We start from the raw sequence: 455,569 nt of genomic DNA, 5'->3' as shown, positions 1-455,569 counted from the left end.
GGGCGTTCACCACGTCGCCCAGGACCACGACGGCGGGTGGGCGTAGGTCGGCCGTGAGTACGGCGGCGGCTACCTCGCCCAGCGTGGAGCGTAGGACCCGCTGGGTGCCTGTCGTGGCCTCCTGCACCACCGCGGCCGGCGTCTCCGGCGACCGGCCGTGGGCGATCAGGGTGGCCGTGATCGCGGCCAGGTTCTTCAGCCCCATCAGGATCACCAGGGTGCCGTGCAGACCGGCGAGGGCGTCCCACCGCACCAGCGACGCCGGCGCGTCGGGTGCCAGGTGCCCGGAGACCACAGTGAACTCGTGCGCCACCCCCCGGTGAGTGACCGGGATCCCGGCCGCCGCCGGGGCGGCGATCGAGCTGGTCACGCCGGGCACCACTGTCACCGGTACGCCGGCCGCCGCGCAGGCCAACAGCTCCTCACCGCCGCGACCGAAGACGTACGGGTCGCCGCCCTTGAGCCGCACCACGAAGGCACCTGCCAGGGCGCGGTCGACCAGGATCTGGTTGATCTCCTCCTGGGCCCGGGACGGTCCATAGGGGATCTTCGAGGCGTCCACCAACTCGACGTCGGGGCGCAACTCGTCGAGGAGCAGGCCGGGCACCAGCCTGTCGGCGACCACCACGTCGGCCTCGGTGAGCAGCCGCCAGCCCTTAACGGTGATCAGCTCCGGGTCCCCCGGCCCCGCCCCGACCAGCGCCACCCGACCTGCCTGCCGCCCACCGGTAGCGGCGTCGGGCCGGCTCTGCGTCGGAGCGCTTGATTCCGGTGCCAGGCGGACCGCCAGCAGGTCGCGGATCGCGTCGCGGACTGTCATCGCCCGTCGGGGGTCACCGCCGCCGAGCACCGCCACCGTGACCGGGCCGTGGCGGGTCACCGCCGGGGTCCAGGCGGTGGCGGCCGACCGGTCGTCGGCCCGGACGCAGAAGATCCGTCGCTCGGCGGCGAGGGCGCTCACCGAGGCCGCCGCGATCGGGTCGTCGATGGCGACCTGGACCAGCCAGGCGCCGTCCAGGTCCTCGGGCGCGAAGCGGCGCGGCACCCAGTGCAGTCGACCCGCGTCGGCCCGGGCGCGCAGCGCCGGGGTCAGCTCCGGGGCCACCAGCAGGACGTCCGCACCGGCGTCCAGCAACGCGGGTACCCGCCGGGTGGCGACCGCGCCACCACCCACCACTACCACCCGCCGCCCGTCGAGCCGCAAACCGAGGGGGTACGGGTTGGACGTCACGCCGCACCACCGAGGCGGGCGGCTCGTTCGCTGAACGTCGTCACTTCTCGGCCACACCGGCGGAGTCGAAGGTGGCGACCTCGTGCAGCACCCGGACGGCACCGGTGACCACTGGCAACGCCAACAGCGCGCCGGTGCCCTCGCCGAGGCGCAGCCCCAGGTCGACGAGCGGTTCGAGACCCAGGTGCCGCAGTGCGACTGTCGCACCCGGTTCGGCCGAACGGTGGCCGGCGACCATGGCGCCGACCGCGTCCGGGGCGAACGCGGCGGCGGCCAGCGCGGCGGACACCGCGATCACGCCGTCCAGCAGCACCGGGGTACGGCGGGCCGCCGCGCCCAGGATCAGCCCGGCCAGGGCGGCGTGCTCCAGGCCACCGACGGCGGCCAGCACACCGAGCGGGTCGGTCGGGTCGGGTGCGTGTCGGGCCAACGCCGCGCGCACCACTCCCACCTTGTGCGCGTACGTCGGGTCGTCGACCCCGGTGCCCCGACCGGTGGCGTCCAGTGCGTCGACACCTGTGAACGCGGCGATCAGGGCGGCGGCCGGGGTGGTGTTGCCGATACCCATGTCACCGGTGAGCAGGATCCGGGCACCCGCGTCGATCAGCTCGTCCGCGATCCGGATGCCGGTCTGCACCGCCGCCAGCGCCTCGTCCCGGGTCAGCGCGGCGGTCACCGCGAGGTCGCGGGTGCCCCGGCGGACCGACGCGACGACCAACCGGGGCACAGCCGGGTCCAGCACGGCCGGAGCGGGCGCGGCTGCGTCCAGCACGGTCGGGTGGGGCACCGGTCCGGCGGACAGTGGGGTGGCCACCCCGACGTCGACCACTGTGACCGACGCGCCGGCCTGCCGGGCGAACGCGTTGACCACCGCGCCGCCGGCCAGGAAGTTGCCGATCATCTGCGCGGTGACCTCCTGCGGCCACGGGCTGACCCCCTGGGCGTGCACCCCGTGGTCACCGGCGAAGATCGCCACCGCGGCCGGCTCGGGCAACGGCGGTGGGCAGGCCCCGGCCAGGCCGGCGAGGCGTACCGAAAGGTCCTCCAACGCCCCCAGCGAGCCCGCCGGTTTGGTGAGCCGGCCGTGCAGCTCACGGGCGGCGGCCATGGCCGTCTCGTCAGCCGGGCGGATCGCCGCGATCGTGGTCTCCAACATCATGCCTCCATGATTTCGCGCAGCACCTCGGTGAAAGCGTCGGTGGTGTTTCGGTCACGTACCGCCACCCGCAGCCAGTCCGGCCCGAGGCCGGGGAACGTGTCGCCCCGGCGCACCGCCCAGCCGCGCTCACGCAGGGCGGCTCGGATCGCGCTCGCGCCCGGCAGGTGCAGCAGGACGAACGCGCTGGCGGGACGCCCGACGACGCGTACACCGGGCAGGTCTTCCAGGCGGGCGACCAGGTGGTCGCGGTCGGCGGCGAGGTCGGCGGCGATCGCGCGTTCGGCCTGGACCGCGACGGTGGTGGCGCAGGCCGACGCGGCGGCCAACGCCGGTGTGGAGACGGCCCAGAGCGGCTGGACGGCGGCCAGCCGGGACAGCAGCTCCGGGTCGCCGAGCAGATAGCCGATCCGGAGGCCGGCCAGGCCCCAGGTCTTGGTGAGGCTGCGCAGAACGAGCAGCCCCGGCAGGTCGCGCCGCTCGGCCAACGACTCCGGTTCGCCCGGTTGCCCGGGGGCGATGGTGGTGTCGGCGAACGCCTCGTCGACCACCAGCACCCGGCCGGGGCGGGCCAGCGCGGCGAGCGTCTGCGCGGGGTGCAGCACCGAGGTCGGGTTCGTCGGGTTGCCGATCATCACCAGGTCCGCGTCGGCGGGCACCCGGGACGGGTCGAGCCGGAAGTCGTCGGCGGCGTCCAGCAGAACGCGCTCAACCGGGTGGCCGGCGGCCCGTAGTGCCGCCTCCGGCTCGGTGAACTGGGGGTGCACCACCACCGGCCGGCGTACGCCGCGAAGTGCCTGCGCGATCAGTACGAAGCCCTCGGCGGCACCGGCGGTGAGCAGCACCTCGTTCGGGTGACGGCGGTGTCGGGCGGCGACCGCGGCCCGGGCCGGCGCCGGGTCCGGGTAGTGGGCCAGGTCGGACAGGGTGGCGGCGATCGGGTCGGCCAGCCAGGCGGGCGGCCGTGCCTGACGGACGTTGACGGCGAGGTCGATCAGGCCGTCGCCGACCTCGACGTCACCATGGTGCGCCAGGTCGGGCTCGGAAGCGGCGATCGGCTCGGGCATGTCCGCGATCCTTCCGGGAAGGCGGCCGGTGGGACAGACGATCTCGGCGTAAGCCACGTCACCACTCGTCGGTTTATGAGTTCTTCTCAGGTACGAATCGGAAATGTCATAACTTGGCCATGTGAGTAACCGACCCCTTACTGCCGCAGGTCGACTCGTCCCTCTCCTCCGCGCCGGGCTGATCGCCGGAATCGTGATCGCCGCCGTCGCGTACCCGCTGGTCGCCCTCACCGGGCTCGGCGCGAAGGCCACCGCGCACGCCGTGGAGCAGAAGACCCGGGTGCTGAAGACCGCCATGCCCGCCGAGACCTCGTACGTCTACGCGCCGGACGGCAAAACCGTGCTGACCATGTTCTACGAGGAGTACCGGCAGTACACCAAGCTGTCGGACATGTCGCCGAACATCCTCCAGGCGATCGTCGCCGCCGAGGACAACCGCTTCTACCAGCACCACGGCGTCGACCCGAAGGGCGTGGCCCGGGCCTTCGTCTCGAACGCCCGCTCCGGCGGCTCCCAGGGCGCCTCGACGCTGACCATGCAGTACGTCCGGATGGCCCTGCGCGACAGCGCGACCACCCCCAAGGAGGTCCAGGAGGCCACCCAGCAGACCAGCCTCCGCAAGGTCAAGGAAATGCGGATGGCGCTGGACCTGGAGAAGGAGATCAGCAAGGACCAGATCCTGGAGCGCTACCTGAACTCGGCGTACTTCGGGCACCGGGCGTACGGCATCTACGCCGCCAGCGAGATCTTCTTCTCCAAGACCCCGAAGAACCTCACCCCGGTCGAGGCCGCCACCCTCGCCGGCCTGGTCAAGTCCCCGTCCGAGTACGACCCGGCAGACTCCGACCAGAAGGAGGCCACCGGGCGACGCAACTACGTGCTGGACCGGATGAGCCAACTCGGGTACCTCTCCCCCGACTCGGCCACCGCCGCCAAGTCCGAGCCCATCCGGCTGAAGCTGACGACCCCGCCACACGACTGCGCCGCCGTGCCGGAGAAGTACAACAGTTGGGGCTTCGCCTGCGACTACCTGAAGAACTGGTGGAGCGCGCAGCCCGCGTTCGGGGCGAACCGGCTGGAACGGATGGACAAGCTGCGCCGGGGTGGCTACCGGATCGTGCTCAGTCTCGACCCGAAGATCCAGGCCGCGGCGGAGAAGAACGTCGGCGCCAAGGAGGCCACCGGCAGCCCGTTCGCCAACGGGATCGTGGTCTCCGAGCCGGGCACCGGGCGGGTCAAGGCCATGGCGGTGAACCGGACGTACTCACTGGACCTGGCCGAGAACCCACCAAGCTCCAACCCCGAGGCCGGGCCGAAGGTGAAGGCCAACTACCCGAACACGGTGGCCCCGCTGCTGGGCGGCGGTGACCTGGCGGGCTACCAGGCGGGATCGACGTTCAAGATGTTCCCGATGCTGGCTGCGTTGGACTCCGGCATGACCCTCTCCACCTCGTTCAACGCCCCGCACCGCTACCGGTCCGAGGTCTACGACGGCTGGGCGCCCTCCAACGCCAGCGGCGCGATGAGCGGCCAGCAGACCATGTGGTCCGGCTTCGGCAAGTCGGTCAACACGTACTTCGTGTGGCTGGAGGAGAAGGTCGGCGCGGACCGGGCGGTCCGGTTGGCCGAGCAGCTCGGGCTGCGCTGGCGTACCGACGTCGACCGGGACCACGCGTCCCCGGACAAGGCGAAGAAGTGGGGTGCCTTCACCCTGGGCGTCTCCGACGCCACGCCGCTGGAGATGGCGAACGCCTACGCCGCCATCGCGGCCGACGGCCGCTACTGCGAGGCGATACCGGTGCAGGCGATCATGAACCGGGACGGCACACCGGCCACGTACGCCACCCCGGGCGGCATCCACCGTGAGGTGGCCAAGCCACGGTGCCGGCAAGTGGTCAGCGCGGACGCCGCCCGGGCGGCCACCGACGCGGCCCGCTGTCCGACCGGGGACACCCCGGCGCGCGGAAGCTGCGGCGGCTGGTCCACCGCCGACAGCGTGCGAGGCACTGTCGGACGCCCGGTGGCCGGCAAGACCGGTACCACGGACAGCACCCGGTCCGCCTGGTTCGTCGGCTACACCCCGGAGTTGGCCGCGGCGAGCTTCATCTCCGACCCGGACAATCCGTTCAACGCGGTGGGCGACGGTCAGTCCCAGATCCCCATCGCGGCGGTCGCCGAGACCCTGCGCGACGGTTTGAAGGGCACACCGACCCGCCAGTTCACCCCACCGTCGGACGCGATCGTCGGCTGACCCGGCGCAGGTCCCGCACGCGGGTCAGATCGAGTCAGCGCAGGTCGGCGGCGACGAACGACCAGAGTTCGAGGTCCACGCGGCTGCCGCCGACCAGCCCGGCGTTACGCAGCAGACCCTCGTAACTGAACCCGGCCTTCTCGGCGACCCGACGCGAGGCCAGGTTGCCGGGCGCCACCCGCAGCTCGACCCGCTGGAACCCGTGCTCCAGGATCAGGGCGATGGCCACCGCGTCGACGGCCTCGGCGGCGAAGCCGAAGCCTCGCGCGTGCGGTGCCATCGCGTAGGAGATCTCGGTGAGACGGGCACCCCAGTCGGTACGCCGAGTCCAGAGCGAGCCCACCATCTGGTCGTCCTCGCGGCGGAGCACCGCGTAGTGGTCACCTTCGCCGCTGTCCCGCCGCTGCCGGGCCAGCTCCGTGCACCAGGCGTGCCCGTCGATGGGGCCGGAGTCGTCCGGAAGTGGCAGCCAGCGCCGGGTCAGCTTGTCGGCGAAGATCTCCCCGGCCGCCTCCGCGTCCGCGGCGGTGAGCCCACGCACCTCCGTGCGCGGGGTGGAGACGGTCAACGCCGGGAAGCGGCGTACCGCCACCTGACCGATCACACCGGCACCCCGCCGGACTGCGCGGGCATCGCCTCGCTCGTCGGGTCGGTCGCCGCGGCGGCGACCAACCGGGTCGCCGTCGCCGGATGACCGGCCCAGTGCAGGGTGAGCTGTGAGGCGTGCACGTTTCGCCAGACGAACCCCTCCGGCGTGCCCCCGTCCCAACTCCACGCCGGGCGCTGGCCGGAACGTGGGGTCAGGACCGCCCGGTGCGCCTTGTGGCCGACCAGCACCGTGCCCTGGGCCGCGACCACGCTGTCGGTCTGGGCGGTGGCCTCCCGGTAGCCGGCCACCAGGCCGTCCCGGCTGACGCCCACCGCGTCCAGGACACCGCACATCGGCAACCCGTCCAGCTCCCGGGCCAGCCACAGCAGCCCGGCGCCCTCGGCGACCACCGGACGCCCGGTCCGCGCCAACTCGGCCACCGCGATGCAGAGCCGCCGGTTGGCCGACAACTGCTCGGCGTACGCCTCGGGAAGCGCGCCACCAACGACCAGCGCGCGGGTGCCGACCGGCAGCGCCTCGTCGCGCAGCGGATCGACGACGACGATCTCGGCGCCGGCAGCCCTCAGCAACTCGGCGGTCTCCGGGTGGCTGAAGCTGCCGCCCGGCCCACCGGCCAGCGCCACCAGCGGGCGGTCCACCGGCGCGGTGAACGCACCGAGGACCTCCTCGGGAGACCAGGCCGGGCCGGGCAGCGGCGGGGCGGAACGGGCCAGCCCGAGCAGACGTTCCAGGTCGACAGTGGCGGCGACCGCCTCGCCCAGCCGACGGACCGCACGAGCGGCATCGGCGGACCCGTCCACCACCGGCGCCACACCGTGCCGACGCGACGGCAACACCGCCGGCAGGTCCTGACGGCGCAACGCCCCGTAGACGGGCACTCCCACGTCGTCCAACGCCTCGCGCAACATCGCCTCGTGCCGCGACGACGCCACCCGGTTGAGGATCACCCCACCGAGCCACAACTGCTCGTCGTACGAGCGGAAACCGTGCACCAGGGCCGCCACCGACTGACCCATGGCGGCCACGTCGACGACGAGCACCACCGGGCTGCGCAGCGCGGCGGCGGCAGCGGCGGTGGACTCCTGCTCGGGGCGACCGCCGACCGCGTCGTACAGCCCCATGCTGCCCTGGACCACAGCGAGCCCGGCACCGGCGGCGCCGTGCGCCACCAGCGGCGCGAGGCGGTCCACGCCGACCAGCCGGGGGTCGATCACCCGACCCGGGCGACCGGCGGCGAGACCGAGGTACGCGGCGTCGACGGGGTCCGGCCCGAGCTTGAACCCGGCGACGTCGACCCCCCGCTCGGCCAGGGCGGCGAGCAGCCCGATCGCCAGCGCGTTCTTACCGTGCCCGGAGGACGGCGCGCTGAGCACCAGGCGCGGCACGACGGTCATCATCGACTCCTCGCGAGCGGCGGCGGGTACGCGACGGGACGACCGGGGCCGATCCGTCGGCGTGACGATACCCGCCCGGCCGCGGACGCGAGCACCGCCAACCGGGGCCGGCGACCCGACCGTGCCGCCGAGCCGGCCCGGTCCAGGTCAGTGGCGCCCGTCATACGGGTAGCCTCGGTGCCGTGTACCGGTTCCTGCTGAGCCCACGCTGGCTGGGCGCTCTCGCGCTGACCCTGGTCGCGGCCGCCGTCATGGTGTTCCTCGGCAACTGGCAGCTGGACCGCTACCGGGGGCGTACCGAGGTCAACGAGCGGATCGACGCGGGCCAGCGGATGGCTCCGGCGCCGCTCGCCGACGCCCTGTCCGCCCCCACCGGCGGGGCGGGGTCGGTCGGCCCGGCCCCCGCCAAGGAGAAGGTCTGGACCCGGGTCACCGCCACCGGCAGGTACGACCCGGCGAACACCGTGCTGGTCCGTGGTCGGACGGTGGACAGCCGGGTCGGCTTCGAGGTGCTCACCCCGTTGGTGCTCGCGGACGGCACGGCGCTGCTGGTGGACCAGGGTTGGATCCCCCCGGCGCCGGGTGGGGCGGCCACCGCCCAGCCGACGGTGCCGGCGGTGCCGACCGGCGACGTGACGGTGGTCGGCCGGGTGCACGAGACCGAGAGCGGAGCCCGCGCCGCCGAGCGGCGTGACGGCCGGCTGGAGATCCGACGGATCGGGGTGTCCCGGCTGGCCGACGAGCTGCCCTACCCGGTCTACGGCGCGTACCTGCTGTTGGACGAGCAGACCCCGGCGGCCGACCCGGTGTTCAAGGCGGTGCCGGTCGGGCACGCCAACAACTGGCAGAACTTCGGCTACGTCGTGCAGTGGTGGCTCTTCGCGGTGATGGCCCTGTTCGGCTACGGCTGGGTGGCCCGCCGCGAGGCACGTCGAGCCGCCGGTCTCGGCGCTCCCGAGGCACCGCTGGACCGGGCGGCCGAGCCCGCGCCGAGCGCGTCCGTCTGACCGGGCCCGTGCCGGCGTCTCGACCGGACACTCGGGGGCACCCGGGACACCAGGGCAGCCGGTAGTCTCCGCCGGGTGATCACGTCACGTTGGGGGTGCCGATGAGCGTGGATCCCACGGCACCACTGCCCGAGCCGGTTCCGGGTCACCAGACGCAGCCGCCTACCGACCCGTGGGCCGCCGAGCAGCCGACCGCGCCGTTCTCCACGCCACCGCCCACCGCGCCGTTCCCCGCCACGCCGCTCTCCGGGCCGCCCGCGCCATTCTCGGGGCCACCAGCGCCGTTCTCCGGCCCACCCGCGCCGTTCTCCGGGCCGCCCGCGCAGCCGGCCGGGGCGTGGCCGGCGGTCGGGCCGTACCCACCGACCCCGATGGCCCCGAACCCGGCCGTGGCCGGCTACCCGGGCGGGCCGGAGGTGGTAGCGGTGCAGATCGCCGAGATCGCCGTGTGCCCACCGATCATCCGTACGCCGACCGGGGTGCTGCCGCTGGCCGGTGCCACCTGGCACGTGGCCGACTACTGGCAGCGCGAGGAGAAGGTGGCGACCTGGGCACTGGTCTGCGCCATCGTCGGTTTCTTCTGCCTGGCCTTCTTCAGCCTCCTGTTCCTGTTGGTCAAGGAGACCCGGCACCACGGCACGGTGCAGGTGACGGTCACCAACGGCGCGCAGCAGTACGTGGCGCGGATCCCGGTCAGCGACCAGATCCAGGTGCAGCACCTGAACAACCAGGTGAACTACGCGAGGTCGCTGTCCGTCCGGTGAAGCGGGCCGGGACCGCTGGTCAACCGGTGGGACGGCCGGCGTGGATGGCCCGGACGGCGTCGATGGTGTCCGCCTCGGCGGCGGACTTGTCGTCGCGATACCGCACCACGCGGGCGAAACGCAGCGCCATCCCACCCGGATAGCGGGAACTGGTCTGCACCCCGTCGAAGGCGATCTCCACGACCTGCTCGGGTCGGACCCGGACCACCCAGTCGCCGCGCTCCACGGCGAGGTCGAGAAAGCGCTCGGTCTGCCACCGCAGCACCTCGTCGGTGAGCCCCTTGAACGTCTTGCCGAGCATGACGAAGCCGCCGGTGTGCGGGTCGCGTGCGCCCAGGTGCAGGTTGGACAGCCAACCCTTGCGCCGGCCACTGCCCCACTCGACGGCGAGCACCACCAGGTCGAGGGTGTGCCGGGGCTTGACCTTGACCCAGGCGGCACCACGCCGACCGGCGTCGTAGGGGGCGTCCGGGGCCTTGACCACCACGCCCTCCTGCCCAGCGTCGAGTGCGGCGGCGAACGCGGCGGCAGCCTGCTCAGGGCCGTCGACCTCCATCCGACCGACCAGCAGCGACGAGTCCACCGCCCCCGCGAGGGCGGCCCACCGCTCCCGGCCGGGCAGGTCGATCAGATCCTCGCCGTCGAGGTGCAGCAGGTCGAAGAAGTACGGCGTGAGCACTGCCGTGCCGGTGGTGGCGGCTGCCGCGAGCACCGCCGGGGCGACAGGTGTGCGCCCGGTGGTGCTGGGGGTGGTGCGTCGGGCGGCCCGGCTCGACGTCTGCTGGAACGGCAGTGGCCGGCCCGTCTCGTCCAGGCCGATCGCCTCGCCGTCGAGCACCAACTCACGGCCCGGCAGCGCACGGACCGCGGCGACCACCTCGGGCACCCGGGCGGTGATCTCGTCGAGGCTGCGGGTGAAGACGGCGATGTCGGCGCCGGAGCGGTGCACCTGGATGCGGATGCCGTCGAGCTTCACGTCGACCACCGCCGGCGTGCCGGTCGCGGCGAGCGCCTCGTCGACCGAGGAGGCGCTCTGCGCGAGCATCGGTGCCAGCGGACGGCCGACCTGGAGGCCGAACCCGGCCAACTCGGCGGCTCCTCCGGTCAGCGCGGCCACCGCGACGACGCGCAGGTCACCGGCGAGCAGGAGGGCCCGCCGGACGGTTGCCACCGGCACCTCGGCGGCCCGGGCCACCGCGTCGGCGAGCAGCCCCGCCTGGGCGCCCTGGCGCAGCTCACCGCTGAACAGACCGGTGAGCAGTCGCTGTTCGTCGGCGGTCGCCGCCGCGTAGAGGGCCCCGAGCAGCGCCCGCCGCCGGGACTGCGAACCCGCGCCCCGCGCGGCCGAGATCTGCTCGATGGCCGCGTCCACGCCCGCCACTGTCAACGTCGGCTCGGCGGCCGGCGCTGGCAGGTCACGCAGGCTCGCGTAGCCCACCCCGGTCTGCCGTTGGCGCAGCTCACCGGCGAGATAGCCGGCGCCGGGCTCGACCTCACCCGGGTCCAGCCGGCGCAGCGCATCAGCGAGCAGCTCCACCTTGGCGCGCCGGCCGCTGGTGGCGGCGACGGCGGCGGAGGTGGCTGCCAGGTCAAGGAACCGCACGCAGCTCATCCTGCCAGTCACCTCCGACACCGCCCGGGCATTGCCGTGCCCGGGCGGTGTCGGGAGGGTGCCGCCCGCCCATGCGGACGACGATCACTGCCTGTTTCATGAGGGCGGTCGAGCCGGGTCCACCGCAGGCCGGCCAGTGCTCATGGAACAGGCCCTACGCGGAGACAGGCTCCTCGATGCGCAACCCCCGGGCGCGAACCTCGCCGGCCACGCGGGAGAGCACCGAGTCGAGGGCGACCAGTGCGGCGGAGAGCTCACCGAGCTGCTCGTTGAGCGTGTCCTCGGACCACGCGGAGACGTCGACGTCCCCCAGCGCGCTGACAGCGGCCCCCAACCGGGCCATCACCTCGTTCGTACTCATGTTCGAAAGGCTATAACAGCTGACCATGCGACACGCCGTAAAGCGCCAGATCAGGCGCAAAGTTGCCGTGTCGCTACCCAACTGCCCGCGCGGGGTGACCCGCCCCGCTCCGCCGCCAAGATCCGCGCAACTTCCCGGTTGTTGCTGCCTCCGACAAGCGGGAGGCAGCAACAACAGTGCTGTTGCGCGGATCTCAGGTGTGGGGTGGGGGTGCGGGCTTAACGGCCCGCGCCTCCCGCAGCGGCGACGTTGCCCAGCAGCAGGGCCTCGGCGAGGCAGACCCGGGCGAACTCCCCCAGGTGCAGGCTCTCGTTCGGACCGTGCGCGCGGGCGTGCGGGTCCTCCACACCGGTCACCAGGATCGCCGCCTTCGGGAACATCTCCTGGAAGGTGGCGATGAACGGGATCGAACCACCGATGCCGATGTCCACCGGGTCGGTGCCGTCCCAGGCGGTCCGGAAGGCCGAACGGGCGGCGTCGAACATCGGCCCGGACGCGTCGATCACGCACGGGTTGCCGTCGTGTTCGAAGCTGACCGTCACCTGGGCGCCCCACGGCGCGTGCTTCTCCAGGTGCGCGCGCACCGCCGCGTACGCCCGCTTGGGGTCGTCACCCGGGGCCAGGCGGATGCTGAGCTTCGCCTTCGCGGCCGGCACCAGGGCGTTCGGCGCCTCGCCGGTGGAGGGCGCGTCGATGCCGAGCACCGCCAGCGCGGGCTTGGTCCAGATCCGGTCGGTGATCCGGCCGGTGCCGATGAACTGCACGCCGTCGGCCAGCCCGGCCTCGGCCCGCACCCGGTCCTCGGGGTAGTCGACGGTGGCGCCCACCTTGGCGACCAGCCCCTCCACGGCCACGTCACCGGCGTCGTCGTGCAGGGTCGCCAGGAGCCGGACCAGCGCGGTGAGCGCGTCCGGTACCGCACCGCCGAACATGCCGCTGTGCACGGCGTGGTCCAGCGTGCGCACCTCGACGAAGCAGTTGACGATGCCGCGCAGGGAGGTGGTCAACGCCGGTACGCCGATGTCCCAGTTGCCGGAGTCGGCGATCACGATGACGTCCGACGCGATCTCGTCGCGGTGATCGATCAGCAGTTGCTCCAGCGAGTCGGAGCCGTACTCCTCCTCACCCTCGATGAAGAGCACCACGCCGACCGGTAGCGCGTCCCCGTACGCCCGCAGTGCCGCGACGTGCGCCATGATGCCGGCCTTGTCGTCGGCCGCGCCCCGGCCGTAGAGCCGGCCGTCGCGCTCCACCGGCTCGAACGGGTCGGACTCCCACAGCGACCGGTCGCCGACCGGCTGCACGTCGTGGTGGGCGTAGAGCAGGACGGTGGGCGCACCGGGCGGGGCGGCCCGACGGCCGATCACCGCGGGCTGGCCGCCGGAACGCACGATCTCGACGTCCAGGCCGCAGCCGCGCAGCAACTCGGCGACCGCCTCGGCGGAACGTTCCACGTGCGAGTGGTCGAAACCCTCGAAGGCGATGCCGGGAATGCGGACGAGGCGTTCCAGGTCGGCGCGTACGCCGGGCATCTCCCGCTCGACGGCGGCCCGCACCTCGGACTCGGACATGATCGGTGAGGTCATGACCGGCATCGTATGCCGGCCTTACCTGGGTGTGCCGCCGGAGCCCGTACCGTCACCGCCGCCCGCCGTCCCGGTGCCCGCCCGCGCGCCGGGGGCGGCTCGGCCAGCGCGGTGTGCGCGGCCGGCGGCCTCGGTGGCGGCATCCACCCACGAGCGAGCCCGCCCGGCGGTGCCGCCCACCCACTCCCCGACGTCGCTGGCACCGTCGCCGAGCCGGCGCAGCAACCCGACCAGCGGGTCGGTGGATCGGCTGAACTCCTCCCGGTACGACTCGGCAGCCGCCTTGATCTCCTCGGTGAGGCTTGTCGAGTCGTCGTCGTCGCGGCGCGGATAGTCCCCGGCCAGCACCTGCCCGTACGCCCCGGAGTCGATCCACTGCCGCAGCTGCGCCGCCCGGGCCACCGGAACCGGGTGGGTGCTCCACGCCGTCATCCGGATCTTGTGCAGGCTGTCGCGCAGGTCGCCGCCGCCGGCGTACTCGGCGGCCTGCTCCAGGAACGCGGTCGTGTCGACCTGGGACAGGTCACCGCCGCCGGCGAGCTTCATCAGCAGCCGCAGCGCGGCGGCCGGGTCCTGCCCGGCGAGCAGACCGGCCCGGTCGGCGGAGAGTTCCGCCTTGCGCCACCACTCCAGCATCGCCGCGATGATCGCCCGCAACGCGATCGCGCCCACCGGCAACCAGCTCAGGTTGGCCGCCCACCGGGTGAGGATCATGAGCATGGTCTTGTAGACAGCGTGCCCGCTGCCCACGTGCCCCAGCTCGTGGCCGAGCAGGCAGCGCAGCTCGTCCTCGTCGAGTTGCTGCACGCACGCGGAGTTGAGCACGATGAACGGCCGTTCCAGGCCGACCGCCTCGGCACCCAACCAGGGCGACTGGGTCACGTACAGCTCGGGCAGTTCGGCCACGTCCAACGCCGCCGCGGCCTCGGTGTAGCGCTGCCACACCGCCGGGTACTGCCGGTGGTCGACCCGGATCCCCGAGGCCAGCACGGACAGTCGGAAGCCCCGCTCGTTCCACATGCCGAAGAACGACCGCAGCACGTCGTCGAAGCCGCGCAACTCCCGCAGCGCGACCAGGGCGCCCCGGTCGGCGGGATGCTCCCAGGCCCGCGAGCTGATGCCGGTGAGAGTGATCCGGCGCCGCGCGGGCGTGTCCGTTGCCGACATGATGAGTCCCCCGATCGCCGTGCTCCTGGTCTTCCCGCGCCGTGCTCTGGGTCTTCCCGCGCCGTGCCCGCCGGGCCGTGCCGATGGCGGCCATCTCGCATCGTGCCGTAGCCGGTGGCGGACGTCCATGCCCCGCTCAGCGAATACGCACGTAGTACCGGTCCGCGTCGTGCGGCAGCGCCGGCGCGCCGTCGACCAGCAGGTCCGCCCGGGAAGCCGTGTCGTCGGCGGCGAAGTGCGCCCGCTCCCCGGCGTGCCATCGACGTAGCTCGGGCAGGATCTCCGGCCCGTCCCGGGCGACCGCGCGAGCCAGCCGCAGCGGCGCGGGCGCGGTGACGAAGACGGCCAGGGTCAGCTCCGGCCCGATCACCGCCCGCGCGGCGCTGACCCCCTCCAGCACCAGCACCGACGCCACCGGAACCGGAACCGGCCGGGGCAGGAAGCGCTGCCGCACCCAGCTGTACCGCTGGTACACCCCCGGCCTCCCCGCCCGCAGCGGGGACAGCACCCAGTCGTCGAGCCGGGGCCAGAAGGTGACCTGGTCGTCCCACCCGTCAAGCAGGTCGTCCGTGTGCACCACCGGCGGCCGGCCGCCGGGCAGCACCGCCAGGGCATCCGCGAGGCGCGCGGCGAACCGGCTCTTGCCCGCGCCGCTCGGCCCGTCGACCGCTACCAGCCGGGTCCGCCCCAACCGCGCCGGGCCCGCGAGCACCCGACGAGCCAATTCGGCGTACGCCTCGACAACTGCGACGGCCGGCCGGCCAGTTTCCGGGTTCAGCGCGGCCTCGCCTGGCACAGCCTCGGGTAGTGCGGCGTCGCGTGGTGCATGAGCGCAGTATGCCGCCACGGCCGTTGGGCAGGGTGATCGACTCCGAATCATTGATGTCGCGGCATCCCTCTCGCTGGGACACCGCGATACCCGTGCACCCGAGTGGATCATGCGGTGTCCGAGGCCCCGCGGGACGGACTGACACGTCCGGCTGACCGCCCCTGGCCAGCCACCGTCACGTCCGGGGGAATTGGTGCGGCGACGGGTGACGGGCGGCCCGTTCGCCGCCGTGGCTGCTACCGAATCGGCATCATCGGGTGGTGCTCCGAGACGTGATGAGCCCCGGTATCGACGCCCTGCTCGAACAGGCCCGAGCCGGGCTGCACCGACTGACTCCGCAGCAGACCGTCGAGGCGGTCCGCGGCGGTGCGCTGCTGGTCGACACCCGCACCGAACTGCAGCGCCGCGAACAGGGCGACCTGCCGGGCGCGGTCGTCATCGACCGGACCGTACTGGAATGGCGACTCGATCCGGCCAGCGCCTGGCGGATCCCGGAAGCCACCGGATACGACCGGGAGATCGTGCTGGTGTGCCGGCAGGGCTACAGCTCCAGCCTGGCCGCCGCCAGCCTGCAGACCCTCGGGCTGCGCCGGGCCACCGACATGATCGGCGGTGTCGACGCCTGGCTCGCCGCCGGCCTCCCGACGACCGACCGCCCCGCCGACATCCGCCCCTGATTCCGCTACCCGCACAGGGGCCCGCGCGTCCCCCGTCGCCCATCTACTTCACCCTCATCCGCCGAGGCGGGTTCATGATCGTGCTCGATCCAGGAACGAGGCCCCTCCCGCCGCCCACGAGACCACTACAACAACGATCGAGCACGATCACGCCTCGCCGCCCCGCCCCACACTCCCCAAGGGACAGCGCGCGGTCAGGACGGTGGCGGGCCTGGTGGGATGAACGGGAGACCTGCGGGTGGGCCGGTCTCGATGAGGTGCCAGAGCGCGTCGGTGTCCAGGTGTTCCTCGACCAGGTCACCGAGCAGGTCGAGTGAGCGTTCCCGGGCAGCGGCGAAGCTGGTGGCCGGTGCGACCTGGAATCCGGTGCGGCCGGCCAGGCGGGCCGCCTCGGTGAGGAACCACCGGCGGAACCCGTCGGACTCGAACGCCCCGTGCCAGTGTGTGCCGTGCACCGTGCCGAGCACGGCACCTTCGCCGACACCGTCGTCACCGGTCAGCAGCGGGGTGAGAGTGGGATCGGTCTGCGAGACGTACCCGTGGTGGATCTCGTAGCCGCGCACCGGGAGGCCGCCGTGCGCGGTACCCACGGACTGGCGGACGGTCTTGCGCGGATCAAAGGTGATCTCGATGGGCAGCAGGCCGAGGCCCGGCACGCTGCCCCGCCGGCTCTCCACCTGGTCGTGGATGGCCCGGCCGAGCATCTGGAAGCCGCCGCAGAGGCCGAGCACCGGCTTGCCGGCCGCCACATGCGCGGTCACCGCGTCGGCGAGGCCGGTCTCACGCAGCCAGGCGAGGTCGGCGACAGTGGACTTGGAGCCGGGCAGGACGACCAGGTCGGCGGCGGCGAGTTCGGCTGGTTCGATGGTGAGGCGTACGCGGACACCCGGCTCGGTGGCCAGCGCCTCCACGTCGGTGGCGTTGCTGATCCGGGGCAGTCGGACGACGGCCACGTCCAGCCAGTCGGTGCCGTGGGGGGCGGCGGGACGGCCGAGCACCCGGCCGTAGGCGAGGGAGTCCTCCGCGTCGAGCCACAGGTCCAGTGCCCAGGGCACCACCCCGTACGTGGGTCGGCCGGTGACGCGCCGCAGCATGTCCAGCCCGGGTTGGAGCAGCCCGAGGTCACCCCGGAACTTGTTGATCACGAATCCGGCGATCAGCGCCTGGTCGGCGGGGTCGAGCAGTGCCACGGTGCCGAACATCGAGGCGAAGACGCCGCCGCGATCGATGTCGCCGACCACGATGGTGGGCAGGTTGGCGTGCCGGGCCAGCCCCATGTTGACGTAGTCACCGGCCCGCAGGTTGATCTCGGCGGGGCTGCCGGCGCCCTCGCAGATCACCACGTCGTACGTGTCCCGTAGCTCGGCCAGCGCCTCGTACGCGGTCTCGGCGAGGCGGGGACGCAGGTGCCGGAACGTACCGGCGGTGATGGTGTCGACCGCCTCGCCGAGGAGCACCACCTGACTGGCCAGGTCGCTGCCCGGCTTGAGCAGCACCGGGTTGAACCGCAGGTCGGGTGCGAGCCCGCAGGCTGCGGCCTGCATGGCCTGGGCGCGGCCGATCTCGCCGCCGCGTCCGTCCGGCCCGACGACCACTGCCGAGTTGTTCGACATGTTCTGCGCCTTGTACGGGGCGACCTTCACGCCTTGCCGGTGCAGCCAGCGGCAGATCCCGGCGGTGAGCACGCTCTTACCGGCGTCGGAGGTCGTGCCGGCGACCAGCAGGCCGCCGCTCACCGCCCGCTCCCGCGATCGGCCACGGCAGCCGGCCCGCGTCGACCCGCGACACCGGAACCGTGCCGGCGCACGGCCCGAAGCCCGTGCCGGCCCAGCGCTGCGGCCAGGCGGCCGACTGTCACCGGGTACGCGGCGGCCAGCCCGACCGCCGCCAGCCCGACCGCGCCGGAGACCCGGGCAGCGCGCTTCAGGTGTCGCGCCTCCGGGCGGGGGCCGTCACCGAGGAACGGCCGTACCTCGGAGCGCCCGAAGTAGACGTTGCGGCCACCAAGGCGGACACCGAGAGCTCCGGCCATCGCCGCCTCGCACTGACCGGCGTTGGGGCTCGGGTGGTCGTTGCGGTCACGCCGCCACACCCGCCAGGCCCGCTGCCGATCCCCGTGCACGACAGGCGCGACGGCGATGGTGAGCAGCCCGGTCAGCCGGGACGGCACCAGATTGAGCGCGTCGTCCAGGCGGGCGGCCGGGGTGCCGAACCGCGCGTAGCGCGCCGACCGGTGCCCGACCATCGCGTCGAGGGTGTTCGCCGCGCGGTAGCCCAGCAGCCCGGGTAGGCCGGCGACCGCACCCCAGACCAGCGGGGCGACGACCGCGTCGGACGTGTTCTCGGCGACCGACTCGACAGTGGCGCGGGCCAGCTCGGACTCGTCCAGCGTCGACGGGTCACGCCCGCAGAGGTGACCGAGACGTCGACGCGCGGCGGGCAGGTCACCGGCGCGCAGCGTCCGGCCCATGACGGTGGCTTCGTGGCGCAGCGTGCGCCCGCCCAACACACTCCACGTGCCGGCGGCCACGAGCACCGCTCGGGTCACTGGCCGATGCCGGGTGGCCGCCACAGCAGCGGCCCCGAGCAGAACCGGAGCACCGACGGCCAGCGCGGTGAACGCCGTACCCGCCGTCGGGTCTGGTCGGTAGAGGCGACGCTCAAGCGCGCCAGCAGCCTGACCGAAGCCGGCCACCGGGTGCCACCGGCGCGGATCACCGAGCAGCCGGTCCAGCGCGTAACCGGCCAACAGCCCCACTGCGTTCGCCACCGGCGCTGTCCGTCGCACCCGCACCACCTCCGGCCGGCCAGCCTAGACGAGCACCCCGTGAGCCAGCCCGGCCCGCGGTGCTTCACCACCCTGAGCGGCTCGTGCAGGGCCCGGCCGGAACAGCCTCGCGGCTGCCGCCACGCGGGGTGACGACGCTGCTCGCGCCGCCACCCCGCCCCCGTCGTGCCGCGCGCCGCCAGCCGGTCAGGCCGGCTGCGGCACCCGACCCCGGCCACGCCGCCCCCGACCGGTTGGCGCCGGCTCCGGCTGGCCCTCGTCGGGGGCCGAGCCCAACTCGTCGTCCGAGTCGTCGTCGGTGTGGTCGTCGTCCTCTCCCGGTGGAGGGGCGAACTCGTCGTCGAGATCCGGCGGGATGCTGGCCTGCCCGATCTGGCTGCCGGTCACGGCGGCATCGGCGTCGAGGAACGGGCTGGTGCGAACCGCGACGTAGTCGGGCAGCTCGAACTCGTCGTCCAGCGCACTGTCGTCGGGCAGCACGGGTGCCTGCTCAGCCGGCACCGGCTCGGTCGGTTCGCCGTGCACCCGGCTCTCGGCCTCCGCGTCCTCCACGGTGCTGGTCGTGACGCTGGGCCGGTTGCGCAGGAACCGGGCCCGCCCACGGGACAGGTCATGGCCGACGGCGACCGCCTCCAACTCGTACAGGGTGCGGTGGTTGCCCGCGTCGTCGGTCCAGTCGCGGGTGTAGAGCCGGCCGCAGACCACCACCGGATCGCCGACCATGACCGAGGCGGCCACCCCTTCGGCGAGTTTGCGCCAGCAGTTGACGCGGACGCGCAGCGAATTGCCGTCGACCCACCGGCCGGTGTCGCGGTCGAGCCGCCGGGCGGTCGAGGCGACCTTGAAGTTGGCGACCAGGGTGTTGCTCTGGGTCGTGCGCCGCCATTCGGGCACGGTCAGCACATTACCGACGATAGTTACATAAGTGTCGAACATCGTCCCTCCAGGGGATCGGGGCCTGCCAGCGCGAGTCGACTCGACACCGAGCCTGTGCGCTCGTGACGACCACCGCCAGCGCGCATCCGCGACCTGTGGACGACGAACCCACCTGTGGACAAAGCCCTGATCATGGCCGGATGTGGTACGGCCGACCCGCCCGAATGACCGTCGGCGGTTTCCGGGGCTGCCCGAACTGGGTATGGATTTGATCAACGCACCACCGACAGCTCCACGTCGACGAGAGGTCAGCGCCATGATGATCACTACCATCGGCTCCGCGAACGCTTCCGAGGCGCGGCGATGAGCGCCGTGGCCAACCCCGCCACCGTGGCCGAGTGCCTGCGGGTCGGTGCCGGGTTCTCGCAGGGCGACCGCAACTGGATCGCCGAGCAGTTCGCCACCCTCGACGCCCGGCTGGCCAGCTTCCACGCTGACGCCACCGAGCTGGAGGTGTCGGTCAAGGACCGGGAGGCCCGTGGCCAGAAGGTCACCCTGGAGTGCTGGATCGCCGGCCGGCAGAAGATCGTCACCACCTCCGCCGAGGAGGACCTGCACGCCGCGCTCAACGACGTCCGCGACGACCTGCGCCGCCGGCTCAACGACGCAAAGACCCGGCAGGAGCCCCGGCACAACAAGCACCTGCGCGACATCCCGCAGCCGCAGAGCGAGCTCAACCCGGCCGACGACGAGGAGCAGATTCCCGCCGCCGACCCGAGCCGCGCCGACGCGGAAACGGCCTGACCCCACCCCTTCGAGTCGATCATGGACTTGTAGTGGACGCTAAACCCGCAATAATCCCTTTTGCGGGCCACCACAACTCCATGATCGACCGAGGAGGGGGCGAGGGGCGCGAGGACGCGGGCCGCGGGCTACCGCTGGGTAGGTTGGCGGCGTAGCGTCGCGTTCGTGGAACCGGACGTGTTGGGGCCGCCGTACGAGCGGCAGACGATCGACCTGGGCACCGACGACGAGGGCCCGGTGGTCGCGACAGTGGTCCGGCGGCACGCCGAGCGCCCCACCGGGCGGGCCGTGCTCTACGTGCACGGGTTCGTCGACTACTTCTTCCAGACCCACCTGGCTGACTTCTTCGCCGAGCGCGGTTGGGATTTCTACGCGCTCGACCTGCGCAAATACGGCCGCAGTCTGCTCCCCGGCCAGACCCCGAACTTCTGCCGCGACATCAGCGACTACTTCCCCGAACTGGACGCCGCCGCCGAGATCATCCGCAAGGACGACGGCCACGACACCCTGTTGGCGATGGGCCACTCCACCGGCGGCCTGATCCTCTCGCTCTGGGCGGACGCCCGCCGCGACTCCGGCACCGTCGACGGCCTGGTGCTCAACAGCCCCTTCTTCGACCTGAACGCACCCTGGGCGGTCCGTCGACCCCTCGCGGCCGCCGTCTCCCGGCTGGGCCGCAGGGCGCCGCACCGCATCCTGCCGTTCGGGCTCGGCACCGTGTACGGCGAGAGCATCCACTCCGACCACCGCGGCGAGTGGACCTATGACCTGGCGTGGAAGCCCCTGGCGGGGTTCCCGGTCCGGGCCGGCTGGTTGAACGCGATCCGCACCGGGCAACGTCGGCTCCGCGCCGGTCTGGACATCCAGGTGCCGGTGCTGCTGGCCTGCTCGACCCGCTCCTTCCGGGGCACCCGGTGGCACGACAACGCGACACTGGCCGACGCCGTGCTGGACGTCGAACACATGGTCCGGTACGCGCCCCGTCTCGGCCGCCACGTCACCCTCGCCCGCTTCGACGGCGGGCTGCACGACCTCACCCTCTCCGGCCCCGCCGTACGGAAGAAGGTCTTCGACGAGGTGGGCCGCTGGGCCGAGGCGTTCCTCGCCGCCGGCCCCACCGCCCCGGCCGGTCCTGCGCCGACCGGCCCGGGACTGACCGCCCAAAGCCCGACCGACGTCGAGTCGACCGTCGGTACAGCCGCACCGCCCGAGAGCCGACGGTCCAGCGCCGACGCGGCCGATGCGGCGACGTCCGGCGGCTGACCCTGCCTGGAGGCGACGCGGCTCAGACGTCACCGGGTGTCACCGGGAGGACCGCGCGGATCCGGTCGAAGGTCGCCACCGGGTGACCGTCGACGCCGGGTAGCACCAGCCCGAGGCAGTACAGCGAGACCTCCCCCGTCGCGTCGGGCTGGACGATGAAGACCGGCGCGCCGACGTACCCAGGTGGCAGTTCGGTCGTGATCCGCACGGCGTCGGCGTCGCGGACCACGCGCTCGATCGCGACCTCGAGCGGCCGGGAGCCGTCTTCGCGTACCCCAAGGGCCAGCACGAAAGCGGAACCGGCGTCGGCGCCGAGGCGGGCGACCACCTCGGGCCCGGCGGCGATCCCCGCCGGCACCGGCTGGACGCGCCAGCGCCAGCCGCCATCGCCGGCGTAGCGGTGGAGGCCGCCGGTCGGCAGCACCGCGACCCCGTCGCCCGGGAAACGGGCCCAACCGGGCACGATCTCGGCCTCGGACACGACCGCCGGGGCGACCCCCGCCGGCTCGGTGACGCTCGCCCGCAACCCCAGCTCACCACCCGACGCGCCCACCAGGTCGGCCGCCGTCAGCAGGGACTCCCCCACCGGGTCGTCGCCGTCCTGGAAGAAGAAGGCGGTACCGAAGGCGTCGCCCGACCGGTACGGCAGGATGGCGCGACCGACGACCTGGCACAGCTCGTAGGCGACGTCGCTCTCGGAGTCGGAATCCAGCAACACCAGGCAACGGTACGGTCCAAGGTCACGTTGGTTCCGGGTAACCCGGATGCCCGCCGCACGGCCGACGTGAGACCCTGCTCGGCAACGTGGACGCGGGCACCCTTTACGCCGCCGGGCAGCCGGACGGCGGTACCCTCTGGGCGCGACACCCACGCCACACGCGCCCGTAGCTCAGCGGATAGAGCAGGGGACTTCTAATCCCAAGGCCGCAGGTTCGAATCCTGCCGGGCGCACCTTCTTCACCGCAGGTCAGCGGCTTCCCACGCCCGGTCGAGACGATCACCACGGCCTCGTACAGCCATTCCTCAGCCGAGGAGAGCCCATGTCTGCACAGGAGCCACCCGAGGCAGCGACCCAAGACGCGGTGGCGATGCTGCTGCACCTCGCGTTCATGGAGATTCGTCTCCAGACATCGCCCTTGACCGACGAGCAGTCGCCAGAGGCACTGGCCAGGCGAGTTGTTCGGATCAATGAACTCGCCGACCTTTGCCACAGTCTGCCCGGTTACCTCGCTCCCGAACGGCGGGATCGGGCTGCGGAGGGGTTGCGGTACGTGTGGCGGGTCTCGGCAGGGCGTAGACGCAACTGGCTCCGGAGTCGCTTGGACCACCTCGGCTACGACTACGGCTGGCTGGATGCCCTCGACGTGGAGGAACCCGCCATAGGCCACGACGGGCCGTCCGTGGGTCAGTAACCGTGGTGCGCGGCGATCACGAGACGAGATCGGAGCGTCCGCGAGGCGCAGACGTCTTGGCGTCACGGCGGTCGGCGCGGTCTTCCGAACTACGACTACGACCCGGCGGTGGGCCAGAACTCGTCGTCCTCCTCGTCTGGCGACGACGGGGTGTACTGCCGCGGGGCGCCGTTGCGAATCATCCAGAGGCGGAAGAAGCCATCCTCCTGGTCCATCAGGAAGAGCTGCACCGCATTGGGGTTGCGCCAGGCTACAGAACCGAAATGTTCCACAACAGCGGCGAGGTCGGCGTGGTTGAGCGCCCCAGCGAACACCTCACATTCGGGGTTCTTACGTCCGCCCCACTGGTTGTCCGCAGCGGTGATCAGGCGCAGGTGGCCGCAGCCGCCCGGCCTCATACCTGGCTCGCGACGGGGGCACTCGTTGTCGAGCCATCCGCTGAACGCCTCCGCGTTGAGGCCGTCCTCCGGACCTACCGACAGCATCACGTTGGCAACCCAACTCACCCCATCCCCCACTCCACTTGTACGGCCAAAACCCTCCGACAACGCTGGCCTTCCCGGCGCACCCACATCGCCGCAGGTCAGCAGCTTTCGGCTCCCGACCCTCCGCAGAGATCTGCTTTCACACCGTAGGCTGATCCGGTGGATGCCGTGTCGCCCGGTGAGCTTCTAGAGCTGGACATCGTGGACGAGGCAGGCAGCACGGCGAAGTCGACCGTTGCCATCTACGACGCTGCACCAGCACGTGTCGTCCTCACCAGCGGCGATTTCGTTCTGGAGGAAGAGGGTTTCGATCTACTGGTCTGTCTCGTTGGCATCAGGCGACGGTTGGAAGTCCACGGGTTCAATCTCTGCTGCCAAGGAGCGCGACCGAATGTGTGGCCTTCAGGCCTGCTGAGGCAGTTCAGCAACGGCCGCTTCGGGTACGTCCTGGCGTCGGGGCCGACCGATGGCGCGCTGGAGGAGGTCGATCTGTTCGCTCCGGCCGACGCCGAGGAAATCGGCACGGTCGAGCAGCAGTGCGAAACGGCTTTCCGGTTCTGGGGACTGCCCCGGCAACGCATCGCCGGGCCGCACGTTGATGCGAATCCGGCTACGGGCTCTGGTCCTCATCACCGAAACCCAGCATGAACGGCGATCCCGGATGATCCGGCTGCCAGCCCAAGTCAAGCGCTTGTCGTATGGCGCTGGCTACCGCCGAGGGCAGCACCAGCGATGCCGAAGCATTCATCCAGTTGCCGGGATGAGGGGACGCCAGCCGGACGATGAGGGTGGCACAGCCAGGCGGGTCCGCCCGTTCAACGGCGAAACTCAGCGGCGACCACGTCAAGCCCTGGCTGTACGTCGGCTTCGGGCGAACGAACCAGCGGTAGCCGATCCCGTCGACAACGATCGGCCTACTGCCCCGCTTCTTGAGCGCCACCCGTTCTCCCGCCGTACTGGGGCCGGCGTCCCGCCGCGCCATACAGCCATTCGTAGAGACAAGACCGCCGGTCAGGGCCGACAGGTTACCGTGACCGGTTCTGGTCTTGCGCTCAGCGTTACCAGCATCGGGTGTGTTCAGCCCTGCTGGTAGCGCTCGTTGCGTCGAAGGGCCTCTTCGAGTTGGTCCTCGAGAATGATGATCCGGCAGGCCGAGGCGATGTCGGTGCCTTGGTCACACATCTCCCGAGCCCGCGCGGCAAGGCGCAGTTGGTAGCGGGAGTAGCGGCGGTGTCCGCCGCTGGAGCGCTGCGGGTCGATCAGTTTCGCCTCGCCGAGCCGACGGAGGAAGTCCTGCGAGCAGCCGAGGATCTCGGCGGCGCGGCCCATGGTGTAGGCGGGGTAGTCCTCGTCGTCGAGCATGTCGTCGGATTGGGTCATGGAACCTCCATCACGAGGGCCCCGGTGCTCAAAAGCACCGGGGCCCAAGGGTTGTGGGTCAGGAACACCATCTGCCGACAGAGCGTCGGCTTGTCTTGTCCGCACCAGCCGTCAACGACGGCATCGGGTGCGAGGATCGCATAAGCGTGACCGGAGACCACCTCTCGTTCGATGGAAACTGCGGTGTCCGCGCCCAGCCCACGATTGATTGCGGCTGACAGCGGGCGATCCAACGGTGTAATGCCCTCCCTTGCCTCTGATTTCCTCTGCCGTTCCTTGTGCTGTCCGTCGGTGTCCGAGCCCCACGCGACTTCATGGCTCTGACACGTACGACGAACCCTGCTCACCTCGGGTGAAGCCCTGAACGAACGTCGACCTCACCCGCAACTTCTCGTGCACAAACCAACTGCGATCGAACCGAGTGGGCCACGAGTTTCCTGGCCCGACCCCTTCGCCCTCGTGCGGGGCGGTCACGTCAGCGTCTTTACTTGCTCCGTCTTCGACCTCAGAAACGCTAGCTCAGGCCGGAAAGAATATCTAGCTTTTCGAGCAGAGATTTTCTCCGCCGACGTGGGCAGACCCGTCGGCCGTGCAGCCCGCCGACGGGCAGGGCAGACGCTGCGCAGCCGACAGAAACACCGGCGGGTGTCTACGGGCCGGTCGACCTACGGCGTTAATAGGGCGTGACGTTCGAGGAGTACGCGTTCGCTCGCACTTCGGCGCTGGTGCGGCTCGCCCGACTGCTGACCGATGACGAGCATCGAGCCGAGGACCTGGTTCAGGAGGTCCTCGCAAAGGCGTACGCCCGCTGGGGGCGGATCTCCCGGACGGACCGGCCGGACGCGTACGTCCGTCGGATGCTCGTCAACGCCCACCACTCGTGGTGGCGGCGGCGCAGCAGCCGGGAGGTCTCGGTCGCGGCGGTGACCGACTGGGCGGGCGCCGCGGACGAGGCGGCGGTGGTGGCCGAGCGCGACGCGTTGTGGCGGCTGGTCCGTGAGCTGCCGAGGAGTCAGCGCACCGTGATCGTGCTGCGCTACTACGAGGACCTCGACGACACGTCGATCGCCGAGATCCTCGCCTGTTCGGCCGGCACCGTTCGCACGCACGCGAAGCGTGCCCTGGCGACGCTGCGAAAGCGGCAGGAAGCACCGACCCCCGCACGGACAGGAGAGTTCTGATGTTCAGCGATCTCGATCAGCAGCTCACCGCGACTCTCCAGCAGCGCGCGGGTGGCGACGTCGACCCGACGCCGATCGTGGAGCACGCACGTCATCGCGGTCGCCGGCTCAGGCTGCGTCGTCGTGGGCTGATCGCCGGGGGCGTGGCGGCGGCGTGTGTCGCCGTCACCTCGGTCGTCCTGGCGTTCCCTACCGGTCGGGGCAGCGACGACCCGATCATGCCGGCGGCGGCGCTCATGCTGCCGGAGGCGTCGGGGCAGAGCGGTGCCATCGCACGCCCCGAGGAGGTCGGCGCCGATCCCGCAACTGTGCACTTCTCGACCGAGGCTCTGGTCGACGGTGCCGAGTGGGCAACGTGGAGCGCCGGGCGCGGCACCGAGAGCGTCGAGTTCCGGGGCCCGAAGGGGCAGGCGCGTTTCGCGTTGGCGCGCAGCACGACGGCGTTGGACGGGTTGCAACAGACACTGTCCTCGGCCGGGCGACCGCAGCCACGTGCCGAGGCGCGGGTCGGCGACCGCCCGGGGGTCGCCTGGTTCGACCCGTCGGGTGACCGCAAACTGTGGTTCGTGCGGTGGCAACCCGTCGGCGGGCTGTGGGCCCAGTTGGACACGTACGCGACCACCCAGGACGAGGCGACCGGCACCGCTGCCCGGGTCAGGTTCGACACTGCCCGCCGCTGCGTCGTGCCGTTCCGCCTGGAGTCGGTGCCGCCCGGTGGACGGTTGCTCGGATGCTCGGTCACGCTCGGCCGCGAGCGGGACAGTCGTTTCGTGGAAGCCTCGCTCGTGGTCGGCGACGACACCGGTCGCTGGTTGACAGTGCGGGCGCAGCCCGCGCCGGACGGCAACGACGCCAGATCCGGTGACCTCGTCGCGGGCCCCTACCGGGCTCGCCGGCAGGGCAGCGACGTGCTGGAGATGACCGTCAGACCCTGCGTCGTGGAGGCGTTCCGCACGGGCTGGGGCAGCGGCTACACCGAGGCGGAGGGCCTGACGATCCTCGGCGGTTACCGGCCAGCGGGAGACCTCGACCGCCCGGACACCTGGTGACACCGCAATCAGGCTGAGGCTGCCGCTACGCAGAACTCGTTGCCCTCCGGGTCGGCCATCACCACATGCTGGTGGTCGACCTCGACCAGGACGGTCCCGCCGGCCCGCACCAGACGATCGGCCTCGGCCCGGATCCGAGCCCACCGCTCGTCGGGGCTGCCGTGGCCCGGCACCCGGATGTCGATGTGCAGCCGGTTCTTCGCGGTCTTGGGCTCCGGGACGTTGAGGATGGAGAGGTACGGGCCGACCCCGTCCGGGTCGCACAGCCACGCGCCGTCCTCGGGTACGTCGTCCTCCGGTAGGTCGTACTGCGCCAGCCACTCCTCGCGCGTGGCGAAGGGCGGTGGTGGTGGCTCGTCGATGTAGCCCAGAGCGGTCTTCCAGAACGCGGCGAGCACCTGGGCGTCGGTGGAGTCGAGGGTCAAAGAGATTCGAGCTGCCATGGACGGACGGTAGCGCGACCCCCCGACGGTCAGACCGGCCCCAGCAGTTTGGCTAACGCGTCGTCACCTTGACCGAGCTGCGCCCCACCGGTCGGGAGCGCGACCAGGAAACGCCGGCAGCCGTCGAGTTCCACGTACCGGTCGGGTCCGGCCGTGGTCCCATCGAGCGGGCGCAGCACCGCGAACCGGGTCGCCGGAGTGGCGCAGTCGGCCACCGCTCGACGGTTGGACAGGCCCCGGAGCACGCCCGCCTGACGCTCGGCAGGTAGCGGCCCGCCGTACACGAAATCTCCCGCCGGTTTGTCGCCGCCCTGTTCGGACGCGGGCACCTCGTAAACGCAGAGGCGCAGCGGCCCGGCGGCCGGCGACACGGCCGAGGCCGGCGGCTTGGGACCTCCGCTGCGGGTCTCGACCCACACCATGTCCGACCACCGCTGCGCGCATCCGGCGGCCTCGGCCGCCGGGGATTCGATCTGCCCGACGGTACGGGTGGCCACCGTCTTCCACTGCAGCCCGGCCAGCGCGGCGGTCACCTCGGTACGCGGCTTGCGGCAGGAGTCCGTCGGCAGGTACGGCCGCAGCCAGCGGCCCTGCCCGTCGACGAGGGCCAACCAGGGTGGGATGACCAAGTCGAGGGTGCAGGCGTTCTCCCCGTCGGCCTGTTGGTCGGGCAGCCGCAGCGCGGCGAGTAGCGCTGTGGTCTCCTCGGCGCGCCGCTCGGTGGCGGTCTGTTCCTGCCCCCCGTTGGCACCCGGCCGGATCTCCCGCCCGCAGAGCACCACGGCGACCGGAGTGAACGAAGGGTCGATGCGTCCGATCTTCGGCTCGGGCACGGCCGGCGCCGGCGTCGCCGTGTTCGGCACGGTGATCACCTCGCCGGCCTGCGGTGCCGCCTTGGCGCAGGAGGTCCACTCATCGACGATCTCGGCCGGGCCGGGCTCCTGGTCCCCGCCCGGTGCCGTTGTCGTGCCACCGCAGCCACCCAGCGCCACGCCGAGCAGCGCGACCGCCAGTGCCGTCCGGGACGAGCGCATCCGGCTCACCACCTCTCCACCCGAGGATGGGACGGACGACGGGCACGCTCGGTTCCGCCGACCACCAACGGAACCGACAGCAACCCTCGGGCGTCACAGCGGAATGGACCGACTGCGCGCCGCGACCCTCAGCGTGACGGTGGTCCTCGCCGCGGCGGGGTGCACCAAGGAAGACGACGTGCCGAACCCACCACCGCCAAGCCCAGCCGTGTCACAGAGCCCGGACGCCCCGGCCGTGCGCCTCGTGGAGACCGACCAGGCGGACCTGCACCTCTGGGTGAGCAACCAGTCGTTCAAGGACGACCCGGTCGCCCTCGCGGTCAGCATCGACGGGTCCGAGATCGTCGATCGACTCTTCGCGGTCGAGCATCAGCACAACTGGGTCCTGTTCCCGGTGCGGGTCGCTCCGGGTCACCATGTGGTGCGCATCGTGGCGGGCACCGGGGTCGAGAAGCAGGAGCGCTTCACGATGCCCGAGACCGGACGTCGGTACGCGGCCATCGACTACGGCAACGCCATGGACGAGCGTCAGCGGCACGTCAACTGGTTCATCCAGTCCACCCCGATCGGGTTCGCCTGACGAGCGGCGGGGTGACGCGGGCGACCGGTGGGCAGGCTGCCGGTCGGGCCCGCGACGCCCGCCGTCATGATGGCCGAATGGCACATCTGGGACTTGTCGCGCTGCTGGTCAGGGAGTACGACGAGGCGATCGACTTCTACGTCGGCGGCCTCGGTTTCGAGTTGGTGGAGGACACCCCCCGACCGGACGGTTCGCGGTGGGTGGTGGTCCGGCCGGCAGGTGCCCGGGAGACGGCGTTGCTGCTGGCCCGGGCGAGCACCGTCGAGCAGCAGGCTCGGGTCGGCGACCAGACCGGCGGCCGGGTCGGGCTGTTCCTGTACACCGAGAACTTCGCCCGGGACCACGCCCGGATGGTGGCCGCCGGGGTGCGTTTCGTGGAGGAGCCGCGCCACGAGGCGTACGGATCCGTAGCGGTATTCATCGATCTCTACGGCAACCGTTGGGACCTGCTTCAACCCCGCAGCACAGAGTGACACATTAGCGACACTATGCACTCAAGTGGTCGGCGCTCGCAGTAAAGCATGCTATTGTCCGATGTCGATCTCCGCCCGCGCGGACCCGGACCGGGTCGTTGCCGGAAGGACACTTCCCGATGCCGGGCACTGCCACTTCTTCCGTGCCGCCGACCACGCTGGACAACCCGGCCGGCGGGGCGCTCGGCCTCATCTTCACCACGTTGCCGGCGATCCTGCGGCTAACCTGCGGGCTGGTCGGCGCGGCTGTGGCCCTGTCGGTGCAAACCCCGCCGGTCGAGCCGGCCCTGTTGCTGCCCGGTGTGGCAGCGCTGACCGGCTGGTCGATCTGGTACGCCCACCGCGCGCTACGCCACGGCATCGGCCCGAACCTGGTCGCCGGTGACGTCGCCGTCACCGCGCTGACCTGCCTCTTCATCCCCGTCCTGGTGGCGCCCGGCGTCCTGCCCGGCGAGGGCAGTTGGATCGCCGTGCTGGCCAGCACCACGGTGATCAACACACAGGCCACCGCCCCGGCGCGCTGGTCCATCCCGGCCGGGCTGCTCGTCGTCGCCACGTACGTGACGGGAGCGCAGGCGGCCGGCAATCCGACCGAAGCCCGGGCGCACGCCGCCACCCTGCTGATGCAGACCCTCTGCACCGCCATGATGGCGGGGGTGATGCGCCGACGGATCGGCCGTGCGGACCGCGCTTTCGTCGAGCACCAACTGTTGACCCGGGAGTCGTTGGTCGCGCGGGCCGCCCGCGATGCCGAACGCCAGCAGAACCGCGACCTGCACGACACAGTGCTCGGCACGTTGACCATGGTGGGGCTGGGCGCGGTGCCCGGGCCTTCGGCCGCCTTCCGTGAACGGTGCGCCGCCGACCTGCGTACCCTCGTCGCACTCACCGACGTCAGCCCGGTGGCCGGCGACGGCCCGGTGCCGCTGGACGGGCGGTTACGGACGGTGGTCAACCGTCTGCCCGAGCTTCCGGTGCACCTGGCCCTGGAGTCGTACGCGGTTCCGGCGGGGGTTGCCGACGCGATCAGCGAGAGCGCCTACGCCGCGCTGTCCAACGTGGTCCGTCACGCGCCGGGAGCGCAGGTCACGCTGGGGATGAGCCGGGACGCGGTGGGCGTCGTGGTGGAGGTCGCCGACGACGGTCCCGGCTTCGACCCGGCCACCGTCCCACCTCACCGGTACGGGTTACGCGAGTCGATCCGCGGCCGGATGGCGGCGATCGGCGGGCGGGCCGACGTGCACTCGGCGCCCGGTGCGGGCACACGGATCCGACTGGAGTGGCCCGGTGTCGGCTGACCTCGGCACGCCGACGCAGACCACCGGCGAACCGGAGGCACCGGACCGGACCAGCGTGCCGGCACCCCGGGAGCCGGTCGCCGCCGGCGGGCTCGCCGCGCCGGCGGCCGTCGCGCACGCGTCCGACCGGGGTGCCCGGATCGCCGCCGTCGCCATCGCGCTGGTGTGGCACGTCGCGATCGGGCTGCCGGCGGTGTTGGCCGCCCGCTCGGAGTTCGCCGCGCCGGCCGTGGTGGTCGGCGCGTGGGTGCTGGTCGCGGTCGTCGGCGCGGTGGCCGGGCTGCGCCTGTTGCGCGGCTCGCCGCTGCCGCCCTGGCCGTTGGCCTGCTTCCTCCTCGTCGTCGACGCGGCTGTCTTCGCCGCCGCCGGCGAGGGGCAGTTGTTCACCGCCGCCAACTGGGTGTGGGGCACGCTCGGCTGGTTCTTCGTGCTGGCGGTGTGGGGGCGGCGCGTCGTCGGCCTGATCGCGTTGCTGAGCACACATGCGGTGATCGCGCTGGTCGCCGTACTCGGGCACGGGGCCGACCCGACCGACGTGGCCCGCTACGTGATGTACGTCTACGGCACGTTCTCCCTGCCGGTGGCGGTGTTCGTGGGCAGCACCGCGATCGTCGCCCTGGCTCGGGAACGGGCCGCCGTCTCGGCTGCCGACCATGCGCTGGCGGCGGAGCGCGACGCCGCGGAACGTGGCCGCCGGGACCGCCGGGACCGGCTCGCGCTGGTCAGCTCGGCAGCCGGGCGGGTGCTCGGGGAGTTGGCCGACGGTAAGGCCGATCCGAACGACCCGGAGGTGCAACGCCGCAGCGTGCTGGCCGCCGCCCGGCTACGCCGTCTGATCGCCGAGTCCGACGACGTGCCCGACCCGCTGCTGCATGAGTTGCGGGCTGCCGCCGACCTGGCCGAACGTAACGGCCTACCGATCGACCTGGTCACCATCGGGAACCCGCCACCGCTGCCGGTGGAGATCCGACGTCGGCTGGCCGACCCGCTCACCGCCACCCTCGCCGACGCCCACGGCTGGGCCCGGCTGACAGTGGTCTCCGGCCCGAACGAGGTGGTGGTCAGCCTGGTCACCCCGGACCGGGAGGGGCCGGAGGCGACCGGGCCACCGCTCGCGGAACACGACGGCGGGCAGGTGGAGCACCTCTACGAACGGGACGGGGACATCAGATGGGCGCAGACCCGGTGGCGGCGATGACCGACGGACGGCCGATCGGGGTGGCGATCGTCGACGACCACCCGGTCGTGGTCGAGGGTGTCCGGGCCTGGCTCGCCACCGAGCCGCGGCTGACCGTGCTGGCCACCGGCGACGACCCGGACGAGGTGCTGCGGGCCGCTCCGGACGCCGACGTCGTCCTGCTCGACCTGCGACTGCACGGGCGGATGGCGCTGGACAAGTTGGCCGAGCTGAGCGCCGCCGGGCGGCGGGTGGTGGTCTACTCCGAGCACACCGACCCGCAGACCATGCTCGCCGCGCTGGACGCCGGGGCGGCGGCGTTCCTGGCCAAGCACGAGGGACGGGAGCACTGCGTGGCGACCGTGCTGGCCGCGGCGAGCGACCGGCCGTACGTGCCACCGGCGTTGGCCGGGGCAATGGTCGGCGACCCACGGCCGGATCGGCCGATGCTGTCCGACAAGGAACGTGAGGCGCTGCTGCTCTGGTTCCAGTCGATGTCCAAGGCGTCGGTGGCCCGCCGGATGCAGATCAGCGAGCACACGGTGAAGCAGTACGTCGACCGTGCGCGGATCAAGTACACCCGGGCGGGGCGGCCAGCCGCCACAAAGGCGGCACTACTCGCCCGCGCGATCGAGGACGGCCTCGTCCGCCCGGAGGAGATCGGCATCTACCGGTCACAGGCGACGCACGACCGGCCGACCCCCTAACAGGCGTCATGACAGCGGGCCTCCGATCCGACAGGCTTCTCATCACAGCCAGCCGAACGGGAGGTCGTGACGATGCACGCCGACGCGTCCCCCTTTTTCATCGGTCCCCACCGGTTCGACGCGCCCGACGACGATGTGGGGCCGATCCTGGATCGCCGTTACAGCCTGCGCCCGGTCCCCGGCGAGCGGGTCCTCGGCCACCACCGCCTGCTGGTGGCGGGGTACCTGCTCGGGCCGAGCGAGGTGCGGCGCCGGTGGCAGCTACCCGAGCCGGTCGCGGTGACCATCACCGACCAGCGAATCTGCTGGGTGGGCAGCGGGTCGCACCTGTCGCTGGTCGTGGCCGAGACGGCCCGGGCACGGCCACCCGCCCGACTCAACGGCCTGATGAGCGGCCAGATCCGCTGGCAGTGGCCGTCCCGGTTGGAGCTGCCGGCGGCCGAGCAGGACACACCCTCGCAGTTGCTGATCGTCTGCGACGCGTTGCGCACCATCCAACAGCCGGCGTTGGCTCTCGGTGGGCCGCCGGCCGAGGTCGCGGCGCTGGCTCAGCAGATCCGCCGGGCGGTGGCCATGTTCCGGCTCACCCACCCCCAGCTGGTCGACCTCTCGGCGCAGGAGCGCGACGTGCTGCTGCTGCGGGCCGGCCCCGCCCTCCTCGCCGGGGAAACCCGGGTCACGCTGCCCGGCTCGCTGCCGGTGGAGTTCCACTCCCGGGACGACTACTACCGTTCGGGGCCGGAGCCGACCTCGTGGGGCGGGCTCGCAGGCGGCGCAGCATCCGGGCATCGCTGAAGCCGACGGTCCGCGCAGCGGCCTCCACCGTCGCGCCGTGCCCGATCAGGTGCTCGGCACGTTCCACCCGCAGCAGTTGCTGGTAGCCGAGCGGAGTGAGCCCGGTGGCCGCCCGGAACAGCCGGGTCAGCGTCCGCTCCGCGAGACCTCCGGCGGCGGCCAGGTCAGCCAGTGGCAGTGTCTCGTCATACCGGCTGTCGATCAGATCCTGCACCCGGTGCACCGAATCGGACAGGTGGGAGCGGTGCCGCATCATCGCGCTGGCCTGCTGCTCGTGCCCGTGACGGCGGGCGTACACGACGAGCGTGCGGGCGATCTTCGCGGCGGCCCCGGGCCCGTGCCGGGTGGCGACCAGGTGCAGCGCCACGTCGATGCCACTGGCGATGCCAGCCGAGGTGACCACCCGGTCGTCGACCACGTACAGCACGTCGCGGACCACCCGGGCCGCCGGGTGACGGCGGGCCAGGTCGTCCTGCACCTCGTGGTGGGTGGTGCACCGTCGGCCGTCGAGCAGCCCGGCGCGTCCGAGGGCGTACGCCCCGGCGCAGACGCTGGCGACAGTGCCGCCGGCCGCGTGGTGGTCGGCCAGCCGCCGCAGGTCAGCGGGCGACACCGGTCCCTCCGGCCCGTGCGCCGACGGCCGCCAACCCGGCACGATCACCAGGTCGTCCGGGGTCAGCTCGGGCCACCGGGTCTCGGCGACCAGGGGTACGCCCTGCACGGTGGGCACCTGCTCCCGCTCGGCGACGTAGTGCAGGCGGTAGTCGAACCCGAGGTCGGCGGCGCTGGAGAAGACCTGGGCCGGCCCGGCGAGGTCCAGCAGATGCACCTGCGGGACCAGCAGGAAGACGACCCGGGTCATCGCGTCAGCCCCGGGTACCGGCGAGGGTCGCGCCGGTCACCTCGTCCACGGTACGGATGGTCGCGAAGCGGCCAGCCAGCGCGTACTCGGTGCGGGTGACGATCTCCTCGTTGGTCAGGGTGCGCGGGTCGGCGAGGATCTCCGCGACCGTGGCGGTTTCCGGGAGGTCCCGGTGTGGGATGGGGAAGGTCAACGTGGCGTCGGTGACGAATGTCATCCGGTAGCCGAGGTCCGCGCCGACCCGGGTGGTGGTCTCCACGCACTGCTCGGTGCGGATGCCGCAGACGGTGAGGTCGTGGATGCCGGCCTGGGTGAGCACCTGCTGAAGGTTCGTCGTGGTGAACGCGTTGTGCGCCGTCTTGACCAGCGTCGGCTCACCGTCGACCGGGACGAGCCCGTCGATCAGCCGCACGTGCCCGAGGTCGGGGTCGAACAGCCCACCCGTGCCGGGCTCGGAATGCAGGACCCAGACCACCAGGTCGCCGCGCTCCCGGGCCGCGGCGACCAGCCGTTCGACCTGGCGGACCAGGTCGGGGTTCGAGCCGTACGCCCAGATCGGGCGCTGACGGAAGGACTCCTGGACGTCGATCACGACGAGTGCTGCTCTGCTCATGACTGAAGATCCTGACCGGATGACGACCGGACCGGGAGACACCATCATGCCCAGGTGCGGAACGATCCGGCCACGTCGACGTCAGGCGCTGGGAGTGCTGTGCTCGGCGGCGTCGTCCAGAGCTGCGGCCTCCTCCGGTGTCGGCGCGGTGCCGCCCAGGTGTGCCGGCTGCCACCAGGAGTCCTCCGGACCGGCCGGCTTTTCCGGATAGTCCCGCTGGGCCCGGTCGACAAGAGCGCTGAGCCGGGTGGTCAGCTCGGCGGCCAGCACGTTCGGGTCCGGGAAGTCCGCCGGGTTGATCGGCTCGCCGATCAGGATGGTGATCGGCGTGTGCCGTCGGGTCAGCGTGCGGGGCCGACCCTTGGTCCAGAGCCGCTGGGTGCCCCAGAGCGCAACCGGCAACACCGGCACCTTCGCCGAGCGGGCCATCCGGACCGTGCCGCTCTTGAGTTCCTTGACGGTGAACGACCGGCTGATCGTCGCCTCCGGGAAGACGCCGACGACCTCCCCCTGCTTGAGCGCGTTCACGGCGGCACGGAACGAGGCAGCGCCGGCCTGCCGGTCCACCGGGATGTGCCGCATGCCCCGCATCAGCGGACCGGAGATCCGGTGTGTGAAGACCGAGTCCTTGGCCATGAACCGGACCAGCCGACCCGACGCGTTGGCGCCCAGACCGGCGAAGATGAAGTCGAGGTAGCTGACGTGGTTGCTGGCCAACACCGCCCCGCCCGTGCGGGGTACGTGGTGGGCGCCCTCGATGGTGATCTTCAGGTCGAGGAGACGGAACATCGTCTTGGCGGTGGCGATAACGGGCGGGTACACGAGCTCCGGCATCCGCAGAATCTACCCTGCCGGGCTGGGGTTCGGCTCGGTGGCGAACCGGCGGCGACACGACCCGCGTGCCACCGCCGGTTCGTCGGTCGGTTCCTCAGCCGTCGAGGTTGTCCAGGTCCAGTCGGCCCCGGGCGAAAGCGTCCACCCGACCCCACCGACCCGGAATGTCCAACACCTCGATCCGCCCCATGCCCACCGGCAGTCGTGGCTCGACCGCCAGGTGCCCCTCGTGCGGCTCCAGACCGAGCATGGTGCGCAACAGCAGCAGCGGCGTGCCGGTGGACCAGGCCTGCGGGCTGCACGCCGTCGGATACTCCACCGGGAACTTCGTCAGCTCCCTCGGGTAGCCGCCGAACGCCTCCGGCAACCGGCCGTCGAAGTACGTGGCCGCGTCCAGGATGCCGTTCGCGATGGTGGCGGCCTCCTCGGCGAAGCCGTACCGGCGCAGACCCCAGGCGATGAAGGAGTTGTCGAACGGCCAGATCGTGCCGTTGTGGTAGCCGATCGGGTTGTACCTGGTCTCCCCCTCGGCCAGGGTGCGTACGCCCCAACCGGAAAACAGTCGCGGCCCGACGAGGTGCTCGGCGAGCTTCTCCGCCCGCTCGGAGTCCACGATCCCGCTCCACAGCAGGTGACCGATGTTGGAGCTGAGGATGTCGCACTGGCGGCCGTCCGGATCCAGGGCCAGGGCGAAGTACCCGCCGTCGTCCACCCACCAGTCCCGGTTGAACCGCACCTTCAGCTCTGCCGCCTCCCGCTCCAACTGGTCGGCGAACTCCGGGTCATCCCAGAACTCGCGGGCCAACCGTGCCCCGCGGACCTTCGCGTCGTACGCGTACCCCTGCACCTCGCAGGTGGCGCGCGGGAACGGCGGAAGGGTGCCGTCGGAGTAGGAGATCGAGTCCCAGGAGTCTTTCCAGCACTGGTTCTCCAGACCGGTGTCGGTGTTGCGCCGCTCGTACCAGATGTAGCCGTTGCCCACCAGGTCGGCGTAGTTGTCGATCCACTTCAGCGCCGCCCGGGACTCCTGCTCCAACTCCTTGACCAGCGCGACGTCCCCGCTCCACCGCTCGTACTCGTCGAGCAGAATGACGAACAGCGGCGTCGCGTCCACCGAGCCGTAGTACGGCGAGTGCGGCTGCTCCTCGAAGGCCGCGGTCTCGCCGTAGCGCATCTCGTGCAGGATGCGACCCGGGTCCTCGTCCCGGAAGTCGTCGAACCGGCTGCCCTGGAGCGAGGCCAGGATGCGCAGCGTCGTCTTCGACAGCTGTGGGGTGAACGGCAGCGTCTGTAGGCAGGTCAGGATGCTGTCCCGACCGAACATGGTCATGAACCAGGGCAGACCGGCGGCCGGCAGGGTGGCCCCACCCAGCGACAGCGGTGAGAAGCGCAGCGCGGCCAGGTCGATCAGGCTGCGCCGGTACGTGCTGGCCACGCGACCGTGCTCACTGTTGACCTTCGGGGCGTCGGCGATCCACTGCTCCAGGTCGTGCTGGAGGGCGAGCCGCTCGGTGTCGCGCATGCGCAGACCCAGACGCAGATCCCGGCCACCGGGCCCGACCGCGTGCGTCTCGACGTGGATCGAGGCCTCCCACTGCTCGTTGGGCTCCAGGTGCACGGTGTACGCGAACCCCTTGCTGTCGTACCGAGGCGACATCGACGAGGAGATGATGGTCTCCCGCCGGAAGTTGCCCCGCCGGTACCCCAGCCGCAGCCGGTCCGACTCGACCTCGGTGTAGATCTCGCCCTTCTTGTTCAGAATCTCGTCCTTGACCTGGAACAGGTCGGCGAAGTCCGACGCCGCGTCCATCCGTACTTCCAGGTCGACCGGCTTCTCGTCGTGGTTGAGGATGGTGAGCTGCTCCCGGAAGCTGCTCCCCACCGCGCGCTCCCGGATGATCGACAGCTTCGCGTCCACGTAGTGCGTGGCCATGCCCGGCACCAGGAAGAACCGCGACTCGAAGTACTGCAGGTCGTCGAAGGAGAGCGAGTTGAGGCGCTCACCGTTGACGGTCAGCACCCACGTCGACAGGAACCGGGTGTCGATGGAGAAGAGCCCGGTCGGCTCGCTCGGCGTCGCCTCGATGTCACCGGTGTCCTCGCAGACGACGAACGTGTTGCCGTCCAGGATCCGGATCGTGTTGCTCTGCCCCATCAGTGCACCTCCCCGACGAAGCGGCGACGGGGCCCACGGGCGTCCGGGGAACCCGGGAAGATCCGCTCGACCTGCACGACCAGACGAGCGTCACCCGACACCGTCATGTCCCCCCGCAACAACGCGGCCAAGCCGTGCTCACGCCCGGAGGCGATGTCGTCGAACAGGACCGGATCGGCGCCGATGACGGTGTCGGCCTCCCGATCCTCCTGGCTCACGTTCAGCCGGCCGTGGTCGATCCTCAGCAGCCAGTGCCGGGTCTGCGCCCCCTCGTGCAGGTCGATACGCAGTGTCCCGGAGGTCTTCGCCAGCAGGGGTTCGTACCCCCGCCGGTCCAGGTCCTCGAAGAACCTCGTGGTCGCGTCCACCATCGGGTCCACTCCTCCCAGTTGCCGGGCCCGGGATCCCACCCACCGCGCTCACCTCGCGCGGACGGCCGGCGTCGAACGTCCCCGCACGGGTCCCCGCACGACCCCCATCCCAACCTCGCCCGAATGGGGTGACCGCCTCCCACCCTCACGCTGCGCAGCGCAGCGCCGGCCCTTCCCCGACGGGGAAGGGCCGGCGCGCCCGCGGCGGACGGTCAGTTGTTCGGGTCGTCGGCGCTGATGTCCGCGAGCACCGACTGCGGTTCGCGTTCGACCGCGAGGTCACCCATCGAGACCAGGCCGACCAGACGCCCGTCGTCGATGACCGGCAGCCGGCGTACGGCGTACGTACGCATCAGGTCCGCGGCGGCCACCGCGTCGTCGTACTGGCTCACCGTGATCACGTCACGGGTGGTGATCTGGTTCAGCCGGGTCGAGCCCGCGTCCATGTTCTCCGCGACACCCCGGACCGTGATGTCCCGGTCCGTGACGATGCCGACCACACTGTCTCCGTCGGTCACCACCACGTCACCGATCGCGCTGTCGCGCATCTCCTGCGCGGCCGCGATGAGCGTGTCGTTGCCGTCCATCGTCACCAACCGGGTCGTCATGAACTCTCCGACCGTTGTCATGGTGCTCCCCTCTCGGTGTCGGCACGGCACGTCTACCCGCCGCCTGGGAGGGGGTAACGCGCACTGCTCGCCGGGCTGTCCGTGCGGGAGTCGCAGCTCGCAGAACTCGCTGCTGGCCGGGGCCGGGCGCGTCAGCCCCGGGGCGGCATCCCGTAGACGCGCTCCACGTGCAGACGCAGCACCAACCGCCCCTCGTCGACCATGGCCTGCCGGTATTCGGCCCAGTCGGGGTGTTCGCCGCGCAGTGCCCGGTAGAGACCCACCAGTTCCTCGACAGTGGCATCGCCGGGTTCGGTGGAGGGCGGGGTCAGCTCGGCGCGTCCCTCGACCACCGCGTACGCCCAGCCGTCCTCGCTGCTCACGTGGAAGCTGGCCCGCGGGTCTCGGCGCAGGTTGGCGGTCTTGGCCCGCCCCTCGGTGACGGAGACCCGGATCAGCCCGGCGTCCCGGTCGAACGAGTAGACCACTGTGGACATCTGTGGCCGCCCGTCCCGCTTGATTGTCGCCAGCACGCCCATCGAGCGGCCGGCGATCAGGTCGGTCAACGCCTGCTGGGTGCGGTCGTCCGGCACGGTTTCCTCCAGGTGGACGTCGGCTCCGTCCATCCAAGCATGCCCGGTCGGCCGCCGCCCGGAACGCGACCGAGCCCCCGCCGGCGACCGGCGAGGGCTCGGGGTGACGCGACGGTCAGCGGCGCTCGGCGGCGACCAGCTCGGCGAGCTGCACCGCGTTCAGCGCGGCGCCCTTGCGCAGGTTGTCGTTGGAGCAGAACAGCGCCAGCCCGTACTCCACGGTCTCGTCGGCGCGAATCCGCCCGACGTAGGTCGGGTCCTGTCCGGCGGCCTGCAACGGCGTCGGAACGTCGGTCAGTGCCACGCCGGGCGCGTCGGCCAGCAGCTCGTGCGCGCGTTGCGGGGTGAGCGGCCGGGCGAACCGGGCGTTGATCTGCAGTGAGTGGCCGGTGAAGACCGGCACCCGGACGCAGGTCCCGGACACCTTCAGGTCGGGGATCTCCAGGATCTTGCGGCTCTCGTTGCGGAGCTTCTGCTCCTCGTCGGTCTCGAACGAGCCGTCGTCGACGATCGAACCGGCCAGCGGGAGGACGTTGAAGGCGATCGGCTCGGCGAACGACCGCGGCGCGGGGAACTCCACCGCCGACCCGTCGAACGCCAGCCCAGCGGCGTGCTCGGCGACCTTGCGGACCTGCTCGTCCAGCTCGGCGACGCCGGCCAGCCCGGCGCCGGACACCGCCTGGTAGGTGGAGACGACGAGGCCGACCAGGCCCGCCTCGGCGTGCAGCGGACGCAACACCGGCATCGCTGCCATCGTGGTGCAGTTCGGGTTGGCGATGATGCCCTTCGGGCGGTCGAGGGCCGCGTGCGGGTTGACCTCGGCGACCACGAGCGGCACCTGCGGGTCCATCCGGAACGCCGAAGAGTTGTCGATCACCACGGCGCCGGCCTCGGCGACCCGGGGAGCCAACTCCCGTGCCGTGCCCTTACCGGCCGAGAAGAGCACGATGTCCAGCCCGGAGTAGTCCGCTGTCGCGGCGTCCTCCACGGTCACCTCGCCGTCGCGCCACGGCAGCGTACGCCCGGCGGACCGCGCCGAGGCGAACAACCGCACCTGCTCCGCCGGGAACTCCCGCTCCGCCAGCACCTGCCGCATCACGCCACCGACCTGGCCGGTGGACCCCACAATGCCGATCCTCATGCCCGGAGGCTACCCAGCCCACCCCGGAAACCGGGAGCCCTTTCCCACCCCCCGGGTCCCGCATCACACCCCCTGAGTCGCCCTCCCCCGTTGATCATGAAGTTGTGACCGCGACACGCCGGGTGACCACAACTTCATGATCGACGGAGGAGGGAACAGCGGGGTCAGGCGATCAGATCGCCCAGGTTCGCTGCCGTCAGGTCGTCGCGGATGACGGCGGCGTCACCTTCGATGACCAGGGTCAACGCTTCCGGGTGCAGGTGGGTGGCCGCCGCTGCGGAGACCTGGTCGACGTCCGCCGCCAGCAGCGACTCCCGCAGTCGGGCGTGGTAGTCGTCCGGCAGGTCGTGCACGACGAGCGTGGTCAACGCGGAGGCGATCGCCCGAGGGCTCTGCAACTCGACCGAGAGCTGCCCCGCCCGCCAGGACCGGGCCACCTCCAACTCGTCCTCGGTGACCCCGGTGGCCTGGGTACGGGTGATCTCACCCACCGCCTCCACCAGGGCCGGCGCGGTGACGGCCGTCTGCACGCCGGAGCTGACGGCGAACCGCCCGAACCGCCGGGACGACGCGAATTCACCCCGGATGCCGTACGTGTAGCCGTGCACCTCGCGGAGCAGATGGTTGAGCCGGGACGTGAACGCCCCGCCGAGCACCGTGCCGGCGAGCGTCATCGGCACGTGGTCGGGGTGCGCCCGGTACGGCGACGGATGGCCGAGCCGCAGCGTGGACTGCACCGAACCGGGCCTGTCCACCAGGATGATCCGCCGGCCGGTGTGCAGCGGCACCTCGATCGGGCCGCCCCGCTCGGCCGGCCCGCCTCCCGTGCCGGCGAACGCCGCACCGGCCAGCGCGTCCAGGTCGATCCGGTCCAGGTCCCCGGCGACGACCAGGGTGCCGGGGCGCAGGAACCACTCGGAGTGGAAGACCGTGACGTCCTCCACGTCCAACCCGGCGACCGATTCCGGGTCGCCGTGCATGGGACGTCCCCAGCGGTTCTCCGCGCCGAACAGGTCGGCGCGCAACGCCGCGTCGGCGCGCGGACCCGGGTTGGCCCAGTCCATCCGCAACGCGGTCGCCTCGTCGTCGCGGACCCGACGCACGTCGGCGGGGTCCAGTCGGGGCGTCCGGACCGCCTCGGCGAGCAGCTCCACGGCCGCGCTGAGCCGGTCCACCGGGATCACCACGCTGGCCTGGAACGAGTCCCAGTCCAGTCCGGTCGTCAACGCGGTGCCGAGCCCTTCGACGGCGAGCGCGTACGCGGCGGCGTCCCGCTGCGCGGTCCCCTCTTCGAGGGCCTTGGCCAGCACGCCGGACAGGCCCTCCTTGCCGACCGGCTCCCGGCCCGCGCCCACGTCGAGCAGCAGCAGGGCCACGGCGAGATTCTGCCCGGGCAGGTGCGCGGCGACGACCTGACCACCGGCCACGGAGCGGCGGACCACCGCCGGAAACCGGTACGGGCGGGCGGCACCCGGGCCGGGACGGTCGGCGATCAACGTCATGAGGTCTCCTCGGGCAGGTAGGTCAGGATCACCCGGTCGGTGGCGAGCACCTCGGCGGCGGCCTCGGCGATCTGCTCGGCGGTCACCGCGAGCAGGCCCGGCAACTGGTCGGCGATGCGGGCGGGGTCACCGAACTGGGTGGCGTACCGGCCGAGCAGGTCCGCCCGGCCGTCCACGGTGGACAGCTGACGCCACCACCCGGTGCTCAGCAGCGCCTTGGCCCGATCGAGTTCGGCGGCGGTGACCGGCACCGTGGCCAACTCGTCGACGACCTCGGCCAGCCCTTCGGCCAGCCGCTCGCCGCTCACCCCGGGGCGGGCGGTGGCGGTGGCGATCAGCGGTGCCGGGGCGTGCGCGAGGTCCACCCCATACGCCCCGACCAGGTCCGGCTGGGCGAGCCGCTCACCGTCGGCGAGCCGCTGGTAGAGCCGGCTGCCCCGGCCGCTGCCGAGGACGGTGGCGAGCACGGTGATCACGTTGTATCCCGGGCTGCCGAACGGGTAGCTGCGGTGGGCGATGTACACCCGGGGCGCCGGCACGTCCGCGCTCACCGATTCGACTGCCGTCTGCCCGGAGACCGGGACACTGCGGCCGTCCGGGGCCGGCGGGATGTCGTCGCGCGGGGGCAGCGCCCCGAAGTACTTGTCGGCCAACGCGAACACGTCGGAGGCGGTGGCGTCGCCGACCACGGTGAGCACCGCGTTGTTGGGCGCGTAATAGGTCTGGTGGAACGCCTGGAAGGTGGCGAGGTCGGCGGCGTTCAGGTCGGCCATCGAGCCGATCGTCGCGTGATGGTAGGGGTGCCCCGGCGGGTAGAGCAGCGGCAGCAACCGCAGCCAGGCGTCCCCGTACGGAACGTTCTCGTAGCGTTGCCGGCGCTCGTTCTTGACCACGTCGCGCTGGTTGTCCAGCGTCTCCTGAGTGAGCGCCGGGACCAGGCCGCCCATCCGGTCGGCCTCCAACCAGAGCGCCAACTCCAGGTGCTCGGCCGGGACCGTCTCGAAGTAGTTCGTCCGGTCCGGGTTGGTGGTGGCGTTGAGCGAGCCGCCGGAGCCCTGGATCAACTTCATGTGCTCGGTCTTCGCCACGTTGACCGAGCCCTCGAACATCAGGTGCTCGAAGAGGTGGGCGAAGCCGGTCTGCCCGGCCGGCTCGTGCCGGGAGCCGACGTCGTACCAGAGGTTGACGGCCACGGCCGGCGCGGTGCGGTCCTCACTCACCACCACGCGCAGGCCGTTGTCCAGTCGGGACGTCTCGATGGGCCAGGGATAACCGCTGTCGGGCATGCCCCCGACGCTATCCGATCTCCCGGGCGGAAAGGTGACGTGCGGTCCGTCGGCGAGCCGACCCGCCGCATCAGGGAGGCCGCCCGGGGTATCGGAGGGCAATGACCGTCACCCCGCCCTCGTCCCGGCTCGCCACCGCCGTCGAACGCGCCAGCGCCGCGCTCAGCCGGCGCCGCGGCCGGTTGCTGCATCCGGCCGGTCGCTCCTTCACCGGCGAACTGATGATCTGGGGTACGCCCGGACCACCCACCGGGTCCGGTCTGCTGGACGACCCCGCCCGGTACCGGGCGACCGTCCGGCTCTCGAAGGGCACACCCACGCCCGGCAGTTGGCCGGACGTGCTCGGCCTCGCGGTACGCCTGCACCGCGACGACGGCCATCCGTTCGACCTGCTGGTCAGTTCCAGTGGCGCGGCCCCGCTGCTGCGCAATCTGCCGCTGCCCCGGCGCGACTTCACCGGGACGTACACCTCGATCATGTGTTACCGCGTGGGTCCCCGCCGGATCTGGCTGGCCGCGCTGGCCGACCCCGACTCGGTCGGCCTCGGACGCAGCCTGAGCGCGGCGGCCGCCGCGACCCGGACGGACACGCCGCGAATGGTGCTCGCTGTCGCGTCCGCCGTGGGGCCGTGGCGGCCGGTGGGGCAGATCAGTATCGACGCCCAACTCGACGCCGAGGAGGACGCCGCGCTCGCGTTCGACCCGGTGCGCAACCTGCCACCCGACCTGCGGGTGGCAGGCCCTTTGGCCTGGCTGCGGGAGCAGACCTATCGGGGGTCGCGCCGGGCTCGCGGGGCGGACGCTCAGTCCGGGGGTTCGACCGCGACCACCGTCTGATCCGAGGTACGACGTTCCAGCACCGTGTCCGGTGCCGCGTTCTGGTCCTCCTCGCGGATGTCCGACTCGGCGAGAATGGCCTCCGCCTGGGCCTCCGGGTCGTCGCTGCCCACGGCCTCCTCCTCGGGCAGGAGGTGGTGGGCTCGGGATTCCACCCGGTCCTGATCGCTCTGCTCGTCAGTCATGGCACCCCTGTTACCCCGCCGTGGACCGTGACACGCGATGTTCACTCCGCATCTTGGGACGACGCGGTGGGCTTCCGCATCGGGTCGGGTACGCTGGGCGACGTGACGCGTTCGTATCGATGGTTTAGGCAGCCGGCTCGCACGCCGGTGACTTCACCATGATCTGACGTCACCGCAGACCGAGCCGGCTGGGCAGGAGCTTTCGTTCCTGCCCTTTTGTGTACGAGCAGCCGGCTCGTCCCGGGCACCGGCCCCGGGCGCGGTCGGCGGAAGGATTCCCCACCGTGACGACCCCGGAGACCGATCGGGTCAGCGATCAGCGGATCGACCGCGTCGTGCCGCTGACCACGCCCGCCCTGTTGCATCACGAGTTACCCCTGGACGCATCGCTCGCCTCGGCCGTGCTGAACGGCCGCCGCGCTGTGGGTCGGGTGCTCGACCGCGAGGACGACCGCCTGCTGGTGGTGGTCGGCCCCTGCTCGGTGCACGACCCGGCCGCCGCCCTCGAATACGCCGAGCGTCTACGCGGCACCGCCGACCGGCTGGCCGACGACCTCCTGATCGTCATGCGGGTCTACTTCGAGAAGCCCCGCTCCACGGTCGGCTGGAAGGGCCTGATCAACGACCCGGGCCTGGACGGCAGCGGGGACGTCAACACCGGCCTGCGGCTGGCCCGGGCGCTGCTTCTCGACGTGCTGCGCCTCGGTCTACCGGTGGGTTGCGAGTTCCTCGACCCGATCACCCCGCAGTACATCGCGGACACGGTGGCCTGGGGCGCGATCGGTGCCCGCACCGTGGAGAGCCAGGTGCACCGGCAGCTCGCCTCCGGCCTGTCCATGCCGATCGGCATGAAGAACCGCCCCGACGGCAGCATCGGCACCGCCGTGGACGCGATCCGCGCCGCCGGCGTACCGCATGTCTTCCCCGGCATCGACTTCTCCGGCACCCCGGCGATCATGCACACCCGCGGCAACACGGACGGGCACCTGGTGCTGCGCGGCGGGGGCGGGCGGCCCAACTACGACGCGGAGTCCGTCGCCGGCGCTATCGACCTGCTCCGTGCGGCAGGGCTGCCGGAGCGCCTGGTGATCGACGCCAGTCACGCCAACAGCGGCAAGGACCACCGCAACCAGCCGCTCGTCGCCGCGGACGTGGCCGCCCAGATGGCCGCCGGGCAGCGTGGGATCACCGGCGTGATGTTGGAGTCGTTCCTGCTCCCCGGCCGGCAGGATCTCGACCCGACCCGGGAGCTGGAGTACGGCCGTTCGGTCACCGACGCCTGTCTCGGGTGGGACGACACCGCCGAGGTGCTCGATCACCTGGCCTCGGCCGTGCGGGCGCGACGGGCCACCCTGCCGACGACGGTCTGACGGTGTGACGGCTGACACCAGAAGGCGCGGAACACGAGTGGGGGTCGGCTCGTTGACTGAGGTGTCGGTGTGCCCAGTGTCCCCGGGCCTCACCTAAATAGCCTTCGCGGAATACCGTCCGGCTGGAGCCGCGTAGCGCCACTCGCCGAGAGGCGACCTGCACACCGACACAAGCCCGCCCCCGGCCCACAAGGCCGGGGGCGGCGCTGTCTGTATCCGCCGAACCGCACCAGGCCAGGCCGAGACCTGCGCGATGCCGCAGGCAGACGCAGCGGCCGCCAGTGACCGCGGCGGGCCGGCCACCGCCGCGACGAGCGCGACGACGAGCGCGACGAGCGCCGCAGTACCCGCCGCCGCCTTTGCTCTGCACCCACCGATGCGACGCACACGGTCCGTAACTGGTGCGCGGGTGGGTGCAGAGCAAAGGCGGCGCATGAGGTCATCGGCCGACGGCGCAGGCGGCCCGCTGGCGTGACGTTTGACCGATTCCGGCCCGGGTAGCTGATCGAGGTGACCGACGACGCATCAGTGGCCGGGGAGCCGGACACCCGGGCCCTCGACGACCTGCTCGACGACGTCTTCCGGGCGCAGGAGCGGGTCGACCAGGGCGAGATCTACCGCCGGGCGGTAGCTGCCGAGCTTCCAGCGGACCTGCTCGCCCGAGTCGACGCGCTGCCCGAGGGCGAGTACTCGGTGGACGAGGCCAGCGACCTGCTCGGCGGCTCCGTCGCGTGAGCGACCTGCCAGCTCCGTCGCGAGAGCGACCGTAGAAGGGACACCGACATGACCCACCACGAGGACCACGACGAGAAGGTTCCGGCGCTCGGTCAACCGCCGAAGGGCAGGGACACCACCCCCGAGCCGGACTTCGCCAACGAGCACGACAGGACGGCGGTGGACCGGGACATCATCACCGGCGCGGACGAGGACGAGCGGGAGCCGGAGTCGCCGCACGGCTGGTCCGGCATGCAGCGCTGAGACTCAGGAACGACGGAAGGGGCCGGCGGCAGCGCCGGCCCCTTCCGTCTCTGCTCGTCAGTCGTCGTCGTGCCCGCCCTCGGCGGCCTGCTGCGCCGTCGCGTACGCCATCTGGAGGAAGTCGGACGCGGCGACCGCGGTCAGCGCGGTGGCCACCAGCCGGGTCAGCCGGGGCGCGAGCACCAGGCCGCCGGTCAGCCCCGTGGCCACCCAGACCGCCAGGCAGAACGGGCAGCTCAACAACTCGCCGATGGCGTGCCGGGTGGGGCTGCCCGAGTCGCGAACCTGCTCCATCACCTCGCCGCTACCGATCGGGCGGTCATAACGGGTGAACGGCGCCCGCAGAGGGCTCGTCACCGCGTCCTTGGACAGCAGCCGACTCAGCTTGTGGGTGGCGATGGAGAGCAGCACCACGTCGGACGGCGCGGGACGTTCCGGCACCGGCCGACCGGTCACCTTGACCAGACCGGCGAGCGCGCCGGTCACCCCGGCGTAGGCGCCCATCGCCGCCAGGTAGCCGCCGAGCGGCCGGTGTTCGTGCGGCGCGTACGCCCGCCGCAACCGCGCCGCCTTGTCTCGCAGGCCGGTGTCGCTCACCCGTTCTCCTCCCATGTCGTGGTGGTGCGGGACCGGGCGTCCCGCGTGGCCCGCTCAGCCGGCCTGGAGATTGTCGGCAACCTCGCGTGCCAGGTTGGTGAGTGCCTCGTCGGCCAACTGGTCCGGACCGGGCTCGCCCGACCCGTCGGCCAGATCGAGCTGGATCCGGGCGCCGCCGGCATCGGCCGGCTCCACCCGGATCTCGGCGGACCAGTCGTCGCCGTCGCCCCAGCGGGCGCGCAGTTCCTCGCCGTCGATCTCAGCGGCAGGGCTTCCGTCGCCGCGCAGCGGCTCCGGCAGCCAGGCCGAGGCGCGATCCGGGTCGGTGGCCGTGTTGAAGACCACCTCAGGTGGCGCGGACATGCCGCGCACGGCGCGCGCCGGCATCAGGCGTCCCGCAGACGGCTGGGGTCGACCTCCCGGCCCGGGTGGCGGGCCAGGTATTCGGTCTCGAGTTCCGCAGTGCGCCGCAGGTGGTTGGCGAGTGCGGAGTCCGCCGCGTGCCGCAGGGTGTCGAGGCGGGTGCGGTGCAGGCTGTGCATCTCGCGGATCAGATCCTCGTCGGTCAACTCCGTCGGGTCGACGCCGGGCAGATCGCCGTCGAGGCCCGCGGTGCCGGCCGGGTCGGCCAGGTCGTCGCCGCCCCACTCGGGCACCCGCTGCTCCGGGCTCATCTCGGTGTTGCCGCTGGACGCGAAGCCGTCCTCACGTACCGATCCGGTCATGATCGCCCCCCTTGATCTCGTTTGGGCTGGCGTCTAGACGATTGCCCAGGCGTCGTGCGGCCAAACCCTGGCGGCGACGCGACAACTACGACACGGTGTCGGAGACCGGAGCGGCCCCCGGTACCCTCGATGCCATGAGGCGGCTCTGGACCCCGGCGTGGATCGCGCGCCACGTGGCCATGGTCGTGCTGACCCTGGGCTTCCTGGGGCTGGGCTGGTGGCAGGTCAGCCGGGCCGCGGCCGGCAACAGCCTGAGCTGGGGGTACGCGGTCGAGTGGCCGATCTTCGCCGGCTTCGTGGTCTACGTCTGGTGGCGCGAGGTGAAGCTCGCCCGCCGCCGGGGGGCGGAGGCCGAAGCGCCGTCGCCGGACCCGGCCGTCGAGCCCGCGCCGACGGTCGACGCCGGCTCCCGACCGGCGGTACGCCGACCGGTGCGGGTGTCCCGGGCACCGGCCGTCGGCGACGCCGTCGAGGACACTGACCTGGCCGCTTACAACCGCTACCTGTCATGGTTGAACGCCAATCCGGGCGCCCGGCCCGGTGACTATCCCGGCTGAGCCGGGCTCGGAAGGACGGACGAAGGTGGGCGCTGCCCTTACCCGGTACCGCGTGATCGCCTGGATCGTGGGCGTGGTGCTGATCCTGCTGGTCGTGATCGGCATGCCGCTGAAGTACGCGTTCGACAACCCGGTCGTGGTCGAGACAATCGGGCCGGCGCACGGCTTCCTCTACATGATCTACCTGGTGGCCGCGTTCGACCTGAGCCGCCGTGCCGACTGGCCGCTGAAGCGGATGCTGCTGGTGATGCTGGCCGGCACCGTGCCGTTCGTCTCCTTCTACGCCGAGCGCCGGGTCAGCGCCTGGGTGGCCGCGCCGCGGCAGGAACGGACTCCGGAGCCTGTCGCCAGTTGAGCGGCCGGTGGGCCGACGCCGATTCGACGTCGGCCCACCGCCGTCGGGTCAACGGTTCGGCCGCCACGGTTCGGCCGAGGCGAGGGGGTCAACCCACCCGCCGTACCGGTTGACCTCCCGGGCCCGCAGCAGGGCCCGTGTGACCTGGCCGAACTGCCGCTCGTCGTCGGCGCTGAACAGCAGCACCTCGGCTCCCCTGTACCACCCCCACAGTTCGTAGGGCGGTGGACGCCAGCGATCACCGACCATGGCCAGCGCGGCCGGTAGCAGGAACACCGCGCCGAGAATGAGGTACGCCCCGGCGGTCAGGCGGTGCAGACCCCCGGTGAAGCCGAGGAGCAGCCCGACACCGCCGAGCATGCTGGTGGTGACGACGACGGCCCGGACGGCGATCCGGTCGTGCGGGCCTCGGGTGGTACGCAGGTGGGTCAGGTCGGTCACCTGGTAGCTGGTTCGACCGGCGGTGAACCGGTCGACGGTCACGATGATGCCGGGCCGCGCGTACAGCAGTGTCGACCGGGTGCCCGGCGCCGTTCGCGGCGGCCGCGTTCCTGCGCCTTCACGTTCCACGGTTCCTCCCGCGGGGGACGGTTGGCCGAGGTGGCCCCGGGCAGGCATTGCTACCTGTCGACGGGATTCCCGGCTCCGTTCATTGTGTTGCGGTGCCGCCAGCTGACCTGTGTATTTGTCGACTCTCGACCGTTGCCCCAACCGGTGACATCGCCGAGAAACAGCATCCATTTCAGGTTTTATCGGTTATGGCGACCAGATATCCGGCGGCATACGCCCGGAACGACGAAAGTCGTGTATCCGTCAATACCTCGCCGAACGGACGGTTCACCCCTCTTTTCACGCGTCATCAGTCACGATGACGCCACCCGCCGCACTGATACGCCCGGCCACTTCGCCAACATTCGCCCCTGCTTCAACTGCGAGCGACAGCCGTCCCGGGTTAGGTTGGGCGAGCCGGTCCGGCCCAGTGCCGTCCGCCCGGGTGGCCCCGGCCGGTGTCGCCGAGGGCGTCAGCAGCCCCGGCGGCCGTGGGAGAGGGGCCTTCCGCTCTTGTCATCCCTGAGAAACCTGCTGCGCACCATGGCGCTGGCCGGCATGTCGGCCGCGCTGCTCGCCCCGACGGCGGTGGCCCACGCCGAGCCGTCCCCCGCCGACCTGACCCGCCGGATCGAGGCGTCCTCGACCGAGCTGGAGCGGGTCGTCGAGTCGTACAACAAGCTGCGTGAGGAGATCAAGACAAACGAAGCTGCGGTGGCCCGATTACAGGCCCGCATCGGCCCGCTGGAACAGCAGGCCAAGCAGAGCCAGGCTGATGTGGCCGAGTTGGCCAGCACCGCGTACAAGAGCGGCAGTCTGCGGACCGCCGACGCCCTGCTGGGTTCCGAGGGCGCCACGGCGCTGCTGGACCGCCTCGGCACACTCGACCAGCTGACCCGCCAGCGGCAGGAGCGCATCTCCGGCTATACGGCCGACCAGCGACGGCTGCTGGACGAGAAGGCCCGGCTGGACACCACGCTGACCAAACAGGCCGCGCAGGCCCGGCAGCTCTCGACGGCCAAGAAGCAGATCGAGCAGGATCTGACCAGGCTGTACGAGATGCGTCGGCAGGCGTACGGGGCGGCCACCGAGCGACCCGAACCCAAGGCCGCGGCTGCCGAGGCCAAGAACGTGCCGGCGGTGGCAGGTGACGCGGGTGCCGCGGTGCGTTACGCGTTCGGGGCGCTGGGCAAGCCGTACGTGTGGGCCAGCGACGGGCCGAACGGCTACGACTGTTCCGGGCTCACCTCAGCGGCCTGGCGGGCGGCCGGTCGGTCGCTGCCGCACAACACGCGGATGCAGTGGAGCGCGGTCGCCCACATCGGTCGGAGTGACCTACGGCCGGGTGACCTGGTGTTCTACAGCGGGCTCGGGCACGTCGCCCTCTACGTCGGCGACGGTCAGGTGATCGACGCGCCGAGCGCCGGCCGCAACGTGCTCAAGCGGGGCATGAACATGATGCCCATCCAGGGCTACGGCCGGGTCCGCTAGACGTCAGAAGACGGTGAACGGCCGGCGTCCCCCTATCGGACGCCGGCCGTTCGCCGTCATTACTACCAGGTCAGGCTGCCTGCAGCCCCTCTGCCCGGGCCAGCTCACGCAGCCGGCCGAGCGCCTGGATCTCCAGCTGTCGAATCCGCTCGCGGGACAGCGAGAACCGGGAGGCGACCTCGGTGAGCGAGTGCTCCCGGCCGTCTTCCAGCCCGTAGCGGGCCCGCATGATGCCGGCGGACCGGTCGTCGAGGTGGTTGAGCAGCCCCTCGATGCGCTGCCGCTCCAGACCGCTGAGGACGATGTCCTCCGGCGACGGGGCGTCACTGTCGGCGACCAGGTCACCGAGGTTGGTGTCGCCGTCGTCGCCCACCGGGGTGTCCAGCGAGACGGTGTCCTGCGACCAGCGCCGCAACTCGTTGACCCGCTCGACGGTGACGCCGAGCGCTGCCGCAATCTGCTCCGGCTCCGGGTCGCTGCCCAACTCACGGGTCAACTGCCGAGCCACGTTGCGCATCCGGTTGACGTCCTCCACCAGGTGCACCGGCAGACGGACGGTGCGCTCCTGCTGGGCGATCGCCCGGCTGATCGCCTGGCGGATCCACCACGTCGCGTAGGTGGAGAACTTGTAGCCGCGCTCGTAGTCGAACTTCTCGACCGCCCGGACCAGGCCGGTGTTGCCCTCCTGGATCAGGTCCAGCATGGGCATGCCCGAACGCACGTAACGGCGGGCGATCGACACGACCAGCCGGAGGTTGGCGCGGATGAAGAGGTCCTTCGCGCGCTCCCCCTCGACGACCAGCCACTCCAGGTCGGCCCGGTCGACACCGGCGGGAACGGCATCCTCACCGAGCAGGTGCTCGGCGTAGAGGCCGGCCTCGATCGCCTTGGAGAGATCGACCTCCTTGGCGGCGTCCAGCAGTGGCGTCCGGGAGATCTCGTGCAGGTAGACGCCGACCAGGTCGCGCTCCTCGGCAACCTCGTCGGTTCGCATGCCGATGTTCTTGTCCACGTTGCCCACGGTCCCCTCGCTCGCGCCGGTTGCCCGGTTCCTTGCCATTCCCCACGTCCGTCAACCCCTGGTAACTTCTGCTGTGCCCAGCGGTGCTGACACCTACACAACAGATGAGACGTGTCGGGGATTCCGTCTCGTGAGTCGAAAGTGTCACGAATGCCTGAGTACTAGCTGAGAGCACGGTCCATGTTTGCTGTCAGCACCCCGTCGGGCGGCTCTCCGTTGGGCACCACGCACGGGTCACCGCACCATGGCAACACCGCCAGCCGTGGGGGCACAGCGACCCGGGTCACCACCACGCTGCGATCCTGGTCACTGGCAGATACGCAGCGGCGGACCGGTCGGTTCATCCATCGGGAGTGTTATTACCCCCCGGCCAGATGAACAATCCGAGGGGCCTTTCGCTTCCCGCTCCCCCGGAGCGGGCGTCAGCGGGCGAGCAGGGCGAGGGCGCCGCGTACCTGGTGGGCGGAACGGGCCAGCGCGGCCCGGGCGGCGTCGACCTCGGCCCCGGAGACCAGGGAGACGAGCGCCGTCTTCAGGTCACCGCCGGCCTCCGCGAGGGCTTTCTGGGAGACCTGCTCGGAGCAGCCGGTGGCCTCGACCAGAATCGAGATCAATCGTCCGCGGAGCTTCGCGTTGGTGGCGACCATATCGATCATGAGGTTCGAGTAGACCCGACCCAGTCGCACCATCACGGCTGTCGAGAACGCGTTGAGCACCAACTTCTGCGCCGTGCCCGCCTTCATCCGGGTCGACCCGGTGACCACCTCGGGTCCGGTGTCCACCCCGATGAACACGTCGACCGACCGGGCGGCCTCCGCCTCCGGATTGGCGCAGAGCAGCACCGTCGAAGCACCCTTGGCGTGGGCCGCGGCGAGCGCCCCGAGGACGTACGGGGTGCGTCCGCTGGCCGCCAGGCCGACCGCGACGTCACCGGCACGCACGCAACTGGCCGCCTCGACCGCTCCGCCCCGGTCGTCGTCCTCGGCGTCCTCGACGGCCCGCCACATGGCGTCCGGGCCACCGGCGAGGTGGGCGCAGAACCAGTGCCGGGGCGAGTTGAAGGTGGGGGCCAGCTCGGCAGCGTCGAGCACACCGAGGCGGCCGGAGGTGCCGGCCCCGAAGTAGTGCACCCGGTGACCGCCGCGCAGGGCCGCGACTGCCAGGTCGACGGTGGCGGCGATCTCGTCGAGCACCGCGGCGACCGCCGCCGGCACCCGCCGGTCCGCCTCGTTGATCACGGTGAGGACGTCGCGGGTCGACATCAGGTCGAGGTCGACGCTGAGGGGGTTGCGCCGTTCGGTGGGGGCGCCCACCCGGACGGTGGGGCGGGCGGGTGACGCTGGCATGTCCTTGTCCGGTTCCACCGCCCCGGCCGTCATGCCCGCCTCCGGTTGGCACCCACCCGGTGCGACTGGACCGCCTCGGCGGTCGCCTCGAGTGCCTTACGGGCCCGGGCCCGGTTGCGGGCCGCCACGCCGACGAAGAGGCAGTCGACCACTGTGAGCTGGGCCAGCCGGCTGGCTGTCGCGCCGGAGCGGTAGGTGGTCTCGCGGGCCGCCGTGGTCAACACGAAGTCCGCCACGTCGGTGATCGGTGACCGGGGGAAGTTGGTCAGCGCCACTGTGACGGCACCCCGCGTTCGGGCCTGCTCCAGCACCTCGATCACGTCGGAGGTGGTGCCGGTGTGCGAGATGCCGATCGCCACGTCTCCCCGGCCGAGGAGGGCCGCGGAGGTCAGCGCGGTGTGCACGTCCGGGAAGTAGAAGGCGATCCGGCCGATGCGGTGCAGTTTCTGCTGGAAGTCCGAGGCGACGAACCCGCTGGCGCCGGCGCCGTAGATGTCGATCCGACCGGCGCCACTGATCGCCTCGACCACCTGCTCGCAGACGGCGGGGTCGAGTTGCTCGGCGGTCTCCTCGACCGCTCGGGCGTCGTTGAACGCGATGGTGGCGATGATCTGTGCGAGGTCGGCACCGGGCGGGATGTCACCGCCGACCACCCGGGCGTCCGGCGGTTCGATCCGGCGGGCGGCCTCGGCGGCGAGGCGGATGCGCAGTTGGGGGTAACCGTCCATGCCCACCGAACGGCAGAATCGGATGACGGTCGCCTCGGATGTCTCCGCTGCGGTGGCGAGGTCGGTGATGGTCCGCCGCGCGGCGGCAGCCGGGTCGGACACGACCAGCCGGGCAACCCGCTGCTCGGCGGGCGACAGCGATGGCAACAGCCCGCTGATGTGGACGATGAGCCCACCGGGCTCCTGACTCGCAGAAATCTTCGGACTCTTCGCCACGGATGAAACTTACTTTCACCAGGCGTGAGCGTCAACTATGACTGTCCGGGTGGGGGAAGTGTCGGCAGCCGGGATCACCGGTCCCGCACAGCCTGCCACTCCCGCAGCACCGCCGCCTCATCCGCCGGGTCGAGACCACCCTGCCGTACGGCGTCCGGCTGTGCTGCCATCCAGGACGCGGTCGCCCGAACGGTGTCGGACAACGGACGGACCGCCAACCCGGCTGCCAGAGCCGGTCGAGCGTCGCGGTCCATCAGGCCACCGGACTCCGGCAGTCGCACCCAGAGCGGCAGTGCCCGCTCCCCCGACCACTCGCGCACATCGTGCGAGGTCAGGAAGTCCTGATCGACCCAGGTCACGGCGGGGTCGGCCACGTCCAGCCCGGCGGCCACCCCGGCCAGGAAGTCGGCCCGGGTCATCGCCGGCCCGATGCCGTCGTACGTGCCGCCGAGGCGGGTCCCGGCGGCGTGCAGCAGCCAGCTCGCCAGATCGGCGACGTCCACGAACTGCACACGGTCGGTCGGGCGTCCGGGCGCGAGGATCTCGCCACCGGCCCCCAGCCGCCGCACCCAGTACGGGAAGCGGTCGCTCGGGTCCTCGACGCCGACGATCAGCCCCGCCCGGCAGATGAACGACCGGCCGACGCCCACCCGCTGCCGAACCGCCTGCTCGATGCTCACCTTGCACTCGCCGTACCAGGTGTGGTCCGGGCCGACCGGTCCGTCCACGTCCGGCGGGGCCGCTGCCAGCACCGGCGCGTCGACAGCGGTCTGGCCCGGGGTGGTGTTGTCGGCGTACACCGAGATCGTCGAGACGAAAGACCAGTGGCCGACGTGGTCGGCGAGCGCGGCGAGCGCGTGCCGGGCGTGGCTGACCTGGCGGGTCACGTCGATCACGGCGTCGAAGCCGTCGCTGGCGAGCGGCACCAGCGCGTCCGGGTCGTCCCGGTCGACCGGCACCAACGTGGCCCCGGCCGGAACGGCGCCGGACACACCACGAGCGGCGCACGTGACGTCGTGTCCCTGCGCGACGGCGAGCCGGGCCAGTGCCCGCCCAAGGAACCGGGTGCCACCGAGAATCAGAATCCGCATCCGCCGATCCTGCGCCCCCGACCGCCCCACGACCCAACCACTCTGCCGACGGCAGACCTCGATCATGACGTTGTCGCCACCCGGCTCGGCGTGTCGCGGCGAAAACTTCATGATCGACGGAGGGGGCGCGCGGGGAGGGGGTGGGGGTTAGCGTGGGGGGATGGTGGTGGGCAGTGTGTTGGTTACCGGCGGGAGCGGCGGGCTGGGCGGGGCGGTCGTCGCCTCATTCGTCGAGGCGGGCTGGCGGGTGGTCGTACCGAAGCGGGATGCCCGGCCCGGGTCGGAGCCGGCGGCTGGTGTGGTTCGACTGGTCGCGGACCTGAGCGATCCGGTAGACGTGACGCGGGCGGTCGATGTCGCCGCCGGCGAACCCACGGCGCCGCTGCGGGCCGTGGTCAACCTGGTCGGCGGGTACGCCAGCGGTGGCCTGGTGCACGAGACGCCGGTCGAGGTCTTCGAGCGGATGCTCGCCGTCAACCTGCGGCCGACCTACCTGGTCACCCAGGCCGCGCTGCCGCACCTGATGTCGACCGGTCAGGGCGCGGTGGTCTGCGTCTCGGCCCGCGCGGCGGTCGCCCCGTTCCCGGGCGCGGCCGGCTACGTGACGGCCAAGGCGGCGGTGCTGGCCTTCGCCAACGCGGTAGCGGTGGAGTACCGGCACCGTGGGGTGCGCTGCAACACAGTGCTGCCCAGCGTCATCGACACCCCGGCGAACCGGGCCGCCCAGCCCGACGCCGACCACTCGCGTTGGGTGACCCCGGCGGAGATAGCCCCGGTGATCCGTTTCCTCTCGTCGGCGGAGTCCGCGCCGACCAGCGGCGCCACAGTGCCGGTCTACGGGCGGGCCTGAGTCGCCAACGGGCCCGCGTCCCGCGGCTGGTCCGAGGAGGGCGGCAGCCAGGTCTCCAGGTGCGCCTGGATCTGCTCGCTGACCTCCTCGGCCGGGCGACCCGCGTCCACGAGCACGAAACTCGGGTATTCGGGGAGGGCCCGGTAGGCGGTGTCGGCGGCGGTCAGCCAGCCCATCGTCTCGTGGTCGGTGCCGCGCTCTTCGATCCGCCGGTACGCCTCCGCCGGGTCCACGGAGAGCAGGAAGGTCACCTGCGGCGTCGGGAAGAGCCGGTAACCGGCCCGCGCCAGCCGCTCCCAGCGTTGCCCGCCGTGTGCGCGGATGCTCGCGTACTGGCAGGCCGAGTAGCGGTCCATCACCGCTGTCCGGCCGGTGAGCAGGCAACTGATTAGAGCGACGGCGATCGCGAGCCAGCGCAGCACGGACTCCACCGCCAGTACGCCGTCCCGCCCGACGAGCCGCTGCGCGTCGGGTCGGCCGAGCCGATGGGCGAGCCGACCGAGCCATCGCCGTCCGCTGGCGTTGCGCCGGTACGTCGCCGGGCGGCCGGCCGCGGTCAGCGCGTCGGCCAGTCGGTGCGCCTGGGTGGTCTTGCCGGAGCCGTCGATCCCGATCAGGGCGACGGTGCGCAACCGGGCCCTGCGTCGACGCATCCCCGATGATCTGGCCACCTTCCACAGGCTATCCGACCCACGCACCTACGCCGCGAGGTTTGTAGTGGTTCATCCCTGTTGACACCTGACCGCGACGCCAGCAGGTGTGGCCGACCGGAATGCCGGGTACCGGAGTTCGAAATCCAACCGCCGGTCCACCTATACGACGACGGGAGAACCAGATGGCTGAGCGCGGGGACGAGAGTCTGGTGCACACCCTGAAAAAGGTCGCCGCCGTGCTCAAGCAGTCCGAGATTCCGTTCGCCCTGGGCGGCAGCTTCGCCGTCTACGCCCACGGAGGCCACTCCAGCGACCACGACGTCGACTTCCTGATCCGGGAGACCGACGTGGAGCAGGCGCTGGAAGCACTGGTGGCCGCCGGGTTCGTGGCCGAGCGCCCACCGGAGGACTGGTTGGTCAAGGTCTTCGACGACGGCCGGATGGTGGACCTGATCCACCGGCCGATCGAGACGCCGGTGACCGAGGAGACGTTCGCCGACACAGTCATCCGGCCGGTGGACGCGATCCACATGCCGGTCCTGTCGGCCACCCAATTGATGGTGCACAAGCTGCTGAGCTTCTCGCAGCACTACTGCGACTTCGCCCGTGGCCTGCCGCTGGCCCGATCGCTACGGGAACAGATCGACTGGGAGCGGGTACGCAAGGAGACGCAGCACTCGCCGTACGCCGAGGCGTTCCTCGTGCTGCTGGACCGGCTGGAGGTGGTGCCGGGCACCGGCACCCCGACCGGAGAGGGGACATCGTGACCCACCATCGCGACATCGACGCCGGGCCACCGGACGAGTACGTCGAAGCGGAGATCCAACGGCTCCTCGCCGAGGACCCCGCCGTCGCCGAACAAGGGATCACCGTGGTCCGCCGGGAACGCGCCATCGTGCTCAACGGCGAGGTGGAGAGCCCGCACCGGCGCGAGGAGATCCTGCGCCGGGTGTCCGAGCGTTTCCCGGACGTGCCGATCACCAGCGACATCGGGGTGATCCGCACGCACGCGCCCACGGAGATCGAGCAACTGCCCTGAGGGAGGTTCCATGGTGATCCGGATCGCCGCCGTGGGCGACGTACATCTGGACGAGGACGTGGTCGGACGGTTCCGCCCCGCGCTGGAGGAGCTGCCGGACTGCGCCGACGTGCTGCTGCTGGCCGGTGACCTGACCCGGCACGGCACCGAGGCCGAGGCGCGCTGCGTGGCGGAGGAGTTCGGCGGCCTGGCCGTGCCGGTGGTGACCGTGCTCGGCAACCACGACCACCAGTGCGACCAGGTGCCGCAGGTGGTCAAGGTGCTGGAGGACGCGGGCATCACAGTGCTGGAGGGCAACGGCGTCGTGCTGGACTGCGCCGGCGGCCGGCTCGGCATCGCCGGCGTGAAGGGCTTCGGCGGCGGGTTCGCCGGGCGGTGCGCGAGCGACTTCGGTGAGCCGGAGATGAAGGCGTTCGTCCGGACCACCAACGAGAGCGCCGAGAGCCTCGGCACTGCGCTCCGTTCGCTGGACTGCGACATGCTCGTCGCGCTCACCCACTACTCACCGGTGCCGGACACGTTGGTCGGCGAACCGCTGGAGATCTACCCGTTCCTGGGGTCGTACCAGTTGGGGCAGGCGATCGACTCGGCCCCCACGGCGCTGGCCCTGCACGGGCACGCGCACGCCGGCACCGAGCGCGGCACCACCCCCGGTGGGGTACGCGTCCGCAACGTCGCGCACCCGGTGATCAAGCAGGCGTACAGCGTCTTCCACGTCGGCGATCAACTTGACACCGACCAGGTTTCCGCGATCGGCCAGTCGGGTAGTCAGAGGTCATGGAGCTGATTCTCTGGATTCTCGCAGTCGTACTCGTGGTCGCCGGCATCCTCGCGCTGTTCCGCCGGCAGATCCTGTGGGGCATCGTCCTCATCGTTGTCGGGCTGTTGGTCGGCCCGGGTGGTGTCAGCATCTTCAATTGACGCGCTCACTTCCTAACACCGGGACCCGCCGGGGTCGCCGTGACCGGAACTCCGTCCTCCCGACAGGAGCACCGGTGGCGGCGATCCCGGCGCTTTCTTGTCTGGGCGGTTTGACCCGGCGCGATCCGGAAACATCTTGATTATGGAGACATCTCGGGACGCTCCGACGGCCTTGGGCCGGCGACAGTGGTGGGCCCTCGCCGGTTTCGCGGCGGCCGTCTTCGTCGCGGCCGCCATCGGCGGGCTGGGCGTGCAGGGCACCACCGACGAGTACGCGAGCCTGCGGCAGCCCGGCTGGGCGCCGCCCTCGTGGCTGTTCGGCCCGGTCTGGTCGCTGTTGTACGCCCTGATCGCGGTTGCCGGTTGGCTGGTGTGGCGGCGGGTGGGCTTCTCCCTCGCCCTCTGGGCGTGGACCGCCCAACTGGTGCTCAACGCCATCTGGACGCCGCTGTTCTTCGGCGCGGGCCGCTACGGGCTGGCGTTCGCCGAGATCGTGCTGATGTGGTTGGCGATCGGCCTCACCGTGGTGCTGTTCGCCCGGGTGACCCGGGTCGCGGCCGCCCTGCTGCTGCCCTACTGGGCCTGGGTCACCTTCGCCGCCGCGTTGAACCTGTCGATCTGGCAGCTGAACTCCTGATCCGGAGGGTCTCCGACGGGCGGTGCGCCCGCCGGAGACCGTCGTCCCGTCGCACTCAGCAGCGGGGAACGCCCGGGATGTAGCCGTCGTGCCCGGTGTACACGTACGCGTCGGCGATGAACCTGCCGGAGCCGATCCGGTCCCAGATCGAGCTGGTGCCGTACGTGCCGGTGACAGTGGTGCCACTGGTCTGGCAGGCGATGGTCACCCGGGTGCCGTCGGCGACGGTGCCCACCGAGGCGTACCCGGTGCCGGGGCCGGACCGGACGGTCAACGCGGTGCCGCTGGTGTCGACAGTGCCGTTGCCACTGCCCGAGGAGCACCCGTTGTCGCTGGTGTAGGTCTTGGTGCCCCAGTACAGGGCGAGGGCGCCGTTGAAGCGCGCCTGGATGTCGCCGCCGTTGAGGCGCTGCTCGTAGTGCAGGTGCGGGCCGGTCGAGCCACCGGTGCTGCCGACCCAGCCGAGCACCTTGCCGTAGCCGACAGTCTGGCCGACGGAAACGTTGAAGCCGTTGAGGTGGGCGTAGTAGGTGCTGTAACCGCCCCCGTGGTTGATTCGGACATATTTGCCGTAGCTGGTGCCGCCGAGGTCGGTCACCCGGTCGACGGTGCCGGGGGCGCTGGCCACGACCGGGTCGCCGAGGTCGTCGGTGCGGTTGAAGTCGATGGCGTTCGCCGGGCTGTGACCCGTCCGGGTCTGCCCGGACCAGGACTGGCCGCACGGGAACGGCACCTTGAAGGTCGGTGCGGCCAGCGCCGGGCTCGCCGGCGTCAACACGCCTCCGACGAGCAGACCCGTCACCAGCAGGCTGATCCACCGCTTTCGCATACAGCTCCTCCTATGTCGAAAACCTTCGATGAGGTGGCCCTAGCCTGACAGATATCGTCAATCTTCGAAAGAGCCCATGATCCTTGCCGGGAGCGCGCCCACCAGGCAGCCCGCAGGTTTCCGGATTGTTACTCGCTCGTGTCTGACAGGGGGTGGACCGGGCCGGATGCAAGCGCTTACATGTGTGCACGCCCAATCGGACCGGCGACGGGTCACCAGCACGACCGCGCCGGCTAGGAAGGAGGACGGCATGGCGGTCTTTACCAGACCACGCCAGGCCTTCGTGATCGCCGGCGTACTCGGGCTGGCGTTCAGCGCCACCGCCTGCGGCACCGGCGGCGACAAGAAGAGCAGCAACGCGGGCTCCGCGGAGTGCGCGGCATACGACAAGTACGAGGGTCACGACGGCAAGAAGGTCTCGATCTACGCGTCCATCCGTGACGCCGAGGCCGACCTGCTGGAGCGCTCCTGGTCGCAGTTCACCGACTGCACCGGCATCGAGATCGCGTACGAGGGCAGCGGCGAGTTCGAGGCGCAGCTCCCCGTCCGGGTCGACGGTGGCAACGCCCCCGACATCGCCTTCGTGCCGCAGCCCGGCCTCGTGAAGCGGTTCGCGGACGCCGGCAAGCTGAAGTCCCTGAGCGCCGACACCAAGGCCCTCGCCGAGCAGAACATGCCGGCCGACTGGCTGAAGTACGGCACCGTCAACGGGACGCTCTACGGCGTGCCGCTCGGCGCCAACGTGAAGTCCTTCGTGTGGTACTCGCCGAAGACGTTCAAGGAGAAGGGCTGGGAGGTTCCGACCACCTGGGACCAGCTCATCGCCCTGAGCGACAAGATCGCCGCCAGCGGCACGAAGCCGTGGTGCGTGGGCGTCGAGTCCGGTGACGCCACCGGCTGGCCGGCCACCGACTGGATCGAGGACGTGATCCTGCGGACGCAGGGTCCCGAGGTCTACGACCAGTGGACCACCCACGGGATCCCGTTCAACGACCCGAAGATCGTCGACGCGGTCGACCGCGCCGGCAGCATCCTCAAGAACGAGAAGTACGTCAACGGCGGCTTCGGCGGCGTCAAGAGCATCACCACCACCTCCTTCCAGGAGGCGGGCGTGCCGGTGACCACCGGCAAGTGCGCGATGCACCGGCAGGCGTCGTTCTACGCCAACCAGTTCCCCGAGGGCACCAAGGTGGCCGAGGACGGCGACGCGTTCGCCTTCTACTTCCCGGCCATCGACCCGGCCAAGGGCAAGCCGGTGCTGGGCGCGGGCGAGTTCGTCGTCGCCTACGCCGACCGTCCCGAGGTCCAGGCGGTGCAGACCTACCTCGCCTCGGCGGAGTACGTCAACAGCCGCGCGAAGCTCGGCAACTGGGTGACGGCGAACAACAAGCTGGACATCGCCAACGTGGCCAGCCCGATCGACAAGCTCTCCGTCCAGATCCTGCAGGACAAGACCGGTACCTTCCGCTTCGACGGATCCGACCTGATGCCGGCCGCCGTCGGCGCGGGAACGTTCTGGAAGGGCATGGTCGAGTGGCTGAACGGCAAGCAGACCGGCCCGGTGCTCCAGGGCATCGAGAGCAGCTGGCCTAAGTGATCCCGGCGGTGGCCCGGCCTGCGTTCGCGGGCCGGGCCACCGGCCGAGGTGGACCCGAGAGGGAGGGTTGATGGGGTTCGACTTCGCCGATGAGCAGCCGAAGCTCCTCATGCTGATGTACGGGCTGGTCGCCTTCGTGGTGGTGGTGGGCGGTCTGCTCCTGCTGCTCGACGTCGTGCCGGCCTGGTTCGCCCGGAGACGGGAGGCGCAACTCGTCGCCGCCTCGGCGGGTGGGGCCCCGCTCCCCCGCCGGACCAAGCCGCGGGAGGGCCTCTTCGCGCTCTTCTTCCTGCTGCCGACGCTGTTGCTGCTCCTCATCGGCCTGGTCGTGCCGGCCATCCGCACCATGCTGCTCTCCCTGATGGACGGGAGCAGCACCAACTGGGTGGGGCTGCGCAACTACGGCTGGATGTTCTCCGACGACTCGATCGTCCGAGTTCTAATCAACACCCTGGTCTGGGTGCTCCTCGTCCCCCTGGTCGCGACCGGCTTCGGCCTGCTCTACGCCGTGATGGTGGACAAGGCCCGGTTCGAGGCGGTGGCCAAGTCACTGATCTTCCTGCCGATGGCCATCTCCTTCGTCGGCGCCAGCATCATCTGGAAGTTCGTCTACGCCTACCGGGGCGAGGGTGACCAGATCGGTCTGCTCAACCAGATCGTGGTCAGCCTCGGTGGTGAGCCGAAGCAGTGGCTGCTCGAATCACCGCTGAACACGCTCCTGCTCATCGTCATCATGGTCTGGATCCAGGCCGGTTTCGCCATGGTGGTGCTCTCCGCCGCGATCAAGGCGATCCCCGGCGACATCGTGGAGGCCGCCCGCCTCGACGGGGTCAGCCCGTGGCAGATGTTCTGGCAGATCACCATGCCGAGCATCCGGCCGGCCCTGATCGTCGTGGTGGTGACCCTCACGATCGCCACGCTCAAGGTCTTCGACATCGTCCGGACCTCGACCAACGGCAACTACGACACCAGCGTGATCGCCAGCGAGATGTACAACCAGGCGTTCCGGTACGGCCAGAACGGGCAGGGTTCCGCGTTGGCGGTCTTCCTGTTCATCCTGGTCATCCCGGTCGTGATCTACCAGATCCGCAACCTCCGTCAGCAGCGGGAGGGCTGAGATGACCACCGCAACGCCCACCGTCGCCGCCGGCACACAGAAGACCGCCGGCACCCCGTCCAGCACGGCCGGCAGGGTCCGCAAGCGGCTCAACAGCCGCACCGCGACGCTCGTCTCGATCGTCATCGCGGTGGTCTGGACCGTCCCGACCTTCGGCCTGTTCATCTCCTCCATCCGGCCCGAGGACGAGATCAAGACGACCGGCTGGTGGACCGCGTTCACCAACCCGCAGTTCACGTTGGAGAACTACGAGCAGGTCCTGTTCGGACGGTCGTCGTCCTCCGGGCAGCTCGCCAGCTACTTCATCAACTCGCTGGCCATCACCATCCCGTCGGTGCTCTTCCCGCTCGCGTTCGCGGCCCTCGCCGCGTACGCGCTGGCATGGATCAACTTCCGCGGCCGGGACTGGCTCTACATCGCGATCTTCGCCTTGCAGATCGTCCCGTTGCAGATGGCCCTGGTGCCGCTGCTGAAGTTCTTCTCCACCGGTGTCACCCTCGGCGGCGTCACACTGATGCCGGCCTGGGACCTGGTCGACGAACAGAAGTTCGCCCAGGTGTGGTTCGCGCACACCTGCTTCGCGCTCCCGTTCGCCGTCTTCCTGCTGCACAACTTCGTCTCGCAACTGCCCTCGGACCTGATGGAGGCGGCCCGCGTCGACGGCGCCACCCACCCGAAGATCTTCCGGACCATCGTGCTGCCGCTGATCACCCCGGCGCTGGCGGCGTTCGGCATCTTCCAGTTCCTCTGGGTCTGGAACGACCTGCTGGTGGCGCTGATCTTCGCCGGTGGCGGCAACGAGACCGCCCCGCTCACCGTCCGGCTGGCCGAGATGGCCGGCACCCGGGGCAACGAGTGGCAGCGACTCACCGCCGGCGCGTTCGTCTCCATCGTCGTACCGCTCATCGTTTTCCTGTCCCTGCAGCGTTTCTTCGTGCGAGGTCTGCTCGCCGGCAGCGTCAAGGGCTGACCCGCTTGCCCGCCGCCGCCTGGCCCCTCGGGCGGCGGCGGGCGCGCCGGGCACCGAGCGGGGGAAACCGTGACGAAGATTGATGATGTGGCCCGGCTGGCCGGCGTGTCCACGGCCACCGTCTCGCGGGCCCTGCGCGGGTTGCCGACGGTCTCGGCCGCCACCCGACGCCGAGTGCTCGCCGCCGCCGAGCAGCTCGACTACGAGGTGTCGCCGAGCGCGTCCAGGCTCGCCGGTGGCCGGACCGGCACCGTCGCCGTGGTGGTTCCCCGGATCACCCGCTGGTTCTTCAGCACCATCGTGGAGGCGGTCGAGGAATACCTCCACCAGTCCGGCTACGACCTGCTGCTCTACAACCTGGGTGGTCGGGAGCAGGTCCGCCAGCGGGTCCTGCGGACCGCCAACCTGCACAAGCGGGTGGACGCCATCATGCTGGTCGCCACCCCACTGCGGCCAGCCGACCTGACCGCGCTGGCCGCCCTGGAACTGCCCGGGGTGACCATCAGCTCGGGAAGCAGGGTGCCCAACTGGCCGTGCGTACGCATCGACGACGTGGCCGCCGCCCGGGCCGCCACCCGACACCTGATCAACCTCGGCCACCACCGGATCGCGCACATCTCCGGTGACCCGGACGACGAGTTGGCGTTCACCACCCACCTCGACCGCCGCCGGGGCTACCAGGCGGAGTTGCGGGCCGCGGGCCTGCGGCCCGATCCGAGCCTCGACGTCGAGTCCACCTTCACCATCGACGGCGGCACCCGGGCCACCGCCGAGTTGCTGGCCCGCGGTGACCCACCGACCGCCATCGTCGCCGCCTGCGACGAGATGGCGATGGGCGCGATGACAGCGCTGCGCGACGCCGGACTGCGGGTGCCACAGGACGTCAGCGTCATCGGCATCGACGACCACGACCTTGCCGGCATGCTCGGGCTCAGCACCATCGCCCAGCCCGCCGCCGAGCAGGGCCGACTGGCCGCCCGGATGCTGCTCGACCCACTCGAAGCCCGACCCCCGGGGCCCATCCCGGGTCAGCAGAGCGCCGACTGCGAGACATCGGTGATCCTGCCCACTCGGCTGGTGGTCCGGGAGTCGACAGCACCACCACGGGCACACTGAAAACCTAACCACAGCGCGACACGGGAGAAGACCCTGAACACCGATCCGACGCAGCAGACCCCCTCCGGTCACCCGGTCACCGGCTGGTGGACCGAGGCGACCATCTACCAGATCTATCCCCGCTCGTTCGCCGACTCGGACGGCGACGGCATCGGTGACCTTCCCGGCATCACCGCCCGCCTCGACCACCTGGTCGAGCTGGGCGTGGACGCGGTGTGGCTCTCCCCGTTCTACCCGTCGCCGCAGGCCGACGCCGGTTACGACGTGGCCGACTACCGCGACGTCGACCCGCTGTTCGGGAGCCTCGCCGACGCGGACAAGCTGATCGCCGAAGCCCGGTCCCGCGGCCTGCGGGTGATCGTGGACCTGGTGCCGAACCACACCTCCTCGGCACACCGCTGGTTCCAGGAGGCCCTGCCCACCCCGCCCGGCAGCCCGGAACGGTCCCGGTACATCTTCCGTGACGGTCTCGGCCCCGACGGCGAGCAGCCGCCGAACGACTGGCAGAGCGTCTTCGGCGGCCCCGCCTGGACCCGCACGGTGGACCCGGACGGGCAGCCCGGCCAGTGGTACCTGCACCTCTTCGACACCGGCCAGCCGGACCTCAACTGGGACAACCCGGAGGTCCACGCGGAGTTCCTGGACGTGCTGCGGTTCTGGTTGGACCGTGGGGTGGACGGCTTCCGGGTCGACGTGGCGCACGGCCTGGTCAAGCAGGCCGACCTGGCCGACTGGCAGGAACCGCAGGAGATCCTCTCCGGCAACGAGATCGACAAACCGCGCCCACCAATGTGGGACCAGGAGGGCGTGCACGAGATCTACCGGCAGTGGCGGCAGGTCCTGGACAGCTACCCGGGCGAGCGGGTGCTGGTCGCCGAGGCATGGGTGGAACCGGCCGAGCGGCTGGCCCGGTACGTGCGGTCGGACGAGATGCACCAGGCGTTCAACTTCGAGTACCTGCTCGCCGCGTGGACCGCACCGGCGCAGTACGCGGTGATCACCCGCTCGTTGGAGGCGACCGACTCGGTCGGCGCGCCGACCACCTGGGTGCTGTCCAACCACGACGTGGTGCGGCACGCGTCCCGCCTCGGCCTGGCGATCGGCGGTGGCCGCCCCAACGGCATCGGCATCGGCGACCCGCAGCCGGACGCGGCACTCGGCCTGCGCCGGGCCCGGGCAGCCACGCTGCTGATGCTCGCCCTGCCCGGCTCCGCGTACCTCTACCAGGGCGAGGAGCTGGGTCTCCCCGAGCACACCACGCTGCCGGACGAGGCCCGGCAGGACCCGACCTGGGCACGCACCGGGCACACCCAGCGCGGCCGGGACGGCTGCCGGGTACCGATCCCGTGGGAGGCCGACGCGCCGTCGTACGGCTTCGGGCCCACCGACGCGAGCTGGCTGCCGCAGCCGTCGCTCTGGGCGGAGTACGCGCTGGACCGCCAGCGCGACGTGCCCGGCTCGACGTACGAGCTGTACCGCACGGCGCTGCGGCTGCGTCGCGCCCACGGGCTGGGTCGCGGCACCCTTGAATGGTTGTCCTCCGGCGACGAGGTGCTGACCTTCCGCAACGGCGAGCTGACCGTGCTGACCAACTTCGGCGAGACCCCGGTGCCGGTACCGACCGATGCCGAGGTGCTAGCGAGCAGCGCTCCCCTGGAAGACGACGGCGCCGTCCCCACCGACGTGACCGTCTGGCTGCGCACCGCCTGACCCGAGCCGCTGAGGGGCCAAGATCCGCGCAACATCAGGGATGTTGGCCCCTCCTGCTCGCCCGAGGCAGCACTTTCCCTGATGTTGCGCGGATCTTGAGGCGTGGGACGCGCGGGCGCGGCGCGTGGGAGTCAGAGGCGGTCGGCTCGGGTGTGCAGCAGGTCGTGCACGTTCTCGATGTCCGCCGGTGAGGTTCGCGAGGCCAGCCAGTACATGACACCCGTGGGAATGAAGAAGAGCTGGAACGCGGCCAGCCCGACGGCGAAGTTCAACGGCGGCGGGAATGCCGCGCGCAGCCCCTGGAACGCCACCCCGACCAGCCCGTTGCCGGCCGCCCGACCGACCCCGTTGACCAGGTTGCCCAGGCTGTAGACAGTGCCCCGGTGCTCCGGCGGGTTGACGTCGGCGATCAGCGCGAACCAGTTCGGCGAGTTGGCCGACGTCAGCGCGAGCGCCACGATCGCGGTGAGCAGGCTCAGCCCCACCGACGGCTCGGTGAAGACGCTGGACAGCACCGCGCCGACCACCGCGCCGCCGCTCGCGCCGTCCGGCACGTCGATGGTCACCGGGACGAAGAACAACACCAGGTAGAACGGCAACGCGGCGAGGATGCCGACCGCGGCGACCAGGGCGCGGCCTCTCGGCGTACGCCGTTGCAGCGCGTCGCCGACCAGCCCACCGACGATGGAGAGCACCCCGCCGAGTTGGAACAGCGTGGCGAAGACGCTGCCCACCACCACCGCCGTGGACGACGAGTAGCCCTGGGCCTCGGCTCGTTCGGCGAAGAGCACCGGCAACCACACCAGGGACCCGAAGGCGGCCTGTGCGGTGAGGCCCTGCAGGATCAGCCACCGGTTGGTGCGTCGGGCCAGGATGCGCGGCAGGTCGGCACGGCTGATCCGGTAGTCGTACTCGGCGCCGGCGTCCAGCCGGTCGGCCAACTCCGGTTCGCTCTGGCCGCGCCGGATGTCGTAGGTGAACAGGTAGGCCACTGTGGCGACCAGGCCGACGCCGGTCAGGATCAGGAACGGCCGCCGCCAGTCCGTCGCGCCGAGCAGCCCTCCGAGGAGGGTGCCCGCCAGGGTGCCGATCCCCTGGGAAAGCCCCCAGAAGCTCATCACCAGCCCGCGCCGGGTCGGTGAGATCAGGTCGGTGACCACCGAGAAACCGACCGAGCCGACCGCACCGAGGCCGACCGCGGCGACCAGTTGCCCAGTGAAGAACGTCAGGTAACCGCCGGCGAGCGCGCTACCGCCGGTACCCGCCGCCCACAACAGAGTGCCCACCATGAGCAGCGGCTTACGGTTGGTCCGGTCGCCGACGTACGCCCAGCCGACGGCTGCCACCGCGCTGACCAGGAAGCTGAGGGCGGTGACCAGACCGAGCAGCCGCCCCGACACGTCGAACGCGTCGGAGATCGGGCCGTACAGCGGCGGGACCAGCCCGATGGCCACGTTGTCCAGTGAGGCGAGCAGCACGAACACCACGACGCTGTACAGCCGGTGCGCCGGGCCGCCGCCCCAGCCGTGCGGGCGTCGGCCGGGCTGTTGCCCGCCCCGGCCGGGCCCGCCACTGGTCACCGTCATGACCGGCAGCCAACCAGACGCGGCTGAGGAGGTCGTCACGCGGGTGGGTGCCGGTCAGCTTTCCCGGGCACCCACCCGCGTCGATCCCGACGGTCAGCGGCGGTCGAGCACCAGTCCACGGGCCGCCGCGTACTGCTCACGGACGGCGAGGACGGGCTCGGCCGCGTACTCCTCGGTGCCCTCGACTGCCCAGACCGGCGGCGTCGGACCACCCAGGGCGACCCAGGCGGCCTGCCGGGCGGCGCCGTCGGCGACGTACTCCCCCGCCGGCGGGACGACGACCGGGCAGCCGAATACCTGCGGAGCGATCCGACGCACCGCGGCGGACCTGGCCCCGCCGCCGACCAGGATGACCCGGCGGGCCGTGGCGCCCTGTGCGGTCAGCGCGTCCAGACCGTCGGCGAGCGCGCAGAGCATGCCCTCCACGGCGGCACGGGCCAGGTGCGCGGGCGTCGACGTACGCAGGGTCAGACCGTGCACCGCCCCGGTGGCGAGCGGCCGGTTGGGTGTCCGCTCACCCTCCAGATAGGGCACCATGACCAGCCCGTCCGCACCCGCCGGCGCGGAGAGCGCCAACTCGGCCAACTCGTCCAGGCTGACGCCGAGCATCGTGGCGGCCGCGTCCAGCACCCGGGCCGCGTTGAGCGTGGCGACCAGCGGAAGGAAGCGACCGGACGCGTCGGCGAAGCCCGCCACCGCGCCGCTCTCGTCGCCGGCCGGCACGTCGGCGACACTGAACACCGTGCCGGAGGTGCCGATGGAGACGATCACGTCACCCGGGCCGGCCCCGACGCCGAGCGCGGCGGCGGCGTTGTCGCCGGTGCCCGCGCCGAGCAACGCGCCGCCCGACCCACCCAACTCGTCGGCGAGCTTCCCCGCCGAGTCCGCCGGGCCGAGCACCTCCGGGACGATCAGTCGCCGCCCGAAGCCCTGCTCCAACAGGTCCAGCCGATATTCGCCGCTGGCCGGCGACCAGTAGCTGGTGCCGCTCGCATCCCCCCGGTCGGTGCGCAGCGCGTCCAACCCCGGCGCGCCGGCCAACCGCCAGGTCAGCCAGTCGTGTGGCAGGCACACGGCGGCCACCCGGGCGGCCTGCTCCGGCTCGTGCCGGGCCAGCCAGCGCAGCTTCGTGAGGGTGAAGCTGGCCACCGGCACGCTACCGGTGGCCTCGGCCCAGAACCGACGCCCGGCCGCACCGCCGCCGGCCTCTTCGATGAGGTCGGCGGCGGCGTCGGCGGACCGGGTGTCGTTCCACAGCAGCGCCGGGCGGACCACCCGGCCGTCCTCGTCGAGGCACACCATGCCGTGTTGCTGGCCGGCGACGGAGATCGCGGCCACGTCGGCCAACCCGCCGGCCTGGTCGGCAGCGCTACGCAGCGCCTGCCACCAGGCCTCCGGGTCGACCTCGGTGCCATCCGGATGTGCGGCCCGACCCTGCCGGAGCAGGGCACCGGTCTCCGCGTCCCGGATGACCACCTTGCAGGACTGGGTGGACGAGTCGACGCCCGCGACCAACGGCATGGCGGGGCCTCAGCGGGCGCCGAGCAGGTGCTCGACGGCGAGCTGGTTGAGCCGGACGAAGGCGAAGCCCCGCGCGGCCACCGCGTCCACGTCGACGTCCTCGAACGCGGACCGGTCGGCCAGGAACTCCTCGTAGCCCTCGCCGTCGCCCAGCGTCGGCGTGCTCAGCTCGCCGACCTTGCTGGCGGCGAGCGCCTCGACGACCTCGGGGTCGGCGCGGAACGCCGCGGCGCGCTCCTTGAGCAGCAGGTAGGTGCTCATGTTGGCCGCCGCCGACGCCCACACCCCGTCCATGTCCTCGGTGCGCGAGGGCTTGTAGTCGAAGTGCCGGGGGCCGTCGTAGGTCGGCCCGCCGTTGGGGCCGCCGTTCTCCAGGAGGTCCACCAGGGCGAACGCGTTCATCAGGTCACCGTGGCCGAAGACCAGGTCCTGGTCGTACTTGATGCCACGCTGGCCGTTGAGGTCCAGGTGGAACAGCTTGCCCTGCCAGAGCGCCTGGGCGATGCCGTGGGCGTAGTTGAGCCCTGCCATCTGCTCGTGCCCGACCTCCGGGTTGAGGCCGACCAGCTCCGGGTGCTCCAGCTGGGAGATGAAGCCGAGCGCGTGCCCGATGGTCGGCAGCAGGATGTCGCCGCGCGGCTCGTTGGGCTTGGGCTCCAGGGCGAACCGCACGTTGTAGCCCTTGTCGATGGAGTACTGGGTGAGCAGGTTGACGGCCTCGCGGTAGCGGTCCAGGGCGGCCTGGACGTCCTTGGCGAGGTCGTACTCGGAGCCCTCCCGGCCACCCCACATCACGAAGGTGCTCGCGCCCAGCTCGGCGGCCAGGTCGAGCTGGCGCAGCACCTTGCGCAGCGCGTAGCGGCGGACGTCGCGGTCGTTGCTGGTGAAGCCGCCGTCCTTGAAGATCGGGTGGGTGAACAGGTTGGTGGTCACCATCGGCACCACCAGGCCGGTCTCGTCGAGGGCCTTGCGGAACCGCGCGATGTGCTGGTCGCGGGTTGCGGCGTCGGCGCCGAACGGGATCAGGTCGTCGTCGTGGAAGGTGATGCCGTACGCGCCCAGCTCGGCGAGCCGGTGCACTGCCTCGACCGCGTCGAGCTCGGGGCGCGTGGCGTCACCGAACGGGTCGCGGGCCTGCCAACCCACGGTCCAGAGCCCGAAGGAGAACTTGTCGGCGGGAGTGGGACGGGGTGCCATGAGCAACCTCCGGGGTGGTGTTGTCGGCTATTTGTTCAGCCATTGAATTATTTGCCCGCCCTATGGCACTGTCAAGGGGTGAGCCTCACCCACGCCCCGGCCGGCGCAGTCCGTCAGGGCAGTCTGCGCGAGCTCAACCTCGCCCTGGTGCTCGGCCGCATCGCCGCGGCCGAACGCCCCCCGTCCCGAGCCGACCTGGCGACCGCGACCGGCCTCACCAGAGCAACAGTGTCCGCGGTGGTCGAGGACCTGCTCGCCGGCCACCTGGTCAGCGAATCCGACCCGGCTCCCCGCTCCGGCGCCGGCCGTCCGGCCCGCGGGCTGGTCCTGGCCGACCAGGGGCCGGCCGGGCTCGGCCTGGAGGTCAACGTCGACTACCTGGCGGTCTGCGTGGTGGACCTCGCGGGTGAGGTCCGGCACCGCACCGTGCACCGGGCCGACCTGCGTCCGGTGGTCCCCGCCGACGCGCTGGCACAGCTGGTCGAGATGGCCGGGGCCGCCCGCGACGACGCCGCCGACCAGGGCCTCACACTGGTCGGGGCCGCGCTCGCGGTGCCCGGCCTGGTGGACGACGCCGGTCTGGTCCGGCTCGCGCCGAACCTCGGCTGGCACGACGTGCCGGTGCCCGCCCTGCTCGCCGAGCACCCTCCGCTGGTCGAGCAGGTGCCCGGCGTGCCCGGCCTGGTGGTCGACAACGAGGCCAACCTCGCCGCGCTCGGCGAGCTGCACTCCCGACCACCCGGCCCGTCGAGCTTCCTGCACATCTCCGGAGAGGTGGGCATCGGCGCGGGCATCGTGCTGGACGGCGCGCTGTTCCGCGGCGTCCGCGGCTGGAGCGGCGAGATCGGGCACCTCCCGGTGCACCCCGAGGGTCGTCCGTGCCGCTGCGGCGGGCAGGGCTGCCTGGAGCAGTACGCCGGCCAGGAGGCGATCGTGACCGCTGCCGGGCTGGCGCGGGCGGAGCTTCCGGCGGACACCGCGACGGCACGGCTCGCCGAGCTGGCGGAGGCCGGCGACGCCGACGCGCTGCGGGCGTTGCACGACGCCGGAACGGCGCTCGGCGTGGCGGTGGCCGGCGTCGTCAACCTGCTCGACCTGGACACCGTGGTGCTCGGCGGCGGTTACGCGGCCCTGGCGCCCTGGCTGTGCCCTCCGGTGCTCGCCGAGATCGCCGACCGGGTGCTGACCGCCGCCTGGTCGCCGGTCACGGTCCGGCCGTCCACGCTCGGCGCGGAGGCCGCGGCGGTGGGCGCCGCCGGCTCGGTCGTCCGGCGGATCGTCGCCCAGCCCGCCGGTTGGCTGGCCCGCTAGGGCCTGTGTCAAAGTCCTCGGTCGAGCCGAGGCGGAGTCCGGGCGGCGGTCCGGCAAGGCGGATGTTCGCCCGGATACAACACCGGTATCCGGGCGAACATCCAACGCGGCCGGTCGTCGTCCGGGCCCGCCGCAGGCCGGCCAGGGGCTTTGACACAGGCCCTTTGGCTGACCGTGGCCACGCTGTGGGTGTCTGTCGGAGGCAATCGCTATCCTTGCCCCACAGCAACGATGCCGGGTGAGGAGTCGAGAAGCAGCATGCGCAGGAGTCGTCAGTCGCGAGCCGGCGTCCGGCGGTGACCACGACCCGGCAACCCAGCGACAACCCGCTGCCCGCCGACGCACCGTTGGCCCGCGAGCTGCTCGACGGGCTCGCCGAAGCGGTCCTGACCACCGACGAGACCGGCCGGGTCACCCTGCTCAACGCCATGGCGGCGCAGCTGCTCCCGGAGATCACCGTCGGCACCGAGCTGTCCCGGTGCCCGGTGGCGGCAGTGGCCCACGCGGTCACCACGGACGCCGACCGCTTCGACGCCGACCATCACGGCCGACGGCTGCGCGGTGCCCGGCGGCAGCTCGCCGGTCCCCGTTTCGCGTGGTACGTCCGCGACGTCACCGAGGAGCACGACCGCGCCGACGCGCTACGTGCCGAACGATCCCGCACCGCGTTCCTCGCCGAGGCGGGCAGCCAGCTCGGGATGTCCCTGCACCGGGACCAGGTCCTCCTGTCCACCACCACACTGGCCGTGCCGCACCTGGCCGATGCCGCCGTGGTGCTGCCCCGACCGGTCGCGCCGGCCGAGCCGCACGCCCGTTGGACCCGGTACGCCGACGGCGAGCCCGCCCCGACCGACGGGCTGGCCCCGCTGACGCTGACCAGCACCGTGCCTGTGCTGGCCGAGGCGCTGGCTGGCGACCTCGCCGACCCGATCCCCTGCCGGGCCACCGAGCTCACCGACCTGGCCGCCATGCTGCCGCCCGGGTTCGGCTCGCCGGGCACCGTGCTCGTCTGCCCGATGCCCGGCACCGACGGCTCGGCCGGTGTCCTGCTGCTCATCCGGCGCACCGGGCGGCCCGGCTTCGAGAGGCGCGAGATCGAGCTTGCCCGGGAGTTCGTCGCCCGGGCGGGCGCCGCCCTGGCGACCGCGGATCTCCACGACGAGCAGGCCCACCTGGCCCGGGTGCTACAGGCCAGCCTGCTCCCGCCCGAGTTGCCCACCGTGCCTGGCGTGACAGTGGCCGGTGGCTACCGGGCCGCCGGGGACACCCTGCGCATCGGTGGCGACTTCTACGAGGTGTTCCCGCACTCGCGCGGGGCCCTGTTCGCGCTCGGTGACGTGTGCGGCCGGGGCGTGAGCGCGGCGGTGCTGACCGGCCGGGTCCGCCAGTGCCTGCAGACGCTGCGGCTCGTCGAGCAACGCCCACTGGAGCTGATCCGCCTGCTCAACCGGGCGTTGTTCGATGCCCCGGACGCGGCGCGGCGCAGCCAGTTCACCACGCTGCTGCTCGGCTCCCTGGACCGCGGCCCCGACGGGGTGGACGTCCGGATCGCCGGCGGAGGTCACCCGTCGCCCCTGCTGGTCACCACCGACGGCTCGGTCACCCCCGTTCCGGTGGGTGGCACGGCGGTCGGGGCGCTGACCACCGCACGGTTCGCCGAGACCCGGGTCCACCTCGACCCCGGCGACGTGCTGCTCGCGTACACCGATGGGGTCACCGAGGCGCACGGGCCGCGCGACGCGGAGATGTTCGGCGAGGCCCGACTGCACGCCGCGCTGGCGTCGGCGGCCGGGCAGCCGCCCGCGGCGCTGATCGACCGCGTGCTCCGGGCGGTCGACGAGTGGCTGGACGGCCAGGCCCACGACGACATCGCCATGCTGGCCATCCGCGCGTCGGTGCCGGCGTGATCGGCGGTCACGGCGCAGCGGCGGCACCGCAGACAGTGACGACGAGCCGGTGCCGCTCGATCAGGCGGTCCGCGCCACCGGCCCTCCGGTCGGCCACTCCCGGGTGGTGCCAACCGACCGCTCCGAGGCGCCCGACGAATCAGTCCACCGCGTGCGGGTCTGGCCGCTCCGGTCCGCCGGCCCGCCTGGCCCACCCGGCCCGTCCGGGTCGCCCGGCCAGTCCCCTTCCTGCTCCGCCGACTCGCCCGCCAGTGTGGTGTCCGCCTGCTGCCGGCGAGCGACCTCGTCGAAGTCCCGCATTCCGCGCAGCAGCGCGTCGCGACTCTCCGGGGTCATCCCGGCCAGCACGGCGGCGAGCTGTGCCTGACGGTCGGCCCGCAGCTCGGCGAGGAGCCGGCGGGCCTCCGGGGTGAGGTGCAGCGAGATCTCCCGCCGGTCGAAGCGGCCCGGTTCACGCTCCAGCATGCCGGCGGCGACCAGCCGGTCGCAGAGGCGGCTGGCGGAGCTGAGCAGCATGTCGAGCTGGGTGGCGAGCCGACGCAGGTTGATGCCGTCGGCCTGCTCCACCACCATCACCGCCCGTAGCTGCGCACCGGAGACGCGGTTGGCGGTCCCCTCTCGGGCGGATTCCCAGATGCCCAGCAGGGAAGCGGCCGCCGTGTCCAGCGCGGCAGCCATACTCGTCTCGGGGTCCGTCGGACCGTTCAGTTCGGCCATGGTGGCCCGAGACTACTCCGAACCCACAGGTGGTCGAGCTTTAGCGAGGGAGCCAGCATGAGCGAACCGGTCGATCGGGCACGACGCGCCCTGAACGAGACACCAGCTGACGGGCTCGTCGGTGGAATCGGGGACGTGCTCGCCCAGTCGTACGGGATCACCGACGTCGAGCTCTACCAGGTCGACTACCGACTCGCGGAGCTACTGCCACTAACCGAGGGTGAGTCGATCACGAGCCCCGGGCATCCGGCCTGGCGCGCCTTCGACCACCAGTCGCCGATTGTCACCGACGGCACCGCCTGGTTCCCGGTCACGATGCGTGGCGAGCGTCGAGGGGTGCTGCGCCTGTCGCCCGTTCCGGACGACCCGGAGTTCCTCGCCGACCTGACCGTCATCGCCACCGCGCTCGCCCACGAGGTGGCGGCGGTCTCCGCCGGCACCGACGTCTATCGGGCGGCCCGGCGCAGCCAGCGCCTCACCCTGGCCGCCGAGATGCAGTGGGACCTGCTCCCCGGACGCAGCCGGATCCGACCCTCGTTCAGCCTGGCCGGGCAGTTGGAGCCGGCGTACGCGGTGCGCGGCGACAGCTTCGACTGGTCCGACGACGGGGAACGGCTCTGGTTGTCGACGATCAACGGCACCGGTGAGGGCGTGGCCGCCTCCCTGCTCACCTCGCTGGCCACCCACGCGCTGCGCAACGCGCGTCGGGCCGGGCTGAGCCTGGCCGACCAGGCCGCCCTCGCCGACCAGGCCATCTACGACCTGTACCGGGGCGAGCAGCACATCTCCGCGTTGCTGATGGAGCTGGATCTGCGGTCCGGGATGATGACAGTGGTGGACGCCGGGTCGCCCCGACTGGTCCTGCTCCGCGACGGGAACGTCACCGAGCAGCCGCTGGAGGCGCAGTTCCCGCTGGGCATGTTCGAGGCGACCGACTACCACGAGCAGAAGTTCCCGCTGGAGCGCGGCGACCGGATCTTCGTGGTCAGCGACGGGGTGGTGGAGGCCACCGGGCAGCACATGCGCTACGGCGAGACGGCACTGGACCGGTTCCTGCGCCGGACGGGGCCGATGGCGCCACTGGACGCCGTCCGGTCGCTGATCGGCGACCTGCGCGCGTTCGTGGCCGGTGACCTGGTCGACGACGCTGTGGTCGTCTGCCTGGACTGGACCGGCCCGCAACCGTGACCGGCGGGGTCAGTACGCGCCGCGGCCGTTCAGGACCGCGCCGAAGGTCTTCCAGAGGATGGTGAGGTCGGCGGCGAGCGACCAGTTCTCCACGTAGTAGAGATCGAGTCGGATGCCGTCCTCCCAGCTCAGGTCGGAACGGCCACTGACCTGCCAGAGGCCGGTCATGCCGGGTTTGACCAACAGCCGCCGGGCCACGTCGCCGTCGTAGCGGGCCACCTCCGAGGGCAGCGGTGGGCGGGGCCCGACCAGGCTCATCTGACCCAACAGGACGTTGACCAGTTGCGGCAGCTCGTCCAGCGACCACTTGCGCAGCAACCGACCGACGCGGGTGACCCGGGGGTCCTGGCGCATCTTGAACATGAGTCCGTCGGTCTCGTTGCGGGCGGTCAACTCGGCGAGCATCGCGTCGGCGTTCACCACCATGGTGCGGAACTTGAACACGTCGAACTCCTGCCCGCCCCGACCGACGCGGACCTGTCGGAACAGCACCGGACCTCGACTGTCCAGTTTGATGGCCAGGGCGACGAACGCGATCAGCGGCAGCAGCAGCGCCAGCGCCAACGACGAGGCGGACCGGTCGACGAGGCCCTTCACCAGCTTGCGCGAGCCGCGGAACTCGGGGGCCTCGACGTGGATCAGCGGCAGCCCGGCAACCGGGCGGGTGTGGATTCGCGGGCCGGCGACGTCGGTCAGCGCGGGCGCCACGACCAGGTCGACACCGGTGCCCTCCAGCTGCCAGCCGAGGCGACGCAGCCGGGTCGCGGTCAGCTCACCGGACGCGGTCACCGCGACGGTGTCCGCGCCGATCGCGGTGGCGGCCTCCGGAATGCCCCGGAAGGACCCCACCACCGGCACGTCACCCAGGCGCTGCGCCACCGGCGCGAGCAGGGCGTCCGGGATGCACGCGCCCACCACCTGGTATCCGGCGTACGGCTCGCGGCGCAGCGTGTGCACCAACTCCAGCACGTGCGCGGTGTCGCCGACCACCAGCACCTTCCGCGACCAGCCGGCGCCCACCGAACGGGCCCGGTGCAGGCGCTTACGGGCGGCGAACCGCGCCATTTCCAACCCGACGATGCCCACCGCGAAGGTGAGGCCGAGGAAGCCCCGGGAGACGCCGACGTCGGCGATGTAGCCGACGATGGCGATCGCGCCAGCCAGCCGCAGACTGGCGGAGCTGACCCGCCGGTACTCGTCCGCCCCGTAGCCGATCACCCGGTCGTTGTAGCAGCCAAGGGCCTTGAGCGAGATCAGCCAGGCCAGCACCAACCCGGGGGCGACCAACACGTACGGGACCTCCGAGCCGGTCGGCTCGTCGTCACCGAAGCGGGTGACGTACCCGATGAGCAGCGCGATGATGATGATGGTGGTGTCCAGGACAACCAGAACCCGGACGTAGGACCGTTCGTCGGCCCGGGCCACCAGCCCGGCAGGACGGCCGTCCGACTCCGCCGACGTGGCGGGGGTCAACAGTGTCGCCGCGCTCACCGGCCCTCCCACTCTGTTCAGGATGGCCCCGGCTGACAGGTCGGACCGGAGGCGGACCGACCAAGCCGGAACAGTCGACATCCTGCCTTGACAACTAGGACTGCCGATTGCTTCCGACGTATTGCCGTCACTTTTCTTCGACCCGGCGACCCAAAAGGGCCTGCCACACCGATTGCCGGTGTGGCAGGCCCTTTGGCGTCTGAGCGTCGGATCAGCGCGGTGCCGGTGGACGCCGTGCGATGGCGCTGAGGAAGATGCTGCCGATCTCGCTCGGGTCCTTGGTGACGAAGACGTCGCCACCGGTCACCTTCGTGATCGACTCCAGCTCGGCCTTGCTGACGCCCTCGCCGATACCGATCATGATGACCTGGACCGGCCGCTCCGGGTCGGCGAGCTGCTTGAGCTTGGCGAGCAACTGCTGCTGGTTGACGCCCTCGTCGTCCTCGTTCTTGCCGTCGGTGAACAGCACGATCGAGTTGACCCGGCCGGGCTGCCAGTCCTCCTGCACGGCCTGGTACGCGGCGAGCATCGTGTCGTAGAGGCCGGTGTCACCACTGGACGGCTTGACGGTGGCGAGCGCGCCCTCCAACTGGGCCCGCTGGGCGGAGAGCGGCCCGATGGGCACCAGCTGCCGGTAGTCCCGGCTGCCGACCAGCTTCGTGGAGAAGGTCCACAGGCCGATCGACCACGAGTCGTCGAAGAGGCCGAGGCCACGGCGTGCCGCGTCCACGGTGACCTCCTCCCGGCTCCGGTTGTTGGCGCTGGGCACCGGGTCCTTCATCGAGCCGGACACGTCGATGACGGCCAGCATCCGACCGGACTGGGTGGCGATCGACCAGCTGGACACGACCCGCTGGATAGCGGCCGGGTCCAGGCCGCCCGCCGCGCTACCGCCGTTCGCCGGTGCGGTGGGCGCACCGCCGGACGGGCTCGGGGCACCCTGCGGCGCCTTGAAGCCGTCCCCCCAGTTGCCGTCCGGCCCGCGCAGCGACTGCGCCGCGAGCCGGTCGCGGAACGAGGGGCTGGTGAGCAGCTCGAACAGCACCCGGGCGGCCGACGCCTTGCTCGGCTCGATGCCGGGCAGCACCGCGTACGGGTAGTCCAGCGGCATCGGCGCCGGCTCCATGTAGAGCGCGGCGAGCGGCACCGGCGGCTTCTTGCTGTTGTACGCGATCACGTCTTCTTCGGACAGGGCCGCCGCGCCGAGACCGCTGGCGATGGACGTCGCGTCGTTGGCAGTCGGGAAACGGGCCAGCAGGTCGTTGCGCAGCGACGAGCGCCCGGTGGCCAGCGCCCGTAGCGCGCCGACGGTGTTGCGCTGGGCGTCCCCGCCAGCGCCGTTGGCCGCCGCGGTCAGCGAGAGCAGACCGGACAGCCCCGCCGCGTCGCGGGTCGGTTCGACGATCCCGGTCCGCAGGGGCGCGCTGGAGTTGTTGACCTGCTTGAGCAGGTCGGTCCAGTTGAACTTCTTGTCCGGCCAGCCCAGTCGCATGGCGATCGGCTCGGGCATCGCGACGACGATGGGGCTGCGCGCGATGGACGCGCCGTTGGTCGGGGCGAACGCCGTGGCGTCCTTCTTCAACCGGAGCAGCCAGGTCGAGGAGTCGGGGACCCACACGTCGGGGCTGACGGCGGTGCCGCTGGCCTGCCCCACACCAGCCAGGACCGCTCCGTGCTTCGCCGCCACCACGGCGGCCACGTCGACGGGGTCGGACGCCGAGACGTCGACCCGAATGCAGGTCGGGCCCACCGCCGCGCCGTCCTTGACCCACTGGGAGGCGGCGGCGTCCACCGCTGGCGCGAGCTCGGAGGCGACGGCCACGGCAAGGCGAATCTCCCCCGAGCAGCTCGGTTTGATCAACTCCTGGTAGCCGAACCACGCGCCCGTCGTTACGACGAGCACACCCGCCGTCGCGGCGGCGGCTGCTAGGTGGAGTTTCGAACGCATGCGATGGCGGCCTGCTGACACGGTGACCATCTTGCGTACAAGGTGCCGTCTCTGCCACATCCGTTCGGACTAAAGTTACGGAGGAGAAACAGTTGACCACTTTTTAGCAACACAGAGTGACGCAGCAGCCCCGTGGCGTTGCCGAACCGGCGCCGCCCTCACATCTCGGCTCTGTCGCTCACGGCAGCACACAGGTCGGGCTCGGCACCGGCACCGGCTCGCCGACCGCCTCCGGAACACCGGTGTCGGCGTCGCGCCGGAAGACCCGCACCATGTCCGCCCGCTCGTCGGCGACGTAGAGATGCGCCCCGATCAGCGCGAAGTGCCGGGGCCACTCACCACCGGTGTCCACCTCGGCCACCAACTCGGGCAGGTCCCCGGCCAGGGCGAAGACCGCCACCGTCCCCACCCCGCGATTGCCGACATAGAGGAAGCGCCCGTCCGGCGAGACCGCCACCTCCGACGGCTGGACATGACCGGACCGCTCACTCGCCTCGACGCGACCGTGCTGGTGCAACGCACCGTCGTCGGTGAGCTCGTACGCGGTGACCGAGGCGTCCAGCTCACCAACGAGGAAGCAACGCCGTCCGTCCGGGTGGCGGGCGAGGTGTCGGGGCCCGGTGCCAGCCGTCGTGCGGATCCGCGGCGCGCGGGGCACCAGCCGTCCGGTCGCGTCGTCCAGGTCGTAGCGGTAGACCGAGTCGGTGCCGAGGTCGACCGCGAAGATCGGCCCACGACCGGAACCCGGGGAGACCATGTGGGCGTGGGCGTGGTCCTGACGATCCGGGTCGGGGCCGTGCCCCTCGTGCACCACCAGGTCGGTGCGCTCGCCGGGCACGCCCTGCGCGTCCAGCGGGAAGACCGCGACGCTGCCGCTGCCGTAGTTGGCCGCCAGCAGGTGGCCGCCGTCGGGAAGCACCGCCAGATGGCACGGCTCGGCGCCACCGGTGGATCGGCTGCCGAGCGGAGCCAGCGCGCCCTCCGACCCGACCCGCCAGGCGCTGATCTCGCCGTCCGTCAACTCGTTGACCGCGTAGAGCACCGGTTGGGTGGGGTGCCGCGCCAGGAAGGAGGGCGACGCGGTGACCGCCACCGTGCCGAGCGGGGTCAGCGCCCCGCTCGTCGGGTCGCGGCGCGCCGCGACGATGCCGCTGCCCCGACCACCACTCTGGGCGGTGTATCCCCCGATGTGGACAACCTCATCCTGACCACTCACGTCCGACTCCTCCGCTGGCGTCCTCCGCTGATCCAACCAGAGGCTGCCCGCGAAGCCCTGCCGTTAACCGGCTTTCCGGCCCGGATCTCAGGCCGTCGGCACCGGCTCCCCGCGTTGTCGGGCCACATGCTCCACCAGTGAGATCAACACCATTTTCCCGGACTGCCGGTCCCGAGCGTCGCAGAGCACCATCGGCACGTCCGGGTCCAGGTCGAGGGCTCGGCGTACGGTTCCAGGTTGAAGCGGCGGGAGTCGTCGAAGCAGTTCACGCCCACCACGAACGGGATGCCCCGCTGCTCGAAGTAGTCGATGGAGGGGAAGCAGTCGGCGAGCCGACGGGTGTCGGCGAGCACCACCGCGCCGAGGGCGCCGAAGGCCAACTCGTCCCAGAGGAACCAGAACCGGTCCTGCCCCGGGGTGCCGAACAGGTAGACCTGAAGGTCGTCGTTGATGGTGATCCGGCCGAAGTCCATCGCCACCGTGGTGGTCGACTTGCCCTCCACCCCCGAGGTGTCGTCGGTGCCGATCCCGGCACCGGTCAACACCTCCTCGGTCTGCAACGGACGGACCTCGCTCAGGGCGCTCACCAACGTCGTCTTGCCGGCCCCGAAGCCTCCCGCGATCAGGATCTTCAGAGCCAGCGGGATGGTGGTGCTGGTGCCCACATGGTCATAGCGCACGGAGTCCACTGACCACCGCCTTGAGAATGTCGTCGTTGGGAAGGATGCCGGCGGCCGGGGGCTCGTGCACCGCGACCAGGCCCTCGGCCAGGAGATCACCGAGCAGGACCCGGACCACGCCGACCGCGAGGTCCAGCTCGGCTGCCAGTTCGGCCACCGACACGGGCCGGCGGGACAGCGCGACCAGCCTTCGATGCTCCGGGAGCAGGTGCGGATGGTTCGCCGCGTCGACGTCGGATCCGGCCAGCACGAACGCGACCAGGTTGAAACCGTCGACGGCGGAGCGTACCCGTCCCCCGGTGAGGGTGTACGGGCGCACTACCGGCCCGGCGTCGCCGTCCAGCCACTCGTGCTGCGGCCCGGGCGGCTCAGTCCGCATCACCGGCTCCGGTCGACGATCGGGCCGGCGCGGAGAGGCTCTCCCCCACCCGGATGACAAGCATCGCCATCTCGTACGCGACCAGCCCGATGTCCGCGTCGGCGTCGCTGACCACCGCCAGGCAGGCACCCTGACCGGCGGCGGTGACGAAGAGGTACGCGGACTCCATCTCCACCACGGTCTGTCGGACCGGACCGCCGTCCACGTGCCGGCTGGCGCCCCGGGCCAGGCTGGAGAAACCAGCGGCGAGTGCACACAGGTGCTCGGCGTCGGAACGCTCCAACTCGGCCGAACAGCCGAGGAGCAGGCCGTCGGCGGAGAGCACCACGGCCTCCCGGGCGGCCGGAACCCGCTGCACCAGCTCGTCGAGCAGCCAGTCGAGGCCGGCGCTCCGCTTCGTCGATTGCTGCACTAGGCGTCCCTCTCAGTCGCGGTCGGGTGTTCGGGGGTGGGCTGCGGATCAGCGGGCGCAGCCGGGCTCGCGGGACCTGTTGGTGCCGCTGGCGCCGTCGTTGCCGTCGCCTTCGCCGTCGGCGTGGGTGCCGTCGACGCCGTCGGCGTGGGTGCCGTCGGGGTGATCACGGTGGCGCGTCCGCGCGCGGTGCCGGCCTGGAGGGCGGCCATCACCCGGCGGACCTCCTCCGGAGACCGGGGCGACGGCGTGTCCGTGACGGTCGACCGGGGTTGCGCGGTGGGAGCGCGGCGTCGCACCCGGCGCGGAAGGCCGTCCAGCTCGTCGTCGACCGTCTCGCCGGGGGTCGTCGACCCGGCTTCGCCGCGCCCGTTCGCGGGCGACGTGTCCGAGGTCGACACTCCGGTCCCGGACGCGGGCCGCGCGGCGACAGCGGCTGAGGCAGACCGGGCCGCGACAGCGGCTGAAGCAGACGGAGCCGCGACAGCAGACGGAGCCGGCGGAGCCCCGACAGCGGACAGGGCCGCTGGTGGGCGGGTGCGGGCGCGGGGCACGGTGTCCCGGCGTGCCGGGCGAGCCAGCCGTCGGCCAGCGTCGGCCGAGGCGGCATCCAGCGTGGCAGGGTCGGGGCCGGCGGGGGGTTCGGTGGTGACGAGGTCCGTGGGGACCAGCACCACGGCGGTCACCCCGCCGTCACCGGAGGGGCGCAGCCGCACCCGTACGTTGTGCCGGGCTGCGAGCCGGGCCACCACGAACAGGCCGAGGCGCGCGCTCTGCGCCGGGTCGAACTCCGGTGAGGTGGTCAGCCGGGTGTTGGCGGTCTCCAGCGCCGCGACGGACATCCCCAGCCCCTGGTCGGTGATCTCCAGGGCGTACCCGTTGGCCACCTGTTCCCCGACGACTGTGACGCGGGTGTCCGGCGGGGAGAAGGCGGTGGCGTTCTCGACCAGCTCGGCGAGCAGGTGGATGATGTCGCCGACCGCCCGGCCCAGCACTCCGGCCGGCTGCACGGCGGCGATGTCCACCCGGTCGTACGCCTCGACCTCGGAGATCGCGCCGCGGATCAGGTCGACCATGGCGACGGGGTTTCGCCAACCGCGGCCCGGCGCGGAGCCGGCGAGGATGACCAGGTCCTCGGCGTGCCGACGGAGCCGGGTCGCCAGGTGGTCGACCTGGAACAGCTGGGCCAACTCGTCCGGGTCCTCCGCGCGGCGCTCCATCCGGTCCAGCAGGTGCAGCTGGCGATGGACCAGGCTCTGGCTGCGTCGGGCGATGTTGAGGAAGACCTCGTTGAGCCCGCGACGCAGGGTGACCTCGTCGACCGCGGCCTGGACGGCGGTGCGCTGCACCTCGGTGAAGGCGCGCCCGACCTCGCCGATCTCGTCGTGGCCGTACTCCAGGGGTGGCGCCTCCCGGGCGACGTCTACCTGCTCACCTCGGCGCAACCGGGTCACCACATCCGGCAGACGGTGCTCGGCCAGGTCGAGCGCGGCGGTGCGGACGCCGCTGAGCCGCCGGACCAGTGTGCGACCGACCCGCAACGCCACCAGCACCGAGACCACCACGGCGACGAGCCCGAGCACCCCGGCCGCGGCCAGCCGGGCCAGGATCCCGACGGCCATCGGCACCGAACGGTCGGCTAGGTTGTCGGCCTCATCCAGCTCGAAGTCGCGGAGCTGCTGTTGGACGGCGTCGTGGCCGGCCTGCCAGCTCGCCGCGTCCACCGGCGGTCGGCCCGACCTGTTGGCCCCGATCAACGCGTCCTGCATGGCGCGCACGCTGGTGAAGTCCGGACTCTCGCTCAGCCGCTGGTACGCGGCGCGTCCCGCCTCGGGCAGGTCGGCCACCGCGCTCTCGGTGAGCCACCGCTGGTTGCCGATCATCTGTACGAGCTGGGCGTGCTCACCCGCGGCGAACCGGCCGGTGGTCAGCACCCCGGCCAGCATGGCGTCGGTCTGGCCGAGCAACTCTCGGGATCGACCCAACGCGGTGAGCGCCAGAGCCTGCCGGTTGATGGCGGGATCGGTCAGGTTCGCCATCGCGGAGAACGCCTGGAAGGCCGCGGAGACCATCCCGCTGTAGAGGCCGACCACGCCGGTGCGGTCCATCAGGCGGCCGTCGATGAAGCCGCGACCGGTCGGCAGCGCCGACAGGGCGGTGACCAGGCGGTCGACGCGGTCCTCCAACAGGTCGTCGGCGGCGTCGCGCAACGCCTCCCCGTCGACCCGGCGGCGCAGCTCGGCGATCGCCCGATCGGTGCGCTGACGCTGCTCGGTCAGCGCCGGCAGTTCGGTGGTCCCGGCGAGCTGCACCACCGACAGCCGGCGTTCGCGTTGCAGCTCGGTGACCACTGCCTCGCCGGGACGACCCAGGTCGTACAGCAGCGTGCGCGCGGAGAGCAGGTTCAGCGCGGGACCGAAGGTCAGCGTCGTAGCGAAGATCCACAGGGCCAGCAGCGCGGTCACCGGCGCGACGACCAGTGCGGTCAGCTTGGAGCGGATCGGCCAGTCGCGGGTTCTCATCAGACCTCGCCCGTGCAGGGGTGGCAGGAGGGGCGCCGGCACCGCCGGGCAACGCGCCGGCCGGGTGCGTTGCCCGGCGTCGAAGCCGGGCACCGGCGCGGGCGCCTTGGGCAGGATACGTAATCGAGGGCCTTTGCACTACCGCCAGTCGCGCCAACATCGACGCTCCGAAATGCGGTCGACCGGGCAACGGCGAACGCCCCGCTGCGGACCGGCGGGGCGTCGTCGTGCTGCGGATCGGATCAGGCGTTGTCGGCGATGCCGAGCCCTTCGGCGACCCGCCGGCCGTAGGCGTCGTCGCACTGGCTGAGGTGCCAGACCATCTTCTCCTGGACCTGCTTGTCGCACTGACCCAACAGATTGGTCAGGTTCTTCACCAGGTCGTCGCGTTCCCACTGCGGCATGGTCCGGAAGCGCTCACCGGCCTGGCCGTAGTTGTTCTGCCGCTCGATCGGTGCCCGCATGACCCGGCCCGAGACGAACGGGCGGTACTCCCGGTACGACTCGTCGGCCTGTTGGAGACCGGCCACCGAGGACGGCTCGAAGTTGATGTGCGGGTTGGCGCCCCGACCGTCCACTGCGTACGCCATCTGGCCGCCGTCCTGGTTGGTGTTGACCTGGACGTCCTCCCGGGGAGCGTTGATCGGCAACTGGAGGTAGTTCGGGCCGACCCGGTAGCGCTGCGTGTCCGAGTAGGAGAACGTGCGCCCGACCAGCATCTTGTCGTCGGAGAAGTCCAGCCCGTCGACCAGAACGCCGGTGCCGAAGGCGATCTGCTCGTTCTCGTTGTGGAAGTTGCTGATGTTGCGATGCAGCGTCATCATGCCGACCGGGCGCAGCGGGAAGGCGTCCTCCGGCCAGGTCTTGGTGTCGTCCAGGGGGTCAAAGGCCAGCTCCGGGTGCTCCTCGTCGCTCATGATCTGGACGTTCAGCTCCCACTGGGGGTGCTCACCGCGCTCGATCGCCTCGTAGAGGTCCTTGGAGGCGTGCCCCAGCTCGTACGCCTGGATGGCGGCGGCCTGCTCCTCGGTCAGCGACTCGATGCCCTGCTGCGACTTCCAGTGGTACTTGACCAGCACGCCCTCGCCGGCGGCGTTGACCATCCGGTACGTGTTGACACCGAAGCCGTCCTGGGTCCGGTAGTTGGCGGGGATGCCACGCGGGCTGAACAGCCAGGTCAGCATGTGCATCGACTCTGGGGTGTTGGACATGAGGTCGAAGATGCGGTTCGGTTCCTGGCGGAAGGTCACCGGGTCCGGCTTCAGCGCGTGGATGACGTCGGGGAACTTGATCGCGTCCCGGATGAAGAAGACCGGCAGGTTGTTGCCGACCAGGTCCCAGTTGCCGTCCTCGGTGCGGAACTTGACGGCGAAGCCGCGCGGGTCGCGGGTGGCCTCGGAGGAGTCCCGGCCGCCGATGACTGTGGAGAAGCGGAGGGTCACCGGGGTCTTCTTGCCCCTGGTCTGGAACAGCTTGGCCCGTGTGTAGGTCGCTGCCGGCTCGTCACCGATGGTCCCGTACGCCTCGAACTCGCCGTGCGCGACGAAACCGCGCGCGTGCACGACCCGCTCGGGGATCCGCTCCCGGTCGAAGTGGCTGATCTTCTCCAGGAAGTGGTAGTTCTCCAGCGTCGCGGGCCCTCGGGAGCCGACCGTCCGCTGCTGCTGGTTGTTGTGCACGGGGTGGCCCTGCCGGGTGGTCAGGGTCGGCTTGCTGGCCGGTGGGTGCATCACCCCACCAAAGCGCCTCTTCTGGAACCAGTCAAGTTTCAGCGGCGCGGCGAGCTGCGTCCATCCTCGGGAGGGGCGAGCTGCGTCCCTCCTCGCGGGCGAGCTGCGTCCCTCGTCAGGAAAGTGTCCCGGATCGGGATTGGCGATCAGTGTGCGGAGGGAATACCAGATGACGAAGGAGGAGCCCATGTCGCCCACTCAGGTAATCGTCATCGTGCTCGTCGTGCTGGTGGTCGTCGCGGCGCTGGCCGTGGCCGTCCGGTCGCTGGGCCGCCGTCGTGCGCTGCGCGACCGTTTCGGGCCGGAGTACGACCGGGTGGTGGCCGAGCAGGACAGCCGGTCCGCCGCGGAGCGCGAGCTGCGCGATCGGGAACGCCGGCACGCCGAACTCTCGCTCACCCCGCTCAGCCCGGAGTCCCGGGCCCGCTACAGCGCCGCCTGGGAGGAACTCCAGGTCCGCTTCATCGACTCGCCCGGCGAGACGGTGGGCGACGCCGACGAACTGGTCACCCGGCTCATCGAGGAGCAGGGCTACCCGACCGGGGACTTCTCCGACCAGATCGCGCACCTCTCCGTCGAGCACGCCCGCACGCTGACCAACTACCGGGACGCGCACGACATCCACCTGCGCAACGCCCGGGGCGAGGCGAGCACCGAAGAGCTTCGGCAGGCGGTCGTGCACTACCGGGCGCTCTTCGCCGACCTGCTCGGCGAGGAGCCGCTCGGCAACCGTATGCCCGAACAGCGCCACCACCCGGACCACGACGCCACGAGCCGCTGAGGAGGCCACCGATGCGCCAGGAAGAGCAGCAGGTGAGCAACGACCACCCGGAGGCGGTTCGCTCCGCGCCCGTGCCGGTACCCCCGGCCGGCGATCGGGCCGGCCGCTCCGACGTCCCGGAGGACGCCCTCGACGAGCGGGGCACCTTCGACGACCAGGGCACCGACCACGACCGGACCACCGACGCGGAGCGGACGAACGGCGCCGTACGGGACGCCGCTGACGATCCGGCCGGTGACGAGCGGGACCCGCGCCACCGGCGCGACGACCGGTCCACCGACGCGGAAGAGTTCCACGAGCCGGGTCCGCTGCCGACGACGTTCGGCGCGACCACGGTGGCCGACGCGGTGGCCGCGTCCGCGCTGGCCAGCCCGCGCCCGCAGGACCAGCCGGATCCCCGCGCGGAGCGGACGGCCCAGCCCGGCGACGGCGCCGAGGACGGCGAGCGCGAGGGTCTGCGCGCCGACCCGACCGCTGAGCTGCACCGCCGCGACACCGACGTCGACGACGCGCGGCCCGACGCGGACGCGGCTGGCTACGGCAGTGCGACACCGGAGATGGTCGACCCCGACGCGGACGGCGAAACGGTCCACTCCGAGGACACCGGCAGCTCGCTGGAGTCCGCCGGGACGTCACGGCCCGCCGGTTCGACAGTCGCGACGGCGGCGGCCACGCTGCTGGACGCGGACACCGCGCAGGGCTTCCGGGACCGCTGGCGCGACGTGCAGTTGCGTTTCGTCGACGATCCGCACGCGGCGGCCGGCGAGGCGCAGTCGCTGGTGGAGGAGGCCATCCAGGCCCTCTCCTCGGCGCTGGCCGCGCAGAAGAACACGCTGGGTGGGTGGCAGGACGCCGGCTCGGCCGACACCGAACAACTGCGGATGGCGGTGCGCAACTACCGGGACTTCCTGGACCGCGTACTGGGCCGCTGATCCACACGACCAACGGGGGCGCCTCGGCCGATCGGCCGAGGCGCCCCCGTGTTGTCAGAGCGCCCGATCAGGCCGTAACTCGCCGGATTAGTCCAACGGGTGTGAAACCGCGCGCCCGGGGTAATAGGCCGCGCGGTAAATCGCGCGGAGGTCGGGACGAGGGGTGACGGCATGGACGGCGACGGTCTTCGGCTGAACATGAACGGGCTGGACTACCTGATCCTCGCCCTGTACTTCGTGACCGTCCTCGGCGTCGGCTTCGCCGCCCGCCGGGCGATCAGGACCAGCGTCGACTTCTTCCTCTCCGGCCGGTCCCTCCCGGCCTGGGTGACCGGTCTCGCCTTCGTCTCGGCGAACCTGGGCGCGCTGGAGATCATCGGCATGGCGGCGAACGGCGCCCAGTACGGCGTGATGACGGTCCACTACTACTGGATCGGCGCGGTGCCGGCGATGGTCTTCCTGGGCATCGTGATGATGCCCTTCTACTACGGCTCGAAGGTCCGCAGCGTCCCGGAGTATCTGCGGTTGCGGTTCAACCGCCCCACCCACCTGCTGAACGCGCTCAGCTTCGCCGTCGCCCAGGTGTTGATCGCCGGGGTGAACCTCTACGCGCTGGCTCTGGTCATGCAGGCGCTGCTCGGCTGGCCGCTCTGGACGGCGATCGTGGTCGGCGCGGCGATCGTGCTGGCGTACATCACCATCGGCGGTCTGTCCGGGGCGATCTACAACGAGGTACTCCAGTTCTTCGTCATCCTCGCCGGTCTCATCCCGGTCACCGTGATCGGCCTGGTCAAGGTCGGCGGTTGGAACGGCCTGATGGACGCGGTCGGCGACACCAAGCTCGGTGAGGCGGGCCTGCACGCGTGGCAGGACACCGGCAGCACGGCCAACCCCCTGGGCGCACACTGGATCGGCATCGTCTTCGGCCTCGGCTTCGTGCTGTCGTTCGGCTACTGGACGACGAACTTCGCCGAGGTGCAACGGGCCCTCTCGGCGAAGAACATGAGCGCCGCCCGGCGTACGCCGATCATCGCCGCGTACCCGAAGCTGTTCATCCCCCTGGTCACGGTGATCCCCGGGCTGGTGGCCCTGGTCACGGTGAAGGGGCTCGGCGCGGAGAGCGGCGACCTGCAGTACAACAACGCCATCCCGCTGCTGATGCGCGACCTGCTCCCCAACGGCGTGCTCGGGGTCGCGGTCACCGGCCTGCTCGCCTCGTTCATGGCCGGCATGGCGGCCAACGTGAGTGGTTTCAACACCGTCTTCACCTACGACATCTGGCAGGCGTACGTCCGTCGGGACCGCTCGGACGAGTACTACCTGCGCGTCGGGCGGTGGGCGACGGTCGCCGCAGTGGTGATCGGCATCGGCACCGCGTTCATCGCGGCCGGGTTCAGCAACATCATGAATTACATCCAGGCGCTCTTCTCCGTCTTCAACGCGCCACTGTTCGCCACCTTCATCATCGGCATGTTCTGGAAGCGGATGACCGCGCTGGCCGGCTTCTGGTCGCTGCTGCTGGGCACTCTGGTGTCGCTCAGCCTCTACCTGCTCTACAAGGGTGGAGTGATCCACTTCAACTCGGACCTGGAGGAGAGCTTCTGGGGCGCCGGTCTCGCGTTCGTCACGGCGGTGGTGGTCGCGGCGATCATCACCCCGCTCACCGCCCCGAAGCGCGACGAGGAACTGCGCGGGCTGGTGTACGGCATCGGCGGCGTCGACCTGAAGGGTGACGTGCTCGCCGGGGACGCTGTCTGGTACCGCTCCCCGGTGCTGCTCGGCGTGATCGCGGTCGCGCTGGCCGCCCTCTTCTACATCCCGGTCTTCTAGGAAAGGGGTTGGGCTGATGAGCAACGACGGCCAGCCGGCGAAGGACCCGCTGATCGACGAGACGCAGGCGGAACAGCGGCGCTCCGCAGCCGCCCGACTGTTCGACATCCGCCGGGTGATCGGTGGCCTCTTCGTCGCGTACGGGGTGATCGTGACGCTGATCGGCGTCTTCGACAGTGGGGCCGAGATCGACAAGGCCGAAGGTGTCCGGATCAACCTGTGGGCCGGGCTGACGATGCTCGCCTTCGGCCTGCTCATGCTGCTCTGGCAGTGGCTGCGCCCGGCGGAGCCGCCGGCCCCCAACGAGCAGCAGCCCGGCAGCTGACCGCCGGGTCGGGCGGCATGAGGGCGGCCCGAGAGGGTACGCGAGGGAATCAGGCACCGTGTCGGACACAGGAGGCAGCACCATGACCGATCGCGATCGCCAACCGCCGTTGGAGGAGAGCCCGGAGGTGGCCTCGGCGGTGGACGACGACATCACCGTCACGCAGCTGCGGACCGGAGGCGGCCCGGACCAGGACAACCCGGCCTTCGCCGAACCCCACAGCCTGCCGGACGACCTCGCGCCGGACACCGACGACCTGATCGGCGACCCGTACGCTGCCGGCACCGGGGCGACCGGGACGGGCACCGGCGCCGGCGGGGACAACATCCGCACCGGGGCGGAGCAACAGTGGGAGCCGGAGGACCTGGTGCTGGCCCGTGGACAGGACCTCACCCCGGCGAACCTGGACAAGGCGCGCCGCGACCTGGCCGAGCAGGGCCAGGCGGCGATCGAGCGCACCGTGCCCTGACCTGAGCACAAAAGGGGGGTCCCCGACCCGACCAGAGCGGTCGGGCCGGGGACCCGGGGGGAACCAGCCGCCGGCAGTGCCTCACCTACTGCCGGCGGCGGGTTGGTGTGGAAGCGTTCCGGTCAGAGAGCCGGGTACGCGTTGCGCATGAGCTCCTGGAACTGGGCGGAGAACCACGCACCGGAGATCGGCGCGTCCGCCAGGGCACCCGACGGGTTGTTGCCGTTGCGGGCGTTGCCGCCGTACGTCGGGTCGCACATCCGGTCGAAGCCCTTGCCCTCGTTGTTCGGGATCTCCTTGCTGGAGCCGTCCGACTCGCCCGGAGGCTTCACCCAGACGTAGGCGTCGATACCCGTGGCCGGGGCCACCCGAGGCCGCTCACCGAGACCGGCACCGGCCTGGTTGCACCAGTTGCCGAGGTGCAGCCGTCGGTCGATACGGCCACCGTTGACGTACGTGTCGACGCTGGTCGTCGCGCCCGGGCCGGTGGGCCGGGCGGAGCCGCCCCAACCGTTGCGGGAGGTGTCGATCAGCATGCCGATGTTGGAGTTGAAGCCCAACGAGACCAGCTTGCTCCGGAACGCCTGGGCGAACGACAGCTCGTCGACGTAGTAGTTCCAGTCGACCCACTTGGACTGCCGCACCGTCTGGCCGTTCACGTTGTCGGTGACCTTGAAGTACGGCTCCTGCAGCGCCGAGTAGTTCGCGGTGTTGGTGATGAAGCCGTGCACGTTGTTGACAGTGCTGCCGGAGGCCACAGCGGCGGTCTTCAGGATCTCGGCGGACGGGTTGAAGTTGCTGTCCCAACCGAGCCAACCGTGGTGCCCGGAGTCGATGTAGTTGTAGACGTTGCCGATCGCGCCCAGCTTGGCGAGGGCGTAGCCGACGCCGTTGACGTAGGCGCCGTTGGCCTTGACCGTGTCGCACATGACCGTGCCGCCGGGCTGGCCGGAGGTGTTGGTCACCAGGTTCGGCAGCGAGTCGATCTCGATGATGTTGATGATCCGGATGCTGCTGTACTTCGACTGGCCCTGGATCGCGGCGATCGGGTCGATGTACTGGGCCTTGTACTTCGGCAGCTCGTCCGGGCCCAGCTCACCGTTGGAGGCGAGCGCCGAGCAGTCCCGGCCGGGCAGGTTGTAGATGACGAACTGGATGTAGCCGGCGCCCTGGCGCAGCGCCTCGTCCAGGTGGTCCTTCACCCCGAAGGCGCCGTTGGAGCTGCTGTCCGGCGTGCCGTTGATCGCGGCGATCCGATCCAGCCAGACGGCGGTGGGGTTGTTGGAGACCCGGCTTCCACCGGGCTCGGCGTCCGCCTTCGCCTTCCACTCCGGGTTCACGTAGCCGCGCACCCCGGCGTACGGGTTGTCGACCTTGGTGCCGGGCGGCGGGTTGGTCGTGGGCGGCGGGTCGGTGGGGGGTGGGGTGGTGGTGGGCGGCGGGTCGGTCGGCGGCGGCGTCGTGGTCGGCGGGGTGGTGGTGCCACCGTTGCAGACCACGCCGTTCAGGGTGAACGAGGTCGGCTTCGGGTTGCTGCCGCTCCACGCGCCGTTGAAGCCCAGGGTCGTCGACGCGCCCGTGCCGAGGTTGCCGTTGTAGGACATGCTCCGGGCGGTGACCTGGCTGCCGGACTGGGTGTACGTGGCCGACCAGCCCTGCTGGACCCGCTGGCTGGAGTTGGGGAAGGTCCAGCCCAGAGTCCAGCCGTTCACCGGGTCGCCGAGGTTCTTGATGGTGATGTTGGCGGTGAAGCCGCCCTGCCAGTCATTGGTCGTGTACGCGATGTCGCACTGCGTCGCGGCCTGCGCCGCGGTAACCGGAATCGTCACCAGCCCACCGGCGACCAGGGCGCCCGCGCCGGCGAGCGCAAGGGCCCGGCGTGGGCCGGTCAGCCTTCTCCACACATTCATGCCACTGATCTCCTTGGGCGAGACCGGGCTCTGGTACGGCCCGGCGAGACGGCCCGGTGAGCGTCCTGTGACGGACGGCCGCCGGCGCCAACGGGATTTCGGGGGTGCCCGGCCCGGACGGGCGAGGGTGGTGGTGGTGCGTGACCGACCGGTGCAGCGGCCGATCCTTCGGCGGGATGTCGCCCGGTGAACCGGTGCCCTCGACTCCCTGCCTGCGCGGTATGGCTCTCCGAACCGCGTTCGCCGATTCTTGCATGGGAGCGCTTCCATGGCAATGCCTCGATGCGTCGCGGCGGAGATCAGCGCTGTTCCCGTTTCGGACGATACCCCCGGATCCGCCCGGTCGGCACGCGACGGGCGACGTCCACTGCTACCGGACGGCCTGCGAGGGCTGACCACACGCATCCCAGACGGCCGCGCATCGCCCGCGACAGACGTCTGAAGCCTGAGGCGGCACTCAGAGCGCCGAAAGCCGCTTAGCTCCTCTTCAGCACCTACCCGGAGCAAGTGTCAAAACGCGAATCTTTCACTTCATAAGTCATGAAACGGTCTAACGTCGGTCTTAGCTCGGTTGTTGCCGGGCTCAGGACAACAGGGATGGAGTGACGCAGGTCATGGCTAAGAAGATGCTCGGGAAGGTCGTAGCGGGCGCCGCGCTCGGCGGCGCGTCGCTCCTGGTGTTCGCGCCGGGGATCGCGTTCGCCGACGGTCACCACGACGGCGGCAAGGACCGCGACGGCAAGGTCTACGCCAAGCCGCACGTGGTCAAGGCTGGCGAAGAGGTCAAGCTCCTCGAGATCTGCCCGGATCGGCAGGAGCACGCGTACGTGTGGTCCAAGGTCACCGGCAAGGTCAAGCTCAAGCCGGTGCGTGACGACCGGGGTGAGGACCGCAAGTGGGGCGAGGAGGAGGACTCCCGCGACCACGAGAACGGCAAGGACGAGCACGGCAAGGACGACAAGGGCAAGGACCACGAGGGCAAGGACGAGAACGGCAAGGACGAGCACGGCAAGGACGACAAGGGCAAGGACCACGAGGGCAAGGACGACAAGGGCAAGGACGACAAGGGCAAGGACGAGCACGGCAAGGACGAGAACGGCAAGGACAAGCCGCAGCCCGGCGGCCAGGGTGGCGGCGCTGCCGCCGACGCTGCCGCCGACGAGGGTGGTAAGGACTGGAAGGGCGAGGAGCACGGCCAGGACGCGGACGACAGCCGCGACAAGAAGGACTGGGACTCCAAGGACGAAGGCAAGAAGGACTGGGAGTCCAACGGCCACGGCTCGGACGAGCGCGGCTCGGACAAGGGCTGGGAGAACAAGGGCCACGGCTCCGACGAGTACGGCTCGGACGAGCGCGGCAGCTACGGCTCCGACGAGCGCGGCTCCGACGAGTACGGCTCCGACGAGTACGGCTCGGACAAGGGCTGGGAGAACAAGGGCCACGGCTCCGACGAGTACGGCTCGGACGAGCGCGGCAGCTACGGCTCCGACGAGCGCGGCTCCGACGAGTACGGCTCGGACAAGGGCTGGGAGAACAAGGGCCACGGCTCCGACGAGTACGGCTCGGACGAGCGCGGCAGCTACGGCTCCGACGAGCGCGGCTCCGACGAGTACGGCTCGGACAAGGGCTGGGAGTCCGAGGACCGTGGCTCGGACGAGCGCAGCTGGGACAAGGAGCGCGAGTTCGTCTACTACGGCGAGGCCAAGGTCGACAAGGACGCCAAGCCGGGTCGTTACGAGCTCAAGGGCTCGTGCGGCGAGGGCGAGCTCGTCGTGCTGCCGCACGGCGGTGTCGACGGTGGTGACGGTGGCGCCAGCACCGGCACCGACCGTGGCCTGGCTACCGGCGGGGCGGGCCTGCTCGGCGCTGCCGCGCTGGGCGGGATCGTGCTGATGCGTCGTCGGCGGACCGATGGTTCGCTCGTCTGACGTGTCGACGACACGGGCCGGCGGCCGTCACGGGAAACCGTGGCGTGCCGCCGGCGCGGCCGTCGTCGTCACCATGGCCATGATCGGTGCCGGCATGATCGGCGCTTCCCTGAAGACCACGCCCGCTCCCCGACCGCCGCAGCCGTTGGCCCAGGCCGGCCCCGAGGCCACCCGACCGGCGAGCACACCAGACAACGCAGCGCCCGACGGGCAGCCGGTCGGGGACGCCCCGGCCGGGCTGGCGCGTTCCGCGCCGACCACCATCGAGATTCCCCGGATCGGTGTCGCCGCGACGATCATGTCGTTGGGCACCAACCCGGACGGCACCGTCCAGGTCCCCCCGCTGGACCAGGCCGACAAGGCCGGTTGGTACGAGCCGGGCGCCAGCCCGGGCGAGACGGGTAACGCGGTGATCGTCGGGCACGTGGACTCGGCGGTGCTCGGCCCGGCCGTCTTCTTCGACCTGGGCGCTCTCGTCCCGGGCGACACCATCACGGTGCGACGGACCGACGGCGTGCCCGCCACCTTCACCGTCGACTCGGTGACGTCGTACCCGAAGACAGCATTCCCCACCGAGTTGGTGTACGGACCCAGCGACCGGCCCAGCCTGCGGGTGGTCACCTGCGGCGGTCAGTTCGACGAGGTCGCCAAGAGCTACCCGGACAACATCGTCGTCTTCGCCACCCTGGCGGCGTGACCCGCGACGAAACGAGAGCGGTCCGGCCGATCGGGGCGACCCGATCGGCCGGACCGCGTCCGGCGTACCTGACTCAGGCGGCTGCGGAGGTCCGCACCAGGGTGCGGATCTGGCGCAGCAGCACCGAGAGGGCGGCGAGATCCGCCCGCGACTCGTCGAACTCCCCCATCGCGCGGCGGGCGCGGTGGATCGAGGTCGCGTTCGACTGCTCCCACTGCTGCACCCGCTCATGCGGCGGCAGGTCGTCCGGGGTGGAGTCGAGCACCTCGGCGGTGAGCGCGGCCAGCGCGGCGTACAGGTCGTAGCGCAGCGCCATCCGAGCGAGCGTCTGCCAGCGGTCCTCCCGAGGCAGCAGGGAGATCTTCGACAGCAGGGAGTCCACCCGGAAGAGGTCGGACAGCACGAAGTAGACCGAGGCCACCTCGCTGACGTCCCGTCCGCTGGAGTTGGCGGTCTCCACCACGTCCATCAGACCGAAGCTGTACATCAGCCGGGTCGCCCGCTCGGCCAGCTCGCGGGGCAGCCCACGCTCGGTCATCGAGTCCATGTGCGCGGCGATGCCCTGCCGCTCGTTGCCGTAGAACAGCTCCTCGAGCCCTGGCAACAGCCGCGTGACACCGTCGCGCAGCCGGGAGATCTCGGCCGGCACGTCGATCGGCGAGCGCCGGTTGGAGACCAGCCACCGCACCGCGCGGTCGAGCAGCCGACGGGTGTCCAGGTAGACGCTCGTCTGCAACTCGGGCGCCACCTTGTTGTCCAGCGCCTCGACCGCGTCCCACAGGTCGCGCAGGCCGAACACCTCGCTGACCACCACGTAGGCCCGGATCACGTCAGCGGCGCTGGCCGCGGTCTCCTCGACCACCCGGAAGATGAACGAGATGCCGCCCCGGTTGATCGCCTCGTTGACGAGCACCGTGGTGACGATGTCCCGGCGCAGGCGGTGCCGGCCCATCCGTTCGGCGAACCGCTCACGCATCGGCGTCGGGAAGTAGTTGACCAGGACCTCGGTCGTCCACTCCTCGTCCGCCAACCCCTCGGTGAGGATCTCCCGCTCCAGGACGATCTTCACGTACGCGAGCAGCACCGCGAACTCCGGTGCGGTCAGCCCGGACTCGCTGCGCACCGCCAGTTCCTCGTCCGGCGGCAGTGCCTCCAGCGCCCGGTCCAACCCACCCGAACGCTCCAACTCGTTGATCATCCGGCGGTGCACCGGGAGCAGCGAGGCGGCCTGGGCCTGGGCGTTGTTGATCGCCCGAGCCTGGTCGTAGTTGTCCCGCAGCACCAGCTCCGCGACCTCGTCGGTCATCCCGGCGAGCAGCTCGTCCCGGTCGGCCATGGTCAACTCGCCGTCGGCCACAGCGGTGTTCAGCAGGATCTTGATGTTCACCTCGTGGTCGGAGGTGTCCACCCCGGCCGCGTTGTCGATGAAGTCCGTGTAGATCCGGCCACCGGTCAACGCGTACTCGATCCGGCCGAGCTGGGTCCAGCCCAGGTTTCCGCCCTCGCCCGCAACCCGGCAGCGCAGGTCGCGCCCGTCCACCCGGATCGCGTCGTTGGACTTGTCGCCCACCTCCGCGTTGGTCTGGCTGGACGCCTTGACGTAGGTGCCGATGCCGCCGTTCCAGAAGAGATCCACCGGAGCGGTGACGATCGCCTTCATCAGGTCCTGCGGCGACATCTGCGTGACGTCGTCGCCCAGGCCGATCGCCGCACGGACCTGCGGCGTGATCGGGATCGACTTCGCGGTACGCGGGAAGATGCCGCCACCGGCCGAGATCAGCTCCGGGTTGTAGTCCTCCCAGGAGGAACGGGGCAGGTCGAACAGCCGCCGCCGCTCCGCGTACGAGGTGGCCGCGTCCGGCTCCGGGTCGAGGAAGATGTGCCGGTGGTCGAAGGCGGCCACCAGCCGGATGTGCTCGGACAGCAGCATCCCGTTGCCGAACACGTCGCCGGACATGTCGCCGACGCCGACCACAGTGAAGTCCTGGGTCTGGGTGTCCAGGCCCAACTCCCGGAAGTGCCGCTTGACCGACTCCCAGGCGCCGCGGGCGGTGATGCCCATCTTCTTGTGGTCGTAGCCGGCCGAACCGCCAGAGGCGAACGCGTCGCCCATCCAGAAGTTGTGGGCCTTGGAGATCTCGTTGGCGATGTCGGAGAACGTCGCGGTGCCCTTGTCGGCAGCCACCACCAGGTACGGGTCGTCGCCGTCGTGCCGGACCACGTCCTCGGGCGGCACGATCTGCCCGCTGGCGATGTTGTCGGTGACGTCCAGCATCGCGCCGACGAACTCCTGGTAGCAGGCGACGGCCTCGTCCCGGTCGCCCGGCTTCTGCTTCAACACGAAGCCGCCCTTGGCACCCACCGGCACGATCACGGTGTTCTTCACCATCTGTGCCTTGACCAGGCCGAGCACCTCGGTCCGGAAGTCCTCCCGACGGTCCGACCAGCGCAAACCACCCCGGGCCACCGGCCCGAACCGCAGGTGCACACCCTCGAAGCGCGGCGAGTAGACGAAGATCTCGAACTTCGGTCGCGGCGCCGGCAGGTCCGGAATGGCCTGCGGGTCCAGCTTGAACGCCACGTACGCCTTGGGCCGCCCGTCGGCGCGCTTCTGGTAGAAGCTGGTCCGCAGGGTGGCCTCGATCAGCGTCAGGTACGAGCGCAGGATCCGGTCCTGGTCGAGGCTGGCCACGTCGTCCAGCGCGCCCCGGATCGTCTCCACCAGCTCACCGCTGCGCTGCTGCCGCTGCTCGTTGGTCTGCTCGCCCGGCGCGAACCGGGTCTCGAACAGCTCCACCAGCAGGGCGGCCAGCTTCGGGTACGCGATGAAGGTCTGCTCCATGTAGTCCTGCGAGAAGACCGTGCCGGCCTGCCGCAGGTACTTCGCGTACGCCCGCAGCACCACCACCTGCCGCCAGGTCAGACCGCCGCGCAGCACCAGTTCGTTGAACCGGTCCACCTCGGCCTCACCGCGCCAGGCCGCCGCGAAGGCGTTCTCCACGTGCGGGCGGACCTCGGACAGCTCGTGGTGCCCCTCGGGCAGCATGAGGCCGAAGTCGTACAGGTAGACCCGACCGTCGATCCGGTCCACCTCGTACGGGTGCTCGTCGACGACCCGTACGCCGAGCGAGTGCAGCACCGGCAGCACGGCGGAGAGCATCATCGGCTCCCCGTACCGGTAGACCTTGAACCGGACGTCCATCGCCTCGACGAGGTCCGAGCCGGGCACCCGCGTGCCCGGCCGGGGCGCGAGCTGCTTGCGGAACAGGTGCATCTCCAGCTGGCCGGGCTCCTCCAGCAGCTCCAGCTTCGCCAGGTCCTTCATCGCCTCGTACGGCGTGTGCCCGTCCTTGTAACCCTCCGGGAACGCGTCGGCGTACCGGGTGAACAGGTGCTTGGCCTGCTCGTCACCGAGCTTGCGCTCCAGCACCAACCGGTAGTCGTCGTCCCAGAGCCGCGTCGCGTCGGCCAGCTCCTCGGCCAGCAGGTCGGCGTCGATGTCGCCCGGCGGCCGGGTCGGGTCGGTGCGGACGATGAAGTGCACCCGAGCGAGCATCGACTCGGTGACCCGGGTGGTGTAGTCCACCCCGACACCGTTCAGCTCGCGCAGCAGGATGTCCTGCATGCGCAGCCGGTTCTGCGTGGTGAACCGGTCCCGGGGCAGGTAGATCAGGCAGGAGATGAACCGCCCGTACGCGTCCCGACGCAGGAAGACCCGCAACTGCCGACGCCCGGCCATGCGCAACACGCCGACCACCGCGTGGTACAGGTCGTCGGTCTTGATCTGGAACAGCTCGTCACGCGGGTACGTCTCCAGGATCTGGATCAGATCCTTACCGGAGTGGCTGCGCTGGCTCAGGCCGGAGCGGTCCAGCACCTCGGCCACCTTGCGGCGTACCACCGGCAGTTCCCGGACACTGGTCCGGTACGCGGCCGTGGAGAACAGGCCCAGGAAACGCCGCTCGCCGATCACCTCGCCGGCCGCGTTGAAGATTTTGAAGCCGATGTAGTCGAGGTAGGCCGAGCGGTGCACGGTCGCCCGCGAGTTGGCCTTGGTGATGATGAGCAGGCGCTTCTCCAGCACCTTCTCGTGCGCCTCGGGCGTCATCGACGACAGCGACCGCGCGTCCGGCGAATCGGAGCGCAGAATGCCCAGGCCGGTGCCGAGCACCGCTTCGAGGGCCTTGCCGTCGACCGGGTCGGTCGTGTCACCCCCGGGGGCGTCCACCAGCCGGTACTCGCGGTAGCCGAGGAAGGTGAAGTGGTCCTGGGCGAGCCACCGCAGCAGCTCCACCGAGTCGGTGATGTCCTTCTCCGGCACCGGCGGACGGTTGTCGGAGGTGCGGGTCGACGCCAGCTCGTCCGCGAGCGCGAGGGCACGCTGACGCATCTTCGGCCAGTCCTCGACCGCCTCCCGCACGTCGGTGAGCACCCGCTGCAGCTCACGGCGCAGCCGCTCCCGTTCGGAGACGTCCCGGACCGGATCGATCTCGATCCGCATCCAGCTCTCGATGATGTCGCCGCTGATCGCGTCATCCGGCTCCACGTCCGCGGAGACCTCGGTGAGTCGGCCCAGCGGCTCACGCCGGACCACCACGAGCGGGTGCACCAGCAGGTGCACGTCGAGGTGGTAGGAGTTGAGCAGCGCGGTCACCGAGTCGACCAGGAACGGCATGTCGTCAGTGACGATCTCGACGACGGTGTGGTGCTGGTCGGCGTGCGGTTCGTGGATCCGCAGCTTCAACTCGCCAGGAACCCGTTGCTGGGCGAGGTCCCGGTGTGCCCGGGCCGCGTCGAGCATCTCCTCGGCCGTGAAACCGACCAACTCCTCATCTGGCGCGAACCGCCAGAAACGGCCGACAAGTGTCGCCGCGTCGTGGTCGTCCCCCGCGAGCGCGACAGCCTGGGCCACCAGGCGCTCCGCGTTGGGAACGGGCTCGTCGAGCTCGGCGTCCTCCACGTCGTCGGCCAACACCTCAGTCGGCAGGCCCAGATCGTAGATGGTGTCGATGCTCGACCCGGTCAGCCCGGTGACTCCCACGTCGAGCCGGCCGTAGCCGTCCCCGTCGGTCGCCGAATCGAAGTCGTCGTCGTCCCGGCCGGAGTCATCCTGCCGGAGGTCGGGTTCCGGTTTGATCGCCGGACGCCGGTCCATCGGTGCCACTCCCCTCGACCCACCGCGTTGTGGGTCACTCTGCCGCCCAGCCTAGGCCCTGCCGTTGTGCGCCTTCGTCGGCGGACCACTAGCCAGACGTCCGGATCGGGACTTTGTCCTTTCACCCGTTGCGGGTCCGAGGTTGGCCGGCTGCGGGATACCCCGCCACGCGATGTTCATCACACGGGCTCGGCCCGTCTTTGGCCGCGCTCGCGCTCCTGGGGGACGTTGGGGACGGCGCTCGCGTATTACCGTGCGAGGGCACTCTGAGATCGGAAGGACCAGCTCCATGCCGTTGTCGTACCCCCGGCCCCACCGGCCGAACCACGCCCGCCGTCTGATTGCCGCCCTCACCACCGCGGCGCTCACGGCCGGTGTACTGGCCGGCTGCTCGGGTGACGACGGGCCGGAGCGCACCGTCGACGCGTTCCTCTCCGGCTGGCGCAGCGGTGACCTCCAGGCGGTCGGCCTGATCGACCCGACCGGCAGCAAGCTGCCGTCGGCCGACGTGACACGCGACATCAAGGAGCTCTCCGGTGAGCTGTCGGCCACCCCGCCGAAACTGACGCGTCGCGGCGAGCCGAAGGTCACGGCGGACATCGCGACCGCAACCGTCCAGGTGGAGTGGACCCTGCCGGGTGAGACCCGCTGGACGTACGACCGGGAGGTACGCCTCGCCCAGGGCGACGGCGACCAGTGGCAGGTGATCTGGGAGCCACGGGTGGTGCACGAGCAGCTCACCAAGGGTGACCGGATGGCGTTGCGCCGCGACGCCAGTGCCCGGGCCGGTGTGCTGGACGGCGCCGGGAACCCGATCGTGACTCCCCGCCCGGTGGTGCGGGTCGGCGTGCAGCCCAACGGAGTCGCCGACATCAAGGACCTCGTCAAGGAGCTCGACGCCGCGTTCAGGGCGATCCGTCCGGCGCTGGTCCCCGCCGTCGACCTGAGCGACCTGCCCAAGCGCGTGGCCGACGCCGAGCCGGGGGCCTTCGTCGAGGTGGTGTCGCTGCGCGAGGAGGCGTACCTGCAGATCAAGCCCCGGATCTACGACCTGCCCGGCACCAAGTTCATCTCCGGCAAGGTCGACCTGGCACCGACCCGGGAGTTCGCCCGGGCGGTGCTCGGCACTGTCGACCCGGCGCAGGCGGACGACCTCGCCGCGCACCCGGACCGGTACGTCGCCGGTGACCTGGTCGGGCACGGCGGGTTGCAGGGTCGCTACGACGAACGGCTACGCGGCGGCCCGGGGCTCACCGTGGTGGTCGAGCGCCCCATCGAGGGCGGCAAGCTGGAGCCGACCGGCGCGGAGCTGTTCCGTCGGGAGCCGCAGCCCGGCCAGGCGCTGAAGACCACGCTGGACACCGCCGTCCAGAACGCCGCCGACGGGTCCTTGCGTGCCGAGTCCCGCCGTTCCGCCCTGGTGGCGGTCCGAATCAGCGACGGCGCGGTGCTCGCCGCGGCGAACGGCCCCGGGCCGGCCGGTGAGAACCTCGCCTTCAACGCCCAGGTGCCGCCCGGCTCCACGTTCAAGATGGTCAGCACACTGGGCCTGCTGGATCGGGGCGCGATCACACTGGACGGGCCGGTGGCCTGCCCGAAGACCTTCACCGTGGACGGTCGGTCCTTCAAGAACTCCGACAACTTCGAGCTCGGCTCGGTGCCGTTCCGCACCGACTTCGCCAAGTCCTGCAACACCGCGTTCGCCTCGCTCGCCCCGAAGCTCGGCGGCGACGGGCTGGCCGCCGCCGGCCGCTCGTTGGGCCTGGAGGGTCAGTGGGACCTCGGCGTGGACGCCTTCACCGGCAAGGTGTCGACGGGCGGCAGCCTCGCCGAGCAGGCCGCTGCCTCGTTCGGGCAGGGCACCACGCTGGTCAGCCCGCTGGCCATGGCCGGTGCCACCGCTGCCGTCGCCCGAGGCCGCTTCGAACAGCCGAAGCTGGTGCTCGACCCGGCGCCGGCCAAGCCCGCCCCGGCCGGCGAGCAGCTCAAGCCAGAATCGGTCACCGCGCTGAAGTCGATGATGCGCGAGGTGGTCACCTCCGGCACGGGCAGCGCCCTCAAGGATGTGCCGGGCGAGGTCTACGGCAAGACCGGCACCGCCGAGTACGACGACAACCCGGCCCACACCCACGCGTGGTTCGTCGGCTGGCGGGGCGATGTCGCCTTCGCCGTGTTCGTGGAGAAGGGCGGCGCCAGCACGGCCTCGGCCGTCCCGATCGCCGAGCGCTTCCTCCGCGCCCTCCCGGCCGCCTGACCTCAACCGCGGCCCCGCCGCGGCATCCAGGCGCGATGATCGACTCCACATCGGCGATGTGGCGGTTTCCGACCAACCGGACACCCCCACATCGCCGATGTCGTGTCGATCAAGGCGGGCGGGGCGGGGCGGGACGGGACAGGTCAGGCGGTGTCGGCGTTCGTGTGATCGCTGGGATCAGACACGCTCGGCGATGATCGCCGCAACAGGCCCGGCCCCGCCGAAGCGGGTGGGCCGACCGGCTCCCGCTCCACAGCGGCCGGAACGCCATCCGACGCCGAGTGGCCCGGAACGCCGCCCTCCTCCGGGTGACGAGGAAGGCCACCGGAGTCCGAATGGTCCAGAACGCCACCCGGCCCCGAGCCGACCGGGTCCGCGACCCCGCCCGCCTCAGAGCGAGCCGGGCCAGGGACGACAGTCAAAGGCGAGTGGATCGGACCCAGGATGCCGAGCCGGTCCGATGTTGCCGGGGCCAGGCCGCCGTGGGGCAGCCGGCCCGCCGCGTCGGTTCCGGCCTGCTCTGCTGCCGTACGCGCGCCGGATGGCTCCGCGACCCGCACACCAGACGGCTCCCGATCGGTGGAGGGACCGGACGCGGCGTAGGGCGACTCGTCCTGGGCCGCGTTCCGCAGGCTGTTGAGCCGGTCGGTGGGGGCGGCACGCCGTGGGCTGGGCGTCGGTCGGGCCGACAGCAGTCGGGGCGGCACCGCCTCCGGGGCGGTGACCGGGGCCAGGCCGGCGACCACCGTGTTGACGATCTCGGCGGCGTACGAGCCGTCCGGGTCGTAGTCGGGGTCGAAGACGGTCAGCTCGACGCCGAGGCAGTGCGGGGTGTCGACCAGGCCGGCGAGGAGGATCTCCAGCTCGGCGAAGGCGATGCCGCCCGGGTCGGGGGCGTCCACGGCGGGCATCACGGCGGGGTCGAGCACGTCCACGTCGATGTGCACCCAGTAGCCCGCGCAGTCGGCGAGCTGCTCGTGCGCCCACTGGGCCGTGCGGGCGGCGCCTTCGGCCCGCAGCGCGGGCACCGGGCGGGTGGTGATTCCGGCGGCCTGGAGGTCGAGCCGGTACTCGTCCTGGGCGCGGATGCCGAGCACCACCACGTCGATGTCGCGGAAGTAGGGCCGGCGTCCCTCCAGTGCGGCCAGGTCGGCCTGCCCCCGCCCGGTGACGAGGGCGAGGTCCTCGCCGGCGGCGGCACCGACGTAGGAGGCGTTGCCGGGATGCCGGAAGTCGGAGTGCCCGTCGACGAAGACCAGCCCGATCCGCCCGCCGACAGCCTCACCGAGGCGGTGCATGGCCAGCGCCGAGCCGAGCAGCACCGAGCAGTCGCCACCCAACACCACCGGGAACTCTCCCCGGTCGATGATCGAGCCGATCCGTTCGGCGAGCGCGAGCGAGTAGTCGGCGATCTCCCGGGCGTGGCAGACCCCGTCGCCGGGCCGCCAGTCGCCCGGGTCGTAGCGGGGTGGGGTGACGCAGCCGGCGTCGCGGGCCCGCAGCCGGGGCAGCAGGTCGTGGTCGCGCAGCGCGCCGGGTGCCTTGGCGCAGCCGGGGACGGACGTGGACGTCGGCGGCCGCAGGCCAAGGTTTGTCGGCGCGTCGAGGACGGCGATCCGGCGCATCATGAGCTCCCGTCCTCGGTGGTCGGGCGGGCCGGCCGGAGCGCCGGCCCGCGCTGGCGTGCTACGAACTCAGAACAGGGCGCTGGCCAGAGCCCGGCGCGCCGAGGCGACCGCCGGGTCGTCCGGGCCGGCGATGGAGAAGAGCGAGACCAGGTGCTGGCGCACTGTCTCGCGGTCCTCGCCGGCGGTGCGTCGGACCAGACCGACGAGCCGGGAGTATGCCTGCTCGGCCAGGCCGCTGAGCACCTCGATGTCAGCGGCCAGCAGTTGGGCGGCCACGTCGTCGGGGGCGCTCTCGGCGGCGGCCAGGGCGGCGGCCGGGTCCGCGCCGGCCACCCGGCGGGCCACCCCGACCTGGGCCAGACCGGCCGTCGCCGCCGCGTCCGCCGGCGCGTCCGCGAGGATCTTGCGGTACGCCTGTTCGGCGGCGTCGAGGTCACCACTCATCAGCGCGTCGTCCGCCTCGTCGAGGCGGGGGTCCTCCGGTTCGGCAACCGTGACGCCGCCGGCCTTGAGCACGGCCTGGAGCCACTGCCGCAGTTGCGCCTCGGGAACGACCCCGGAGAAGGCGTCGACCGGTTGGCCGCCGACGACCGCGTAGACCATGGGGATGCCCTGGACCCGGAACATCTGGGCGATGCGCGGATTTTCCTGCACGTCGACCCGTGCCAGCACCCAGCTGCCGCCGCCCTCGGCGTTCAGTCGTTCCAACACCGGGGCGAACTCGTCGCTCTCCGGGAAGCCGGCGGCGCCGAAAAACACGACGACGGGCATGGCCATCGACCGTTCGAGCACGTCGGACTGGATGGTCGCCTCGGTGACGTCGACGATGGCGGTGTTACCGCCGGCGGCGGGTGCGCCGTTGGACGGGCCGCCCTGCGGGGGCGTGCCGGGGCGGGAACTGGCTGGTGCGGGGCCGCGCAGTGTGCTGAGGTCGACCGCGCCGCGCGTGAAGATCGACGAGGTGATCCGTGGGTCGCTCATGGTTACCTAGTCTCGCACGTGAGCCCGAATTCTCAGCTCACCCGCAACCCCGACGTTGCAACTCTCACGCCCCGCCGCACACCCCCGCGATCGTGCACTTCAGGAGGGGGAATACGCGCCGTTCGCCGTATTCATCCCACCGGAAACGCACGATCGACGGAGGGGTGTCGGTCAGAAGCGTGCCGGCTCGCGGTAGGTGCCCCACTCGGCGCGGAGCGCGTCGCAGATCTCGCCCAGGGTCGCCTCGGCGCGAACCGCGTCCAGCATCGCGGGGATCATGTTCCCGTCGGTGCGGCTCACGTCGACCATCCGGGTCACCGCCGCGCGGACCGCCGACTCGTCCCGGGCACTCTTGCGCTCGGCGAGCACCCGGCGCTGCTCCAGCTCCACCTCGTGCGAGATGCGCAGGATCTCCAGCTCCTTGGCGACAGTGCCGGTGTGGCAGTTGACCCCGACGATCTTCTTGTCGCCCTTCTCCAGTGCCTGCTGGTAGACGAAGGCCGACTCGGCAATGTGACCGGTGAACCAGCCGTCCTCGATGCCGCGCAGGATGCCCGAGGTCATCGGGCCGATCTGGTGCGGCCCCTCCCCTCCGAGCTGCCGGATCCGGGCGAAGATCTCCTCCGCCTCGGCCTCGATCTTGTCGGTCAGCGCCTCGACGTACCAGGAGCCGCCCAGCGGGTCGGCAACGTTGACCACACCGGTCTCCTCCATCAGCACCTGCTGGGTACGCAGGGCGATCTCGGCGGACTCGTCGGTGGGCAGCGCCAGCGTCTCGTCCAGCGCGTTGGTGTGCAGCGAGTTGGTGCCGCCGAGCACCGCCGCGAGAGCCTCGACGGCGGTCCGTACGACGTTGTTGACCGGCTGCTGCGCGGTCAGCGACACGCCGGCGGTCTGCGTGTGGAACCGCAGCCAGAGCGCCTTCTCACTGGTCGCGCCGTAGACCTCGCGCAGCCAGCGGGCCCAGATCCGGCGGGCGGCGCGGAACTTGGCGATCTCCTCGAAGAAGTCGACGTGCGAGTCGAAGAAGAAGCTCAGCCCCGGCGCGAACACGTTGACGTCCAGCCCGCGCGATAGACCCAGCTCCACGTAGCCGAAACCGTCGGCCAGGGTGTACGCCAACTCCTGCGCGGCGGTCGAGCCGGCCTCGCGGATGTGGTAACCGGAGACCGACAGCGGCTTGTAGCGCGGGATCTCGGCGGCGCAGTATTCCATCAGGTCGCCGATCAGGCGCAGGTGCGGCTCGGGGTCGAAGAGCCACTCCTTCTGCGCGATGTACTCCTTGAAGATGTCGGTCTGGAGCGTGCCGTCCAGCGCGGACAGGTCGGCGCCCTGCCGCTCGGCGGCGACCAGGTACATGCAGAACACCGGCACGGCCGGGCCGGAGATCGTCATCGAGGTGGTGACACCGGCCAGGTCGATGCCGTCGAAGAGCGCCTCCATGTCGGTGGCGGTGTCGATGGCGACGCCGCAGTGCCCGACCTCGCCGAGCGCCTGCGGGTCGTCCGAGTCGCGGCCCATCAGCGTGGGCATGTCGAAAGCGACCGAGAGGCCGCCGCCGCCCGCGCCGAGGATCATCTTGTAACGCTCGTTGGTCTGCTGGGCGTTGCCGAAGCCGGCGAACTGCCGGATCGTCCAGGTCCGTCCGCGGTAGCCGGTCGGATACAGACCCCGGGTGTACGGGTACTCGCCCGGCCAGCCGATCCGCTCGAAGCCCGGGTAGGTGGCACCTTCCGGCGGGCCGTAGACCGGGTCCACCGGCATCCCGGAGAGCGTGGTGAAGTCGGCGTCCCGCTTGCGCGCGGCGTCGTAACGGGCCTGCCAGCGCGCCCGTCCGGCGTCGATCTCGTCGGCGTCCATGAGCAGGGCTCCTCCTCGGGTCCTCGACTGCACGTCGAGTGTAGAGCCCTCACCTGAACGATCGCTAAGTCACGTCGTACCGGCCGGTAACGTAAGCTGCGGGCACACCCGTCTCAGACGGCGGCCGGCCCCGGCTGGTTCAGCTCGATGTCATCCACTGTGACGTTGACCTGGGTGACCGTCAGGCCGTACTTCTCCACGGCCTCGATCACCGCGACCCGTACCGCCTCGGTCACGTCGACCACGACGTGCCCGGCGTCGATCACCAGGACCACGTTGATGACCGCCGCGTTGCCCTTCACGTCGGCCGAGACGCCCCGGCGGGCGTCGCCCACCTCGTCCAGACCGACCTTGTCCAGGATGTTGTTGAAGAACCGGGCCACGTCACCACCGAGATCGGCGACGCCGGGCACCGCACGGGCGGCAGCCCCGGCGATCTTCTCCACGACCTCGTCCGAGACCGACGTGACGCCCCGGGCCGTGCCCGTCGCGGGCTGCACTCCACCGGCGTTCTCGACCGCGTCCGTCATGATCACATCTCCCCTGGTCATGGCCCATTGTGGACTGACTGTCCCGTCAGCCGCCGCGTGACAGCATCGCTTCCGATCACGCGCCGCGAGCCTACTAAAACCGGAGCGGCCCTCGCGTGCCGGCAAGCGACGCGCCGGAGCGACGAGGGGTGGCCACTGAGGACACCGAAGCGGGACGGCCCCGCGATGCTTCCGGCTCAGCGAGCGAGCTGGGCGAGCAGGTCGTCCGCCGCCGTATACGGGTCGGTCGCGCCCTCGGCGACCTTGGTGGCGAGCGTGGCCAACTCCGTACCGTCGCGGAGTGAGCCGATCCGGGCGCGGAGGATGCCGAGCGCGATGGCCTCGATCTCGGCGGCGGCCCGCGCCTCCTGGCGGCGGCGCAGCTCGCCGTGCTCGACCAGCCAGCCGCGGTGCTTGTCGATCGCGGCGGCGATGTCGTCGATGCCCTCGCCGCGGGCGGCGATCGAGCGGACCACCTGCGGTCGCCACTGCCCGGGACCGCGCTCACCGAGGGCGATCATGCCCTGGATGTCGCGGACGGTGGCGTCGACGCCGTCCCGGTCGGCCTTGTTGACCACGAAGACGTCGGCGATCTCCAGGATGCCGGCCTTGACCGCCTGGATCGCGTCGCCCATCCCGGGTGCGAGCAGCACCAGCGTGGTGTCGGCCAGCGAGGCGACCTCGACCTCGGCCTGCCCGACGCCGACGGTCTCCACCAGCACCACGTCACAGCCGGCGCCCTCCAGCACCCGGACCGCCTGCGGCGTCGCCGCGGCCAACCCACCGAGATGACCTCGGCTGGACATGGACCGGATATAGACGCCCGGATCGGTGGCGTGGTCCTGCATACGCACCCGGTCGCCGAGGATCGCGCCGCCGGTGAACGGGCTGGACGGGTCGACCGCCAGCACACCGACCCGATGCCCGCGCGCCCGCAGCGCCCGGACCAGCTCGTTCGTGGTGGTCGACTTGCCCACCCCGGGCGAGCCGGTCAACCCGACCACCTGGGCCTGCCCGGCGTACGGTGCCAGCGTCGCGGCGATCTCCGGCAGCAGCGTGTCGCCGTTCTCCACCAACGTGATCAGCCGGGCCACCGCGCGGGGGTCACCCGCGCGGGCCCGTTCCACCAGCAGCGGTACGTCCCGACTGCGGCGCACCGACGTGGTGCCCGCCGCCGGCGCGTGCTCGGCCGCTCCGCTCACTGGCCCGGCACGTGGATGATCAGCGCGTCGCCCTGGCCACCGCCGCCGCAGAGGGCCGCCGCGCCGGTGCCACCGCCGCGCCGCTTGAGCTCCAGGGCGAGCGTGAGGACGAGACGAGCGCCGGACATGCCGATCGGGTGCCCGAGCGCGATCGCGCCGCCGTTGACGTTGACCTTGTCCGGGCTGATGCCCAGGTCACGGGTGGACTGGATGCCGACCTGGGCGAACGCCTCGTTGATCTCGATGAGGTCCAGGTCCGCGACGCTCAGGCCACCCTTCTTCAGGGCGTGGTTGATCGCGTTCGACGGCTGCGAGTGCAGGGAGTTGTCCGGGCCCGCCACGTTGCCGTGCGCGCCGATCTCGGCCAGCCAGGTCAGCCCCAGCTCGGTGGCCTTGGCCTTGCTCATCACGAGCACTGCGGCCGCGCCGTCGGAGATCGGCGACGAGCTGCCGGCGGTGATGGTGCCGTCCTTGGCGAAGGCCGGACGCAGCTTGGCCAGCGACTCGACGGTGGTGTCCGGGCGGATGCCCTCGTCCTCGCTGATCACCAGCGGGTCACCCTTGCGCTGCGGGATCACCACTGGGGTGATCTCGTCGGCGAAGTGGCCGTTCTTCTGCGCGGCAGCGGCCCGCTGGTGGCTGGCGGCCGCGAAGGCGTCCTGCTCGGTACGGGAGATGCCGTGCCTGCCGCCGAGCCGCTCGGTGGACTCGCCCATGGAGCAGCAGTCCCAGGCGTCGCTGAGCCCGTCGTGCGCCATGTGGTCCTTGACCACCACGTCGCCGTACTTGTAGCCGGTGCGCTGGCCCATCAGCAGATGCGGGGCGTTGGTCATCGACTCCATGCCGCCGGCCACCACGATGTCGAACTCGCCGGCGCGGATCAGCTGGTCGGCCAGGGCGATGGCGTCCAGGCCGGAGAGGCAGACCTTGTTGATGGTCAGCGCCGGCACCGACATCGGCACACCGGCCTCCACCGCCGCCTGCCGCGCCGGGATCTGACCGGCGCCGGCCTGCAACACCTGCCCCATGATCACGTACTGGACCTGGTCCGGGCTGACGCCGGCCCGCTCCAACGCCGCCTTGATGGCGATACCGCCGAGCTTCGTGGCCGGGAGGTCCTTGAGGTTGCCCAGCAGGCGCCCCATCGGGGTCCGCGCGCCGCTGACGATCACCGAAGCCATGCCTGCCTCCGAAGGGGGTGCCGAACTGTTCAAGGGGGGTGCCTAGCTGTACGCCTTAACGATTATTCGGTCAGACTAACGCCATGGCTGAGAACTCCCCCGCCGAGCCCGGTGCGGACTACGTCACAGACATCGGGCTTCGCAAGATTGACCACGTCGGGATCGCCGTGGCCGACCTGGACGCCGCGATCGACTTCTACCAGCGGACGTTCGGGATGCGCTGCGTACACGTCGAGACGAACGAGGAGCAGGGCGTTCGCGAGGCGATGCTGTCCGTCGGCCCGACCACCGACGGCGGCTGCGTACAGCTGCTCGCACCGCTGACCCCGGAGTCGACGATCGCCAAGTTCCTGGACCGGAGCGGGCCGGGCGTGCAGCAGGTCGCGTACACCGTGGTGGACGTCGACGCGGCCTGCGCGGCACTGCGCGAGCGGGGAATGCGACTTCTCTTCGAGACCCCGCGACGCGGCACCGCGGACAGCCGGATCAACTTCGTCCACCCGAAGGACGCCGGCGGCGTCCTCGTCGAACTGGTGGAGCCCGCCCCCACCGCCCACTGACCCCGCACCGCTCCCACGATCCACACGACGTCGGGGATGTTGCCGCCTCCCGCGCGACCGAGGCAGCGACATCCCCGACGTTGCTTCTTGCGCGCGGGGCATGGGTGGCGTTTGCGCGCACGTCAGTGCGCGGTTGACGGGCTGGTCGGACACCTTCACGCATCGGCGGATGCAGTTTTTCACAGATGACTTCCGAGCCTAGCTACCGTTCAGTAACGTCCGGCTCCACCGGAGCGCGACTGGTGCTGGATGTGTCGAATGCCGACATGGCGGTCGTGTCCACCGGCGCCGACGATGGCAGCACCCGGGCCCGTGCGGGTGCGGATGAACCGGAGGTCACCGTGCAGGACATCCTCGAAGCGATCATGGCGGCGGAGGAATCGAACGATCCGGACCGCGAGCTCGCCGGCGTCGCCGGGCTGCCCGTACCGGAGAGCTACCGGGGCGTGGTGGTCCGCGCCGAGGAGTCCCGGATGTTCGACGGCATGGCCACCCGCGACAAAGACCCGCGCAAGGCGCTGCACGTGCAGGAGGTGCCGACGCCGGAGCTGGCGCCTGGCGAGGCGCTGGTCGCGGTGATGGCCAGCGCGATCAACTACAACACCGTGTGGACCAGCATCTTCGAGCCGCTGCCCACCTTCAAGTTCCTCCAGCGCTACGGTCGGGTCTCCGAGCTGACCCGTCGGCACGACCTGCCGTACCACGTGGTCGGCTCGGACGCCGCGGGCGTGGTGCTGCGCGTCGGCCCCGGGGTGACCCGCTGGGCTCCCGGCGACGAGGTGGTCGCGCACTGCCTCTCCGTCGAGCTGGAGGACGCGGCCGGGCACGACGACACCATGCTCGACCCGCAGCAGCGGATCTGGGGCTTCGAGACCAACTTCGGTGGGCTGGCCGAGATGGCGGTGGTCAAGGCCAACCAGCTGATGCCGAAGCCCCGGCACCTGAGCTGGGAGGAGGCGGCCAGCCCCGGGCTGGTCAACTCCACCGCGTACCGGCAGCTCGTCTCGCACCACGGGGCCAACATGAAGCAGGGTGACGTGGTGCTGATCTGGGGCGCATCCGGCGGCCTCGGCGGGTACGCCACCCAGATGGCGCTGAACGGCGGCGCGATCCCGGTCTGCGTCGTCTCCTCGCCGGAGAAGGCCGAGCTGTGCCGCCGGATGGGCGCGGATCTGGTCATCGACCGGGCCGCCGAGGGTTTCCGCTTCTGGAAGGACGAGGAGACCCAGGACCCGGACGAGTGGCGGCGCTTCGGCGAGCGGATCCGCGAGCTGACCGGCGGCGAGGACCCGGACATCGTCTTCGAGCACCCGGGTCGGGAGACGTTCGGCGCGAGCGTCTTCGTGGCCCGGCGCGGCGGGACCATCGTCACCTGCGCGTCCACAAGCGGCTTCCAGCACCAGTACGACAACCGCTACCTGTGGATGCACCTCAAGCGGATCGTCGGCAGTCACTTCGCCAACTACCACGAGGCGTGGCAGGCCAACCGTCTGGTCGCGCTCGGCAAGGTGCACCCGACGGTCTCCCGCACCTATCCGCTGGAGCGGACCGGCCAGGCCGCGTACGAGGTGCACCGCAACGCCCACCAGGGCAAGGTCGGGGTGCGGTGCCTCGCGCCCACCGACGGGCTGGGCGTACGCGACGGGGAGCTGCGCGCGCAGCACGAGGACGCGATCAACCGGTTCCGGGGGCACTGAGCCGACGCCGTCGGCTGGAGGGCACTGACCTGGTCACCGGCCGGACGGATGAGCACCGGGTGGCCATTGTGGTGCTCGGCATTGTTCTTCCATCTCATTAGCGCAAGGCCGGCCTGGGATCGAACAAAGGGCCTCGGGGTTACCTCGGGGCCCTTTTCCGGATCACACCGCATGGCGTCCGTCCCGCCCGGGACCTGCCAAGATCGCCGGTTGGTCCGGCCCTGCCGAACGCGGAAGTTGACCATGTAAAGAGGGCATGAAAGCTCCGCACCGCTCTTGCGAACCACCCTGGGGCGTCTGCCAGTATGTCCCAATGCCCCAGCAGCAGTCCTCCCCTCTCGCGTTCTTCGATAACGCGAACTCGCAGCCAGATTTCACCGTGGGCCTGCGCGGATACAACACTCACCAGGTCGATGACTTCCTCGGCCGGATGACCGCCGCGCTCACCCAGTCCGAGCAGGCCCGTGCCGAGGCCGAGCAGCGGATGAACGACGCCCAGCGTCGACTCCGCCAGGCAGAGCAGCGCATGAGCGCGCTGGAGCAGAAGCTCACCGACACGAACAAGCAGCTCGAAGAGAACAACCGGCCCACCCTCTCCGGGCTCGGCACCCGCGTCGAGCAGATCCTCCGGCTCGCCGAGGAGCAGGCCAACGACCACCGCAACGAGGCCAAGCGCGAGTCCGAGGGCATCCTCTCCGCCGCTCGCCTCGAGGCTCGCGAGATCACCGACAAGGCACGCGCCGAGGCCGCCGCCATGAAGGCGAGCGCCGAGCGTGAGGCGGGCAACCTGCGGACGGCCGCAGAGCGCGAGGCCGCCGAGGTTCGGGTGCAGGCCCGCCGCGAGGCTGACACGCTGCGCGCGGACGCCGACCGCGAGACCAAGCAGCTGCGCACCGTCACCGCCCACGAGGTGGCCGAGCTGAAGTCGACTGTCGAGCGGGAGGTGGCCACCCTCCGGGCCACCGCCGAGCGCGAGATCACCCAGCAGCGGGCGAAGGCCGCCCGCGAGGCTGAGGAGAAGCGTGCTGAGGCGACCAAGCTGCTGACCGACGCACGGGACAAGCGCGACAAGGACCTCCAGGCTCTGGAGCTCCAGCTCGCCGAGCGGCGCGAGAAGGCCGAGCGCGAGGAGTCCGAGCGCCACGCCGCCCAGGTCGCGCAGACCCAGAAGCTGGTCAGCGAGGCCGAGCAGCGTGCCCGGGCCGCACAGGAGCGCGCCAAGGAGATCGAGCAGCGCGCCGAGGCTCGCCGGATCGAGTCGGAGCGCAACGCCGCCGAGACGGTGGACAAGGCCAAGGCGCACTCGGAGAAGACGCTCAACGAGGCCAAGGCCGAGTCGCAGCGCCTGCTCACCGAGGCCCGCACGGAGGCGGAGCTGACCACGCAGGCCGCCCGCCGCGAGGTCGAGGACCTCACCCGGCAGAAGGATGCGGTCACCTCGCAGCTGGGCCAGATGCTCTCCGGGCTCGCCGGCATCGTTCCGGGAGTGCCGGCTGCGGCGGCTCCGGCGGCCAAGCCGGAGGCCAAGAAGACCGACGGCGGTCAGGACCGGGTTCCCGCGGAGACCGCTGGCTGACGGGTGGCGTAGGTCGGGGCATCGACGGCGCGAGGTGACACCGGGTGACCGGTTGCACCTCGCGCCGTATGCGTTTCCCAGTTCATGGAATGCCCCGCTCGAAACGGAGTGAAGTAGCTCGCACAAGGCCCGTCCGTATCGCCCCAGCAGGGCCCGATGCGTGTGAGGATGGGGGCATGTCGCACGGCGAGGAACTGTTCGCCCTCGGCGGGGACGTGACGACGGAGCCCAGCTTCGAGTCCGCCCTGCGGGGGTATGAGAGAAAACAGGTTGATCGGTATGTCGCACGTGCCGAGCACGAGATTGCGACCCTCGCCGCCGAACGGGAACAGGCGTACACACAGATCCACAAGCTCGCCGGCCAGGTCGAGGTGCTCCAACGTGACCTGACCCAGATCCGCAAGCAGATGAACGTGGTGGACAAGGCCTCGTTCAAGCACCTCGGGCCGCTTGTCGACTCGATCCTCAGCCAGGCCGAGGAGTTGGCCGAGCAGATCGTCTCCGACGCCAACGTGGAGATCGAGGCACGTCGCGCCGCCGCCGAGCACATCATCGATGAGGCCCGCGAGCAGGCCGACCGGGCACTGAAGGACTTCGAGATCGCCCTCGCCGCTCGGCGCGCGGAGGAGGAGCGGCACAGCGCCGCCCAGCGGGCGGAGGCGGAGAAGACCCTGCGGTCGGCCCGGGACGAGTCTGCGCAGCTGCGCAAGACGGCGCAGGACGCGCTGGCCAAGGCCCAGCAGGAGGCCACCCAGCTCCGGGACACCGCCAAGGAGATCCACACCCGGGCTCAGCAGGAGTCGACCAAGCTGCGCGAGACGGCTCGCGAGACGTTGGCCAACGCCCGGCAGGAGGCCAACGACCTGCGCGAGGCGGCCAAGGAGGTGCACGCGAAGGCCCTACAGGAGGCCAAGCGGCTCACCGACACCGCCACCGAGGCGGGCCGGGCCACGCACGCCAAGGCGCAGCAGGAGGCCAAGCAGATCATCGACGACGCGTCGATGGCGGGCCGGGCCACCCGTGCCAAGGCGCAGCAGGAGGCGGAGCGGCTGATCACGCAGGCGTCCGAGTCGGCCAAGCGCAACCGCGCCGAGACCGAGGCGTACGTGCAGCGGATGCGCACCGAGACCGAGGCGTACGTCAAGCACACCCGGGAGCAGACCCAGCAGGAACTGGGCGCGTGGCGGGCCGGGGTGGAGCAGGAGGTCAACTCCCGGCGGGAGACCGCCGACCGGGAGTTGGAGCAGCGGCGGACCGCGGCCGAGCAGGAGTACGCCAAGCACCGCGACGAGCTGGACAAGCAGCACACGTCCCGCCAGCAGGAGCTGGAGACCGGGTTCACCAGCCGTCAGCAGGAGCTGGACGCGGGCTTCACCGGCCGCCGCGACGAGCTGGAGACCGAGTACACCGGCCGTAAGAACGAGCTGGAGACCGCGTACACCGCTCGTCGGGACGAGCTGGAGACCGAATACACGGCCCGCAAGAACGAGATCGAGCAGGGCGCGGCCGGGGTCCTCCAGGCGGCCGAACAGGACGCGGCGGCTCTGCGTGAGCGGGCCGAGGCGGAGGCCACCGAGCTGCTGAGCCGGGCCAGGACCGAGGCCAGCGACAAGCGCCGCGAGGCCGACGAGCATGTCGCGTCCTCACGTCGGCAGTTCGAGGAATACGCGGCCACCACCCAGCAGCACCTGGCCACCACGCAGCAGCACCTGGCAGCCACCCAGCAGGAGGCGGCGGCGGGTCGGCAGCAGCTCGCCCAGGTGATGTTGGATATCGCCCAGGCCCAGCAGCAACTCGCGGACCTGCGGCAGGAGACCTGGAAGGCTCGGCAGGAGTCCGACGACCTCCAGCGGCAGATGGCCGAGCTGCGGTTGCAGAATGTCGCCGGCCCGATCGACGGTCCGACCGCGCCGACGGTCGAGGACGCCGCGAGCAGCAGCGCAACCGGCGGTGGCGACGACGGCGTGACCGTCTCCGGTTCCGCGACCGTCGACTCCGGCACGCCGGCCGGGTCGGGTGCGGCCACCGGCCTCAAGGCCGAGCCCGCCGACACCAGGCAGCCGGTGAACGCCAACGCGGAGGACGCCGGCCAGCCGGCGACTCGTCCGGTGGCCGAACCGGTGACCACCGTCGACGGTGGCACGGCCAGCGCCGGGGTGGACGGTGAGCCGACCGTCGCCGCTGTCCCGGGAGTGGGCGGCCGGGACGCCAAACCGACCAAGATCACGAGCACCGGTGAGAACGGCAAGCGGCCCACCAAGCCGACCACCGACGAGCGCAGCGCCAAGCCCAGCAAGGTCACCATCGAAAAGGACTGAGCCTGGGCGCGAGCTTCGAGATCTTGGACCGTTTCCGTTACGTGCTAACGGAAACGGTCCAAGGTTCATTTGTGGGTCGGCTTGCGCAGCTCTGGGGTGGGGGTCCAGCCGGCTGCGACGAGCGCGCGCCGCACCGTGTCGGCGACCTCGTCGGGGCGGGCACGGACCAGCCAGGCCGGAAAGCGCAGGATCCGGTCACCACTGGTCCACACGTCGTTCTGCCAACGCATGTCGTCCGCCCACTGCCCGGCGTCCATGTGGTGCGCGCCGTCGATCTCGACCTGCACGTGCCACTGTCGCCAGTACGCGTCCAGCCAGCGGTTGCGGCCCGCCGCGTCGAGCCGCCGCTCCTGCAGGTCAGGTAGGGGCAGGCGATGCCGCCGGCAGAGACGCAGGAAGTCGATCTCGGGGAGCGCCTCCGCACCGCCAGCGATGTCACGGACCGTCTGTTGGATCAGGTGTCGGCGGGGTGCTCGGGGCAGGACGTCGAGCGCCGCCTGCAACTCCTCGGGGAGGACCCGCCGCTGCTGACAACCGGCCGCCAGCACCCCCTGCGCCTCGTCCACGCTGACCGCCCATCCCGCCGCGTCGATGAGCGCCCTGGCCGTCGTAGTGCGCGGCGGACGGGCGAGTTGGCGGTGCGAGTCCGGCAGCACCGACGTGCGATGCACGAGCACTGCGGGCATGTCGATCGGGAGCCGGCGCAGGGAGGTCCGCGCGGCACGGCGGACGGCCGGCACCAGCACGTGCAGCGGCTCGCGGCGCAGCCCTCGGACCCCGGCTTCGGTGGCGGCGGTTGCCCCGGCCAGCATCGCCCCTGGTCCGGCTGCCAGCACCGCGACCCAGAGCTGTTGGTCGCGGCTCAGTCGACCGTTGCCGGTCGACACGATGCCGCGGCAGATCGACCGCCACCGACCGGAGCGGATCCGCCCGCGCACCGTCCCCTCACTGACCAGGTCGGAGACCTGTGCGGTGGTCAGGACGCCCGCCTGTTCGAAGGCGAGCCAGTCGAGTGCGTCGGCGTCGTCGGCAGGCAGCATCCGAACAGCTTTCACCGCCACGAAGCCAACACTCCACCAGATCTTGGACAGTTTCCGTCCACGCGTAACGGAAACTGTCCAAGATCTGTGCGTGGTCAGGGTCTGGACGGTCCCGGGGCGCCGACGGTGATTGGGTGGGCACATGAAGCACCGCGTTGACGGTCTCGTGGTCGGTGGCCACCATGAGGTGGCTAGGCTGCTGGCGCGTTGGACAGCGGGGACCCGAGCGGCCCGGGGCTGGTCTGCGCGCCGACCGCGTGACGGGCGTCGGTAACTCCGAGCCCGCCGACCCATCGCCTGACCCCGGGAGGTTTTGGTGCCGCAGCACAACCCGCCGGCCGACGACCCGGACGAGACGGCCGGTAGTCAGCCGACCGGTAACGCGCTGGAAGGCGCACCGCCGACCGGCGACCCGGACGTCACGGCCGATCCCCCGCCGACCGCGCCGGCCGAGGTGCCGCCTCCGGTGCCGGTCCCCGCACCCGGGATCGACCCGGACGAGCCGCCGGCTGTCCCGTCCGGGAAGTTCGGCACCCCGGGGCGCCCGTTGCGCCGCAGCAGCTTCCTGATCGGCTTCACGGGTGCGCTGGGCGTGCTGCTGGCGTACACCCTCTATCTGGGGATTCGCAATGCCGGCGGCATCCTGGTGCTGGTGGTTATCGCGCTCTTCCTCGCGGTCGGCCTCAACCCGGCGGTGGTCCGACTACGCCGCTGGGGTGTGCCGCACGGCCTGGCGGTGGCGTTCGTGGCGTTGACGGTGGTGCTGCTGCTCTGCGGCGGAGTTGTCGCGCTGGTCCCGCCGATCGTCACCCAGTCGGGGCAGTTCATCGACCAGATCCCGAGCCTGCTCGACGAGCTGCGCCGCAATCCGACGGTGAACGACCTGGTGGAGCGGTACGACGTGGTGGAGCGCGTGCAGGGCGCGGCCAACGCGGAGACTGTCGGCCGGGCGTTGGGCGGCGTGCTCGGAGGAGCCCAACTGATCTTCGGCACGGTGTTCCGGACGTTGACCGTGCTGGTGCTGACCATCTACTTCCTGGCCTACTTCAACAAGCTCCGCTCCCTGGGCTACTCGCTGGTGCCCCGTTCGCGACGGGAGCGGGTGCAGCTGATCGGCGATGAGATCCTGGCCAAGGTGGGCGCCTACATGGTCGGCGCGTTGAGCATCGCGGTGCTGGCCGGGGCGACCACCTTCGTGTTCGCGCTGATCGTCGGGCTGCCGTACCCGTTCGCGTTGGCGGTGGTGGTCGCGGTGACCGACCTGATCCCGCAGATCGGCGCGACCCTTGGCGCGGTGATCGTGAGCCTGGTCGGCTTCGCCGCCGACCTGCCCACCGGCATCGCCTGCGCGGTGTTCTTCCTCATCTACCAGCAGGTGGAAAACTACCTGATCTACCCGAAGGTGATGCGGCGCTCGGTCGAGGTCAACGAGGTGGCGGCCCTTCTCGCCGCGCTGCTCGGAGTGGCGCTGCTGGGCGTGGTGGGCGCGCTGATCGCCATCCCGACGGTGGCCGCGCTGCAACTTATCCTGCGCGAGGTGGTGCTGCCCCGCCAGGAGAGAGGGTGACCGGTCAGTCGCCCGGCTGCGGGACGGGCGTGTCCGCGAACGAGGCCACCGTCCGGTCGGCGTACGCGCTGACGTCGCCGGCCTCCATCGGGCCGTCCCAGGTCGTCGGCAGTGGCACCTCGACGGCGGGGTTGACCCGCCGGACGATCTCGTCGAGCACCGTCTCCGCGTCACCCACCCAGAGGTGCTTGGCACCGGGCACCCCGACCACCTCGGCCTGCGGCACCGCGCCGAACCGCTCCCGCGCCTCGGTCGGCCGCAGGTAGTCGTCGAACTCCGGCACGAGCGCCGTCAACGGCCGACCTGAGGCGGCCCAGGTGGCCAGGTCCGCAGGTGTCGAGAAGCGCAGCGGCGGGGAGAGCAGGATCGCCCCGGCGATCGCCGGGTCGCAACCGTACTTCAGGGCCAGGTCGGTGCCGAACGACCAGCCGACGAGCCAGATGTTGGGCAGCTCGGCGAACTCGGCGTACTCGATGGCGGCGGCCACGTCGTACCGCTCGCCCACCGCACCGTCGAACTCGCCCTCGCTGGTGCCGCGCAGGCTGCTGGTGCCCCTGGTGTTGAACCGCAGCACCGCCAGGTCGGCCAGCGCGGGCAACCGCCAGGCCGCCTTGCGGAAGACGTGGCTGTCCATCATCCCGCCGTGGGTGGGCAGCGGGTGCAGGCAGACCAGGGTGGCCACCGGCGGCCGGTCGGCCGGCAGCGCCAACTCGCCGACCAGTCGCAGACCGTCGGCGGTGTGCAGCTCGATGTTTTCCCGGCGACCGGGCAGGATCGACGACGCGCGGATCGCTGTGCTCACCGCCCAAGTCTGTCGCGAAACCGCCGCCGCCGCCCACCCAGGCACGAACAGGGTGATCCAGGTCGCTCAGTAGCGCGGGGTGCCCCGGCCGCGCTGCACCGCCGGGCCGCGTCGGTCCCGGGCGCGCCAGCAACCGCTGTGCCAGTGCCGCCGGTCGGTCAGGTCACCCAGACCGTCCGCCGGCCAGGCCACCAGGTGCGCCACCCCGGGTCGGATCTCCTGGTCACAGCCGGGGCAACGGTACGTCTTGACCGACGCGCCGGCGCCGATCCCGCGTACCTGCCAGGCGCCGTCGGTCCACTGCTGCACCGAGGCGACGCCCTGCCGGACCCGGTCGGCGTCCAGGTTGGCGTTCTCGTCCCGGCGAGGGCGATTGCGACGGGGGCTCACAGTCACCAAGCGTACGGTCCGTTCCGCGGAACGGACCGGGGCGGTCACCAGGTGTCGGGCCGGTCCAGGTGTTCGGCGACCTGCGCCCCGAGGAGCACTGTCGTCGCCTCCGCCTCGCTGAAGCTCCGCTCGTGGTTGAACGCCGCGAACAGTTGGGCCTGCGGGATGTCCAGGAGTTCCAGCCGTGCGCCGATGGGGTTGTAGGAGGGGTCGTAGTAGGCGGGTCTGCCGCCGATGGTCCGGTTCGCCGGTGGCGTGGCCATCAGGGCGGTCCTCGCGTACTGGAACTCGACGGACACCCCTCTGCCCTGGTCGTCGCGCACGCTCAACACCACGGCGTACGCCGCCGGGAAGGTGCCCACGACACTCGCACAGGTGGCCACCTCGGCACCGGCCGGCAGGTCGGTCAACCGCAGTGGCCCGCTGCACCGGTACGCCCGATCGAGCCGCAACGCGGCGGCGGCCTCGTGTAGTGGGCCCTCGTCCGTGCCGGGCACGCTGGCGCCGGCGTACACCCCGGGGGCCGGCTGCCAGTAGCGTCGCCAGATCGGCACATCGTCCGGCCCGACGGCGCGGACCACTGTGCCGTCGTAGAGGTTGGCGGTGGGGCCCTCCAACGGCGGCATGTTCCAGGCACCGGGGAATCGCAGCACGTCGGCCGAGGTCAGCTCGACGGTGACCGTCCGGCCGCCCACGTCGATCTTCGCGGTCTCCTTGCCACCGCCGACGTTCCATTCCAGGAACCGGGGGCCGCCCGGGGCGAGGCCGATGTGCAGCAGGGCGGGGTCCTTGCCGATCTGGTCGGGGCGGGCCGCCGCGCTCGGAGCGCCGTCGACCAGCGGCGGCAGGAAGGCGACAGTGGTCTCGGCCAGGCCGGGAGTGACAGTGTGACCGAGGCCGGGCAGGCGACCCATCGGCCCGACGGCCACGCCGGCGCCGATCAGCGCGACGACGCTCAGGGTGGCACCAGCGGCGACCCGCCGCCGACGTACCCGGGTACGCCCCCGGCGCACCGCGCCGACCAGCAACCGGCCGCCGTCCACCGGCCCCTCGGCGTGTTCCCGCAGCGTCAGGACGATCCGCTCGTCGAGGTCTGTCATGGTCGGCTCCCGTTCGTGGTCGGGGCACCGCAGCGCTCCCGCAGGTTGGCGAGCGCCCGCATCGCGTGGGTGCGGACGGTGACCGGCGAGCAGTCCAGGATCTGGGCGATCGTCGTGTCGTCGAGGTCCTCGTAGTAGCGCAGCACCAGCACCGCGCGCTGGCGGTCGGGCAGGTCGAGGATCAGCCGCCACATCTCGTCCCGGTCCGCCGCCTCGCCGCCGAGGTCGCCACGGTGCGGCCGGTCAGCGAAGGTGTCGACGACCAGCTCACGGCTCGACCGCCGACGCCACCAGGAGATATTGGCGTTGACCAGCATGCGGCGCACGTACACGTCGGGCCGGTCGGCGCGGGCGATCCGGCGCCACTGCACGTACGCCTGGGACAGCACCTCCTGGGTGAGGTCCTCGGCCCGGTGTGCGTCACCGGTCAGCAACCGGGCGAGCCGGACCAGCGCCGGACCCCGGCTGCTGACGTACTCCTCGAAGGTCACACCTTGCAGACGCCGTCGGCACCCTCCGGCGTTGACCGGTCAGCGGTGCGAGTGGTCGCGGAAGCCGCGGCGGGTCTTGCGGCCCAGGTAGCCGGCGGTGACCAGGTGTTCCAGCAGCGGCGCGGGCGCGAAGCCGGGCTCGCGCAACTCCAGGTACAGCTCGCGCTGGATGGCCAGCGAGACGTCCAGCCCGACCACGTCGAGCAGCTCGAACGGGCCCATCGGGTAGCCGCAGCCCAGCTTCATCGCGTGGTCGATGTCGTCGGCCGTCGAGTAGCTGGCCTCCAACATCTTCACCGCGTCGTTCAGGTACGGGAAGAGCAGCGCGTTGACGATGAATCCGGACCGGTCGCCGCAGACCACGCCGGTTTTGCCGAGGGCGGCGCAGACCGCGCGGGCGGTCGCGGTGGTCTCCGGTGAGGTGCGGATGGTGCGGACCACCTCGACCAGCGGCATGACCGGCGCCGGGTTGAAGAAGTGCAGCCCCACCACGTCGGCCGGTCGCTGGGTGGCCATCGCCACGTCGATCACCGGCAGCGAGGAGGTGGTGGTCGCCAGCACGACGCCCGGCTTGCAGATCTCGTCGAGGCTCGCGAAGAGGGCCTTCTTGACGCTCAGCTCCTCGATCACCGCCTCGACCACCAGGTCGACGTCGGCGAGGTGGTCCAGCGTGGCCGACCAGGTGATCCGGCCGAGAGCCGCGTCCCGGTCGTCCTCGGCGAGCTTGCCCCGCACCACGCCCTTGTTCAGCGAGGTCTTCACGGCTTCGCAGACCGTCGCGGACTTCTCCACGCCACGGGTCACCGACACGACCTCGTAGCCGGCCTTCGCGAAGACCTCGATGATCCCGGTGGCCATCGTCCCGGAGCCCACAATGCCGACCTTGGTCACGACTGCGGGGCTCGCAAGCTCACTCCTCGCGCTCCCGAAGCCCACCTCCGTGTAGATGGCGCGCGCGCCGTCGGCGAGCGCGGTGTCCGTGGCCAGCGGCGTCGTCTCATCGGGTACGACCTTCGGCGAACCGGGCCGCTCGTAGGTGTAGAAGCCCCGACCCGACTTCCGGCCGAGCAGCCCCGCCGTCACCATCTGCTTGAGCAGTGGCACCGGGGCGTGTCGGCGGTCCCGACCGCCGCGCCGGTACATGGTGTCCAGGATCTCGTACGCGGTGTCCAGACCGATCAGGTCCATCAGCGCCAGCGGGCCCATCGGCAGGCCGCAGCCGAGCTTCATGGCGGCGTCGATGTCCTCCCGCGTCGCGTAGTGCGACTCGAACATGCCGACCGCGTGGTTGAGGTAGCCGAAGAGCAGCGCGTTCGCGATGAAGCCGGCCCGGTCGTTGATGGTGACGTCGACCTTGCCGAGCCGGGCGCAGAGCGCCTCGACGTCGGCGACCACCTCGGGCGAGGTGACGACGGTGCGGACCACCTCGACCAGCTTCATCACCGGTGCCGGGTTGAAGAAGTGGATGCCGATCACCTGGTTGGGCCGGCTGGTGGCCACCGAGATCTCGGTGACGCTCAGCGACGAGGTGTTGGTGGCGAGGATGGTCTCCGGACGGCAGACCCGGTCCAGCTCCGCGAAGATCCGCTGCTTGAGGTCCAGGTGCTCGGGCACCGCCTCGATGACCAGGTCGACGGAGTGCAGGGCGTCCAGCCCGACCGCGAAGTGCACCCGCTCGTGCAGGGCGTCGCGGTCCGCCGCGGCGAGCTTGCCCTTGGCCACCGCACGGTCGGTGGAGCCGGTGAGGGTGACCCGGCCGCGCTCCAGCGCCGGCTCGGAGATCTCGACGGCCACCACGTCGATGCCGTTGCGGGCGAAGACCTCGACGATGCCGGCACCCATGGTGCCCAGCCCCACCACGCCCACGGTGCTGAAATCGCGCGCCACGACCGGCCTCCCCAGAGACTCCGCACGGCCACTGAACGGCCGCTAAGGTTATGCGCGCGAGTCTGCCACGTGACGATGTGTTGTCGAGACGCCGTGGCATATTTCACCCACGGCACCACCGCCGCTGCCTCTAGGTGGCGGGCACCGTGGCCAGGGCCAGCAGCTCCGCGACGAACTCCGCCGGACGTTCCAGGTGCGGGCTGTGACCACAGCCGGGCAGCACCACCTCGTGGTACGCCCCGCCTCCCGCCGCGTACCGCTCCAGCACCGCGCGGGTCTGTCCGACCATCGGCTGCGGCGGACAGACCTCCTCGCCCGGCCAGCCGGGCACCACACCCAGCGAACCCAGGTACGCCAGGTCGAACAGCGAGGTGTCCGAGACGATGACGTCGGCGTCTCCGCGTACCCAGGCGATCGGGGGCTTCTCGGCGACGGCCACCAGGTCGTCGGCGACCCGGAACCAGGTCGGCGCGAGCGCGTTGAGCACGCCACGCTCCCCCGGCGCGGTGCCGGGCCAGTTGTCCGAGGGCACCGCCGTGCCCGGGTAGTTGTCGTCCCCGGTCGCGGTGGAGAGCACGGTGTCCAGCAGCAGGTCCTCGTCGGTGCCGAGCGAGGCGGGATCGGCCACATAGGTGGCTCGCAGCACGGCACGGGGGCTGGCCGGCGCGTCCACGCCCCGGTCGCCGGCCGCGAGCCGGGCGACGAAGTCCGGGTTCGCGGTGCCGGCGCCGGTGCCGGCGAAGTCCGGGGTGGTCGGCGTGCCGATCACGTCACGGGTGCCGCCGAAGCCGTACGGGGAGACCGGCGCCGCGAGCAGCAGTGCGCTCACCCGGTGCGGATGGTCGACCAGCAGGCGCATCGCCACTCCACCACCGAGGGAGTGCCCGACCACGACCGGGCGGGCGTCGGCGCCGAAGAGCGTCGGGTCGTCCAGCAGGGCGGCCACGTCGTCGGCGAAGTCACCAAGCCCTCGGGTGGCGTCCACCGGGGCCGTCTCGGAGTCGCCGTACCCGCGAAGGTCGGGGGCGACCACCCGCAGCGTCGGTGGCAGCCGTCGGACCAGCGGCTCCCAGAACAGCGCGGACGAGCAGTTGCCGTGGATCAGCAGCACCGGCGTGCCGTCGGTCGGGCCGGCCACGCGTACCGCCTGGGTGATGCCGTTCGCCGTCACGGTCCGCTGCTCGGTCTCCATCCGCGGCATGCTGCCACGAGGGCCCCCGCCGGTCCAGGTGTCCGGTCGCCATCCGGGGCGCGGCCCGAGTGTGGGCCGTGCTTATCGTCGCGTGCCCGGCGGCGTCGCCAACGGCAGCGGCAGTGTCGGTCGGACGTCCCGCCGGGACGGGCCGAAGCTGAGACCCACCGGGTCGGTGAGCGCCACTCCGGGGTCGAACAGGCGCAGCTCGGTACGGCCGAGCCGGATCACGTCGCCGTCGGAGAGCAACTCCACCTGGGTGATCCGGCGGTCGTTGAGCCAGGTGCCGTTGGTGGAGCCCAGATCCCGCAGGGACAGGCCCTCCGGGGCCAGCCACACCTCGGCGTGGCGGCGACTCAGGTGCGGGTCGCTGATGACCACGTGACCGGTCGGCGCGCGGCCGATCACCTGCGGTTCGACTCGCACTCGAAAGCTCGCTCCGCGCATCGGCCCACCCGCGACCGTCAACAGCGGCATCAGTTCCGGATGTTCCTCCATGGACAGTCAGCCCTCCACCCCACACCGTTACTCCGCGCGTCAGCCTGCCATCAGACGGTAATCGCCAATACCGACCGGCCGGTCAGCCTCTCATCACCTCCCGGCCACCGACCGCTCGACGATTCGGGCGGAAGGTTTTCGCTACCACTGTCCTGACCTGCACTGATCAACGATCGGTCGGGGCTGCGCGACTCCCGTCGAGGCGCCTGGGATCAGTGAGCTACCAGTGAGTAATTTTCGGGTCTAGACTTCCGCCATGACGGCTGTGCATGTCCCGGGCATCCCGGTCATCGAGGCGGGCCAACTGGTTTCGACCAGCCCGGCCACCGGCGTCGAGGCCGGTCGCCTCCCCGTCGCCACCGACGTCGACGTGCGCCAGGCCGTCGACCGCGCCCGCGTCGCCGGCGAGTGGTGGGCCGGGCTCGGCTTCACCGGCCGCCGCGACCGGCTGCTGCGGTGGCGCGCACTGCTCGCCAAACGGATCGAGCAGCTGGCCGAGGTGGTCCACGCCGAGGGCGGCAAGCCGGTCCCCGACGCGATCGTCGAGATCGTCACCGCGATCGAGCACATCGACTGGGCCGCCCGCAACGCCGGCCGCGTGCTCGGCCCACGGCGGGTGCGGTCCCGGCTCATCCTCGCCGAGTTCTCCGGGCACCTCGAATACCAGCCGTACGGTGTCGTCGGCGTGATTGGGCCGTGGAACTATCCGGTCTTCACGCCGATCGGCTCCGCCGCGTACGCCCTCGCGGCCGGCAACGCCGTGGTGCTCAAGCCGAGCGAGTACACGCCCGCCGTCGGCCAGTGGCTGGTGGACAGCTTCGCCGAGGTGGTGCCCGAGCAGCAGGTGTTCACCGCCGTACACGGCCTGGGCGACGTCGGTGCCGCGCTGTGCCGCTCCGGGGTCGACAAGCTGGCCTTCACCGGGTCCACCGCGACCGCCCGGAAGGTCATGGCCGCCTGCGCCGAGACGCTGACCCCGGTGCTGATCGAGGGCGGCGGCAAGGACGCCATGATCGTCGACAGCGACGCCGACCTGGACGCCGCCGCCGAGGCGTGCGTCTGGGGCGGCATGACCAACGCGGGGCAGACCTGCATCGGCATCGAGCGGGTGTACGCGGTCGACTCCGTCTTCGACACCTTCGTCGACAAGGTGGTGACCCGCGCCGGTCGGCTGACCGTCGGGCCGGAGGGCGCCGACATCGGCCCGATCACCATGCCGAAGCAGATCGACGTGATCCGCCAGCACATCGACGCCGCGATCGCCTCCGGCGGGCGTGCCGCACTCGGTGGCCCGACCGCCGTGCAGCCGCCGTACGTCCACCCGACAGTGCTCGTGGACGTCCCGGAGGATTCCGCCGCCGTCCAGGAGGAGACCTTCGGCCCCACGTTGACCATCAACCGGGTCCGGGACGCCGACGAGGCCGTCACACGCGCCAACGCCCTGCCGTACGGCCTCGGTGGTTCGGTCTTCGGTCGACGGCGCGCGGTGGCGATCGCGCGGCGGCTGCGCTCCGGAATGGCCTCGGTCAACTCCACCCTGACCTTCGCGGGCATGTCCACCCTGCCGTTCGGCGGGGTGGGTGACTCCGGCTTCGGGCGGATCCACGGCGAGGACGGGTTGCGCGAGTTCGGCCGGGCCAAGGCGATCACCCGGCGTCGCGCCCGGTCGCTGCTGCCGTCGATGACCTTCGAACGGACGCCGACCGACATGGCCCGACTCGTCAAGGCGATCAAGGTGATGTACGGCAGGTGAGTGTCGGATGACCGATCTTCGGCAAAGATCGGGACCGCTCGCAGATGCGCCACTACTTCCCCGACTCGACGATGCTCGTCGAGCGGGTCTTCGGCCTGCCCAAGTCGCTGATCGCGGTGCGTACCGGAAGCTGAGCAGCCGATCAGAACAGCGTCAGCTCGTCCTTCTCGATGCCCCGCAGCTTGTCGTAGTTCACGACCACGCACCGGATGCCCCGGTCGGTGGCGAGCACCCGGGCCTGCGGCTTGATCTCCTGAGCGGCGAAGACCCCGACAACCGGGCTGAGCAGCGGGTCACGGTTCATCAACTCGAGATAGCGGGTCAACTGCTCCACGCCGTCGATGTCGCCACGCCGCTTGACCTCCACGGCGACGGCACGAGAGTTGGCATCCCGGCACAGCAGGTCGACCGGGCCGATCGCCGTCATGTACTCGCGGCGGACCAGCGTGAACCCCTCCCCCAGCGTCTCGGGGTTGGCGGCCAACAACTCCTGCAGGTGCGCCTCCACCCCGTCCTTGCGCAGGCCCGGGTCCACACCCAGCTCGTACGAGGTGTCCTGGAAGATCTCCTCCAGGGTGATCCGCAACTCCTCGCCGGCCTTGTTGACGACCCGCCACACACCGGGGGCCTCCTCCAACCGGCACGGAGGGCTCATCCAGTTCAACGGCTTGTACGCCCGGTCGTCGGCATGGATCGACACCGACCCGTCCGCCTTCACCATCAGCAACCGAGTGGCCGGCGGCAGGTGAGCCGAGAGCCGTCCGACGTAGTCCACCGAGCACTTCGCAATGACCAACCGCACCCGACGAGGGTAGCCGAGCACCCGCCGGTCGCCAGCGAGCGGCACTGGCGCGTCGATGCGATGCTGAGACCGTGTTCGAAGTTCTCACCGGCACCGGTCTCGCCGCCTCGGCAGGCCTGAACGCCTACATACCCCTGCTCATCCTCGGTCTCCTCGGCCGCTACACCGACCTGATCGACCTGCCCAGCGGCTGGACCTGGCTCGGCAACGGCTGGGTCATCCTCATCATGGCCGTGCTGCTGGCCGTGGAGATGGTGGCGGACAAGGTGCCCGTCGTCGACCACATCAACGACGTGGTGCAGACGGTGGTCCGACCGACAGCCGGCGGCCTGGCCTTCGGCGCCGGCTCCTCGTCCGAGACGGTGACGGTCAGCGACCCGGGAAGCTTCTTCTCGACCCACCAGTGGGTGCCGGTCGTCACCGGCGTACTGCTGGCACTGGGGGTGCACCTGCTCAAGTCCGCCGCCCGCCCAGTGATCAACGCGACCACCGCCGGCTTCGGCGCCCCGGTCGCGAGCACCGCCGAGGACGCGACGAGCGTGGTGATGTCCCTGGTAGCGGTCCTCCTGCCGGTGTTGGTGCTCGTCTTCATGGTCGGCCTGGCATTCTTCGTCTACTGGTTCTTCCGTCGGCGATCCGAACGCCGACGGGAACGTGACGCGGCCCGCGCCGCCGGGTTCCGCGTCTGACACCCAGGGCGCGTCTGGTCAGGGCAGGTCGTTGGCACGACGGATGACAGTCACCAGGTCGTCGATGATGTCGGTGAGGGCGAAGTCCTTCGGAGTGAACACCCGGGCCACCCCGGCGGCCCGGAGGGTGTCCGCGTCGCCGGCCGGGATGATGCCGCCCACGACCACCGGCAGGTCCGCCCGGCCTGCGGCGCGCAGCCCGTCGAGCACCGCGGGCACGGCAGCCAGGTGCGACCCGGAGAGCACCGACAGCCCGACCAGGTCGACGTCCTCCTCGACGGCGGCGGCGACGATCTGCGCGGCGGTCAGCCGGATGCCCTGGTAGACGACCTCGAAACCGGCGTCGCGGGCGCGTACCGCGATCTGCTCCGCGCCGTTCGAGTGCCCGTCCAGGCCGGGTTTGCCGACCAGCAGCCGCAGCCGGCCGCTGCCCAACTCACGGGCGGTGGCGGTGACCCGCTCCCGGACGGCCGCGAGTCCCGGCTCCCCGCCGCCGCCGGTGGCACCGGCCAGGCCGGTCGGCGCCCGGTACTCGCCGAAGACCTGGCGCAGCGCGCCGGCCCACTCGCCGGTGGTCACCCCGGCCCGCACGCACTCCACTGTGGCCGGCATCAGGTTGGTGCTGGTCGCGGCGTCCGCGCGCAGCCGGGCCAGCGCCGCGTCGACGACGGCCGCGTCCCGGTCGGCCCGCCACCGGCGTACGCCGTCCACGGCGGCCGCCTCGACGGCGGGATCGACCTGCTCGACGGCGTCCGCCCCGGCGGCGGTCAGCGGGGAGGGTTCGGTCTCGGTGTACCGGTTGACCCCGACCACCACGTCGGCACCGGACTCCATCCGCCGACGGCGCTCGGCCAGCGACGCGACAAGCGCGCTCTTGAGGTAGCCGGTTTCCACAGCGGCGACGACGCCGCCCAACTCCAGCACCTTGTCCAGCTCGACCCGCGCCCCGGTGACTACCTCGTCCACCAGCGCGGTCATCACGTGCGAGCCGGCGAACAGGTCGGGGTATTCGAGCAGGTCCGACTCGTAGGCCAGGACCTGCTGCATCCGCAGCGACCACTGCTGGTCCCAGGGGCGGGGCAGGCCGAGCGCCTCGTTCCAGGCGGGCAGTTGGACCGCGCGGGCCCGGGCGTCGCGGGACATCGTCACGCCGAGCATCTCCAGCACGATGCGCTGGATGTTGTTCTCCGGCTGCGCCTCGGTGAGGCCGAGAGAGTTGACCTGCACGCCGTAGCGGAACCGCCGTTGTCTGGCGTCGGTCACCCCGTACCGGTCCCGGGTGATGTCGTCCCAGAGCACGCCGAACGCGCGCATCTTGGCGATCTCCTCGACGAAGCGCACCCCGGCGTTGACGAAGAACGAGATCCGCTGGACCACGTCGCCCATCCGTTCGGCGGGCACCTGCCCGGAGTCGCGGACCGCGTCGAGCACGGCGACCGCGGTGGCCAAGGCGAAGCCGACCTCCTGCACTGGCGTGGCGCCGGCCTCCTGGAGGTGGTACGAGCAGATGTTCACCGGGTTCCACCGGGGCATCTCACGCAACGTGTACGCCACCACGTCGGCGGTGAGCCGCAGCGAGGCCGCCGGCGGGAAGATGTAGGTGCCCCGGGACAGGTACTCCTTGATGATGTCGTTCTGGGTGGTGCCGGCGCAGCGGGTCAGGTCGGCGCCCTGCTCCAGCCCGACGGTGCCGTACAGGGCGAGCAGCCACATCGCCGGGGCGTTGATGGTCATCGAGGTGTTCGTGTCGGCGAGGGGGAGACCGTCGAAGAGCGCCCGCATGTCGCCGAGGTGGGTCACCGGCACGCCGACCCGTCCGACCTCACCGGCGGCGAGTTCGTGGTCCGGGTCGTACCCGGTCTGGGTGGGCAGGTCGAAGGCGACCGAGAGGCCGGTCTGCCCCTTCGCCAGGTTGCGGCGGAAGAGGGCGTTGGTCGCGGTCGCCGACGAGTGGCCGGCGTAGGTGCGCATCACCCACGGGCGGTCCCGCTCGGGCAGCCGCCCCGGAAATGCCGTCTCGTCCATGGCCGGAGTTTAAGTTACCGCCCAGTAAAAAGGGCTGTGGAAAACCACACAGGTCCATGTCGAGGACGTCCGGGCGGGAAGCACCCGCAGTGGCGCGCATCGCCACACCCCGGGCACGACCTCGGCCGGGTCAGGACGCACACTGGACGGCATGGATGACGAGCTGGCCATCTCCGTCCGAGGGCTGCGTAAGGCGTACGGCGACAACGTGGCGGTGGCGGGCGTGGATCTCGACGTCCACCGCGGTGAGGTGTTCGCGTTGCTCGGCCCGAACGGCGCCGGCAAGACCACAACTGTGGAGATCCTGGAGGGTTACCGACGGCGTGACGCCGGCGAGGTCTCCGTGCTCGGCGCGGACCCGGCGAACCCCGGCGCCGGTTGGCGCTCCCGCGTCGGCATCGTGCTGCAGGGCACCGGCGAGTTCGACGAGCTGACAGTGGCCGAGGTGGTCCGGCACTTCTCGGGCTTCTACCCCGGCGCCGACGACCCGGACAAGGTGATCGAGCGGGTCGGGCTGGCCGGCAAGGCCAAGGCCCGTACGCACACCCTCTCCGGCGGGCAGAAGCGCCGCCTGGACGTGGCCCTCGGCATCATCGGTCGCCCCGAGCTGCTCTTCCTCGACGAGCCGACCACGGGCTTCGACCCGGAGGCCCGGCGCGAGTTCTGGGACCTGATCCGCGACCTCGCCGCCGCCGGCACCACCATCGTGCTCACCACCCACTACCTGGACGAGGCGGAGGCACTCGCCGACCGGGTCGGTGTGATCGCCAGCGGGCGGGTGGTCGAGGTGGCCGCCCCGAACCAGCTCGGCAACCGGCAGGAGGCCCTCGCGACGGTCTCCTGGCGTACCCCGGACGGGGCACTGGAGAGCGTGCAGAGCGCGACGCCGACGGCCCTGGTCGCCGACCTGGCCGCGCGTCACGGCGGCGAGGTCCCCGGGCTCACCGTGACCCGGCCGACCCTGGAGGACGTCTACCTCACCATGATCGGACACGGACGATGACGACCACGACCAAGCCGGCGACGCCGGTCGCCGCGACCTCCAGCCGACGGCCGAGCGCCGGCGCGCTCGCAGTGCGCCAGGGCCGGCTGGAGATCACCCAGTTCCTGCGCAGCCGGGAGTCCGTGGTCTTCACGATGGGCTTCCCCATCATCATGATCCTGATCTTCGCGTCGATCTTCGACGGGACGATCGGCGGCGGGGTCAAGTTCACCCAGTACTTCATCACCGGCATGATCGCGACCGGCCTGATGACGGTGAGCTTCCAGAACCTCGGCATCTGGATCCCGATCGAGCGGGACCGGGGGGTGCTCAAGCGGTACCGGGGCACGCCGATGCCGAAGTGGGTCTGGTTCGCCGGCAAGGTGATCATGGTGGTGGCGATCGGCATCGCCGAGACCGTGCTGCTGCTGGCCGTCGCGGTGGCGCTGTTCGACCTCGACCTGCCGGGCACCGCCGGCAAGTGGTTCACCTTCGGCTGGGTCGCCGTGCTCGGCGTGACCGCGTGCACCCTGTGCGGCATCGCAATCTCGTCGCTGGCCCGCACCGCCCGCAGCGGCTCAGCGGTGGTCACCCCGGTCGCCCTGGTGCTCCAGTTCATCTCCGGGGTGTTCTTCGTCTTCACCGACCTGCCCACCTGGATGCAGCAGGTCGCGGCGCTGTTCCCGCTCAAGTGGATGTGCCAGGGGCTGCGCGCGGTCTTCCTGCCGGAGAGCTTCGGCGCGCAGGAGCCGGGCGGCTCGTTCGAGCTGGGACGCGTCGCGCTGGTGCTGGTCCTGTGGTGCGTGATCGGCGTGGTGCTCTGCCTGACCACCTTCCGCTGGACCACCAAGCGCGACGGCTGAGCGGCCGACCGGGGCGGATCACCCGCCCCGGTCGCCACCTCTCAGTACGTGTAGAAACCCTTGCCGGTCTTGCGGCCCAGATCGCCGGCCGTGACCATCCGCTGGAGCAGCTCCGGCGGGAAGAACTTCTCGTCGGCCGTGTCGGTGTAGATGTTCTTCGAGGCGTGCAGCAGCACGTCCACGCCGGTCAGGTCGGTGGTGGCGAGCGGGCCCATCGCGTGCCCGAAGCCCAGACGGCAGGCCGTGTCCAGGTCCTCCGCCGACACCACGCCGGACTCGACCAGCTTCACCGCCTCCATCACCAGGGCGGAGATCAGCCGGGTGGTGACGAAACCGGCGATGTCCCGGTTGACCACCACTACCGTCTTGCCGATCTCCTCGGCGAAGGCCCGCGCGGTGTCCAGCGTGGCGTCGCTGGTCTTGTAGCCGCGAACCAGCTCGCAGAGCTGCATCATCGGCACCGGGGAGAAGAAGTGGGTGCCGACGACCGCCTCGGGCCGCTCGGTCACCGCGGCGATCTGGGTGACCGGAATGGCCGACGTGTTGGTGGCGAGCACCGCGTCCGACTTGCAGATCTTGTCCAGGGCGCGGAACACCTCGTGCTTGATCTCCAGCCGCTCGAAGACGGCCTCGACCACGATGTCCGCGTCCGCCGCCGCCTCCAGGTCGGTGGTCGGGGTGATCCGGGCCAGCGTCGCCTCGACCTCGGACGCCTCGATCTTGCCCTTCTCGGCGAACTTCTCCAGCGACTTCCGGATGCCGCCGAGCCCTCGGTTGGTGGCCGCGTCGTCCAGGTCGCGCAGCGTCACCTGCCAGCCCGCCTGCGCCGCCACCTGGGCGATGCCGGAGCCCATCAGCCCAGCCCCGACGACCGCGAGTCGACCCGCCATCTACTTCTCCCTCGCTGCGATTGAGTGCCTGACTGCACCCTAGTCCGCGAGCCTGAACGATGGCTAAGTGGCGTCGTGGGGCGGCCTCAGATCTCCAGGGACGGCTCCTCCGGCGTGGTGCCCCGCTCGACAGCTACCCCGAGCGCGCGCAGGTCGGCCACGAAGTCCGGGTAGCCCCGGTCGACGTGGTGGACGTGGGAGACCTCGGTGACCCCCTCCGCACAGAGGCCGGCGATGATCAGCCCGGCGCCGGCGCGGATGTCGGTGGCCCGTACCGGTGCGCCCGACAGACGGTCCCGTCCACGGACCACCGCGTGGTGTCCGTCGGTCTTGATGTCCGCACCGAGCCGCATCATCTCGTTGGCGAACATGAACCGGCCGTCGAAGATGTTCTCGGTGATCAGGGAGGCGCCGTCGCTGACCGCCGCCAGCCCGATCGCCATCGGCAGCAGGTCGGTGGCGAAGCCGGGGTACGGCAGCGTCACCACGTCCACCGCCCGGGGCCGGTCGTCCATCCGTACCCGGAAGCCGTCCCCGCGGGTCTCCACCAGGCCGCCGGCCGCGACCACCTTGTCCAGCGCGACCTCCAGGTACGCCGGGTCCAGCCCGGTCACCGTCACGTCCCCCCGGGTCATCGCCGCCCCGAACGCCCAGGTGCCCGCGACGATCCGATCCCCCACCGTGGCGTGTCGGACCGGACGCAGACCGGGAACCCCGGTGATCCGCAACGTGGACGTGCCCGCACCGGCGATCCGCGCGCCCATCTGGTTGAGCATCGTGCAGATGTCGACGATCTCCGGCTCCCGGGCCGCGTTGTCGATCATCGTGGTGCCCTGGGCCAGCACGGCCGCCATCACCAGGTTCTCGGTCGCGCCGACGCTGGGGAAGTCCAACACGATGTCCGCGCCGCGCAACCCGTGCGGGGCGGACGCGATCACGAATCCGTGCTCGCCGGAGATTTCCGCGCCCATCCGGGTCAGACCGGAGATGTGCATGTCCAGCCCACGGGAACCGATGGCGTCCCCGCCGGGGTGCGCCACCCGCACGTAGCCCCGGCGGGCCAGCAGCGGGCCGAGCACGCAGATCGACGCGCGCAACCGCCGGACCAGGTCGTAGTCGGCGTCGGCACCCGGCTGCTCGGGCACGTCGATGGTCACCGAACGGGACCGGGCGATCCCGCCCTGCGCGACCATCGGATCGACCGGATCGTCCGCGTCGAACTGGACGTCACAGCCCAGCCGACGCAGCACCTCCCCCATGATCGCGATGTCGGTGATCCGCGGGACGTTCGTGATCACACTGCGGCCGGGCGCGAGCAGCGCGGCGGCCATCAGCTTCAACGCCGAGTTCTTGGCACCGACCACGTGCACGGTGCCGGCCAGCCGGGCGTCACCGTGCACCCGGATGACGTCGACGTCGTTGACCGCCGGGTCGCCCGCGTCGCCGGGGCCCACCACCACCGGCCAACTGGGAGTGCTGTCCGGCCGCGCCGGGATCGTCAGGTCGGGAATCCGTAGGCTGTGCGTCATGGCCGTCCACCTCACGCGCATCTACACCAAGGCCGGCGACGCCGGCATGACCAGGCTGAGCAACAACGAGCAGGTGCCGAAGACCGATCCGCGCATCGCCGCGTACGCGGATGTCGACGAGTGCAACGCGGCGATCGGCGTCGCGATCGCGCTGGGCCACCTCGACGAGGAACTGCGGGGCGTGCTGGCGTCGGTGCAGAACGACCTGTTCGACGTCGGCGCCGACCTGTCCACCCCGGTCGAGCCGGAGCCGAAGTACCCACCGCTGCGGGTGACCGAGGAGTACGTCGAGCGCCTGGAGGGCTGGTGCGACGAGTACAACGCACGCCTGAGCAAGCTCGACTCCTTCATCCTCCCGGGCGGCACCGCCGGCGCGGCACTGCTGCACGTGGCACGGACCATCGCCCGGCGAGCCGAACGGGCGGCCTGGGCGCTGGTCAGCCACGATCCGGAACGAACCAGCACGCTCCCGGCAAAGTATCTCAACCGGCTCTCCGATCTGCTCTTTATCCTGTCAAGAACGGCAAATCCGGCTGGAGACGTGCTATGGGTGCCGGGCGGCAAGCGCTGAACGTCGGCGCTGAACACCACGTCGAGGCGGGCTCCCGCCCCTGGCGGGATGGGTTCTCATCTCGGGCAGGGGTGGGTTCCCCGTCCCGCCACGGCCACGCCTGAAAAACACAGGCTTCTCGCCGGGCGCTCTAGCGCTCTACGCGGATGATGATCGACACCAGTTCGGCGATGTCGGGGCAACCTGCTGGCTCCGACACCGCCACATCGGCGATACGGTGTCGATCAAGCCGGCCGTACGTTGGGCAGGCTGCCGTCAGGCGGCCGGCCAGTCCTGGGAGGCCATACGCGGCGAGACCGCCCCCGGAGGGGCGGCCTCGAGCCAGGAGAGAAAGCCGGTAACTGTCGATCGCGCCATGGCGATCTCCACCGGTGCGTGGTGACTGGTACAGCGGAGGATCACCCAGTCGGCCGGCATGGAGAGCCGTTCCTGACCTTCGGGCAACCGTCGACGCTCCACCGCCAGCCCTTTGCGCGACAGCACCCGCTTGGGCCGGATCGCGAAGCTGAACATCCTGTACCACCGCAGCTCGTCACCGACGAAGCGGCCGAAACCGGGTGACCAGCCGCGGCCGTCCAGTACGGTGGTGACCCGGACACTGAGCCGGATAATGCCACCGCTACGGGTGACCAGAGCTCGCCGGACGAAGAGGATCAGAAGCGCGACGAGGATGACGACAACGCCGATCCCGAATCCCTCGACGATCTCCATCCCCGGTCTGACTCAGCGGCTCTGCGCGGAAACCGGGGTTGCGCTCTCGGCCAGCACGGTGACACCGTCGGCGCTCACCGAGAGGAAGCCGCCGGCGACCTCGTAGGAGACCTGCTCGCCGCCAGCGAGCTTGATGCGCACCTGGCCGGGCTCGGCGAGCTGGCCGAGCAGCGGCGCGTGGCCCGGCAGGACACCGAGCTCGCCCTCGGTCGTCCGGGCGACGACCATCTCGGCCTCACCCGACCAGACCTTCTCCTCGACGGCGACGAGCTCGACGTGAAGCTGCTGTGCCACGCTGTCTCCTTGCTGCGGCTACGGATTGCCGAAAGTCTAGCCTGACGCCGGGGCGCGCCCCACGCGGGTGGGGACATCGGCTTCACGGCTACTTCGTCTTGTTCACGAATTCGGGGTGCTCCAGCAGGAACGGATCGAGCTGCTCGTTGTGCAGTGCGGTGAAGAAGTCCGGGACCCCCTCCTGGAACTGCTCACCCAGGTACCTCTTGCCGTCGTACACCCCGCCACCCGGAAGCTTGATCATCTCGATGGTGTTCGGGCGGATGTCCTTCAGGGCGAGCCCGAAGTCGACCACGCTGTTGCCCCGACCGTTGAAGATCAGCGACTGACCGGCGGCGCGGAGCACCTTGTCCAGCTTGACCGGGTTGGACACCACGTCGGCGCTGAACGCCTGGCCGACCATCGCCTTGACGAACTGCTGCTGGTGACGCTGCCGGCCGTAGTCCGAATCCGGAACGCCGTTCTTCGGGTAACGCTGCCGCACGTAGTCCAGCGCCTGCCACCCACTCAGGTGCTGGTTGCCCTTCTTGTACACCGCCTGCGGGCCGACGTAGCCCTCACCGCGAGTGTTGCCCGGGCGCGCCTTACCGTCCGGCTGCTTGTGCTCGGACCGCACCTCCCGCTCGATGTACATGTTGACGCCACCCATGGCGTCGACGATCTTCTGGAAACCGCTGAAGTTGATGATCGCGCCAGCGTCGAAGCGCTTGATGCCCGTCACGTTCTGCACAGTTGTCGCCAGCAGCTCGAAGCCGCGGGCCGCGTCGGGGTTCGCCCCCGGGACCTTGCTGCCGTGCGACATGGCAGCGTTGATCTTCGTGGTCTCGCCCAGGAACTCGGCCTTCTTGAACGGCGGGATGCGCACGTAGAGGTCCCGAGGCATCGAGAACAGGTAGGCGCGGTCCATCGATGCCGGCACGTGCAGCACCATGATCGAGTCTGCCAGTGGCGCCGCCGTCGGCGTACGCGGGTCGATGCCGACCAGCAGGATGTTGAGCGGACCCTTGATCTCGCTCTTCTTCGCCTGGGCACCCGCCGCCTGGTCACCGAACAGGTCCGCCTTGCCGACGGCACCCTCGTAGCGCGCCATGAGCACCTCGGAGCCGACCAGCACGGCCCCACTGAGCACTGTCAGCACGGTGCCGAACACCGTGCAGATCTTGGCCCAACGCGGCACACCCCGCCAGACGGACGACCTGCGGCCACTCTTGCCGGCCTTACCCACGAGCATCTCCGTTCGTTACGCCCACGGGTTAAAGACGGGCGCACGTCGCCGAAAGGTTGCAAGGATCAACGCTCGTTCGGGTGAGCGCGGAACGACCGTATCTCGGGTGCCGTGGAAGCGACGACCACCGGTAACGGACCGCGACGATGATAGGACGCGAAGATGAACAAAAGACTGCCCCGGCATTGCCGGGGCAGTCTTTTTGTTGCGGATCTGATCGGGCTGGTCAGCCCTTCATCAGCTCCTCAGCCTTCTTCTCCAGGTCGTCGAGACCGCCGCACATGAAGAACGCCTGCTCGGGGAAGTGATCGTACTCACCCTCGCTGATCTTACGGAACGCCTCGATGGTCTCCTTGATCGGAACCGTCGAGCCCGGCACACCGGTGAACTGCTCCGCGGCGTACGTGTTCTGCGACAGGAAGCGCTCGATCCGCCGGGCCCGGGCCACGGTGATCTTGTCTTCCTCGGAGAGCTCCTCGATACCGAGGATGGCGATGATGTCCTGCAGGTCCTTGTAGCGCTGCAGGATCCGCTTCACCTCGGTGGCGACCTGGAAGTGCTCCTGGCCGACGAACTCCGGGGCGAGGATCCGGGACGAGGACGCCAGCGGGTCCACGGCCGGGTAGATGCCCTTGTCGGAGATCGACCGCTCCAGGTTGGTGGTCGCGTCCAGGTGGGCGAACGTGGTGGCCGGGGCGGGGTCGGTGTAGTCGTCCGCCGGCACGTAGATCGCCTGCATCGAGGTGATGGCCTGGCCCCGGACGGAGGTGATCCGCTCCTGGAGCTCGCCCATCTCGTCGGCCAGGGTCGGCTGGTAACCCACGGCGCTCGGCATACGGCCGAGCAGGGTGGAGACCTCCGAACCGGCCTGGGTGAAGCGGAAGATGTTGTCGATGAAGAGCAGCACCTCCTGCTTCTTCACGTCCCGGAAGTACTCCGCCATGGTCAGCGCGGAGAGCGCCACCCGCAGACGGGTGCCCGGCGGCTCGTCCATCTGGCCGTAGACCAGCGCGGTCTTGTCGATGACGCCGGACTCGGTCATCTCGGCGATGAGGTCGTTGCCCTCACGGGTGCGCTCACCCACGCCGGCGAAGACCGAGGTACCACCGAAGTTACGGGCAACACGGGTGATCATCTCCTGGATGAGCACCGTCTTGCCCACGCCCGCGCCGCCGAACAGGCCGATCTTGCCGCCCTTGACGTACGGGGCGAGCAGGTCGATGACCTTGATGCCGGTCTCCAGCATCTCGGTCTTCGGCTCCAGGTCCGCGAAGGCCGGGGCCTTGCGGTGGATACCCCAGTGGTCGTCCGGGGTGAGGGTCTCGCCCTCCTTGAGGTTGAGCACCTCGCCGATCGCGTTGAACACGTGGCCCTTGACCGCGTCGCCCACCGGAACGGTGATCGGCTCGCCGCGGTCACGAACCTCCGCGCCGCGAACCAGACCATCCGTCGGCTGCATCGAGATCGCGCGGACCAGGTTGTCACCCAGGTGCTGGGCGACCTCCAGGGTCAGCGTCTTCTCACCGCCGGACAGGTTCACGGTGACGTTCAGGGCGTTGAACAGGGCAGGCATGGCGTCGCGCGGGAACTCGGCGTCGACGACCGGGCCGATGACCCGGACCACGCGACCCGTGGCCGTCTTGGTCTCTACTGGTGCAGTCATCACACTTCACTTCCCGACGCGGCCAGCGCGTTCGCGCCGCCGACGATCTCGCTGATCTCCTGGGTGATCCCGGCCTGGCGGGCCGAATTCATCTCACGCGTGTACTTGTCGATCATGTCTTCGGCGTTGTCGGTGGCGCTCTTCATCGCCCGCCGCCGTGCCGCCGACTCGCTCGCCGCCGACTCGAGCAACGCCGCGTAGATCCGCGTGTTGATGTATCTCGGCAGGAGCGCGTCGAGCAGCGCCTCCGCCTCCGGCTCGAACTCGTAGGCCGGCAGCAGCCCCTCGGAGCGCGGCCGGTCCTCGACCTGCATCGGCCCGAGGATCTTGGCGACCGGGGTCTGCGTCATCAGCGAGTGGAACTCGGTGTAGACGATGTGCAACTCGTCGACGCCGAGCACCCCGTCCGCCCCGGCGCTGCCGTCGGCGTCGTCCGCACCGGCCGTGAACGCCTTGATCAGCGTCTCACCCACGGCACGGGCGTCCTCGAACGACGGCTGCTCGCTGAACCCGGTCCAGTTCGCCTCGATCGGCCGGTCACGGAACCGGTAGAACCCGACGCCCTTACGCCCGATGACGTAGAGCACCGGCTCCTTGCCGTCCGCCCGGAGCCGCGCGATGAGCGACTCCGCCGTCTTGATCGCGTTGGAGCTGTAGCCGCCGGCCAGGCCACGGTCGCTGGTGACCAACAGGACGCCGGCCCGCCGCACCCGCTCACGCGGGGTGAGCAGCGGGTGGTCGATCCGCGCGTTGGACGCCAGCGCCGTGAGCACACCGGTGATGGCCTGGGCGTACGGCAGGGACGCCTGCACCCGGGCCTGGGCCTTGGCGATCCGGCTCGTCGCCACGAGCTCCATCGCCTTGGTGATCTTCTTCATCGACTTCGCCGAGCGGATCCGTTGACGAAGAACGCGTACCTGGGCCGCCATGGGATCAGCTCTCGGCCGGGCGGTCGGTCGCGCCGTCGCGGAAGCGGGTCACCGTCTCGCGGTTCTCGTCGCCCTCCAGCGGAGCGGCCGGCGCGTCGTTGACCCGACGCTCGTCGCCCTTGCCGAGGAAGACCTGCTTGAACTCGGTGATCGCGTTGTCCAAAGAGCCGACGATGTCGTCGTTCCACTGGTTGTCGGCGATCCCGGCCAGCACACCCGCGTGCTTGTGCCGCAGGTACTGGAGGAACTCCGACTCGAAGCGCCGGATATCACCCACCGGGATGTCGTCCAGCTTGCCCTCGGTGCCGGCCCAGACCGTGACGACCTCTTCCTGCACCGGGAACGGCGAGTAGTTCGGCTGCTTGAGCAGCTCGACCAGCCGTACACCGCGGTCCAGCTGGGCCCGGGAGGCCTTGTCCAGGTCGGAGGCGAAGGCGGCGAACGCCTCCAGCTCGCGGTACTGGGCCAGGTTGAGGCGCAGCGAACCGGCGACCTTGCGCATCGGCTTCACCTGCGCGGCGCCACCGACCCGGGAGACCGAGGTGCCGACGTTGATCGCCGGACGGACGCCCTGGTTGAACAGGTCGGTCTCCAGGAAGATCTGACCGTCGGTGATCGAGATGACGTTGGTCGGGATGAAGGCCGAGATGTCGTTGGCCTTCGTCTCGATGATCGGGAGACCGGTCATCGAGCCGCCACCCAGCTCGTCGGAGAGCTTCGCGCAGCGCTCCAGCAGGCGGGAGTGCAGGTAGAAGACGTCACCCGGGTACGCCTCGCGGCCCGGCGGGCGACGCAGCAGCAGCGACACGGCCCGGTACGCCTCGGCCTGCTTGCTCAGGTCGTCGAAGACGATCAGGACGTGCTTGCCGCCGTACATCCAGTGCTGCCCGATGGACGAGCCGGTGTACGGGGCGATGTACTTGAAGCCGGCCGGGTCGGACGCCGGGGAGGCCACGATGGTGGTGTACTCCAGCGCGCCCGCCTCCTCCAACTGACCCTTGATGGAGGCGATCGTGGAGGCCTTCTGGCCGATGGCGACGTAGATGCAGCGAACCTGCTTCTTCGGGTCGCCGGTGCGCCAGTTGTCCCGCTGGTTGAGGATGGCGTCCAGGGCGACCGTGGTCTTGCCGGTCTTCCGGTCACCGATGATCAGCTGCCGCTGGCCCCGACCAATCGGCGTCATCGCGTCGATCGCCTTGATGCCGGTCTGCAGCGGCTCGAACACCGACTGCCGGGACATCACGTTCGGAGCCTGCAGCTCCAGCTCGCGGTAGCCCTCGTCGGCGATGTCGCCGAGACCGTCGATCGGCTGGCCGAGCGCGTTGACCACGCGGCCGAGGAAGGCGTCGCCGACCGGCACGGAGAGCACCCGGTCGGTGCGCTTGACGCGCTGCCCCTCCTCCAGCTTCGCGGCGTCACCGAGAACGACGACACCGATCTCCCGGACGTCGAGGTTCAACGCCACGCCGAGCGTGCCGTCCTCGAACTCCAGCAGCTCGTTGGTCTTGGTCGAGGGCAGGCCCTCGACGTGGGCGATGCCGTCACCGGTGTCGGCGACGGTGCCGACCTCCTCGCGGGAGACGTCGGACGAGTAGGAGGAGACGTAGCGCTCCAGGGCGCCGCGGATCTCCTCCGTCGAGATGGTCAGCTCGGCCATCCTCTGCTTCCTTAAAATTCAGGGGCCCGGGATACCTAGTACCAACCGGTCCGAATGGCGTCTGTCAATCCGGGCGCTGGGCGGCGGAGCCGCCCCGACTGGGCGGCGGAGCCACACAGCCGCTGGGCGGCAAAGCCGTCAGCGCTTCGCGAGCGCGTTGCGGGTCTCGTTGAGGCGGCGCAGGATGGTGCCGTCGTACAGGTCGGAGCCGACCCGGACGCTCACGCCACCCAGGACGGCGGGGTCGACCGTCTGCTTGACGGAGACCTCTCGACCGTATATCGCGGTGAGGCTCGCACCCAGCCGACGCTCGTCCTCGTCACTCAACGGGGCCGCGACGGTCACGTACGCCACCTGCCGGTCACGCCGGTCGGCGGCAAGCTCCACCAGCCGGGTGAGCGCGCCATTGAAGGAGCGCCCCCCGAACCCGCCGAGTGCGACCTCGACGAGGCGGACGGTGACCGGACGGGCCTTGTCGGCGAGCAGCTCGCGGGCCAGGGTGGCCCGCTGCTCGACCGGGGCGGCCGTGTCGGCGAGCATGTTGCTCAGCGCCGACTGACCGGCCACGACCTGGCCGAAGCGGAACAGCTCGTCCTCGACCTCGCCCAGTTCGCCGGCCTTGTCGGCGCTGGCGAGTAGCGCCTCCACCCCCAGCCGCTCGGCGCCGTCGAGCAACTCCGACGGTGCCGACCAGCGGCCGGAGACCAGCGCCACGAGCAGGTCGAGCGCGTCCGCGCCGATCCGCCCGCCCAGCATGTCGCCGAGCAGAGCGCCGCGATCCGCACCAGACCGGGCCGGGTCGGAGAGCGCCCGGCGCAGCCGCGGCTCGCGCCGCAGCAGGGTCGCCACGGAGAGGATGGCGTCGGCGGTGGAGGCCACCGCCGACGGCTCCGCGCCGCGGACGTACGCGTCGAGGCGCTCGGCCGCGACCTTGTACGACTCCCGGCTGGCGGCCTGCATCAGCGGGCCCCCGTGCTCTCGAGACCGCTCAGGAACCGGTCGACGGTGCCCTTGCGCCGGGCCTCGTCGGCCAGCGACTCGCCGACGATCTTGCTGGCCAGGTCCACCGCGATCGTGCCGACCTCCGCGCGCAGCTCGCGCACGATGGTGGCCCGCTCGGCGGCGAGCGCGTCCTTGCCGGCCTGGATGACCCGGTCGGACTCCTCCCGCGCCTTGGCGAGGATGTCCTGCCGGATGCCCTCGGCGTCGGCCCGCGCGTCGTCACGGATCTTGGCGGCGTCGGTCCGGGCCTCAGCGAGCTGGGCACGGTACTGCTCGAGCAGCTGGTTCGCCTCGGCCTGGGCGGCCTCGGCGCGCTTGATGCCGCCCTCGATGGCGTCGACCCGAGCTTGGAACGTCTGCTCCATGCGCGGGAAGACGAACTTCATCAACACGAAGCAGAGCACGGCGAAGGCCACCGACCCGACCACGACCTCCTGCCAGAGCGGGATGATCGGGTTGTGGGTGGACTCACCACCCTCAGCGGCGAGGAAGTACATGGTTACCTCCCGGTCTAGGGGCGGGATCAGCCGGCCCAGATGAAGCCGAAGGCGATGCCGAGCAGCGCCAGCGCCTCGATGACGGCGAAGCCGATCCAGACGTAGGGCAGGGTCATCCGGGACGACTCCGGCTGGCGGGCCGTCGACTGGATGTAGGCAGCGAAGACCAGGCCGACGCCGATGCCGGGGCCGATGGCGGCGAGGCCGTAGCCGATGGCAGCGGTGCTACCGGTGACCTCGGCGAGAACGCTAGCGTCCATTGGTGTGGTTCCTCCTGGTTATCACGCGTGACTCTCACGCGGGACGACAACGGTTGGTGCGGTGGATCAGTGCTCGTCGGCGAGCGCGCCCTGTACGTAGCTGGCGGTGAGGACGGTGAAGACGTACGCCTGCAGGCAGATCACCAGGAACTCGAGGAAGGTGAGCGCGATGGTCATCACCCAGGAGAGCACCGAGACCGGGGCCAGCCAGGCGTTTGCACTCAGCATGGCGAAGCCGCCGAGCGTGAAGACCAGCAGGAGCATGTGACCGGCGAACATGTTCGCGAAGAGACGAACCGCGAGCGAGAACGGCCGGACGATGAAGGTCGAGAAGAGCTCGATCGGGATCAGCAGCGGCAGGATGTACCACGGTGCCGGCGGGATCAGCGAGTTCTTGAAGTACTTGACGAAGCCGTGCTTCTTGATGCCGATGTAGTTGAACAGCACGTAGCTGATGATCGCGAGGATCGCCGGGAAGGCGATGTGCGAGTTCGGCGAGATCTGGAAGAACGGAATGATCGCGAACGCGTTCGTCAGCAGCACGAAGCAGAACAGCGTCGTGAAGTAGGGCGCGAAGCGAACACCCGCGTGGCCGATCATGTCGACGGCGATGTTGTTGCGCACGAAGCCGTAGATCGACTCGGCGAACCACTGCTTCTTCGTCGGCACCAGCTGCGGGTTCCGGTAGGTCGCCAGGAAGAAGATGATCAGGACGCCGACCGCGATCCAGACCATCGCCGTGATCTTGGTGAACCAGTAGGAGTCTTCCACCCCCCACGGCAGGATGCTGGGCAGGTAGAAGTCGTCCACCGTAGGTGGGAATCCCGCCTGGCCCGCTGCCAGAACGTTCGCCTGTCCGAACACCGCGTCCCTTCCTAAGTTGGCGTGCCGAGCCGGCGAACGACCAGGATGATCCCCCCGGCCATACCGAGCACGACTCCGATGCCGGTGGCGACGCCACCGGTGTCGAGCCACTGGTCAACCAGCCAGCCGATGAAGCCCCACACGAGCATCCCTCCGATGAGGTAGCTGAGCGCGGTCCAACCCTGACCGGCGCCGGACGGATAATCGTCCGGTTCACCGGCGGGACGGGGGGTTTGGTCACCAGCCATGACGGGGCGAACGATATCAGCCGGGAAGACGAGGCTGTGCCTCACCCCCCGCACAACCGTCGTTGTGTGGGCTTCTCGTGGGCGCCGTCGTCTGTGGGCACGCTACTCCCCTTCCGCCCGTCGGAAAATGACCGGAGGCCGACACATTGCCGCGCGTCCAAAAAGTGGGACGACCCGCCGGGTCAGCGGTGCGCCCGGCGAGCGTGCACGGTGGTCAGCCACCAGATGTGCACCGCCGTCCACACTGCCACCCCGGCGACGATGCCGAGGCAGAGCGGGATCAACCCCGCCCAACCGGTCGACGCCACCGCCACCAGCACCCCACCCAGCAGGCTGAACTTCAGCACGTACAGGCCCACGCCGAGCGGCAGCAGCAGCTGCGGGTTGACCTGGTCGGCCCGGGCCAGCACCACCGTGGTCAGCGTGTAGCTGAGGACCGTGACGCCCACCCCGGCCGCCGCGCCGACCGCCGCCGTCGCGCCGCCGGTCACCGCGCCGACGACCGCGGCGACCATGGCGAGCGCCGCCGATACGGTCAACAGCACCGGCAGGTGCCGCAGCCGCCACCGCCGGTCGCTGTCGGGCTCGACCACCCCGGGCTCAGCCACGGGGGTACGCCGGAAACGCCGCGACCAGCTCGGCAACCTCGGCACCCAGCCGGGTCAGTTGGTCGGTGCCGCCCGGCGCCCCGGGATCGGTGCGTACCGCTCGGGCGATCAACGTGGCCACCTGCCGCAGCTCCCCCTCGCGCATCCCCTGGGTGGTGACGCTCGGCGTGCCCACCCGGATGCCGGAGGCCACCATCGGCGGCTGCGGATCGTACGGGATGGCGTTCTTGTTCAGGGTGATCGACGCGGCGTCGCAGCGTCGCTCGGCGTCCGCGCCGGTCACCCCCAGCTCCCGCAGGTCGATCAGCGCGAGATGGGTGTCGGTGCCACCGGACACCGGGCGCATCCCCTCGTCGGCAAGCCCGGCGGCGAGCGCCTGGGCGTTGCGGACGACCTGGCTGGCGTACGTCTGGAACTCCGGCTGGGCGGCCTCGCGCAGCGCGACCGCCTTCGCCGCGACGGCGTGCATCAGCGGGCCGCCCTGGGTGAACGGGAAGACCGCCTTGTCGATCCGCTGGGCCAGAGCCTCGCGGCACAGGATCATGCCGCCGCGCGGGCCGCGCAGCACCTTGTGGGTGGTGGCGCAGACGACGTCGGCGTACGGCACCGGGGACGGGATCGCCCGGCCGGCGACCAGGCCGATGAAGTGCGCGGCGTCCACCATCAGGTACGCGCCGACCTCGTCGGCGATCTCCCGGAACCGGGCGAAGTCGATCAGCCGGGGGTACGCGGTGGCACCACAGATGATCAGCTTGGGTCGGTGGGTCCGAGCCAGGTCCCGGACCTCGTCGTAGTCGATCAGCTCGGTGTCCGGCCGGACCGGGTAGCCGACCGGGTGGAACCACTTGCCGGAGAAGTTCACCCGGCTGCCGTGGGTGAGGTGCCCGCCGTGCGGCAGATCCATCGCCAGCACCGTGTCACCCGGCTGCACCAGCGCGGCGTACGCGGCCAGGTTGGCGCTCGCACCGGAGTGCGGCTGGAGGTTGGCGTGTTCGGCACCGAAGAGCTCCTTGGCGCGGGCGATGCCGATCTCCTCGGCCCGGTCCACCTCGGCACAGCCGCCGTAGTAGCGCCGGCCCGGGTAGCCCTCGGCGTACTTGTTGGTGAGCGTCGAACCGAGCGCGGCCAGCACCGCCGGCGAGGTCAGGTTCTCGCTGGCGATCAGCTGCAGGCCGCCCCGCAACCGCTCCAGCTCGCCGAGGACCACCCCGGCGATCTCCGGATCGGTGGCCCTGAGCTGCGCGAAATCCGGCCCCCAGAAGGTGCTCGTTTCGGTCTCCACAGCGAACGAGTCTAGGGGGCCGCACACTGGGACCTGTGAGATGCCTCGTCACCGGAGCGACCGGCTACATCGGCGGGCGGCTGACCCCGCTGCTGCTCGCCGACGGGCACACCGTGCGCTGCCTCGCCCGCAAGGCGGTCCGGCTGCGCGACGTGCCCTGGGCCTCGGCGGCCGAGATCGTCGAGGGAGACCTCAGCAAACCGGAGACGCTGGCCGCCGCGTTCGCCGACGTGGACGTCGCGTACTTCCTGGTGCACTCGCTGGGCCGATCCGACTTCGAGGCGGCCGACCGGGCGGCGGCGACCAACTTCGCGGCGGCGGCCCACGCGGCCGGCGTACGCCGCATCGTCTACCTGGGCGGTCCGCTACCGGCAACCGACGCCGTCCCCTCGCCGCACCTGCGCTCCCGGGCCGAGGTGGGCCGGATCCTGCTGGCCAGCGGGGTGCCCACGGCGGTGCTCAGGGCCGCGGTGATCATCGGCTCCGGTTCGGCGTCGTTCGAGATGCTGCGGTACCTGACCGAACGTCTGCCCGCCATGATCACGCCGCGTTGGGTGCGCAACCGAATCCAGCCGATCGCCGTCCGCGACGTGCTGAACTACCTGGTCGGCTGCACCGAGCTGCCGGCGGAGGTCAACCGGGGCTTCGACATCGGCGGGCCGGACGTGCTGACCTTCCGCGAGATGATGCAGCGCTACGCCCGGGTGGCCGGGCTGCGCCGGCGGATCATCGTGCCGGTCCGGGCGCTCACCCCGTCGCTCTCCTCGCACTGGGTCGGCCTGATCACCCCGGTGCCGAACGCCATCGCCCGCCCGCTGGTGGAGAGCCTGATCCAGGAGGCGGTCGCGGACGAACACGACATCGCCCGCTACGTACCCGACCCGCCGGGCGGGCTGACCGGCTTCGACGACGCGGTGGCGCTGGCGCTGGCCAAGGTGCGCGACGCCCAGGTGGAAACCCGTTGGTCGAACGCCAGCGGCCCGGACGCGCCCGCCGAGCCGTTGCCCACCGACCCGAAGTGGTCCGGCGGCACCGCCTACACCGACGTGCGCGAGAGGGTGGTGGACGCCTCACCGGCGGCACTCTGGCGGGTCGTCGAGGGCGTCGGCGGGGAGCACGGCTGGTACTCGTTCCCGCTGGCCTGGTCGATCCGGGGCTGGCTGGACCGGCTGGTCGGCGGGGTCGGGCTGCGTCGGGGCCGACGCGACCCGCACCGCCTCCAGGTCGGCGAGGCGCTGGACTTCTGGCGGGTCGAGGAGATCGTCCCCGGTGAGTTGCTGCGGCTGCGCGCCGAGATGCGGCTGCCCGGCCGAGCCTGGCTGGAGATGCGGGTGCTGCCAACCAACGACGGCCGCAGCCGCTACCAGCAACGCGCCGTCTTCCTGCCGCGCGGCCTGCCGGGGCACGCCTACTGGAAATCGGTGGCCCCGTTCCACACGGTGGTCTTCGGCGGGATGGCCCGCAACATCGCGCGCAACGCCGAACAGACCCGCTGATCCACCCCGCTCTCAGTTGCCGGTGCGGGCTCCGGTGACCTGGAAGGCGGTTCGTTCGCTGGGCGGGACGAAGTCGCGTACCGGTTGGTCGCGCAGGCCGACGACGAGCACCTTGCCGACCGCGTCCACCATCCGGGCCTGCACTGCCTGACCGACAGCGTCCCGGGGATCGTCCGGGTTCGCCGCCATCGAGGCGACCGCCAACTGCGGCGTGAACGCCACCACCGTCTCCGTCTCGTACCGCTCCGAGCTTCCGGTCTTGCCCGCCACCGGGCGGCCGACCTGCGCGCGCAGTCTGGGCGCTGTCGCGCCGTCACATCGCCCGTACATCGACTGGTCGCCGACCGGGCAGCGCGAGGCGTCGGTGGCCGCCCTGGCCACATCGGCGTCGAGCACCTGCCGGCAGTCCGGCTTGGCGGCGTCGACCGGACGACCGCCCGAGTCGGTGATCGAGACCACCGGCAACGGGGCGCACCAGGTCCCCTCGGCCGCCACCGTGGCGTACGCGGTGGCCAGGTCGAGCGGGGTGGTGGCGGCCACGCCCAGGGTGAACGGACCCCAGTTCTTCGCGCCGTACCGGGCCAGGTTGGCGTCGGAGTCGGCCCGCAGCACGATGCCGAGCCGCTCGGCCATCTCCACCACCCGGTCGGCGCCGACCTTCTCCGTCAGCCAGGCGAAGTACGTGTTCACCGAGCGGCCGAACGCGCTCCACATGGTGCGGGGGCCGTCCATCGACGACGGACTCGCGTTCGCCGGACACCAGCGACCGTCGCAGCTCGCCTGCCCGGTGACCGGGAATCGGGTGAGCAGTTGGGTGGGCGCCACGAACTCGGTCGACAGCGGCAGGCCGGACTCCAACGCGGCCAGCATGGTGAAGAGCTTGAACGTCGAGCCGCCCTGGTACCCCTCGATCGCCCCACCACCGGCGACCAACTGGTTGACAGTGTTCGGGCGGTTCTTCTGCCCGACCGGGTTGTCCTGCACGCTGTAGGCGCGGTTCACCGACATGGCCAGCACCCGCCCGGTGCCCGGCTGCACCACGGCGGTCGGCACGGCCTCCGCATCCGTCGGTCGGTAGATCTTCAGCACCTGCTCGGTGGTGGCCTTCTGCACCGCCGGGTCCAGCGACGACACGATGGAGAACCCGCCCCGGCGCAGCGTGCGCTGGCGCTCGTCGGCACTCGCCCCGAACGCGGCCTGGCTGCTCCACCAGCGGGTGAACCAGTCGCAGAAGAAGCCCCAGTCGTTGTGCGTCTCGGGCACCCCCGTGCAGTCGTTCGGGGTCTCGCTGGGTTGCAGCTGCAACGGTTCGGCCCGAGCCGCCGCCGCCACGTCCACCGGCACCTGTCCCGACTCCACCAGCCGCTCCAACACGTACGTCCGCCGCTCCAACGCGCTGTCGGCGTCGCCGTTGATCGGGTCGTCGCTGTCCGGTGACCGGACCAGGCCGGCCAGCAGCGCCGCCTGGGCCAGGGTCAGGTCGGCCGGAGACCGGGAGAAGTAGCGCTTGCTGGCCGCCGCGATGCCGTACGCCCCGGCGCCGAAGTACGCGATGTTGAGGTAGCGGGTGAGGATTTCCTCCTTGTCGAGTTCTCGTTCCAGCGCGAGCGCGTATCGCATCTCCTGGAGTTTCCGCACCGTGGTGACCTCGGTGGCGGCCACCCGCTGCGCCTCGGTCAGCCGCGGGTCACTGCTGAGCACGTTGCGGACGTACTGCATGGTGAGCGTGCTCGCGCCCTGCCGGGTCCGGCCGTCGCGCTTGTTGACGGTGAACGCGCGTACCACGCCCCGCAGGTCGACGCCGCTGTGCTGGTAGAACCGGACGTCCTCGGCGGCGATGATCGCCTGGCGCATCACCGGGGCCACCTCGTGCAGCGGCACGTCCACCCGGTCCTCCTGGTAGAAGGAGGTGATCAGGGTGGTGCCGTCGTTGGCGTAGAGGTTGGAGCGCTGCGCCGTCGGCGGCGTGCGGAGCGTGTTCGGCAGCTCCGAGTACGGCGTGGACAGGTTGCTGAAGCCGATCCCGAAGACCAGGGCCGCCGGCAGGGCGGCTGCGGCCAGTACCAACCCGGCCAGCACTCCGGCGATCACCACGGTCAGCAGTTTGTCGAGATGGGCCCGGATCATCAGCTCTCCCCGCAGGAGCCGGTCACGCTAGGACCCGTTCAGAATGACCCGGAATGCCCCTTTAGCCCCTGGTTTTCCCCAAACCCGGAGGAAACTCGCACCGCGCTCAGGGCAGCAGCGCGCCGGCCAGCGGGTGGACCGTCTCCTCGATCTCGTCGGCGACCCGGCTGAAGCACTGGTCGCCGCGACCCCACGGGTCGTCCAGATCGTCGGTGGGCAACGCCGACGCCCCCAACCGGGCATCGTGAGCGGCCGCCACCAACGCCACACCCCGGGCGTACACCGCCTCCGGGGTCGCCTCGGCCGACGGCAACGCGGTGGCGTCCACAGCTGCCAACAGCCGGCCGAACTCACCCAGCACGAACGTGCGGGCCGCCGCGTCCGGCCGCAACGCCACCACGTACTCCTGCTGGTCGGCGGTCGCAGTCAGGACCAGGTCGGCGGCGTCGATGTGGTCGGAGCGCAACTTGCGGGCCGCGAACCCCTCGACGTCACCACCACGGCCGGTCACCTGTCGTGCCGCCGGCGGGTTCATCTCCTCGCCCGCGTGCCAACCACCCGTCCCCGCGCTGTGGCTGTGCACCATCTCCTCGGCCTGAGCCGGGTCCTCCGCACGCCGCGTCAGACGCTCCCGCACCGCCAGAGCGAGCAGCCGCTCCGCCATCGGCGAGCGGCAGATGTTGCCCATGCAGACGTGCAGAACCGTGAACGGGGGCACTCAGACCCCCCGACCGTCGACGAGATCCGGCACGACGTCCCGCAGCTTCTCCAACGGGATCGCCCCCGCCCGCAGCAACTGCGGCACCTCACCGGTCAGGTCCACGATCGTGCTGGGCACCGGGTCCGGGCAGGGCCCGGCCTCCAGGTAGGCCCGCACCGAGTAGCTGAGCTGGTCACGCGCCTCCTCGGCGGTCACCGCGGCGGGCTGCCCGGTCTTGTTGGCCGACGACACCGCCATCGGACCGGTCTCGCGCAGCACCTCCAGCGCCACCGGGTGCAGCGGCATCCGCACCGCCACAGTGCCCGTCTTGTCGCCCAGGTCCCACTGCAGGCTCGGCGAGTGCTCGATCACGATCGTCAGAGCACCCGGCCAGAACGCCTCAACGAGATCACGAGCGGCCGTGGGCAGCGAGAAGACCAACCCGTCCAGGGTGTGCCGCGAGCCGATCAGCACCGGCGGCGGCATCTGCCGACCCCGGCCCTTGGCATCGAGCAGCGCCTTGACCGCATACGGGGTGAACGCGTCCGCGCCGATCCCGTACACGGTGTCGGTCGGGAGGACGACCAGCTCGCCGTTCTTGACCGCCTCGATCGCCGCAGCGATGCCGCGGTCCCGGTCGGCGGGCGACCGGCAGTCGTAGAGCATCACGAGGAGTCAGTCTGCCACGCCGCCCCGATCGGGGCGTCCTGGCCGTCCGCCCGTCGGGACGCGGTGGCGAAACGAGGGCGCCCGGCGAGGTCCCGGTGCTCCGTGACGGCACCGAACCCGCCGTCCTCGGCGAGCAGCCCGGGCACCGCCGAACCGTGCGTGTCGTCGTGTTCGACACCGAACGCGCCCCCGGGGCGCAGCAGCGCCGCCGCCCGTGTGACGACCGGCCGGATCACCGCCAGACCGTCCGCGCCCCCGAAGACCGCCTCCGCTGGATCGTGTCCGGCCACCTCCGGCGGGACCACCACGGCGTCCGGCACGTACGGCGGGTTGCAGAGCAGCACGTCCACCCGGCCCACCAGGTCCGCCAACAGATCCGGAGCGGTCACGTCGGCCTCGACCACCTCGATCGGCCGGTCTCCCGCCCTCGCCCGCTCCGCCGCGTTGCGCCGCAACCAGGCCAACGCCGCCGGAGACCGCTCCACCGCGATCACCCGCGCCTCCGGCAGTTCCTGGGCCACCGCCAGCGCGATCGCGCCCGAGCCGCTGCACAGGTCGACCACCACCGCGTCGGCCCGCCCCCGAGCCTGCTCGACACCCCACCCGGCCAGCAACTCGGTCTCCGGCCGGGGCACGAACACACCCGGACCGACCGACAGTTCGAGATGCCGGAACCCGGCCCGGCCGGTCAGATGCTGCAACGGCTCCCGCCCGGCCCGACGACGCGTCAATTCGTCGAGCCGCGCCACCTGGTCGACGTCGAGATCGTCGGCGAGCGCCAGCCGACCCCGGGGCACCCCGAGCACGTACGCGGCAAGCAACTCCGCCTCCACCCGCGCCGAGCCGATCCCGGCGGCGGCGAGCACCCGGGCCGCCCGGGCCACCGCGGCGGACGGCCGGACGGGACCTGTCCCTTCGGGGGGGTGTTGCGGCAAAGTACTCACGACATAATCATGAAGCGTCGCGGGCGACGTGACGAACGGGTGCGCCAAGGGCGCACGGCAGGAGGTTGGCGGGTGGGCTGGCTCGACCGGGTCGATGACCAGGTTGATGCGCTCACGCGCGCCCGGGCGTTGCAGGAGGCAAGCCGTTCCGCGGAGGCGTACGTCCTCCTGGAGCGTGTGATCCGCACCACCTCCGACCCGGCGGCACGAGCGGACGCGATGGTGCAGCGCCTCTCCGCGCTGATCAATCTCGGTCGGACCGCGGAGTTCACCCGGGCCATCGAGGAGGCGTCCTCGGCGGTCCGCGACCTCGCCGAGCCGTACCTGCACGGGCACCTCAACGCGCTGGCCGCTCTCGCCGCCCACCACCAGGGCGCACTGGACCGCTGCGTCATGCACCTCGTCAGAGCCGCCCGCGCCCTCGGCGCGGTGGATGACCCGGACCGGGACACCGCGTGGGGCTGGCACGACCTGGCGATGGCCTACAGCTACCTCAGCTTCCACGGGTACGCCCTGGGGGCCATCGAGCGGGCCCGGCAGCTCGGGGTGACCGCGGGAATTCCGGAGGAGACGTTCGCCGCGCCGGGCATCCGGTTGCGCAACGCGGTGGCACTGGACCACAACGGCGACAGCGACGGCTGCCTACGGGTGCTCCGGGACGTGGCCTCCGACCTGGCCCGATTCGTCCGCACCGGGCGGGCCGGCCAACTCCGCCCCAGCAGCCTCGCCGCGTACGGCTACGCGGCGGCTCGGCAGGCGGCGCTCGGCGACCACGTGGAGACCAGCGGGGACGCCCAGCCGGCCCGGTTGATCAGCCACGGTGGGGACAGCGCCCGCGCGCGCGACATGCGACAACTCGGCCAGGTGTGCCTCGCGGTGGCCGACGGGCGGCCGATCGAGGCCGTCACCCGGTTGGACACCGTCCAGGTGTCCAACGAGACGCTCGGGGCAGCCGAGCCGGCCCGGCTGCGCAGCATCGCGCTGACCCGTGCCGGCGACCACCTGGCGGCACACCGGGCCGACCGCCTGGCGTTCCGGCTCGCCGCCCAGCGCAACGACCGGCTGCGGGACGTCTACATCGACGGCATCGCCGCTCGGATCGACCACGAGGAGATGCGCCGCGAGGCGGCCCGCTTCGAGGGCGAGGCACTGACCGACCCGCTGACCGGGCTGCCCAACCGGCGTCGGTTGGAGCGGTACATCACCGCCGTCGTCACCCGGGGCGAGCGGGTGGTCATCGGCGTCTGCGACCTGGACGGTTTCAAGGCGGTCAATACCCGGCACGGCCACCACTCCGGCGATCTGGTGCTCCAACGCATCGCCGGCGTCATCAACAGGGTGATGCGCCGGGGCGACTTCGTCGCCCGTTACGGCGGTGACGAGTTCGTGGTGGTGCTGCCGGACACCAACATGGCCGAGGCCGCCGAGGTGGCCCGCCGCATCGAGGCCGCGGTCCGACTGGAGGACTGGGAGTCGCTGGTGCCGGGGACCCCGGTCGGGGTGAGCATCGGCTTCGCGGAGGTCTCCGGCGGCAGCGGGTTACGCGACGCGCTCAGCGTCGCCTTCGAACTGGCCGACCGGGAGATGCTCCGCGCCAAGTCCCGCCCCCGCGCGAGCTGACCACCCGCGCGGTCAGCGACGGGTCAGCTCGGTGTCGCGGTCAGCGACGGGTCAGCTCGGTGTCGCCGGCGAGCCGGGCGGCGCGGTCGGCCTCGGTGAGGGCGTCCAGCACCCCGTCCAGTTCGCCGGCGAGCGCCAGGTCCAGGTTGTACGCCGTGTAGCCGATCCGGTGGTCGGTGATCCGGTTCTGCGGGAAGTTGTAGGTGCGGATCCGCTCCGAGCGGTCCACCGTCCGCACCTGCGCCTTGCGGGCGTCCGAGGCTGCGGCGTCGGCCTGCTCCTGCGCGTTGGCGAGAAGTCGGGCCCGCAGGATCCGCATCGCCTGCTCCCGGTTCTGCAACTGGGACTTCTCGTTCTGGCAGGAGACGACGATGCCGGTCGGCAGGTGGGTGATCCGCACCGCCGAGTCGGTGGTGTTCACCGACTGGCCGCCCGGGCCGGACGAACGGAACACGTCGATGCGCAGGTCGTTCTGGTCGATCGTGACGTCAACGTCCTCGGCCTCGGGCAGCACCAGCACCCCGGCGGCGCTGGTGTGGATGCGGCCCTGTGACTCGGTCACCGGGACGCGCTGCACCCGGTGCACGCCGCCCTCCCACTTGAGTCGCGACCACACGCCGTTGCCGCCGTCCGGCACACCCTTGGTCTTGATCGCCAGGGAGACGTCCTTGACCCCGCCGAGGTCGGAGTCCTGTGCGTCGATCACCTCGGTGACCCAGCCGTGCCGCTCGGCGTACCGGGTGTACATCCGGAGCAGGTCACCGGCGAACAGCGCCGACTCCTCACCGCCCTCGCCGGCCTTGATCTCGACGATCACGTCCTTGGCGTCGTGCGGGTCGCGGGGAATGAGCAGCTCGGCGAGGCGTTCCTCCAGCACCGGAAGGGACGCGGCGATGGACTCCGCCTCACCCGCGAAGGAGGCGTCCTCAGCGGCCAGTTCGCGAGCCGCCACAAGGTCGGCGCGAGCCTGTTCCAGCTCAGCGGCAGCCTTGTGCAGCGGCACCAACTCGGCGTACCGGCGGCCGACCCTGCGGGCGGTGGCCTGGTCGGCGTGGATGGCCGGATCGGCCAGCCGCTTCTCCAGCTCCGCGTACTCGTCGAGGAGGCCGGCCAGACGCTCGCTGCTCATGCTGCGGATGCTCCTTCGAAGGCGCGCGGCGGGCCGGACTGGCCGGCGGCCGGGCGGAAACTGGGTGAAACACGGACGGCGCCCGTGTCCGGTGGAAAACCGGACACGGGCGCCGAACGAGGAGCTACTTGGCCTTCTTGGCCTGAACCTTGGCGTACTTCTGCTGGAACTTCGCGACCCGGCCGGCGGTGTCGAGAACGCGCTGCTTACCGGTGTAGAACGGGTGGCAGGCGCTGCAGGTCTCGACGTGGATCGCCCCGCCCTTGGCGGTGCTGCGGGTCGTGAACGTGTTGCCACAGGAGCAGCTGACCTCGGTGGTCGTGTACTCCGGGTGGATGTTTGCCTTCATCTCGCCTCGGTCCTCTCGTTGGTGGTCGCCGGGTCGCCGTCATCACTCGTCGCGCCGTACGCGACGGGCTCGGGCGTGAACCGGAACCGGTGGCCGATTGACCAGTGTGCCATGGGCCTGAGCCGACCCGGTAATCGGGCCGCACACCTCGTCCGGCATCGTCAACACGTGCCTCCCCATCCGCATTCCCGCCGCCCGACGGGGCATTCGCCCACCCGGCGGATCGCCGCCGGGTACCCCGAACGGGGTACGCCCGCCGAGCCGGAGGTGCGCCGATGACCCGCCTGATCGCCACCCGAGGACTGCCCGCCTCGGGCAAGACGACGTTCGCCCGTACCCTCCAGCCGTCCGTTCTCCGGGTCAACCGCGACGACCTGCGCCGGATGCTGCACGGCGAGAGGCTCTTCACCCAGTGGGCCGAGGCCCAGGTGACAGTCGTACAGCGGGCTCAGGTCGAGGCGCTGCTGCGGACCCGCGCGGACGTCTGCGTGGACGACACCAACCTGCGCGCGCGGACGCTGCGGGGCTGGGCCGATCTGGCCGCCCGCTACGGCGCCGACTTCGAGGTGCACGACTTCACCGACGTGCCGCTGGCCGAGTGCCTGCGGCGGGACGCCGCTCGTCCGGCAGCCGACCAGGTCGGCACGGAGGCGATTCGCCGGCTGCACGAGCGCTACCTGGAAGGGCGGGCGCTGCCGTTGCCGGTGCCGCAGGCCCGCACCGGACGACCCGCCGTGGTCCATCCGCCGTCGACCGAACCAGCGGAGATCGTCTTGGTGGACATCGACGGCACCGTCGCGCTGGCTGTGTCCCGCAGCCCGTACGACATGACCAGGGTCGGCGAGGACGAGCCGAACACGGCGGTAATCGCGGCGGTCCGGGCGATGCACGCCGCCGGCTACGGGGTGGTCTTCTGCTCGGGGAGGGACGACTCCGCCCGCGCGGCCACCGAGGCGTGGCTGGCCCGGCACGTCCGGGTCCCCCACCTCGGCCTGCACATGCGGGCAGTCGGCGACACCCGTAAGGACTCGATCGTCAAGCGGGAGATCTACGACCGGGAGATCCGGGACCGTTACCGGGTTGCCGGCGTCTTCGACGACCGCGTCCAGGTGGTCCAGATGTGGCGAGCTCTCGGCCTCACCGTCTTCCAGGTGGCAGACGGCGACTTCTGAGGTGTCCGGACGGGCCCCGCGCGTGGGGCCCGCCCGGACATTTCACCTGGTGACAGTGATGGTGGCCTCGGCGCGGGCGCCGTTGACCTCGACCGTCAGGCGTACCGGCGCGCCGGGGCGCAGTGCCGTCAGGGTGCCGGTGGCCGGGTCGAATCGGACCGTGTGCCAGGGGCGTACCCCGGCCGCCGAACCGATGTGCACCCCCGGCGAGGCCGACCAGTCGGCGCTGACCGGTGCGGCCACCGGGACCGTACGCCCACCGGGCTGGGTCAGCGTGGCGGCGACCGTCGCAGGGGCACCGACCGCGACACTGGCCGGTGCGGCCACCGTGAGCCGGTCGGCGTGCGCGTGGAACTCCGCGTCCACCCAGCGCGGGCCCTCGGCGAGCGGGTCACGGCGGGCCCGGTCCGCCTCGGCCGGGGTCACCGGGTCCACGCCGAACTCGGTCCAGCCAGTGAATCCGCCCTGGTCGGCGGGGGTGGACGGCGTCTTGCCGGCATTGCCGTTGATCACGTACGGCACCCCGTCCACCCGGTCGGCGTGGAAGGTGCCGACGTGCCCGCCCACGAACAGCGCGCCCTTGCCGGTGCGGTGCTGGAAGTCGGCCAGCCACTGCTCCAGCAGCGCCGCCTCCTTGCGGTCGCCGAGCTGGCTGGCCTGCGCCGGGCTGGGGTCGCGCGGCGGGTGGTGGTGCAGGACCACCACCGAACCCACGCGCCGGTCGGTTGCCGCCGCGTCCAGCGTCTCGCGGAGCATCCGTACCTGGTCGAAGCCGCCGCCGCGCAGCGTCCCGGTGGACGAGTTCAGCGTGACGAACCGGGTGCCGTTGTGGTCGAACACTCGGGAGGTGGCTCCGAACGCGGCAGCGAAGTTGCTGATCGGGGCGCCCATGATCTCGTGGTTGCCGGGCACGTAGTACCAGGGCAGCGCGTCGCCCAACTCCTCGTCGAGGATCCGCCGGGCCAGCGCGAAGTCGGCCGGGTAGGCAGTGTCCACGAAGTCGCCGTTGATCAGGAGGAAGTCCGGCCGGGCCGCCTTCACCTCGCGCAGCGTCCGCCGGGCCTGGGCGACCAGGTCGCTGTCCGGGTCGGCGGCGACGAACTGGGCGTCGGAGAGCACCGCGAACCGCCACGGCGCGCCGTCCACAGTGCCGTCGCGAACCACCACCCGGTCGGTACGCGGGGCCGCCGCCGGGACATCGACAGTCGGGGGCACCTTCGCCACCAGGTCGTCGATGATCACCTCGCTGGTGTACTGGGCGGCGGCGTTGGCCTCGGCCACGTAGAAGCGGCGTACCCGCACCGGGTACTGCACACCGGCGGGCACCGCGAACTCCACGTATTGCCAACCGGTCCAGGTGATCAGCGGGCCACGTAGCACGTGCTGGGTGTCCTGGGCGTCGTGCAGGTGCAGGCTGGGCCACTCCCCGGTGCCGTTGCCGTGGATCCACATGCCGAACGCCTGCGGCTGACCGGGCACCTCGATCCACGCGGGCGGGTCGGCGTACGCGGCCCGCGTGCCGGTGGACTGGCTGAAGTCGTACGACATCCGCAGGCCGGTGCCGGTGTGCCCCGGCGCCGGGGCGACCGACCCGCTGGCGCGGGCCTGGCTGAAGCGCCAGGACGCGGCGTCGTCGAAGCCAGCGACCGGCACGTCGGTCAGCCCGACGGTGACCGGCAGGACCGTGCTCGTGCGTCCGACGCGAACGGTGACCAGGCCCGAGCCGGTGTCCCGCAACGCGGCGATGGACAGGTTGCCGTCCCCGGTGGGGGTGATCCGCAGCAGGTCCCGGTCGTAGTCGAGGGTGAGATCGGCCGGCTCGATCGGCGCGGTGTTGCCCTCGGCGTCGTACCCGACCACGCCGACCACTGCGTCACCGTCCCGGCCGGTCAACCCGACCCGCGGCGTGGTGCTGCCGATCCGGGCCAGCGGGCCGAGCACTGTGAGGTTCAGCGAGCCGGTGACCCGCCCCCGTGCGGCGGTGACAGCGGTGGCACCCGGGGCAGCAGCGTGGAACACACCGTCCCGGTCGACCCGACCGCGTACCGCCGGGGTCGCCCGCCAGGTGGGAGCGCCGGCCGCCGGGCCGTACGTCTCGTCGTAGCCGGACGCGGTGAGGGTGCGGGTCAGCCCCGGGAAGACCCGGTCGGGCCGCCCACCTCGCACCGGTGAGACGCCCGGAGCGGCGGTGGGGTCGCTGGCGGTCTCGACCCAGTAGCCGGTGAGTCGCCCGCTGCCCTTCGGCGCGTAGATGGCAAGGCCGTTGGGCACGGCCCGTTCGCTGCCGTCGGAGGGGCCGTTCTCCACCTGCACCGTCGACGAGCCGGGCTCGCGGGCCAGCAGCGTGGACGATCCGCCACCGTCCAGGTTGAGCGCGTGGTGGGCACCCAGCTCGGCCATCATCCGGCCCATCTCGGTCTGCGTCACGCCGCGGCTGTCGACCTGACGGCCGTCCACCGTCAACATGATCATCTTTCGACCGTCGGCGCTGAAACCGACAGCGGTGCGGGGCGCGAGGGTCGGGTCCGCGACGCTCTGCACGACGCCGTCGCGGACCAGGACGTTGCCGCCCCCGACCGCCGCGTGCAGGCTGCTGCCGTCGGAGGGCTTCGGCCGCCAGGCCACCGTCACCGGATCGCCGGGGCGCAGACCGGCCAGCGCGTCGGCGCCGAGGTCGCGGCCGAGCAGCACGGTGCCGCCCGCGACGATCGGGCCGCTACCTGCCACGCTTCCCACAGCAGCTACCCGACCGCCGGTCACGGTGACCTCGACCACCCGGGCCGCCCCCTCGACGGCCCGCTGCCGGGAGTACGTCCCCCACAGCTCGGTGAAGGCACCGATGCCGTCGGCCTGCACCATGTTGTTGAACTGGGTCAGCGGGACCGGCCCGGTGGGCAGGGTGGCACTGCCGTCGAAGTTCACCTCGACCACCCGTCCGAGCCCGTTCGTGGTGACCGCCACCGCATTGCGGTGACCGCTGACCGCCGACTGGATCAGCTCGCCGTCGCGCACGCCGACACCCTGGGCGGCACCGGAGTTGTTGATGTCGAAGAAGTCGCCGTTGACCGCGGCGACCGCGTGCAACTGGTCCACCGCCTTCCGCAGCGGCTCAGCCCGGCTGACCGCGCCGGAGTTGACGTAGTCGACGGTGGAACCACCGGCGAGGTCGGTGGTGAGCGCGTCGGCACGCAGCCAGCCCTCGGCGTCGTACCGGTCGAAGGACGTCAACTGCACTCCCGGCGCGACCGGCCGGGTGGCCCTGGTGGTCTCCAGCCCGCCGGCCGGCTCCACACCGTCGACGGCGGCGGTCGGGGCGGTCGCGACTGTCGGGGCGGCGGCCAGGCTGACCGAGTCGGCCGGGCGGGAGGACGCGGGCGGCACGTCCTCCGCAACGGTGGGCGAGGCGGCCGACGGTGGGGTGACAGTGGGCGGGGCGATGGTGGGCGCGGCGGTGGCCGGCGGTGACAGGGCCAGGGCGAGCAGCGGCGTCAGCAGCAGGACGCCGGTGCGGCGGGCGGATCGTCTGCGGGTACGCATGGACGACAGTCAACCCGGCAGTGAATAGAAGTTTCAATACCTGTCGACTGAACCGAAGGAAAATTCCACCAACTCGGATGGATCCCGTCGTGCCTCCCGACACGACGAAGGGACACGACCGGTGTGGCCGTGCCCCTTCGTCTCACCCGGGGATGGTTACTCCCCCGGCGTCGACTTCGCGATCTGCATCAGGAACTCGATGTTGGTGCGGGACTGCTTGAGCCGGTCCAGCAGCAGGTCCATGGCGGCCTGCGAGTCCAGCGAGTGCAGCACCTTCCGAAGCTTGTGGATGATGGCCAGCTCTTCGGGTGCGAGCAGGACCTCTTCCTTACGCGTACCGGACGGGTTGATGTCGATGGCCGGGAAGGTCCGCTTGTCGGCGATCTTCCGGTCCAGCTTCAGCTCCGCGTTACCGGTGCCCTTGAACTCCTCGAAGATGACCGTGTCCGCCATGGACCCGGTCTCCACCAGCGCCGTGGCGATGATGGTCAACGACCCGCCGTTCTCGATGTTGCGGGCCGCGCCGAGGAAGCGCTTCGGCGGGTAGAGCGCTGTGGAGTCGATACCACCCGACATGATCCGGCCACTGGCCGGAGCCGCCAGGTTGTACGACCGACCGAGCCGGGTCACCGAGTCGAGCAGCACGACCACGTCGTGCCCGAGCTCGACCAGGCGCTTGGCCCGCTCGATGGCCAGCTCGGCCACCGTGGTGTGGTCCTGCGGCGGACGGTCGAACGTGGCCGCGATGACCTCGCCCTTGATCGACCGCTGCATGTCGGTGACCTCTTCGGGCCGCTCGTCCACCAGCACCACCATCAGGTGGCACTCCGGGTTGTTGCGGGTGATCGCGTTGGCGATCGCCTGCAGCACCATCGTCTTACCCGCCTTCGGCGGCGACTGGATGAGTGCCCGCTGGCCCTTGCCGATCGGCATGACCAGGTCGATGACCCGGGTGGTCAGGATGTGCGGCTCGGTCTCCAGGCGCAGGCGCTCCTGCGGGTAGAGCGGAGTGAGCTTGTAGAACTCCGGCCGGCGCCGGGCCTCATCCGGCTCCATCCCGTTGATCGTGTCCAGCCGCATCAGCGGGTTGTACTTGTCCCGCCGCTGGTCGCCGCTGTTGCCGCCCTCGCGGGCCGCCCGCACCGCACCGGTGATCGCGTCACCGCGGCGCAGACCGTACTTCTTGATCTGGGACATCGAGACGTACACGTCGTTCGGGCCGGCGAGGTAACCGGTCGTCCGCACGAAGGCGTAGTTGTCGAGCACGTCGATGATGCCGGCCACCGGGACGAGCACGTCGTCCTCGCTGACCTGCGGCTCACGCCCACCGGTGTCAGCACCGGTCTCGGCGCGGTCGCCGCGCCCCCGGCGACGGTCCCGGAAACGGCTGCGCCGGCCGCGCCGACCACCGCCCTCGCCGTCGTCGTCGTCGCTGTCCCGCTCGGCACGCTGGCCGCGGTCGTTACGGTCGCCCCGGTCGTTGCGGTCCGAACGCTCGTTGCGGTCCGAACGGTCGTTGCGGTCGCCCCGATCGGCACGCTCACCACGCTCGGCACGCTCGCCCCGGTCGTTGCGCTCGGCCCGCTCACCACGGTCGGCGCGCTCGCCCCGCTCGTTGCGCTCGGCCCGCTCACCACGGTCCGCACGCTCACCACGGTCGGCACGCTCACCACGGTCGGCACGCTCGCCCCGCTCGCCCCGCTCGGCACGGTCGCCCCGCTCGGCACGCTCCGGACGCTCGCGGCGGGTCTCGCCACGGTCGGTCCGCTCGCCGGCTTCCGCCTCGTCGGTACGCGACTCGGCCGGACGCGACTCAGCCGGACGCGACTCAGCCGGACGCGACTCGGCCGCTGCGGTCCGGGTCCGCCGGGTGCGACCACGCCCCTCGGTCTCGGCTGCCGGCTCGGCCGACGCCTGCTCGGCGCCACGCCCTTCGGCTGCCGGCCGGTCAGCGGTCTCCCGCACCTCGGCGCGGACACCCTCACGGGTAGGAGCGGCCGCGGCCGCGACCTCGGCCCGCGGTCGAGGGGTCCCGGCGGCGTTGCCGCCCTGCCGCTCGGAGATCGCGGCGATCAGCTCGCCTTTGCGCATGCGAGCCGTGCCGGAGATGCCGAGCGACGCAGCCAGGCTCTGCAGCTCTGGCAGCAGCATCGCCGACAGACCGGTGCCGCTACGCCGACGACGGGCGGGAGCGGCTGCGGTGGCATCGCCAGCGACGTTGGAAACATCCGACGTCACGTCGGTGGTGTCGCTCAATGGATTCCTTCCCTCGATAAGGCCGGGACTGCCCGGAGTCGGAACTCAGGTGGCCGGGCGGCCTCGGTGCACCCGCCTCGCAAGGACGCGTCGCGGGAGTCTGTGACACAGCAGCCGGTGGTTTCCCGACTCACCAACGTCGGTGAGCAGGTCTCGCCGTCTGCGGCGACCTGTGGAAACTGCGGCGCGGCGTGGGCCTTGGCAGGGGTTGACGGGCTGACCGCCGAGAGCTTCGGGGGTGCGCCGCCCCGCAGGAGATCGCGTGCTTCGCGGCTGTGCTAGGTCTAGAGCGTAATCAACTCTTCCGACCTGCGGCAACAGGGTCCCGCTCGGCGTGTCCCAGTCTACCCCGAGCAACCCGAGCGCCGCTGACGTCTATCGGTAACTTCCAGATCTCCCAGTCTGTTCCCGCCTGAACGCTTGCCGGAGGCTCGCTGAGCGCCAGCACAGTCGGGCCGGCCCCACTGACCACAGCCGCCACACCTGCCGCTCGCAACGCGCTGACCAGGGAAGACGTGGCCGGCATCCCGGCTGCGCGGTAATCCTGGTGGAGCCGGTCGACGGTGGCGGGCAGCAGCAGGGTCGGGTCGGTGGTGAGCGCGTGCACCAGTAACGCGGCTCGTCCGGCGGTCAACGCGGCGTCGGCGTGCGGGACGGAGACCGGCAACGCGGCCCGTGCGGTGGCGGTCAATCCGCGTTCCGCCGGCACGAAGACGACCGGCCGCACCCCGTCGGCGACCGGCAGGGACACCGCCCGGGCACCTGTCGGCTCGGACCAGGCCACGGTGAAGCCCCCGAGCAGGCAGGGCGCGACGTTGTCGGGGTGGCCCTCGATCTCGGCGGCCAGCCGGAGCACGCCGGCCTCGTCCAGCCGGTGGTCCCCGTCGGTGACGAGTGCGCGCGCCAGCAACACCCCGGCAACGATCGCGGCGGACGAGGAGCCGAGCCCGCGCGCCTGGGGGATCCGGTTGACGCACTCCACGCTCAACCCTCCGGGCTGGACGCCGAGCGCGTCGAAGCCGGCGCGCATGGCCCGCACCACCAGGTGCCGGTCGTCGTCGGGCAGCTCGCCGGCGCCCTGCCCGGTCACCGTCACCCGAACCCCACCCGACGTGACCTCGGCGGCCAGGTCGTCGTAGAGCCCGAGGGCGAGACCCAACGCGTCGAAGCCCGGACCCAGGTTGGCGCTGGTCGCGGGGACCCGGACACGGACCGGCCCGGCGGTGAAGTTCGTCGGCACGCGCTCATGCTAGGGCCCGGCACCGACGATCCGGTCGCGCGTCCGCAGCCTGGGAACCGCCGCAGCCGTGCACACCTCGTTCGGCGCCTGTAGAGCTGCCCCGTAGATGGGGCATGCCACGGTCAGCCGGCGGCGCCCGCGACCGGTTCGGTGGCCGGGTCGGTGAGCGAGAGTCGACGGGTGGCGATCCGCCAGCCGACGGCGTAGACGACGGTGATCAGCCCGCAGCCGGCGAGGACGACCCGCTCGTCGACCACGTCGACCACCATGGCCACCGCCAGTTGGCTCACCGAGATCGCCAGCGTCGCGAGCATCATGTCGGTGGCGAAGACGCGCCCACGCAGGTGGTCCGGCACCTCGCCCTGGAGGGCGAAGTTGGAGATCACCCAGTTGCTGCCGCCCGCGAAGTGCGCCACGAAGACCAGCAGCAACACCAACGGGAACCACCGGACCACGGATGCGCCCAGGTAGGACAGGCCGTAGAACGACATGGACAGCGCGAGCCCGGGCAGCAGCCAGGCTCGCCTGGTCAACACCCGACGCATCAGGATCGGGCCCACCAACGCCCCCGCTCCGCGCACGGCGAAGAGCAGACCGGCGCCGAGTGGGCCCACGCCGTACACGCCGGCCAGCAACGGGAACACGGTCAGCACGCCGTTGCCCAGGCCGACGGCCGACTTCACGGTGACCAGCGCGAGCACCCGAGGCCGGTGCCCGATGTAGCCGAGCGCCTCGCGGACCGCCGCCCAGGTCCGCTGGGCCGGTCGGTTGGCGTCCCGGGGTGCCTGGAGGGGCCGGCGGATCCGGGTGGCGAGGCCCGCGGCCATTGCCAGGCCCACCGCCGCCACCCAGAAGCAGGCGTACGGGCCGGCGACGGTGCTGAGCACCCCGCCGAGTGAGGCACCGACAACTGTCATGGTGCCCCAGGCGGAACCGGCCACGGCGTTACCGGCGGCCAGCTCGTGCGGCTCCAGCACGTTGGGCAGCGCGGCCTGGGCGGCCGGCGAGTAGAACGCCTTGGCGACCGCCACCACGCCGATCGCGACCAGCGCCAGCCACGCGGTACCCGCGCCCCGGACGCCGAGCAGCAGCAGTACGCCCGCGAGCGCTGCCACATTCGCCGCGATCATGATTTTCCGCCGGTCGAAGCGGTCGGCGATCGTGCCGGTGTACGGCAGCAGCAGCGCCACGATGCCGGTGTCCACCGCCAACACCAGTGCGCCCCAGACTCCGCTGCCGGTCAGGTGCGGCAGCAGGACCAGCAGCGGCACCATGACGAACCAGTCGGCGCCGAAGACCACCAACTCGGCGAGGAAGAGATTTCGGAAGCTCCGATTGCCGGTCAGGACCGAGAGGGTGGACGCCACGGAGCGGCACCCTACCTGGTCGGGGTGGGCGGCACGCCTGCTCCCAGCAGGGCAGAGACGGTGACGAAGGTGTAGCCACGCGCCCGCAGCCCGTTGATCATCTCGGCCAGGCCACGCAGCGCGACCAGCCGTCGGGACGCGCCGACATCGTGACCGAGCACGATCGTTCCCGGTCGGACATCGGCCACGATGCGTCGGGCGTGGCCGGCGGGATCGTGGGGGAACTCACGCTCCACCATCTGCAGTGTCCAGAGCACCAGCCGGTAGTCCAGCCGGGCAGCCGCGTGCAGCACCGCCCCGCCCAGGTGGCCGTACGGAGGGCGGAGCAGACGGGGTGGCATGCCCGTCACGTCGGCGATGGCGTCGTGGCTGCGGCGCAGGTCGTCGTACGCCTCGGTGGCGTCCAGTGCGGCCAGGTCCCGGTGGTCCCAGCTGTGGTTGCCCACCTCGTGCCCGGCGAGCCGGTCACTGATGACGTCGGCATGCCGCCGGACCTGCGACCCCACCAGGAAGAAGGTGGCCGGAACCCGGTGTTGGGCCAGGGTGTCGAGCACCATCGGTGTCCATTGTGGGGCAGGGCCGTCGTCGAACGTGAGGGCCACCAGTCGCTCCTGGGTCGGCCCCGACCAGACGACCTCCAACCTGCCGGTGCCGACGTCCTGGTACCGGTTGCCGGAGGTCGCGCTGGCGGGGCCTCCGGCGAGTGGCGCCCGTCGGTGGGTGCTCCACCACAGCTCGGAGGCCCCCGCGCCGACCGCCACACCGCCGGCGACCAGGAGGCCACGGCGCAGCAGGTCGCGCCGCCCCCACCCGCGCGCACCCTCGGCCGTCCGCCCGTCCTGCGCCACCCGCACCCTCCATGTATTCACCTGGAGTATGCAAGACGTAACACGCTGTGCAGGCCCGGTCGGTTCGGAGTGTCGTGGCCGGTGAAGCCGGAAACGCCCCCGGCAGGTCCCTGCCGGGGGCGTTCCGTGATGCGGTCGGACCTACTCGGTCGGCTCCGACGGAGGCAGCGGAGAGGTACGACTACGGGGCAGCCGCAGCACCTCGAACTGATCCGTACCCTCCACCAACGCGCCCGACGGGGCGGGACGCGGGGCTGGCCGCGTACCCTCGGTCGCCGCCGGGGCGGGCGCGCCGCTGGGCACCGCTACCTGGTTCGGGGCGGCCGCCTCGTCGGCCTCCGCTCCGTCCACCACCGGCTCGCCGGAACGCCGCCGACCGCGCCGGTCCCGCAGCGACTCCTTGGTGTGCTCCACCATCGAGTACAGCGTCGGCACCAGGATCAGCGTGAGCAACGTCGAGCTGAGCAGACCACCGATCACCACGACCGCCAGCGGCTGCGAGATGAAGCCGCCCTCGCCGGTCAACCCGAGCGCCATCGGCAGCAACGCGAAGATGGTCGCCACCGCGGTCATCAGGATGGGACGCAGCCGGCGTCGGCCACCCTCGACCACCGCCTCCCGGACCCCCATGCCCTGCGCACGGTACTGGTTGATCAGGTCGAGCAGGACGATCGCGTTCGTCACCACGATGCCGACCAGCATCAGCACACCGATCAACGCCGGTACGCCGAGCGGCGTCCCGGTGATCAGCAGCAGGCCGATCGCGCCGGTCGACGCGAACGGAATGGAGATCAGCAGGATCAGCGACTGGGTGAGGCTACGGAACGTGGCCACCATGATCAGGAAGACGATCGCGATGGCGGCCAGCACCGCCAGGCCCAGGTCACCGAACGCGTCGGCCTGATCCGCGCTGACGCCACCGATGGTGAAGCTGGCACCCGGGACGTCGATGCCGTCCAGGCGCTTCTGCAACTCCGTGCTCGTCGCGCCCAGGTTCGACCCGGTCGCCGTGCCGGTCACCGACACGCTGCGCTCGCCGTCGATCCGGGTGACCTGCTGCGGCCCCTCGCCCTGCGTGACGTCCGCGATGTCGTCCAGCTTGACCGGACCCACCGGTAGTGCCCGCAGTTCCTCCACCGTCACCGGCGGCTTCGTGCCCAGCCGCAGCACCACGTTCTGCTGCTGGCCGTCGAGCGCGACCTGCCCGAGCGGCGCACCCCGGAACGCCTGCGACACCAGCTGCCCGACAGCGGCCTCGGTGAGCCCGACCCGACCGGCGGCGACCCGGTCGACAGTCACGTCGACCCTCGGCACCCGCTCGGCCAGGCTGGTGGAGACGTCCTCGACATCCGGCACACCGGCCATCGCCGCCCGTGCCTCCTCGGCTGCCCGGGTCAGCACCTCCGGGTCGCTGGCCTGGACGATGACCTCAAGTTGGCTGGTCGACGCCTCCTGCCCACCACCGAAGCTGATCTCACCCACGCTCGTGCCGAGCTTGTCGAACTCCTTACGCAGCACCTCGCGCATCTGCTTGGCGTCGGTGTCACCCTCGAGCGCCAGCGACCAGTTCGCGACGTTGTTGCCGCCGCCGCCCGCCCAGGGGTTGTCCCCAGCGCCTGCGGTCACCTGGTACGTCTCGACGCCCTTCGTGCGGGACAGCACCGACTCGACCTGCTTGGCCGCCACGTCGGTGGCCGCCAGCCCACTGCCGGCCGGAAGCTCCTGGCTGATGTTCAGGGTGTCCTGGCCGGAGTCGTCCAGGAAGTTGGTCTCCAGCTTCTGCGCCAGACCGAAGGTGCCGAAGAGCACCAGCAAACCGAGCCCGACGGTGATCCAGCGGGTCGACCGCTTGCGGGTGGCGAAGCCGATCACCGGCAGGTACGCCCGCTGCAACGGGCTGCGCAGCTCCTTCTCCTCCGCGCCGCGCCGCACCGCCTCGTCGTCCGCGGTGCCGCCGCGCGGCTTGAGGAACCAGTACGCGAGCACCGGGATCACGGTCAGCGACACCAGCAGCGACGCGAGCAGGGCCACCGTCACGGTGATCGCGAACGGCGCGAAGAGCTGACCCACGAACCCGCCGACCAGAGCGATCGGCGCGAACACCGCCACCGTGGTGAGGGTGGACGCGGTGACCGCGCCGGCCACCTCGCGGACGCCGGTGATGATGGCGTGCCGCTTCTCCTCGCCGTACTCCAGATGGCGTTTGATGTTCTCCAACACCACGATCGAGTCGTCCACCACCCGGCCCACCGCGATGGTCAACGCGCCGAGGGTGAGCAGGTTGAGCGAGTAGTCACCGATCCACAGGACGATCAGCGCCACCAACACGGAGAGCGGGATGGAGACGGCGGTGACCACCGTCGAACGCACCGACAGCAGGAAGACCAGGATGACGATGACCGCCATCACCAGGCCCAGCAGGCCCTCGGTGGTCAGCGACTCGATCGACTTCTCGACGAACGGCGCCTGGTCGAAGACGACGGTCAACTCCGCACCGGAGGCGTCCTTCAGGTCGGCGAGCCGGTCGCGGATCTCGTGCGAGATCTGCACGGCGTTGCCGTCCGGCGAGGCGGTGACCGCGATGCCGAGGCTGTCCTTGCCGTTGGTACGGGTGATCGCGGTGGCCGGGGCGAGCTGCTGCTCGACCGTCGCCACGTCGCCGAGACGGACGGGTGCCGCGCCCGGGGCGACCACGATGCCGCGCAGGTCCTCGATGGTGCCGATCGGCGAGCCGACCTGGACCGGGAGGGCCAACGCCCCACTGGTCACCGCGCCGGCCGGAACCGCCACGCCGTTGGTCTTCAACGCCGCGCCGATCGCCGTCGGCTGGATCTTCGCGGCGGCCAGCTTCGCCGGGTCCGGGGTGACCACCACGACGTCGTCACGGGTGCCGGTCACCTCGACGGTGCGTACCCCCTCGATGCCCTCCAGCTCGGGCACGACCGTCGCGCGCAGTTTCTCGGCGAGCGCCCGCCCGTCGGCCGTCCCGGCCGCGGCCAGCACCACCGCCGGGAGGTCGTCGGTGCTACCCGCGATGACCTGCGGGTCGACGCTCTCCGGCAGCTGGGCGTCGATTCGGCTCAACGCGGTCTGCATCTTGTTGACCACGTCGTCCAGGTCGGTACCGAACTCGTACGTCACCTGGACGGTGGCCGACCCCTCGCGGGACGTGGAGGTGATCTTGTCGAGCCCCGGGATGCCCTGGAGGGCGTTCTCGATCGGCTCGGTCACCTGCGACTCGACGATCTCGGGACCGGCACCGGGGTAGGCGGCCACGATGAACGCGGCCGGGAACTCGAGCGACGGCAGCAGTTGCTGCTTCAGCGACGGTACGGCGAACGCTCCGAACACCGTGGTCACCACCGCGATGAGGGCGATCAGCCCTCGGTTGGCGAGGCTGAATCTGGCGAGCAGCGACATCGGCCTGGTTCACTCCTGAACGAGAATGCGGGCGGGGATACGTGAAAGTGTGCCGGACTCGATCACCGGAACCCCCGCCGCCCCCAGGGGCGGCCCACCGTCGGCGGTGGCGCGCTCAGGCCAGGTCGAGAGCCCGGGCCGCGGCCATCGGGTCGTTCGCGATGGTCAGCGGGGCCGGCGCGGTGGAGATCGCCCACTCCGGGTCCTTCAGACCGTGGCCGGTCACGGTGCAGACGACAGTCGAACCGGGCGGCACCGCGCCCGCCGCAGCCTGTTGGAGCAGGCCGGCGACGCTCGCCGCGCTGCCCAGCTCGACGAAGACCCCGACCTCCCGGGCGAGCAGCCGGTACGCGGAGAGGATCTCCCGGTCGGTCACGGCGGCGATCAGCCCACCGGAGGTGTCCCGGGCGTCCAAGGCCTTGGTCCAGCTCGCCGGGTTGCCGATCCGGATCGCCGTGGCGATGGTCGACGGCTCCGGCACCACCTTGCCGGTCACGATCGGGGCCGCCCCGGCGGCCTGGAAGCCGTACATCTTCGGCGTGCGGGTGGTGGTGCCGGCGTCCCGCTCCTCCGAATACCCCATCCAGTAGGCGGAGATGTTGCCGGCGTTGCCGACCGGCAGGCAGTGGATGTCGGGCGCGTCACCGAGCGCCTCGACGATCTCGAAGGCGGCGGTCTTCTGGCCGTGCAGTCGGTCGATGTTGACCGAGTTGACCAAGGCGACCGGGTGGTCCTGGGCCAGCTTCGCGGCGAGCGAGAGGCAGTCGTCGAAGTTGCCGCTCACCTGGAGGAGCTTCGCGCCGTGCACCAGCGCCTGGGCGAGCTTGCCCAGTGCGATCTTGCCCTGCGGCACCAGCACCGCGCAGGTCAGCCCGGCCCGCGCCGCGTACGCCGCTGCGGAGGCGCTGGTGTTGCCGGTGGAGGCGCAGATGATCGCCTTGTTGCCGGCCTCGACCGCCTTGGACACCGCAACGGTCATGCCCCGGTCCTTGAACGAGCCGGTCGGGTTGGCGCCCTCCACCTTCAGGTGCACGTCGCAGCCGATCCGGGCGGACAGCACCGGCGCGGGCAACAGCGGGGTGTTCCCCTCGTGCAGCGTGACGACCGGCGTGGCCTCGGTGACCGGCAGCCGATCCCGGTACGCCTCGATCAGACCCCGCCACATGTCGCTCTCCTCGCCTCTGGCACCGTGCGCCGACCTCGTCGGGGCCACCTTGGACCACGTTGCCCCAGCTGTCGAGGGCAGACCCGGGCTTACCCACCTGGCGGGACGCGCGAGCAGCCCCGTCGATGGTCCAACGACTCAGGCGCCGCCCTCGACCCGCAGCACACTCGTCACCGACCGGACGATGTCCAGACCGCGCAGCTCACCCACTGTCGCGGCGAGCGCGGCGTCCGGTGCCACGTGGGTGACGATGACCAGCTCCGCGTCGCCGTCCCGGCCGGGAGCCCCACCCGCGGAACCCTGCCGCACTGTCGCGATCGACACGTCGTGCCGGGCGAACACGCCCGCCACCGCGGCCAGCACACCCGGACGGTCGGCCACGTCGAGGCTGACGTGGTAGCGGGTCAACGCCTCGCCCATCGGCCGCACCGACAGGTCCGCGTACGCGCTCTCGCTGGCCGCGCGCACCCCGGCGAGGCGGTTGCGGGAAACCGCGACCACGTCACCGAGCACCGCGCTCGCGGTCGGCGCGCCCCCGGCCCCCCGGCCGTAGAACATCAACTGCCCGGCGGCGTCCGCCTCGACGAAGACCGCGTTGAACGCGTCACCCACGCTGGCCAGTGGGTGGCTGCGCGGGATCATCGCCGGGTGCACCCGGACGCTGACGGTCTCCCGGCCGGTGGAGTCGACACCCCGGGCCGCGATGCAGAGCAGCTTGATGGTGCAGCCCATCGCCTGGGCGCTGGCCATGTCCGCGGCGGTCACCTCGGTGATGCCCTCACGGTGTACGTCCGCCGCGCCGACCCGGGTGTGGAACGCCAGCGAGGCGAGGATCGCCGCCTTCGCCGCCGCGTCGAAGCCCTCGACGTCGGCTGTCGGGTCGGCCTCCGCGTACCCCAGTGCGGTTGCCTCTTCCAGTGCCTCGGCGAAGCCGGCGCCGGTCGCGTCCATCGCGGAGAGGATGAAGTTGGTGGTGCCGTTGACGATGCCGGTGACCCGGTTGATCCGGTCACCGTGCAGCGACTCGCGCAGCGGGCGCAGCAGTGGGATGGCCCCAGCCACTGACGCCTCGTAGTAGAGGTCGCCGCCGCCCTCGGCCGCCGCCTCGTGCAGTGCAACGCCGTCCTCGGCGAGCAGCGCCTTGTTGGCGGTGACCACGCTCTTGCCGGCGCGCAGCGCCTCGACCAGCCAGCCTCGGGCCGGCTCGATGCCGCCGACCACCTCGACCACCACGTCCACGTCGTCGCGCTTGATCAGCCCGAGCGCGTCGGTGGTGAACAGGCTCTCGTCGACCGGCAGGTCACCCCGGTCGCGACCGAGCCGACGGACGGCGATGCCGGCGATCTCCAGCGGTGCGCCGACCCGCGCGGCCAGGTCGGCCGACTGCTCGTGCAGCAGCCGGACCACCTCCTGGCCGACAGTGCCGCAGCCGAGCAGCGCCAAGCGCACAGGTGACGTCATCCAACATCCAATGCGAGCAGGTCCTCTTCGGTTTCCCGCCGGACGATCAGGCGTGCCTGGCCGTCGCGTACCGCGACCACCGGTGGACGCGGCACATGGTTGTAGTTGCTGGCCATGCTGCGGCAGTACGCACCGGTGCCGGGCACCGCGACAAGATCTCCGGGCTGCACGTCGGCGGGCAGGAATTCATCCTTCACCACGATGTCCCCGGACTCACAGTGCTTTCCCACCACGCGGGCGAGCAACGGCTGCGCGTCGGAGGCCCGCGAGGCCAGCGTCGCCGAGTACGACGCGTCGTACAGGGCGGTACGGATGTTGTCGCTCATCCCGCCGTCGACGCTGACGTACGTCCTGATGCCGTCGAGGGTCTTGACAGTGCCGACCTCGTAGAGGGTGAACACGGCCGGCCCGACGATGGCCCGGCCCGGCTCGATCGACAGGTGTGGCACGGCCAGGTTCTCCGCCGCGCACTCCGAGTCGACGATCTTGCGCAGCCGCTTGGCCAGGTCCTGCGGAGTGGCCGGGTCGTCCTGGGTGGTGTACGCGATGCCGAAGCCACCGCCCAGGTCCAGCTCGGGCAGCTCCACCCCGCGCGCGTCGCGGATCTGCGCCTGTAGGGCGAGCACCCGGCGGGCGGAGACCTCGAAGCCGCTGGCGTCGAAGATCTGCGAACCGATGTGCGAGTGCAGGCCACGCAGCTCCAGCACACCCTCGTCGAGGATCTTGAAGGCGGCGTTCGCGGCGGCGCCGCCAGCCAGCGAGAAGCCGAACTTCTGGTCCTCGTGGGCGGTGGCGATGAACTCGTGGGTGTGCGCCTCGACGCCCACCGTGACCCGGACCAGCACCCGGGGCCGCACCCCGCGCTCGCGGGCCAACGCGGTGAGCCGGTCGATCTCGGTGAACGAGTCCACGATGATCCGGCCCACCCCGGCGTCCAACGCCCTGCCCAACTCGGCGACCGACTTGTTGTTGCCGTGGAAGCCGATCCGCTCCGGCGGCATCCCGGCCGAGAGCGCGGTGGCCAGCTCACCTCCTGTGCAGACGTCCAGGTGCAGGCCCTCCTCGGCGATCATCCGGACCACCGCCCGGCAGAGGAACGCCTTGCCCGCGTAGAAAACGTCCTCGGTCGGGAAGGCCGCCCGGAAGTCACGGCAGCGCGACCGCAGGTCGGCCTCGTCCAGGACGTACACCGGGGTGCCGAACTCGGCCGCGATGTCGCGGACGCTCAGGCCCGCGACGGCGACCGCGCCGTCCGCGCCGCGCGTCACGCTGCGCGGCCACAGCGTGGGCAGCAGGGCGTTCACGTCCTCCGGGGTACGCAGCCACGCCGGCCCCCGGTTGCTGATGTCCGCGTGCAGCGCACCTGCCTCGTGAGCCCGCATCGTGCTACATCCTCTCCGGGGCGGTGACGCCGAGCAGGTACAGGCCGTTGGCGATCACCGTGCGGGTGGCGTTGTTCAACCAGAGCCGGGCCCGGTGCAGGTCGGTGACCTCCTCGTCACCCAACGGCAGCACCCGGCAGTTGTCGTAGAAGCGGTGATAGGAGGCGGCGACGCTCTCCTCCAGGTAGCGGGCCACCCGGTGCGGCTCGCGCAGCTCGGCTGCGGTCGCCACCACCGCCGGGAACTCGGCGAGCGCCTTGAGCAGCTCGTTCTCCTTCTCGTGGTCGAGCAGCTCGGGGCGGAACGCATCGGCGTCACCCGGGACCAGCCCCACCTCGGCGGCGTTACGGGCCACGCCAGCCGTCCGGGCGGCCACGTACTGCACGTAGTAGACCGGGTTGTCGCGGGTCGCCCGCGTCCACAGCTCGATGTCGATGTCGATCGGGGAGTCGCTCGAGTAGCGGGCCAGCGCGTACCGGGAGGCGTCCACGCCGATCGCGTCGACCAGGTCCTCCAGGGTGATCACGGTGCCGGCCCGCTTGCTCATCCGCATCGGAGCGCCGTCGCGCAGCAGGTTGACCAGCTGCCCGATGAGGATCTCCAGGTTGCGCTCCGGGTCGTCGCCGAAGCACGCGGCCATGGCCTTCATCCGGCCGATGTAGCCGTGGTGGTCGGCGCCCAGCATGATCACTACCCGCTCGAAGCCGCGCTCCCGCTTGTCCAGGTAGTAGGCGCAGTCCGCGGCGAAGTACGTCCACTCGCCGTTGGACTTGCGCAGCACCCGGTCTTTGTCGTCACCGAAGTCGGTGGTGCGCAACCAGGTCGCGCCCTCGGACTCGTAGAGGTGCCCCTGCGCGCGCAGCCGGTTCAGTGCCAGGTCGAGCTCACCCCGGTCGTGCAGGTCCTTCTCGTTGAAGTAGGTGTCGAACTCCACCCCGAAGTCCCGCAGCGAGGAGCGGATCTCGTCGAACATCAGCGCGACGCCCTCGACCCGGAAGACCTCCTGGGCGGCGTCGTCGTCGAGCGAGCGCACCTCCGGCCGGCGGGCCTGCACCTCGGTGGCGATCTCGGCGATGTACGCCCCGCCGTAGCCGTCCTCCGGCGCCGGCTCACCCTTGGCGGCGGCCAGCAGCGACCGGGCGAACCTGTCGATCTGCGAACCGGCGTCGTTGAAGTAGTACTCCGTGCCGACGTCGGCCCCGGTGGCCCGCAGCAGCCGGCTCAGCGCGTCACCGACGGCCGCCCAACGGACCCCGCCGATGTGCACCGGCCCGGTCGGGTTGGCCGAGACGAACTCCAGGTTGATCTTTTCGCCGGCCAGGCGGTCGCTGCGGCCGTACTCCGCGCCGGCCTCGACGATCACCCGGGCGAGCTGACCGGCGGCGGCCGCGTCGAGCCGGATGTTCAGGAAGCCCGGCCCGGCGATTTCCACCGATTTGACACCTGCTGCCCGGCCCAGCTCGTCGGCCAGGGCCGTCGCCAGCTCCCGGGGCGGAACGCCCACCTTCTTGCTCAACTGCAGAGCGAGCGTCGAGGCGTAGTCGCCGTGCTCGGGGTTGCGCGGTCGCTCCACCACAGTGCTCGCCGGCAGCGCGGCGCGGTCGAGCCCACGCTGCTCGAAGACGGCGTGGGCGGCGGCAAGGACGACCGAGGCTAGTTCTGCAGGAGTCACCCAACCATGTTATCGGGGGTAGACTCGGGCACTCGGCGGCTCCCCTGCGCGTCATCCGGCCCGCCACTCCCCTGACCGACCGACTTGACGAGGCACGATGAGCATCAGCACCCCGGGTGGCCCTGAGCGCCGCCCGACCGTGGTCAGCACCGGCAAGAAGCCGGCAGCGGGCCGGCCGGCGTCCGGCGCCAAGGCCGGTTCCGGCAAGCCGGCGGGCTCCCCCCGGGCCGGTGGCAAGGGCCCGCGCAAGCCGGTCACCCCGGTCAAGGTGACCCAGGGCCGCGCCTGGGGTCCGATCGCGCTCTTCGTCGCGGTCGGCGTGCTGGCGGCCGGCATCATCGGGTACGGCGCCTGGGCGTCGTTCCAGGGCTCGAAGCCGTGGGACAAGCGCGCCAACGCCATCGACGGCATCGCCAACATCCGCAAGTCCGACCCCGACAGCCTCAAGTACGAGTCGCACAAGTCGGGCCCGCTGACCTGGAACTACTCGCCGCCCGTGGGCGGGGTGCACAACGCCGCCTGGCAGAACTGCATGGGCGACGTCTACGACGCCCCGATCGCCAACGAGCACGCGGTGCACAGCCTGGAGCACGGCGCCGTCTGGATCACCTACCGGCCCGACCTCCCCAAGGACCAGGTCGACAAGCTCGCCGGCAAGGTGCGCGGCGTCGAGAAGACCTTCATGAGCCCGTACGAGGGCCTGGACAAGCCGATCTCCCTCCAGGCGTGGGGCTACCAGCTCAAGGTCGACAACGCCGACGACTCGCGGATCGACGAGTTCATCAAGGACCTGCGGGTGAACGCCTCCGTCGAGGGCCCCACGGCGCTCTGCAACACCGGCATCACGGCCACCGGCACCACGCCGCGTGAGCTCCAGCAGCAGCCCACCCAGTAAGGACCCCGATGACCGCCCCCACCACCACCGACAGCGAGTACGACGACATCCCGGCCGCCCCCGACGAGGGCGGCCGGGCCCAGCCGGCGCGTTACGGCGTGTTGGCGCTCGCCATCATGGTGGTGGTGGGGCTGCTCCTCGGGTACGCGGGCGGCCTGCTCACCCCCCGGCTCACCCGGCCCGGTGACTCGTCGGTCGAGGCGGGCTTCGCCCGGGACATGACGACCCACCACGCGCAGGCGGTGGAGATGAGCCTGATCGCGTACCGGTCGGCCACCCTCCCCGAGGTTCGGCAGATCGCCGTCGACATCGCCACCGGGCAGCAGGGCGAGATCGGTGCCATGCAGACCTGGCTCCGCGAGTGGGGCCTGAGCCCGACCGGCTCGCAGCCGCCGATGTCGTGGATGTCCGACGGCGCCACCGTCAAGGACGGCCTGATGCCGGGCATGGCCACGCCGCAACAGATGGCCTCCCTGCGGGACGCCCGGGGCATCGAGGTCGACAGGCAGTTCCTCACCCTGATGTACGCCCACCACCTGGGCGGCATCCACATGATCGACGCGGCGCTCGGCGAGACCGACAACGACGAGGTGCTGCGGGTCGCGAAGACCATGAAGGCCACCCAGCAGACCGAGCTGAACAACCTCCGGCAACTCCAGGCGCAGGCAGCCAAGGGCTGATCCGACCGGCCGCGTCACCACCGGCCTGCGTCATGGCGAGGCCGATCTCGTCGAGGTCCGCAAGATCCACGCAAGGTCGCCGATGTGGCGGTGTTCCGGACATCCGGACACCGCCACATCGCCGATCTGCCACGAGCCACGACGAGGCGAGGCGCGGGGGTCCCCGGCAGGCCGGCGCGGTCCGGCAGGCCAGCGCGCCTCTTGATCCACTCCAGATCGGCGAACTGGGGGTGTCCCGAGGGGTTGATACCCCGATATCGCCGACATGGAGTGGATCAAGAGCGGAGCCACGCGCTCCGGGGCTTGATCACTCGAGACACCAGGCCGTACTTGTAACTGCTTGTCCACTTATGTCCGCGCGTTGGACGATTCGAGCGGTCCAGGCGATTACGTTGCTTAGAGAGTTTTCTCCCCACATATCGTGACCAGTTGCGATTCGGGCTCGTTGCCCAAGACGTGGGGGTTGCACTCAGAGACGCACGGCGTTCGGTCACCAGTTGGTGCCGGCGCCACACCATCGGCGGTGACGGGGCGGTGGCAGCCGTCCGTCGCGGACAGCGGCAGGGCGAGCCGGGAATGCTCAGCCGCGAACAGGAACTCGAACTGATCGACGTACTGCGGGGCGTCCACCCGGACGAGTTCGGCCTGGACGAGGAGCTGTGGACGCGGCAGAGCCTCACCACTCTCATCCAGCGGCGCTTCGACCTGCCGCTGGACGCTGGCGCCGTCGGGGCGTACCTGCGGGCCTGGGGGTTGGGTCCGCGGGAGCCGCGCGAGCGGGCCTGCGGTCTCTGCGTCAGCGCTGTCGAACGCTGGGTCCGCAGCGAGTACCCGGCGATCACCCGGGCCGCCCAGGAGCACCTCGCCGAGGTCTACTGGATCGGCCGGGTCCGGCTGCGCGGCACCATGCCGGCCGCCGACGTGATCTCCGCTGTCTCGTCCCGTGGGCGGGTCCGTTTCATGATCACCACGCCGACGGTGGACCCGCCGCTCCCCCGCGACTTCGTGCTGCGGCTCAGCGGCGAGGAGCAGCGCACCGTCCACCTGATCGTGGACGGCTCCTGGCCGCGCAACGAGTGGCCGCGCCGGCTCCCGCGCCGGATCGTCCTGCACCCGCTGCCCAGTTGCGGCCGAGCGGTAGCAGCCTGACCGCCGAGCGGTAGCAGCCTGACCGCCGAGCGGTAGCGGCCTGACCGCCGGGTGGGCCGGTCGTCGACACGATCGGCTCACCCGATACCGATTCGGCGTACGGAGGGGAGGTTTGCTAGTCTTCTCCAGTCGCTGAGCCCCCGTAGCTCAGGGGATAGAGCACCGCCCTCCGGAGGCGGGGGCGCAGGTTCGAATCCTGCCGGGGGCACCAGGAAGACCTTGACCGGGCGCAGGAGCATGACGGCTCCCCGCGCCCGGTTTCTTGCATCTGCGACCCGGCAAGATCAAGATGTCGTCATGCTGTTTCTCGGACTGATCCTCGCCGCACTGGCCGGAGCCGTCGCCGCGACGATCCTCGCCGTTCGTGGGCTCACAGCGGTGCTCCGCAGGCAGCCGGGGCGACTGCGGGCCGCAGCGCTCCTCGTCGGCGCGGGAACCGTCGCCGTGTACGCATGGGGCCTGCTCCACCTCGGCTACGCGGTGATGCGCGCGGAGGACGGCGGAACCGGCGCCTCCCCGATCGAGCCCTGCCGGGAGGTCGGGCCGCAGGTGGCGAGCATGGTCGACGGGTACGGCGTCAGCCTTTTCCCGCTGCACTTCGAGTGCCACCTCACCGGCGGCGGGTCTTACGTCACCTCGTCGGTGCCCGGGTATGTCACCCCGGCCACTGTCGCCCTCGGACTGATTGCCGTCATCTGCGCGGCCCTGGCGATCAGGACGGCAGAGAAGACCCGACCGCCCGTCGCCTGAACCAGAGACCCGTCAGCCGCCGAGCCGGAACGGGAGACGAGCCGGACCAGACCGTCAGCCGCCGACGTACGCCGCCAGGTGCTCGCCGGTGAGGGTGGAGCGGTCGGCGACGAGGTCGGCGGGGGTGCCCTCGAAGACGATCTGGCCACCGTCGTGGCCGGCGCCGGGACCGAGGTCGATGATCCAGTCGGCGTGCGCCATGACGGCCTGGTGGTGCTCGATGACGATCACCGACTTGCCGGAGTCGACGAGGCGGTCCAGCAGGCCGAGCAGTTGCTCGACGTCGGCCAGGTGCAGGCCGGTGGTCGGCTCGTCGAGGACGTAGACGCCGCCCTTCTCGGCCATGTGGGTGGCCAGCTTGAGTCGTTGCCGCTCGCCGCCGGACAGGGTGGTGAGCGGTTGACCCAGGCTGAGGTAGCCGAGCCCGACGTCGGCGAGCCGGTCGAGGATGGCGTGCGCGGCCGGCGTACGGGCGTCACCGGCACCGAAGAACTTCTCCGCCTCCGTCACGGACATCGCGAGCACCTCGCTGATGTCGCGACCGCCGAGGCGGTATTCCAGCACCGACGCCTGGAACCGCTTGCCCTCGCAGTCCTCGCAGGGTGCGGCGACGCCGGCCATCATCCCCAGGTCGGTGTAGATGACACCGGCGCCGTTGCAGCTCGGGCAGGCGCCCTCGGAGTTGGCGCTGAACAGCGCCGGCTTCACGCCGTTGGCCTTCGCGAACGCCTTGCGGATCGGGTCCAACAGACCGGTGTACGTGGCCGGGTTGCTCCGCCGCGACCCACGGATCGCGCCCTGGTCGATCGACACCACACCCGCGCCGGGAGGGATGGAGCCGTGGACCAGGGAACTCTTGCCGGAGCCGGCGACACCTGTCACGACGACGAGCACCCCGAGTGGCACGTCGACGTCGACGTTTCGGAGGTTGTTGGCAGTGGCGCCACGGATCTCCAGCTTGCCGGTGGGCGTGCGTACCTGGTCCTTGAGGGCTGCCCGGTCGTCGAGGTGGCGGCCGGTGATGGTGCCGCTGGCGCGTAGGCCCTCCAGGCTGCCCTCGTAGCAGACGGTGCCGCCGTCGGTGCCGGCGCCGGGCCCGAGGTCGACGACGTGGTCGGCGATGGCGATGGCTTCCGGCTTGTGCTCCACGACCAGCACGGTGTTGCCCTTGTCGCGCAGTTGGAGCAGCAGCTCGTTCATGCGCTGGATGTCGTGCGGGTGCAGCCCGATCGTCGGCTCGTCGAAGACGTAGGTGACGTCGGTGAGCGACGAGCCGAGGTGGCGGATCATCTTGGTGCGCTGCGCCTCGCCGCCGGAGAGGGTGCCCGAGGGCCGGTCCAGCGAGAGGTAACCCAACCCGATCTCCTCGAACGAGTCGAGGAGGTGTTGCAGCCCGGCCAGCAGCGGGGCCACCGACGGCTCGTCGATGCCGCGTACCCAGGCGGCCAGGTCACTGATCTGCATCGCGCACGCGTCGGCGATGTTCTTGCCCTGGATCTTCGACGACCTGGCCTCCTGGCTGAGCCGGGTGCCGGCGCACTCGGGGCAGGTCGTGAAGGTCACCGCTCGCTCCACGAAGGCGCGGATGTGCGGCTGCAACGCGTCGATGTCCTTGGAGAGGAAGGACTTCTGGATCGACGGGATGAGGCCGGCGTACGTCAGGTTGATGCCGTCGATCTTGATTTTGGTGGGCTCGCGGTGGAGGAGGTCGTGCTGCTCCCGCTTGGTGAACTTGCCGATCGGCTTGTCCGGGTCGAAGTAGCCGCAGCCGCGGAAGATCCGGCCGTACCAGCCCTCCATGCTGTAGCCCGGGATCGTGATCGCGCCCTCGTTGAGCGAGAGACTGTCGTCGTACAGCGCGGACAGGTCGATGTCGGTGACCGCGCCCATGCCCTCACACCGTGGGCACATGCCGCCGAGCCGGGTGAAGGTCGCCTTCTCGGTCTTCGTCTTGCCGGCACCGCGCTCGACGGTGATCGCGCCGGTGGCCTTCACCGAGGGGACGTTGAAGGAGTACGCGTTGGGCGAGCCGATGTGTGGCTGCCCGAGCCGGCTGAACAGGATGCGCAGCATCGCGTTGGCGTCGGTGGCGGTGCCCACTGTGGACCGGGAGTTGGCCCCCATCCGCTCCTGGTCCACGATGATCGCCGTCGTCAGACCGTCCAGCAGGTCGACCTCGGGGCGCGCCAGCGTCGGCATGAAGCCCTGCACGAACGCGCTGTACGTCTCGTTGATCATCCGCTGCGACTCGGCGGCGATGGTGCCGAACACCAACGAGCTCTTGCCGGAGCCGGAGACACCTGTGAACACCGTCAGCCGCCGCTTCGGGATCTCGACGCTGACGTCCCTGAGGTTGTTGACCCGCGCGCCCTGCACACGGATCAGGTCGTGGCTGTCGGCGACGTGCGGCGCGGACGGCTGGGAGGCCGTGCTCATCGTGTCTCCATCTGTCGGGCCGGACGGCTCAGCGCACTTCCTGGATGCGGATCATATTGCCCGCCGGGTCCCGGAAAGCGCAGTCGCGTACGCCGTACGGCTGCTCGGTCGGCTCCTGGACGACCTCGGCGTCGCTGCCCTCCAGCTTCGCGAAGGTGGCGTCCAGGTCGGAGGTGGCCAGGTTGACCCCGAAGTAGCTGCCCTTGGCCATCAGTTCGAGGATGGTCTGCCGCTCGTCGTCGGTGATGCCGGGGTTGGCGGCCGGTGGGTGCAGGACGATGGCGGTGCTGGGCTGGCCGACCGGCCCGACCGTGATCCAGCGCATGCCCTCGTACCCGACGTCGAGGCGGACCTCGAAGCCGAGGATGTCGCGGTAGAAGGCCAGCGAGGCCTCCGGATCGGTGTGCGGAAGGAAGCTCGAGTGAATGGTGATGTCCATGGCGATCACGCTAGTTGCGGGGCCGTGACCCGCGCTTCTCGATTCCTGACCGGTCTGGTCACCTGTTTCGCCACGCACGACGGCATCCCCGCCGTCGCCTGCGCCGCCTGCCGCCGGTAGACGCTCGGCGGCACGCCCACCAGCTCGGCGAAGCGGGTGCTGAAGGTGCCCAGCGACGAACAACCGACAGCGAAACAGACCTCGGTGACGCTCAGGTCGCCCCGGCGCAGCAGGGCCATCGCCCGCTCTATGCGGCGGGTCATGAGATAGCTGTAGGGGGATTCGCCGTAGGCGAGCCGGAACTCGCGGCTGAGGTGCCCCGCCGACATGTGCGCGCCCCGGGCGAGCGCCTCGACGTCCAGGGGAGACGCGTACTCCCTGTCGATCCGGTCGCGAACCCGGCGCAGCCGTGCCAGGTCGGCGAGGCGCTGCGTCGCGTCGGGTTTGCTGCTCACCTGGGAAATCGTGCCACAACCCACCGACAATCAGCCGCCAGCCGGGCGCGAGCGTGGCCAGCGAGGCCGCTCAACCGGCCTCGCGCCGGGCGCGGGCGCGGCGCTTCCCCTCGTGCATGGCCTGCACCCGGGCCACCGGGATGGTCCGCCCCTCGGCGACGAGGTCGGCGGGGAGTGACTGCGGTGCCGGCATCAGCGCCGTCCAGGGGTCGCCGTCGGCGAGCAGCGTCGGCGCGGTCCGGATGGTGAAGTCGGCGGGGGTCACCTCGGTCAGGTCGGCCCAGTCGACCGGGAACGAGACCGGCATCCCGGGCCGCAGCCGAGGGCTGTACGCGGCGGCCACCGTCGCACCACCCGCGCGAGTGGCGTCGACGAAGACCCGGCCGCCCCGGTCCTCCTTGATGTACGCGGTGGTGGCCAGCGCCGGGTCGAGCCGCTCGGCGCGGACGGCGAGCGCCCGGGTGGCGGCGGCCAACTCCTCCGCCGTGGGTTCGTCGACCACCGGGACGAAGACGTGCACGCCCTTGGCCCCGCTGGTCTTGACCGCGCCGGCCAGGCCGGCGTCGGCGAGCGCCTGACGGACCAGCAGGGCCGCGCCGACGGCCGCACGGAACCCGTCGCCCTCCGGCGGGTCCAGGTCGAGCACCAGGTGGGTCGGGCGGTGCAGGTCGGCCGTGGTCGCCAGCGTCGGGTGGTACTCCACCGCCCGCTGGTTGGCGAACCAGAGCAGGGTGCGCCGGTCGTCGCAGAGGGCGTAGGAGATCTCGCGGTGTGACGCCTCCGCCCACACCGGTGCCCGACGCACCCAGTCGGGGGTGTAGCGGGGCAGGTTCTTCTGCATGAACGGTGGCTGCCCGGGGCGGACCCGGATCACCGACAGCGGCCTGCCCCGCAGGTGCGGGAGGATGCGGTCGTGGACCGCGTCCAGGTAGTCGACCAGGTCACGCTTCGTCGCGTCGTCACGGTCGGACAGCGGCTGGTCCAGGTTGGTCAGGGCCACGCCGTCCCGGGTCTCGTCAGCCTTGGTCACCCGACCACCCTCCCGGCCCCGGTGCCGCCGGTCAACCGGACCTGCCGATCGTTGTCGGTGCGCGTCGTGGCCGGGCCCGACGGTTCGGCGTCCGGCGGCGACCCGGCCGAGCGTCGGGGCAGTGTCGTCGACGCCACCAGCAGCGCGGCGACCACCAGACCGGCGGCCACGGCGAACGCGGTCCGGTAGCCGCCGGCGAGCGCGGCGGTCTCGGCCCAGCCGGCGGCCCGTAGGCCGTCGCTGCGACTGGCCGCCAGGGTGGCCAGCACGGCCAGGCCGACCGCGCCGCCGACCTGCTGGGTGGTGTTGGCGAGGCCGGAGGCGAGCCCGGCGTCCGCGTCGGTCGCGCCGGCCATGGCCACTGTCGTGACCGCCGGCAGGGTCAGGCCACCGGCCAAACCGAAGATCAACATCGCGGGGAGTACGTCCACCGCGTAGGCGCCGTCGGCGGGGAGCCGGGCGAGCAGCAGGAAACCGACTGTCGCCAGGCCGAGCCCGGTCAGGAGCACGGCCCGGGCGCCCCAGCGGGCGATCAGCCGACCGGCCACGCCGAGCGACACCACCGCGATCATCACCGGGGTGGGCAGGAAGGCCCAGCCGGTGGCCGACGCGTCCAGTCCGAGCACCACCTGCAACTCCACGGCGAGCAGGAACTGGAAGCCGAAGTACGCGCAGACCATGAGGAACTGCACCGCGTTCGCCGCCACCAGACCCGGTACGCGCAACACCCGGGGCGGCAGCAGCGGGGTGGCCGCCATCCGCTGACGTACGGCGAACCCGCCGAGCAGCAGCGCCGCGAGCACTGCCGTGGCGAGGGTGCGGGCGCTGGTCCAGCCGTGCTCGGCGGTGCCCACGATGCCCAGCACGGCTGCCATCAGACCGGCGGTGGCGAGCAGCGCGCCGGGCACGTCCAGGCCGGCGCGCAGGCCGATCCCCCGTTCGGCGGGGAGCCGGCGGACGGCGGCGAGCAGGATGACCGCGCCGATCGGCAGGTTGACCAGGAAGATCGACCGCCAGCCGGCCACGTCCGTGAGCACCCCTCCGGCGACAGTGCCGACCGACGCGCCGGCCGCGCCGGTGAAGCTGAACACGGCGATGGCACGGGCCCGCTCGGCCGACTCGGGATACAGCCGCACGATCATGCCGAGGCTGACCGCCATGGCCAGGGCGCCACCGACGCCCTGCCCGAAGCGTGCGCCGACCAGCACCGCCGGTCCGGTGGCGACCGCGCACGCGAGCGAGGACAGTGTGAACAGCGCGACGCCGGCCAGGAAGACCGTCCGCCGGCCGAGCAGGTCGCCGAGGCGTCCGGCGAGCAGCAGCAGCCCACCGAACGCGACCAGGTAGGCGTTGACCACCCAGGCCAGGCCGGCGGCGGTGAAACCCAGGTCCCGTTGTACGGCGGGCAGCGCCACCGCGACGACTGTGCCATCCAGAATGATCATCAGGCTGCCGGCGCAAAGAATTAGCAGGGCCGGCCAGCGGGATGGGACGACTCGGTCCACGACACTCCTCCTTGGTGCACGGTTTGTTACCGAGGTCATCGTCTGTGACCATGAGCCGGAGCGGAAGGAGGCACTGTTGTGTCCCAGAGGAACAGCGATGTGTCCGCGCAGGTCGCAGCCGAGGTGACCTGCACGGCCGACAACGTGCCGTTCACCCCGGGCCAGGCTCGGGCGTGCACCGTCCGCGAGGTGCTCGACCGGGTCGGCGGCAAATGGAGCATCAGCATCCTGGTGTCCGCCTCGCACGGCCCGGTGCGCTTCACCGAGTTGGAGCGGAACGTCGAGGGGATCAGTCGGCGGATGCTCACGCTGACGCTGCGCAACCTGGAACGGGACGGCCTGCTGCACCGCACCGTCTATCCGACCGTCCCGCCCAAGGTCGAGTACACGGCCACCCCGATGGCGTTGGAGCTCTACGAGTCGCTGGTGGCGCTCACGAGCTGGGCCGAGCGGCACCGCCGGGCCATCGCCGAGGCGCGGACCAGGTACGACGCCGAGCACGAGAGATAAACGCGCCCGAGGTGTGGTGAACGCCACCGCTTCCGTCTGACCGATCGGTCAGGGTCTGACCGATCGGTCAGGCATGCTGGTTTGCGGAGGTGGACCAGTGATGGCACGAGCGGTGTCCGAGACGCACGGCGAGATTCTCGCCGCGGCGGCGCGGCGGTTCGCGGTGACCGGCTACCGGGGCACCTCGCTGCAGGACATCGCCCGCGAGGTGGGCTGCTCCAAGGCCACTGTGCTCTACCACTTCGCCAACAAGGAAGCCCTGCTCGCCGAGCTGATGGCGCCGGCGATCGGGGTGCTGCAGGACCTCGACGACCGACTCGGCGGCCTCACCGGAGCGGCAGCACAGGAGGTCGCCGCACAGGGCTTCGTCGACCTCGCGGTCCGTTTCCGGCGGGAGATCGCGGTGCTCCGCGGCGAGTTCCCGGAACTGCTCTGCCAGCCGGCCTTCGCGCACATCCAGGAGATCTCCGACCGGCTACGCGACGCGTTGGCCGGTCACTCCGACCGGCCGGGTGCCCGGATCGCCGCGCTCGTACTACTCGCCGGCATCTCCGAGGCGTGCGCCGAGTTCGTGGACATCCCCGACGACGAACTGCGCCCCGCCCTGCTCACCCTCGTCCGACGGGCCGTCGAGCCCGTCGCCGTTTCCCTGCCCCAACCACCCACGACCGAGGACAAGGACTCCTGATGGCCACCCTGCTCTACCGGCTCGGCCGGGGCGCGTTGCGCCGGCGACGGCTCGTCGTCGCGCTCTGGCTCGTCGTACTCGTCGTCGCCGGCCTGGCCGCGGCGACCCTGCGCGGCCCGACGGCGAGCAACTTCACGATGCCCGGCACCGAGAGCCAACGCGCTCTCGATCTGCTCGCCGAGCAGTTCCCCGCCGCCAGCGGCGCCACCGGCACCATCACGGTCAAGGCCCCGGCCGACGGCCAACTGGCCACACCGCAGGGCCAGGCCGTGGTGCGGGAGTTGGTCCAGCAGGCCTCCACACTGCCCGGCGTGGTCGGCGCCGTCGACCCGTTCCAGGTCGGCGCGGTCACGCCCAACGGCCGGTACGCGCTGGTCCAGGTCCAGTTCGCGACCGGCGGGGACGAGGTGACCGACGACCAGCGCACCGCGTACGAGGAGGTGGGCGCGGCGGCGAAGGCACAGGGTTGGCAGGTCGCCCCGGGCGGCGAGGTACTCGGCGGTGAGCCCGAGATCGGCTCCACCGAGGCGCTCGGCGTACTGGTCGCCGCGATCGTCCTGATCATCACGTTCGGTTCCCTGGTCGCCGCCGGAATGACCATGCTCAACGCGTTGATCGGTGTGGGCGTCGGCATGGCCGGCCTGTTCGCGCTCAGCGGCGTCATCGAGTTGACCAGCACCGCCCCGATCCTGGCGCTGATGCTCGGCCTGGCGGTCGGCATCGACTACTCGCTGTTCATCACCTCCCGGCACCGACAGAACCTGCTCGAAGGCCTGTCCCCGGAGGAGGCGGTCGGCCGGGCGGTGGGCACCGCCGGTTCCGCCGTCGTCTTCGCCGGCGCCACAGTCGTCATCGCGCTCGCCGGGCTCGCCGTGGTGAACATCCCGTTCCTCACCGTGATGGGTCTCGCCGCCGCCGGCACGGTCACCGTCGCGGTGCTCGTCGCGATCACCCTCCAGCCGGCACTGCTCGGCTTCGCCGGTCGTCGGGTACTCCCCCGCCGGCTGCGCTCCACTGTCAACGCCGCCGCACCGGGAGAGCCCTCGGACGAGGAGACGCTGCCGGTCGAGGACCGCTCCGGGTTCGGCTTCCGCTGGGCGCGGTTCGTCATCCGCTTCCGGGTGCCGGTCATCCTGGTCTCGCTGCTCGGCCTGGGGCTGCTCGCGCTGCCCACGCCGGACATGCGGCTGGCCCTGCCGGACGCCAGCACGGCGACGGTGGGCTCACCGGCCCGGGTGGCGAGCGACCTGACCACCGAGGGCTTCGGTCCCGGTTTCACCGGCCGGCTCGCGGTGGTCGTGGCGGGCGACGACGCGCAGGCGACCGCGGCTGCGGTGCCGCAGGTGGCCGCGATGATCCAACGCACCGAGAACGTCCTCGCGGTGGCGCCGCCGCAGCTGAGCCCGGACGGTCGGACCGCGCTGCTCGGCGTGGTGCCGAAGACCGGCCCGACCGACGAGGCCACCGAGACCCTTGTGCACGACGTCCGCGACGCGGTCAGCGGGGTCAAGGGCGCCGAGGTGCTGCTCACCGGTGCCACGGCGATCGGTATCGACGTCTCGGAGAAGCTCTCGGACGCGCTGCCGATCTACCTGCTGCTGGTCGTCGGGCTCTCAGTGCTGCTGCTGATGCTGGTGTTCCGCTCGCTGCTGGTGCCGCTCAAGGCGGCGCTGGGCTTCCTGCTCACCGTGGCCGCCACGTTCGGCATCACGGTGGCGATCTTCCAGCAGGGTCATCTCGCCGACCTGGTCGGCCTGGACAGCCCGGCCCCGCTGGTCAGCTTCCTGCCCATCCTGCTGATCGGCATCCTGTTCGGGTTGGCCATGGACTACGAGGTGTTCCTGGTCTCCCGGATGCGGGAGGACTTCGTGCACGGCGACACCGCGCGTGAGGCCACGATCAGCGGCATGGGCCACGGGGCCCGGGTGGTCACCGCCGCCGCGCTGATCATGATGTCCGTCTTCGGCGGCTTCGTGTTCCTCGAAGACCCGATCATCAAGTCGATGGGCTTCGCTCTCGCCATCGGCGTGGCCATCGACGCGTTCGTGGTCCGGATGACCATCGTTCCGGCGGTGATGTCCCTGCTCGGCGACCATGCCTGGTGGCTCCCCCGCTGGCTGAACCGGGCCCTGCCCAACGTGGACATCGAGGGCGAGGGCCTACGCGAGCACCTGGAGGAGGACCGGGTCCCCGCGAGGGTCTAGCCCTCACTCGGTCGATCATGGAGTTGTGGTGCCCGTCGTGCCCCGATCAGAGGCCTTCGTCCAGCACCACAACTCCATGATCGACGCGACCGAGCCCTGGTCAGACACCTGCGGGGTACGTCTCCATCTCGCCGGGGGCCGCTGACACCGGTAGCGGGTGCAGGGCCGTGGTGTCGTCGCACCAGATGAAGGCGTCATAGCGGTCGCCGAGCCGGGTGGGCACGTAGTTGCCCCAGGACTCGAACGACGGGTCGTAGACGACCCCGATCGCCCGGTGGTCCGCGGTGTCGGTGACCCAGCCCGGCTGGTCGTCACCACCGAAGATCAGTACCGCCCGCTCCGGCATCAGCTCGTGCAACCGCCGCTCGATCGACCCCTCCCGGGCCGGCGGCACCACCAACGCCTCGGGCGGCGAACCCCAGCGCGGAGCGGCGATCACCGTGCCCCGGTAGCTACCGAAGCCGATCAGCGCCACGTCGTCGTCGCCGTGCCGTTCCCGGGCCAACTGGCCGATGTTGACCATCCCGTCGGCGGCCATGTCGGTGGCCCGGGCGTCCCCGACGTGCGTGTTGTGCGCCCAGACGATCCCCCGGGCGTCCGGCCCGTACCGGTCCAGCAGCCGGTCCAGGGTGTCCTGCATGTGGGTGTCGCGGATGTTCCACGAGTCCGGCCCACCGGCCACCATCGCCCGGTAGTAACGCTCCGCGCCGGCCACGACCTCCGCGTTCTGCCAGGCCGAGAAGCTGTCCGGGCCGTCGGAGAGGGCGTGCTCGCGGGTCCGGGCGAGGAGCCGGACAACCTCTTCCTCGCACCGGGCGGAGACGAACCTGGAGGCCGCGCCGTACTCCTCGACCCTCTTGCCGTACGGCTCGAAGCAGCGGTAGGCGTCCTGCGCCGCCTCCAACGACTTCGGGTCCTCCTCCCCCAGGTAGTCGAAGATCGCCTGCATCGACTCCCAGAGGCTGTACACGTCGAGCCCGTGGAACCCGGCCCGTTCATCCTCCGGCCGCTCCATGTTCCAGGCCCGCAACCAACGGGTGAACCGGGCAACCTCGGCGTTGGCCCACATCCAGGTCGGCCACCGCTCAAACTGGTCGAGAGCGAGCTGCGGTTCGAGTGCGCCACCCGGCGCGGCGGTCACCGAGCGGTGCACCCGGTCACAGTCCGGCCAGTCACCCTCGACCGCGACGAAGGAGAAGCCGCACTCGGCTATCAACCGACGGGTGAGCTGCTCACGCAACCGGTAGTAGTCGTAACTGCCGTGGGTGGACTCGCCGATCATCACCACCCGGGCGTCCCGGACGCGCTCCAGCAACGGGTCGAAATCGCTCGGCGCGCCGAGCCGCTGAACCAGCATGCCAGCGGCTACCCGGCCGTCACTACAACAAACCGCAACCCCGCCGGCCCCCCTTTGCCCGGTGATCAAGAGGTTTGCGTCACGACACGCCGTGCCGCATGACGCAAACCTCTTGATCACCGCAGCGTCAGGCGGAGAGGGGGACCGTGCGGGATTCGGCGCGGGCGGTTTCGGCGGCGGCGATGATCTCGACGACCTCGCGGCCGAAGCGGACGTCGCAGCGGTGGTCCCGCGTACCGGCCCGCACCTGCTCGACCAGTTGGTCGATGGCGACGCCGAACGCCGTGGCGGCGTCGTTCTCGCCGAACGGGACGTTCTCGATGCCGTTCTCGCCGTAGAACACGAACTCCCGGGTCATCGACTCGGTCGGGGCGTCCAGGGAGAGCGAGGCGCTGCTCGTGGCACCGCCCTCGTGGGTGAGCAACAGGTGCACCATGCCGCTCGGCCCGTCCATCGCCGCCACCTGGGTCACCCGACCCAGCACGGGCAGGAGGATGGAGAGCGCGTGCGGGGCGATGTCCCAGAGCGCGCCGTGCTCCCGGCGCCACAACGAACCGCCGTACGGGCTGCCATCCTGGAAGATCGAGGCGAACGCGGTGGTGCGGCCGTGCTGCCAACCCCCGGCGGCGGCGGTGGCGGCGAGGAACGCGGTCACGTTCGGCTGGAAGCGCTGGGTGAAGAAGACGACCGAGGCGACACCGGACTCCTCGGCGGCGGCCACCACCCGGTCGGCGTCGGCCACGCTGAGCGCCAGCGGCTTGTCCAGCAACAGGTGCCGCCCGGCGGAGGCGGCCCGGACCGCGATGTCGGCCTGGACGTCCGGCGGCAGGGCGACAGCGACCGCCTCGCACTGCTCGATGAGCGCGTCGACGTCGGCGTAGGCGGGCACCCCGTACCGCTCGGCCAGCGCGGCGGCGCGCTCCGGGTTGCGACCCCACACCCCGACCAACTCCGCGTCCGGGTGGGCGTGCAACGCCTTCCCGTGCGTCTCGATCGCCCAGTGACCGGTGCCGAACAACCCGAACCGCAGCACGTGTGCCTCCGCTTTTCCCCCGCCGCGGCGACGCCACGGACGTGATCCACGCTAGTCGCCCCACCAGCCACGACGGCGGCGGGTTCGACCAATCGAAGCGGCCCACTCCCCGTTTCCTCGGCCCCCGCTCCGGCAACGCCAGGTCCGTTTGCCGCCAGACACACCGGGTTCGGCGCGACAGCCTCGACGGCATGCCGAACACGAACTCACCATCGACCAGCGGCCCGGTCGCCTTCGCCCACTGGTACGACTTCGCCGAGGGCGGGCCCGTGCACCAGGGCCTGCTGCCGTTCCCGGCGAGCGCGCCCGCACCGTTCGAGGTTGCTCGCTGGTCGGTGGCCCCGAACACCTGCAACGACCTCGATGTCCATCGCTCCCGCGAAGTGTGGATCATCGTGTCCGGCACCGGAACCCTGACCTTCGGCGACCAGACGAGCGTGCTGCGGGCCGGGGACGTCGCGGCGTTCGACAGCAGGGTGCCGCACCAGATCCGGAACGACGGACCGGACCAACTCCTCGCCGTCTCGGTGTACTGGTTGCAGGGCAGCGACTGAAGAATCCGTCCGAGGCACCGCTCGACGGACGCGAGCCGAGGCGGGTTCAGCCGTTTACTACGACGGTTAGTAGGCTGTGCCGGTGACCGAGGCAACGACCGGGTGGGGCCGGTGACCAGCGTGAGCACCGACTCGCCGGTGGACGGGATCGTCGCGACGGTGTCGATCGTGCTGTCGCTGCTCGTCGCGGCGTGGGCGCTGGTCGTGGCGGTGCGCCAACGACCGCCGGACCGGGTCCAGTTCGTCGGTCTGGCCGTACTCGAGGTGTCGTTGCTCGTGCTGGGCGTGCTGGCGCTCGTCGCGGTGGGCGGCGGCGATCGGCCCGGCGAGCCCGGCGCCTTCTTCGGTTACCTGGTCACGCTGGTCTGCCTGCCGCCGCTGGCCTGGGTGCTGGCCCGGATGGAGCCGACCCGTTGGGGTTCGGCCATCGTGTGCGCGGTCTGTCTGGTGACCCCGGTGGTGGTGGTCCGCTTGCAGCAGACCTGGGAGGTGCTCGGTGGTTGAGACCGAACCGGCTCGGCGCCGCACGAACTCCGGCCCCGGTCGGCTGCTGATCGCGGTCTACCTGCTCTTCGCCATCGCGGCGACGAGCCGGGCGGGTCTGCAGATCGCTACCAAGTTCGACGAGGCACCGGTGGCGTACCTGCTGTCCGCGCTGGCCGCGCTCATCTACATCGTGGCGGCGGTGGGGCTGGCCCGGGCCGGGCACACCGGCCGACGGGTGGCGTTGGCCTGCTGCTCCGTGGAGCTGGTCGGTGTGGTCGCGGTCGGCATCCTGAGCCTGGTCGACAAGGACCTCTTCCCGGACGAGACGGTCTGGTCGCAGTTCGGCAGCGGGTACGGCTACATCCCGCTGGTGCTGCCGGTGCTCGGCCTGATCTGGCTCTGGCGCACTCGCCGCGACCCCGCCTGACCCGACGACGGGGCGCGCCCTGCACGAGGGAACGCCCCGCCGGGGTACGGGTCAGTCCCGTGGGCCGCCGGCCACGTAGATGACCTGGCCGGAGACGAAGCCGGCACCCTCGCTGGTCAGGAACGAGATGGTGTGCGCGACGTCCTCCGGGAACCCTGGGCGGCGCACCGGGATCTCGGCCGACGCGTGCTTCTTGAAGTCCTCGAAGTCGACCTTCATCCGCGCGGCGGTGGCCGCTGTCATGTCGGTGACGATGAACCCGGGCGCCACAGCGTTGACCGTCACCCCGAACGGCCCCAGCTCGATGGCGAGCGTCTTGGTGAAGCCCTGGAGGCCGGCCTTCGCGGCGGCGTAGTTCGCCTGACCCCGGTTACCCAGCGCGGAGGTGCTGGAGAGGTTGACGATCCGGCCCCACTTGCGGTCCACCATGTGCTTCTGCGCGGCCTGGCTGAACAGGAACGCGCCACGCAGGTGCACGCCCATCACGGTGTCCCAGTCGGCGTTGGTCATCTTGAAGAGCAGGTTGTCGCGCAGCACGCCGGCGTTGTTGACCAGGACGGTGGGTGCGCCCAACTCGGTGGCGATCCGTTCCACGGCCGCCTCCACCTGGTCCCGGTCGGACACGTCGGCGCCCACGCCGAGCGCCCGCCCGCCGTCGGCCGCGATGGCGTCGACCGTCTCCTTGGTGGCCGATTCCTCGATGTCGACCACGGCGACGGCCATCCCGTCAGCGGCCAACCGCCGGGCGGTGGCCGCGCCGATACCGCGCGCGGCTCCGGTGACGATGGCGACGCGGGGCTCCTCCGACATGACTACCTCCGAGTAACTTGGGGTGATCGGAGGAGCTTAGCGTCAGAACCCCCGACCCCGGCATAGGCGAATCCACCGGTATCCGTGCCCGGACACCTTCACCGCACCGAGCTTGCCCAGCTCGCCGTAGCCACGGTCGGCGAGCACGTCGATCGGCTGGTCGGCCTCCGGCTCAAGACTGCTGAGGTCCACCTCGACGTCCTCGGTGCCCAGGTTGTGCACGAACACCATGGTCCCGGTCGGCCCGTCCGCCCGGTGCGCGAGCACGCCGGCCGGCATCGCCACGTCGATGTGGGTGGTCGAGCCGGAGCCGATCTCGGGGGCCTCGCGCAGCGTACGGATCATGCGCTCGAACCAGGCGAGCAGCGACTTCGAGTCGTTGCGCTGGGCGGTGACGTTGACGTTCTGGTAGCCGAACTCACCCTTGTCGATCACCGGACGGACCAGCTTCTCCGGGTCCGCGGTGGAGAAGCCGGCGTTCGGCTGGTACGACCACTGCATCGGGGTACGGATCGCCTCCCGACCGGGCAGCGACAGGTCCTCGCCCATCCCGATCTCCTCGCCGTAGCGCAGCACCGGCGTGCCGCGCATCGAGAACTGCAGGGCGTACGCCAACTCCAGGTGCCGCCGGTCGTTGCCGAGCATCGGGGCGAACCGGCGACGGATGCCCCGGTCGTAGATGCGCATGTTCTCGTCCGGGCCGAACTGCGCGTACACCTGGTTGCGTTGTTCGGTGGTGAGCCGGGACAGGTCGATCTCATCGTGGTTGCGCAGGAAAGTGGCCCACTGCCCGCCGACCGGCAGCTTCGGGGTGTCGCGCAGCGCCTCGATCAGCGACTCCGGGTCCTGGCGGGCCAGGGCGAGCATGAGCCGACCGTTGAGCATGAAGTCGAACAGCATGTGGATCCGGTTGCCGGAGCCACTGGCGTCGCCGAAGAACGTCGGCAGCTGGTCCGGCTCGACATTCGCCTCGGCCAGCAGGACGGCGTCGCCGCGACGCCACTGAACGTGCTGGCGCATCTCGGTGAGGAACTCGAAGTCCTTCGGCGAGTTCGGGTTGCCCGGTTCGGTCAGCTCGATGATGAACGGCACCGCGTCCATCCGGAAGCCGGAGACGCCGAGCTGGAGCCAGAACGACATGATCTTCTTGACCTCGGCCCGGACCTCCGGGTTGGCGAAGTTGAGGTCCGGCTGGAACTTGTAGAACCGGTGGTAGAACCAGGCCTTGGCGGTCCGGTCGTAACTCCAGGTCTCGTTCTGCTCGCCGGGGAAGACCATGCCCTGGTGCCGGTCGTCCGGCTCGGTGTCGGACCAGACGTACCAGTCCCGGTACGGCGAGTCCGGCGAGGAGCGGGCGGACTGGAACCACGGGTGCTCGTCGGAGGTGTGGTTGACCACCAGGTCGATGATCACGCGGATGCCCCGGTTCTGCGCCTGGTGCAGCAGCTCGGCGAAGTCGCCCAGGGTGCCGAAGCGCGGGTCCACGTTGTAGAAGTCGGTGACGTCGTATCCGTCGTCACGGTTGGGCGACGGGTGGATGGGGTGCAGCCACAGGCAGGTCACCCCGAGACGGGCCAGATAGTCCAGTCTCCCGATCAGCCCGCGGATGTCACCGACCCCGTCGCCGTCGGAGTCGGCGTACGTGTCGATGTCGAGGCAGTAGACGACGGCTTCGGAATACCAACGGTCACCCATGCCGGAGGAACATCTCCGAACGATCAGCGCGGCAAACCCTTGGTTATCGTGCCGGTCATGGGAAACGACCTCGTGCCGCCGAGCGCACCGATGGACTGGTCCGAGGGCAGGTGGCTGCACCCGCCGGTACGCGTCGAGGCGGGTCCGACCGGTGAGCTGGTCGTCGAACCGGCCGCCGGCAGCGACCTGTGGCGGCGGACCAGCTACGGATTCGTCCACGACGACGCTCCGGCGCTGCTGGCGCCTCTTCCGGTGGGCGCGGCCACGGAGGTGAGTTTCCGGCTCGACTTCTCGGCGCAGTTCGACCAGGCCGGCGTGCTCGTCCGGGTCGACGAACGGACCTGGACCAAGGCCGGCGTCGAGATGAGTGACGGCGAGTCGCAACTCGGCGCGGTGGTGACCCGGGAGTTCTCCGACTGGTCGGTGGCCCCGGTGCCGCAGTGGTCGGGCCGGGAGGTGACAGTGCGGGTCAGCCGCGCCGGCGACGCGCTGACCGTCCGGGCCCGGGCCGACGACGAGCCGTGGCGACTGGTCCGACTCACCCCGCTGGACCCGACGGTGGAGGCGGTCGCCGGTCCGTTCTGCTGCGCGCCGTCCCGCGCCGGCCTGACAGTGGTGTTCACTGGTTGGCGGCGGGGGCCGGCGGACACCGCGCTACACCCGGAGCACTGACCGCAGGTGTAGCAACGGCTGGACTGGGTATGACCACCCGATCCCCTGGAGCCGACGCGGAAGGACGACCATGGCGTACGCCCAGAGTGGCGACCCGTCCGAGTTCACCGGGCTGACCGGGTGGGTGGCCACCGTGATCGAGGCGATGGGCCCGGTCGGCGTGGCGCTGCTGGTGGCGTTGGAGAGCATCGTCCCGCCCATCCCCAGCGAGATCGTGTTGGCGATGGCCGGCTTCCTGGCTCACGAGGGCCAGTTCAACGTGGTGGTCGTGGTCGTGGCCGCGACTGTCGGTTCGCTCATCGGTGCGCTGGTGCTCTACTGGCTCGGCGCGGCGCTCGGCGAGGAGCGGCTCAAGCGTTGGCTGGACCGCATCCCGCTGGTGGACAGCGACGACCTGGAGAGGGCCGACCGCTGGTTCGAGCGGCACGGCCGGTGGGCCGTGCTGATCGGCCGGGTGGTGCCGGTGGTCCGCAGTCTGGTCTCCGTGCCGGCCGGTGCCAACCGGATGCCGCTGGGCGAGTTCATCCTGTTCACCACGATCGGCAGCGGGGTGTGGAACGGTCTCGTCGTCGGGGCGGGCTACGCGCTCGGCAGCCGGTGGCAGGACGTGGCCCGCTACAGCGACTGGTTCAACTACGCGATCGTCGCGATCTTCGTGGTCATGGCGACCATGTGGGTGATCCGTAAGGTCCGCCGGCGCCGGGAGCGCGACGACCGGCGGTCGGTGACCGCCGGTCGCTGATCCGCGCTACCGGTTACCGCCGGCACCCTGGACGGACGCCAGCCAGGACTGTCAGGGCAGGGTGTCCAGGTGCGGGGCCACCGTGCGGGCGAAGGTGTTGCCGTTGCTGACGTCCCAGTTCACCGACCAGGTCATCGCGCCGCGGATGCCGGGGTAGGTGCGCGGCGGGCGGAAGCTGCCGCAGTTGGTGCCCCGGGCCAGGCAGTCCAGTGCCGCGTTGACCACGCTGGGCGCGACGATGCCACCACCGGCCGCCCCCGGCCCGGCGGGCAGGCCGAGGCCGACCTGGTCGGGGCGGAGCCCGGCTTCCAGTTGGATGCAGGCCAGCGCGACGATGAAGTTCACGGTGCCCTGGCCGTACGCGGCGTTCTGGTCGCAGCCGAGCATCGCCCCGGAGTTGTAGAACTGGGTGTTGACGACGGTAAGGATGTCCTTGATGTCGAGCGCCAGCTTGAAGTAGCCGCCGGCCGGGTTCTGCATGTCGATCGTCTGCGGCGCCATCGCGATGATCAGGCTCGACCCGACCTTGGCCCGCAACGCGCGTAGCGCCTGCGCCATGTAGGTCGGGTTGAGGCCGTTCTCCAGGTCGATGTCGATGCCGTCGAAGCCGTAGCGGGCGATCAGCGCGGCGGCCGTGTCGGCGAACACCGTGGCCGACGCGGCGTCGTTCACGGTGACCCGGCCGGTCTCGCCGCCGACCGAGAGGATCACCCGCTTGCCCCGGCTGTGCAGGGTGCGTACGTCGTTGGTGAAGTCCGCGTCGGTGTAGCCGCCGAGCGACGCGGCGAGCCCGGGGTCGATGCCGAAGGTGAGCGCGCCGGGTGTCGAGGTGGCCTCGGCGAAGGCGACGGCCACCAGGTCGTACTCGGCGGGGACGTCGCGCAGCCGTAGCTCGACGGCCGGGTTGTCGAAGTTGTGCCAGTAACCGGTGAGCAGGTGCTTGGGCAGGTCACCGGTGGGCGGGTTCGTCGGCGGCGGCGTGGTGGGTGGCGGCGTGGTCGGCGGCGGAGTCGTGGGCGGTGGCGTGGTGGGCGGGGTGCCGCCGCCGCACGACGCGCCGTTGAGCTGGCAGCCGCTGGGCGAGCCGGAGCCGCTGGCCAGGAAGCCGAAGGAGACCGAGGCGCCCGGGGCGATGGCGCCGTTCCAGGACCGGTTGGTGAAGGTGTGCCGCTGACCGGCGGAGGTGAGCAGCGCGTCCCAGTAGCTGCCGAGGGTGGTGCCCGACGGCAGGTCGAAGGCGAGGCTCCAGCCGTTGATGGTCGAGGTGCCACCGTTGGTGATGGTGTACTTCCCCTCCCAACCGGAACCCCAGTCGGCGGTCTTGACGAAGCTGGCGGTCGCTCCGGCGGCGTACGCGGGCAGCGCCACCCAGGCCGCGCCGAGCGTGGCGGCGAGCACGGTGACCAGGGACAGGACAAGTGATCTGGAGCGTTTCATGCGGCCCTCCGCGCCCAGCTCGGGCATCCATGGACGTCGACGTTCCGCTTATTATTAAGACAGTTAACTGTTTCTGTCCAGGGGTCGCCGCGGAGGGACCGGGCCGCCCGTCGCGTGATCGTGCGACAGGCGGCCCGGTCGGGTCGGATCAGCGACGGAAGGTGAACCAGTTGACGTTGACGAAGTCGTTCGGCTGACCGCTGGCGAAGGTCAGGTACACGGAGTGCCGGCCGGTCACCGCGCCCACGTTGCCGGGCACCGAACGCCAGCTCTGCCACCCACCGGTGTTGCCGATCGCGAAGCTACCGATCGGTGCCGCTGTCGGACTGTCCACCCGCACCTCGACGAGGCCGCTCGCACCGCCACCCGCGCCGGAGGCGACCCGGGCCAGGAAGTCCCGGGGCCCGGTGGAACCGAAGTCGACATTGTCGTAGCGCACCCAGTCACCGTTGCGCAGCGCCGCGATGTTCTGCCCGCCCTCCGAGCACGCCTCGACGAGCACGCCGTTCTGCCCGTTGAACGACTCGGCCTGGATCTGGGCGTACGCGTCCCTCGTGCCGCTGGGCGGCGGCGTGGTGGGCGGCGGGGTGGTGCCACTTCCGCGTTGGTACACCGCCACGTAGTCGACGAGCATCGGTCGACCGGAGACGGTGGCCGCGGTCGGCGTGCCGCTGCCGGCCACGCCGTTCGGGAAGGCTCCACCCATCGCGACGTTGAGCAGCAGGAAGTAGCCCTGGTGCGAGGTCATCTGCGACCAGGCGGACGCACCGACCTGACTAGATGTGACGGTGTGGTACAGCTGCCCGTCGACGTACCAGCGCAGTTGTTGCGGGCTGATCGAGGCGTCCCACTCGAACCGGTACGTATGGAACGCGGACTGGCAGCTCGAACCCGGACAGGCCCGGGACGCGCCGAGGCCGTTGGACTCGTTGCACGGCCCGCCCGGCGCGACGCCGCAGTGCAGCACGCCCCAGACCGAGTTGATGCCGTTGACGTTCTCCATCACGTCGAACTCACCGATGCCCGGCCAGTTCTGGTAGTTGCCCCGGTAGGGCGCCCCGAGGGCCCAGAACGCCGGCCAATAGCCGGCGGCCGCGGCGCCGGTGACGTTCGGCATCTGGATCCGGCCCTCGATGGCGAGCACGCCGCCGGACGGGGCCTTGAAGTTGCTGCGCACGGTCTCGATCCGGGCGGAGGTCCAGCCGCCACCGCTGTCGCGCAGTGGTGTGATCCGCAGGTTGCCGCCACCGTCGTGGCTGACGTTGGCGGTGCTGGCGGTGTAGTTCTGGATCTCGCCGGTGCCCCAGTTGCCCGGACCACCGGGATAGCTGTGACCGGTGTCGATGATCCAGTTGGCGGACGACGGCAGAGTTCCGGCGGCGCCGGTGAAGTCGTCGCTCCAGACCGTGCTCCAGCCGGTCGGAGGTGGCGGCACGGCCGCCTGCGCGGTGACGGTGACGCCGGCCAGGACGGTGGCGGTGGCGACGAGCAGGACGGAGGCCAGCCGCAGCCGGCGTCGGACGAGCGGGGCGGCGGGGGCCGCCGAAGGAGGTGTCATGGACGTGCCTCTCTGCGGAGACGGGTCGAGAGAGCGCTCTCTCAGGGTTGTACGCCTTCGCCATGACATCTGTCAACGTCGATTTGCATCGGCGTTCGCCGCCACCGCCTGCGGCCGACGGAGCACCGCCTGCTCGGCCGCCGACCACACACTCGTGGCCACCAGGTAGATCACCGCGGCGAGCGGCAGCACCAGCGCCACCAGCACAGTCGTGAACGGCAGCAGGGGCAGCAGCCGCCCGAGCACGGCCGCCCCCGGTCCCTCGGTGGGCGTACCGGCCACCGTGCCGACCGCCGCCGACGCCCGACGGGCCCGCAGCGACGACCACCAGGCCACCGCCAACAACACCGCCAGCAACACGGCGAAGAGCGGACCCGCCGCCCCGGTCAGCCCGTCGGTGAGGTGGTGGCCCAGGGGCACCCCCGCGAGGCGCTCCTCCAGCAGCCCGGTGCCACCCTCGCTGGTGGTGAACAGCCGGTACAGGACCAGCAGGAACGGTGCCTGGAGCAGCAACGGCAGGCAGCCGGCGATCGGGTTCGCCCCAGCCTCCCGGTATAAGGCGAACACCTCGCGCTGAAGCGTGGCCGGGTCGTCGGCGTACCGTCGCTGGAGATCACGCACCTGCGGGGCGAGGGCCGCGCGGCGTCGCTCGCCGCGGACCTGCACCACGGTGAGGGGCGAGATCAGCAGGCGGATGGCGATGGTGAAGAGCACGATGGCGGCGGCGGTCGCCATGCCGCCGGCCAGCGGTTCGAGCAGATCGGTGAGCCAGGACAGTGCGGTGCCGGCAGCGCCGACAACGTCGTGCAGTGGTGCGAAGGCAAGCATGGGAAACCCCTCGGTCCGATTCCGGTGAGGTCCTCTCCTCCGGCGGCGTCCGCTCAGCAGGGGGACCGGTGACGGCGGGATCGGCCGCGCGGCGGCGTGGCGCTACGCGGCCGAGGGGTGCCCGGGAGCGCGGGGACGGGGTCGACCGGCGGCGTCCGGGTCGATCTGCCGGGGCATCCGACGACCACGGGAACGGGCCCGCAGGCCGGCCCAACGGGGTCCGACGCCAGGTGCGCCCGAGCGGTCGCGTACCCGTGCCGCCAGCATCACGGCGAGCAGCACCAACGCGGTCAACGCGGCGCCCGCGAGCAGGTCGACCGGCCGGTCCGCGAGAAGGGTGAGCTGGGCGAACGCGTACACCCACACGAACCCGAGGAATCCCAGCGGCACCGGCACGGGCTCAGCATAGGACGCCGTGTCACGTCGTCCGGCCGGATCGCCGGCACGCGGTAAGAGGTACCGCCGCCACGTTTCCCGGTATCGCCACGTTGGGTAACCAAGCGACGGACCGACGCGGACGGACCGCGAACGGTAGGAACGGACGGTGGTGTCGATGACCGGCCAGGTGGCGGAGGCGCCCAGCGGAGCGGCTGCGGCGACCGGATTGCTCACCGTGGGCGTCGAGGAGGAGTTCCTGCTCGTCGACCCGCACACCGGGGCTGCGGTCCCGGCCGTCGACCTGGTCATGGAGCAGGTGCCGGCGGAGTTGCGCGGGCAGGTCGAGCGGGAGTTCCAGACCAGTCAGATCGAGATCGGCAGCCCACCCGGTGTGGAGCTCTCGTCGATCCGGCACTCCCTCGGCGTGCTGCGTCGGGCGCTCGCCGACGCCGCCGAGCGGGCCGGCGTACGCCTGCTCGCCATCGGCACCGGTCCGGTGGACGGCCCGGTGCCGCCGGTGGTGGACAAGCCCCGGTTCGACCGGATGATCGAGCGGTTCCAGCTGCTCGTCCCCGGTCCCGGCAACAACGGCATGCACGTGCACGTGGGCGTGCCCGACCCGGAGACCGGCGTACAGGTGCTCAACCACGTCCGGCCGTGGCTGCCGCTGCTGCACGCGGTGACCACCAACTCGCCGTTCGCCCGTGGGGCGGACACCGGCTACGCCAGTTGGCGGTCGGTGGAGTGGGAGCGGTGGCCCTCGGTGGCCCCGACGCCGTGGCTGGAGTCGCACGAGCACTACCAGCGGCTGATCCGCCAGTTGATCTCGAGCGGGGTGATGCTCGACGAGGGGATGCTCTACTGGTACGCCCGCCTGTCGGCGAAGTACCCGACGGTGGAGCTGCGGATCGGTGACGTCTGCCCGTCGGTGGACGACGCGGTGCTGGTCGCCGCGCTGGTCCGAGCCCTGGTGTCCACCGCGATGACGGATGTCGAGGCCGGCCGACCGGCGTTGCGGACCGACCATCACCTGCTGGTCGGGGCACACTGGCGGGCCGCCCACGACGGCCTGGAGGGCGAGGCCGTCGACGTCACCACAGGTGATTTGAGCTCCGCCTGGGAGCTGTTGGACCGGTTCGTGGAGCGGATGCGGCCGGCGCTGGAGCAGCACGGCGACTGGGCCGAGGTGACCGACCTGCTGGGTGGGTTGCGCCGGCACGGCAGCGGGGCGGCGCGGCAACGCGCGGTGTACGCGCGCACCGGCCGACTCACCGACGTGGTGCAGGACGTCGCGCGACAGACCCGCGGCTGAACACCTCGTGACAGGATGATCCCGTGGCGCAACGGTTGATCGTCATTGGCGGGGACGCCGCCGGCATGTCGGCGGCGTCCCAGGCTCGTCGCCGCCGTGGCCGTGACGACCTGGAGATCATGGTCTTCGAACGCGGCCACTTCACGTCCTACTCGGCGTGCGGCATCCCGTACTGGATCAGTGGTCTGGTGTCCGGCCCGGAGGCGCTGATCGCCCGGGATCCGGAGACGTTCCGCACCGAGTACGCGATGGACGTGCGGATGCGGCACGAGGTCACGACCATCGACCTGGAACGCCGGGAGGTGGTGGCCCAGGACCTGGAAGGCGGCGGCGAGGTCCGCGAGCGCTTCGACGAGCTGATGTACGCCACCGGCGCGGTGCCGGTGAAGCCACCGTGGGCGTCCACCGACGCGGGTGGCGTGTTCGGCATGCAGACCCTCGACGACGGGGCGGCGCTGCGCGAGTGGCTGGACGCCGAGCCGCGACCGCGCCGGGCCGTGGTGGTCGGTGGCGGCTACATCGGCGTCGAGATCGCCGAGGCCCTGATCCAGCGCGGTCTCTCGGTGACCCTGGTCGAGGCGGGCACGCAGCCCATGTCGACGGTGGACCCGGACATGGGCGAGCTGGTGGCCGAGGCCATGCGCGGCCTCGGCATCACGATCCGCGCCGGCCTGCCGGTGACCGGCCTGGAGGAGCGGGACGGCCGGGTGACCGCGGTGGTCACGGCCGAGGGGCCGATGCCCACCGACGTCGTGGTCCTGGGCCTGGGTGTACGCCCCAACTCCGCGCTCGCCGCGGCTGCCGGGCTGCCGATCGGCACGACCGGCGGGGTCCGGGTGGACCGCCGGATGCGGGTGCCGGGGATGCCCGGCATCTGGGCGGCCGGCGACTGTGTGGAGACGCTGCACCGGGTCAGCGGCATGCCCGTGCACGTGCCGCTGGGCACGCACGCCAACAAGCAGGGCCGGGTGGCGGGGATCAACATCGGCGGCGGGTACGCCACGTTCGCCGGCGTGATCGGCACGGCGGTGACCAAGGTCTGTGACCTGGAGGTGGGCCGGACGGGCCTGCGCGAGGGCGAGGCCGAGGCGGCCGGCTTCGACTTCGTCTCGGTGATCGCCGAGTCGACCAACCGGGCCGGCTACTACCCGGGTGCCCGCCCGATGACAGTGAAGCTGATCGCCGAGCGTCCCAACGGTCGGCTGCTCGGCGCGCAGATCGTCGGCTGGTCGGAGGCGGCGAAACGGATCGACGCACTTGCCGTGGCACTGTGGAACGGCATGACGGTGGACGATATGACGGCACTGGACCTGGGCTACGCTCCGCCGTACGCGCCGGTGTGGGATCCGGTGCTCATCGCCGCCCGAAAAGCGGTCGATGCGCTCTCCGCGCTCGACCGCTGACCCGCGTTCGCCGTGGAGGACCACCCCGTGACCCAGACCCCGACCCGGCCGACCGTGCGCCGACGCCCGACGATGGTCGACGTGGCCCGACGTGCCGACGTCAGCCTGAAGACGGTCTCCCGTGTGGTCAACGACGAGCCGGTGGGGCAGGAACTGGTCAGCCGGGTGCTGGCCGCCATCGCCGAGCTGGGCTTCCGGCGCAACGACATCGCGCGCAACCTGCGCTCCCGGCAGCTCAACGCCACTGTCGGGTTGCTCATCGAGGAGATCGCCAACCCGTTCTACGCGACCATCGCCAGCGTCGCCGCCGAGATCGCCGCCGCCCACGGCACCATGCTGATCACCGCCTCCTCGGAGGAGGACCCGGAGCGGGAACGCGCCCTGCTCCAGGACTTCACCCAACGCCGGGTGGACGGGCTCCTGGTGGTGCCGGCGGGCCTGGACCATTCGTTCCTGCGTCGCGAGGTCGAGCTGGGGATGCCTGTCGTGTTCCTGGACCGGCCTCCGCAGGGCCTACAGGCCGACGCGGTGCTCCTGGACAACCGGGGCGGCAGCCACGCCGGAGTGGGCGCTCTGCTCGACGAGGGGCACCGCCGGGTGGGCCTCCTGCTGGGCGCGCCGAGCGTGCCCACGATGCGCGAGCGGTTGGCCGGGGCGCGGGCGGCGTTGGACGCCGCCGGGGTCCAGCCGGACGAGTCGCTGGTCCGAGAGAGGCTGATCGCGCCGGAGGAGGCGGGACGGGCGGTCGGCGAACTGCTCGACCTGGCGGATCCGCCCACCGCGTTCTTCTGCGCCAACAACCGGCTCACAGTGGGTGCGCTCCAGGAGCTGCACCGGCGTGGCAACGACGCGGCGCTGGTCGGCTTCGACGACTTCGAGCTGGCCCACCTGATGCCCCGGCCGTTGACCGTCGTCGCGTACGACACCCGGGAGCTGGCCCGGGTCGCCACCGAGCGGCTGTTCGGCCGGATAGCCGGCGACGATTCACCGCCCGCCACCACAGTCCTCCCCACCCACCTGAGACCCCGAGGCCTGGCCTAACCCCCGCTCCGGTCGATCATGGAGTTGTGGTGCCCCGCAAACGCCGCGGAACACCGTCAAACGACCACCACAACTCCATGATCGACGCGGTTCCTCAGGTCTGCGGGGTCAGTAGGGCTTCGACCTCGTCGCGGCGGGGCGGGTCGGCACCTCGGCGACCACAGGTCAGCGCGGCCACCGTGGCAGCCTGCCGGAGCACCGCGTCCCACTGCTGCTCGGTCACCGCGGCGAGGCGGTCGGCAGGCCGGTCGCCGAGCGCGTCGAGGTCGGCCAGCGCGGCGAGCAGGCCACCGGTGAACGAGTCGCCGGCGCCGACGGTGTCGACAACTGTGGTCCGTACCGCCGTCGCCTCGTGCAGGGTGCCGTTCGGGGCCAGCAGCCAGGCGCCCTCACCACCCCGGGTCACCACCGCGCAGGACACCCCGACCTCACGCCACTCGGCCATGACGTCGGCCACCGACCGGTCCGGATACAGCCAGGCCAGGTCCTCGTCACTGGCCTTGACCAGGTGCGCGAGGGGCACCTGCCGGCGTACCCGGGCCTGCTCCGCCTCCCGGTCGGTGACGATGCTCGGCCGCAGGTTGAGGTCGATCGAGAGGGTGAGCCCGTCCCGGTGGCGTTCGCGGGCGAGCAGGTCCTCCAACACCTGCGCGCCGGGGGCCAGCGCGAGCGCGAGCGACCCGGTGTGGAACGCGATCGCCGAGGACCCGGCCAGCTCGGGCAGCTCCTGCGGCGTCCACTGCCAGTCCGCCGCGCCGGCCAGCCGGAACTCGTAGCTCGCCTGCCCGGTGGCGTTCAACGTGGCCACCGCCACCGAGGTGGGCTCCTCGGCGCGGACCGCCCACTCCAGGTCAACCTGGTTGGCCCTCAGGTGCTCGGCGACCTGCCGACCGTAGTCGTCGGTGCCGAGCCGGGCCAGCAGTCGTACCGGCTGGTCGAGCCGCGCCAGGGTGACCGCCACGTTCGCCGGGGAGCCTCCCGGCACGGCCCGTTCTCCGTCGGGGGTGACCACCAGGTCGATCAACGCCTCGCCCGCGACCACGATCACGCGGTCACCTCGCCCGGTGCGAGCGGGCCGGCGCCGCCGAGCCCTTCCGCCGAACGGGACAGCAGCACCGCCTGGTACGCGTGGTAGACGTCCGGCCGGCCGTGCCAGACCGTGTCGGAGGGCAGGTTCTGCGCGTCCAGCTCGTGCCGCCATCCGGTGCCGTCGATGAGGTTGCGACGGGCGTACGCCCAGAAGACCCGGTACCAGTCGGCGTAGACCTCGTCACCGGTGCGTCGATGCAGGGTGATGGCCGCACCGACCGCCTCGGCGAGCACCCAGTGCATCCGGGAGCGGACCACGGGCCGGTCGTCCCAGTCGATCGTGTAGACGAAGCCGTCGGCCCCGTCGACCGCCCATCCACGCCGTACGGAGGCGGCGAACAGGGCGCGGGCGTCGCTGAGCAGCCAGCGCGGTGGCTGCGGAAGGACAGCCTCCAGCTCCAGCAGCAGGCGGGCCCACTCGAGCCAGTGACCGATGGTCGAGCCGTACGGGCGGAACGGGTCGGCGGGCTGGTCCCGGTTGTAGTCGGGCAGCGGCGTCCAGTCGGCGGTGAAGTGCTCGGGGAGCCGCCAGTCGTGCCGTGCGGCCTCGCCGTGCACCAGGTGGGTGGCGATCCGCAGGGCCCGGTCGGCCCAGGTCGCGTCGCCGGTCGCGGCGGTGGCCGCGAGGAACGCCTCGACCATGTGCATGCTGCTGTTGGCGCCCCGGTAGTCCTCGGTGACGGTCCAGTCCCGGTTCCACGACTCGCGGACCGCGCCGACCTCGTCGTCCCAGAACCGGTCCCGCACCACTGCCAACACGTCGGCGAGCAGCTGCTCCGCGCCCGGCCGGCCGGCGCGCGCGGCGCTGGACGCGGCGAGCAGCACGAACGCGTGGTCGTAGCCGGCCTTCCGGTCGTCGACGGGTGTGCCCTGCTGGTCGACCGCGCTGAACCAGCCGCCGTACCGGTCGTCGCGCAGCAGTGTGCTGAGCGCGGCGACGCCGTGGTCGACGAGGGCGGCGGCGTCCGGGTCGCCGCCGAGGTGGGCGAGAGCGGCCACGTGGGTCATCCGGCAGGTGATCCAGGTGAACACCGGTTCGCCCCGGTCCGGGGTGCGGTCGTCGGTGAGCCACCAGAAGCCGCCCTCGGGCCGGACCGACCGGCCGGCGGTGTCGAGCAGTGTGCGGGTCTGGTCGGCGAGGAACTCGTCCAGATCGGGCAGTTCTGGTGACCCGGCAGGAGCGGGGGTCGGGGCGGCGTCGGATCGGGGCAGGTCGGTCATCTCAGCTGGTCACCGTCGGGTAGGGAAGGGACATACGGCCAGGATCGGCGGGCGGACCGGGTCCGCGCCGGAAAACCGTCAACAGGACACCACGAACCGGCTGGCCGTACCGGTTGCGCAGGCGGAAGGATCATCTGCGCGATTCCTCCCTCTCTGTCCGTTGACATCGTTGTCACTCTGCAACCCTGCTCCGGTGGCAGGTCAACTGTCAATTCCGGTTGCGTCACACCGCGCCGGGCAGTCACGGACGAGTCGAGCGTGTCGCAGGCGTCCTCGACGGCGACGAGACGGCGAGCCGCCCCGACCGCCTGCCCTCCGGTCAGGATCGCGTCCGGAACGGGGCGAGCGTGGCACGGATCTGGTCAGCCGCACCCCAGTCGTCGTCGAACTGGGCCAGCACGGCGAGGTGTTGTCGCAGTTGGACGATCGGCATCCGGGCCTGCCAGTCGCCATCGAGGGAGGTCAGCTCCGCGTAGACCGTGAAGAACCGTTGCGCCTCGGGCGGGGGCGCTGTCGACCACACGTGGGCGAGGTCCACCTCGGCCCACAGGTAGGACACCGCCGGGTCGATCAACGCGGGCTGGCCGTCCGCAGTGGCGAGGACGTTCTGCGCCCACAGGTCACCGTGCGTCAGGCATGCCGGCCGGTCCGGCAGCAGGTCGGGCAGCCGGTCGCAGAGTCGCTCCAGCGCAAGACGATCGTCCCGGTCGAGCGCCGCCTCGACGCGGGGCTCCCCCAGCCACCGGAGCAGCCGGTGCTGGGCGAAAAACGCGAAGCCGTCGTCATGCCAGCCATTGGTCTGCCGGCGGCGGCCCAGCCAGTTGTCCCGGTGCCAACCAAAGCGCGGATGCGTCGTGCTCAGGTGCAGGTGGGCGAGCATGTGCGCGAACCGCTCCCAGAAGGCCTCGGTGCGCGGCCTCGGTCGCAGCACCGACAACACGAGCAGCTCCCGGTCCGCCAGGATCACCTCGGGTGTCACCACGCCGCCCACCTCACGCAGCGCGGCCAACCCTTCGGCCTCCGCGACGAAGACGTCGTCGTCGGGCGCTTCGGCGAAGGCCTTCACGAACACCGACGGCGCCTCCCGGCGGGTGGCTATTCCCGCGAGCGCCGCGAGCCCACCCGTGGCGGGCTCGACCGTGACGACATCGCTGATCCCGGCACGGCCCAGGCGGTCCAGGAGGAACGGTGCCGATTGCATCAGCACAGGATCCTTCATGTCCGGGCGCGTGTTCAAGGTCGAACCCGCCAGGCAGGATGTCGGCATGGATCTGCCCGAAGGGCTCGACTGGGTACGCGGGTCGCGGCCCGGACGGGCCTGGCTGACCACTCTGCCGACGTGGCTGGCGGAGTGCGCCGAACGGTGGTCGCTCCGACTCGGCCCTCCCTTCCGGCAGGCGTACGCGTCACTGGCGCTCCCCGCCGACCTGCCCGACGGCACGTCGGCGGTGCTCAAGCTCCAGTACCCCGACGAGGACAGCCGCCACGAGCCCGACGCGCTGACCCACTGGGACGGTGACGGGGCGGTCCGCCTGCTCGCACACGACCCGCGACGACGCGCCCTGCTGGTGGAGCGCTGCCACCCCGGCACTGCCTTGCACGAGTTGCCGGCGGACCGGGCGCTGGACGTGATGACCGGGCTGCTGCCCCGGCTCTGGCGACCGGCCAGCGCGCCATTCACCCCACTGGCCGAGGAGGCCGCCGGCTGGATCGACCGGATGCCCCACGGGTGGGAAGCGGCTGGCCGCCCGTACGAGCAGCGGCTGCTGGACGCCGCTCTCACCCTGCTCACCGATCTGGTGCCGAGCCAGGGTGAGCAGGTGCTGGTCAACCAGGACCTGCACGCCGGCAACGTGCTCGCCGCCGACCGCGAACCCTGGCTGGTGATCGACCCGAAGCCGCTGACCGGTGAGCGCGAGTTTTCGGTCGTACCGATGGTGCGTGGTAGGGAACTCGGCCACTCGCCGGTGGCCGTCCGGCACCGGTTGGACCGCCTCACCGCGGAACTGGGGCTGGACCGGGACCGGGTCCGGGCCTGGACGATCGGGCACACGCTGGCCTGGAGCATCGCCGAGGACGTCGTCTTCCCACACCAGATCGAGGTGGTCCGTTGGCTGCTCGACGGGTAGCGACGCCGTATGCGGACCCGAAGCAGGGTCAGCCCGGCTGGCAGGTACGACACCAGTAGAGGTTGCGGCCGGCCAGCTCGCCGCGGCTGACCTCGGTGCCGCAGACGTGGCAGGGCGCGCCGGGGCGGCGGTAGACGTACACCTCACCGCCGTGCCGGTCCACCCGCGCCGGACGGCCCATCGCCTCCGGCAGGTGCACGTCGCGCACGGTGTCGATCCGGCCGTGCTCGACCGCGAGCCGCATCAGCCCGACCAGGTCTGCCCAGAGCGTGTCCCAGCCGGCGCGGTTCAGTGCTCGGCCGGGCATCCTCGGTGGCAGCCCGGCCCGGAACAGCGCCTCGGTCACGAAGATGAGCCCGGTGCCGGCCACCACCGACTGGTCCAGCAGCAGCGCGGCCAGAGGCGTCGGGCTGCGCGAGATCCGGGCGTACGCCCGCTCGGGGTCGGCGTCGGCGCGCAGCGGGTCGGGCCCGAGGCGGTCCCGCAGGGCGGCCACCTCGGGTGGGGTGAGCAGTTCGCAGGCGGTGGGCCCGCGCAGGTCCAGCCAGTGCTGGTCGCTGGCCAGCCGCAGCCGCACCTGACCGACCGGCTCGGGCGGCTCTCCCGGCCCGTCGGTGAACTTGCCGTACAACCCGAGGTGTACGTGCAGCGTCAGCTCGTCGGCGTAGTGGTGCAGCAGGTGCTTGCCGTACGCCTCGGTGCTCTCCAGGACGGTCCCAGAGAGCCGGGCTGCGCCCTCGGCGAAGCGGCCCTGCGGGCTGGCGGCGTGCAGCTTGTCCCCGGCGAACAGGTCGGCGTGCCGGGCCGCCAGGCGGTGGATCGTGTGTCCCTCTGGCACGGGTACCAAGGATAGCCAGCCGCCCCGAGGCGCAGAGGGCGGCGCGGTCAGCGGTGGCGCTGCTCCTTCACGCCGTCGACGAACGCGGCCCAGGCGGCGGTGGCGAAGACCAGGGCCGCACCGGTCGGGTCCTTGCTGTCCCGTACGCCCACGACGCCGGGCAGGTTGTCGGCCACCTCGACGCAGTCACCGCCACTCCCGCCGCTGCGGGTGCTCTTCCGCCAGGTGGCACCGGCAAGGTCAGTCATGATGCTCCTCGATGATCGAAGTGATCATTTTCTCTGATTCTGCCTCACCTGATGCGAGCGCCTCCAGGTCCGACCAGACATGTTCGAAGGCGGCGACCTCGGTTGGCTTGTCCAGGTACAACGCGCCGGTGATGTTCTCCAGGTAGACGGTGGTCGGCTCGGTCGACGCCCGGCCGAACGCCTGCGGGAAATCCAACAGGACGAAGGTGCCGGTCTCGCTGGCCAGCGGCGGACCGGCGGCGAGCGGCAACACCCGCAGGCTCACTGTCGGCAGCGCGGCCACGTCGAGCAGGTGTCGTAATTGCTGAGTCATCGCCCGATGGTCGGGGATCGTGCGCCGCAGGACGGCCTCGCTCAGGACGACCCGCAGGGTGGGCGCGGTGGGCAGCCGACGGACGAGGATGCCCTGCCGCTGCAACCGCACCTGCACCAACTTCTCCCGCTCGTCAGCGGTCATCGTCGGATTCTTCCGGCGGAACAGTTCGGCGGCGTACTCGCGGGTCTGCAGAAGTCCGGGGATCAACTCCGAATCGTATCGGCGAATCAGCGTGGCGGACGATTCCAGGCCGACATAGAGCGAGAACCACGACGGAACCACATCGCCGTACGAGTGCCACCAACCTCTGGCGCGGGTCTCCTTCGCGAGGCCGGCGACAATGTCCCCCATCGCGGCCGGCACGCGATATAGAGCACACATCGCACGGGCGTCCACCACCCGCACCGGAACCAGCCCTTTCTCGATGCGCCACACCTTCTGCCGCGAGCAGTCCAGCGCTTCCGCTGCGGCGTCCAGCGTCACCGAGGCTTCCTCACGGAGCTGCGTGAGCAGCCTACCGAGCTGTCGTCGAGGGACTGTCGACCCGCTTGTTTCATCCGTCATGCAACATCACCGCTCTCCTCGTGCAACACGGAATGTTTCGCCACGCGCGCATTTCCATTTCATTCCTCGTGCGTCATTTCGGACTGAGGTTAGGACGGGTCAGGACATTGCGCAAGGTGGCCAGCATGGAACAAGCTGTCACGCATCAGGGGAGCCCGGAAGTGACGTCGGAAATGGCGTCGGCAATAGCGCGCCTGCAGCACGGCACGCGCTATTCCTCGGAAGGAACGCCACCATGCGCGTGTCGTACAACGAATACCTCTTGGTCACCGCACTGACCCTCGCCCGTCGACACCGCCCGGTCTGGAGTTGGGCGCGCTGGCGCACGGTGTGCCGGTGCGGTGCTGAACTGCCCTGCCAGGCCCGCCACCGCCTTCCGATCACGCGTGGGCACTGGCCCACATGACCGACCTGAAGCCCGGCGACCTGCTGCTGATCGGCGAGGCGTGCTCGGTGCAGTTCGCCGACGACCGGGAGCTGCGCCTCCGCCTGGTGAGTGTCGATCCGCGCCCGACGTACCAGGGGTGGGTCTGGCTGACGGGCTACGTCCTGAACGACAAGGGACTGGCCATCGACAAGCGCGAGGTGTTCGTGCAACAGGCCGGGCTGCGGGTGCTGCACGCCGCGCCAGCGCTCACGCGGAGGCGGTAGGTCGCGCTCCACCGCCTGATCAAGGCGGGTTCGAGAAAGCGAGCCGACGCCCCGATCTCCCCGCAAGCCGAGTCGATCAAGGCGGTCCCGGCGGCCGTACCCGGAAATGGTGTCAGGAAACGTGCAGCGGGGTACTTCAGGGGTCGTACCGCGTGGGTGTCCCTTCTTCCGACGGCCACCACGCATTCAACAGGAGGTGTGTAGTGGTCAGGATTCCTTCGCTGTCCCGCCGGTCCGAGCCGGCGCCGACGCGGGACGAGAACCTCGACGGCCGCATCGACGGCCGCGACACCCAGGTCACCGACCGGGACGACTCGACGGTGACCGAGGGCCGGACCAACGGCGACACCGGCCGTCCAGCGGTCGCGGACCGGGACGCCGACCAGACGACGTCCCCCAGCGCCGCCGCGACCGACGACCAGCCCGGCGAGGCCGAGCGGCGCGCCGCCGCACGAGCCGCGGTCGCTCGCGCGGCCACCGCCCGGCCGGTGGAGAGCGGGGCGCCCCCCGCCCGGCCGGTCGAGACCGAGTCCCGGAGCGACACCGCCCGCCCGGTCGAGACCACGCCCCGAACCGGCACCGACGCGACCGCGACGCGCACCGCCGAGCGGGACGCGGACCTCGACGGCACGACCCGGCGACCCGACACGACCGGCCGCGTCGTGACCGACCGCCCGGCCGACCCGACCGCGAGCCCGACCGCGCCCGAGGCGCCGGTGACGCGTGGCCCGAAGCCGCGGGCCAGCCTGCTGGCCACCCTCGGCCTGATCGTCTCCGTCGCCGGTGCGCTGTTCGTGCTGACCGGGACCCTGGCCGGCTACGGCATCGGGCTCGGCGCGTTCGGAGCGGTGCTCGCGGTGCTCGGCCTGATGGCCACCCGCCGTCGGCACGTCGCCGGCACCACCGACGCGCTGTTCGGCGTGCTCATCGGACTGGCCGCGGTGGTGGTCGGGGTGCTCGCGATGACCGGCCAGTTCGACTGGCCGACCACCGACGGCGACTGGGTGCAGCGCTTCCGCGAGTGGCTTGACTCACAGTTTGTCGATCGTTTCTAGCGGGCACTGTTCCGCTCGCCGGTGATGCACCGGCAAACGCCGGCGGTTCGCCGGCAGCCCGAACAATCCGGTGGTTCACCGGCCGGGCAGACACCCTTTCAGGGGCGGCGGTTCGCCGCCCCTGAAGTGTTTTCTGGGCGTGATCGACTCGGCTTCGGCGACGTCGGGGTGTCCCGGTCGCTCCGATACCGCACTTTCCCGGAACGCGAGTCGATCACAGGCACGCGCTGACACAACGAATCACTCCCGGCTGCCTCCTAGACGCAACGAATCTTCGGTCTGCGCAACTCTCAGTGGTGGATCCTGCCGCTGACGCCGCATAACGTTGAGCAACGGCGCCAGCCCGTGGGCCACGGTGGCCGGGCGCGCCCGACCCCTGGGAGCAGGACAATGACGATGGACGCCACCAGCCAGCGCCTGTTGATGTGCCGGCCGACGTACTTCGCCGTCGATTACGCGATCAACCCCTGGATGGACCCGAGCGCGCCGGTGGACCCCGCGCTGGCCATCCGGCAGTGGGAGCAGCTGCGCCAGACGTACCGCGACCTGGGCCACACCGTCGAGGAGATCACTCCGGTGCCCGGCCTGCCCGACATGGTCTTCGCCGCCAACGGCGGCACGGTGATCGACGGCAAGGCGATGGCCGTGCAGTTCCGCGACCCGCAGCGCGCCGACGAGGCACCGGCCTACCGGGCCTGGTTCGAGGACGCCGGCTTCGAGATGTACGACCCGAAGCACGTCAACGAGGGCGAAGGCGACGTCCTGCTGGCCGGCGACCACCTGCTGGCCGGCACCGGGTTCCGCACGGCGCACGCCTCGCACGCCCAGTTGCAGGAGGTCTTCGGCTACCCGGTGATCACCATGCAGCTCGTCGACCCGCGCTTCTACCACCTGGACACCGCGCTGACAGTGCTCGACGAGCAGACTGTGGCGTACCTGCCGGAGGCGTTCTCCCCCGGCAGCCAGGCGGTGCTGCGCCGGCTCTTCCCCGACGCCGTGCACGCCACCATGGCCGACGCCGAGGTGCTGGGCCTGAACGCGGTGAGCGACGGCCGGCACGTGGTGCTGCCGGCCCAGGCCACCGACCTGGCCGCCAAGCTGCGCGACCGGGGCTACGAGACCATCGGTGTCGACCTGTCCGAACTCCGTAAGGCCGGCGGCGGACCGAAGTGCTGCACGCTGCGACTCCGTCAGGGAAAGGCAAGCAAGTGATCGTGGATGACATCCTGCGTACGCCGGGAGCGGTCCGGGACGCCGAGCGCTGGACGGCGCACAACTACCACCCGCTGCCGGTGGTGATCTCGTCCGCCGAGGGCGCCTGGCTCACCGACGTGGACGGCAAGCGCTACCTGGACTGCCTGGCCGGCTACTCCGCGCTGAACTTCGGCCACCGGCACCCGCAACTGATCGCCGCCGCGCACGCGCAACTGGACCGGCTCACGCTGACCAGCCGCGCGTTCATCCACGACCAGTTCGCCGACTTCTGCCGGGAGCTGGCCGAGCTGTGCGGCAAGGACCTGGTGCTGCCGATGAACACCGGCGCCGAGGCGGTCGAGACCGGGATCAAGGTGGCCCGTAAGTGGGGCTACCAGGTCAAGGGCGTGCCCGCCGGGCAGGCCAACATCGTGGTCGCCGAGGGCAACTTCCACGGCCGCACCACCACCATCGTGAGCTTCTCCACCGACGAGGACGCCCGCGCCGACTTCGGGCCGTACACCCCGGGTTTCACTGTCGTGCCGTACGGCGACCTGGACGCGCTGACCGCCGCGATCGACGAGAACACCGTTGCCGTTCTGCTGGAGCCGATCCAGGGCGAGCAGGGCGTGGTGGTGCCGCCGGAGGGCTACCTGCCGGGCGTACGACAGGTCTGCACCGAGCGCAACGTGCTGTTCATCGCCGACGAGATCCAGTCGGGTCTGGGGCGTACCGGCGCGACCTTCGCCTGTGACCACGAGGGCGTCGTGCCGGACATGTACCTGCTCGGCAAGGCCCTCGGCGGCGGCATCGTGCCGGTGTCCGCGGTGGCCGCGAACGCCGACGTGCTCGGCGTGCTCAAGCCCGGCCAGCACGGCTCGACCTTCGGCGGCAACCCGCTCGCCTGCGCGGTGGCCGTCGAGGTGGTGCGGCTGCTGGCGACCGGCGAGTTCCAGCGCCGCTCCGCGGAGCTGGGTGAGCGGTTGCGGGCCGGCCTGGAAGGGCTGGTCGGCAAGGGTCTGGTCGGGGTACGCGTACGCGGCCTGTGGGCCGGCCTGGACATCGACCCGACGCTGATGAGCGGGCGGGAGGCCTGTGAGCGGCTCGCCGCGCGCGGCGTGCTCGCCAAGGACACCCACGGGTCCACGATCCGGCTCGCCCCGCCGCTGGTGATCACCGAGGAGGAGATCGACCTGGCGGTGGCCGCGCTCGCCGAGGTGCTGGCCGGCTGACCCACCTCGGTCAAGATCTGCGCAACTACAGGGAAAGTGCTGCCTCGACACCATCTGAGGCAGCACTTTCCCTGTTCTTGTGCGGATCTTGCCGCGCCGCACCGCGCCGTGCGGGCGGGGCGCGCGTCAGGGACGGGGTAGGCGCATCGCCATCGTCGGAGCCTCGGCCATCACCGAGGTGGGCGTGAACGGGGCACCGGCGGGCAGCTCCTCCGCCCGGCCGATCTGGACCCCCGGGTACAGCTCCACCATGTCGTTCTCACCGAGCACCCGGGACTGCTGCGGCGCGAGCGGGATCCGGTCCGACTCGGCCATCGAACCGGCCGGGCGGATGCCGGAGCCGTTGGTGCTGACGTCAGTCACGATGACCTCGCCGACCCGCAACTCGAAGCGGACGTGCCCACGGCTGATCCACCGCCGCGCCTCGTCGTTGAGCCACTGCCCGAGCATGATCCCGCCGTCCTGCTCGGGGGCCCGACCAGCCACCAACGGCTGCTCCTCACTCAGCACGAACCGCCGCCGGACCAGGCCGCCGACGCGCACCGCGAGCACCTCCGTACGCGGACGCGGGCCGGCGTCACCGAGCCGGGCACCGTGCCGCGGGCAGGTCGGTACGCCGTTGCGCAGCGCGGGCGGCGGCTGCGCGGCCGGGCTGCGGTCGGCACCCCCGGCCAGGTCGGCGAACGCGCCACCCCCACCACCGCCGCCGAACAACGCGCACCCCGACTCCGGGCAGCGCCACTGGCGGGCCAGCAGCTTCACACCTGTCGGCGACCGCTTGCCGGCCACCGGCGAGTGACCGCCGCCGACGTGCGCGATGAACACCGGCCCGCCGGCGCCCGGCACGGGCGCGACCACTCGACCGGGCTGCTCGACGAGCCAGGGGAACCGACCGCGCAGCCCGTCGAAGCGGACCCGGCTGAGCACCGGCAACCCCAGCAGGTCGGCGACCTCCAACATCCGGTCACCCGGGTTGTCGAGCACCTCGACCAGCCCGTCGTCGGCCCAGCGGCGAACGACCATCCGCTCGTTGGAGGTCAGGTCGGCGTCGGAGAGCAACGCCCGGTGCACCACCGCGTAGACCTGGACCCTGTCCTCCTCCAGGTCGCGGGAGAGCGCGTCGATGACCATGCCGAGCCGCAGCAGGCTGGCCGGCCGGCCACCGTCGATGTCCTGGTAGCGGATCACCTCGGCCAGGTCGACCACGGCCCGGGCCAGCGACGGGTCGGTGCAGACCCGTCCCTCGATGGCGTCCAGCACCTTGCTGATCTCGAATCTCATGCCGCACTCCGGATGATCTCGTCGATCCGCCGGGCCAGCGCGATGTCGCGGTGGGTGACCCCACCGTCCGAGTACGTGACGCAGCGGAAGGTCAGGGTCCGCCATCGAATGTCGATGTCGGGATGGTGGTCGACCTCCTCGGCCACCGTCGCCACCCGGTTCACAACGGCGATGACGTCCGGGAAACTGCCGAGCTGGACCGTACGACCGATCCCGGTCGGGTCACCCGACCAGTCGGTCAACCCGCTCAGCTCTTCTCGCACCGCGTCCGCGGTGAGCAGGTCTGCCATGCCCAGACCCTACCGGTGGCGCGTCCGACGAGGCGGACACGCCACCGGTCAGCCGCTCAGCCGCGCAGCGGCCGGCCCACCTCGTGCAGGTGACCGAGCGCCTGCCGGTACGACTCGACCAGCCCGGTCTCCGCGTACGGGACGCCCTGCTCAGCGCAGTAGGCGCGGACGATCGGCTGGGCCCGGCGCAGGTTGGCGCGGGGCATGTTCGGGAAGAGGTGGTGCTCGATCTGGTAGTTGAGCCCGCCCAGCGCGGTGTCCACGAACCGGCTGCCCCGCACGTTGCGGGAGGTCAGCACCTGCTTACGCAGGAAGTCCAACTCGTCCTCGGCGGTCGGCATCGGCATGCCCTTGTGGTTCGGCGCGAACGCGCAACCCATGTAGAGGCCCCACAGCGCCTGGTGCACGACGGCGAACAGCAGCGCCTTGACCGGCGACATGACCGCCAACAGCAACGCCACGTACGCGGCGGTGTGCACGACGAGCAACGCCGCCTCGACCGCCCGGTGTCGCATCGGGGTGCTGTACCGACCGTCCGGCTCGCGCCCGACGATCGCCCGGATGCTCGCCACGTGCAGGTTCAGGCCCTCCAGCAGGAGCATCGGGAAGAAGAAGAACGCCTGCCGCTGCGCCACCCACCGGCCAAACCCACGGGTCTCCAGCGCCTGCTCAGGCGTCCACACCAGGGCGCCCGCGCCGACGTCCGGGTCCTCGTCCTCGTGGTTCGGGTTGGCGTGGTGCCGGTTGTGCTTGTCGACCCACCAGCCGTAGCTGAGCCCCACCGCCAGGTTGCCGGCGAGCAGTCCGACCAGCTCGCTGGGCCCGCGCCGACGGAACATCTGCCGGTGCCCGGCGTCGTGACCGAGGAACGCGACCTGGGTGGTGGCCACCGCCATCAGAGCCGCGAGCGGCAACTGCCACCAGGAGTCGCCGAGCAGGAACACACCCACCCAGCCGGCCACGAACGCGCCGAGGGTGAGCACGATGCGGGCGACGTACCAGCCGGGGCGGCGCTCCAGCAGGCCAGCCTGACTGATCCGTCGCGACAACTGTGCGTAGTCACTGCCTCGCCGCCGTACCGGCGGTTCCGCCACCGCTCCGAGCGCCATCGCTGCTCCCGTTCCACTTGCGCCCGGACCAGGGTGGTTCGGGCTTATTGTCAAGTCTCCCGAAAGCGGTAGCGCTGAGTAACCCCGACAGCCCCCGAATGAGGGGTAGGGCAGGCCCTACCCCCCATTGATTCGGCTCAGCTCAGTCGGCCCACCGCAGCGCGCAGTCGCGCCAGGTCACGTCGCCGCCGCTCGTAGGTGGCGGCCAACGCGACCAGGGCGAGCCCGCCGACACCCAGGTAGATCCACCGGGGCAGCAGATCCCAGCCTCGGGCCAACTCGTGCAGCGCCAACAGGGCCAGCACCCCGCCGCCGAGCAGCACCGGTGCCTGCCAGCGCCGGGTCGCGCCGGCCAGCACCGCGCCGAGCGCCGCCGCGCCGAGGAGCAGTCGCCGCCACGGCTGCGGGTCCGGCCCGACCAACACCGACACGAGGCTCGGCGCGAGCGCCGCGACCAGCCCAGGGCCGAGGGCCGGCCAGCTGGTCAGCCCGGGTCGGGTCCGCAGCGCCAGCAGGCCTGCGCCGAGGGCGAGCCCCGCAGCCGGCAGCGTGTACGCCTCCAGCACCGTCACCCCGCCGGCGGCCAACAGCACCCACGCGCCCAGCAACTCGCTGCCGGCGGCGATGCCGGCGAACGCCCACCGTCGGCCCGCCGACTCGCCCCGGCGCAGCAGCCGTACCGCGACGGCGACACCCCAGAGCACGCAGATCGTGGCGAGGTGTCGCGCCACCTCGACCGCGAGCACCGCCGCCACCAGCGCCACCGCCTGCGCGGCAGCGTCCAGCACCCGGCCGACCAGCGCCCGCGTCGGTGTCGCCGCGGCGGCGACGGCCAGCACCAGCGCGGCCACCGCCAACAATGGGTACGCGGCCTCCCGCAACGGCAGCCCGGCGACCAGCGAGCCGGTCACCGCCAGCGCGGACGCCGCACCCACCGCCGCGAGGCAACCGGCGACACGCACCACGACAGTGCGTCCGCCGGCAGCGACGACCACCGCCGCGACCAGCAGCGCTCCCTCGGCGGCGAGCGACCCGGCCCGGGTGGCCAGCAGTCCCGCCACCCCGGAGGCGGCCAGCACCACACCCAGGGGTACGACGACCGGTGCGAGCGTCGGGCGAGGCCCGGCCAGAGCGGCGAGGAGCAACGCGGCCAACCCGGCGAGCAGGACCGCAGCCGGCAGCACCGGCCACGGCGTGCCGACCGCCACCAGCAGCACCGGCAGCGCCGCAGCGGCGAACGGCAGCGCGGGCAGCGCCGCAGCTCCGAGCGGCAGCGCCGACGGGCGGACCCCCCGACCACTGGCGAGCACCGCGGCCACCGCCAGCACCACCAACGCCAGCCCGACGGGCAACGACGCCGGATCGGCGACGACGGCGGGCACCCCCGACCAGACCTGTGCCGGACCGCCGTACGGCAGCACGAGTGCGGTGAACACCCTCGGCAGGGCCGCCAGGACAGCGACCAGCCCGAGTGCGCCACCCACCACCAGCACCGGGCCCGACCGGGTGATCGCCGGCGGCCCCCCGACCGCCGACGACCCCCCGATCGCCGGCCCCCCGACCGGCAGCCCCACAACCGCCGGCCCCCCGACCGGCAGCTCTCCGACCGCCGGCTCGCCCGTCTGGGCCGGCTGGTCGGCGGCCGACTCCGGCCGATCCCAACGGGCGACGAGCGCCACGCCCAGCGCCGCCAGGGCCGCGTACAGCGCGATCGGCTCGTCGCCCGCCACAAACAGCGGCGCCAGACCGGGCACGATGACGGCGACCACGGCGCCGGTCACCGCGTACCCCATCAGCTCCACCCGGTGGCGACGCGCCGCGAGCACCGCGACCACCGCGAGCCCGGCGGCCACCAGCGCGAGCCTCGCCTGCCACCACGTCGGCGCGCCCCCGGCGAACAGCGCCACCACGGCGATGCCGGGCAGTGCGAGCTGCGCGACCAGCAGACCCACCCCGGCCACCCGCCGGTACGCCCCGATGCCCCGCCGGACGACGAGCGCCAGCCCGACCACGACGATCACGCCGAGTGCCACCAGGACACCGACCGGGGCGGCCAGAGCGACCAGCAGCCCGTGCCCGAGCAGGACGGCGCCGCCCAGCGCGCAGGTGAGCAGGACGGCCGGACGGGTCGCCGGGCGGACCAGCACGGCGATCAGCAGCGCAACCCCTCCGACCAGATCGACGGCCACCACCGTCGGCCAGGAGGCCGTCCAGCCGGCGGGCAGGGCGAGCAGCACCGCCACCGCGCCGGCCGTGGCGAGCACCGTTCGCGCCTTTTGGGGCAGCAGCAGCGCCGTCGCGGCGACCGCCAACGCCACGGCCGGTGCCAACTGCCAGCCCCAGTCCAGGTCCGGTCCCCACCCCGCCCCGCCCCACGGTGGCAGCGAGCGGCCCACGGCGGCGACCGCCAACACGGCGTTGGCCAGTACGGCCACCTGTGCAGTGCCGCCCGCGACCAGCAACGCCCCCGCGCGCGGGCCGGTCCGCCAACCGCCGGCACCGGCCGCCTCCCCGTCGGTCGGGACCGGCAGCCTCCACACCGCGACAGCCAGCCCGAGCGCCACCATCGCCGCCGCGAGCAGCAGCATCGACGGCCGCAGCTCGGCCACCGGGCGCAGCAGGGCGAGGGCGAGCACCGGCACCAGCAGCCCGCCGGCCACCCCCCGCAGCGCCCGCCCGCCGACCAGCCAGGCCGCGCCGAGACCCGTCAACGCGACCAGCAGCAGCGGCACCCCGGCCAGCAGTGACGAACCGCCCGCCCGCCCGACGGCCAGCGGCACCAGCGCGGATGCGGCGGCGGCGACGAGCGCGCCGACGTGTCCGATCCCCGCCAGCACCCGGCCGACGACAGGCGCCGCCCCGTCCCGGCCGCGCAGCCCGACCAGCACCACCAGATTCCCCAGCGCCACCCCGAGCAGGACCAGCGTCCAACCGGCCGGACCCGGTTCGACCCCGACGGCGAGCAACGGCAACACCGGCTGCGCGGCCACCAGCCCGGCGAACCACGGCCCGGTCAACCCGCTCCACCGGCCGTACGCCGCGGCGACCGCCGCGCTGGCCCCCCCGACCAGCGCGGCGTACCGGCTACCCGGCCAGCCGGCCACCCCGGCCAGGTCAACCGACCAGGCCGCGTAACCGTCCAGGACCACCAGCAGCAACCCCACCGCGGCGAAGGTCTCCGCCGTGCCGCGCAACCCCCGGCGAACCGCCAGCAGCGGCACGGCCAGCGCGAGCGCGGTGAACGCGGCCAGGATCAACGCACGCCCGGCAACCCCCACCGCCGCCCAAGCCACCGCCGTGAACACGACCGCCGCCGTGCCCAGCAGAAGTCCACCGAGGACGAAGAGCACCCCCTGGACCGTCCGGGTCGACGTCTCGGCCGCCCCCGGCGCCGCACTCCCCGCGGCGACCGGAGCCGGGCCACGAGCAGGAACCGAAGGCGCCACGGCGGGCACCGCCAACCCCGCCCGGACGACAGCCGCCAACTCGGCCCGCCGCCGCGACAGGGCCGACAGGCGACCGGCCAGCTCGGTGTACGTGTGGCGGGCCCGCTCCACCTCCGGCTCCAACTGGGCGATCTGCCGACCCAGACTGACCACCTCGGCGGCGACTGGATCGGGCGCACGCCGACAGCCGGGGCACCCGGCGCTCAGATCGGCCGGTGCGCCGCACGCGGGGCAGGGATAGCGGGTGTCGTCCACCCGGCCATCATTCAAAAGCGACAGGGGCGCGGCCCAGAGTGCGCGTACTCAGAGCCGGGTGTGCTCGTGCACCCAGGTGGCGTACGCCGGGTCACCGCTCTCCACTGTGGACACCAGGATCTCCGGCACCTCGTACGGGTGACTGACCCGGATCTGGTCCACCAACGCGGTCAGCCGGTCCGGTGCGGTCTTGAACTGCACCGACCACTCGGTGCTGGTCTCCACTCCGGACCTCCACCAGTAGGTGCTGTCCACCTGACCACCTACCTGGGCGCAGGCGGCGAGCCTGCCGGCGACGGCCGCAGCCGCCAGCACGTCGGCGACCGAACGCGCATCCACCACCGTCGTCACGACGCAGATCTGGTCCACGACCGCACCCTACGCGGACAACTAGCGGTTGGCGGCGATCCAGGTGTCGATCTGCGCCCACCAGTCGAAGAGCCAGTCGATGCGTTGCTGCCGCCCGACCGGGATGTCCTCCGGCGGCACGGACCAGAACCGCATCACGATCCGCTTGTCCATCGGAAGTTCCCGCCAGACGTCGGCCACCGTGAGCATCCGGTCCAACCCGGTGTGGGCGACGAAGATGACCCCGGCGTCCGGGGCGGCGTCCAGCGCGGCCAACATTCCGCCGGGCTGCGGGGCGAGTACGTGACGCATCCGCTCGGCGCGCAGTGCCATCCGTTCCAGCCCGAGGGAGCGCAGCCGGGCGATGGCACGCAGCCGTCGCTTGGGGGTGAAGTTGCCGCCCTCCGGGAAGATCACGAACGCGTCGTTGTCGTCCAGGCCGGTGGCCAGGTGTCCGACCTGGCGTACCGTCTCCTCGCCGCGCTCCGGCGTCGGCGCGATGAACCGGTTGGGCAGCCTGTTGAGCAGCACGTCGATCGCCGGGTCCCACTGGAGGCTGTCCTTGAGGACGATGCGTGGCTCCCGCTTGAACCAGTTGACCAGCCCGTGGATCAGGATGAACGAGTCGCCCGGCCCGGCGTGCCGGCACAGCACCAGCTCGGGTCGGCCGGGCAGCGCGGTGTCCGGGTCGGTGCCCACCACGTCGATGCGCAGCCGCAGTGTCCAACGTGCCTGCCAGAACAGCACCCGCAGGAACCAGCCGGCCAGCACGTAGTGCGCGCGTTGGAAGGTCGGTGACCGGGTCCGCCAGCCGAAGCCGGAGACGACCCAGAGCAGGAACAGCGCGATCAGCGCCGCGGCGTCCCAGACCAGGTAGACGCAGCCGATCCAGAGCAGTCGAAGCGGCCGCAACCGGCCCGGGACCAGCGGAGACGCGGCGGCGGCGAGCAGCGCCCAGATCGGCAGGGTGGTGACCACGACGAACGCCAGCGCCACCACGGCGGGGGCGAACAGCAACCGACGCAGCCACCTGGGGGGCAGCGGCATCATCGCTCCTGGTGGGTGGCGAGGTAGCGGCGGGAGGCGGTGTACGCCCGGCTGATCCGCCGCCCCACGGCCGCCATGTCCCGGTACGCCCACGGCGTGTCGTCGCGGGGGTTGAGCCCTCCGGTCGGCAGGACGTGCACCTCGACCCCCTCGGGTAGCGCGGCCAACTCGCGGAAGAACCGGTGTCGGCGGGAGATCTCGAACGCGACCTGGGCGATCTCCCACGGCCGTCGGGGTGGCGTCAGCTCCCGTTCGATGCGGCCCACCTGGAGGACGTAGATCCGGCGCGCGCCGACGGCAACGGCCTCGCCGATCGGGATGGAGTTGACGATGCCCCCGTCCACGTAGTGCGCGCCGTTGATCTCCATGGGCGGGAGCAGGCCGGGCACCGAGGCCGACGCCAGCACCGCCGGCACCACCGGACCGCTGTCGAACCAGTGCTCGGCCGCCCGCTCGATGTGCGCGGCGCAGCAGCGGAACGGCACCCGCAGGTCGGCGAAGGTGGTGTCCACCCCCAGTTCGGTCTCCAGCAACCGGCGCAGTGGGCGAGGTGAGTGCAGATGGGTACGGGCGGCGAAGCGGCGCAACTGCCGGGCGACCGAGTCCCCGTACACCTCGCTCGCCTCCGGCGAGGCCCAGAGCCGGACCAGCCGGTCGGTCACCGCCTCCGTCGGGTCGGCGGCGACCAGCGCGCCGTTCACCGCGCCGATCGAGGTGCCGAGCACCATGTCGGGTTTGATGCCGGCGCGGAACAACGCGCGCAGCATGCCCACCTCGACCGCGCCGAGCACGCCCCCGCCGCCGAGCACGAATGCCACAGGTCCCCCCGCCATGCCCCTCATCCTGGCACGGGCGCGCAGCCGACCGGCCGGCCACCGTCGCCGGGCGGTCGGCGCACACCGGGCGCCGCCCGCCGACCGGGGTGGCGACGGCGTTGACAGGCAGGACACATTCGCGCAACCTGATACCGCTCCCACCCCTGAGGCAGGTGCGATCTGTGAAGGCAGCACTGCATCCGGGCCGGTTGCTGGCTCGCAGATACCGACTTCTCGACCAGATCGGCGCCGGCGGCATGTCGGTCATCTGGCGTGCCCGGGACGAGGTGCTGGACCGGCTGGTCGCACTCAAGGTCCTCGCTCCTTCGCTGGCCGCCGACGCGCGTTTCCGGGGCATGGTGCGCGAGGAGGCCCGGGCCGCCGCCCAGTTGGTGCACCCTCATCTGACCTCGGTGCACGACTACGGCGAGACTGTCGATCCGGACGGCTCGATCACCTCGTTCGTGGTGATGGAGCTGCTCGACGGCGAGGAGTTGGAGCTGCGCCTCACCGAGGGGCCGTTGCCGTGGGCCGAGGCGGTCCAGGTGGGCGCGCAGGTCGCGGAGGCACTGGCCGCGGCGCACCGGCTCGGCATCGTGCACCGGGACATCACCCCGGCCAACGTGATGATGACCGGGACGGGCGTCAAGGTGCTCGACTTCGGCATCGCCACCCGGATCGGCGCACCGGACGAGGACGAGGACGGCGAGACCTTCGGCACCCCCGCGTACGTCGCACCGGAACGCCTCGACGGCGCGCCGGCCCAGCCGTCCACCGACGTGTACTCACTCGGCGTGCTGCTGTACGAGGCGCTCACCGGTCGGGTTCCGTACCCGGCCGACACCTGGGAGCAGCTCAGCGCCGCACTGGTCGACGGCCCGCCACCGACGCTCGCCGAGCTGCCGGAGCTGCCTCCGCCGGTGGCCCGGATCTGCCTGCGCAGCCTCGCCCGAGATCCGGCCGACAGGCCGACCGCCCGGCAGGTCGCCACCGTGTTGCGCGGCCACCTGCTGCCGCCCGATCCCCCGGCCGCGACCGTCCGGGTGCCCACCCGACCCCTGCCCCCGCAGCCGGTCGACCTCCCGCCGACGTCCGCTGGCGAGGCGGTCGACTCGGGTTGGTCCCGACGCCGGCTGGCGCTGCTGCTCGTCCTGGCCGTGGGTGTGGCACTGGCCGGTGTGGCCCTGCTGCCCGAGCAGCGGCCGACGCCCCGCACGCAGCCCTCGGTGGGCCCGACGACGACCTCGCCGAGCGACCCGCCGGCCCCGGCGTCGCCGGAGCCGACCACGCCCTCGCCGACGACGCCGAGCACCGGCACGCCCACGTCGCGTCCGGGGAGCCTGGTCGAGGCCGCCAGCCGGGTCGACGGGCTGATCACCGCCGGCCTGAGCGCCGGGGAGATCCGTGACGACGTGGGTCTCGACCTGCGCAACGAGCTGCGCAACCTGACCGCCGCGGTCAGCTCCGGCCGAGACGAGCTGGCGCCACCGGTGGCCCGACTGCGGGAGAAGGTCGCGGTGCGCCTCGGCGAGGGTGGCATCAGTCCGGGGTACGCGTCCCAACTCGACGCCGCCATCGCCGACCTGGGGGCAGCCCGGGTCTGATCGGGGCAGGTCAGCGGGCCGACACCCGGGCCGATTCGCGGATGTCGTACCGGTCGGCGGCGAACCGTCGATAGACCTCGACGTAGTCGTTCGCCATCCGCTCGACCGAGAAGTTCTCCGCGACGTGCGCCACGCAGTCCTCCGGGTCGAGCCGCTCGACCGCGAGCACCGCCGCCGGCAGCTCCTCCGGCCGTTCGCACACCAGCCCGGTCAACCCGGGGCGCACCAGCTCCGGCACCGCGCCCCGGTTGAGCGCCACCACAGGTGTGCCGGTCGCCATCGCTTCCAGCATCACCATGCCGAACGGCTCGTCCCACTGGATCGGCATGATCAGACAGCGGGCGTCGACGAGCATCCGTAGCGTCTCCGCGCGGTCGGCGTTGAGCACGACAGTCACGTTCTCGTCCACCAGCGGCGCGACGACCTGCTCGTAGTAGCGACGCTCGGCCGGCTCGTTGCACTTGCCGGCCAGCAGCAGGGGCAACCCGGCCTCCCGGCAGGCGCGGATGGCGACCTCCGGGCCCTTGTCCGGGCTGAACCGGGCCAGCCACAGCACCGGCCCCCGGCCGAGCTCGTTCTTGCGCGGGAAACCACGGATGTCCAGTGCGTTGTGCACGGTGCCGGCCCAGGGCAGGTCGGTGTTCAACCGACGTTGGGCGTGCGAGATCGCCACCAGGGCGACGCCCTGGTCGACGTCGCTCAGCACGTCGCCGTACTCCCCCACGGGGTTGCCGTGCACTGTCGCGACCGTCGGCACCGCCCGGCGGCCGGCGACCAGCGGGCCGATCGTGGTGTGGTCGTGGATCACGTCGAAGTCGGCCGCCGTGATCAGCCGGTTCACCCGGGCCAGGTGGGCCAGTTCCGGCAGTGACTCACCGAGCCGCTCGTACTGGACCTCGGGAACTGTGGAGACGAAGCCGTCAGCCGCCGTGCCGTGGTCGCTACCGGCACCGAACAGCGTGACCGCGTGGCCCTGCACGCTGAGGGCGTCCACCAGGGCGGCGACGACCTGTTCGAGGCCGCCGTAGCCGGGAGGCGGCACTGACAACCATGGCGGGACCACCATCGCGATGCGCAACGACCGCCCTGTCGGCCGGTCCGCGGGCGGGTGGATCAGGGCCACGAGTCCTCCCCGTTGGTCCCGGTGCGGCGCCACCGGCGGTCGGAACGGTCGGCGGCGAGTTCCCAGGGATCCCCCGGGTAAACCGGACAAGCCGGACGCTCACCCGCCGACCAGGAGTTGGTCGTGCACCACCCGTACGCCCGGCGCGGACCAGGCCACCCGCTCGACCTGGTCGCGTTCCCACCAGGACCGGACCACACCGGCCAGGACGAGCGTGTCGCCGTCCACCTCGACGGTCACCCGCTCGGCCCCGATGGTGCGCGCCAGCGCCCGCTGCACGTCCCGACGCAGCAGCTCAGCCGGTGGCGCCGGCGGTCGCACCTCGATCAGGTTGGTGATCCCCCGTACGCCGTCGAGCCGGCGCACCTCCCCCTCGGCGGCCCGCCGCTGCCACCCGAACTCGACCTCACCGCGGAGCATCAGCCACCCGTTGGCCACCGTCACGTCCAGCCGCTCGGCGGGCACGAAACTGTCCCACTCCAGCGCGCGGGCGGCGGCGATGGCGACCTCGCCGTCGGTACGCCCCGGCGTGCCCGGCAGCCGTACCTCGATCTCGTCGGCCACCGCCCGGACACCGCGAACCCGCTGCGCGCACCGGGCCGCTGCCCAACTGCGGGCGGCACCGTCCACGAATCCGGTCAGCGTGACAACACCCTGGTCGACGCTCACACCGATCTCGTTCGGTTGCAGCTGGGCGTCCCAGGCGAGCTGCGCCAGGACGTCGCGCTGGATCCGCTGGTCGTCGCGGACATCCGCCACGTCGGTCACGACACCCACCCCCGGTTCCGGTCGCCGAGACTCGTCGCCCCGAACGTGCCGGAGAACCGGGTGACGGCGGTTCACCCGATCCGGGTGAACCGCCGTCCGGGCGGAAAAAGCGGCGGGTGGCGGAGCCGACCCCCTCGGCTCCGCCACCCGCCGCCGGAGGGAGGCAGGTTCAGATGTGTGTCACGACGTCTCGGCGAGCGTCACGGTCACCGTCTTCTCGTCGCCGTTGCGCTTGAACTGCACCTCGACCCGGTCGCCGACCTTGCCGGCCTGCACCGCGCCGACCAGGTCGTCGGAGTCGTTGACCGGCTTGTCGCCGAACCGGGTGACGACGTCGCCGCGCTGCAGGCCGGCCTTCTCGGCCGGGCTGCCCGGGGTGACCGACGCGACGAGCGCGCCGCCGCCCTCGGCCTGGTTGACGCCGACCCCGAGCGAAGGGTGGCTGACCTTCTCGCCGCGCTGGAGCTTGCCGGCGACGTCCTTGGCCTTGTTGCTGGGGATGGCGAAGCCGACGCCGATGTTGCCGGTGCTCTGGCCGGAGGTCGCGATGGCGGTGTTCACGCCGATCACCTCGCCCCGGGTGTTGACCAGCGCGCCGCCGGAGTTGCCGGGGTTGATCGGCGCGTCGGTCTGGAGCAGGCCGGAGATCGAGCTGACGGTCTGGCTCTGCTGCTGGGTCGGGTCCTGCGGCTGGCCCTCACCGGCCCGGATGGTGCGGTCGCGGGCGCTGAGGATGCCCGAGGTCACCGAACCTTGCAGGCCGAGCGGGCTGCCCAGGGCCAGCACCTGGTCACCGACCTGCATGGCGTCGCTGTCACCGAACTTGGCCGCCTTGAGGTCGCTCACGCCGTTGGCCTTGACCACGGCCAGGTCGGTCTTCGGGTCGGTGCCGATGACCTTCGCCTCGGCCTTCTTGCCGTCGGCGAAGATCACCAGCACGTTGCCACCGGCGGCGGAGGCGACCACGTGGTTGTTGGTCAGCACGTACCCGTCGGCGCTGAGCACCACTCCGGAACCCTCACCGCTGTCGGTGGTGATCGAGACGACGCTGTCCTGCACGGACGCGGCGATCTTCGGCAGGTCCGCGCCGTTGATCACCGGTGCCGCCGAGTAGGTGCGGGTGATGCCGCCGCCGTCACCGTCGAGGGCCAGGGCGAGCGCGCCGCCGGCGACGCCCGACCCGAGCATCAGGGCGAACACCGCGACGCCGGCCCCGGCGAACTTGGCGATCCGACCCGGCCGCGGGCCGCTGCCGGGCGGCGCGACCTGCGGGCCCCACGGCGGAACCGGCTGGCCCGGGTGCTGGGGGTGCTGCCCGGGGTGCTGGGCGTGCTGCTGGTGCTGACCCGGGTACGCCATGCCCGGCTGGCCCCCGCCGGCCCAGCCGGACTGCTGACCCGGGTACCAGGGAGCGCCGGGGTACTGACCGGCGGTCTGCTGCGGGTAGCCGGACTGGCCGTGCGCCGGGTAGCCGGAGACCGGGTACGGCGGCGCGGACGGGGTGGCGGCCGAGGGCTGGTAGGCGGTCGGCGGCTCGTACCCGGTCGGCTGGTGGGTGGGCGCGGAGGGGCCGGCGGGCGCGGGCGACGCGGCCGGGGTCACGGCGCTCGTCGGCGTGTCGTCACCGGTGGTGGAGACGACCTCGATGGGAGTGGTCGGGGAGTCGGACTGCGCGCGCTCGTCGCGCGGCAGCTCGGCGGTGGGGTGCGACGGCTCGGCGTCGGTGGGGGCCGGCCGGCGCTGCGGGTCGGACTCGAACTCGGTCATGGCACTACCTTCTCCCCCAGCACTGCGATCAAGCTGGAACCGTCCTGGAAGTTGGCTGAAAGTCACTCGCCGGCGTCGTCGAGGTGTGGCAGCAGCGGGAGCCGGACCCGGAAGGTCGCCCCGCCACCGGGCGTCTCGGCCACCTCGACCGAACCGTGGTGAGCCGCGACCAACGCCGCCACGATGGCCAGGCCGAGGCCGGTGCCGGTGTTGCCGTCAGCCCGCCTGGTCCGTGCCGCGTCCGCCCGGTAGAACCGCTCGAAGACCCGTTCGGCCTGCTCAGAGGTGAGGCCCGGGCCGGTGTCGGCCACCTCCACCACGGCGAAGCCGCCCGCTTCGCTGTGCAACAGCACGCGGATCTCGGCGTCGGTCGGGGTGTGGGTCAACGCGTTGGTGACCAGGTTGCCGATCACCTGGCGCAGCCGCGCGTCGTCGGCGGAGACCACGAGCGGGCCCGCGTCGGGCGCGATCTCCAGCTCGATCCGCCGATCCGGGGCGATCGCCCGGGCCGCGTGCACCGCGTCGGAGGCGAGCACCGGCAGCTCCACCGGAGTCAGCGAGAGCGGCCGTTCCCGGTCCAGCCGGGCGAGCAGCAGGAGGTCCTCCACCAGCAGTCCCATCCGCGCCGCCTCGTCCTCGATCCGGCGCAACAGGCCAGCGGTCTGCTCCGGCGCGCGGGAAGCGCCCTGCCGGTACAGCTCGGCGAAACCACGGATGGTGGTCAGCGGGGTCCGCAGCTCGTGCGAGGCGTCCGCGACGAACTGCCGCATCCGCTCCTCCGAGCGCCGGGCCCGCGCCTCGGACGCCTGAGCGGAGGCCGCCGCGTCCCGGGCGGCGCTCTCCGCCCACCTCGCCGCGGTCTCCGAGGCGGCGCGGGCGGTGAACGCCACCTCGATCTGGGTGAGCATCGCGTTGAGCGCACGGGAGAGCCGCCCCAGCTCGGAGGTGGGATGCTCCTGCCCCTGCTCCGGATCGGGCACCCGGCGGGTCAGGTCACCCCTGGCGATGGCGGCGGCGGTGCGTTCGATCTCCACCAGCGGTTTGAGGCTGGTGCGGACGATCGCCGCGCCGACCGAGGCCAGCATGATCAGCACTGCGCCGCCGACCAGCAGATCGATCCAGGCGAGTCGTTTGACGGCCTGGTCGACGTCGGTCAGGTGCTGGCCGATCACGGCCATCTGGCCGTTGGGCAGCTCGGTGTAGAGCATCCGCCAGCGCACCGAGCTGTCCCGGGCCCGAACGGTGAACGGATTACCCCCGCGGGCCTCGTCCTGCGCCTGGAAACCGCTTGCGTCACTCGGCCACGGCGGCAGATCGTCCACCCCGAAGCGGGACGAGTCGTACAGGGGCAGCTGCACCCTGCCGGTCCGCACGTCGGTCAGCACGACCACGTAGTCGCTGGGCAGCGAAACGGTGTTCGTCGACGGCGTGATCGACTGGATTCCCTTGGCCGTGATGGACTGGATGCCCTTGGCGGAGCTACGCAGCTCCAGGTCGATCTGGTCGACCAGGTAGTTGTGCAGGAAGTACGCGGTCGAGACGCTGATCACCAGCAGCGCGACGGCGACCAGCGCCAGCACCGAGGTGACCAGCTTGATCCGCAGTGGAACGCCGCGTACCCGTCCCTTCGCGTGCTGGACCGGGTTCACGCCGCCGGCTTGCGAAGGACGTACCCGACGCCACGGAGGGTGTGGATCAGCCGAGGCTGGGTGGTGTCGACCTTGCGCCGCAGGTACGAGATGTAGGACTCGACGATGTTGTCGTCACCACGGAAGTCGTAGTTCCAGACGTGGTCGAGGATCTGCGCCTTGGACAGCACCCGGTTGGCGTTGAGCATCAGGTACCGCAGCAGCTTGAACTCCGTCGGCGAGAGCTGCACGCGTTGCCCGGCCCGGTGCACCTCGTGGGTCTCCTCGTCCAACTCCAGGTCGGCGAAGGTGAGCCGGGAGGGTGCCTGCTCGCCGGTCGTGGTGCGACGCAGCACGGCGCGGATCCGGGCGGTCAACTCCTCCAGGCTGAACGGCTTGGTGACGTAGTCGTCGCCGCCCAGGGTGAGGCCACGGATCTTGTCGTCGGTGGCGTCCCGGGCGGTCAGGAAGACCACCGGGGTACGCGTGCCGCCCTCGCGGAGCATCCGGATGACCTCGAACCCGTCCAGGTCCGGCAGCATCACGTCGAGCACCACCAGGTCGGGCCGGTGGTCCTTGGCGGCGTTGAGCGCCGCGCTCCCACTGGTCGCGGTGGCCACGTCGAAGCCCGCGAACCGCAGGCTCGCGGAGAGCAGTTCGAGGATGTTGGGGTCGTCCTCGACCACGAGGAGTCGCGCCTCGGTCTGGGTAGCGGGCATGGGCCCATCATCGGTGACGTCACTGCGTCGGCGCTGGACGGTTCCTGGAAAAATCCTGTGAGTCGCGGCCGACTGATTTTCCGACTCAGCGCAACAGGCGGCGCAGCCCGTCCAGGGCGCCGTCGAGCAACCTGATCGCGGTGCGGAGTTGCGTTTCGCTGAACCGTCGGGCGCGCACGAGTTGACCCACCTCGGAAGTGAACGCGGCCAGCCGCGTGTCGAACTCATCGAGCAGCGCGGTGTGCGGCCCGGCGGCCGACGCCGGCCGGGGCGGCGGTGCGGGCGTCTCCCACCGGGTACGCCGAGTTTGCCGGGTGGCCTCGCTCAGCTCCCGTTTGAGGTCGCGCACTGACCCGCGTACCTCGCTGCGGATCTCGCCGGCCAGGCTGGAGAGGTCGGCCACCGAGGCCGCGATGTCCGCTTCCAGCTCGGTCAACTCGCCGGCCCGCTGGTGCAGCTCGGCACGACCGGCGTCGGTGATGTCGTACGTCTTACGGCCGCCGGCTGCGGTGTGGCTGACCAGGCCCTCGACCTCCAACCGTTGGAGGCGGGGATAGATGGTGCCGGCGCTGGGCGCGTAGAGCCCGAGGAACCGGTCCTCCAGCAGGCGGATCAGCTCGTACCCGTGCTTCGGGCCGTCGTCGAGGAGCTTGAGCAGGTAGAGCCGGAGCCGACCGTGGCTGAACACGGCGGTCACGGCAGCTCCTCGGAATCGTCGTCGACGGCTCGGGCGAGCAGGGCGATGCTCCCCGAGGTCGCGGAAGCCCAGAGCTTACCTTCGCCCGCGCCGAGCACTCCCTCGCTGCTGCGCAGCGGGAACGTCGAGGTACGGATCTGCGGGAACCCGCTGGTGATCCGGCCCGAGGCGGTCTGCAGCTGGACGGCGAGGTCGCTGTCCTCGCGGACCCGGACGGTGATGCCGCCCGAGATGGTGGTCAGCCGGATCTCGCTTCGTCGAGGGTTCTCCACGAGGTCGCAGGTGATCGCGCCGGAGACGGTCTGCGCCCGCACCCGGTCGGCGGCGCTGTCGGCGAGGATCACCTCGCCGGAGACCGTCTCCATCGAGAGGTCGCCACGGATGCCGAGCGCCTCCACCGGCCCGGACGTGATCGTCGCGGAGGTGTTGCCCCGCAGGCCCATCAGGGTGATCTGGCCGGAGACGACGTGCACTGTTGTCTGCCGACGCAGGCCGGAGGCGACCAGCGAGCCCGCGACCAGGCCCAGATCGGCGAGGACGTCGGCGGGCACGGCGACGGAGACGTCCACCCGCGGGTAGCGGTGGATCATCCGAAACCACCGCAGGACGTCCGACCAGCTCCGACCGCGCTCCTGGCGGATGCTGAGCCGACCGTCGGAGTGGTCGATCAGGACCGGCCGGCGACCGACCTGGGTGACGTCGATCCGGGTGGGGCCGTCGGTGGCGACCACGTTGAGCCGTCCGCTCACCAGCCGGACGTCCAGCCGGGTGACCGGACCGTCCACGGTGAGCCGCTGCGGGCTCTCGACCGTCCATCCGGTCATTGCGTCCCCCTCTCGACGATGCGGCGCGCCGACACGCGCCGCACACTGAGACACTAACGCGATACATCGCGACACACAAGATAGGTCGCGAGCTGGTGGGCCGCCGACGAACCCCAAGATCCGCGCAACTTCCCGGATGGTGCTGCCTCAGGCGCGCGGGAGGCAGCAGCTTCCCCGATGTTGCGCGGATCTTGGCCCTCAGGCCGCCAGGTCCAGCTCGCGACCTGCGACCGGCGTCGGAACGGGGACCGCCGGGGTCGATGTGGGAACCGCACGCAACCGGGTCCGCGTCGTCGCTTCCGATGCGGGCAACAGGTGTACGGCCGACTCGGCGGCCCGGGCCAGCAACCGCCGGTCGGCGTCACGGGCGGGGTGCAGCGCGGCGGCGATCGTCACCGAGACCACGATCTCCCGCGCCGCGACAACCCGGGCCACCGACCGCAGCAGGGTGTCCGCGCCGAGGAAGGCGGTCGCCGTGGTCCCGGAGCCGGTGGCGTCACAGCGGTAGGCGAGCCGCAGCGGCACCACCGGGCTGCCCGCGTCGATGGCGGCCTGGAACGTCGCGGGCCGGAAACCCCCACCAGGGCGGCAGTCGGCGGCACCGTCACCAGCACACCAGGTCGTACCCTCCGGGAAGACCGCCACCGATCGGCCGGCGCGCAACGCGTCAGCGACCCGGCCGACGGTGTTCGGCAGCGCCATCGGGCGGGACCGGTCCACGAAGACCGTGCCCGCCGCCGCTGCCAGCAGGCCGACCACCGGCCAGGAGCGGATCTCCCGTTTCGCGACCATCCGGGTGGGCGCGACGGCCAGCACCGCGAGGATGTCCAGCCACGAGACATGGTTGGCGACCAGCAGCGCCCGCCGTCGGGGCAGCCGGCCCCGGATCACCAGCCGGACGCCGAAGGCGCGAGTGGTGGCCCGGGCCCAGCCGCGTACCGCCGCCTGCCGTTCCCGGGTCGGAAGCACCGGCAGTAGCAGCACCAGGCCGACCCCGGCCACCAGCATGCCGGCCGCCGCGACCAACCGCAGCACCCGACGGGCCACCGGCACCGTGGGCACCTCGCCGGCCGCCGGCAGGCAGGCGTCGTCGCAGCCCGAGGAGGGCCGCCACAGGTCGTGCGCCACGGCGGTCACCGCTGCTCCCCGCCCAGGAAGTGTCGCAGGTACCGCGGGTTCATCCGGTCCAGCGAGAAGAGCACGTAGAAGTCCGCGCACCCGAAGTCGCTGTCGTACGCGGGCTCGCCGCAGATCCACGCGCCGAGCCGGAGGTAGCCCCGCAGCAGCGGCGGCACCACGACGCGCCCGGCCGGCTCGGCGGTGGTCACCGGCGCAGCGGCGGCCGGCTCGGCGAACCAGGGTCGCAGTGGGCGGACCCGCAGCGGCGGCGGCGACAGGTGCCGCGCCTGAGCCTGGGCCCAGACCTCGGTGACCGTCCGCCCACCGTCGTCCACCGGCACCGAGGCGCAGCCGCCGAGCCAGCGGGAACCGCGCAGGTGCAGGTAGCGCGTGAGGCCGGCCCACATCAGGTTGATCACCGCGCCGGAGCGGTGGTCCGGATGCACACAGGACCGGCCCGTCTCCACCAGGTCGTCGCGGAGGGAGTCGAGCGCGGTGAGGTCGAACTCGTCCTCGGCGTACCGGCGGGAGGTCCGGCCGGGCGGCAGCAGCCGGTAGGTGCCGACCACCGCGCCGGTGCTGTCCTCACGGACGATCAGATGGTCGCAGTACGCGTCGAAGGGATCCACGTCCAACCCGGCCTGGCCAGGCAGGAGGGTGGCGCCGAGCTCGGTGGCGAACACCTCGTGGCGCAGGCGTTGCGCGGCCGCGACCTGGGTGGGGTCGTCGGCGATCAGCAGGGTGTATCCGCTGGTCTTCAGGGGTGCGCCAGCGGCATGCAGAACGGCCATGGGATCTGTGTAGGTGCCCGGGTTGCCATTCACGGGGACCACTGGTGTCGATCGGATGAACGCCGGCAGGCGAGACCGCGAGCACCACCAGGTTCCGCCCGTGCGAGGCTGCCGGGACGGCCGGCAAGGACGCTGGTACGCCACCTGGAGGTCGACGATGCGCATCGAGTCCCGCTACAACGGGCCCACCGGCTCCGGTAACGGCGGATGGAGCGCGGGGATGTTCGCCGCCGAGGCGGGCGGCACCGGGCCGGTCGAGGTGACACTGCGCCGGCCACCGCCACTGGAGACCGAGCTGAGCCTGGTCGACGGCGAGGTCCGGGACCCGGCCGGGGAACTGGTGGCCGAGGTACGCCCGGTCGACGCGGTCGATGCCGTCGTACCCCCGGTCGACCTGGAGACCGCGGTGGCCGCCGCGACCCGCTACCCGGGGCTGGTCGAGCATCCGTTCCCCGGCTGTTACGTCTGCGGACCGCAGCGGGCCGACGGGCTGCGGATCTTCCCCGGCCGGTTGCCGGACGGACGGACCGCCGCGCCGTTCCGGGCCCCCGAGCAGGTCAGCGAGGCCACGGTCTGGGCGGCGTTGGACTGTCCCGGCGGGTGGACGGTGCTCGCGCCGGGACGCCCGTACCTGCTGGGCCGGATCGCCGCCGTGGTCGGGGCACTGCCGGCGCCGGGCGACGAGTGCGTGGTGACCGGGGCGCTGCTCGGCGTCGACGGACGCAAGGCAGCCGTGCACACCAGCCTGTACGGCCCGGACGGCGCGCTGCTGGGCGCGGCACGGGCGACCTGGATCGCCCGCTGATCCCGGTCGTCAACCGCAGGGAGGACCCGCCTCCACCCTGAGACGGATCAGGACATACGGACCGCGCCTGATTGACCTTGTTGCATTGGGCCGTCACGCTGTGCCACGGCGTACCTCGACGCCACGCACGGGAGGAGAACGATGACTGACGGGCAGAGAAGCCCCACCAGCGACGGTCAGATCGTGGTGTCCGGTCTGACAAAGCAGTACAAGAACGTCCGGGCGGTGAACAACCTGTCCTTCACCGTGGCGCCGGGGCGGGTGACCGGCTTCCTCGGCCCGAACGGCGCTGGTAAGACCACCACGCTGCGCATGTTGCTGAACCTGGTCACGCCCACCGCCGGCACGGCCACCATCAGCGGCAGCCGGTACGCGGACCTCGCCGACCCGCTGCGGCACGTCGGCGCGATCCTGGAGGCGTCCAGCGCGCACAAGGGCCGCACCGGCATCAACCACCTGCGGGTGATCTGCGCGGCGGCCGGGCTGCCCAAGCAGCGGGCCGCCGAGGTGTTGGAACTGGTCGGGTTGACCCCGGCGGCGAAGCGCAAGTTCAAGGGTTACTCGCTGGGCATGAAGCAGCGGCTCGGTATCGCCGCCGCGATGCTCGGCGACCCCCGGGTGCTGATCCTGGACGAGCCGGCCAACGGGCTCGACCCGGAGGGCATCCGGTGGATGCGTGGGTTCCTCAAGAACCTCGCCCACGAGGGTCGTACGGTGCTGGTCTCCAGCCACCTGCTGTCCGAGATGCAGCTGCTCGCCGACGACGTGGTGATCATCGCCGCCGGCCAGTTGATCCGGCAGGGCCCGGTCGACCAGGTGCTCGGGTCGATGGCACAGGGCGCGCAGGTCCGGGTGCGTACGCCGCAGGCCGAGGCGCTGACCACAGCGCTCAAGGCGCAGTCGGCGACGGTGAACGTCGACGAGCAGGGCGTGCTGCTGGTCAGCGGGGTGGACGCGCCGACCATCGGCCGCGCCGCCCTCGCCGCCGGCGTGGAACTGCACGAACTGACCACCGAACGGCCCGACCTGGAACGGGTCTTCCTGGAGCTGACGGCCGGAAAGGCGGGCATCCGATGAACCTGGTCCGATCCGAGCTGCTCAAGATCCGCACCACCAACACCTGGTGGATCTTCGCGCTCATCTCGCTGCCGCTCTGGGCGCTCACCCTGCTGATCAACTGGTTGCAGGCCGACACCCTGACCAACGGCAACCTCGGCGAGGTGCCGGCCGACCAGGCCGACACCCTGGCGGCGGCGGCCAGCGCGGACGCGCTCTCCTCGAACCTGTTCACCACCGGGCAGTTCTTCGGCCTGCTGATTGTGATGCTGCTCGGCATCATCGTGGTGACCAGCGAGTTCTTCCACCAGACGGTCACCACCACGTTCCTCACCAACCCGCACCGCACCGCCGTGATGAGCGCCAAGCTGGTCGCGGCGGGCGTGCTGGCGCTGCTGTTCTGGTTGGTGACCACCGCGTTCAACCTGGTTGCCGGTTCGGCGGTGCTGAACGCCATCGGGCTCGACTCACAACTGGGCAACGAGGCCGCGTGGCGGGCGATCGGGTTGAACCTGCTCGCGTACCTGCTCTGGGCGGTGTTCGGAGTCGGCATCGGCGTGCTGCTGCGCAGCCAGATCGGTGCCACAGTGACCGGCATCCTGCTCTACCTGGGCGGCTCGATCGGCGCCATCTTCGTGATCGCCATCCTGGCCGACCGGTGGGGTGACTGGATCAACAACCTCCAGTTGCTGGTGCCGTCGTTGGCCTCGTCGCTGATGGTCACCGGGGCCGACATTCCGGGCAACCCGCCGCGCTGGGCCGGGGCCGCCGTCCTGATCGGGTACGCGGTGGTGACCGGCGTGGTCGGCACCCTGCTGATGCGTCGACGCGACATCTCCTGACCGGTGCCGGGGTGGCGGCAGCGCCGCCGTCACCCCGGAACGCCGGCCCGGCTCACCCGCCAGGGCAGCCCCGCCCGCCGCTGCGCGGTATGCACTGGGTGACCGCCGGGGCGGGCTCGTCATCGGCGGGCGTGTGGCCGATCAGGACCCCGGTGGCCATCCGGCCGACCAGAACGACCATCAGATACACCATCACCATCCCGCCGACCGCCCAGCGGAAGTGCCGGCTCCAGTCCGCATCGCCGGCCAGCCACAGCCCGACAATCGGCAGCGCGTTGAGCAGGAGAGCGGCGATCAGCACGGCGTCGGTGCCGGCGCCGAACGCCTGTGCCGCCTCGCGGGTCGGCGCGTACGGCTTCGAGGTGCGCCGGATCAGGCCCACCACAAGCAGGAACGGCACCCCGTACAACCAGACGAAGAAGAGCCCTCCGAGGCCGAGCCGCTTCACGAGCGCCCCGCGTACACGGCCGCGCAGATCGTGACGGTCACCAGTGCGGACAGGGTGCCGGCGAGCACCGCCGAGGGCACCAGCCGGACGAGCAGCGCGGTCACCAGCGCCGTCACGACGAGCAACCCGGCGAGCACCGGCCCGCCCCACACCAGCATGACCAGCGCCAGGGACTCCCCCGGCGACAGGCAACTGAACCAGGCCGAACAGTCCGTCGCCGGCGGACTCGGCACACTCGCCAGACCCACCGCCACGGCCGCACCGACCGTCACGTACCAACCGGACGCCACCGCCACACTCCGGCCGTAGCGCCCCCGTACCCCGTTGTGATCCATGCGAAGGATCCTCACCGGACTTGCGACGCGAAGACATCGGCATCCGTACTCAGTTGCCTGCCGTTACGCTCCCGACGGCCCACCTAGGGCCTGTTTCATAAGGGCGGTCGAGCCGAGGCGGAGTCCGGGCGGCGATCCGGCAAGGCGCGGTTTCGTCCGGATACCGGTGTTGTATCCGGACGAAACCGCAACGCCGCCGGGCGTCGTCCGGGCCCGCCGCAGGCCGGCCAGGTCTTATGAAACAGGCCCTAGCAGTTGGCGGCCGACCACGCAGCGGTTGGTGAACTTCTGGCATCTTCTGTGAAACCGGCCACGGGACCGAGGCGGAAATGCCTGCGGGATCCGCACGGCGTAGCCTGGGAACCGTCCAGTTCGCGCTCCCTAACCGGGCGCGAGGGACGCACCGCGTGCCACACAAACCCGCGTGAAAGAGGCGATTACCGGCCGTGTCGACCCAGCAGACTTCGCAGGAGAACCCACTAGCGGGTTTCGGCCCGAATGAGTGGATCGTCGAGGAGATGTACCAGCGCTACCTCGCCGACCCAACGAGCGTCGATTCGGCCTGGCACGACTTCTTCGCCGACTACCGACCGGCGCCCGGAGCGGCCACCCCGCGTGGGGCCGAGTCGTCGGACAAGCCAGCCGCCGCTCCCGAGCCGGACGGCCAGCCCGAGGCTGCCGCCAAGGTGACTCAGTCGAGCACCACGGCGAAGCCGGCGAGCGCGCCGGCCGACGCGAAGCCGGCCGCCGCCCAGTCGGCACCGGCCAAGCCCGCCGCGACCAAGGCCGCGCCGGAGAAGGCCGCACCGGCCAAGCCGGCCGCCAAGGCCGCCGCGCCGACCGCTGACGGTCCGCAGACCACGCCGCTGCGTGGCGTCGCCGCGAAGATCGTCCAGAACATGGACGCCTCGCTGAGCGTGCCCACCGCGACCAGCGTCCGCGCGGTCCCGGCGAAGCTGCTGGTCGACAACCGCATCGTGATCAACAACCACCTCGCCCGGGGGCGCGGTGGCAAGGTCAGCTTCACCCACCTGGTCGGCTACGCGATGGTCCGGGCGCTGGTCCAGCACCCGGAGATGAACAACTCCTTCGCCGAGGCCAACGGCAAGCCGGCGGTGGTCCGCCCGGCACACGTCAACCTCGGCATCGCGATCGACCTGGCCAAGCCGGACGGCAGCCGAAACCTGGTGGTCCCCTCCATCAAGGGCTGCGAGCAGATGGACTTCCGGCAGTTCTGGCAGGCGTACGAGGACGTGGTCCGACGGGCGCGGCGCAACGAGCTGACCATGGAGGACTACTCCGGCACCACGATCTCGCTGACCAACCCGGGCGGCATCGGCACCGTGCACTCGATGCCACGGCTCATGCAGGGGCAGAGCGCGATCATCGGCGTCGGCGCGATGGAGTACCCGGCCCCCTACCAGGGCATGTCCGAGGCCACCCTGGCCGAACTGGCCGTCAGCAAGATCATCACGCTGACCAGCACGTACGACCACCGGATCATCCAGGGCGCGCAGTCCGGCGAGTTCCTCAAGGTCATGCACGAGCTGATCCTGGGTGAGCACGGCTTCTACGACCAGATCTTCACCGCGCTGCGCATCCCGTACGAGCCGGTGCGCTGGATGCGCGACGTGGCGGTCAGCTCCGAGGGGCAGATCAACAAGACCGCCCGGGTGCACGAGCTGATCCACGCGTACCGGGTGCGCGGTCACCTGATGGCCGACACCGACCCACTCGAGTTCAAGATCCGCAAGCACCCCGACCTGGACGTCCTCCAGCACGGGCTGACCCTGTGGGACCTGGACCGGGAGTTCCCGGTCAACGGCTTCGCCGGCCGCCAGCGGATGAAGCTGCGCGAGATTCTCGGGGTGCTGCGCGACTCGTACTGCCGCCGGGTCGGCATCGAGTACATGCACATCCAGGACCCGGAGGAGCGGCGCTGGGTCCAAGAGCGCATCGAGCGCAAGTACGAGAAGCCGTCGGCAGACGAGCAGAAGCACGTGCTCAACCGGCTCAACGCCGCCGAGGCGTTCGAGACCTTCCTGCAGACCAAGTACGTGGGCCAGAAGCGCTTCTCGCTGGAGGGTGGCGAGTCGCTGATCCCACTGCTCGGTGAGGTCCTGGAGTCCTCCGCCGAGAACGGCCTGGACGAGGTCGTCATCGGCATGGCCCACCGGGGTCGGCTCAACGTGCTGGCCAACATCGTCGGCAAGCCGTACGAGAAGATCTTCTCGGAGTTCGAGGGTCACCTGGACCCGCGCTCGACGCAAGGCTCCGGCGACGTGAAGTACCACCTGGGCCAGAACGGCAAGTTCACCACCCCCGACGGCGAGCACGCGGTCAAGGTGTCGGTGGTGGCCAACCCGTCGCACCTGGAGGCCGTCGACCCGGTGCTGGAGGGCATCGTCCGGGCCAAGCAGGACCGGATCGACCTCAAGCTGGAGGGCTACACGGTGCTGCCGCTGGCGGTGCACGGAGACGCCGCGTTCGCCGGGCAGGGTGTGGTCGCCGAGACCCTCAACCTGTCGCAGCTGCGCGGTTACCGCACCGGTGGCACCGTGCACGTGGTGGTCAACAACCAGGTCGGCTTCACCACCGCCCCGGAATACAGCCGGTCCAGCCTCTACAGCACCGACGTGGCCCGGATGATCCAGGCGCCGATCTTCCACGTCAACGGCGACGACCCCGAGGCCGTGGTCCGGGTTGCCCGGCTGGCCTTCGAATACCGGCAGACGTTCAACAAGGACGTCGTGATCGACATGGTCTGCTACCGCCGGCGCGGGCACAACGAGGGCGACGACCCGTCGATGTCCAACCCGCAGATGTACAAGATCATCGACTCGAAGCGTTCGGTCCGCAAGCTCTACACCGAGGAGCTGATCGGTCGCGGCGACATCACCGTGGAGGACGCGGAGGAGCTGCTCCGCGACTACCAGGCGCAGCTGGAGAAGGTCTTCAAGGCCACCCGGGACGCCGCCTCGGCACCACGCCAGCTCAACCGGCCGCGCCGCGAGGAGGAGCCGGAGCCGCAGGTCGACACGGCCACCGACGCGTCGGTGGTGAAGGCCATCGGCGAGGCGCACATCAACCTGCCGGAGGGCTTCACCCCGCACAAGCGGATCCAGCAGCTGCTCGACCGGCGGGCCAAGATGTCCGTCGAGGGCAACATCGACTGGGGCTACGGCGAGATCATCGCGTTCGGGTCGCTGCTGCACGACGGGATCACCGTCCGGCTCGCCGGTCAGGACTCACGTCGCGGCACGTTCGTCCAGCGGCACGCCTCGGTGGTCGACTCCCGCACCGGGGACGACTACCTGCCGCTGAAGTCGCTCACCGGCGACGGTGAGCGCTCCCGGTTCTTCGTGCACGACTCGCTGCTCAGCGAGTACGCGGCGATGGGCTTCGAGTACGGCTACTCGGTGGAGAACATCAACGCCCTCGTCGCCTGGGAGGCCCAGTTCGGCGACTTCGTCAACGGCGCCCAGTCGGTGATCGACGAGTTCATCTCCTCGGGTGAGGTGAAGTGGGGCCAGCGCTCCGCCGTCACCCTGCTGCTGCCGCACGGCCACGAGGGCCAGGGCCCGGACCACACCTCCGGGCGGCCGGAGCGGTTCCTGCAGATGTGCGCCGAGGACAACATGCGGGTGGCCATCCCGACCACCCCGGCGAACTACTTCCACCTGCTGCGCCGCCAGGCCCTGTCACCCAAGCGCAAGCCGCTGGTGGTGTTCACGCCGAAGTCGCTGCTGCGGCACAAGCTCTGCGTCTCCTCGGTGGAGGACTTCACCACCGGCACCTTCCAGCCGGTGCTGCGGGACACCGCCGCTCCGGCACCGGAGGCGGTGAAGCGGGTGCTGCTCTGCTCGGGCAAGGTCTACTACGACCTGTTCCAGGCCCGGCAGGAGCGCGGCGTCACCGACACGGCGATCCTCCGGATCGAGCAGCTGTACCCGCTGCCGGTGGAGGAGATCCGGGCTGCGCTGGCGCAGTACCCGAACGCGGAGGACTTCGCCTGGGTGCAGGAGGAGCCGGCCAACCAGGGTGCCTGGTCGTTCGTCGCGCTCAACCTGCTGGAGCACCTGACCGACGTGCGCCTGCGGCGGATCTCCCGCCCGGCCGCGGCCGCCCCGGCGGTCGGCTCGGCCAAGACCCACGAGGTCGAGCAGACCGCGCTGATCGAGGCGGCTCTCCCCCGCCCGTGACCTGACCGCACCACGCGAGCCGGGGCAGGGCCGTTTCCACGGTCCTGCCCCGGCTCGCGTCGGTCCACCCGCCCGGCCAATGCCGGGCCGAGCACGAGGACGCACGCATGTACTTCACCGACCGTGGCATCGAGGAACTGGTCGAGCGCCGAGGCGACGAGCAGGTGACCCTGGAGTGGCTCGGCGAACGCCTGCGCGATTTCGTCGACCTCAACCCCGACTTCGAAACCCCCATCGAGCGGCTGGCCACGTACCTGGCCCGCCTGGACGATCCCGACGACGACGACGCATGATTCCGTTCCGCCCCCGGTGATCAAGAGCTTTCGGTCACCATGGGGGCCGGAACTGACGCGAACGTCTTGATCACCGAGTGTGGGGTGGGGGTGGGGTTGTGGCTCGGAGTGTTTACCTGACCAGCGTCGGTTCTGGTGGGGGGAAGTCGACTGTCGCCCTCGGGCTGGCAGAGCTGTTGTCGCGGCAGGTGGGGCGGATCGGCGTCTTTCGGCCACTGGTGGCCTCCAGCGGCGCGGACCCGATCCTCGCCCTGCTCAGCGAGCGGTACCGGGTCGAGGTGCCCCTCGCCGAACTGGCCGGGGCCACGTACGCCGAGGCGGCGACGCTGGTCGCCGACGGCCGGCGTGAGGAACTGATCTCCGCCGTCGTCGAGCGGTACCGGGCGGTGGAGCGGCAGTGCCCGGCGGTCGTCGTGGTGGGCAGCGACTTCGACGACCCGGGCGACCCGGCCCACCCTCGGGAGCTGGCCTTCAACGCCCGGCTGGCCATCGAGTTCGGCAGTGTCGTGGTGCCGGTGGTGGACGGCTTCGGACAGGAGCCGGCCGCCGTGGCGGCGGCGGTGCGGGGGGCGTACCACGACCTGGCCGACCTGGGCGCGACGGTGCTCGCGGTGATCGCCAACCGGGTGACCGAGCCGATGACGTTGCCGGACCTGCCGGTCCCCGCGTACGCCATCCCGGAGGTGCCGAGCGTGTCGGCGCCGACGGTGGCCGAGGTGGCGGCGGCGCTCGGCGCCACACTGCTGGCCGGGGACGACGCCGCCCTCGGCCGGGACGTGCTGGACTTCGTGGTCGGTGCCGCGCACGTACCGACCCTGCTGGACCACCTCACCGAAGGCGCCCTGGTAATCACCCCCGGGGACCGGGCCGACCTGCTTGTCGCCGCGAGCGCCGCGCACGTGGCCGGGCAGGTGTCGGTTGCCGGGCTGGTACTCACCCTCGGCGAGCAGCCCGATCCCCGGGTCATGCGCTTGGTGGAGGGCCTGAACACCGGGTTGGCGGTGCTCTCCGTGGGCAGCGACAGCTACGACACGGTGGCCGCGTCCAGCCGGATCGAGGGTCGGCCCAGCGCGGCCAACCCGCGCAAGGTGGAGGCGGCGCTGGGCGCGTTCGAGCGCTGCGTCGACACCGACGACCTGGCCCGCCGACTGCGGGTCAGCCGCTCGGCGCGGGTCACCCCCCTGATGTTCGAGAACGAGCTGATCGACCGGGCCCGTTCGCACCGTCGGCACCTGGTGCTGCCGGAGGGCGCCGAGGACCGGATCCTGCGGGCGGCGGAGATCCTGCTGCGGCGTGGCGTGGCCGAGCTGACCCTGCTGGGCCGGCCGGACGACATCGCCCGCCGGACCCGTGAGCTGGGCATCGACCTCGGCGACGCGAACGTGGTCGACCCCGTCACCAGCGGCTGGCGGGACGAATTCGCTGTCGAGTACGCGCGGCTGCGCGCGCACCGGGGCGTGACCGCCGAGCTGGCGCACGACATCGTGGCGCAACCCAACTACTTCGGCACGCTGATGGTGGCGACCGGACGAGCCGACGGAATGGTCTCCGGCGCCACGCACACCACCGCCGCGACCATCCGACCGGCGTTCGAGATCATCCGTACCGTGCCAGAGGTCTCGGTGGCCTCCAGCGTCTTCTTCATGCTGCTCGCGGACCGGGTGCTGGTCTACGGCGACTGTGCCGTCAACCGCGACCCGGACGCCGCGCAGCTCGCCGACATCGCGATCTCGTCGGCCGACACCGCCGCCCGGTTCGGCATCGAACCCCGCGTGGCCATGCTGTCGTACTCCACCGGCAGCTCCGGCGCCGGTGAGGACGTGGAGAAGGTCGCCGCGGCGACCGCCCTGGTCCGGGAACGTCGGCCCGACCTGCTGGTCGAGGGGCCGATCCAGTACGACGCGGCGATCGACCCGGCGGTGGCGGCGACGAAGCTGCCGGGAAGCCCGGTCGCCGGTCACGCCACGGTCTTCATCTTCCCGGACCTGAACACCGGCAACAACACGTACAAGGCCGTCCAGCGCTCCGCGGGGGCGGTCGCCGTGGGCCCGGTGATGCAGGGCCTACGGCGGCCGGTGAACGACCTGTCCCGGGGCGCGGGAGTGCCGGACATCGTCAACACGGTGGCGATCACGGCCATCCAGGCGGCCAGCGAGGAGGCGTCGTGAGTCAGGTGCTGGTGCTCAACTGCGGGTCGTCGTCGGTCAAGTGGCGACGCTACGACGGTGACCGGGCCCTCGACCACGGCACCGTCGAGCGGGTCGGTGAACCCGGTGGCGGCCCGGCGGACCACGCCACCGCCGTCCGGCAGATCCTCGACGGCCTCGACCTCAACGGGCTGGCCGCGGTCGGGCACCGGGTGGTGCACGGCGGCCGGAAGTTCAGCGACCCGGTGCTGGTCGACGACGCGGTCCTGGCGGCGATCAGGGACCTGGTGCCGCTCGCCCCGCTGCACAACCCGGCGAACCTGGCGGGCGTCGAGGTGGCCCGGGCGGCATTGCCGGACATCCCGCAGGTCGCCGTCTTCGACACCGCGTTCCACCACACCCTGCCGGAGGCCGTCGCGACGTACGCGATCGACCGGGACGTCGCCGAGCGGTACGACATCCGCCGGTACGGCTTCCACGGCACCTCGCACGCGTACGTGTCCCGCCGCACCGCCGAACTGCTGGGCCGCCCTTACGACGAACTGAACACGATCACCCTGCACCTGGGCAACGGGGCCAGCGCCTGCGCGGTGGCGAACGGTCGCAGCGTCGCCACCTCGATGGGCATGTCGCCCCTCCAGGGGCTGGTGATGGGCACCCGCAGCGGCGACCTGGACCCGACCGTGATCTTCCACCTGCGCCGGGAGGGTGGGTTGTCGGTCGACGAGATCGACGACCTGCTCAACCACCGCAGCGGCCTGCTCGGGCTGACCGGCGTCAACGACATGCGCGAGGTGCTCCAACGCCGGGCGGCCGGCGACCCGGCGGCGACATTGGCGTTCGACGTGTACTGCCGGCGCATCACCGGCTACGTCGGGGCGTACTACGCCCTGCTCGGCCGCGTCGACGCGATCGCCTTCACCGCTGGGGTGGGCGAGCACGCCGCGCCGGTGCGGGCCGCCGCGCTGGCCGGCCTGGAACGGCTCGGCATCAGCGTCGACGACACCCGCAACGACGGCGAGGGCGACCGGGTGATCTCACCCGACGAGGCCGAGGTGAGCGTCTGCGTCATCCGCACCGACGAGGAGCGGGAGATCGCCCGGCAGACCCGGGATGTGGTGGAGGGCAACTGACCAGGTCAGTTGCGCTTCGATCAGCTCAGCGCGAACCAGGCGACGACAGCCACCACCAGCACGACGACCACCGCGCCCACGATCAGGGGAAGGCGGGACGGGGCGTCCGTCGGCGCTGCGGCCTCCGGCGTCTGGGAGAAGGCACGGAACGCCTCGGTGTTGCCGCTGGGGTCGGTGTAGTTCTCAGCCATGCCGGTGACCCTAGCGAAGCTGGTCACGCCGCACCGTCCCCGGTCCGCGTCGTCCCAAGCTGGACCCGGCCGGCCGACGTGACCCGACCGGGTGGCGGGTACAGCCGGGCCGGACGGTGGGGTGGCTACGCCCGCCCAGGCACCTACCGTGGAACGATGGGGGCGGGGCGGCTGATCGCCGTGCTGATGACGGCGTTGTTGGCGGGTTGCGCGTCGGCGACACCCGAGGCCGACCAGGGCGACGCGCCAGCGTCAGCGCGTCGAGCGCCCGAGGGGTCGTACACGGTCGGCGTGCGTACGCTCACCCTCGATCCGCGCTCGGCACGCCCACTACCGGTGACCATCTGGTATCCGGTGTCGACCGACGGGGTGGCGGCCGGACGGTTCCCGGTGGTGATCTACAGCCACGGGCTGCACAGCCGACCCGATCTGCACGCCGGGCTGACCACCCGCTGGGCGGCGGCCGGGTTCGTGGTCGCCGCGCCCGCGTACCCGCACACCCGGCAGGGTGCCGCCCAGTTCAGCAGGGCCGACGTCCGCAACCAGCCCGCCGACGCCTGGCGGTTGGTCCGGCACCTGGGCCGTCTCGACCGGCGTCGCGACGACCCGCTCGCCGGGCACCTGGACCTGACGGCGGTGGCCGCCGCCGGGCACTCGGCAGGTGGCTTCACCACCTCCGGGATGTTCAGCGAGGGGCATCCGGCCCGGTTACGCGCGGGGATCGTCATCGCCGGCGGTGGGCTGCCCGGCAGCTTCGCGGGGCTGGCCGCGCCGGTGCTCTTCGTGCACGGCACCGCCGACGCGGTGGTGCCCCTGACGGTCGGCCGGGCAGCGTACGGGCGCACCCGAGGGCCGGCCGCGTTCCTCAGCCTGCTGGGGCAGGACCACGGCGCGTACCTGACGCCGGGCCACCCAGGGTTCGCCACTGTCGTCGCCACCACCACCGACTTCCTCCGCTGGACCCTCTACGGCGACCGGGCCGCCGGTGCGCGGCTGCCCGCCGTCGCCCGCTCCCCCCTGACCCGCTACGAGGCCCGCCCCGCCCCGTGAGACCGCCGACGCCGGACGCCCGATGCGTGGACGGACCTACCAGCTACGGTGGCCCGGTGCACGGGCTGACGCGCCGCCAGTTGGCGAGCATCGCCGAGGTGGTCGGCGTGGCCGGGGCAGCCGGCATCCCGGTGTGGCTGCGGGGCGGCTGGGCGATGGACTTCCAGCTCGGCGCGGTGACCCGTCCGCATGTCGACGTCGACTGGTACTGCTGGCACGAGGACGCGAACCGACTGGCGACTCTGCTGCTGGCCCGTGACTGGCGGCTCGACCCGCGAATGCCGGTGACGACGCAACTCGACCTGTTCACTGCCGACGTGGAAGCCAGCTTCGCGTATCTGGGTCGGGACAGCGACGGTCGACCGACAGTGGGTGGCGGACCGTGGGTCGGCACGCCACTTCCGGCCGGAATGCTGGACGCGCCACCCGGTCGGATCGGCGCGCTCACCGTGCCGACGATCTCGGTGGCAGCTCAGATCGAGTTCAAGCAGATGTACCCGGTCTGGATGCCGGAACGTCCCCGCCGATCGAAGGACGCGGACGATCTGGCCCTGCTGCGTGCCGTTTCTGGTCGATCAGGTCCTCGTACACCCCGACCTTGAAGGTGATCAGGTCCAGGCACTGGGCGAGCCGGCCGAGCTGGGCGGTGACGCGTCCGTGGTGCTCCTGAAGGAGCGCGAGACGTTCCTCCTCGTTGCCCGCGCCCTCACGAACAAGGTCGGCATAGCGGCGGAGCGCGGGCAGAGGCATGCCGGAGGCGCGAAGAATGATGCAGACGGTCAGCCAGTCGACGTCGTCCTGGCTGTAGCTACGACGCCCACCAGCACCACGACGGATCGGGCTGACGAAGACACCCTGCTGCTCGTAGAAGCGGAGCGCGTGCACGCTCAGACCGGTGCGCTCGGCGACCTGCCCGATGCTCAGACTCGCGGTGACGTCAGCCATGCCGAGCAGGGTAACGAGGGTTGACCTAGAGCCGACTCTAGCTCCTAGGGTGCCACGTGATCGTCACTGAAGCGCCAAAGGAGCATCGACATGCGTTATCGCACTCTCGGCGGCACCGGCATCGACGTGAGCACCCACTGCCTCGGGACCATGATGTTCGGTGCCGTCGGCAACCCCGACCACGACGACTGTGTCCGCATCATCCACACCGCGCTCGACCAGGGCATCAACGTCGTCGACACCGCCGACATGTACGGCCGGGGAGAGTCCGAGGAGATCGTGGGCAAGGCGCTGCGCGGGCGCCGGGACGACGTCGTGCTCGCCACCAAGGTGCATTTTCCGATGGGAGAGGGCCCCAACCAGGGTGGCAACTCCCGGCGTTGGATCCTCAAGGCGGTCGAGGGGAGCCTCCGGCGGTTGGACACCGACTGGATCGACCTGTACCAGGTCCACCGTCCCGACCCCTCGACCGACATCGAGGAGACGCTCTCGGTGCTCACCGACCTCGTACGCGAGGGAAAGATCCGCGCTTTCGGTTGCTCGACCTTCCCGGCCGAGGAGATCGTCGAGGCACACCAGGTCTCCGAGCGTCGCGGTCTCGGGCGCCTGCGCAGCGAGCAGCCCCCGTACTCGATCCTGGCCCGGGGGGTCGAGGCCTCGACCCTGCCGGTCTGCCAGCGTTACGGCATGGGAGTGCTGGTCTGGAGCCCCCTCGCCTTCGGGTTTCTCAGCGGCAGGTACCGCAAGAACCAGCCCGTCGACCTCTCGACCGGGCGTGCCGTGCTCCGGCCGGCACAGTTCGATCCCACGATCGCCGAGAACGCCGCCAAGCTCGACATCGTCGAGCAGCTCGTCGACCTGGCGGCGAGCATCGGCTGCACGCTCCCCCAGCTCGCCATCGCCTTCACCGTGGCTCACCCGGCCGTCACGTCGGCGATCATCGGGCCGCGCACCCTGCCGCAGCTGGAGGACCTGCTCAAGGGCGCCACGCTCACCCTGGACGACGCGACCCTGGACCGGATCGACGAGATCGTGCCGCCGGGGACGAACCGGTACAACCCCAACGCCGCCTTCCCCCCACGCGCGCTGACCGATACGGCCATGAGACGGCGTCCCCTCACCGAACGGGCGGCAGCCTGACGCGCGGTGATCGGGCGGGCACACCCTGCCCAAGCCCTCCGGGCGGCACCGCCGGACAGGGCACAATTGAGTTCATGCCCCGTCGCGTGACTCCCGCACTGATGGCCAGCGCCGTGCTCATCGCCGGCCTGATCGGCTGCTCAGCGGACACCCGCCCGAGTGCCGGCGGGCAGACGCCGCCGGCCGAGCCGAAACCCGTCGCCACGCCGACGCCGCAGGTAGCCGCCGGGACCGCCCCGAAGAACACCTTCGCGGTCGGCGTACGCCAACTGAAGCTGAACCGGGACGGCCGGGCGCTGCCGACGACGCTGTGGTACCCGGCGGCCGGGCAGTCCGGCGGCGCGGCCAAGCGGTCCGCCACGGCGGCGGAGGGCCGGTTCCCGGTGGTGATGTTCAGTCACGGGCTGGGTGGGCGGCCGGACGACTACGCCAAGCTGCTGACCCGGTGGGCGGCGGCCGGTTTCGTGGTGGCCGCGCCGACGTTCCCGCACACCTCCAAGGGCGCCGACAACAACGTCCTCGACGTGCTCAACCAGCCGGCCGACGTGTCCTACGCCCTCGACCAGGTGTTGGCGCTGGACGGCACTGCCGGCGACGCGTTGCGCGGCCGGTTGGACGGCGAGCGGGTGGCCGCGGCCGGGCACTCGGCGGGCGGGGTGACCACCATCGGTCTCTTCACCGCCGGTCGGGACGAGCGGCTGGACGCGGGTGTGGTGTTCGCCGGCACGGCGCTCGGGGTGGGTACGGCGTTCGCCGGTGCGGCGGCACCGCAGCTGTTCGTGCACGGCGAGTTGGACGAGGTGGTCGAGTACGCGGCGGGCAAGGCCGCCTACGACAAGGTGCCCTGGCCGAAGGCGATGCTCAGCCTGCCCAAGGGCGACCACGGGCGGGCGTTGCTCGGCGACAGCGCGACGCTGCGGCTGGTCTCGGACACGTCCGTCGAGTTCCTCCGCTGGTCGCTCTACGGCGACCCGGAGGCCAAGAAGCGCATCTCCACGGACGCCACGCGCGGCGACCTGGCCACCTTCGACGACCACCTCTGACCGCCGCGCCGCGCCGCGCGCCCTCAAGATCCGCGCAACATCCGGGATGTTGCTGCCTCGGGACGCCGGGAGGCAGCAGTTTCCCCGATGTTGCGCGGATCTTGACGGGAACGTCGCAGGGCCGGGTGTCAGGCCTCGTGGTCGATGACGACCTTGCCGAAGGCGTCGCCGGAGTGCAGTCGGGCGAAGGCGTCCTCGACCCGGCTGAACGGGATGACGCTGTCCACCACCGGGCGCACCTCGTTCTCGGAGCAGAACGCCAACAGCTCGTACAGCTCGCCGGGCGTGCCCATCGAGGTGCCCAGGATCTCCAACTGCATCGCGAAGACCCGGCGCAGGTTGACCGACGGCTCGTGCCCGGCGGTCGCCCCGGAGACCACGATCCGGGCCATCGGCGCGGCCGACTTGAGTGAGTGGTCGAAGGTGGCCGCGCCGACCGTCTCGATCACCACGTCGACCCGTTCCGGCAGCCGGGCGCCGGGCTCCACGGCGGTGGCGCCGAGGGCAGAGATCCGGTCGCGCTTGGCGGCGTCGCGGCTGGTCGCGTACACCCGCTTGCCCATCGCGACGGCGAGCGCGACGGCCGCGGTGGCCACGCCACCGCCCGCGCCCTGGACCAGCACGCTGTCGGCGTCCGCGATGCGGCCCTTGGTGGTCAGCATCCGCCATGCGGTCAGCCAGGCCGTGGGCAGGCACGCCGCGTCGGTCGCCGCCATGCCGTCGGGCAGCGGGATCAGGTTCGATCGGGGTACGGCCACCCGCTCGGCGAGCGTCCCGGAGAAGTGCTCGGAGAGGATGGAAACCCCACGCGGGTCACCCGGAGTGACGACCACGGGGTACACGACCACCGGGCGGCCCTCCGGGTCCAACCCGACCGCGTCGCAGCCGAGGATCATCGGCAGCTGAGCCTCGGTGAGACCCACCCCGCGCAACGACCAGAGGTCGTGGTGGTTGAGCGAGGTGGCCCGCAACTGCACGGTCACCCAGTCGTCGGCCGGAGGGGTCGGCTCGGGCCGCTCGCCGACGGTGAGCGCGGCGAGCGGATCGGCGTCGTCGAAACGGGAGGCAAAGGCAGCACGCATGATCGGCACGGTAACAAGCTGAGCGCTCGTTAAGAAGCCGCCCGCACCGGCTTGTGCGCCGCGCTAGCGGCGGGCCACGCCGTCGCGGCGGGCGGCTTCGGCGACCGCCTCGGCCACGGCCGGCGCGACGCGCGGATCGAGCGGGGAGGGAACGATCGCCTCGACGGTCAGTGACTCGGCGACCACTCCGGCGATGGCGTCTGCGGCGGCGACCTTCATCGCCTCGGTGATCCGGGTGGCGCCGGCGTCCAGCGCACCCCGGAACACCCCGGGGAAGGCCAGCACGTTGTTGATCTGGTTCGGGTAGTCGCTACGACCGGTGGCCACCACCGCCACGTGCCGGGCGGCCACCTCCGGGTGCACCTCCGGCGTCGGGTTGGCCAGTGCGAACACGATCCCGTCGGGGGCCATCCCGGCCACCGCGGTCTCCGGGATCTGGCCGCCGGAGACCCCGATCAGCACGTCCGCGCCGCGCAGCGCCTCGGTGATGTCGCCGTGGCGACCGTCGGCGTTGGTGCTCGCCGCCAACTCGGCCTTGCTGCCGGTCAGGTCGGTGCGGTGCCGACCGATGATCCCCTTGGAGTCGCAGACCACCACCTGGTCGGGGTTGACGCCTCCGGCGATCAGCATCTTTGTCACGGCCACTCCGGCCGCGCCCGCGCCACTCACCGCCACCCGCAGGTCACCGAGCTTGCGGTTGAGCAGACTGGCGGCGTTGCGCAGCGCGGCCAGCACCACGATCGCGGTGCCGTGCTGGTCGTCGTGGAAGACCGGGATGTCCAGCGCCTCGTCGAGGCGACGTTCCACCTCGAAGCAGCGCGGCGCGCTGATGTCCTCCAGGTTGATGCCGCCGAACGAGGGCGCCAGCGCCCGCACCGCCGCGACGATCTCGTCGACGTCCTGCGTGTCCAGGCAGATCGGCACCGCGTCCACCCCGGCGAACTGCTTGAACAGCACCGCCTTGCCCTCCATCACCGGCAACGCGGCGCGCGGGCCGATGTTGCCGAGCCCGAGCACCGCCGAGCCGTCGGTGACCACCGCGACGGCATGGGCCGCCCAGGTGTAGTCGTCGGCCAGGTCGGGGTCGGCGGCGATCGCCTCACACACCCGAGCCACCCCCGGGGTGTACGCCAGGGAGAGGTCCTCCCGGCTGGTGAGCGGCACGGTCGAGGCGACGGCCATCTTGCCGCCCCGGTGCAGCAGGAAGACGGGATCAGCGGGGTCCACGATGGACGAAGACATGGCGGTGACTCCAGGATCTGTCGAGCAGATGTGAGGCGGCGGGCCCGGCCGCGAGGTGGGCGGCGAGCGGTGGCACGCGGCGCGGGGGGTCACCCGGGCACTTTCCGAGCATAGTGTCGGCACTGCCCCTCGGATGTGAGCAGGGTCATATCGGCCGGCGAGGCACCCGCCCGGGACGCGGCCAGTAGCGGGCCACGACCCTTCCCCGCACGTCGGCCACACCGTACGCCCGGGAGTCGTCGGTGATCAGGTCGTTGTCCCCGCGTAGCCACCAGCCGCCGTCCTGCGGCCGGACCGCCCGCTTCACCACCAGCAGTTCGGGACGGGTCCGGAAGACCGCGACCACGACGTCCCCGGGTCGGATCGGACGGCCGCCGGGGCGCACCAGCACCGCGTCGCCGTGCCGCAGCGTCGGCGCCATGGACGGACCGGTCACCAGGACGGCGGTCAGCGGCCTGCGCAACCGGGCCGCCTCAGCCGGGTGATCGGCCTGCACTGGTTTCACCTCCACCCGGTTCGGGGAGCATTCCCAGGAGTAATGTCGCCTTTGATCATCGCAAACTTCCCATGGAGGATCCCGATGCGACTTCCGCGCATCCTTGCGCCCCGCGTCACCGCGAGCGCTCACTGCGACCTGCCGTGCGGTGTCTACGACCCGGCTCAGGCCCGGATCGAGGCCGAGTCGGTCAAAATGATCTGCGAGAAGTACCAGGCGAACACCGACCCGGAGTTCCGCACCCGGGCCGTCATCATCAAGGAGCAGCGCGCTGAGCTGGTCAAGCACCACCTGTGGGTGCTGTGGACCGACTACTTCAAGCCGCCGCACTTCGAGAAGTACCCGAACCTGCACAGCCTGTTCAACGAGGCCACCAAGCTCGCCGGCGCCGGTGGCGTCAAGGGCAGCCTGGACCCGGCCACCGCCGACAAGCTGCTCTCGAAGATCGACGAGATCTCGAAGATCTTCTGGGAGACCAAGAAGGCATGACCTTGTCGGTCATCCCGACGATCCGGCCGGCACGTCCCGAGGACGTGCCGGCCGTCGTCGCCATGGTGCACGAGCTGGCGGAGTACGAACGCGCCCCCGAGCAGTGTCACCTCACCACCGAGCAGTTGACCTCGGCCCTTTTCGGTGCCGGCGCGGCGTCGGAGGAGCCGAGCGCTCCGGCGCTCTTCGGTCACGTCGCGGTGGACGAGCGCGACGAGCCGGTGGGCTTCGCGCTGTGGTTCCTCAACTTCTCCACCTGGGCCGGCGTGCACGGCATCTACCTGGAGGACCTGTACGTGCGGCCGTCCGCGCGAGGCACCGGAGCGGGTCGAATGCTGCTCGCCACCCTGGCTGACATCTGCGTCCGACGCGGCTACCGGCGGCTGGAGTGGTGGATGATCGACTGGAATCCGGCGGCCGGCTTCTACGCCTCGATCGGCGCGGAGCAGATGAGCGAGTGGGTCCCCTACCGGCTCAGCGGCGACGCCCTGCGCGAGTTGGCCACCCAGGCCACCACCGTCGGCACGCGTAAGGGCGACTGACCGGGTAGAGTCCCCGACCGGGGGGATGAGGCGTGACTCAACTGACTGGCCAACCAGCGACCGACGACGACGTGGTGCACCTCACGGTGCCTGCCGACGGCGGTTACCTCGGCGTGCTCCGCACCGCCACCGCCGGTCTGGCGGCCCGGTTGCAGTTCGCACTCGACGAGATCGAGGATCTGCGGATCGCCGTCGACGAGGCGTGCGCCATGCTGCTCGCCATCGCCACCCGCGACGCCGAGTTGGAGTGCCGCTTCGCCGTCACCGAGGACGCGCTGACCGTCGAGGTGACAGTGCCGACCGTGCGGGGCGCCACGTTGCCCGCCGAGTCGTCGTTCGCCTGGAAGGTGCTCACCGCGCTGACCACGTCGGCGTCCGCCACGGCCGCCGACGGCCGGGCCACTATCGCGCTGCTCACCCGCCGCTCCGGCGGTTACTGACCGGCTGCTCTGCCACTGACCGGCCCGGCACCCGCCGGAGCCGGCACGGTCACTGGAACCCGCACCGTCACTCGAAGCCGAGGGCCCGGGTCGTCGGAGGGCTGACCAGCAGCCAGCCCACGCCCAGGCCGAGCGCCATCAACGGCACGCCCAGCCAACCCAGCCCACCCTGGATCATGAACCACCCGATCGGCAGCAGCATCAGCTGGAGCACGATCGCGGGGGCCCGTGCGCCCGCCTGACGGCGCAGCAGCGCCCGACCGAGCGCCCAGAGCACCACCGCCGCCCCGACGGCGAACACGGTCACCAGCAACGCCGACAGGAGGTCGGTGGTGGTGGCCGTGAGGTCGGCCCAGATGAGCCAGAGCGCGATCAGCCCGACGACGGCCGCTTCCGCCCACAGCAGCCGGACCGCCCAGCGGAGCGTGACGGGAATCGGGGCCGAGTCGATGGTCACGCGCGCCACGATACCCGGGCGGCCGGGAGGTACAGTGCCGCCCATGCGGGCCGTCCTGGTGGTCAATCCAAAGGCCACCACCACCAGCGAACGCAGCCGGGACGTGCTTGTCCGGGCGCTGCGCAGCGAAGTCGACCTCAGCGTGCGCTACACCCGTCGGCGCGGGCACGCCGTGGCGCTGGCCCGGGAGGCCGCCGCGGAGGGGGTCGACCTCGTCGTCACCCTGGGTGGCGACGGCACGGTGAACGAGGTGGTGAACGGTCTGATGACGGCCGACCCGCCGAAACTCGGCGACGACACCTCGATGGCCGAGCGGCTGCCCGCGCTGGCGACCGTTCCGGGCGGTAGCACCAATGTGTTCGCCCGCGCGGTGGGCCTGCCCCGGGAGTGGCCGGAGGCGACCAGCATGATCCTCGAAGGGCTGCGGCTGGGCCGGAGCCGGACGGTGGGGCTGGGCCGCGCTGACGACCGCTACTTCACGTTCTGCGCCGGGTTCGGCCTGGATGCGGCAGTGATCCACCGGGTGGAGCAGGCTCGGCGCAAGGGACGGGTGTCCACGCCGACGCTGTACCTGCGCTCGATCATGAACCAGTACTTCCTCGCCTCGGACCGCCGGCACCCCGCCATCAGTCTGGAGCGTCCGGGCGAGCAGGCGGAGGGCGAGTTGGCCACCGTCATCATCCAGAACACCGCGCCCTGGACGTACCTGGGCGACCGGGAGGTCAACCCGAACCCGGCTGCGTCGTTCGACCTCGGGCTGGATGTGCTGGCACTGCGTCAGCTCCGGGTGGCTAGCACAACACGGACAGTGACGCAGTTCCTGTCCCGGCGGCCGGATCCGCGAGGTCGTCAGGTGTTACGACTCCATGACACGCCGGAGTTCACCCTGGTCTCCAGCCGTCCGCAGGCGTTCCAGCTGGACGGGGACTATCTCGGCGAGCGGGAGAAAGTCAGATTCACCTCCGTTCCGGCCGCACTGAGAGTAATCTGCTAGGTCTCGGGGTACTGCCCTTGGTCGACACGGTGGCCACAGCCGGATCGGCCGGTCGCCGCCACACCGAGGGCAGGTGCCGGAAATGTCAGCAATGTCACGCGGACTGTACTATATTGATCCTCGACTGTGGCACGGCGGGTAACCAGGAAAGCACTGGAATCCGGACAAACAGGTTGTGGGCTTGCTCACCGCCCGGAGTTTTTCCGAGCGTCACCCTTGACATCACGACTGTTCGTGAAAGTATTCACAAGCGAACTTGAGTTACCGGGACATTGGCTGGATATGCTCGTCAGGTTGAGCTGTTCCAGCAGGTCCCCGGGCGCTAACAGCCTGCTCACGCACTGCCGAATGGACAGACGCTAACCGTCACCACCGGCACTGCGGATGCATATAGGAAAAGCACGACCAAGCAATTGTTGCCACCCATCCAGAATGAGGAGTGTTGCCGCCATGGACTGGCGTCACCATAGTGTCTGCCGCGACGAGGACCCAGAGCTGTTCTTCCCGATCGGGACGTCTGGACCGGCTCTGCTGCAGGTCGAGCAGGCCAAGGCCGTCTGCAGGCGCTGCTCCGTGACCGACCAGTGCCTGCAGTGGGCACTCGAGTCCGGTCAGGACGCCGGCGTCTGGGGCGGAATGAGCGAGGAGGAGCGGCGCGCTGTCAAGCGGCGCGGCGGTCTCCGGGTGCTGCGCGCTCACTCCGCCTGATCCCCCACGACACGCTGTACGCCCCGGTGGGTTCACCCACCGGGGCGTTCCGCTGTCCGGCACCTGCGACGTCGTGCCGGCACGGGTCACTTCGTCGACGCAGGCACCGGCCGATCGTCGACCCGCCGCAACACCAACTCGACCAACTCCGGCGCGTCGGTCAGCGGCGCGGCGACCGAGACCGCGCCAGCCGCACGGGCCGCCTCGGCCACCGCATCGTGAAACAGGCCGGGCGCCAGGAAGTACGCGCACACCGCGACCCGCCGCGCGCCGGCCGCCCGGAGTCGGGACACCGCCACGCCGGCTGACGGCGGAGCCGCCGAGGCGTACGCCACCCGGCAGGGCACCCGGAACTCCTCGGCGAGCGCGTCCGCGACCCGGCCCACCGAACAGCGCGCCCGCGCGTCGCGGGTGCCCGCCGCCGCCAGCACCAGCGCGTCGAAGCGGCCCGGACGCGCCTCGTCGAGCCGGCGACGCAACCCGCCCAGCAGGTCCGCGTCGACCGTCCCGTCCGCCGGGCCGAGCACGTCGGTCACCCGCACCGCCAGCGGTGGCCCGGTCTGCCCCGCCGCGGCGACCGCCGCCGGGATGTCCACCCGATGGTGGTACGCGGCAGTCAGCAGCAGCGGCACCAGCACCGCCCGACGGTGACCGGCTGCGGCCAGGTCACGCAACACCGCTGTCGGCCCCGGCTCGGTGTGGTCCAGCCAGCTCGCCCACACCGGTGTGCCCGGACGTGCCGCCGACACCGCCCGGGCCAGCGCCTCGGTGGCTTCGGCCGCTCGCGGATCGCGGCTGCCGTGTGCGACCAGCACCACCGGGTCGGCCCCGCCGGCCGCACCGGGGCCGGTCGGGGTCGTCGCCGGTGAGGTCAGACGTGCAGGCCGCACTCGGTCTTCTCGAACATGGCCCACCGGCCGGCCCGCGCGTCCTCGCCGGCCTTCGTACGGCGGGTGCACGGCCAGCAGCCGATCGACCCGTAACCCTGCTTGAACAGTTCGTTGACCGGCACGTTGAAGCGGGCGATGTAGGCGTCCACATCCCGCTGCGACCATGCCGCGATCGGGTTGACCTTGACCCTGCCGCGCCGCGCGTCGAAGGTCACCACGGGCGTGTTGGCCCGGGTCGGTGACTCGTCCCGGCGCAGGCCCGCAGCCCAGGCGTCGTACCCGGTCAGCGCCCGCTCCAGCGGCTCCACCTTGCGCAGCTGGCAGCAGTCGTCCGGCGACTTGTTGAACAGCCGGGGGCCGTACTGGCCGTCCTGCTGGCCGACGGTGAGCCGCGGCCGGATCGACCGCACGTTCACCGGGAGCGTCCGGGCCACCTCGTCGCGCACCCGCAGCGTCTCGGGGAAGTGCAGGCCGGTGTCGAGGAACACCACGTCCACGCCCGGTGCCACCCGGGACACCAGGTGGGCCAGCACCGCGTCGGCCATCGAGCTGGTGACGCAGAACCGGTCGCCGAAGGTCTGCGCCGCCCAGCGGGCGATCTCCAGGGCCGGTGCGCCCTCCAGGTCCCGGGCGGCCTGCTCGGCCAGGGCCCGCAGCTCGTCCGGGTCGCGCCGGGCCGGATCGGTCGGCGTCGGGCCACCCGGCCCGACCAGGCGCAGACTCGCGGCGGAGACGAGACTCATCGGGTCACCGCCCGCGAGAGCAGGCCGGTGAACTTCACCGAGAACACGCGGGTGCAGGCGTGGCACTCCCACGCGCCGTGCCCCGCCTCGTGCGGCCGCAGGTCCTCCTCGCCGCAGTACGGGCAGTACAGGGGTGCCGCTCGGTTCTCGCTGCTCACCGCAGGTCCTCCTCGTCGACTCTGATCACCCAGTTGGCGAACGTCTCGCCCTCGCTCCGGCCGGCCAGGTAACGACGGGCCAGCCGTTCCACGTACTCCGGAAGCTCCTCCGCGGTGGTCTTCAGGCCGCGCAGCTTGCGCCCGAACCCGGCCGTCTGCCCCTGGGCCATGCCCAGCCCACCGCCCAGGTGCACCTGAAAGCCCTCCACCTGCCGACCGTCCGGGCCGACCACCAGCTGGCCCTTGAGCCCGATGTCGGCGACCTGGGTGCGCGCGCAGGCGTTCGGGCAGCCGTTGATGTGGATCGAGATGTCCGCGTCGAAGTCGCGCAGCCGCTGCTCCAGCCGGGCCACCAACTCCTCACCGCGGGCCTTCGTCTCGACGATCGCGAGCTTGCAGTACTCGATGCCGGTGCACGCCATCGTGCCGCGCCGCCAGGCCGAGGGCCGGGCCTCCAGGCCGATCCCGCGCAGCGCGTCGACGAGCGACTCCGTCCGCTCCGACGGCACGTCGAGCACCAGCAGCTTCTGGTACGGGGTGAGCCGCACGCGGTCGCTGCCATGCGCCTCGACCACGTCGGCCAGTTGGCTGAGCTGCGCGCCGGAGACCCGCCCGACCACCGGGGCGGCACCCACGTAGTGCCGCCCGTCGGCCTGCTCGTGCACGCCCACGTGGTCGATCGGCTTCGAGGGCAGGGTCGGCGCCGGGCCGTCGAGCAACGTGCGGCCGAGGTAGTCCTTCTCCAGGACCTCCCGGAAGCGCTCCACACCCCAGTCGGCCACCAGGAACTTCAGCCGGGCCCGATTGCGCAGCCGGCGGTAGCCGTAGTCGCGGAAGATGCCGACGACACCTGCCCACACGTCCGGCACCTCGGCCAGCGGCACCCAGACGCCGAGCCGCTTGGCGAGCATCGGGTTGGTGGAGAGGCCACCGCCGACCCAGACGTCGAAGCCGGGGCCGTGCTCGGGGTGGTCGACACCGAGGAAGGCGATGTCGTTCGACTCGTACGGGGTGTCCACCAGCCAGGAGATCGACGTCTTGAACTTGCGGGGCAGGTTGGAGAACTGCTTGTCGCCGACGTACCGGGAGACGATCTCGTCGATCGCCGGCGTCGGGTCGAGCAGCTCGTCACGGGCCACCCCGGCTACCGGGCTGCCCAGCACGATCCGCGGGCAGTCGCCGCACGCCTCGGTGGTCTGGAGGCCGACCGACTCCAGCCGGCGCCAGATCTCCGGCATGTCCTCGACCCGGATCCAGTGGTACTGGATGTTCTGCCGGTCGGTGATGTCGGCGGTGTCCCGCGCGAACTCCCGGGAGATGTCCGCGATCACCCGCAGCTGGGCCAGGCTGAGCTGGCCGCCGTCGATGCGGACGCGGAGCATGAAGAACTCGTCCTCCAGCTCGTGCGGCTCCAGCACGGCGGTGCGCCCGCCGTCGATGCCCGCCTTGCGCTGGGTGTAGAGGCCCCACCAGCGGAACCGGCCCCGCAGGTCCTGCGGGTCGATGGAGGCGAAGCCGCGGTGGGCGTAGATGTTCTCGATGCGGGCCCGGACGTTGAGCGGGTCGTCGTCCTTCTTGATCCGCTCGTTGGGGTTGAGCGGCTCGCGGTGGCCGAGCGCCCACTGACCCTCACCCCGTGGCCGGCGCGGCGCTCGGGTCGGGCGAGCCGTCGGGTCCTCGGAACGGGCCGGGATGCTGCTGACCGCCATCGCGGCGTCCTCCGTTGTCTGCTGTGCCTCGGGATACGCGGGGCGCGGCGGCCGGCCCGGCGAAGCGGGCGGGACAACGGTGTCTGAGACAGCCGGCGCGGAGCGCGCCCGAGACAGATTGGTCGGGCGTCGTCAGTAGGCCGGACAGATCGCGCTGCGCACGCGGCCGTAATCGACGTGGCGACGTGCCACGAAGCGGCGGACGACTGCGGCGGTCATGCGCCCATGCTGCCACACCCCAAGGGGGCCGGCCAATGTCCGCGTGCTGGATCCCACATCACGGGCCGGCGGTCAGCCGACCAGCTGGTCACCGAGGACAGCGGCGGCGAGCAGCGGCCAAGTGCCTGCCGCCAGCTGACACCCACGGGCGGCAGGGCCGTGGCAGGCTCGAACCGTGGGCGGATTGTCCGAGAAGTCGAGCGGGGCGGCGTGGGACCATCTGCGCCGCCCACCGGTCTGGCTCCCCCCGGCGCTGCTGACCCTGGCGGTGACAGTGACCGGCCTGGGCTCCGCCCAGCTCTGGCGCGACGAGCTGGCCACGTGGAGCGCGGCCACCCGGTCGCCCACCGACCTGGCCCGACTGGCCGACACCATCGACGCCGCCACCGGCCCGTACTACCTGCTGATGCACATCTGGACCAGGATCGTCGGCGACTCCACCGTCGCTCTGCGCGTGCCGGCCGTGCTGGCGATGACAGTGGCCGCCGGGCTGCTCGCCGTGCTCGGCACACGGCTCGTCGACCGGCGCACCGGTCTCTTCGCCGGCCTGCTGTTCGCGGTGCTCCCCGGCACGTCGCGCTACGGCCAGGAGGCCCGCCCGTACGCGCTGGCCACCATGCTCGCGGTGCTCGCCACAGTGCTCCTGGTGACCGCGCTGCGACGGCCGAGCTGGGCCCGTTGGGCCGGGTACGCCGTCGCGGTCACCGCTCTCGGACTCATCCACCTGATCGCGCTGACGCTGCTCGCCGCGCACGCGCTGGTCGTCGTACTCGCCTGGTGGCGCGGGCCCGCCGATGCCGGTGTCGGCACTCGGGACCACACCACCGTCGAGCGGGACCGGCGGGTGTGGCGGTGGGTCGTCGCCGTGGTGCCGGTCGTGCTGTTGGCCGGTCCGTTGCTGGTCAAGGCCCGGACCCAGCAGTCCCGGCAGTTGAACTGGGTGGGTCTGGCTCGGCTGGACGACCTGACCGCGCTGCCCGGCGGCGTGGCCCAGAGCAGTGTGGTGGGCGGCCTGCTGCTCGGGGTGGCCGCGCTGGGCGCGGCCCGGCTCGGACGCCGGGCACTGCTGCCGGTGAGCGCGGTGCTGCTGCCGGTGCTGCTGCTCTTCGCCGCCGGCGCTGTCGTACCCCTGTGGGTGCCTCGGTACCTGGTCTTCGTGGTGCCCTTCGCCTGCCTGCTGGCGGGCGCGGCCCTGGCCGCGGTGGCCGCGCCGGCCGCGCTCGTCGTGGTGGTCCTGGCCGGGCTGCTCGGCCTCCCCGACCAGGCCGCGCTGCGGCGGACCCACGAGTGGCCACGCAGCGCGCCGGTGGACTACGCGGGCGCGGCACGGGTGATCGGTGACGGTCAGCGGCCCGGCGACGCAGTGGTCTACTCGCCCCGACACAGTTGGCTCTTTCTCGACCTCGGCATCGAATACCACAGCGACGACCCGCCGCGCGACGTGCTGGTCACCGAGGATGAGGCCCGCCGGGGTGACCTGTGGGCCGCCGAGTGCCAGCAACCGGCGCAGTGCCTGGCCGGCACGCCACGCGTCTGGCTTGTCGTCACCGGCCGGCACACCGATCCGCTGGCTGCCGTGCCCGGTGCCAAGGGCGACGCGCTCCGCGCGCAGTTCACCGTCACCCAGGTCTGGCCGCGCCCCGGACTGACCGTCGCCCTGCTGACCGGACGGTCCGGCAGCTGACCGGGCGACCGTGCGCCCCGGCAACGGTCGGGACAGCGCGGCTCAGGCCTGTGAGCGTCCGTCCGGGGCGTTACGCGCCAGCGGGACGACCAGCACCGCCTCGGTGCCGCCGTTGGCTCCGGCGCGCAACTCGATGGTGCCGCGCAGTTCCCCGGTGACCAGGGCCCGCACGATCTGGAGGCCGAGTCGGCTGGCACGTTCGGCATCGAAGTCCGGTGGCAGGCCGCGCCCGTTGTCGGCCACCGAGACGTGCAGCATCTTGCGGAACCGATGCGCCGAGACCACCACCTCGGGTCGCAGCTCCGGGTCGACCTCGGGCACGGCGACCGGCACCATTCCGGAGGCAGCGGCGGTCAGGGGCTCGTCCTCCTCGTCGCTCGGCGGGAAGCCGTGCTCGACGGCGTTGAGCAGCAACTCGTTGAGGACCATCACCAGCGAGGTGGCGATCTCCGCCGGCAGCACGCCGAAACTGCCCCGCCGTCGCATGCCGACGCTCACCTCGGTCGCCGCGACCTCGGTCGCCGCGCTGGCGACCCGGTCGACGATGCCGTCGAACTCGACCGCCTCGTCACTGGACATGGAGAGCGTCTCGTGCACCAGGGCGATGGACGCGACACGGCGTACCGACTCCTCCAGCGCGACCCGCGCCTCCGGCATGGCCACCCGGCGGGCCTGCAACCGCAGCAGCGCGGCCACGGTCTGGAGGTTGTTCTTCACCCGGTGGTGGATCTCCCGGATGGTGGCGTCCTTGGTGATCAGCGCCCGATCGCGACGCCGGACCTCGGTGATGTCCCGGACCAATACCAGCGCGCCGATCGGCACCCCGGCGGGCATCAACGGCAGCGCCCGGGTGAGCATCGTGGCGCCGCGTGCATCGATCTCCCGTCGGGGCGGCGCCTCACCGCGCAGGGCGGCCAGGATGCCGTTCGACGCCTCGGTGCCGTCCAGCGGGTCACCGGCCAGCCGGCGGTGCAGTGCGGCCAGGTCTTCGCCCACCAGATGGGAGGCGTAGCCCAGTCGGCGGTACGCGGACTGGGCGTTCGGGCTGGCGTAGGTGACCTTCCCCCCGGCGTCGAGCCGGACGAGGCCGTCGCCGACCCGGGGCGCGGAGGTGGTCTCACCTGGATGCCGGGGCGGCGGGAAGGTGCCGTCCGCGATCATCTGCGCCAGGTCGTCCGCCGTGGTCAGGTAGTTGAGCTCCAACTGGCTCGGCGTACGCGCGGTGGAGAGGTTGGTGTCCCGTCCCACCACGGCGATCACCTCACCGGCCTCACCCTCGGCGGTGCGCAGCCGGACCGGAATCGCCTCGTGCCGGGCCGGCACGTCGCCGTACCAGACCGGGTCACCCTCCCGCCAGATCCGGCCCTGGGAGTACGCGACGCCCAGGTGTGCCACCTCCGGCCCGCCGACGATGCGCCCCACCTGGTCGTCCTGGTACGCGGTGGGGGCGGTCGTCGGGCGGACCTGGGCGACGCAGAGGAACGTGCCGTCGGCGTCGACCGGCACCCAGAGCAGCAGGTCGGCGAAGGACAGATCGGAGAGCAGTTGCCAGTCGCCGGCGATGCGGTGCAGGTGGTCGATGTCGGCCGGACGGAGATGGGTGTGCTCCTCGGCGAGGTCGCGCAGCGTGGACACGGTGACCAGGGTGCCACGCCGCGCCTCACATCGTCGCGGTGACCTTCTTCAACCCGCGTGGCGCGTCCGGGTCCTCACCCCGGGTGAGGGCCAGAGCCAGCGCCAACCGCTGCAACGGCAGGATGTCCAGCAGTGGGGCGTACCGCTCGTCGACCTCGGGAACGGCCAGCCGGGTGGCCCCCGGCACCTCGGCGGAGCCGACCACCACCACGTCGGCGCGGCGTTCGCCGAGGCGGGGCAGCACCTCACCCATCGACCGTCCACCCGGGCCGGAACCGACCACGGCGAGCACCGGGACCTCCGGGTCGGTCATCGCGAGCGGACCGTGCAGCAGGTCGGCGCCGGAGAAGGCGAGCGCCGGCAGGTACGACGTCTCCATCAGCTTCAGCGCGGCCTCCCGGGCGGTCGGGTACGCGTACCCCCGCCCGGTGGTGACCAGTTGCCGGGCGAACCGGTAGCGCGGCGCAAGTCGGGCCGGAGTGTCGTCGGCGAGGGTGCGCGCGGCCAGTTCGGGCAGCGCGTCGAGCGCCTCCCGTTCGGCCGCCGGGAGCACGCCGTCGCCGGCCCGGACCCCCTCGACCAGCATCAGCAAGGCGAGCAGCTCGGCGGTGTACGTCTTGGTGGCGGCCACCGCCCGCTCGTGCCCGGCGGCGATGTCGACGCTCAGCTCGGCCACGTCGACCAGCGGCGATTCGGGGGCGTTGGTCACCGCGAGGGTCAGCGCACCGGAGGCGCGGGCGGCGCGCAGCACCTCGGCCAGGTCGGGGGAACCGCCGCTCTGGCTGACCCCGACGACCAACGCGTCGGACAGGTCGGGTCGGGCCCCGAACAGGGTGACCACGCTGGGCGAGGCGAGCCCGGCGGGCAGGCCGAGCCGGATCTCGGTCAGGTACGCCCCGTAGAGGGCCGCGTGGTCGGAGGTGCCCCGGGCGGTGAAGACCACGTGCCGCGGGCGGCGTTCGGCGATGACCGCCGCCACCCGGGCGATCTCGGCGGCGTTGGCGGCGGAGAGCAGCCGCGCGTAGCCAGCCGGCTGCTCGTCGATGTCGGCGGCCATGCCAGCCCCTGCGCGTGTCACGGACACTCCTCCCCTGCGCGGTTCCCGCGCGTTTCCTGCTCAGTCTTGCACCTTTCCCCATCTTCGAGCAATCGAACGAGCAGGAGTGCGCAGATGATCACCGGATGATCTCAATATCAACTACGCTTGGCCCGCTGCACACGGTCGAGTCTGCGACGAGAGGACGACGTGCCCGAGGGAACGGACGATGCCGCGCTCTCCGCTACGGAGGAGCTGGCGCTGGCCCGGCTGGCACTGGACGAGGGCGACCTGCACCACGCCGCCGGTCACCTCGCCGGTGCGTTGGCGCGGGCGCCCACCCTGCCCGAGGTGCACGAGACGCTGGCCCGACTCGCCGCGGTGAGCGACGGCGGCCTCGACCTCTTCCCGATCAACCACCACACGTTCGTGGGAGCCGTCGTCGCCCGCGCCCACCTGCTCGCCACCGCCGGGCGCCCCGCCGAAGGGCTGGAACTGCTGGCCGCGGCGACCACGTACGCGCCCGGCTCCCCGTGGGCCGAGGTGCCCTGGGTCACCGCACCCGAGCTGGCCGAACGACTGGGCCCGGAACACATCGCCCGCGTCCTCATGCAGGTGTGCGCCGCCCTGCCCGACCCGGTGCCACGGCTCGCCCGGGGCGCCCTCACGCCGTACCTGACGCTGGCCCGCAACGCGGTCACCGTGCACCCCGAGCACAGCCTGCTGCTGGGTGCGGCGTCCGCGCTGGCCCGGCGCGTCGGCGAAGCCGCCCTGGCGGTCCGCTGGGCCGCTCGAGGGGTACGCGCACAGCAGTCGAAGATGGGCGAGGTCTGGCTCGGGTACGCGTACCGCAGCGCGGGCCGGACCCGCGACGGCCTCGCGGCCCTCGGTCGGGCCGTCGAGCTGGACCCCGACGACCTGGCGATCTACGCGGACATCGCCGGCACCCTGGCCGACATCGGCCGGCTCGACGAGGCGCTGGAGTGGACCGAGCGGGCGCTGGCACGCGACCCGTCGTTCGACTGCGCGGTGCACACCGCACACCGTCTGCGGCACCTGCGCGACGGCGACCTGGCCCACCTGGTCGCGCTCGCCGACTTCGTCCGGGACCATCCCGACGACACCCACGAGCACGGCGACCTGGCCCAGTGCTGCCGGGCCCGGCCCTGGTTGGGTCAACTGACGCCGGCCGACGGCCCGCTGCTCGACGCGATGCGCCAGGCGGTGGCCGACGACGACAACGGCCTCGGCAGCGTCGTACACCTGACTGCCCCGGCCCCGCCGAGCGCCGTCCGGACGGCGACGTCGACAGCCCCCGGACTGCGGATCGACGTCGTCGGGAGCACGCTGGAACCGGACCCGCGCGAGCCGCGACGGGCGTCCGCACAACAGCTGTGGCGGTACGCGGACGACGTACCCACGCCTGCCCTGCCGGCGCCCTCGGCGACGGCTGTCGAACGGATCGGGCAGATCGCGCACCCGGCGTGGCCACACCCGCCCGCGGCGTACGACACGGCGGTGAGCCTGGCCGGTCTCGACGTGGCCGATCTGCTCGGTCTGCTGGTGCACCCGCCCGCGGCGCCGGCCAACGCGGTGGGTCGACTGCTGGCCGCCCACGACCCGTCGGTCTGGGTCCGCGGTGTGCAGGTGTGGGCCTGCCTGGGTCTGCTGCACCACCGCACCGACGAGCCGTGGGAGGGGTCGACCCGCCGCCGGGTGCTGCTCGACCTGATCTGGGGGGTCGAGGACTGGGTCACCGAGGCGGCGCTGTTCGCGCTGGTCACCGCAGCCTGGGTGGATCCCTCGGTGCGCTCGGACGTGGCGCGGGTGGTGGCGGAGCGGCTCGCCGACGCGGCCGCCGTGGCGCGGACCCGGCCGGTCCCGATCGCCGGTTCGCTGGCCCATCTTGCGCTCGCCGCTCCGGAGTTGGACCCGGCCACCGCGGCGCTCGCCACCGACCTGCTCGGCACGCGTTCCGCCCGGGTCCCCCGTCCCCGCAATCCGCTACGCCGTCTCTGGCAACGCCTGCGCCGGCGGTAGCCGCGCTCTCGTGGAAGACACACGCCGCGCCGCCCCGGACGGGACGACGCGGCGTGCGATGCGGGTGTCGGATCAGGCGACGGGGGCCTTGCCGAGAGCGACCTCGGCCTCCTCCTCCGGGGTGGCCTGCGGCGGCGCCTCGTTGGCGGTCCGCAGCGGGATCTCCTTGATGAACCAGGCGAGCACCGGGATCACGATGGTGAACAGCACCGCCCACAGGAACACGTGCGAGATCGCGTCGGAGAGACCGCCGAGCACCACCTCGCGCGCCTGGGCGGGCAGTTCCTTGAGCTTCGCCAGGTCCATCCCAGCGCCGGCCTCGCCGCCACCGAAGGCCCGACCGCCCTCGGAGCTGGCCAGCCGGTTGGCGAAGATCGCGCCGAACAGCGAGATGCCGAACGAACCGCCGATCGACCGGAAGAACGTCGCCGCGCCGCTGGCCGCGCCGAGGTCCTTCTGCTCCACGCTGTTCTGCGCGATCAGCATCGACGTCTGCATGAGGAAGCCCATGCCGACGCCGAGCACGACCATGTAGAGCGAGGACGTCAACTTGCTGGTGTTGGTGTCCAGCATGGACAGCAGCGCCATGCCTGCGGTCATCACCACGCCACCGACGATCGGGTACGCCCGGTACCTGCCGTTCTTGGTGATCGCCCGGCCGATGACCAGCGAGACGACGAGCATCCCGAACATCAGGGGCAGCAGCAGCAGACCGCTGTTGGTCGCCGACGCGCCCTGCACGGTCTGCTGGTAGAGCGGTAGGAAGTTCATCGCGCCGAACATTGCGAAGCCGAGCAGGAAGCCGATCACCGAGATCAGCGCGAAGTTGCGGTTGGCGAAGAGCGCCAGCGGCAGGATCGGCTCCTGGACCCGGCGTTCCACCAGGCCGAACGCCACCAACGCGACGACGGCCAGCACGGCCAGGCCGAGGATCTGCGGCGAGGTCCAGTCGTACTCGTTGCCGCCCCAGGTGGTGATGAGCACGATCGCGGTGATGCCGACCGAGAGCAGCCCGGCGCCGAGCCAGTCGATCCGGTGCTCGGTGCGGTACTTCGGCAGGTGCATGGTGGTGATCAGCACGAGCAGCGCGATTCCGCCCAGCGGCAGGTTCACGTAGAACGCCCAGCGCCAGGAGAGGTGGTCGGTAATGAATCCGCCGGCCAGCGGGCCGGCGACCATGGCGATGGCCATGATGCCGGCGATCATGCCCTGGTAGCGCCCGCGCTCGCGGGGCGGGACCAGATCACCGATGATCGCCATCACGCCGACCATGAGGCCGCCGGCGCCGAGGCCCTGCACGGCCCGGAAGGCGATGAGCTGGACCATGCCGTCCTGCGGGCCGCCGAGCATCCCGGAGCCGGCCATGCCACAGAGGGCGGAGCCGACCAGGAAGACGACGACCGAGGTCAGGAAGACCGACTTGCGGCCGTAGAGGTCACCGAGCTTGCCCCAGATCGGGGTGGAGACGGTGGTGCCCAGGACGTACGCGGTGACCACCCAGGTGAAGTGGTTGAGGCCGCCGAACTCGCCGACGATCCGCGGTAACGCGGTGCTGACGATCATATTGTCGAGCATCGCGAGCATCATCGCGATCATCAGCCCGAACAGCACGACCCGGATGTTGTTGGGTCGTGCGCCGGCCTGGGTTGCCTGTGTCATGGGTAAGCTCCCCCCGAGGATTGCCACACTTACTTGCCGCCCGGCTAGTCACCTTACTAGCCGCACGGTAAGTTGGGGACCAACTAACGGTCAAGCCAATTGGGGGGCGTGGGTGAGGGAGAGCACAGGCGGCACGCGGGAGCGGATCAAGGCCGTCGCGCTCGAGCTCTTCACCGAGCAGGGGTACGAGAAGACCTCGCTTCGGGAGATCGCCGAGCGCCTCAACGTCACCAAGGCCGCGCTCTACTACCACTTCAAGAGCAAGGACGACATCGTCGCCAGCTTCGTCGAGGACCGGTTGGTGCAAATCGACGCGCTGACCGCGTGGGCCGAGTCGCAGCCCGCGACCCTGGACACCCGGCGCGAGCTCGTCTCCCGCTACGCCGACACGATGTTCAGCGGCGAGATGCCGTCGGTCATGCGCTTCTTCGAGCAGAACCAGACCGTGCTGAAGAGTCTCACCGCCGGCCAGCAGATGCGCGGCCGGATGATGAAGCTCGCCGACGCGCTGTGCCGGGGCGACGACTCCCCCGCCGCCCAACTGCGCGCGACCCTGTCCCTGTTCGCGGTGCACGGCAGCTGGTTCGCGCTCCGCGCGCCGCACATCAGCGACGACGAACGCCGCAAGATCGCCTTGGAGGTGGCCGACGAGTTGTTGGCCGCCCTCGGCCCCGACCCCGCTCCGCCCGCTCCGCCCGCTCCGCCGGACGTGGGCGCGACCGGCCGCAGCTGATCGGCCGGGCGGTCAGCCGCGCGTCAGATCCAACCGCAGACCGAGCAGGTCCACCCCCGGCGCCGGCGACCAGTCCTTCTCCGGCGCGCGGACGAACCCGAGCCGTGAATAGAGCCGGTGGGCCGAGAGGGCCATCCCGGCCCGGACACAGATCACCACCGCCACGCAACCCAACTCGGTCGCGCGGGCGACGCACGCCTGCGCCAGCGCGGCACCCACGCCCCGCCCCTGGGCACCCGGGTCGACCGCGAGCATCCGGAACTCCGCCTCACCCGGCCCGGACAGCTCGGCGAAACGGGTGCCCGGCAACACGAAGGTCACCGAGCCGAGCACCGCGTCGGTCGCCTCGTCCACAGCGACCAGCACCTCGCCACTGGCGGCCCGGGTCGACACGTCGGCCAGCACCGCGCCGTACCCGTGCTCGCCCTTGAGCTGACCGTCCGCCTCGTACGCGGCCACTGTCAGCCGGGCCACCGCCGGGAAGTCGGCCTGCTCGGCAGGACGGACCCGCAGCCCGGTCAAGCAATCACCGCGATCAGGTCGCCGTCCTGCACGACGTCGCCCTCGTGCACGGCAAGCTGCTGGATCACACCCTCGGACTCGGCGATGACCGGAATCTCCATCTTCATCGACTCGAGGATCACCAGGGTGTCGCCCTCGGCCACCGTGTCACCAGCCGTGGCGACGACCTTCCAGACGTTCGCCACCATCTCGGCGCGGATCTCCTCGGCCATGTCCGGGCCCTCCCTCTTCGCGATGTGTCTGCCGTCGTATCCAATCATGCGCCGGACGGCGGTGAGCGCACAGCGGCACAGCCGAGATGCCACATCCGCCCTGGGGAAGGTGGCGGGTGTCGACAGCACTACCATCAGCGGGTCGGACCCGACGCCGGACGGCCGGTGGGTGCACCCGCGCCGAGGTCGTGCGCAGGACGGATCCGACCCATCACGAGGAGGTCAGCATGGCGAAGAAGTCCCGGAAGAAGAAGGCCCGTAAGAAGAGCGCCGCGAACCACGGCAAGCGTCCCAACTCCTGACCGAGTCGACGGGCCGGCGGCCCGTCACCGATCAGCCCGCCCCGGCGGACGCCGGGCACACCGGTGGCCCGGGTCCACGTCGACCCGGGCCACCGGTGTTGGTCCGTCAGATGTGCTGACGCTCAGTCGGCCAACTCGCGGGAATCACTGGTCTCGAAGACCACCAACTCGGTGAGCTTGACCCGAAGCCGTTCGCGCAGCTCGTCCGGCGCGGTCTCGTTGCCGCAGCAACGCGCCACCAGCGCCCGCACCTCCTGCTCCAGCCCGTACTCGCGAAGGCAGGGCCCGCACTCGTCGAGGTGGTGTCGGATCAGCGAGCGCCGCTCGTCGGCGCACTCCAGATCCAGGTAGAGGTAGACCTCCGCGAGCACCTCGCGGCAGTCTGTCTCGTGCGGCTCCCCACAGCTCACGTCACACCTCCTGGCCGGCAGCGGCGGTGCTGGAGCCCTTGGACGAGCGGGCGGCACTGAAGCCCCGCTCCCCGGCGTAGCGCTCAAGCAGCTTGCGCAGATTACGACGGCCCCGGTGCAGACGCGACATCACGGTGCCGATCGGCGTGCCCATGATGTCCGCGACCTCCTTGTACGAGAAGCCCTCGACATCGGTCAGGTAGACGGCCAGGCGGAACTCCTCCGGCAACTGCTGGAGGGCCTCCTTGACGTCGCTGTCCGGCAGCCGGTCCAGTGCCTCGGTCTCCGCCGAACGCAACCCGCTGGAGGTGTGCGACTCGGCCTCGGCGAGCTGCCAGTCGGTGATCTCCTCGGTCGGCGCCTGGATCGGTTGGCGCTGCCGCTTGCGGTAGGAGTTGATGTAGGTGTTGGTCAGGATCCGGTAGAGCCAGGCCTTCAGGTTCGTGCCCTGCTCGAACTGGTGGAAGGCCGCGTACGCCTTCAGGTACGTCTCCTGGACCAGGTCCTCGGCATCCGCCGGGTTGCGTGTCATCCGCAGCCCAGCAGCGTAGAGCTGATCGACGAATGGCATCGCGTCCCGCTCGAATCGGGCCCTGCGCTCGTCCGTCTTCTCGGTGGTCAACCGCACATCCCCTCGCGTCGGATGCTTTCCCGCCGAGGATACGCGTACGGACCTGCCCGCAGATTCACTTCCGGCTGGTGTGCCCGTGCTCACCACACCAGCCCCGCCCGGTCCCGCCGTCGCAGGCCACTCCGGACCATCCAGCAGCCGCTTCAGCTGCCGGGCGTCCCGCTCGTCCCGTTTCAGGCTCCGTGTCTCGGTCGGCACCGGTCACCCCCCTCGCAGAAAAGTCGTCCGGGGTTTGTAACGCGAGATGACCACTGGGGCATTCCGTCCGGGCCTCCCCGTTCCTGGTCCCGGCCCCGACGGCGGCCGGCGCTGGGACCAGGAAGGGCCTGGGAGGACTGGCGCCTTCGGCTCGAACCGGCCCGGTGGCACCATCCGATGCAACGACCCTTGCCCGGCACCGGAAACGGTCGCCCGGGCACAGCCGTGCAGCCCGGCACCGGAAACGGTCGCCCGGGCACAGCCGCTCAATCGGCCGCCCAGCCCTGGGCTCGCAGCCAGTCCCGCACCACAGTCGCCGTGCCCGCCGGATCGCGCCGCAGGTCGTGCGTCTCCCCCGGACGGCTCACCACCTGTACGCCCTGCGCCGGCTCCGGCGTACCGAACGGGTCCCGGTCGCCGTTGACGACGAGCGTCGGTAGACCGGTGCCCAGTTCGGCGGCGCGCGAACGCTCCGGCCGTCCGGGCGGGTGCAGCGGGAAGGCCAACGCGACCACACCGGCCGCGCCCACCGCACGCGCCGTCCGACAGGCCACCCGGGCACCGCTGGAACGGCCTCCGACCAGCACCGTCGGTGTGTCGACGTGCCGGTCCCGCAGCACGGCGAGCACCGCCGTCCAGGCCTCGTCGAGATGACCCGCGGGTGCGGGCGCACGTCGACCGGCGACCCGGTAGGGCTGGGTCACCCGGACCACCACCAGGCCGGCAGCGACCGAAGCGTCCCGGACCGCGAGCAGGTCGGGTGCGTCGACGCTGCCGCCCGCCCCGTGACCGAGCACGAGCAGCGCGGTCGCCGGGCGGGCCGGCAGGTCGGTGGTGATCCCCGCCGGACCGCGCGGGGTGTCTATCTGGTCGCTGGTTGGCACCGGCCCATTCTGCGCCGCGTGCCGGACGCCCGGTGGTGGACCGGGCCACTGGTCAGCTGAGCGGCACCAGGGTGAGTAGTCGGTCCCGCACCGGCGGGCCGGCGTCGTCGACGGCGTCCGGGTCAGGTTCGACCTCGCCCCGCCAGGCCACCAGCATCGCCCGCCGCTCGCGAGGCGTGGTCGCCCCCCAGACGCCATGGCAGTCACCGACGTCCAGGGCCCAGGCCAGGCAGGACCCCTGCACATCGCAACTACGGCACAGCGCTACGGCAGCATCCGCCGGCTCGTTCGGCGCCGGAAAGAATGTCTCCGGATCGACGCTCTGACAGGTGCCTCTGGTGCGCCACGCGTCGTCTTGTCGCCGTTCCCGTACTGCCCGCAGCAGTCGCGGATCTCGCCGCGCCGCTGCCACCTCGTGCGGCCGGGGCATACGCGCCCGTGTCATCCACCCACCTCCCCCGTGGGACCGGCAAGATCGGTGGACGTCGTCCGCCCCGTGCGAATCGACAGCCACTACCGGCGCTGTGTTCTATCGCACTTCGCAACACCGGGACAAGGGTCTGCCGGGAACATGACTGAACAGTCAGGAGACGAATCGCGCGCAATCCTGTCAAATCGGTGCCCGACGATGCGCCGTCGCCTCAGAACAGTGTCAACTCCTGCGGTGCCATCGTCGGCGCGACCGTCACCCGTTCGGTCAAGTGCGGGCCGTCGTTACGGACGTCGCCCACCGCCGGCCCCACCGGTCGGATCTCCAACCCCGCCAACTGCTCGGGCGACGCCGGGACGAGCAACCGCTCCGGCTCGTCGGTCGACGTCAGCCACGACGACCAGGACTCGGGTGGCAGCAGCAGCGGCATCCGGTCGTGCACCTCGGCCAGGTCGCCGAGCGCCGCGGTGGTCAGCACGCTGAAGGTGAGCCGGGAGTCGGCGCCGGACTCCCAGACCGACCAGATGCCGGCCAGGGCGAGCACAGATCCGTCGGTGGGCGTCATGTAGTACGGCTGCCGCCCGCCGTCGGGCCGACGGACCCACTCGTACCAGCCGTCGGCCGGAACAAGGCAGCGGCGGCGGGAGAACGACCCGGCGTACGCCCGGCTGGTGGCCACCGTCTCCGCCCGCGCGTTGATCATGCGGGCCGCGCCGGCGGCGGACCGGGACCAGTGCGGCAGCAGACCCCAGCGGCCCACGCAGAGGCTGCGATGACCCTCCGGGCTCACCCGGACCAGCGGCACCCGATCGGTCGGCGCGACGTTGTGGTCCGGTCGGAGCAGGCCGTCGGTGTCGTCGGACGACTCGAACAGCGCGCTGAGCTCGCCGGAGCTCCGGGTCGTCGCGTACCTGCCGCACATATGCACACGCTAACGCGTCGGAGGCCCTGTCGGCTGTCCCGCCAACCGGGAGTACGACCGCCGGCCCCCGCCGCCCAGCAGCCGACACGGCAGAATGTAACCGTGGGGAATCTAACCGCGACCCGGCCGTCGCAGCCGTGGACCGCACCGACCGCGTCCGACCCGGTGACGGCGACACTGCGTCTGCCCGGTTCCAAGTCGATGACCGCGCGCGCCCTGGTGCTCAGCGCGCTGGCCGCCGGCCCGTCGACGCTGGCCCGGCCGCTGCGCGCCCGCGACACCGAGTTGATGGCCGCCGGCCTGCGCGGAATGGGCGCGCACGTGTCGATCAGCGACGACGAGCGCTGGCTGGTCCGGCCGCACCCGCTGGTCGGCCCCGCCCACGTCGACGTGGGGCTGGCCGGCACCGTGATGCGGTTCGTGCCGCCCGTGGCGGGCCTGGCCGACGGGCAGGTCACCTTCGACGGCGACCCGTACGTCCGCACCCGCCCCCTCGGCCCGCTGGTCGGCGCGCTGCGCTCGCTGGGCGTCCGGATCGACGTCACCGGCACCGGCAGTCTGCCGCTGACAGTGCTCGGCACCGGCCGGATCACCGGCGGCGAGGTGGTGATCGATGCGTCCGCCTCCAGCCAGCTGGTCTCCGGGTTGCTGCTGGCCGCCCCGCGTTTCGACAGGGGTGTCGTGGTGCGTCACGTCGGCCCGCCGGTGCCGTCCGCGCCGCACCTGCGGATGACAGTGCAGATGCTGCGGGCCGCCGGCGCGGCGGTCGACGACAGCTCCCCCGACGTCTGGGCCGTCGAGCCCGGTCCGCTCACCGGGCGCGCCTGGGAGATCGAGCCGGACCTCTCCGGCGCGGTGCCGTTCTTCGCCGCCGCGCTGGTCACCGGCGGCGAGGTGACCCTCCAGGGCTGGCCGCACAGCAGCGCGCAACCAGTCGAGCAGCTCCGCTCGCTGCTGCAACGGATGGGCGGCGAGGTCACCCTCTCCACCGACGGGCTGACCGTGCGGGGCACCGGCGTGGTGCACGGGCTGACCGCCGACCTGTCCGACGTCGGTGAGCTGACCCTGGTGCTGACCGCGCTGGCCATGCTGGCCGACTCGCCGTCGGTCTTCACCGGCGTCGGGCACATCCGCGGCCACGAAACCGACCGGCTCGCCGCGCTGGCGCGGGAGTTCAGCGGGCTCGGGGCGGACATCACCGAGACCCCGGACGGGTTGGAGGTCCGGCCCCGCCCCCTGCGCGGTGGGACCTTCCGCACCTACCAGGACCACCGGATGGCGCACGCCGCCGCGGTCACCGGGCTCGCCGTTCCCGGCATCGAGCTGGACGACGTGGGGTGTACCTCCAAGACGATGCCCGAGTTCCCGGCACTATGGTCAGCGATGGTGACCGGCAAGAGCTGACGCGAGAAGAGGACAGGTCCTGGCGACCAAACGGCGGGAGTACGACGAGGACGACGTACGGGTTCGGCCCGGAAAGTCGTCGCGTCCACGTACGCGCACCCGACCCCGGCACGCCGACGCCGTTGACGGCTTCGTCATCGCCGTCGACCGGGGTCGCTACACCTGCGTGCTGTCCGGTGCCGAACGCGGCGTGGTCGGGGCCGAGCTGCCCACCGTGACCGCGATGCGCGCCCGCGAGCTGGGCCGCAAGTCGGTGGTGGTGGGCGACCGGGTCAGCCTGGTCGGGGACACGTCCGGCGCGGAGGGCGCCCTGGCCCGCATCGTCCGGATCGCCGACCGCCGCTCGGTGCTGCGCCGCACCGCCGACGACGACGACACCACCGCCGAGGGCCGGTTGGAACGGGTCGTGGTGGCCAACGCCGACCAGTTGGTGATCGTCAGCGCGTTGGCCGACCCGCCGCCGCGTACCGGGTTCATCGACCGCTGCCTGGTGGCCGCGTACGACGCGGACGTCGAGCCGCTGCTCTGCCTCACCAAGGCCGACCTGGCCGGTCCGGAGGAGGTGCTCGGCTACTACACCGAGCTGGAGCTGCCGTACGTGCTGAACCGCCCGGACGCCGACCTAGGGGCGCTACGCGCGCTGCTCAGTGGTCGGGTGTCGGTGCTGGTCGGGCACTCCGGCGTGGGCAAGTCGACGCTCGTCAACCGCCTCGTCCCGGACGCCGCCCGCGCGGTCGGCGTGGTGAGTGCGATCGGCCGCGGTCGGCACACCTCCACCAGCGCGGTGGCGCTGCGACTGCCACCGGTGCCCGGGGTGGACACCGACCCGGGCTGGATCATCGACACCCCGGGCATCCGCAGCTTCGGGTTGGCCCACGTGTCCGCCGACAGCCTGCTGCACGGCTTCCCCGACCTGGTCGAGGGCACCGTCGACTGTCCGCCCAACTGCCAGCACACGGCGGACGAGACCGACTGCGCCCTCGATGCCTGGGTGGCCTCCGGCAAGGCCGACCCACGCCGGCTGGCGTCGTACCGCCGGCTGCTGGCCTCCCGCGCCGGCGAGGGCGACGCGCGCGGTGAGAGCGACCAGCGCGGGCCGGGCGAGGGTGACCGGCGCGGGCCCGACGAGTGAGCCGGCGGGCGTCGGCTAGGTTGCCGGAATGACCGGGTACGCCGACGACCTCGCCCTCGCCCACCAGCTCGCCGACCGGGCCGACGCCATCTCCACGGCCCGGTTCCGGGCACTCGACCTGCGCGTCGAGGCGAAGCCCGACCTGACACCGGTCTCCGACGCGGACACCGCCGTGGAGCGGGAGATCCGCGCCCTGCTGACCGAGCACCGGCCGACGGACGGGTTGCTGGGTGAGGAGTACGGCGCCGGGCCGTCCACCGACCCGGCCGGCCGCCGGTGGATCATCGACCCGATCGACGGCACCAAGAACTTCGTCCGCCGTGTGCCGGTCTGGGCCACCCTGATCGCGCTCTACGACGGGGACCGTCCGGCGGTCGGCGTGGTGTCCGCGCCGGCGCTGGGGCGGCGCTGGTGGGCGAGTGCTGGCGCGGGCGCGTACGCCGGATCGGGCTCGGCCGACGGCGAGCGGATCGGGGTGTCAGCGGTACGGGCGGTGGCCGACGCCAGCGTCTGCTACTCCTCGCTGACCGGGTGGGAACGCGCCGGGCTGCTCGACGCGATGCTCGACCTGATGCGCGACGGTTGGCGCAGCCGGGCGTACGGCGACTTCTACGGCTACATGCTGCTGGCCGAGGGGGCACTGGACGTGATGGTCGAGCCGGAGTTGTCGCTGTGGGACGTGGCGGCGTTGGTGCCGATCATCACCGAGGCGGGTGGCACGGTCACGGATCTGGACGGTCGACCGGCCCCGGCCGGCGACCCCGGCACGGACAGCAGTGTGGTGGCCACCAACGGTGTGCTGCACGCCGACATCCTCACCCGGCTCGATCGGCCAGCCGAGCGCTGACCCCCGGCAACCTCTATCCTCGCCAGGTGGTCTCCTCCGGCTGGTGCTTCCTCGCGACGATGATCGTCGCGTACGGCTTCGCCAACCTCCTCCAGTCGGTGGCCGCAGCCCGCACCACGGTCCATCACACCTTCGATCCGGGCCTGCTGCTGCGCCTCGCCGGGCACCGGACCTACCTGGTCGGCCTGGGCTGCCAGATCGCCGGCTTCGTGTTCGCCTTCCTGGCCCGGCGGGATCTCCCGCTGTTCCTCGTGCAGGCCAGCGTGGCGGCCGGGCTCGGGGTGACCGCGATCCTCGGCGTGCTGGTGCTGAAGTGGCGACTGCCGGCGGCGGAGGTGGTGCTGCTCGCGCTGCTCTTCGCCGGGATCACCGCGTTGGTGCTGTCCGCCCGCCCGGCACCGTCGCGGCAGCTCGGCACGGCCGGCTCGATCGCCCTGCTGGTGGCACTCGGCGTCATCGCGGTGCTCGGTGTCTTCGCCGTCCGACTGCACGGGGCACCGGGTTCGGTGGCCCTCGGCTCGCTGGCCGGGTTGGCGTTCAGCTCGGCCGCGGTCGCCGCCCGGCCGCTGGCATCCGCGTCGTCGGCCGAGGCGTTCCTCACCGACCCGCTGTTCTACCTGCTGATCGTCCACTCGATCGTCGGTCAACTGCTGCTCGGCCTGGCCATGCAGCGCGGCTCGACGACCGCGGCGGTCGCCGCGATGGACGCCGCCGGCGCGGTGCCGGCCGCGATCGTCGGCCTGCTGCTGCTCAACGACAAGATCTGGCCGGGCCGGGAGTGGCTGGCGGCGGCCGGCTTCCTGGTCACCCTGACCGCGGTGATCGGGCTGACCCGGTACGCGGAGCCGCAGCAGCACCGCTCGGTGACCCGCGGCCGGGACCGGGCCATGGCCGTCGCCACCCGCTCCGGCTGACCGGAACCGGCCTAGGCTTCGACCGGCTTGCGGCGGCTCACCACCCGCTCGTAGAGGCGCTCCAACGCCCCGGCGGTCCGCTCCCACGTGTAGCTGCTGCGGACCCGGTCCACCGCGGCGTGTCCGTACGCGAACCGGCCGGCGTTGTCGGCGAGCAGCCGACGCAGCGAGATACCGAGTGCCCGCACGTCGCCGGGGGGCACCAGCCGGCCGGTGACCTCGTCGACGACGGCGTCCGCCAAGCCGCCCATGGCGTAGCCGATCACCGGTACGCCGCAGGCCATCGCCTCCAACGAGACCCGCCCGGCCGAGGAGTAGTGCGGCGTGCAGGCGACCACGTCCGCCGACCTGTACCAGGTGGCCATCTGATCGTGCGGAACCGCACCGACGAGCCGCACCTGGTCGGCGACGCCCACCTGCTCGGCGAGCTCCCGCAGCCGTCGCGCCTCGGCGTGGTTGGCGAGTTGGTCGGTCGGCGGCCCACCGGCGATCACCAGTTCGGCGTCGCCGACCAGCCGCATCGCCCGGATCAGGTCCTCCTGGCCGTGCCCGGCCGAGAGTGAGCCCACCGAGAGGATTCGGGCCCGCTGTTCGCGGGGCGCCGCCTCGCCGTCGGGGTGGAACTGCTCGATGTCGACCCCGGCCGGCACCAACGCGACGGAGCTGCGTTGCAGACCCATCCGGGTCAACTCGTCGACCTCGTCGTTCGACTGGGCGACGGCGATGTCGACAGCCCTGGTCAGCGCCCGTTCCAGGGTGATCCGCTCCCCCGGCCCGTCGTAGTGGCCGCCCAGGTGCCGCAGTTGTTCGACGCCGAGCGAGTGGAACGTCTGCACCACCGGGATGTCGGTCTCCCGGACGGCGTGCGCGGCGGCCAGGCCACCGACCCAGTAGTGCCCGTGCACCACCTCGGGTCGCCAGGCGCCGGACCACTCGTCGGTCAACCAGCGGCCGAACTCCGTCACGTGGGGAATCAGCTCGGCGGTGGAGAGGGGGGTGGGCGGGCCCGCGGGCACCCGGTGTACCTGGTAGCCGTCGACGTCGATCGTCGCCGGCAGTCCTGGATCGTCAGTGCGGTCGTAGAGCCGGACGTCGTGGCCCCGTTCGGCCAACTCGGCGGCGACCCGCGCTATGTGCTGGCGGGTGCCGACCGGTGGGCCGTCGGCGTGGCGGTACGAACTGGCGTGCGCGCAGACGAGGCCGACGCGCATGGGTCACCTCCCTGCGATCTTTTCCCTCGGCGGTGGTCCTCCCGGTCAGAGCGTCCCATTAACCCCCGCACCCGGAGCCGAAACCTGGCAGATCAGGAAGAGTCGCGACGAGTGCCGCCGACACTTGCGCCACAGCAAGCACAGGTGGCACCCAGGTGACAGTTCGACGATGATCGACAACTGCTTGGTGGTATGACCAGGCCCGGGCGGGGGTACCGCCCAGGAATGCCGATGACCCGCACCCTCGACGATTCGACCGTGGTGATCACCGGCGCGTCCAGCGGGATCGGCACGGCGACCGCGTACGCGTTGGCCCGCCGGGGCGCCGCCGTCGTGCTGGCCGCCCGCAGCGAGCCGGCCCTGCGACAGGTCGCGCACCAGTGCTGGGAGTTGGGCGGCCGGGCGCTGGTCGTACCGACCGACGTGACCGATCTGGAGTCGGTGCGACGGTTGGCCGATCGGGCGGCGGCCGAGTTCGGCCGGATCGACGCCTGGGTGAACAACGCCGCGGTGGGCGCTGTCGGCCTGTTCGACGAGATCCCGGTCGCCGAGTTCCGCCGGGTGCTGGAGGTCAACCTGCTCGGGACGGTGCACGGCATCAAGGCCGCGCTGCCCTACCTGGAAGCGGCCGGCGGCGGCGTGCTGGTCAACAACGCCTCGGTGCTGGCCGAGGTGGCGATGCCGTACCAGTCGGCGTACAACGCCACGAAGCACGGGGTCCGGGGGTTGGCCGACACGGTCCGGCAGGAACTGCGGGTCACCGGCCGCGGTCAGATCTCGGTCTGCACCGTGCTGCCGGCCACCATCGACACCCCGTTCTTCCGGCACGCGGCCAACCACACCGGCCGCGAACTGGTGCCACCTCCTCCGATCTACCCGCCGGAGGTGGTCGCCGAGACCATCGTCCGGCTGCTCCGTCGACCGCGCCGGGAGGCGTACGCCGGTGGCGCGGCCCGGCTGCTCGGCCTCCAGTGGCGGCTGGCGCCGGCGCTGGTGGAGCGCACCCTCGGCTGGTACGCCCACCGCACCCAGTTCGGTCCGGGGGCTCGGGTGGACAGCACCGGCAACGTGTTCCACGCCGACGCCGACGCCGACGCCGACGCCGGTGCCCGCCGGGACGGTGGCTGGCAGGGCCGACGGCGTCAGTTGGTGCGGATGACCGCGGCGTTCGGCCTGGCCGCGGCCGGAACGGCGGTCGGCACGATGGCGGCGATCAACCGCCGATCGCGGTCGGTGCGCTGATGACCGCGACCGAGCGTCCGAACGCGCGAGCGGTGGCCGGCGAGCCCCGTGAGGCGATCATGGCGAGCTGCCGCGTGGAGGCCGACGAGTCGTCGGCGGTGGTCCGGTTGACAGGTGTGCTCGACGCCGCCGGAGCCGAGGCGGTACGCCTCGCGCTGCTCACCAGGCTCGCCGACCGGCCCGGTCCGGTGGTGGCCGACGTGACCGGGCTGCGGGTGGTCGATCCGACCGGGCGGGGCGTCTTCGCCGAGGTTCGCCGGGAGGTCGCCGACTGGCCGGCAGCGGATCTGCTGCTGTGTGACCCGGCGGTCGACCGGCCCGACCACACGGACGCGGCGCTGCCGGCCGAGCCGACCACGGTGGCCGGGGAACCGGCCGTGACGGGCATGGTGGCCGGGGAACCGGCCGTGACGGGCATGGTGGCCGGGGAACCGGCCGTGCCGACAACAGTGGCCGGGTCCGCGACGGTGGCCGGGGTGCCGGCCTGGCCGACGGTGGACGGCGCGCTGGCAGCGGTCGCTGCGACGCCACTGGCGGCGGTGCTCACCGCCGACCTGGCCCCCGCTGTGGGAGCTGCCCGGCAGGCCCGCGAGCTGGTCACCGCCGGTTGCCGACGCTGGGGCGTGCCGACGTTGATCGACCCGGCGTGCATCGCGATCACCGAAATGGTCAACAACGTGGTGGCACACGCCCGGACCCCGATGACGGTACGGCTCGCGCCCCGAGACAGCAGCCTGCACCTGGCCGTCCGCGACCACTCGTCGCACCTGCCGACGTTCGCCGGCCTGTCCCCGCCGGACCGGGCCGGTGGCCGGGGCCTGCTGCTGATCGACACGGTCGCCCGCCGCTGGGGCAGCAGCCCCGTAGGGGACGGCAAGGTCGTCTGGTGCGTTCTGCACCCGGAGGACGAGGTCGCCCACCGCGACTGACGGGGTGTTCCGTCCCGGGTGCCGGTTTCGCCACCGCACGGCCTGCCGTGCTCCGGTTATGGCGGGAGGGCAGCGGGTAGTGATCAGACATGCGCGACAACGAGTACCCGACCCCCGTGTCCGACACCGAGGCGCAAGGCCTGCCCGACACCGCCGATGACGACTCGACCGCCAACGACGACGTGCTCACCGGGCGCGAGGCGGACGGCCCGGACCCGGCCCAGTTGCCCGGCGACCGGACGCCGGTCGCGGTGGACCGGTTCGGGACGACCGCCGAGGAGCAGCTCGACGGGGAGTCGCTGGACTACAAGCTCGAACGAGAGGTCTACGAGCGTCCGGCGGACGACCCGCTGGCCGGGACGATCGACCCGAAGATCGCCTTCGAGGCGGACAACCTGGAGGCCGCAGCGGAGGCCCAGTTGGACGCCGACGTGATGGATCCCGGGCCGACCTCGGACCCGAACTCACCGGTCTCCCTCTACGACCACGGTCAGCTCGGCACGGTCGCCGACGCCACAGTGGGCCGGCTGGTGGAGCCGGACGAGGGGTCGCACACCGACCAGGAGACCGACTCGGTGGCGTACGACGCGGGCTCGGCCGGTGGCGGGGCGACCGCCGAGGAGTTGGCCATCCATGAGACGGAGCCGCCGCGCTCGGTCTGACGCCGTCCGTCGGGAGCGGTCAGCTCGGCACGCTCGCCCCGGTCAGTCGTCCAGGCCGCGTTCGATGGCGTAGCGGGTCAACTCGACCCGGTTGTGCAGTTGCAGCTTGCCCAGGGTGTTCTGCACGTGGTTCTGCACGGTGCGGTGCGACAACCCGAGCCGCTGTGCGATCTGCTTGTACGACAACCCCTTCGCCACCAACCGCAGCACCTCCGTCTCCCGGTCGGTGAGCCGGGGCGTGGCGGGCTCCGCGCCGCCGCTCGGGTCGGCCGCCTGACCCGGGCTGGCGGCCAGCCGGCGGTACTCGCCGAGGACGAGCCCGGCCAGGCCGGGGGTGAAGACAGTGTCGCCAGCCGCGGTGCGGCGGACCGCTTCGAGGAATTCGGCGGGCGCTGTCGACTTCACCAGGTAGCCGGTGGCCCCCGCCTTGACGGCGTCCAGCACGCTCTGCTGTTCGCCGCTGGCGCTGAGCATCAGCACCCGCACCCCGGGCACTGCCGCGCGCAGACCCAGGATCACCTCGACGCCGGAGATGTCCGGTAGTTGCAGGTCGAGGACGACCACGTCGGGCCGGGCGGCGGCGGCCACCCGGACAGCTTGTCGCCCCTCGCCGCTTGTCGCCACCACCAGGAAGCCCGCCTCGGTGAGGTCTCGGGCGACGCCTTCCCGCCACATCGGATGGTCGTCGACCACCATCACCCTGGTCGGGGTCACCGCTGCGCCCTCGGCACTGTCAACTCGATCTCGGTGCCGGCATCGGGAACGGACATGATCCGTACCGTCCCGCCCACGTCGGCCACCCGACCCTGGATCGACTGGGTCACGCCGAGGCGGCCCTGCGCGGCAGCCTCGGCCAGTCGGCCGGCCGGGATGCCCGGCCCCTCGTCGCGGATCGACACGGTCACCGTCGCCCCCTCGTCCTCGATCAACACCCAGGCTCTCCCGCCGGCGTGCCGCCCCACGTTGTCCAGGGCCGCGCCGGTCGCGGCGGCCAGCTCACCGGCCACCCGCCGGGGCAGCGGCACCGGGGTGGCCGGTGCGGAGAGCGCCACCGCCGTCGAGGCGTACCGGCCGAGCAGGGTCCGCAGGTCCACCGCCGCCGCCTCGGCGCCGTCCGGGAGCGCGGCGGCGGTCGGGTCGGTGCCGGCGATCAGCGCCCGCAACGCGGCCTCCTGCTCACCCGCCAGCCGGGCCAGCTCGCCGGCCTCGCCGGGCAGGTCGGCACCCCGCCGCTGCACCAGCGCCAACACCTGGAGCACCGAGTCGTGGATGCCCCGGGCCAGCCTCTCCCGCTCCCGGGTGGCAGCCTCCAACTCCACAGCGCGTTGCAGCCGCTCCTCGGCGCCCACCGCGAGCCGGGCCACGTGCCCCACGACCACTCCGGCGAGCAGCATCAGGATCACCCCGGTGAACGAGGACTGGCTGATCCGCTCCCGGGTGGCCAGGTCCGCGCCGGCCACCAGCAGCGCGGCGATCGTGCCCCGCCGCCTCCCGCCGGAGACGGCCCAGGCCAGCACCGGGCCGGCCATCCAGGCGACCCCCATGGTGGGTACGCCGCCGGCGAGCGCCGCCCGACCGACCACCCACGGGGTGGCCAGCACGACGGCCAGCACCACTGCGAGGTCGGCCAGCAACAGTGGCCAGCGCCGCCAGGCCGGCCGGGCGTACCCGATCGCGGTCGCCGCGGTCCACGCCGCCATCGCCAGGACCAGGGCGCCGACGGCGTACGGGTGGTCGTACCGGTCGACGTCGCGCACCGCGAGCACGCAGACGTACGCCAGGGACGCCACCCGGAACACCGTGAGCGCACGCCACAGCGGCACCTCGAATTCACCTGGCGGCGACGGCATGGCGGTCAGGATGCCACACCCCGGCCGGCCGCATGGCGAGCAGCGAGTGCGGTTCGGGAAACCCTGACGTACGGTGGAAAAGCCGCGAAGTACTCCGAGATCCGCCGCCGGGACGGGCCCATGACCAACGCAGATCCACACGCACCGCGTACGGTTGTGCCCATCGAACCTGCCCTCCTGATCGCCGACGCCTTCAACCAGGCCCAGGTGACCGAGATTCGACACTCGGTCACCTCCTGCGCGCATGCCTCCGGCCTCACCGGTCAACGGCTGGACGACTTCGTGCTCGCGATCAACGAGTTGATCACGAACGCGGTCCGGCACGGTGGCGGACGCGGATGGTTGCGGCTCTGGCACGAGGCCGACGCCCTGGTCTGCGAGGTGGCCGACCACGGGCACGGGATCAGCCCGCAGCGGCTGGGCGACCGCAGTCGGCCGGCCCCGGACACCGCCGGCGGCTGGGGTCTCTGGCTGGCCCGCGAGCTGACCGACGCCATGGAGGTGGTCACCAGCACCGCCGGCACCACCGTCCGCGTCACCACTGGTCTCGTCAGCCCCGACCGCACCACGTACTGATCCGCGCAACGGTGCGGCGTGGGGCGGCTCAGCCGAAGAGCGCGGAGACGGACTCCCCGTTGTGGATCCGACGCATGGCCTCGGCCAGGGCGGGCGCCACCGACAGGACCTGCAACTCCGGCACCCGCTTGGCGGCCGGGATGGGCACCGTGTTGGTGCAGACGATCTCCAGGACGCCGTCCTGCTGACTGAGTCGCCGCAGGGCGTCGTCGGAGAAGAGGCCGTGCGTGCAGGCGAGCCGGATCGACCGGACCTTCAGGCCACGCAGGTGCTCCATCAGCTCGACCACAGTACTGCCCTTGGCGATCTCGTCGTCCAGCACGATGACGTCCCGGTCGGTCACCTCGCCGATCACCGCACTGATCTTGACCAGGTCGTCGCTGAACCGCTGCTTCGCCCCGGCCGCGACCGGAGTGCCGAGCAGTCGGGCGAAGGCCGCTGCCTCCTTGGCGTTGCCCAGGTCGGGTGAGACCACCACGGTGTTGCTCAGGTCGTAGCGCTGGAAGTGGGTGGCCAGCTCACGCAGCGCGTGCAGGTGATCCACGGGGACACTGAAGAAGCCGTGCACCTGCGGCGAGTGCAGCGTCATCGCGAGCACCCGGTCCGCCCCGGCCGACGTGAGCAGGTCGGCGACCAGCCGCGCGCCGATCGAGATCCGCGGCGCGTCCTTCTTGTCCGAGCGGGCGTACGCGTAGTGCGGCAGTACCACGGTGATCCGGCCGGCGGAGGCGCCCCGCGCCGCGTCGATCATCAGCAGCAACTCGACCAGGTTCTCCTGCACCGGCGGCACCAGCGGCTGGATCAGGAAGACGTCCCGCTCGCGGCAGTTGGCCTGCAACTGCACTTCCAGGCAGTCGTTCGCGAACCGGGAGACCCGCACCGGATGCAGCGGCACCCCCAGGTGGGCGCAGATCTCGGCAGCCAGGTCGGGATGGGCAGTTCCACTGAAAACGGCGATGTCGCGCACGTTCGCACATCGTAGGGGACGCGGAGGGCGGCGGACGGCAGCGGGCCACAACCGGGAGTGACGCAGCTCGCACCACGCCGTCGGTCCGGGTACGGTGCTGCGGTGACCCCCCAGTACGTCGCCGCCATCGACCAGGGCACCACCTCCTCGCGGTGCATCGTCTTCGACCACGCGGGGGAGATCGTCGCCGTCGCGCAGCGCGAACACCGGCAGATCTTTCCCCGGCCCGGCTGGGTGGAGCACGACGCCGAGGAGATCTGGGACAACGTCCAGCAGGTCGTCTCCGAGGCGCTGCGGGCCGCCGGCACCGACGCGGCCGGCCTGGCGGCCATCGGCATCACCAACCAGCGGGAGACCACCGTCGTCTGGGACCGGTCCACCGGCCGCCCGGTGGCCAACGCCATCGTCTGGCAGGACACCCGCACCGGGCCGCTGCTGCGCGACCTGGCCTCGGCGTACGGCGAGGAGCGGTTCCGAGCCCGCACCGGCCTGCCGCTGGCGACCTACTTCGCCGGGCCGAAGCTGCGGTGGCTGCTGGACGAGGTCGACGGTCTGCGCGAACGCGCCGAGCGCGGCGAGGTCCTCTTCGGCACCATGGACAGCTGGCTGATCTGGAAGCTGACCGGCGAACACGTCACCGACGTGACGAACGCCAGCCGGACGATGCTGATGGACCTCACCACCCTCGACTGGGCCCCGGACCTCCTGGACGCGATGGGTGTCCCGGCAGCGATGCTGCCCGAGATCCGCTGCTCCGCCGAGGTGTACGGCCACGCCACCGGCGTTCTCGCCGGGGTGCCGGTGGCCAGCGCGCTCGGCGACCAGCAGGCCGCCCTGTTCGGGCAGACCTGCTTCCAGCCGGGCGAGGCGAAGTGCACCTACGGCACCGGCAGCTTCCTGCTGCTCAACACCGGTGCCACTCCGGTCCCGTCGACGCACGGCCTGCTCACCACGGTCGCCTACCGGATCAAGGACCAACCCCCGGCGTACGCCCTGGAGGGCGCGATCGCCGTCACCGGTTCGCTGGTGCAGTGGCTGCGGGACAACCTCGGGCTGATCTCCAGCGCCGCCGAGGTGGAGGAGTTGGCGCGCACCGTTGACGACAACGGCGGCTGCTACGTGGTGCCCGCGTTCTCCGGGCTGTTCGCCCCGCACTGGCGCAGCGACGCCCGTGGCGTGATCGCCGGCCTCACCGGATACATCACCAAGGGGCACCTGGCGCGGGCCGCGCTGGAGGCATCGGCCTGGCAGACCCGCGAGGTGGTCGACGCGATGGACTCCGACTCCGACGTGGCGTTGCGCCGGCTGCGGGTGGACGGTGGCATGACCGCCAACGGGCTGCTCATGCAGTTCCTCGCCGACGTCCTCGACGTGCCGGTGGTCCGGTCCCGGATCACCGAGACCACCTGCCTGGGCGCCGCGTACGCGGCTGGTCTGGCGGTCGGCTTCTGGCCCGACCTGGCCACCCTGCGGGCACAGTGGCGCTCCGACGCGCAGTGGGAGTCGACGATGACGCCGGAGCTGCGGGACCGGGAGCTGGGCCAGTGGCGGAAGGCCGTGCAGCGCACCCTGGACTGGGTGGAGTGATCCCCGGCCCGGGGGTCACTCCCAGCGGTTGCCGGTGAGCTTCTCGTAGACGTCGACGTAGCGGGCCCGGGTCGCCTCGACCACCTCGTCCGGCACGTCCGGGGCCGGGGCCTGCTTGTCCCAGCCGCTGCCGGTGGCCCAGTCCCGCACGTACTGCTTGTCGTAGGAGAACTGCACCCGGCCCGGCTGGTACGACTCGGCCGGCCAGAACCGCGACGAGTCGGAGGTGAGCAGCTCGTCGGCGAGGACCAGGGTGCCGTCCGGCGCCCAGCCCAACTCGATCTTGGTGTCGGCGATCAGGACGCCCCGGTCGGCGGCCAGTTCGGCGCCGCGCCGGTAGATGTCGAGGGTGATCTGCCGCAGTCGCTCGGCGGTGGCCTCGCCCACCTTCGCCACCACGTCGTCGTACGTGATCGGCTCGTCGTGCTCCCCCGCCGGCGCCTTGCTCGACGGCGTGAAGATCGGCTCGGGCAGGATCGACGCCTCGGCGAGCCCGCGCGGCAGACGTACGCCGGAGACCGCACCGGTCTGCTCGTACTCCCGCAGCCCGCCGCCGGTGAGGTAGCCGCGGGCGACGCACTCGACCGGGACCATGTCCAACCGCTGGCAGCGGATCGCCCGCCCGGCGAACTCGGCGGGCACGTCGGTGGCCGAGATGACGTGGTTCGGCACCAGGTCGGCGAGCTGCTCGAACCACCAGAGCGAAAGGGCGGTGAGCAGGCGACCCTTGTCCGGGATCGGCGTCGGCAGCGCCACGTCGTAGATCGAGATGCGGTCCGAGGCCACCAGGATCAGGTCGTCGCCGTCGGCGTAGACGTCCCGGACCTTGCCCGAGTGCAGAAGTTCCACGCGCCCTAGTACACCATGCGGCGTCGGTCAGCCCGATTCGACCACCAGCGCGAGGGGGTGACCGGACGGACGTTGACACCCTCGTGCGCTGCCTGCGTGAATGGTCCGACCGCTGCCCTCGCAGGTCCAGGAGACCCCCGTGCCCGTTGTACGACCCCCGATCGACCGCCTCGGCGCCGACCCGGGCCGACGCCGACTGCTCGGCGCGCTGCTCGGCGCTCCCCTGCTCGCGTCAAGTGGGCTCGCCGGATGCAGCGACGGCGCCACCACCTCGACCCAGGACGGGCCGGTCGAGCTGTCGGTCTTCTGGTGGGGCACCGCCAAGCGGGCCGAGATCACCGAGAAGGTGCTGCGGCTCTACTCGGATCGCAACCCCCGGGTCACCTTCCGGGTCACCTGGCAGGGCGCCGACGGCTACTACGACCGCCTGGCCACCCAGGCGGCGGGTGGGAACGTACCCGACCTGATCCAGATCGACGACGCGATGCTGACCGAGTACGCCCAACGCCGGATCATCCTCGATCTCAGCGACCGGGTGGCCGATCACCACCTCGACCTGCGGGGCCTGCCGGAGGGGCTGATCCGCTACGGCACCGTCGAGGGGCGCACGATGGCGGTGGCCAGCGGGCAGACCCACGTGGGCGTGGTCTTCAACCGGGACCTGCTGCGGGACTTGAAGGTGCCGGAGCCACGCGGCGGGATGACCTGGGCCGAGTACTTCTCCTGGGCGGAGCAGGTCACCGACGCCAGCGACGGCCAGGTGGCCGGCACGATGGACGCGTCCGGCGACTACCGGGCGCTCTGGCTCTGGCTGCGATCGCAGGGCGGTGAGTTCTACCGGGGCAACCAGATCGGTTTCGGCGCGGACGAACTGATCGCGTGGTTCGAGCTGTGGCAGCGGGCCCGCGCCGCGCGGGCCACACCGGGCGGGGCGTTGGTCGAGCAGGCGGACAGCGCGGAGCCGGGTCGGCAACCGGTGGTCACCGGGCTGACCGCCGCGTCCTTCGCCTGGTCCCATCAGCTGCCGGAGCTTCAACGACTCACCGACGCCGAGCTGGGCCTGACCGGCCTGCCGGGGGCACCCGGCGCGCAGTGGGCGCGGGCGTCGATGTACTGGGCCGCGTTCCGCGGCACCCGCCACCCGGACGCCGTCGTCGACGTGATCAATTTCCTCACCACGAACGGCGAGGCCGGCACCGTCCTGGGCCACGAGCGTGGGCTGAGCGCCAGCCTCGCCGTCCGCAGCTACGCCGAGGGCAGCATCACCGACCCGGCCCAGCGACGCGCCGCGGCGTTCGGCGCCAGCATCGCCGACCTGCTCGGGCCGGCGCCGGCGCCACCGCCCCAGGGGCACGCCAAGGTGCGTACCCTGCTGGTCACCGCCGCCGAGCGCATCCGCGTCAGGCGGGACGGCACCCGGGAGGCCACAGCGCGTTTCCTGTCCGGGGCCATCGCGGCCCTCGCGGTGTGAGCACCGGCGGCCGGCCTGCGGTGTGAGCACCGGCGGCCGGCCCTGAGGCCGGCCGCCCGGAACCTGGCGTCGCCCGAGGCGGGTGGGTCAGCGGGGCGGACCGCCCCGGCGGTTGCGCATGAGACGCAGCACCAGGAACACGACGATCGCCACCACCACCAGGCAGCAGAGCAGCGGGAGGATCCCGAAGCCGCTGCGGCCCCGCCGCCGGGCGGCCTCCACCACCAGCTCGCCGGTGCCCGTGGACGCCCAGGCCGCGACGGGCACGAAGACCGCCAGCACGGCCCCACCGAGGACCGCGCTGAGCCGGCCCCACCACTTACCGAATGAAGACATGTGCCCATCCTCGCCGAAGGGCGCAACCTCGGCACGTCGGTCCACGCCGAATCACGGGACCGAGATCGCGGGCAACGTTTCCGCAACGCCCCGGCAACGATGATGATCTTTACATGAATCTCCGGAGGTGATCGGATCTCATCCATGGTCAACTCTGTGAACAGTGCGCGGATCTCTCGCACCCGAAGATCCGCGGCGGCAGCGGTAGGCGTCACCCTCGTCGCCGCTCTCCTCACTCCGACGGCGGCACACGGCGCCCCACCGCCACCGGCGACACCCGCTGCCACCGGCACCGCACACCGCGCACCTGTCACGGTCACGCTGATCACCGGCGACCGGGTGACGGTGACCCCGGGCGTCAACGGCGCGACCCCCTCGGTGGACGTCACACGCCCGCCCGGCGCCACCGGCGCCGTGCGGGTCGCCACCGAAGGCGGGGACACCTATGTGTACCCCGACGAGGCGATGCCCTACCTCGCGACCGGCCGACTCGACAAGCAACTCTTCGACGTCACCCAACTGATCGCGCAGGGCTTCGACGACGCGCGGACCAGCGAACTTCCCCTGATCGTCACCCGCGCCGCGGACTCGGCCACCCGCCGGACCAGCGCCACGCTGCCGGGCGCGCAGACCACGCTGGAGCTTCCCTCGGTCCGCGGCGAGGCGATCCGCACCCGCCGGTCGCAGGCGGCGGACTTCTGGTCGGCGCTCACCGGCGGTGGACAGTCAACGGCCGCCCGCCGCGCCGCCACCTCGGTCCCCTCCTTCTCGGCGGGCGTCGACAAGGTGTGGCTCGACGGCAAGGCGAAGGCCGCCCTCGCCGACACCACAGCGCAGGTCGGCGCCCCGGCGGCCTGGGCGGCCGGAGGCACCGGCAGCGGTGTGCGGGTCGCCGTCCTGGACAGCGGCGTGGACACCACCCACCCGGACCTCGTGGACCAGGTGGTGGCGTCCCGGAGCTTCATTCCGGGCCAGGACGTCATCGACCACAACGGGCACGGCACCCACACCGCCTCCACCGTCGCCGGAACCGGCGCCGCCTCGGACGGCAAGGAACGGGGCGTCGCTCCCGACGCCGACCTGGTGGTCGGCAAGGTCCTCGACGAGAACGGAAGCGGCTCGATCTCGGGGATCATCGCGGGCATGGAGTGGGCAGCGCGGACCGAGCGCGCCAAGGTGATCAACATGAGCCTCGGCGTCAGCGCGTGGCACACGCAGGACGACCCACTGAGCCAGGCCGTGAACCAGCTGACCGCCGAGACGGGCGCACTCTTCGTCGTCTCCGCCGGCAACAGCGGCCCCGACCCGTACACCCTCGGCGCCCCGGGCACCGCCGACGCCGCGCTCACCATCGGCGCGGTGGACACCTCCGACCACCTGGCCGACTTCTCCAGCGTCGGGCCGCGCGCCAACGACGAGGCACTCAAGCCCGACATGACCGCTCCCGGTGTGGACGTGCTGGCAGCGCGCTCGCAGCACATCCCGTGGGGCGAGGGCTACTACCGCCTGGACAGTGGCACCTCGATGGCCGCGCCGCACGTCGCCGGGGCGGCTGCCCTGCTGGTGCAGAAGCACCCGACCTGGAGCGCGCGGCAGATCAAGGACGCGCTGATGAGCACCAGCGTCCGCACCCCCGACTACACCGCGTACCAGGCCGGCAGTGGTCGACTGAACGTGGCCGCCGCCTACCACCAGGACCAGGTCGTCGCGACCGGCTCGGTGGACGCCGGCCTCGTCCGGTGGGCCCCCGGCACCTCACCACAGCCGATCACCAGGAAGATCACCTACACCAACACCACCGCCGCTCCGGTCACCCTGGCTCTCGCCGTCGAGCACGGGGCCTCCTCCGCACGGACGTTCACGGCGGCGGCCGACAGCGTCACCGTGCCCGCTCACGGCACCTCCACCGTCGACGTCGTGGTGGACCCGGAAGGTCTTGCGCCGGGGCGGTACTCCGCCCAGGTCACGGCCCGCTCCCCGACCGGGGAGGTACACACGGCCGTCGGGGTCGCCGTCGAGTCCAAGAAGTACGACCTCACCATCCACCTGAAGGACCGCGCCGGTCGACCCGTGAGCGGTGAGGTCGAGGTCGTCAACGCCGAGACGGGCCGTACGTTCATGTGGGTTCCGGACGGAAAGCTCACCAGCCGCATGGCCCCCGGCTCCTACACCGTCGTCGCCACGCCCGACGTGGAGGGTGTGAACGGGCCCGACTCCCTCGGCCTCGCGATGCTGACCGCCCCCGAGGTCGACCTGACGGCCGACCGGGTCGTGGAACTCGACGCGGCACGGGCCCGTCAGGTGAAGGTGGCGACACCGCAGCCGACTGCCGTCGTCAACACGAGGATCGACATCTACCGGTCCTTCACCTCCGCCGAGCCGACCCCCACGGACTGGAGTGCCCTGAAGGAGAGTTTCTGGCCCGGCGCCACCTATGACAGCCTGTGGGCGCTCCCGACCAAGGGCAAGGTCAAGAAGGGCAGCTTCGTCCTGACCACCCGGTTCCGCGCCGCGCAGACGCCGCTGGCCATCAGCTACGACGGCCGCCGCCTCGGTGACCCCCTCGTGCAGCCTGGCTCGCCGGCACTGCCCGACGGCACGTCGCGCCTGGACGCCGTCTTCGCGGGCGTCGGCGCGACTGCCGACTACGCCGGTGTGCCCGCCCGGGGCAGGGCCGTGGTCGTACGCGGCACCGACTCGGTGCCCCCCACCGACCAGGCAGCGGCGGCGTACGCCGCCGGCGCGGCGATGCTCCTCGTGGTCAACGACCGCGCCGGCCGCAAGAGTGACTGGTACGGCAACCCCGACGGCGTGACGACCGGTCAGATCCCGGTCGCCTCGGTGACCATGGACCAGGGCGAGGCGTTGATCCAGAAGATCACCGCCGGCCGCAAACCGGTACGGCTGGCCGTCGTGGCCCACCCCTCCGCGAAGTACCTGTACGACCTGGTCGACTACCACCGTGGCGGGGTGCCCGCGGATCCCTCCGCCAAGACCGATCCCCGCGACCTCGCACGGATCGATCTCACCTTCTCCCCTCCCCCGGGGAAGCAGTCCAGCGAGGGCCGGGTGGACTTCCCGCCGTACGAGTACGGGGCGGCGCGCTCGTTCCCGTTCCAGCCGGTGGCGCCGGGTCCGCGTACCGACTGGGTCTCCGCGGGCGACGGCGTGAAGTGGATGCAGTACGCCGACGTCGCCGACTGGGCGCGGTCCAACACGGAGGCGATCGCCTACCGGCCGGGCAGCGTGCAGAAGGACCGCTGGTTCGGGCCCATCACCCGGCCACGGATGCTGAGCACCGAGATCCCGTTCCGCGGTGAGACCGCCATGAGCGCCTACATCCAGGGGTTCGGCGATGCGGGGGCCGCGCACAGCGGCGGGGCCAGCATGTCCCAGGTCGCCACGTTCTACCAGGGCGACAAGCAGCTGACCCGGTTCGACGGCTGGCCGGAGATCGGCGCGGGTGACCTGCCGCTGGAGAAACTGCCGTACCGGCTGGTCGTCGAGACCACCGGCAAGCCGGAGTTCAGCCCGTACTCCACGGCCACGCACACCGAGTGGCGCTTCATCTCCGGCGGCAGCGAAGAGGTGCAGGCCATCCCGCTGGTCCAACTGGACTACGGAACGGACGTGGACGTTGCGGGTCGGGCGAAGCGCGGCAGCGACTTCTCGATCACGCCAGTCGTGGTGGGCAGCACCGCGGCCCGGGACGGGGTGTCCTCGCTCCTACTGGAGGTCTCCTACGACGACGGGAAGACCTGGCAGCGGCAGGGCATGAAGGAGAAGAAGGGCACCTGGCAGGTGTCGCTGAACGCGCCGCCCCGGGCCGACTTCGTGTCGATCCGGGTCACCGCCGACCAGCGCAACGGTGGCGGCGTCACCCAGACCGTCACGCGGGCCTTCGGCCTTCGGTAGGACGCGGGGGGCCGGTGCCAGCGCTGGCACCGGCCCCTTCGCGGTCCTGCCTGCAGGCGGCACCAAAAAGCCCGACCCCCAGGTGGGGGTCGGGCTTTTATCAGTTGTAGCGGGGACAGGATTTGAACCTGCGACCTCTGGGTTATGAGCCCAGCGAGCTACCGAGCTGCTCCACCCCGCGTCGGCCTGTTAAGACTAGCCCATCCGCGCAGTCGATGATCAGCGGGGGTCGCCGACCGCCGCTTCGCGATGCCCGAAACGGTGAAAGCCCGTCTCCGGTGAACCGGAGACGGGCTTTCGTTCGTAGCGGGGACAGGATTTGAACCTGCGACCTCTGGGTTATGAGCCCAGCGAGCTACCGAGCTGCTCCACCCCGCGTCGGCTCGATAACCGTAGCGCACCACCCCCGGGCCCCGCAAAACGACATCCGAATCCGCCGAGGGAGCTTCCCGGCCGGCCGCACCGACGTCAGTCGAGCCAGGCTCGGATGGCGGCGACCGCGCGGCGACTGTCCGCGTCGACCTGGGCCCGCTGGCTGGAGGTGTTCTCCCAACCCTGCTCCCAGAGAATTGTCACCACGTCGCCGATCCGGATCGCCCGGACCAGCCGCACGTCCTCCACACCGGTCGGATCGCCGTTGATGTCCTGACCTGGGCTGCGCACCTCGAACAGCACCGACTCGTCGCCGTACCCCCTGTCGGCGAGCAGCCGCTGCGTGCTCCGCGACGGCGCTTCGCTGCCCGGCCACTTCTGCTCGGGGCAGTTCCGCACCGCCTCCCGCAGCTCGTCCAGCACGTCATCGGCGCGCCCGGCCCGATAGATGGTGATGGAGTGCGCGTAGGTGCCGTCCGGGACGTACCCCTCACCGGGGTTCTGCGGCAGCTTGTAGATCAGGAGCCGGGTTCGGCGCTGCACCACCGCCTCGCTCGAAACACGTGCACCACACAGGCCCGGCAGGGCGGCCAGGTCCCGGAATTCGGGCGCGATGCCGGTCTGGTTGGCCGGCGCGAGCGCGAAGAACGCCCGATCCGGGATGCTGGTCGGTGTACGAGGTGGCGCCGCGCTGGTGACCCGCGGCGACGCCGACGTCGTACCCGAGGGGCGGCTCGGCGCCGCCGGCGGGACCGACGGTGACGGCGGAGCGGCTGTCACGTCCGGCGTCGGCGAGATCGGGGGCGATGGAACCGTCGGCGTGCCGGCCGGCGGGGGTACGGTCCTCGTCGCCGGGACGGCAACCACCTGGCTGCCGACGACCACGCCGCCCGCCACCAACGCCACGGCCAGGGCGCCACCTGTCGCACGGAGACGGGCCCGACGGTCGGCCTGGTGCCGGAGCACGTCCGGGACGACCAGCGCACGGGTGTCCGCGTCGGCGGCGAGGGACCGATACATCTCTGACAGTTCACGCGACATCGCTGGCCTCCAGTTCCACGTCGGCGAGATCGGGCAGCAGGGCGGCGAGTCGGGACCGGCCGCGGGAGAGCCAGGACTTCACAGTGCCGACGGGTACGCCCACCTCGCGGGCGATCTCGTCGACCGGCATGTCGAACAGGTAGTGCAGAGCCAACGCCTGCCGGTGGGTCGCCGGCACCTGACGCAGCGCCTGGACCAGCAACACGCTGTCCTCGTTGGGCGGCGCTACCGGCTGCGGGGGCCCGGCGATCCGCAGCGCGCCGCGCAGGGTGCGCAGACGCCGCCAACGATCGGTCGCCAACCGGGCCACCACCAACCGCAGCCAGGCCTCCGGCGCGGGATGCTCGGACAACCGCCCCCACTGTCGCCAGGCCCGGGTGTACGCCTCCTGCACCAGATCCTGCGCCTCGTTGTGGTCACCGGCGACCGCGTAGCCGTACCGCACCATCCGCCGCGCGGTGCTGCGGTAGAAGTCGTCGAAGCTCTGCGCATCCCTCACGGCTGCTCCCCCTCATCCCCACCCCGTTGCAAATGAGGACGGTGGAACGTTGTCCCAGGTTGCGGGCTTGCGGCAGCTGTCGGCGAGGCGACAGGTGGGGCGCGTCTCCGGACACGACGGAGCCCCCGCCGTCCGGACCGTTGCGGTCCGACGACGAGGGCTCCGAGACGTACTCCCGTAGGCGGTGGATCAGCCGCCGGCGCTCGGCGAGGGGCCACCACTGGCAGTGCCGGCGGCCTGCTGCGCCTGCTGGAACGCGGTGAGCGCCTCGTCCAGGGCCTTCAGCGCACGCCCGTACCGCTCGAAGTCACCGGACGTCTGTGCCGCCCGTACCTCGCTGATCGCGCTCTGCACCCGGTCCGCCGCGGCGGCCAGGTCACCGGTCGGCGGCGGGGTGCCGGCGCTCGGCGTGGGCGTCGGAGTCGGCGTCGCGGTCCCGCTGGGCGTGGGCGTCGGCGTCGGGCTCGTCGGGTTGCCCCCGGGCGGCGGAGTCGGCGGGGCGCCCTGCCCGGCCTTCTTACCCTGCTCGACCAACTGCTTGATGCCGTCGTTGATGTTGTCGGCGAGCGCCACGAAGGAGCCACCGTCACCGTACGAGAGCAGCACCTTCTGCAACAGCGGGTACGCGTCCTGCTGGTTGCTCTTCACGTAGACCGGCTCGACGTAGAGCATGCCGTCGGCGAAGGGCAACGAGAGCAGGTTGCCGTACTGCACCTGCGCCTGGTTGCTGGACAGCAGGTTGAGCTGCTGGCGAATGTTCGCGTTGTTGGTCATCTGCTGGTGCACCTGGACCGGGCCGGAGATCCGGGTCTGGTCCGGCAACTCCAGCACCTCCAGTCGAGGCTTCCCGTCGACGTACGACCCGGAGATCAGCGCGGCGAGGTTCTGCCGGCCGTTCGGGGTGACCGCCGAGGTGAGCTGGAACCGGGGGCTCTCCTGCCCCGGGAACTGGGTGAACAGGTAGTACGGCGGCTGCTTCTGGCCGCTGTCCGGAGCGTCCGGCACATTGGGCACCTGCCAGAAGTCCTGTGCCGAGTAGAAGTCACCCGGGTTGGTCACGTGGAACTTGGTGAGCAGGTTGCGCTGGACCTTGAACATGTCCGCCGGGTAGCGGAAATGCTCGTTCAGCTCCACCGGGATGTCCGCCTTCGGCTGGATCAGGTCACCGCCGAACGCCTTGTTCCAGGCCTTGAGCACCGGGTCGGTGTCGTCGTACTCGTAGAGCTTGACGGTGCCGTCGTACGCGTCGACCGTCGCCTTCACCGAGTTACGCATGTAGTTCACGTTCTCCCGGGCCAGCTGGAACGTGCCCCGGTTGGTCAACTCGTCGGTCGTCTCGGTCTGCAGGTTGACCCGCTCGGCGTACGGGTAGCTGGCCGCCGTGGTGTAACCGTCGACGATCCACTGCACCCGACCGTCCACCACCGCCGGGTACGGGTCGCCGTCCAGGGTGAGGAACGGCGCGACCTTCTCCACCCGGTCCCGGGGGTTGCGCACGTAGAGCAGCTTGGAGTCCTTGTTGACCGCCTCGGAGAGCAGGAAGTTCGACTCCTGCTCCTTGATGGCGTACAGCAGGCGCCGGGTGAAGGAGCCGATCTCGACACCGCCCTCGCCGGTGTAGGTGTAGGACTCGCCGCCGCCCTCACCGACCGGCCTGTCGAACTCGGCCTTCTTGTTCGGGTCGGACTGCCCGACGATCGCGTAGTCGTCCGGCGCCATCCGCTCGCCGTAGTAGATCCGCGGCTGCTTGGCCGTGATCTGCTCGGTCTGCGAGGAGCACGCCTCCTGGGTCTTCTCGCCGAGGAAGCCGGAGACGAAGAACGGCTGCCCGCCGCAGACCACCTGGTTGGCCGGTGCGGCCACCAGCCCGTACCCGTGGGTGTAGACGGTGTGCCGGTTGATCCAGGTGTTCTGCTGATCGGTCAGCTCGCCGTAGTTGATCTCCCGGACGCCGACGACGTAGTCGGAGACCTTGCCGTTCACCCCGTACCTGTCGATGTCCAGCTTGGGGCCGAAGTCGTAGAAGCCGCGCACCTGCTGGAGCTGGGTGTACGTCTCGCTGACCAGCTGCGGGTCGAGCAGCCGCACGTTCGGCACCACCGATGTGTCGGTGACCAGGCTCGCCGGTGGGGTGAGGTTGTTCGCCGCGTACGGGGTCGTCTCGGTGACCCCCAGCCCGAACGCCGCCCGCGTCGCGTCGATGCTGCGCTGGATGTACGGCGCTTCCTTGTCCTTCGCGCTCGGCTTGACCTCGAAGGTCTGCACCGCCCAGGGGTAGATGCCGCCGATGGCCACCGCGGAGACGCCGAGCAGCGCCAGCGAGATGCCCGGCCAGACCAGGTTCCGCATCCAGGCGTTGGAGAAGACGATGATCGCGATCGCCACCACGATCGAGATGTAGGCCAGGATCTCCTTCGCCGGCAGCAGCGCGTTGACGTCGGCGTAGCCGGCGCCGTACAGCTTGACGCCCTCGTTGTACTCCAGCAGCATCGCCCGCCGGTCCAGCACGTACGCGATGGCCTTCAACAACACGAAGACCGCGACCAGGCTGCTCAGGTGCGCGCGGGCGGCGTTGCTCATCCGGTCCCCGACGCCCTGGAGGCGAACCCCGCCGAACAGGTAGTGCACCGCCAGCGCGCCGATCACCGCCAGCACGACAGCGGTGAAGGCGACGCCGAGCAGGTAACGCCAGAACGGCAACTGGAAGACGTAGAAGCCGATGTCCACCCCGAACTCCGGGTCCTTGATCCCGAAGTCACCGCCGTTGCGGAAGAGCATCCACTGGTTCCACCGGTTCTGCGCGGAGAGGCCGGCGAAGAGCCCGACCACCGCGGCGGTCAACGCGATCCAGGTGCCGAGCCGCGGGCTGAGCACCATCCGGTAACGCTCCAGGGTGGCCTGCTCCACCGAGTGCGGGCGCAGCCGCGGACGCAACCGGTGGGCCAGCCACAGGTTGCCGCCGACGATCACCGCCATGCCGAGCCCGACGGCGAGGAACAGCACCAGCCGGGTGAGCAGGACTCCGGTGAAGACCTCGGTGTAGCGGACCTCGTCGAACCACAGCCAGTCGGTCCACGCCTGGACACCCCACCCGAGCAGGGTGAAGAGCACGAACACCCCGACCAGGACGGCGATGGTGACGCGCCCGCGCCGGCTCATCCTCGGAAGGGGGCTGCTGCTACGCATGACCACTGTTGGCTCCGCACGCTCGATGTGATCGGCTCCGACCAGGCACCCAGAGTACGGGGTGATCCTGAACGTGTCGGGGCACGGTCACGTCGGTCAGCAACGGGTCGGCTGGCCGCCCCCACGCAATGTCTTTAGAGCGGTCAATGCCTCGTCCAGCGAGCCCACCCGCAACAGCGGCAGATCTGGCTGGGGATTGCGGACCGCCTCGGCGCAGTTGTCCGCCGGCACCAGGAACACCTTCGCCCCGGCCCGCTTCGCGCCGACCAGCTTCTGGGCGATCCCACCGATCGGGCCGACCGCGCCCTCGTCGTCGATGGTGCCGGTGCCGGCGATGACCTGGCCACCGGTGAGATCCGCCGGGGTCAACTTGTCCACGATCCCCAGGGCGAACATCAGACCGGCGCTCGGGCCGCCGATGTCCCCCAGGTCGATGCCGAGCGTGAACGGGTGCGGCTGCTGCTGGTCGATCTCGACACCGATGCGCGGTCGGCCGTCCTGCTCCCGGCTCGTCACCGAGACGGTGGCCGGTACGCCGTCGCGGGTGTAGCCGATGGTCAACGCCGTGCCGACGGGCTTGGCCCGGACCAGCTCGGTGACCTTCGCGGCCACCGGCACCGGCTGACCGTCGACCGAGGTGATCACGTCGCCGGCCTTCAGCGCCCCGGCGGCCGGACCGTCCCCGGACACCGTCTTGATGACCACCTGCACCGGGAAGCCCAACTCCCGCAGCGCGGCGGTCTCCGCGCTGGTCTGCGACGCCTTGAAGTCCTCGGCGTTACGCTGCTCGACCTGCTCCGTCGACTCCCCGGGCGGATAGACCAGCTCCCGCGGCACCACCGCCTCGTCGTCCGAGAACCAACCCGCGATCGCTCCCCGCAGCCGCACCGTGGGCTGCACACCCACCGTGGTCAGCCGCAGCTGCCCGGCCGAGGTCGAGGTCTCCCGCCCGGAGACCTGGATGACCTCCTTGCCGTCGGCCGTGCCCAGGGTGTTGACCGTCGGACCGGGCCCGAGCACCACGTACGGGATCGGCACCCGGAGCACCCCGATGCTCAGCAGGGCGGTGAACAGGGCACCGAGCAGGACCGTCAGGCCACGACGTCTCATGCCGCAGAGCGTACCGACCGGTCGGGCGCCGCCCGCCGGATGCGCCACGCGACTTCGCCCTCAGCGCAACGCCAGCGGCGGCTACCAGGGGCGCGGCCCGCGTACCGTAGACGTCGTGCCTGATATTCCGTTCGGCTTCGCGCTCCCGGGTGGGCAACCACCAGACCCCAACGATCCCGCGCAGATGCAGCAGTTCATGTCGCAGATGCAGCACCTGCTCTCCTCGCCGGGCAGCGGACCGGTCAACTGGGACCTGGCCCGGCAGGTAGCGGCCAGCCAGCTCGCGGCCGCCGGCGACCCGGCGGTGTCACCATATGAGCGCAACGCGGTCGAGGAGGCGTTGCGCCTGGCCGACCTGTGGTTGGAGCCGGCCTCGGCGTGGCCGTCGGGCATCCAGTCGCCGGTCGCCTGGAACCGCAATGAGTGGATCTTCAAGACGCTGGACGTGTGGCGCAAGCTCTGCGACCCGGTCGCCAGCCGGATGGTCGGCGCGATGGGCGACCTGGTGCCGCCCGAGGCCCGCGCGCAGCTCGGCCCGATGCAGTCGATGGTGGCCACCCTCGGTGGCGCGCTCTTCGGCGGCCAGCTCGGGCAGGCCCTCGGTTCGCTCGCCGCGGAGGTCCTCTCCGCAGGCGACATCGGGCTGCCGCTCGGCCCGGCCGGCACGGCCGCGCTGATCCCGGCCAACATCCGGGCGTACGGCGAGGGCCTGGAGCTTCCCGAGGACGAGGTCCGCCTCTACGTGGCGTTGCGTGAGGCCGCCCACCAGCGGCTCTTCCAGCACGTCCCGTGGCTGCGCGGCCACGTGCTCAGCGCGGTCGAGATGTACGCCTCGGGCATCCGGGTCAACCGGGAGGCGATCGAGGAGGCGATGGGCCGGGTCGACCCGACCGACCCGGAGTCGATGCAGGCGATCGCCCTGGAGGGGATCTTCACTCCGGAGGACAGCCCCGCTCAGAAGGCCTCGCTGGCCCGACTGGAGACCGCGCTCGCCCTGGTCGAGGGCTGGGTGTGCCACGTCGTGGACAGCGCCGCCAGCGACCGGCTGCCCAACGTCGTCCGGCTGGGCGAGGCCTTCCGCCGTCGCCGGGCTGCCGGCGGGCCCGCCGAGCAGACCTTCGCGGCGCTCGTCGGCCTGGAGTTGCGCCCGCGCCGGCTCCGCGAGGCCGCCGCGCTGTGGGCCGCGCTCACCCAGCACCGCGGCATCGAGGGTCGCGACGCCGTCTGGGGGCACCCGGACCTGCTCCCCTCGGACGACGACTTCGCCGACCCGGTCGCCTTCGCCATGAACGACATGGATCTGAGCGAGCTGGACAGCTTCGACTTCACCGCACCCGGTGGGGTCGAGGAGAAGGCCCCCGGCAAGCCCGACGAGACCAACGGCGACAGCGACGGCGACACCAAGGCGTGAGCCTGAGCCCTGACGCCTGAGCGTCGACCCGGGCGTCCGCGCGTTCTGGCGGGCACCCGGGTCGCACGTCGCCTTCTAGGTCTGAACGCAGCCACGGCCGGCGGTGACCGTCGGTCACCTCCGTCGGGGGCGGACGGGGTGATGACAGGTATACCTGAGAGTCATATTCATGCCTCTGAGGTATCGCGCTCACCAGCACATCGACATGGCGGGCCAGCTTCGTCCAGGCTTGCCGAGGGTTGGCTGGCTGGTGAGTGTCAGGCGGGGCGGCCTGAGCCGGAGAGCAAAGCGCGGGTCGCCTCCCACCCTTCGAAGGCCGGGTCCAGCGTGGCCAGGTCGGCCGGGCCGCGCAGCCGTCGCCAACCGGCGGTGACCGCGACGTCCCCAGGTCGGGGGGCACCGGATCGCACGTCCGCCGGCGTCGCCGTGTCCAGGTCCAGCGTGGGCACCCAGCCCGGCACGGGCAGCCGCACTGCCACACCGAGCAGACCCGGGCCACCGCCGTCGACCGGGGCCACCGCCACGGGTCGGGTGGTGAGCGGCCGCAGCAGCTTGCCGACGGTCAGTGCGGGCAGGTCCGGCACATCGCCGACCAGCACCGCCGCCTGGTCGTAGCCCTCCAGCGCGGCGAACACCGCGTTCGGCGTCGGCTCGGCCACCTCGTACACGGTCGTCCCGGGCCAGACCAACGCGTCGGCCAGGGCCCGGTCGGCCGGGGTGACCGCGACCGCGATCTCCACCTCGTTGAGCGTGGCGAGCAGGTCGATGACGTCTTCCGCGAGAGCCGCCCGCCACTCCGCCAAGTCGACGCCCGGCGGCGACCACTGGACCGGCCCGAGCAACGCCACTACCACCCGTCGTGCCACCTGCCGACCCTAGCGCGTACTCCGACCGCAACCCGAGCCCGCCGACCCGCTCCAGATTGGCGACCTGGGGGTGTCCGCGACGCCGGATGCCCCCATGTCGGCGATCTGGAGTCGATCAAAAGGGATCAGGCGTCAGCGGGCCGCACGGGGACGGGGCCTGCGGGACGGGTCAGGTGGAGACGGGAGCGCAGGAGGCGGCGGCCACACCTTCGAGGTAGCCCCGCGCGCGCTCCGCCCTGGGGTAGCGGCCGACCAGCGCCCAGAAGCGGGCGTTGTGGCTGGGCACGATGAGGTGCGTCAACTCGTGCAGCAGCACGTAGTCGATCACCCAGTCGGGCATCTCCTGGACACGGTGCGAAATCCGGATGCTGCGGTCGGCGGGCGTGCAGGACCCCCACCGACCGTTCTGGTTGGTGACCCAGCGGACGCTGGCCGGCACCGCCTTCGAGGCGTACTCGGCGAGGTGGAGGTCGATGAGCCGGGTGGCCCGCGCCAGCAGCTCGGCGTCCGAGCGGGCCAGGCGCCCCTCCCGGGCGGCGAGCCGGGCGAGCATCCGGTCGACCCATTCGCTCTCCTCGGCGCGGGAGAACTGGTCCGGGATGAGGACGACCACGCGCTCACCGTCACGGTACGCGGACACCGTGCGTCGTCGGCGCTGGCTGCGCCGCACTTCGACGACCGGCTTGCGCGTCCCCGCCATCACTGGCCCGCGCAGCCTCGGCTACGTGTCACGAAGGAAAGCTAATGCGTACTGACCAGGGGTCCGCAAGAGTCAACCGCGCGACACGCGCCCAGAAAGTGGTGATTGGTCGCCAGGAGTCCGGAAAATTTCTTGACAGCGACGTCATCGAGCCATCTCGTCACCCTTCGTGAACGCCGATAGCGGCCGTACGCGACGCCTTCTCACCGTAGGTGATCACCGTCCTCGATTCGGCCTTGGGGGGCACCCGCACGGGTGGCTGTGAGGGTTTGGTCGGCGTGTCCCCGCCAAACTGACTTATCCGACCTATTTCGCCATGCACACTCTCGACGTCGACTTGCTCACAGTGTCGATGCACAGCTGACATGGAACTGCCCAGACCTGGGTAGGGTCCGCGAACCAGCGGTCACGAAGGTGGCCGCGGAGTGAGACCCAGCGCCGGCGCCCCGTGTGGCCCGCCGCCGGGCACCCCCGCCGGGACGGCATCGACCGGCGGACGAGACGAGGAGGGCACCGTGGCCGACCAGGCCCAGACGACCTACAACGGTTACTGCGTGAAGTGCAAGGAGAAGCGGGACTTCGAGGGGCACGTCGAGGTCTCGAAGACCGGAATGAACATGGCCAAGGGCAAGTGTCCGGTGTGCGGGACAACAGTGAACCGCATCCTGGGTAAGGCCAAGGTCTGACCCGCACGGCTGACGGGGGCGGGGTGGCTGACGGCCGCCCCGCCCCCGTTGCCGTCCGGGGGTGCCCACATTCGTGTGTCGGGTGACTGACAGCCGTCCCGGCGGGCTGTGGAAAACCCGGCGGAGCCTGTGGATAACCCTGGACAGAGGGCCGGGCACCTGTGGACAACGATCGACCGAACGCGAAGATGCGGTCACGATCAGCGACCATGAGCCGCACCCCACTGCCCCGCCCCACACTGCTGCCCGGCCTCAACCGACTCTGGCGGGACCGGCACACCCTCCAGCTCGGCGTCGGGCCGGGGCTTGCCGTGCTGCTCGAGCTGGCCAACCCCCGAGCCGCCCACCTGCTCGACCTGATCGACGGCACCCGCAGCGAGCGCACCGTGCTGGCGCAGGCGGCCACCGTCCAGGTCACCGCCCACGAGGCGCGTACGCTGCTCGACGCCCTGCGTACGGCCGGCCTGCTGGTGCCCGCGCACAGCCTGCTCCCCCGTGACCTCGCCGGCCCGGTTCGTGCCCGGCTGACGGCGGAGGCCGGTGCCCTGGCCCTGACCGCTGCCCGGCTGCCCGGCACCCCCGCACAGGTTTTGCGTCGGCGGCGGACCGCCCGGGTGGCGCTCACCGGTGCCGGGGCGCTCGGTGCGCCGTTGGCGGTGGCGCTGGCCCAGGCCGGCGTCGGACAGGTGATCCCCCAGCTCACCGGCCCGGTACGCCCCGTCGACCTGGTCGGCACCGGCATCCCTACCGTCGAGCTGGGCCACCCGCTGGCACCGGCGGTGCGCGCCGCTGTCGACCGCGTCGCGCCGGGCACCGGCACCCGTCCGGTCCGGGGCGGCCGGGTGGACCTGGTGATCCAACTCGGCACGGACCGGCCACCCGCGCTGCTCGCCGCCGGCCACGCCCAGCGGCGGCAGGCACATCTGCTGGTCACCCTTCGCGAGGGCGTACCGGTCATCGGGCCGCTGGTCCGCCCACCCGCCGGGCCCTGCCTGCACTGCGTGGAGCTGCACCGGGCCGACCGCGACCCGGACTGGCCGCGGCTCGCCGCTCAGCTCGCCGGCACCGATCCGGTCGCCGCCGGCGCAACCAGCACGTTGTTCGCCGCCGTCGGGTACGCGCTGGCCGAGGCGCTGACGCAGCTCGACGGCGGTCAGCCCGAGACGCTGGGTGCCGCCATGGAGATCACCGGTGCGGGTGGTTTCCGCCGTCGAGGGTGGCCGCCACATCCGGCGTGTGGGTGCTCGCGGGGCCGGGTGTCCGCACCAGCCCGGCCGCAGACCAGCAGCGGAGCCCTCCAGTCGGTAACAATGACCGTGTGACCGACATCCCGCGCCGCGCCGTGTCCCGCACCGCCAAGCTCGCCGCCCTACCGCTCGGCTTCGCCGGCCGGACGGTCCTCGGCATGGGAAAGCGCGTCACCGGGCTCGCCTCCGACGTGATCTCCGCGGAGATCCAGCAGCGCACCGCCGAGCAGCTGTTCAGCGTGTTGGGCCAGCTCAAGGGCGGGGCGATGAAGTTCGGCCAGGCGCTGTCGGTCTTCGAGGCGGCGCTGCCGGAGGAGATCGCCGCGCCCTACCGCCAGGCACTCACGAAGCTCCAGGAGGCAGCGCCACCGCTGCCGGCGGCCAGCGTGCACAAGGTGCTCGCCGAGCAGCTCGGCCCCGACTGGCGGGACCTGTTCGTCGAGTTCAACGACACCCCGGCCGCCGCCGCCAGCATCGGCCAGGTGCACCGGGCGCGGTGGCGGGAGCCGGGGTTCGACGAGTCGGGGGTGCCGAACAGCCGCGACGTCGCCGTCAAGATCCAATATCCGGGTGCCGGCGAGGCGTTGCTCAGCGACCTCAAGCAGCTCTCCCGCCTGGGCGGGATGTTCCGGGCCATCCAACCCGGCCTGGACGTCAAGCCGCTCCTGGTGGAGCTGCGCGAGCGGATCACCGAGGAACTGGACTACGAGCTGGAGGCCGAGTCGCAGCGCGCCTTCGCGGCCGCGTACGCCGACGACCCGGAGATCTACATCCCGAAGGTGGTCAACGCGGCACCCCGGGTGCTGGTCACCGAGTGGGTGACGGGCACCCCGCTGGCCGACATCATCCGTGAGGGCACCGAGGAGGAGCGGGACGAGGCGGGCCGGTTGATGGCCACCCTGCATCTCTCCGCGCCGCAGCGTGCCGGGCTCCTGCACGCCGACCCGCACCCGGGCAACTTCCGGCTGCTGCCCGACGGCCGACTCGGGGTGATCGACTTCGGTGCGGTGGCCCGCATGCCGGAGGGCACGCCGGAGCCGATCGGCCGCATCGCCGCGACCGCCCTGCGCGGAGACGCCGACGAGGTGGTTGCGGGGCTTCGTTCGGAGGGCTTCATCGGCTCCGCCGAGGAGATCGACGCCGAGGGCGTGCTCGACTTCATCCGTCCGATGCTGGAGCCCATCGCGGCGGACGGGTTCCGGTTCACCCGGGCGTGGCTGCGGGCCGAAGCAGGCCGGCTGGCCAGCCCTCGCTCCCCCACGTACCAGCTGAGCAGGCAGCTCAACCTGCCGCCGTCATACCTACTGATCCACCGGGTGACGCTCGGATCGATCGGTGTGCTGTGCCAGTTGGAGGCGAGGGCCCCGTACCGCAGCATCCTGGAACGCTGGCTGCCCGGCTTCGCGCCGGTCGCCTGACGACGTGACGAAGGGCGGGTGCCGGTCGGCACCCGCCCTTCTGCGTGGGGTGGTACTAGAGAACGCCCAGGTCGCGCGCCGTCTGGTTGCGGCTGTTCATGGCGACGGTACGGGCGGATCGGGTTGCCTCAGTGCTCGTGGTGGTACGACCGGCCTGAGGCCGGCGCATTCGAGCCCGGGACAACGCTTCGTTGAGTAGTTGCATCTCGAAGGCTCCACTCGGGACGTTGAACATCGTCTTCTCTCTCACTGCCGGTGTGACACCGGCGTAGTTGGTACGGATCGGGAACATGTCAGGCTGCCAGCCGGACCGCGCCACGCACTTCGGACAGCCCACTGGCCGCCAGTCGCGCCTCGGCCTCGACCCGAAGCTCGGCGTCACGGGCGACGTCCTCCTTACGCGGACGGCCACGGGGCCGCTTGCGCGGGACGACCGCGCCACGCTCGAAGATCTCGCCGCCCCAGACGCCCCACGGCTCCGCTCGCTCAACGGCTCCAGCCAGGCACTCGACGCGCAGCGGGCAGTCCCCGCAGAGCGACTTGGCCAGCTCGAGCTCGGTGGGCGAGTCCGAGAACCACAGGTCGGGGTCGAACTTCCGGCAGGGCAGGTTCGCCTCCAGCTCGACGCTCATGTCGAGGGGGGCCAACGCCAGACTCATCTCCCGGTCACCTCTCTCTCACTTCGATCTCGTGGATCGCATTCCGACGTACTTACGGCGGGCAAAAAATTGAGGCCGCGGATCCCGGTTACGGGTTCCGCGGCCTCGAGGTGAGCCGGTGTCTGATGGTCAGACCGGTTTACCTCGAGGTGGAACGCCGCGGACATCCATGCGCTTCTTGGCGACCCGGATGCCATTGCCCGTGAAGCCACTGGTCCCCTCGACTCCGACGGGCGCGACGGTCAGGGTCAGCTCGGCCTGAACCTGGTGCACCTGCGGAACCGACGGTCGTGCGGTGGCCGTGAGGGCCACCCGGACAGCCGACAGCGGAGCGTGGACAGACGGCATCGCCGCCAGACGCTCATAGGTGAAGATCTTCACGGGTGCCACCTCCCTCACGTTCCTCGACTCGACTGAACCAACCCCCGTGAGCAGCCGGAATGGCGCCGCTCGCGTGGTGTGTCCTGAGGCTATTCCTCGCGCCGGGGCGAGGGCAAACGAATTTACGACGAGATTTCGAAAGTTTTCTCCGGGCAGACGTCGTCCACCCCCGCGCCCCCCACCAGCGCCAGCACCGAATCCCCGTAAAGGCCCAGTTTGCGGGGGCCGATGCCGGCGATGGCGATCAGCTCCTCGGAGCGTCCGGGCCGCCGCTCGGCCAGCGCGATCAGCGTCGCGTCGGTGAAGACCACGTACGCGGGCACCTTCTGCGCCGCGGCCACCCGCTGCCGCCACTCGCGCAGCCGTTCGTGCAGCTCGTCGTCGATGTCGGACGGGCAGGTGGGGCAGCGACCCAGCTTGCGGTCCGGGCCGGCGAGCAGGGTGGCGCCACAGATCCGGCAGGAGACGATCTGGGTCCGCCGCCGTTCGGCGCGGGCCGGACCGGTGCCGCCCACCGCCCGCTCGGTGCCGCCGGAGCGGTCCAACTGGGGCAGGAAACGCGACGGCCGCCGGGCCCGTCCGCCCGGCGAACGTGCGGCGGCGTACGACAGCCAGAGCCACTCCCGCGCACGGGTGATCCCGACGTAGAGCAGCCGACGCTCCTCCTCGACCTGTTCGACAGTCTTGGCGTACGTGGTGGGCAGGGTGCCCTCGGCGAGGCCGATCAGGAACACGGCGTCCCACTCCAGCCCCTTGGCCGAGTGCAGCGACGCGAGGGTCACCCCGTCCACCGTCGGTACGTGCTGCTGGGCGGCGCGGCGGGCCAACTCCTCGGTGAAGTCGGAGAGGGTGACCTGACGCTCCACCGACGCGGCCTCGCCGATCGGCACCACCTCGGGGCTGGCCGCGTACTCCTCGGAGAGCTGGACCAGCGCGGACAGCGCCTCCCAGCGTTCGCGGGCGGCGCCGCCGGCCGGAGGCGCGTCCGGGGACCAGCCGACCGCGGTGAGCGCCTCGACGACGGCTGTCGGCAGCGGCGTCTCGCCGGGGATGGACCGGGTGGCGGCGCGCAACGCGACCATCGCCTGGCGCACCTCGGCCCGCTCGAAGAACCGCTCCGCGCCCTGTACGACGTACGGCACCGAGGCCTCGGTGAGCGCCTTCTCGTACGCCTCGGACTGCGCGTTGACCCGGAACAGCACGGCGATCTCCTTCGCCGGGGTGCCCGCGTCGATCAGCGCCCGGCAGCGGGCGGCAACGGCGTTCGCCTCGGCCGGCTCGTCGGTGAAGATCCGCAGGTCCGGTTCGGGGCCGGGTGGGCGCTGCCCGCTCAACTCCAGGCGCAGACGCGCCTCGGTGCCTCGGGCCTGGGAGATCACCGCGTTGGCGAGCCCGACCACCTGCGGGGTGGAGCGGTAGTCACGGACCAGCCGCACGACTGTGGCGTTGCGGTGCCGGCGCGGGAAGTCGACCAGGTACGCCGAGGTCGCCCCGGTGAACGAGTAGATCGTCTGGCTGGCGTCGCCGACCACTGTCAGGTCGTCGCGACCGCCGAGCCAGGCGTCGAGCAGCCGCTGCTGGAGTGGGTTGACGTCCTGGTACTCGTCGACCACGAAGTGCCGGTACTGGCCACGTACCTGCTCGCCGACGTCCGGGTGCTCCTCGATGCCCCACACCGCGGCACGCAGCATGTCCTCGAAGTCGATCACGCCGTTCGAACGCTTGAGCTGCTCGTACGCGGTGAACACGTCGGCCACCTTCGCCGGCTCGTGCGGGGTGTCGCGCAACGCCCGGGCGGCGGACACCACGTAGTCCGCCGGCTCGACCAGCGACGACTTCGCCCACTCGATCTCGCCGGCCAGGTCGCGGGCGGCGGCACGGTCGGCGCGCAGGCCGACCCGGGCCGCGGCGAGGGTGACGAGTCGCACCTTGCTGTCCAGCAGCTCGGGCATGGCGCGGCCGGCCAGTAGTCGGGGCGCGAAGTACCGCACCTGCCGCAACGCGGCCGCGTGGAACGTCCGCGCCTGGACACCCTGCGCACCGAGCAGAGTGAGACGGTGTCGCATCTCGGCGGCGGCGCGGGCGGTGAACGTGACCGCGAGGACGTGCCGGGGGGATATCTCACCGCTGAGTGCCCGGTGGGCGATCCGGGAGGTGATCGCCCGGGTCTTGCCGGTGCCCGCGCCGGCCAGGATGCAGACCGGGCCGGCGGGAGCGGTCACGGCGGAGCGTTGCTCCGGGTCCAGCCCGGCGAGCACCTGTTCCGACGCTGAGTGAACCACCACAACCAGGAATCATCTCAGCTACCCGCAGCGTTGCAGCGAACAGCCTCGGCTTGATCGGCAGGCCGGGGCCGGAGGAGTTGGAGGATCCGACGATGTTGACGATGTATTCCACCCCCTGGTGCGGCTACTGCCACCGGCTGAAGTCGCAGCTCGACCGGGAGGGCATCGGTTACGAGGTGGTCGACATCGAGCAGGACCCGAAGGCCGCGGAGTTCGTGATGAGCGTCAACGGCGGCAACCAGACGGTGCCGACCCTGCGCTTCGACGACGGCAGCGCCCTGACGAATCCCTCGATCAACCAGGTCAAGCAGCACCTCGAGTCCCTCACCGCCTGACTGGTCAGCCCACGTCGGCGAGCGGCCGCCCCCAATCGGGGCGGCCGCTCGCCGTGTCTTCGGACGGGTCAGCGCGGTCTTCGGACGGGTCAGCGTGGCGAGGACCGGTGGGCACCGGATCGGCTTGCGGCGTCCTCAGCCGGTCGGCGGGGCGCCGGGAGCACCGGGCGGGTCGGCTTCGGTCGGCGGGTGCCGGTCGGGGTGCTCAGGTGCCGGCCCCGCCAGAGGTAGGTGCCGGCGACCAGGGTGGCCAGCCCGACCAGCGCGAACAGCACCCGGTAGTCCAGGAACCCGACCAGCAGGGCACCCACGCCGATGGAGAACGCCTGCGGCCCGCTGACCACCGCCTGGGTGGCCGCGGCGACCCGGCCGACAAGCGCGGGCGGGGTCCGACGCTGGATCAGCGTGTGCAGCCCGACCATCGTCAGCGGGATCGAGACGCCGGCCAGCAGCACGGCCGCGAACCCGAGCCGGATATCGGGGTACGCGAGCGCCAGCGCGGCCGGGGAGAAGAAGGCGACACCGGCGGCAAGCGTGCCGACCTCGCCGAGCCTGCGGATCAGCGCCGGTGAGCAGAGCCCGCCGAGCAGCCCGCCCACGCCCTGCACGGTGACCAGCACGCCGACGAACGCGGCATCCCGGTTCAGCCCCTGGTCGACGTAGGCGAAGATGAGCGACTCGCTGAAGCCCATCACCAGTGAGCCCAGCCCGTATCCGAGCAGGGCCCGACGCAGGGCCGGCTCGCCGGCCAGGTGCCGCAGACCGGCGCCCAGCTCGGCCGGCCAGCGCAGCCGCACGGTCGGCGGCATCTGCCGTGGAGTGGGCAGGGCGGTGACCACCGCCGCGGCGGTCAGAAATCCGACGGTCCCGATCCCGGCCAACGCCCACCCGCCGAGCGCCGCGTAGAGCGCCGCGCCGGCCAGCGGGCCGATCAACCGCATCCCCTGGCGTACGGTCTGCAACAGGCCGTTCGCCTCGGCCAGCAGCTCGACCGGCACCAACTCCCGAATGAGGCCACTGAGCGCCGCGCCGAGCGTGATGGACGACAGTCCGTACAGGGCGGCCACCAGGTAGACGACCCAGACGTCCCCCGCGTCCCGGACGGTGAACAGAGGGGTGAGCAGGGCGGCGGTGACCACGTTCGCGGCCACGAAGAACGGCCGGCGCGGGTACCTGTCGACGAACCAGCCGACCAGCGGCGCCAGCATCATCGGCGCGATGACGGCGAAGATGGTCGCGCCGGCCAGCCCGCTCGAACCGGTCAGATCCTTGACCCAGATGGCGAGCGCGAGCAGCAGGATCGACTCGGCGGTCATGCTGGCCAGCAGGCCGCCGAAGAGCAGGCGGAAGTCGGGTCGGCGCAGGACGGTGCGCATGGGGTCCCTCCGGCGGGATGGCGTGCCCAGGGCGGGCGAGGTCGACGGGCCGCGACCGCGGGTCCGTCGTCGTCTGGCATTCCCGTGGTCCGATTTTTGTAAGACACGCCCCCGCCGGGAACCTCCGACGTCGGCCGCGCCGTCCATACTGACCGTGGGGGGCGAATTTCATACAGTTACCGTCGCGTCTGCGGCGGTCGACGGGAAAGAGGACACTGTGCCTCCTGCCGCACCCAGCCCGATCCTGCGTCGTCGCCGGTTGGGCGTCGAGTTGCGTCGCCTGCGGGAAGCCGCAGGCCTCACCGGTGACCAGGTAATCGAGCGTATCGGTTGGGCCTCCGCGTCCAAATTGTCGCGACTGGAGAATGGCCGCAGCCGACCGGACCCGCAGGACGTCGGCGACCTGCTTGATCTCTACGGCGCCGACCAGGCGGTGCACGACGAGTTGCTCGGCATCACCAGCGAGGCCGGCGACATGCGCGGATGGCTGAAGAACTTCCCGGTGATGACGCAGCAGCAGCGCAGCTGGGCCGAGTTGGAGGCGGGCTGCGCGGAGATCTCCGAGTACAACCCGACGCTGGTGCCCGGTCTGCTGCAGACCCCGGGCTATGCGCAGGTCCGGATCGTCTCGGCCCGGCAGGTGGGCGAGGGTGCGGGCGAGCCGGAGCCCGACGACGAGCCGGAGACCGAGGTGCAGGCGCGGCTGGCCCGCCAGTCGCTGCTGACCCGTGAGCCGTACGCGCCCCGTTACACAGCCGTGCTGGAGGAGGCGGCTCTCGGCCGCCGCGCCGGGCCACCCGAGGTGCTGCACGAGCAGTTGCTCCAGCTCTGCGAGTTGGCCCTGCTGCCCAACGTCACGCTGCACGTGCTGCTGCGGGACACCCAGATCGGCAACTGGTTCATTCCGCCGACCGCGTTCTCGGTCTACCGGTTCGCCGATCCCCTCGATCCGGAGACGCTCGCGATCGAAGGTGGCTTCACTGATGTCATGTCGACCGAGGCAATCACGCTAAATCGCTATAAAGTGGTGTTCGAGTGGCTATGCACGGCGGCACTAAACGCCTCGGACACCCTCTCCTGGCTGATCGAGGCGACGGGACGGCTGACCGAGGCGGTGCCCCCATCCACAGTGGCGTTCGGGCCGGCAACGGCGCCGACCCAACGCCGCCGGGATTCGGGGCGGCTGACGGACCGGTGATCCACGGGGGACCCTCCGTCGGGACGTGCGGCACCACTCGTCCCATCGGATCGCTTCACATCAGGAGCAGAACCATGAACGACATCCACAACACGCCGTCCGTCTCCGCTCGCTCGTTGGCGGATGCCCCGTGGCGTACCAGCACGCGCAGCCAGACCTCCAACTGCGTGGAGGTCGCCCCGCTCGGCACCGGCCCGTCGGCCGTCGCCCTGCGGGACAGCAAGGACCGAGGCGGTCCGGTGCTGCTGTTCAACCGTGCGGGATGGCTCGGTTTCATCAGCGGTGCAAAGAAGGGACAGTTCGACCTGAACTGATCCGGTGACTGGTACGGGGCCGTCGGCGTGCTGCCGGCGGCCCCGTCGTCGTACCGGCCCACCGACCCCGCTGAGCAGCATCCGCCGATCGGACGACGCTCGGAACTGATAGGCGCGTTTCAGTTGCTGGGACGAACACGGGGCGTAACATGGCCCTCGGGTACGTGGAACTTCCACACAAGCTCATTCGTCGCGGTTCATCCGGAGACCCTCATGCGGTTCCTGATCGTTCGCACCGACATCCGCGCCGTCGCCGACGGGGACATCGCCGCCGCCTGGGCGGACGGCCACCGGCTTCGCGACGAGACGACCACACCCGAGCCGCGACGGCAGATCGTGCACGCCGAGGACCGGGACGCCGCGCTCCTGCTGGCCCGGGCCCTCGCCACGGTCGGCGCGGTCCGCGCCGGCAAGCAACGGGTCAAGGTTCTGCCGCTGGCCGAACCCCGAGCCGCCTTCCGACACAGACCGGGGCCCACCGGCACCTGATTCGACAAGACGTCCGTCGTGGTCGGACCGGCTCCCCCGCCGCGTTTCTCGCACCCACCGACCACGACGGCACGTGTTCCCGGCCCGTGACCGCCGCGGCAACGGCGGCCACGGGTCGGGACCGCGCCTCACCTGTCGGCGTCCACCCAACCGTCAAGCCAGCGGTGGATGAGGAACAACGCGATCGACGACGGTGGCGGCAGGATCAACTGCGCTCCGTCGCCCACGTCCACCGTCTCCCCGGCCAGCGCCGCCCCGATCTGGCGACGCGAGAACCACCTGGCGTACGCGATCTCGGACGGGTCGACCTGCACCGGATCATCCGGGTTGGCGGTGGCCAGGAAACCCAGCATCAGCGAGCCCGGGAACGGCCATGCCTGGCTGCCCACGTACCCGATGCGCTCGACCCCGATGCCCACCTCCTCGCGGACCTCGCGCAGGACGGCGGCCTCCGCCGACTCGCCCGGCTCGACATAACCGGCCAGGCAGGAGTAGCGCCGGCCGCCGGGAGTGCCCGGCCAGCTGGCGTTGTTGCCGAGCAGACATCGCCCGTCCGGGCCGGTCACGCCGTCGTGCACCAGGACGATCATCGCCGGGTCGGTACGCGGCCAGATCCGCCCACCGTTGCGGTCCACCCGCGACCAACCGGCCTCGTCCATCGCGGTCGGTGCCCCGGTGCTCGTCGAGTAGCCGTGCCGGGTGTGCCAGTTGAGCAGCGCTAACGCAGTGGTGAAGATGCCCGCCTCGCGGTCGGCCAGCAGGTGACCCACCTCGCGCAGGTTGACCGGCCGGGTCCCCGGTATCGCCGGCAGCGGCGCGTCGACAGCGAAGACCGGCACCCCGTCCGGCTCGACACCGAGGAACATCGCCGTCGACTCGGACCCGGCCGGCACGTCGGCCGCACCGAACAACACCAGCGCCGGGGGCGACGCGTCGGTGCGGGCCAACGTCCGACCGTCGTCGGTCGAGTCGAGCAGCAACACCCGCGCGCGCAGCCACGCCTCGGTCAGCCACTGCCTGTCACCCCGCCGGTGCGCCGCCCGATCCAAGGTGGACCGCGCCAACGGCGGCGCCGCCTCCCCGCTCACGCCAGCGCTCCGCTGCCGGGCCCGGTCGCGCGCTCGCTCACGCTGCCGGCTCGGTGTGGACCGTGGTCAGCGCGGCCAGCGCCGGGGTCACCCGCTCCGCGTCACCGAGCACCACGACCGCCGCCCGAGCCGGTGCCAGGTACCGGGCACCCACCCGCGCGACATCGTCGATGCTCGCCTTCGCCAACCTCGCCGCGTACTCGGCGAGGAAGTCCAGGCGCAGCCCGTTGCCCGCGTACGCGCTGGTCAGCGCCGCCAGACCGGCCTGGGTGGACATGCCGAGCTGAAGGGTGCCCAGGGCGTACTGACGGGCCTGCTCCAACTCCTCGGGCTTTGGCGGCAGTGACGCCAGCCGACCCAACTCGTACGTCGTCTCCAGCAGGGCCGGGCCGGTGACCTCGGTGGCCACCTCGGCGGAGGCGACCAGCACCGACCCCGCGACAGAGTGCTCGATGCCCGAGTGCGGGCCGTACGTGTATCCCTTGTCCTCGCGAATGTTCTCCACCCAGCGGGAGGAGAAGTAGCCGCCGAAGATCAGGTTGGCCAGTTGCAGCGCGGCGTGGTCGGGGTCGGTGCGGGGCACCGCCGGGAGCGCGATCCGCAGTGAGGACTGCACCGAGCCGGGCCGGTCGACCAGCAGCAGAGGCCCCGGCTCCAACGGTGGGGTGGCCGGCAGCTCGGCGATCCGCCCGGCGCCGGCCCAGCCGCCGAGCGCCCGCTCGGCCGCGTCCAGCGCCTTCTCCGGCTGCACGTCGCCGACCAGCACCAACTGCGCGCCGGCCGGATGGACCCGCTCCTCGTGCAGGGTGCGCAGCGCCGCCGGTCGGACGGCTCGGATCTGCCCCGGTTCCGGGGTCTGCGTCGCGTACGGGTGCCGGCCGTAGACCCGCTTCAGCAGCGCCTCCCGGGCCAGGTGCGCCGGCTGGCTCTGCGCCACCTGGATCCGGTCGACAAGTCGGTCCCGTTCGGTGGCGACCTCGTCGCTCGGGTAGTTGGCGCTGGTCAGCACGTCGGCCAGCAGCTCCAGCATCCGGTCCAGGCCGGTGACCAGCCCGGCGCCGGAGAGCATCAGCCGGTCCGGGTCGACGCCCGCGGAGAGCCCGCCGCCCACCTTCTGCAACTCGGCGGCGAGCTGCACGCTCGTCATCGACTCGGTGCCGGAGAGCATCGTCTGCGAGAGCATCGCGCCCCGGGCCAGGTGGACCCGGCCGAACGGCACCCAGAGCCGCAGCTCGACCAGGGGCACGGCGGGCCGGCGTACGGCGATCACGGTGAGGCCGTTGCGCAGCGTGCGCTCGGCCTGCTTGGGCACCTTGAGCTTGCGGGTCGGCCCCAGCGGGGGCAACGTGCGCGGCGCGGCAGCGACAGTCCCGGTCATCGGGCACCCCCGGCGATGACCTCGATCGCGGCCCGACGCTCCGGCCGCAGGGTGGCCGCGGCGGCCCGGACCTGCTCCTCGGTGACCTCGCCGACCAACCTTGGCAACTCGTTGAGCAGGCCCGGTTCGCCGCGCTGCTGTTCCAGCACGGCCATCCGCAGCGCGCGGCCGAGCACCGCGTCGGTGTCGCGCAACAGGTGCGTCGCCATGCGGGCCTGGGTGCGGTCCAGCTCACCGTCGGTCAGCCCGTCGGTGGCCAGCCGGTCCAGTTCCTCGTCGATGGTGCGCAGCACCTTGTCCACGTCGCCTCCGGGCGGCAGGTGCGCCTGCAACAGCAGGGCGGTGGGGTCACGGACGTCGAACGGGTCGCCCATGAAGCCGAGGTATCCGCCGAGGCTGGTCACCGTGCGGTCGCGCTGCACGAGTCGTTCGACCAGCCGCGAGGCGTCGCCGTCGGTGAGCACCTCGGCCAGCACCACGTACGGCAGGTAGCCGGCGAAGTCGCTGATCGGGTCGGGCACACGCCAGGCGCCGGCCACCGCCGGCAGCGGGGCGAGGGCATCGGTGTACGAGGTGCGCCGCTCCGCGGTCAGGTCGGGCTCGGTGAAGTCGGGTCGTTTCGGCGCCAGCCGGGCCGGTACGTCCCCGAAGTGCCGGGTGACCAGCTCGGTCGCCTCGGCCACGTCGATGTCACCGCTGACGGCCAGGACGGCGTTGCCGCTGGCGTAGTAGCGGCGGAAGAAGTCCGCGGCGTCGGCGACGGTCGCCGACTCCAGGTCGTCGAAGGAGCCGTAGCCGTCATGCGCGTTCGGGAACGTGTCGAACATGACCGGCGGGAGGGTCAGCCAGGGGAAGCCGCCGTACGGCCGGTTGAGGACGTTGACCCGGATCTCCTCCTTGACCACGTCGACCTGGTTGCGCAGGTTCTCCTCGGTCAGCCGGGGGCCACGCATCCGGTCGGCCTCCAGGAACAGCGCGCGTTCCAGCGCGTTGCTCGGCAGCGTCTCGAAGTAGTCGGTGTAGTCCAGGTGGGTGGACCCGTTGAAGGTGCCGCCCGCTCCCTGCACGTGCCGGAAGTGGGCCAGCTTCTCCAGGTTCTCCGAGCCCTGGAACATCAGGTGCTCGAAGAGGTGGGCGAAGCCGGTGCGGCCCTCCGGCTCGGAGCGGATGCCGACGTCGTAGACCACCGCCACCCCGATCACCGGGGCACTGCGATCAGGGGTGAGCACCACCCGCAGGCCGTTGTCGAGGGTGAACCGCTCGACCGGATATTTCGTCGCTGGAATTCTGGATCTCCGCGCCACGGGATCGACCCTAGCGCGTCGGCACGCCCACCACCTGCGACCTACCCGGAGCCGCCGCGACCGGGGCGGTGACCAGAGGCAGGACCTCGGCGCCGACCCGCTCGGCCTCCTCGCGGTGCGGCCAGCCGGAGAGGACGAACTCGTCGACGCCGAGCGACGCGTACTCGTCGATCCGGGCCGCCACCTCGGCGTAGCTGCCGACCAGCGCGGTGCCGGCGCCCTCGCGGACCAGGCCGACGCCGGCCCAGAGGTTGGGTGCGACGGTGAGCCCGTCGGTACGGCCGGCGTTGAGCGCGGCCATCCGGGCCTGGCCCACCGAGTCCATCCGGCGGAACCGGGCCTGGGCCGCGGCGATCCGCTCCGGGCTCATCCCGGCCAGCAGCCGGTCGGCCTCGGCCCACGCGTCGGCGCTGGTGGGCCGGGCGATGACGTGCAGCCGCAGGCCGGTGCGCAGGGTCCGGCCGTGTTCGGCGGCGAGCGCCCTGATCCGGGCGGTCCGGGCCGCGATGGCGGCCGGCGGCTCGCCCCACATCAGGTACACGTCGGCCTGTCGGGCGGCCACCGTCTCGGCCGCCGGGGACGCGCCACCGAAGTAGACCGGGGGCGTCTCGGCGAGCGGGGTGGCCAGGCCACCGCCGTCGACACGGTAGTGGCTTCCGGCGTAGTCGAAGGGCCGGCCGGCCCAGGCGCGGCGGAGCACCTCGATGAACTCGCCGGTGCGGGCGTAGCGGTCGTCGTGTCCGAGGAAGTCGCCGTACGCCCGCTGCTCGGCCGGGTCGCCGCCGGTCACGATGTTGAGCGACAGCCGGCCTCCGGAGACGGCCTGGAACGCCTCGGCCTGCTGGGCGATCAGGGTGGGCAGCGCGAAGCCGGCGCGGACGGCGACCAGCATGCCGAGCCGCTCGGTGTGCTGGGCGACCGCCGCGCAGACGATCCACGGGTCGGGGCAGCCGGCGCCGACGGGCGTGAGCACGGCGGTGAATCCGTGCGTCTCGGCGGCCCGGCCGACCTCGGCCAGGTAGGCCACTGTGGCGGCCCGGTCGTGGCGGGCGGCGCCAGCGGTGACGGTGGCGGCGCCAACCTGATCGCCGTCGCCGGAGGTGGGCAGGAACCAGTGGAAGGTCATCGCGGAGTTGCCTCTCTGGTCGATCACCGAGTGCCGGACACCCTAGCAACCTGGTAGGAAATACCGACATAACTGAGACGCGAAATCTCGCCATGTGGATGGGTCTTGACGCTGACCGCAGCCTGGCCCAGTCTTCCTACCAACTAAGTAGGAATACTGCGGATTGGACGGACGATGAGACGGTCCCCCCTGCGCCGGATGGTCACTCTGGCCACCCTCGCCGTGGTCGGCGCGGCGACCCTGGGCAGCACCGCCGCGTGCGGCGACGACGACAGCAAGGGCGCGAGCGGAAGCTCCGGCCCGGTGACGCTGCGCCTCGGCTACTTCCCCAACATCACCCACGCGCCGGCGGTCGTCGGCGTGGAGAAGGGCATCTTCGCCGAGAAGCTCGGCGCGAACGTCAAGCTGGACCCGAAGACCTTCAACGCCGGGCCGGCCGCCATCGAGGCCGTCTTCTCCGGCGCGCTGGACGCCACCTACATCGGTCCGAACCCGACGGTGAACGCCTTCTCCAAGTCCAAGGGTGAGGCCGTCCGGGTCGTCTCCGGCGCGGCCTCCGGCGGCGTGGCCCTGGTGGTGAAACCCGCCATCAGCGGCGTACAGGACCTGAAGGGCAAGAAGATCGCCACCCCGCAGCTGGGCAACACCCAGGACGTGGCGATCCGCTACTGGCTCAAGCAACAGGGGCTGACCACCACGAAGGAGGGTGGCGGCGACGTCAAGATCGTGCCGCAGGAGAACGCCCAGACGGTCGAGACGTTCAACAGCGGCGCGATCGACGGCGCCTGGGTGCCCGAGCCGTTCGTCTCCCGCCTGGTCAACGCCGGCGGCAAGGTGCTCGTCGACGAGCGCGACCTGTGGCCGGACAAGAAGTTCGTCATCACCAACCTGCTGGTCAGCACCAAGTTCCTCAAGGCGCACCCGGACGTCGTGCAGAAGCTGGTCGACGGCCAGGTCGCCGCGAACGAGTTCGTCAACAGCAAGCCCGAGGAGGCCCAGCAGGCCATCTCCGACGCGATCGGGAAGATCACCGGAAAGCCGCTGGACCTGAAGCTCATCAAGCAGGCGTGGCCGACGTTGGAGTTCACCAACGACCCGATCGCGACCTCGCTCAAGGCCGGCCTCGACCACGCCGTCGACGTCAAGCTGACCGAACCGGTCGACCTCGACGGCCTGTACGACCTGAAGTACCTGAACAACGCGCTCAAGGCCGCCGGCAAGCCCGAGGTCGTCCAGCCATGACGTCGACCACGACGACGCCGCAGAGCGCGACCACAGCGGTCGCGCTCTCCGGCGTGACCAAGGTGTACGGGCGCGGGGCGAACGCCGTCCTAGCCCTCGACGGTGTGTCGCTGGACGTCGCGCCCGGCGAGTTCGTCTGCCTGGTCGGTGCCTCCGGCTGCGGCAAGAGCACCCTGCTGAACCTGGTCGCCGGACTGGACCGGCCCAGTGGCGGGCAGATCACGCTCGACGGCGACACCAACCCGGGGCTGATGTTCCAGGAGCCGGCGCTGTTTCCCTGGCTGACCGTCGACGGCAACGTGGAGGTGCCGCTGAAGCTGCGCCGGCTGCCCCGAGCCGAGCGGCGCGAGCGGGTCGCCGAGCTGCTGCGTACGGTGCACCTGGCCGACTTCGGCCGCAAGCGCCCCCACGAGCTCTCCGGCGGAATGCGGCAACGTGTCGCGCTGGCCCGCACGTTGGCCCTGGACACCCCGGTGCTGCTGATGGACGAGCCGTTCGGCGCGTTGGACGCGATGACCCGGGACATCCTGCACGACGAGCTGGAACGCATCTGGTCCGAACGCAAACTCTCGGTGCTCTTCGTGACGCACAACGTCCGCGAGGCCGCCCGACTGGCCGACCGGATCATCCTGCTCTCCAGCCGCCCCGGGCGGATCATCTACTCCACCGAGGTGGACATCCCGCGCCCCCGACGGATCGACTCCCCCGAGGTCGCCGCCATCGCCGCCGAGGTCACCGAGCGGCTCCGTACGGAGGTGGGCCGCCATGGCCAATGACACGCTGACCAGCGCCGCGCGTACCGACGCGCAGATCTCCGGCCTGGACGCGCTGGAGATCGCCGGGCGGGACGCGGAGGTCACCCGGGGTGCCCGGATCTGGGCGGCCACATGGCCGAAGTTGGCGGCGCTGGCCATCGCCATCGCGGCCTGGCAGGTGGTGGTCTGGTCGGGCTGGAAGCCGCCGTACTCCCTGCCCGGGCCGCTGGAGGTCGGCCGTGAGCTGGCCGCCCAGGCCCAGGGCCCGCAGCTCTGGGAGGGCCTGCTCACCACCCTGCGGCGGGCTGCCGTCGGCTACGTCTTCTCGGTCGCGGTCGGCCTGCTGCTGGGTCTGGCGGTGGCCCGGTCGAAGGTGCTCCGCGCCGCCATCGGCTCGATGATCACCGCCTTGCAGACCATGCCGTCGATCGCCTGGTTCCCGCTGGCCATCCTGCTGTTCGAGCTGAGCGAGAAGGCGATCTTCTTCGTGGTGGTGCTCGGCGCCGCGCCGTCCATCGCCAACGGGGTCATCTCCGGTGTGGACTACGTGCCGCCGCTGCTGCTGCGCGCCGGCCGCAACCTGGGCGCCCGGGGGCTCAACCTCTACCGGTACGTCATCGCGCCGGCCGCCCTGCCAGCGATCGTCGCCGGGCTCAAGCAGGGGTGGGCGTTCTCCTGGCGCAGTCTGATGGCCGGTGAACTGATCGTGGTCGGCATCTCGCAGACCTCGCTCGGCGCACAGCTGACCTACTCCAGAGAGCTGTCCGACGCACCCTGGCTGCTCTCCACGATGATCGTCATCCTGGTGCTCGGCCTCGGCGTGGACGCCGCCTTCGGCGCGGCCGACAAGGCGATCCGGCGGCGCTGGGGCGTGCTCGACCAGGCGGGCAACTGACCCGTGTACGTCTCCGCGCGCAGCGACTACGCGCTCCGGGCGATGCTCGCCGTCGCCGCCAGTGGTGGCGGCGACGGCGAGAGCGGTGAGCTGGTGAAGGCCGCCAGCCTGGCCGAGGCGCAGGACATCCCGCTCAGCTTCCTCCAGGGCATCCTGCTCGACCTGCGCCGGGCCGGTCTGCTGCACAGCCATCGCGGCGCCGACGGCGGGTACGCGTTGACCCGTCCGCCGGACGAGATCACGGTCGGGGACGTGTTACGGGCGGTCGGCGGCTCGCTCACCACGGTGCGCGGCCTGCCGGCCGAGCGCGCCGGCTACCACGGGGTGGCCGCCGGCCTGACCGACGTCTGGTTGGCGGTGCACGGCGCGATCGCCACTGTGGTCGACAGCACCAGCCTGGCCGACCTGCTCACCCACGCTCCCACGACCTCGTGAGCCAGGGAGGCGGTGTGGTCGGGTCGGTGCCCCGCCGACCCGACCACACCTCGTACCGATCCTGACCGGGCCTGCCCCTCCGCCGGCGCCGGTCGGCCGGTCGCTGCTCAACCCACGCGTGCGACAGCGGGGCCGGAGCCCTGGTCACCGGGACCGCGCAGCTCCACCAGACCCGCGGGAGCGTTACCCGCCGAAGTGGCATGCCAGGGCGCGAAGGCCGCAACCATGGCGAGCAGCAGCCCGGCGAGCGCGACCGCGACCACCAGGATCAGTTCCCGCAGTGCACCCGAGCCGGCTTCGCCCGCCATGGTCACCCCTCCCGTGCCGGGCCCCCCGCCCGACATCCCCCGGTGGTCAGCCTCGACCACCCTCAGCCGGGACACAGTCGGCCAGCCGACCAAGGCGAGGCTGATTACCGACTCAGACGAGCGGTCGGACAGCGCGGCCGATCGGCCACCGCATCGTCCCCACTGACCGGGCCGCGACGGACCGGGACCAGAGCGCCGCGCGTCGACCGCCGGCCCGTCCCCACAAACGGAACCGACCCGCCCCGCGGAAGCGGGGCGGGTCGGTCGAGGCGCAGGAGATCAGACGGTACGGGGACGGCGCGGGCGGCGGGACCGGCCCGACGCCCGGTGCGCCGGGCGGGCGCCACCGTCGGCGGTGGAGCCGCCCGAGGTGCGGGCCCGGGCGGTCTGCGCCGGCGGCGGGGCGACGATGGTCACCGGTACGCCGGACGGCTCGCGGGCACCGGTCACCCGGGCCAACGCCTCGCCGTCGGCGCGCACCTGGACCGACTCGGGCCGGATACCGGCGGTGGCCATCAACCGGGACACGTCTCGGCGCTGCTCGGGCAGGACCAGGGTGACGACCGTGCCGGACTCGCCGGCCCGGGCGGTACGACCGCCCCGGTGCAGGTAGTCCTTCGCCTCGGTCGGCGGGTCCACGTTGACCACCATGTCCAAGCCGTCCACGTGGATGCCCCGGGCCGCCACGTCGGTGGCGACCAGTGCGGTCACCTGGCCGTTGCGGAACTGCTCCAGGATCCGGGTGCGCTGCGGCTGCGACTTGCCGCCGTGCAGCGCGGCCGCGCGTACCCCCTTGGACAGCAACTGGCGTGCCAGGCGGTCGGCGCGGTGCTTGGTGCCCATGAACAGGATGGTGCGGCCCTCGCGGGCGGCGATCCGGGTCAACGCGTCGGGCTTGTCCAGCGCGTCGACGTGCAGCACGTGGTGGGTCATCGCGGTGACGGTGGCGGTGCCCGGGTCGACCGAGTGGGTGACCGGGTTGCTCAGGAAGCGACGGACCAGCCGGTCGACGCCACCGTCCAGGGTGGCCGAGAAGAGCATCCGCTGCCCCTGCGGCGCGACCTGCTCCAACAGTTTGGTGACCTGCGGCAGGAAGCCCATGTCGGCCATCTGGTCTGCCTCGTCCAGCACGGTGATCTCGACCTGGTCGAGCCGGGCGTCACCGCGGTTGATCAGGTCGTGCAGGCGGCCGGGGGTGGCGACTACCACCTCGGCGCCAGCACGCAGGGCGTCCGCCTGCCGCTGCAACGACAGCCCGCCGACGACGGTGGCGCAACGCAGGCCGACGGCACGCGCGTACGGGGCGAGTGCGGTGGTGACCTGCTGGGCCAGTTCGCGGGTCGGCACCAGCACCAGGGCGAGCGGGCGGCCCGGACGGGCCTTACGGCCGGCGGTGCGGGACAGCAGCGGGAGCCCGAAGGCGAGGGTCTTGCCGGAGCCGGTACGACCCCGGCCCAGCACGTCCCGGCCGGCGAGCGAGTCGGGCAGCGTCGCCGACTGGATCGGGAACGGCTCGGTGATGCCCTGCGCGGTCAACGCGGTGAGCAACGCCGGAGCCAGGCCGGTATGTGCGAAAGAAGGAATAACTGTGGTCATGCGGAAGCCTTCCTCGACGCGGCACGTGTCGAGGGAGGGCGCCGAAAGTCGGCGCTGTCACCGGCGGCAGGAAGGCAGCCAGGACTCACAAGCACGAACCGATTGGAGTACGGGCCGGCCCGCCACCGGGCCGCCGCCTGCGTTGGCAGGCGGCGGCGAGGCGGGCCGGTCCCGTCACCGTCACACCCGGAGGGCGCGACAGGTAATGCTGACCGATCCGAAGATCAGAGCGGGCGGATGTTCTCCGCCTGCGGGCCCTTCTGGCCCTGGGTCACCTCGAACTCGACCCGCTGGTTCTCGTCCAGGCTCCGGTAGCCGGAGGACTGGATCGCCGAGAAGTGGGCGAAGACGTCAGCGCCGCCGCCGTCCGGGGTGATGAAGCCGAAGCCCTTGTCAGCGTTGAACCACTTCACGGTGCCAATAGCCATGTGTTTCGTCTCCTTGACGGAACGTCGGACCCGCACTTGTTGCGTGCCCGAAGAGGAGCGCTCCGCGCGGGGATGCGCGAATCGCCTGTCGCTTCTGGTCGCCCCGCCCGGAGAACTCCGGACACAACAAAGAGCGCCTGGGGCCACAATCCCGCCAGGCGCACACAGAGTCTCTGGTAACCAAAACTGCAACCCGGTCAACCTACCACGGATTTCCCCGCCATGGTCAATGTTGGGCGGAATCTTCGGGCAACTGCGTGATCATGGCCGTGAGCCCCGCCACGTCCAGCAGATCGGCAGGCCGGACGGTCACCCCGTGCCGGACGTAGTGGAACGCGGCGCCCACCCGGTCGACCGGCACACCGGCCAACTCCGCCCAGGCCAACCGGTACACGGCCAACTGCACGGCGGCCACGTCCGCCGCCGGCCCGGTCGGCTGCGCGCCGGTCTTCCAATCCACCACGTCGAACCGCCCACCCGGCCGGGCGAAGACCGCGTCCATCCGCCCCCGCACCACGACCCCGGCGATCACTGTGGCGAACGGCACCTCCACCTCCACCGGCGACCGGTCGGCCCACTCGCTGGCCAGGAACCGCTCCTGGAGCTCGACCAGTGCCTCGTCGGGCGCGGCGTCCGCGTCGGCCGCACCCGGCAACTCGTCCAGGTCCAGCAGGCGGTCAGCGCCGAAGCGCTGCTCCAACCAGGCGTGGAAGGCGGTGCCTCGACGCGCGTACGGGTTGGGTTCGGTCGGAACCGGACGACGCAGCGTACGGGCCAGCGCCGCCGGGTCACGCCGCAACGCCACCAGCTGGGTGACGCTCAACTGCCCGGGCAGTGCCACCTCGACCGCACCGGAGAGCCTGGTCAGCTCGGCCCGTTCGGCCAGCAGCAGATCCGCCTCGCGCTGCCAGCGCGCCACCTCCGGGTCCGGCTCCGGCTCCGTTCCCTGCTCGACCGACGCCAGTGGCCCGGCGGGCACCGCCCCGACCGGTCCGACCACCACCGCGCTCGGGCCGTCGGTCATCAGGCGGCGCACCAGCCCAGCCGCCTCCGCCAGCGCCGGCCGGCGGCCACCCAGCGGGTCGGCGGGCCACTCCGCGCGGAGCACCACCTCGGCCGTGGGGTTCGTCGCATCCGGAGTCGGCTCCGGCGCCCACACGTCGATCAGGTGCCCCGGCCCGCCGTCGAGGCACGCGTCGTACACCTCGCGGAGGAAGACCGACGGACCTCGCGGTCGCTTGATGCCCTCCCCCCACCAGTAGCCGGAGCAGAGCAGCAGCCGGCGCGGCCGGGTGACCGCCACGTACGTCAGCCGGCGCTCCTCCCGCTCGTCGTGGGCCCGCCACGCGTCGGTGAAGTCGGTCACCGCCCGAGCGATAGCCCGCTGGTCGGCCGCCTCGTCGAGCGCCAGCTCGGGCAACCCGTCCGCGTCACCGCGCAGCGGGAACGGCAGCACGCCCAGCCCGCCCAGCCAGTGGTCGGAGTTGCGGACCGGACCCGGCCACAGCCCTCGGCTCAGCCCGGCCACCGCCACCACGTCCCACTCCAGGCCCTTGGCGGCGTGTGCGGTGACCACCTGCACCGCGCCCTCCACCACCTCGACCTCGCCCGGTGCCAGGCCGCGCTCCTCGTCCTCGGCAGCGGCCAGGTACGACAGGAAGCCGGAGAGCGTCGCGCCCGGCGTCTCCCCACTGAAGCGGGCCGCCACGTCCCCCAACGCGTCCAGGTGCCCCCGGGCCAGACCCGCGTCGCCAGCGCCGTCGCGGCCGGCCCGCACCGCGACCTCCACGTCCAGGCCGATGGTCCGCTCGATGTCCGCGATCAGATCCGGCAGGGCCTGGTCCAGTCGGTAGCGCAGCAGGGCCAGCTCCAGCCCGTACGCGCGCAACCGAGCGAACCCCTCCGCCGAGTACGCCTGCGCCGGGCCGAGATCGGCCAGTGCCTCCACCAGGGTCGCCTCGTCCAGGAGGTCCGGGCTGATGTCCGAGGCGTCGTCGGCGGCGACCTGCCGACGGGAGTGGGCGATGGCCCGAGCCCGCCGGTGCAGCGCCACCAGGTCCCGTGGCCCGATCCGCCAACGGGCGCCGGTGAGCAACCGCAACAGCGCGGCACCGTCGGTCGGATCGGCCAGCACCCGCAGCGTGCAGACCACGTCACGGACCTCGGGAGTGTCCAGCAGGCCGCCCAGGCCGACCACCTCCACCGGAAGGCCGCGCTCGCGCAACGCCGACTCGATCGCCGGGATCTGGCTGCGTACCCGGACCAGCACGGCCGTCGTCGGACGCTGCGCCACCGGGATGTGCTCGGGAGCCGCGCCCGGCATCCGGGCCGCACCGCGCCAGGCGGCGAGCACGCTGTCCGCGATCCAGTCCGCCTCGTCGGCGTACGTCGACAGCATCGCGCAGTGCACAGTGCCCCCGGCCGCACCACCGGGGCTGCGGTGCGGGATCGGCTCCCGGACGGTCAACGCCGAGCGCAGCTCCGGCACCTGGGCGCCGGCCGCGCGCAGTGGGGTGGACAGCGCGTTCGCCACCCGCAGGATCTCCGGGCGGTTACGCCAGCTGGTGGTAAGGCCGAGCGCCGGTGCGGGCCGACCGTCGACGCGGGCGAACTCGGCGGGGAACCGGTCCAGGGTGCCGGCGCTGGCCCCCCGCCAGCCGTAGATGGACTGACACGGGTCGCCCACGGCGGTCACCGGGTGGCCGCCGCCGAACAGCGCGTTGAGCAGCACCACCTGGGCGTGGCTGGTGTCCTGGTACTCGTCGAGCAACACCACCCGGAAACGATCCCGCTCGATCTGGCCGACCGCCGGGTGGTCCCGGGCCACCCGTGCCGCACGGGCGAGCTGGTCGGCGAAGTCCATCGCCTCGAAGTCCTCCTTGCGCCGGGCGTACGCCCGCACCAGCGGCAGCAGGCGCAGCCGGGTCTGTTGCAGGGTGAGCGCCTTGCGCACGTCGGCGTACACGCGGCCCGGCCGGGACTGCACCTCGGCAAAGAATCGTCCCGTCCAGGCCGCCAGCTGGTCCGGTGCGACCAGGTGCTCGTCCAGCTCGCCGGCGAGCGCCAGCACCGCGTCGGTGATGGTGCTCGGCATCCGGTCCACCTCGGACATGTCACCGTCGTAGTTGCGCACCAGCAGGTCGACCAACTGCCACCGGGAGGCCTCGGTGAGCAGCCGCGTGGACGGCTCGTAACCGGCCCGCAGCCCGTGCTCGGTGACGATCCGTCCGGCGTACGAGTGGTAGGTGGAGATGGTCGGCTCACCGGCGAGCGGGTCGTCCAGTGGGTCCCGCCCCTGCCGGCCGACTCTGCGGATCAGTTGATCGAGCCGGGCACGGACCCGGTGGGCCAGCTCGCCGGCCGCCTTTCGGGTGAAGGTCAGCCCGAGGATCTGCTCCGGGCGCACGTACGAGTTGGCCACCAACCAGACCACCCGCGCGGCCATCGTCTCGGTCTTGCCCGACCCGGCGCCCGCGACCACCAGCAGCGGCTCCACCGGGGCGGCGATGATCGCGGCCTGCTCCCGGGTGGGCGCCGGCAACCGCAGCAGCTTGGCCAGCTCCGTCGGCGTGTACCGGGGGCCGGAGTCCGCCCGCCGGGGCGTCGGCGCGGGGCCCCCTCCGAACAGGGTGGGCTGGGTCATCAGTTCTCCGGGGGACGGACGGTCGGCGGCTCGACCACCTGGCGTCCCTGCCCGGAGACCGGGCAGCTGGTCCGCACCGGGCAGACCCGGCACTTCGAGTTGGCCACCGCGGCGAACGTGGCGGCTGCCATCGTATCGGCGGTGCGCCGGACCAGCGCCGTCGCCCAGCCGGCCGCCGGACCTTCGCCGGCCGCCGGCTGGTTCTGCTCCCGGGCGTCCTTGGCGGAGGTGCCGAGCTGCACCAGCGCGGCGCCCCCCGACTCGTCCCCGAACTCGGCGAACGCTCCCGCCTCCACCGCCGCCTGGTACGCGCCGAGCTGCGGATGTTCGGCCAGCTCGGCACCGGTGACGGCGGTGGACTTGCCGGTCTTCAGGTCGATCACCACGAGCCGCCCGGCCTCGTCGACTTCCAACCGGTCGACCCGCCCGGCCAGATCCACGGGCCGGTTCGGATCGTCCAGGCGGACGGCGAACTCGTGCTCGATGGCGAGCAGCCGCCGCGGGTTGGTGGCCAACCAGCGCAGCAGCTTGTCGACCATCGCCTCGGCGCGCTCGCGCTCCGGCCCGGCCATCCACCGGGCGGCCAACTCGATCGCGTCGAACCGGGCGGCCACGTAGTCGAGCAGAGCTCCCCGGTCGGCGCTGGCGTCCTCGGCGAGCATCGCGGCGGCGTGGACCAGGTTGCCCACGCCCTGCGCCGTGCTGGTCGGGCCGCTACCGCCGTGCCGTTCCAGCAACCACCGCAGGCTGCACCGCAGTGCGCTCTCCATCGCCGACGGGGTGACCCGTACCGGCTTACCCTCGTCGACCAGCGGCCGGTCGTCGGAGAGCGCGCGCAACCCCCACCAGTCGTCGGGGTGGGCGCCGGGCACCCCGGCGGCGGCGAGCCGCGCCAGCTCGGCCGCCGCGGCGCGCCGCCGGCCCGCCGGAGCGGCCGGGTCGGTGATGGCGGTACGCAGCTCCGCGACAAGCGCCGGCAGGGTGAGCGCCCGGGGTGGACGGGTCACCGGCAGCGCCCCGGGACGGTCCGCCTCCGCGTCGCCGTCATTCACGTCGCCGCCGGTCCCACTGCCGGTCCCGCCGTCGGCGAGGGGCCTGCGGTCGTCGGAGGGCGTACCGCTGGGCACACCGCCGGCAGCGCCTCCGCGCTGCGGACCGTTGCGCGGGCCGGGCGGTGCGGTCGGGTCGGCCGGTCCGGCGCCGTCCGGCGGTCGGGGCGGCGTGCTGGGGACCAGCTCGTGCAGGAACCGGCTCGGCTGTTCCTCGTGGTCGTCACCGCCGACGGCGGCCGATGCGACGGCGCTGACCAGCAACCGGTGCCGGGCCCGGCTGATGGCGACGTGGAAGAGCCGGCGCTCCTCGTCCAGCAACGCGGAGGTCTGACCCACCACGTTCGCCGCGGTCGCCCCGTCGACGGACCGACCGGCCAACACGTCGACCAGCCGCTCGGAACCGAGCAGGCTGCCGCGCAGTCGAAGGTCCGGCCAGATGCCCTCCTGTACGCCGGCCACCGCGACCAGGTCCCACTCCAGGCCCTTCGCGGCGTGCGCGGTGAGCAGGCGTACCGCCGCGCCCCGGTCGGCGGTCGGCGCGATGGTGTCGGCCGGCAGGTCCTGGGCGAGCACGTGGTCGAGGAAGACCTCGGTGCGCGCACCGGGCAGTCGGTCGGTGAACCGGGCCGCCGCGTCGAAGAGCACCAGCACGGCGTCCAGGTCGCGGTCGGCCGCCTCGGCCCGCCGCCGCCGGGCCAGGTCACCCTCACCGGCCGCCGGCCGGCCCTGGATGATCGCGCCCGCCCAGCGCTCGGCGAGGTTGCTGGCGTGCCAGACCGCCCAGAGCACGTCCTCGGCGGTCGACCCGGGTCGGGCGGCGGCGTCCCGCGCGCAGGCCAGCAGCCCGGCCACCGCCTGCGCCGGCTCGGCCCAGTGCCGGTCGATGTCGGCCAGCTCCGCGGGATCGCGCAGCGCCTCCACGATCAGCTCCCCGGACGGGCGTCGGTCACCGCCGGCCAGCGCGAGCGCGCGGAGGCCCTGCCGCAGCCGCCGCTCGGCCAGTGGGTCGGCGCCGCCCAGAGGCGAGTGCAGCAGCGCGACCGCCGCCTCCTCGTCCAGACGGTCCGGTTCCAGCGCGCAACGCAGCAGGAGGAGCAACGGCGCGACCGCCGGTTGCAGGTGCAGGGGCAGGTCCTCGCCGTGCACCACTGTGGGTACGCCGGCCGCGTGCAACGCCCGTCGCAGGGTGGGCAACTGCAACGCGGTGGACCGCACCAGCACCGCCATCCGCGACCAGGGCACGCCGTCGAGCAGATGGGCCGAGCGCAGTGCGTGGGCCAGCCACGAAGCCTCGCTGGTCGCGGAGCGGAACGTGTGGACCTCGACCGTCCCGGGCGGCGCGTCCGGCAGCGGGTGCAGCCGACGGTGCGCCGCCGGACCGCGCAGCCGACGGCCCAGCCGAGCGACAGCCGCGAGCAGATCCGGCCCGGCCCGGTACGACGTGGACAGCAGCACCTGTGCGGCCGGCGCCCCGGACGCGGTGCGGAAGCGGTGCGGGAACGTGGCCACCCCGGCCGGGTCGGCACCCCGGAAGGCGTACGTGGAGGAGTCCGGGTCGGCGAACGCGACGAGTGACGTGCCTCCGGCGGCGATGACCGAGAGCAGCTCCATCTGGGCGGGGTCGGTGTCGGCCAGCTCGTCGAGGTAGACGTGGGCGAGGCGGCGGCGTTCGGCGGCCAGCAACTCCTCGTCGTCGCGCAGCAGCCCGGTGGCCGCCCGGACCAGCTCGGCCGGGTCGTACGCGATGGAGCCCCGGTTGCTGACGTCGCGCAGCGCGAGCACGCTGACGTACTCCCGGAGGAAGCGGGCGGCAGCCGGCCAGTCGTCGCGGCCGAGCTTCTCGCCCAGCCGGGCCAGGTCGACCGGGCCCACGCCCCGCTCGGCGGCGCGCATGAGCAGGTCGCGTAGTTGACCGGCGAACGCCCGGGTACGCAGGGCGGGGCGCAGGTCGGTCGGCCAGCCGACGGGGTCGTCCTCGGGCTCCTCGCCCACCACGTCCAGCAGCTCGCGGATGATCAGATCCTGTTCGGGGCCGGTGAGCAGCCGGGGCGAGGGCTCACCCCGCTCGGCGGCGGCCCGGCGGAGCAACCCGAAGGCGTACGCCGGGAAGGTGCGCACCAGCGGCTCGCGCAACACCCGGTGGCCGTCCTGCGCGATCCGGGCCTCGATGCGCTGCCGCAGCGCGGTGGCTCCTCGACGGCCGAAGGTCAGCACCAGGATCCGTTCCGGATCGACCCCCTCGGCCACCCGGGCGGCGACCGCCTCGACCAGGGTGCTGGTCTTGCCGGTGCCCGGGCCGCCGAGCACGAGCATCGGGCCGTCGGTGTGCCCGACCACCTCGGCCTGCACGGGGTCGACCCGTCGGCCAGACGCCCCGCCGTCCCGGTCGGCCAGCCCGCTGCCGACGACGCCACCAGCGGCCGGGGCGCTCTGGTCGGTGAGCACGGTGCCGTCGGCGCTGCCGCCAGGCACGCCGTCGTCCTCCCGCGCCGGCCCACCAGACCGCCGCACCAACCGGTACGCCTGCATCAGCTCATCCCATCAAACCCGTACGACACCCACCCGCCCCCACCCCATCCAGGCCCCACCCCACCCCATCCAGCTCCGTCGATCATGAAGTTAGCGGCGCGACACGCCGACAGCGGCACCGCTAACTTCATGATCAACCGGAGGGAGCGGAGGGGACGGGGGACGGGGATCAGGTCAGGCGGGACTCCAGCGCGTCCAGGGCTTCCGGGACGGTGGTGGCCACCGTGAGGAGGTCGCGGCCTGCGGTCTTCAGGAAGTTCTGCTCGGCCAGGCTGTCGAGCCAGTCCAGCAGGGGGCGGAAGAACCCGTCGGTGTCGATCAGCACCATGGGCTTGGCGTGCAGGGCGAGGGTCGCGGTGGTCCAGACCTCGAACAGCTCGTCCAGGGTGCCCAGCCCGCCGGGCAGGGTGAGGAAGGCGTCCGACTTCTCGATCATCAGGGTCTTGCGGCTGGCCATCGAGTCGGTGACCAGCAGTTCGTCCGAGGCCAGGTCGGCGACCTCCAGATCGACGAGCGACTGGGGGATCACCCCGAGGGTGCGCCCACCGGCGGACCGCGCGCCGTCCGCCAGCGCTCCCATCATGCCGACGCAGCCTCCGCCGCTGACCAGCGTGTGCCCACGCCGGGCCAGCTCGGCGCCGGTCTCGGTGGCCAGGTCCAACCAGCGTTGGTCCAGGGTGCGGGACGAGGCGCAGAAGACGCAGATCGCCGCCATCAGTTGTCCCGCGGCTGCTCGGCGGCCTGAACGGCTGCGGCCTGCTGGTCAGCGCCGGTACGGGCGACGACCTCGTCGCGGACCGCCTCCTGCTCGGCGGACAGTGCGGCCTCGGCCTCGACGATGTGCCGGACCGCCGCGTTGACGTCGTCGGTGAGACAGATCAGCTCCAGGTCGACCGGGCCGATCTTGCCGTCGGCGGCCATCGTGTCGCGCAGCCAGTCCAGCAGCCCTTGCCAGTACGCGACTCCCATCAGCACCACCGGGAACCGGGTGACCTTGCCGGTCTGCACCAGGGTGAGCGCCTCGAACAGCTCGTCCATGGTGCCGAAACCGCCGGGCAGCACGACGAACGCCTGGGCGTACTTGACGAACATGGTCTTGCGGGCGAAGAAGTAGCGGAAGTCGATGGCCAGGTCGACCCACTCGTTGATGCCCTGCTCGAACGGGAGCTCGATGCCGAGCCCGACGGAGAGCCCGCCCGCCTCGCTGGCACCACGGTTGGCGGCCTCCATCACACCGGGCCCACCCCCGGTGATCACCGCGTAGCCGGCCCGGGCGAGCGCGCCGCCCAACTGCTCGGCCAGCTGACACTCGGCGCTGTCCGGTCCGCTGCGCGCGGAGCCGAAGACGCTGACGGCCGGCGGCAGGTCGGCGAGGGTGTCGAAGCCCTCGACGAACTCGGAGAGGATGCGCAGCGCGCGCCAGGCGTCCTTGGTCTTCCAGTCGCCCCGGCCCCGCGAATCCAGCAACCGCTGGTCGGCCGTGCTGCTCGGGATCGCACCTCTGCGCAGTGTGACCGCTCCCCGGTGTCGCTCCTGCCCGGGACCGCGACCGGCCTCCCGCCCGTTGCTCTGGCTCATGGAGCAACCGTAGTGGAGCAGCACCCGCCGGGTGCGCGGGGCGGGGACGCCGAGAAATAGTTCGCGATCAAGGGCAACTATTCGGCTCTCCCGTACGTCTTACTATTCACATACCGGGTATGCCCCGGCGCGCGCCTTCGGGGGAGGAGACAGCGTGATCAGTAACAGCGAGATGGTCCGCATCCGTCGCCAGATGCAGCGACGAATCCGAGACGTCGTGGCCGAACGCCGCCGCACCCGGGACCTGAACCTCTCCCCCGCCTCCCCCGCACCAACCGGATCCGATCAAGAGGTTTGCGTCGCCGACAACGGGCCAGGCTGACGCAAACCTCTTGATCACCGGGGCCGAGAGCCCCGCGACCGGTCAGGCCGGGGCCAGCCAGCGGTGCAGGGTCGCCGCGCCGTCACGGATCTTGCTGATCTCGACGTGCTCGTCAGGGTGGTGGGCGAGGTTCGGGTCACCGGGGCCGAAGTTCAGCGCGGGGATGCCCATGGCCGCGAACCGGGCCACGTCCGTCCAGCCCAGCTTGCCGATCGGCGCAGCGCCCACCGCCGCCAGGAACTCCTTCGCCGGAGCCGCCTCCAGCCCGGGAGCGGCGCCGGGCGCGATGTCGGTCACCACCACCTCGAAGCCAGCGAACACCTCCCGCAGGTGCGCCTCGGCCTCGGCGGGACTGCGATCCGGGGCGAACCGGTAGTTGACCTCGATCTCACAGTGGTCGGGGACCACGTTGCCCGCCACTCCACCGCCGATCCGCACCGCGTTCATGCCCTCGCGGTAGTCGCAGCCGTCGATCGTGACCCGACGGGCCTCGTACGTCTGAAGGCGTCGCAGCACCTCACCAGCGGCGTGGATGGCGTTCACCCCGTGCCAGGAGCGCGCCGAGTGGGCGCGCACCCCGGTAGTGGTGACCACCGAGCGCATGGTGCCCTGGCAGCCCGCCTCGACGATGCCGTACGTCGGCTCCAGCAGCACCGCGAAGTCCGCCTCCAGCCACTCCGGGTACGCCTGGGCGACCAGGTTCAGCCCGTTGTACCGGGACTCGATCTCCTCGGCCTCGTAGAAGAAGTACGTCACGTCGTAGCGCGGGTCGGGCAGCGTCACCGCGAGGTGCAGCGCGTACGCGGTGCCGGACTTCATGTCGGAGGTGCCACAGCCGTACATCAGGTCGCCACGCATGGTCGACGGGAAGTTGTTGTTGAGCGGCACGGTGTCCAGGTGCCCGGCCAGCACGACGCGCTGCGACCGACCGAGGTCGGTGCGCGCCATCACGGTGTTGCCGTGCCGGTGGGTGCTCAGGTGCGGTACGCCTCGCAGGACCTCTTCGACGCAGTCGGCGATCGCCTTCTCGTTGAGGGACACGGACTCGATGTCGACCAGAGCGCGGGTCAGCTGTACCGGATCGGCGAGGACCTCGGGGGTCAGCGGGTTCTCCATGATTCGCACGGTACCTTCAGGTCTGTCAGCGTGAGCAGTGAGCTGAGGCCAGCCGGCCGCTACCGAGAGGTGTAACAGTGACGTCCGCAGATTCGGCCTGGGGCATCGGCCTGGCCACGGTCACCGCAGACGAGCAGGTGCTCGACACCTGGTACCCGACCGGCAAGCTGGGCCTGGGTGAGCTGCCGCTGGTTGCCGGCGAGGACAAGGCGGACGTGCTCGACCTGCCGCCGGCCGCGCTCGGCGACCGGGCGCTACCTGGTCTGCGTACCGTCCAGGTGGTCACGGTGATCTCGCTGGACGACCCGATCAAGGACGCGTCCGACGCGTACCTTCGTCTGCACCTGCTCTCGCACCGCCTGGTGCGACCCAACCAGCTCAACCTGGACGGCATCTTCGGCAAGCTGGCCAACGTGGCCTGGACGTCCGCCGGGCCGTGCCCTCCGGAGCGGGTGGACGAGCTGCGGGTCATCGAGCGGGCGGCGGGCCGGCACCTGTCGGTGTACGGGGTGGACAAGTTCCCCCGGATGACCGACTACGTGGTGCCCTCCGGTGTGCGGATCGCCGACGCCGACCGGGTCCGCCTCGGCGCCCACCTGGCCGCCGGCACGACGGTGATGCACGAGGGCTTCGTCAACTTCAACGCCGGCACCGTCGGCACCTCAATGGTCGAGGGACGGATCGTGCAGGGCGTGCTCGTCGGCGACGGCTCCGACATCGGCGGTGGCGCCTCGATCATGGGCACCCTGTCCGGCGGCGGCACCGAGAAGATCAGCATCGGCGAGCGGAGCCTGGTCGGCGCGAACGCCGGGGTCGGCATCACCCTCGGCGACGACTGCGTGGTCGAGGCCGGCTGCTACATCACGGCCGCGTCGAAGGTCACCCTCCCCGACGGCCGGGTGGTCAAGGCCCGCGAGCTGTCCGGCGTCGACGGGCTGCTGTTCTGGCGCAACTCGGTGACCGGCGCGCTGGAGGCGAAGCCGCGCACCGGCCGGGGCATCGAGCTGAACGCCGCCCTGCACGCCAACGACTGACGTCCCCGCCGGGTCCGCGGCACTCGGCCGCGGACCCGGCGGGGGTACGCCTCAGCGCAACCGGTACGCCTGGATGATCTTCTCGGTCACCGTGTTGCCGGCGGCGTCCTTGGCGGTGGCCCGCAGGGACGCGTAGCCGGGCCCGGCGGGATGCCGGACAGTTGCCGTCCAACCGTGCCCGCCGTGCCGCACCCGGGCGGACTGCCACGTCTTGCCTCCGTCGTAGGAGACGTCCACGGTCAGCTTGGTCACCCGGGACCCGGCAGCACCGGGCTGACGCTGCACCTGCACCGGGATGACCAGACTCCGTCCGGCGGGAGCCGCGTTGTCCACGCTCAGCGGTGGCGTGAACCGGATGGCCGACACCGGCAGTTGCCGGTAGTCGTCCCCGCCGACGTGCCGGGAACGGAACGTCCACGCCGTGCTGACCTCGGTGCTGAGGTCGGTGAAGCTCCGCTTGGCCGACACCTCCAACCGGTACGCCGCCGCGCCGGGTGGCACTGCGAACGCGCCGAAGCCGGTGTCCGACGACTCACCGACCAGCACACCGTTGCGGTAGAGGGCGGTCCGGGCGGTGTCGACGACCGAACCACCGGCGTGCCCCTCGGCATCGCTGTGCAGGGGAACGTCCACCTGGATCTCGTCACCGATCCGGGTGACGCCCTGGCCGGGCCAACGCGGGGCCGGGAAGGTCGGACCGTAGGGCGCGCCACCCCAACTCTCCCGGGTGTGTCGGCCGGGCCGGTACGTGCGCGACTCGCTCATCAGCGCTGCCTTGAAATCGGTCCACCATTCTTCGATGTCGCCCCAGAACGACAGCTCCGAGGACCAGCTCACATCTCGGGTGCTGTAGTGCTCGACCCGCTGCCCGGGCACCACTGTGGGCACTCCGGCCGCCCAACCACCCAGACCCGGGCCGAACTGCGGGAAGACCACCCGATCCGCCTTCAGACCCACATAGCCGCCCTTGAACTGCTGAGTGACGGTCGCCAACTCCGAGCTGCGGTAGGTCTTGTCGAAGCCGGTCGGCAACCGGCCGGGGAAGGTCTCGCTGAGCGCGTACAGGTAGGGGCTGTGCGCCACCTCCAGATCCGCCCACTGGCTGGCGATGTTTCCGACGAACTTCTTGCCGGAGACAGCCCGACCAAGCTGTCCGGTCGCCAGCCCGGTGAAGTCGAACGCGAGAAGGCCGAAGCCGTAGCCGCCGCCGTCCGTGCCGAGGAACGTCGCTCCGATGTCCACCAGTGCCGGCTTGGCCGACCGATCGGGGACCGCCGTACGCACCGGCCGGGCCTTCCGGTTGTCGACGGTCACCGCGGTGTCGGCGTCCACGACCAGCTCCGGTTGGGCGAACTGGGTGGCCCCGTCCTCGAAGAAGAGGATGCTGACGAGCCCGTAACGACCCTTGGGCAAACGGACGTCGGCGGTGCCGTCCGGGTCGTACAGGTCGTAGGACCTGAAGGTGTCCAGGTCGACCAACGTGGTGATGTGGTCGGTCGCGGGCGCTCCGGTGGAATTCAGGTGGCGCACCGTGACCTGGTAGCTCTCCACCTCCCGGTTGACAGCGATCGGGGTGACCGCGACGGTCTCCCCGGAGCGGGCCACGATCCGCCCGGTCCAGTAGCCGTCGGTGCCGATCCGGGTGTCCGCGGTGACAGTGGTGCCGGCGCTGCCACCCGCGGGCACGGTGACCTGGGCCGCCGCCAGGGTGAACAGGCCGGCCGGTGCCGGCTGGCCCTCCGGCCCGGTCACCTCGAGGGTGAGGTCCAGGGTGATCGGGTTCGGCCCGTCGTTGCGCCAGTCGACAGTCCGGGTGACCGGGGTGTCGTCGTCGTGCGGCCAGGCCGGTTGCCCGAAGCCGACGCTGACCGGGTCGCTGACCACCCGCTGGGTGATCGCCCGGGCCACGTCGACCCGTCCGGCACCCTGCTGGAAGGAGGTCTGCTCCGGGTGCGGCTTCGCCGACGCCATCAGGGTCGCCTTGAGCTGGGCCGCCGCCCAGCCGCTGTGCTGCTGGGCGATCAGCGCCACCGCGCCGGTGACGTGCGGGGCGGCCATCGAGGTGCCGGAGATGGTGACGTAGGAGTCGCCCACCGGATCGCCGAGCAGCGTTCCCTCACCCCGGGCGGCGACGATGTCGACGCCGGGAGCCGTCAGGTCCGGCTTCAGCCCGCCGTCGCCCACCCGGGGGCCTCGGCTGGAGAAGTCGGCCAGGGCGTCGTCCCGGTCCACCGCGCCCACCGACAGCGCGGCGTCAGCCGTGCTCGGCGAGCTGACCGAGCCGTCGGTGCCGTCGTTGCCGGAGGAGATCACGAAGAGCGCACCGGTCTGCGCGGTCAACGACTCGACGGCCGCCTCCAGCGGGTCGACGTCGGGCGTGTCCGTACCGCCCAGACTCATGTTGATCACGTCGGCGTTCTGGTCGACGGCGGCCCACTGCATGCCGGCCAGGATCGCCGAGTCCGGGCAGCCGAAGTCCTCGCAGACCTTGCCGTTGAGCAGCGTGGCGTCCGGTGCGACGCCCCGGTACTTGCCGCCCGAGGCAGCGCCACTGCCGGCGATGATCGAGGCGACGTGGGTGCCGTGGCCCACTGTGTCACCGGCATCGGTGGCCTCGGTGAAGTTGTGCGACTCGGCGACCCGGCCCGCCAGGTCGGGGTGGTCGGCGTCGATGCCGGTGTCCAGCACCGCGACGCGTACCCCCTGACCGGTGAAGCCTGCCTGGTGCGCGGCCGGCGCGCCGATCTGCGGCACGCTGTGGTCCAGCGTGACGTGTCGACGGCCGTCGAGCCAGATTCGGTCGGCACCCCCCGCCGTGCCGACCCGGGCGTTCGCGCCGGTGAGCGCTGCCCAGACCGTCGCTACCCGCTTCTTGTCCGCTGTCGCGGCGACCCCGCCGATTGCGGGCAGCTGCGCGGTGACGGTCAGCCCGGTGGGTGCGGCGGCCCGCTGCCGAGCGCCCGCGCCGCCTGCGACGAGCACCGGAAGGTTGTCCCGCCGGGCGTCGTCGTAACCGGCGGCGATCAGCCCGGTCACATTGAACAGTCGCCGGTCGACCCGACCGGACCGGACCAGCGGCACTGCGTCCTGCGGCAGCACGGTGACCTGACCGCGGTCACGGGTGGTGACGAAGCGCAGATGAGCCCGGCCCGGGCCGGGCCGGACGGCAGCCGACCCGGACGCGGTGACGGTGACCTGGTCACCCGTGAGCAGGGTGACGGTCTTCGTGGTGGAGACGCCGGCCGCGGCACGCGGGGCGGCGTCGGGTGCGGTGCTGGTGGGTGGGCTGGCCACGGCGAGCGCTGGAGCGCCCAGGACGAGGGCTGCTACCGCGGTGACGGCTGTGGTCATTTTTCTGCGTCGATGCAACGGATCCTCCTCGGTGGAGCGTCGATACCGATGACGGGGTTCCATAGACCGAAGCCAGTATTACATACCCGGTATGCAGAAAAGGGGTCGAAAATATGACGGACCTGCCAACCCACGAGCGGGATGGCAGGCATCATCGACCGGATGACCTCCATGAAGGACCGCATGCTCGCCGGCGAGCCGTACCTCGCTGACGATCCCGAGATCATCGCCGACCTGGACCGCGCCGCCCTGCTGATGGAACGCTTCAACACCAGCGCCGCAACCGATCCGCAGGCCCGCCTCAAGGCGCTCCGCGACCTCCTCGGCGAACTCGGCGAGGGCACGTGGATCCGCCCACCGTTCTACTGCGACTACGGCTGGCAGATCCGGATCGGGCCGCGTAGTTTCGTCAACTACCACGCCGTCTTCCTCGACGTCGCGCCGATCGTCATCGGCGCCGACGTCCAGATCGGACCGAACGTCCAGCTCCTGACCCCGACACATCCGGTCGAGCCCGGTCCCCGCCGCGACAAGTGGGAGGCCGCCAAGCCGATCACCATTGAGGACAACGTGTGGCTCGGCGGCGGTGCCATCGTGCTCGCCGGCGCGACGATCGGTGCGAACACAGTCGTCGGCGCGGGCGCTGTGGTCACCCGGGACCTGCCGCCCAACGTGGTCGCCGTCGGCAACCCCGCCCGACCGGTCCGAGAGCTGGACTGACGCTCGCCGCCCTCGACGAGCCGGTCAGGCCGCCGGTGGATCGGGGAGGCGGACGACCAGGTCGGCCCGCTCGGCAGTGGGGGTGATCAGAGCCGCGTTGGCCTCGTCACTGCCCAACGCCCACTCGCGGGCCTGCTCCGGCGACCGCCCGAACGCCTCGTGCCGGGCGGTCAGCCGCCGGTGGCGGATCTCCGCATCCAGGTCCAGGAACCACGTCTCGTGCAGCAGCGGCGGAATCTCCCACCACGGGTCGTCGTGCAGCAGCAGGTAATTGCCCTCGGTCACCACCAGTCGCACCGACGGCTGCACCTCGATCGCCCCGGCGACCGGCTCCTCCAGCTCCCGCCGGAACTCCGGTGCGTAGACCGAGGCCGGCTCAAGACGGCGCAACCGGCGCAGCATCGAGACGTACCCGTTGGCGTCGAAGGTGTCCGCCGCGCCCTTGCGTTCGGCGCGGCCCAGCCGGACCAACTGTGACTGGGCCAGGTGGAAGCCGTCCATCGGAACCAGCCGCGCCGTCGGCCCCACCTCGGCGACGATCAACTCGGCCAGCGTGGACTTCCCGGCACCCGGCGCGCCGGCGATGCCGAGCAGTTGTCGCGGCCCGGCCTCGGCCAGCACCAGCGCCCGTTCGACCAGCTCGTCGACGGACAGCACCTGGGCCGGTGGCATCAGTCGAGGACCGGGGCGCTGATCGTGAATCGCGCCTGCACCGCCGCCTGCACCGTCTGCGGCTGCGGATCCAGCTCGAGCTCCGGCGCGCCACCACCCGCGCCACCCCCGGCGAACGCCGCGCGGGCGAACATCGGTCGGTCGGCCGGGCCGGCGTCGGCCAACTCGATCAGTGCCGTGACCCGGGCACCGAGCGCCTCCGCGTACTCCCGGGCCCGCAGCAACGCGTCGCCGATCGCGGCGTGTCGGGCCTCCCGGTGTGCGGGGCTGTCCGGGCGAAGCTCCCACCAGGGCCCGGCCACCTCGACCTGGTCCTGGTCGGCCAACCGGAGCATCAGCTCACCGAGGGCGGTGAAGTCGGTGACGGTGACGGTGGTCGTCACGCTGCCGTGCCACGCGACCACCCGCTCGCCCGAACGCCGGGTTTCCGGCCGCACCCGCAGGTCGCCGGTCTCCCGCCGAGCCACAGTGGGCCCGGAACCGTCGAGCAGCACCCGGACGGCGGCAGCCCGCTCGGCCAACCGGGTCAGCGTCGCCTCCCGGTCCCGGTCACGCGCTGTCGCGGTGACCGCGAACCGGGCCAGCTCGGGCGGCACTTCCCGGTACGCCTCGCCGCGCACCTGCACCACCGGACCGTCCGTCGCCATGCCCTCAGCCTAGTCAGCCACCGGGAGCCGTGCAGTGTAGGAAACCGCCTCGGAGTCGACCTGACACCCGGTCAGGTGCCCACCGACGTCGCCCAGCCCGCGCAACCAGGCCACCTCGGCGGCACCGTCGCCGTCGACCGGGAACTCCCGGTTCGCACCGGTGAAACGCCGGTCCGACAACGCGCAACGGGCAGCCCTGGCCTCCGCGTACCGGGCGACGAGCGCCGCTGCGTCGTCGGCCCGCAGGGCGGCGGCCAGCCCGTCCAGGAAGGCGCGGACCTCGTCCAGTTCGTGCAGGACCCGGTCGCGGTTGCCGAGCAACATGTTCGCGGTCCGCTCGGCCGGTGTGCCGGCCACCCGAGTGCCGTCGGAGAAACTGCCCGCGGCCAGCGTCAGCACGGCGTCGCGCAGCGGCGCCCGCTGCGTCGCACCGGCCAGCGCCCCGGCCAGCAGGTGTGGCACATGTGAGGCGAGCGCCGCCGCCGAGTCGTGTGCCGGCGCCGCCATCGGTACGACGCGGGCAGCGAACACCTCCACCAGCAGCCCGGTCAGCCAGCGGAAGGCCGCCGTCGCGGTGCCCGGCGCCGGGCAGAGCACCCAGGCTGCACCGGTCAGCAGGGTCGGCGAGGCGGCGGTCAGGCCGGCGGACTCCGCGCCGGCCATCGGGTGCCCGGGAACGAACCGGTCGGCGAGCCCGAGTCGATCGGCCGCTTCCGCCACCTCGACCTTGGTGCTGCCCACGTCGGTGAGCACGCAGCCGGGCGCGGTCAGCTCGGCGACCCGGGCCAGGGTGTGCGCAAGAGTGGGCAGCGGACCGCAGAGGAAGACCACGTCCCGACCGGCCACGGCCTGCTCGACAGTGGCCGGGGCGACCACGCCCCGGAGTTGGGCCCGCTCGCGGGTGGCCGGGTCCGGATCCCATCCGACGACGTCCAGGCCGACCTCGGCCAGGCGCAGCAGCACGGAGCCGCCGATCAGGCCGGTGCCGATCACGGCCGCACGCACTCCGGCGTACCGCCCGGTCGTGCCGTCGGTCATCGCCGGCCGCCCGGGGTCAGGCCCGCAGCCGGCCGGCGACCGCCGCGACGTGCTCGTCGGACTCGGTCAGCGCGACCCGGACGTGCTGCCCGGCGGTGGGGCCGTAGAAGACTCCGGCAGCGACCAGGATGCCCCGACGAGCCAGCCAGTCGACGGTCTCCCAGCAGTCCTCACCGCGGGTGAGCCACAGGTAGAGACCCGCCTCGGAGTGCTCGACGGTGAACCCGGCCTCGGTGAACGCGGCCCGGAGCACCTCACGCCGGGCGCGGTAGCGCTCCCGCTGCTCCTCGGCGTGTCGCTCGTCGTCCAGCGCGGCCACCATCGCCGCCTGCACGGGGGCGGGCACGATCATGCCCGCGTGCTTGCGCACCTTGAGCAGCTCGGCGACGAGCGCCGGGTCACCGGCGACGAACCCGGCCCGGTAGCCGGCCAGGTTGGACCGCTTGGACAGCGAGTGCAGGGCGAGCACCCCGGCGTAACTGCCTCCGCTGACCTGCGGGGACAGCACGGAGACCGGCTCCGCCGACCAGCCCAGAGGCAGGTAGCACTCGTCGCTGGCGACCACCGCGCCGCGCTCCCGGGCCCAGTCGACCACCTTGCGCAGATGCGCTGCGGGCAGCACCCGCCCGGTCGGGTTGCCGGGCGAGTTGACCCAGACCAACCGGACCCGCGAGGTCGGCCCGACCGAGGTGAGCGAGTCGGTGCGCACGACTGTGGCGCCGGCCAGCCGGGCACCGTCCTCGTACGTGGGGTACGCGATCGACGGCACCACCACCACGTCACCCGGACCGATGCCGAGCAGGGTGGGCAGCCACGCGACCAGCTCCTTCGAGCCGATCGTCGGCAGCACTCCGAGACCGTCGACACCTGCGCCGCAGGCCCTTGACACCCACGCCGCGATCGCGGCCCGCAGCGCCGGCGTGCCGGCGGTCAGCGGGTAACCGGGAGCGTCGGACGCGTCAGCCAGGGCTCGACGGATCACCTCGGGCACCGGGTCGACCGGCGTACCCATGGAGAGGTTGATCAGGCCCTCCGGATGCGCCGCGGCCAGGGTGGCCGCGGCGTCCAGGGTGTCCCAGGTGAACTCGGGCAGCCGCGACGAGACCGGCGCGGGCCGGTTCAGTGGCCCTCGCCGCGCGGCGGCTGCGCGGCGACGAAGGTGGCGTCCTTCTCCACCTTGCCGACCTTCGAGGCGCCACCGGGCGAGCCCAGGTCCTCGAAGAACTCGTAGTTGGCGCCGGTGTAGTCCTTCCACTGCTCCGGGACGTCGTCCTCGTAGAAGATCGCCTCCACCGGGCAGACGGGCTCACAGGCACCACAGTCGACGCACTCGTCGGGGTGGATGTAGAGCATCCGGTTGCCCTCGTAAATGCAGTCGACCGGGCACTCCTCGATGCATGCCTTGTCGAGCACATCCACGCACGGCTCGGCGATGATGTAGGTCACCGGTCTTCTCCTCCGCAGACACGTCGCGATCTCCCGCGACGGTTAGAGCCTAGTATCTCGCCGGGGAGGGGGTCGATCGTGCTCCGACAGCAGGATGTGGGACACCGAATCGTGGTCCGCCGGATTGTGGGGATTCGCGAAGGCCGCCCGCTCTTCTCCGATGCCCTCGGCGAGCTGGTGGAGCTGAGCGAGACTCATCTCACGCTGGCCACCGCGAAGGGGCCGCTGCGGGTTCCGGTGGCACAGGTGCACCGTGCCAAGCGCGTGCCGGCGACCCGTCGACCGACCGCGGCGGCCGTCGTGGCGCTGGAGCGGGCCGCCGACGAGGCCTGGCCGGCACCGACGCGTGGCCGGCTCGGCGACTGGCTGCTCCGGTCGGCGGACGGCTGGACCGGGCGGGCCAACTCGGCGCTGCCGATCGGCGACCCGGACCGCCCGCTGCCCGCCGCCGTGGACGCTGTCGAGCGCTGGTACGCCGAGCAGGGCCAGCCCGCGATGATCAACACGCCGCTGCCGCTCGCCGCGCCGGTCGGCACGGAACTGGACGCCCGCGGCTGGACCGCCCGACCGCCGACACTGGTGCAGACCGCCCCACTTCCCCTGCCGCCCGAGGGCCGACCAGCCCCGCCTCAGGGGGACGCGGCGAGCGCCCCGACCGCTGCCGCCAGCGGGTCGAGCAACACGGAGGTCGAGCTGGCCGCCGACGCCGCCGGCGAGCTGCCCACCGGTGCCGCCGGTGCGTGGCGCGGCGCGGTCGTCGAGCTGGCCACCGCGCCGAGCGCGGACTGGCTCGCAGTCGCCGCCGGACGCAAGGGCGGCCTACCGGAGGCCGCCCGGCACGTGCTCACCGCCGTGGACCAGGTCCGCTTCGCCCACGTGTACGTCGGCGACACGCTGGTGGCTGTCGGCCGGGGCACGGTGACCGGCCAGGGGCGCTGGTTGGGCCTCAGCCTGATCGAGGTGGTGCCGGCGGCACGCCGACAGGGCCTGGCCCGTCGGGTGATCCACGAGCTGACCACCTGGGGCATGTCGGCCGGCGCGACACACGCATTCCTCCAGGTCGAGCAGCACAACACGGCGGCGGTCACGCTCTACCGGCAGCTCGGCTTCACCACCCACCACACCTACCTGACCCGGGTCGCCCCGCACTGACCCCGGTCGCCGCGCACTGACCCCGACTGCTCGGCCTCGGCCCGCCCGGCCGCGCCCGGCACCCGCTCTCGGCGGTGATCCACTCGCGTTCAAGGAAACCGGGCCATCCGATGCGGCCTGACCCCGCGACTTCCTGAAACCCGAGTCGATCACCGCCAGCACGCCGGCCGAGGCACGCCGGCCGGGAGCACGCGGGCCGAGGGCGACGCTGCCGGGTCAGCGGCGGACGACCCGGCGGGGCTTGGCGGCCTTCACCTCGGCGTACCGCTTGAGCTGCTGCGAGCGGTAGTCGCGCCCGAGCGCGGTGAGCACCAGGTAGCCGACCAGCAACCCTGCGCCGGTGGCGAGCAGGTAGAGCCAGATCTGGGCGAAGAACGTCGGCGCGCCGCCAGCGAAGGGGTTGTGACCGATCAGCAGGGGCCCGACCAGCACGGTCAACACCATCGCCACCGGCACCACGAGGGCCATGTCGGCGGCCCAGCCCGCCAGCGGCCGACGACCACCCCAGCGGAAGGCGACCACCGCCAGGATCAGCCCGATCACCGCGAACATCGCCAACGACACCCGGTCGGCGGCGGTGTCGTCGCCCTCGAAGCCGAACCGGATGATCAGCCGGGCGATCACGTTCACCGCGAACAGGGCCGCAACGAGCACCCCGATGTCACGCCACCGCTTGTCCATCGCCGGACCTCCCGCCGTACGCCCCGTCGCGGGGCCCCCATCTCTGGCAGGAATATCTACCACTCCTACCTGGGTGACGTCATCAGCCGCCGAGCGTGTGTGTCGGGGCGAGGATCTGCCGGAAGCCCATCACCGCGAAGGTCATCGCGCCGGCCACGATCATGGCCAGGCCGACCCAGTTGTCTCCGGCCAGCAGCAGGTCGCCCTCGCTGGTCCGGACAGCGGCCACGGCCATGAGCGCGAACCAGGGCACCGCCGGCAACGCCACCGCCCACCTGCGGCCGACCGCTTCGTACGCGAACCAGCTCAGCACGATGTTGGCGCCGACGGCGATGAGTGCCGAGACGCCGATCAGGTAACCACCTACGCGGACCGTGGCGAGCAGCAACTCCAGCACCCCGGTCAGCACCCCGGCGACCACCACGATGATCGCGCCGGCCACCCGCACGCCGAGGTCCAGCAGGCGCGGTGGTGGCCCCGCCGGAGGCGGGGCGGTCTGGTCGTCCACGACCGTCATCGACGCGGCGGGCGAGGTCACCGGAGACCGGCCGCCGCGACCGGAGACCGGTCCGGGGCGGTCTCCTCGGGCAGCCCGGCGAAGAGGTCGTCCTCCCAGCCGTACGGCCCGGCGCCCGGGCCCTTCTCGCCCACGGCGAGGGTGAAGTACTCCACGCCCATGAACTCGCCACCGAAGTTGCCGGCGATCGAGTAGAGCCAGGAGTTGGCCGGAATCTGGGTGGCGTGCGCCCGCATCGCGGCTTCCTTGGCCAAGTGCTGGTCGGTGCCGTCGATCTGGGCGGCGATCTCGGCGTCCGGGGTGCCGAAGGGCAGGTCGGCGATGTCCTCGATGCCGCCGAACGGGTTGTCGGAGGATTCCGCGAACTGCGTCATCCCGGCCTCCAGCACGCTGAGCGGCATCGCCGTCCAGTAGACCTTGAGCGGGGCGCAGCCCTCGGCGGCGGCCAACTCGACGGCGCGCATCGCCACCCGGTGCGCCTGGATGTGGTCGGGGTGGCCGTAGAAGCCGTTCGGGTCGTACGTGACGAGCACCTGCGGGCGTACCTCCCGCATGATCTCGACCAGGTGCCCCGCGGCCTCGTCGAGGTCGGCCTGCCAGAAGGCGCGGGGGTGCTCGTTGGTCGCGAGCCCCATCATCCCCGAGTCGCGGTAGCGGCCGGCGCCGCCGAGGAAGCGGTGGTCACTGACGCCGAGGGCGGCGCACGCGGCGGTCAGCTCGGCGATCCGGTACCCGCCGAGCTGGTCGGCCTCGGCGGCGACGAGCTGGGACAGCGCGGGGACGTGCACCTCGCCCTCCTCGCCGAGGGTGCAGGTCACCAGCGTGACGTGCGCGCCCTGCGCGGCGTAGTGGGCCATCGTCGAGCCGGTGCCGATCGACTCGTCGTCGGGGTGCGCGTGGACCAGCAGCAGGCGGCGGTCGGGCAGCATCGTCACGACGGTCACTCTAACCGGCAGTTCCTCCCGGCCGACGTCGACGCGTCCGCCCAGGTCGGCCACATCACCTCCGGTCCGGCTCTACGATTTGGCGTGTGGACTTTCCGGAGCTGGCCGCCCGCACCCACCGGTTCAGCCACGGCGCGCCACGCGCTGTCTCCGTGGCGGAGGACGGCTCCCGGGTGATCTTCCTGCGCTCCGCCGGCCCGGAGGACCCGGCGGACGCGCTCTGGATGCTGGACGTGGCCACCGCCGAGGAGCGCCTGGTCGCCGATCCGGCAACCCTGCTCGGCGAGGACGGTGACGTCAGGTCCCTCTCCCCCGGTGAGCGCGCGCTGCGGGAGCGGCTGCGGCTCAGTGCCGACGGCATCGGCTCGTACGCGTTGGACGCCGCCGGCCGGGTTGCGGTGTTCGCGCTGGCCGGGCGGCTGTTCCGGGCCGATCTGGTGCACGGCGACGTGGTGGAGGTGGCGGCCGTCGGTCCGGTGCTGGACCCGCGTCCGGACCCGACCGGGCAGCGGCTGGCGTACGTGACCGACGCGGCCGAGGGGGTGCGCCGGGGCGAGCTGCGGGTGATCGAGCCGGACGGCACGGACACCCTGCTGGCCGGCGAGGACGCCGGTGTGAGCTGGGGCCTGGCCGAACACATCGCGGCTGAGGAGTTCGGTCGGTACCGGGGCTACTGGTGGGCTCCGGACGGCCGGATGGTGCTCGCCGCCCGGGTCGACGAGAGCCGCCTGGAACGCTGGCACCTGCACGACCCCGCCCAGCCGGCCAGCCCGCCGACCGCCATCGCGTACCCCCGGGCGGGTGGGCCGAACGCCGAGGTCAGCCTGCACCTGCTCGATCTGGACGACGGCTGGGTGGACGTGCACTGGGATCGGGAGACCTACCCGTACCTGACCGGGGTCAGCTGGGTCGAGGGCAGCCCGTTGATCACCGTGCTGCGCCGGTCGCAGCAGCACGGGCTGGTGCTGGCGGTGGACCCCCGCACCGGTGAGACGCAGGTGCACGCGGAGCTGGCCGACCCGCGTTGGGTAGAGCCGATCGCCGGCACCCCGGCGCACCTCCCGGACGGCCGCGTGCTGGTCGGCGGGGAACTGGCCCACGACGGGTACGACGCGAGGTGCCTGTTCGCCGACGGCACCCTGCTCACCCCGCCGTCGCTGTACGTACGCCGGGTGGTGGGTCGGCTGCCGGCCGCCTCCGGTCCGGCCGATCTGCTGGTCGAGGCGAGCGACGGCGAGCCGAGCGAGCGGCACCTCTTTCGGATCCGCACCACGATCGGCGGTGGGGTGGACGCGCGGCGACTCACCACCGACTCCGGTTGGTACACCGCCGCGGTGGGCGGGGACGTGCTGGCGGTGGGTGTCGCGTCGCTGGATCACGCCGGGGTGCGGTGGACCGTGCGCCGCGGCGACCAGGAGCTGGCCGAGCTGCGATCGTTCGCCGCCAATCCGCCGTATTCGCCGCTGCCGCTACTGGAACGGGTGACCGACCGGCGGTTGCCGGCGGCGGTGCTCTACCCGGACAACCACGTGACGGGTCGACGGTTGCCGGTACTGCTGGACATCTACGGCGGGCCGGGGCACCAGGAGGTCGTGGCGGCGCGGGCCGCGTGGTTGGAGCGGCAGTGGTGGGCCGACGCCGGGTTCGCGGTGGTCACCATCGACAACCGGGGTACGCCGGGAGTGGCACCCTCGTTCGAGAAGGCGATCCACCGCCGGGTGGCCGACGTGATCCTCACCGACCAGATCGACGCGTTGACGGCACTGGCCGGCAAGCATCCCGACCTGGATCTGAGCCGGGTGGGGGTGCGCGGCTGGTCGTTCGGGGGGTGGCTGGCCGGGTTGGCGGTGCTGCGTCACCCGGAGCTGTTCCGGTGCGGCATCGCCGGTGCGCCGGTGACCGACTGGGCGCTGTACGACACCGCGTACACCGAGCGTTATCTGGGGTTGCCGGAGGATGGCACGGACGTCTACGCGCACCACTCGCTCGTCGAGTTGGCCGCCGAACCGGTCACCGGCCCGGACCAGGCCCGCCCGTTGCTGCTGGTGCACGGCCTGGCCGACGACAACGTGGTGGCCGCGCACACGCTCCGGCTCTCGGCGGCACTGCTGAGCACCGGCCGCCCGCACGCCGTGCTGCCGCTGACCGGCGCCACGCACATGGCCGCGAACGGCACCGCCGAGCGCCTGCTCCCCCTGGAGCTGGAGTTCCTCCGTACCCACCTGTTGTGAGCAGCATCGGATTTCACGAAACCGCTCGGCTACCGCCTCATCACCGGGCCCGATGACGCTGAATTCTGCGCCCGCGTCAGTGCTCTTCTCGATCAGGGCTATCGGCTGCACGGATCACCGGCGCTGACCTTCGACGGCGAACGCGTCATCGCCGCTCAGGCGTTGGTGCTGCCGCACCCGCCCGTGGACGGCGCCAGGTAGAGACGTTGCCTGCCGCACCTGGGCCGCTGCTGCGGGAGGCTGACGATCACCAACGTTCCACGAGGTGTTCCCGGCCCGGCGGCGGATCGTACGGCTCGGGCCAGTAGTCGATGACCTTGCTGATCAGCCCCTGCTCGGACATCTCCAGCCACACACACGCCTCCGTCTGCTCGGCGCCGACGCGGACGTCGAGCAACAGGGCAGCGAGGCGACCATCGGCGATCACCCGTCGCGGCCGGAGGTGCCAGTCGCCGGGATAGTCGGTGTTGAACCGCAGGAACGCGTCCCTGCCGCGAATGCGCTCCCGAGTCTGCGGCATCTCGTAGACCACATCGTCGCTGAGCAGGGCAGCCAACCCGGACCAGTCGCGGCGCTCCAGAAGATCGACGTAGGCGTGGGCGGTCTGCCGGGCCATCGAGGTGTCGTCCACGACGCGGACCCTAACCTCCACCAGCGACAATCTGGCGGGCTCGGACTCCGACGTTGATCGGCGTCGTCGACTCTCAGGGACGTGCGTCGAACTGGGTCCGCGCTTCGAAGACGCGATCCATGTGCGTCTCCGCCCAGTTCTTGATGGCGAAGATGACCGGGAACAGTTCATGGCCGAGCGGGGTGAGCTCGTAGTCGACGCGGACCGGCACCGAAGCAGTGACAGTGCGGGTGACCAGGCCGTCACGCTCCAGCGTGCGGAGGGTCTGGGTGAGCATCTTCTGGCTGACGCCGGCGATGCGGCGGGCGAGCTCGCCGTGCCGCTGCGGGCCCCCGGCGAGCGCGGGGATCACCAGCGCGACCCACTTGTCGGTGAGCCTGCTCAGCAGCTCACGGGTCGGGCACTGCTCCAGGAACGCGTCGTAGTCGCGTTTGGCCTGTTCGCGGCGTTGCGCCGCGGTCGTCGTCGACATGCTGTCCTCCCCTGGTGCCCTAGGCACTCCAAGGTACCTACTTTCTCCCAGTGCCGAGCATTCGTACGGTCGTGGTGATCACGAAATCCCACGAAGGAGACGACGATGCGCGCAGTCAGGTATGTGGAGTTCGGAGGGCCGGAGGTCCTGCACGTGGCTGAGGTGCCAATGCCTGAGCCCGGGCCGGGTCAGGTACGGGTGCGGGTCGCGGCATCGGTTGTCCATCCGGTTGACCTGATGGTCCGCTCCGGTCGGTTCCCGGCCCCGTTGCCGGCCGGTCTGCCGTACACCCCCGGCTGGGACGTTGCCGGCAGCGTCGACGCGGTCGGCCCGTCGGTCGACGAGTTCACGGTCGGCGACGAGGTCATCGGCTTCTCGCCGTGGCTGCAAACCACTGTCGGTGCCCACGCGGAGTACGTGGTCCTCGACGCCGCCTGGCTCACCTCCGCGCCCGCCGGCGTCCCCGCCACCGAGGCGGCGACCCTGCCGACCAATGGCCTCGCCGCCGCCCAGGCACTCGACCTGCTCGCGCTCCCGGCGGGTTCGACAGTGCTCGTCACCGGCGCCGCCGGGCAGGTCGGAGGGTTCGTTCTGGCGCTGGCCCGGGCGGCTGGTCTGCACACCACGGGACTCGCCGGAGCCGATGACCGCGAGTTCGTCGAGTCGCAGGGCGCGGCGTTCCTGTCGCGCACCGACGATCCGACGGGCACGTTCGACGCGGTCATCGACCTGGCGGTGATCGGCTCCGCACTGCTGGACCTCATCCGGGACGGCGGCGGCTACGTGGCCGCGTCGCCCCCACTTCGCCCGGAGCCGGTGCGCGGAATCCGGACCTTCGCGCTGGAGGTGCTACCGGACGGATCCCGGCTGGGCGAACTGGTCACACTGGTCAGCAGCGGCACCATTCCGCTCCGGGTCGCTGACGTGTACCCCTTCGCCGACGCGGCAGCCGCCCACGACCGTCTGGCCCGAGGTGGCGTACGCGGCGGCGTGGTGATCGTCCCCTGATGTGCGGCGAAGCTCCCGCAGGCGGGGGAAGAACGCCGAAAGCAGGAGGATCGCGAAAAGCGCCGACGAATGGACGGAAGGTCAGTTCTTGTAGATCCGCCGATGCCACCACGGCAGCGGTTGACCACTCCAACTTCTCCTGGGACTGGAGTCGGGAAGGGTGCGGCGTCGAAACTCGCCGTCCAGGCGGTTCAGCAGTCGGCGCATCTCCACACGTGCCGACGACGGTAGGAGACGGGTCACAGCCTCCAACGCGTCTCGCACGAGCGCCAGATCCAGGTATTGGCAGCCGGGGCAGGCGGGGCAGGGCGACGCTTCGAGGCGGAGCTTCCGCCCGGGCTGGCGCAGAAATTGTCGATATTCAAGAAGGAAATAGGCAGTATGCCCGGGTCGGACATGCTGATTGAATGGGTCGGGGTCGTAGCATTCCCCGCCGCGCGAGGACCGACCGGAATTCCGGCAGTGTTCGACAGCTCGAACGGCGGCGGTTGCGGCAGGAGAGAGACAGTCGATCAGATCGCCGCCTTCGCGGGCCCATTGGCGCAGGGCAGGACCGGCGGCTTGATGTGCGGCGCGAATCGCGCCCGGCCGCTTACGCGGCATGACCCTTTCGGTTGATCGTCATGGTGCGATGCTTGCATCAAGGTGCCGGCCGCGCAACGTGTCAACGTCAGTTGGTCGCGAGAGTGCGATGGCGGTCGCCGGTGTCAGGAGACCGCGGGCGGCCAGCGGTGCGTACGCCACTCGTTCCAGCTCGCGAATCCAGTCGGCGGCGCGTCAATGGGTTCGGTGCCGTCGAGTTCGCCCGGCGTCGGGACCTCGAAGCTCGCCGCCCACTCGGCGAGTTCGTCGTCGGACATCGGCCACGTCGTGTGTGGCGCTTCGGCTTGGCGCTGATCGAGTCGTCGGCGCTGCTCGGCTGGGGTGAGTGCGAAGTAGTGCAACTCCACCGTCGCGCCGAGGTCTGCTGCTGCCTGCCGCAGCGCAGTGCGCTCGTCCCGGCTCCAGAGGCCGTAGTCGATCACGACGTTGGTGCCGAGTTCCAGGGTCCGCAACCCGATCTCGATGAGCCGTCCTTCGATCACGTCCTGAGCCGACGGCGGATTCTCCTGCCCGTAGAGAGCCTTCACCCACTCGTCCTTCGTCAGACGAAGAGCTTTGCGCTCAACCTCGATACGTCGAGCAGCAGTGGTCTTCCCGGTGCACGGAAGCCCCACCGTCAGGAACAGCGTCGTCATCCCCCGCCTCCGAACGAACGTGCGTTCAACGTGTGTGGTTCTCCCAGACCGGCTGCTGGGGCTCGTCGTTGTGCACGACGACGTCGGCGTGATCGGTCGGGCGCACCCTGTCGAAGTAGAGCTGTTGGGAGGGGAGGTAACGCTCGCGCCAACGCCGCTCGACGTCGGTGCGGGATGACACCTGCCGCTCTCGGACCACGGCACGATCCACTGTCTTCTCGGGCGCGCTCGACACGAAGACGCGCAGGTCCCACCGGTCTCGAAGTTCCGGGCGCATCAGGAAAACGCCGTCGAACACCAGCACGGCGTCGGCGGGAGCGGTCAAGATCGGCGGGGACAGCACAGCGTCCGCGGTGCTGTCGTAGACCGCGGGTTGGAAGCGCCGATCTCCGCCGGGGCCGAGTGGATCCAGCAGAACCCGGTTCAACGCGCCGTAGTCGTGTGCGTCGTAGTAGCAGCCTTCGGCCGAGTACTCGCCGCGCGGATACCGCTGCGCCCGAGGGAAGAGGAAGTCGTCGATCGTCGCGCGAATGACGTCGCGGCCGTGCTCGCGCAGGACGACGGCCAACTCGTCGGCGAGGGTCGTCTTGCCAGCGGCGGGCGGGCCGTCGACGGCAACCCGTACCGGGTGGGCATGAGTGACCGACTCGACCGCCTCGGCCAGACGAGCGAGCATCTCGTTCCGGGTGCCGTGGCGCATGTCCTGCCCCGTCCTGGTCTCGCGAAGGTCACCGTGTCGGGACGACTCTATGCGCGCGGCCGACCGCATGGATCCACAAGCCCCGCCTCTCGCACGGCCGCACATGGTCGCGGTTCTCGTTTGACTCACTGACCGCCCGACACGGAGCTGAAGAAGGTGAGGAGAAATCCGGTCGTCTGCGTAGGGTCTTCGAGCATGGGTGAGTGACCGACACCGGGCATCAACTCGACGTTCGCACCAGCAACGCGGCGGTACGCGGCCGCCGATGAGGATCGCCACCTCTGGTCGAGCTCACCGAAGATGACCAGCAGTGGCTTGCCGAGGCTCGTGAGCCGATCCGGAAGTTGTCGCTGGGTCAGGTAGTCGTCGGACGCCCGCGATGTCGCCGTGAGCGCGTGGTAGGTCATGCTGCGCGTGTCGTCGACGAGCTGCTGCGGGACGTGGAAGCCGGGCGCGAACGCGGTGCTCAAGCCCCGACGCAGAATCCCATCGGTCCGAAGTCGCCACAGGAGTTGACCCAGCACAGGGACGAAGACGAGCTTGCCCACCGGCCCGTCCGAGATGAAGGCGTCCAGGCGCGGTCCCGTGTTGATGAGCGCGAGGCCGATCACCAGGTCGCCGCGGTGTTCGGCGAGCGCGGTGGCGACGTAGCCGCCGGTCGAGTGGCCAATCACGATGGCCTGTTCGATGCCGAGCTGGTCCAGTGCCTGCCCGACGCGGCGTCCCTGCTGCGGGACGGCATAGCCGCCGCCGGCCGGTTTGGCGGATCGGCCATGTCCGAGCAGGTCGATTCGGATGACACGGTGGGACGTTGCCAGCGTCGGGACTATCGACTTCCACCACTCGGTCGAGGCACCGAGCCCGTGGATCAGCACGAGTGCCGGGGCGTCGCGGGGCCCGTCCTGGCTGACGTTGATGTCGCCGCCGTCGAGATGCAGGATCGAGTCTCCGGTGGCACGGGCGGACTGCCAGTTCACCGATGCCGCGTTGGCCAGGAGCAGTCCGACGACCGTGAGCAGCGTCGTCGAGGCGATGACGCGCCGTCGCCGGCGGGCGCGGCTTCGACGCGGTTGCTGGTCGGACGCGCGCGGGTCGACCTCGTCGAACTGTTTGCCGAGGGCTGGCGATGCCGTCATGAATGCACTGTCGTCGCCCTGCGGTGCCGCTGGCTTGGACGAATGTTCCGGTCAACCGGCGCGTTTCAACTGGCGGACTCAGCCGGTAGGTCGACACTGGGCTCTTCGCTGCCGTCAGGCTCGTCTGGCCTCGGGTTGTCCGTGCACAGGTCGCTGAGGACGAAGGCCAGTCGGGCAGCAAGAGCTGCATCGGCGAGCGCGAGTTCCCCTGTCAGCGCATCCGTCGCTGCGGAGAGAGCACGGGTCAGTTCGGCCTCGTTCAGCGCACGGACCAGGGTCGTGTCCAGCGGTGAGGTCACCTCCGGCGGAAGCAGGTGGGCACCTTTCGCGTAGCTGGTGGGGTGACCGAGGCGCAAGCAGGCCAAGGCGAGAACCTGACCGCGTAGAGCGCTGATCCACTGCTCGGCCTGCCACCAACGGTGGCGTTGGATGGAGATCCACGCATGCAGGGCGTGGTGCCATCCCAACCCGACCAGAGCCCGCCATTCCGGACGCAGGTCTTCCTTGGCCTGTCCGGGATGGCCGAAGACCGTACGCCAGGTCGGACCGTGCGGCCCGAACTCCGCAGCCGGTGTGAACCCGATGTCCACTTCAAGCATGTCGGCAAGCAGGAACACCCGGTACACGGCAGAGCCGGACGGCAGGTCCCAGTGATGAACGGCGGCGAAGTCCCGGTAGAGCATGTCGGTCCAGCGGTGCATCACCGCGTCCAGCGAACCTTCGATGCCGAACGCCAGGTCGATGTCCGACCACCGGTCGCCGCCGTCGACCGCGTGAGATCCGGTGATGGCGGCCCCGACGACGGCGGGGTCACGTTCGGCTAGACCGAGCAACTGCTCCCGGATCGAGTCACGCTTGCCGGCGGTGAACACCGCGCCACGATATCGCCCCGATTTCGGTGCCACCTGCGTCTGCTGACGGCCGCAAGGCATACCCCTCTGCCACGGTCAGCGCCCATTCGGCCGACTACAGGATCCCCAGAGTCCGACCCAGCCCCACGTGCTCCGGGCGGTCCCGGCCACACGGCAAGCTCCAGACGCGCTGGACCGTGACTGTCGGCACGCCGAGTCGAGGATGCTCCAACGGTTGAATCGTCTACGACATCAGCTCCAAAGGAAGCGTGCGGGGGCACCCATCCCGGGCTGGCCGAACAGCGCTCGCGCTCAGAGGACGGACGGCGAGGGCCCCCTCCCGACGACGCTGTCGGGAGAGGGCCCTGCCTGCCTGCGGTATGACTACGGCTTGACGTGCGCGTTCACGAACGACGGGTAGCCGAAGACGCTGGAGATGAAGATCCCGCCGGCCTTGGACCCGTGCACGTTGTAGGCCACGTCGACGTAGAGCGGCACCACCGGGGCGAACTCCTTCATGATCCGCTCGTCGAGCTTGGCCCACTCCGGGCCCTGGTCGGCCGGGGCGAGCGCCAGGATGCGGTCCATCTCGGCGTTGATGGCCGGGTCGTTGAAGTAGGACTGGTTGCTGTTGCCCTCGGCCTTGATGGTGCGGCCGTCGTAGAGCACCGGCAGAATCGACGCCCCGCTGGGCCAGTCCGCCGCCCAGTTACCGATGTACAGGTCCCAGGGGTTGTTCTTCTTCTTGATCTCGTCGAGCTTGGCGTCGTCGGAGATGTTCCGCAGCGTGATCTTGAAGCCGGCCCGCTCCAGGTTGGCCTTCAGCTGAGCGCCCTGCTGCTGCTCGGTGGAGTTGTCGGCGACGCCGAGGACCAGCTCCGGCGTCTTTCCGCCGAGCAGTTCCTTGGCCTTGTCGACGTTGCCGTTCGGCCCGGCCGGGTACGCCTCGTACGCCTTGTAGCCGATCGTGGCGGACGGCATCAGCGTGGTCAGCGGTGCGGCGACGTTCTGGCCGCCGAGCACCTTGATCATGCCTTCGCGGTCGATGGCGTAGTTGAGCGCCTGCCGGACCTTGAGGTCGGTGACCCGCTGGTTGTTGATGACGAGCTGGTTGGCGCTCGGGGTCGGCGAGAGGATCGTCCGCGACTTGAGCGCGGCGTCCCCGGCCACCTTGGCGACCAGCGAGGCGGGCACGGTGTTGAAGGCGAGTGCGCTCTGGTCGGCGCCGTTGTCGGCGATCACCCGGTTGTTGGCGGCGTCGGCGGTCGGCCCGAAGGTCCACACGAACTGGTCCGGGTACTGATGGCGCACCGGGTCGGTGTTGGCGTCCCAGTTGGGGTTGCGGTCCAGGGTGAGCTGGACGCCGACCTGGTTCTTGGCGACCTTGTACGGGCCGGAGGAGAACGGCTGCTTGTCCACCTCGATGCCGGTGTCCTTGTCGGCGGGCAGCGGCGCGGTGGTCGGCAGCGAGGCGGCGAACGGCAGGTCGCAGCGGGGCTTGGCGAACTCGAAGCGCAGCGTCTTGGCGTCCGGCGTGCTCAGGCCCGGCGGCAGCGACGTCTTGTTCTTCTTGAAGTCCCACTTGGTGTCGAACTGCGCGGTGTCGGCCAGCCACTCCTGGATGTAGGTCGGGCCGCCGGACAGGTCGGGGTCGAAGGAGCGTGCGATGCCGTACGCGATCTCCTTGGAGGTGATCGGCCGGCCGTCCTCGAACTTCACCCCGTCCTTGACGGTGAACTCCCAGACCTTGCAGTCGTTGTTGACGTTCTTGCCCGGCGTCTCGGCCAGGTCACCGACCAGGACCAGGCCGCCCTTGCCATCGTCCTTCCAGGTGGTCAGGTAGCGGGACCAGAGCGGGTTGGCCATCAGACCGGCGAACGAGTACGTCCGCTGCGGGTCGAGGTGGGAGATCGGCGACTCCCGGATGACGGTGAAGGTGCCGCCCTTCGCGGCGCCGCTCACCTCTGCCGCCGGCCCCTGCGAGTCCTTGGGGTCGGTCGCGATGACCCCGGTCTGCTTCCGGTCGGTGTCCACAGTGGTGCCCTCGCCCGTGTTCTTCGAGCACGCACCCAATGCCACAACCAGAGCGATCGCGCCGCCTGCGGCAACCGCCACGCGTGGTCGCATGAAGTACCTCCTTCAGCCATGTGCCGTGCGGTTTCGTCGGGGCGAGAACCGCCGACGTCCCGAGGATCGTAAGGAAGAAAAACTACGAGTTGTGTAACAGTTGTCGATAAATTTCGCCATCGGACACCGTGGCGGCCGAGCAGCCGGTCAGCGCAGCCGCACCCGGGGGTCGATGGTCGCGTAGAGCAGGTCCACCAGCACGTTCGCCAGGACGACGAAGACGGCCGCGATCAACACGGTGGCCATGATGGTGGGCAGGTCACCCGAGCGCACCGCGTCCACCGCCGTACGCCCCAACCCCTGGATGCCGAACGTCGTCTCGGTGATGACCGTGCCACCGAGCGCTCCGCCCACGTCCAGCCCCGCGATGGTCACCACCGGGGTGATCGCCGCGCGCAGCGCGTGCCGCCCGTACACGGTGGGTTTGGCCAGGCCCTTGGCCCGCGCGGTCCGGACGAAGTCCTCGGAGAGCGTCTCCAACATCTGCGCCCGCGACAACCGGGCGTAGATCGCCGAGAAGAGAAAGGCCAGCGACACCCAGGCGAGCGCCAGCCCACTGGCCCACTTCGCCGGGTTCTCGAACAGGGAGGTGTAGCTGGGCACCGGCAGCCACCGCAGGTTGTAGACGAAGATCATCAGCAGCACCGCGCCCACGAAGTACAGCTGCAACGACGCGCCGGTCAGCGAGAAGCCGATGGCGGCCCGGTCCAGCCAGGTGCCCCGACGCAACGCGGAGACCATGCCGAGACCGACGCCGAGCAGCAACCAGAGGATCGCCGCCGGGATCACGATGCTCAGCGTCACCGGCAGCACCCGGGCGATGGTGTCCGAGACCGCCTCGTTGGTGACGTACGACCAGCCCAGACAGGGCGCGTCGCAGCGGCCACCCTGGGCGCTACCGAGGTCCCGGCCGGTCACGATGCCCTTCATGTAACCGGCGTACTGGCTGATCAGCGGGTCGTTCAGGCCCAGGTCGTCGCGGACCCGCTCCAACCGCTCCGGGTTGCAGTTCTTCGAGCAGATGCTGCTCACCGGGTCACGCGGCAGGGCGAAGAACATCAGGAAGGTCAGCACACTCACCGCGAACAGGGTCAGCGTGGCGGAGAAGAGTCGCTTGAGCAGAAATCGCGCCATGGGGTACCCCCTACCGGGACGACTTCGGGTCGAGCGCGTCCCGCAGCGCGTCGCCGAAGAGGTTGAAGGCGAACACCAGCGCGAAGATCGTGATGCCCGGGAAGAACACGTACGCCGGGTCGGTCTGGAGGTAGTCCAGACTGTCGTAGATCATCCGGCCGAAGCTCGGCGTTTCGTCACTGAGCCCGACGCCGATGAACGAGAGCGCCGCCTCGCTGGTGATGAACTGCGGCACCGCCAGCGAGAACGAGACCAGGATCGGCGCCCAGATGTTCGGCAGCAGTTGCCGGAAGAGCATGTGCCCCAACCCGGCGCCGCTGGCCTTGGCCGCCTCCACGAACTCCCGCTCACGCAGCGCGATCACCTGACCGCGGACCAGCCGCGCGGTGCTGGTCCAGCCGAAGATGGCGAAGACGGCGATCAGCACACCCACCCCGAAGGCGGACGACACCTGCCCCCGCTCGCCGTAGAAGCGCAGCGTGATGGCGGGGGTGAGCGCCAACGCGATGATCAGGAAGGGCATCGCCAGGGTCAGGTCGGTGATCCAGTTGATCACCGCGTCGAGCCAGCCACCGAGGTAGCCGGCGAGCGTGCCGAGCGCGACGCCAATCGTCGCGGTGATCAGGGCGGCGGCGAGGGCGATGAACAGCGACGTGCGCAACCCGTAGATCAGCCGGACGAAGATGTCCCGGCCCAGCCCCGGCTCCAGCCCGAACCAGTGGTCACCGGTGACCCCGCCGGCGTACCCCAGTGGCATGCCGTTGCCGTCCAGCAGATTCTGGAACTGCTCCCGCGGCCCGACCCCGTAGACCATCTCGATCAGCGGGGCGGACAACCCCAACACCATGAAGAACACCAGGAGTACGCCGCTGACCACTGCCGTACGGTCACGGCGCAGCCGCAGCCAGGCGAGCTGACCGGGCGAGCGACCGACGACGCCCTTCGCGGCGGGCCCGCCCGCGTCGGTGCCGGACTCGATCTCGGCCAGCGCCACACCCTCCACCGGGGAGAGGCTCACGACGACACCTCCTCGTCGACCTGGGCAGCCGACTCGGCTGACTCCGGGCTCGTGCTGGCCGCTTCCCTCTCAGGGAAGTGACACGCTGTGGCCTGCCGGCCGCCATTGCGCTTGACCAGCGCCGGCTGCTCGGTGGCGCAGACGTCCTGTGCCTTCCAGCACCGGGTACGGAACCGGCAGCCCGACGGCGGGTCGAGCGGGGTGGGCACGTCACCGGTCAGACGGATGCGGCCCGCAGGGCCAAGCTGGGTGACGTCCGGGATCGCCGAGAGCAACGCCCTGGTGTACGGGTGCTGCGGGCGCTCGTAGATGTCCTCCCGATCGCCGATCTCCACGATCCGGCCCAGGTACATGACCGCGACCCGCTGGCAGAAGTGCCGGACCACAGCCAGGTCGTGCGCGATGAACACGAACGCCAGACCGAGCTCCCGTTGCAGGTCACGCAGCAGGTTGACGACCTGCGCCTGGATCGAGACGTCCAGCGCGCTCACCGGCTCGTCCGCGACGATCAGCTTGGGCCGCAGGGCCAACGCCCGGGCGATGCCGATGCGCTGACGCTGACCGCCGGAGAACTCGTGCGGGTACCGGTTGTAGTGCTCCGGGTTCAACCCGACCAGCTCCAGCAACTCCTGCACCCGGGCCTTGATCCCACCCGGCGGTTTGATCCCGTTGACCTGCAGCGGCATCGCCACGATCCGGCCGACGGTGTGCCGGGGGTTCAGCGACGCGTACGGGTCCTGGAAGATGATCTGGAGTTCCTGACGCAGCGGGCGCAACTCCCGGCGGCCGGCGTGCGTGATGTCCCGCCCGGCGAACTCGATGCTGCCGCTGGTCGGCTCCAGCAGCCGCACCAGCATCCGACCGGTGGTGGTCTTGCCGCAGCCCGACTCCCCCACCAGCCCGAGCGTCTCGCCGGGGCGCACGTCGAAGTCGAGCCCGTCCACCGCCCGCACCAGGCCGGTGGAGCGCAGCCCCTCGCGTACCGGGAAATGCTTGGTCAGGCCCCGTACCCGCAACAGCGGTTCGTCGGTCACCTCCACGGTCCTCCGTTCGGGGCTGCGGTACTCCGCTGCGCTGCGTTCCTCGCCCTCACACAGCCACCCCCACTCGTGCGACGTCCTCGGCATAGAACGCGGCGCGCTCCTCGGCGCTCAGATGACAGGCGACGAGGTGACCCTCGGCCCCGGCCGCCCGTAGCTCGGGCACGTCCGTACGGGAGCGGCTGCCGGCGCGGTCCGCGTACCGGCAGCGCGGGTGGAACGCGCAGCCGGACGGCAGGTTGATCAGGCTCGGCGGGTTGCCGGGAATCGGCAGCAGGTCCGCGTCCGCGTCGCCGTGCAGCGACGGCACGCTGGAGAGCAACCCCCAGGTGTACGGATGTTGTGGCGAACGGAGCACCTGCTCGACGCTGCCCCGCTCGACGGCGCGACCGCCGTACATGACCAGCACGTCGTCGGCGACCTGGCCGACCACGCCGAGGTCGTGGGTGATCAGGATGATCGCGGAGTGGAACTCGGCCTGGAGGTCGGCCAACAGGTCCAGGATCTGCGCCTGCACTGTGACGTCCAGGGCGGTGGTCGGCTCGTCGGCGATCAGCAGCGCCGGGTCGTTGACCAGCGACATCGCGATCATCGCCCGTTGCCGCATGCCGCCGGAGAACTCGTGCGGGTACTGATCGAAGCGGCGGGCCGGCTGTGGGATGCCGACCCGGTCCAGCATGTCGACGGCCCGCTGCCGGGCCTCGCGACGGTTGGCCTTCGGGTGGTGCACCCGGTACGCCTCGGCGATCTGTCGGCCCACCGTGTAGTACGGGTGCAGCGCGGACAGCGGATCCTGGAAGATCATCGCCATGTCCCGGCCACGCAGCCGGCGTACCTCCTCGTCAGGCAGGCCGACCACCTGCCGGCCGCCGACGGAGATCTCGCCGGTGATGGTTGCGCGTTTGGGATCGTGCAGGCCGAGGATGGCCAGCGAGGTGACGCTCTTGCCGGAGCCGGACTCACCGACGATGCCCAGGGTGCGGCCCCGCTCGACGGCGAACGACACCCCGTCGACCGCGCGCACCACGCCGTCCTCGGTGTCGAACCGGACCCGCAGATCACGCACCCGCAGGTAGGCGTCGTCGTTGCCGCGCTGCGTCGGCACGGCGGGATGGTCGTCCGGCTTCCCGGACGGCGCCGGATCCGAGCTGTCCACGGCAACCTCCCTCAGTGACGAAGAGAACTTACAACAAAGTCCCGAGGGTGAAAATAAGCTACAAAGTCGGCACGTGTCAGCGGGCCCGAGCGTAACGAGTCAGCATCGGCCCCGCACCCCCGTCACCTCGCCATCCACGCCCGTTCATGGCCCCGCCCTGGCCCTTGCGCGCCCCGCGCCCCGCGCCCCCGCGCCCCCGCGCCCCCGCGCCCAAGATCCGCGCAACTTCCCCGATGTTGCTGCCTCCGGCACGCGAGAAACAGCAACATCCCCGATCCTGCGCGGATCTTGACGACGAACAGCGCCTCAAAAACCAGCAGCGGGGTTTGGGGCACCCACCGCCGTCAAGGTCACGCTCGAAGCAGGAAGTAGTGGCCACGAAGCGCTCGGAAACCACTACATCTACGATCGGGCGCGATCTTGGTGACTCAATCTTGAAGATCACAACGTCTAGCGAGGCCTTCATCGTGCTCGCACGCCGGGTGCGACCTCAGCGATCCACAACGAGTTGCACTGGCCGGGTGGATCCTGCCGACGTTCCTGACCACTCGCTGCCCTGGACCGAGTCGGACTACCTCGCCCTCGGTGAGACAGCCCAGCGGATCGAACTCCTCGACGGCGGACTGCTCATTGGACCATCGCCGTCCGTCCGACACCAGGCGATCGTCTGTGGCTTGGCAGCCGCGTTGGAGCCAGGCTGCGCAGCGGCGACCCGCACCCTGCTCCCGGTCATTAACCTGCGCCTCAACGCCACGCGCATCCTCAATCCCGACCTCGTGGTGACGGCGGAGTTGGATCTGACGGCGGACTGCGTGCCGGCGGGCGTGGTCCTGCTGGTTGGCGAGATCCCAGCGCCGCACACCGCCGTCACCGATCGGGTGTTGAAGCCGCACCTGTACGCCGCGGCCAGCATCCCGTGGTATCTGCTCGTCGAGCAGGAGTCCCTGAGCCTGTACCTGTATCAGCGGCAGGGTTTCCACTACGTCGAGCGGTCGGCGACCAGGGCCGGCGAGGTTCTGGAACTGACCGAGCCGGTGAAGGCGACGATCCGGCCAGAAGAACTTCTTCCCTGACGGGTGTTGGTCGGCTGCCCTAGGGTCGTCGCATGACCGAGTTCGACGCGGCCACCGCCGCCGTCCAGGCCGCCCTCGACGCGGGAGCGCGGTACGCCGACGCACGGGTGATGCATCGCCGCTACGAGTCGATGACCGCGCGCAACGGCGACGTGGAGGAGCTGACCCAGGACGAGAGCATCGGGCTCGGTGTCCGGGCGCTCGTCGGTGCGAGTTGGGGCTTCTACGCCGTACCCGATCTCTCCGACGCCGCCGCCCGCGACGCCGGTCGGCGCGCTACGCGTACCGCGATGGCGAGCGCGCGGGTGCCCGGCCCGCCGGTCGACCTGGTGCCCGCCGAGGCCGTCACCGCGAGCTGGGCCTCCGGTTGCGAGATCGACCCGCTCGGGGTGCCTCTGTCGGACAAGGGTGACCTGCTGGTCGACGCGACCCGCGCGATGGTCGAGCACGGCGCGGATCTGGCCGAGGGCCTCTACCAGATCTGGGACACCGCCAAGTGGTTCGTCTCCAGCGAGGGCCACCGGATCGACCAGCGGATCCGCGAGTGCGGTGGGGGCATCTCCGCCACCTCCATCGGTGACGGCGAGACGCAGCGCCGGTCCTGGCCGAGCTACCGGGGGCAGTACGGCACCACCGGGTGGGAGCTGGTCGAGTCGCTCGACCTGGCCGCGCACGCCGCGCAGATCGCCGACGAGTCCCGGGCGCTGCTCACCGCGCCGCAGTGCCCGGCGGGCGAGACGGATCTGATCCTCGGCGGCGAACAGTTGGCCCTGCAGATCCACGAGTCGGTCGGGCACGCCATCGAACTGGACCGGATCCTCGGCTGGGAGGCGGCGTTCGCCGGCACGTCCTGGCTGGACCTGGCCCAGCTCGGTTCGCTGCGCTACGGCTCGGAGCTGATGAACATCACCATCGACCCGACGATCCCCGGCGCCCTGGGCAGCTTCGGGTTCGACGACGAGGGCTCCCCGGCGGTCCGGCGGGACGCGGTCCGCGACGGCCGCTGGGTCGGTGTGCTCGCCGGTCGGGACTCGGCCGCCATGGCCAGCCTCGACTACGGCGGCAGCGTACGGGCCGACGGGTGGGCCCGGCTGCCGATGGTGCGGATGACGAACGTCGGCCTGGAACCCGGCCCGCACACCCTGGAGGAGATCATCGCGGCCACCGACGACGGCGTTCTGATGGACCTCAACCGGTCCTGGTCGATCGACGACAAGCGGCTCAACTTCCAGTTCGGCTGCGAGGTCGGCTGGGAGATCAAGAAGGGGCGGCGGGGGCGGATGCTGCGCAACCCCACGTACACGGGGATCGGCCCGCTCTTCTGGCGCTCGATGGACATGCTCTCCAACGAGACGATCTCCTGGGGCACGCCCAACTGCGGCAAGGGCCAGCCCGGCCAGATCGGCCACACCGGCCACCCGGCGGCACCGGCCCGGTTCCGCAACGTCCGCGTGGGGGTTTCCGCGTGAGCGCGAGGAGTGAGCCGGTCCTGCGAGCCCCGCAGTCGCGAACGAAAGGGAGCTCAGTGAGCGCGAGGAGTGAGCCGGTCCTGCGAGCCCCGCAGTCGCGAACGAAAGGCGGCACCGCGTGAGCGCGAGGAGTGAGTTGGAGCTGGCGGGGCAGGTTGTCGAGCTGGTCCGCCAGCTCGGCGGTCCGGCCGCGCAGGCCGACGCGGTGGTGACGCGGGCGGATCTGGCGCTGACGCGGTTCGCCAACTCGGCCATCCACCAGAACGTCGCGGAGTCGACGGTCGGGGTCCGGTTGCGGCTGCACGTGGACGGTCGGACCGCCGCCGGCAGTGGCAGCGTGGTCACCACCGACGGGCTGCGGGCGCTGGTGGAGCGGACCCTGGCCGCGGCGCGTCTCTGCCCACCTGACCCGGGCTGGCCGGGGCTGACCGCGCCGACGCCCGTGCCGGACGCGCCGCCCGTGGACGAGGCGACCGCGTACGCGGAGCCGGACCAGCGGGCCGACCGGGTGGGGGCGTTCGTGGCCGCCGCCGGGGGCTTGAGCACAGCGGGTTACTGCCGCACCGCGCATCGCTCGTCGGCGTTCGCGAACTCGGCCGGGCACACCGCGTCCGGCCGCTCGGCGGAGGCGGCGATGGACGGCATCGCCCGCCGTGACGGCGCGGACGGGGTGGCCCGGCGCTGCGCGGACCGGCTCTCCGACCTCGACGGTGCCGAGCTGGGGGCGCACGCGGCGGCGAAGGCGCAGGCCGCGGCGGACCCGGTCGAGTTGCCGCCGGGGCACTACGAGGTGGTGTTCGAGCCGGCCGCCGTGGCGGACCTGTTGCAGAACCTGTCCTGGTTCGGTTTCAACGGCAAGCGGTACGCCGAACGGCAGTCGTTCGCCGAGCCGGGGGTCGCCCAGTTCGACAGGGCGGTGACCCTGGTGGACGACCCGTTGGGCGCGTCGGGCCTGCCGTTCGACGCGGAGGGCACCGCGCGTCGGGCGTTGACACTGGTCGAGGCGGGCACCACCCGCGCGGTGGCGCATGACCGGCGGACCGCCGCCGAGGCGGGTGCCCAGTCCACCGGGCACGCGGTCGCGGGTGGCGCCACCTGGGGTCCGATGGCCCGCACCATGCGGCTGTCCGGCGCGGCCGCGGGGCCGGCCAGCGCCAGCGGCCGGAGCACCACCGGCGCGGCGGCCGGGGCGGTCGTCGACGCGGACACGGCCGCGCTGGTCAGCGGTGTGGAACGGGGGCTGCTGGTCAGCGACCTGTGGTACACGCGGGTGCTCGACCCGAAGAGCCTCGTCGTCACCGGGTTGACCCGCAACGGTGTCTGGTTGATCGAGGACGGCACTGTCGTGCGGGCGGTACGCGACCTGCGGTTCACCGAGTCGTACCCCCGGGCGCTCGGGCCGGGGGCGGTGCTCGGGTTGGGTGCGCGGCCGGTGCGTCAACCGGATCGGGTGGACGGTGCGTGGTGGACGGCGCCCTCGGTGCGGCTGGCGTCCTGGCACTTCACCGGAGGCGCCTCCGGCTGAGGTATCCAGAAGGCGGCTTTTCCGCAGGCCAGACACACGGGACGGTCCCTTGCGCGGACGGCTCGCAGAGATCGGCGTAACGTGTGTCACTTAGCTGCGTCGGTCGATCCGGCGTGGTCGTTGTGTGCGCAGGACGTGGCAGCGGGTGCGGTTCTCCGGTCCGCGTGCCGACCGGTGAAAGCTCAGCCCGCCCGTACGGGCCCGTCGAGGAGACGACTCGAATGACTTCAACGGCAACGAGGCCGCGGGGAGCGCGGGCGCGCGCCGCCATCGCGGCGAAGACGTTGCGTACCGACCGCTGGTGGTTCGCCCCGCTGATCACCGTGATCGGGCTCAGCGCCTGGGTCGTGTACGCGACGGTCCGGGTCTTCCAGCACGACAACTACTGGGTCAACGACTACCACTACCTGACCCCGTTCTACTCCCCGTGCGTGACCGACAGGTGTGTTGAGGCAGCCTCGCACTTCGGGCGTTTCCTGCCCGGCTGGTGGATCATCCCGGACGCCGCGCTGACCCTGCCGTTCCTGTTGCTGTTCCGGCTCACCTGCTACTACTACCGCAAGGCGTACTACCGGTCGTTCTGGCTGTCGCCGCCGGCCTGCGCCGTGCCGGACGGCCACAAGGAGTACGGCGGTGAGACCCGTTTCCCGCTGCTCGGTCAGAACCTGCACCGCTACTTCTTCTACGCCGCCGCGATCATCTCGCTGATCAACACCTGGGATGCGATCCTCGCCTTCCACTCCCCCAAGGGCTTCGGCTTCGGGCTGGGCAACATCATCCTGGTGCTGAACGTGGTGATGCTCTGGGCGTACACCATCTCCTGCCACTCCTGCCGGCACATCATCGGCGGCCGGTTGAAGCACTTCTCCAAGCACCCGGTGCGGTACAAGGCCTGGACGTTCGTCTCGGCGTTGAACGTCCGGCACATGCAGCTCGCCTGGATCACCCTCGGCACCCTGGCGCTGGCGGACTTCTACATCATGGCGCTCGCTGCCGGCTGGTTCTCCGACCTGCGGTTCATCAACTAAAGGGCCCCTGACATGACCACTACCACTCGCATCGAACGACACCACTACGACGTCGTCGTCATCGGGGCCGGCGGCGCCGGTCTGCGTGCCGCCATCGAGGCAAGGCTCGCCGGCAAGAAGACCGCGATCATCTCCAAGTCGCTGTTCGGCAAGGCGCACACGGTGATGGCCGAGGGCGGCGCGGCAGCCGCGATGGGCAACGTGAACAGCAAGGACAACTGGCAGGTGCACTTCCGCGACACCATGCGCGGTGGCAAGTTCCTGAACAACTTCCGGATGGCCGAGCTGCACGCGAAGGAGTCGCCGCAGCGGATCTGGGAGCTGGAGACGTACGGTGCGCTCTTCGACCGCACCAAGGACGGCAAGATCTCGCAGCGCAACTTCGGTGGCCACGAGTACCCGCGCCTGGCGCACGTGGGCGACCGGACCGGCCTGGAGCTGATCCGCACCCTCCAGCAGAAGATCGTCTCGCTTCAGCAGGACGACCACCGGGAGTTCGGCTCGTACGACGCCCGGATCAAGGTCTTCTCCGAGACCACCATCACGGAGCTGCTGCTCGACGGTGACCGGGTCGCCGGCGCGTTCGGCTACTACCGCGAGTCGGGCGAGTTCATCCTCTTCGAGGCGCCGGCCGTGGTGCTGGCGACCGGCGGTGTCGGGCGCTCCTACAAGGTCACCTCGAACTCCTGGGAGTACACCGGGGACGGGCACGCGTTGGCGCTGCGCGCCGGGGCGACGCTGATCAACATGGAGTTCCTCCAGTTCCACCCGACCGGCATGGTCTGGCCGCCCTCGGTGAAGGGCATCCTGGTCACCGAGTCGGTCCGTGGTGACGGTGGTGTCCTGAAGAACTCCGAGGGCAAGCGGTTCATGTTCGACTACGTCCCCGACGTCTTCCGCAAGCAGTACGCGGAGACTGAGGAGGAGGCGGACCGCTGGTACACCGACCCGGACAACAACCGGCGTCCGCCGGAGCTGCTGCCCCGTGACGAGGTGGCCCGTGCGATCAACAGCGAGGTCAAGGCCGGTCGGGGCTCCCCCGCCGGCGGCGTCTTCCTGGACATCGCGAGCCGGCGTTCGGCCGACGAGATCCGTCGGCGGCTGCCGTCGATGTACCACCAGTTCAAGGAGCTGGCCGACGTCGACATCACCTCCGAGGCGATGGAGGTCGGGCCGACCTGTCACTACGTGATGGGCGGCGTCGAGGTCGACCCTGACTCGGGTGCGGCCTTCGGCCACGTACGCGGCCTGTTCGCCGCCGGTGAGGTCTCCGGTGGCATGCACGGCTCCAACCGGCTGGGCGGCAACTCCCTGTCCGATCTGCTGGTCTTCGGCAAGCGGGCGGGCGGGCACGCGGCCAGCTACGCCGACGGGCTGACCGCCCGGCCGAAGGTGGCCGTGGACGCCGTCGAGGCCGCCGTGGAGACCGCGCTCGCTCCGCTGCAGCGCGACACCGGCGAGAGCCCGTACACCCTCCAGCAGGACCTTCAGGCGGTGATGGGCGACCTGGTCGGCATCATCCGTAGGGAGGGTGAGCTGGCCGACGCCCTGGTGCGGCTGGCCGAGCTGCGCGAGCGGGTCGCCAAGGTGAGCGCGGCCGGTGGCCGGCGGTACAACCCGGGCTGGCACCTGGCCCTGGACCTGCGCAACATGCTGGTGGTCTCGGAGTGCACCGCGAAGGCGGCGCTGGAGCGGCAGGAGTCGCGCGGCGGGCACACCCGGGAGGACTACCCGGCGATGGAGCCGAAGTGGCGGCAGGTGAACCTGGTCTGCTCGCTGGACGGCGACACCGTACGGCTGACCCGTAAGCCGCTGCCGAAGATGCGGCCGGAGCTGATCGGCCTCTTCGACCGTGCGGAGCTGGCCAAGTACCTCACCGACGAGGAGCTGACCGACTTCGACGCCCTCGTTGCCGACGCTGGAGAGGCGGACAACCGATGAGCGCGAAGCGTCAGTTCCGGATCTGGCGGGGCGACGAGACCGGCGGGGACCTGCAGGACTACATGGTGGAGGTGAATGAGGGCGAGGTCGTCCTCGACGTCATCCACCGCCTCCAGGCCACCGACGCACCCGACCTGGCCTGCCGGTGGAACTGCAAGGCCGGCAAGTGTGGCTCCTGCTCCATGGAGATCAACGGCAAGCCGCGGCTGGGCTGCATGACCCGGATGTCGACCTTCGGCGACGACGAGACGGTCACTGTCACCCCGCTGCGTACCTTCCCGGTCATCCGGGACCTGGTCACCGACGTCTCGTTCAACTACGAGAAGGCACGGGAGACGCCGGCGTTCGCCCCGCCGGCCGACGTCGCACCCGGTGACTACCGGATGCAGCAGGTCGACGTGGAGCGCTCGCAGGAGTTCCGCAAGTGCATCGAGTGCTTCCTGTGCCAGACGGTCTGCCACGTCATCCGTGACCACGACGAGAACAAGCAGGCGTTCTCCGGGCCCCGGTACTTCATCCGGGCGGCCGAGCTGGACATGCACCCGCTGGACACCCGGACGGACCGCAAGGAGTACGCGCAGGCCGAACAGGGCCTCGGTTTCTGCAACATCACCAAGTGCTGCACCGAGGTCTGCCCCGAGCACATCAAGATCACTGACAACGGGATCATCCCCATGAAGGAACGGGTCGTCGACCGCAGGTACGATCCCCTTGTGTGGCTTGGTAGCAAGATCTTCCGCCGGGGCGAGACGCCCCAGACCAGCGTGACCACCGCCCGTCAGGGCTCGGCGACGCCGGGTTCAGCCCACGGTGGGCTGCACTCGCACGCGGGTGGTTCCCACGACTCCCGGGCCGAGGCGCAGGCTCAGAGCGGCGTCAACTGGGACCGGGAGGTGCCCCACCCGACCGCTCCGGCGGTGGACGACCGGGGCAAGCTGCCGCTGACCGAGCTCACCTTCGACCGGCCGGCCGCACCGTCGCCGTTCGGTGACGACGTGACCTTCCCGCTGCCTCCGGAGCACCTCAACTTCGCGCACCCGGACCAGGACAAGCACTGACCACCCGAACCAGACGGGGGCCGCGGCTGTTGCCGCGGCCCCCGTCCCGTTCCCACCCCACCCCACCCCACCCCGGTGATCAAAGACCCGGCACCGCCCCGGCATGTCCGTGATGAGCGTGATTCCGCTGTGGCATCTAGATGCCACAGCGGAATCAACGTCGTTCCAATCCTGACCCGCGGATACCGGATGTTTCGGCCACCGAATTAACAGGAAGCAGGGTGGGCCGGGGCGGGGGTCAGGGGCAGGGCGGGGGTCAGGGGTTTTTCAGGACGGGACGGAGGGCTGCGACGATGGGGGCGTCGGCGGGAAGCCAGGTGACCGAGTCCAGTTCGTCGGCGGTCAGCCACCGCAGCGCCTCGTGTTCCAGTGCCTGCGGCTCGTCGCCGTCGAGCAGACGGGCGGCGTACACCTTGAGCACCGAACGGCCGTGTGCCATCCGGACGTCGCGACCGACCCGATCACCGATCTCGACGCGTACGGCCAACTCCTCGACGCACTCCCGGACCAACGCGTCGACCTCGGCCTCTCCCGGCTCGACCTTCCCGCCGGGGAACTCCCACATCCCGGCCACCTCGGGCGGGGCGGAGCGCGCGCAGGCGAGCACCCGCCCGTCCCGGATTATCGCCGCGCCGACGATCACCTTCGGGTCCCGTCGTTCGACCTGCCCGCCATCATTCGCCCGTTCGGTCCGCACGGGCGTCCAGGGTGCCAGATCAATCGGCGGTTTGGGTACCGGAACCGTCCGCTAGGTCAATAGAACACGGAAGTGTGGGCGTGGACACCCCTCCCGCGTGGGGAGAGACTAGGGGACACCGACAAGACACGGGATGGCGACGATTTGGCCACAAGCCGGCAACGGCGCTTGGGGGGTGCGGTGATGCGCGTGCTGTTCAACAGCAGGTCGAAGCACGACTACCTTGCCGACGCGTTGACCTTGCTATCTGGTTGGACACGCGAAGGGGAGCAGATCCGACGGACGCTCGTGATCGACGATACCCAACACGCGGCGCTAACTGAACGGGTCAAGGTCGTCGCGGACGCGCTGCACCTGCGCCCGGAGATCAGCCGACGGTCCGACAGCACCCAGATCCGGGTCGGGCACGGCCACGGCGAGCCCCTGACCGAGGGCGAGGTCCTGCTGGCCGCCCGCATCGAGGACGCCTACCGGGCGGTCACGGAGTCCTGACGTCCGCCTCGGCAGCCACCTCCACGTCCTGCGGGTACCAGCGCAACTCCACCACGTTGCCGTCCGGGTCGCTGACGTAGATCGAGGTCGCCGAGCCGCGGGCACCGAACCTGTCGACCGGCCCGGTCAGCACCGTGAAGACTCCCGACTCGACCACCCGCTCCCAGTCCAGCGGTGCCACCACCAGGCAGAAGTGGTCGACGTTGGTGCCCTGCCGATCACCATGGGGAAGGTCGCCACGGTCGAGGTCACCACGGACGAGGTCGATGATGCACCCGGCGCTGACCCGCACCGACGGGAACGGCACCCGTCCGGCCCGCCACTCGTCCACCCGGACCGGCGGCAGCCCGAGCTGGCCGCGGTAGAAGGCCAGCGAGCGCTCCACGTCGGCGACGGTCAACACCAGGTGGTCGAAACCGGTCACCCGTACCGCGCTCGCCTGGTAGTCGTCGATGCTCATGTCGCTGCCCTTCGTTAGGTGTTCCCGGCCGCGTTCACGATCCCCGCACGGAGGACGCCGACCAAGACCTCATGCCGCTACGATCGTTGCCCACAGGTCAACGGTGGGAGCGACGTGCTGGAGCGGTACGAGGTCGAGGCGTTCCTGACGCTCGCCGAGGAGTTGCACTTCGGCCGGACCGCCGAGCGGCTGGCCGTCAGCACTGGTCGGGTCAGCCACATCGTGAAGAGGCTGGAGCGCCGGATCGGCGCGCCGCTCTTCGCCCGCACCAGTCGGGTCGTCCGGCTCACCCCGATCGGGCGGCAGCTCGCCGACGAGCTGGCCCCGTTGGTGGCCGGCATGGACGAGGCCGTCCGCCGGGCGGTCGACGCTGGCCGGGGCGTCACCGGGACGCTACGGGTGGCGTTCCTCGGCGAGTGGACAGCGCCCGTGCTGCTGCGGGCCGTGGCCCTGTTCGGCGAACGGCATCCCGACTGCCGGGTGGAAGTGCACGAGGCACAGCTGTCCAACACCCGGTCCGGGCTGCTCGACGGCTCGACGGACGTGCTGATCGCCTCGTTCCCGTTCGACGGCATGGCCACCGGTCCGGCGCTGCTCGCCGAAGATCGGGCGCTGGCGGTGGCGGCGGGTCACCCGCTCACCCGGGAACCGTCGGTGTCGCTGGAGGTGCTCGCCGATCACCCGGTGGTGCAGTACCCGGCGGTGACCTCGGCGGAGTTCAAGCGGGACCGCACCCCGGAACGCACCCCGACCGGCCGGCCCATTCCGAAGGGACCCGCTGGGAACACCTTCTCCGAGATGCTGTCGTTGGTCGCGCTGGGCCGAGGCGTACTGCCGGTGGGTGAGCACACGCGCCGCTACTACCCCCGCCCCGACGTGGCGTACGTGCCCATCCACGACGCACCACCGATCGAACGTGGGCCGGTGTGGCTGCCCAGCAACACCACCACCCGGGTACGCGAGTTCGTCCGCGCCGCGACCGACGCGAACGCGCCGTGAGGCACGGCGAGTTCCAGCATCCCCGCCTGGTCGAGGTTTACGACGCGGAGTGCCGGTGGGGGCCGGACGACGACTTCTTCCAGGCGGTGGTGGGCGAGACTCCGGCGGCCCGGGTGCTCGACCTCGGCTGCGGCACCGGCCGTTTGACTGTTGCCCTCGCCGCCTCGGGTCACACCGTCACCGGCGTCGACCCCGCCGGCGCGTCCCTGGCCGCCGCCCGCGCCCGGCCCGGTGGCGAGCGGGTGACCTGGGTCGAGGGCACCTCGGCCGTGCTTCCGAGCGAGGTGTTCGACGTGGCGGTGTTGACCAGCCACGTGGCGCAGTTCTTCGTGGACGACGCGGAGTGGGCGCGTACCCTCGCCGACCTGCGCCGTGCGCTCGTGCCCGGCGGTCGGCTGGTGTTCGACGCCCGCGACCCGGCGGACCGCCGATGGGAGCTGTGGAACCCGGTGGATTCGCAGCGGCGGATCACAGTGCCGGGCGGTGGCGAGGTCCGCGCGTGGACAGCTGTCACCGGGGTACGCGACGGAGTGGTCGACTTCACCCACCACTACCACTTCGCCGACGGCGAGCGGTTGGCCAGCTCGGCGACCCTGCGCTTCCGCACCGAGGCGGAGCTGCGCGCGTCTCTGACCAGTGCGGGTTTCCTGGTGGACCGCGTCTACGGCGGTTGGCGCCAGGAGCCCGTCGGCCACGGCGACGGCGAATTCGTGGTCCTCGCCCGGGCTGGCACTGTGGCACCGGTTTTCTAGCCTGGGACGCATGGCGAACATCGCGTACGACCGCAAAGAGCAGGTCCAGCAGATCGAGAGCGGCCTCCTCGAGGGTGAGCAGATCATCGCCGTCTACGACGCCGTCGGCACGGGCACCGGCTTCATCGGGCTGACCGACCGCCGCGTGATCATCCAGGACCGCTCGTTCGTCGGGAAGCGGTTCGCGATCACCAGCATCCCGTACTCGAAGATCACCAGCGTGAGCGTGGTCAGCAACAAGTCCTGGGGAGGGTCGTTCTTCTCCACCGGCGCGATCGCGATCCACGTCGGCACGCACACCTACGAGGTGGAGTTCCGTGGTGCGCAGAAGAGCCACCACGTGCACAACGTGATCCTGCACCACATCTCCTGACCTGAAGTCCCGCTACGGGCCCGGCTGGCGTAATTGCCTTGCCGGGCCCGAGCCGTCTCTGGTGTCCTCGGTCGACAGTCACGCGAAGGGAGCAGCGCCATGCCCGCTACGACGAAGTGCCTCCGACCCGACGTCAATCGCACCGAGGAATCGAGACTTCGTGAGCAGATCTGTTCCCCCGACCACGGCGCCGCTGCGCGCCACTGACACCGACCGCGGAGGCCGCTGATGTCGGTCTTCGACGATCCCGGCCTCTTCGGCCGGCTGTGGGCCGCCGACTACGACGGCCCGGGCAACCCCGACCCGATGCCGGCGGTGGACTTCCTGGCCGACCTGGCCGACGGTGGTCCGGTTCTCGAACTGGCGATCGGCACCGGCCGGGTCGCGCTCCCCCTGGCCGAGCGCGGTCTGACAGTGCACGGCGTCGAGGCGTCCGAGGAGATGCTGGCGCATCTGCGGGCCAAGCCCGGGGGCGACCAGATCCCGGTGGTCGTCGCCGACATGGCCGACGTGCCGGTGCCGGGTGAGTTCCGGCTCGCGTACCTGGTCTTCAACACGCTGTTCAACCTGGTCGACGCCGAGCGGCAGGCGGACTGCTTCCGCAACGTCGCCCGGGTCCTGTCGCCCGGTGGCGCGTTCGTCATCGAGACGTTCGTGCCCGACCCGCGTAGCTTCGACGCGGACGAGCAGGTGCAGGTACGGGAGGTCACCGAGGACTCCGCGACGATCCGGCTGCACAGGTACGACCGGCCGGCGCAGCGGTTCATCAGGCAGACCATCACCTTCGACAGTGATGGTGTGCACCTGAAGCCGTTCGCCATGCGGTACGCCTGGCCGCACCAGATCGACGCGATGGCGCAGCAGGCGGGGCTCCGGCTCACCGAACGGTACGCCGACTGGCAACGGCGACCGTTCCAGGCCGACAGCCCGTCGCACATCTCCGTCTACCGAGCGGAGTAGCGGCGGTTGGTCGACTCCGGTTCCCGACGGAGCCGGAGTCGGCCTTCCGCGCTCGGCTGATTCTGCTGACGGCAGTTTCAGTTGATCCGCCGGCCCGCGCCGGGGTGAGCTGAGACCATGCCATCGAAAGCCGCCGGTTTCCCGCGCTCCTCGCCGTACTGGCCGGTGGTCAGTCACCCCCAGCTCCGGCGGGTCCTGCCCGGGCTTGCCGTGTCCGCGTTGGGTGACGGCATGGCGGTGGTCGCGGTGACCTGGCTCGCCATCCAACTCGCACCGCCGGATCAGCATGGCACCTGGATCGCTGCCGCCGTGGCGGCGTACACCCTGCCCAGCGCTGCCGGGACGATCGTCTTCGGTCGGTTGCTACGCGGGCGCAGCGGTGCCCAGCTCGCCGGTTGGGACGCGATCCTGCGGGCCGGCGCGCTCGCGGCGATTCCCCTCGCCCACCTCGCGGGCGTACTCACCGTGGGGTTGTACGTCCTCCTGCTCGCCGTGTCGGCGTTGCTGCACTCGTGGGGTACCGCCGGGCGTTTCACACTGATCGCCGAGCTGCTGCCGCAACGACACCACCTGCCGGCGAACGCGCTGCTCACCACCATCGCCGGTTTCGCCACAGTCGTCGGCCCACCGCTGGCGGGACTCCTGATCGAATGGGTGAGCCCGGTGTGGGTCCTCGCCGCCGACGCCGCGACCTTCGCCGTGCTGGCCCTCACGTACCGCTTCGCCCTTCCCGCCACCGACCGGGCCGCACCGCACGACCGCGAGGTGTCACGGACTGCTGGTTTCGCTGTCATCCGCCACCAGCCCGCCCTGCTGGGCCTCCTGGTCCTGAGCCTCGGGTTCTTCTTCCTCTTCGGACCGGTGTACGTGGCGATGCCGATGCACATCACCGACGACCTGCACGCGTCGGCGACGCTGCTCGGCATCTACTACACCGCCTTCGGTGTCGGTGGCCTCGTCGGAGGTGTGGTCGCGGGTCACCTGCACCGCTGGCCGTTGGGGGCCACCACCATCGGCATCGTCGTCGGGTTCGGGGCGGCCATGCTGCCGCTCGGCCTGGGCGCACCGGTCAGCCTGTCCCTGCCGGCGTTCGCTCTCGCGGGTGTGATCTGGGCGCCGTACCGCTCCACGTCGATGGCGCTGTTCCAGCGCAGCACGTCGACCGAGCAACTGCCGGCGGTGCTCGCCGCGAACGGTGCCATCCTCGTGCTGGCCGTACCTCTGGGCACCATGCTGGGCGGGCCGTTGGTGGGCGCCATCGGCGCACGCCCGACGCTGCTGCTCTGCGCGGTCGCGATCGTGGCCCTCGGGCTGGTCGCCGCGGGGTTCGCGATCTCGCGGCGGAGCGCGCGAACCCCCGGCGGTCCAGCCGTCACCGAGATCAGTGCCCGTCGCTGATCTGGACGTCGTCCGGTGCCGGCCTGCCGCGCCCCGTCTCCACCAGCGCCTTGAGACTCATCAGGAAGGTCGCCCACTTGGTGCTGCACTGGTGCATCAGTTCGGTCGGCTCGCGCCAGCCCTCGTGCGTGAACTGGACGATCGTGTACCTGCCACGCTGTTCGAGACGCCAGTTGATCTGAGTGCCGATCCATTCCGCGGGGCCGTCGGTGACCCGCCACCGCACCCGGCCGGCCGGGTCCGACTCCAGGATGTCCAGGTCGAAACCATCGTCGTCGCCGAACCGGACGGCCAACCGTCCTCCGACCTCGCTCTTGCCGGCCGTGTCGACCGACCACCATCCGGCGACGCCCTCGGGAGTGGCCACCGCTCGGTGGACGTCGGCGAGCGGAGCGACGACGCCGACCTGGTGCAGAATGTTGACCATTGTCATGCTCCTTCGTCGTGGTGGCGATCGCGTTCGATCGCCTCGGCGATCCGCTTGATCCGGCGCAGACGGGCATCCCAGGTCGCACCGACCGCCGACAGTTGGGCGACCGCACGGGCGAGCTGCGCCTCGTCGACCTGGTAGTGACGCTCACGGCCCGCCGGCTCGCCGTGGATCAGCCCCACCCGGTCCAGGACGGCCAGGTGCTTCGCGACGGCCTGGCGGGTGACGGGCAGCCGCCTGCTCAGCGACGTGGCCGTGCCCGGTCCGTCGGCGAGAAGAAGATCGATCATGGTACGACGGGTGGGGTCGCCGATCGCGGACCACAGTTCGTCGTCGACTTCCGTTCTCACGGGGTGGCGACCAGCCGCGCGACGTACGTGCCCAGCCTGGGCATGTAGTGGTCCCAGCCGTTCTCGTGGTCGCGGTACTGCTCTTCCAGGACGGCGACCTCCCAGCCCATCTCGCGGAACCCCGTCTCGGTCATGCGGACCCGGGTGCCCGCACCGCTGGGCGCCAGGTCGAAGGTGACGAGCAGCGCCTGCCCGTTCCGACCCTCGTCACTGAAGCACCACCGGAAGGAGAATCGCTTCGGCGGGTCGACCTCGACCACGGCGAGGGCGACGGTCGTCGTCTCGCCGGTGTCATCGTTGCGCCAGACCAGCTCGCCCGGTGCGCCCGCGACCGACTCGAACCGTGCGTCGTCCGGCCACCACTCCCGCATGTGCTCCGGTCGGCTGACCACCTCGAAGACGACCTCGGGTGACGCGTCGACGTGGATGTCGCGCTCGATCGTTCCCTGTTCCATGCCCTCACCCTTTCGCAACCTTTGGTTGCACCTAACCTACGTCGGCAACTCCCCCTCGCGCAACCTTTTGTTGCATGTCTCGGGATCGTCGTACCCGCGTCGGACAATGCCGGGCATGTCTGAGACGACTCCGCACCAGCACCACGCCATCGACTACGTCGAGTTCACGGTGACCGACCTCGCCGAGGCCAAGCGCTTCTACACCGAGGCGTTCGGCTGGCAGTTCAACGACTACGGCCCGGGGTACGCGGGCATCCGCAGCCCTCAGGGCGACTCGGAGGTGGGCGGTCTGCGCCTGGATGAGACTGTGCGGGCCGGCGGGCCACTGGTGCTGCTCTTCTCGGCCGACCTCGACACGTCGGTGCAGGCGGTCAAGGACGCCGGCGGTCAGGTGGTCGACGGGCCGTACGAGTTCCCCGGCGGCCGACGGTTCCACTTCACCGACCCCAGCGGCAACGAGCTGGGCGTCTGGGCCGAGCAGTAGGCAGCTGTCGCGGTGGCCGGCCGGCTTGACCGACCGCCATACGATCCGCGCATGCGGCGTGCGGAGATAGACGGAGTCACGGTCTTCCAACGCGACCTGCCGGGTGTGCTGAGCGCATCGTTGACGTTCGGCTGTGGCACCCGCGACGAAGAGGTCGACTCCATCGGCCTGAACCATCTGGTGCATCATCTGCTGGAACGGGCCGACCCGTATATCGCGGAGCAGTACGACAACGACACCTGGGTGAACGAGACCTCGTTCGTCGCCGCCGGCACGCCCGAGCAGGTCGCGGAGCACTTCACCGCTGTCTGCTCGGCCATCGGCGACCTTCCGCCGACGGACCTACCCGACGCCGTCGCCGACGTCGACGCGGACGACCGGTACGTGTCCGACATCGACGAGGGCGTGCTCGACCCCTGGGGATCACTGCTCGCCCGGCGGTTCGGGCCGCGCGGGCACGGCCTGGCGCGTTGGCCCGCCGTGGATTACCGCCTCTTCACGGCCGACGAGACCAGACAGCATGTGGGCAGGTTCTTCACCAGCGACAATGCCGTCCTCGCCACGACCGCCGAAGCACCTCCGTCGCTGCGACTGCGACTACCCGCCGGACCCCGCCCAGACCACGACACACGCCTCGTGCACCACCAGTCGGGCCCGGTCTGGTACGCCGATGAGGTGCACGGTGTCGCGCTGGTCGTCGGCTCCGTACCCAGCGTGGAAGCCCTCCTGCTGATGTCCGCGCTGAGATCGCGCGTCTTCCAGGCGGTGCAGCGGGCCGGGATCGCCCGGTTCGCCGAGCTCATGACCGAGGTCGTCGACGGCACGCGGCACGAACTTGGCATCAGGATCAGCCCGACGGGAGCCAGGCGGTTCGACGCTGCGTCGGCGGCGGATCTGCTCTGGGCCGAGCTACGGAGATTGGTGCACGACGGGCTCGACCAGGCCGACATGGCCACCCTGGAGGCGACTCGGACCGCGGTCATACCCGAGGACCTCGCGCCCACGTACGAGGCGTTGGCCTGGAGGCAACCGATCCGAGATGTCGAATCCGCTGTCCACCTGGAGTTGTTCGGCACCACCGAGCACTACCTCACGGATCCGCTCACCGAACCGGACGGGCTCTCTCCGGCCGCGGCGCGGGACATCATGTCGGGCTGGCTCTCCTCCGCCATGATCGTCGTGCCGTACGGATCTCGACCGGACCTCCCCGGTGTCACCGACGCCTCCTGCCCCAGCACCCGCTTCGTGCCGGCAGGTGACGTGGTCCGGCCGGCCTTCAGGAAGCGGTTCGGCAACAAGGGCTCGCTGGTGATCGGCACCGATGCCATTTCCACGGTGGACGGCGAGGGCAACGTGCACACTGTCCCGCTGTCCCAGGCGCTCGTGGTCGAGCGGGACGACGCGCTCTGGCTCGCCCACGTTGGCCACGGCTGCGTCACCACCATCTCCGACTTCGCCCACGCAGCCGACAAGCTCCGGTCCGCGCTACCCGCGCGGCGGTTCCGCAGAGCGTCACAGACCTGAGCCCGCAGGCGGTTTCCCAGCTGCCGTCACTGCCGCCGGGCGCGCAGCACGCCGGTCAGCATCGGCAGGGTGAACTCGCCCTCGGCGGTCTCCGGCCTGCTCCCCAGGAAGGCGCGAACCCGGCCGAGCACAGCCTCCCGGTCCGGATCTGGCATCACCAGCATCCCCGCCCGGGTCGCGAGCGTCGCGACGAGGGAGTCGGCAGTACGGCGCTGCCCGTGCGGAAACTCGGCCTGCTCCGACGCCCGGAAGTGGGCGACCGGACCGAGCATGTCCGCTGTCGCCGTCCGCCAGGCGCTCAACGTGTCACGGGGTCCGATGGCCGCACTCCCGCTGACCCGTTCGAGGTCGGCAACCCAGTCGATCCGGTCGTCCATGACGTTCCACAGACCAGCCAGGACGCCTCCGGGTGCGAGGACCCGGGTGATTTCCGGCCCCGCGACGGCCATGTCGAACCAGTGCAGGGCGTTGCCGGCCAACACGGCGTCGACGGACGCGTCCGGCAACGGGATGGCCTCGGCGCTACCCGGCAGGGCACGAACGGCCGGCAACGCACGACGCAGCTCGGTGAGCATGGCCGGGTCGGGCTCGACCGCGACGACGTCCACGCCCACCGCGAGCAGTGTGGCGGACAGCTTGCCGGTGCCGGCGCCAAGGTCGAGCACGCGCTGGCCGGGCGCGACGTCAAGCGCCCATCGAACGGCGTCCTGCGCGTAGTCCGGGCGGTGCTCGGCGTACGCGGCGGCCGCCGCGCCGAACGACGATCGGAGCAGTTGTTCCGTCATGCGGTCAACCTACCCCGGTCGATGGACGTCGACTGCGACCATGACCACCGTGAAGATCGTGCGGATCTGGTGGCGGATGCGCTACCCCGCCTACGTGCTCGGCATCGTGGCCGGGGTGGTCATGATGTGGCTGCCCGTGAAGACGTTCGACGACAACGAAGCATGGGGAGCCCGGCTGCGGGACGACGGCCTACCGGTCCAGGCAGTCGTCTACGAAACGGTGCACAAGGGACGCAACAGCAACACCATGCATGTGCGATACCAGGTCGGAGGCGCCCAGCGTCAGGCCGAGATTGGCTGTTGGGAGGTCTGCCTCCCGGCCGACAGTGCCGTGCAGATCTGGGTCAACCCCGATGATCCAGACGACTTCGTGACCGAGTTCGGGACGTTGAGTGGGCATCGCGGCCGACCGCAGGGCGTGGTCGGGGCTGCGGGTCTGATCCTGTCCGGCACGATGCTGGCCGCCGTGGTCGGCCGCTTCCTCGGACGACGACGAGACCGCCGACGGCGCGACTGGCAGTCACAACAACGAGATCAGCGCCGACGACAGTTCCTGAACGCCAGGGGCGGAACCAAGCGCAAGCCGAGCCGCCGCTGACCAGGCCGCCGCGATCGACCCACCAACAGAAGGCGCTCCGGCGGCTAGCGGCGGTCGCGCTCAGTCGAGTGCTTACGCCGGAGCAGCAGCACGGCTGTCACCAGGTAACCAACACCGAGCAGTGCTGCCAACACAGCGACGATCACGGACCAACTGATCGGCTCTCCGACGGCGAACACCCCGTACGCCACGGCGAGGAGGAGCCAGAACCCTCCCAGGACAAAGCCCTGCTTCGGGGTCTTCGCTGTCTGCCACCACGGGCTACCCGCCGGTCCCACGTATGCGATCCTGCCACCTGTCCTGTGGCACGGCTGTGCATGGGAGACAGCATGGAGATCACTTCTGGCGGTACGCCGGGGCCCCGTCTTGCCGACCGTCTGGCCGTTCTCGACAACAACGTCTATGGCCGCCTCCACCACGCGCCGAGGACGAAGGATCTGGTCGAGATGTTCGTGCGCGCGGGTTGGCGTGCTCGCGCGAGCTCGTGGACGGAGTACGAGGTTGGCCATGAATGGGTCCGCATCGGACTGGTCGAGGCGTCGCCGGACGAACACCTCTTCAGCGGCATCGTTGATCCGTCCCGCCTCGACGAACTCGCTGCCTTCTTCGCGGGACTGAGCCTGCGCTACTCGATCGAACTGTGGAGCGACGACCAGACAAACCTTCTGCGAGAACTCGCCGGATGACCGGCTCGGTGTGAGGCTCTGCGAAAGACGTTGAGACGGACCTAGTGGCCTTCAGCGATCTGGTGCCCCGAGTACGACGGTGAGGCCCTCTTCGGCCGCCAGAACGACCCCGTCGAACTCCATCTGAGCGGCGGCCACCGAAGCAGCCCGGTCGTTGCCTGGCCAGAAGTGGGTGAGCAGCAGTCGGCGAGCCCTCGCCTGGCGAGCCCAGTGGCCTGCCTCGATAGAGGTCATGAGATGACGTGTGGGGCGGGTGGTTTCGCCGTCGCGGTCGGTGGCCTCGACGATGAAGAGGTCGGCGTCGCGGCCGAGTTCGGCCAGTACCGGGGTCGGGCCAGTGTCCCCCGAGTAGGCCACGGCGATCCCGTCGGCCTCTAGACGAATGCCTGTGTTGGGCACGTAGTGCGGAAGTGACAGTCCGGTCAGCTCGAACGGTCCCACTCGATAGATGCCGGGCAGCAGATGCACGTCGAAGACTGCGTGCAGGTCGACATCGGGCTCCAGGCCGCTGAGCCGTTCGAGCACACCTGGCGGGCAGTACAACCGCAGCTGTGGTCCACCGGAGTCACCGTAGAGCCGCATCCGGAACAGTCCGTGCAGGTCGATGCAGTGATCAGGGTGCTCGTGGGTGATGACGACAGCATGCAGCGCACCATCCGGCCAGTGCGCGAGCAGCCGCGGCAGCGTGGCGTAGCCGAGGTCGAGCACAAGGCGGTAGCCGTCCCAGTCCACTGCGAAGCCGCTACAGGCACGGCCCGGTTCGGGAAAGGCACCACAACTGCCGAGCACGGTGACCTGGCGCATCCGGACAGAATGCCAGCCCGCCAGCTATCTACCCGCCGAGGCCATGGCCCCGCCGATCACGTTCAATATCGCCTCCCATGTGTGTGCCGGTCGTCGCCCAGCTAGTCACTCATCCACGTCAGCACTCTTCACGGGGGCCTCGAAGTCATCGGGCCTCGTCCGCCGTAGAAGCTCGCACCGCTCGGCGAAGACGTCGATCGCTCGTTGGAGGCTGCATACCTCGGCCTGGCGGATCGCCTTGATCGCCACGATGTGCCGCCCTTGCACGATGAGGTCGTCGATCGACTGCCAAGCGGTCACGCGGCCATCATGCAGGACGACTGTCAGTTCGGGAATCGGATTGATCGTGCTGGCGGTTGGACCTGCCACCCGGCTGCCGAGCACGGCGGGGTCCGTTCGATGTCGTGCGCCGGACCCCTGTTGACTGTCAGGGCTCAGCCCGACGGGCACCCTCGTCCAGCCCCGCTCGCCTCGCTCGGTATGGTCGCGAGCTTGTTGTCACTGCAGGGAGCCCATGAGATCCACGTCGGCCGCCCCGGCAGTTCCCATGCTGAGAGTAGGTCTTGTCAATGGCATGCCGTATCGGTGAGCTCGTGCTCAAGTGCCGCGACCCCGAGGTGCTGGCGCGGTTCTGGTGCGAGGTCCTGGACTTCGTAGAGCTCGATCGCGAAGAGGGGGTCTACATCGAGATAGGCCCGCGCGAAGGGTTCGGCGGCCCGCAGCCGACGATCTTCCTCATCCGCGACGACGCGCCCAGGAACGGGCATGCCCGGCTGCACATCGACGTCAACCCCACCGACCGCGATCAGGACGCCGAGCTTGAGCGCCTCCTGACCGCCGGGGCCAAACTCGTCGACATCGGTCAGCCCGCGGACGCGTCCTGGCACGTCCTCGCCGATCCAGAAGGCAACGAGTTCTGCCTGCTCAAGCGCCGCCTCGACCCACTCTGACGGCCCTCGCCCAAACGATCGACGCAGCCGCCACCCCGCAGCCAACGACAAGATCTGGCGACCCCATCAACAGCTGCGGGGGCGGGTGGATGCGGAGGAGCCAGCCGTCTGACCTGCGGGGACGGGCCGGGGTCAGACGTTGAAGCGGAACTCCACGACGTCGCCGTCCTGCATGACGTACTCCTTGCCCTCGATGCGGACCTTGCCCGCCGCCTTGGCCGACGCCATCGAGCCGTGCTCGACCAGGTCGTGGTACGAGACCACCTCGGCCTTGATGAAGCCGCGCTGGAAGTCGCTGTGGATGACGCCCGCGGCCTCCGGCGCGGTGGCGCCGACCGGGACGGTCCAGGCGCGCGCCTCCTTGGGGCCGGCCGTGAGGTACGTCTGGAGGCCGAGGGTGCGGAAGCCGACCCGGACGAGCTGGTTGAGGCCCGGCTCGTTCTGGCCGATCGACTCCAGCAGCTCGCGAGCCTCCTCCTCGGGCAGGTCCACCAGCTCAGATTCGATCTTGGCGTCCATGAAGACGGCCTCGGCGGGGGCGACCAGGGCGCGCAGTTCGTCGAGGAACGCCTCGTTGGCCAGCTCGGCCTCGTCGACGTTGAAGACGTACAGGAAGGGCTTGGTGGTGAGCAGGTGCAGCTCGCGCAGGTGCTCAAGCTCGATCTTGGCGGCGGCGGCCCCGGAGTAGAGGGTGGTGCCGCCGTCGAGCACCTCGATGGCGGCCTTCGCGGCGGCCACGGCGACGGCCCGGTCCTTGCGGAGCTTGGCCTCCTTCTCCAACCGGGGCAGCGCCTTGTCCAGGGTCTGCAGGTCGGCGAGGATCAGCTCGGTGTTGATCGTCTCGATGTCGTCGGCCGGGGAGATCTTGCCGTCGACGTGCACCACGTTCGGGTCGGAGAAGGCCCGGACCACCTGGCAGATCGCCGACGCGTCCCGGATGTTCGCCAGGAAGGCGTTGCCCCGGCCCTGCCCCTTGGACGCGCCGCGAACCAGGCCGGCGATGTCGACGAACGACACCGGGGCCGGCAGCACCTTCTGCGAGGAGAAGATCTCGGCCAGCTTGCCCAGCCGTTCGTCGGGAAGCCCGACCACGCCGACGTTGGGCTCGATGGTGGCGAACGGGTAGTTCGCCGCCAGCACGTCGTTCTTGGTCAACGCGTTGAAAAGCGTGCTCTTGCCGACGTTGGGCAGGCCGACGATGCCGATGGAGAGACTCACGACCAGCCAGCTTACGCGGGTGCCGACCGGGCCGACCGAGGCGGCTCCGATCCACCCTGAAACGACGGCCCGGCAGAGCCTTCGACGCTCAGCCGAGCAGGCGTGGGGCGATGACCGCCTCCCGGACACTGCCGTCCACGCCGCGGCTGACCTCGTACGCCGAGACGCCCTCACGGTCCGCGACTGCCTCGACCAGTCGGGTGCCCCGGTAGACCAGCCCGACCCCGTCGTCGGTGCAGTGGCTGGTCGGCAGCGTCTCGTCACCGACCAGCTCGTGCATGAGCGGGCGGCGTTGGCCCTCGCTGTCGTAGTGCACCCCGTTGCCGTACGGCAGCCAGCCCAGGCCGTCGGTGAAGCCGCGCAGCCGGGGGCCGAAGCTGTCGGTGGCACCACCGACGTGCCAGCAGATCGAGCCGGCGGAGACACCGGCCAGCACCACGCCCGCCTGCCAGCACTCGTGCAGGATCTCGTCGAGCCCGTGCACCCGCCAGACGGCGACCAGGTTGGCCACGCTGCCGCCGCCGACCCAGATGACGTCCTGGTCGAGCAGGTGGGCGCGGACGTCGTCGACGTTCGGCATGGGGAACAGGGCGAGGTGCGACAGCCGGAACCGGGTGGCGGCGAACGCGCTGTAGACAGCGGTCAGCGAGGTGGGCTGGTCGCCGACGGCCTGCCCGAGGTAGCAGACCCGCGGGTGCGGACCAGCCTCGGCCAGCTCGGCCGCCAGGTCGAAGACCGGGCTGGGCCGCATGTCGTAGGGCCCTCGGTCACCCCGGGAGAACCCCATGCTGGTGGCGATGATGGTCGGCTCGCTGGCAGGCATCGGGGCGTCCTTCCGTCGGGGCGTTGCCGTGCCCATCCTGCCTCAGCCGACACACCCCGCAGGCTCGACGGTCACCGGGACCCCTCCGGTCGCCGTTGGCGAGGCACCTCGACCTCGGGCCAGCAGGCGAGGGCCGGCCGGTCCGCCGGGGGCAGTTGCCCTGCGGCGGCACGGGGCAGGGTGAACCGGTCGGCGGCGGCCGGCCCCGCCGAGAACGACTCGCGCAGCATCCACCGCACCTCGTCGGCCGTCCAGCCCAACCCCGGCCGGGCGGCGATCTCGCGAACCAGCCGGCGGCCGACCCGGGTGTCGTCGTCGTAGAAGCGCATGCACCAGTGGTGCGTCCACATCCCGAGCGCCCGCAGGCCCGCATCGTCGAGGGAACCGGCCAGTCGGCCGCAGGCGGTGTCGGAGAAGGCCCGCTCGGGGTCGGTCGCCCGGTCCCGTTCGATGGCGCCCACGGCGGCCGGCGCGACCGCCCGCATCCGTCGGTAGAAGGCCTGCACCACAGCGCGGGGCAACGGCGGGAAAGCACCCGATGTCGACGCCGCCGCCCAACCCGCCACGCTCGCCATCCGCCGCACCCCTTCTTGAGTTGGTGGCCGGACGGTACCCGCCACGACCGACACTTCCGGGCCGGAAATAGCCCGCGGATCGCGGATAGCGACGATGACCTGGGGCGTCTGTTTGGGTGACAACGAAACGGGGGTGATGAGTGGACGAGGACGAGCGCGCGCGGCTGGCCGAGTTCGTCGCCAGCCGGACCCCAGCGCTGATGCGGGTCGCGTACCTCCTGACCGGGGACCGCAGCGCCGCCGAGGACCTGTTCCAGACCGCGTTGGCGCGGACCATCCCGAAGTGGGGAACCATCCGGCACGCCGACCCGGAGGGATATCTGCGCGTGGTGATGTACCGCGTGCAGATCAGCTGGTGGCGGCGACTGCGCCGATGGCGGGAGACGCCCCTCAACCCGGCCGACGAACCGGTCGGCGCCGACCCGAGCGGCGGCTCCGACGTGCGGTTGGCGATGCGGGCCGCGCTACGTCACCTGCCACCGGCGCAGCGGGCGGTGGTGGTCCTGCGCTACTACGAGGATCTGCCCGAAGCCCGGGTGGCCGAGCTTCTGGGCTGCTCGGTGGGCACCGTACGCAGCCGAACTCACCGGGCCGTCAAGCGGCTGCGCGACCTGCTGCCGGAGATCGAAATGCTGGAGGTACGGCAGTGACCGATCCCTTCGAGCACCTCATCCGCTCCACCCTCACCGACCTGGCCGAGGAGGCACCGATCGTGCATGACCAGTTGAATCGAGCGGAGCGGCGGGTTCGCAACCGACGCCGTGCCACGGTGACGATGGGGGCGGTGGGCACTCTCGCGGCGATTCTGATCGCGGCGCCGATCGCCCTGGCCGCGAGCGGCTCGGACGGGCCTCCCCCCGCCGTGCCGAGCCCAGCGGGCCCGGCGCCCGTGCCCAGCCCGCCCGTGCCCAGCCCGTCCACTCCGCCCACCCCGACCGTCGTGCCGAGTCCCGACGGTGCGACTCCAACCCCGTTGGCCCCGCCCGGAGTGCCGGGCCTCCCGACGATGACGCCGGTCCCGTCGACTCCGCCGGCCGTGCCAGGTCGGCCCGGCCGCCCCACTGTCATGCCGAGTCTGCCCGGCCTACCGGGCCCAGTGACCGCGTCGCCGAGCCCTTCGCGTTGAGCAGGACCGGTCCGGCCGAGGGTCTCCCCGCCCCGGCCTGACCGGCTCACCGCCGTCGTCCTCGGCGGCGGCCGACAGGAATTCCCGGGTCGCCGAAACGGGCATCCCCGAGATTCCGGTCACCTTCGGGCGGGCACTCCCCGTACGGGGAGCCACGAACAGGACGTACCGGTCCACGGGATTTGTCGGGGCCCGGCGTGGCCGCTCATCCTTGGGCCATGACCGATCCCGGCCACCCGAGGTGCGCGCTGCGGGGGCACCGATGACCGCCGCGATGGCCCGGGTGCCCGACTCGCTGCGGGGACAGATCGTCACACCCGGCGACCGCCGCTACGCGCAGCTGCGCTCGACGTACACCACCTCGGCGTCGCCGGCCGCCGTCCTGCTGCCGAAGACCACCGCGCAGGTGGTCGACGCCCTCCGTTACGCGCGGGAGCAGCGGCTGCCCATCGCCGTCCGCAGCGGCGGGCACGGCTTCTCCGGTGCCTCCTCCAACAACGGCGGCGTGGTCATCGACCTGTCCATGCTCAACCGGGTGCAGGTGCTCGACGAGCGGGCCGGGCTGGTCCGGGTCGAGGCGGGCGCCCGTTGGGCCAACGTGGCGAAGACACTGGCCCCGTACGGCCTGGTGATCAGTTCGGGCGACCACGGCGGTGTCGGCGTCGGTGGCCTGGCCACCGGCGGAGGTATCGGCTGGCTGGTCCGCGCTCACGGCCTCACCATCGACCGCGTCCGCGCGGTCGAGGTGCTCCTCGCCGACGGGACGCTGGTACGCGCGGACGCCGACCACGAGCCGGAACTGTTCTGGCTGGTCCGGGGCGCGGGAGCGGGCGCGGGGATCGTGGTGGCCTTCGAGATCGAGGCCGCCGAGCAGCGCAACGTCGGCGTGGCGCAGGTGGTCGTCGAGGCGCGGCCGGACGGGCGCACGATCAGGGAGTGGACCAGCTACCTCGCCCAGGCTCCGCGGGAGCTGTCCGCAGCCGCCGTGGTGTACGCCGAGGGCCGCTCGGCACTCATGTCCATCACCGCCGTGGTGGCCGCCGAGAGCCTGCGCCGGGCCCGGCCAGCGGTGGAGCCGCTGCTCGCCATCGGCAGGGTTCTCGAACACCGGACCGACCTGCTGCCCTACCCGGCCCTGGTCCCGACCGCGCACCTGCACCCGAACGTCGGGCAGCAGCGCGGTACGACCACGAACGGTCTGTTCCGCGACCTGGACGACGCCGGCGCTCGGGCCGTGATGCGAGCGGTGACCGGGCCGGGGCGGGCGGTGGTCCAGCTCCGCTCGCTGGGCGGGGCGATCAACGACGTCGCTTCCGACGCCAGCGCGTACCCCCATCGCCACCAGGACACGATGGTGGTCGCCTCGGTGTTCCCTCCGCAGGGCGCGGGGGCGTTGGACGCCGCCTGGCGGGCGATCGGCGCGCGGGCCGACGGGGCGTACGTCAACTTCGAGAGCCGGCCCGGCCCGGACGCGTTCGCCCGGATCTACCCGGGCGAGACCGGAGCCCGGGTGCGGCGGCTGTGGAAGCGGTACGACCCGGACGGCGTGTTCCGCCCGGCCCTGCTGACCGGCCAACCGCAACGCGCCACGCAGCCGACCCGGTCCGCCCAGCCCACCGGATCTGGCCAGCCGCATCGGCGCCGTCGTCGCCCCCGTTGACGGCGGCCCTGCACACCAGCACTCCCAGGTCCGAATCCCGCCAGCCGTCGGCCCGCCGGGCGGTGCATCATCGGGGACATGGAGATGGACTTCGAGCGGTGTTACCGGGCCGTGGATAGCCGTGACCAGCGGTTCGACGGCTGGTTCTACACCGGCGTGACGTCCACCGGCATCTACTGCCGACCGTCCTGCCCCGCGATCACACCCAAGCGGCAGAACGTCCGGTTCTTCCCGTCGGCCGCGGCCGCGCAGGGCGCCGGGTTGCGCGCCTGCCGCCGCTGCCGGCCGGACGCCGCACCCGGCTCACCGCAGTGGGACATCCGCGCGGACGTGGTCGGCCGGGCGATGCGGCTGATCGCCGACGGGGTGGTCGACCGCGCCGGCGTACCGGGGCTGGCCTCGCGCCTCGGCTACACCGAGCGGCACCTGCACCGGATGCTGAGCGCCGAGATGGGCGCCGGCCCGCTCGCGCTGGCCCGGGCCCAGCGGGCGCAGACCGCCCGGATCCTGATCGAGACGACCGACCTCGGGATGGCCGAGATCGCGTTCGCCGCGGGCTTCGGCAGCGTGCGGCAGTTCAACGACACGCTCCGCGAGGTGTACGCGAGCGCGCCGTCGGACCTGCGGACGGCCCGTGGTCGCCAGCAGGCGGCGACCGGGGCGGGGACCATCACCCTGCGGTTGGCGTACCGCCCGCCGTTGCACGCCCAGGCGCTGCTGGACTTCCTCGCGGTGCGGGCGTTGCCCGGGGTGGACGAGGTCCGCGACGGGACGTACCGCAGGGGTCTGCGGTTGCCGCACGGCATCGGCGAGGTGGCGCTGACCCCGGCGGACGGGCACGTGGCGGCGACGCTGCGGCTGACCGACCTGCGCGACCTGGCACCCGCCGTGGCCCGGTGCCGTCGACTGCTCGACCTGGACGCGGACCCGACGGCGATCGACGCCACCCTCGCGGCGGACCCGGCGCTGGCGCGGGCGGTCGCCGCCGAACCCGGGGTCCGGCTCCCCCGTGCGGTGGACGGCTTCGAGATGGCCGTGCGCGCCGTCGTCGGCCAACAGGTCTCGGTAACGGCGGCCCAGAAGACCCTCACCCGCCTCCTGACCCACCAGGTCGATCATGAGGTTGACGAGGCCGATGGAGATCGAATGCGGGGGTTCTTGAGCGCGGAGGAACTGTTGGGCCTGCCGGACAGCGGGTTCGGGATGCCTTCGGCGCGGCGGGAGACCCTGCGGGGGTTGGCTCGGGTCGTGGCGGACGGGGCTCTGGACCTCGCGCCGGGCGTGGATCGCGAGGAGGCCGTGCGGCAACTGGTCGCGCTGCCCGGCATCGGCCCGTGGACCGCCAACTACCTGGCCATGCGCGCCCTCGGCGACCCGGACATCCTGCTCAGCACCGACCTCGCGGTCCGGCGCGGCGCCGCCGCGCTCGGCCTGCCCGACACCCAAAAGACCCTCGACGGGTACGCCGAGCGGTGGCGTCCCTGGCGGTCCTACGCCACGATCAGACTCTGGAGAGCCGCATGAGCATCGACAGCACCGTCCTGACCACACCGACCGGCCCGTTGAGCATCCTCGCCGGCCCGGACGGCGACGTACGGGCCGCCGGCTTCACCCATGACCCGGCGGCACTGCTGCCCCTGGTCCACCCGACCCTGCGAGCGCCGCTGCGACAGCGGGGCGACCTCGGCCCGGTGAGCGTCGCCGTGACGTCCTACCTGGACGGTGACCTCGCCGCAATCGACGCGGTGCCGGTCCGTCAGGTCACCGGCGGCGAGTTCATGGCACACGCCTGGCAGGTGCTGCGCGAGGTGCCGCCGGGCACCCCGGTCACCTACACCGGGTACGCGGCGCTGGCCGGCCGACCACCGGCGGTGCGAGCCGCCGCGGCGGCCTGTGCCCGCAACGCGGTCGCGCTGTTCGTGCCCTGCCACCGGGTGCTCCGCACCGACGGATCGCTCGGTGGCTACCGCTGGGGGCTGGACGTGAAGATGTGGCTTCTCGGTCATGAGCGGCGCTTGACAGCAAGCTGACAGAGGCACCGACACCTGTTAGACGCTACCGTCTGGTAGTGCCTGTGGAGAGCGACGGCGACCCGGCCGCGCGGGTCGCTGCGGGCACCAACCCCGTGCACAACCTCTGGCGGCTGCGCCCCTACCTGCGTCCGTACGCGGCCGAGTTCGCCTGGTTGCTCCTCGCCGGGCTCGCCGGCACGGCGGCCGGGATCGCCGTACCGCTGGTCGTGCAGCGGGTGGTGGACGGCCCGGTGGCCCGGCACGAACCTGGCGGGTTGCTCCAGCTCGGCGGTCTGGCACTGCTGCTCGGCGTGGTCGAGGCGGTGCTCATCTTCATCCGCCGGTGGGTGCAGTCCTCCTCGGCCGTCGGCATGGAGGCGGCTCTGCGCGCCGACGTCTACGCCCACCTGCAACGGTTGCCGACGAGCTTCCACGACCGCTGGCAGTCCGGTCAGCTGCTCTCCCGGATCACCAGCGACCTCTCGGTGATCCGCCGGTTCCTCTCCTTCGGCGTGTTCTTCCTGGTGCTCAACCTGACCACCTACGTGGTCGTGGTGGTGCTGCTGGTCAGGCTGCACCCGGTGCTGGGGGCGCTGGTGGCGGCCAGCGCGGTGCCGCTGCTGCTGATCAGCCGACGGTTCGGGCGGCACTACCACGCCGCGTCCCGACGGATGCAGGACCAGCAGGGCGACGTGGCGACCCTGGTCGAGGAGACCGCGCAGGGTCTGCGCACCATGAAGGCGTACGGCCGGGGGCCTGAACTGGCCGCCAGCTTCGCCGGTGCCGCCCGACGGCTGCACGACACCGGCGTCGGCAAGGGGCGGCTGCTGGCCAACACCTCGGCGCTGCTCGACCTGGTGCCCAACGTGACCCTGGGTGTGGTGCTGGTGGCCGGGGCGGCCGCCGCCGCGGAGGGTGTGCTCACCATCGGCGAGCTGGTCGCGTTCGTCAGCCTCCAACTGATGCTCATCTGGCCGGTGCAGTCCCTGGGATGGATCATCGCCAACGGCCAGGAGGCCGCCACGGCCGCCGACCGGATCCAGGAGGTGCTGGACACCCCACCCCGGATCGTGGACCGGCCCGGCGCGCTCGCGCTGCCCCGCGACGCGGTCCACGGTCAGCTCCGCTTCGAACGGGTCGCGTTCAGCTATCCGGGCGCCACCGCGCCGGTGCTGTGCGAGATCGACCTGACCATCGAGCCGGGCGAGACGCTGGCCCTCGTCGGTGCCACCGGCTCCGGCAAGAGCACCCTGCTGTCGCTGGTCCCCCGGCTGCACGACGTCACCGCGGGCCGGATCACCCTGGACGGGCACGACCTGCGCGAGCTTCGGCTGGCGTCGCTACGCCGGCTCGTCGGGGTCGCGTTCGAGGAGCCCACGCTGTTCTCCATGTCGGTCCGGGAGAACCTCACACTGGGTCACCCGGACGCCGGCGACCACGACGTCCGGGCGGCCCTGGCGCTGGCCCAGGCCGACTTCGCGTACGACCTGCCGTGGGGGTTGGCGACCCGCGTGGGCGAGCAGGGGTTGTCCCTCTCCGGCGGGCAACGGCAACGGCTCGCGTTGGCGCGGGCGGTGCTCGGCCGGCCGGCGTTGCTGGTGTTGGACGACCCGTTGTCCGCGCTCGACGTGCACACCGAAGCGCTGGTCGAGGCGGCGCTGCGCCGGGTCCTGCGGGACAGCACCGCGCTGCTGGTGGTGCACCGGCCGTCGACGATCGCGCTGGCCGACCGGGTCGCCCTGCTCGAAGACGGGCGGATCACGGCGACCGGGCGGCACTCCGAGTTGCTCGCCAGTGTGCCGGCGTACCGGGCGCTGCTCGCCGCCGAGCCGGCCGCCGGGCACCCACCGTCGTCCGGCGCCGCCGGGTCCAGCCCGTCCGCTTCGGACGGCTGGGGGCTGGTGCACTCGTGATAGTGCCGACGCAGGCCGACCCCCCGCCGGAGGAGGAGCCGGAGCTGACCCGCTGGCGCGGCACCGCCACCGACCCGGAGGCCGACCGGAGTCGAGCCGAGGACACGGCGCCCGAGGCGGTGGCCCGACTGCGCGGGCTGAGCCGGGCCCTGCTGGCCGACCTGATCCGCCCGCACCGGAGGCGGCTCACCGCCGCTGTCGGCCTCCTGCTGGCCCAGAACGCCGCCGCGATGGCCGGCCCGTACCTGGTCATGATCGGCATCGACCGGGCCATCACGCCGCTGCGCGCCGGCGACCCCGGCCCACTGATCGCCGTCGCCGGGGCGTTCGCGGTGGCCTCGCTGACGGAGTACGCGGCTCGCCGCGGGTTCCTCACCCTCTCCTCGCGGATCGGTCAGGCCGTCCTGCTGGACCTGCGGCAGCGGGTGTTCGGGCACTTCCTGCGACTGTCGGTGGGCTTCCACGAGCGCTACACCTCCGGCCGGATGGTCTCCCGGCTCACCAGCGACCTGGACTCCATCGCCGAGCTGGTCGACGGTGGCATCGACAGCCTCGTGCTGGCCGGGCTGTCGATCCTGTCGGTGGCCGCCATCCTGCTCTGGCTGGACCTGCCACTGGCCGCCGTGACGCTCTTCGCCTTCCCGTTCCTGTTCTGGCTCTCCCGCTGGTTCGCCCGGTCGTCGGCCAGCGCGTACCGGCGGACCCGGGACGCTGTCGCGCTGGTCATCGTGCACTTCGTGGAGTCGATGCGGGGCATCCGGGCGGTGCAGGCGTTCCGCCGGGAACCCCGCAACCAACGGATCTTCGTGGCGCTGGGTGACGACTACCGGCGCACCAGCCTGCACGCGTTCCGACTGATCGCCACGTACTCGCCCGCGATCAAACTGATCGGCAACGTCACCGTCGCTGTGGTGCTCTGTTACGGCGGTTGGCGGGTGCTCGGCGGGCAGACCGAGATTGGTGTGCTCGCCGCGTTCCTGCTCTACCTGCGCCGCTTCTTCGAGCCGATGCAGGAGCTCAGCCAGTTCTACAACTCCCTCCAGTCGGCCACCGCCGCGCTGGAGAAACTGGCCGGGGTGCTCGACGAACGGCCGGCCGTTGCCGAACCGGCCCGGCCCACACCGTTGCCGACCGGGCCCGGCTGCGGCGAGGTGACCTTCCGGGCGGTCTCCTTCGGCTACCGGGCGGACACCCCGATCCTCGGCGGGCTGGAACTGACCGTGGCGGCCGGGCAGACCGTGGCGCTGATCGGACCGACCGGCGCGGGAAAGTCGACGATCGCCAAGCTGGTGGCCCGGTTCCACGACCCGGACACCGGCGCGGTCCGGCTCGACGGGGTCGACCTGCGCGACGTGACCGACGCCGACCTGCGCCGGGCGGTGGTGTTGGTGACACAGGAGAACCACCTGTTCAGCGGGACCGTCGCGGAGAACATCCGGTTCGGCCGCCCGGGCGCCGACGACGCCGAGGTCCAGGCCGCCGCGCGGGCGATCGGCGCGCACGACTTCATCGCCGCCCTACCCGAGGGGTACGCCACCCAGGTGCACCGACGCGGCGGTCGGCTCTCCGCCGGGCAGCGGCAGCTCGTCGCGTTCGCGCGGGCCTTCCTGGCCGACCCGACAGTGCTGATCCTGGACGAGGCGACGTCGTCGCTGGACGTGCCGACCGAGCGGTTGGTGCAGCGGGCACTCGGCACCATCCTGCGCGACCGCACCGCCCTGGTGATCGCGCACCGACTCTCCACGGTGGAGACCGCCGACCGGGTGCTCGTCCTCGACGACGGCACTGTCGTCGAGGACGGCCCACCCGCCGTGCTGGCCGAGGCCGACGGCAGGTACGCGGCCCTGCACCGGCAGTGGCGCGACTCGCTGATCTGAACCAGCGATGCGTAACTGCGTGGTCCGACCCCCGGGAGGTGCCTACGATCGCTAGATGACCGATACGGCGAGGACGGCCCGCGCCGGCGTTCCCGAGCGTCCGACCCTGGACGGGCTCGAGGAGAGCTGGGCACGCCGCTGGCAGGAGGAGGGCACGTACGCGTTCGACCGCTCGAAGGAGCGCAAGGACGTGTACTCCATCGACACCCCTCCGCCGACCGTATCCGGCGAGTTGCACATGGGGCACGTCTTCTCGTACACGCACACCGACACCGTGGCGCGCTACCAGCGGATGCGCGGCAAGGCCGTCTTCTACCCGATGGGCTGGGACGACAACGGCCTGCCCACCGAGCGTCGCGTGCAGAACGTGTACGGGGTGCGCTGCGATCCGGCGTTGGCGTACGACCCGGTGTGGCGGCCGCCGGCGGCCCCGGTCGACGACGCGGCCCGCCGCGACCCCACCCCGATCTCCCGGCGCAACTTCATCGAGCTGTGCGAACGGCTGACGGTCACCGACGAGCAGGCCTTCGAGGCGCTGTGGCGGCGGTTGGGGCTCTCCGTGGACTGGTCGTTGACGTACACGACGATCGGCCGGATCGCCCGGGCCACCAGCCAGCGGGCGTTCGTGCGCAACGTGCTCCGCGGTGAGGCGTACCAGGCGGACGCGCCGACGCTGTGGGACGTCGGCTTCGCCACCGCTGTCGCCCAGGCCGAGTTGGAGGACCGGGAGCGCCCCGGGGCCTACCACCGGCTGCGGTTCACCGCGCCCGGCGGGCGTGAGGTGCTCATCGACACCACCCGTCCCGAGCTGCTGCCGGCCTGCGTGGCGCTGGTCTGCCATCCCGACGACGAGCGGTACGCCGACCTGGTGGGCGGCACCGCCCGCAGTCCGTTGTTCGACGTCGAGGTGCCGGTGTACGCCCACCCGCTCGCCGACCCCGCAAAGGGCACCGGTGTGGCGATGGTCTGCACGTTCGGTGACCTGACCGACGTGACCTGGTGGCGTGAGCTGGGGTTGGCCACGCGGGTGGTGATCGGGCGGGACGGGCGGCTGCTCCCCGAGCCGCCGGCCGGGGTGCCGGCACAGCCGTACGCGGCGCTGGCCGGGCAGACGGTCAACGGCGCCCGCCGGGAGATCGTCGGCCTGCTGGCCGACGCGGGTGACCTGATCGGTGAGCCGCGCCAGATCACGCATCCGGTGAAGTTCTACGAGCGCGGCGACCGGCCACTGGAGATCGTCTCGACTCGACAGTGGTATCTGCGCAACGGTGGCCGGGATGCCGAACTGCGGGCGACGCTGCTGGCCCGGGGCGGTGAGCTGCACTGGGTGCCGGCGCACATGAAGCACCGCTACGACAACTGGGTGGGCGGCCTGACCGGTGACTGGCTGGTCAGCAGGCAGCGCTTCTTCGGCGTGCCGGTGCCGGTCTGGTACCGGCTCGACGACGCTGGCGAGCCGGACTGGTCCCACCCTCTCACGCCGGACGAGTCAGCGTTGCCGGTTGACCCGTCCAGCGATCCGGCGCCCGGCTACGACGAGTCGCAGCGCGGTCATCCGGGCGGCTTCATCGGTGACCCGGACGTGCTGGACACCTGGGCCACCTCGTCGTTGACCCCGCAGATCGTCGGTGGTTGGGAGACCGATCCGGACCTGTTCGCCCAGATCTTCCCGATGGACCTCCGGCCGCAGGGGCAGGAGATCATCCGGACCTGGCTCTTCGACAGCGTGGTCCGCTCGCACTTCGAGCACGGGGTGCTGCCCTGGCGGGACACCGTGCTCTCGGGTTGGATCCTCGACCCGGACCGGAAGAAGATGGCCAAGTCCAAGGGCAACGTGGTCACCCCGTTGGCGCTGTTGGAGCAGCACGGCTCGGACGCGGTGCGCTACTGGGCGGCCAGCGGCAAACCCGGCATGGACCTGGCCTTCGACCCGGCGCAGATCAAGATCGGTCGGCGGCTGGCCACCAAGCTGCTCAACGCCTCCAAGTTCGCGCTCGGGCTGGGCGCGGCGGACGCGCTGCGTACCCCAGCCACCGCTCCCCTGGACCGGGCCATGCTCGCCGAACTGGCCACCGTGGTCAGCGCCGCGAGCACCGCCTTCGACTCGTACGACCACACTGCCGCGTTGCAGGCGACCGAGGCGTTCTTCTGGAGGTTCTGCGACGACTACATCGAGCTGGTCAAGGAACGCGCGTACGGCGCCGACGCCGCGGCCGACTCGGCACGAGCGGCGCTGGCATCAGCGCTCTCGGTGCAGCTCCGACTGTTCGCCCCGGTGCTCCCGTACGTGACCGAGGAGATCTGGTCGTGGTGGCGGTACGGCTCGGTGCACCGCGCGCCGTGGCCGACCACCTACGAGGTGGCCCGGACGATCGAGGGGTCGGGTGAGCCGGCGCTGCTGCGGCTCGCCGGCGACGCGTTGAGCCAGGTCCGGCGGGCCAAGTCGGAGCGGAAGCTGTCGATGAAGGCGGAGGTGCCGCTGGCCGAGGCGCTGGGCCCCGCGGCGCTCCTGGAGCAACTCACACTGGTCGCCGACGACCTGCGGTCGGCCGGCCGGATCGCCAAGCTCGACCTGCTCCCCGACCGCACCCCGGAGCTCGTCATCGCCTGCGCCTTCTGACCCGCGTCCGCCGCCGCCCCCCTCGCGCGGCGGCGGACGTGTGGTCACCAACCGCGCAGGAAGCGCAGCCCGAGCAGGAACGCGACCACTGAGGGCCCGACCAGCAGGGTGATCGCCTGGAGGCGGTACGGCATCCGGTGCCGGGTCAGCTCGCCTGCGTTGCCGAGGACGATGGCCCCGGCCAGCATCAGGAACGCACCCCACCAGCCGTTCCTGAGGTGGATCAGGTCCACCCGGATCAGTTGCAGGGTCAGGCCGAGCAACGCGCCGGTCAGCGCGAGCAGGGCCACCGCCCGGTGCAGACCACGGACCAGGGGGTGGGCCGCCCGCCACCCGTAGGTGCCGGCAACCGCCAGGCAGGGCAGCACCACCATCAGCGGCCAACCCCGGCCCATCACGCCGAACATCAGCAGCGCGCCGACCGCGAAGACGATCGTGCCGACGCAGGCGAGCATGTAACCGGCGAAGGCCCGGCCGCCGCCCCGGGCCAGCAACGGCCCGCCGCTGGCCGCGATCAACGCGGCCGGGATCAGGATGAACACGGCCCACCAGTGGAACTGGCCACTGCCCTGGGCGGCCGTGGCGACCGTGGCACAGGCCAGCCCGGCGACGGCCAGACTGGTCAGCCACGGACGGCTGCTCCGGGAGTACGGCTCAGCCAACGACGTCTGCTCCGTTTCGACGCTCACACCAGACAGCCTGGCCCGAGGGTGCCCGCCCGGTCCATCCGGCCAGCCCTACCGCCGGGCGGGGGCTGGCCGGAACGGCGTTTCGCACCGGTGTCAGCTCGTCTCGCCGGCCACGCTGAACGAGCGCAGACGGTCGATGGCCAGCACCGTGAAGCCGACGCTCACCAGCGCGGTCATCACCGACGCCACGGGCACCGACACGGTGGTCTCCAGCAGCCCGGTGGGGGCGATCCGGTCGGCGAGCGCGATCACGTACTGCTGGATGGAGAGCACCTTGGTGCCGCTGACGAAGTTGCCCAGCAGGCCCTCCCAGATCAACACGTAGACCAGGCCGAGCAGCACCGGCCGCCGGGTGACCAGGCTGAGCGCGAGGAAGAACGCCGAGTACGCCAGCGCGCCGAGCGCTGCCGCGACCGCCAACGCCAGTCCGAGGCGTACCGAAGCGGCCAGCACGCCCGCGACGTAGAGCGGCACCGCAACGGTGACGGCGGTGATCCCGGCCGCCACCGCGAGCTTCGGCAGTACGATCTGCCACCGCGGAATCGGTTTGGTCAGGATGTGCACCACAGTGCCGTCGTCGATCTCGGCGCCCAGCACGCCGGTGCCGATGATCAGCGCGACCACCGGCAGCACCACGGCCAGCCCGAGGCCGACCAGCACCGGAGGACCCCACTGACGGGGGTCCACGCCCAGGGACCGGCACAGCACGGCCAGCCCGAGCAGGACCAACGGCAGCGGGAGCAGCAGCAGGAACCGGCGGCGGCCGAACAGCCCACGGGCGGTGATCCAGGTAATCGTGGACATGTCATCTTCCTTCGTTCGTGACTGCGGGGCTCACTCGCTGCGCTCGTTCACTCCTCGCACTCACCGGTCAGGCCTCCACGAGGTAGGAGAAGACGCTCTCCAGGGACTCGTCGGACGGCACCAGTTGGCGCACCCGGATGCCTTGGTTGAGCGCGATCCGGGGTAGCGCCCGGGTGAAGGCGCCGTAGTCACCGGCGCGCACGGTCAGACCGGTGGGTTCCAGCTCGACCCCGGTGACCGACGACTCGGCGATCAGCGCGACGGCCAGTGCCCGGTCGTCGGTGGAGCGCACCGCGAAGACGTGCGGACGGTTGGTCATCAGCCGTCGGATGGTCCGGAAGTCACCGGAGGCGGCGAGCCGGCCGGCCACCATCACCTGCACCGTCCCGGAGACCTGCTCGACCTCCTCCAGGATGTGCGAACTGAACAGGATCGTCCGGCCGGAGTCGCCCAGTTTGTGCAGCAGGTCCATCATGTGCAGCCGCTGACGCGGGTCCATCCCGTTGAACGGCTCGTCGAGCAGCAGCACCTGCGGTTCGTGCACCAGCGCGGCGGCCACCCGGGCCCGCTGCCGCATGCCCTTGGAGTACGTGCCGATCCGCCGGTCCTGCGCCGACTCCAACTCGACCAGCTCGATCGCCCGCCGGGCGGCCGCCGCGGGATCGGCCAGCCGGTGCAGCTTCGCGCTGGCCAGCACGAACTCGTGCGCGGTGAGGTAGCTCTGCACCGCCTCCCGTTCGCTGACCAGCCCCAACCGCCGGTAGACGTCGGGGTTGCGCCAGGTCGGCTCGTCGTCCAGGGTGACAGTGCCGCGCGACGGGGCGAGGAACCCGGCCATCATGTGCAGCAGCGTGGTCTTGCCGGCGCCGTTCGGGCCGAGCAGCCCGGTCACGCCCGGCCCCAGGGCCATGCTGATGTCGTTGACCGCGACCACGTTGCCGTACCACCGGGACACCCCGGTCAGGCTCAGCGTGCTCATCAGGAGGCAACCTTCCGGTAGCGGGCCAGCAGGAGGGCGGTGGCGCCGGCGACCAGCAGCACAGCGGCCAGGGCGTAGACCGGACCGAACCGGCCGACCCCGATGCCTTCCTGACCGTCCTCCACCAGCAGGTCGCCGAGCGACCAGATGCCCACTCCCTGCACCAGGGTGGAGGGCGAGGCGAGACCGGCCAGCTCGTTGGCGCTACGCGACGGCAGGATGCTCAGCACCCCCACGATCGGCGTGGTCATCAGGAAGACGGCGACCACCCCACCGGCGGCGAAGGCGCGCTTGCCGGTCAGCGACGCGATCAGCAGACCGACCGAGGCGAAGACCACCGCCCACAGCCCCGCGTAGAGCAGGCCGGGCAGCAGGTCGAGCAGCTCGTTCCAGACCCCGCGAAGGCCCTGCTTCGTGGTGAACGCGGCACCCAGGAACATCAGCACCTGCGGGCCGCCTAGCAGCAGCCAGAGCCCCGTGACCAGGGCCAGCAGCTTGGCCAGCGCGTAGTCACCGCGCGGCAACGGCCGGGAGAAGTAGAGCGGCAGGACGCCGCTGCGCAGGTCCCGCGAGACCAACTCCGGCGCGGCCACCGCGACGAAGAAGAGGACCAGCCAGCTCATCGAGTCGGCGAACTGGGCGTACGTGGCGACCGGCTCGCCGATCTGGCTGCGGATCGCGGTCAGCGCCGCCGCGACCAGGGTGACGATGCCGATCACCAACCACGGGAAGATCTTGGCTTTGGCGCTGCGTCCGAAGCCGAAGGTGGTGCGCAGCCCGTGCACGTAGAGCGCGCCGAAGACGTGCCGCCGGCCCAGCCTCGGGCCTGCGTACCGTTGGTAGCCGATGTCGTGGATGACGCCGGTCGGCGTGGACCGCAGCGCGGCGGAAGACGACTCAGGCATGGGTGAGCTCCCTCGTGGCGAAGAGTTCGGCCACCCGGTGCCGGCGCTGGTCCAGTCGGTGCAGTGGCAGGTCCAGTTCGGCGACCGCGCCGAGGATCAGGTCGTAGGTGCCGTCGTCGGCGAGTGGTACGAGCAGCAGTCGCCCGTCCCGCGCGACCGGCAGCTGCAACTCGGCCAGCCGGGCGGCGAGTTCCTCGGTGCCCTCGCTCACCTCCACGGCGAGCACGTCCGTCGCCGAGGTCATCGCGGAGATGTTGTCGGCGCGCAGCAACCGGCCGCCGTCGATGGCGATCAGGGTGTCGCAGATCCGCTCCACCTCACCGAGCAGGTGCGAGCAGACCAGCACGGAGATGCCGAACTCGGTGCCGATCCGGTGCACCAGGGCCAACATGGCGTCGCGGCCGGCCGGGTCAAGGCCGTTCGTCGGCTCGTCGAGCAGCAGCAGGTCGGGGTCGTGCACCAGCGCCTGGGCGAGCTTGACGCGTTGCTTCATGCCGGTGGAGTAGCCACCGACCGGGCGGTAACGCTCCTCGTAGAGGCCGACGTGCCGCAGCGCCTCCGACGCCCGCTCGCGGGCGGCGGTGCGGGGCAGGCCACTCATCCGGCCGAGGTGGGTGACCAGCTCGGCGGCGGACAGGTCCGGTGGAAGGCAGTCGTGCTCGGGCATGTAGCCGACCCGGGCGCGGACCTGCGCCGGGTCGGCGGTCGGGTCGATGCCGAGCACCGACACCTGACCGCTGGTCGGTGGGATCAGGCCGAGCAGAATCTTGATCAGCGTGGATTTGCCGGCGCCGTTCGCGCCCACCAGGCCGATGATCCCGGGCTCGACGGCGACGGTGAGGTCGGCGAGCGCGGTGACCCGACCTCCGTACGTCTTGGTGAGCGACTGGGTCGCGATCAGTGTCACGTTGCCCAGGGTAGGGAGTGGATGCCCGGCGCAGACACCGGCGCGCCCCCGGCGCTTCCCTGATCCTTGGCATGGCGGACCCTTAAGGTCCCGCTGTCCGGCCGGTCGGAAGTACTCCCCGGTCCACGACCCCGTTGCGGAAAAGCCCGTCGGGGGTGGGACGATTCATCTTCTGTTCAGTGGGCAGCAATCCGTCGGGTGCCGACGACGGCGCGCGGCCCGGAGAGGCGGACGGCCGAGGGTGCGCACGGGTGGGGCGGATCCGGCGTCGATCCTGTCCGCCGGGCTCGTGGAGTGGCGCTCTCGACCGATCGGCGGTCGGCTGCGAAACTGTGTGCCGGTCAGCGAGTGGGGGGTGTGGATGAGCAACGGTGGGGTGCTGCCCGACGAGGTGCTGCGGGACGCACCGGCATACACGCCGCGTCCGGGTGAGCTCGCGGATCTTGAGCTGCTGCTGACCGGCGCGTACGCCCCTCTGAACGGTTTCATGACCCGCGCCGACCTGGTCTCGGTCAGTCGCCGCGGCCGGCTGGCCGACGGCGCGCCGTGGCAGGTCGCGGTGACGCTGCAGGTCCCGGCCTCCCTGGCGCAGAGCTTCGATCCGCGTGACCCGGCCCGTCGGGCGCTGGTGCTCACCGACGGCGAGGGCGCCCCGGCGGCTGCCCTGGACGTGACGGACGTCTGGCAGGTGCGCGACGGCATCGCCGGGGTCGGTGGCCCGGTCCGGCGGTTGGGCGACGGTGGCCATGGCCCGTTCCAGCGCCTGCGCCGCAACCCGGAGGAGGTTCGCGCGCTGCTGCCTCCCGGTCGGGTGCTCGGGGTCATCGCCGATCGGCCGCTGCACCGTCCGCAGCTTGCCCAGATCGCCCATGCCGCCCGCACCCTGGCCGCGCACCTGCTGGTGATGATCCCGGTCGGTGAGGGCGGCGTCGGTGGGCTCCCGCCGGAGGCGCTGGTCCGCACCATCTTCGCCGCCCGGGACCGGATGCCACCGGCGACAGTGGTCGCGGTGCCCCTGTCGCACCGCCGTGAGGAGATAAGCGACGCGCTGCTGCGCGCCCGGGTCTCCGCCTCGTACGGGGTGACCCACCTGCTCTCCACCGGGGAGATGCTCTCCGGTGCCGGGCTGCGGGTGCTGGTGCCACGCGAACTCGCGTACGACAACAGGGACGGGCAGTGGCGCTGGCGGGAGGACATCCCACCGCGTAACCGCCGGCTCGCCCTGACCCAGCAGGAGATCGACGACCTGCTCGACCGGGGATTCCCGCTGCCGGAGTGGCACACTCCTCCGGCCGTGGCGAGGGAGCTGGCCCGGGCCCGACCGCCGCGTCGGCACCGAGGGCTGGTGGTCTTCCTGACCGGCCTCTCCGGTTCGGGCAAGTCGACGATCGCCCGAGGGTTGGCGGACGCGCTGCGGGAGAGCGGCGACCGCACGGTGACCCTGCTCGACGGGGACGTGGTGCGCCGGGAACTCTCTGCCGGGTTGGGCTTCAGCAAGGCCGACCGGGATCTCAACGTCCGACGGATCGGTTGGGTGGCCGCCGAGATCGCCCGGCACCAGGGGGTGGGCATCTGCTGCCCGATCGCCCCGTACGCGGCCGCCCGCGCCACGGCCCGGGAGATGGCCCTGGCCGCCGGGGCGGGTTTCGTGCTGGTGCACGTGGCCACCCCGCTCGAGGTGTGCGAGCGCCGGGACCGCAAGGGCCTGTACGCGCGGGCACGCGCGGGCCTGCTCACCGGGATGACCGGCATCGACGACCCGTACGAGGAGCCGACCGACGCCGACCTGGTGCTCGACACCACCGACCTGACTGTGGCGGACGCGGTGCAGGCGGTGCTTCATCACCTGACCGAGACCGGCTGGGTGGAGTTGAAGATCGCGTCTGCCTGAGGCGTCCGTCGTACCCCGTTCCTTCCACCGCTGCCCGCTACGCGCTAGTGTTCATTCTTGTTGGAACACGTTTGACCGCGTGAGAGTACGGGGACCCCTGGGAGGCACGGCGATGCTCGCTCAGCAGCGGCAGACGGCCATCCTGGAGCGGGTCCGGGCGACCGGCGGCGTTCGGGTCAGCGAACTGGCCGGCGAGTTCGGCGTCTCCGACATGACCATCCGCCGCGACCTGGAGGCGCTGCACGAGCGCGGCCTGCTGGCCAAGGTGCACGGCGGCGCCACGACAGCCGAACCGAGTTCGACCGACGAGCCGGGCTTCCACGCCAAGTCGGTCCGTCAGTTGCCGGAGAAGGCCGCCATCGCGGACCACGCCGCCCAACTGGTCCGTCCGGGCGCGGCGGTCGCCCTCTCCGCCGGCACCACCACCGCCGAGTTGGCCCGCAGGCTGGTGGACGTGCCCGGCCTGACCGTGGTCACCAACTCGCTGCCGGTGGCCGAGATCCTGCACGCCGGAGGTCGACCGGACCAGACTGTGGTGCTCACCGGGGGCGTACGCACTCCGTCGGACGCGTTGGTCGGCCCCCTCGCGGTCGGGGCGGTCCGCTCGCTGCACCTGGACCTGCTCTTCCTGGGCGTCCATGGCATCACCGAGCGGGCCGGCTTCACCACCCCGAACCTCATGGAGGCGGAGACCGACCGGGCACTCGTGGCCGCGGCGGACCGACTGGTGGTGCTCGCCGACCACACCAAGTGGGGCACTGTGGGCATCTCCTCGATCGTCGAGCTGGCCGCAGCACACGTACTGGTCAGCGACGACCGGTTGCCACCACCCGCTCGACGGGTACTCGGCGAACAGGTGGGCGAATTGATCATGGTGAAGGCGACAGGGGCGGGCCGCGCGACGCGCACGCCGACGAGTGAGGGGACGGCGTAGTGAAGCGCACCGCCATCGACCTGGCCGACGGCCGGGAGCTGATCTACTTCGACGAGGGCGACGACGCCGTCCGTGACCAGCCGGACCGCCGTGACCTGCCACCACCGCCTCCCGCGTCCCAGCTGCGCTACGACCCGCTGACCGACGAGTGGGTGGCCGTCGCCGTACACCGGCAGACCCGCATCTTCCTGCCGCCGGCGAACGAGTGCCCGCTCGACCCGTCGGTGGGCGACCGCCTGACCGAGATCCCCGCCCCCGACTACGACGTGGTGGTCTTCGAGAACCGGTTCCCGTCGCTCAGCGGCCGGGTCGCCGACGAACCCGGGGCCATCACCCCGTTCACGTCCGTCCGACCGGGCCTCGGGCGGTGCGAGGTCGTGTGCTTCACCTCGGACCACAACGCCTCCTTCGCCAGCCTGCCGCCGCGTCGGGTGCGCACCGTGCTGGACGCGCTCGCCGACCGCACCGAGGTGCTCGGGGAGCTGCCCGGCGTGGAGCAGGTCTTCTGCTTCGAGAACCGCGGTGTCGAAATCGGCGTCACCCTGCACCACCCGCACGGGCAGATCTACGCGTACCCCTTCGTGACGCCGCGCACCCGCGCGTTGCTGGCCGCCGCCCGCCGGCACGCCGAGCAGACCGGCGGGGGCAACCTGTACGCGGACGTGCTGGCCGCCGAACGAGCCGCCGGTGAGCGGGTGGTCGCCGAGAACGAACACTGGACGGCGTTCGTCCCGGCGGCTGCCCGCTGGCCGTTCGAGGTGCACGTCGCCCCGCGTCGCGTGGTGCCGGACATCCCGGCGCTCAGCGACAGCGAGCGGGACGCCTTCGGGCCGCTCTACCTGGATCTGCTGCGCCGCTTCGACGGCCTGTTCGACATGCCGATGCCGTACATCTCGGCGTGGCACCAGGCGCCGGTGCGGATCGACCGGGAGTTGGGCCACCTGCACCTGCAGCTGTTCAGCATCCGGCGCGCCAAGGACAAGCTGAAGTACCTGGCGGGCTCCGAGTCCGGGATGGGTGTCTTCATCAACGACATCGCTCCGGAGCGTGCCGCCGAGTTGCTCCGCGCCGCCTGAGCCGCCCGGCTTCCCCGCTGTGCGGTGAGCGCCGTGCGGTGAGCGGCGGGGAACAGGGCGCGGGGGGCCCGGGACAGGGCCCCCCGCAGGGAAGGGACGGCTGGCTGTGCACGGCACAGCCGGGAAGGCTGGCTGATCGGCGCACGGGTGCCGCGGGTCGACCGTGGTCAACCTTCCTGGACGCGACTGGCATCTCGTCCATCCTGGTCAACGAGGCGCGCCGACGGCGGTGACGCCGCTCGGCGCGGCACCGCCGGACACGCCGAAGCCCGCCGGCGAGTGGCCGGCGGGCTCCGATGACGCGGTACGCCTGGATCAGGCGGCGAGCTTACGGGCCAGGTTCTCGTCGAGCGCGTTCATGAACTCGTCGGTGGTCAGCCACGGGGCGTCGCGCGAGATGAGCAGCGCCAGGTCCTTGGTCATCTGGCCACCCTCGACGGTGTCGATGATGACCTGCTCCAGGGTGTTGGCGAACTCGGTGACCGCCGGGGTGCCGTCCAGCTTGCCCCGGTGGGCCAGGCCACGGGTCCAGGCGTAGATCGACGCGATCGGGTTGGTCGAGGTCTTCTCGCCCTTCTGGTACTGCCGGTAGTGCCGGGTGACAGTGCCGTGCGCGGCCTCGGCCTCGACAGTCCGGCCGTCCGGGGAGAGCAGCACCGAGGTCATCAGACCCAGCGAGCCGAAGCCCTGCGCGACGGTGTCGGACTGCACGTCACCGTCGTAGTTCTTGCAGGCCCAGACGTAGCCGCCCTCCCACTTGAGCGCGGCGGCGACCATGTCGTCGATGAGCCGGTGCTCGTAGGTGAGGCCGGCGGCGTCGAACTCGGCCTTGAACTCGGCCTCGAACACCTCGGCGAAGATGTCCTTGAACCGGCCGTCGTACGCCTTGAGGATGGTGTTCTTGGTCGACATGTAGACCGGGTAGTTGCGGTCCAGGCCGTACCGGAACGACGCCCGGGCGAAGTCCCGGATCGACTCGTCGTAGTTGTACATGCCCATGGCGATGCCGCCGCCGGGGAAGTTGGCGACCTCCATCTCCATCGGCGTGCCGCCGTCGGCCGGCGTGTAGGTGATGGTCACCGTGCCCGGACCGGGGACGACGAAGTCGGTGGCCTTGTACTGGTCACCGTGGGCGTGCCGGCCGATGATGATCGGCTTGGTCCAGCCGGGCACCAGGCGCGGCACGTTGGACATGATGATCGGCTCGCGGAAGACGACGCCGCCGAGGATGTTGCGGATGGTGCCGTTGGGCGACCGCCACATCTTCTTCAGGCCGAACTCCTCGACCCGGGCCTCGTCCGGGGTGATGGTCGCGCACTTGACGCCGACGCCGTGCTCCTTGATGGCGTTGGCGGCGTCGATGGTGACCTGGTCGTCGGTCTCGTCGCGGTACTGGATCGACAGGTCGTAGTAGTGCAGGTCGACGTCGAGGTAGGGCAGGATCAGCTGCTCCCGGATCTGCTTCCAGATGATCCGGGTCATCTCGTCGCCGTCGAGCTCCACGACCGGGTTGTTTACCTTGATCTTCGCCATCGGCCGGCGCTCCTCTCGGGGGACACGTGCTCAAGCAGTACGAGCGTACTGCAATTGGGCCGGCGGCCCCCAGCCGGCCTCGACCGACCGGTGGAAACCGGGCTGCGCAGTGCGGGAACTCCCTGGATCATGACGCGATGCCACTGAGCCGCACCCTCGGGTCTATCACGGTCACCGCCCTCACCGACGGTGAGGGTGCCTTCTTCCAACCCCGCGCGGAGGCGTTTCCGCACGCCACGGCGGTCCACTGGGCGGAGGCCGACCGGCGCGACCCCACCTCGGTCACCGCCGACGGGCAGTGGTGGCTACCGTTCCGCAGCTTCGCGATCCGCTCCGGCGACGGGCCGGTCACACTGGTCGACGCGGGAATCGGCCCGGCCGACGCGCCGGCCGCGAGCTGGGCGCCGGTGCCCGGCCGGATGCCCGCCGAGCTGGCCGCCACCGGCATCGACCCGGCCGACGTCGAGACGGTGGTGCTGACCCACCTGCACAGCGACCACATCGGGTGGGCCGTCACCGGCACGCCCGGCCGACCGTACTTCCCCAACGCGAGCTACCTGGTGCAGCGCGCCGAGGTGGACGCGGCGCAGACGCTCAACCCGGGGCTGCCGGCCGGCCTGATCGCGCCGTTGCGCGCCGCCGGCCAACTCCGGGTGGTCGACGGCGAGACGACCCTCACCCCGGCGGTACGTCTGCTGCCCACTCCCGGCCACACCCCGGGCCACCAGTCGGTGCTGCTGACCTGGGCCGACGAACGGATGCTGCTCACCGGCGACCTGCTGGTGCACGCCGTGCAACTCGTCGACCCCGACCTGGCGTACGCCCACGAGGAGGACCCGGACGAGGCCCGCCGCTCCCGCCTGACCATCCTCCGGACCCACTCCCCCACCATCCTGGCCACCCCCCACCTGGGCACCCCCTTCACCCCGCCGCCTGACCTCCGTTGATCATGAAGTTATTGCCCTGACACGCCGAGCTGGAGGGCAATAACTTCATGATCAACGGGGCCTACGCAAGGGGGCGCGCCGGCTTGCCGGCGCGCCCCCTTGCGTACTGCTGGGTCGATCACATGCTGGAGATGTCGCCCTGCTTCGCGCGGACGGCCTCGGCCGCCTCCAGGAGGCTGGCACGCTCGTCGGCGTCCAGGTCGGTCTCGACGACCCGCTTGACGCCCTCGGCGCCGATCTCGGCCTCGACACCGAGGTAGACACCGGAGATGCCGTACTCGCCGTCGACCCAGGCGCAGACCGGCATGACCTCGCCGGAGTCCTCCGCGACAGCCTTCGCCATCCGGGCCGCGGCGGCCGACGGGGCGTAGTACGCCGAGCCGGTCTTGAGCAGCGCGACCACCTCGGCGCCACCGTTGCGGGTCTTGACGACCAGCTCCTCGATCTGCTCGGCCGGCATCGCGTCGCGCAGCGGCTTGCCGTTGACGGTGCTCTTCGACGGCACCGGGACCATGGTGTCGCCGTGCGAGCCCAGGGTCAGGGTGCGTACCGACGCCACCGGCACGTTCAGCGCCTCGGCGACGAAGTTGCTGAACCGGGCGGTGTCGAGCATGCCGGCCTGCCCGAGCACCCGGTTCTTCGGGAACTGGGTGGCGAGCTGCGCGAGCGCGGTCATCTCGTCCAGCGGGTTCGAGACGACGATGACGACAGCGTTCGGGGCGTACTTGGCGACGTTCTCGGCGACCTGACGAACGATCTTGGCGTTGGTCTCCAGCAGGTCCATGCGGCTCATGCCGGGCTTGCGCGGCAGACCAGCGGTGATCACGACGACGTCGGAGCCCTCGATGCTCTCGTAGCCCTCACCGTTGGGGCCGGTGGTCACGCCGACGACCTTGGTCTCGAAGCCCTCGATGGCCCGCGACTGGTTGAGGTCGAGCGCGAGACCCGCGGGCTTGCCCTCCACGATGTCGGTGATCACTACGGTGTCGAAGACGTCGTACTCGGCCAGGCGCTGTGCGGTGGTAGAGCCGTAGAAGCCAGCCCCGACGACAGTGACCTTCTTACCCATGGTCGTCCCACTCCCTGATACCAGTCGGTTTTCCGGACCGTATCAGTCATCCTGACACCGATCAGGCCAGGGGCGGCGGGCATCGCCGGGATGGGGCGAACGTCACCGGTGTCGCCGGCGCACGGTTCAGCCGCGCTCCGCGCGCTCCACCACGTTGCTGAGCAGCATGGCCCGGGTCATCGGCCCGACACCGCCGGGCATCGGCACCAGCGCGCCGGCCGTCTCGGCCACCTCCGGGTCCACGTCGCCGGTGTAGCGACCCTTGCCGTCCGCGCCGATCACCCGCGTGATGCCGACGTCCACAACGACCGCGCCTGGGTTGATCATGTCGGCGGTGAGCAGCCCCGGTACGCCGGCCGCGACGATGACGATGTCGGCGGCCCGGGTGTGCGAGGCGAGGTCGAGGGTGCCGGTGTGGCACAGCGTGACGGTGGCGTTCTCGGAGCGCCTGGTGAGCAGCAGGCCGAGCGGGCGGCCGACGGTGTTGCCCCGGCCGACGACGGCGACGGTGGCGCCGCGCAGGGCCACGTCGTGGCGGCGGAGCAGTTCGACGATGCCGCGCGGGGTGCAGGGCAGCGGGCCGTCGTAGCCGAGGACGAGCCGACCCAGGTTGACCGGGTGCAGGCCGTCGGCGTCCTTGTCCGGGTCGATCAGCTCCAGCACGCGCTGAGTGTCGAGGTGGGCGGGCAGCGGCAGCTGGACGATGTAGCCGTGGCACGCCGGGTCGGCGTTCAGCTCGGCGATCACGTCGTCGACCTGCTGCTGGGTGGCGTCGGCCGGCAACTCCCGGCGGATCGAGGCGATGCCCACCTCGGCGCAGTCACGGTGCTTGCCGTTGACGTACGCCTGACTGCCCGGGTCCGACCCGACCAGGACCGTGCCCAGCCCGGGAGTGATGCCGCGTTCCGCGAGTGCCTTCACCCGAATTCGCAGCTCGTCCTTGATCTCCGCCGCGGTTGCCTTGCCGTCCAGAAGCGTCGCCGTCACGACCAGATCGTCTCACGACCTCCGCCCGGGGTTCCGACGACCTCGATCGGGCGGCCCATCGACTCCTTGATCACCATCAGCAAATGTGACCATCCGTGACGTGTTGCTAGTCACTCTGAGTGAACATCTGTTCATTCGGTCACCATCGAACCAGACAGGCGGACCGTGGCGGACCGACACCGGACGGACACTCACGCAGGCGGCAACGCGATCTATATCGCCACGACAGGGCACGAAGGCAGCGATGTCTTTCCAGCAAGATGGCGTTTCGCATGGTTTGACGTAGCAGTCCGGCAGCCGTTCGACAAGGGACTCGACCTCATACCGTTACCCACCCGCAACCGCGTCGTTGTCGAAGCCTCGCCGCCGACCTACCGTTACCGCTTGTTGCGCAGCGTAAACCCAGCGTCGGGCCTGACTGCGCAGCGTGAGGAGATGAGGAGGCTCAATGCGAGTTCGTAGACTCGCCGCCTGGACCGCCCTCCCGCTCGCGGTGACGCTGGGCCTCGCGGCCTGCGGCAGCGGCGGCGACGGTGGTTCCGGTGGCAGCGACAGTTCGGTGGTCAGCATCCAGATCGCCGAGCCGAAGCACCTGGTTCCGACCAACACCACCGAGACGTCCGGCTCTCAGGTCATCGCCGGCCTGTTCAGCCCGCTCGTCGACTACGACGCCCAGAACAAGCCGTACGAGGTCGCCGCCCAGTCGGTCACCTCGTCCGACAACAAGGTCTGGACGATCAAGCTCAAGGACGGCTTCACCTTCCACAACGGCGAGAAGGTCACGGCCGAGGACTACATCAACGCCTGGAACTACGGCGCGTACGCCCCCAACGGCCAGGACACCAACCCGTTCTTCGAGAAGATCGCTGGTTACGCGGACCTGCAGGGCAAGGAGCCGAAGGCCAAGGAGATGTCCGGCCTGAAGAAGGTCGACGACCTCACCTTCACCGTGACGCTCAACGAGCCGTACATCGACTTCAAGACCACGTTGGGCTACAACGCGTTCTTCCCGATGCCGGACGCCGCGTTCTCGGCTCCGGGCGTGCTCAAGGACTCCTACGAGCAGGCGCCGATCGGGCAGGGCCCCTTCAAGATGAAGGGCACCTGGCAGCACGACAGCAAGATCGAGGTCGAGCGTTACGACGCCTTCCCGGGCGAGAAGCCCAAGGTGAAGAACGTCGAGTTCCGGATCTACCAGCAGCTCACCGCGGCGTACGCGGACGTCCTGGCGGACAACCTGGACGTGCTGCCCACGATCCCGACCGAGAGCCTGAGCACCGCGCCGAGCGACCTGGGCGACCGGTACAAGACCAGCCCGATGTCGTCGTTCCAGTTCCTGGCGTTCCCGACGTTCGACAAGGACTACAGCAACCCGGACGTCCGCAAGGCCATCTCGATGGCGATCGACCGTGACGAGATCACCAAGTCGGTCTTCAAGGGCTCGCAGACGCCGGCGCGCTCCTTCGTCTCGCCGGTCCTGCCGGGCTTCCGGGACGACACCACCGGCAAGTCGGGCGAGTTCAACCCGACCGAGGCCAAGAAGCTCTACCAGGCCGCCGGTGGTCCTTCGAAGATCGTCATCTCGTACAACGGCGACGGCGGTCACAAGGACTGGGTCGACGCCACGGTCAACCAGCTCAAGGCCAACCTGGGCGTGGACGCCGTGGGCTCGGCCGAGCCGAAGTTCGCCGACCTGCTCACCAAGGTCGAGAAGAAGACGCCGGTGGGTGCGTTCCGGATGGGTTGGGTCATGGACTACCCGACCATGGAGGACTACCTCGGCCCGCTGTACAGCACGAACGGCTCGTCGAACTACTACGGCTACAGCAACCCGGAGTTCGACAAGCTGGTCAAGGAGGGTTCCGCCGCCAAGACGCAGGACGAGGCGATCGCCAAGTACCAGCAGGCGGAGGACATCCTGGCCAAGGACATGCCGGTGATCCCGCTCCGCTTCGGCGAGAACGTGTTCGGCCACTCGTCCAAGGTCAAGAACGTGGAGATGGACCTGTTCCAGCGGGTCAACCTCGTCAAGATCGAAGCGGCCAGCTGAGCTGACCATGGTGCGGGCCACCCGGGCGACGATGCCCGGGTGGCCCGGACCGCACCGGGGGCCGGACCGCAGCAGCGGGTCCGGCCCGGTGGTGCCGGCTCCCCCGGGCCGGACGGCACGTCTCCGATATTTCGGGTACGACCAGAGATGCCGTCCTGCGACCCTTTCGCACATTTCCGGAGAGACTGCTAAGCATGTTCCGCTACATCTTGCGGCGCCTACTGCAGATGGTCCTGGCGTTCTTCGGGACCACCCTGATCGTCTACGCGCTGACATTCGCCGGGCAGGGCGACCCGATCCAGGCGCTCGCCGGTGAGCGGCCGGTGACGCCAGCCCAACGGGCCTACCTGACCGAGAAGTACCACCTGGACGCCACCGGCGTCGGCGGCTTCTTCTACCGCTACTTCGACTACGTGAAGAACCTGCTCCAGGGCAACCTGGGCGAATCGCTCACCGGTCGGAACATCGGCGACATCCTCGAACAGGCCTGGCCGGTCACCGTACGGCTCGCGCTCATCGCGCTCGCCGTGGCGATCATCTTCGGGGTCAGCGCCGGGGTGATCGCCGGCATCCGCCGGGCCAGCATCTTCGACAACTCGACGCTCGTGCTGACCCTCCTGGTGCTGGGTATCCCGACCATCGTGCTGGCCCCGCTGGCGCAGTACTTCCTGGGCGTCAAGTTCCAGCTCTTCCCGCCCACCGCCGGCTCGGACCCGTCGTTCTACGCGCTCCTGCTGCCGGGCATCGTGCTCGGCTCACTGTCGCTGGCCACCGCGTTGCGCCTCACCCGCGCCTCGGTGGCGGAGAACCTGCGCGCGGACTACGTCCGGACCGCCCGGTCGAAGGGCCTGGTCAAGCGCCGCATCGTCATCGTCCACGTGCTGCGCAACTCGCTCATCCCGGTCATCACCTTCCTCGGTGTGGAGCTGGGCAACCTGATGAGCGGCGCGATCATCACCGAGGGCGTCTTCAACATCCCCGGCGTGGGCTTCAACCTCTTCCGCGGCATCCGCACCGAGGACGGCCCGCTGGTGGTGGGCATCGTCAGCGTGCTCGTCGTGGTCTACCTGATCTCGAACCTGGTGGTTGACGTCCTGTACGCCGTACTCGACCCGAGGATCCGCTATGAGTGACTTTGAAACTGTGGCGGCCAGCGAGAACCAGGCCGCACGACGTGGCCCCTCGGGCGAGCCGGGCACACCCAACCAGGTCGGCGCTCCGAACAAGCCGCGCAGCCTGGCCGGAGACGCCTGGCGCGACCTCCGCCGCAACCCGATCTTCTGGATCTCGCTGGCGCTGGTCGTCATCTTCACGCTGATGGCGCTGCTCCCCGGCGTGTTCACCGCCAACAACCCGAACGACTGCCTGCTGTCCCGGCAGCACGCCGGGCCGTCCGGCGGGGCCATCTTCGGGTACGACTTCCAGGGGTGCGACACGTACTCCCGGGCGGTCTACGGCACCCGTGCCTCGTTGCTGGTCGGCGCGCTCGCCGCGCTCGGCACCGGGATCATCGCCCTGGTCATCGGCATGCTGGCCGGTTACTTCGGCCGGTGGGTCGACGCGGTGCTCTCCCGGGTGATCGACGTGGTGCTCGGCATTCCGCTGCTGCTGGCCGCGATCGTGCTGCTCAAGCGGGTGTCCAGCGACAGCCAGTGGGCTCGGATCGGCGCTGTCGTCTTCGTGCTGGCCCTCCTCGGCTGGACCACCGCCGCCCGGGTGGTCCGCTCCTCGGTGATCACCGCCAAGGAGCAGGACTACGTCGCGGCGGCCCGGATGCTCGGCGCCGGCAACAGCCGGATCATGTGGCGGCACATCCTGCCGAACTCGCTGGCCCCGGTCATCGTCGTGCTGACCATCGCGCTCGGCTCGTTCATCGCGGCCGAGGCGACGCTCTCCTTCCTCGGCATCGGCCTGAAGGCGCCGACCATCTCCTGGGGTCAGGACATCGACACCGGCCGGATCCACATGCGGGAGGCGGCCACCCCGTTGATCGTCCCGTCGGCGTTCCTCGCGCTGACCGTTCTGGCGTTCATCATGCTCGGCGACGCGATCCGTGACGCCTTCGACCCGAAGCTGCGGTGATTCTCATGCGAGCGCGAGGAGTGAGCGAAGCGAGCCCCGCAGTCGCGAGCGAAAGGCAGGCACAGTCATGACCTTCGAACCTACGCCGGCCTCCGCCACTCCCGAGGGCGGCCACCTGCTCGAATTGCGAGACCTGCACGTCGAGTTCCGCACCAACGAGGGTGTGGCCCGGGTGATCAACGGCGTGTCGTACCACCTGGACGCCGGCGAGACACTTGCCGTGCTCGGCGAGTCCGGCTCGGGCAAGTCGGTCACCGCCCAGGCGATCATGGGCATTCTGGACACCCCGCCCGCGTTCGTCCGCTCCGGCCAGATCCTCTATCAGGGTCAGGACCTGCTCACCCGCACCGAGGAGCAACGTCGGCAGGTACGCGGCAAGGAGATCGCGATGATCTTCCAGGACGCGCTCTCCGCCCTGAACCCGGTGTTCCCGGTCGGCTGGCAGATCGGCGAGACGCTGCGCCAACGCGCCGGCATGTCCCGGGCCGACGCCCGGCGGCGCGCCATCGAGTTGATGGACCTGGTCAAGATCCCGGGTGCTGCCAAGCGCATCGGCGACTACCCGCACCAGTTCTCCGGGGGCATGCGGCAGCGCGTCATGATCGCCATGGCACTGGCGCTGGACCCGAAGGTGTTGATCGCCGACGAGCCCACCACGGCGCTCGACGTGACCGTCCAGGCCCAGATCATGGACCTGCTGGCCGACCTGCGCCGCGAACTCAACATGGCGATGATCCTGATCACCCACGACCTGGGTGTGGTCGCCGGTGTCGCGGACCGGATCGCCGTCATGTACGCCGGTCGCATCGTCGAGCACGCCGACGTCCACTCGCTCTACAAGGCCCCCGCCCACCCGTACACCAAGGGGTTGTTGGAGTCGATCCCGCGCCTGGACGTCCGTGGCGAGGAACTGTCGACGATCAAGGGGTTGCCGCCGAACCTGATGCGCATCCCGTCCGGCTGCCCGTTCCACCCCCGGTGCCCGTACGTCCAGCAGGTCTGCGTGGACGTCGTACCGCACGACCTGGTCCTCGGCGACGGCCGGACCAGCGCTTGCCACTTCGCGCAGGAGGTCCGTGATGACAGCGTCGCCCGCTAACCCCACCAAGGTCCGCGGCGAGGCCATCCTCTCCGTCGACAACCTGGTCAAGCACTTCCCGATCACCCAGGGCGTGCTGTTCCAGCGGCAGGTCGGCGCGGTCAAGGCGGTCGACGGGGTGAGCTTCGAGCTGCGGCGCGGCGAGACACTGGGTGTCGTCGGCGAGTCCGGCTGCGGCAAGTCCACCCTCGCCCGGCTGCTGATGCGGCTGGAGACGCCCACCTCGGGAAGTGCCACCCTGGAGGGCAGGGACCTGTTCAAGGCCTCCGGTGGCGAGCTGCGCCGGGTGCGCCGCAACATGCAGATGGTGATGCAGGACCCGTACACCTCGCTGAACCCGCGGATGACCGTCGGTGACATCATCGGCGAGCCGTTCGAGATCCACCCGGATGCCGCCCCAAAGGGCAGCAAGCAGCGGCGTGTCCAGGAGCTGTTGGACCTGGTCGGGCTCAACCCGGAGCACATCAACCGGTACCCGCACCAGTTCTCCGGCGGCCAGCGTCAGCGCATCGGCATCGCCCGGGCGCTCGCGCTGCGGCCCGACGTGATCGTCTGCGACGAGCCGGTGTCCGCGCTGGACGTCTCCATCCAGGCCCAGGTGATCAACCTGCTCAAGCAGTTGCAGGACGAGCTGGGGCTGTCGTACATCTTCATCGCCCACGACCTGTCCGTGGTGCGGCACATCGCCGACCGGGTAGCGGTGATGTACCTCGGTCGGATCGTGGAGATCGGCACCGAGGACGAGATCTACGAGCGGGCCACCCACCCGTACACCCAGGCTCTGCTCTCCGCCGTGCCGGTGCCGGACCCGGCCGCCCGCGAGCAGCGCACCATGATCCGGCTGGTCGGGGACGTGCCCAGCCCGGCCGACCCGCCGAGCGGGTGCCACTTCCGGACCCGCTGCTGGAAGGCCCAGGAGATCTGCGCGGTAGAGGACCCCGCAACGGTCCCAAGGGCAGCGGACCCCCACCCGTCCGCCTGCCACTTCGCCGAACTCCGCCCCACCCTCCCCACAGCCTGACCCACCCCGCCCGCTGGGGTCGATCATGGAGTTGTGGTGGCCGCTTTGTCGGCCTATGCCCCTTCTACGGGGCACCACAACTCCATGATCGACCGCGACAGGGGCTGGGTCAGTGGAAGAAGTGGCGGGTTCCGGTCAGGTACATCGTCACGTTGGCCTTCTTTGCCGCTTCGATGACCTCTTCGTCGCGGATCGAGCCACCGGGCTGGACGATGGCGCGCACGCCGGCGTCGATGAGGATCTGCGGGCCGTCGGCGAACGGGAAGAACGCGTCCGACGCGGCCACCGAACCCCGGGCCCGGTCGGCGCCGGCCCGGCTCACCGCGAGCTGCGCCGAGTCCACCCGGTTGACCTGACCCATGCCCACGCCGACGGTGGCACCGTCCTTGGCGAGCAGGATCGCGTTGCTCTTCACCGCGCGCACCGCACGCCAGGCGAACGCCAGGTCACGCAGCAGCTCCTCGTCAGCGGCCTCCCCGGTCGCCAACTGCCAGTTCGAAGGGTCGTCACCAGGGGCGTCCACCCGGTCCGCGACCTGGGTCAGCACGCCACCGGTCACCGGCCGCCACTCGACAGTCGCCGGAGTCCAGGCCGGCGCGCGCAGCAGCCGGATGTTCTTCTTGCCCTGCAACACCTCGACCGCACCCTCGTCGAAGCCGGGGGCGACGACCACCTCGGTGAAGATGTCCGCGACCTGCCGGGCCAGCTCCACCGAGACCGGGCGGTTGACCGCGATGACACCGCCGAACGCCGACACCGGGTCGCAGGCGTGCGCCCGCCGGTGCGCCTCGGCGACGTCCACGCCGACCGCGATGCCGCACGGGTTCGCGTGCTTGATGATCGCCACCGCCGGCTGGTCGGCGAAGTCGTTCGCCGCACGCCAGGCGGCGTCCGCGTCGACGTAGTTGTTGTACGACATCTCCTTGCCGTGCAGCTGCTCGGCCTGGGCCAACCCCGCCGGGGCGTCCGGGTCGGTGTAGAGCGCGGCCGGCTGGTGCGGGTTCTCCCCGTAGCGCAGCACCGTCGACTTGCGCAGCGCCGACCCGGCGAACGCCGGCCAGGTGTCGTCGGCCGGGGCCAGCTCCCGGGCGCACCACTGCGCGACGGCCACGTCGTACTCGGCGATGTCGGCAAACGCCCGGGCGGCCAGCGCACGGCGCTGGGCCAGAGTGAAACCGCCCTCGTCGAGCGCGCCGAGCAGCGCCGGGTAACCGGCCGGGTCGGTGAGCACCGCGACCGAAGCGTGGTTCTTGGCGGCGGCCCGCACCATGGCCGGGCCACCGATGTCGATCTGCTCCACGCACTCCTCGACCCCGGCGCCGGAGGCGACGGTCGCCTGGAACGGGTAGAGGTTGGAGACCAGCAGGTCGAACGCCGCCACCCCCAGCTCGTCGAGCTGCGTGACGTGCGTGTCCTTCCGCAGGTCGGCCAGGAGGCCGGCGTGCACCTTCGGGTGCAGGGTCTTCACCCGGCCGTCGAGCACCTCGGGGAACCCGGTCACCGTCTCCACAGGCGTCACCGGCACACCGGCGGCGGCGATGGTGCCCGCCGTGCTGCCCGTGGACACGATCTCCACACCGGCAGCGTGCAGGGCCTGGGCCAACTCGACCAGCCCGGTCTTGTCGTAGACGCTGACCAGCGCCCGCCTGATCGGGCGGCGCCCGTCCTGAGTGGGACTCACGGAACCGTGACCTTCCTTCCGGTGATGGTCCAACCTTCGCGGACCAGACGGCCGACCTGCTCGACGAGCTGGCGCCGCTCGGCTTCCTTGATGCGCTCGGTGAGCGTGTCCACGTCGTCGTCGTCGAGCACCGGCACCGCCACCTGCGCGACGATCGGCCCGGTGTCCATACCGGCGTCGACGAAGAAGAGGGTGGCACCGGTGAGCTTCACGCCGTAGGCGAGCGCATCACGCGGGCCGTGGATGCCGGGAAACGCCGGCAGCAGGGTGTTGTGGGTGTTCAGGTAGCGGTCGCCGAAGGCGGCCAGGAAATGCGGCCCGACCAGCTTGAGGAAACCGGCGGAGATGACCAGATCGGGTTGGTGCTTCGCGACGTGCGCGGTGAGCGCCCGGTCCCAGTCCTCCCGCGTGTCGTGGTCACGGACCCGCTCCACGAAGGTCGGCACCCCGGCGGCTTCGGCCCGGTCCAGGCCCGCGATGCCGTCGCGGTCCGCGCCGACCGCGACGACCTGTGCGCCGTACGCGGGGTCGGCGGCGGCGTCCAGCAGCGACTGGAGGTTGCTCCCGGAGCCGGAGACGAGGACGACGATGCGGGCGACAGGCGCGGGCTCGGTCACCGGGCCACCCTATCGGGCAGGTCAGGACGCCCTTCGGCTGGGCGGCGCGCCGATCTTTGACAGCGTCGACGTGCATCGACCCGGTACGCTGCCGCTCGCTCGGCCGAAAGCCGCGCCGATCCGGGCCAGCACCGATCGGCCAACGGCAGTCGTCGATCGACAGCACAGTGGTGATGTCGTCGTGATCCTGCGCTGTGCATTCCGAGGAGTGACAGCGATCATGGGTGGAAACAACAGTGGTAACTGACGGAACCATTTCAAGGAGCTTGTGAATGCAACCCGGTAACCCCGGCCAGGACCCGTACGGCCAGCAGCCCAACGACCCGACCGCGCCCCAGCCGCCGCAGAACCCGTACGGCCAGCCGCCGGCCGCCCCGTACGGCCAGCAGCAGCCGTACCAGGACCCGTACGGCCAGCAGCAGCCGCAGTACGGGGGCGGTCCGACGTACCCGAACGCCGGCTACCCGCAGGGTCAGGGACAGAACAACACCCTCGGCCTGGTGGCGCTGATCCTCGGTATCGCATCGATCCCGCTGGCCTGCTGCCCGCTGCTGGGCATCCCGGTCGGCATCGGTGGTGCGGTGACCGGCTACCTGGGCCGGCAGAAGGCGGCGCAGGGTCAGGCCAGCAACGCCGGTCAGGCCAAGGCCGGCCTGATCTGTGGCGCCGTCGGTGTCGCGCTCGGCATCATCTCGGTCATCCTGAGCGTCGCGCTGAACGTCGGCCTGCCGACCAACCCCTGACGGATCCCGCAGCTACGGGGCGTTCCGGATTCCGTCCGGGGCGCCCCGGGCTCGTCTACTGGGCGGGTGAGCGAGTGAGCGCTCGGGTGGCCGCAGCGCCGAGCAGCGCGCCGACCGCGATGACGGCTGTCGCCACCGCACCCACCTGCCAGCCCACCGGCCCGACCTCCGCCAGCCGCCCGGCGCCCAGCGGCCCGCCGGAAACCGCGGCGACCAGCCCGAGCAGCACACCGGCCACCGGCCCGGCCAACGCCGCCGGCGCCAGCACCTCAGCCCACCGTTGCGGGGCCCGCTCCGGCCCGGCGAGTCGAGCCACCCGGCGGGCGAGCAGACAACCGCCGACCATCCCGGCCAGCACCGGCACCGCGAGTAGGAGCGCGCCGAAGCCGTCCACCGGACCGCGCGGCAGGCCGGCGAGCAGAGGCACAGCTGGCAACGCGCCGACCGACACCTCACTGGTACGAACCGCGGTGTCGGTGCCGACCGCGAAGCCCGGCCCGAGCAGATAGCTGGTCGACCAGATCGCCGCGTTCGGCGCGTACGCGACGCTGACCAGGGTGATCCCCGCCTGGCCGGCGACCCCCGTCCGGTACGCCCCGATCATGTCCGCCGCGTCGCCGCCACCGGTGGCCACCGCCAGGCCGGCCGCACCGGCGCCCGCGCCGAGCAGCAGCAGCCCCGCTACCAGGCCGGCGCGAACGCCGTCCCGGACCGGGCCCGGCATCCGGGCGACGAGCACCCGGGTCACAGCGGTGATCCGGGTGGCACCGATCAGGGCGGCGAGTGTGCCGACCACCGCGAACATGGCACCCGCCCGGATCACTGACACATCCGGCCCACCGGCGCTGACCAGCACCGCCGCGAGCGCGCCGAGCAGCGCGTACGCGATGCCGACCGCGCCCGCGGCGAGCAGCGCGCGGCGCGGTGAGCGGGTGTCCCGGGCGCCGATCGCGCGACTGACGTGCACACCGGCCCGGCTGAGCCGCCAGAGCGCGAGCACCGTCAGCGCCAGCGGGGCAAGCCCGAGCGGACCGGAGTCGGTGTGCAGCGGCACCCCGTGGCCGAGCAGCCAACCGGCCAGCGCCGTGCGCAGGGTGCCGGCCAGGGTGGTCGAGTCGGTGCCGAGCTGGACCAGACCGAGCACGATGGCGACCGGCAGGTAGGAGGTGAGGGCGGCCCAGCCGGCCGCCACCCCGGCGGCGACCGGCAACGGCGCACGTCCGCGCGGCGACCCGCCCGCGCGCGGCGAGGGCACCCGCCGGGACGGCGTGGCACGGTTGACCGGCCGGTCGTCGGCGCTCACACCGCCGGGACGGCTGGGACGGTCAGGGGTGACGGGGGACATCCGCTCTACTCTGGCACGTCGCGCGGGCGGTGGCAGTCCGTTAACGCCTCCTAGGGCGCGTTTCATAAGGGCGATCGGGTCGAGGCGGCGTCTGGGCCGCCCTCCGGGAAGGCCCCCGCGCCCCGCGCCCCGCGCTCCGCGCCCCGGATCCTCACAACATCGGGGATGTTGCTGCCTCCGACGACGCGGGAAACAGCAACATCCCCGATGTTGCGCGGATCTTGGCGGCCAGCGTTGGGCGCAGGCGGGCGGCTGCGTTCACTGCCGTTGCGGTACCGAGGGTGGCGAGTTCACCGAACCGCCGTCCAGATCATCCGGTCCGGTCTAGCCTCGGCCCAGAGGGGGCGCGAGTCGCCGCCGCCCGGTCGGGCCCGCCGGTCGCGGCCCGGGTCGGTACGCCGCCCACGACCGCCCGGAGGAAGCTGTGACGACCGCATACCCGCCGCCCCCGCCCCCACCGGCGCGGGGACGGGACCGGACGACCCTCTGGGGCGTGCTCGGCATCGTGCTGGGTCTGATCTGCTGCGGCATCCTCGGCATCATCTTCGGCTACCTGTCCATCCGCGACGCGCGGCGCAACGGGCAGTCGCCGGTGCTCGGCTACCTCGCCATCGTGTTCGGGGTGATCAACATCATTGGTGGCTCGATCCTGCGGCTCACCGGCAACTACCCGTTCTGGAACAACGACTGACTCTCCGCACGACGAAGGGGGCCGACCGTTTCCGGTCGACCCCCTTCCGTGTTGCCCTTCCGGCTCAGCTGCCGGACATGATCTCCCGCATCAGCTTCGCGGTCTCGGTCGGCGTCTTGCCGACCTTGACGCCGACAGCCTCCAGCGCCGCCTGCTTCGCCTCGGCGGTGCCGGCCGAACCGGAGATGATCGCCCCGGCGTGGCCCATGGTCTTGCCGGGCGGAGCGGTGAAGCCGGCGATGTAGCCGACCACCGGCTTGGTGACGTTGGTCTTGATGAACTCGGCGGCCCGCTCCTCGGCGTCGCCGCCGATCTCACCGATCATCACGATGGCGTCGGTCTCCGGGTCGGCCTCGAACGCCGCCAGGGCGTCGATGTGCGTGGTCCCGATGATCGGGTCACCGCCGATGCCGACGCAGGTGGAGAAGCCGATGTCGCGCAGCTCGTACATCATCTGGTAGGTCAGCGTGCCGCTCTTGCTGACCAGGCCGATCCGGCCGGAGCCGGTGATGTCGGCCGGGATGATGCCGGCGTTGGACGCGCCGGGCGAGGCGATGCCCGGGCAGTTCGGCCCGATGATCCGGGTCTGCTCGCCCTGCGCCACGTTGTACGCCCAGAACGCCGCGGTGTCGTGCACCGGCACGCCCTCGGTGATCACCACAGCCAGCGGGATCGCGGCGTCGATCGCCTCGACCACGGCGGCCTTGGTGAACTGCGGCGGCACGAAGATGACAGTGACGTCGGCCCCGGTCTCGGCCATCGCGTCCGCGACGGACGCGAAGACCGGCAGCTCGGTGCCGTCGAAGTCGACCTTCTGACCCGCCTTGCGCGGGTTGACGCCGCCCACCACGTTGGTGCCGGCGGCGAGCATCCGCCGGGTGTGCTTGGAACCCTCGGAGCCGGTCATCCCCTGGACGATGACCTTCGAGTCCTTGGTCAGCCAGATAGCCATGATCAGACCCCCGCAGCTGCCAGCTCGGCGGCCCGCTCGGCCGCACCGTCCATGGTGTCCACCCGCTGCACGAGCGGGTTGTTCGCGCTGTCCAGGATCGCCCGGCCAGCCTCCGCGTTGTTGCCGTCCAGACGGACGACGAGCGGCTTGCTGACCTGCTCGCCGCGCTGCTCCAGCAGGGCCAGCGCCTGGATGATGCCGTTCGCCACCTCGTCGCAGGCGGTGATGCCGCCGAAGACGTTGACGAAGACGCTCTTCACGGCCGGGTCGGAGAGCACGATCTCCAGCCCGTTCGCCATCACCGCGGCGCTCGCGCCACCGCCGATGTCGAGGAAGTTGGCCGGCTTGACGTTGCCGTGCCGCTCACCGGCGTACGCGACCACGTCGAGGGTCGACATGACCAGACCCGCGCCGTTGCCGATGATGCCGACCTCGCCGTCGAGCTTGACGTAGTTGAGGTCCTTGGCCTTGGCGGCCTGCTCCAGCGGGTCCACCGCGGCCTGGTCGACGAGCGCCTCGTGGTCCGGGTGCCGGAACGCGGCGTTCTCGTCCAGGCTGATCTTGGCGTCGAGCAGCAGCATCCGGCCGTCGCCGTTCTTGGCGAGCGGGTTGACCTCGACCAGCGTGGCGTCCTCGGCGACGAACGCCTGCCACAGGCCGACGGCGATCTCGACCACCTGGTCGGCGACCTCGGCCGGGAAGCCGGCAGCGGTCACGATCTCACGGGCCTTGGCCTCGTCCACGCCCTTCACGGCGTCGATCGGGGCCTTCACGACCTTGTCGGGGGTCTCGGCGGCGACCTGCTCGATGTCCATGCCGCCGGCGACGCTGGCGATGCAGAGGAAGGTGCGGTTCGCCCGGTCGAGCAGGTACGAGAAGTAGTACTCCTCGGCCACGTCCGCGGTCACCGTGATCATGACCTTGTGGACGGTGTGACCCTTGATGTCCATGCCGAGGATGTCGGTGGCGCGGGCCACCGTCTCCTCGGCGCCCTCGGCCAGCTTCACGCCGCCGGCCTTACCTCGGCCGCCGACCTTCACCTGCGCCTTGACGACCACGCGACCGCCGAGGCGTTCGGCGATCGCACGGGCCTCTTCCGGGGTAGTGGCGACGCCGCCGGCCAGCACGGGCAAGCCGTGCCGCTCGAACAGGTCCCGCCCCTGGTACTCGTACAGGTCCACGATTGCGCGTCCCGTCCCGTCTCCGCGGCGCGCCGTCGCGCCGCCACCAGCGTTCAGAAAACAGTTTGACGCCTGTCATCAGTTCAAACAGGCCATTGGCCGCAGCCTAGCGAGGTCGGCACCACCGGCAACCGAGCGGGTGCACGGTGTGCGGTAATGCACAACCGGCCATCAGGTGTGGCCGGTTTCCGGCCAGAACTCCGGTGGCATCCACCGTCCGGGCGATGTTGTCCGGCTTGCGTAACCCTGCCGTGGGGGCGTCGTTGAGTCAGATGTCGGAGCGCTGAACAGCGCAAAGACGGGATACGGCCGATGCCCTGTCGGTCGAGGGGTGGCGGCGGGGCATCGTGCATAGAGGGGCCGGACGTGTGAGGGGTGCGTCCGGCCCCTCCCCCGTGCCCAAAATCGGTGGGGCAGCAGTTCGGCGTTCCTCAGGAAACCGGCTGGGCCACGTTCTCGCGGACCCACTCGACAATCGCCTGGGTGGTGGCGCCCGGTGTGAAGATCTTCGCGACGCCCAGCTTCTCCAACTCGGGGATGTCGCCGTTCGGAATGATGCCGCCACCGAACACGACGATGTCGCGGGCGTCCCGCTCACCGAGCAGTTCCAGCACCCGCCGGAAGAGCGTCATGTGCGCGCCGGAGAGCACGGACAGGCCGACCGCGTCGGCGTCCTCCTGGATGGCGGTCTCCACGATCTGCTCGGGAGTCTGGTGCAGGCCGGTGTAGACGACCTCCATCCCGGCGTCCCGCAGGGCGCGCGCGACGACCTTCGCGCCCCGATCGTGGCCGTCCAGGCCAGGCTTCGCGACGACGACCCGAATCCGAGAGCTCATCAGCGCACACCTTTCACCGGCTTGACCGCCTTCACCTTAACGAACGGTAACCCGGCGGGCCCGGCCCGGGAAATCCGGGCCGGAAAGCGGGCTCGGTCACCGGTCACCGCCTGCGCAGCGACCCACCGTGAAGGTCCACGACCGGGAGAGAGTCGCCGACCGGTGACGGGACCGGCAGCCGGGGGCGACCCGGCACTACCGGCAGTGGCGATCCGGCACCGCCCGTAGTCAAGTCGGACGAGTCCGCCGGATCGGTCACGCTCGGCGACGAACGGGCAGCATCAAGGGCACCGTTTGGCGTCGCGATGCGTGACAATAATGGACGCAAACGGACAGAACGACACGCCAATTTGGCGCTCTAGCTTGTGACTCGCCTGGTGGTTGGCTAACGTGTCCACGGTTGTCATCAGGTCCATGGACGGGTGACGACGCGGTCAGCGGACGTTCAGTGGAGCTTCACGAACGCCCACCGGCCGCCTCGGAACCCCGACAACGGAGGGTGTGCGTGCGCCAGCGCCTGTCGTCTGAGCCCGATCGATATCGCGGTCGTCGCCGTGTGCCCACCCCACCGCGCAGCCGTTACGCCGCAGTCGTCACCACAGCGTTCGTCGGGGCCGGCATCGTCGCCCTCGGCGCGAGCGCCCTGCCGGATGCCAAGGACGTCAGCCCGACGGTCCTCGACGAGCTCAAGCAGGCGTCGGTCACCAGCCAGGACGCCGCGGCCCGTGCGGACAACGCCGACCGCGCCTCCCGGGACAGCCGCAGCAAGGACAGCGCCGAGCCCGAGGTCTGGCTGCTGCCGCTGCAGGGCTACGACTTCAACTCGCCCTACGGGGTGCGCTGGGGCAAGATGCACACCGGCGTCGACCTGGTCGCGGGCGAGGGCACTCCCTACGTCGCGATCCACGACGGGCTGGTCACCAAGGCCGGCTGGTTCGGCGGGTACGGCAACGCGGTGATCGTGCAGCACGCCGACGGCAGTGAGGCCATCTACGGTCACTCCTCCGCGGTGAGCGTGAAGGAAGGCCAGCAGGTCAAGGCCGGCGACCAGCTGGGCCTGGTGGGCCAGACCGGCCACGCGTACGGCACCCACCTGCACCTGGAGATCCATGTCAAGGGCCAGCCGATCGACCCGGTGCCCTACCTCCAGGAGCGCGGAGTGGACATCAAGCTGCAAGTCGAGGCAATTTACAGCGAGGTAGCCGCGTCCTGACGCTGCGTACCGACCGATGGCCGCCCAGATCGATCGATCTGGGCGGTTTTTCGTTGTGCCCGTCGAGCGGATGTGTGCCGGGTCACCACCACGACTGTGACTGGCGACACGCCAACGCATGATCACTTATCCGGATTCAGCACCCCAGAACGGGCCATACGTGGGCACTCGCCACGTTGTCCATCGCGGGTGATCCGGTCCCCGCGCCTGCCCCAACTCGGCCCGACACCAGTATTTCGAGGTCAAGTGCCCCCTCGACTGTGAAGGTCCGCCGTGCAGGAAGACAGCCCCGTCCAGAACGAGACCACCCCGGACACCGCCCAGACCGAGCGGCCGCAGCGCGCCGGCCGGCGGAACCGCCTCATCGTGCTCAGCGCGGCCGCCCTGGTGGCCCTCGGCCTCGGCGGCATCGCCGTCGCCACCACCGGCAACGACCGCCCGGCACCGACCGCCGTCTCCCTCGACGCGCAGTCCCGGGCCGAGGCCGCCAGCCGGGCGGACCGCTCCGCCCGCGAGTCGAGCACGCCGGTCGCCCCCTCGGTCAGCCCCACGGCGAGCCCGTCGGCGGTCAGCGCCAGCCCGACACCCGCGAAGACGGCCACCGCCAAGGCCAAGCCGAAGCCGAAGAAGACCACCAAGCCCACGCCCGCCTGGGTCGACCCGATGCCGGGCGCAGCCGTCACGTCCTGCTACGGGCAGCGCTGGGGCACTCTGCACGCCGGTATCGACCTGGCGCTGCCCTCCGGTACGCCGATCCACGCCGCAGCCGCCGGGACCGTGACGCAGGCCGGCGACGCCTCCGACGGTTACGGCAACTCCGTCTTCATCGACCACGGCAACGGCTACCTGACCCACTACGCCCACCAGAGCCGCATCGCGGTCACCGTCGGGCAGGCGGTCAAGGCCGGCCAGGTCATCGGCTACGAGGGCGCCACCGGCGATGCCACCGGCCCGCACCTGCACTTCGAGGTGCACCAGGGCATGTGGAACCAGATCGACCCGGCCCCGTTCATGCGGGCCCACGGCGTGGACCTGGGCTGCTGAACGACCGCCGCAGCCGGAAGGCGTGACTTCCGCCGAAGCGGAGGTCACGCCTTCCGTCACCTGCGCCTGGGTCAGAGCTTGTCGACCGGAGCGTGCCTTAGCACCAGCCACATGGTCTGGTCGCCGAAGTCGATCTGTGCGCGGGCGCCCGGGCCGTGCCCCTCGACGGCGAGCACCCGCCCCAGCCCGTACCGCTGATGGTTGACCCGGTCCCCCGCGGACACCTTCGGCCCCTGCGGCAACTCGCTGGCCGTGGTCAGCCGGCTGGCGTCCACGCCGAGCCGCTGGGCCAGCTGCGCCGCCTTCGGCGTACCCCCCGTGAAGTTGCCACGCGCGCCGGGCGCGCGGTCCGCGCGGCCACCGACGCCGCCGCCACCCCCGGCCCACGAGGTGTACGACCCCTCGGTGCGCTCCCAGTGGACCAACTCCGTCGGCAACTCCTCCAGGAACCGCGACGGCGGGTTGTAGGACGGCTGCCCCCAGGCCGAGCGGGTCACCGCCCGGGAGAGGTAGAGCCGCTGTCGGGCACGGGTGATGCCGACGTACGCCAGCCGGCGCTCCTCCTCCAACTCGCGGGTGTCGCCCAGCGAGCGCAGGTGGGGGAAGACGCCGTCCTCCAGCCCGGTCAGGAAGACCACCGGGAATTCCAGCCCCTTGGCGGTGTGCAGGGTCATCAGGGTGACCACGCCCTGGTGGTCGGGGTCGTCGGAGGGGATCTGGTCGGCGTCGGCGACCAGCGCCACCTGCTCCAGGAACCCGGCGAGGGTGGCGCGTTCCCCCTCTTCGCCCAGCGCCTCGATCCGCTCGGTGTACTCCCGGGCGACGCTGACCAACTCCTGGAGGTTGTCCACCCGACCGGCGTCCTGCGGGTCCAGGCTCTCCTCCAGCTCGGTGAGGTAGCCCGAGCGGGTCAAGAGGGCCTCCAGCACCTCCTCCGGGGTGCCGGTCTCGGCCAACTCCCGGGCGCCGTCGAGCAACGCGACGAAGTCGGCGATGCCGTTGGCAGCTCGGGTGGAGATGCCCGGCGCCTCCCGGGCCCGCCGCAGCGCCGCGCCGAATGAGATCCGGTCTCGGCTGGAGAGCGCCTCGACGCACGCCTCTGCGCGGTCGCCGATCCCCCGGCGGGGGGTGTTGAGCACCCGCCGCAGGCTCACCGTGTCGTCGTCGTTGACCACCGAACGCAGGTACGCGAGCGCGTCGCGGACCTCCTTGCGCTCGTAGAAGCGCACCCCGCCGACGACCTTGTAGGGCAGGCCGACGCGGATGAACACTTCTTCGAAGACGCGGGACTGGGCGTTGGTGCGGTAGAAGACCGCTACGTCACCGGGGCGGGTCTCGTCGGCGTCGACCAGTCGGTCGATCTCCCGGGCCACCCAGTCGGCCTCGGCGTGTTCGGTGTCGGCAACGTAGCCGACGATCTGCTCGCCGGCGCCGGACTCGCTCCACAGCCGCTTGGGTTTGCGGGACGTGTTGCGGTCGATCACCGCGTTGGCCGCGTTGAGGATGGTCTGGGTGGAGCGGTAGTTCTGCTCCAACAGGATCGTGCGCGCGTCGGTGAAGTCCCGTTCGAACTCCAGGATGTTGCGGATCGTCGCGCCCCGGAACGCGTAGATCGACTGGTCGGCGTCGCCGACCACGCACAACTCGGCCGGCGCCAGCCCGTCGGTGCCGGAGACCAGCTCCTTGATCAGGACGTACTGGGCGTGGTTGGTGTCCTGGTATTCGTCCACCAGCACGTGCCGGAACCGCCGACGGTAGCTCTCCGCGACGTGCGGGTGGGACTGGAGCAGATGCACCGTGGTCATGATCAGGTCGTCGAAGTCCAGTGCGTGCGCCTCGCGCAGCCGCCGCTGGTAGAGCGTGTACGCCTCCGCGAGGGCCCGCTCGTTGGGCCCGGTGGCCCGTGCGGCGAACTGCTCCGGGTCGACCAGCTCGTTCTTGAGGTTGGAGACCTGCGCGGCCAACCCGCGCGCCGGGTAGCGCTTCGGGTCCAGATCGAGCTCGCGGGCGACCAACTGCATCAGTCGGCGGGAGTCGTCCGCGTCGTAGATCGAGAACGTCGACTTGAGACCGGCGTGCTCGTGCTCGGCGCGCAGGATCCGGACACACGCGGAGTGGAACGTCGACACCCACATCAGGCGGGCCCGGGGGCCCACCAACGCGGCGACGCGCTCCTTCATCTCGCCGGCGGCCTTGTTGGTGAAGGTGATCGCGATGATCTCGCCGGGGTGCACGTCCCGGGCGGCGAGCAGGTACGCGATCCGGTGTGTGAGCACCCGGGTCTTGCCGGAACCGGCGCCGGCCACGATCAACAGTGGTGAGCCGGCATGGCTGACCGCGTCGCGCTGTGGCCCGTTCAGCCCGTCGAGCAGCTCCTGCGGATCGAGGCGGACGGCGGCGTGCCGGGGCCGGTCCGGGCGGGCCGGCGCGGACTCCGGCGCAGGCGGGGACGCGGGGATGTCGAAGAGAGGATGCATCGCCCGACAAGTCTATGCCGCCGGTCGGACACTGCGCCGCTGGCGCTCAGCAGCTCGTGGCTGACCGCGTGCTGCCACCGCGCGGCGCGCCCTGGTCGAAGAAAGATCCCCGGTGCACCGTCGAATGCTTGCGCACCCGCCGCCGACGTGGGCATACTCGACGGCGTGATCGCTGCGCGCTACTACTTTTACTACGGCACCGGGAGTCCGGCTGCCGTAGGTCGCGCCTGATCGATTCAGACCTACGAAAGCCCCGGGCTCCTGGAGTCCGGGGCTTTTTCCGTCCCGGGTTCCGGGCACAGGGCACCACCGTGCGAGAGGTACCCGATGATGACAGACGTGATGGAGCAGAGCGGCGGCCCGACCCGACCGGAGGCTGGGCAGCCCGCGGTCAACGGACGCGAGACGATGGCACCCGTGTCGCCGTCGGCGGAGAACACCGAGCAGGCCGAGGCGCAGACCGGCACCGAAGAGCCGTCCGCCGCCGCCCGAATCGTGGAGATCAGGGAACGGATCGACGAGATCGACAACGCGCTGATCGCACTCTGGCAGGAGCGGGCCGCGTTGTCGCAGGAGGTCGGGGCCACCCGGATGGCGTCCGGCGGAACCCGCCTGGTGCTCTCCCGCGAACGGGCGATCCTGGAACGGTTCCGGGTCGCACTCGGCGCGGACGGCACCCAGTTGGCCCTGCTGCTGCTCCGCGCGGGCCGCGGCCCGCTGTAACCCTCCCCGCGGGCCGCCGTAACCCTCCGCGGGCCGCTGCGGCCCCGGAGTGCCCGGCCGACGCCCGCCCGGTCACCCGGACAGACGAAACCGCCTGCCGTCGTCCTCAAGACGTCGGCAGGCGGTTTCGGTGACTCACGCCTCGTGGGTGGCGACGATCTCGCGTCGCTCCGCGAAGTGGCAGGCGCTCGGGTGGTCCGAGCCTCGCCGAATCTCCAGCAGCGGGACCTGCTCGGCGCAGACGTCCTGCGCCTTCCAGCAGCGGGTCCGGAACCGGCAGCCCGAGGGCGGGCTGATCGGCGACGGCACGTCACCCGTCAAACGGATGATCGTCTTGTTGTTCCGCTGGGTCGGGTCCGGCACCGGCACCGCGGAGAGCAGAGCCTGGGTGTACGGGTGGGTCGGCCGCTCGTAGATCTCGTCCTCGGTGCCGATCTCCACGATCTTGCCGAGGTACATCACCGCGACCCGGTCCGAGAGGTGGCGGACCACCGACAGGTCGTGCGCGATGAAGACGTACGACAGCCCGAACTCGCCCTGGAGCTGCTCCAGCAGGTTCATCACCTGAGCCTGGATGGAGACGTCCAGCGCCGACACCGGCTCGTCGCAGACGATGATCTCGGGCCGCAGCGCGAGCGCCCGGGCGATGCCGATGCGCTGACGCTGGCCGCCGGAGAACTGGTGCGGGTACCGGTTGATGTGCTCCGGGTTGAGCCCGACCAGGTCGAGCAGTTCGCGGACCTTGGCCCGGCGGCTGCCCTTCGGTGCGACCTCCGGGTGGATCTCGAACGGCTCACCGAGCAGGTCACCGACGGTCATCCGCGGGTTCAGCGAGGTGTACGGGTCCTGCATGACCAGCTGGATCTGCCGGCGGAGGCGTCGCAGCGCCCCACCGGACAGCTTGGAGATGTCCTGGCCCTTGTAGACCACGCTGCCGGCGGTCGGCTTCTCCAGGTTCATCAGGACCCGGGCGAGCGTCGACTTGCCGCAGCCGGACTCGCCGACGACGCCGAGCGTCTCACCGGCGCGCAGACCGAACGAGACCCCGTCGACCGCCTTGACCTGACCGACGGTCTTCTTGAACACCACGCCCTGGGTGACGGGGTAGTGCTTGACCAGGTCATTGACCTCGAGGATGTTCTCAGACACGGTTCACCAGCTCCTCGGCGAAGTGGCAGGCGCTGGCCCGGCCGGTGCCCACCTGCAGCAGCGGCGGGACCTTCTCCCGGCACACCGGCTGAGCCATCGGGCAGCGCGGGTTGAAGGGGCAGCCCGGCGGAATATTCATCAGGTTCGGCGGGAGGCCCTTGATCGTCCGGAGCTGCTGCCCCTTCTCGTCGAGGCGCGGGATCGAGTCGATCAGACCTATCGTGTACGGGTGCGCCGGCTTGGCGTACAGGTCGTACACGTCCGCTTCCTCGACGATCCGGCCTGCGTACATGACCGCGATCCGGTCCGCGACGTCGGCGACCACGCCGAGGTCGTGGGTGATCAGGATCATGCCCATCTGCCGCTCACGCTGAAGCTCCGCGAGCAGGTCCATGATCTGGGCCTGCACGGTCACGTCGAGCGCCGTGGTGGGCTCGTCCGCGATCAGCACCTCCGGGTCGAGCGCCAGCGACATCGCGATCATCGCGCGCTGCCGCATACCGCCGGAGAACTGGTGTGGGTAGTTGTTGAACCGACCCTTGGCGTTCGGGATCTTGACCTGGTCGAGCATGTCGATCGCGCGCTTCTTGGCCTCCGCGCGACCCATGCCACGCCGGACCCGGAACTGCTCGGCGATCTGGAACCCGACGGTGAAGACGGGGTTCAGGGCGGAGAGCGCGTCCTGGAAGATCATCGCGATGCCCTCGCCGCGGATGCGGCGGCGCTCCTCGGCGGACATGCGGAGCATGTCCTTGCCGTGGAAGCGGACCTGCCCACCGGTCACGAAGCCGGGCGGCGTGTCGAGGATGCCCATGATGGTCTGCGCCGTGACGCTCTTACCGGAGCCGGACTCGCCGAGCACGGCGAGGGTCTCTCCCGCGTTGACGTGGTACGTGACTCCGTTGATGACCTTTGCGACGCCGTCCCGGGTGCGGAACTCCACCCGCAGGTCGTCGACCTCGAGCAGCCGGCCGGAGGGACGCCCGGACCCGCCGGATCCCGGTGCGGACTGCTCAGAAACGAGAATGTCGGACACTGGATATCCCCTAGCGGAGTTTCGGATCGAGGGCCTCGCGGACCGACTCACCGAGCATCACGAAGCTCAGCACTGCGGTGACGAGGAACGCGGCGGGGAAGAAGACCAGTCCCGGCGCGACCCGGACGAAATTCTGCCCATCACTGATCATGATGCCCCAGGACACCACCGGCGACTTCAGACCGACGCCCAGGAACGACAGGGTGGCCTCGGCACCGATGAACGAACCGACCATGATCGTGCCGTAGACCAGCAGCGGGGCCAGGCAGTTCGGCAGCAGGTGCTTGAGGATGATCCGGCCGGTGCCGGCACCCAGTGCGCGGGCCGCCACGATGTAGTCGGCCTCCCTGGTGGCGAGCACCGAGGAGCGCATCAGTCGCATCACGACCGGCCAGCTCAGCACGATCAGGGACGCGGTCACCAGGCCCATGATCTTGTTCTTGCTGTTGCCGGCACCCGAACCGTTGAAGGTGGTCAGGATGACGATCGCGCCGAGCACGAACGGCAGACCGAAGAAGACGTCGGCGATCCGGCTGAGCAGGGCGTCCAACCAGCCACCGCGATAACCGGAGATGATGCCCATCGTTCCGCCGATGAGCAGGGTGCCCAGCACGGAGAGCACGGCGACCTGGATGGACGCACGCGCGCCGTAGATGACCCGGGCGTAGACGTCACGGCCCTGGACGTCGTAGCCGAACCAGCCGTCGGCACCCGGCTTGTTGAGGCTGCGAGACAACGCGCCGTTCGCCGGGTCGCCGCCCGGAGCGAACAGCGACGGGAAGGCGGCCATCAGCAGGAAGATCAGGATCAGCGTGGCCGAGATCCAGAACAGCGGCTTGCGTCGCAGGTCGCGCCAGGCGTCACCGAGCAGGCCACGCGGCTTGTCGTTGCTCTGCGGCTGGCCCGCGGTGGCGGGGGCGGCGGAGTCGATGGGGTGTGCGCCAGGGGTACTGACGATCGATGCGGTACTCGGGTCACTCATAACGGATCCTCGGGTCCAGGGCGGCGTAGAGCAGGTCAACCAGCAGGTTCATCACGAGATAGACCAGCACCAGGACGACCACGATTCCTACCACCGTGGCGCTTTCCTTGGTGATGATCGCCCGGAAGACCTGGCGGCCGATTCCGTTGATGCCGAAGATCCCCTCGGTGACGATCGCGCCACCCATCAGGGCACCGAGGTCGGTGCCGAGCAGGGTCACCACCGGGATGAGCGAGTTGCGCAGCAGGTGCACGCCCACCACCCGGCGCATCGGCAGGCCCTTGGCGATAGCCGTACGCACGTAGTCCGCGCGGCGATTCTCCGCGATGCTCGTTCTCGCCACCCGGGCGATGTACGCCACTGACGCGCTGCCGAGCACGAAGCCCGGCACGATCAGCTCGGACCACCGCATCTCGGAGGAGACGGTCGGCTTGATGATGCCCCACTGCACGCCCAGCAGCCACTGCAGCACGAAGCCGACCACGAAGACCGGCAGCGCGATCAGGAAGAGGGTGGAGACCAGGACGAGGTTGTCCAGGAAACCGTTGCGCCGCAGACCGCTCAGCACGCCGGCGCCGAGGCCGATGATCGCCTCGATGGCGAGCGCCACGACGGCGAGCTTCAGGGTGTTCGGGTAGGCAGTCGCGATGATGTCGCTGATCTCGCGTTGCTGGAACGTCTGACCGAAGTCGCCCTGGAGCAGGTTCTTCATGTAGTTCGCGTACTGCACGAAGACGTTCTGGTCGAGGTGGTACTTCTCGGTCATGAAGGCGATGTACTGGTCCGGGCAGCGACGCTCACCGCACTTGCCGGCGAACGGATCGCCCGGAACGGCCCAGACGAGCCAGTAGATCAGGAACGTCGTACCGATGAAGACAGGCACGAGTTGGAGCAGCCGTCTCAACAGATAACGGCCCATGGGGTGGTCCTCCAGACAGGGGGCGCGTCGGACGGCCGACACGGTGGTGACAACGTGCGAGTGGAGTGTTGTAACACCCACTCGCGGAACGGCCCCGGGTCGGGCTCACCGGATGTGGCGAGCCCGACCCGGGGTCAGACCGTTCGGATCAGAGCTCGACCGAGGTGATGTCGATCTCGCCGACGTTGTTCAGCTCGAGCTTCTTGATCTTCTCCGAGTGGCCGGACTGCTGGCCGTAGAAGTAGACCGGGATGCTCGGGACGTCCTGGTCGACCTTCTCGACGGCCTTGGCGAACGCCTCGTGCGAGGCCTCCAGGCTCGGCGCGCCGCTGGCCTGCTTGGCCAGCGCGTCGACCTCGGGGTTGCTGTACAGACCGTCGTTGGAGGAACCGCCGGTGATGAAGAGCGGGTTGACCCAGTTCTCCACGTCCGGGTAGTCCTGCTGCCAGGCAGCACGGTACGGGCCGGTCATCTTGTGGGCGTTGATGTTCTGGCGGAAGACCGCGAAGGTCGGCACGCCCTCGGCCCGAGCGTTGATGTTGAGGTTGGTCTTGATCTGCTGCGCGACGGCGTCCATCCAGTCCTTGTGGGCGGAGTCCGCGTTGTAGTAGAAGACCATCTCGCCGCTGAAGCCACCGGCCTCGGCGAGCAGCGTCTTGGCCGTCTCCGGGTCGAACTTGCAGGCGGTGCAGTTGCCCGGCTTAGCGCCCGGGGTCAGCGGGTTCGCCCAGCTGTCGGCCGGCTTGCGGGTGCCGAAGAAGATCTTGTCCGAGATCTCCTGCCGGTTGACGGCGAGGGACACGGCACGACGGAGCTTCGCGTTCTGGAAGCGCTTGTCGTAGATCGGGAACGCGATGAACGCGGTCGACGGCGTGACGGTCGAGCGGCCCCGGTCACCGAGGTCGGTCTTCCACTTGTCACCGGCGAGCGCCGAGGTGGGGACAACCTCCATGAAGTCGAGGTTGTTGGCCAGCAGGTCGGCGTAGGCGGCGTTGTCGTCCTGGTACAGCTTGACGTCGACGTCCTTGATCTTCATCTTGTCGCGAAGGTTGTAGTCGTCGAAGCGCGTCAGCTTGATGAGGGCGTTGTCGTCCCACGACACGAACTTCACCGGGCCGTTGCCGATCGGCTTGCGGCCGAACTCCTCGGGCTTCTGGGTGAAGAACACGTCCGGCAGCGGCATGAAGGCGCTGTAGCCGAGCTTGGTCGGGAAGACCGCGGTCGGCGCCGCCAGGGTGACCTCGAAGGTCTGCTCGTCGATGACCTTCAGGCCGGACAGCTTGTCGGTCGTCGGCGTCGGGGCCTTCTTCGGGCCGTCCGCGCCGTCCGGGTCCGAGGTGTAGGTCTGGTCGAAGCCCGCGATGTCCGCGAAGAAGGTGCCGTTCTGCGCACCGTTCGGCGAGTAGGCGGCCCAGTTCCAGGCGTCGACGAAGTTCTTCGCCTTCACCTCGGTGCCGTCGTGGAACTTGGTACCGGCCTTGATCTTGATCGTGAAGACCTTGGAGTCCGTGGTGTTGATGGACTCCGCCAGCGCGTTACGCGGGGCCCCACCGTCGTTCGGGTACTCGACCAGGCCGGTGAACAGCCAGTCGACGATCTTACCGCCGCCGGTCTCCGTGGTGTTCGACGGAACCAGCGGGTTCTCCGGCTGGACACCGTGGACAACGATCGAGCCGTCCTTGCTGGCGGCAGCGTCGCCGTCGCCGTCACCGCTCGAGCAACCGCTCGCGACAAGCGCGGCAGCCGCGCTGAGCGCGATCGCGCTCGTCGCCCGCTTCGAGACTCTCATTCCGAGGGGCCTCCTCTTTCTAACCAGGTTCCGTCGTGGGTTTCACGCACGTTTGGGGGTGACACCGCCCGACCACCCCGGGGCGCGGGTCGCCGGGATCACAGGGAAGTTGGGGACACCCCTGATGTACCGATCCGCCGGGCTCCCCCGCCAACGAGGCGCGACACGACGCAGGAGACACAGCCACGAACCGCCGCGAGCGGCGAGGACATGGTCGTGGGCCGTACGGAGTGCCACACACCGATGGTGAGGTGCTGCCACTGTGACACCCACTGGCCGCTTCCGTGAAGGTGCCGTTATCAAGCCGTTAGTTGCCCGCCACGTTGCCGATACTTGAAAAATGATCATAAAACGGTCGGCTCGGGCAGCACTGAGCAGGAAATACGTTGCGCCACCCGCGCAACGGGTCTCGGCACGCGTGCAAGCCTCGGGTCACCTGTGTCCGATAGGACGTCGGTCACCACTCACATTTCGACCCGTCCGGACTAGGTCGACTTCGGCTGCACGGCCACGATCAGCGACTGGGTGGATGAGGGTGCCGAGATCGTTTCTCTGATCTTCGGCGCCGGGCGAGGGCCGATCAGACGAGGCGGCGGTCCGCCGCCCAGCGGGACAACTCGTAACGGTTGGACATCTGCAGCTTGCGGAGCACGTTCGACACGTGCGTCTCCACCGTCTTGATGGAGATGAACAGCTCCTTGGCGATCTCCTTGTACGCGTACCCCCGGGCCAGGAGCCGCAGCACCTCGCGCTCGCGGTTGGTCAGCTGATCGAGCTCGGGGTCGGCCACCGGGGCGTCCGGTCGGGCCGCGAAGGCGTCCAGCACGAAGCCGGCCAACCGCGGACTGAACACCGCGTCCCCGTCGGCCACCCGGCGGATCGCCGCGGCCAGCTCGTCCGGAGAGATGGTCTTGGTGACGTACCCCCGAGCGCCGGCACGGATCAACCCGATCACGTCCTCCGCAGCGTCGGAGACGCTCAACGCGAGGAACTTGACCTGCGGGTGGGTACGCCGCATCGCCTCCAGCACCGCCCGGCCACCACCGTCGGGCATGTGCACGTCGAGCAGCACCACGTCCGGCCCGACGGCGGCGATCCGGGTGACCGCCTCGGCCACCGTGCTCGCCTCGCCCACCACCTCGACGTGGGCGCCCAACTCCGCGCGCACCCCCGCCCGGAACATGGCGTGATCGTCCACCAGGAACACCCGCAGCCGCTCGGGGCGGGCATCCGCCGGGTCGAGGTGCTCGGTCGACTGCTCGGCCATGGTCATCTGTTCCTCTCCGCTGCGGACGAGTCCCGGGAGATCGGCAGGATCAACCGAACCTCGGTCCCCTCCCCCGGGCCGGACCGGATTTCGGCCCGTCCGCCGTGCCGCTTCATCCGCCCGATGATCGAGCCGCTCACGCCGTGCCGGTGGTCCTCCACGGTATCCGGATCGAAGCCCTTGCCCCGGTCCCGGACGAAGACGCTGACCTGATCGGGCTCCACCTCCGCGTAGAGGGAAACAGTCTGCACACCGGCGTGGCGTGCCGCGTTCACCAGCGCCTCCCGGGCGGCCGCGACCAGCGCCCCGACCTTCTCGTCGGTCTCCCGGTCACCGACCACCACCGCCTCCACCGTGATCGCGAAGGTGTCCTCGACCTCGGCGGCGGCCTGCTCCAGCGCGGCGGCGAAGCGCTCGCTCGGCGAGGCGGTGGGTTTGTAGAGCCAGTTGCGCAGGGAACGCTCCTGCCCCCGGGCCAGCCGCTGCACCATCTTGACGTCGCCGGCGTTGCGCTGGATCAGGGCCAACGTGTGCAGCACCTGGTCGTGCACCATCGCGGCCAACTCGGCTCGCTCCTGCTCACGGATGCGGCCCTCGCGTTCCGAGCGGAGCTGACTGTACGTCCGCCAGAGCACCGGCGCGGCGACCACTCCGACCCCGGCCAACCCGACCAGCGCGAAGATCACGCCATTGATCACCGCGTCGAAGTTCTGCGCCGGCGAGTAGACCGCCGCGACGCCGATGATGCCGACCGCGACCAGCACTCCGCCGCCGATGAACCGGAGCACGAAGGCCCGTCGGTCACTCTCCTCGACGACCGCGCCGAGCCAGGGCACTGGCATCGTCTCGCCCCACTGCCGCCGCCGCTCGGGCGCGGACTGGTGCCAGATGACCCCGGCGCCGACCGCGATGATGGCCACCAGCCAGCCGGCGGTGCCCGCCGCGCCGACCGAGTCGAAGACCATCACCTGGATCAACAGGACACCGAGCCCGATCCCCACGAACGGCAGGAGTTGCGCCACGTCGCGCCGGGGCGGCACCGCTGTGTCACCGGGCCGCAGCGGGACCACGGCCCAGAAGGCCGCATAGAGCAGCAGGCCGAGCCCGCTCAGCCCGAGCAGCACCATGAACGCGACGCGCACCCGCAGCACCGAGATGCCGAGATGGTCGGCGATACCGGCGGCGACACCGGCGGCCATCCGGTGCTCCGGGGCGCGGTAGAGGCGCGGGGGCGTGGTGACGGTGCTGATCGGAGGCTCCCTGGTAGCGGTGGTGAGCTGGTCGAGGTCGGTGACTCGATCGTCACACGCTGCGGCGTCCACGACCACGGGGACGCCCCCGACATTCCGGCCGCCGGATCTCAGGGTGGGGTCAGGGTCGGGTCCTGAGGCCGTTCGGGTGCACCGGGCAGCAGGATCGAAGCATGACCGAGGAAGCTGCCCCGCCACCCCGCCCGGGGTCGGCACCGCCGGAGGGCTCGTCACCGCCCTCACCGGCCGCGACGCCCGGCGCCTGGACCCAACCCAGCACGCCCGGCCCGCACCCGGGCGCCGCGCCTACCGATCCGTACGGCCACCAGTCGACCACCGGCGGGGGCCACGGCCCACAGTTCGCGGGCGGCACCGGTTACGGGCCTCCCGGCGCACCGCCCGGTCCGGGCGGCGGCCACGGCCCGTCCGCGTCGCCACCGCCACTGGGCGGCACCGGCTTCACCTCCCGGTACGGGTTGGTCCGGCCGCGCGAGGGGCGGTATCTCGCCGGTGTCTGCGCGGCGATCGGACGGGCCACCAACACCGACCCGGTGCTGTGGCGGGTGTTGCTCGCGGTGCTCGGCTTCTTCGGGGGCATCGGCATCCTGGTGTACGTCGCTGCCTGGCTGATCATCCCGAACGAGGGCGACACCGCGTCCCCGATCGAGTCGATGCTCGGGCGCGGCCGTTCCAGCATGTCGCCGGTGACCGTGATCATCCTCGGCATCCTGGTCGCGGCCAGCTTCGGTTACATCGTCACCGACGCCTTCCGGGCGGTGCTGCTCGGCGCGGCCATCCTGGTCGCCGGCGCGCTACTGCTCAACCGGGACAGCCGCAACCCACCGGCCGGCACCCCCGGCGGGCCGATGCCAGCCGCACCGACCGGCACCCCACCGGGTCCGGTCCCACCGGTGACCTGGCCGGCACCGTCGACCGGCGCGGTCCCGTCGACCGGCCCGATCACCACGACAGCAGCGCCGGGGGCGAGCGGCGACCCCGCCTACGCCACCGCGACGACCGGAGGGACACCCACCGTGGCGTACGACGTACCGCCGACCGGTGGTCCGCAGCCGCCCACCACCGGGCAGCCGGTGTCCGGCGTGGGCCCGGTGTCCGGGCAGCCGGGCGGCACGACGGCTGTCCAGCCCGGCTGGCCGGCACCGACAACGGGTTGGCCGAGCACCGCCGCACCCAGCGTCGGCTGGCCGTCGGCACCGGTGACCGGGGCACCCACTGCTCCGTCCGGCTACCCGACCGCCACACCGCCGTCGGCCTACCGCCAGCCGTTCGCGCCGCACGGCCCGTACGCGTCGCCGAGCCCGACGCCGGCTCCGCCACCCAAGCCATCGAAGCCGCCGAAGCGCCCGAAGGAGCGTTCGCCACTGGGCGCGGTGACCTTCTCTCTGATCTTCCTGGTCCTCGGTATGGTCGCCCTGCTCGATCTGCTGGACGTCTTCGCCATCAGCGCCTCGGCGTACTTCGCGGCGGCGTTGGCCACCATCGCGCTGGGGCTGCTCGTCGGCACCTGGTTCGGGCGGGCCCGTTGGCTCATCGCGCTCGGCCTGGTGACCGCCGCGGCGCTGGGCACGGCGACGGTCGCCGAGTCCTACGACCGGATCCGCGGGGTCGACGGTGCGGTGACCTGGGCGCCCACCGACTATCGCGACCTCGCCGACCGGTACGAGAACAGCTTCGGTGACGCGGTGCTCGACCTGCGCGGTATCGACTTCGCGAAGCGGGACAGCCAGGTCACCGTCGCCATCAACTTCGGCAAGGCCACGGTCGTCGTACCGCCGAACGTCGACGTCACCACGGTGGCCGACGTCAACGCGGGCGATGCCAACATCTTCGGCAACCGGTCCGGTGGGTTGGACGGCCGTCTGCGGGAGTTCACCGATGTCGGCGCTGACGGGCCCGGCGGCGGGACCCTGCGCCTCTACGTCCACGTCAATGCCGGCAACCTGGAGGTGACCCGGTGAAGGCTCACCGTACGGATCTAGTGTCGTTCGCCTTCGGGCTCGTGTTCCTGGCGCTGTCCGGCTGGTGGCTGCTCGCTCAACTGCTCGGGCTCGCCCTGCCGGCGGTGGGCTGGTTCCTGGCCAGCGCACTCATTCTGATTGGCGTCTTCGGGCTGGTGGGCGCGCTGCGCTCGGGTCGGTCGCCGCAAGCGGAGGCGACCGCCGAGGCCGCCGAGGCCGCCGCACCGGTCTCCGGCGCGACCGCACCGGTCTCCGGCGCCGAAGCACCCGTTTCCGGAGCCGCAGTGCCGACCTCCGGCGCGGCTCTGCCGGTCTGGGAAGCCGAACGGTCCACCTCGGACGCTCCCCCTTCGGCAACGACACCGGAGGCGCCGACAGCCGAGGTGATCCACCCGGCCTGGTTGGCTCATCCGCCGTCGGAGCCGCAGACGTCCCCGATTCCCGGCCAGCCTGACGACCGACACGAGGAGCCGACCGTCGGCCTCGGCAACGGACCGGCCCCCGTCGAGGGAGACGAGCCGACCCGATTGGATCACCCGATCGAGGCCGTCGGCGACCCGGCGGGCGACGAACGGGAGGGCCGAAGCGGGAAGGCCTGAGCCCGGCCTCGGCTGGCGGAGGCCCACTCCACCGCTACGGCGGTGCGGTTGGCGCGAACGGGCGCATATGCTGGCCGGTGGAGATCTCGCCCTCCGCCGGCCGGCCCGTCCCGCCATGGCGGCCCCGCCGCGATTCCCGTCTCTACCCCCGTCAGGAGCCCGCCCGACATGACCCAGTCCCCCGCCGTGCGTATCACCGGCCGGTCCGGTCCGATCCGCATCGGCGAGCGAGCCGCCCGTACGCTCGTCACCGAGCTGGCCCGGATCAACGACCCCAAGACCGCCCTGCTGGTCGGGGCGGGCCCGGAGTCCGCGGTGCTGGCCGCGGCGATCGAGGCGCTGCTCCCCGGTGACCGGCTCACCGTGGTGCCCGTCGAACCGCTCGGCGCTGCCGCGCTCCGCGAGCACGTCACCGCCCAGGGCCGCTGGGTTGCCGACCGGGTGAGTGTCGTCGACTCGCTGGCCGAGGCCGAGCCCGCCGGGGTCGTCATCGCCGGGGCGGTGTTCGCCGGCTCTGCCGAGGAGACCCGCGGCGGCATCGAAGGGCTGGCCAAGTACCTCTCCGACGGTGCGGTACTCAGCGTGGCGACCGTCGCCACGCCCGGCCGGACCACCGGGGCGGCAGCCGAGTTGGCTCGACAGGACGCGCTCTACGGTGTCGGCGCTGACCTGGTGTTGCGCAACTCGCCGCCGGTGCGGGTCTACCGACTGCGGTTCACCCCGGCCAGCCCGGCCTCGGCCGACCGGCTGGCCCCCGCGCACCGCCCGTCGAGTGTGCCGCTGACCCGCGGCATGCACATCGACTCCAACGGCGTGGCCGCGGCGGGCATCGCGCTGGGCCTCGCAGCGCTGGCCCGGGTGGCGCGTCCGTCGTCCAAGGTGTGGCTGCTGCCGGCGCTGGCCGCCGGGCCGGTCGCCGCGTTCTTCCGCGACCCCGAACGGGACGTGCCGGAGGACCCGTCCGCAGTGGTCGCCAGCGCCGACGGCAAGGTCCTGTCGGTGCAGCGACTGCACGACGAGCGTTTCGGCGACGGCGAGTGGCTCCGGGTCGCAGTCTTCCTGTCGGTGCTGGACGTGCACGTCAACCGGTCCCCGGTCGCCGGCAAGGTGGTGGACTACTTCGTCGCCGACGGCGGGTTCGTCAACGCGATGAAGCCGGACGCCGAACACAACGTGGCGGCGTACACCGTGCTGGACACCGCTCGTGGCACGGTGGTGGTCGCGCAGCGGACCGGGCTGATCGCCCGCCGGATCGTGCAGCGCGCGCCGATCGGCGCGCTGCTGGCCAAGGGCGAGCGCTTCGGTCTGATCAGGTTCGGCTCACGGACGGACGTCTACCTCCCGGCCGAGGCTGCGGACCCGCTGGTGGGTCCGGGCGACAAGGTCGTCGGCGGGTCTACGGTCATCGCCCGCTGGCGCTGACAGACGAACGCGAAACGGGGCGCCGCTGGCCAGCGGCGCCCCGTTTCGTTTGCTGTGGTCAGGCGGTGCGGCGCTGCCGCAGCCAGAGCACCGGCCCGCTGACCAGGTAACCCACCACGATCAGGGCGAACGTGATCCGGATGTCGATCAGCGCGCCGATCACCGGGGCCAGCCAGAGCCACGGGGGTAGCTTCACCAGGCGGGCGAGCTTGGCGTACGGGAAGCTCGACACCATCGCGAAGGCCAGCAGCGCCACGCCGGCGACAAGCACGGCGCCGGGCACCGGCAGGCCGATCGCCACTGTCACGGCGAGCACCGCCGCCGCCATTGTGGTGGGTACGCCGCAGAAGAACCTGCCGTCCTTCGGTGAGACGTTGAAGCGGGCCAGTCGAATCGCGGCACACGCCGCGACGAGCGCGCAGGCCACCGCCGCCGCCGCGGTGGAGACGGAGCCGGCGAGCGAGGCGTAGACCACGACCGGTGCGGCGAGACCGAACGAGCACATGTCGGCCAGGGAGTCCATCTGCGCCCCGAACGGGCTGGCCACGCCGAGTCGGCGGGCCAGTGCGCCGTCCAGACCGTCGAAGGCGACGCAGGCGATCAGGCAGAGCGCGGCGACGCGGACCTCACCCTGCATTGCCAGGAAGATGGCCAGCATGCCGAGCATCAGGCTGGCCAGGGTGCAGGCGTTGACCAGGCCGAACTTCATCCGCCGGGCGATGGTGCGCTCGCCCGGTAGCAGCGGGATCGAGCTGGCCGAGGCCTCGTCGGCGTGCGCCATCGGCGGCATGGCCGGGCTGACCGGCATGACCGCTTCGATCTCCGCCCGACCGATGCTCCCGGCCGGCCGGCTGAGCCGGTCCAGGCCGTAGCGGCGACGCTGCCGGTCGGCGTACCGGTGCTCGGGCGACGTCACGTCGGTCGGGAGCAGGTCGCTGTCCCGGCGACCGACCCGGACCAGCAGCACCTGGCGGGCGAACGTGCTGCTGCGGCGCAACGGGCCCGCCCAGCGACGCCCAGCGGGGCGCGGACTGTCAGTAGTACGACGCCGGCGCCATGGGGCTCTCGGCACGTTTCCTCCATCACCGGATCGGCTGACCGCCGTGTGGCGGGTGTCCGGCTGTCTCGTGCCGGACCTTGCGTGGCCCGGCAGCCGTTTTGCGGAGTACACCATCGCATAGGGGAACATGGCTTGGCGATAGCTGCCGGCGGTACTTATATCTGGCTTAAACCGCTCGAACCGCCCGCTTGTTCCCATCCCGGGCTTCATCGCCCGTTTCCTCCACCATTCCCGCCTTTGACTGTACCGGAGGGTCACCATCTCGGCTCAGTGAGCGGCGTGCTATCGGCCACTCTGTCCGATTGCCGAGGCAGCGATGTCGCTCAACGGCAGGTCAGCGGCTTGGGCGCGGGTGAACCAGCCAGCCCTCGCTGTCGAACCTCCGGCGGATTCGGTGACCACCGCATCGGTGGGTACGTCCACCAGCACCCGATAGATCACCCGTACGCCGTGCCAGTCCAACGGACGGCCCTCGGGGCCGAGCGCGGCCGGGTTGTGCAGGTTGTCCACCCCGAGGAGTTCCACCACCCGGCCGACCTGGCCACCCTCCTCGACCAACTCCCGGAGCAGGCCGGTCGTCGGCTGCTCACCGTGATCGGTGCCCCCACCGGGCAGGTGCCACAGGCCGGCACCCGGATAGCCGTCCGCGATCTGGGTGAGCAGGATCCGTCCGGCCGGGTCGGTGACCAGCCCGTACGCGCCGAAACGCAGTCGCCGGTCGGGGTGCGGCGGCGGGAGGTGTTCCTGCGGCCGGTGCGTTCCGGGCGGCAGTGGAGTGACCGGCAGGCCGAGCACCTCGGAGGTGAATGGTGTCAGCGTCAACCGCGTCAACTCGCCCGGGGTGAGCCAGCGAACCTGGTCGACCGAGCCGTCCCGGCCGTCGCGTGCCGCACCGTCGCGCCCCGTGAGATCGAACGTCAACCGGTCGGTGTGTGTTGCGACACCATCCGGACAGTCGGTCACATCCGCGGTCACCCTACGTAGCTGACCCGCAGTGACGGTCAGCCCGGTCTGCTCGCCGACGGTCCGGACGACAGCGCGCTCGGGGTGCTCGGCGTGCGCGACAGCACCACCCGGCAGCCGCCAAGCCCCGGGAAACTCACCATCCGGCCCGTCCCGAACCACCAAAACCCGGTCCGAATCCCACAAGACCCCGTAAACCCCGACCCGCCGCACAACCCCGCCCCCACCCGCTCCGTCGTCCAAGCCCGTCGATCATGAAGTTATCGCCGTCCATCTCGGCGTGTCCTGACAATAACTTCATGATCAACGGGGAAGGCGGGATGGGCGGGGGCCGGGGGGGGTCAGGTTAGTTGGGCTGCTTGGACCGCCTCGGCGGTTACCTCGGTTAAGCGGTCGGTGGGGAGGGCGCCCAACTCCTCGCGGCCGAACCAGCGGGCTTCGCAGGTGGAACCGCCGACGTCGGCCACCGTCAACGGGTTGGGCTTGTCGACGACGACGCGGTAGAAGGCGCGTACGCCGTGCCAGTCGATCGGGTAGCCCTCGGGGCCGAGCGAGGCGGCGTCGCGGTGGCTGGCCACTCCGAGCAGCTCGACCAGGCGGCCGGTCTGCCCGGTCTCCTCGACCAACTCCCGGATGAGGGCCGCGCCGGGCTGCTCGCCGTAGTCGGTGCCGCCGCCGGGCAGATGCCAGCAGCCCGCACCGGGGTAACCGTCGGAGACCCGGGTGAGCAGCACCCGCCCGGCCGGGTCGGTGCAGACCGCGTACGCGGCGAAGCGTTGCGCCCGGTGCAGCCCGTCCGGGCCGGGGACCGCGTAGAAGGAGGGGAACTCGGGCGCCTCGTCCGGCACCACGTCGGCCGAGGAGGCGGGCAGCCCGAGGGCACGTGCGGTGAACGAGCGCAGCGGCAGCTTGCGCGCCTCGTCGAGGGTGTACCAGCGGGCCAGGTCGGTGGGTCGCTCGCCGACCCGGTCGGCCAGGGTGCCGCCGCGTACCGCCACCCGGTAGATCAGCCGGTCGGTGTGGATCGTGATGCCCCGATCGGGCAGCGCCCGCATGTCGGCGAGCACGTCGGCCAGGCCGGAGACGGCGACCGACAGGCCGGTCTCGGCGGCGGTTTCGCGGACGACTGTGTGGTTCGGGTCCTCGCCGTGGTCGACCGCCCCGCCGGGCAGCGACCATGTGCCGGGGGTGCCGGAGCGCTCCGATGCGCGGACCAGCAGAACTCGGCCTCTTGAATCAGCACAAACTGCGTATGCCGCGATCCTGCGGAGCGGCTCGAGCATGGTGGTCACGGGAGCAAATTCTCCCCGGGCCGGGTTACCGGAACGGAAAAGAGTCAGATTCCTGACTGTCGGACCCCGCTCAGGGATCGGTCAGGGTAAGGATCCGGGCGGTCACCGAGGGCGAGCCGGGCGGCAACGCGGACCGTGGGGGTATGACATCCACCGCCGCTCCCCACGCCCCGTACAAGCAGCTCCGGCGCCCCACCACCGACCGCATGGTCGCGGGGGTCGCCAGTGGCGTCGGCCGCTACTTTGCCGTCGACCCCACACTCGTCCGGGTGGCCTTCGCGGTCACCGGCCTGCTCACCGGCGGGCTCGCGCTGTTCGCGTACCCGATCATGTGGTTCCTGATGCCGGAGGAGCCCACCGGCGCGCCGGCCTGGCCGCACCCGGCGGGCGTCGCGCCGCAGACAGGCCCACCGCCCACCGCCGGGCCCGCGCCCGGCGGACCACAGCCGGGGTACGCCCCGACGCCGCCCTACCCGCCGACGACCCCGTCGGACCCGCCGCCGGCCGCCTGACCGGCGCTCACTCCCACTCGATGGTGCCCGGCGGCTTGCTGGTCACGTCCAGGACCACCCGGTTCACCTCGGCGACCTCGTTGGTGATCCGGGTGGAGATCCGGGCCACCACCTCGTAGGGCAGTCGGGACCAGTCGGCAGTCATCGCGTCCTCGCTGGAGACCGGGCGCAGCACCACGGGATGCCCGTAGCTGCGCCCGTCTCCCTGGACACCGACGCTGCGAACGTCGGCGAGCAGCACCACCGGGAACTGCCAGACGCCCCGGTCCAGGCCGGCGGCGGTCAGCTCCTCGCGGGCGATCAGGTCGGCCTCGCGGAGCAGGTCGAGGCGCTGCTGGTCGACCGCGCCGATGATCCGGATGGCCAGGCCGGGGCCCGGGAACGGGTGCCGCCAGACCATCGCCTCGGGCAGGCCCAGTTGCAGGCCGAGCGCCCGGACCTCGTCCTTGAAGAGCGTGCGCAGCGGCTCGACCAGGGCGAACTTCAGGTCCTCCGGCAGACCGCCGACGTTGTGGTGGCTCTTGATGTTGGCGGTGCCGGTGCCGCCGCCGGACTCCACGACGTCGGGGTAGAGCGTGCCCTGGACGAGGAACTCCACGTCGCCGTGCGAGGCGATCTCGCGGGCGGCGGCCTCGAAGACCCGGATGAACTCCCGACCGATGATCTTGCGCTTCTGCTCCGGGTCGGTCACCCCGGCCAGCGCGCCGAGGAACCGGTCGGCGGCGTCGACCACCTTCAGCTTGATGCCGGTGGCGGCCACGTAGTCCTTCTCCACCTGCTCGGCCTCGCCGGCGCGCAGCAGACCGTGGTCGACGAAGACGCAGGTGAGCTGGTCACCGACCGCCTCGTGCACGAGCGCCGCGGCGACCGCCGAGTCCACCCCACCGGACAGGCCGCAGATGACCTCCTTGTCGCCGACCTGGGCGCGGATCCGGGCAACCTGCTCGTCGATGATGTTCTCGGGCGTCCAGGTCGGCTCGATGCCGGCGATGTCGTAGAGGAAACGGGTCAACATCTCCTGGCCGTGCGCGGTGTGCCCGACCTCCGGGTGGAACTGCACGCCGGCACGCCGCCCGGCCAGGTCCTCGAACGCGGCCACCGGCGCGCCCGCCGACTCGGCGGTGACGGTGAAGCCCTCGGGGGCCTCGGTGACGGCGTCGCCGTGGCTCATCCACACCGGCAGGTCGGCGGGCAGGTCGCGCAGCAGCACACCGGGATCGAGGAGTCGGGGGCGCAGCGGCGTACCGCCGTACTCGCGGTTACCGGTCTTCGCCACGGTGCCGCCGAGCGCCTGGGCCATCGCCTGGAAGCCGTAGCAGATGCCGAAGACCGGCACGTCGGCGCTGAACACGCCCGCGTCGATCTGCGGCGCGTCCGGCGCGTAGACGCTGGACGGGCCACCGGAGAGGATGATCGCGGCGGGGTTCTTCGCCAGCATCTCGGCGATCGGCATCGAGTGCGGCACGATCTCGGAGTAGACCTTCGCCTCACGGACCCGGCGGGCGATGAGCTGGGCGTACTGGGCTCCGAAGTCCACCACGAGGACAGGGCGAGGCAGGCTCATGTGCACAAAGCCTACCGACAGTCACGGCCGTGCCCGGCACCGGCTCGCCCTGCGGCGTCGGCCTGACTTACTGACGGAGCGCGCCCGGGGCGTCCGCCGGCACCGCCGGCTGGTCGGGGGGTACGGGTGCCAGCCGGCGGTACGCGGACCCGAGCGGCGGGCGGGGGTCCTCCTCGCCCTTGTTGGGCCAGAAGGACATCGCCCGTTCCGCCTGGGCGGTGATCGTCAGGGACGGGTTCACGCCGAGGTTGGCCGAGACCGCCGCGCCGTCGACGACGTGCAGCCCGGGGTGCCCGTACACCCGGTGCCAGGGGTCGATCACCCCGTCGGCCGGTGTCGCTCCGATGACCGCCCCGCCCAGGATGTGCGCGGTGATCGGGATGTCGAACGGCTCGGTGAGCGAGCCGCCCGGAGTGCCACCGATCTCCTCGGCGAGCAGTCGGGTGGCGGCGTTGCCGGCCGGGATCCAGGTGGGGTTGGGGGTGCCGTGCCCCGGGCCGGTGACCAGTCGACGGCCGAAAACGCCGCGCCGCCACCGAGTGGTCAGCGAGTTGTCCACCGACTGCATCACCAGGGCGATCACCGTCCGTTCCGACCAACCACGGACCGACAGCATCCGGGCGGCCAGCCTGGGTTGCCGCACGATGCTGCCCAGCCACCGCCGCACCCGGTGTGGACCCCCGTCGACCAGCAGCGACTGGAGCAGGCCCATCGCGTTGGAGCCACGCCCGTAACGGACCGGCTCGACGTGGGTCTGCGGGTCCGGGTGGAAGGAACTGGTGATGGCCACCCCCTCGGTGTAGTCCGTTTGCTCGGACCGGGCCCGTCGGCGGGGCACCGAGGCGCCCAGGATCGCCTCCGAGTTGGTCCGGGTCAGTTCGCCGAGGCGGGGTGAGAGCCGAGGCAGCACGTCGTCGGCCCTCATCGCGTGCAGCAGTCGTTGGGTGCCGAGCGCACCGGCCGCGAACACCACCTGGTCAGCGTGGATGACCTGCCGCCGCTTGCGCAGCCACGCGCCGGTGCGTTCGGCGTGTACGTCGTACCCGCCGTCGGCGGTCGGACGGACGGCGGTCACAGTGGTCAGCGGCAGCACCGTGACCCCGAGCCGTTCGGCGAGCCACAGGTAGTTCTTGACCAGCGTGTTCTTCGCGCCGTGCCGGCACCCGGTCATGCACGAGCCGCAGTGCAGGCAGCCGGTGCGCTCCGGGCCGGCACCACCGAAGTACGGGTCGGCGACCCGCTGGCCGGGGCGGCCGATGTGCACGCCGACCGGGGTGGCGTGGAAGGTGTGCCCCACCCCCATCCGCTCGGCCACCGCCCGCATGGCGCGGTCCGCGCCGGTGTCCAGCGGGTACGTGGTGACACCGAGCATGCGTTTGGCCTGGTCGTAGTGGCGGGCCAACTCGTCCCGCCAGTCGGTGATGTCGCGCCACTGCCTGTCGACGTAGAAGGCGGGCAACGGTTCGTAGAGGGTGTTCGCGTAGACCAGCGAACCACCGCCCACCCCGGCGCCGGAGAGGACCAGCACCCCGCTGCCGGCACCTCGACGGGCCGGGCGGAGCAGGGTGAGCCGCTGGATGCCGTAGCAGCCCAACTTCGGCGCCCAGAGGAACCGGCGGGCCCGCCAGGACGTCTGCGGGAACTCGTCGTCGGTGAAGCGACGGCCGGCTTCCAGCACGGCGACCGAGTAACCCTTCTCGGCCAGTCGGAGCGCGGTGACGGCGCCGCCGAAGCCGGACCCGATGACGAGCACGTCGTACCGCATGGACGCATCATTACTCGCGAGTAGCGCTCGCGCCAGCGGCAGTTTTCGCGCGATCATGCTCCGGCCGACCGACCCGGCGCCTCCCGGCCGCAACCCGGAGCACCCGTCGGAGCGTTGTTCACCAGACGGGTGGAAGGAATCCAAGATGATCCTCGGGTCGATGGCGCCGCGCCGACGGTGGCTGCTGCTGGGCTTGACGGCCCTCGCCGCCGTCGCGCTGATCGCGGCCGGCGCGGTGGTGATCACCCGGCTGACCGGTGACAGCAAGCCGGGCGGCGGCCCGGTTGCCGGCTCGCCGACCCCGTCGCCGATCGGCACGCCCACCCCGAGCCCCAGCGGCCCACCGCCGGGCGCGGACATCACCGGCCCGCTCAACCTGCTGCTGGTCGGTGTGGACACCCGGGTCAGCGTGCCCGGGTGGGAACCGCACTCGGACGCCGTGCTGGTGCTGCACGTGCCGAAGGGGTTGGGTCAGGCGTACCTCTTCTCGCTCCCCCGCGACCTGCTGGTGGACATCCCGGCGTTCCCGAAGGCCGGCTACAAGGGCGGCAAGACCAAGCTCACCCACGCGATGAGCTTCGGCAGCCGGGTGCCGGGCAAACCCAAGCAGCCGAGCACGGCCCAGGGGTACGAGCTGCTGCGCAGCACTGTCAGCGGGTACACGGGGCTGCGCATTGACGCCGGCGCGGTGCTCACCTTCAACGGGTTCGACCGGCTGGTCAACGCACTCGGCGGAGTCGACATCTACGTCGACCAGCGGGTCGAGTCGCTGCACCGCCGACCGGACGGCAAGTACCGAGAGAGCGCGCCGGGCGGCTACACCGGGCCGCAGCAGGTCTACGAGAAGGGCGAGCAGCACCTCAACGGCTGGCAGGCGCTCGACTACGCGCGGCAGCGCTACATCACCGGCGGCGACTACGCCCGGCAGCGCCACCAGCAGCAACTGATCAAGGCACTCACCCGCAAGATCCTGGACGAGAACCTGGCCCGCCAACCGGAGCGGGTCGACCAGGTGGTCGCCGCACTGGGAGACACGCTGATCTACGTGGGTGGGCGGCGGATCGTCGACATCGCGTACGCCCTCAGCGGGGTGCCGGAGAACAAGTTCGTGCTGGTGGGCCTGCCCGGTGCCGGTGTCGGCAAGGGCAGCGCCTACCGTGGCGAGCAGCTCACCAAGGTCGGCCGTGACTTCATCACCGAACTCCGTGCCGGTCGCGCCGACGCCTACCTGGCAGCCCACCCCACCCTGGTCGTCAAGAACTGACGTCTAAGGCCTGTTTCATAAGGGCGGTCGAGCCGAGGCGGAGTCCGGGCGGCGATCCGGCAAGGCGCGGTTTCGTCCGGATACCGGTGTTGTATCCGGACGAAACCGCAACGCCGCCGGGCGTCGTCCGGGCCCGCCGCAGGCCGGCCAGTTCTTATGAAACAGGCCTTAGAGGCGCTTGGGCTGGGCCGGCTTCTTCGTGCCGTAGAGCCAGGCGTCGAAGACCGGGCCCAGTTTCTTGCCGGAGACGCGTTCGGCCAAGGCGACGAACTCGGCGGTGGTGGCGGTGCCGTTGCGCTTCTCCGCCGCCCAGGTCTTGACGATCTCGAAGAACGCCTTGTCGCCCACTGCCACCCGCAGGGCGTGCAGGGTCATGCCACCACGCTGGTAGACCGACTCGCTGAACAACTGCTTCACACCCGGCTTGCCCGGCGGGGTCTTCCACACCTGAGCGGGCACCTCGGTGTACCGGATGTCGAACGCCTGCTTGGCTGTGTATTCCTTGGTGTGCTCGGCCCAGAGCCACTCCGCGTACGTCGCGAAGCCCTCGTTGAGCCAGATGTCCTCCCACTTGCCGATCGCGACGCTGTCACCGAACCACTGGTGCGCCAACTCGTGGGCGACCACCTCGGTGTTCTCGCCCTGCCGGAAGAACCCGGCGGAGTAGACCGGCCGGCTCTGCGTCTCCAGGGCGTACGAGATCCGGCTGTCCGAGACCACCACACCGCCGTACGCGTCGAACGGGTACGGCCCGAACACACTCTCCAGGTAGTCGGCCACCTTGACGGTCTGCGCGATCGACGTGTCCGCTGCGCCCTTCGCCACGTTGGTGGCGACCGCGTTGTACACCGGACGGCCCTTGTGCTCGCCGGTGGTGATCCGGAACTTGCCGATCACCAACGTGCTGAGGTAACTCGCCATCGGCGACTTCTCCGACCACTTCCAGGTGGTCCACCCGTCCGCGCTGGTCTTGCCACCGGGGACACCGTTGCTGACGGCGGTCAGGCCGTCCGGGACGGTGACCTCGAAGTCGTACGCCGCCTTGTCCGAGGGGTGGTCGTTGACCGGGAACCAGGTGCTGGCCGACTCGGGCTGGCCCAGCGCGATCGCACCCTCGGCGGTGTGCAGGAAACCGCCCTCACCGAGGATCTCGTTCTTCAGCGGCTTCGGCACACCCTCGTAGGTGACCTCGGCGACGAACCCGTTGCCGTTGATCAGACCGGAGGCCGGTGTGATCACCAGCTCGTTCCGCTTGCGCGTGTGGGTCGCCGCCGCGCCGTCCACGGTGACCGCGGTGACGGTCAGGCCGGCCAGGTCGAGGTTGAACGAGGACAGGTCGGCGGTGGCGGTGCCCTGCACCGTGGTCGTACCGGTCAGCCGGTCCTTCGCCGGGTCGTAGCGCACCTTGACCGTGTACCGCCCGACGTCGTACCCGCCGTTGCCGTAGCTCGGGAAGTAGGCGTCGCCGACCCCCTCCGCGCCGGCAGTGAACGTCCGCGACGGGGTGGGGGACGCGCTCGGCGACGACACCGCCTCCGGCGCCGACGAATCGCATCCGGACAGTGCGAGTGCCCCGGTCACCAGCAGACCGACGCTCATCCGCAGTCTGTGCCGCGTCACCCGCATTCCACCCTCCCCCGTGTGGCGGCGGCGGCCGACGCCGCTCCGCGCGAGACCACGGCTTTCCGCTGCTCGCAGGCGGCGAGCATATCGACCGGTGATCACGGCTCCGTCACGGCAGTGTGGGGGCGGACCCACCCACCAGCCAGGCGTCGAAGAGCGGTCGCAACTGCCGGCCCGCCACCCGCTCGGCCAGCGTCACGAGATCCGCTGTGGTCGCGTTGCCCGTCGCCCCCTCGGTGGTCCAGGTCCGCAGGATGCGGAAGAACGTGTCGTCACCAACGGTCCGGCGCAACGCGTGCACGGCGAGCGCCCCGCGTTTGTAGACGGCCGTGCCGAACATCAGCTCCCGGCCCGGCTCGACCGACGGCTGCGACCAGTCGGTCTTCGCGTACTGGAGTTCAAAGTTGCGCTGGGCGGTCCGGCCGCCGTCGTGCTCCTCCCACAGCCACTCGGCGTAGCTGGCGAAGCCCTCGTTGAGCCAGATGTCGCCCCATCTGGTCAGCGACACGCTGTCACCGAACCACTGGTGGGCCAGCTCGTGCGCGACGACGCCCGGGTTGGGCCGGTCGTCGGCGAAGAAGGCGGGCCCGTAGACGGGGCGCGACTGGGTCTCCAGCGCGTACCCGATGCGCTCGTCGGCGATCACGATCCCGCCGTAGGACTCGAACGGGTACGGCCCGAAGCGGCTGGCCAGGAAGTCGACGATCTCCCCGGTGCGGGCCAGTGAGCTGGCCGCGGCACCGGTCGCCGGCAGGCTCGCCGCCACCGCCGTGACCATCGGCCGGCCGGCGTGGGTGCCGGTCACCACCCGGTAGTCGCCGATCACGAGCGTGCTGAGGTAGCTCGCCATCGGCGTGCGCTCCGACCATCGCCAGGTGGTCCAGCCGTCGGCGCTGCTCTTTGGACCTGGCACCCCGTTGCTCAGTGCGGCCAAACCGTCCGGGACGGTCACCGCGAGGTCGAAGCTGGCCTTGTCCGACGGGTGGTCGTTGACCGGGAACCAGGTGGCCGCCGAGTCGGGTTGCCCGAGCGCGACAGCCCCGTCGGCGGTGTGCAGGAAGCCGCCGCTGCCCAACGACCCGTCCTCGACGGCGGTGGGCACGCCCGCGTAGTCGACGGTCACTGTGAACTGCCGGCCACGTGGGAGCCCGTCGCGTGGGGTCACCACGAGTTCACCGTCGCTGCGGCGGTGGTCGGCCGGCGCGTCGCCCACCCGCACCGTGGCGACGTCCAGGCCGACCAGGTCCAGATTGAAGCGGGACAGGTCCTGTGTGGCCGTGGCGGTGATGACGGCCCGCCCGGTCAGCCGGTCGGTCGGCGGGTCGTAGCGGACGTCGAGGCCGTAGTGCGTGACGTCGTAGCCGCCGTTGCCGTGCCCCGGCACGTACGGATCGCCGGCGTCGGCGGCACCGGGCCGGAAACCGTCGCTGTCGCCCGTACAGCCGGCGGTGAGCAGCGCGACCACGCAGGTCAGAGCGGTGGCCGTGGTGGTCAGCCGACCGGCGGCCGGTGTCCGTCGGGTCCGGGCCATGCACACTCCTCCTGCCGCATCGCGGTCAGGACGAGCGTAGTCAGCGCCACCGGTCGCGCGGTCAATATCGACGATCATCAGTCACTTTCGTTGGAACAAACAAAAGTAGTGATCGATCTTCACTTTCTTTCGACTTAGACCGACGTTAGTGTCTGGTCCCGACCACCGTCGCGAAAGGTGGAACCATGCCCGACCACACCGCACCCGACGCCACCCCCACCCCCCGGTTGAGCCGCCGGTCCCTGCTCGCCGCCTCCGCCGGAGCCGCCGCCGCGATCGGCGCGGCCGGCCTGCCGGTCCTCGCCACCGGCACCCCCGCACTCGCCAACCCCAACGCGAGCAAGCTGCGGGTCGAGCCGCTGATCCCGGCCCGCAACCGCGGCATCATCCTCTACAGCGTCCGCGACCGGATCACCGCCGCGCCGGACGACAGCGGGGTGCCCTACGGCTTCGAGCGCGTCCTCGCCCGGCTCGCCGAGATCGGCTACAAGGAGATCGAGTTCGCCGGCTACACGCAAAGCACCGAGATCCTCGGCCGGCAGATCACCCCGGCCGAGATCCGCAAGATCCTCGACGACAACGGCCTGGTCGCCAACGGGACCCACGCCACGATCCAGCCGGCCACCTTCCAGCAACAGCTGGACATCGCCGAGGAACTCGGCATGAAGAACATCGGCACCGGCAGCGACCCGACCAACAGCGCGTACAAGGCCGAGTGGGACGCCGCCGCGGACATCTGGAACGAGTTGGGCAGGCAGGCCAAGGCCCGGGGCATGCGGCTCTACACGCACAACCACGACGCCGCGTACAGCTTCCTGATCGACCGTGGCCCGCGCGACGCGCAGGGCCGGCAGACCCGGTCGTCCGGCATCCGCCGACTCGAATACTTCTTCGAGATCACCGACCCGCGGTACGTCTTCTTCGAGCTCGACATCTACTGGGCCTACGTGGCCCGCTATCGGCACCAGAAGTACGTCAACGGGGCCGGCCAGGAGGTCACCGACCTGTTCGACCCGATCCTCACCGTCGCCGACCGGACCACAAGGTTCCCGCTCTTCCACGCCAAGGACGGCGACCGGGACACCAGCGTCCCCAACGGTCACCAGATGGTCCCGCTCGGCGACGGCGACATCAACTTCCAGCAGTTCTTCCAGACCATCGGCGAGCGCAACTTCCACCACGCCAACTGGGAGATGGACACCGCCCCCGGCGGCGTCGACAACAAGGGCCAGTCGCTCGACTTCGCGGCGAGCAGCTACCGCAACATGTCCGACCTGACCATCTACGTCGAGAAGTGACGGCAGGCTGAACACGACGAAGGCCGGCCCGTACGGGCCGGCCTTCGCACGTTGGTCGGAAGGGTCAGCGGTCGAGGACCAGGCCGACCTTCTGGAACTCCTTCAGGTCGCGGTAGCCGCACTTGGCCATCGCCCGACGCAGCCCACCGAACAGGTTGAGCTGACCGTCGGCCTCGTCCGCCGGCCCGAAGAGCAGCTCCTCCATCGACCCGAGCGGCTCACCGGCAACCTCGAACGCGCCCCGCGGCAACGACGGGTGGCTCGCCGCCGAGTGCCACCAGGCACCACCGGCGGGGGCCTCGTCGCAAAGCGACAGCGGCTCACCGAGCATCACCGCGTCCGCGCCGCACCCCAGCGCCTTGGCGATGTCGCCCGAGGTCTGCATGTCACCGTCGGCGATCAGGTGCACGTACCGGCCACCGGTCTCGTCGAGGTAGTCGCGACGGGCCGCCGCCGCGTCGGCGATCGCGGTGGCCATCGGCACCCGGATGCCCAGCACCGACTCGGTGGTCGACCACTCGTCGCCGCCGATGCCCACGATCACACCGGCCGCGCCGGTACGCATCAGGTGCAGCGCCGTCTTGTAGTCCGTGCAGCCGCCGACGATCACCGGCAGATCCAGGTCGGCGATGAACTCCTTGAGGTTCAACGGCTCGTCGGTGGTCGACACGTGCTCGGCCGAGACGATGGTGCCCTGGATGACCAGGATGTCCACCCCGGCGTCCAGGATCACCGGCGCCAGCGCCAGCGTGTGCTGCGGGGAGACCCGCACCGCCACAGTGCCGCCGCCGGCCCGCAGCTCACGAACCCGCTCGGCGATCAGGTCCGGACGGATCGGCTCGGCGTACACCTCCTGGAGCCGCTTGGTGGCGCGGGCGTCCTCGTCGAGGCCGGCCAGATCCTCCAGCACCTTCGTCGGGTTCTCGTAGCGGGTCCAGAGCCCCTCGACGTTGAGCACGCCGAGGCCGCCGAGCTGACCGAGCCGCACCGCCGAGGCCGGGCTCATGGTGGCATCGGAGGGGTGGCCGACGCACGGAATGCCGAACGGGTACGCGTCGAGCTGCCAGGAGGTGGAGACGTCATCGACGTCCCGGGTGCGGCGGCTCGGCACGATGGCGATGTCGTCCAGGTGGTAACCGCGCTGCGCGGTCTTGCCCAGCCCGATCTCGACCACGTCACGCATGGGGGACTCCAGGTGGTTGGGGGTGGTGGGTCAGCGGGTGTGGTAGTTGGGCGCCTCGACGGTCATCTGGATGTCGTGCGGGTGGCTCTCCTTCAGACCCGCCGCGGTGATCCGGATGAGCTGGCCCCGGCGGTGCAGATCGGGGATGTTCTCCGCACCGGCGTACCCCATGGCCAGCCGCAGCCCACCGACCAGCTGGTGGGCCACCCGGGACAGCGGCCCCCGGTAGGGAACCTGGCCCTCGACGCCCTCCGGGACGAGCTTGTCGTCGCTGAGCACGTCCTGCTGGAAGTAACGGTCCTTGCTGTACGACTTGGCCTGGCCCCGGGACTGCATCGCGCCCAGCGACCCCATCCCGCGGTAGGTCTTGAACTGCTTGCCGTTGACGAAGATCAGCTCGCCGGGGCTCTCCTCGCAGCCGGCCAGCAGGCTGCCGAGCATCACCGTGTCGGCGCCAGCCACCAGGGCCTTGGCGATGTCGCCGGAGTATTGGATGCCGCCGTCGCCGATCACCGGCACGCCGGCCGGACGGGCGGCCCTGGCCGCCTCCATGATCGCGGTCACCTGCGGCACGCCGACCCCGGCGACGATCCGGGTGGTGCAGATCGCGCCCGGCCCCACGCCCACCTTGACGCCGTCGGCGCCGGCGTCGACAAGCGCCTTCGCGCCGGCGTACGTGGCCACGTTGCCGCCCATGATGTCGACGGTGACGTCGGCCTTGAGCCTGCGGACCATGTCCAGCACGGCCCGCTGGTGGCCGTGCGCGGTGTCCACGATCAGCACGTCGACGCCCGCGTCGACAAGGGCACGGGCCCGCTTGTACGCGTCCTCGCCGACGCCGATGGCGGCGGCCACCCGGAGGCGACCGGCGTCGTCCTTGCTGGCGTCCGGGTACTGCTCGCTCTTGGTGAAGTCCTTGACGGTGATCAGGCCACGCAGCCGACCCGAGTCGTCGACGATCGGCAGCTTCTCGACCTTGTGCTGACGCAGCAGCGCCAGCGCGTCGTCCTTGCTGACCCCCACCCGGGCGGTGATCAGCGGGGTGTGAGTCATGATCTCGCGGACCGGGGTGTTCGGCTCGGAGACGAAACGCATGTCCCGGTTGGTGACGATGCCGACCAACTGGCCGTCGCCGTCCACCACCGGAACCCCGGAGATGCGGTAACGCCCGCACAGCTCGTCGACCTCGCGCAGCGTG

The 455,569-nt window shown here is 71.2% G+C and carries 418 protein-coding genes, 4 tRNA genes and 3 pseudogenes (2 of these 425 cut by a window edge); 174 read left to right on the top strand and 251 right to left on the bottom strand.

From position 1 onward, the window contains the following. The 3 genes in view from cobA to cobC are tightly spaced (at most 40 nt apart) and all read right to left on the bottom strand, a layout consistent with a single transcriptional unit that may run on beyond the window. Nucleotides 1-1,231 carry the 5' portion of a uroporphyrinogen-III C-methyltransferase gene (gene cobA / locus FHU34_RS07580; protein ID WP_145779321.1) on the bottom strand. The gene continues 26 nt to the left of window position 1, outside the view, so only the first 1,231 of its 1,257 coding nucleotides appear in the window; the start codon lies at nt 1,229-1,231; its stop codon lies off the left edge, out of view. A 40-nt stretch (nt 1,232-1,271) separates the two neighbouring features. Continuing rightward, complete coding sequence (gene cobT, locus FHU34_RS07575; protein ID WP_145785476.1) at nt 1,272-2,387, bottom strand: nicotinate-nucleotide--dimethylbenzimidazole phosphoribosyltransferase; 1,116 nt, start codon at nt 2,385-2,387, stop codon at nt 1,272-1,274. Continuing rightward, nucleotides 2,387-3,454, bottom strand: coding sequence for an Rv2231c family histidinol phosphate aminotransferase CobC (cobC, locus tag FHU34_RS07570; protein WP_145779320.1), 1,068 nt, complete (start codon nt 3,452-3,454; stop codon nt 2,387-2,389). The genes cobT and cobC overlap by 1 nt, the downstream gene beginning before the upstream one ends. 121 nt (nt 3,455-3,575) lie before the next feature. Here cobC and FHU34_RS07565 point away from each other — a divergent pair, with 121 nt between their 5' ends. Continuing rightward, entirely contained in the window at nt 3,576-5,705 is a 2,130-nt protein-coding gene (locus tag FHU34_RS07565; protein WP_145779319.1) for a transglycosylase domain-containing protein, read from the top strand. Between the two features lie 34 nt (nt 5,706-5,739). Here the strand turns inward: FHU34_RS07565 and FHU34_RS07560 are convergent, their stop codons facing one another. Next, on the bottom strand, nt 5,740-6,309 hold the full coding sequence (locus tag FHU34_RS07560; protein WP_145779318.1) for a GNAT family N-acetyltransferase: 570 nt from the start codon (nt 6,307-6,309) through the stop codon (nt 5,740-5,742). Further along, entirely contained in the window at nt 6,306-7,709 is a 1,404-nt protein-coding gene (locus FHU34_RS07555) for a cobyrinic acid a,c-diamide synthase CobB (RefSeq protein ID WP_145779317.1), read from the bottom strand. The genes FHU34_RS07560 and FHU34_RS07555 overlap by 4 nt, the downstream gene beginning before the upstream one ends. Nucleotides 7,710-7,891: 182 nt before the next feature. Between FHU34_RS07555 and FHU34_RS07550 the strand changes: the two genes are divergently transcribed. Further along, nucleotides 7,892-8,716, top strand: coding sequence for an SURF1 family cytochrome oxidase biogenesis protein (locus FHU34_RS07550; RefSeq protein WP_145779316.1), 825 nt, complete (start codon nt 7,892-7,894; stop codon nt 8,714-8,716). A gap of 101 nt (nt 8,717-8,817) precedes the next feature. Further along, nucleotides 8,818-9,480, top strand: coding sequence for a hypothetical protein (locus FHU34_RS33205; protein WP_145779315.1), 663 nt, complete (start codon nt 8,818-8,820; stop codon nt 9,478-9,480). A gap of 19 nt (nt 9,481-9,499) precedes the next feature. Here the strand turns inward: FHU34_RS33205 and FHU34_RS07540 are convergent, their stop codons facing one another. The 5 genes from FHU34_RS07540 to FHU34_RS07520 form a co-directional block, all read right to left on the bottom strand. After that, a complete protein-coding gene (locus FHU34_RS07540) occupies nt 9,500-11,092 on the bottom strand; it encodes an ATP-dependent DNA ligase (protein WP_244311578.1) in 1,593 nt (530 codons plus the stop codon). A 154-nt stretch (nt 11,093-11,246) separates the two neighbouring features. After that, entirely contained in the window at nt 11,247-11,453 is a 207-nt protein-coding gene (locus FHU34_RS07535) for a hypothetical protein (protein ID WP_030333429.1), read from the bottom strand. 218 nt (nt 11,454-11,671) lie between these two features. Next, entirely contained in the window at nt 11,672-13,024 is a 1,353-nt protein-coding gene (locus tag FHU34_RS07530; RefSeq protein WP_208745126.1) for a dipeptidase, read from the bottom strand. Nucleotides 13,025-13,060: 36 nt separating this feature from the next. Further along, nucleotides 13,061-14,206 (bottom strand): M48 family metallopeptidase, encoded by a 1,146-nt coding sequence (locus FHU34_RS07525; protein ID WP_145779312.1) that lies wholly within the window; start codon nt 14,204-14,206, stop codon nt 13,061-13,063. 136 nt (nt 14,207-14,342) lie between these two features. Then, nucleotides 14,343-15,002, bottom strand: coding sequence for a uridine kinase family protein (locus FHU34_RS07520; RefSeq protein ID WP_244311577.1), 660 nt, complete (start codon nt 15,000-15,002; stop codon nt 14,343-14,345). A gap of 308 nt (nt 15,003-15,310) precedes the next feature. Here FHU34_RS07520 and FHU34_RS07515 point away from each other — a divergent pair, with 308 nt between their 5' ends. Next, the gene (locus FHU34_RS07515; protein WP_145785474.1) at nt 15,311-15,712 is read left to right on the top strand and encodes a rhodanese-like domain-containing protein; all 402 of its coding nucleotides are present in this window, start codon (nt 15,311-15,313) and stop codon (nt 15,710-15,712) included. A gap of 194 nt (nt 15,713-15,906) precedes the next feature. Here the strand turns inward: FHU34_RS07515 and FHU34_RS07510 are convergent, their stop codons facing one another. The 3 genes from FHU34_RS07510 to FHU34_RS07500 form a co-directional block, all read right to left on the bottom strand. Continuing rightward, nucleotides 15,907-17,448, bottom strand: coding sequence for a cobyric acid synthase (locus FHU34_RS07510; protein WP_145779311.1), 1,542 nt, complete (start codon nt 17,446-17,448; stop codon nt 15,907-15,909). Next, nucleotides 17,445-18,500, bottom strand: coding sequence for a cobalamin biosynthesis protein (locus FHU34_RS07505; RefSeq protein WP_145779310.1), 1,056 nt, complete (start codon nt 18,498-18,500; stop codon nt 17,445-17,447). Before FHU34_RS07505 ends, FHU34_RS07510 begins: the two co-directional genes overlap by 4 nt. Nucleotides 18,501-18,686: 186 nt before the next feature. Further along, on the bottom strand, nt 18,687-19,436 hold the full coding sequence (locus tag FHU34_RS07500) for a single-stranded DNA-binding protein (RefSeq protein ID WP_145779309.1): 750 nt from the start codon (nt 19,434-19,436) through the stop codon (nt 18,687-18,689). A gap of 303 nt (nt 19,437-19,739) precedes the next feature. Here FHU34_RS07500 and FHU34_RS07495 point away from each other — a divergent pair, with 303 nt between their 5' ends. After that, nucleotides 19,740-20,180: an HPF/RaiA family ribosome-associated protein gene (locus FHU34_RS07495; protein WP_145779308.1), complete on the top strand. Its 441-nt coding sequence runs from the start codon at nt 19,740-19,742 to the stop codon at nt 20,178-20,180. 165 nt (nt 20,181-20,345) lie between these two features. Continuing rightward, nucleotides 20,346-21,443, top strand: coding sequence for an alpha/beta hydrolase (locus FHU34_RS07490; protein ID WP_208744938.1), 1,098 nt, complete (start codon nt 20,346-20,348; stop codon nt 21,441-21,443). A gap of 22 nt (nt 21,444-21,465) precedes the next feature. Here FHU34_RS07490 and FHU34_RS07485 read toward each other — a convergent pair whose 3' ends face one another. Beyond that, on the bottom strand, nt 21,466-22,161 hold the full coding sequence (locus FHU34_RS07485) for a hypothetical protein (RefSeq protein ID WP_145779307.1): 696 nt from the start codon (nt 22,159-22,161) through the stop codon (nt 21,466-21,468). 160 nt (nt 22,162-22,321) lie between these two features. Here FHU34_RS07485 and FHU34_RS07480 point away from each other — a divergent pair. Continuing rightward, nucleotides 22,322-22,394 (top strand) — tRNA-Arg (locus FHU34_RS07480). An 89-nt stretch (nt 22,395-22,483) separates the two neighbouring features. After that, nucleotides 22,484-22,855 carry a hypothetical protein gene (locus tag FHU34_RS07475; protein WP_145779306.1) on the top strand — a complete coding sequence of 124 codons (372 nt, stop codon included), beginning with the start codon at nt 22,484-22,486 and terminating at the stop codon, nt 22,853-22,855. Nucleotides 22,856-22,950: 95 nt separating this feature from the next. Here the strand turns inward: FHU34_RS07475 and FHU34_RS07470 are convergent, their stop codons facing one another. After that, nucleotides 22,951-23,361, bottom strand: a complete 411-nt coding sequence (locus FHU34_RS07470) for a squamosa promoter-binding protein 15 (protein WP_145779305.1) — start codon at nt 23,359-23,361, stop codon at nt 22,951-22,953. A gap of 138 nt (nt 23,362-23,499) precedes the next feature. On the opposite strand from FHU34_RS07470, the gene FHU34_RS07465 reads away from it, so the two are divergent. After that, entirely contained in the window at nt 23,500-23,988 is a 489-nt protein-coding gene (locus FHU34_RS07465) for a hypothetical protein (RefSeq protein WP_145779304.1), read from the top strand. On the opposite strand, the gene FHU34_RS07460 is transcribed toward FHU34_RS07465, so the two are convergent. Together FHU34_RS07460 and FHU34_RS07455 are read right to left on the bottom strand one after the other, a co-directional pair. After that, nucleotides 23,951-24,280 (bottom strand): hypothetical protein, encoded by a 330-nt coding sequence (locus FHU34_RS07460; protein ID WP_145779303.1) that lies wholly within the window; start codon nt 24,278-24,280, stop codon nt 23,951-23,953. The two genes, FHU34_RS07465 and FHU34_RS07460, sit on opposite strands and share 38 nt — an antisense overlap. A gap of 137 nt (nt 24,281-24,417) precedes the next feature. After that, complete coding sequence (locus FHU34_RS07455) at nt 24,418-24,720, bottom strand: helix-turn-helix domain-containing protein (RefSeq protein WP_145779302.1); 303 nt, start codon at nt 24,718-24,720, stop codon at nt 24,418-24,420. Between the two features lie 683 nt (nt 24,721-25,403). On the opposite strand from FHU34_RS07455, the gene FHU34_RS07450 reads away from it, so the two are divergent. Both FHU34_RS07450 and FHU34_RS07445 read left to right on the top strand, forming a co-directional pair. Further along, nucleotides 25,404-25,901, top strand: coding sequence for a SigE family RNA polymerase sigma factor (locus tag FHU34_RS07450; protein ID WP_145779301.1), 498 nt, complete (start codon nt 25,404-25,406; stop codon nt 25,899-25,901). Beyond that, on the top strand, nt 25,901-26,950 hold the full coding sequence (locus tag FHU34_RS07445) for a hypothetical protein (RefSeq protein ID WP_145779300.1): 1,050 nt from the start codon (nt 25,901-25,903) through the stop codon (nt 26,948-26,950). Before FHU34_RS07450 ends, FHU34_RS07445 begins: the two co-directional genes overlap by 1 nt. Before the next feature lie 8 nt (nt 26,951-26,958). Here FHU34_RS07445 and FHU34_RS07440 read toward each other — a convergent pair whose 3' ends face one another. Both FHU34_RS07440 and FHU34_RS07435 read right to left on the bottom strand, forming a co-directional pair. Then, the gene (locus FHU34_RS07440) at nt 26,959-27,393 is read right to left on the bottom strand and encodes a VOC family protein (RefSeq protein ID WP_145779299.1); all 435 of its coding nucleotides are present in this window, start codon (nt 27,391-27,393) and stop codon (nt 26,959-26,961) included. A gap of 29 nt (nt 27,394-27,422) precedes the next feature. Continuing rightward, the gene (locus FHU34_RS07435) at nt 27,423-28,436 is read right to left on the bottom strand and encodes a hypothetical protein (protein ID WP_145779298.1); all 1,014 of its coding nucleotides are present in this window, start codon (nt 28,434-28,436) and stop codon (nt 27,423-27,425) included. Nucleotides 28,437-28,530: 94 nt separating this feature from the next. On the opposite strand from FHU34_RS07435, the gene FHU34_RS07430 reads away from it, so the two are divergent. The 6 genes from FHU34_RS07430 (at nt 28,531) to FHU34_RS07405 (ending at nt 33,457) form a co-directional block, all read left to right on the top strand. Then, a complete protein-coding gene (locus FHU34_RS07430; RefSeq protein WP_145779297.1) occupies nt 28,531-29,007 on the top strand; it encodes a hypothetical protein in 477 nt (158 codons plus the stop codon). Between the two features lie 77 nt (nt 29,008-29,084). Continuing rightward, nucleotides 29,085-29,480 (top strand): VOC family protein, encoded by a 396-nt coding sequence (locus FHU34_RS07425; RefSeq protein ID WP_145779296.1) that lies wholly within the window; start codon nt 29,085-29,087, stop codon nt 29,478-29,480. 119 nt (nt 29,481-29,599) lie between these two features. Beyond that, nucleotides 29,600-30,778 (top strand): sensor histidine kinase, encoded by a 1,179-nt coding sequence (locus FHU34_RS07420; RefSeq protein ID WP_145779295.1) that lies wholly within the window; start codon nt 29,600-29,602, stop codon nt 30,776-30,778. Further along, entirely contained in the window at nt 30,768-31,976 is a 1,209-nt protein-coding gene (locus FHU34_RS07415; RefSeq protein ID WP_145779294.1) for a hypothetical protein, read from the top strand. The genes FHU34_RS07420 and FHU34_RS07415 overlap by 11 nt, the downstream gene beginning before the upstream one ends. Continuing rightward, complete coding sequence (locus FHU34_RS07410; RefSeq protein WP_145779293.1) at nt 31,949-32,662, top strand: response regulator transcription factor; 714 nt, start codon at nt 31,949-31,951, stop codon at nt 32,660-32,662. Before FHU34_RS07415 ends, FHU34_RS07410 begins: the two co-directional genes overlap by 28 nt. 72 nt (nt 32,663-32,734) lie before the next feature. Next, nucleotides 32,735-33,457 (top strand): hypothetical protein, encoded by a 723-nt coding sequence (locus FHU34_RS07405; protein ID WP_145785473.1) that lies wholly within the window; start codon nt 32,735-32,737, stop codon nt 33,455-33,457. Here the strand turns inward: FHU34_RS07405 and FHU34_RS07400 are convergent. The 10 genes from FHU34_RS07400 to FHU34_RS07355 all read right to left on the bottom strand — a co-directional run bounded on the left by FHU34_RS07400 (nt 33,339) and on the right by FHU34_RS07355 (nt 43,422). Continuing rightward, entirely contained in the window at nt 33,339-34,319 is a 981-nt protein-coding gene (locus tag FHU34_RS07400) for a GlxA family transcriptional regulator (RefSeq protein WP_145779292.1), read from the bottom strand. The genes FHU34_RS07405 and FHU34_RS07400 overlap by 119 nt on opposite strands. Before the next feature lie 4 nt (nt 34,320-34,323). Then, nucleotides 34,324-34,932, bottom strand: a complete 609-nt coding sequence (locus FHU34_RS07395) for an isochorismatase family protein (protein ID WP_208744936.1) — start codon at nt 34,930-34,932, stop codon at nt 34,324-34,326. Between the two features lie 81 nt (nt 34,933-35,013). After that, entirely contained in the window at nt 35,014-35,766 is a 753-nt protein-coding gene (locus tag FHU34_RS07390) for a lysophospholipid acyltransferase family protein (RefSeq protein WP_145779291.1), read from the bottom strand. A 94-nt stretch (nt 35,767-35,860) separates the two neighbouring features. Then, nucleotides 35,861-37,921: an amylo-alpha-1,6-glucosidase gene (locus tag FHU34_RS07385; RefSeq protein ID WP_145779290.1), complete on the bottom strand. Its 2,061-nt coding sequence runs from the start codon at nt 37,919-37,921 to the stop codon at nt 35,861-35,863. After that, on the bottom strand, nt 37,921-38,292 hold the full coding sequence (locus FHU34_RS07380) for an SCP2 sterol-binding domain-containing protein (protein WP_145779289.1): 372 nt from the start codon (nt 38,290-38,292) through the stop codon (nt 37,921-37,923). The genes FHU34_RS07385 and FHU34_RS07380 overlap by 1 nt, the downstream gene beginning before the upstream one ends. Before the next feature lie 212 nt (nt 38,293-38,504). Next, nucleotides 38,505-38,921 carry a CBS domain-containing protein gene (locus tag FHU34_RS07375; RefSeq protein WP_145779288.1) on the bottom strand — a complete coding sequence of 139 codons (417 nt, stop codon included), beginning with the start codon at nt 38,919-38,921 and terminating at the stop codon, nt 38,505-38,507. A 131-nt stretch (nt 38,922-39,052) separates the two neighbouring features. Next, the gene (locus FHU34_RS07370; protein ID WP_145779287.1) at nt 39,053-39,526 is read right to left on the bottom strand and encodes a PPOX class F420-dependent oxidoreductase; all 474 of its coding nucleotides are present in this window, start codon (nt 39,524-39,526) and stop codon (nt 39,053-39,055) included. 82 nt (nt 39,527-39,608) lie between these two features. After that, nucleotides 39,609-40,634 carry an aspartate-semialdehyde dehydrogenase gene (locus FHU34_RS07365; RefSeq protein WP_145779286.1) on the bottom strand — a complete coding sequence of 342 codons (1,026 nt, stop codon included), beginning with the start codon at nt 40,632-40,634 and terminating at the stop codon, nt 39,609-39,611. Nucleotides 40,635-40,798: 164 nt separating this feature from the next. After that, nucleotides 40,799-42,136 carry a M16 family metallopeptidase gene (locus tag FHU34_RS07360; protein ID WP_145779285.1) on the bottom strand — a complete coding sequence of 446 codons (1,338 nt, stop codon included), beginning with the start codon at nt 42,134-42,136 and terminating at the stop codon, nt 40,799-40,801. Further along, nucleotides 42,133-43,422: a M16 family metallopeptidase gene (locus FHU34_RS07355; protein WP_145779284.1), complete on the bottom strand. Its 1,290-nt coding sequence runs from the start codon at nt 43,420-43,422 to the stop codon at nt 42,133-42,135. The genes FHU34_RS07360 and FHU34_RS07355 overlap by 4 nt, the downstream gene beginning before the upstream one ends. A gap of 101 nt (nt 43,423-43,523) precedes the next feature. Here FHU34_RS07355 and FHU34_RS07350 point away from each other — a divergent pair, with 101 nt between their 5' ends. Beyond that, a complete protein-coding gene (locus FHU34_RS07350) occupies nt 43,524-44,258 on the top strand; it encodes a phosphodiesterase (RefSeq protein WP_145779283.1) in 735 nt (244 codons plus the stop codon). Here the strand turns inward: FHU34_RS07350 and FHU34_RS07345 are convergent. Then, complete coding sequence (locus FHU34_RS07345; protein ID WP_145779282.1) at nt 44,225-44,443, bottom strand: hypothetical protein; 219 nt, start codon at nt 44,441-44,443, stop codon at nt 44,225-44,227. The genes FHU34_RS07350 and FHU34_RS07345 overlap by 34 nt on opposite strands. Before the next feature lie 284 nt (nt 44,444-44,727). Between FHU34_RS07345 and FHU34_RS07340 the strand changes: the two genes are divergently transcribed. From FHU34_RS07340 to FHU34_RS07330, 3 genes are all read left to right on the top strand, one after another. Beyond that, nucleotides 44,728-45,813: a 3-deoxy-7-phosphoheptulonate synthase gene (locus FHU34_RS07340; protein WP_088987955.1), complete on the top strand. Its 1,086-nt coding sequence runs from the start codon at nt 44,728-44,730 to the stop codon at nt 45,811-45,813. A gap of 501 nt (nt 45,814-46,314) precedes the next feature. Then, complete coding sequence (locus FHU34_RS07335; RefSeq protein WP_423438027.1) at nt 46,315-46,548, top strand: hypothetical protein; 234 nt, start codon at nt 46,315-46,317, stop codon at nt 46,546-46,548. A 48-nt stretch (nt 46,549-46,596) separates the two neighbouring features. Further along, nucleotides 46,597-46,791, top strand: coding sequence for a hypothetical protein (locus FHU34_RS07330; protein WP_091405645.1), 195 nt, complete (start codon nt 46,597-46,599; stop codon nt 46,789-46,791). 57 nt (nt 46,792-46,848) lie between these two features. On the opposite strand, the gene FHU34_RS07325 is transcribed toward FHU34_RS07330, so the two are convergent. The 3 genes from FHU34_RS07325 to FHU34_RS07315 are packed head-to-tail and all read right to left on the bottom strand — an operon-like array spanning nt 46,849 to nt 48,113. After that, nucleotides 46,849-47,403 (bottom strand): DUF1360 domain-containing protein, encoded by a 555-nt coding sequence (locus tag FHU34_RS07325; protein ID WP_145779280.1) that lies wholly within the window; start codon nt 47,401-47,403, stop codon nt 46,849-46,851. Between the two features lie 39 nt (nt 47,404-47,442). Then, a complete protein-coding gene (locus FHU34_RS07320; protein ID WP_145779279.1) occupies nt 47,443-47,775 on the bottom strand; it encodes a hypothetical protein in 333 nt (110 codons plus the stop codon). Then, nucleotides 47,775-48,113: a DUF6158 family protein gene (locus FHU34_RS07315; RefSeq protein ID WP_145779278.1), complete on the bottom strand. Its 339-nt coding sequence runs from the start codon at nt 48,111-48,113 to the stop codon at nt 47,775-47,777. The genes FHU34_RS07320 and FHU34_RS07315 overlap by 1 nt, the downstream gene beginning before the upstream one ends. Nucleotides 48,114-48,247: 134 nt before the next feature. Between FHU34_RS07315 and FHU34_RS07310 the strand changes: the two genes are divergently transcribed. Then, nucleotides 48,248-48,670 (top strand): hypothetical protein, encoded by a 423-nt coding sequence (locus tag FHU34_RS07310; RefSeq protein ID WP_208744935.1) that lies wholly within the window; start codon nt 48,248-48,250, stop codon nt 48,668-48,670. Nucleotides 48,671-48,695: 25 nt separating this feature from the next. Then, nucleotides 48,696-49,025 (top strand): DUF3817 domain-containing protein, encoded by a 330-nt coding sequence (locus FHU34_RS07305; protein WP_145779277.1) that lies wholly within the window; start codon nt 48,696-48,698, stop codon nt 49,023-49,025. Nucleotides 49,026-49,073: 48 nt separating this feature from the next. Here the strand turns inward: FHU34_RS07305 and FHU34_RS07300 are convergent, their stop codons facing one another. Then, entirely contained in the window at nt 49,074-49,595 is a 522-nt protein-coding gene (locus FHU34_RS07300) for a DUF6232 family protein (protein WP_145779276.1), read from the bottom strand. 492 nt (nt 49,596-50,087) lie between these two features. Here FHU34_RS07300 and FHU34_RS07295 point away from each other — a divergent pair, with 492 nt between their 5' ends. Next, nucleotides 50,088-51,065: a C40 family peptidase gene (locus FHU34_RS07295; RefSeq protein WP_145779275.1), complete on the top strand. Its 978-nt coding sequence runs from the start codon at nt 50,088-50,090 to the stop codon at nt 51,063-51,065. A gap of 70 nt (nt 51,066-51,135) precedes the next feature. On the opposite strand, the gene FHU34_RS07290 is transcribed toward FHU34_RS07295, so the two are convergent. The 4 genes from FHU34_RS07290 to FHU34_RS07270 all read right to left on the bottom strand — a co-directional run bounded on the left by FHU34_RS07290 (nt 51,136) and on the right by FHU34_RS07270 (nt 55,467). Continuing rightward, a complete protein-coding gene (locus FHU34_RS07290; protein ID WP_088987946.1) occupies nt 51,136-52,125 on the bottom strand; it encodes a sigma-70 family RNA polymerase sigma factor in 990 nt (329 codons plus the stop codon). 383 nt (nt 52,126-52,508) lie between these two features. Then, the gene (locus FHU34_RS07280) at nt 52,509-53,465 is read right to left on the bottom strand and encodes an N-acetylmuramic acid 6-phosphate etherase (protein WP_145779273.1); all 957 of its coding nucleotides are present in this window, start codon (nt 53,463-53,465) and stop codon (nt 52,509-52,511) included. Next, complete coding sequence (locus FHU34_RS07275) at nt 53,462-54,376, bottom strand: MurR/RpiR family transcriptional regulator (protein ID WP_088949842.1); 915 nt, start codon at nt 54,374-54,376, stop codon at nt 53,462-53,464. Before FHU34_RS07275 ends, FHU34_RS07280 begins: the two co-directional genes overlap by 4 nt. Before the next feature lie 74 nt (nt 54,377-54,450). Then, entirely contained in the window at nt 54,451-55,467 is a 1,017-nt protein-coding gene (locus FHU34_RS07270; RefSeq protein ID WP_145779272.1) for an NAD-dependent epimerase/dehydratase family protein, read from the bottom strand. Between the two features lie 160 nt (nt 55,468-55,627). Here FHU34_RS07270 and FHU34_RS07265 point away from each other — a divergent pair, with 160 nt between their 5' ends. After that, nucleotides 55,628-56,317 carry an SDR family NAD(P)-dependent oxidoreductase gene (locus FHU34_RS07265; protein WP_145779271.1) on the top strand — a complete coding sequence of 230 codons (690 nt, stop codon included), beginning with the start codon at nt 55,628-55,630 and terminating at the stop codon, nt 56,315-56,317. Here the strand turns inward: FHU34_RS07265 and FHU34_RS07260 are convergent. Next, nucleotides 56,302-56,970, bottom strand: coding sequence for a dTMP kinase (locus tag FHU34_RS07260; protein ID WP_145785470.1), 669 nt, complete (start codon nt 56,968-56,970; stop codon nt 56,302-56,304). The two genes, FHU34_RS07265 and FHU34_RS07260, sit on opposite strands and share 16 nt — an antisense overlap. Nucleotides 56,971-57,152: 182 nt before the next feature. On the opposite strand from FHU34_RS07260, the gene FHU34_RS07255 reads away from it, so the two are divergent. The 5 genes from FHU34_RS07255 to FHU34_RS07240 all read left to right on the top strand — a co-directional run bounded on the left by FHU34_RS07255 (nt 57,153) and on the right by FHU34_RS07240 (nt 59,567). Continuing rightward, complete coding sequence (locus tag FHU34_RS07255; RefSeq protein WP_145779270.1) at nt 57,153-57,737, top strand: nucleotidyltransferase family protein; 585 nt, start codon at nt 57,153-57,155, stop codon at nt 57,735-57,737. Further along, nucleotides 57,734-58,009 (top strand): hypothetical protein, encoded by a 276-nt coding sequence (locus tag FHU34_RS07250; protein ID WP_145779269.1) that lies wholly within the window; start codon nt 57,734-57,736, stop codon nt 58,007-58,009. The genes FHU34_RS07255 and FHU34_RS07250 overlap by 4 nt, the downstream gene beginning before the upstream one ends. A 10-nt stretch (nt 58,010-58,019) precedes the next feature. Beyond that, entirely contained in the window at nt 58,020-58,796 is a 777-nt protein-coding gene (locus FHU34_RS07245; protein ID WP_145779268.1) for a metallophosphoesterase family protein, read from the top strand. Beyond that, nucleotides 58,787-58,930, top strand: a complete 144-nt coding sequence (locus tag FHU34_RS32865) for a GPGG-motif small membrane protein (protein ID WP_007464364.1) — start codon at nt 58,787-58,789, stop codon at nt 58,928-58,930. Before FHU34_RS07245 ends, FHU34_RS32865 begins: the two co-directional genes overlap by 10 nt. A gap of 142 nt (nt 58,931-59,072) precedes the next feature. Beyond that, nucleotides 59,073-59,567 carry a TspO/MBR family protein gene (locus tag FHU34_RS07240; RefSeq protein WP_145779267.1) on the top strand — a complete coding sequence of 165 codons (495 nt, stop codon included), beginning with the start codon at nt 59,073-59,075 and terminating at the stop codon, nt 59,565-59,567. Between the two features lie 55 nt (nt 59,568-59,622). On the opposite strand, the gene FHU34_RS07235 is transcribed toward FHU34_RS07240, so the two are convergent. Further along, nucleotides 59,623-60,396, bottom strand: a complete 774-nt coding sequence (locus FHU34_RS07235; RefSeq protein WP_145779266.1) for a M23 family metallopeptidase — start codon at nt 60,394-60,396, stop codon at nt 59,623-59,625. A 250-nt stretch (nt 60,397-60,646) separates the two neighbouring features. Between FHU34_RS07235 and FHU34_RS07230 the strand changes: the two genes are divergently transcribed. The 5 genes from FHU34_RS07230 (at nt 60,647) to FHU34_RS07210 (ending at nt 66,906) form a co-directional block, all read left to right on the top strand. Beyond that, nucleotides 60,647-61,993 carry an ABC transporter substrate-binding protein gene (locus FHU34_RS07230; RefSeq protein ID WP_145779265.1) on the top strand — a complete coding sequence of 449 codons (1,347 nt, stop codon included), beginning with the start codon at nt 60,647-60,649 and terminating at the stop codon, nt 61,991-61,993. Nucleotides 61,994-62,063: 70 nt separating this feature from the next. Beyond that, entirely contained in the window at nt 62,064-63,110 is a 1,047-nt protein-coding gene (locus FHU34_RS07225) for a carbohydrate ABC transporter permease (protein WP_145779264.1), read from the top strand. Between the two features lies 1 nt (nt 63,111). Next, nucleotides 63,112-64,080 carry a carbohydrate ABC transporter permease gene (locus FHU34_RS07220; protein ID WP_145779263.1) on the top strand — a complete coding sequence of 323 codons (969 nt, stop codon included), beginning with the start codon at nt 63,112-63,114 and terminating at the stop codon, nt 64,078-64,080. 69 nt (nt 64,081-64,149) lie between these two features. Then, nucleotides 64,150-65,196, top strand: coding sequence for a LacI family DNA-binding transcriptional regulator (locus tag FHU34_RS07215; protein ID WP_145779262.1), 1,047 nt, complete (start codon nt 64,150-64,152; stop codon nt 65,194-65,196). Between the two features lie 33 nt (nt 65,197-65,229). Then, nucleotides 65,230-66,906 (top strand): glycoside hydrolase family 13 protein, encoded by a 1,677-nt coding sequence (locus FHU34_RS07210; protein WP_145779261.1) that lies wholly within the window; start codon nt 65,230-65,232, stop codon nt 66,904-66,906. A 131-nt stretch (nt 66,907-67,037) separates the two neighbouring features. On the opposite strand, the gene FHU34_RS07205 is transcribed toward FHU34_RS07210, so the two are convergent. From FHU34_RS07205 to xylA, 3 genes are all read right to left on the bottom strand, one after another. Beyond that, complete coding sequence (locus FHU34_RS07205; protein ID WP_244311576.1) at nt 67,038-68,492, bottom strand: MFS transporter; 1,455 nt, start codon at nt 68,490-68,492, stop codon at nt 67,038-67,040. 93 nt (nt 68,493-68,585) lie between these two features. Further along, a complete protein-coding gene (xylB, locus tag FHU34_RS07200) occupies nt 68,586-70,013 on the bottom strand; it encodes a xylulokinase (RefSeq protein WP_145779260.1) in 1,428 nt (475 codons plus the stop codon). Between the two features lie 9 nt (nt 70,014-70,022). Beyond that, nucleotides 70,023-71,210: a xylose isomerase gene (gene xylA, locus FHU34_RS07195; protein ID WP_145779259.1), complete on the bottom strand. Its 1,188-nt coding sequence runs from the start codon at nt 71,208-71,210 to the stop codon at nt 70,023-70,025. 78 nt (nt 71,211-71,288) lie between these two features. On the opposite strand from xylA, the gene FHU34_RS07190 reads away from it, so the two are divergent. Further along, nucleotides 71,289-72,521, top strand: coding sequence for an ROK family transcriptional regulator (locus tag FHU34_RS07190; RefSeq protein WP_208744933.1), 1,233 nt, complete (start codon nt 71,289-71,291; stop codon nt 72,519-72,521). Nucleotides 72,522-72,817: 296 nt separating this feature from the next. Next, nucleotides 72,818-74,428, top strand: coding sequence for a PP2C family protein-serine/threonine phosphatase (locus tag FHU34_RS07185; protein WP_244311575.1), 1,611 nt, complete (start codon nt 72,818-72,820; stop codon nt 74,426-74,428). 60 nt (nt 74,429-74,488) lie between these two features. Here the strand turns inward: FHU34_RS07185 and FHU34_RS07180 are convergent, their stop codons facing one another. After that, nucleotides 74,489-75,145 carry a MarR family winged helix-turn-helix transcriptional regulator gene (locus FHU34_RS07180; protein ID WP_244311574.1) on the bottom strand — a complete coding sequence of 219 codons (657 nt, stop codon included), beginning with the start codon at nt 75,143-75,145 and terminating at the stop codon, nt 74,489-74,491. A 57-nt stretch (nt 75,146-75,202) separates the two neighbouring features. Between FHU34_RS07180 and FHU34_RS07175 the strand changes: the two genes are divergently transcribed. Continuing rightward, a complete protein-coding gene (locus tag FHU34_RS07175; RefSeq protein ID WP_145779257.1) occupies nt 75,203-76,333 on the top strand; it encodes a PP2C family protein-serine/threonine phosphatase in 1,131 nt (376 codons plus the stop codon). A 9-nt stretch (nt 76,334-76,342) separates the two neighbouring features. Here the strand turns inward: FHU34_RS07175 and FHU34_RS07170 are convergent, their stop codons facing one another. The 8 genes and pseudogenes from FHU34_RS07170 to FHU34_RS07135 form a co-directional block, all read right to left on the bottom strand. Next, nucleotides 76,343-77,824, bottom strand: a complete 1,482-nt coding sequence (locus FHU34_RS07170) for a sugar transferase (protein WP_145779256.1) — start codon at nt 77,822-77,824, stop codon at nt 76,343-76,345. 211 nt (nt 77,825-78,035) lie between these two features. Further along, the gene (locus FHU34_RS07165) at nt 78,036-79,793 is read right to left on the bottom strand and encodes a substrate-binding domain-containing protein (protein WP_145779255.1); all 1,758 of its coding nucleotides are present in this window, start codon (nt 79,791-79,793) and stop codon (nt 78,036-78,038) included. A gap of 157 nt (nt 79,794-79,950) precedes the next feature. Further along, a complete protein-coding gene (locus FHU34_RS07160) occupies nt 79,951-80,988 on the bottom strand; it encodes a lactonase family protein (RefSeq protein ID WP_145779254.1) in 1,038 nt (345 codons plus the stop codon). Nucleotides 80,989-81,075: 87 nt separating this feature from the next. Beyond that, a pseudogene (locus FHU34_RS07155) lies at nt 81,076-81,677 on the bottom strand (GTP-binding protein). Then, nucleotides 81,658-82,047 (bottom strand): DUF742 domain-containing protein, encoded by a 390-nt coding sequence (locus tag FHU34_RS07150; RefSeq protein WP_145779253.1) that lies wholly within the window; start codon nt 82,045-82,047, stop codon nt 81,658-81,660. The pseudogene FHU34_RS07155 and the gene FHU34_RS07150 overlap by 20 nt, the downstream one beginning before the upstream one ends. Further along, nucleotides 82,037-82,459, bottom strand: coding sequence for a roadblock/LC7 domain-containing protein (locus FHU34_RS07145; protein ID WP_145779252.1), 423 nt, complete (start codon nt 82,457-82,459; stop codon nt 82,037-82,039). Before FHU34_RS07145 ends, FHU34_RS07150 begins: the two co-directional genes overlap by 11 nt. Further along, the gene (locus FHU34_RS07140) at nt 82,459-84,981 is read right to left on the bottom strand and encodes a sensor histidine kinase (protein WP_145779251.1); all 2,523 of its coding nucleotides are present in this window, start codon (nt 84,979-84,981) and stop codon (nt 82,459-82,461) included. The genes FHU34_RS07145 and FHU34_RS07140 overlap by 1 nt, the downstream gene beginning before the upstream one ends. Before the next feature lie 242 nt (nt 84,982-85,223). Beyond that, nucleotides 85,224-86,711, bottom strand: coding sequence for a catalase (locus FHU34_RS07135; protein ID WP_145779250.1), 1,488 nt, complete (start codon nt 86,709-86,711; stop codon nt 85,224-85,226). A 187-nt stretch (nt 86,712-86,898) separates the two neighbouring features. On the opposite strand from FHU34_RS07135, the gene FHU34_RS07130 reads away from it, so the two are divergent. The 5 genes from FHU34_RS07130 (at nt 86,899) to FHU34_RS07110 (ending at nt 91,048) form a co-directional block, all read left to right on the top strand. Then, nucleotides 86,899-87,492, top strand: coding sequence for a hypothetical protein (locus FHU34_RS07130; RefSeq protein ID WP_145779249.1), 594 nt, complete (start codon nt 86,899-86,901; stop codon nt 87,490-87,492). 11 nt (nt 87,493-87,503) lie between these two features. Continuing rightward, nucleotides 87,504-88,424, top strand: a complete 921-nt coding sequence (locus FHU34_RS07125) for a hypothetical protein (protein ID WP_145779248.1) — start codon at nt 87,504-87,506, stop codon at nt 88,422-88,424. Nucleotides 88,425-88,595: 171 nt separating this feature from the next. Further along, nucleotides 88,596-90,254 (top strand): sodium:solute symporter family protein, encoded by a 1,659-nt coding sequence (locus tag FHU34_RS07120; RefSeq protein ID WP_145779247.1) that lies wholly within the window; start codon nt 88,596-88,598, stop codon nt 90,252-90,254. Between the two features lie 16 nt (nt 90,255-90,270). Next, a complete protein-coding gene (locus FHU34_RS07115; RefSeq protein WP_145779246.1) occupies nt 90,271-90,579 on the top strand; it encodes a hypothetical protein in 309 nt (102 codons plus the stop codon). Between the two features lie 82 nt (nt 90,580-90,661). Further along, complete coding sequence (locus FHU34_RS07110; protein WP_145779245.1) at nt 90,662-91,048, top strand: hypothetical protein; 387 nt, start codon at nt 90,662-90,664, stop codon at nt 91,046-91,048. Between the two features lie 122 nt (nt 91,049-91,170). Here the strand turns inward: FHU34_RS07110 and FHU34_RS07105 are convergent, their stop codons facing one another. Further along, nucleotides 91,171-92,958 carry a glycoside hydrolase family 6 protein gene (locus FHU34_RS07105; protein WP_145779244.1) on the bottom strand — a complete coding sequence of 596 codons (1,788 nt, stop codon included), beginning with the start codon at nt 92,956-92,958 and terminating at the stop codon, nt 91,171-91,173. 614 nt (nt 92,959-93,572) lie between these two features. On the opposite strand from FHU34_RS07105, the gene FHU34_RS07100 reads away from it, so the two are divergent. Continuing rightward, the gene (locus FHU34_RS07100; protein ID WP_145779243.1) at nt 93,573-94,886 is read left to right on the top strand and encodes a putative sodium/potassium/calcium exchanger; all 1,314 of its coding nucleotides are present in this window, start codon (nt 93,573-93,575) and stop codon (nt 94,884-94,886) included. A gap of 1 nt (nt 94,887) precedes the next feature. Beyond that, a complete protein-coding gene (locus tag FHU34_RS07095; RefSeq protein WP_145779242.1) occupies nt 94,888-95,583 on the top strand; it encodes a class F sortase in 696 nt (231 codons plus the stop codon). A gap of 73 nt (nt 95,584-95,656) precedes the next feature. Here the strand turns inward: FHU34_RS07095 and FHU34_RS07090 are convergent, their stop codons facing one another. Then, a complete protein-coding gene (locus FHU34_RS07090) occupies nt 95,657-100,738 on the bottom strand; it encodes an NAD-glutamate dehydrogenase (protein WP_145779241.1) in 5,082 nt (1,693 codons plus the stop codon). Nucleotides 100,739-101,027: 289 nt separating this feature from the next. Between FHU34_RS07090 and FHU34_RS07085 the strand changes: the two genes are divergently transcribed. Continuing rightward, on the top strand, nt 101,028-102,992 hold the full coding sequence (locus tag FHU34_RS07085) for a penicillin-binding transpeptidase domain-containing protein (RefSeq protein ID WP_145779240.1): 1,965 nt from the start codon (nt 101,028-101,030) through the stop codon (nt 102,990-102,992). Between the two features lie 661 nt (nt 102,993-103,653). Here FHU34_RS07085 and FHU34_RS07080 read toward each other — a convergent pair. The 6 genes and pseudogenes from FHU34_RS07080 to FHU34_RS07055 form a co-directional block, all read right to left on the bottom strand. Further along, nucleotides 103,654-104,620 (bottom strand): annotated as a pseudogene (locus tag FHU34_RS07080) (arginase family protein); the annotation flags it as partial. A gap of 66 nt (nt 104,621-104,686) precedes the next feature. Beyond that, nucleotides 104,687-105,601, bottom strand: a complete 915-nt coding sequence (locus FHU34_RS07075; protein ID WP_145779238.1) for a tetratricopeptide repeat protein — start codon at nt 105,599-105,601, stop codon at nt 104,687-104,689. A gap of 171 nt (nt 105,602-105,772) precedes the next feature. Further along, the gene (icmA, locus tag FHU34_RS07070; protein ID WP_145779237.1) at nt 105,773-107,461 is read right to left on the bottom strand and encodes a coenzyme B12-dependent isobutyryl-CoA mutase large subunit; all 1,689 of its coding nucleotides are present in this window, start codon (nt 107,459-107,461) and stop codon (nt 105,773-105,775) included. A gap of 113 nt (nt 107,462-107,574) precedes the next feature. Further along, on the bottom strand, nt 107,575-107,991 hold the full coding sequence (locus FHU34_RS07065) for an Asp23/Gls24 family envelope stress response protein (protein ID WP_145779236.1): 417 nt from the start codon (nt 107,989-107,991) through the stop codon (nt 107,575-107,577). A gap of 197 nt (nt 107,992-108,188) precedes the next feature. Beyond that, the gene (meaB, locus tag FHU34_RS07060) at nt 108,189-109,193 is read right to left on the bottom strand and encodes a methylmalonyl Co-A mutase-associated GTPase MeaB (protein WP_145779235.1); all 1,005 of its coding nucleotides are present in this window, start codon (nt 109,191-109,193) and stop codon (nt 108,189-108,191) included. After that, a complete protein-coding gene (locus FHU34_RS07055; protein WP_145779234.1) occupies nt 109,190-110,374 on the bottom strand; it encodes an acetyl-CoA C-acetyltransferase in 1,185 nt (394 codons plus the stop codon). The genes meaB and FHU34_RS07055 overlap by 4 nt, the downstream gene beginning before the upstream one ends. 83 nt (nt 110,375-110,457) lie before the next feature. Between FHU34_RS07055 and mce the strand changes: the two genes are divergently transcribed. The 4 genes from mce (at nt 110,458) to FHU34_RS07035 (ending at nt 116,525) form a co-directional block, all read left to right on the top strand. Continuing rightward, nucleotides 110,458-110,934, top strand: a complete 477-nt coding sequence (gene mce / locus FHU34_RS07050) for a methylmalonyl-CoA epimerase (protein WP_145779233.1) — start codon at nt 110,458-110,460, stop codon at nt 110,932-110,934. 341 nt (nt 110,935-111,275) lie between these two features. Next, on the top strand, nt 111,276-112,631 hold the full coding sequence (ccrA, locus tag FHU34_RS07045) for a crotonyl-CoA carboxylase/reductase (RefSeq protein WP_145785466.1): 1,356 nt from the start codon (nt 111,276-111,278) through the stop codon (nt 112,629-112,631). Between the two features lie 313 nt (nt 112,632-112,944). Continuing rightward, the gene (locus tag FHU34_RS07040) at nt 112,945-114,207 is read left to right on the top strand and encodes a DivIVA domain-containing protein (RefSeq protein WP_145779232.1); all 1,263 of its coding nucleotides are present in this window, start codon (nt 112,945-112,947) and stop codon (nt 114,205-114,207) included. Nucleotides 114,208-114,383: 176 nt separating this feature from the next. Further along, on the top strand, nt 114,384-116,525 hold the full coding sequence (locus FHU34_RS07035; protein ID WP_145779231.1) for a coiled-coil domain-containing protein: 2,142 nt from the start codon (nt 114,384-114,386) through the stop codon (nt 116,523-116,525). Between the two features lie 65 nt (nt 116,526-116,590). On the opposite strand, the gene FHU34_RS07030 is transcribed toward FHU34_RS07035, so the two are convergent. Continuing rightward, nucleotides 116,591-117,565 carry a PDDEXK family nuclease gene (locus FHU34_RS07030; RefSeq protein ID WP_145779230.1) on the bottom strand — a complete coding sequence of 325 codons (975 nt, stop codon included), beginning with the start codon at nt 117,563-117,565 and terminating at the stop codon, nt 116,591-116,593. A gap of 487 nt (nt 117,566-118,052) precedes the next feature. On the opposite strand from FHU34_RS07030, the gene FHU34_RS07025 reads away from it, so the two are divergent. Continuing rightward, the gene (locus FHU34_RS07025; RefSeq protein ID WP_145785465.1) at nt 118,053-119,132 is read left to right on the top strand and encodes an AI-2E family transporter; all 1,080 of its coding nucleotides are present in this window, start codon (nt 118,053-118,055) and stop codon (nt 119,130-119,132) included. Between the two features lie 4 nt (nt 119,133-119,136). On the opposite strand, the gene FHU34_RS07020 is transcribed toward FHU34_RS07025, so the two are convergent. The 7 genes from FHU34_RS07020 to FHU34_RS06990 form a co-directional block, all read right to left on the bottom strand. After that, entirely contained in the window at nt 119,137-119,934 is a 798-nt protein-coding gene (locus FHU34_RS07020) for an alpha/beta hydrolase (protein ID WP_145779229.1), read from the bottom strand. Between the two features lie 66 nt (nt 119,935-120,000). Beyond that, nucleotides 120,001-120,330: a hypothetical protein gene (locus tag FHU34_RS07015; protein ID WP_036411703.1), complete on the bottom strand. Its 330-nt coding sequence runs from the start codon at nt 120,328-120,330 to the stop codon at nt 120,001-120,003. Nucleotides 120,331-120,368: 38 nt separating this feature from the next. Then, nucleotides 120,369-121,424 (bottom strand): hypothetical protein, encoded by a 1,056-nt coding sequence (locus FHU34_RS07010; RefSeq protein ID WP_145779228.1) that lies wholly within the window; start codon nt 121,422-121,424, stop codon nt 120,369-120,371. Beyond that, nucleotides 121,421-121,915: a SigE family RNA polymerase sigma factor gene (locus tag FHU34_RS07005; RefSeq protein ID WP_145779227.1), complete on the bottom strand. Its 495-nt coding sequence runs from the start codon at nt 121,913-121,915 to the stop codon at nt 121,421-121,423. The genes FHU34_RS07010 and FHU34_RS07005 overlap by 4 nt, the downstream gene beginning before the upstream one ends. Nucleotides 121,916-121,954: 39 nt before the next feature. Continuing rightward, on the bottom strand, nt 121,955-123,802 hold the full coding sequence (locus FHU34_RS07000; RefSeq protein WP_145779226.1) for a 3-hydroxyacyl-CoA dehydrogenase family protein: 1,848 nt from the start codon (nt 123,800-123,802) through the stop codon (nt 121,955-121,957). A 130-nt stretch (nt 123,803-123,932) separates the two neighbouring features. Beyond that, a complete protein-coding gene (locus FHU34_RS06995) occupies nt 123,933-125,003 on the bottom strand; it encodes an alpha/beta fold hydrolase (protein ID WP_425280517.1) in 1,071 nt (356 codons plus the stop codon). A 72-nt stretch (nt 125,004-125,075) separates the two neighbouring features. After that, nucleotides 125,076-125,441, bottom strand: a complete 366-nt coding sequence (locus FHU34_RS06990) for an FHA domain-containing protein (protein WP_280116505.1) — start codon at nt 125,439-125,441, stop codon at nt 125,076-125,078. 307 nt (nt 125,442-125,748) lie between these two features. Between FHU34_RS06990 and FHU34_RS06985 the strand changes: the two genes are divergently transcribed. After that, nucleotides 125,749-127,245: an aldehyde dehydrogenase family protein gene (locus tag FHU34_RS06985; protein ID WP_145779223.1), complete on the top strand. Its 1,497-nt coding sequence runs from the start codon at nt 125,749-125,751 to the stop codon at nt 127,243-127,245. Between the two features lie 142 nt (nt 127,246-127,387). Here FHU34_RS06985 and nucS read toward each other — a convergent pair whose 3' ends face one another. Next, complete coding sequence (gene nucS, locus FHU34_RS06975) at nt 127,388-128,047, bottom strand: endonuclease NucS (protein WP_145779222.1); 660 nt, start codon at nt 128,045-128,047, stop codon at nt 127,388-127,390. 71 nt (nt 128,048-128,118) lie between these two features. Between nucS and FHU34_RS06970 the strand changes: the two genes are divergently transcribed. Continuing rightward, nucleotides 128,119-128,736: a DUF4126 domain-containing protein gene (locus tag FHU34_RS06970; protein ID WP_145779221.1), complete on the top strand. Its 618-nt coding sequence runs from the start codon at nt 128,119-128,121 to the stop codon at nt 128,734-128,736. Nucleotides 128,737-128,754: 18 nt separating this feature from the next. Here FHU34_RS06970 and FHU34_RS06965 read toward each other — a convergent pair whose 3' ends face one another. Beyond that, on the bottom strand, nt 128,755-130,761 hold the full coding sequence (locus FHU34_RS06965; RefSeq protein ID WP_145779220.1) for a protein meaA: 2,007 nt from the start codon (nt 130,759-130,761) through the stop codon (nt 128,755-128,757). 151 nt (nt 130,762-130,912) lie between these two features. On the opposite strand from FHU34_RS06965, the gene FHU34_RS06960 reads away from it, so the two are divergent. Both FHU34_RS06960 and FHU34_RS06955 read left to right on the top strand, forming a co-directional pair. Continuing rightward, nucleotides 130,913-131,764 carry an ABC transporter ATP-binding protein gene (locus FHU34_RS06960; RefSeq protein WP_145779219.1) on the top strand — a complete coding sequence of 284 codons (852 nt, stop codon included), beginning with the start codon at nt 130,913-130,915 and terminating at the stop codon, nt 131,762-131,764. Next, nucleotides 131,761-132,606 carry an ABC transporter permease gene (locus FHU34_RS06955; protein ID WP_145779218.1) on the top strand — a complete coding sequence of 282 codons (846 nt, stop codon included), beginning with the start codon at nt 131,761-131,763 and terminating at the stop codon, nt 132,604-132,606. The genes FHU34_RS06960 and FHU34_RS06955 overlap by 4 nt, the downstream gene beginning before the upstream one ends. A gap of 41 nt (nt 132,607-132,647) precedes the next feature. On the opposite strand, the gene FHU34_RS06950 is transcribed toward FHU34_RS06955, so the two are convergent. Beyond that, nucleotides 132,648-133,496, bottom strand: coding sequence for a 3-hydroxyacyl-CoA dehydrogenase family protein (locus FHU34_RS06950; RefSeq protein ID WP_145779217.1), 849 nt, complete (start codon nt 133,494-133,496; stop codon nt 132,648-132,650). An 86-nt stretch (nt 133,497-133,582) separates the two neighbouring features. Beyond that, nucleotides 133,583-135,025 carry a UDP-N-acetylglucosamine 1-carboxyvinyltransferase gene (gene murA / locus FHU34_RS06945; protein WP_145779216.1) on the bottom strand — a complete coding sequence of 481 codons (1,443 nt, stop codon included), beginning with the start codon at nt 135,023-135,025 and terminating at the stop codon, nt 133,583-133,585. Between murA and FHU34_RS06940 the strand changes: the two genes are divergently transcribed. Then, complete coding sequence (locus FHU34_RS06940; RefSeq protein ID WP_145779215.1) at nt 135,024-135,596, top strand: cob(I)yrinic acid a,c-diamide adenosyltransferase; 573 nt, start codon at nt 135,024-135,026, stop codon at nt 135,594-135,596. The genes murA and FHU34_RS06940 overlap by 2 nt on opposite strands. 255 nt (nt 135,597-135,851) lie before the next feature. Here FHU34_RS06940 and FHU34_RS06935 read toward each other — a convergent pair whose 3' ends face one another. The 13 genes from FHU34_RS06935 to FHU34_RS06875 form a co-directional block, all read right to left on the bottom strand. Then, nucleotides 135,852-136,307 carry a DUF2550 domain-containing protein gene (locus FHU34_RS06935; protein ID WP_088987888.1) on the bottom strand — a complete coding sequence of 152 codons (456 nt, stop codon included), beginning with the start codon at nt 136,305-136,307 and terminating at the stop codon, nt 135,852-135,854. 12 nt (nt 136,308-136,319) lie between these two features. Further along, nucleotides 136,320-136,601, bottom strand: coding sequence for a F0F1 ATP synthase subunit epsilon (locus FHU34_RS06930; RefSeq protein WP_088987887.1), 282 nt, complete (start codon nt 136,599-136,601; stop codon nt 136,320-136,322). An 88-nt stretch (nt 136,602-136,689) separates the two neighbouring features. Further along, on the bottom strand, nt 136,690-137,832 hold the full coding sequence (locus FHU34_RS06925) for an LCP family protein (RefSeq protein WP_145779214.1): 1,143 nt from the start codon (nt 137,830-137,832) through the stop codon (nt 136,690-136,692). A 220-nt stretch (nt 137,833-138,052) separates the two neighbouring features. Next, nucleotides 138,053-139,489 carry a F0F1 ATP synthase subunit beta gene (gene atpD / locus FHU34_RS06920; protein WP_145779213.1) on the bottom strand — a complete coding sequence of 479 codons (1,437 nt, stop codon included), beginning with the start codon at nt 139,487-139,489 and terminating at the stop codon, nt 138,053-138,055. Continuing rightward, on the bottom strand, nt 139,489-140,418 hold the full coding sequence (locus tag FHU34_RS06915) for a F0F1 ATP synthase subunit gamma (protein ID WP_145779212.1): 930 nt from the start codon (nt 140,416-140,418) through the stop codon (nt 139,489-139,491). The genes atpD and FHU34_RS06915 overlap by 1 nt, the downstream gene beginning before the upstream one ends. A gap of 4 nt (nt 140,419-140,422) precedes the next feature. Further along, nucleotides 140,423-142,075, bottom strand: coding sequence for a F0F1 ATP synthase subunit alpha (gene atpA / locus FHU34_RS06910; protein WP_145779211.1), 1,653 nt, complete (start codon nt 142,073-142,075; stop codon nt 140,423-140,425). Between the two features lie 138 nt (nt 142,076-142,213). Then, nucleotides 142,214-143,035 carry a F0F1 ATP synthase subunit delta gene (locus FHU34_RS06905; RefSeq protein WP_145779210.1) on the bottom strand — a complete coding sequence of 274 codons (822 nt, stop codon included), beginning with the start codon at nt 143,033-143,035 and terminating at the stop codon, nt 142,214-142,216. Then, the gene (locus FHU34_RS06900; protein WP_145779209.1) at nt 143,035-143,574 is read right to left on the bottom strand and encodes a F0F1 ATP synthase subunit B; all 540 of its coding nucleotides are present in this window, start codon (nt 143,572-143,574) and stop codon (nt 143,035-143,037) included. The genes FHU34_RS06905 and FHU34_RS06900 overlap by 1 nt, the downstream gene beginning before the upstream one ends. Before the next feature lie 26 nt (nt 143,575-143,600). Further along, on the bottom strand, nt 143,601-143,834 hold the full coding sequence (locus FHU34_RS06895) for an ATP synthase subunit c family protein (RefSeq protein ID WP_067312849.1): 234 nt from the start codon (nt 143,832-143,834) through the stop codon (nt 143,601-143,603). A gap of 66 nt (nt 143,835-143,900) precedes the next feature. Further along, nucleotides 143,901-144,698: a F0F1 ATP synthase subunit A gene (atpB, locus tag FHU34_RS06890; RefSeq protein ID WP_145779208.1), complete on the bottom strand. Its 798-nt coding sequence runs from the start codon at nt 144,696-144,698 to the stop codon at nt 143,901-143,903. A gap of 11 nt (nt 144,699-144,709) precedes the next feature. Continuing rightward, nucleotides 144,710-144,946, bottom strand: a complete 237-nt coding sequence (locus tag FHU34_RS06885) for an AtpZ/AtpI family protein (RefSeq protein WP_088991414.1) — start codon at nt 144,944-144,946, stop codon at nt 144,710-144,712. A gap of 182 nt (nt 144,947-145,128) precedes the next feature. Beyond that, entirely contained in the window at nt 145,129-145,554 is a 426-nt protein-coding gene (locus FHU34_RS06880; protein WP_145779207.1) for a hypothetical protein, read from the bottom strand. Then, complete coding sequence (locus FHU34_RS06875) at nt 145,547-146,836, bottom strand: serine hydroxymethyltransferase (RefSeq protein ID WP_208744932.1); 1,290 nt, start codon at nt 146,834-146,836, stop codon at nt 145,547-145,549. Before FHU34_RS06875 ends, FHU34_RS06880 begins: the two co-directional genes overlap by 8 nt. A gap of 35 nt (nt 146,837-146,871) precedes the next feature. On the opposite strand from FHU34_RS06875, the gene FHU34_RS06870 reads away from it, so the two are divergent. Next, a complete protein-coding gene (locus tag FHU34_RS06870; RefSeq protein ID WP_145779205.1) occupies nt 146,872-148,332 on the top strand; it encodes an SDR family oxidoreductase in 1,461 nt (486 codons plus the stop codon). Nucleotides 148,333-148,344: 12 nt separating this feature from the next. Here the strand turns inward: FHU34_RS06870 and FHU34_RS06865 are convergent, their stop codons facing one another. From FHU34_RS06865 to prmC, 4 genes are all read right to left on the bottom strand, one after another. Beyond that, the gene (locus FHU34_RS06865; protein ID WP_145779204.1) at nt 148,345-150,459 is read right to left on the bottom strand and encodes a transglycosylase domain-containing protein; all 2,115 of its coding nucleotides are present in this window, start codon (nt 150,457-150,459) and stop codon (nt 148,345-148,347) included. Between the two features lie 106 nt (nt 150,460-150,565). Beyond that, entirely contained in the window at nt 150,566-151,177 is a 612-nt protein-coding gene (locus FHU34_RS06860; protein ID WP_145779203.1) for an arsenate reductase/protein-tyrosine-phosphatase family protein, read from the bottom strand. After that, on the bottom strand, nt 151,178-151,825 hold the full coding sequence (locus FHU34_RS06855; protein WP_088987874.1) for an L-threonylcarbamoyladenylate synthase: 648 nt from the start codon (nt 151,823-151,825) through the stop codon (nt 151,178-151,180). Then, nucleotides 151,825-152,772 carry a peptide chain release factor N(5)-glutamine methyltransferase gene (gene prmC, locus FHU34_RS06850; RefSeq protein ID WP_145779202.1) on the bottom strand — a complete coding sequence of 316 codons (948 nt, stop codon included), beginning with the start codon at nt 152,770-152,772 and terminating at the stop codon, nt 151,825-151,827. The genes FHU34_RS06855 and prmC overlap by 1 nt, the downstream gene beginning before the upstream one ends. A gap of 72 nt (nt 152,773-152,844) precedes the next feature. Between prmC and FHU34_RS06845 the strand changes: the two genes are divergently transcribed. Continuing rightward, nucleotides 152,845-154,392, top strand: a complete 1,548-nt coding sequence (locus tag FHU34_RS06845) for a GGDEF domain-containing protein (RefSeq protein ID WP_145779201.1) — start codon at nt 152,845-152,847, stop codon at nt 154,390-154,392. A 40-nt stretch (nt 154,393-154,432) separates the two neighbouring features. On the opposite strand, the gene prfA is transcribed toward FHU34_RS06845, so the two are convergent. Beyond that, nucleotides 154,433-155,521, bottom strand: a complete 1,089-nt coding sequence (gene prfA, locus FHU34_RS06840) for a peptide chain release factor 1 (RefSeq protein ID WP_145779200.1) — start codon at nt 155,519-155,521, stop codon at nt 154,433-154,435. Nucleotides 155,522-155,645: 124 nt separating this feature from the next. Further along, nucleotides 155,646-155,870, bottom strand: a complete 225-nt coding sequence (gene rpmE / locus FHU34_RS06835) for a 50S ribosomal protein L31 (RefSeq protein ID WP_088987870.1) — start codon at nt 155,868-155,870, stop codon at nt 155,646-155,648. A 275-nt stretch (nt 155,871-156,145) separates the two neighbouring features. Between rpmE and FHU34_RS06830 the strand changes: the two genes are divergently transcribed. Further along, nucleotides 156,146-157,042, top strand: a complete 897-nt coding sequence (locus FHU34_RS06830) for a phosphatase domain-containing protein (RefSeq protein ID WP_145779199.1) — start codon at nt 156,146-156,148, stop codon at nt 157,040-157,042. 42 nt (nt 157,043-157,084) lie between these two features. Here FHU34_RS06830 and FHU34_RS06825 read toward each other — a convergent pair whose 3' ends face one another. The 10 genes from FHU34_RS06825 to argS form a co-directional block, all read right to left on the bottom strand. Then, the gene (locus FHU34_RS06825; protein ID WP_145779198.1) at nt 157,085-160,579 is read right to left on the bottom strand and encodes a phosphodiester glycosidase family protein; all 3,495 of its coding nucleotides are present in this window, start codon (nt 160,577-160,579) and stop codon (nt 157,085-157,087) included. A 156-nt stretch (nt 160,580-160,735) separates the two neighbouring features. Continuing rightward, a complete protein-coding gene (gene rho / locus FHU34_RS06820; RefSeq protein ID WP_145779197.1) occupies nt 160,736-162,835 on the bottom strand; it encodes a transcription termination factor Rho in 2,100 nt (699 codons plus the stop codon). Nucleotides 162,836-163,130: 295 nt separating this feature from the next. Continuing rightward, the gene (gene thrB / locus FHU34_RS06815; protein ID WP_145779196.1) at nt 163,131-164,075 is read right to left on the bottom strand and encodes a homoserine kinase; all 945 of its coding nucleotides are present in this window, start codon (nt 164,073-164,075) and stop codon (nt 163,131-163,133) included. Nucleotides 164,076-164,197: 122 nt separating this feature from the next. Continuing rightward, nucleotides 164,198-165,442, bottom strand: a complete 1,245-nt coding sequence (locus tag FHU34_RS06810; protein ID WP_145779195.1) for an MFS transporter — start codon at nt 165,440-165,442, stop codon at nt 164,198-164,200. Between the two features lie 11 nt (nt 165,443-165,453). Next, nucleotides 165,454-166,290 (bottom strand): polysaccharide deacetylase family protein, encoded by an 837-nt coding sequence (locus FHU34_RS06805; RefSeq protein ID WP_145779194.1) that lies wholly within the window; start codon nt 166,288-166,290, stop codon nt 165,454-165,456. Between the two features lie 141 nt (nt 166,291-166,431). Beyond that, nucleotides 166,432-169,710 carry an efflux RND transporter permease subunit gene (locus FHU34_RS06800; RefSeq protein WP_145779193.1) on the bottom strand — a complete coding sequence of 1,093 codons (3,279 nt, stop codon included), beginning with the start codon at nt 169,708-169,710 and terminating at the stop codon, nt 166,432-166,434. 115 nt (nt 169,711-169,825) lie between these two features. Then, complete coding sequence (thrC, locus tag FHU34_RS06795; protein WP_145779192.1) at nt 169,826-170,875, bottom strand: threonine synthase; 1,050 nt, start codon at nt 170,873-170,875, stop codon at nt 169,826-169,828. A 138-nt stretch (nt 170,876-171,013) separates the two neighbouring features. Continuing rightward, nucleotides 171,014-172,324, bottom strand: coding sequence for a homoserine dehydrogenase (locus FHU34_RS06790; protein ID WP_208745125.1), 1,311 nt, complete (start codon nt 172,322-172,324; stop codon nt 171,014-171,016). 8 nt (nt 172,325-172,332) lie between these two features. Then, nucleotides 172,333-173,718: a diaminopimelate decarboxylase gene (gene lysA / locus FHU34_RS06785; protein ID WP_145779190.1), complete on the bottom strand. Its 1,386-nt coding sequence runs from the start codon at nt 173,716-173,718 to the stop codon at nt 172,333-172,335. Between the two features lie 4 nt (nt 173,719-173,722). Next, nucleotides 173,723-175,390 carry an arginine--tRNA ligase gene (gene argS / locus FHU34_RS06780; protein WP_145779189.1) on the bottom strand — a complete coding sequence of 556 codons (1,668 nt, stop codon included), beginning with the start codon at nt 175,388-175,390 and terminating at the stop codon, nt 173,723-173,725. Nucleotides 175,391-175,487: 97 nt separating this feature from the next. On the opposite strand from argS, the gene FHU34_RS06775 reads away from it, so the two are divergent. From FHU34_RS06775 to FHU34_RS06755, 5 genes are all read left to right on the top strand, one after another. Then, nucleotides 175,488-176,285 (top strand): DUF3105 domain-containing protein, encoded by a 798-nt coding sequence (locus FHU34_RS06775; RefSeq protein ID WP_145779188.1) that lies wholly within the window; start codon nt 175,488-175,490, stop codon nt 176,283-176,285. Nucleotides 176,286-176,293: 8 nt separating this feature from the next. Beyond that, a complete protein-coding gene (locus FHU34_RS06770) occupies nt 176,294-176,965 on the top strand; it encodes a DUF305 domain-containing protein (protein WP_145779187.1) in 672 nt (223 codons plus the stop codon). Nucleotides 176,966-177,421: 456 nt separating this feature from the next. Next, the gene (locus tag FHU34_RS06765) at nt 177,422-178,114 is read left to right on the top strand and encodes a winged helix-turn-helix domain-containing protein (protein WP_121654119.1); all 693 of its coding nucleotides are present in this window, start codon (nt 177,422-177,424) and stop codon (nt 178,112-178,114) included. Nucleotides 178,115-178,250: 136 nt separating this feature from the next. Then, nucleotides 178,251-178,325: transfer RNA gene (locus tag FHU34_RS06760), tRNA-Arg, on the top strand. An 86-nt stretch (nt 178,326-178,411) separates the two neighbouring features. Then, entirely contained in the window at nt 178,412-178,864 is a 453-nt protein-coding gene (locus FHU34_RS06755; RefSeq protein WP_145779186.1) for a hypothetical protein, read from the top strand. A 54-nt stretch (nt 178,865-178,918) separates the two neighbouring features. Here the strand turns inward: FHU34_RS06755 and FHU34_RS06750 are convergent, their stop codons facing one another. From FHU34_RS06750 to FHU34_RS06730, 5 genes are all read right to left on the bottom strand, one after another. Next, a complete protein-coding gene (locus FHU34_RS06750) occupies nt 178,919-181,300 on the bottom strand; it encodes an ATP-binding cassette domain-containing protein (protein ID WP_145779185.1) in 2,382 nt (793 codons plus the stop codon). 28 nt (nt 181,301-181,328) lie between these two features. After that, nucleotides 181,329-181,739, bottom strand: a complete 411-nt coding sequence (locus FHU34_RS06745) for a VOC family protein (protein WP_145779184.1) — start codon at nt 181,737-181,739, stop codon at nt 181,329-181,331. A gap of 5 nt (nt 181,740-181,744) precedes the next feature. After that, a complete protein-coding gene (locus FHU34_RS06740; protein WP_145779183.1) occupies nt 181,745-182,194 on the bottom strand; it encodes a helix-turn-helix transcriptional regulator in 450 nt (149 codons plus the stop codon). A 70-nt stretch (nt 182,195-182,264) separates the two neighbouring features. Then, complete coding sequence (locus FHU34_RS06735; protein WP_145779182.1) at nt 182,265-183,224, bottom strand: DNA polymerase domain-containing protein; 960 nt, start codon at nt 183,222-183,224, stop codon at nt 182,265-182,267. Next, nucleotides 183,221-184,768 carry an MFS transporter gene (locus tag FHU34_RS06730; protein ID WP_167524769.1) on the bottom strand — a complete coding sequence of 516 codons (1,548 nt, stop codon included), beginning with the start codon at nt 184,766-184,768 and terminating at the stop codon, nt 183,221-183,223. The genes FHU34_RS06735 and FHU34_RS06730 overlap by 4 nt, the downstream gene beginning before the upstream one ends. Nucleotides 184,769-184,852: 84 nt before the next feature. Here FHU34_RS06730 and FHU34_RS06725 point away from each other — a divergent pair, with 84 nt between their 5' ends. The 3 genes from FHU34_RS06725 to FHU34_RS06715 all read left to right on the top strand — a co-directional run bounded on the left by FHU34_RS06725 (nt 184,853) and on the right by FHU34_RS06715 (nt 188,131). After that, the gene (locus tag FHU34_RS06725) at nt 184,853-185,239 is read left to right on the top strand and encodes a winged helix-turn-helix transcriptional regulator (RefSeq protein ID WP_145785464.1); all 387 of its coding nucleotides are present in this window, start codon (nt 184,853-184,855) and stop codon (nt 185,237-185,239) included. Nucleotides 185,240-185,339: 100 nt separating this feature from the next. Then, complete coding sequence (locus tag FHU34_RS06720) at nt 185,340-185,927, top strand: TetR/AcrR family transcriptional regulator (RefSeq protein WP_145779180.1); 588 nt, start codon at nt 185,340-185,342, stop codon at nt 185,925-185,927. Further along, complete coding sequence (locus FHU34_RS06715; RefSeq protein WP_145779179.1) at nt 185,927-188,131, top strand: MMPL family transporter; 2,205 nt, start codon at nt 185,927-185,929, stop codon at nt 188,129-188,131. The genes FHU34_RS06720 and FHU34_RS06715 overlap by 1 nt, the downstream gene beginning before the upstream one ends. Before the next feature lie 100 nt (nt 188,132-188,231). On the opposite strand, the gene FHU34_RS06710 is transcribed toward FHU34_RS06715, so the two are convergent. Together FHU34_RS06710 and FHU34_RS06705 are read right to left on the bottom strand one after the other, a co-directional pair. Further along, nucleotides 188,232-189,488, bottom strand: a complete 1,257-nt coding sequence (locus FHU34_RS06710; protein WP_145779178.1) for an erythromycin esterase family protein — start codon at nt 189,486-189,488, stop codon at nt 188,232-188,234. Between the two features lie 127 nt (nt 189,489-189,615). Beyond that, entirely contained in the window at nt 189,616-190,521 is a 906-nt protein-coding gene (locus FHU34_RS06705; RefSeq protein ID WP_167524768.1) for a Gfo/Idh/MocA family protein, read from the bottom strand. A 191-nt stretch (nt 190,522-190,712) separates the two neighbouring features. Between FHU34_RS06705 and FHU34_RS06700 the strand changes: the two genes are divergently transcribed. The 3 genes from FHU34_RS06700 (at nt 190,713) to FHU34_RS06690 (ending at nt 191,988) form a co-directional block, all read left to right on the top strand. Then, nucleotides 190,713-191,075 (top strand): cupin domain-containing protein, encoded by a 363-nt coding sequence (locus FHU34_RS06700; RefSeq protein WP_145779177.1) that lies wholly within the window; start codon nt 190,713-190,715, stop codon nt 191,073-191,075. Nucleotides 191,076-191,186: 111 nt separating this feature from the next. Further along, nucleotides 191,187-191,579, top strand: a complete 393-nt coding sequence (locus FHU34_RS06695; protein WP_145779176.1) for a hypothetical protein — start codon at nt 191,187-191,189, stop codon at nt 191,577-191,579. Further along, the gene (locus FHU34_RS06690) at nt 191,572-191,988 is read left to right on the top strand and encodes a hypothetical protein (RefSeq protein WP_145779175.1); all 417 of its coding nucleotides are present in this window, start codon (nt 191,572-191,574) and stop codon (nt 191,986-191,988) included. The genes FHU34_RS06695 and FHU34_RS06690 overlap by 8 nt, the downstream gene beginning before the upstream one ends. Before the next feature lie 51 nt (nt 191,989-192,039). Here FHU34_RS06690 and fabG read toward each other — a convergent pair whose 3' ends face one another. Continuing rightward, the gene (fabG, locus tag FHU34_RS06685; protein WP_145779174.1) at nt 192,040-192,798 is read right to left on the bottom strand and encodes a 3-oxoacyl-ACP reductase FabG; all 759 of its coding nucleotides are present in this window, start codon (nt 192,796-192,798) and stop codon (nt 192,040-192,042) included. Nucleotides 192,799-192,840: 42 nt separating this feature from the next. After that, a complete protein-coding gene (locus FHU34_RS06680) occupies nt 192,841-194,493 on the bottom strand; it encodes an alpha-amylase family protein (protein WP_145779173.1) in 1,653 nt (550 codons plus the stop codon). 57 nt (nt 194,494-194,550) lie between these two features. Here FHU34_RS06680 and FHU34_RS06675 point away from each other — a divergent pair, with 57 nt between their 5' ends. Both FHU34_RS06675 and FHU34_RS06670 read left to right on the top strand, forming a co-directional pair. After that, nucleotides 194,551-195,165: a DUF1349 domain-containing protein gene (locus tag FHU34_RS06675; protein ID WP_145779172.1), complete on the top strand. Its 615-nt coding sequence runs from the start codon at nt 194,551-194,553 to the stop codon at nt 195,163-195,165. Nucleotides 195,166-195,235: 70 nt separating this feature from the next. Next, complete coding sequence (locus FHU34_RS06670) at nt 195,236-195,907, top strand: DedA family protein (protein ID WP_145779171.1); 672 nt, start codon at nt 195,236-195,238, stop codon at nt 195,905-195,907. Between the two features lie 51 nt (nt 195,908-195,958). Here the strand turns inward: FHU34_RS06670 and FHU34_RS06665 are convergent, their stop codons facing one another. From FHU34_RS06665 to FHU34_RS06650, 4 genes are all read right to left on the bottom strand, one after another. Further along, nucleotides 195,959-197,344, bottom strand: coding sequence for a chitinase (locus tag FHU34_RS06665; RefSeq protein WP_145779170.1), 1,386 nt, complete (start codon nt 197,342-197,344; stop codon nt 195,959-195,961). Nucleotides 197,345-197,492: 148 nt separating this feature from the next. Then, a complete protein-coding gene (locus FHU34_RS06660; RefSeq protein WP_145779169.1) occupies nt 197,493-198,902 on the bottom strand; it encodes a carbohydrate-binding protein in 1,410 nt (469 codons plus the stop codon). 72 nt (nt 198,903-198,974) lie between these two features. Continuing rightward, complete coding sequence (locus tag FHU34_RS06655; RefSeq protein WP_145779168.1) at nt 198,975-199,730, bottom strand: YidC/Oxa1 family membrane protein insertase; 756 nt, start codon at nt 199,728-199,730, stop codon at nt 198,975-198,977. 102 nt (nt 199,731-199,832) lie between these two features. Next, nucleotides 199,833-200,126: a DUF6412 domain-containing protein gene (locus tag FHU34_RS06650; RefSeq protein WP_244311571.1), complete on the bottom strand. Its 294-nt coding sequence runs from the start codon at nt 200,124-200,126 to the stop codon at nt 199,833-199,835. 157 nt (nt 200,127-200,283) lie between these two features. On the opposite strand from FHU34_RS06650, the gene FHU34_RS06645 reads away from it, so the two are divergent. From FHU34_RS06645 to FHU34_RS06635, 3 genes are all read left to right on the top strand, one after another. Beyond that, a complete protein-coding gene (locus tag FHU34_RS06645; RefSeq protein WP_244311570.1) occupies nt 200,284-201,420 on the top strand; it encodes a carboxylate-amine ligase in 1,137 nt (378 codons plus the stop codon). A 23-nt stretch (nt 201,421-201,443) separates the two neighbouring features. Continuing rightward, on the top strand, nt 201,444-202,823 hold the full coding sequence (locus FHU34_RS06640) for an FAD-dependent oxidoreductase (RefSeq protein ID WP_145779166.1): 1,380 nt from the start codon (nt 201,444-201,446) through the stop codon (nt 202,821-202,823). Nucleotides 202,824-202,895: 72 nt separating this feature from the next. Further along, nucleotides 202,896-203,864 (top strand): LacI family DNA-binding transcriptional regulator, encoded by a 969-nt coding sequence (locus tag FHU34_RS06635; protein WP_145785461.1) that lies wholly within the window; start codon nt 202,896-202,898, stop codon nt 203,862-203,864. 94 nt (nt 203,865-203,958) lie between these two features. Here FHU34_RS06635 and FHU34_RS06630 read toward each other — a convergent pair whose 3' ends face one another. The 3 genes from FHU34_RS06630 to FHU34_RS06620 form a co-directional block, all read right to left on the bottom strand. Further along, nucleotides 203,959-204,912, bottom strand: coding sequence for a carbohydrate kinase family protein (locus tag FHU34_RS06630; protein WP_145779165.1), 954 nt, complete (start codon nt 204,910-204,912; stop codon nt 203,959-203,961). Next, the gene (locus FHU34_RS06625) at nt 204,909-206,174 is read right to left on the bottom strand and encodes an AGE family epimerase/isomerase (protein ID WP_145779164.1); all 1,266 of its coding nucleotides are present in this window, start codon (nt 206,172-206,174) and stop codon (nt 204,909-204,911) included. The genes FHU34_RS06630 and FHU34_RS06625 overlap by 4 nt, the downstream gene beginning before the upstream one ends. 319 nt (nt 206,175-206,493) lie before the next feature. Beyond that, nucleotides 206,494-207,375 carry a fructosamine kinase family protein gene (locus FHU34_RS06620; protein WP_145779163.1) on the bottom strand — a complete coding sequence of 294 codons (882 nt, stop codon included), beginning with the start codon at nt 207,373-207,375 and terminating at the stop codon, nt 206,494-206,496. Nucleotides 207,376-207,439: 64 nt separating this feature from the next. Between FHU34_RS06620 and FHU34_RS06615 the strand changes: the two genes are divergently transcribed. Beyond that, entirely contained in the window at nt 207,440-208,303 is an 864-nt protein-coding gene (locus tag FHU34_RS06615; protein ID WP_145779162.1) for an aminoglycoside phosphotransferase family protein, read from the top strand. A 28-nt stretch (nt 208,304-208,331) separates the two neighbouring features. Here FHU34_RS06615 and FHU34_RS06610 read toward each other — a convergent pair whose 3' ends face one another. Genes FHU34_RS06610 through FHU34_RS06600 form a run of 3 tightly spaced genes read right to left on the bottom strand, consistent with a single transcriptional unit; the run spans nt 208,332 to nt 210,269 of the window. Further along, on the bottom strand, nt 208,332-209,141 hold the full coding sequence (locus FHU34_RS06610; RefSeq protein WP_145779161.1) for an Fpg/Nei family DNA glycosylase: 810 nt from the start codon (nt 209,139-209,141) through the stop codon (nt 208,332-208,334). A gap of 47 nt (nt 209,142-209,188) precedes the next feature. Further along, nucleotides 209,189-209,389, bottom strand: a complete 201-nt coding sequence (locus FHU34_RS06605) for a DUF397 domain-containing protein (RefSeq protein WP_145779160.1) — start codon at nt 209,387-209,389, stop codon at nt 209,189-209,191. Then, nucleotides 209,382-210,269 carry a helix-turn-helix domain-containing protein gene (locus tag FHU34_RS06600; protein WP_145779159.1) on the bottom strand — a complete coding sequence of 296 codons (888 nt, stop codon included), beginning with the start codon at nt 210,267-210,269 and terminating at the stop codon, nt 209,382-209,384. Before FHU34_RS06600 ends, FHU34_RS06605 begins: the two co-directional genes overlap by 8 nt. A gap of 402 nt (nt 210,270-210,671) precedes the next feature. On the opposite strand from FHU34_RS06600, the gene FHU34_RS06595 reads away from it, so the two are divergent. From FHU34_RS06595 to rocD, 4 genes are all read left to right on the top strand, one after another. Continuing rightward, nucleotides 210,672-210,920: a hypothetical protein gene (locus FHU34_RS06595; protein ID WP_145779158.1), complete on the top strand. Its 249-nt coding sequence runs from the start codon at nt 210,672-210,674 to the stop codon at nt 210,918-210,920. Between the two features lie 203 nt (nt 210,921-211,123). Next, nucleotides 211,124-211,975, top strand: coding sequence for a DMT family transporter (locus tag FHU34_RS06590; RefSeq protein WP_244311569.1), 852 nt, complete (start codon nt 211,124-211,126; stop codon nt 211,973-211,975). A gap of 396 nt (nt 211,976-212,371) precedes the next feature. Next, nucleotides 212,372-213,187: a dimethylargininase gene (gene ddaH, locus FHU34_RS06585; RefSeq protein WP_208745124.1), complete on the top strand. Its 816-nt coding sequence runs from the start codon at nt 212,372-212,374 to the stop codon at nt 213,185-213,187. Beyond that, nucleotides 213,187-214,401 (top strand): ornithine--oxo-acid transaminase, encoded by a 1,215-nt coding sequence (gene rocD / locus FHU34_RS06580; RefSeq protein WP_208745123.1) that lies wholly within the window; start codon nt 213,187-213,189, stop codon nt 214,399-214,401. The genes ddaH and rocD overlap by 1 nt, the downstream gene beginning before the upstream one ends. A gap of 126 nt (nt 214,402-214,527) precedes the next feature. Here rocD and FHU34_RS06575 read toward each other — a convergent pair whose 3' ends face one another. From FHU34_RS06575 to FHU34_RS06545, 7 genes are all read right to left on the bottom strand, one after another. Continuing rightward, nucleotides 214,528-215,682: an FHA domain-containing protein gene (locus FHU34_RS06575; RefSeq protein WP_145779155.1), complete on the bottom strand. Its 1,155-nt coding sequence runs from the start codon at nt 215,680-215,682 to the stop codon at nt 214,528-214,530. Continuing rightward, nucleotides 215,679-215,972: a 4a-hydroxytetrahydrobiopterin dehydratase gene (locus FHU34_RS06570; protein ID WP_145779154.1), complete on the bottom strand. Its 294-nt coding sequence runs from the start codon at nt 215,970-215,972 to the stop codon at nt 215,679-215,681. Before FHU34_RS06570 ends, FHU34_RS06575 begins: the two co-directional genes overlap by 4 nt. Nucleotides 215,973-216,028: 56 nt before the next feature. Next, on the bottom strand, nt 216,029-217,081 hold the full coding sequence (locus FHU34_RS06565) for a fatty acid desaturase family protein (RefSeq protein WP_145779153.1): 1,053 nt from the start codon (nt 217,079-217,081) through the stop codon (nt 216,029-216,031). Nucleotides 217,082-217,218: 137 nt separating this feature from the next. Next, nucleotides 217,219-220,782: an SCO7613 C-terminal domain-containing membrane protein gene (locus FHU34_RS06560; RefSeq protein WP_145779152.1), complete on the bottom strand. Its 3,564-nt coding sequence runs from the start codon at nt 220,780-220,782 to the stop codon at nt 217,219-217,221. 48 nt (nt 220,783-220,830) lie between these two features. Further along, the gene (cutA, locus tag FHU34_RS06555) at nt 220,831-221,151 is read right to left on the bottom strand and encodes a divalent-cation tolerance protein CutA (RefSeq protein ID WP_145779151.1); all 321 of its coding nucleotides are present in this window, start codon (nt 221,149-221,151) and stop codon (nt 220,831-220,833) included. A 21-nt stretch (nt 221,152-221,172) separates the two neighbouring features. Next, entirely contained in the window at nt 221,173-222,177 is a 1,005-nt protein-coding gene (locus tag FHU34_RS06550) for a 1-acyl-sn-glycerol-3-phosphate acyltransferase (RefSeq protein WP_145779150.1), read from the bottom strand. After that, nucleotides 222,177-223,010, bottom strand: coding sequence for a patatin-like phospholipase family protein (locus FHU34_RS06545; RefSeq protein ID WP_145779149.1), 834 nt, complete (start codon nt 223,008-223,010; stop codon nt 222,177-222,179). Before FHU34_RS06545 ends, FHU34_RS06550 begins: the two co-directional genes overlap by 1 nt. Nucleotides 223,011-223,174: 164 nt before the next feature. Between FHU34_RS06545 and FHU34_RS06540 the strand changes: the two genes are divergently transcribed. Further along, on the top strand, nt 223,175-224,596 hold the full coding sequence (locus FHU34_RS06540; protein WP_145779148.1) for a serine/threonine-protein kinase: 1,422 nt from the start codon (nt 223,175-223,177) through the stop codon (nt 224,594-224,596). A 10-nt stretch (nt 224,597-224,606) separates the two neighbouring features. Here the strand turns inward: FHU34_RS06540 and FHU34_RS06535 are convergent, their stop codons facing one another. The 9 genes from FHU34_RS06535 to FHU34_RS06495 form a co-directional block, all read right to left on the bottom strand. After that, on the bottom strand, nt 224,607-225,662 hold the full coding sequence (locus tag FHU34_RS06535) for a glycosyltransferase family 4 protein (protein ID WP_145785459.1): 1,056 nt from the start codon (nt 225,660-225,662) through the stop codon (nt 224,607-224,609). Between the two features lie 156 nt (nt 225,663-225,818). After that, complete coding sequence (locus tag FHU34_RS06530) at nt 225,819-226,487, bottom strand: BON domain-containing protein (RefSeq protein WP_145779147.1); 669 nt, start codon at nt 226,485-226,487, stop codon at nt 225,819-225,821. A 180-nt stretch (nt 226,488-226,667) separates the two neighbouring features. Then, nucleotides 226,668-228,254 (bottom strand): trypsin-like peptidase domain-containing protein, encoded by a 1,587-nt coding sequence (locus FHU34_RS06525; RefSeq protein WP_145779146.1) that lies wholly within the window; start codon nt 228,252-228,254, stop codon nt 226,668-226,670. Between the two features lie 62 nt (nt 228,255-228,316). Beyond that, nucleotides 228,317-229,903 (bottom strand): sensor histidine kinase, encoded by a 1,587-nt coding sequence (locus FHU34_RS06520; protein ID WP_145779145.1) that lies wholly within the window; start codon nt 229,901-229,903, stop codon nt 228,317-228,319. After that, nucleotides 229,900-230,601, bottom strand: coding sequence for a response regulator transcription factor (locus tag FHU34_RS06515; RefSeq protein ID WP_030336721.1), 702 nt, complete (start codon nt 230,599-230,601; stop codon nt 229,900-229,902). The genes FHU34_RS06520 and FHU34_RS06515 overlap by 4 nt, the downstream gene beginning before the upstream one ends. Before the next feature lie 85 nt (nt 230,602-230,686). Next, nucleotides 230,687-231,298: a PadR family transcriptional regulator gene (locus tag FHU34_RS06510; RefSeq protein ID WP_145779144.1), complete on the bottom strand. Its 612-nt coding sequence runs from the start codon at nt 231,296-231,298 to the stop codon at nt 230,687-230,689. Next, nucleotides 231,295-232,122, bottom strand: a complete 828-nt coding sequence (locus FHU34_RS06505) for a DUF4097 family beta strand repeat-containing protein (protein ID WP_145779143.1) — start codon at nt 232,120-232,122, stop codon at nt 231,295-231,297. The genes FHU34_RS06510 and FHU34_RS06505 overlap by 4 nt, the downstream gene beginning before the upstream one ends. A gap of 198 nt (nt 232,123-232,320) precedes the next feature. After that, the gene (locus tag FHU34_RS06500; protein ID WP_145779142.1) at nt 232,321-233,259 is read right to left on the bottom strand and encodes a lysophospholipid acyltransferase family protein; all 939 of its coding nucleotides are present in this window, start codon (nt 233,257-233,259) and stop codon (nt 232,321-232,323) included. Next, complete coding sequence (locus FHU34_RS06495; protein WP_145779141.1) at nt 233,256-234,032, bottom strand: GNAT family N-acetyltransferase; 777 nt, start codon at nt 234,030-234,032, stop codon at nt 233,256-233,258. The genes FHU34_RS06500 and FHU34_RS06495 overlap by 4 nt, the downstream gene beginning before the upstream one ends. 157 nt (nt 234,033-234,189) lie before the next feature. Between FHU34_RS06495 and FHU34_RS06490 the strand changes: the two genes are divergently transcribed. The 3 genes from FHU34_RS06490 (at nt 234,190) to FHU34_RS06480 (ending at nt 236,735) form a co-directional block, all read left to right on the top strand. After that, on the top strand, nt 234,190-234,837 hold the full coding sequence (locus FHU34_RS06490; RefSeq protein ID WP_145779140.1) for a hypothetical protein: 648 nt from the start codon (nt 234,190-234,192) through the stop codon (nt 234,835-234,837). A gap of 141 nt (nt 234,838-234,978) precedes the next feature. Next, complete coding sequence (locus FHU34_RS06485; protein ID WP_145779139.1) at nt 234,979-235,914, top strand: ABC transporter ATP-binding protein; 936 nt, start codon at nt 234,979-234,981, stop codon at nt 235,912-235,914. After that, nucleotides 235,911-236,735, top strand: coding sequence for an ABC transporter permease subunit (locus FHU34_RS06480; protein ID WP_145779138.1), 825 nt, complete (start codon nt 235,911-235,913; stop codon nt 236,733-236,735). The genes FHU34_RS06485 and FHU34_RS06480 overlap by 4 nt, the downstream gene beginning before the upstream one ends. A 52-nt stretch (nt 236,736-236,787) precedes the next feature. Here the strand turns inward: FHU34_RS06480 and FHU34_RS06475 are convergent, their stop codons facing one another. Both FHU34_RS06475 and FHU34_RS06470 read right to left on the bottom strand, forming a co-directional pair. Further along, nucleotides 236,788-237,183 carry a hypothetical protein gene (locus FHU34_RS06475; protein WP_145779137.1) on the bottom strand — a complete coding sequence of 132 codons (396 nt, stop codon included), beginning with the start codon at nt 237,181-237,183 and terminating at the stop codon, nt 236,788-236,790. Next, on the bottom strand, nt 237,180-237,518 hold the full coding sequence (locus FHU34_RS06470; RefSeq protein WP_145779136.1) for a hypothetical protein: 339 nt from the start codon (nt 237,516-237,518) through the stop codon (nt 237,180-237,182). The genes FHU34_RS06475 and FHU34_RS06470 overlap by 4 nt, the downstream gene beginning before the upstream one ends. Nucleotides 237,519-237,964: 446 nt before the next feature. Between FHU34_RS06470 and FHU34_RS06465 the strand changes: the two genes are divergently transcribed. From FHU34_RS06465 to FHU34_RS06450, 4 genes are all read left to right on the top strand, one after another. Continuing rightward, entirely contained in the window at nt 237,965-241,720 is a 3,756-nt protein-coding gene (locus FHU34_RS06465) for a multifunctional oxoglutarate decarboxylase/oxoglutarate dehydrogenase thiamine pyrophosphate-binding subunit/dihydrolipoyllysine-residue succinyltransferase subunit (RefSeq protein WP_145779135.1), read from the top strand. Between the two features lie 107 nt (nt 241,721-241,827). Next, nucleotides 241,828-242,013: a DUF6104 family protein gene (locus tag FHU34_RS06460; protein ID WP_088987811.1), complete on the top strand. Its 186-nt coding sequence runs from the start codon at nt 241,828-241,830 to the stop codon at nt 242,011-242,013. Between the two features lie 98 nt (nt 242,014-242,111). Continuing rightward, the gene (pta, locus tag FHU34_RS06455) at nt 242,112-244,181 is read left to right on the top strand and encodes a phosphate acetyltransferase (protein ID WP_145779134.1); all 2,070 of its coding nucleotides are present in this window, start codon (nt 242,112-242,114) and stop codon (nt 244,179-244,181) included. Next, a complete protein-coding gene (locus FHU34_RS06450; RefSeq protein WP_145779133.1) occupies nt 244,178-245,293 on the top strand; it encodes an acetate/propionate family kinase in 1,116 nt (371 codons plus the stop codon). The genes pta and FHU34_RS06450 overlap by 4 nt, the downstream gene beginning before the upstream one ends. Before the next feature lie 20 nt (nt 245,294-245,313). On the opposite strand, the gene FHU34_RS32860 is transcribed toward FHU34_RS06450, so the two are convergent. After that, entirely contained in the window at nt 245,314-245,484 is a 171-nt protein-coding gene (locus tag FHU34_RS32860) for a hypothetical protein (RefSeq protein ID WP_167393615.1), read from the bottom strand. Nucleotides 245,485-245,640: 156 nt separating this feature from the next. Here FHU34_RS32860 and FHU34_RS06445 point away from each other — a divergent pair, with 156 nt between their 5' ends. Further along, nucleotides 245,641-246,534 carry an alpha/beta hydrolase family protein gene (locus FHU34_RS06445; protein ID WP_145779132.1) on the top strand — a complete coding sequence of 298 codons (894 nt, stop codon included), beginning with the start codon at nt 245,641-245,643 and terminating at the stop codon, nt 246,532-246,534. 56 nt (nt 246,535-246,590) lie between these two features. After that, nucleotides 246,591-247,136, top strand: a complete 546-nt coding sequence (locus FHU34_RS06440; RefSeq protein WP_145779131.1) for a nucleotidyltransferase domain-containing protein — start codon at nt 246,591-246,593, stop codon at nt 247,134-247,136. On the opposite strand, the gene FHU34_RS06435 is transcribed toward FHU34_RS06440, so the two are convergent. Next, complete coding sequence (locus FHU34_RS06435) at nt 247,018-247,479, bottom strand: MerR family transcriptional regulator (protein WP_145779130.1); 462 nt, start codon at nt 247,477-247,479, stop codon at nt 247,018-247,020. The genes FHU34_RS06440 and FHU34_RS06435 overlap by 119 nt on opposite strands. Nucleotides 247,480-247,569: 90 nt before the next feature. Between FHU34_RS06435 and FHU34_RS06430 the strand changes: the two genes are divergently transcribed. Next, the gene (locus tag FHU34_RS06430; RefSeq protein WP_145779129.1) at nt 247,570-248,619 is read left to right on the top strand and encodes an aldo/keto reductase; all 1,050 of its coding nucleotides are present in this window, start codon (nt 247,570-247,572) and stop codon (nt 248,617-248,619) included. A 74-nt stretch (nt 248,620-248,693) separates the two neighbouring features. Continuing rightward, the gene (locus FHU34_RS06425) at nt 248,694-249,662 is read left to right on the top strand and encodes an alpha/beta hydrolase family protein (RefSeq protein ID WP_145779128.1); all 969 of its coding nucleotides are present in this window, start codon (nt 248,694-248,696) and stop codon (nt 249,660-249,662) included. Between the two features lie 128 nt (nt 249,663-249,790). On the opposite strand, the gene FHU34_RS06420 is transcribed toward FHU34_RS06425, so the two are convergent. The 3 genes from FHU34_RS06420 to FHU34_RS06410 form a co-directional block, all read right to left on the bottom strand. Beyond that, entirely contained in the window at nt 249,791-250,753 is a 963-nt protein-coding gene (locus FHU34_RS06420) for a zinc-binding dehydrogenase (RefSeq protein WP_145779127.1), read from the bottom strand. Nucleotides 250,754-250,807: 54 nt separating this feature from the next. Further along, nucleotides 250,808-251,986: an NAD(P)-dependent malic enzyme gene (locus tag FHU34_RS06415; RefSeq protein WP_145779126.1), complete on the bottom strand. Its 1,179-nt coding sequence runs from the start codon at nt 251,984-251,986 to the stop codon at nt 250,808-250,810. 145 nt (nt 251,987-252,131) lie between these two features. Next, nucleotides 252,132-252,482, bottom strand: a complete 351-nt coding sequence (locus FHU34_RS06410) for a S24/S26 family peptidase (protein WP_244311568.1) — start codon at nt 252,480-252,482, stop codon at nt 252,132-252,134. An 84-nt stretch (nt 252,483-252,566) separates the two neighbouring features. On the opposite strand from FHU34_RS06410, the gene sodN reads away from it, so the two are divergent. Genes sodN through FHU34_RS06395 form a run of 3 tightly spaced genes read left to right on the top strand, consistent with a single transcriptional unit; the run spans nt 252,567 to nt 253,953 of the window. Then, complete coding sequence (sodN, locus tag FHU34_RS06405; protein WP_145779125.1) at nt 252,567-252,971, top strand: superoxide dismutase, Ni; 405 nt, start codon at nt 252,567-252,569, stop codon at nt 252,969-252,971. Next, a complete protein-coding gene (locus FHU34_RS06400) occupies nt 252,968-253,513 on the top strand; it encodes a GNAT family N-acetyltransferase (RefSeq protein WP_145779124.1) in 546 nt (181 codons plus the stop codon). Before sodN ends, FHU34_RS06400 begins: the two co-directional genes overlap by 4 nt. A 32-nt stretch (nt 253,514-253,545) precedes the next feature. Continuing rightward, nucleotides 253,546-253,953, top strand: a complete 408-nt coding sequence (locus FHU34_RS06395; RefSeq protein ID WP_088987803.1) for an ATP-binding protein — start codon at nt 253,546-253,548, stop codon at nt 253,951-253,953. 67 nt (nt 253,954-254,020) lie between these two features. On the opposite strand, the gene FHU34_RS06390 is transcribed toward FHU34_RS06395, so the two are convergent. Next, nucleotides 254,021-254,410, bottom strand: a complete 390-nt coding sequence (locus FHU34_RS06390) for a hypothetical protein (protein ID WP_145779123.1) — start codon at nt 254,408-254,410, stop codon at nt 254,021-254,023. Between the two features lie 43 nt (nt 254,411-254,453). Between FHU34_RS06390 and FHU34_RS06385 the strand changes: the two genes are divergently transcribed. Together FHU34_RS06385 and FHU34_RS06380 are read left to right on the top strand one after the other, a co-directional pair. Further along, nucleotides 254,454-255,404 (top strand): diacylglycerol/lipid kinase family protein, encoded by a 951-nt coding sequence (locus FHU34_RS06385; RefSeq protein WP_145779122.1) that lies wholly within the window; start codon nt 254,454-254,456, stop codon nt 255,402-255,404. Between the two features lie 450 nt (nt 255,405-255,854). Beyond that, complete coding sequence (locus FHU34_RS06380; protein WP_088950012.1) at nt 255,855-256,112, top strand: WhiB family transcriptional regulator; 258 nt, start codon at nt 255,855-255,857, stop codon at nt 256,110-256,112. An 86-nt stretch (nt 256,113-256,198) separates the two neighbouring features. On the opposite strand, the gene FHU34_RS06375 is transcribed toward FHU34_RS06380, so the two are convergent. From FHU34_RS06375 to FHU34_RS06365, 4 genes are read right to left on the bottom strand one after another with little or no spacing between them, the layout of a single operon-like run. After that, a complete protein-coding gene (locus FHU34_RS06375; protein WP_423437964.1) occupies nt 256,199-257,002 on the bottom strand; it encodes a sirohydrochlorin chelatase in 804 nt (267 codons plus the stop codon). Then, a complete protein-coding gene (locus tag FHU34_RS06370) occupies nt 256,984-257,745 on the bottom strand; it encodes a phosphoadenylyl-sulfate reductase (protein WP_145779121.1) in 762 nt (253 codons plus the stop codon). Before FHU34_RS06370 ends, FHU34_RS06375 begins: the two co-directional genes overlap by 19 nt. Then, a complete protein-coding gene (locus FHU34_RS32855) occupies nt 257,742-257,903 on the bottom strand; it encodes a hypothetical protein (protein WP_167393614.1) in 162 nt (53 codons plus the stop codon). The genes FHU34_RS06370 and FHU34_RS32855 overlap by 4 nt, the downstream gene beginning before the upstream one ends. Further along, the gene (locus FHU34_RS06365; RefSeq protein ID WP_145779120.1) at nt 257,900-259,612 is read right to left on the bottom strand and encodes a nitrite/sulfite reductase; all 1,713 of its coding nucleotides are present in this window, start codon (nt 259,610-259,612) and stop codon (nt 257,900-257,902) included. The genes FHU34_RS32855 and FHU34_RS06365 overlap by 4 nt, the downstream gene beginning before the upstream one ends. A gap of 394 nt (nt 259,613-260,006) precedes the next feature. On the opposite strand from FHU34_RS06365, the gene FHU34_RS06360 reads away from it, so the two are divergent. Beyond that, entirely contained in the window at nt 260,007-261,515 is a 1,509-nt protein-coding gene (locus FHU34_RS06360) for a glycosyltransferase family 39 protein (protein WP_145779119.1), read from the top strand. A 42-nt stretch (nt 261,516-261,557) separates the two neighbouring features. Here FHU34_RS06360 and FHU34_RS06355 read toward each other — a convergent pair whose 3' ends face one another. Both FHU34_RS06355 and FHU34_RS06350 read right to left on the bottom strand, forming a co-directional pair. Further along, complete coding sequence (locus FHU34_RS06355) at nt 261,558-263,150, bottom strand: PAS domain-containing sensor histidine kinase (RefSeq protein WP_145779118.1); 1,593 nt, start codon at nt 263,148-263,150, stop codon at nt 261,558-261,560. 25 nt (nt 263,151-263,175) lie between these two features. After that, a complete protein-coding gene (locus FHU34_RS06350; protein ID WP_145785456.1) occupies nt 263,176-264,207 on the bottom strand; it encodes an SIS domain-containing protein in 1,032 nt (343 codons plus the stop codon). Nucleotides 264,208-264,396: 189 nt separating this feature from the next. Between FHU34_RS06350 and FHU34_RS06345 the strand changes: the two genes are divergently transcribed. Continuing rightward, the gene (locus FHU34_RS06345; protein WP_145779117.1) at nt 264,397-266,226 is read left to right on the top strand and encodes a tetratricopeptide repeat protein; all 1,830 of its coding nucleotides are present in this window, start codon (nt 264,397-264,399) and stop codon (nt 266,224-266,226) included. Between the two features lie 72 nt (nt 266,227-266,298). On the opposite strand, the gene FHU34_RS06340 is transcribed toward FHU34_RS06345, so the two are convergent. Further along, on the bottom strand, nt 266,299-267,885 hold the full coding sequence (locus FHU34_RS06340) for an MDR family MFS transporter (RefSeq protein WP_145779116.1): 1,587 nt from the start codon (nt 267,883-267,885) through the stop codon (nt 266,299-266,301). Nucleotides 267,886-267,997: 112 nt separating this feature from the next. On the opposite strand from FHU34_RS06340, the gene FHU34_RS06335 reads away from it, so the two are divergent. After that, a complete protein-coding gene (locus tag FHU34_RS06335) occupies nt 267,998-268,618 on the top strand; it encodes a TetR/AcrR family transcriptional regulator (protein WP_145779115.1) in 621 nt (206 codons plus the stop codon). A gap of 12 nt (nt 268,619-268,630) precedes the next feature. On the opposite strand, the gene FHU34_RS06330 is transcribed toward FHU34_RS06335, so the two are convergent. Both FHU34_RS06330 and FHU34_RS06325 read right to left on the bottom strand, forming a co-directional pair. Continuing rightward, nucleotides 268,631-269,140, bottom strand: coding sequence for a GNAT family N-acetyltransferase (locus FHU34_RS06330; RefSeq protein WP_145779114.1), 510 nt, complete (start codon nt 269,138-269,140; stop codon nt 268,631-268,633). Further along, nucleotides 269,137-269,352: a biotin/lipoyl-binding carrier protein gene (locus tag FHU34_RS06325; protein WP_145779113.1), complete on the bottom strand. Its 216-nt coding sequence runs from the start codon at nt 269,350-269,352 to the stop codon at nt 269,137-269,139. The genes FHU34_RS06330 and FHU34_RS06325 overlap by 4 nt, the downstream gene beginning before the upstream one ends. A gap of 227 nt (nt 269,353-269,579) precedes the next feature. Here FHU34_RS06325 and FHU34_RS34215 point away from each other — a divergent pair, with 227 nt between their 5' ends. After that, the gene (locus FHU34_RS34215) at nt 269,580-269,654 is read left to right on the top strand and encodes a 50S ribosomal protein bL37 (RefSeq protein ID WP_369814844.1); all 75 of its coding nucleotides are present in this window, start codon (nt 269,580-269,582) and stop codon (nt 269,652-269,654) included. 122 nt (nt 269,655-269,776) lie between these two features. On the opposite strand, the gene rsrA is transcribed toward FHU34_RS34215, so the two are convergent. The 5 genes from rsrA to FHU34_RS06300 form a co-directional block, all read right to left on the bottom strand. Beyond that, the gene (gene rsrA, locus FHU34_RS06320; RefSeq protein WP_030336658.1) at nt 269,777-270,064 is read right to left on the bottom strand and encodes a mycothiol system anti-sigma-R factor; all 288 of its coding nucleotides are present in this window, start codon (nt 270,062-270,064) and stop codon (nt 269,777-269,779) included. A gap of 1 nt (nt 270,065) precedes the next feature. Beyond that, nucleotides 270,066-270,893, bottom strand: a complete 828-nt coding sequence (locus FHU34_RS06315; RefSeq protein WP_088987788.1) for a sigma-70 family RNA polymerase sigma factor — start codon at nt 270,891-270,893, stop codon at nt 270,066-270,068. Between the two features lie 266 nt (nt 270,894-271,159). Then, the gene (locus FHU34_RS06310; protein ID WP_145779112.1) at nt 271,160-271,777 is read right to left on the bottom strand and encodes an alpha/beta hydrolase family protein; all 618 of its coding nucleotides are present in this window, start codon (nt 271,775-271,777) and stop codon (nt 271,160-271,162) included. A gap of 52 nt (nt 271,778-271,829) precedes the next feature. Further along, nucleotides 271,830-272,222 carry a WhiB family transcriptional regulator gene (locus tag FHU34_RS06305; protein ID WP_145779111.1) on the bottom strand — a complete coding sequence of 131 codons (393 nt, stop codon included), beginning with the start codon at nt 272,220-272,222 and terminating at the stop codon, nt 271,830-271,832. 196 nt (nt 272,223-272,418) lie between these two features. Beyond that, nucleotides 272,419-273,129, bottom strand: a complete 711-nt coding sequence (locus FHU34_RS06300; RefSeq protein ID WP_145779110.1) for an SOS response-associated peptidase — start codon at nt 273,127-273,129, stop codon at nt 272,419-272,421. 102 nt (nt 273,130-273,231) lie between these two features. Here FHU34_RS06300 and aroA point away from each other — a divergent pair, with 102 nt between their 5' ends. From aroA to FHU34_RS06280, 4 genes are all read left to right on the top strand, one after another. After that, complete coding sequence (gene aroA, locus FHU34_RS06295; protein ID WP_145779109.1) at nt 273,232-274,533, top strand: 3-phosphoshikimate 1-carboxyvinyltransferase; 1,302 nt, start codon at nt 273,232-273,234, stop codon at nt 274,531-274,533. Nucleotides 274,534-274,669: 136 nt separating this feature from the next. Then, the gene (rsgA, locus tag FHU34_RS06290; RefSeq protein WP_145779108.1) at nt 274,670-275,665 is read left to right on the top strand and encodes a ribosome small subunit-dependent GTPase A; all 996 of its coding nucleotides are present in this window, start codon (nt 274,670-274,672) and stop codon (nt 275,663-275,665) included. Nucleotides 275,666-275,693: 28 nt separating this feature from the next. Then, complete coding sequence (gene hisN / locus FHU34_RS06285; RefSeq protein ID WP_145779107.1) at nt 275,694-276,512, top strand: histidinol-phosphatase; 819 nt, start codon at nt 275,694-275,696, stop codon at nt 276,510-276,512. A gap of 59 nt (nt 276,513-276,571) precedes the next feature. Beyond that, complete coding sequence (locus FHU34_RS06280; protein WP_244311900.1) at nt 276,572-277,426, top strand: hypothetical protein; 855 nt, start codon at nt 276,572-276,574, stop codon at nt 277,424-277,426. Nucleotides 277,427-277,437: 11 nt separating this feature from the next. Here the strand turns inward: FHU34_RS06280 and FHU34_RS06275 are convergent, their stop codons facing one another. Next, nucleotides 277,438-278,637 carry a glycosyltransferase gene (locus tag FHU34_RS06275; protein WP_145779105.1) on the bottom strand — a complete coding sequence of 400 codons (1,200 nt, stop codon included), beginning with the start codon at nt 278,635-278,637 and terminating at the stop codon, nt 277,438-277,440. A 231-nt stretch (nt 278,638-278,868) separates the two neighbouring features. Here FHU34_RS06275 and FHU34_RS06270 point away from each other — a divergent pair, with 231 nt between their 5' ends. From FHU34_RS06270 to FHU34_RS06260, 3 genes are all read left to right on the top strand, one after another. Continuing rightward, nucleotides 278,869-279,879 (top strand): SDR family oxidoreductase, encoded by a 1,011-nt coding sequence (locus tag FHU34_RS06270; protein ID WP_244311567.1) that lies wholly within the window; start codon nt 278,869-278,871, stop codon nt 279,877-279,879. Then, entirely contained in the window at nt 279,879-280,808 is a 930-nt protein-coding gene (locus tag FHU34_RS06265; RefSeq protein ID WP_145779103.1) for an ATP-binding protein, read from the top strand. The genes FHU34_RS06270 and FHU34_RS06265 overlap by 1 nt, the downstream gene beginning before the upstream one ends. An 89-nt stretch (nt 280,809-280,897) precedes the next feature. Next, nucleotides 280,898-281,470 carry a DUF5709 domain-containing protein gene (locus tag FHU34_RS06260; protein WP_145779102.1) on the top strand — a complete coding sequence of 191 codons (573 nt, stop codon included), beginning with the start codon at nt 280,898-280,900 and terminating at the stop codon, nt 281,468-281,470. A gap of 42 nt (nt 281,471-281,512) precedes the next feature. Here FHU34_RS06260 and FHU34_RS06255 read toward each other — a convergent pair whose 3' ends face one another. Both FHU34_RS06255 and macS read right to left on the bottom strand, forming a co-directional pair. Next, nucleotides 281,513-282,166 (bottom strand): response regulator, encoded by a 654-nt coding sequence (locus FHU34_RS06255; RefSeq protein WP_145785455.1) that lies wholly within the window; start codon nt 282,164-282,166, stop codon nt 281,513-281,515. A gap of 14 nt (nt 282,167-282,180) precedes the next feature. Continuing rightward, nucleotides 282,181-283,320 carry a MacS family sensor histidine kinase gene (macS, locus tag FHU34_RS06250; protein ID WP_145779101.1) on the bottom strand — a complete coding sequence of 380 codons (1,140 nt, stop codon included), beginning with the start codon at nt 283,318-283,320 and terminating at the stop codon, nt 282,181-282,183. 120 nt (nt 283,321-283,440) lie between these two features. Between macS and FHU34_RS06245 the strand changes: the two genes are divergently transcribed. Continuing rightward, a complete protein-coding gene (locus tag FHU34_RS06245; RefSeq protein WP_145779100.1) occupies nt 283,441-283,896 on the top strand; it encodes an ATP-binding protein in 456 nt (151 codons plus the stop codon). Nucleotides 283,897-283,924: 28 nt separating this feature from the next. On the opposite strand, the gene FHU34_RS06240 is transcribed toward FHU34_RS06245, so the two are convergent. Further along, entirely contained in the window at nt 283,925-284,863 is a 939-nt protein-coding gene (locus tag FHU34_RS06240; protein ID WP_145779099.1) for a ribose-phosphate diphosphokinase, read from the bottom strand. A 102-nt stretch (nt 284,864-284,965) separates the two neighbouring features. On the opposite strand from FHU34_RS06240, the gene glpK reads away from it, so the two are divergent. Further along, the gene (glpK, locus tag FHU34_RS06235; protein ID WP_145779098.1) at nt 284,966-286,450 is read left to right on the top strand and encodes a glycerol kinase GlpK; all 1,485 of its coding nucleotides are present in this window, start codon (nt 284,966-284,968) and stop codon (nt 286,448-286,450) included. Nucleotides 286,451-286,465: 15 nt separating this feature from the next. Here the strand turns inward: glpK and FHU34_RS06230 are convergent, their stop codons facing one another. After that, nucleotides 286,466-287,299: a phosphoribosylaminoimidazolesuccinocarboxamide synthase gene (locus FHU34_RS06230; RefSeq protein WP_145779097.1), complete on the bottom strand. Its 834-nt coding sequence runs from the start codon at nt 287,297-287,299 to the stop codon at nt 286,466-286,468. A gap of 139 nt (nt 287,300-287,438) precedes the next feature. Between FHU34_RS06230 and FHU34_RS06225 the strand changes: the two genes are divergently transcribed. Then, nucleotides 287,439-288,770 carry an ABC transporter substrate-binding protein gene (locus FHU34_RS06225; protein ID WP_244311566.1) on the top strand — a complete coding sequence of 444 codons (1,332 nt, stop codon included), beginning with the start codon at nt 287,439-287,441 and terminating at the stop codon, nt 288,768-288,770. Between the two features lie 87 nt (nt 288,771-288,857). On the opposite strand, the gene FHU34_RS06220 is transcribed toward FHU34_RS06225, so the two are convergent. Then, nucleotides 288,858-289,106, bottom strand: coding sequence for a hypothetical protein (locus FHU34_RS06220; RefSeq protein WP_088950039.1), 249 nt, complete (start codon nt 289,104-289,106; stop codon nt 288,858-288,860). Nucleotides 289,107-289,250: 144 nt separating this feature from the next. Here FHU34_RS06220 and FHU34_RS06215 point away from each other — a divergent pair, with 144 nt between their 5' ends. Beyond that, on the top strand, nt 289,251-293,021 hold the full coding sequence (locus tag FHU34_RS06215; RefSeq protein WP_145779095.1) for a S8 family serine peptidase: 3,771 nt from the start codon (nt 289,251-289,253) through the stop codon (nt 293,019-293,021). A gap of 107 nt (nt 293,022-293,128) precedes the next feature. Here the strand turns inward: FHU34_RS06215 and FHU34_RS06210 are convergent. The 6 genes from FHU34_RS06210 to FHU34_RS06185 all read right to left on the bottom strand — a co-directional run bounded on the left by FHU34_RS06210 (nt 293,129) and on the right by FHU34_RS06185 (nt 299,229). Beyond that, nucleotides 293,129-293,202, bottom strand: a tRNA-Met gene (locus FHU34_RS06210). A 123-nt stretch (nt 293,203-293,325) separates the two neighbouring features. Beyond that, nucleotides 293,326-293,399: transfer RNA gene (locus FHU34_RS06205), tRNA-Met, on the bottom strand. Nucleotides 293,400-293,489: 90 nt separating this feature from the next. Then, complete coding sequence (locus FHU34_RS06200) at nt 293,490-294,413, bottom strand: hypothetical protein (protein ID WP_244312029.1); 924 nt, start codon at nt 294,411-294,413, stop codon at nt 293,490-293,492. Between the two features lie 10 nt (nt 294,414-294,423). Further along, complete coding sequence (locus FHU34_RS06195; protein WP_145779093.1) at nt 294,424-294,933, bottom strand: SigE family RNA polymerase sigma factor; 510 nt, start codon at nt 294,931-294,933, stop codon at nt 294,424-294,426. A 189-nt stretch (nt 294,934-295,122) separates the two neighbouring features. Then, nucleotides 295,123-298,119, bottom strand: coding sequence for a UPF0182 family membrane protein (locus tag FHU34_RS06190; protein ID WP_145779092.1), 2,997 nt, complete (start codon nt 298,117-298,119; stop codon nt 295,123-295,125). A gap of 96 nt (nt 298,120-298,215) precedes the next feature. Then, complete coding sequence (locus FHU34_RS06185; RefSeq protein WP_208744930.1) at nt 298,216-299,229, bottom strand: YlbL family protein; 1,014 nt, start codon at nt 299,227-299,229, stop codon at nt 298,216-298,218. A gap of 184 nt (nt 299,230-299,413) precedes the next feature. On the opposite strand from FHU34_RS06185, the gene FHU34_RS06180 reads away from it, so the two are divergent. Further along, the gene (locus FHU34_RS06180; protein WP_145785453.1) at nt 299,414-300,640 is read left to right on the top strand and encodes a zinc-dependent metalloprotease; all 1,227 of its coding nucleotides are present in this window, start codon (nt 299,414-299,416) and stop codon (nt 300,638-300,640) included. Between the two features lie 257 nt (nt 300,641-300,897). Here the strand turns inward: FHU34_RS06180 and FHU34_RS06175 are convergent, their stop codons facing one another. Continuing rightward, nucleotides 300,898-301,506 carry a glycosyltransferase family protein gene (locus FHU34_RS06175; protein WP_145779091.1) on the bottom strand — a complete coding sequence of 203 codons (609 nt, stop codon included), beginning with the start codon at nt 301,504-301,506 and terminating at the stop codon, nt 300,898-300,900. A gap of 169 nt (nt 301,507-301,675) precedes the next feature. Next, nucleotides 301,676-302,206 carry a M48 metallopeptidase family protein gene (locus FHU34_RS06170; RefSeq protein WP_145779090.1) on the bottom strand — a complete coding sequence of 177 codons (531 nt, stop codon included), beginning with the start codon at nt 302,204-302,206 and terminating at the stop codon, nt 301,676-301,678. A gap of 515 nt (nt 302,207-302,721) precedes the next feature. Between FHU34_RS06170 and FHU34_RS32845 the strand changes: the two genes are divergently transcribed. The 3 genes from FHU34_RS32845 to FHU34_RS06160 all read left to right on the top strand — a co-directional run bounded on the left by FHU34_RS32845 (nt 302,722) and on the right by FHU34_RS06160 (nt 305,557). Continuing rightward, the gene (locus FHU34_RS32845; protein WP_167457767.1) at nt 302,722-302,892 is read left to right on the top strand and encodes a DUF5679 domain-containing protein; all 171 of its coding nucleotides are present in this window, start codon (nt 302,722-302,724) and stop codon (nt 302,890-302,892) included. A gap of 209 nt (nt 302,893-303,101) precedes the next feature. Next, nucleotides 303,102-304,214, top strand: coding sequence for a hypothetical protein (locus FHU34_RS06165; RefSeq protein WP_145779089.1), 1,113 nt, complete (start codon nt 303,102-303,104; stop codon nt 304,212-304,214). Further along, nucleotides 304,211-305,557 carry an ABC1 kinase family protein gene (locus FHU34_RS06160; RefSeq protein ID WP_145779088.1) on the top strand — a complete coding sequence of 449 codons (1,347 nt, stop codon included), beginning with the start codon at nt 304,211-304,213 and terminating at the stop codon, nt 305,555-305,557. The genes FHU34_RS06165 and FHU34_RS06160 overlap by 4 nt, the downstream gene beginning before the upstream one ends. Before the next feature lie 293 nt (nt 305,558-305,850). Here the strand turns inward: FHU34_RS06160 and FHU34_RS06150 are convergent, their stop codons facing one another. The 3 genes from FHU34_RS06150 to FHU34_RS06140 form a co-directional block, all read right to left on the bottom strand. Beyond that, nucleotides 305,851-306,216: a WhiB family transcriptional regulator gene (locus tag FHU34_RS06150; RefSeq protein WP_145779086.1), complete on the bottom strand. Its 366-nt coding sequence runs from the start codon at nt 306,214-306,216 to the stop codon at nt 305,851-305,853. 129 nt (nt 306,217-306,345) lie between these two features. Beyond that, nucleotides 306,346-306,564: a hypothetical protein gene (locus FHU34_RS06145; protein WP_423438032.1), complete on the bottom strand. Its 219-nt coding sequence runs from the start codon at nt 306,562-306,564 to the stop codon at nt 306,346-306,348. Nucleotides 306,565-306,719: 155 nt separating this feature from the next. Next, the gene (locus tag FHU34_RS06140; protein ID WP_145779084.1) at nt 306,720-308,882 is read right to left on the bottom strand and encodes an ATP-dependent DNA helicase UvrD2; all 2,163 of its coding nucleotides are present in this window, start codon (nt 308,880-308,882) and stop codon (nt 306,720-306,722) included. A 92-nt stretch (nt 308,883-308,974) separates the two neighbouring features. On the opposite strand from FHU34_RS06140, the gene FHU34_RS06135 reads away from it, so the two are divergent. Then, nucleotides 308,975-309,217, top strand: coding sequence for a mycoredoxin (locus FHU34_RS06135; RefSeq protein ID WP_145779083.1), 243 nt, complete (start codon nt 308,975-308,977; stop codon nt 309,215-309,217). Between the two features lie 89 nt (nt 309,218-309,306). Here FHU34_RS06135 and FHU34_RS06130 read toward each other — a convergent pair whose 3' ends face one another. After that, nucleotides 309,307-310,593, bottom strand: a complete 1,287-nt coding sequence (locus tag FHU34_RS06130; protein WP_244311565.1) for an MFS transporter — start codon at nt 310,591-310,593, stop codon at nt 309,307-309,309. Nucleotides 310,594-310,810: 217 nt separating this feature from the next. Here FHU34_RS06130 and FHU34_RS06125 point away from each other — a divergent pair, with 217 nt between their 5' ends. The 3 genes from FHU34_RS06125 to FHU34_RS06115 all read left to right on the top strand — a co-directional run bounded on the left by FHU34_RS06125 (nt 310,811) and on the right by FHU34_RS06115 (nt 312,594). Beyond that, nucleotides 310,811-311,791: a helix-turn-helix domain-containing protein gene (locus FHU34_RS06125; RefSeq protein ID WP_145779081.1), complete on the top strand. Its 981-nt coding sequence runs from the start codon at nt 310,811-310,813 to the stop codon at nt 311,789-311,791. Between the two features lie 74 nt (nt 311,792-311,865). Further along, the gene (locus tag FHU34_RS06120) at nt 311,866-312,105 is read left to right on the top strand and encodes a DUF397 domain-containing protein (protein ID WP_145779080.1); all 240 of its coding nucleotides are present in this window, start codon (nt 311,866-311,868) and stop codon (nt 312,103-312,105) included. Between the two features lie 213 nt (nt 312,106-312,318). Then, nucleotides 312,319-312,594, top strand: coding sequence for a hypothetical protein (locus tag FHU34_RS06115; protein ID WP_145779079.1), 276 nt, complete (start codon nt 312,319-312,321; stop codon nt 312,592-312,594). A gap of 128 nt (nt 312,595-312,722) precedes the next feature. Here the strand turns inward: FHU34_RS06115 and nudC are convergent, their stop codons facing one another. Genes nudC through FHU34_RS06095 form a run of 4 tightly spaced genes read right to left on the bottom strand, consistent with a single transcriptional unit; the run spans nt 312,723 to nt 317,517 of the window. Next, nucleotides 312,723-313,682 carry an NAD(+) diphosphatase gene (gene nudC, locus FHU34_RS06110; protein ID WP_145779078.1) on the bottom strand — a complete coding sequence of 320 codons (960 nt, stop codon included), beginning with the start codon at nt 313,680-313,682 and terminating at the stop codon, nt 312,723-312,725. Between the two features lie 37 nt (nt 313,683-313,719). Beyond that, nucleotides 313,720-315,060, bottom strand: a complete 1,341-nt coding sequence (locus FHU34_RS06105; RefSeq protein ID WP_145779077.1) for a M16 family metallopeptidase — start codon at nt 315,058-315,060, stop codon at nt 313,720-313,722. After that, on the bottom strand, nt 315,057-316,364 hold the full coding sequence (locus FHU34_RS06100) for a M16 family metallopeptidase (RefSeq protein ID WP_145779076.1): 1,308 nt from the start codon (nt 316,362-316,364) through the stop codon (nt 315,057-315,059). The genes FHU34_RS06105 and FHU34_RS06100 overlap by 4 nt, the downstream gene beginning before the upstream one ends. A gap of 10 nt (nt 316,365-316,374) precedes the next feature. Then, nucleotides 316,375-317,517 carry an LLM class flavin-dependent oxidoreductase gene (locus FHU34_RS06095; protein WP_244311564.1) on the bottom strand — a complete coding sequence of 381 codons (1,143 nt, stop codon included), beginning with the start codon at nt 317,515-317,517 and terminating at the stop codon, nt 316,375-316,377. 147 nt (nt 317,518-317,664) lie between these two features. Here FHU34_RS06095 and FHU34_RS06090 point away from each other — a divergent pair, with 147 nt between their 5' ends. From FHU34_RS06090 to FHU34_RS06075, 4 genes are read left to right on the top strand one after another with little or no spacing between them, the layout of a single operon-like run. Beyond that, nucleotides 317,665-318,732 (top strand): ABC transporter substrate-binding protein, encoded by a 1,068-nt coding sequence (locus tag FHU34_RS06090; protein ID WP_145779075.1) that lies wholly within the window; start codon nt 317,665-317,667, stop codon nt 318,730-318,732. Beyond that, nucleotides 318,729-319,508, top strand: coding sequence for an ABC transporter ATP-binding protein (locus FHU34_RS06085; RefSeq protein WP_145779074.1), 780 nt, complete (start codon nt 318,729-318,731; stop codon nt 319,506-319,508). Before FHU34_RS06090 ends, FHU34_RS06085 begins: the two co-directional genes overlap by 4 nt. Beyond that, nucleotides 319,498-320,382: an ABC transporter permease gene (locus FHU34_RS06080; protein WP_145779073.1), complete on the top strand. Its 885-nt coding sequence runs from the start codon at nt 319,498-319,500 to the stop codon at nt 320,380-320,382. Before FHU34_RS06085 ends, FHU34_RS06080 begins: the two co-directional genes overlap by 11 nt. 3 nt (nt 320,383-320,385) lie before the next feature. After that, a complete protein-coding gene (locus FHU34_RS06075) occupies nt 320,386-320,817 on the top strand; it encodes an RrF2 family transcriptional regulator (protein WP_145779072.1) in 432 nt (143 codons plus the stop codon). A 107-nt stretch (nt 320,818-320,924) separates the two neighbouring features. Here FHU34_RS06075 and FHU34_RS06070 read toward each other — a convergent pair whose 3' ends face one another. The 8 genes from FHU34_RS06070 to dapE form a co-directional block, all read right to left on the bottom strand. Further along, a complete protein-coding gene (locus tag FHU34_RS06070) occupies nt 320,925-321,125 on the bottom strand; it encodes a hypothetical protein (protein WP_145779071.1) in 201 nt (66 codons plus the stop codon). Nucleotides 321,126-321,404: 279 nt separating this feature from the next. Further along, the gene (locus FHU34_RS06065) at nt 321,405-322,721 is read right to left on the bottom strand and encodes a DEAD/DEAH box helicase (RefSeq protein ID WP_145779070.1); all 1,317 of its coding nucleotides are present in this window, start codon (nt 322,719-322,721) and stop codon (nt 321,405-321,407) included. Nucleotides 322,722-322,945: 224 nt separating this feature from the next. Beyond that, complete coding sequence (gene cspE, locus FHU34_RS06060) at nt 322,946-323,149, bottom strand: transcription antiterminator/RNA stability regulator CspE (protein ID WP_007464836.1); 204 nt, start codon at nt 323,147-323,149, stop codon at nt 322,946-322,948. Nucleotides 323,150-323,375: 226 nt separating this feature from the next. Next, complete coding sequence (locus tag FHU34_RS06055) at nt 323,376-326,792, bottom strand: ATP-dependent helicase (protein ID WP_145779069.1); 3,417 nt, start codon at nt 326,790-326,792, stop codon at nt 323,376-323,378. Further along, nucleotides 326,792-330,373: an ATP-dependent helicase gene (locus FHU34_RS06050; protein WP_145779068.1), complete on the bottom strand. Its 3,582-nt coding sequence runs from the start codon at nt 330,371-330,373 to the stop codon at nt 326,792-326,794. The genes FHU34_RS06055 and FHU34_RS06050 overlap by 1 nt, the downstream gene beginning before the upstream one ends. Nucleotides 330,374-330,542: 169 nt before the next feature. After that, nucleotides 330,543-331,088: an LOG family protein gene (locus tag FHU34_RS06045; RefSeq protein WP_145779067.1), complete on the bottom strand. Its 546-nt coding sequence runs from the start codon at nt 331,086-331,088 to the stop codon at nt 330,543-330,545. After that, complete coding sequence (locus FHU34_RS06040; protein ID WP_145779066.1) at nt 331,088-331,951, bottom strand: LOG family protein; 864 nt, start codon at nt 331,949-331,951, stop codon at nt 331,088-331,090. Before FHU34_RS06040 ends, FHU34_RS06045 begins: the two co-directional genes overlap by 1 nt. 364 nt (nt 331,952-332,315) lie before the next feature. Further along, nucleotides 332,316-333,389, bottom strand: a complete 1,074-nt coding sequence (dapE, locus tag FHU34_RS06035; protein WP_145779065.1) for a succinyl-diaminopimelate desuccinylase — start codon at nt 333,387-333,389, stop codon at nt 332,316-332,318. A gap of 77 nt (nt 333,390-333,466) precedes the next feature. Between dapE and dapD the strand changes: the two genes are divergently transcribed. Then, nucleotides 333,467-334,423, top strand: coding sequence for a 2,3,4,5-tetrahydropyridine-2,6-dicarboxylate N-succinyltransferase (gene dapD, locus FHU34_RS06030; protein ID WP_145779064.1), 957 nt, complete (start codon nt 333,467-333,469; stop codon nt 334,421-334,423). Between the two features lie 51 nt (nt 334,424-334,474). On the opposite strand, the gene FHU34_RS06025 is transcribed toward dapD, so the two are convergent. After that, complete coding sequence (locus FHU34_RS06025) at nt 334,475-337,774, bottom strand: S8 family serine peptidase (RefSeq protein ID WP_145779063.1); 3,300 nt, start codon at nt 337,772-337,774, stop codon at nt 334,475-334,477. 162 nt (nt 337,775-337,936) lie between these two features. Here FHU34_RS06025 and FHU34_RS06020 point away from each other — a divergent pair, with 162 nt between their 5' ends. Next, nucleotides 337,937-338,494, top strand: coding sequence for a sugar O-acetyltransferase (locus FHU34_RS06020; RefSeq protein WP_145779062.1), 558 nt, complete (start codon nt 337,937-337,939; stop codon nt 338,492-338,494). Between the two features lie 24 nt (nt 338,495-338,518). Here FHU34_RS06020 and FHU34_RS06015 read toward each other — a convergent pair whose 3' ends face one another. From FHU34_RS06015 to fdxA, 5 genes are read right to left on the bottom strand one after another with little or no spacing between them, the layout of a single operon-like run. Further along, nucleotides 338,519-339,166: a nucleoside/nucleotide kinase family protein gene (locus tag FHU34_RS06015; protein WP_145779061.1), complete on the bottom strand. Its 648-nt coding sequence runs from the start codon at nt 339,164-339,166 to the stop codon at nt 338,519-338,521. Next, nucleotides 339,166-339,813, bottom strand: coding sequence for an SIMPL domain-containing protein (locus FHU34_RS06010; RefSeq protein ID WP_145779060.1), 648 nt, complete (start codon nt 339,811-339,813; stop codon nt 339,166-339,168). The genes FHU34_RS06015 and FHU34_RS06010 overlap by 1 nt, the downstream gene beginning before the upstream one ends. A 9-nt stretch (nt 339,814-339,822) precedes the next feature. Then, nucleotides 339,823-340,851, bottom strand: a complete 1,029-nt coding sequence (locus FHU34_RS06005; RefSeq protein WP_145779059.1) for a prephenate dehydrogenase — start codon at nt 340,849-340,851, stop codon at nt 339,823-339,825. 16 nt (nt 340,852-340,867) lie between these two features. Beyond that, entirely contained in the window at nt 340,868-341,974 is a 1,107-nt protein-coding gene (gene dapC / locus FHU34_RS06000) for a succinyldiaminopimelate transaminase (RefSeq protein WP_167524931.1), read from the bottom strand. After that, on the bottom strand, nt 341,971-342,297 hold the full coding sequence (gene fdxA / locus FHU34_RS33555) for a ferredoxin (protein ID WP_030490464.1): 327 nt from the start codon (nt 342,295-342,297) through the stop codon (nt 341,971-341,973). Before fdxA ends, dapC begins: the two co-directional genes overlap by 4 nt. Before the next feature lie 78 nt (nt 342,298-342,375). Here fdxA and FHU34_RS05990 point away from each other — a divergent pair, with 78 nt between their 5' ends. Further along, a complete protein-coding gene (locus tag FHU34_RS05990; RefSeq protein ID WP_145779057.1) occupies nt 342,376-343,449 on the top strand; it encodes a GNAT family N-acetyltransferase in 1,074 nt (357 codons plus the stop codon). 216 nt (nt 343,450-343,665) lie between these two features. On the opposite strand, the gene FHU34_RS05985 is transcribed toward FHU34_RS05990, so the two are convergent. The 3 genes from FHU34_RS05985 to mshB all read right to left on the bottom strand — a co-directional run bounded on the left by FHU34_RS05985 (nt 343,666) and on the right by mshB (nt 345,591). Further along, nucleotides 343,666-344,130, bottom strand: a complete 465-nt coding sequence (locus FHU34_RS05985) for a hypothetical protein (protein ID WP_145779056.1) — start codon at nt 344,128-344,130, stop codon at nt 343,666-343,668. Between the two features lie 82 nt (nt 344,131-344,212). Continuing rightward, the gene (locus FHU34_RS05980) at nt 344,213-344,647 is read right to left on the bottom strand and encodes a hypothetical protein (RefSeq protein ID WP_145779055.1); all 435 of its coding nucleotides are present in this window, start codon (nt 344,645-344,647) and stop codon (nt 344,213-344,215) included. Between the two features lie 17 nt (nt 344,648-344,664). Further along, nucleotides 344,665-345,591: an N-acetyl-1-D-myo-inositol-2-amino-2-deoxy-alpha-D-glucopyranoside deacetylase gene (mshB, locus tag FHU34_RS05975; RefSeq protein ID WP_208744929.1), complete on the bottom strand. Its 927-nt coding sequence runs from the start codon at nt 345,589-345,591 to the stop codon at nt 344,665-344,667. Nucleotides 345,592-345,677: 86 nt separating this feature from the next. Here mshB and FHU34_RS05970 point away from each other — a divergent pair, with 86 nt between their 5' ends. Together FHU34_RS05970 and FHU34_RS05965 are read left to right on the top strand one after the other, a co-directional pair. Further along, nucleotides 345,678-347,822, top strand: coding sequence for a S9 family peptidase (locus FHU34_RS05970; RefSeq protein WP_145779053.1), 2,145 nt, complete (start codon nt 345,678-345,680; stop codon nt 347,820-347,822). A 39-nt stretch (nt 347,823-347,861) separates the two neighbouring features. Continuing rightward, nucleotides 347,862-348,023 (top strand): DUF1737 domain-containing protein, encoded by a 162-nt coding sequence (locus FHU34_RS05965; protein ID WP_145785451.1) that lies wholly within the window; start codon nt 347,862-347,864, stop codon nt 348,021-348,023. A gap of 46 nt (nt 348,024-348,069) precedes the next feature. On the opposite strand, the gene FHU34_RS05960 is transcribed toward FHU34_RS05965, so the two are convergent. Together FHU34_RS05960 and FHU34_RS05955 are read right to left on the bottom strand one after the other, a co-directional pair. Then, nucleotides 348,070-348,438 carry a nuclear transport factor 2 family protein gene (locus FHU34_RS05960; RefSeq protein WP_425280564.1) on the bottom strand — a complete coding sequence of 123 codons (369 nt, stop codon included), beginning with the start codon at nt 348,436-348,438 and terminating at the stop codon, nt 348,070-348,072. An 88-nt stretch (nt 348,439-348,526) separates the two neighbouring features. Further along, nucleotides 348,527-348,925, bottom strand: coding sequence for a winged helix-turn-helix transcriptional regulator (locus tag FHU34_RS05955; RefSeq protein ID WP_145779051.1), 399 nt, complete (start codon nt 348,923-348,925; stop codon nt 348,527-348,529). 105 nt (nt 348,926-349,030) lie between these two features. Between FHU34_RS05955 and FHU34_RS05950 the strand changes: the two genes are divergently transcribed. Then, a complete protein-coding gene (locus FHU34_RS05950; protein WP_145779050.1) occupies nt 349,031-349,933 on the top strand; it encodes an NADP-dependent oxidoreductase in 903 nt (300 codons plus the stop codon). A 707-nt stretch (nt 349,934-350,640) separates the two neighbouring features. Here the strand turns inward: FHU34_RS05950 and FHU34_RS05945 are convergent. The 9 genes from FHU34_RS05945 to FHU34_RS05905 form a co-directional block, all read right to left on the bottom strand. Next, nucleotides 350,641-351,171 carry a P-loop nucleotide/nucleoside kinase family protein gene (locus FHU34_RS05945; RefSeq protein ID WP_145779049.1) on the bottom strand — a complete coding sequence of 177 codons (531 nt, stop codon included), beginning with the start codon at nt 351,169-351,171 and terminating at the stop codon, nt 350,641-350,643. A 25-nt stretch (nt 351,172-351,196) separates the two neighbouring features. Next, entirely contained in the window at nt 351,197-351,871 is a 675-nt protein-coding gene (locus FHU34_RS05940; protein WP_145779048.1) for a nucleoside/nucleotide kinase family protein, read from the bottom strand. 125 nt (nt 351,872-351,996) lie between these two features. After that, complete coding sequence (locus tag FHU34_RS05935) at nt 351,997-353,007, bottom strand: alpha/beta fold hydrolase (protein ID WP_145779047.1); 1,011 nt, start codon at nt 353,005-353,007, stop codon at nt 351,997-351,999. 65 nt (nt 353,008-353,072) lie between these two features. Beyond that, entirely contained in the window at nt 353,073-353,879 is an 807-nt protein-coding gene (locus tag FHU34_RS05930) for a hypothetical protein (RefSeq protein WP_244311562.1), read from the bottom strand. Between the two features lie 363 nt (nt 353,880-354,242). Continuing rightward, entirely contained in the window at nt 354,243-355,985 is a 1,743-nt protein-coding gene (locus tag FHU34_RS05925; protein ID WP_145779046.1) for an ABC transporter substrate-binding protein, read from the bottom strand. A gap of 147 nt (nt 355,986-356,132) precedes the next feature. Continuing rightward, a complete protein-coding gene (locus FHU34_RS05920) occupies nt 356,133-357,119 on the bottom strand; it encodes an ABC transporter permease (RefSeq protein WP_145779045.1) in 987 nt (328 codons plus the stop codon). A 10-nt stretch (nt 357,120-357,129) separates the two neighbouring features. Next, nucleotides 357,130-358,137, bottom strand: a complete 1,008-nt coding sequence (locus tag FHU34_RS05915) for an ABC transporter permease (protein WP_145779044.1) — start codon at nt 358,135-358,137, stop codon at nt 357,130-357,132. Further along, nucleotides 358,134-359,171: an ABC transporter ATP-binding protein gene (locus tag FHU34_RS05910; protein WP_145779043.1), complete on the bottom strand. Its 1,038-nt coding sequence runs from the start codon at nt 359,169-359,171 to the stop codon at nt 358,134-358,136. The genes FHU34_RS05915 and FHU34_RS05910 overlap by 4 nt, the downstream gene beginning before the upstream one ends. Before the next feature lie 55 nt (nt 359,172-359,226). Continuing rightward, the gene (locus FHU34_RS05905) at nt 359,227-360,282 is read right to left on the bottom strand and encodes an ABC transporter ATP-binding protein (protein ID WP_208745121.1); all 1,056 of its coding nucleotides are present in this window, start codon (nt 360,280-360,282) and stop codon (nt 359,227-359,229) included. A 572-nt stretch (nt 360,283-360,854) separates the two neighbouring features. On the opposite strand from FHU34_RS05905, the gene FHU34_RS05900 reads away from it, so the two are divergent. The 6 genes from FHU34_RS05900 to FHU34_RS05875 all read left to right on the top strand — a co-directional run bounded on the left by FHU34_RS05900 (nt 360,855) and on the right by FHU34_RS05875 (nt 368,427). Continuing rightward, on the top strand, nt 360,855-361,406 hold the full coding sequence (locus FHU34_RS05900; RefSeq protein WP_244311561.1) for a Uma2 family endonuclease: 552 nt from the start codon (nt 360,855-360,857) through the stop codon (nt 361,404-361,406). A 32-nt stretch (nt 361,407-361,438) separates the two neighbouring features. After that, a complete protein-coding gene (locus FHU34_RS05895; protein WP_145779040.1) occupies nt 361,439-362,875 on the top strand; it encodes a TldD/PmbA family protein in 1,437 nt (478 codons plus the stop codon). Nucleotides 362,876-362,993: 118 nt separating this feature from the next. After that, nucleotides 362,994-364,400: a TldD/PmbA family protein gene (locus FHU34_RS05890; protein WP_145779039.1), complete on the top strand. Its 1,407-nt coding sequence runs from the start codon at nt 362,994-362,996 to the stop codon at nt 364,398-364,400. A 221-nt stretch (nt 364,401-364,621) separates the two neighbouring features. After that, a complete protein-coding gene (locus FHU34_RS05885) occupies nt 364,622-365,428 on the top strand; it encodes a hypothetical protein (RefSeq protein ID WP_145779038.1) in 807 nt (268 codons plus the stop codon). A 12-nt stretch (nt 365,429-365,440) separates the two neighbouring features. Continuing rightward, nucleotides 365,441-367,369 carry a fumarate reductase/succinate dehydrogenase flavoprotein subunit gene (locus FHU34_RS05880; RefSeq protein ID WP_145779037.1) on the top strand — a complete coding sequence of 643 codons (1,929 nt, stop codon included), beginning with the start codon at nt 365,441-365,443 and terminating at the stop codon, nt 367,367-367,369. Then, nucleotides 367,366-368,427, top strand: a complete 1,062-nt coding sequence (locus FHU34_RS05875; protein ID WP_145779036.1) for a succinate dehydrogenase/fumarate reductase iron-sulfur subunit — start codon at nt 367,366-367,368, stop codon at nt 368,425-368,427. The genes FHU34_RS05880 and FHU34_RS05875 overlap by 4 nt, the downstream gene beginning before the upstream one ends. 256 nt (nt 368,428-368,683) lie before the next feature. Here FHU34_RS05875 and FHU34_RS05870 read toward each other — a convergent pair whose 3' ends face one another. Then, a complete protein-coding gene (locus FHU34_RS05870) occupies nt 368,684-369,124 on the bottom strand; it encodes a (deoxy)nucleoside triphosphate pyrophosphohydrolase (protein WP_145779035.1) in 441 nt (146 codons plus the stop codon). A gap of 183 nt (nt 369,125-369,307) precedes the next feature. On the opposite strand from FHU34_RS05870, the gene FHU34_RS05865 reads away from it, so the two are divergent. Beyond that, entirely contained in the window at nt 369,308-369,616 is a 309-nt protein-coding gene (locus FHU34_RS05865) for a 4a-hydroxytetrahydrobiopterin dehydratase (RefSeq protein ID WP_145779034.1), read from the top strand. On the opposite strand, the gene FHU34_RS05860 is transcribed toward FHU34_RS05865, so the two are convergent. Next, the gene (locus FHU34_RS05860) at nt 369,603-370,076 is read right to left on the bottom strand and encodes a VOC family protein (protein WP_145779033.1); all 474 of its coding nucleotides are present in this window, start codon (nt 370,074-370,076) and stop codon (nt 369,603-369,605) included. The two genes, FHU34_RS05865 and FHU34_RS05860, sit on opposite strands and share 14 nt — an antisense overlap. A gap of 114 nt (nt 370,077-370,190) precedes the next feature. On the opposite strand from FHU34_RS05860, the gene FHU34_RS05855 reads away from it, so the two are divergent. The 5 genes from FHU34_RS05855 to FHU34_RS05835 all read left to right on the top strand — a co-directional run bounded on the left by FHU34_RS05855 (nt 370,191) and on the right by FHU34_RS05835 (nt 374,558). After that, nucleotides 370,191-371,075, top strand: a complete 885-nt coding sequence (locus FHU34_RS05855) for a LysR family transcriptional regulator (RefSeq protein WP_145779032.1) — start codon at nt 370,191-370,193, stop codon at nt 371,073-371,075. Continuing rightward, nucleotides 371,072-371,827, top strand: a complete 756-nt coding sequence (locus FHU34_RS05850) for a class I SAM-dependent methyltransferase (protein ID WP_145779031.1) — start codon at nt 371,072-371,074, stop codon at nt 371,825-371,827. Before FHU34_RS05855 ends, FHU34_RS05850 begins: the two co-directional genes overlap by 4 nt. A gap of 10 nt (nt 371,828-371,837) precedes the next feature. After that, nucleotides 371,838-372,200: a PH domain-containing protein gene (locus tag FHU34_RS05845; RefSeq protein ID WP_030337500.1), complete on the top strand. Its 363-nt coding sequence runs from the start codon at nt 371,838-371,840 to the stop codon at nt 372,198-372,200. A 228-nt stretch (nt 372,201-372,428) separates the two neighbouring features. Next, nucleotides 372,429-373,160: a class I SAM-dependent methyltransferase gene (locus tag FHU34_RS05840; protein ID WP_145779030.1), complete on the top strand. Its 732-nt coding sequence runs from the start codon at nt 372,429-372,431 to the stop codon at nt 373,158-373,160. A gap of 117 nt (nt 373,161-373,277) precedes the next feature. Next, the gene (locus FHU34_RS05835) at nt 373,278-374,558 is read left to right on the top strand and encodes an MFS transporter (protein ID WP_145779029.1); all 1,281 of its coding nucleotides are present in this window, start codon (nt 373,278-373,280) and stop codon (nt 374,556-374,558) included. Here FHU34_RS05835 and FHU34_RS05830 read toward each other — a convergent pair. From FHU34_RS05830 to FHU34_RS05820, 3 genes are read right to left on the bottom strand one after another with little or no spacing between them, the layout of a single operon-like run. Next, nucleotides 374,542-374,985, bottom strand: a complete 444-nt coding sequence (locus FHU34_RS05830) for an SRPBCC family protein (protein ID WP_145779028.1) — start codon at nt 374,983-374,985, stop codon at nt 374,542-374,544. The genes FHU34_RS05835 and FHU34_RS05830 overlap by 17 nt on opposite strands. Before the next feature lie 2 nt (nt 374,986-374,987). After that, the gene (locus FHU34_RS05825) at nt 374,988-375,338 is read right to left on the bottom strand and encodes an ArsR/SmtB family transcription factor (RefSeq protein WP_145779027.1); all 351 of its coding nucleotides are present in this window, start codon (nt 375,336-375,338) and stop codon (nt 374,988-374,990) included. After that, complete coding sequence (locus FHU34_RS05820; protein WP_145779026.1) at nt 375,335-375,793, bottom strand: SRPBCC domain-containing protein; 459 nt, start codon at nt 375,791-375,793, stop codon at nt 375,335-375,337. Before FHU34_RS05820 ends, FHU34_RS05825 begins: the two co-directional genes overlap by 4 nt. Before the next feature lie 115 nt (nt 375,794-375,908). Here FHU34_RS05820 and FHU34_RS05815 point away from each other — a divergent pair, with 115 nt between their 5' ends. Further along, nucleotides 375,909-376,277, top strand: a complete 369-nt coding sequence (locus FHU34_RS05815; RefSeq protein ID WP_145779025.1) for a VOC family protein — start codon at nt 375,909-375,911, stop codon at nt 376,275-376,277. Between the two features lie 51 nt (nt 376,278-376,328). Beyond that, nucleotides 376,329-377,801, top strand: coding sequence for a hypothetical protein (locus tag FHU34_RS05810; RefSeq protein WP_145779024.1), 1,473 nt, complete (start codon nt 376,329-376,331; stop codon nt 377,799-377,801). Between the two features lie 26 nt (nt 377,802-377,827). Here FHU34_RS05810 and FHU34_RS05805 read toward each other — a convergent pair whose 3' ends face one another. Next, complete coding sequence (locus FHU34_RS05805) at nt 377,828-378,586, bottom strand: class I SAM-dependent methyltransferase (protein ID WP_145779023.1); 759 nt, start codon at nt 378,584-378,586, stop codon at nt 377,828-377,830. A 40-nt stretch (nt 378,587-378,626) separates the two neighbouring features. Between FHU34_RS05805 and FHU34_RS05800 the strand changes: the two genes are divergently transcribed. Next, a complete protein-coding gene (locus tag FHU34_RS05800) occupies nt 378,627-379,184 on the top strand; it encodes a DUF3592 domain-containing protein (RefSeq protein WP_167524766.1) in 558 nt (185 codons plus the stop codon). A gap of 44 nt (nt 379,185-379,228) precedes the next feature. Here FHU34_RS05800 and FHU34_RS05795 read toward each other — a convergent pair whose 3' ends face one another. After that, on the bottom strand, nt 379,229-379,462 hold the full coding sequence (locus FHU34_RS05795) for a hypothetical protein (protein ID WP_145779021.1): 234 nt from the start codon (nt 379,460-379,462) through the stop codon (nt 379,229-379,231). A 51-nt stretch (nt 379,463-379,513) separates the two neighbouring features. On the opposite strand from FHU34_RS05795, the gene FHU34_RS05790 reads away from it, so the two are divergent. Then, complete coding sequence (locus FHU34_RS05790; protein WP_145779020.1) at nt 379,514-379,870, top strand: hypothetical protein; 357 nt, start codon at nt 379,514-379,516, stop codon at nt 379,868-379,870. Between the two features lie 51 nt (nt 379,871-379,921). Here FHU34_RS05790 and FHU34_RS05785 read toward each other — a convergent pair whose 3' ends face one another. Further along, nucleotides 379,922-380,674: an MBL fold metallo-hydrolase gene (locus tag FHU34_RS05785; RefSeq protein WP_145779019.1), complete on the bottom strand. Its 753-nt coding sequence runs from the start codon at nt 380,672-380,674 to the stop codon at nt 379,922-379,924. 105 nt (nt 380,675-380,779) lie between these two features. Further along, on the bottom strand, nt 380,780-381,058 hold the full coding sequence (locus FHU34_RS05780) for a hypothetical protein (protein WP_208744928.1): 279 nt from the start codon (nt 381,056-381,058) through the stop codon (nt 380,780-380,782). A gap of 185 nt (nt 381,059-381,243) precedes the next feature. Here FHU34_RS05780 and FHU34_RS05775 point away from each other — a divergent pair, with 185 nt between their 5' ends. After that, the gene (locus FHU34_RS05775; protein ID WP_145779018.1) at nt 381,244-381,624 is read left to right on the top strand and encodes a VOC family protein; all 381 of its coding nucleotides are present in this window, start codon (nt 381,244-381,246) and stop codon (nt 381,622-381,624) included. A gap of 132 nt (nt 381,625-381,756) precedes the next feature. On the opposite strand, the gene ychF is transcribed toward FHU34_RS05775, so the two are convergent. The 3 genes from ychF to FHU34_RS05760 form a co-directional block, all read right to left on the bottom strand. Beyond that, nucleotides 381,757-382,842, bottom strand: a complete 1,086-nt coding sequence (ychF, locus tag FHU34_RS05770; RefSeq protein ID WP_088987705.1) for a redox-regulated ATPase YchF — start codon at nt 382,840-382,842, stop codon at nt 381,757-381,759. Between the two features lie 88 nt (nt 382,843-382,930). Further along, nucleotides 382,931-383,665 (bottom strand): Type 1 glutamine amidotransferase-like domain-containing protein, encoded by a 735-nt coding sequence (locus tag FHU34_RS05765; protein WP_145779017.1) that lies wholly within the window; start codon nt 383,663-383,665, stop codon nt 382,931-382,933. Between the two features lie 71 nt (nt 383,666-383,736). Further along, a complete protein-coding gene (locus FHU34_RS05760; protein WP_244311560.1) occupies nt 383,737-384,240 on the bottom strand; it encodes a hypothetical protein in 504 nt (167 codons plus the stop codon). Nucleotides 384,241-384,380: 140 nt separating this feature from the next. Here FHU34_RS05760 and FHU34_RS05755 point away from each other — a divergent pair, with 140 nt between their 5' ends. The 7 genes from FHU34_RS05755 to valS all read left to right on the top strand — a co-directional run bounded on the left by FHU34_RS05755 (nt 384,381) and on the right by valS (nt 395,448). Next, a complete protein-coding gene (locus FHU34_RS05755; RefSeq protein ID WP_145779016.1) occupies nt 384,381-384,890 on the top strand; it encodes a SigE family RNA polymerase sigma factor in 510 nt (169 codons plus the stop codon). Between the two features lie 738 nt (nt 384,891-385,628). Next, entirely contained in the window at nt 385,629-387,026 is a 1,398-nt protein-coding gene (locus FHU34_RS05750) for an FAD-binding oxidoreductase (RefSeq protein WP_145779015.1), read from the top strand. Nucleotides 387,027-387,104: 78 nt separating this feature from the next. Beyond that, a complete protein-coding gene (locus FHU34_RS05745) occupies nt 387,105-388,550 on the top strand; it encodes a DNA-3-methyladenine glycosylase 2 family protein (protein ID WP_145779014.1) in 1,446 nt (481 codons plus the stop codon). Continuing rightward, nucleotides 388,547-389,056, top strand: coding sequence for a methylated-DNA--[protein]-cysteine S-methyltransferase (locus tag FHU34_RS05740; RefSeq protein ID WP_145779013.1), 510 nt, complete (start codon nt 388,547-388,549; stop codon nt 389,054-389,056). Before FHU34_RS05745 ends, FHU34_RS05740 begins: the two co-directional genes overlap by 4 nt. A gap of 38 nt (nt 389,057-389,094) precedes the next feature. Beyond that, nucleotides 389,095-390,951: an ABC transporter ATP-binding protein gene (locus FHU34_RS05735; protein ID WP_145779012.1), complete on the top strand. Its 1,857-nt coding sequence runs from the start codon at nt 389,095-389,097 to the stop codon at nt 390,949-390,951. 2 nt (nt 390,952-390,953) lie between these two features. After that, complete coding sequence (locus FHU34_RS05730) at nt 390,954-392,828, top strand: ABC transporter ATP-binding protein (RefSeq protein ID WP_244311559.1); 1,875 nt, start codon at nt 390,954-390,956, stop codon at nt 392,826-392,828. Nucleotides 392,829-392,883: 55 nt separating this feature from the next. After that, nucleotides 392,884-395,448 carry a valine--tRNA ligase gene (valS, locus tag FHU34_RS05725; RefSeq protein WP_145779010.1) on the top strand — a complete coding sequence of 855 codons (2,565 nt, stop codon included), beginning with the start codon at nt 392,884-392,886 and terminating at the stop codon, nt 395,446-395,448. 44 nt (nt 395,449-395,492) lie between these two features. Here the strand turns inward: valS and FHU34_RS05720 are convergent, their stop codons facing one another. The 5 genes from FHU34_RS05720 to FHU34_RS05700 all read right to left on the bottom strand — a co-directional run bounded on the left by FHU34_RS05720 (nt 395,493) and on the right by FHU34_RS05700 (nt 399,732). After that, complete coding sequence (locus FHU34_RS05720) at nt 395,493-396,137, bottom strand: hypothetical protein (RefSeq protein WP_145779009.1); 645 nt, start codon at nt 396,135-396,137, stop codon at nt 395,493-395,495. A 93-nt stretch (nt 396,138-396,230) separates the two neighbouring features. Next, a complete protein-coding gene (locus FHU34_RS05715; protein ID WP_145779008.1) occupies nt 396,231-396,941 on the bottom strand; it encodes an ABC transporter permease in 711 nt (236 codons plus the stop codon). Nucleotides 396,942-397,008: 67 nt separating this feature from the next. Then, a complete protein-coding gene (locus FHU34_RS05710; protein WP_145779007.1) occupies nt 397,009-397,920 on the bottom strand; it encodes an ABC transporter ATP-binding protein in 912 nt (303 codons plus the stop codon). Next, the gene (locus FHU34_RS05705; RefSeq protein ID WP_145779006.1) at nt 397,920-398,825 is read right to left on the bottom strand and encodes an ABC transporter permease; all 906 of its coding nucleotides are present in this window, start codon (nt 398,823-398,825) and stop codon (nt 397,920-397,922) included. Before FHU34_RS05705 ends, FHU34_RS05710 begins: the two co-directional genes overlap by 1 nt. Beyond that, entirely contained in the window at nt 398,818-399,732 is a 915-nt protein-coding gene (locus tag FHU34_RS05700; RefSeq protein ID WP_145779005.1) for an ABC transporter ATP-binding protein, read from the bottom strand. The genes FHU34_RS05705 and FHU34_RS05700 overlap by 8 nt, the downstream gene beginning before the upstream one ends. 361 nt (nt 399,733-400,093) lie before the next feature. Between FHU34_RS05700 and cysC the strand changes: the two genes are divergently transcribed. The 3 genes from cysC (at nt 400,094) to galT (ending at nt 403,633) form a co-directional block, all read left to right on the top strand. Beyond that, nucleotides 400,094-401,623, top strand: coding sequence for an adenylyl-sulfate kinase (gene cysC / locus FHU34_RS05695; protein ID WP_145779004.1), 1,530 nt, complete (start codon nt 400,094-400,096; stop codon nt 401,621-401,623). A 112-nt stretch (nt 401,624-401,735) separates the two neighbouring features. Then, nucleotides 401,736-402,557: a DeoR/GlpR family DNA-binding transcription regulator gene (locus tag FHU34_RS05690; protein WP_145779003.1), complete on the top strand. Its 822-nt coding sequence runs from the start codon at nt 401,736-401,738 to the stop codon at nt 402,555-402,557. Continuing rightward, complete coding sequence (galT, locus tag FHU34_RS05685; protein WP_145779002.1) at nt 402,557-403,633, top strand: galactose-1-phosphate uridylyltransferase; 1,077 nt, start codon at nt 402,557-402,559, stop codon at nt 403,631-403,633. Before FHU34_RS05690 ends, galT begins: the two co-directional genes overlap by 1 nt. Nucleotides 403,634-403,948: 315 nt before the next feature. Here galT and FHU34_RS05680 read toward each other — a convergent pair whose 3' ends face one another. Beyond that, the gene (locus tag FHU34_RS05680) at nt 403,949-405,166 is read right to left on the bottom strand and encodes an NADP-dependent isocitrate dehydrogenase (RefSeq protein ID WP_145779001.1); all 1,218 of its coding nucleotides are present in this window, start codon (nt 405,164-405,166) and stop codon (nt 403,949-403,951) included. 137 nt (nt 405,167-405,303) lie between these two features. On the opposite strand from FHU34_RS05680, the gene FHU34_RS05675 reads away from it, so the two are divergent. Further along, nucleotides 405,304-406,113: an MBL fold metallo-hydrolase gene (locus tag FHU34_RS05675; RefSeq protein WP_145779000.1), complete on the top strand. Its 810-nt coding sequence runs from the start codon at nt 405,304-405,306 to the stop codon at nt 406,111-406,113. 118 nt (nt 406,114-406,231) lie between these two features. Here the strand turns inward: FHU34_RS05675 and FHU34_RS05670 are convergent, their stop codons facing one another. Both FHU34_RS05670 and FHU34_RS05665 read right to left on the bottom strand, forming a co-directional pair. After that, on the bottom strand, nt 406,232-407,182 hold the full coding sequence (locus FHU34_RS05670; protein WP_112583765.1) for a malate dehydrogenase: 951 nt from the start codon (nt 407,180-407,182) through the stop codon (nt 406,232-406,234). Nucleotides 407,183-407,308: 126 nt separating this feature from the next. Next, nucleotides 407,309-408,169, bottom strand: a complete 861-nt coding sequence (locus tag FHU34_RS05665; protein WP_088987687.1) for a bifunctional methylenetetrahydrofolate dehydrogenase/methenyltetrahydrofolate cyclohydrolase — start codon at nt 408,167-408,169, stop codon at nt 407,309-407,311. A gap of 448 nt (nt 408,170-408,617) precedes the next feature. On the opposite strand from FHU34_RS05665, the gene FHU34_RS05660 reads away from it, so the two are divergent. The 5 genes from FHU34_RS05660 (at nt 408,618) to FHU34_RS05640 (ending at nt 414,421) form a co-directional block, all read left to right on the top strand. Further along, nucleotides 408,618-410,219, top strand: coding sequence for a peptide ABC transporter substrate-binding protein (locus FHU34_RS05660; protein ID WP_145778999.1), 1,602 nt, complete (start codon nt 408,618-408,620; stop codon nt 410,217-410,219). A 194-nt stretch (nt 410,220-410,413) separates the two neighbouring features. After that, nucleotides 410,414-411,352, top strand: coding sequence for an ABC transporter permease (locus FHU34_RS05655; RefSeq protein ID WP_145778998.1), 939 nt, complete (start codon nt 410,414-410,416; stop codon nt 411,350-411,352). After that, nucleotides 411,345-412,301 (top strand): ABC transporter permease, encoded by a 957-nt coding sequence (locus FHU34_RS05650; RefSeq protein ID WP_145778997.1) that lies wholly within the window; start codon nt 411,345-411,347, stop codon nt 412,299-412,301. The genes FHU34_RS05655 and FHU34_RS05650 overlap by 8 nt, the downstream gene beginning before the upstream one ends. Before the next feature lie 67 nt (nt 412,302-412,368). Next, a complete protein-coding gene (locus FHU34_RS05645) occupies nt 412,369-413,400 on the top strand; it encodes an ABC transporter ATP-binding protein (RefSeq protein ID WP_145778996.1) in 1,032 nt (343 codons plus the stop codon). After that, nucleotides 413,381-414,421: an ABC transporter ATP-binding protein gene (locus FHU34_RS05640; RefSeq protein WP_145778995.1), complete on the top strand. Its 1,041-nt coding sequence runs from the start codon at nt 413,381-413,383 to the stop codon at nt 414,419-414,421. Before FHU34_RS05645 ends, FHU34_RS05640 begins: the two co-directional genes overlap by 20 nt. A gap of 109 nt (nt 414,422-414,530) precedes the next feature. Here FHU34_RS05640 and purH read toward each other — a convergent pair whose 3' ends face one another. Then, a complete protein-coding gene (purH, locus tag FHU34_RS05635; protein ID WP_145778994.1) occupies nt 414,531-416,102 on the bottom strand; it encodes a bifunctional phosphoribosylaminoimidazolecarboxamide formyltransferase/IMP cyclohydrolase in 1,572 nt (523 codons plus the stop codon). Beyond that, nucleotides 416,099-416,719 carry a phosphoribosylglycinamide formyltransferase gene (purN, locus tag FHU34_RS05630; protein ID WP_145778993.1) on the bottom strand — a complete coding sequence of 207 codons (621 nt, stop codon included), beginning with the start codon at nt 416,717-416,719 and terminating at the stop codon, nt 416,099-416,101. Before purN ends, purH begins: the two co-directional genes overlap by 4 nt. Nucleotides 416,720-416,991: 272 nt before the next feature. Between purN and FHU34_RS05625 the strand changes: the two genes are divergently transcribed. Further along, nucleotides 416,992-417,462, top strand: a complete 471-nt coding sequence (locus tag FHU34_RS05625; protein WP_145778992.1) for a DUF4190 domain-containing protein — start codon at nt 416,992-416,994, stop codon at nt 417,460-417,462. A 55-nt stretch (nt 417,463-417,517) separates the two neighbouring features. Here FHU34_RS05625 and FHU34_RS05620 read toward each other — a convergent pair whose 3' ends face one another. Then, nucleotides 417,518-418,807, bottom strand: coding sequence for a cell division protein PerM (locus tag FHU34_RS05620; protein WP_145778991.1), 1,290 nt, complete (start codon nt 418,805-418,807; stop codon nt 417,518-417,520). Nucleotides 418,808-419,231: 424 nt separating this feature from the next. On the opposite strand from FHU34_RS05620, the gene FHU34_RS05615 reads away from it, so the two are divergent. Next, nucleotides 419,232-419,498, top strand: coding sequence for a DUF4190 domain-containing protein (locus FHU34_RS05615; RefSeq protein WP_145778990.1), 267 nt, complete (start codon nt 419,232-419,234; stop codon nt 419,496-419,498). 64 nt (nt 419,499-419,562) lie between these two features. Here the strand turns inward: FHU34_RS05615 and sucD are convergent, their stop codons facing one another. The 3 genes from sucD to icmB all read right to left on the bottom strand — a co-directional run bounded on the left by sucD (nt 419,563) and on the right by icmB (nt 422,467). Continuing rightward, nucleotides 419,563-420,450: a succinate--CoA ligase subunit alpha gene (sucD, locus tag FHU34_RS05610; RefSeq protein ID WP_145778989.1), complete on the bottom strand. Its 888-nt coding sequence runs from the start codon at nt 420,448-420,450 to the stop codon at nt 419,563-419,565. Between the two features lie 2 nt (nt 420,451-420,452). Further along, nucleotides 420,453-421,631, bottom strand: coding sequence for an ADP-forming succinate--CoA ligase subunit beta (sucC, locus tag FHU34_RS05605; RefSeq protein WP_145778988.1), 1,179 nt, complete (start codon nt 421,629-421,631; stop codon nt 420,453-420,455). A 431-nt stretch (nt 421,632-422,062) separates the two neighbouring features. Further along, complete coding sequence (gene icmB / locus FHU34_RS05595) at nt 422,063-422,467, bottom strand: coenzyme B12-dependent isobutyryl CoA mutase small subunit (RefSeq protein ID WP_088987674.1); 405 nt, start codon at nt 422,465-422,467, stop codon at nt 422,063-422,065. A 505-nt stretch (nt 422,468-422,972) separates the two neighbouring features. On the opposite strand from icmB, the gene FHU34_RS05590 reads away from it, so the two are divergent. Both FHU34_RS05590 and FHU34_RS05585 read left to right on the top strand, forming a co-directional pair. Beyond that, entirely contained in the window at nt 422,973-423,680 is a 708-nt protein-coding gene (locus FHU34_RS05590; protein ID WP_145778987.1) for a M23 family metallopeptidase, read from the top strand. Between the two features lie 273 nt (nt 423,681-423,953). After that, nucleotides 423,954-424,724, top strand: coding sequence for a M23 family metallopeptidase (locus FHU34_RS05585; RefSeq protein ID WP_145778986.1), 771 nt, complete (start codon nt 423,954-423,956; stop codon nt 424,722-424,724). Nucleotides 424,725-424,795: 71 nt separating this feature from the next. On the opposite strand, the gene pcrA is transcribed toward FHU34_RS05585, so the two are convergent. Next, nucleotides 424,796-427,201 carry a DNA helicase PcrA gene (gene pcrA / locus FHU34_RS05580; protein WP_145778985.1) on the bottom strand — a complete coding sequence of 802 codons (2,406 nt, stop codon included), beginning with the start codon at nt 427,199-427,201 and terminating at the stop codon, nt 424,796-424,798. A 408-nt stretch (nt 427,202-427,609) separates the two neighbouring features. Between pcrA and FHU34_RS05575 the strand changes: the two genes are divergently transcribed. Beyond that, a complete protein-coding gene (locus FHU34_RS05575; RefSeq protein WP_145785449.1) occupies nt 427,610-427,924 on the top strand; it encodes a chorismate mutase in 315 nt (104 codons plus the stop codon). Nucleotides 427,925-428,059: 135 nt separating this feature from the next. Here FHU34_RS05575 and FHU34_RS05570 read toward each other — a convergent pair whose 3' ends face one another. From FHU34_RS05570 to FHU34_RS05540, 7 genes are all read right to left on the bottom strand, one after another. Next, nucleotides 428,060-429,073 carry an ABC transporter ATP-binding protein gene (locus tag FHU34_RS05570; protein ID WP_145778984.1) on the bottom strand — a complete coding sequence of 338 codons (1,014 nt, stop codon included), beginning with the start codon at nt 429,071-429,073 and terminating at the stop codon, nt 428,060-428,062. Further along, nucleotides 429,066-430,109, bottom strand: a complete 1,044-nt coding sequence (locus tag FHU34_RS05565) for an ABC transporter ATP-binding protein (protein WP_423438865.1) — start codon at nt 430,107-430,109, stop codon at nt 429,066-429,068. The genes FHU34_RS05570 and FHU34_RS05565 overlap by 8 nt, the downstream gene beginning before the upstream one ends. Nucleotides 430,110-430,119: 10 nt before the next feature. Continuing rightward, nucleotides 430,120-431,091, bottom strand: a complete 972-nt coding sequence (locus FHU34_RS05560) for an ABC transporter permease (protein WP_145778983.1) — start codon at nt 431,089-431,091, stop codon at nt 430,120-430,122. Then, nucleotides 431,084-432,010: an ABC transporter permease gene (locus FHU34_RS05555; protein ID WP_145778982.1), complete on the bottom strand. Its 927-nt coding sequence runs from the start codon at nt 432,008-432,010 to the stop codon at nt 431,084-431,086. The genes FHU34_RS05560 and FHU34_RS05555 overlap by 8 nt, the downstream gene beginning before the upstream one ends. A 148-nt stretch (nt 432,011-432,158) precedes the next feature. Continuing rightward, entirely contained in the window at nt 432,159-433,799 is a 1,641-nt protein-coding gene (locus FHU34_RS05550; protein ID WP_145778981.1) for a peptide ABC transporter substrate-binding protein, read from the bottom strand. Between the two features lie 580 nt (nt 433,800-434,379). Further along, nucleotides 434,380-435,066: a response regulator gene (locus FHU34_RS05545; RefSeq protein ID WP_030337843.1), complete on the bottom strand. Its 687-nt coding sequence runs from the start codon at nt 435,064-435,066 to the stop codon at nt 434,380-434,382. 2 nt (nt 435,067-435,068) lie between these two features. Beyond that, nucleotides 435,069-436,316, bottom strand: coding sequence for an ATP-binding protein (locus FHU34_RS05540; RefSeq protein WP_269683757.1), 1,248 nt, complete (start codon nt 436,314-436,316; stop codon nt 435,069-435,071). A gap of 173 nt (nt 436,317-436,489) precedes the next feature. On the opposite strand from FHU34_RS05540, the gene FHU34_RS05535 reads away from it, so the two are divergent. From FHU34_RS05535 to FHU34_RS05525, 3 genes and pseudogenes are all read left to right on the top strand, one after another. Then, nucleotides 436,490-438,295, top strand: coding sequence for a PspC domain-containing protein (locus FHU34_RS05535; protein ID WP_244311558.1), 1,806 nt, complete (start codon nt 436,490-436,492; stop codon nt 438,293-438,295). Beyond that, nucleotides 438,292-438,531 (top strand): annotated as a pseudogene (locus FHU34_RS05530) (hypothetical protein); the annotation flags it as partial. The gene FHU34_RS05535 and the pseudogene FHU34_RS05530, both read left to right, overlap by 4 nt. A gap of 531 nt (nt 438,532-439,062) precedes the next feature. Continuing rightward, nucleotides 439,063-440,316 (top strand): phosphatidylserine decarboxylase, encoded by a 1,254-nt coding sequence (locus tag FHU34_RS05525; RefSeq protein ID WP_145778979.1) that lies wholly within the window; start codon nt 439,063-439,065, stop codon nt 440,314-440,316. 58 nt (nt 440,317-440,374) lie between these two features. Here the strand turns inward: FHU34_RS05525 and FHU34_RS05520 are convergent, their stop codons facing one another. The 3 genes from FHU34_RS05520 to FHU34_RS05510 form a co-directional block, all read right to left on the bottom strand. Then, a complete protein-coding gene (locus FHU34_RS05520) occupies nt 440,375-441,313 on the bottom strand; it encodes a CDP-alcohol phosphatidyltransferase family protein (RefSeq protein ID WP_145778978.1) in 939 nt (312 codons plus the stop codon). Between the two features lie 345 nt (nt 441,314-441,658). Next, a complete protein-coding gene (locus FHU34_RS05515; protein WP_425280563.1) occupies nt 441,659-442,552 on the bottom strand; it encodes an NUDIX hydrolase in 894 nt (297 codons plus the stop codon). Between the two features lie 128 nt (nt 442,553-442,680). Then, nucleotides 442,681-443,631 carry an NUDIX hydrolase gene (locus FHU34_RS05510; protein ID WP_145778976.1) on the bottom strand — a complete coding sequence of 317 codons (951 nt, stop codon included), beginning with the start codon at nt 443,629-443,631 and terminating at the stop codon, nt 442,681-442,683. 143 nt (nt 443,632-443,774) lie between these two features. Between FHU34_RS05510 and FHU34_RS05505 the strand changes: the two genes are divergently transcribed. Beyond that, complete coding sequence (locus FHU34_RS05505) at nt 443,775-444,143, top strand: PspC domain-containing protein (RefSeq protein ID WP_145778975.1); 369 nt, start codon at nt 443,775-443,777, stop codon at nt 444,141-444,143. 7 nt (nt 444,144-444,150) lie between these two features. On the opposite strand, the gene guaA is transcribed toward FHU34_RS05505, so the two are convergent. Further along, nucleotides 444,151-445,707, bottom strand: a complete 1,557-nt coding sequence (gene guaA, locus FHU34_RS05500; RefSeq protein WP_145778974.1) for a glutamine-hydrolyzing GMP synthase — start codon at nt 445,705-445,707, stop codon at nt 444,151-444,153. 67 nt (nt 445,708-445,774) lie between these two features. Further along, complete coding sequence (locus FHU34_RS05495) at nt 445,775-447,472, bottom strand: FAD-dependent oxidoreductase (RefSeq protein ID WP_145778973.1); 1,698 nt, start codon at nt 447,470-447,472, stop codon at nt 445,775-445,777. A 145-nt stretch (nt 447,473-447,617) separates the two neighbouring features. Here FHU34_RS05495 and FHU34_RS05490 point away from each other — a divergent pair, with 145 nt between their 5' ends. Next, nucleotides 447,618-448,736: an LCP family protein gene (locus FHU34_RS05490; protein WP_145778972.1), complete on the top strand. Its 1,119-nt coding sequence runs from the start codon at nt 447,618-447,620 to the stop codon at nt 448,734-448,736. A 168-nt stretch (nt 448,737-448,904) separates the two neighbouring features. On the opposite strand, the gene FHU34_RS05485 is transcribed toward FHU34_RS05490, so the two are convergent. Together FHU34_RS05485 and FHU34_RS05480 are read right to left on the bottom strand one after the other, a co-directional pair. Next, complete coding sequence (locus FHU34_RS05485; RefSeq protein ID WP_145778971.1) at nt 448,905-450,362, bottom strand: M1 family metallopeptidase; 1,458 nt, start codon at nt 450,360-450,362, stop codon at nt 448,905-448,907. 106 nt (nt 450,363-450,468) lie between these two features. Next, nucleotides 450,469-451,890 carry a M1 family metallopeptidase gene (locus FHU34_RS05480; protein WP_145778970.1) on the bottom strand — a complete coding sequence of 474 codons (1,422 nt, stop codon included), beginning with the start codon at nt 451,888-451,890 and terminating at the stop codon, nt 450,469-450,471. Nucleotides 451,891-452,075: 185 nt separating this feature from the next. On the opposite strand from FHU34_RS05480, the gene FHU34_RS05475 reads away from it, so the two are divergent. Next, nucleotides 452,076-453,188 (top strand): sugar phosphate isomerase/epimerase family protein, encoded by a 1,113-nt coding sequence (locus tag FHU34_RS05475; protein WP_167524765.1) that lies wholly within the window; start codon nt 452,076-452,078, stop codon nt 453,186-453,188. Between the two features lie 64 nt (nt 453,189-453,252). On the opposite strand, the gene FHU34_RS05470 is transcribed toward FHU34_RS05475, so the two are convergent. Both FHU34_RS05470 and guaB read right to left on the bottom strand, forming a co-directional pair. Continuing rightward, a complete protein-coding gene (locus FHU34_RS05470; RefSeq protein ID WP_145778969.1) occupies nt 453,253-454,371 on the bottom strand; it encodes a GuaB3 family IMP dehydrogenase-related protein in 1,119 nt (372 codons plus the stop codon). 30 nt (nt 454,372-454,401) lie between these two features. After that, a protein-coding gene (guaB, locus tag FHU34_RS05465) for an IMP dehydrogenase (protein WP_145778968.1) crosses the window boundary here: on the bottom strand, nt 454,402-455,569 show its 3' portion. 395 nt of this gene lie beyond the right edge of the window; the window shows 1,168 of its 1,563 coding nt (coding positions 396-1,563); its start codon lies beyond the right edge, outside the window — the gene reads right to left on this strand; the stop codon is at nt 454,402-454,404.

The sequence above is a fragment of the Micromonospora taraxaci genome (assembly GCF_007830095.1).
Taxonomy (GTDB): Bacteria; Actinomycetota; Actinomycetes; order Mycobacteriales; family Micromonosporaceae; genus Micromonospora; species Micromonospora taraxaci.
This window is presented reverse-complemented; position numbering and strand designations above follow the sequence as displayed.

What these genes read in the sequence shown, in the direction of transcription:
- cobT (WP_145785476.1), bottom strand. Translation starts at nt 2,387, where the DNA reads ATGTTGGAGACCACGATCGCGGCGATCCGCCCGGCTGACGAGACGGCC.
- cobC (WP_145779320.1), bottom strand. Translation starts at nt 3,454, where the DNA reads ATGCCCGAGCCGATCGCCGCTTCCGAGCCCGACCTGGCGCACCATGGT.
- FHU34_RS07555 (WP_145779317.1), bottom strand. Translation starts at nt 7,709, where the DNA reads ATGACCGTCGTGCCGCGCCTGGTGCTCAGCGCGCCGTCCTCCGGGCAC.
- FHU34_RS33205 (WP_145779315.1), top strand. Translation starts at nt 8,818, where the DNA reads ATGAGCGTGGATCCCACGGCACCACTGCCCGAGCCGGTTCCGGGTCAC.
- FHU34_RS07540 (WP_244311578.1), bottom strand. Translation starts at nt 11,092, where the DNA reads ATGAGCTGCGTGCGGTTCCTTGACCTGGCAGCCACCTCCGCCGCCGTC.
- FHU34_RS07535 (WP_030333429.1), bottom strand. Translation starts at nt 11,453, where the DNA reads ATGAGTACGAACGAGGTGATGGCCCGGTTGGGGGCCGCTGTCAGCGCG.
- FHU34_RS07530 (WP_208745126.1), bottom strand. Translation starts at nt 13,024, where the DNA reads ATGTCCGAGTCCGAGGTGCGGGCCGCCGTCGAGCGGGAGATGCCCGGC.
- FHU34_RS07525 (WP_145779312.1), bottom strand. Translation starts at nt 14,206, where the DNA reads ATGTCGGCAACGGACACGCCCGCGCGGCGCCGGATCACTCTCACCGGC.
- FHU34_RS07515 (WP_145785474.1), top strand. Translation starts at nt 15,311, where the DNA reads ATGAGCCCCGGTATCGACGCCCTGCTCGAACAGGCCCGAGCCGGGCTG.
- FHU34_RS07500 (WP_145779309.1), bottom strand. Translation starts at nt 19,436, where the DNA reads ATGTTCGACACTTATGTAACTATCGTCGGTAATGTGCTGACCGTGCCC.
- FHU34_RS07495 (WP_145779308.1), top strand. Translation starts at nt 19,740, where the DNA reads ATGAGCGCCGTGGCCAACCCCGCCACCGTGGCCGAGTGCCTGCGGGTC.
- FHU34_RS07475 (WP_145779306.1), top strand. Translation starts at nt 22,484, where the DNA reads ATGTCTGCACAGGAGCCACCCGAGGCAGCGACCCAAGACGCGGTGGCG.
- FHU34_RS07455 (WP_145779302.1), bottom strand. Translation starts at nt 24,720, where the DNA reads ATGACCCAATCCGACGACATGCTCGACGACGAGGACTACCCCGCCTAC.
- FHU34_RS07445 (WP_145779300.1), top strand. Translation starts at nt 25,901, where the DNA reads ATGTTCAGCGATCTCGATCAGCAGCTCACCGCGACTCTCCAGCAGCGC.
- FHU34_RS07440 (WP_145779299.1), bottom strand. Translation starts at nt 27,393, where the DNA reads ATGGCAGCTCGAATCTCTTTGACCCTCGACTCCACCGACGCCCAGGTG.
- FHU34_RS07430 (WP_145779297.1), top strand. Translation starts at nt 28,531, where the DNA reads ATGGACCGACTGCGCGCCGCGACCCTCAGCGTGACGGTGGTCCTCGCC.
- FHU34_RS07425 (WP_145779296.1), top strand. Translation starts at nt 29,085, where the DNA reads ATGGCACATCTGGGACTTGTCGCGCTGCTGGTCAGGGAGTACGACGAG.
- FHU34_RS07420 (WP_145779295.1), top strand. Translation starts at nt 29,600, where the DNA reads ATGCCGGGCACTGCCACTTCTTCCGTGCCGCCGACCACGCTGGACAAC.
- FHU34_RS07410 (WP_145779293.1), top strand. Translation starts at nt 31,949, where the DNA reads ATGGGCGCAGACCCGGTGGCGGCGATGACCGACGGACGGCCGATCGGG.
- FHU34_RS07405 (WP_145785473.1), top strand. Translation starts at nt 32,735, where the DNA reads ATGCACGCCGACGCGTCCCCCTTTTTCATCGGTCCCCACCGGTTCGAC.
- FHU34_RS07400 (WP_145779292.1), bottom strand. Translation starts at nt 34,319, where the DNA reads ATGACCCGGGTCGTCTTCCTGCTGGTCCCGCAGGTGCATCTGCTGGAC.
- FHU34_RS07395 (WP_208744936.1), bottom strand. Translation starts at nt 34,932, where the DNA reads ATGAGCAGAGCAGCACTCGTCGTGATCGACGTCCAGGAGTCCTTCCGT.
- FHU34_RS07390 (WP_145779291.1), bottom strand. Translation starts at nt 35,766, where the DNA reads ATGCCGGAGCTCGTGTACCCGCCCGTTATCGCCACCGCCAAGACGATG.
- FHU34_RS07385 (WP_145779290.1), bottom strand. Translation starts at nt 37,921, where the DNA reads ATGGGGCAGAGCAACACGATCCGGATCCTGGACGGCAACACGTTCGTC.
- FHU34_RS07380 (WP_145779289.1), bottom strand. Translation starts at nt 38,292, where the DNA reads ATGGTGGACGCGACCACGAGGTTCTTCGAGGACCTGGACCGGCGGGGG.
- FHU34_RS07375 (WP_145779288.1), bottom strand. Translation starts at nt 38,921, where the DNA reads ATGACAACGGTCGGAGAGTTCATGACGACCCGGTTGGTGACGATGGAC.
- FHU34_RS07370 (WP_145779287.1), bottom strand. Translation starts at nt 39,526, where the DNA reads ATGGACGGAGCCGACGTCCACCTGGAGGAAACCGTGCCGGACGACCGC.
- FHU34_RS07365 (WP_145779286.1), bottom strand. Translation starts at nt 40,634, where the DNA reads ATGAGGATCGGCATTGTGGGGTCCACCGGCCAGGTCGGTGGCGTGATG.
- FHU34_RS07360 (WP_145779285.1), bottom strand. Translation starts at nt 42,136, where the DNA reads ATGACGTTGATCGCCGACCGTCCCGGCCCGGGTGCCGCCCGCCCGTAC.
- FHU34_RS07355 (WP_145779284.1), bottom strand. Translation starts at nt 43,422, where the DNA reads ATGCCCGACAGCGGTTATCCCTGGCCCATCGAGACGTCCCGACTGGAC.
- FHU34_RS07350 (WP_145779283.1), top strand. Translation starts at nt 43,524, where the DNA reads ATGACCGTCACCCCGCCCTCGTCCCGGCTCGCCACCGCCGTCGAACGC.
- FHU34_RS07345 (WP_145779282.1), bottom strand. Translation starts at nt 44,443, where the DNA reads ATGACTGACGAGCAGAGCGATCAGGACCGGGTGGAATCCCGAGCCCAC.
- FHU34_RS07330 (WP_091405645.1), top strand. Translation starts at nt 46,597, where the DNA reads ATGACCCACCACGAGGACCACGACGAGAAGGTTCCGGCGCTCGGTCAA.
- FHU34_RS07325 (WP_145779280.1), bottom strand. Translation starts at nt 47,403, where the DNA reads ATGGGAGGAGAACGGGTGAGCGACACCGGCCTGCGAGACAAGGCGGCG.
- FHU34_RS07320 (WP_145779279.1), bottom strand. Translation starts at nt 47,775, where the DNA reads ATGCCGGCGCGCGCCGTGCGCGGCATGTCCGCGCCACCTGAGGTGGTC.
- FHU34_RS07315 (WP_145779278.1), bottom strand. Translation starts at nt 48,113, where the DNA reads ATGACCGGATCGGTACGTGAGGACGGCTTCGCGTCCAGCGGCAACACC.
- FHU34_RS07310 (WP_208744935.1), top strand. Translation starts at nt 48,248, where the DNA reads ATGAGGCGGCTCTGGACCCCGGCGTGGATCGCGCGCCACGTGGCCATG.
- FHU34_RS07290 (WP_088987946.1), bottom strand. Translation starts at nt 52,125, where the DNA reads ATGGCAAGGAACCGGGCAACCGGCGCGAGCGAGGGGACCGTGGGCAAC.
- FHU34_RS07280 (WP_145779273.1), bottom strand. Translation starts at nt 53,465, where the DNA reads ATGACGGCCGGGGCGGTGGAACCGGACAAGGACATGCCAGCGTCACCC.
- FHU34_RS07270 (WP_145779272.1), bottom strand. Translation starts at nt 55,467, where the DNA reads ATGCGGATTCTGATTCTCGGTGGCACCCGGTTCCTTGGGCGGGCACTG.
- FHU34_RS07265 (WP_145779271.1), top strand. Translation starts at nt 55,628, where the DNA reads ATGGTGGTGGGCAGTGTGTTGGTTACCGGCGGGAGCGGCGGGCTGGGC.
- FHU34_RS07260 (WP_145785470.1), bottom strand. Translation starts at nt 56,970, where the DNA reads ATGCGTCGACGCAGGGCCCGGTTGCGCACCGTCGCCCTGATCGGGATC.
- FHU34_RS07255 (WP_145779270.1), top strand. Translation starts at nt 57,153, where the DNA reads ATGGCTGAGCGCGGGGACGAGAGTCTGGTGCACACCCTGAAAAAGGTC.
- FHU34_RS07245 (WP_145779268.1), top strand. Translation starts at nt 58,020, where the DNA reads ATGGTGATCCGGATCGCCGCCGTGGGCGACGTACATCTGGACGAGGAC.
- FHU34_RS32865 (WP_007464364.1), top strand. Translation starts at nt 58,787, where the DNA reads ATGGAGCTGATTCTCTGGATTCTCGCAGTCGTACTCGTGGTCGCCGGC.
- FHU34_RS07240 (WP_145779267.1), top strand. Translation starts at nt 59,073, where the DNA reads ATGGAGACATCTCGGGACGCTCCGACGGCCTTGGGCCGGCGACAGTGG.
- FHU34_RS07235 (WP_145779266.1), bottom strand. Translation starts at nt 60,396, where the DNA reads ATGCGAAAGCGGTGGATCAGCCTGCTGGTGACGGGTCTGCTCGTCGGA.
- FHU34_RS07230 (WP_145779265.1), top strand. Translation starts at nt 60,647, where the DNA reads ATGGCGGTCTTTACCAGACCACGCCAGGCCTTCGTGATCGCCGGCGTA.
- FHU34_RS07225 (WP_145779264.1), top strand. Translation starts at nt 62,064, where the DNA reads ATGGGGTTCGACTTCGCCGATGAGCAGCCGAAGCTCCTCATGCTGATG.
- FHU34_RS07220 (WP_145779263.1), top strand. Translation starts at nt 63,112, where the DNA reads ATGACCACCGCAACGCCCACCGTCGCCGCCGGCACACAGAAGACCGCC.
- FHU34_RS07205 (WP_244311576.1), bottom strand. Translation starts at nt 68,492, where the DNA reads ATGACGGTGACCAGTGGCGGGCCCGGCCGGGGCGGGCAACAGCCCGGC.
- xylB (WP_145779260.1), bottom strand. Translation starts at nt 70,013, where the DNA reads ATGCCGTTGGTCGCGGGCGTCGACTCGTCCACCCAGTCCTGCAAGGTG.
- xylA (WP_145779259.1), bottom strand. Translation starts at nt 71,210, where the DNA reads ATGGCACCCCGTCCCACTCCCGCCGACAAGTTCTCCTTCGGGCTCTGG.
- FHU34_RS07180 (WP_244311574.1), bottom strand. Translation starts at nt 75,145, where the DNA reads ATGGCCGAACTGAACGGTCCGACGGACCCCGAGACGAGTATGGCTGCC.
- FHU34_RS07175 (WP_145779257.1), top strand. Translation starts at nt 75,203, where the DNA reads ATGAGCGAACCGGTCGATCGGGCACGACGCGCCCTGAACGAGACACCA.
- FHU34_RS07150 (WP_145779253.1), bottom strand. Translation starts at nt 82,047, where the DNA reads ATGCGGACTGAGCCGCCCGGGCCGCAGCACGAGTGGCTGGACGGCGAC.
- FHU34_RS07140 (WP_145779251.1), bottom strand. Translation starts at nt 84,981, where the DNA reads ATGAGAACCCGCGACTGGCCGATCCGCTCCAAGCTGACCGCACTGGTC.
- FHU34_RS07135 (WP_145779250.1), bottom strand. Translation starts at nt 86,711, where the DNA reads ATGCACCCACCGGCCAGCAAGCCGACCCTGACCACCCGGCAGGGCCAC.
- FHU34_RS07130 (WP_145779249.1), top strand. Translation starts at nt 86,899, where the DNA reads ATGTCGCCCACTCAGGTAATCGTCATCGTGCTCGTCGTGCTGGTGGTC.
- FHU34_RS07125 (WP_145779248.1), top strand. Translation starts at nt 87,504, where the DNA reads ATGCGCCAGGAAGAGCAGCAGGTGAGCAACGACCACCCGGAGGCGGTT.
- FHU34_RS07120 (WP_145779247.1), top strand. Translation starts at nt 88,596, where the DNA reads ATGGACGGCGACGGTCTTCGGCTGAACATGAACGGGCTGGACTACCTG.
- FHU34_RS07115 (WP_145779246.1), top strand. Translation starts at nt 90,271, where the DNA reads ATGAGCAACGACGGCCAGCCGGCGAAGGACCCGCTGATCGACGAGACG.
- FHU34_RS07110 (WP_145779245.1), top strand. Translation starts at nt 90,662, where the DNA reads ATGACCGATCGCGATCGCCAACCGCCGTTGGAGGAGAGCCCGGAGGTG.
- FHU34_RS07105 (WP_145779244.1), bottom strand. Translation starts at nt 92,958, where the DNA reads ATGAATGTGTGGAGAAGGCTGACCGGCCCACGCCGGGCCCTTGCGCTC.
- FHU34_RS07100 (WP_145779243.1), top strand. Translation starts at nt 93,573, where the DNA reads ATGGCTAAGAAGATGCTCGGGAAGGTCGTAGCGGGCGCCGCGCTCGGC.
- FHU34_RS07090 (WP_145779241.1), bottom strand. Translation starts at nt 100,738, where the DNA reads ATGGACCGGCGTCCGGCGATCAAACCGGAACCCGACCTCCGGCAGGAT.
- FHU34_RS07085 (WP_145779240.1), top strand. Translation starts at nt 101,028, where the DNA reads ATGCCGTTGTCGTACCCCCGGCCCCACCGGCCGAACCACGCCCGCCGT.
- FHU34_RS07075 (WP_145779238.1), bottom strand. Translation starts at nt 105,601, where the DNA reads ATGAGCGACCCACGGATCACCTCGTCGATCTTCACGCGCGGCGCGGTC.
- icmA (WP_145779237.1), bottom strand. Translation starts at nt 107,461, where the DNA reads ATGGACGCCGACGAGATCGACGCCGGACGGGCGCGCTGGCAGGCCCGT.
- FHU34_RS07065 (WP_145779236.1), bottom strand. Translation starts at nt 107,991, where the DNA reads ATGACGGACGCGGTCGAGAACGCCGGTGGAGTGCAGCCCGCGACGGGC.
- FHU34_RS07055 (WP_145779234.1), bottom strand. Translation starts at nt 110,374, where the DNA reads ATGGCTTCGGTGATCGTCAGCGGCGCGCGGACCCCGATGGGGCGCCTG.
- mce (WP_145779233.1), top strand. Translation starts at nt 110,458, where the DNA reads ATGGCTGAGAACTCCCCCGCCGAGCCCGGTGCGGACTACGTCACAGAC.
- FHU34_RS07040 (WP_145779232.1), top strand. Translation starts at nt 112,945, where the DNA reads ATGCCCCAGCAGCAGTCCTCCCCTCTCGCGTTCTTCGATAACGCGAAC.
- FHU34_RS07035 (WP_145779231.1), top strand. Translation starts at nt 114,384, where the DNA reads ATGTCGCACGGCGAGGAACTGTTCGCCCTCGGCGGGGACGTGACGACG.
- FHU34_RS07030 (WP_145779230.1), bottom strand. Translation starts at nt 117,565, where the DNA reads ATGCTGCCTGCCGACGACGCCGACGCACTCGACTGGCTCGCCTTCGAA.
- FHU34_RS07010 (WP_145779228.1), bottom strand. Translation starts at nt 121,424, where the DNA reads ATGACAGACCTCGACGAGCGGATCGTCCTGACGCTGCGGGAACACGCC.
- FHU34_RS06995 (WP_425280517.1), bottom strand. Translation starts at nt 125,003, where the DNA reads ATGCCGCGGATGGAGACCGAGCAGCGGACCGTGACGGCGAACGGCATC.
- FHU34_RS06990 (WP_280116505.1), bottom strand. Translation starts at nt 125,441, where the DNA reads ATGCGCGGAGCGAGCTTTCGAGTGCGAGTCGAACCGCAGGTGATCGGC.
- FHU34_RS06985 (WP_145779223.1), top strand. Translation starts at nt 125,749, where the DNA reads ATGACGGCTGTGCATGTCCCGGGCATCCCGGTCATCGAGGCGGGCCAA.
- FHU34_RS06965 (WP_145779220.1), bottom strand. Translation starts at nt 130,761, where the DNA reads ATGGACGAGACGGCATTTCCGGGGCGGCTGCCCGAGCGGGACCGCCCG.
- FHU34_RS06960 (WP_145779219.1), top strand. Translation starts at nt 130,913, where the DNA reads ATGGATGACGAGCTGGCCATCTCCGTCCGAGGGCTGCGTAAGGCGTAC.
- FHU34_RS06955 (WP_145779218.1), top strand. Translation starts at nt 131,761, where the DNA reads ATGACGACCACGACCAAGCCGGCGACGCCGGTCGCCGCGACCTCCAGC.
- FHU34_RS06950 (WP_145779217.1), bottom strand. Translation starts at nt 133,496, where the DNA reads ATGGCGGGTCGACTCGCGGTCGTCGGGGCTGGGCTGATGGGCTCCGGC.
- FHU34_RS06940 (WP_145779215.1), top strand. Translation starts at nt 135,024, where the DNA reads ATGGCCGTCCACCTCACGCGCATCTACACCAAGGCCGGCGACGCCGGC.
- murA (WP_145779216.1), bottom strand. Translation starts at nt 135,025, where the DNA reads ATGACGCACAGCCTACGGATTCCCGACCTGACGATCCCGGCGCGGCCG.
- FHU34_RS06935 (WP_088987888.1), bottom strand. Translation starts at nt 136,307, where the DNA reads ATGGAGATCGTCGAGGGATTCGGGATCGGCGTTGTCGTCATCCTCGTC.
- FHU34_RS06925 (WP_145779214.1), bottom strand. Translation starts at nt 137,832, where the DNA reads ATGCTCGTGGGTAAGGCCGGCAAGAGTGGCCGCAGGTCGTCCGTCTGG.
- atpD (WP_145779213.1), bottom strand. Translation starts at nt 139,489, where the DNA reads ATGACTGCACCAGTAGAGACCAAGACGGCCACGGGTCGCGTGGTCCGG.
- FHU34_RS06915 (WP_145779212.1), bottom strand. Translation starts at nt 140,418, where the DNA reads ATGGCGGCCCAGGTACGCGTTCTTCGTCAACGGATCCGCTCGGCGAAG.
- atpA (WP_145779211.1), bottom strand. Translation starts at nt 142,075, where the DNA reads ATGGCCGAGCTGACCATCTCGACGGAGGAGATCCGCGGCGCCCTGGAG.
- FHU34_RS06905 (WP_145779210.1), bottom strand. Translation starts at nt 143,035, where the DNA reads ATGCAGGCCGCCAGCCGGGAGTCGTACAAGGTCGCGGCCGAGCGCCTC.
- FHU34_RS06900 (WP_145779209.1), bottom strand. Translation starts at nt 143,574, where the DNA reads ATGTACTTCCTCGCCGCTGAGGGTGGTGAGTCCACCCACAACCCGATC.
- FHU34_RS06895 (WP_067312849.1), bottom strand. Translation starts at nt 143,834, where the DNA reads ATGGACGCTAGCGTTCTCGCCGAGGTCACCGGTAGCACCGCTGCCATC.
- FHU34_RS06885 (WP_088991414.1), bottom strand. Translation starts at nt 144,946, where the DNA reads ATGGCTGGTGACCAAACCCCCCGTCCCGCCGGTGAACCGGACGATTAT.
- FHU34_RS06865 (WP_145779204.1), bottom strand. Translation starts at nt 150,459, where the DNA reads ATGATCCGGGCCCATCTCGACAAACTGCTGACCGTGGTGATCGCCGGA.
- FHU34_RS06855 (WP_088987874.1), bottom strand. Translation starts at nt 151,825, where the DNA reads ATGCTCTACGACTGCCGGTCGCCCGCCGACCGGGACCGCGGCATCGCT.
- prfA (WP_145779200.1), bottom strand. Translation starts at nt 155,521, where the DNA reads ATGAGCAGCGAGCGTCTGGCCGGCCTCCTCGACGAGTACGCGGAGCTG.
- rpmE (WP_088987870.1), bottom strand. Translation starts at nt 155,870, where the DNA reads ATGAAGGCAAACATCCACCCGGAGTACACGACCACCGAGGTCAGCTGC.
- FHU34_RS06830 (WP_145779199.1), top strand. Translation starts at nt 156,146, where the DNA reads ATGACCCGCCTGATCGCCACCCGAGGACTGCCCGCCTCGGGCAAGACG.
- FHU34_RS06825 (WP_145779198.1), bottom strand. Translation starts at nt 160,579, where the DNA reads ATGCGTACCCGCAGACGATCCGCCCGCCGCACCGGCGTCCTGCTGCTG.
- FHU34_RS06800 (WP_145779193.1), bottom strand. Translation starts at nt 169,710, where the DNA reads ATGTCGCTGCTCGCCAGATTCAGCCTCGCCAACCGAGGGCTGATCGCC.
- thrC (WP_145779192.1), bottom strand. Translation starts at nt 170,875, where the DNA reads ATGTGGCGGGGTCTGATCGAGGCGTACCGGGATCGGCTGCCGGTCACC.
- lysA (WP_145779190.1), bottom strand. Translation starts at nt 173,718, where the DNA reads ATGCGGGCTCACGAGGCAGGTGCGCTGCACGCGGACATCAGCAACCGG.
- FHU34_RS06775 (WP_145779188.1), top strand. Translation starts at nt 175,488, where the DNA reads ATGAGCATCAGCACCCCGGGTGGCCCTGAGCGCCGCCCGACCGTGGTC.
- FHU34_RS06770 (WP_145779187.1), top strand. Translation starts at nt 176,294, where the DNA reads ATGACCGCCCCCACCACCACCGACAGCGAGTACGACGACATCCCGGCC.
- FHU34_RS06755 (WP_145779186.1), top strand. Translation starts at nt 178,412, where the DNA reads ATGCTGTTTCTCGGACTGATCCTCGCCGCACTGGCCGGAGCCGTCGCC.
- FHU34_RS06750 (WP_145779185.1), bottom strand. Translation starts at nt 181,300, where the DNA reads ATGAGCACGGCCTCCCAGCCGTCCGCGCCGCACGTCGCCGACAGCCAC.
- FHU34_RS06745 (WP_145779184.1), bottom strand. Translation starts at nt 181,739, where the DNA reads ATGGACATCACCATTCACTCGAGCTTCCTTCCGCACACCGATCCGGAG.
- FHU34_RS06730 (WP_167524769.1), bottom strand. Translation starts at nt 184,768, where the DNA reads ATGACCTCGGTAACAAACCGTGCACCAAGGAGGAGTGTCGTGGACCGA.
- FHU34_RS06720 (WP_145779180.1), top strand. Translation starts at nt 185,340, where the DNA reads ATGGCACGAGCGGTGTCCGAGACGCACGGCGAGATTCTCGCCGCGGCG.
- FHU34_RS06715 (WP_145779179.1), top strand. Translation starts at nt 185,927, where the DNA reads ATGGCCACCCTGCTCTACCGGCTCGGCCGGGGCGCGTTGCGCCGGCGA.
- FHU34_RS06710 (WP_145779178.1), bottom strand. Translation starts at nt 189,488, where the DNA reads ATGCTGGTTCAGCGGCTCGGCGCGCCGAGCGATTTCGACCCGTTGCTG.
- FHU34_RS06700 (WP_145779177.1), top strand. Translation starts at nt 190,713, where the DNA reads ATGCCGAACACGAACTCACCATCGACCAGCGGCCCGGTCGCCTTCGCC.
- fabG (WP_145779174.1), bottom strand. Translation starts at nt 192,798, where the DNA reads ATGTCGGAGGAGCCCCGCGTCGCCATCGTCACCGGAGCCGCGCGCGGT.
- FHU34_RS06680 (WP_145779173.1), bottom strand. Translation starts at nt 194,493, where the DNA reads ATGGGTGACCGTTGGTATTCCGAAGCCGTCGTCTACTGCCTCGACATC.
- FHU34_RS06675 (WP_145779172.1), top strand. Translation starts at nt 194,551, where the DNA reads ATGGGAAACGACCTCGTGCCGCCGAGCGCACCGATGGACTGGTCCGAG.
- FHU34_RS06670 (WP_145779171.1), top strand. Translation starts at nt 195,236, where the DNA reads ATGGCGTACGCCCAGAGTGGCGACCCGTCCGAGTTCACCGGGCTGACC.
- FHU34_RS06665 (WP_145779170.1), bottom strand. Translation starts at nt 197,344, where the DNA reads ATGAAACGCTCCAGATCACTTGTCCTGTCCCTGGTCACCGTGCTCGCC.
- FHU34_RS06660 (WP_145779169.1), bottom strand. Translation starts at nt 198,902, where the DNA reads ATGACACCTCCTTCGGCGGCCCCCGCCGCCCCGCTCGTCCGACGCCGG.
- FHU34_RS06655 (WP_145779168.1), bottom strand. Translation starts at nt 199,730, where the DNA reads ATGCTTGCCTTCGCACCACTGCACGACGTTGTCGGCGCTGCCGGCACC.
- FHU34_RS06645 (WP_244311570.1), top strand. Translation starts at nt 200,284, where the DNA reads ATGACCGGCCAGGTGGCGGAGGCGCCCAGCGGAGCGGCTGCGGCGACC.
- FHU34_RS06635 (WP_145785461.1), top strand. Translation starts at nt 202,896, where the DNA reads ATGGTCGACGTGGCCCGACGTGCCGACGTCAGCCTGAAGACGGTCTCC.
- FHU34_RS06625 (WP_145779164.1), bottom strand. Translation starts at nt 206,174, where the DNA reads ATGACCGACCTGCCCCGATCCGACGCCGCCCCGACCCCCGCTCCTGCC.
- FHU34_RS06620 (WP_145779163.1), bottom strand. Translation starts at nt 207,375, where the DNA reads ATGCAATCGGCACCGTTCCTCCTGGACCGCCTGGGCCGTGCCGGGATC.
- FHU34_RS06615 (WP_145779162.1), top strand. Translation starts at nt 207,440, where the DNA reads ATGGATCTGCCCGAAGGGCTCGACTGGGTACGCGGGTCGCGGCCCGGA.
- FHU34_RS06605 (WP_145779160.1), bottom strand. Translation starts at nt 209,389, where the DNA reads ATGACTGACCTTGCCGGTGCCACCTGGCGGAAGAGCACCCGCAGCGGC.
- FHU34_RS06600 (WP_145779159.1), bottom strand. Translation starts at nt 210,269, where the DNA reads ATGACGGATGAAACAAGCGGGTCGACAGTCCCTCGACGACAGCTCGGT.
- FHU34_RS06595 (WP_145779158.1), top strand. Translation starts at nt 210,672, where the DNA reads ATGACCGACCTGAAGCCCGGCGACCTGCTGCTGATCGGCGAGGCGTGC.
- ddaH (WP_208745124.1), top strand. Translation starts at nt 212,372, where the DNA reads ATGGACGCCACCAGCCAGCGCCTGTTGATGTGCCGGCCGACGTACTTC.
- FHU34_RS06575 (WP_145779155.1), bottom strand. Translation starts at nt 215,682, where the DNA reads ATGAGATTCGAGATCAGCAAGGTGCTGGACGCCATCGAGGGACGGGTC.
- FHU34_RS06570 (WP_145779154.1), bottom strand. Translation starts at nt 215,972, where the DNA reads ATGGCAGACCTGCTCACCGCGGACGCGGTGCGAGAAGAGCTGAGCGGG.
- FHU34_RS06565 (WP_145779153.1), bottom strand. Translation starts at nt 217,081, where the DNA reads ATGGCGCTCGGAGCGGTGGCGGAACCGCCGGTACGGCGGCGAGGCAGT.
- FHU34_RS06550 (WP_145779150.1), bottom strand. Translation starts at nt 222,177, where the DNA reads ATGCCGCTGCCCCCCAGGTGGCTGCGTCGGTTGCTGTTCGCCCCCGCC.
- FHU34_RS06545 (WP_145779149.1), bottom strand. Translation starts at nt 223,010, where the DNA reads ATGGCGGGGGGACCTGTGGCATTCGTGCTCGGCGGCGGGGGCGTGCTC.
- FHU34_RS06535 (WP_145785459.1), bottom strand. Translation starts at nt 225,662, where the DNA reads ATGGTGGTCCCGCCATGGTTGTCAGTGCCGCCTCCCGGCTACGGCGGC.
- FHU34_RS06525 (WP_145779146.1), bottom strand. Translation starts at nt 228,254, where the DNA reads ATGACCGAGTTCGAGTCCGACCCGCAGCGCCGGCCGGCCCCCACCGAC.
- FHU34_RS06515 (WP_030336721.1), bottom strand. Translation starts at nt 230,601, where the DNA reads ATGCCCGCTACCCAGACCGAGGCGCGACTCCTCGTGGTCGAGGACGAC.
- FHU34_RS06505 (WP_145779143.1), bottom strand. Translation starts at nt 232,122, where the DNA reads ATGACCGGATGGACGGTCGAGAGCCCGCAGCGGCTCACCGTGGACGGT.
- FHU34_RS06495 (WP_145779141.1), bottom strand. Translation starts at nt 234,032, where the DNA reads ATGGCCGTTCTGCATGCCGCTGGCGCACCCCTGAAGACCAGCGGATAC.
- FHU34_RS06490 (WP_145779140.1), top strand. Translation starts at nt 234,190, where the DNA reads ATGCGCATCGAGTCCCGCTACAACGGGCCCACCGGCTCCGGTAACGGC.
- FHU34_RS06485 (WP_145779139.1), top strand. Translation starts at nt 234,979, where the DNA reads ATGACTGACGGGCAGAGAAGCCCCACCAGCGACGGTCAGATCGTGGTG.
- FHU34_RS06480 (WP_145779138.1), top strand. Translation starts at nt 235,911, where the DNA reads ATGAACCTGGTCCGATCCGAGCTGCTCAAGATCCGCACCACCAACACC.
- FHU34_RS06470 (WP_145779136.1), bottom strand. Translation starts at nt 237,518, where the DNA reads ATGGATCACAACGGGGTACGGGGGCGCTACGGCCGGAGTGTGGCGGTG.
- FHU34_RS06460 (WP_088987811.1), top strand. Translation starts at nt 241,828, where the DNA reads ATGTACTTCACCGACCGTGGCATCGAGGAACTGGTCGAGCGCCGAGGC.
- FHU34_RS32860 (WP_167393615.1), bottom strand. Translation starts at nt 245,484, where the DNA reads ATGGCTGAGAACTACACCGACCCCAGCGGCAACACCGAGGCGTTCCGT.
- FHU34_RS06445 (WP_145779132.1), top strand. Translation starts at nt 245,641, where the DNA reads ATGGGGGCGGGGCGGCTGATCGCCGTGCTGATGACGGCGTTGTTGGCG.
- FHU34_RS06435 (WP_145779130.1), bottom strand. Translation starts at nt 247,479, where the DNA reads ATGGCTGACGTCACCGCGAGTCTGAGCATCGGGCAGGTCGCCGAGCGC.
- FHU34_RS06430 (WP_145779129.1), top strand. Translation starts at nt 247,570, where the DNA reads ATGCGTTATCGCACTCTCGGCGGCACCGGCATCGACGTGAGCACCCAC.
- FHU34_RS06425 (WP_145779128.1), top strand. Translation starts at nt 248,694, where the DNA reads ATGCCCCGTCGCGTGACTCCCGCACTGATGGCCAGCGCCGTGCTCATC.
- FHU34_RS06415 (WP_145779126.1), bottom strand. Translation starts at nt 251,986, where the DNA reads ATGTCTTCGTCCATCGTGGACCCCGCTGATCCCGTCTTCCTGCTGCAC.
- sodN (WP_145779125.1), top strand. Translation starts at nt 252,567, where the DNA reads ATGCGACTTCCGCGCATCCTTGCGCCCCGCGTCACCGCGAGCGCTCAC.
- FHU34_RS06400 (WP_145779124.1), top strand. Translation starts at nt 252,968, where the DNA reads ATGACCTTGTCGGTCATCCCGACGATCCGGCCGGCACGTCCCGAGGAC.
- FHU34_RS06385 (WP_145779122.1), top strand. Translation starts at nt 254,454, where the DNA reads ATGCGGGCCGTCCTGGTGGTCAATCCAAAGGCCACCACCACCAGCGAA.
- FHU34_RS06380 (WP_088950012.1), top strand. Translation starts at nt 255,855, where the DNA reads ATGGACTGGCGTCACCATAGTGTCTGCCGCGACGAGGACCCAGAGCTG.
- FHU34_RS06370 (WP_145779121.1), bottom strand. Translation starts at nt 257,745, where the DNA reads ATGAGTCTCGTCTCCGCCGCGAGTCTGCGCCTGGTCGGGCCGGGTGGC.
- FHU34_RS06365 (WP_145779120.1), bottom strand. Translation starts at nt 259,612, where the DNA reads ATGGCGGTCAGCAGCATCCCGGCCCGTTCCGAGGACCCGACGGCTCGC.
- FHU34_RS06350 (WP_145785456.1), bottom strand. Translation starts at nt 264,207, where the DNA reads ATGGCCGCCGACATCGACGAGCAGCCGGCTGGCTACGCGCGGCTGCTC.
- FHU34_RS06340 (WP_145779116.1), bottom strand. Translation starts at nt 267,885, where the DNA reads ATGACACAGGCAACCCAGGCCGGCGCACGACCCAACAACATCCGGGTC.
- FHU34_RS06325 (WP_145779113.1), bottom strand. Translation starts at nt 269,352, where the DNA reads ATGGCCGAGGAGATCCGCGCCGAGATGGTGGCGAACGTCTGGAAGGTC.
- FHU34_RS06305 (WP_145779111.1), bottom strand. Translation starts at nt 272,222, where the DNA reads ATGACACGGGCGCGTATGCCCCGGCCGCACGAGGTGGCAGCGGCGCGG.
- FHU34_RS06300 (WP_145779110.1), bottom strand. Translation starts at nt 273,129, where the DNA reads ATGTGCGGCAGGTACGCGACGACCCGGAGCTCCGGCGAGCTCAGCGCG.
- hisN (WP_145779107.1), top strand. Translation starts at nt 275,694, where the DNA reads ATGACCGGGTACGCCGACGACCTCGCCCTCGCCCACCAGCTCGCCGAC.
- FHU34_RS06280 (WP_244311900.1), top strand. Translation starts at nt 276,572, where the DNA reads ATGATCGTCGCGTACGGCTTCGCCAACCTCCTCCAGTCGGTGGCCGCA.
- FHU34_RS06275 (WP_145779105.1), bottom strand. Translation starts at nt 278,637, where the DNA reads ATGCGCGTCGGCCTCGTCTGCGCGCACGCCAGTTCGTACCGCCACGCC.
- FHU34_RS06270 (WP_244311567.1), top strand. Translation starts at nt 278,869, where the DNA reads ATGACCCGCACCCTCGACGATTCGACCGTGGTGATCACCGGCGCGTCC.
- FHU34_RS06265 (WP_145779103.1), top strand. Translation starts at nt 279,879, where the DNA reads ATGACCGCGACCGAGCGTCCGAACGCGCGAGCGGTGGCCGGCGAGCCC.
- FHU34_RS06260 (WP_145779102.1), top strand. Translation starts at nt 280,898, where the DNA reads ATGCGCGACAACGAGTACCCGACCCCCGTGTCCGACACCGAGGCGCAA.
- FHU34_RS06255 (WP_145785455.1), bottom strand. Translation starts at nt 282,166, where the DNA reads ATGGTGGTCGACGACCATCCGATGTGGCGGGAAGGCGTCGCCCGAGAC.
- macS (WP_145779101.1), bottom strand. Translation starts at nt 283,320, where the DNA reads ATGCCGTCGCCGCCAGGTGAATTCGAGGTGCCGCTGTGGCGTGCGCTC.
- FHU34_RS06245 (WP_145779100.1), top strand. Translation starts at nt 283,441, where the DNA reads ATGACCAACGCAGATCCACACGCACCGCGTACGGTTGTGCCCATCGAA.
- FHU34_RS06220 (WP_088950039.1), bottom strand. Translation starts at nt 289,106, where the DNA reads ATGTCTTCATTCGGTAAGTGGTGGGGCCGGCTCAGCGCGGTCCTCGGT.
- FHU34_RS06215 (WP_145779095.1), top strand. Translation starts at nt 289,251, where the DNA reads ATGGTCAACTCTGTGAACAGTGCGCGGATCTCTCGCACCCGAAGATCC.
- FHU34_RS06200 (WP_244312029.1), bottom strand. Translation starts at nt 294,413, where the DNA reads ATGTATCGGTCCCTCGCCGCCGACGCGGACACCCGTGCGCTGGTCGTC.
- FHU34_RS06190 (WP_145779092.1), bottom strand. Translation starts at nt 298,119, where the DNA reads ATGCGTAGCAGCAGCCCCCTTCCGAGGATGAGCCGGCGCGGGCGCGTC.
- FHU34_RS06185 (WP_208744930.1), bottom strand. Translation starts at nt 299,229, where the DNA reads ATGAGACGTCGTGGCCTGACGGTCCTGCTCGGTGCCCTGTTCACCGCC.
- FHU34_RS06180 (WP_145785453.1), top strand. Translation starts at nt 299,414, where the DNA reads ATGCAGCAGTTCATGTCGCAGATGCAGCACCTGCTCTCCTCGCCGGGC.
- FHU34_RS06170 (WP_145779090.1), bottom strand. Translation starts at nt 302,206, where the DNA reads ATGGCGGGGACGCGCAAGCCGGTCGTCGAAGTGCGGCGCAGCCAGCGC.
- FHU34_RS06165 (WP_145779089.1), top strand. Translation starts at nt 303,102, where the DNA reads ATGAGCCGCACCCCACTGCCCCGCCCCACACTGCTGCCCGGCCTCAAC.
- FHU34_RS06150 (WP_145779086.1), bottom strand. Translation starts at nt 306,216, where the DNA reads ATGAGTCTGGCGTTGGCCCCCCTCGACATGAGCGTCGAGCTGGAGGCG.
- FHU34_RS06145 (WP_423438032.1), bottom strand. Translation starts at nt 306,564, where the DNA reads ATGCCGTCTGTCCACGCTCCGCTGTCGGCTGTCCGGGTGGCCCTCACG.
- FHU34_RS06135 (WP_145779083.1), top strand. Translation starts at nt 308,975, where the DNA reads ATGTTGACGATGTATTCCACCCCCTGGTGCGGCTACTGCCACCGGCTG.
- FHU34_RS06130 (WP_244311565.1), bottom strand. Translation starts at nt 310,593, where the DNA reads ATGCGCACCGTCCTGCGCCGACCCGACTTCCGCCTGCTCTTCGGCGGC.
- FHU34_RS06120 (WP_145779080.1), top strand. Translation starts at nt 311,866, where the DNA reads ATGAACGACATCCACAACACGCCGTCCGTCTCCGCTCGCTCGTTGGCG.
- FHU34_RS06115 (WP_145779079.1), top strand. Translation starts at nt 312,319, where the DNA reads ATGCGGTTCCTGATCGTTCGCACCGACATCCGCGCCGTCGCCGACGGG.
- FHU34_RS06105 (WP_145779077.1), bottom strand. Translation starts at nt 315,060, where the DNA reads ATGACCGGGACTGTCGCTGCCGCGCCGCGCACGTTGCCCCCGCTGGGG.
- FHU34_RS06090 (WP_145779075.1), top strand. Translation starts at nt 317,665, where the DNA reads ATGAGACGGTCCCCCCTGCGCCGGATGGTCACTCTGGCCACCCTCGCC.
- FHU34_RS06085 (WP_145779074.1), top strand. Translation starts at nt 318,729, where the DNA reads ATGACGTCGACCACGACGACGCCGCAGAGCGCGACCACAGCGGTCGCG.
- FHU34_RS06080 (WP_145779073.1), top strand. Translation starts at nt 319,498, where the DNA reads ATGGCCAATGACACGCTGACCAGCGCCGCGCGTACCGACGCGCAGATC.
- FHU34_RS06070 (WP_145779071.1), bottom strand. Translation starts at nt 321,125, where the DNA reads ATGGCGGGCGAAGCCGGCTCGGGTGCACTGCGGGAACTGATCCTGGTG.
- FHU34_RS06065 (WP_145779070.1), bottom strand. Translation starts at nt 322,721, where the DNA reads ATGACCACAGTTATTCCTTCTTTCGCACATACCGGCCTGGCTCCGGCG.
- cspE (WP_007464836.1), bottom strand. Translation starts at nt 323,149, where the DNA reads ATGGCTATTGGCACCGTGAAGTGGTTCAACGCTGACAAGGGCTTCGGC.
- FHU34_RS06055 (WP_145779069.1), bottom strand. Translation starts at nt 326,792, where the DNA reads ATGACCCAGCCCACCCTGTTCGGAGGGGGCCCCGCGCCGACGCCCCGG.
- FHU34_RS06050 (WP_145779068.1), bottom strand. Translation starts at nt 330,373, where the DNA reads ATGCAGGCGTACCGGTTGGTGCGGCGGTCTGGTGGGCCGGCGCGGGAG.
- FHU34_RS06045 (WP_145779067.1), bottom strand. Translation starts at nt 331,088, where the DNA reads ATGGCGGCGATCTGCGTCTTCTGCGCCTCGTCCCGCACCCTGGACCAA.
- FHU34_RS06040 (WP_145779066.1), bottom strand. Translation starts at nt 331,951, where the DNA reads ATGAGCCAGAGCAACGGGCGGGAGGCCGGTCGCGGTCCCGGGCAGGAG.
- dapE (WP_145779065.1), bottom strand. Translation starts at nt 333,389, where the DNA reads ATGGAGAACCCGCTGACCCCCGAGGTCCTCGCCGATCCGGTACAGCTG.
- FHU34_RS06025 (WP_145779063.1), bottom strand. Translation starts at nt 337,774, where the DNA reads ATGACCACAGCCGTCACCGCGGTAGCAGCCCTCGTCCTGGGCGCTCCA.
- FHU34_RS06020 (WP_145779062.1), top strand. Translation starts at nt 337,937, where the DNA reads ATGACCTCCATGAAGGACCGCATGCTCGCCGGCGAGCCGTACCTCGCT.
- FHU34_RS06015 (WP_145779061.1), bottom strand. Translation starts at nt 339,166, where the DNA reads ATGCCACCGGCCCAGGTGCTGTCCGTCGACGAGCTGGTCGAACGGGCG.
- FHU34_RS06010 (WP_145779060.1), bottom strand. Translation starts at nt 339,813, where the DNA reads ATGGCGACGGACGGTCCGGTGGTGCAGGTGCGCGGCGAGGCGTACCGG.
- FHU34_RS06005 (WP_145779059.1), bottom strand. Translation starts at nt 340,851, where the DNA reads ATGACCGACGGCACGACCGGGCGGTACGCCGGAGTGCGTGCGGCCGTG.
- FHU34_RS05985 (WP_145779056.1), bottom strand. Translation starts at nt 344,130, where the DNA reads ATGGACAAGCGGTGGCGTGACATCGGGGTGCTCGTTGCGGCCCTGTTC.
- FHU34_RS05980 (WP_145779055.1), bottom strand. Translation starts at nt 344,647, where the DNA reads ATGACGGTCGTGGACGACCAGACCGCCCCGCCTCCGGCGGGGCCACCA.
- FHU34_RS05960 (WP_425280564.1), bottom strand. Translation starts at nt 348,438, where the DNA reads ATGGCCCGGCAGACCGCCCACGCCTACGTCGATCTTCTGGAGCGCCGC.
- FHU34_RS05955 (WP_145779051.1), bottom strand. Translation starts at nt 348,925, where the DNA reads ATGTCGACGACGACCGCGGCGCAACGCCGCGAACAGGCCAAACGCGAC.
- FHU34_RS05950 (WP_145779050.1), top strand. Translation starts at nt 349,031, where the DNA reads ATGCGCGCAGTCAGGTATGTGGAGTTCGGAGGGCCGGAGGTCCTGCAC.
- FHU34_RS05945 (WP_145779049.1), bottom strand. Translation starts at nt 351,171, where the DNA reads ATGACGACGCTGTTCCTGACGGTGGGGCTTCCGTGCACCGGGAAGACC.
- FHU34_RS05940 (WP_145779048.1), bottom strand. Translation starts at nt 351,871, where the DNA reads ATGCGCCACGGCACCCGGAACGAGATGCTCGCTCGTCTGGCCGAGGCG.
- FHU34_RS05935 (WP_145779047.1), bottom strand. Translation starts at nt 353,007, where the DNA reads ATGACGGCATCGCCAGCCCTCGGCAAACAGTTCGACGAGGTCGACCCG.
- FHU34_RS05925 (WP_145779046.1), bottom strand. Translation starts at nt 355,985, where the DNA reads ATGCGACCACGCGTGGCGGTTGCCGCAGGCGGCGCGATCGCTCTGGTT.
- FHU34_RS05920 (WP_145779045.1), bottom strand. Translation starts at nt 357,119, where the DNA reads ATGGCGCGATTTCTGCTCAAGCGACTCTTCTCCGCCACGCTGACCCTG.
- FHU34_RS05895 (WP_145779040.1), top strand. Translation starts at nt 361,439, where the DNA reads ATGACCGAGTTCGACGCGGCCACCGCCGCCGTCCAGGCCGCCCTCGAC.
- FHU34_RS05885 (WP_145779038.1), top strand. Translation starts at nt 364,622, where the DNA reads ATGACTTCAACGGCAACGAGGCCGCGGGGAGCGCGGGCGCGCGCCGCC.
- FHU34_RS05880 (WP_145779037.1), top strand. Translation starts at nt 365,441, where the DNA reads ATGACCACTACCACTCGCATCGAACGACACCACTACGACGTCGTCGTC.
- FHU34_RS05875 (WP_145779036.1), top strand. Translation starts at nt 367,366, where the DNA reads ATGAGCGCGAAGCGTCAGTTCCGGATCTGGCGGGGCGACGAGACCGGC.
- FHU34_RS05865 (WP_145779034.1), top strand. Translation starts at nt 369,308, where the DNA reads ATGCGCGTGCTGTTCAACAGCAGGTCGAAGCACGACTACCTTGCCGAC.
- FHU34_RS05860 (WP_145779033.1), bottom strand. Translation starts at nt 370,076, where the DNA reads ATGAGCATCGACGACTACCAGGCGAGCGCGGTACGGGTGACCGGTTTC.
- FHU34_RS05845 (WP_030337500.1), top strand. Translation starts at nt 371,838, where the DNA reads ATGGCGAACATCGCGTACGACCGCAAAGAGCAGGTCCAGCAGATCGAG.
- FHU34_RS05840 (WP_145779030.1), top strand. Translation starts at nt 372,429, where the DNA reads ATGTCGGTCTTCGACGATCCCGGCCTCTTCGGCCGGCTGTGGGCCGCC.
- FHU34_RS05835 (WP_145779029.1), top strand. Translation starts at nt 373,278, where the DNA reads ATGCCATCGAAAGCCGCCGGTTTCCCGCGCTCCTCGCCGTACTGGCCG.
- FHU34_RS05830 (WP_145779028.1), bottom strand. Translation starts at nt 374,985, where the DNA reads ATGGTCAACATTCTGCACCAGGTCGGCGTCGTCGCTCCGCTCGCCGAC.
- FHU34_RS05820 (WP_145779026.1), bottom strand. Translation starts at nt 375,793, where the DNA reads ATGGAACAGGGAACGATCGAGCGCGACATCCACGTCGACGCGTCACCC.
- FHU34_RS05815 (WP_145779025.1), top strand. Translation starts at nt 375,909, where the DNA reads ATGTCTGAGACGACTCCGCACCAGCACCACGCCATCGACTACGTCGAG.
- FHU34_RS05810 (WP_145779024.1), top strand. Translation starts at nt 376,329, where the DNA reads ATGCGGCGTGCGGAGATAGACGGAGTCACGGTCTTCCAACGCGACCTG.
- FHU34_RS05805 (WP_145779023.1), bottom strand. Translation starts at nt 378,586, where the DNA reads ATGACGGAACAACTGCTCCGATCGTCGTTCGGCGCGGCGGCCGCCGCG.
- FHU34_RS05800 (WP_167524766.1), top strand. Translation starts at nt 378,627, where the DNA reads ATGACCACCGTGAAGATCGTGCGGATCTGGTGGCGGATGCGCTACCCC.
- FHU34_RS05790 (WP_145779020.1), top strand. Translation starts at nt 379,514, where the DNA reads ATGGAGATCACTTCTGGCGGTACGCCGGGGCCCCGTCTTGCCGACCGT.
- FHU34_RS05785 (WP_145779019.1), bottom strand. Translation starts at nt 380,674, where the DNA reads ATGCGCCAGGTCACCGTGCTCGGCAGTTGTGGTGCCTTTCCCGAACCG.
- FHU34_RS05775 (WP_145779018.1), top strand. Translation starts at nt 381,244, where the DNA reads ATGGCATGCCGTATCGGTGAGCTCGTGCTCAAGTGCCGCGACCCCGAG.
- FHU34_RS05765 (WP_145779017.1), bottom strand. Translation starts at nt 383,665, where the DNA reads ATGCCTGCCAGCGAGCCGACCATCATCGCCACCAGCATGGGGTTCTCC.
- FHU34_RS05760 (WP_244311560.1), bottom strand. Translation starts at nt 384,240, where the DNA reads ATGGCGAGCGTGGCGGGTTGGGCGGCGGCGTCGACATCGGGTGCTTTC.
- FHU34_RS05750 (WP_145779015.1), top strand. Translation starts at nt 385,629, where the DNA reads ATGACCGCCGCGATGGCCCGGGTGCCCGACTCGCTGCGGGGACAGATC.
- FHU34_RS05745 (WP_145779014.1), top strand. Translation starts at nt 387,105, where the DNA reads ATGGAGATGGACTTCGAGCGGTGTTACCGGGCCGTGGATAGCCGTGAC.
- FHU34_RS05740 (WP_145779013.1), top strand. Translation starts at nt 388,547, where the DNA reads ATGAGCATCGACAGCACCGTCCTGACCACACCGACCGGCCCGTTGAGC.
- valS (WP_145779010.1), top strand. Translation starts at nt 392,884, where the DNA reads ATGACCGATACGGCGAGGACGGCCCGCGCCGGCGTTCCCGAGCGTCCG.
- FHU34_RS05715 (WP_145779008.1), bottom strand. Translation starts at nt 396,941, where the DNA reads ATGTCCACGATTACCTGGATCACCGCCCGTGGGCTGTTCGGCCGCCGC.
- FHU34_RS05710 (WP_145779007.1), bottom strand. Translation starts at nt 397,920, where the DNA reads ATGAGCACGCTGAGCCTGACCGGGGTGTCCCGGTGGTACGGCAACGTG.
- FHU34_RS05705 (WP_145779006.1), bottom strand. Translation starts at nt 398,825, where the DNA reads ATGCCTGAGTCGTCTTCCGCCGCGCTGCGGTCCACGCCGACCGGCGTC.
- cysC (WP_145779004.1), top strand. Translation starts at nt 400,094, where the DNA reads ATGAGCAACGGTGGGGTGCTGCCCGACGAGGTGCTGCGGGACGCACCG.
- FHU34_RS05690 (WP_145779003.1), top strand. Translation starts at nt 401,736, where the DNA reads ATGCTCGCTCAGCAGCGGCAGACGGCCATCCTGGAGCGGGTCCGGGCG.
- FHU34_RS05680 (WP_145779001.1), bottom strand. Translation starts at nt 405,166, where the DNA reads ATGGCGAAGATCAAGGTAAACAACCCGGTCGTGGAGCTCGACGGCGAC.
- FHU34_RS05675 (WP_145779000.1), top strand. Translation starts at nt 405,304, where the DNA reads ATGCCACTGAGCCGCACCCTCGGGTCTATCACGGTCACCGCCCTCACC.
- FHU34_RS05670 (WP_112583765.1), bottom strand. Translation starts at nt 407,182, where the DNA reads ATGGGTAAGAAGGTCACTGTCGTCGGGGCTGGCTTCTACGGCTCTACC.
- FHU34_RS05660 (WP_145778999.1), top strand. Translation starts at nt 408,618, where the DNA reads ATGCGAGTTCGTAGACTCGCCGCCTGGACCGCCCTCCCGCTCGCGGTG.
- FHU34_RS05655 (WP_145778998.1), top strand. Translation starts at nt 410,414, where the DNA reads ATGTTCCGCTACATCTTGCGGCGCCTACTGCAGATGGTCCTGGCGTTC.
- FHU34_RS05650 (WP_145778997.1), top strand. Translation starts at nt 411,345, where the DNA reads ATGAGTGACTTTGAAACTGTGGCGGCCAGCGAGAACCAGGCCGCACGA.
- FHU34_RS05645 (WP_145778996.1), top strand. Translation starts at nt 412,369, where the DNA reads ATGACCTTCGAACCTACGCCGGCCTCCGCCACTCCCGAGGGCGGCCAC.
- FHU34_RS05640 (WP_145778995.1), top strand. Translation starts at nt 413,381, where the DNA reads ATGACAGCGTCGCCCGCTAACCCCACCAAGGTCCGCGGCGAGGCCATC.
- FHU34_RS05625 (WP_145778992.1), top strand. Translation starts at nt 416,992, where the DNA reads ATGCAACCCGGTAACCCCGGCCAGGACCCGTACGGCCAGCAGCCCAAC.
- FHU34_RS05620 (WP_145778991.1), bottom strand. Translation starts at nt 418,807, where the DNA reads ATGTCCCCCGTCACCCCTGACCGTCCCAGCCGTCCCGGCGGTGTGAGC.
- sucD (WP_145778989.1), bottom strand. Translation starts at nt 420,450, where the DNA reads ATGGCTATCTGGCTGACCAAGGACTCGAAGGTCATCGTCCAGGGGATG.
- icmB (WP_088987674.1), bottom strand. Translation starts at nt 422,467, where the DNA reads ATGAGCTCTCGGATTCGGGTCGTCGTCGCGAAGCCTGGCCTGGACGGC.
- pcrA (WP_145778985.1), bottom strand. Translation starts at nt 427,201, where the DNA reads ATGCATCCTCTCTTCGACATCCCCGCGTCCCCGCCTGCGCCGGAGTCC.
- FHU34_RS05575 (WP_145785449.1), top strand. Translation starts at nt 427,610, where the DNA reads ATGGCACCCGTGTCGCCGTCGGCGGAGAACACCGAGCAGGCCGAGGCG.
- FHU34_RS05560 (WP_145778983.1), bottom strand. Translation starts at nt 431,091, where the DNA reads ATGAGTGACCCGAGTACCGCATCGATCGTCAGTACCCCTGGCGCACAC.
- FHU34_RS05555 (WP_145778982.1), bottom strand. Translation starts at nt 432,010, where the DNA reads ATGGGCCGTTATCTGTTGAGACGGCTGCTCCAACTCGTGCCTGTCTTC.
- FHU34_RS05550 (WP_145778981.1), bottom strand. Translation starts at nt 433,799, where the DNA reads ATGAGAGTCTCGAAGCGGGCGACGAGCGCGATCGCGCTCAGCGCGGCT.
- FHU34_RS05545 (WP_030337843.1), bottom strand. Translation starts at nt 435,066, where the DNA reads ATGGCCGAGCAGTCGACCGAGCACCTCGACCCGGCGGATGCCCGCCCC.
- FHU34_RS05535 (WP_244311558.1), top strand. Translation starts at nt 436,490, where the DNA reads ATGACCGAGGAAGCTGCCCCGCCACCCCGCCCGGGGTCGGCACCGCCG.
- FHU34_RS05525 (WP_145778979.1), top strand. Translation starts at nt 439,063, where the DNA reads ATGACCCAGTCCCCCGCCGTGCGTATCACCGGCCGGTCCGGTCCGATC.
- FHU34_RS05505 (WP_145778975.1), top strand. Translation starts at nt 443,775, where the DNA reads ATGACATCCACCGCCGCTCCCCACGCCCCGTACAAGCAGCTCCGGCGC.
- guaA (WP_145778974.1), bottom strand. Translation starts at nt 445,707, where the DNA reads ATGAGCCTGCCTCGCCCTGTCCTCGTGGTGGACTTCGGAGCCCAGTAC.
- FHU34_RS05495 (WP_145778973.1), bottom strand. Translation starts at nt 447,472, where the DNA reads ATGCGGTACGACGTGCTCGTCATCGGGTCCGGCTTCGGCGGCGCCGTC.
- FHU34_RS05490 (WP_145778972.1), top strand. Translation starts at nt 447,618, where the DNA reads ATGATCCTCGGGTCGATGGCGCCGCGCCGACGGTGGCTGCTGCTGGGC.
- FHU34_RS05485 (WP_145778971.1), bottom strand. Translation starts at nt 450,362, where the DNA reads ATGCGGGTGACGCGGCACAGACTGCGGATGAGCGTCGGTCTGCTGGTG.
- FHU34_RS05480 (WP_145778970.1), bottom strand. Translation starts at nt 451,890, where the DNA reads ATGGCCCGGACCCGACGGACACCGGCCGCCGGTCGGCTGACCACCACG.
- FHU34_RS05475 (WP_167524765.1), top strand. Translation starts at nt 452,076, where the DNA reads ATGCCCGACCACACCGCACCCGACGCCACCCCCACCCCCCGGTTGAGC.
- FHU34_RS05470 (WP_145778969.1), bottom strand. Translation starts at nt 454,371, where the DNA reads ATGCGTGACGTGGTCGAGATCGGGCTGGGCAAGACCGCGCAGCGCGGT.